The sequence below is a fragment of the Mycoavidus sp. SF9855 genome (assembly GCF_024582735.1).
In the GTDB taxonomy this organism is placed as follows: Bacteria; Pseudomonadota; Gammaproteobacteria; order Burkholderiales; family Burkholderiaceae; genus Mycoavidus.
On the sequence record NZ_CP102085.1, the window covers coordinates 1,491,162 to 1,952,534 of the forward strand.

Consider the following 461,373-nt stretch of genomic DNA (forward strand, 5'->3'; position numbering starts at 1 on the left):
CTGTATCCCGGCTCTCACTAATATCGTGACCGCATTGGCCGCAGCCTTGCGCGCAGTGGGGTCTGTTTTGGAGCGCTCGATTATCGCTAAAAGCTGCTCTTTAAAGGCGAGCTCTTGCAAAACGCGCTCGGTCAACCATCGCACCACGCCTAGATCGCCGATCCAATGCTTGGGGGTTAACGATACGTCTAGCAGCGTTGGGGGACGCAGAACCGGTTCGTTTTCAAAACTATAGACGGAAGCATCACTACCACGACGGGAGTGGGCGTTAGGTGCGATACACGCATCGAAAGACTCGAACAGTGACCGTGCCACACAATATTCCAGCAGTGATTTATGAATAAAGCGGTATTGATTGCCGTTCCTGATCAGGGGCCAGGCCTCTCGCAGTAGCTGTTTTTTGCTTTCGCGCCCAAAAAAGGCCGCTTTCCAATTCCCTTCATCTTCGAACAATGAATATCTGACAACGGGGTTGCCCCCATTCTCGGTATACAGATGCACCGCTAAGTCATTCACAAATCGTATACCGTGTCGGGCAAAATCATCATCGCACAACGCTCTAAATATCTCTCCTTGCGTCCCTTTTAAATCTTGTGTGCTTAAGCGCTGTTGATTGCGCTCAAACCAGCGTCTGACGAAATGCGCATACAGGTCCAAGCGCAACTGCACCGCACTGCGCGCTTTCCCCTCATTGTCGAGGTACGGTAATGCTTCGAGGACCACTTGCAGTAAAAATGGGTTGCTCACCAAGTCTTTTAAATGCGGCTGCCCCAGCGCTTCTTCATAACGTTGCGACGCCCATCCCATTTGGTTGTGCGCCACATATTTTTTAAGATAGCAATTGCGCTCGGTTTCTGAAAATGGCTCAATCACTACTTCTTGAAAGAATGGGTCCTCGCCCTTCAAATTCGGATTCGGTTGAAAACGGCTTCGATAGTCGCGGCCCAGATATTCGCTGCGACAACTGATTACCATCCGGCCCTGCCAACCGTCGGACTGGTTGATCCGATTACTCAGATACAGATTCTGTGTCTGCCGAATCTCATCGTAGCCGTCCAAAATGAAGATAAATTTTTGTTGTTCTTTCTTTAACGTTTGAATCTGAAATTCGGATAGCCCTTTTTTCTTTAATGCTTTGGCAATGAGGTCGTGCTCAGGCTTGTCAATACTAGCTAAAGCGATAAACAGCGGAATCGCATCCTGTTCTTCTCTTTTTTCCCATAATTGCTTTTCGAGCAAACGGTTTAACGTGGATTTGCCGGCCCCAGAGTCCCCTGTTAACAGTACCACCTGTTTGTCTGTAAGCAGCGCTTTCACGGCAGATAAAAGGTCAAACGTCTCGGTTCTCCCTTCTAGGCTTGCCGTGCCACGCAGGTCAACATACAGCAGTTGGGTTTCCTTAAACGCTTCATCTTGCTTCAGTGCAGCAAAATACTGTGTCTCTAGCGTGGTCCGAGGATCCGCATTTAGCACCCATAGTTGCTGGTGGTGTTGCTGCACGGTGGAGGCCAGCTGACTGTGCAACGCGGTGCGGATGTCTTCAAAGATGTTGTCTATCTGCTGAGCAAACTCAAGGTGGCTAAGTGGAGGCTCTTTTTTTAAACGCGCGATGAAATGGCCATGCCCATCCCAAAATTTGTCTAGAAACGTTTTGGCCTCATCGCTGCTCACTAACAACCGTTCAATCAGCTTAAATAGCACCCGGTGCCGACTTTGGTTCAAATACACTTCTTGGCCGGCTTGCGCTTGTGCCTCAAAGCGCAGACAATCTTCCATCCGAACGGTCGTCGCTGAAATAAATTCCGCCAAGCATTGATCATAGCTCCCTGGGGTTAATGAAACAGGGATAATGCCGTGATCTTTCAACTGCTCTGCCCGGATTTGCAAAAAGGCCATTTCTGTCAACACATGATGGAACCCTGCTTTATAGTTTTCTTCTTGGGAAAATTTTCTCACCACCTCACGGATTTCGGGGATGTCTGCATGGGCCGGTTGTTCACGGTCTTTCAGATAGGCTGCTCGAAGCGCCTGATAAAAGCAATCATAGTCTGGCCATTTGAGATAACTTCCTAATACCTCAGAACAACAGACGACCACTTTATTCACCGGCTTAACATCCTCTCTTAACTGAGTGGGCAACAAACACAGCTGATTAGTTAAAATATCTTCGAGCTTGCCATCCTGTTTCAGCGCTTCTGGCGAGCCGGAATACTTTTTCCCCATCGGCGTTTGATCTGAATGCAGATTGACTTGGATTTTGGATAGCTTATTAATTAAATATTTAGAGGTACTAGCCTCAGCCTTGCCGTATTCGATATTATCGTGCGCATAGACCAGAAACAGGCTGGGTTTATTCGATACCTCTAAAGCGCCCAGAGTTAACAGGGCCTTTTCAAATAGATAATCCACCAGATCGCTTTTTGCCTGGGCAGACATTAAAATAGATGTGGCCGCCCGAATCACAGCCGGTGCACTGCTCGTAAACAGCGACATGACCGGCGTAGTAGTGGACGACTTAGTATCCTCATAGCCCCAGGTTTGCGCTTTTTTATAACTTGCCTGCGCTTTGGTGGTTTTACCTAATTTCCCCAGCAGTTCCGCGCGCTCAAAATAGACCTCAGCGATGCGTTCCCGCAAGGCCTTTTCTTCGGGTGTTTGCGATGCCTGAGCTTTGGCAAGGGCGCTCTTCAATTGGGATAAGGGAGGGGTTACCTGGTACGCATCCGCGGCCTGTCTAAAGGTTACTTTTGCCTGGTCATACAAGATAAAAGCGACATCCAGATTCTCAGCCGCCTTGTGATGTCGACCCGCATCTAAATAGCTTTGAGCAAGCGCTAGACTAGCGGAGGCCGTAGGTGCTGAGTGCAAAGGTCTGGCCAACATAGTGTTTTCCTGTTATTTTTTACTGTTAGGTATTTCAGTGCAGTACTCATTTAAGCCAGTCCACACCGATGCTTTGTTTTGCCAGTTTTTTACTGAATCTAAGTACGCCAGGAGCATAATGGCTATCAGGTAACACTCCTCTCTTGACCCGTTGCTCCGGCCCGCACAGGGAGTATATCGCTACTTTGCCAGTGTCGGCATTCATTGTTTGCTGTCATCAAAATGACGGCAAGTGGCACGAGTGTTGGGCCTTACATGGAAAGCTTTTGGTTTAGGAGAGTTCACTCGGATATAACGTTGTGTGCGATCCAAGGTAAGCAACTAAAATATCCCCCCTCTTTTCCGTATCCCATAAACTGAGTGCCTAATCGCACCCTGAATGGCATCCAACTCTCATCGCCTGTCGATCTTGACTGATCAGGAAATTGACGATTTGTACGGCCTTCCTCGCTTCACCGACGAAGATCGGCGACTGTATTTCGAGTTGAGTACAGCCAAACGCGAGGCTGTCGGCGCAATCCGCACTACATCAGTGGTCGTGCACATGGTCCTCCAACTTGGCTATTTCAAGGCCAAGCGTCAATTTTTCTCATACGAACCGGCGGACGTGGTTGCCGATATGCGCTTTGTTCTCGATGCATATTTCACGGGCCGAAGGGTAGCCGATATCAAAACACCTTCGTGACTGACATTCGGGGTATTGCAACAGACCATATTGGATCTATTCGATTATCGATCGTGTGACAGTACCCTCAAGAAAGAAATAGAAAACAAGGCGCAGCGGATAGCGATGCTCTCAACGCAGCCGATATATATTCTGCGTGAGGTATTGCAGCACTTGTCCAATCGACACATCGTCGCGCCGTCCTATTCGTCTATCCAGGATATAGTGGGGAGCGTCGTAGCAGGCGAACGCAATCGAATTACTCAAATGCTTGAAAGTGCATTGGTGCCAGCGATTCGAGATCATTTGGCAACGCTGCTCCAGGCGGACAAGCATATGTACAAGATTAGCGCCTCAAAACGGCAGCCGAAAGACTTTAGTTACAAGGAGTTACGGCAGAAAGTCGAACGCCGCAGATTCTTTCAACCGTTACACGAATTCGCCAAAACGTTTCTGGTGACTACCGAACTATCCGCCGAAAGCGGGAAATACTACGATCCTTAGTCAAATTTTATACAGTCTACAAGCTGCAACTTATAGCGCAAGTAACAACCCGCTTGTACTTGTTGTGCTTTGCGTACCATCGGTTTCGACAGATCAACGATAATCTGATCGAGGCATTCATCCATCTGGTCAATCAATATAAAAGGCAGGCGAAGCGAGCCGCAGATGGGGCGATGCAAAATGCCATGCAGGACGTGGCTAACTACCTGCAGTCAGCAGGCCAGGTGTTGAGCTTATTTACCGACAATTTGATGCCCGATGATGTGCCGTTCACGGCAGTCAAGGAACAGGCATTCAATCTGCTCGAACCCGAGCAATTCCCTGTCGTGGCTGATTATTTACGCAATATTGCCTTCGACAAGATCCGATTCGAGTGGGCGTATTACACCCAATTATCGCGCCAGTTCAAAACCAATTTACGCCATCTCTTCTGTGAACTGGACTTTGCCGGTAGGGTGGAAGACGCGCCGCTTTTGGAGGCGACGAACTTTTTCCAGGATTTACTTCGGCAAGGAAAATCGCCGCGCCAAGCTAAGTTCTTACTCTTTCTAACTGAGGTCATCCACACTGATTGCTAACGCGATTATTTACTACAATACGGCATTGTTGTCGAAGGTATATGAACAGAAACGCGCTGCTGGCGATGAGGAAGCAATCAAGGTATTGCAGGGCGTATCCCCAGTCGCATGGTGACACGTCAATCTGATTGGGAAGATCGAATTCACAACTGAGGCATCCGTTGTAGATATGGATGCATTGGCGGCACGATACGCTGATCCGGGATATTGGGGCAAAGCACTTGAAGAGCGAGATGAAGGATCACTCGCATGACAATCATCTCTTCAAGGAGATTTCTGGGCTAATTTTACATTTTTTGGGGTTCGGCAAAAATAGCCAATTTGCAGACGCGGCAACTTAAATAATGCTCTGTACACTCGGGCTTTGCTAAAATCCATGCTTTGCCTGATTGAACGCCCCTATGCCCACTCGCCGCATTCTTGTCACTTCTGCCCTTCCCTACGCCAACGGCCAAATTCATATTGGTCACTTAGTTGAATATATACAAACCGATATTTGGGCTCGAGCCTTGCGTATGCACGGCCATCAGGTGTACTACGTAGGGGCCGATGATACGCACGGCACGCCCATTATGCTGCGCGCAGAAAAAGAGGGAATCACGCCGCAAGCCTTGATCAAACGAGTTTGGGCCGAACACAAACGGGATTTCGATGACTTTGGGGTTTCTTTTGATCATTATGATTCGACCGATTCCGCCGCCAACCAACAGCTTTGCGAACAAGTTTATCTGACCCTGGCGGACGCTGGCTTAATCGATACGCGCGAGATCGAGCAAGCGTATGATCCAGTCCGCTCGATGTTTTTGCCTGACCGTTTTATTAAGGGTACCTGCCCCAAATGTCAGGCTCAAGATCAGTATGGCGATTCATGCGAAGTATGCGGCTCGACCTATCAATCCACCGAACTGGTGAATCCTTATTCAGTGGTTTCCGGCGCGACGCCGATCCGCAAAATTTCAACTCACTATTTTTTCCGGCTCTCCGATCCGCGCTGCGAAAATTTTCTGCGGCAATGGGTGGCTCAGCTGGCGCAGCCTGAAGCCCGCAATAAGATGAGCGAGTGGCTGGGCAGCGGCGCAGAGAGTCAAGACGGTCATACCACGCAACTCGCTGATTGGGATATTTCACGCGACGCACCCTACTTTGGCTTTGAGATTCCGCAGGCGCCAGGTAAGTATTTTTATGTCTGGCTTGATGCGCCGCTTGGCTATTATGCAAGCTTTAAAGCGTTATGCGATCAACGGGGACTGGATTTTGATGCTTGGGTTAAACCCGGTAGCACCGCTGAGCAGTATCATTTTATTGGCAAAGATATCTTATATTTTCATACGTTGTTTTGGCCAGCGATGCTAGAGTTTTCCGGTTACCGCACGCCAACCAATGTATTTGCGCATGGTTTTCTGACCGTCGATGGGCAAAAAATGTCGAAGTCACGCGGCACCTTCATTACTGCACATAGTTATATTCAAGCAGGACTCGACCCAGAATGGCTGCGCTATTATTTCGCGACTAAGCTGAATGGATCGCTAGAAGATCTTGACTTGAATTTTGATGACTTCATCCTGCGTGTCAATAGTGACTTGGTAGGTAAGTATGTCAATATTGCCAGCCGCACTGCTGGTTTTTTAGCTAAGCGCTTTAATGGTTGTGTACTAGACAGCGCCATGCATCATCCATTACTGGTGCAACTACGCACTGCACTGCCGACCATCGCCGCCCACTACGAAAGCCGCGATAGCGCACGCGCATTACGCATCACCATGGAACAAGCCGATGCGGTCAATCTTTATATTGATACAACCAAGCCCTGGAATCTGGCCAAAGACCCGACACAAACCAGCGCTTTACATGAAACATGCAGTGTCAGTTTAGAAGCATTCCGCTTGCTCACGCTTGCGCTCAAACCTGTTTTGCCGGGCTTAGCCGCTAAAGTTGAAGCTTTCCTTAGCATTGAACCCCTGACCTGGTCGCATGATTTAACTCCGCTCGCGGCTAAACAGCCGCTTCAACCCTACCAGCATTTAATGACACGCGTTGAAGCTAAGCAAATTGAGGCGTTATTAGCGGCCAACCAGAGTTCACTCAATCAAAGCGCCGGTTAAAGAGCAAATCAATGCCATTGAGCGTTCCAGTATGGGCCGTCAGTGACCAACTGCGAGAAAATTGCCAAGTCGCTTTGAAAATGCTGGCCGCGGTTGTGAGCCCTTGTTCATAGCCCAGGACAAAACGTTCATTCAGCGCCTTGGCAAGGTTAGCGACCTGCGGATCGGTCAGCCCGGCCTCACTTTGACCAATCGAAAATTCGTCGAGACCAATCGTTTGCGCGATCCGCTTGCCGCCAACGCCGCCTAGTAATGCAAAGGCTGCCGCGGCGGTATTTGTTTGCCCCAGATTCATGCTGTCACTGCTGCCATGCCCAAATAGCAGCCAAGAAATTTTTTCACTGTCGGGTAAATTGGGTTCTGAAACCAACCGTGCGTTCGGCATACGTAAGGTACCGCTGACCTGCACGCCAACTTCAACTTCCTGATTACGCCGCATCGCAAGAACATTAATACTTGGATTAGCAATCGGTCCATTAAATCCAAAATAGCCATTTTCAATCGCAAGCTTGCGACCAAATGCTTCATAGGTTGAACCCTGAGCGACCCGAATATCACCAACGGCATGGAGTGGTTGGTTAAATTCACTGGTTACGCCTAATTTGCCACGCAGTTTTAAATCTGCGCCAGCGCCATGAAAACGAAAATCACGGCCGAGATCGAGATGGATTTTTGCCGCCGGCAAAAAACGGCCGGCGGACCGCTCGCCATCTGGCGCGACAAGGTTCAGTGCGGCCCCTGCTAGCTCGTCATTGGCGCGGATAATCACCACATCATCGCCCAGTTTAGGTGCTGACGTGGCCGGCAAATCAAACAGCGCATGATCTATCTTAAAGTCGCCATCGATCGCTAACCCGCCTGCGGCATCATGATTGGCGAGCACGGCCTGGCCAGAGAGGGATAACTGTTTGTCTGGCGTGGCAAAAAGTTCGAATTTATCCGCGACGATCTTGGCCGATAAAGCAGGGTTGACATGATCCAGTGCAATGCTCCCAAGAATGCGCAAGGTACCTTCCACACCATGAAATTCAACCTGCCGGAAATCAACCCGATTCTCAGATAGCGCAATGCGCACAATACCTCGCGTCAATGCAATCTCATCATCGAGCAAGTTTGCGGCTAGGTCATCACCGCTTAATAGGCCCGAAAATTTAGGTTTGGCAATCTGTCCGGCCAGAGTCAAATCCATCGCTAAACGCCCCTCAAACACATATTGCGGGCCAAGCAAAGCGCTCATGGTTTTGAGCGAAGGCAGTGACGCGGTGATCCGTCCTGACAGCGGCGCCTTAGGCGCAATCGACAACTGGCCCTGATTTAAACTCAGTGATGAATGTAAATTCGCCTCCAATACACCAAGCCGCGCAGCCTGTGCGCGCAGCTTGAGATGAGCCTGCCGCTGGCCAGATAAATCGACGCGCGCTGACAGGAGATCAAGGCCAAGCGCGGTGAATTTCCGGCTAGCATTAAGCCTTACATCGCCTGTTCGACGCATCAATTGTAAATAGCCAGTCGCCCTCTCGCCTAATGAAAAATCCCAATCACCATCCAAGACAAGGTCGGTTTTGAAAGCCTCCATCTTACCGGTTAAGGCCTGCTCAAGACGCAATAACCAACTCGCATCAATCCCTTTTAGCGTTCCTGCTGAACGAATCAGGCCCGGCTCGTAAACCAATGCGCGTAAATCAAGCATTGCTTGCTCAATCTCTAATTGCATCGCTCCAAGGATGAAACGTTTAGGCTCGATGCTGATAGCAACAGGTGCGGCCAGGCGTAGAATGGGCAAGCCCGCGGCTACATTGAGTAGCGAGCCACGGTTTTCAAACTGGGTCAGGGTACCGTGCCAGCTCATCTTCGCTAAGGTGCTTGGTAAGCTGCCATGCGCCGCCATACTTAGATCGAACGGCTTTTTACTGGCCTGGCCGACTGCATTTGCAGTCAATCGATGGCGCTCGCGCGTACCCGCCACCCGTGCTTTCAGGGTTTGCATCGTCACGCCGGGCAGCACGAGATTACGCCCGTCCAGATTCAATACGAGGGCGCTATTGGCCGCCTCATGCATCTCGATCTGCCCTGTTGCCTGTTCAATGCGAATTTGGCCCAAGCCAAGCGACGCAGCTTGATAACTCGCAACAATATTAGGCTTGGCAAAATGCCCACTTAAATGCCCTTTGGCTTTGAATCTGCCACTTAAACCAGAATAAAATGCTGCCAGCCGTTCAAGGTGAGGCGCATTAAGCTCAAACAACAACTGGTCGCCTGGCTGGCCTAAGCTACCTTGCCAAACCGTTGTATTGCCCGCAATCGAGAGTTGTACTGAGTTTAACAAGACGCGTTCTGCACCTAATTGCACAATGCCCGAGCCGGTGAGCGGCAAGCCGGCATAAACGCTATCATATAATTTAAATTTTAACTCCGCTGCCGCTTCTACAGATGACGCTGAAAATGGCGGCGTGATTTCAATCCGAGCATGGCTTACCAGTTTGGCACCTAGTGCGTCCACATCGATGATCATCTGCTCAAGCGAACCCGATAAACGCAGATGCACTTGTTGGATTGGCCAAACAGATTTAGGGTGCGGCCGGCTTAAGAAATGAGCCGTGCCAGTCAGCGCAAAAGGTTGGCGAGCATCAAGCTGAAACTCCCCTTTAAGCTCGCCAAAGGGTGTGATGAGTTGCTCAACAGTAAGTTGATGGCGATCACGATCGCTACGAGCGCGCACAGCCAACCCGCTGAATTCAGTCACCGAGGCGCTGGCTTTGCCTGTTTCATCGGCAATGCGCGGTGTATCTGGCGGCACCTGATGTAAACGCAAACGGTCAACGCGCAGCTCTAGAATCTCAAATGCGCACGGCAGCACAAGCTTCTTTGACAGTGATGGCAAGCGCGGTGTTTTAGCCGTTTTGGGGGTAGGGGCAAAATGTGCGTCCACCGTGCCGATGCGCAGCCAATCTACTTTCAAGCGCCATGGCTTGCGCGCAAAACCCCACTGACCATCGATCCGGTCAATGTAGATTTGATTGCCTTTAGCCCGCCATGCGAGTTGTTGCACATGCAAGCCGCGAGCCAAAGTGCCGCCGTCTAGGGCGCCGCTTAAACGGCCGCCCGACAGCATGAGCGCAATTTGCCAGAGAGAACGAGTTCCTTGTTCGGTATGGCTGGCATACAAAAGTGCACCTGCCAGCAATACGGCGATTGCCAAGATACCTGGCACCAGCCAACCGAGTACGCGCCACCCCCTCATCAGAATGCAATGCCAAGTGTTAAATAGGGCCGAATCCTACGATCCCGCAAACCATACCCCAAATCCAAATTAATCGGCCCTACCGGGCTACGCCATCGCATTCCTATGCCCATCCCTTGATAAAAGGTTTTTTCTGTCCAGTTATCGGTGGCGGTTCCTAGATCATAAAATACGGCCGCGCCCCAATCCCGATTAAACCAATGCTGATATTCACTGCTTGCCGTAACTAAATGCTTCGCCGGCAGGACCGAGCCGGCTACTTCATGGCCAATACTTTGATAGCCATAGCCGCGGACCGAATTAACCCCGCCCGCCCGGAATAACAACGAAGCTGGAATACCAGTTGAACCACCCGCAGTCAAAACACTACCTAATTCTGCACGAAACAAAACGAGATCGTTTTTGCCAAGCGGAAAATACTGGCGCCCATGCATATAGAAACGTCCAAACGATTGCTCCGTCATCAAATCTTTCACGGCAAACCCGGCCGATAGCGAAACAATATTACCTCGACGGGCAAACATCGGGTCATCGACATCTCGGCGCGTCCATGACCAAGCTGGCACAAGCGCACGGCTCACATCTGGCGCGCTGGCATTTTGGCTTAGCTGATCTTCGTAATACAGCAGTGACCAAGCATAATCATAATTCTCTAATGAGCGTGCGCGTTGAGCGCCAAGACGCAGGCTGCGAATATCCGTATCTTCAATGTTAGTGCGGGTGTGAGTCGCTAATAAGCTATTGGTATAAGCTTTGCGATCAGGCGGCATCGATAGACGCAGGGCAATATTTTGCTGGTGCTGCTCGAATTGGCCTTGCGCATTCAAGATCCAACTGCGGCCAAACATATTGTTATAGACATAGTTACCTTGCACCCGAGCGCCTGTATCGGATGAATACCCAATCCCTGAACGAATTGAATGCCATGGATATTCACTGACTTTCACTTTTACCGGCACGTGGTGCGGCTGGCTTGCATCGTTTGCCACATCGACTGCGACACTGGCAAAGTAAGTTGTGTTTTGCACCTGCCTTTGCAATTCAAGTAGCCGCTCCACGCTATACAGCTCACCCGGCTGCAGCGGGTTCACATGATGAATGATTTTTGCAGGATACCGCTTTAAGCCACTAATTTCGATCGCTCCCATGGTAAAAGTCGGGCCACTATCGAAGGTGGCCGCCAGCCTAGCCTGCTCACTGCGAGGGTCAATCAACGCTTGCGCGTGGAGAATTTTGGCCGCGGCATAGCGTTTTGCTTGCAACGCTTTTAATGAAGCGTTTTTAGCTCCCTCCCAAGCAGACTGACTAAATGCATCACCGCGGCGCAATGTCCAGGCACGACGCACCAGATCCTCACGCGCAGGCTCTTCGGTTTGGATAGCTCCCGTAAAATTGAGCGCCACCGATGAAATCGCCGTGCACGGGCCAGGGTCAAGGCTGATGGTAACCTCTGGCTGATTGCCAAGCGTGACGACATCTGTCGTCACCACAGCACTAAAGTATCCTTCTGTTTCAGCGAGCTCACGCGCTTGTTGAGGCGCGGCCGTCACTAAAAACTCAAACTGTTCGTCACTGATATCAGCGCGCTTGGCAAAGCGCGCCAAATCCAAATGCTTTTTAAGCAAGGCTTTGAGCTTGCGAGGCGCCTCAATATCAACGGTATATTCTGCTTGTGCAGACACGGGTAAAAAGGCCAAGATGATGACCAGTCCAATGCCACATACCCCTTGCCAAGCGCGCACTCGTTTGCTTATTTGTTGTCCGATCTTGCTCAAACTGGGTTCCAATAGAATTTTCCGATCGCTTACATAGATTCAGAAATTGCCGCAAGCAAATAGCATTGGAACACATTTATACCGCCAATTTCACCCCCAAAGACCTAAAAATTAACCTAAAGCCGGCATTCAAGGGTAATTTAATATAAGATTGAACCCTCATGAAGTTGATCGCTCGTTAAGCTTACGACTGCGTTAAGCCTTAACTGCGAGATCTATCCAATATTTTGCTTAAAATGAGTCGCCACTACCAATCCGAGATTACTCAGTTTATTCACCAGCTCAAACAGCAACAGCCTGCGCTGGAAGAAGCACAGCGTCGCGGGCGCATGTTATTGTGGGATAAATCCCCGCTCAACCTTGACGAGCGGGCACGGCAGCAAACCTCCCGTATCAAGCAAAAGCCCTACGTCTATTATTAAAGTGACTTAAGTCATGAAGCGGCCGGCACTAAGCGCGATAGCTGACGACGCGTTGATAGCGCCTACTGCTGACTCAACGCCAGATACGCTTGATGGTGTCGCTTATGCTCATCTGTATGGCGAGCCGCTTTTTAAACTGCCGCATGATCTTTATATTCCGCCAGATGCGCTGGAAATTTTTCTCGAAGCATTTGAAGGGCCGCTTGATCTGTTGCTTTATTTAATTCGTAAACAGAACTTCAATGTGCTTGATATCCCAATGACTGCCGTCACCCGCCAATACCTTGAGTATGTTGAGCAGATACGCAACCACAACCTTGAGCTAGCGGCCGAATATCTGCTGATGGCGGCGATGTTGATTGAAATCAAGGCGCGCATGTTGTTGCCGGTCAAAAAAGCCGCCCCAGATGAAGAAGCGCAAGACCCGCGCGCTGAACTGGTGCGGCGTTTGCTCGAATACGAGCAAATGAAGCTCACGGCGCTCAAACTCGATCAGCTGCCGCAACTTGGGCGCGACTTCCTACGCGCCAACATTTATATTGCACCCAGCCTTGCCCCGCGCTGGCCTGAGGTGAGCACCGAAGATCTGTGCACAGCTTGGGCAGAACTCATGAAACGTGCAAAACTTGTTGAGCACCACCGCATTACCCGTGCCGAGCTCTCGGTACGCGAGCATATGAGCGTTATTTTACGTAAATTACAGCACGCCCGCTTTATTGAATTCAACGAACTATTTGAACCGACATCAACAGCGCCAGTCATCGTCGTCAATTTTATCGCCATCCTTGAACTGGCGCGTGAAACACTGATTGAAATCACGCAGGCAGAAGCGTTTGCGCCGATGTATGTCCGCCTCTCTTATACCCCTAGCACCCTTGAATCTGCGCCAACCAGCGATCCACTCTTAACGACTGGCCAAGCAACCGCTCTGGAATCACTCCATCTATGAAAATCATTCGCTCGATCCAAGAACTGCGTGATCAATTACGAGGTCAAAATCGCACCGCTTTTGTGCCGACAATGGGTAATTTGCATGAAGGACATTTATCCTTAATCCGCCTCGCCCACCATCATGGTGACCCGGTCATCGCCAGCATCTTCGTCAATCGCTTGCAATTTGGGCCACAAGAAGATTTTGCCCATTATCCACGCACCTTTGAAGAGGACCTTGAAAAACTACAACGCGAAAATGTCTATGTGCTGTTCGCGCCCACCGAAACGGATTTATATCCGGAGCCACAGCACTATCGTGTGAATCCCCCCGATGGCATGAGCTCGATCCTTGAGGGCGAATTCAGGCCCGGCTATTTCCAAGGCATGTGCACCGTAGTCATGAAGTTATTCTGCTGTGTCCAGCCACGCATTGCGGTCTTCGGCAAAAAAGATTACCAACAGCTGATGATCGTACGCGCGATGAGTCAACAATTTGCGTTACCCACTGAAATTATTGCCGCTGAAACGGTGCGGGATGAGGATGGCCTAGCGCTTTCTTCACGCAATATGTATCTTAATCAAACAGAGCGTGCTGAAGCGCCCATGCTATTTAAAACACTATCGGAGATACGCCGCAAAATTATTGAAGAAAACCGTAACGATTTTGCTACACTCGAGCAAGAAGCTATGGCTCAGCTCGCGGCCCGTGGCTGGGAACCGCAATATATTACGATACGCAAACAAGCCGATCTGCAGGCCTTAGCTGCGCACGAAACACATGCGCCATTGGTGATCGTCGCGGCGGCAAAGCTCGGGACAACCCGTTTGATCGACAATCTTGAAATTTAAAGCAAGTGCAATCAACAGAGCCAAGATAGATCTCCAGCTCCTTTTGCTTTGATCTTTTGCCGGATTGCCTTTATTATCTTTCTATCATTCATTTCATTAAGGACCGTCTATGCAACGCGTTATGCTGAAATCAAAAATTCATCGTGCCGCAGTCACTCACTGCGAGTTGCACTATGAAGGCTCATGCGCGATCGATGAAAATTTACTCGAAGCCGCCAACATTATAGAAAACGAACAAATCGATGTTTGGAATATCAATAATGGCGAGCGTTTTTCGACTTACGCGATACGCGCCGAGCGCGGCAGCGGCACGATTTCATTGAACGGCTCAGCGGCACGGCGCGCGCAGTTAGGCGACCTGGTGATCATCGCAGCATTTGGCTTTTTTGATGATGCTGATATACGTGCAGGCAATGTTAAGCCTAATTTGGTGTTTGTGGATCATAACAACCGTATCAAGGGTAGCCGTGACCATGTACCGGTACAAGTATCGTAGCCGAGTGAGTTGCTTGGGTCATTTGTCAGTCAGTTGGGCGGGATAAAAATGTGTGTAGGGTCGAAGACTGACACGCACACTTTAGGTGTGCAGCCATCAACGTAAGTGCGCTTACGATCAAATCGGAACTCATACAACTTAGGATTCTTTCATCAACAGCGCTTCTTTTTGCATCGGCTTTAGGCCCAGCCCTTTCCGGGTGTTGATTCAAAGAGCAGCCTCCTTAATAGCCCGCGCAAAGGAGAAATGCGTACTGGCTGTTAGGGAATCGGTGTAGGATTTAGCTTTAGGCTTTTTTGGTCCACGCCGCCGAACTCGAATACGTTGCGGGTCGACATAGCGCGCAATCTGCAAGAGTAGCTCCCCTAAGGCAAGGCCTTGATATAATTTGAGCCAACTGTCCCAAGTCTCGGGTGGCAAGAAACTCATCATTCCATAATAGGCCATACGAACCTCATTGGCCATATAGTAAGTAGATACCTCGACTTCTTGTTCTTGATGAGCCTGCTCAATCACGATCTTGAGTAACGCTAGGATGTTGTAAGCTAATACTGCTGTGGCAAAACCCAATACGGCGGCACGTGGATGCCCCATAGTGCGAATTTCGCTTTTTAGATCAGCTTCCAGCCGCTGGAACATACCTTCAATACGCCAGCGCTGGCGGTAAAGATCAGCAATCTTTTGTGCGCCCACCTCAACAGGCAGATTACTCCAAATACGAAGGCGGGTGTCGCCCGAGCTAGTGGGATGATCTAAACGCACTTCAATCCGACGCCAAGTTTGATCTTCATCGCGTAGGCTAATCGTTTGCTCATAAACTTCACCTGTTTCACAGCGCCCCACAGGATACAACTCACTTTCTTGAGACAGCCTCGGGTGATTCTGGCCTGTTTCGCGCACGATAAAACATGCGCCTTGGCTTTGCCAGCCCATGAGCACTTTCCTAACGCAGAAGTGCCGATCGGCTATCCATACCTCGCCAGACTGGGCCCTTTCTAATAAAGGCTCGATTATTGTACGCTCCGATGCATAGGCATCCTCACAGGGTACGATATCCGTAACCAGACTTTGGTCTGGATCATAAACCACTAAAGTATGGCCTGGTAACGCCGCTCCTGCCTGCGCCTTTAACGCTGTTAAACGCTTCTCGCTCGCCGGTAAGTGGTTACCATCCACCATTCGTACCCGGTAACCTGGCAACGTAACGGGCAAATTCAGCGGCGCAAGCACGGGGACCAAGCGCATGGCACTCTGTCGAACCAACTCTTGCAATAGCTTAGGCTCTGTGCAATTGATCTTGTCGTACAGTGAGCTCAGCGCCACATTTAATTATTTCTTTATACGTCTGCGAGGCGCTATGCAAGGATTGGCAAACCCCTAGTGACACCAGCGACATCATCTCTACTACTGTCGAAAACAGCAATTCTCGCGAATACTGCCTTTCTCTATTCTTTTCAAATACCTCGTCTATCCACTTACTATCAAACACTGACCCCATCAATAACCGCGTCATTACGCTTATTGGCATCTTCGCTGTCGCTTGTTCAAACAGTTTTCTCAGCATCTTCTTTCCGATTCGTTTATGCCCCTTTCTCAGAATAACTCAAACACCCGGAAAGGGCTGAACCTTAGCCGCTCACTTATTTATCGTTGGGCCAACTATAGAGTCGGTTTAGAGCAAAAAATTGACTTTATTTCTCAAGCGCCCCTTTGCCGGAAATACCTACTAGTTCAGCAAACAGATTTTTCTGACCATCCCTGCTTTTAAAGCAAGCATCTTCCTTGTACAGGTTGATCCGTCGCAGGCTTAAGGCAGAGGCTGGCATAAAGCTGCCATGGCTAATTGATTGCGTAAACCTAAGGTTAGGTCATCTGTCTTTAAATCACACCGTGATTCCGTAGTGCAAGAGCACTGAGGACGCTTGCACTACGCTTCGTTAATACGACGCTTTTAACTCAGCATCTTTCACGCTAAATCCGACAAGACAGCAGCGCCTCGTTGCTTCAACAGTGCTAGATTCATTTCGCTTAACCCAACCGCTCCTTCCAATAACGTATCCTCTACCATCAGCTTATGATCCGGTGGTGACATCCAACGCAGGTGCGCATGAACTCCATCCACCCTTTCTATCAACTCCCACTGCCGAACCAGCTTATCGCCACTGCCAGCCAATAGATAGGAACCCTCCGGCGTCGCTTTCCAGGCTACGCTATAGACCGCCTCGGCAAAATCTTGAATTACGCTTAGACACTCACCCGAAGCGACCTCCCACAGACGCACTGTCTGGTCTAAACTCCCCGAGGCGATCTGCGAACCGCTCGGCGAATACACCACGCTCCTAATAACGGCGGTATGTCCGCGTAAGGTGTGCCCAGCCGCTCCGCTTTGCGCGTCCCACAGACGCACCGTCTTGTCGAAACTACCCGAGGCGATTTGATCACCGTTGGGCGAATACACCACGCTCCTAACATAGACGGTATGTCCGCGTAAGGTATGCCCAGCCGCTCCGCTGTGCGCGTCCCACAGACGTACCGTCTTATCATCACTTCCCGAGGCAATCTGCGCACCGCTCGGCGAATACACCACGCTATAAACAGAGTTGGTATGTCCGCGTAAGGTGTGCACAGCCGCTCCGCTGTGCGCGTCCCACAGACGTACCGTCTTATCATCACTTCCCGAGGCAATCTGCGCACCGTTCGGCGAATACACCACGCTATAAACAGAGTTGGTATGTCCGCGTAAGGTGTAGGATTTTTTCCAATTCGAGGTCGTATACACGCTGATCGTGCCGTTATTAAGCCCTACCGCACAGTTTTTCCCATCCGGTGAATACGCGCAGGAATACACGGCACCCCCTTCTTGGAGATAAGCCCATTCGCCAAACCGCACCCCAGCCATCTTGGCGGCGCTTAAATCCGCATGGCACAGCCAACTATTACTAAAATTGACTTGGCTTAAATCCGCCCCTTGCAACTGCGCAGAATCAAACATCCCATAACTTAAGTCTGCCCCAGGCACGCGTATCCCTTTGAGGTCTTGACTATTGAATTGCACGCCAGTTTTCACTAACACCGTCAGCGCATTCGCCGCTATCGCCTGCACCTTTTCTGTTTTAGACCTTTCCACCCAGCTCAATAATTTCTCTTTGAGCTGTGCATTTTGGTGAATTTTTTCTCGTAAAAAACTGAATACTTCGGGAGCATTAAGCAGGCATACCAACTCAAAAAATGCCAATTTCTCCACCACCTTATCGAGTTGCCCTGCGTCCGATAAGGTTTCTAATTGACCCAACGCAAACTTCTTTAACCCTTCGTCTGAGCTGATGAGAGATTCTTGATATTGGGCTTGAATCCTCTCTTTGATTAGATGTAGCTTCAAAGCGGGCGCTTCTATCGATTCTCCATCGCGAGTCACGGTGGTCAGTGCTTTAAACAGCGCATGCCGGCTCGAACCATCTAGCGATTTTTCTATTTCTTCTTGTATTTCTAAAGGAAGCTTGAGGAATAAAGACGCGACGGTTTTTTGCGTGGCTGGATAATGCGTTAGGGCAGAATTCGAAATGGAACTGAGCATCAAAATTCTCTTATTTATTTAAAAGCTTGGTTCAAATCATCCCAGTCAGCCTGGGCTACTTTCAACCCACGATGTGAGCGGTCGAATTTTATATGCTTTCTTCTTGGATTTCAAACGATGAGCACAGTTAGAAGATAAATTAAGGCAATTGCAGTAAAAGCGGCTAAAGTTCTTCATGTGGATTTAACGTGAGAACCTTAGCCGCTCATTTATTATCATTGGGCCAACTATAGAGTCGGTTTAGAGCAGAAAATTGATTTTATTTCTCAAGCGCCCCTTTGCAGGAAATACTCACTAGTTGGCCCAGTGGAAGCGAAGCCGAAATTTGACGACATTTGGAATTAATATACGCTGAAATGCTTATAGAATAAGGAGTTTAAACTAAATATTTCGAAAATCAGGATCCTTGAGAAAAATGTCTGTATGCCTTATTTAGTCGGTCCTGAATAAATCGTTTTACGTACTATTTGATCTAAAAACTCAAACCAACAGCAAAGGTATGACAGAATAAAACGGATAAAAGAAAGACGTAAAAAAGCCGAAGCTTTCTGAGGATCATTCGTAAGTTATGCCCAGCGCCACAGAGCACAGCGTGCATGGCATCGCCTAATGCCCCTTTAAGCCAATTTCGACCGAGCTTCCCATCCGCTTTCATATGACCAATAGTGGGCTCGATGGCACTGCGTCGTTTGATGATCGCGCTTAGCGTACGGGTAATACCCCGACGCATGCCAGAGTGATAGATTTTTACACCCTCTATCGCAATTCCTTTGTAACCCCGATCCACGATGGCAACCTCTGGAGTCACATCACTTAAGATCGCTGCCTGTTCTAGCGCCTCGGCCAGCGTATGACCGTCGTAGGGATTTCCTGGCATCGAGCGTGCGCCAACCACCAGCCCCTCCTGGTGAGTCGTCGTGATCGACACTTTCACACCGAACTCGTAGGGCTTACGCGCCTTGCCCTTGGCAATACACTCCACTATGCAGAGCATAGAGTTTGTCTTTGTCCTTGCGCCTTTGCGAAATGATTCGTTTCGTACGGGATATCAACTCTCGCAATGCTTCACGCCCTTGCTCGGCCACTGACTCGATTTGTCTTTCAACGTCACGCATCACTCGTCCCACTCGCGAACGCAGGGTGCTCAACGCCTTGTTCATTCGTTTGTGCTGCTTCGCGTGCGCATAGCGGCCGATTTGGATTGATAGGCGGGGCGCGACTCGGTTGTAGTTTTGCCGTAACTTTAAGCCATGTTGTTCCGCCGCTTTCACCAGGTGCTCTCGGCAACGCTCTAGCAGTCGCGAGTCGGTTGGATGCGCTATCGCTTTCTCCATCACCGTGGTGTCAACGATCACTCGTTTTACGCTCGACGCTTTGATGACATCACTACGTTTGGCTGCTTCGATCGTCTCCGCTAATAGCTCTTCTACGCCCGCTTCACCCAGCCGATTACGCCAACGCGTTAGATTTGACGGGTCAATCGGCGCCTCGGTTTGGAGGTACGTTTCCCCTGTAAAAAATTGATCGCGGTAGGAATACCAGTTACCTGATACCCCCCGCACAGATCCGAACGTGCCCAATTCGGGCATTCGGCTCCTACCTTGAGTATTTGACGGCAAATCGGCGATCCGGCCATTCGTGAAGAATCCTTGGTTGAGGTAGCCACTCGTTAGCTAGCCGCTGTATACGTTGCCACGTCATATTATCCTTTTGACTGCGTCGCCGTAGCGTCCGCCGCCAGAGATGCATAATACTGTGTCTAAACGCACGCAGCGCCTTCATGTTGGTTGGCACCGCATGGTATGCGAAGTAGCCTCGAACGACCTGCGCGAGCCATCGCCCTTGTGAGGCAATCGACTCATGCATTCTTCTGCGCATTTGCTCTTTTACTTGCTGAAGCTTTGCGCGCATCCTATCCTTACGGCTTGAGCGTTTGAGTTGGAAAGCGCCGCTACGTGACGTGCCACTTATGTGAGTGAACCCCAAATAGGTAAACGTCTCTGGCTTTCCAAGTCCTTTGCGTTATCGCCGTTCGGTGGCATATCGTCCGAACTCCAACAATCGGGTCTTCTTGGGGTGTAGCATGAGATCAAACTTCTCCAAACGCTGTTCAAGCGCTTGTTTGAGTAGTAATGCATCTTCTTCATACTGAAATCCCAACACTGTATCGTCAGCATACCGCGAGACTATCACTTGCCCTCGTGGGCATCGATGTCGCCAGCTATTTACCCATATATCGAATACATAATGCAAGTATATATTCGCTAATAATGGCGAAATCACTGACCCCTGGGGGGTACCGGTTTGGACCACCAGCAATTGTCCTTTGTCCAGTACTCCTGCCTCCAGCCATTTGCTAATTAAGCGAATAACTCGAGGGTCTGCAACACGATGTTCTACAAAACGGATTAACCATTTTCGATTAACTGAGTCGAAGAAGTTTCGTATGTCTGCGTCCAGAATCCAGTTCACCGGTCTCTGCTGTATTGCTGCTGCTACTGCGTCCAGCGCATCATGTTGACTGCGTCCTGGTCGGAATCCGTATGAGAAACCCAAGAAGTCTTCTTCATAGATGGCATTGAGTATATCTACCATCACACTCTGCACAAGCTTATCTTCTAGTGCTGCTATTCCTAGAGGTCTGAGATTGCCATCGCTCTTAGGTATGTACCGACGCAGCACTGGCTGGGCACGATAGCTTCCCGTATGTACTCGCTTATGCAAAGTCTGAAGATGCTCTTCTAGTCCTGCCTCGTAGTCTTGCCACCTCGTTCCATCTACCCCTGGCGCCGCCTTGCGTTTGAGTGCATAAAATGCCTCTCTCAAGCGGTCTACCGTGAGGTGATGGAGCAATGTGGTAAAACGCATCTTCTTATGCCGTTTCGCTAACTCTCGTACACGCTCCAATCCCTGTGACACGCTCCCCCGGTTCTGCGCCCGGCACGTGTGAGTTTGGCTCATGTTCCTCTTGGTCCCCGCCCTTGGCTCCGCCCGCTCCGCAGCTTTTGTTGCAGCTTTGTTCGCAGGTTTCATAGCTACTATGGCGGAGTCTGACTTCTCATGCCCGTGCATCATCGGTTTCGGCTCCTCACCTTCCCGATGCGGGCCTGGCGATTACATTTCCACCAGGTCAGGCATGAGATCTCCCGGTTCCCATGCAAGGTGCTTGCATACATGCCAGGGTCTTCGACCACGCCGGATCGACAGACACTCGCAATATCGCGCCTGCTCGTATAGCTTTCCGCGTACCACATCGCGTCAGCATCCGGGATATGAACCATTTCGTGGCTCCATGGCTGGCCTATATGTACCCCTACCGACGCTTCGCTGACCTCCTCGCGGATGCCTGCGCACGGCTTGGGGGCGATGTGGCTTGCTACGCCTTCATCGTAGTGGACTTTCACCACCGACACCTTGCCGGTCTCCCGGCGCACATGGTAGGGGTTTTCCAGCCAACCCAACACCACTTCTTCATCAGACAAATTGAATGCGTATTGCAGATACAGTAAGCCTGCTATGAGCCGTGGCGAGGTCGCAGGTCGACCTCTATTTGAGGTGAAGCTCTCACTCATCAACACGCTAAGCTGATCCCAGTTGATTAAACCCGCCAGTCGCACCAACGGATGCTTCATATTGATCTGTTCGTTTAGCGGATACCGGAATAAATCTCCTGTGCTCGCCGTTGCCTTTGGACCCATTTTTGCCTCATCACAAATTGCAAGATTTATTTTCTTAATATGCCATTTTATTGCAATTTGTGCCACTCTATTTCGACGAAAAACCTTTACCACATAAGAGCTTACGAGTTATTCAGGGTCGACTTAGTATGCGATCTGTACCATGTACATTCACGTCCCAGCAAAGCTTTGGATTTCTCTCACCAAAAATGACTCTGGAAACGGCAGCGAGATGTACAATACCGACACATTCAGCAGCTATCTCTTCAAATCGCTGCCCATCGCGTATATCTCCATACTCTTCATGAGGGGTCGGATAGTTAATATCCATTCCAACAACTTGGATGCCAAGGTTTTCTAAACGACTCTTAAGAGCTCTACCAATTAATCCTTTGGATCCAGTAATCAAAATTTGATCTTTTGACATTATTTGTGCCCCTAAAAATATTTCAATATTTTTTCGCCTAATTAACTGCTTCTGGCTCAATTTTTTATTTATGATAGGTATTTTTTCTTTACTTCTTAAGCTCAGAGTGCATGGGCTTAGTCTTAATGACAAAGCCCTTACACACAACTAATAAACACGTTTTTTAACTTATTTTTTAGAATAGTTGACCCAAACTATTTGTCAAGCACTATTTACAGATGTGAATCTTGGCGCAGGCAAAGACTAATATAAAATATACCTATCAATAATAAATTATAATAGTCATTATCCGAAAAATTCAGCGACCATCATCTGCCTGCACATTCAGTTAAGCGTAGCATCCCCCCCCTTATAATTTGTCTAAGGAGACCTGGTGTGCGCTTAAACGATACGCACTACTGAGCTTGCAACAAAATGCGCTTACATAAAAATTTGATCCAACTACTGATTAGCGTGCTAGCAATAACACCCTATAGTGCCTATGCAAATATCCAGGTGACAGACGATGTCGGCACAGTAGTCACGCTTACCACACCGGCCAAACGGGTGATTAGCCTAGCACCGCATCTCACTGAATTAATTTACGCAGCCGGCGGCGGATCTGTATTGCGCGGTACTGTCAAGCATAGCGATTACCCAAATGCCGCGAGACAGTTACCGCGAGTGGGCGATTACCAAGCACTTGATTTGGAGCAAATCATTGCGTTGCGACCTGATTTGGTAGTGGCTTGGCAGCATGGCAATGTGGAGCGTCAGTTGAACGCTCTGCGCAAATTACATATTCCGATTTTTTATAACGCGCCACGCCAGCTCGACGATATTTCTATCACGCTTGAAAAATTTGGCATTTTATTTGACACCCGCGCCACCGCCGATTCAGCCGCGGCTCGATTGCGTGCTGACATTGCAGCGTTACGCACACGCTATGCGCAACGTGCACCAGTACGGGTGTTTTATCAAGTATCTGATCAGCCTTTGATCACGCTGAACGGCAAGCAAATAGCCAGCGCTGTGATTAGATTATGCGGCGGCCATAATGTGTTTGCTGATTTAGCACTAGAGGCTCCTGTTATTTCGCTAGAAGCGGTGCTGGCAGCTGACCCGCAGGCAATTATTGTGTCGCGCCCGAGCGCAATCGCAACCGCTCAAGCCCTACCCAGCTTAGAGCGCTGGCGCAATTGGCCGCAACTGAGCGCCACTCAGCATAATGCTCTTTTTGCGATTGATGCAGATTTACTCGACCGCCCTGCCCCACGCATTGCGCAAGGTGCAGCACGACTGTGCGAAGCACTTGATACAGCACGCAATCGGCTTAAGCAGGAATAGGATTTATAGCGGGCTTATCTCGCTGAAGCAGCAATACGCGGCGTTAACACCTGCACGTCGCCGCACTGTGCGCGATGACGCAGTACATGATCCATCAATACCAAGGCGAGCATTGCTTCAGCAATTGGCGTGGCGCGAATGCCAACACAGGGGTCATGCCGCCCAAAGGTCTCAACCATCGCCGGCGCACCGGTTTTATCAATCGACTGGCGTGGCGTGCGAATGCTCGAAGTCGGCTTAATGGCAAGAGAGACGGTGATATCTTGGCCACTCGTAATGCCGCCAAGAATACCCCCTGCATGATTACTCATAAAGCCAGCCGGGGTCAGTTCATCGCCATGCTGCGAGCCACGCTGGGCGATGCTGGCGAAACCAGCGCCAATTTCAACCCCTTTAACGGCATTAATGCCCATCATCGCGTGCGCGATATCCGCGTCTAGTTTATCAAAAACAGGCTCACCCAGGCCAACTGGTACGCCACTTGCGATGACCGTGATGCGTGCACCGATTGAATCGCCTTCTTTACGCAGTTGATCCATATAAGCTTCTAGCTGCGGCACAATCTCTGCATTAGGGGAAAAAAACGGATTTTCTGGCACATAGGCCCAATCAATGAATGGAATATCGATCTCGCCAAGCGCGGCCATATAGGCTTGTATTTTGATCTTTAGATGCTCGTGCAGCCATTTTTTTGCGACTGCGCCTGCCGCTACCAAGGGCGCTGTTAAGCGTGCCGATGAACGGCCGCCACCGCGATAGTCGCGCAGACCATATTTATGCCAGTAAGTATAATCTGCGTGGCCAGGACGAAAGGTATCGACAAGATTGCCGTAATCTTTGCTCCGTTGATCCGTATTGCGGATCAACAGTCCAATTGGCGCACCCGTCGTGATGCCCTCGAAGACACCGGAAAGGATTTCAACACTATCGTCTTCTTTGCGCTGCGTCACATGACGCGACGTGCCAGGCTTACGGCGATCTAACTCAAGCTGAATATCATTTTGCGTCAGAGTCAGTCCAGGCGGACAGCCATCGATGACACAGCCAATCGCCGGACCGTGGGATTCGCCAAAGGTGGTAACCGTGAAAAGCGTACCAAGAGTGTTACCGGACATATCCGCTGGCCTAAAAAATTAAACGGAGAATTGAGAAAAGCGGCATTGCCGGCCCAGTGTACATCGTCTCAAGGCAGCCACTTCATTGGCTTTCGGTTTCAGGCCAATCCCGAATATAAGCTTTGAGCATGCGGTTTTCAAAACCTTGCTCCTCAACCACGGCTTTAGCCACATCGTAAAACGAAATCACCCCCATTAAGGTGCGCTCATTTAACACCGGCAAATAGCGTGCATGTCGTTCTAGCATCATGCGGCGGACCACATTAACATCCGTCTCGGGCGAACAAACCAATGGACTGCTATTCATGACGTCACGGATAGGGGTGGCGCCAATCACGCCGTCACTTGCTCGCAAAGTCAGAATAATCTCTCGGAAGGTGAGCAGACCCACCAGATTACCCTCTTCCATCACGACCAACGAACCAATATCGTGCGTCGCCATGGTATCCACCGCTTCGAGCAACGGTGTCTCAGGCCTTACCGTGAAAAGCGTATTCCCTTTGACTTTCAGTATGTCACAGACTTGCATAGATCCCTTCCTTGGGCTGACTCAATGTCTGGATGCTAACGGAAAGCTTAGCAAAGATAAAGTAGGCTGTTCAGCTAATGCTATTTCTTTCGTTGCGCAGGTAAGTCGGTGCAGACGCCTTCAAACAGTTCGGCCGCCATGCCAATTGATTCGCTGAGCGTCGGATGGGGATGAATCGTTTTACCTATATCGGCTGCGTCTGCCCCCATCTCAATTGCCAGGCAAAGCTCGCCAATGAGATCTCCCGCGCTGGTACCGACAATCCCGCCGCCAATCACACGGTGCGTCGTTTGGTCAAAAATCAGTTTGGTGAGGCCTTCATCGCGGCCATTGGCAATGGCTCGGCCGGAAGCGGCCCACGGAAACACTGCTTTACCGTATTGCATGCCTTCTGCTTGACACTGGGCTTCCGTTTTGCCCGTCCACGCCACTTCTGGATCCGTATAGGCAACCGAAGGGATCTGATACGCATCAAAATAAGCTTTCTGGCCGGCGGCGACTTCCGCCGCAATATGCCCTTCGTGCACAGCTTTATGGGCCAACATAGGCTGACCCACGACATCGCCAATTGCAAAAATATGCGGCACATTGGTGCGTTGCTGTTGGTCAACGAGGATAAAGCCGCGCTCATTGACCTGGACGCCGGCTTTGTCGGCGCCGATTTGATGGCCATTGGGCTTGCGCCCGACGGCTACTAGCACCAGGTCATAACATTGTGCACTGCTAGGCGCCTGTGCGCCTTCAAAACTAACATGAATCCCATCATTTTTAGCTTCAGCTTGAACCGTTTTGGTTTTTAGCATGATCTGCCCAAAGCGAGGCGCATTAAATTTTTCCCATACTTTGACCAAATCACGATCGGCCCCGGCCATCAGGGTATCCGACATTTCAACAATATCAACTTGTGCGCCAAGCGCTGAATAAACGGTTGCCATTTCAAGGCCGATGATGCCGCCGCCAATCACCAACATGCGCTGTGGAATCTGCCGCAATTCAAGTGCGCCCGTTGAATCAACGATGCGCGGGTCAGCCGGCATAAAAGGCAACGGTATTGACTGCGAGCCCGCCGCAATAATGGCGTGCTTGAATTTGACCTGGCGCACCTGACCGGCTTCGGCTTGGACGGCCAGCTGGTGAGGGCTAGTAAATTCACCTACCCCATTTATAACTTGCACTTTACGCGCTTTTGCCATCTGCGCTAAGCCGCCGGTTAGCTTGGCGATCACCCCAGATTTAAAGGCACGCAGTTTATTTAAATCGATTTGTGCTTCGCCAAACGAGATACCGTGCGCCGCCAAGGCTTTCACTTCCGCACTAATTTGCGCGGTATGGAGCAAGGCTTTCGACGGAATGCAGCCGACATTTAAACAGACCCCGCCAAGCGTTGGGTAACGTTCAACCAGTACCGTGTTCAAGCCAAGATCAGCGGCTCGAAACGCGGCAGCATAGCCACCGGGCCCAGCGCCTAGTACCAGTAAATCACACTCCACCGGATCCGCTGCTGGCGGCTGTTTAGTTTCAATTGAACTCATCTATCAAACCTTTACTACAGGGTTACACGGCGGAAATCGGCTAGCACAGCAGCCAGATAGGCGTTAAAACGAGCCGCTTCAGCGCCATCGATAACGCGATGGTCATACGATAAAGAAAGCGGTAACATGAGACGTGGCATGAACTGCTGACCATCCCATACCGGGCTTAGCGCACTACGGCAAACGCCCAAAATAGCCACTTCAGGCGCGTTGATAATGGGCGTGAAGTAGGTGCCGCCAATACCGCCTAACGAAGAAATTGAAAAGCAGCCACCCTGCATCTGGTCAGATTTGAGCTTGCCTTCGCGGGCGAGTTGAGCCAGTTCTGCGGTCTCTTGTGCAATCTCCTGCACCCCTTTTTGATCGGCGTCTCGAATCACCGGCACCACCAGACCATTCGGGGTATCTACCGCAAAGCCAATGTGATAGTACTGTTTATAAATCAGGTTATCGCCATCCAGACTGGTATTAAAGCTGGGGTATTGTTTAAGCGCCGCAACGCTGGCTTTGATTAAAAAAGCCAGCATGGTGACCTTGGCGGCAGTTTTATTATTTTCTTGGTTTAGCTTTACCCGGAAAGCTTCGAGCTCTGTAATATCGGCATCTTCATTGCTCGTCACATGGGGAATCATGACCCAATTGCGATGCAGGTTAGCGCCTGCAATTTTTTTGATACGCGATAAGGGCTTGGCTTCGACTGGGCCAAATTTTGTGAAGGCAACTTGTGGCCAGGGAAGTAAATTGAGGCCACCACCGGCGCCGCTCGCTACCGCGCCCGAGGCCGGCAAGCCACCTTGCAATGCAGCCTTTATGTAAGCCCGCACATCGTCTTGTGTGATACGTCCTTTAGGCCCGCTGCCGCTAATCTGCTGCACATCGACCCCAAGCTCGCGCGCAAATTGGCGTACTGAAGGACTGGCATGGCTTGCCGTGCGGTCTGCTTGCGGGCTGGCTACGCCAGTTAGAGCCGTTGCCTCTGCTGACGTTGGTGCTAACGCGGGGCGAGGCGGCGGGCTCAAGTTGGCTGAGGCTCCCTGCTGCTCAGTGGGCGCACCTACGATACTCTGCGCTACCGGCAATTGAGGGCGATTCGTGGCCGCTTCTTGAGCCGGCGACGCGTGCTCGGCTAGCGGGGCTTCGGCCACGCTCTCAAGCAAAACAATCACTGTGCCCTGAGAAACACGCGCGCCGGGTTTCACTTTGATTTCTTTGACCCGACCAGCGCTGGGACTCGGGATATCCATCGTGGCTTTGTCCGACTCGAGACTCAGCAAAGACTGCTCTTCCTCAACCATGTCTCCTGGGCTCACCAGCACTTCAATGACTGGCACGTCAGCGTAGTCGCCAATGTCCGGTACTTTAATTTCAATGATTTGACTCATTATGTGTTCTCTAAGAGGAGGATATGCAACCCGTATAAGGGGCTGCACTATATCCTATCCATACATCGATATGAACAGGCCTACTAAACGGTCATTGGGTTAGGTTTAGCCGGATCGAGCTGATATTTGGCTAATGCTTCAGCCACAAGCTGTGGCTTAATCACGCCTTCATCCGCCAAGGCTTTGAGCGCCGCCACGGTGACCCAATAGCGGTCAACCTCAAAGAAGTGGCGCAGCTTCTCGCGTGTATCCGAGCGGCCAAAACCATCTGTCCCCAACACCACATAGCGACCTGGCACAAAAGCCCGGATTTGCTCAGCAAAGGCGCGTACATAATCCGTTGCCGCAATCACTGGGCCTTTGGCGTCTTTTAGCAATGTCTCAACGTGAGAGCGCTTTGGCGCCTCAGCAGGATGGAGTAGATTGTGTCGCTCAGTGGCTTGCCCATCTCGAGCAAGCTCGGTAAAGCTTGGGCACCCCCATAGATCGGCAACCACCCCCCAATCTTTTGCTAGTAGGTCGGCAGCCGCAATCACTTCATTGAAAATGGTACCTGAACCGAGCAGTTGCACGCGGGGCATTGTGTCCTGCTGAGAATCGGCTTTCTTAAAGCAATACATGCCTTTCACAATATCTTGCTCAATGCCTGCCGGCAATGCCGGATGCTCGTAGTTTTCATTCATTACCGTAATATAGTAATAAACGTCTTCTTGCTCCTGCACCATCCGGCGCAAGCCATCTTGCATAATAACCGCGAGCTCATAGCCAAATGTCGGATCATAGCTTACGCAGTTTGGAATCCCGGCTGAAAACAGATGCGAATGGCCATCTTCGTGTTGCAACCCTTCGCCATTGAGCGTAGTGCGCCCAGCTGTCGCGCCCAGCAAAAAGCCACGCGAGCGCATATCGGCAGCAGCCCATGCCAGATCGCCAACGCGCTGAAAGCCAAACATCGAATAAAAGATATAGAAGGGAATCATCTGCTCGCCGTGCGTTGAATACGCCGTTGCCGCCGCGATCCAGTCGCACATCCCGCCCGCTTCGTTAATCCCTTCTTGTAAAATCTGGCCAGTTTTTGATTCTTTATAAAACATCAGCTGATCAGAATCCTCCGGCACATATTTTTGGCCGTCCTGATTCCAAATGCCAATCTGCCGGAACAAACCTTCCATGCCGAACGTCCGCGACTCATCCGGCACAATCGGCACGATCCGCTTACCCAACGCTTTATCTTTGAGCAAGATATTTAAAATCCGCACAAAAGCCATCGTCGTTGAAATCTCGCGGCCTTCTCCGGTTCCTTTTAAAACCGGCTCAAAACTAGTTAACGCAGGCACTGGCAACGGCTCAGCCTTAGCGCGGCGAGCCGGCAAATAACCGCCTAACGCCATGCGCTGCTGCCGCATATAGGTCAGCTCTTTTGAACCCTCTTCAAATTTCAGGTAAGGGACATCGGCCAGGGCTTCATCTGTAATCGGCAGACGGAATTGATCACGGAATTTTTTCAGTGCATCAATCGGCATTTTCTTTTGCTGATGGGTGATATTCATCGCTTGACCTGCTTCACCCATGCCATAGCCTTTAATGGTTTTGGCTAAAATTACGGTGGGTTGGCCACACGCTTGCGACGCTGCGGAGAAAGCTGCATAAATTTTATGCGGATCGTGTCCGCCACGATTTAAATTCCAAATATCGTCATCTGACCAATCTGAAACTAATGCTTTGAGCTCTGGTGTATTGAAAAAATGCTCGCGCACATAAGCGCCGCTTTCAGATTTGTAAGTTTGGTATTCGCCATCGACGACGGCCCTCATGCGGCGCATCAGTACACCCGTTTTATCACGGGCAAACAAAGCATCCCAGCGGCTGCCCCAAACGATCTTAATCACATTCCAGCCCGCGCCACGGAAAGAAGACTCCAATTCCTGGATAATCGAGCCACTGCCGCGCACCGGACCATCGAGCCGCTGTAGATTGCAGTTCACCACAAACACCAGATTATCGAGCCGTTCGCGGCCGGCCATGCCAATCGCGCCGAGGGACTCGGGCTCATCGGTCTCGCCATCGCCCAAAAAGGCCCATACTTTGCGCCCTTCAGTTTGAACGATGCCACGCATCGCTAGGTACTTCATGAAGCGCGCCTGATAAATAGACATAATTGGCCCCAACCCCATCGACACGGTTGGGAATTGCCAAAAATTCGGCATTAACCATGGATGCGGATAAGACGAAATGCCGTTGCCCCCCACCTCTTGGCGGAAATTATCCAGTTGCTCTTGCGTCAGCCGGCCCAACAAAAAGGCTCGCGAATAAATGCCCGGCGACGAATGGCCCTGCATAAAAATCAAATCGCCCCCATGCTCCTTAGAAGGCGCATGCCAGAAATGGTTAAAGCCCACGTCATACAGCGTAGCGGCGGAGGCAAAGGAGGCGATATGGCCTCCTACGTTCGTCTCTTTACCCGCGCGCAAGACCATCGCAACGGCATTCCAGCGCGTATAGGATCGAATGCGGTGTTCAATGTCCGAGTCCCCAGGATATTGCACTTGCTGCTCAACTGGAATCGTATTGATATAAGGCGTGGTTGCCGAAAATGGCAAATGAGCGCCGCGCAAGCGGGCAAGCTCAATCTGTTTTTCAATCAAATAGTGAGCACGTTGCGGGCCAACACTGGCCAGCACGCCTTCAAGCGCCTCTAGCCACTCACCCGTTTCTTCGGGATCTTCATCGTGTTCGACAGCAATATATTTCAACACTTCCTTGGGTACGGCAGACATTTTGTCTCCTGATGAAAGAACTGCTTCCCTGTTTGGCGTATTTCGCTTTAGAAAGCGATTTAAGCCGAAACAGGTCTTAACGGCCAAATTGTAAAGAGCGCGCATTCAGCAATGCAAGAAGAATTTCCAAATTACGGGAAATATTCCCATAATGTGAAATATTATTGCATTGCAGCATAAAATTGGCGGCAAAACAAAGCTCGGTGAGCGCCGCCCGCGACAGAGATCAAACACGCGTTGAGAATAATCAGGCCTCTTTGCAGCCATGACATAGCCAGTATAATGTGTTGCTTTCCATCAACAAGGTATTTGTTTTGTAGCCTCATCGACACTCTACAATTTTGCCAGACTACAAAACTCGCCCTCTACTATTATCATGACCGCTACTTTAATTAACGGCAACGCCCTCTCAAAAATTGTCCGCGCTGACGTCGCCGCGCGCGCTGCTACTCTTGCCCAACAAGGGTGCCGGCCTGGGCTGGCGGTGATATTAGTCGGCGACAATCCAGCCAGTGCTGTCTATGTCCGCAATAAAGTGAAAGCCTGTGAGGAACATGGCCTGCATTCTTCATGCGACCGTTACCCAGCAAATCTCAGTGAAGCCGAGTTGCTAGCGCGCATTGAGATGCTCAATCGCGACCCAGCCATTCACGGCATTTTGGTGCAATTGCCTCTGCCGGCACATATTAACAGCCATAAAGTGATTGAAGCCATTGCCGCCGCTAAAGACGTGGATGGCTTTCATATTGCCAACGCCGGCGCGTTACTCACTGGCCAAGCGCGCTTTCGACCCTGTACGCCATATGGTGTTATAAAGATGCTGCAAGCTTCAAAGATTCCGCTGAGCGGCGCCGAGGCGGTCGTGATTGGCCGCTCAAATATTGTCGGCAAACCAATGGCGCTGCTGTTACTTGAGGCTGGCGCCACGGTCACCATCTGCCATAGCAAAACGCGAGACCTGGCCGCTCATACGCGCACAGCGGATATCGTAATTGCAGCTGCCGGTCAGCGCAATCTCCTGACGGCCGATATGGTTAAACCCGGTGCGACCGTCATTGATGTTGGCATGAACCGTGATGAAGCAGGTAAACTTTGCGGTGATGTTGATTTTGAACAGGTCAAAGAAGTGGCTGGCCATATCACGCCGGTACCTGGCGGCGTCGGTCCAATGACCATCACCATGTTGCTTGTGAATACCGTTGAAGCGGCCGAACAAGCATGTACAGATCACCTCAATTCACAGATCGCTTAAAAATTTTATGAAATCTGATAATCCGCTGCTCGACTTTTCCGATTTACCACGCTTTGCGCAGATTCGCGCCGAACACGTCACACCCGCGCTGGATGAGTTGCTCGCCAATGCAACCGCCGCCATTGAGCGTGCCAGTGCACCTGACACGCCGACTGACTGGCAAAATATAGTGGCAGCCGTCGAGCGCGCAACCGAGCCGCTGTCGCGCGCGTGGGGCGTAATTGGTCACCTCAATGCGGTGGCTGACACCCCAGAGCTACGCGCAGCGCACAGCGAAAACCTCCCACGTGTCACTGAATTCTGGACCAACGTCGGCCAAAATTTAGCGCTCTACGAAAAATATAAGGCGATTGCGGCAAACCCCGATAACTCAGACTTATCTGCGGCACGTAAAAAAATCCTCGATAACGCGCTACGCGAATTCAGGCTTGCCGGCGCTGAGCTAGATGACGCCAGCAAGCCACGTTTTGCGGCTTTGCAAGAGCGTCAAGCGAATTTATCAAAAGCCTTTTCTGACCACGTGCTTGATGCCACCAATGCCTATTCATATCTAGTGACCAATGAGGCTGAGTTGGCCGACTTGCCCGCTGATGTGCGCGAGAGCGCGCGTCACCTGGCGACTAAAAATGGTCAAGCAGGCTGGGCCTTTAGCTTGCATTTCCCGTCGTATTTCCCGGTGATGCAATCTGCTCAACATCGGCCACTGCGCGAGGCAATGTACCGGGCATATCATAGCCGGGCATCAGAATTGGGCGTCCAATACAGCAACGGTAAGCTTGAGTGGGACAATACCCAAAATATCATCGAACAGCTTACCCTGCGTGCCGAAGAAGCGCATATGCTCGGTTATGCCAATTTCGCTGAAGTGTCACTGGCCTCCAAAATGGCCGAGTCCCCAGCGCAAGTCAAACAGTTTCTTGATGATCTAGCGCAACGCGCCCGCCCCTATGCGGAAAAAGACTGGCAGCAATTACAAGATTTTGCCGCCAGCGAGCTTGGCTTGGCCGAGTTGGCGCCATGGGATATTACCTTTGCCTCTGAAAAATTGCGTGAGCAGCGCTACTCGTTTTCTGAAAACGAAGTCAAACAGTATTTCCCTGAAAATACCGTACTTGCCGGTCTATTCAAAGTTGCCGAAACGCTTTTTAATATTACTTTACGCGCTGACCACGCGCCGGCCTGGCACCCCGATGTACGATTTTTCCGCATCGAAAACGCCAGTGGTCAGCTCATTGCACACTTCTACCTTGATCTTTACGCCCGCGAAGGCAAACGTGGCGGCGCCTGGATGGATGATGCCCGGGCTCGTTGCCGCCAGCAAGATGGTGCCATCCAAACGCCGGCTGCCTACCTAGTGTGTAATTTCTCAGCACCGATTGGCGACAAACCTGCCTGCTTCACGCACGATGACGTGATTACCCTGTTCCATGAATTCGGCCACGGGCTGCACCATATGCTCACGCGCATTGATGAACTCGCCGTCTCCGGCATTAATGGCGTTGAATGGGATGCGGTTGAATTGCCGTCGCAATTTATGGAAAACTTCTGCTGGGAATGGGAAGTACTGCACGCAATGAGCGCGCATATTGATACTGGCGAGCCACTACCTCGAACTCTGTTTGACAAAATGCTGGCCGCCAAAAATTTTCAAAGTGGTTTAGGCACGCTCAGGCAGGTCGTTTTGTCGATGTTTGATTTGCATTTACATACTGGCTTTGACCCGACTGGTACCACCCGCATCGACGAACTGGCACGCACTCTGAATGACACCTACCATGTCATCTCGCAGGCCCCGTTCTCGCGCTGGCCAAATACCTTCAGCCATATTTTTGCAGGCGGCTATGCGGCTGGCTATTACAGCTATAAATGGGCCGAAGTGTTATCCGCCGATGCTTATGCGGCGTTCGAAGAAGCTGCGCAAGCCCAAAATGGCAACGTCCTTGACCCGATTATCGGCGCTCGCTACCGCACGGAAATACTTGAAACCGGGGGCAGCCGGCCCGCGATGGCGTCATTCACAGCGTTTCGCGGTCGTGAACCCACGCTTGATGCGCTGTTGCGCCACCACGGGATGAACGCTTAAAGATAGCCGAGACAGCCTCTAAAATCGGAGGCTGTTTGGCTGCATCAGCATAGTTGCGCAGCACACTGCCTGGCTCACGCGCCTCAAGAAAGGCGCTGACGAAGGCCCTCAGCCGAGTTAAATCAAACACATGGCGGTTGCCCTTGCTGCCGCACCAAAAATCATACACAAAAATTGCATCAATAAGCTTGCGCTCTCAATTAAAACCAAATAGAATAAATATAACTTTAACGGGTTAAATAGATGGAGATTAAATAATGCGAGTCGTCGATATTTATGAAGCACAAATCAAGTTATGCGGCCTCATTGAGGCAGCGCTGGCGGGCGAGCAAATTGTGATTGCCGATGGAAGTCGTTTTTTAGTTAAGCTCGTGCCGTGGAAGCAACATGCCAACATGCACTATAAACCTGGCTTAATGCCTCAAAAGCCTTCGCCTCTGAGAGGGTTACCCGAACAAATATATGCAATGTTTAAACAGAGAGAGGTTGCATAGTGCTTACCAGCAACAAATACGAATATGCTACATTAACTCAATATAGGACGCTTCTCATGAGTAAATTAATCTTTGACACTTACGAGTTCATCAAGCGGCTGACTGCAGCCGGCATGCCGCTCGAGCAGGCGGAAACTTTATCCGGCCTGCAAGCGCAGCTTATCGATGAGAGGTTAGCCACAAAAGACGATTTAGCCCAGCTTGAAGTTCGAGTAGATGAAAAATTTTCTCATGTGCATAAAGATATCAGTGAATTACGCAAAGATATGGGTACCCGCTTTGAACTTGCAAGCAAAGATACGGATATCAAGCTTTCCAAGCTAAAAGACACTTTAGTGGCTTGGGTGATTGGTTTGTTTTTAACACAAACGAGTTTATTAGTTGGCTTATTCAAATTACTACCCACTTCTTCAGCAGCGGTTTGAAGTGTAGTAGTTCTGATCACAGCTAATACAATTAATGCACTACCCGCTCAAAGACAAACCGTCCATCTTGATAATCCACTGGAATCAAATCTTTCGGACCAACTTTTCCTGAAAGAATCAACTTTGCAATCGGGTTTTCGATTTCCTGCTGAATAGCGCGCTTAAGTGGACGAGCGCCAAATAACGGGTCATAGCCAATCGCGCTGATTTGTTTCAGCGCTGCCTCCGATATCTCCAATTGCATGTCGAGCTTTACTAGACGCTCAGTCAAGTTAGCCAGTTGGACTTTCGCAATAGACTCAATCTGCGCGCGATCCAGCCCATGGAAGACGACCACTTCATCAATCCGGTTTAAAAACTCTGGTTTGAAATGCTGTTTGACTTCAGTCCACACGGCATCACGCACCGCTTCATGAGGCTCATCCACCATCGCTTGAATCAGATGCGAGCCCAAATTAGAGGTCATTACAATCACGGTATTCTTAAAGTCAACTGTACGCCCTTGCCCATCGGTCATGCGGCCATCGTCTAGTACCTGCAAGAGAACGTTGAAAACATCGGCATGCGCTTTTTCAATCTCGTCAAGCAGAATAACGCTATAGGGTTTGCGCCGGACGGCTTCAGTCAGATAACCGCCCTCTTCATAGCCAACGTAACCAGGCGGCGCGCCAATCAGTCTTGCTACGCTGTGTTTTTCCATGAATTCGCTCATGTCGATGCGAATCAGATGATCCTGCGAGTCAAATAAGAATGCAGCGAGCGCTTTACATAGCTCCGTCTTACCCACGCCGGTTGGGCCCAGAAACAAAAAAGAACCATACGGCCGCCCCGGATCTGCCAAGCCGGCCCGCGAGCGCCTGATTGCATCGGCCACAGCACGAAGCGCTTCGTCTTGGCCAATGACACGCTCATGTAGCTTGGCTTCGATATGCATCAGCTTGTCTCGCTCGCCTTGCATCATGCGAGCGACTGGAATACCCGTTGCGCGCGAGACCACTTCAGCAATTTCTTCCGCGCCCACTTGGGTGCGTAATAACTGCGGGCGAGTGGTTCCCGGCCCTTTTTCGGTTTCAGCTTGGGTCACCTGTTTAAGCTGTGCCTCCAACTGAGGAAGCTCGCCATATTGCAGTTGCGCCACCTGATCTAGCTTACCTTCGCGCTGCAAGCGAGCAATCTCAACCCGGGTGCGCTCAATTTTTTCTTTAAGGTGTGCACTCCCTTGCACGGCCGCTTTCTCGGCATTCCAGATTTCTTCGAGATCGGCATATTCCTTGCCAAGCCGGTCAATTTCCACCTCAATCAGCTGCAAGCGCTTTTGCGAGGCTTCATCTGGTTCTTTTTTGACCGCCTCACGCTCAATTTTTAACTGAATCAAGCGTCGCTCAAGCCGGTCCATGACCTCCGGCTTAGAGTCAATTTCCATTTTAATTTTAGCGGCGGCTTCATCGATTAAATCAATCGCCTTGTCCGGTAAAAAACGGTCTGTGATATAACGGTGCGAGAGTTCCGCAGCCGCTACAATCGCTGGATCGGTAATCTGAATGCCGTGATGCAATTCGTATTTTTCTTGCAAGCCGCGCAAAATTGCGATGGTGGCTTCTACGGTAGGTTCGTCAACTTGCACCCGCTGAAAACGCCGCTCAAGCGCGGCATCTTTTTCGACATACTTGCGGTATTCATCAAGCGTAGTAGCGCCAATGCAATGCAGCTCGCCGCGTGCGAGCGCGGGCTTCAGCATGTTGCCTGCGTCAAGCGCGCCTTCAGCCTTGCCGGCACCCACGACAGTATGAATTTCATCGATAAAAACGATTGTCTGCCCTTCGTCTTTGGCAACATCGCTGAGCACGGCTTTCAGCCGCTCTTCAAATTCGCCACGATATTTTGCACCTGCTAAGAGGGCCGCCATATCGAGCGATAAAACACGCTTACTTTTAAGCGATTCCGGCACTTCTCCGTTGACGATGCGTTGTGCAAGCCCTTCGACAATTGCCGTCTTGCCCACGCCAGGCTCACCGATTAATACCGGGTTATTTTTTGTGCGGCGCTGTAAAATTTGGATTGACCGGCGAATTTCGTCATCCCGGCCAATCACCGGATCAAGCTTACCGGCCCGCGCCCGCTCAGTTAAGTCTAGCGTATATTTCTTCAGGGCCTCGCGCTGGCTTTCTGCTTCTGGGTTACGCACAGAGTCACCACCCCGCACAGCGGCAATCGCGGCCTCTAGCGCCTTGCGCGTTAAGCCATGCTGGCGCACCAACTGACCTATTTCATTTTTATCGTCGGCCAGCGCGAGCAAAAACATTTCGCTAGCAATATAGCTATCGCCGGCTTTTTGCGCTTCTTTATCCGTCTGATTCAACAGACCTGTAAGATCACGGCCAAGCTGCACATTGCCATCCGTGCCTTGGACTTTTGGCAAACGCTCAAGCGCACTACTGAGCGCTTGCTGCAATGCTTGGAGGTGCACCCCAGCATGCGCCAGTAATGAGCGTGCAGCACTATCGGGCTGCGCGAGCAGCGCCAACAGCAAATGAGCCGGTTCGATATATTGATGATCGTTGCCAACGGCCAAGCTTTGGGCATCAGCCAATGCTTGCTGAAATTTGGTGGTGAATTTATCGATTCTCATTGAACGCCTCTATCTCGGTTACTTCACTACAAGTTAGGGTGATTGATGAGTTTTTCAAGTCCGGCTTAGCAAGACCACCGCCTCCGCAGAGATGCCTTCGCCCCGCCCAAGAAAACCAAGCTTTTCGTTAGTTTTCGCTTTGACATTCACACAATCGAGCGGCACATCTAGGTCAGCTGCAAGATTTGCGCACATCATATCAATATGAGGCGTGAGTCTAGGCGCTTGCGCAATCACCGTACTATCTAGATTAACCACCGTATAGCCCGCAGCTTGCACTCGGTTTAGCGTCTCGCGCAGTAACGTCCGGCTATCAGCGCCCGCAAACTGCAGATCCGTATCGGGAAAATGCCGCCCAATATCGCCCAGCGCCGCCGCGCCCAAAAGCGCATCAATCACTGCATGAAGCAACACATCGGCATCCGAATGGCCGAGTAATCCTCGCTCGTAAGGTACTCGCACACCACCAATGATAAGTGGCCGCTCTGGCACCAACTCATGAATGTCATAGCCCTGTCCAATACGAAATTGCATGCTTAAATCCCCTCATGTTAGATTTTTTGACGACCCAGGATGGCTTCGATGATGTCGAAATCATCCGGGTAGGTGACCTTAAAGTTACGCAGGCTGCCTTGTACTAGTTTAGGCGAATGCCCTAGCCCTTCAAAGGCACTCGCCTCATCAGTGAGTATATGCCCTTCTTGCTGCGCGCGCACCAGCGCATGACGTAGCATCCCTAGTCTAAACATTTGTGGTGTCTGCGCTAGCCATAACTGTGTGCGTGGTTCCGTGCGCAGAATAGACGGTAGCGACAGTGCGACCCCTGCTGCAACCTCGCTCGCCGGCGCCTGGCGCTTTAAGGTATCCGCCAGTGGCAATGCCACAATACCACCCACCGGATCATCACGTACGGCACGAATCAGCGCACGGATCAACTCTGGCTGGATACCCGCACGGGCGGCATCGTGCACCAACACCCAATCATGATCACGCGCGCCAAATTCCGCCAACGCCTTTAAGCCGTTAAGGACCGACGCTTGGCGACTGTCACCGCCACAGCGGCGCACCGCAAAACGCAAGCCACTAAAACGGCGTGGGTCAAAGTGAGCATCATTGGGCGCCAATACCACGAGCGTTTGGGTTAACTCAGAACACGCATCAAAAGCCGCCAGCGTGTGATAAAGCAGATTGTGACCTGCCACCATGCGATACTGCTTGGGCAATTGAGCGCCTGCCCGCTGCCCAATGCCAGCACATGGGATGACTACAAAAAGACGTTCATTCACAAGCACTTTATCGTCAACCAAAATAAAAAAATCGATTCGGATTCTATAATAGCCCCCTTTGCGACAAAGTTCTGAAAGAGCTCGCCGCGCTACTTATGTATTATGCCCTGTTGCTCTATGCCTGAAAACATCACGCTCGCTTCTCCTCATGTCCCTAGCTTAGTCAAGCCCGGTCAGCGCTTTGTCTTTGATGGCGCATACGGCTCAGCCGATGCGCTGGCACTCGCGCGTTATTTCACCACCCATCGCACACAGTTACCCTTGCTGGTGGTCTTTTGCGCACTCGCAGCCGACGCTCAGCGACTGCAGCATGAAATCGCTTACTTCGCGCCTGAAGCGCGCGTACGCCTTTTGCCGGACTGGGAAACCCTGCCTTATGATGCTTTTTCGCCACATCAGGATTTGGTTTCAGCACGGCTGGCAACCCTGCATGATCTGAGCGCGGGGCGCTGCGATATTGTGCTGGTACCCGCCACCACCGCCCTTTACCGGATGGCGCCCCCCTCTTTTATGGCGGCCTACACGTTTGAATTTACGCAAGGTGAGCAGCTTGATACAGCACAACTTAAAGCGCAACTGACCCTCGCCGGTTACGAGCATGTCAGCCAGGTCATGCGACCCGGCGAATATTGCGTACGTGGCGGGCTGATTGATCTTTTTCCAATGGGCTCTGCGTTGCCTTACCGGCTTGATTTATTTGATCATCAAATTGATTCGATCCGCGCTTTTGATCCAGATACCCAACGCAGTCTCTACCCAGTGCGTGAAGTAAGATTGCTACCGGGCCGTGAATTTCCGTTTGACGAGCCTGCGCGCACTGCATTTCGCAGCCGCTGGCGCGAACTCTTTGAGGGCGACCCAAGCCGGGTACCGCTTTATAAAGACATTGGCGTCGGCATACCGTCAGCCGGCATTGAATATTATTTACCGCTGTTTTTTGACGAAACAGCAACACTTTTTGATTATCTGCCGCCCACTGCTCACTTAGCAATGATTGGCGATCTAGATACAGCAATCAAGCAGTTTGCCGCCGATACGAAACAGCGCTACACATTTTTGTCTCATCATCGCGAGCGGCCCATTCTAGAACCGGCACGCCTTTTTTTGTCAGATGAGGATTTTTTTACCCAGGCTAAACCTTTTGCGCGCCTTATTCTAGCAACGCCGGCTGCCGGCCAAGCGCGCCGCACGCACTGGGCTGAGCCACTGCCGACCCTCTCAGTGAACCGTCAGGCCAGCGACCCGGTGGCCGCACTTCGTGACTGGCTAGGCAAGACATCGCAACGCGTACTGCTTGCGGCCGAATCCGCTGGGCGACGCGAAACCATCCTGCAAATGCTTAGCGAGCATTCTCTCAAGCCCGCTTTGCTTGACACTTTTGCGGCTTTTACAGATGAGACGCTGCACTTTGCACTAACCACCGCGCCACTGGCCACGGGCTTTGCCTTACCCGCCGAAGGTCTTGCCGTCATCACAGAAAGCGAACTGTACGGCGGGCTGGCGCGACGTGTCGGACGCCGCCGACAAGAACAAGCGAGCGACGTCGATGCGATGGTGCGCGATTTGTCCGAACTTAAAATTGGCGAACCCGTCGTGCATAGTCAACATGGCATTGGACGCTATCACGGCCTAGCCTCAATGGACTTAGGCGAGGGCGAAACTGAATTTTTACACCTCGAGTATGCCTCCAATAGCACGCTCTACGTGCCGGTTTCGCACTTGCATATGATTTCACGCTATAGCGGCGCTAGCCCAGAGAATGCCCCCCTCCATGCACTCGGTTCCGGTCAGTGGGAAAAAGCCAGGCGCAAAGCCGCCCAGCAAATCCGCGACACCGCCGCTGAACTGCTCAATCTGTACGCTCGCCGCGCGGCCCGCGAGGGGCATGTTTTTTCTCTATCGCCCGATGATTACGAACGTTTTGCTGAAAGTTTCGGCTTTGAAGAAACGCCGGATCAGGCCGCCGCGATTGCGGCTGTGATGGCTGATATGACCAGTGGCAAACCGATGGATCGACTGGTCTGCGGCGATGTCGGTTTTGGTAAAACAGAAGTGGCGCTACGTGCTGCCTTTATTGCGGTGTTAGATGGCAAGCAAGTGGCACTGCTAGCGCCCACGACACTTCTGGCCGAGCAACATTTTCAGACTTTCTCCGATCGCTTCGCAGATTGGCCGGTTAAAATTGCCGAGTTATCGCGCTTCAAAACCGCCCAAGAAATTGCTCAAGCAATCACTGCATTGCAGGCCGGCACCGTCGATATTGTGATTGGCACCCACAAATTATTGTCGCCACAAATCAATTTTAAGCAACTCGGGCTGGTCATTATCGACGAAGAGCACCGCTTTGGCGTACGCCAGAAAGAAGCGCTTAAAACCTTACGCGCGCAAGTCGATGTGCTCACGCTTACCGCGACCCCAATCCCCCGCACGCTGGGGATGGCGCTGGAAGGGTTACGCGATTTCTCGGTGATTGCCACCGCCCCTCAAAAAAGGCTAGCGATTAAAACTTTTGTGCGCCGCGAAGACCACAGCACAATCCGCGAAGCCATGCTGCGCGAACTCAAACGCGGCGGCCAAATCTATTTTCTGCATAATGAAGTTGAGACCATTCAGCAGCGCCGCCTGATGCTCGAAGAGTTGATGCCCGAAGCCCGCATCGCAGTCGCGCATGGGCAGATGCACGAACGTGAGTTGGAACGCGTGATGCGTGACTTTGTTGCTCAGCGCACCAATGTGCTCTTATGTACCACCATCATTGAAACCGGTATTGACGTACCCAGCGCCAACACGATTTTGATGCATCGCGCAGATAAATTCGGCCTCGCCCAATTACATCAGTTACGTGGCCGCGTTGGCCGCTCGCATCACCAAGCTTATGCTTATTTACTGGTGCACGATCCAGAAGCGTTAACCAAACAGGCCATGCGCCGACTCGAAGCGATTCAGCAAATGGAAGAGTTAGGCTCAGGCTTTTATCTAGCCATGCATGATCTTGAAATCCGCGGCACCGGTGAAGTCCTGGGAGACAAACAGTCAGGGGAAATTCATGCCATTGGCTTTCAACTTTACAGCGAGATGCTGCATGATACCGTCAACGCACTTAAAGCTGGCCATGAGCCGGATCTGACCGCACCGCTTGCCGCTGCTACAGATATCAATTTACATGTCCCCGCACTGTTGCCTGCAGACTATTGTGGCGACGTGCAACAGCGACTGTCTTTATACAAACGACTGGCAGGCTGCGCCCTTGACGATGCTATCGATACCATCCACGAGGAACTGATTGACCGCTTTGGCAAGCTTCCCCCGCCAGCCCACGCACTGATTGAAACACACCGCATACGCGTAGCCGCCAAACCCCTTGGCATTATAAAAATCGATGTGTCAGAAAGTGCAATCACCCTGCTGTTTATGCCTAACCCACCGATCAACGCAGCGTACATCATTGCGCTGGTACAAAAGCATCGTCATATCAAACTGATTGGGCAAGACAAGCTGCGGATTGAAACTCAGGCGCAGGATCTGCCGGCACGGCTGGCGACGCTAAGAGCGACATTACGTATGTTGCGTGGGTTGGGGTGACAAGTATAAAGAGGCGTATTTTTATTGTATTTTGGCGCGCCCGGCTGGGATCGAACCAGCGACCTTCGGCTTCGGAGGCCGACACTCTATCCACTGAGCTACGGGCGCTTGGCAAAGCGAGAGACTGCTAAGCGAAGTCGCAAGGATACCCGTTTCAGCTCACGAAGTCTACGTGTTCAGTATGAATATCTAGCTATCTGCCCTCTGATCGGGCTTTTCCATCAAAAACACCCCCCTCAAATCAATCGTTTAAACTTATAATTTGCTGATATCGTTCAATAATGGAGACAAAACTAGCATGAGCGAAAACCATCACGACGCACTCATTAAAACTCCACGGCAGCTTATTGTAGTCGTCATTGCTTCTTTTTTGATTCCAGTCGTAGGCATTCTCTTGCTGATCGAATATGTTGATAATACCTATCGTGCAGGCACAGGCACCGATGCTATGTCGCCAGCCTCCATTACTCAGCGCATCGCCCCCATCGCTCAGCTCGAAATCCGCGAAGCAGCAGCAACACCAGCATTAAATACCGCCACCACCACGCCAGAAAACGCTTTGCCGACTACGCAAACTACAGCCTCAGCCGCGCTGGCTGCACTGTCTGCAATCCCCACCCCCTCAGTTGCCGGCAGTGGCGCCGATCTGGCGCAAGCCGGCAAAGCGCTCTACTCACAATTTTGTGTTGCCTGTCATGGCACTGGCGTGATGAATGCCCCTAAACTCGGCGATAAAACCGCCTGGGCACCTCGCTTAAAAGAATCGATCGAGACCATCTATAGCTACGCTCTGCATGGCAAAGGCAATATGTTGCCTAAAGGCGGCTCAAATGCCCCTGATGCTGAAGTTAAAGCAGCGGTTGATTATATGGTCAAAGCCGTTAAATAAAATTGATTGATCCCTAATCAATAGGGCGGCGAGACTAATTTAACAGGGCTTTTAAATTAGCCAAACGGTCTTTCGGCGTCATCGGGGCGTCTTCTGGCGCACCTGGCGCGCTCTCCTCCAGCACCATTTCTGCAATAAAACGCGACGGTTCACATACTTGCGTTTGCTGCGCATAGTTACGTTTCGTGCAATACGTAAGATGTAGACTGCGCTTGGCGCGAGTAATGGCGACGTACATTAAGCGTCTTTCCTCTTCAATGCGCGCATCATCCATTTCAACACCTTCGCCCCCTCGATGCGGCAAAATTCCCTCTTCACAGCCGATTAAAAATACATGCGGATACTCAAGTCCTTTGGCTGCATGTATGGTTGACAGTCGCGCTGCATCAGGATCTTCATCACGGCCCTCAAGCATTGACATCAAAGCCACCATTTGAATCAGTTGCAATAAGTTTTTACCTGTATCGGAGAGACCATCGGCCGTATCAAAGCCAGTGGCCGTTTGCTCCTCTAGCTCAGGCTTAGTGCCTTTACGTTTAAGCCACTCAAGAAATTCAAGGACATTTTGCCATTTGGTCCGCGCCTGGCGCTCATCATATGTATCATATAGATAAGCCTCATACTGAATGCCCGCCATTAAGTCATCTAGCAAAACCGTCGCGGGCTCTTTCGCCGCACGGACCCGCAAGCGCTCAATAAAATCACAAAATGCGCGCAGCGGCTCAAGTTGGCGCACCGCAAGCCGTGCTTCAAGCGCCCCCATATAAACCGCCTCAAACAGCGAACACTTCGCTTGTCCAGCAAATGCGCCAAGGGATTCAAGCGTCGTGTTACCCACACCACGGCGAGGCGTAGTGACCGCCCGAATAAACGCTGGATCATCATCCGCATTGGCGATCAGCCTTAGATACGAGCACACATCCTTAATTTCAGCGCGCTCAAAAAATGATTGCCCGCCTGATAAGACATATGGAATTCGCTCACGTCGCAGCACTTTCTCTAATACCCGCGCCTGAAAATTACCACGGTACAGAATCGCATAATCGCGAAACTGCGCCCGCCGCTCAAAGCGATGTGCGGAGAGCCGAAATACCACTGACTCAGCCTCATGCTCGTCATCATTAGCCGCCGTTACCGTAATCGCATCACCCACCCCATGTTCGCTCCATAATTTTTTCTCGAACAGCTTGGGATTGTTAGCAATCACATTGTTAGCCGCATCCAAAATACGCACGGTCGAACGATAGTTTTGCTCCAGCTTGATCACTTTTAGTGCAGGAAAATCAACTTGCAGCTGCTTGAGGTTTTCCAGCGTCGCGCCACGCCAACCGTAAATCGCTTGATCGTCATCACCCACCGCTGTAAATGCTGCCCGCGGCCCAGCTAGCCACTTCAGTAAAGTATATTGGCAAGCATTGGTGTCCTGATATTCATCAATCAGCAAATAACGTAAGCGGTTTTGCCATTTGTCACGGATCTCTTCATTAGCCGCTAAAAGCTCGGCCGGAATACGGATCAAATCATCAAAATCCACTGCCTGGTAAGCGCTCAGCGTGGCGACATAATTACGATAAATCAGTGCCGCCTGATGCTCATCTTCATCGCTGGCGTTGGCAAGCGCGCTCTCCGGCGCTACCAGCGCATTCTTCCAAAGCGAAATCGCGCTTTGAATACGGCGGATCAGTGCTTTGTCAGTGGTGGCTGCTTGCTCTTGGACCATCGTAAAGCAATCTTGCGCATCCATGATCGAAAACTGCGGCTTCAAGCCTACATGCTCGGCTTCTTGCCTGAGCATTTGCAGGCCAAGCGAGTGAAAGGTGCAAACCGTGAGTTGCTTAGCAGGTATCTTGCGCCCTTCCTTGCCAGGCGCAGACATGGTTTTGCCTTCCAGTAGCTGAGCCACACGCTCACGCATTTCGGCAGCGGCTTTATTGGTAAAAGTTACTGCGGCAATATATTTAGGCTCAAAGCCTCGCTCTTCAATCAGATACGTAATTTTTTGCGTAATCACGCGCGTTTTGCCGCTGCCTGCGCCCGCGAGCACCAGGCAAGGCCCATCAAGATAGCGCACCGCTTCGCGCTGCGCTGGGTTCAAACCAGCGGACATCGTATGCTTTATATTCAGATAAAAAGGCCGTGAATCGGCACAAGGGGGATGATCTTAACACGCGCAGAAAAAATATTGAGATGCGACTTGTTAATGAAAAAACACGTACTAGAATTTTTTTAAATCATGCAACCGTGGGGCGGTAGCTCAGTTGGGAAAGTGTCGCGTTCGCAATGCGAAGGTCGTGAGTTCGATCCTTATCCGCTCCACCAGAGCGCGACTTCGTATGACAACAACAGAAAACGACGGAGCATGATGCTTGGTTTCGCCATGAAGTACAGATTGGCATCAACGCAGCCACGTAGTAGTTCCGACTTGATCGTACAGTAAGCCCGCTATGAGCCGCGGCGAGGTCGCAGGTCGGCCTCTGTTTGAGGTGAAGCTCTCACTCATCAACGCGCTAAGCTGATCCCAGTTGATTAAACCCGCCAGTCGCACCAACGGATGACCATTTGACCTTGCCGCCGATTGATGCAATTGCTCTAATACAGATTCTTGGTCTGCCGAATCTTACGGGCTCTCTTTAGAGTTGTGTATAAGGACATGCGCTAAGGTATGGCGCATGGCGTATCGGATGGTTGGAAAGCAACAAACGATCAACTTCAACTAAAACGATTCAAGTTTTTTCTTCTCTCTTCCTCAATCTTCTTATATAGATCCGGACAATAAACCAAGTACGACTTATAGTCTATAAGCAAATTATACAAAGATAGTCCAGCCAATATAATAATAGCCACCCAAACACTGTGCTTATCCCCAGAATATCTTTCAAGAACTATCGACATAGAATTTTTTTGGCTCAACCCCAAATAATAATTCCAGCAGAGCATTGAGAAACAATAAAATGAAAACATTGTGAGCTCCATTATATCTGCCCTATTTGTTTCATATTCTCTATGAAGGTCAAGAAGATATTTGTCCTTTGTTTTATGTGCCTCATCCCTAAGCATCCATGAGTCCACATAATTAGTGTTGTCAGAGCTATACGATCTTTCAATATTAAGTTTTTTATATATATATGAATATAACCAATCCCCCACAGGCAAAATTACAGACATATAAATTGTTTGAAATATTGCTGAAAATATAGGGAGAACAAAAGATGTTAGAAGTGAATATAAAACGAAAATCAATATAATCTTAATAGCCAAATTTGACTTAATAATTACTTCATCATTACAGGCTAATTCGAACACGCCCGGCTGGTGAAAAATTAAAAACACGTTATCTACTAATAAAATAAATGTAGCCAAGAGAAGAAAGGATTTTAATTTAGTCGCAGCCCGAAGGAGTGAGAATATACCCAAGCCTTTTAGTGCTCCCTCACCAGAATCATTCAATTTATACTCCTCAATTTTTAGTATTTTTAGTTGTTTAAAAAATTTTTAATTAAAACCGACTTCCTTTGCTTTATATCCTATCAATTTTAGATTTGGTAGCATAATATCATTTGAACTATCAAACTCTTGTTATCTAGACTGCTCAAACTAAGAGTCTTTTAAGTAAAAGCACCAGGAAGGCTAAATGTATGAACTGGAGGCTGCTATTAAGCTTACACTCACAGTTTTTCCATAATCGCCGACATTTTTCGAGCCATGCAAAAGAGCGCTCGACGACCCAACGCTGTGGAATCACAGCAAAGGTATGCAACTCATTGCGTTTGGCAATCTGCACAGAAGCGCCAATTCTTTCACGGATCCCATCTGCAAAAGGCTCCCCCGTGTAGTCAGCATCCGCCAAGACTGCCTTGGCTATCTTTGCACCGGCCAACCGCGATGAGCCCCCCGGCGCGATCCGTCACATCGGCAGCGGTCACTGCAATCGCATGAGGTAATCCCTGCGTATCCACGAGAGAGAATGTGACCCTTGATACCCGATACTTTTTTGCCTGCATCGTAGCCTTTTTCCTGAGCGGTATCGGTATTCTTCACACTCTGCGCATCAACAATCCAGAAGCTCGTCTTGGCGTTGCGCTCCTGTTTTGTACGGACCGCGCCAACCACATTTTTTTAAAGCCTGCTAGAGCAGGCTCGACCTGTCATCACTGGATGCGCTCCATTGTCGATAATAGAAGTACACCGTATTCCAATTCGGAAAGTCGCTTGGTAGCATCCACCACTGACAGCCGCTCTTCAACAGGTACGTTATCCCACAAAATATATCTTATAGATCCATTCTACGAGGGCTCGTTTTCTTCCTACCCCCTTCCAGTAAAGGCTGTACCCCTTCAAACTGCTCTCGACTTATATCACTTGGGTAGCGCTTTCTCATCTTGCAATAGAACTCTTTTTTGATCAAGTCACTATTATCGCTTTTTTAAGAGATTCCAAACAGGCTCTTAGATTTGATAGCGCATCCAAACCAACCCCAACGCTCCTTTTTTGCGTGGGACCACTGTACTCATCAGCGAAAACTTCTTAAAACGTACTGAACCTATCGGCAATAGCACCGGCAAAGGTAGGTAATGAAGTATATCTTCCCGTCCAGTCAATCCCACGGTAAAACCTCCACCTAACGAAATCGGGCCAATTGGTTTAGTGAACCATTGACGCGCATAGCCAATAATCGGCTGAAGATGCTTATATGAATCAGCAAACGCCAAAACATACAGAAAATCTTCACGTCCATTGGCGTCAATCCAGTGCTTGCCAACGCCACCTCCATACGCTTTATAGTTCAATTCTTTTCCGCTAAACGTAGCACCTGCATGCCAAGCATAACCCGTTAGGTAAATATCCCAACCTCCCTCTTGATAAGGTTTGACGACATGCTGGCTGACAGAGGCTGTTTGCGCCCCACTAAAATCGGAATGCTCGTTAGCAACGGCCGTTAACTGAAATACGATGGCGGTTGTTATAAAACAAAAAATTTTCTGAATTTTCATAAGATAAGTATAGGTTCCATATTAAATTCTGAAACAGCACTCTATTAAAATCAATTGCCAACTATGCCTTAGAGTTACGATAAAAAATATTTTCTGAAATATCTCTCTCCTTTCTGGTAAGTTGAAATAGATACCCATTCAAAGTATTGCTGCCTTGCTTTGCAAACTGGACACGTATCTCCCAAAAGATACTTAAAAAGCAACGCTAACTTGAGGCGAGTTCATAACATGAGACCCAACTTGCTTATGCCAGAGACTCGCATAGACGCCATTTTTCGTCAACAAGCCGCCACCCGATAGCGTGCTGCCTCGCTCGCCGAACTGAGTTTCCAGCCCAGCATTTGCCGAGGCTATGACCAGTGTAAGCGCAGCGGTGCTGATGGCCTGCGCGATCTCTGTATCCGCTGCTTGCCGGCAAAATCACATTGTTGCGCTTACCCCCAATATCGCCATTGGAGGCATCACCGCAAAACAAAAATGAGTTCTTGCTGCTTAACTTTCTACTTTTAAAAACTATTAAAAATGGAGAGATTATCCTATAAGGCATTCAAGAATTGAATCTTTCTCCTACTTTTTTGTCAAATAACTTTATCAAAAACGAATGACTGCTTAAACCTTTTTTATTGGCATCTACTATTGACGACTTACTCATTATTAGGTACTTTTACGCATTAGTTGCATCAACGCCTCGCTAGTATATGATTATTCACCTCCAATAAGAACTGATCCTATGAAAATTGAAAAGCAAACAAATTTTTCGCTCACGAGGCATATTATGAAAGCACCTTCTGGGGCGATGGCAGGCATAACTTGTGTTGGTACAGCCCTGCTCGTCGTCATGCTGGGTGGTTGCGCGACCGAAACGTCGCAGGTGCTGCCAGTGCAGAAAGTGGAAAGCGCAAGCCGTCCCTACGCGGGTGTGCGCGCACCCATCGCGGTGGGCAAGTTCGATAATCGATCAGCCTACATGCGCGGCGTGTTCTCGGACGGTGTGGATCGCCTTGGCGGCCAGGCCAAGACCATCTTGATTACGCACCTGCAGCAGACCAACCGCTTCAACGTGCTCGATCGCGACAACCTGGCCGAGATCAAGCAGGAGGCCACCATCAAGAACGCGGCGCAGAAGCTCAAGGGCGCGGATTACGTGATCACCGGCGACGTGACTGAATTCGGTCGCAAGGAAACCGGCGACCGCCAGTTGTTCGGCATCCTAGGACGCGGCATGGAGCAGGTCGCCTATGCGAAGGTCAGTCTGAATGTGGTTAACATCGCCACGTCCGAAGTGGTGTTTTCGGCTGGCGGAGCAGGCGAATACAAGCTGTCAAACCGTGAAGTGATCGGTTTTGGCGGCACCGCCAGCTATGACTCAACGCTCAACGGTAAAGTGCTGGACCTGGCCATGCGAGAAGCCGTGACGAACCTGGTCAATAGTATTGAAAGCGGTGCGTGGAAGCCAGGCGCGCAATGAGACAAAACAACAGAACATCAAAAAGGATAACTACTCATGAGCAAGACGTTTACGATATGGCGAGCGGCCACTGCTGCCATCATGGGAGGCGCGCTGCTGGCCGGTTGTGCCGCGCCGAGCAAGCCGCTATATCAGTGGGAGGGCTACCAGCCGCAGGTTTACGAATACTTCAAGGGCGCATCGAAGGAAAAGCAGATTGCTGAACTCGAACGCGGCCTGGAGAAGATCAAGTCAACCAATGGTGCGGTACCACCAGGCTACCACGCCCACCTGGGCCTTCTGTATTCAAGCTTGGGCAAGGATGACCAGATGGTCCAGGAATTCCAGACCGAGAAGGCGCTGTTTCCAGAGTCGGCAGCCTATATCGACTTCCTGATGAAGAACGTCAAAAAGGGGACCCAATGATGACCCAGCGCTTCCTGAAACTGTTTACCGCCGCTGGCCTGGTTATGTTGATGGCGGGTTGTGCAGCGCCAACCAAGAACGTCGACTATTCGGCCTTCAAGGCCAGCAAGCCGCGCTCGATCGTGGTGTTACCGCCGCTCAACAAATCGCTGGAAGTGGGCGCAACCTACGGCATGCTGTCGCAGGTGACTGTGCCGCTAGCCGAGGCGGGCTACTATGTGCTGCCGGTCACACTAGTGAACGAGACCTTCCAGCAAAATGGCCTGACCGTTGCCAGCGATATCCACGGCGTGCCGGTCGCCAAGCTCAGAGATATCTTCAGCGCTGATGCTGCTCTGTACATCACTATCACGCAGTACGGCACCAAGTATATGGTATTCGACAGTGTCAGCACCGTGGCAGCCAATGCCAGGCTGGTGGACCTCAGGAGCGGCCAGACGTTGTGGACCGGCCAGGCCAGCGCGTCGAGCAACGAAGGCAACAATAACAGCGGCGGCCTGGTTAGTATGCTGCTGACAGCGGTGGTCAAGCAGATCATCCACAGTTCAACCGACCGGAGCTATGGGATTGCCGGAACGACAAGCTTTCGTCTGTTATCGGCGCAACCAGGCGGCATCCTCTACGGCCCACGTTCGCCCAGCTACGGCACGGATTGACGCCCTGCGCAGTAGCTACTCCGGTGCGTAGAGGCGTTGGTGTCTTGACCTCAGCCAAGCGTCGTGACTGAGAGCCAAGCCAAAGGTGCTTGGCTTGAAATGAACTACCCTGCAGCTTGCTGCGGGGTATCCTCAATTCTCAAAACAGCGCGAGCTGATGATTCGGTTTTAACGGCCTTAATTATTTCTCCGGGGGGAGGGGGCCTACCGTTCCATCTGTTTTAACTAAGCGTGAAACTGGCTCACCCACCGCCCCGCGCTGTTGTAAGAGTCTTTTATTCACCTGGCTTAGACCTTGTACCCCTTTTAACAGCATCTCCGTCACCATCAGTACTTCATGCCCCGAGCTCCAACTCAGTTTTACTTGATAGCCCTCTTGTTTTCTTTTCACTTCCCACTGACGTACTGATTTATCTTCGCTGCCACTCGCTAAATAGAGCACGTTGTTCGTCGCTTTCCAGGCAATGCTATAAACGGCCCTATTAAAACCTTGAAGCACTCTGAGGCGCTGACCCGAAGTGGCGTTCCACAGTCGCACCGTCTTGTCTTCACTGCCTGAGGCAACCAACTCTCCGTTGGGAGAATATGCCACGCTATACACCCAGCTTTTATGTCCTTCCAAAGTGTGGAGTAGCGCTCCATTTTGCGCGCTCCACAGCCGCACTGTCTTGTCATCGCCTGCAGAAGCCACCCGCCTTCCATTGGGTGAGTATGTCACGTTCCTAACATAATCTTGATGTCCTTCCAAAGTGTAGCGTAGTGCTCCATCTCGCGTATCCCACAATCGCACAGTTTTATCCCAGCTGCCAGAAGCAATTTGCTTCCCGCTTGGCGAGTACGCTACGCTCCAAACATAATTTTGGTGCCCTTCCAAAATGTTGAGTAGCACCCCTTTTCGCGTGTCCCACAACCTGACAGTCTTGTCCTCGCTGCCAGAAGCAATCTTATCTTTGTTAGGTGAATACGCTACGCTTGTCACATAATCTTGATGCCCTTTCAAGGTATAGAGCAGTGTTCCGTCTTGAGCGTTCCACAGCCTCACAGTGTTATCCTCACTACCAGAAGCAACCTGCTCTGCATTGGGCGAATACGCTATGCTTCTAACTTTATTTTGATGCTCTTGGAGGGTTCGCAGCAACGTACCGCTGCACGCATCCCACAACCTAACAGTCTTGTCTCCACTGCCGGAAGCAAACAGATCGTTGTTAGGTGAATACGCTACGCTTGTCACATGATCTTGATGTTCTGCTGGAGCATGAGGCTTGCTCAGTGTTCCACCTCTTATATCCCACAGTCGTACAGTCTTATCATCACTGCCTGAGGCAATCTGCTCTCCACTTGGCGAGTACGCTACGCTCTTAACAGAGGATTGATGCCCCTCCAAAGAGTAGAGCTGCGTTCCGCTTCTCACCTCCCAAACCCGTACAGTGCCATCAGAACTGCCGGAGACGATCTTTTCTGCATTGGGCGAATACGTCACGCTTCTAACAGAGGATTGATGTCCTTTGAGGGTATGGAGTAACGTACCACTGCGCGCGTTCCACAGCCGTATGGTCTTATCTTGGCTGCCTGATGCAATCTGCTCTGCGTGGGGTGAATAAGCTACGCTCCAAACAGCATCTTGATGTCCTTCCAAAATGTGAAGCAGTGCTCCGCTTTGCGTGCTCCACACCCGCACGGTTTTGTCCTTACTGCCTGATGCAATCCACTCCGCATTCGGTGAATAAGCTACGCTCAAAACATTATGTTGATGTCCCTCCAGCGTGTTGAGTAGTTTTCCACTTCGGGCATTCCACAGTCGCACGGTAGTGTCCTCAGCGCCAGAGGCGATCTGCTCACCGTTTGGTGAATACACTACACTTCTAACAAAATCTTGATGTCCTTTCAAAGTATAGAGTAGCATTCCATTCTGTGCGTTCCACACCCGCACGGTCTTGTCAGAACCACCAGAGGCGATCTGCGCTGTGCTTGGAGAATAAGCAACGCTATTAACAGAATATTGATGCCCTTTTAAGATATGAGTTCTTGCCCAGCTTGAGGTGTCGTATACGCTAATCTGACTATTCTCAAGGCCCATTACACAGGCCCCCCCATCTGGCGAATAAACGCAAGACGTTACCTGGCTCTTTTCCTCAAGCGTTGGCCACTCACCAAACCGCACCCCTTCCATTTTGGCTCCGCTTAAATTGGCTCGGCGTAACCAAATTTTGCGGAAGATGACTTTCCTTAAATCCGCCCCTTGCAACTGCGCTGAATCAAATACCCCTGCACTCAGATCTGCCCCAGGAATCTGAATGCCTTTCAGATCGACCCCATTAAATTGCACACCCGCCCTAACCAAGATCGTAATCGCATTGGCCGCGGCTTGACGTACTGTTTTATCTGCTTTAGAGAATTCAATAATGTCGAAGAGTTGTTGCTTAAAGGTAGACTCTTGCGCAACACGCTCGGTCAACAAGCTAACCACCCCCAGATCGTTGCACCAATGTTTAGGCGCTAAAAGTAATGTTGGCTGCACCGAGCGAGATGGAACAGAATTGAGATCAAAACTGTAGGCGGATGCATTGCTTCCTCGGCGGGAACGGCTACCTACCGACACGCAAGCATCAAATGAATCGAACAGCGCACGCGCTACCAGATATTCCAACAACGATTTATGGATAAACCGATATTGATTACCGTTTCGCGATAGCGGCCAGGCTTCTCGCAACAGTTGCTTTTCTTCGTCCCGGCCAAAAAAGGCTTCCTTCCAATTCCCCTTGTCTTTGTGTGACGAATACTCGACAACGGGATTACCCTCCTGCTCTATATAAAGATTTGTCGCCAAATCTTGCGCCAATGCAATACCGTGCTCAGCAAAGCCTTCGTCGCATAACACTATAAAAATTTCTCTTTTACTTTCCGCTAAATCTTTTGCACTTAAACGTTGCTCGTTACGCTCAAACCATTGTCTGACAAACTGACCATAGAGATCTAAGCGTAATTGGATAGCCGTGCGCGCTTTCTTCTGATTGGCCAAGTAAGGCAGTGCCTCGAGTATCACACGTAGCAAAAATGGATTTTGGGTTAAGTCATTGACATGGGGTTGTTCAAGCGCGTCTTGATATTGCTGCGCGGTCCAACCCATTGCGTGAAGCGTCGCATATTTTTCAAGATATGCATTACGTTCTTCGATTGAAAAAGGCTCAATCGCCACTTCTTCGAAGAACGCATCTTTTTCCTGTAAAAGTGGATTGGGTTGAAAACGGCTTTGGTAGTGTTGGCCTAAATATTCAGTACGACAACTGATCACCATTTGCCCTAACCAGCTATCGGGCTGGTTAATCTGATTGCTCAAATACAAGTTTTGCGTCTGCCGGATTTCATCGTAGCCATCCAGGATAAAGATGAACTTTTGCTTTTCTTTTTTTATCTTTTGAATTTGTAACTCGGATAGACCTCGTCTTTTGAGGATTTTAACAATTAGATCTTGTTCGGGTTTATCAATGCTCGGCAGCGCAATAAAAAGCGGAATTGGATCACCTTCGTTTCTTTCTTCCCATAGCTGTTTTTCAAGTAGGCGGTTAAAAGTCGATTTGCCGGCTCCAGAATCTCCCGTCAGTAGCAACACTTGTTTATCGCTTTGTAAAAATGCCTGCACCTGGCCTAAGAGAGCAACGGTTTCGTTAGCTGCTTTGCCTCTGGGTTCCACATAAAGCTGCTGGGTTTCTGCGAAGGTCTTATCTTGCTTAAGCGCAGCGTCGTACTGAGCTTTTAGCGTTACTTTAGGATCCACATTCAGCACCTGCCATTGTCGGTGTTGCTGCTGCACCGTAAAGGCTAATTGACTATGCAACGCTGTTCTGATGCCATCAAAAATCCCATCCAATAGCCTCGCCAACTCAAGCTCACCCAGCCTGGACTCTCCATTTAATCGCGAGATACATGCGCTATAGCCTTGCCAAAACTTGTTCAGAAAGGTTCTCGCTTCATCACTACCCACTAACAACCGCTCAATCAGCTTGAACAGGACCCAGTGTCGGCTTTGATTCTCATACACGACTTTGCCTGCTTGGGTTGGGTTCTCAAAACGCGGTATATCTTCCATCCGAACCGCCGTGGCTGGAATAAAATGCTCTAGGCATGCCTGATAGCTATTCGGCGTTAACGCGACAGGGATAATCCCATGCTGATCTTGCAGCTGCTCTTTGCGAATTTGAAGAAAAGCGATTTCCGTCAACACATGATGAAAGCCATCTCGATACGCAAGCTCGAGAGAAAATTTTTTGACTACCTCACGGATAGCAACGGCTGAACTTTTCGATGAGTCCCCCGCTTTGCGATACGCTTCTCGATCTTGGAAATAAGCACCCCGCAGTTCCTGGTAGAACGTCGTATAGTCGGCCCATTTTAAGTAACTGCCTAATACCTCAGAACAACAGACCACGACCTTATCGACTGGCGTCACATCCCCTCGCAGTGGCGTGGGCAATAAACAGAGTTGATTGGTAACAATATCTTCAAGCTTACCGTCTTCTTTCAACTCTTCTAGTGAACTGGAATACGGCTCCCCTTTGGGTGCTTGGTCAGAATACAGATTAACTCGGATCTGGGATAATTTATCGATTAAATATTTAGACGTACTGGCCTCAGCCTTGCCGTGAGCAGGATTGTCATGCGCATAAACGAGAAACAAGCTGGGCTTATTCGATACCTCTAACGAGCCAAGCGTCGCCAACGCCTTCTCAAAGAGATAATCCACCAGCACATTTTTTTCTTGGGCTGACGAAGCCACCTGCAGTTGCTGAACAGGTATTTCAGTAGAGGTTGCCGCTCGGGCTAAAACGCGACGGGCGGGTTTAGATGCCGCAGGCCCGACAGATTCAGGCTCACTGCCCAGATAACCCCATGCTTTGGCTTTTTGGTAACTCGCTTGTGCTTTGCCAACCTGGTTTAATTTTTCTAGCAGTTGAGCACGCTCGAAATACACTTCGGCAAGGCGTTGGCGTAATGCCTCGTCTTCGGCTGTTTTTGGTGTCTGAGCTTGGATGACAGCATTTTTTACTTCAGATAAGGAAGGCGTTAGCTGGTGTGCTTTTGCAATATGTTTAAAGGCAACTTTGGCCTGGTCATAAAAAAATAAGGCCATCCCAAAATTCTGTGTTTCTTTGCACAGATTCGCTTGATATAGCGCATTTTGCGCTGAAGCCTGCATTTGATTGATCATTGGGGCGGGAGAAACAGCACGACCTAACATGGTTCATTTTCCTTATTCAGGGTCTATTCAACTGAAACGAACGGGAAGCAACACGAATCTACTTCAGTCGAAGCGCTGTTGCAATGGAATTTTAACCCCCTGCACAATATCAGTTAGGGTGCCTTTATCCCTATCGAATTTGGCTACTGCCGCATGCTGTTCTGGCCAGAATCCCATTCTCATCCTTATCTTCACTCCATCGCTTCTGTTTAATCTAGAGGAGTCCAGTATGCCCTCTTCTCTCTCAAGCGCCAAGTCTGGGGTTCATGGAGTTCTTACCCTTACTGTACGGTCGAGTCGAAACGACTACACTTTAGCCAAACCCCACTTTTCCATACCAGCGCCTCGATTTCGACATCACCGGGGTCTCGCTGGTAAGCTCTCTGCCCGATGAATTCGGCTCGGACGTTTCCAACTTCCCTCTAGTCGACTCTCCCATCCATCTCGACACCACCGAGGATTCGCTCAGGATTTTCTTGCCTACCTCACAGCGATAACAGCTCTCCCACTGCCCCCCTTTGTTTCAACAGCTCCCGATTCACCTCGCTTAAACCTTTTACGCCTTCTATGAACGTACCCTTCACGGTCAGTTCGGCATGCGGTGACATCCAGCGTAGCCGCACCTGAACTTCATCACCCTCTACTATCACCTGCCACTGCCGAACGAACTCATCCTCACTGCCCGTCACCAGATCGTTGCCGCCGACGGACCGTTGCCAGGCAATACTGTAGACTCTCCCGCTAAAACCTTCAATCACCGCCTGACACTGGCCCGAGGCGACTGCCCACAGACGCACGGTCTCGTCCTTACTCCCCGAGGCGATCTGATCGCCAGTAGGTGAATACGCGACGCTATCAACCTCAGAGTCATGTCCTTCTAAGGTGTGGCGCAGCGCGCCGCTTGCCGCATCCCACAGTCGAACGGTCTTGTCCCAACTCCCCGAGGCGATCTGATCGCCGCTCGGCGAATACGCCACGCTCCTAACCTCAGAGTCATGTCCTTGTAAGGTGTGGCGCAGCACCCCACTTGCCGCGTCCCACAGTCGAACGGTCTTGTCATCACTGCCCGAGGCGATCTGATCGCCAGTAGGTGAATACGCGACGCTCCTAACATAATCTTCATGTCCTTCTAAGGTGTGGCGCAACGCGCCGCTTACCGCGTCCCACAGACGAACGGTATGGTCATCACTGCCCGAAGCGATCTGATCGCCCATCGGCGAATACGCGACGCTACTAACAGAATCTTCATGTCCTTCTAAGGTGTGGCGCAACGCGCCGCTTGCCGCTTCCCACAGACGAACGGTATGGTCAGAACTCCCCGAGGCGATCTGATCGCCAGTAGGCGAATACGCGACGCTCCTAACATAATCGTCATGTCCTTGTAAGGTGTGGCGCAACGCGCCGCTTGCCGCTTCCCACAGACGAACGGTATGGTCAGAACTCCCCGAGGCGATCTGATCGCCAGTAGGCGAATACGCGACGCTATAAACAGTCTTTTCATGTCCTTGTAAGGTGTGACGCAGCGCACTACTTGCTACTTGCCACAGATGCACGGTCTGGTCCTCACTCCCCGAGGCGATCTGATTGCCAGTAGGCGAATATGCGACGCTATAAACAGTCTTTTCATGTCCTTGTAAAGTGTGGCGCAGCGCACCGCTTGCCGCGTCCCACAGACGAACGGTATGGTCATCACTCCCCGAGGCAAGCTGATCGCCGCTCGGCGAATACGCGACGCTCCTAACCCAACTTCCATGTCCTTGTAAGGTGTGGCGCAGCACACCGCTTGCCGCTTCCCACAGTCGAACGGTCTGGTCATCACTCCCCGAGGCAACCTGATCGCCGGTCGGCGAATACGCGACGCTCCTAACAATATCTCCATGTCCTTGTAAGGTATGGCGCAGCGCACCGCTTATCGCGTCCCACAGTCGAACGGTCTCGTCATACCCCCCCGAGGCGATTTGATCGCCGGTCGGCGAATACGCCACGCTCCTAACATAATCTTCATGTCCTTGTAAGGTGTGGCGCAGCGCACCGCTTGCCGCGTCCCATAGACGAACAGTCTCGTCATCACTCCCCGAGGCAATCTGATCGCCGGTTGGCGAATACGCCACGCTCCAAACATCAGAGCCATGTCCTTGTAAGGTGTGGCGCAGCGCACCGCTTGCCGCGTCCCACAGTCGAACGGTCTTGTCCTTACCCCCCGAGGCGATCTGGTCGCCGGTTGGCGAATACGCGACGCTCCAAACATCAGAGTTATGTCCTTGTAAGGTGCGGATTTTTTCCCAGTTTGATGTGTCATACACGCGGATCGCCCCATCACTAAGACCCATCGCGCAGATTTTCCCATCCGGCGAATACGCGCAGGAATTCACCGTGCTCCCTTCCTCCAGATAAGGCCATTCGCCAAACTGCACCCCGGCCATCTGCGCGCCGCTTAAATTGGCGTTACGTAGCCAACTCGTGCGAAGGTGGGCCTTTCTTAAGTCGGCGCCCTGCAACTGCACTGAATCGAAGACCCCAAAACTCAGGTCCGCCCCTGGAATCTGGATGCTTTTTAAATCTGCGCCATTAAACTGTACTCCCGCTCTGACCAAAATCGTCATTGCATTGGCCGCCGTTTGCCGTACGCTTTTATCGGTTTTCGAGCGCTCTATAATCGCTAACAGCTGTTCCTTAAATGTGGGCTCTTGCCAAACGCGCTCAGTCAACAAGCGCACAACGCCCAGATCGCCAATCCAATGCTTTGGGCTTAACGATAACTCTCGCTGCGCTCGCAGGGGCACAACAGCTGGATCTTCAAAACTGTAAACTGAAGCAGCGCTACCACGACGCTGGCGAGTGCTTAAATTGATACACGCATCGAACGACTCAAACAGCGACCGGGCTACAAAATATTCCAGCAGCGATTTATGGATAAAACGGTATTCAGTGCCACTTCGGATCAACGGCCACGCTTCGCGTAGTAGTTGATTTTCTTCTTCTCGACCGAAAAAAGCATCCTTCCAACTTCCCTTGTCTTTGAACAACGAGTACTCGACAATCGGATTACCTGCATTCTCTTTATACAGATGCACCGCTAACTCTTTCACAAAGCCGATGCCGTGCTGGGCAAAACCATCATCATACAACTCTCTAAATACCTCTTTTTGCACCCCCGTTAAACTTTGCGTGCTTAAGCGCTGCTGGTTACGCTCGAACCATTGTCTGACGAACTGATCATACAGGTCCATCCGTAACTGGATGGCAGATACCGCTTTCCCCTTTTTTTCAACATACGGCAACGCTTCTAGCACCACGCGTAGCAAAAATGGGTTGCTAATCAAGTCTTTTAAATTAGATTGTTTGGAGAAAGCTTCTCGGTATGCTTGCGCCGTCCAGTCCGTTAGATTGTGCGCCACATATTTTTTGAGATATTGATCGCTCTCTTCTTCTGAAAACGGCTCGACCACGACTTCTTGAAACAACGTATCCTTGTCCTGCAGAAGCGGATTCGGTTGAAAACGGCTGCGATAGTCCTGGCCCAGATATTCGCTGCGACAACTAATCACCATGTGACCCTGCCAGCCGTCAGATTTGTTGATGGCATTGCTCACATACAGATTTTGCGTCTGACGTATCTCATCATATCCATCCAAAATAAAGACAAACCTTTGGTTTTCTTTTTTTAATTTCTGAATCTGAAATTCTGACAGGCCTCTTTTCTTTAACGCTTTAGCGATTAGATCGTGCTCAGGCTTGTCAATGCTCGGCAGAGAAATAAACAGCGGAATCGCATCGTCTGCTTTTTTGTGGTCCCATAAGTGCTTTTCTAGGCAGCGGTTGAAAGTAGTTTTACCCGCCCCAGAGTCTCCCGTCAACAAGATCACTTGTTTATCTTTTAGAAACGCTTGAACTTGGGGTAAGAGTTCAAAGGTTTTGCTCTCCCCATCAATACTCGCTCGGCAGCGCGGTTCAACATAGAGCTTTAGGGTCTCTTGAAACGCCTCATTTTGCGTTAAGGCAGCAAAATACTGCTCCTTCAGCGCGGCCCTAGGGTCGGCACGGAACACCTGCAATTGTTCGTGTTCTTGCTGCACGGTGGAGGCAAGCTGCTTGTGCAGCGTGGTCCGTATGTCGTCGAAGATCCCGTCTAATAGCTTCGCAAATTCTAGCTTGCCAAAATTTGCATCACTCTTTAAACGGGATATAACATTGCTATGCCCCGTCCAAAACTTATCCAGAAACGTTTTCGCCTCATCGCTGCCCGCTAACAGCCGCTCAATCACCTTAAACAGCACTCCATGTGAACCTTGGTTCAGATAGACTTCTTCTCCCTTTTGGACTTGCCAATCAAAGCGCAGAGGATCCTCCATCCGCACCGTCGTCGATCTAATAAAATCCTTCAGGCAGTAGTCATAGCTATTGGCCGTTAACGAAACCGGGATAATCCCGTGCTGACCTTCGCGATACTTTGCTCGAATTTCCAAAAAGGCCATTTCCGTCAATACATGATGGAAATCCGCCATATATTTTTCCTCTTCGGAAAATTTTTTGACTACCTCACGTAAAGCTGTAGTACCCTTTTGATTGCTGTCTTGGCGATAGGCTTCTCGATCTTTTTCGTAGGCTACTTTAAGCTCATCGCAAAACTCTTTATAGGACTGTCCTTTTAGGTAGCTTCCTAAGACATCAGAACAACACACAATTACCTTATCCACCGGTTTAACATCCGCTCGCAACTGATGAGGCAGCAAGCAGAGCTGATTGGTTAAGATGTCTTCTAGCTTGCCATCCTCTTTCAGATTTTCATCCGAATTTGCATACGCTTGCCCTACCGGCGTTTGATCCGAATAGAGCGTCACGCCTCGGATTTTAGATAAATTATTGATTAAATATTTAGACGTCGAGGCCTTCGCTTCTCCGTGCGCAGCATTGTCATGGGCATACACTAGAAACAGGCTGGGTTTTTTCGACACCTCTAAGGAGCTCAGCGTCAACAGCGCCTTTTCAAACAGATAATCTACTAACTCACTTTTTTCCTCGACAGACGAGGCAGGCAGTACAGTCTGAGCCAAAGCCGGCGCACTTGAGTGAGCGTTATGTCCTGATGAAAGGGATTGCGAAACTTCCACACGATGTTTGGCTTCAGCGTGCCCCCATATTTTAGCCTTAAGATAGCTAATTCGTGCTTTGTCAAATAAATTTAAGCGATCTAAAACTTCCCCACGTTCGAAATAAGCATCGGCCATCATCGCTCGCAATGTCTCATCGGCTAATGTTTGGGGATCTTGCGCTTTTCTCAAGGCATCTTTTACGCTCCCAAGCGACTTCAGTGTTTCTTTTAACTGATCGTATAGGGTCAGCGCTACATCCAAGTGCCCCTTTTCCTTCTCAATGCGAGCTTGACCTAAATAAAGTTCGGCGACGTTCCGCGTGAAGGTTTCTGGTAACGCCGAGTGCGATATTTTCCCTAACATATTGAGACTCCATTTTCATTCGTATTAATTAGATCAGACCCGAGCTACTTAAGTGCACTCCGCTATCCTGATTTCACCGCTACTCACTGTCGATAAAGATTATGCAAAAGCTAGCCTGAAGCTGATTTGGGCCGAACATATCGACCTGATACAAAAAAACTGGATGGATACTAATGGCACTGCGATTGAAAAACAAGAAAAATGTTTTTTGTTGGCTATTAACCGGGTGACCGGAGGCAGTCACCCGACCCCGGTTCCCACAGCGTCAAACAGCGCCCGAAATTTGCCAATAAACAGCGCTGAAAAATTTCCAGTTAAGTGACTAAATGAGAGGGGGAATTTCGATGTTTGAATCGGTAAGATTGATTGCCAGTTTCAAGGATATGGCAATGATGAGTAAAGCGATCTAACTGTCAAACAGCACGCAAAACCAACCATCTTCCGGTTCAGCGCTGTTCGGAAACAAAAAGGGACTTGCTTATACTCGGAGTGGTTGGGGATCAGTGTGGCAGGATACGATGCAAGCTTAGATCAAAACCGAGGCGGAAAAAGTAAACCAACCCGAAAACCAGATTAGGGAGACACTTTACTTTACTCTAAACGATGGTCGCCCGACGGCAATCACAAAAAAATTAGAACGTAGAGACGCAGACGTATATGATTTTGCAGCTCATGCAAACCCTACAACTACACACAAACATTATGATCGTCGACAGGTTAAAAGAGCCGCTGCGACAAATTAGAAAATTGACAAATCGGGAATTTCGTTGACAAATTGGGGTGGGCACTCCCCGCAAAGCCTTATGTGGTGGGGTGACCGACGGGGCTCGAACCCGCGACAACTGGAATCACAATCCAGGACTCTACCAACTGAGCTACGGCCACCACTGAGAAAGACATATCAGCCAGCCAAGAAACAGCTCGCTGAAAAAGGTGAATTATACAAAGCCCAGGGCTCTTGCGCTAGTACTATTTAACAATCTTCTTAGCCAACGCATAAACCTCACTCTCACCTGGCTATTTCAAAGCCGTCGCTATGCTGCTCAGCAGCCAGAAAGTGCTTGGCATAACGCGGATTAATTTCCGAGAGTTTGAATAATGTCAGGAAGTCAGCTGTATTGAAAGCTGAATCAAACGCAGGCGCGCCGCAAATTTTTGCGCCAAGGCGTAGATACCCCTTGATCAACGGCGGCAGCGCAACGTTTGTCCCCGTTTGCAGCGAGTCAACTGGCAAAGCAACGCGCGGAAAGGCGCGATATTGACTCGCCGTCATCGATTCAGCTTGTAAAGTCCGGTATAGATTGGCCGCAAAATGACCGCCGTCAGCCACTGAGACACTCGCACAACCGAGCATTGTTTCATAACCATGCCGCTGCATATAGTCAGCCAAACCTGTCCATAGCGACATAATGACCATGCCGCGGCGGTAATCGCGATGTACGCAAGAGCGGCCCACTTCGACCATTTTCTCGCGTAAAGGCGCCAATTGCTCAATGTTAAATTCGCCTTGTGCGTATAGGCGTCCGAGGCGCATGGCCCGGTGTGGCGGTAATACGCGGTAAGTGCCTACGATTTCGAGCGTTTGTGGATCACGCACGAGCAGATGATCACAGTGTGCATCGAATTCGTCGCAGTCAAGACCCAGCGCGCCACCAATGCAAGCACCCATTTCTTCGGCAAATACACGGTAGCGCAAGCGTTGTGCGGCTTGCACCTCTGCTTCATCGCGAGCCCAGTTCACCAGCAACGGTTCCGTTTTCTGGCACGTCCTCACGCAGGATGTGATATCAGGGGCCGGCCATTGCACCCGGTTTAGCATTCGTTCCATGTAATCAGTATCTCATTCTTGCAAATGCTCTGGTCACCACACTATAAAGCAGCTAGATACATCGCTTCTAGGTTGCTCTTTATGCAATTGTTGCAAACTAACAACAAAAGAGATTTCATCTTTTCATTTTGCCCAGCTTGGCCTTTTTACCGGCTGGGCAGAGTACGGCTATTGGTGGGCCTGTTTGGGCTTGGCTGCGCTTTCTCCTGCTTGATGCGAGGCGGCGGATCAGGCGCCACCCTCACAAAAATTTCCCCTTCTTTGACCATGCCTAGTTCATAGCGTGCGCGCTCTTCAACGGCTGCCACTCCGTTTTGCAGATCGCGTACCTCTCCTGCTAGCTGCTCATTGCGTAATTTTAGCCCGACATTCTTTTGTTGCTGGCGCTCAAGCTGCTGTTTAAGCCCATGCACATGCAACCAGCCGCCATGGCCCCACCATAGCGGATACTGGATCAGAACCAGTAAAATGGTCAATACAATTGTGACAAGCCGCATCGTATAACAGGAATAAGCCAGTGCGCCACAGTTTGGCGCTTACACACTACAGGTTGCGATGCGCTGGGTAAAACAGGCGGGAAGATGAAACTATCCGCTCTGCAGGACCCATTACCGCAGATTATAGAATGCTGCGCGACCACTATAGCTGGCGACCTCGCCTAAATCTTCTTCAATTCGCAATAGTTGATTGTATTTTGCAACTCGATCACTGCGCGACAGCGATCCCGTTTTGATCTGCCCGGCATTGAGACCCACCGCGATATCGGCAATCGTCACATCTTCCGTCTCGCCCGAACGATGCGACACCACAGCCGTGTAAGCCGCACGCTTGGCCATTTCAATCGCGGCAAAGGTTTCAGTCAGTGTGCCAATCTGATTAATTTTGATCAAAATTGAATTGGCAATGCCACGATCAATCCCTTCTTTTAAGATACGCGTGTTGGTTACGAATAGATCATCGCCTACCAATTGGATTTTTTTGCCCAGCTTATCAGTCAATAGCTTCCAACCATCCCAGTCATTTTCAGCCATGCCATCTTCGATGGATACGATAGGGAATTTGTCAGCCAGCGCACCCAAGTAATCGGTAAATTCACTGGCGCGCAGTTGCAGCCCTTCGCCTGCGAGTTGATATCGGTCATCCCGATAAAATTCGCTCGCCGCACAATCAAGCGCTAACAACACATCTTCACCCGCCCGATAGCCTGCGGCTTCGATTGCTTGCAAGATCGTCGATAGGCATTCATCGTTGCTAGCAAAATCCGGTGCAAAACCGCCTTCATCGCCAACGGCTGTGCTCATACCACGCTTAACTAGAATGTTTTTGAGCGCGTGGAACACTTCGGTGCCGCAGCGCAGCGCTTCACGAAAGCTCGGCTGGCTCACCGGTACAATCATAAATTCTTGAATATCAAGGCGATTGTTCGCATGGGCGCCACCATTGATAATATTCATCATCGGCACCGGCATTTGCATGGCTGCTGAGCCACCAAAATAACGATACAGCGGCAAACCCGCTTCTTCAGCCGCGGCCTTGGCTACCGCCATTGATACCGCAAGCAATGCGTTAGCGCCAAGCCGTGATTTGTTGTCAGTGCCGTCGAGCTCAAGCAAAATTTTATCTAAAAAGGCTTGTTCACAGGCATCAAGGCCGATAACCGCTTCACAAATCTCAGTATTAATATGCTCGACCGCTTTGAGTACGCCCTTACCAAGGTAGCGGCCAGACTCACCATCACGCAGCTCAATGGCTTCACGCGAGCCAGTCGAAGCGCCCGATGGCACGGCGGCGCGACCCATGGTACCTGATTCAAGCAATACATCGCATTCGACCGTAGGGTTACCCCGGGAATCAAGTATTTCGCGGCCGATAATATCAACGATGGCACTCATGATTTCCTCAAAAAATAATCAGATTAAAAATTTTAATGCTTTCAGCGGGTTTAATGAAAATCATCTTCTAGCAACGGCACCCGTTTTACAGCAGTATCTAATGCGCTTAGGGTTTCAAGCAACGCGCGCATTTGTTTGAGCGGCACCGCATTGGGGCCATCCGATTTTGCTTTTGATGGGTCTGGATGGGTTTCCATGAAAAGCCCAGCAATACCCGTTGCCACTGCAGCACGTGCCAGCACTGGAATAAATTGACGCTCGCCGCCTGAAGAGGCGCCCTGCCCGCCTGGCAACTGCACTGAATGCGTGGCATCAAAGACGACTGGCGCGCCCGTCTCACGCATAATCGCCAGTGCGCGCATATCGGAAACGAGGTTGTTGTAACCAAATGACACCCCTCGTTCACATGCCATAAACCGGTCCTCATCAAGCCCGGCCTCGCGCGCCGCAGCGCGTGCTTTACTGATGACGTGTTGCATATCATGGGGCGCTAGGAACTGGCCCTTTTTAATATTCACGGGCTTACCTGAACGCGCGCAAGCCTGAATAAAATCTGTTTGGCGGCATAGAAAAGCTGGCGTTTGCAGAACATCGACGACTTCGGCAGCCAACGGCACTTCATGCTCGGAGTGCACGTCGGTCAATACTGGCACGCCAATCTGGCGCTTTACTTCAGCTAGAATCTTCAGCCCCGCGTCCATCCCTAGCCCACGAAATGACTGGCCTGAGCTGCGGTTAGCCTTATCGTATGAGCCTTTATAAATGAACGGAATAGCCAAGGCAGCACAGATTTCTTTTAGCATGCCAGCCGTATCGAGCGTGAGTTGCTCGGATTCAATGACACAGGTACCCGCAATCAGAAAAAACGGCTGCTGAAGCCCAACCTCGATATTGCAAAGCTTCATAAACAATCCTTAGCAACTGAGGCAATCTGAGTTTTTATACGCCCGTGCTGATAATGCAAAGCGGCTAGCACAAAAGCTTTAAAAAGCGGATGACCATCACGCGGCGTTGAAGTAAATTCAGGGTGGAATTGCACGCCAACAAACCATGGATGCAACTCGCTATGCAACTCCATCATCTCAGGCAGGTTTTCAGTCGGCGTGCGGGCGCTGATTGACATTCCCTGCGCTTCGAGTTTTGGCACAAAATGGTTGTTGACCTCATAACGATGACGGTGCCGCTCGCTCACATAGGCGCCATAGATTGCTTCGGCGTGAGTATCGGGTTTAACTGGGCAACGCTGAGCGCCCAAGCGCATCGTGCCGCCCAGGTCGGAGTCCTCGCTACGCTTTTCGATGCGGCCATCGCCCTCTTGCCACTCAGTAATCAGCGCCACTACTGGGTGCGGCGTTGCGGGATCAAACTCAGTGCTATTTGCCTGGCTCAGCCCGGCAACATGGCGGGCGAATTCGATGACAGCCAGTTGCATGCCGAGACAAATGCCCAGATATGGGATTTTTGCTTCGCGCGCATATTGAATGGCGGTGATTTTGCCTTCAGTACCCCGCCGGCCGAAACCACCTGGCACTAAAATTGCGTCTAAATGCGCAAGGCTGCTCGGACCGTCTCTTTCAATCAACTCGGAATCGATATACTCAATGTTGACCTTGGTCGAGGTGTGAATCGACGCGTGCTTAAGTGATTCGATTAAAGATTTATACGATTCAGTCAACTCAACATATTTGCCCACCATCCCAATGGTGACGCAATGTTGCGGGTGCTCAAGGGCTTCAACCAGTTTAGCCCAAACCGACAGATCAGCCGGCGCAGGCGATAATTCGAGTTCATTACAGATGATTTCATCAAGGCCCTGATCATGCAGCATTTGCGGAATTCTGTAGATATTATCGACATTCCAGACTGAAATCACAGCCTCTTGCGGCACATTCGTAAACAGCGAAATTTTAGCGCGCTCATCATTTGGAATTGGACTCTGTGCACGGCACAGCAAGGCGTGCGGCAAAATGCCAATTTCACGCAACTTTTGCACGCTATGTTGAGTCGGCTTGGTTTTCAGTTCACCAGCAGCGGCCAGATAAGGGACTAAAGTCAAATGCACGAAACAGGCCTGGTGACGGCCCAACCGCAAGCTCATCTGCCGCGCCGCCTCAAGAAAAGGAAGCGATTCAATATCGCCCACCGTGCCACCGATTTCAACAATCGCGACATCAGGCTGCCCACAGGTTGCCTCTTGCGCACCACGCTCGATAAAAGTTTGAATTTCGTTAGTGATATGCGGAATCACTTGCACGGTCTTGCCAAGATATTCACCACGGCGCTCTTTACGAATCACAGATTCATAAATCTGCCCAGTCGTAAAGTTGTTGGCCTTACGCATTTTAGTGCTAATAAAGCGCTCATAATGGCCAAGATCAAGATCCGTCTCTGCGCCATCTTCGGTCACAAAGACTTCACCGTGCTGAAACGGGCTCATTGTGCCAGGATCAACATTAATATACGGGTCAAGCTTGAGCAGCGTTACTTTAAGGCCGCGCGATTCAAGAATCGCAGCCAGTGAAGCGGCGGCAATGCCTTTACCAAGAGAAGAGACGACACCACCGGTGACAAAAACGTATTGAGTCATTGCTAAATTGCTCGCAGGAAAGCCGAATTATACCGTGCACAAGCGCTGATGTTTTAGGCTCTTTGCAAATCTTTCGTTTTATCGCATTTAGATCAATCCAATCCCGACCCATCGATCAAGTGTTTTGGCTAAGCTGGCATTAGCGTGGCGTACCTAATTCAATCAGCGCCCCATCCAGTAGCGCCGGTGTGCCGTACGGTAACGTTCAACAAAAAATTCAGCGCCAGCAGTCTCAAATTGCACTGCGCCATCGTGATCACTGCGATGCAAGTTGCTGCCATGCGCTTGGTAACGGGCCACCACAGCGGCATTAGGGTGCTTAAACCGATTTCGATACCCCACCTGAAAAACCGTCTCGCGTGGCGCTACGGCCGCCAAAAAACCTGCCGTTGATGAAGTCCGGCTGCCATGATGCGGGGCCAGCAATAGGGTTGCACTTAACGCTGCCGGATTATGTGTCAGCAAAGCGCGTTCTTCACGTGCTTCGATATCACCCGGCAGCAATGCTGCATGATGACTATTACTAATATGCAAGACACAGCTTACTTCGTTGCGTGCCTCACGTCCGCCACGCGCCTTACTGCTCTTGGTTGCTGCTCGAGTTAATACTCTGCGCCCATTCGTTTCATTGGGCCATAGCATGGTAAAACGGACACCGTCCCAAAGCCAACTCTCGCCGGCATGACATGCCGCAAGGTCCCTTACCTGCTGCGCGCGCGCCTGCCGCCACAGCGCATGTTTAGGTGGCAGTGACGCCCGCATGCGAGCCACGGGCAATTCAGTCAACACAGCTCGCGCGCCACCAGCATGATCATTATCGGCATGGCTAATCACCAGCGCATCGAGTTGTGCAATACCTCGCGCACGCAGAAACGGCAGCACAATCCGCTGACCTGCATCAGCCATCATATCGTAGCGTGGCCCGGTATCGAACAGCAGTCGATGATGAGCCGTTTCAATCAGGGTGGCAGCGCCTTGCCCAACGTCTAACACCGTAATGCGAAATTCGCCCTCTGCGGGGGCGGAAGAGAGTGGCAAAGCCAGCGGTAAAAATAGGAGCGGCGCGGCACCTCGTAAGGGCCAACCGGGCAACATCAAACTCCAGCCCATACCAAGCGCTGCAAATGCAAGGGCGAACACATCTGGCGTACGGATTGAATAGAGTGCCCACGACGGCGCCGCAATCACATCAAGGACCTTAGCCAACACCATTAAGAGTGCGTGTGCCACCTTCAATATCAGCGCATCAAGCGGCGCTGGCAGCAGCACCCCCAGCAGCACGAGAGGAGTCACCAAAAAGCTCACCCATGGAATAGCAAATGCATTGGCCAATGGACTTAACAACGGTACTTGTGCAAACCAGAGAGCAGTCAATGGAATGAGGCCGAGACTGACAGCTCCCTGAATGCGAGCAGATGCCGTGAATGTTGCCAATAGGCGGCGCCATCGGTACACTCCCCAAGCATAGATGCCGCGTATAGAAAAAATGCTGCCATTCATTTCTTTGGCCGCTTTATCCGCTGATTTAGAGTAAGCCATGCGACCGGCGCTTGCCGCCAATAAAATCACGGCCACGGCACCAAACGAGAGCCAGCAGCCAGCCGTGATCGTGGCCCAAGGGTCAATCGCAACCACCACCGCCAACGCCCAGGCCAAGACCACCGAGACCGCAACGCGGCGCGCACTCGCAAACGATAACGCCACAATCAACAGCATCAACAAGGCCCGTTGCGCAGGTATGCCAAACCCAGCCAGCCCAGCATACAGCAACCCTGCAGCAGCACCTGCTACGGCCGCCACCCGCGGTGCTGCCAACCACAGCGGCCAGTGATCGCCGATAAAGCACGAGTGCCGCCACAACCAGCCGGCCAGCGCCGCGGCAAAACCTGCGACGAGTGAAATATGCAAACCTGAGATCGCCACTAGATGGTTTGTACCCGTGCGTGTGAAGCGCTGCCGGTCAGCCGCTGAAATTCCCGTTTGTAAGCCAATCGCCAATGCGCTGACTACCCCTGTATGCGGTGCGTGCGCTAACACTTCATGAATACGTAGATGCTGCCTATCACGCCAACGTTCAAGCGCCATCAGAAAACTGCTCGCACGACCCGCCATACGCTGTGGCGCGGGTTGTTCACGCACATAGCCGGTAGCCCGTAGATTGCGCTCAAGCATAGATGCTTCAAGGTCAGCTGCGTGATAGTTCGCATTGCCATGCGGGCGCACCAGCCTGATGGTGAACATCCAACGTTCACCCGGACGTATACGCACAGGCAGCGTCCCCGCTTGCGCATACCAACTCAACTGGACCAAACGTGGCATTAACGGCACGGCGGGATCGCTTTGCTCGATTTTGAAGACAAAGCGCGTACGGCGTGTATCGCTGAGTGGCACACTGGCGATAATGCCCACTGCTTTGATATCGCGGCGCTCCAGCTCAATCGGCAACGCCCACGCCAAGCGAATCTGTGCTCGCCATGCTGCCCAGCTATACCCCGCCATCAAGGCCGCGCATAAAATTAATAGAACTTTGCCCCAAGGCCACTGGATACGATGTAAAACACCTGCAGCTAAGGTAAAAAGAGCCAACAATACAACGCATAGGCTTAAGCCCAATCGCGAAGGGAGTTCAGCGCTTTGCTGTAATGCCCATGTACCCGCTGCAAAACCGCACAGCACTGCTCTTACCATAGCCGCCCATACCTAGCCTCTTTTGACTAATTTGATTATGCGCGAATGGGAGCTAACTGGAATGGCACAACGCTAGAATTGGCCATTAGGCCTATAAAACTACGGCTAAATTTCACCTATTTTGTGGTGTAATCAACTAGAAATTTTTTTGTAAAAAAATCCAATTAATGCTACCATTAAGGTTAAATTTAACCTATTAGATTAGTTATAATGACTACCATTCCGTTCGACACACTACTGTTCGTTGAAACGCTCACAGAAACAGGCGTCGACGAAAAACAAGCCAAAGCAATTTCTACTGCGGTGTATGACTCGTACAAAATGGCAGATTTCGTGACTAAGACAGATCATCGCTTGTTTGAATCAAGCATTCGCTCCGACCTCGAAAAACTCTCGATCGAACTTCGTCATGAAGTAAGCGACCTACGCAAAGATATGAACACTCGGTTTGCTGCTGTTGATGCTAAATTAGAAAGCCTTCAACTCCATTTGACACTTAAAATAAGCTCAATCGTTGGTGGCATTCTGATTGCAGGCTTAAGTGCTTTAGGTCTTTTCATGAAAGCACTCATTTCAGCCAGCCTATAGTCTTAACAAAAAGAAGTTAAACCACAGTCGTCGCTAGCAACGCCCCTTCTTTCAACTGCAATACCCGATCACAACGCATAGCAAGCTGCGCATCATGTGTAACGATCACAAAACTCGTATTTAACGTTTGCGACAACTCAATCAGCAATTCAAATATTGTATTCGCTGTACTTGCATCCAGGTTACCTGTAGGTTCATCCGCCAACACACAAGCAGGGCGATTAACCAAAGCGCGCGCCACGGCTACCCGTTGACGTTCACCGCCCGAGAGTTCACCTGGGCGATGCTGAGCACGCGCTGTCAGTTCCACTCGCGCTAGCATCTGAGCAGCAACCTCACGAGCATCGGCAAGTGAAAAGCGGCGAATCAGAAGTGGCATCGCGACATTATCCAGCGCACTAAATTCAGGCAACAAATGATGAAATTGATAGATAAAACCTAATGCCTGGTTACGTAAGGTCGTGCGCTGCCGGTCACTCAGCGCAGAAAACGCTTTACCCAACAGTGACACCTCCCCTTGATCCGGGTCATCCAGCCCACCTAAGATATGCAATAAAGTACTTTTTCCGCAACCCGATGCGCCAACAATCGCGAGTTTCTCGCCGCGCCGTACTGCTAGCTGCACATTATGTAGAACTTCCACGCGTGTGCTGGCCTGGGCAAAAGTTTTGGTAATGCCGCTGGCCTGCAACACAACGTCTGCCGCCGGCTCCGGCCTTTGGTTCTGTTTATTCATAACGTAAAGCCTCCGCAGGCCGTACGCAAGCAGCCTGCCAACTAGGGTACAGCGTTGCCAGCACCGATAATACACAAGCGATTGCGCCAATTTTAATGACATCAAGCAGCTTCAGATCCGATGGCAGTTCGCTAATAAAATAAATGCTAGGGGGCAAAAAGCGGATACCCAATACATGCTCGATAAACGGCACAATAGTTGGAATATTTACGGCAATTAAACAGCCCAGTGCGACCCCAAGCAGAGTACCGCATAAGCCAATGGTCATGCCCTGTACCATAAAGATTTTCATAATCGAGCTAGGTTGTGCGCCTAGCGTGCGTAAAATCGCGATATCCGCCTGCTTATTGGTGACTGTCATCACCAATGATGAGACCAGATTGAATGCCGCGACCGCAATAATCAGCGTCAAAATGATAAACATCATGCGTTTTTCGATTTGCACGGCTGAAAACCAGGTTTGATTCTGCCGCGTCCAATCACGAATATAAAGATCTTCCGCTAGCGATCGAGTGAGTTCAAGCGCAATCTCCGGCGCACGTTGCATGTCCTGTAAACGCAGCCGCACACCGGTTGGAGCCGCCAACTGGAACAGCGTCTGCGCATCCGCGATCTCCATTAAAGCTAAAGCGCTATCGAATTCGTAATGGCCCGACTCAAAAATACCCACCACCGTAAACTGTTTAAACCGTGGCAGCATACCAACCGGGGTCATTGATCCTTGTGGTGCAAGCAAAATAAGCTTTTCCCCTACTTCGACCCCGAGTTGCTGCGACAGTTGTTCACCCAGCACAATGCCGAATTCACCGGGCTTTAGATCAGCCAAACGCCCAGCCTTCATCTCTGCGCCCAAGCCCGATACCTGCTCCTCGAGTGACGGCTCCACCCCACGCAGGACAACCCCTCTCATGATGCCTTGGCGAGTCAGCAACGCCTGCGCCTCGACATAAGGCGCCGCTGCCAGCACCGCTCGGTTGCGCAATGCTTCGTGCGCAGTTTGCCGCCAATCAACGAGGCCCCCGCTAGGCGAAAAAACTTCAACGTGGGCCAGTACCGAAAGCATCCGATCCCGCACCTCCTTTTGAAAACCGTTCATCACTGAAAGCACGATAATTAGCGCCGCGACCCCAAGTGCAATGCCCATCATTGACATCAGTGCAATGAAAGAAATAAAACCATTTCCGGTTGTCTTTTTACCTGCGCGCGTATAGCGCCAACCAATCTGCCATTCGTACGGAAGTTTCAAGTTAAGCTACCAAAATCAGAAATCAAATATTAAACGATGGTGGAGTTTGCCATACAATGCAGCTGCTATGACTATGCAATCTCCTGCTCTCCACCTGCTATTACCGTTCTCGCTACCTGCGCTGCGCGCTGCTCGCCATACTTTACCTGCTTTGCAGCAAGGTGCGCTGGCCAGATTACTCGCACGTGCAACACTAACAGAAAAATCTGTCGGCGAAGATTTTCAGCGGACATTACCGCATGAGCGTTGGCTAGCGCACCGCTTTAAGGTGATTGATGCGGCGACACTTGATGCAGCGCCGCTCGCGCCCTATATGCTGCTAGCCGATCAGGCAGAGCCCGTTACCGTGACACTTAACACGGTACCCGCTACAAGTCATATCCATTCAGACGATACCCCAATTTGGGCGTGCGTAGAGCCGGTACATGTACAAATCGCCCATGATCACCTGATCCTGATTGACCCAGCGCACCTGGAGCTTGCTACGGATGAAGCCACCAGACTACTTAAAACCGCCCAGCCACTAATTGAATCACTAGGCATCACGCTCGTCGCGCCCACCCCTTTACGCTGGTATATCTCGGCGCCCTTCTTGCATGGGCTATCGGGCGCCTCACCGCTACGCGCAGCCGGACGTAATATTGAAATCTGGCTGCCCCATGAAACTCGGACAGGCGCCGCCTCACGCGCGTGGCTGAAGCTTCAAAATGAAGTACAAATGGCCTGGTTTGAGCATCCGATCAATGATGCACGCGAAACACGCGGCGTCTATACGGCAAATTCGATCTGGCTGCATGCGCAAGGTTCATTTAAACCCGTCACCAGCCCATTTAGCTGTATCTTAGCCAATGCGCCCGCCGCGCGCGGCCTGGGGCTGGCCGCCGGCTTAACAGCGCAGCATCAAGTCAACCTGCCGCCCGCTCACTTTGATCAGCTCGCTCTGTTTACCACCGCCCAGGCCACTCGTGCTCCTGCAACTAAAATACTGGTTGAGCTAGATGATTTAACGCTGCCATTTTTGCAGCAAGATTGGTCTCACTGGGCGGCAACACTCACTACTCTCGAGCATAATTGGTTTACGCCTGCGCTCGCTGCGCTACAAAGCGGCGCCTTGCGAACCCTAACGTTAACCCTATGCGGGGATACCTCTTCACTCACTTTAACAGTAACGCGTGCTGACCTGCGCAAATTCTGGCGCCGCCGATCAACTGCCTCACTGCTTGAATCATGACCCAAATTACTCCACGCTTGTGCGCGCCTGCCCAGACTGAAGTTCTGATTCGCCAAGGACTCCATCCGGTACTGGCCCGTTTGTATGCCGCGCGCGGCATTTGCCATACAGACGAGGTTGAAACTCACTTTACGCACTTACTCGCGCCCGCTCAACTCAAAGGCATTGACGACGCAGCCCTACTGCTTGCCGACACCATTGCAGCGGGCGGAAAAATGACGGTCATCGCCGATTATGATTGCGATGGTGCGACCGCCTGCGCGGTCGCTGTGCGGGGCCTACGCTTATTTGGCGCAAATGTCGATTATTTGGTCCCCAATCGCTTCGAATACGGTTATGGACTGACCCCAGATATCGTGGCGCTAGCCGCCAAAGGACAGCCTCAGCTACTGATTACGGTTGATAATGGCATTGCCAGCGTCGATGGGGTTGCTGCCGCTAATGCGCTTGGTCTAGAGGTGCTCATCACCGACCATCATTTGCCTGGCGATACCTTACCAGCGGCTCGCGCGATGGTTAATCCGAACCAACCGGGCTGTACGTTTGCGAGCAAACACCTAGCGGGGGTGGGTGTGATGTTCTATGTTTTACTTGCCTTACGTGCACAATTGCGTCAGCGTGGCGCCTTTAGCGACCGCCCAGAGCCCCGCCTGGATAGCTTGCTTGATCTCGTCGCCTTAGGCACCGTTGCTGACGTCGTCAAGCTCGATGCAAATAACCGGGTCTTAGTCGCTCAGGGGCTTACACGCATCCGTGCCGGCCGGATGCAAGCTGGCATCGCCGCCCTCTTTCGCGCCGCTGGCCGTGAGGCAAAGTCTGCATCCGGTTTTGATCTTGGTTTTGCGCTTGGGCCCCGCCTGAATGCAGCCGGCCGGCTGGCGGATATGTCGCTTGGTATCGAATGCTTACTCACGGATGATGTTGGCCGCGCTTGGGCGCTGGCCCAACAACTTGACGCGATGAACCGCGAGCGGCGTGAAATCGAAGCGGAGATGCAGCAAACCGCACTGGCCGAGCTCGCCGAGGTTGATCCGTCTGGTTGCACCACCCTGACCCTGTTCAATCCAAGTTGGCATCAGGGAGTCATTGGGATTGTCGCCGGACGGCTCAAAGAACGTTTTTTCCGGCCCTCGGTGACATTTGCCCTCGCTGATGACAGTGGCGAGCTTGTGAAAGGCTCGGGTCGCTCGATTCCAGGCTTTCATTTACGCGATGCGCTCGATCTAATCTCAAAGCGGCACGCAGGCCTATTAACCAAATTCGGTGGCCATGCAATGGCTGCCGGCTTGACCCTGCGCACAGTTGATGTACCACGCTTTAAGGAAGCCTTCGAAGCGATTGGTCGCGAATGGCTCGGTACCGATTCATTAACCCGCGTGCTAGAAACGGACGGTGACCTCGAAGATGCTTATTTCACCCCACAATTTGCTGAACTACTGGACAATCTAGTGTGGGGGCAGGGGTTTCCAGCACCGGTTTTTTCAACTGAATTTGAGATTGCCTCGCAAGCGCTCGTTAAAGAGAGGCATTTGAAGCTACAGCTCATGCGCGGCAGGCAACGTTATCAAGCGATTTGGTTTAACCGCACCGAGCCATTACCTGCTCGTGCGCTGATTGCGTATCGGCTCGTGCGTGATACCTGGAACGGCGTTGCACGCGTGCAATTGGTGGTAGAGCACGCACTTGCATGAATCGCATCAGCCGAGAGCTATTGAAGCATCTAGCAAGCAAGTATATCTGGTGGAAAACGCCAGATGAAGCCATGTTGGTGCCTCAGCGCGTGAGCTTGATTCGTCCGACAACAGACCCTTAAAAGGGCCAAAAACATAGCTTGCTTAAGCAATCCCACCATTCACACCAATGACCTGACGCGTAATATAAGCTGCTGCATCAGACATCAAAAAACTGACTAAGGCGGCAACTTCAGAAGGTGCTCCAACACGCTTCATCGGCACTTCTTTTGAGGCTTGCTCGCGCAATTCCGGATTGATCATCTCAGTTTCAATAATGCCGGGAGCAACGCAATTGACTGTAATCGCGCGGCTTGCGAGCTCTATCGCCAACGCTTTGCTCGCTCCGATCAAGCCCGCTTTGGCAGCGCTGTAGTTCACTTGCCCACGGTTGCCAATCATGCCGGACACCGACGAGATTGTCACAATGCGTCCGCCGGCTTTTGCGCGCACCATAGGCATCGTGAGCGGATGCACAACATTGTAAAAACCATCGAGACTCGTATCAATCACCATATCCCAATCCTCGCCGCTTAGCGCAGGAAAAACCGCATCGCGTGCCACGCCGGCATTACACACAATACCATAATAGGCGCCGTGGGCTGCCACATCCTCTGCCAGCACCTTAGAGCATAGAGCACGCTCACGCACATCGAAGCGCAGCGCATGGGCTTGCCCGCCCTGCGCCACAATGCCTGCCGCCACCGCTTGCGCTTCAGCCCAGCCACTATGGCCATGGATCGTAAGCGCAAAACCATCAGCGGCGAGTTGCTCGGCAATAGCACGGCCAATACCTCGGCTTGCCCCTGTCACTAATACGCGGCGCTTCATTCAATTAACTCCTCAGGAATTCTAAATCGCTGCAATTTTAATCATTCGTACAGCACTTTTAATCAACGCCAACTGCGAGGCGCTGTCCCATGCTTCCGTTAATCTAAATTAGATGGTGGGGAAAAAAGCAGAGGAACGCCGATTCAACTAGAACCACCATGCTGCTGCATAAAAGCCAAAAAATCCGGCGGCTGGAACACTTTCAGTATCGCCTTGGCCGCGAGCTCATCGCCCTGCCACAACGCGCAGTCATACGCCTGGTTACCATCAGCCAACGCTAATATTTGCTGAACCTCTACTTTCAGCACTGTATTCGCCTCAAACGCTGCATAAAATGTCTGATACTGGCGCGAACCTAATAACACACCAGGTTGTGGCGGTCCGCCATCGGATTGAGCAGATAGAGCAGCATGGGCAGCCATGGCCTGCGCCATTAACTCGAGGCCAATCCATACTGGCATCCGCGCGTCAGGATCAGCATACCAAGCGTCGCCACGCACTCGATACTCAGCACTTAGCGTTTTGTTGGTAAAAGCCGTGACCCGGTCAAGTAATAACATTGTGCCGCGATGCGGCAGTAAAGTTTCAATCTCAGGAAACCCATGAGAAGAGCCCATGGCCAACATTTTATCGCTCACCTGACTCGCTCCATCTGCCACTCACCTCAAGACCCCAGACGGACACATCAGCCACCAATGATAAGGCTGACATTGCTGCCACCGAAGGCAAACGAATTACTCATGCAGGTTCGCTGCCGCAAACCTTGCCCAAGCGGTACCAGATCAAGCCGTGGCAGGTGTGGATCAGCCTCCCCATCCCAGATATGCGGTGGCAAAGAAGGCGTCATACCATTTAGCAGCAGCCAGCAAAAACCCAGCTCAGTTGCACCTGCCGCCCCCAGCAAATGACCCACCAATGGCTTAGTGCCACTGGTCGGCACGCCAGCCGGAAACACGCGCTGCATCACGCGGCTTTCCATTTCGTCATTTTTTGGAGTAGCCGTTGCATGCAAATTGACGTAGCCAATTTGAGACGGAGTAAGCGCCGCATCGTCAAGCGCTGCGCGCAACGCCATTTCAGCGCCCTTCCCTTGTGGATCAGGCGCAGAAATATGATACGCATCACTGGCTTCACCCACACCCAAAAGTGCAATCGGCGCCTCATCACGGCTCATAATAAAAAGGGCCGCCCCTTCACCCAGGTTAATCCCACGGCGATTGCGACTCATAGGATTAGCGCGCTGCGGACTGATCGACTCTAACGCACTAAAACCACCCAAGGTCAAACCACTCAGCGTATCTACCCCACCCAACACCACGGCATCGCATAAGTCAGCTTGCAATAATCGGCGGGCCACCGCGAAGACTTTTGCGCTAGAGGTGCAAGCCGTCGAAATAGTATACGCCGGGCCTGTCACATCAAGTACTTTGGCCAAGAATGGCGCAGCTGCGCCGATTTCAACCTGCTGGTAATCATAGCCGGCAGGTGCTGCCCGGCCGGCGGCCCATTCAGCGAGCATGGCCTCGCCCGCGACAATGCCCGAAGTTGTCGTACCCAACACCACGCCAATCCGTGAGCGGCCATAGCGAGATAATATTTTTTCAAGCTCGACCTCTATGGTTGCCAGGGTAGCCAATAATAGGCGGTTGTTACGACAGTCATCGCGCGCCAACGCCGTCGGCGGTGCTGGCAATATCTGGCTTACCCGACCCACAGGCAAGCGGCCAAGCGCATCACTCACCGCTTCAGTGACCATACTCGAAGTGTCGCCCTCAGCTAAGCGACGGCCAATCACGGCTAGGTCATTACCCAGTGCATTGATCATGCCAAGGGCATTTAAATAGTAGCGTGGTTTACTCATCAAGCACTCTGAAGAAGATAGGGTTAAACACGCTCAACAAACTGCAGAGAGCATCGGCTCTAATTTATCCAACAGCTCGCGGGGTAATACAAACTGCAACGCTTGCGTCTGGGCATCCACTGCCACTTGAATCGTATAGCCTTTGGTCAGCGGCTCACCACTTTCCCGGTCAGTAATTAAATAACCGATTTTAAGCCGGCTTTCATATTCGACGAGCTTAGCGCTCACGTCCAGCAACTGGCCATAGCGAGCAGGCCGCAAATATTTCAGCCGACATTCAACCACCGGCCACAGATACTTTGATAAACGCATCGCGTCATAATCGAAACTACGCAGCAATGCGCTACGCGCGATTTCAAAATACTTGACGTAATGGCCGTGCCAGCAGATATTCATCGAATCAATATCGTGAAACGGCACTTCAATGCCGACCGTAGCAGTCAGCGCGGTTTGGTGGATCGGCTTAGCCATCATAATTTGCCTGTCTGATCTCGAGCGCTCGCTAAATCTGTATAGAGGGGAGCCACACCCGCGCGGATCCAATCCGCAGTCCCACGCAAATCAAACTCAAGCGCCCGATCTTCATCAACGAAAGCGGAGTGGGTGGCAGACATCTCCATGAATTCCGTTAAGACAACAGGTGGCTGCGGTATCGCCGAGTCACGCAAACGCAAGGTGACGGCTTGCACCGTGGCTAGCGTATGTGCAGCCGCAACCTGTTCCGTCAACGTCAGCACCCGTAAACAGTCGCGCGCGGCAATCGTACCCATGCTGACTTTATCTTGATTATGGGACTCCGTTGAACGTGAAAACACGCTCGCCGGCATGGTCAATTTAAGGGCTTCGGCAGTCCAAGCAGACGCACTAATTTGCACCGCCTTAAAGCCATGATTGATCGCCGCGCGCTCACCTATACTGCCAGATAAATTACGCGGCAAACCATAATTGAATTTGTCATCGACCAGCAAGGCAAGCTGGCGATCCATTAAGTCAGCTAAATTTGCCACTGCAACCTTAAGGGCGTCCATGGCAAACGCAATATGGCCGCCATAGAAATTGCCACCGTGCAACACGCACTCATCGTCTGGATCAATCAATGGATTGTCATTGGCACTATTTAATTCATTTTCAATATCACGCCGGATCCAGCTCAGCGCATCACGCGCCACCCCAATCACATGCGGCGCACAGCGCACCGAATAACGATCTTGCACACGCTGCGCACTGCTGTCCGGGCGGCCGCTTAGATCTGCGCGAATCCACGCTGCTGCCTCGCCCTGTCCTATATGGGGCTTGGCCTCAAACAGTCGCGCATCAAAATGCGCTGCGCGCCCATTCAAGGCAACGGTAGTCAGTGCCGTCAGCCGGCACGCCAAACGCGTCAGATAGTCAGCCCGGCGCCAGGCCAGGCAGGCCAAGCCCGTCATGACTGCCGTACCATTCATTAGCGCCAGCCCTTCTTTCGGCGCCAGCACAAGCGGCGTAATGCCAAGCTCAGCGAGCACATCGCGCGCCGCACGCAATTGGCCACGATGCGACACTTCACGCTCACCAATCAGCGCTGCAGCGACATAAGAAAGGGGCGTTAAATCGCCGCTCGCGCCCACTGAACCTTCAGCTGGAATACGCGGTAACACCCGCTGGTTAATCAGCTGCATGAGTTTGTCAAGCAACTCCCAGCGCACGCCAGAATAGCCGTGCGCCAGCGAATTGAGACGCGCCACCATGACCGCCAGCGTTGCATCCGTGTCTAAATATTCGCCCATACCACAGCCGTGATAACGGGTCAGCTGCAACGGTAATGCTGCCACCAAGGCTGGCGGCACGCTGACCTCGCAGGCATCTCCATAGCCCGTATTCACACCGTAGACTGTCGCACCACTAGCCAGGCAGGTACGCAAATAATCGGCGCCACGCTCAATCCGTTCACGAAATGCCGCCTGATCGGCAAGCCGCACCTCTGCGCCGCGCTCAGCTACTGCCAGCACCTCCTCAATCGTGACCCGGCGTGCACCGACGACGATATGCTCAAGGCTTTTACCTACTTCTTCATGGGTCATTTGATATACGTTATACATTTCATTCACTAGGTCATTCGATATACGTTATATATTTCATTCACTTTGCTAAGCACTAGCAAATCTACACAGTAGCGAGCTTGTTATAAACAATCCGGCCCGTTGCATAATCACGCTCACCCACATGGTAGCGAAAGGTAATCCGCCCACGCCCGGGATCATGCGCGAGCGCAAGTCGCAGCGTGGCGCCTGGACGCACCATAGAGAGGAATTTAATCTGCTCAAGCGATTGGAAGCCATCACACAGTGCAAAATAATGCGCGGCATAGCGGACAACCCAATCGATCTGGACCACGCCAGGTAAGATCGGCAACCCCGGAAAATGGCCGCTGAAGTGAATCAAGGTTGACGGCACATGTAGCTCCAGCAGCGCTGTATCGCCATTGCACCATTCAGCGAGCAATTCAGGTTGCAGTAGATTTTTTGCGAAGCGCGCGGCAAGATCAGTCACCGACAATTTTCCTCGCTCATCAAAAGGCAACTGCATGCAAAAGCGCCAATGACGCGGCAACACGACCCCATCGAAATGCTCAGCTAAATAACCGCGTAAGGCCTGCGTGATAGACAGACGGCTCGCGGCGCTACGCCATGCCTGTATGCCTTCCTCAGTTAAAGTCAGCAGCGCGCCAAGCGTTAGCCGCGCGCCATTCAGCGGCACAACCGCGGCCTGCTTAACCCACGGGTGCTGCATCAGCACGTGCTCTAGCTCAGGTAACGAAACACGTTTTTCTTCGAGCTTAATGATTCGATCCAGTCGGCCCCGTAAACAAAAGCGACCATCAGCTTCGATCTGCACTACATCCTCCATGCGCCACCACTGCTCGTCAGGCAGATGCGGCGAACGCAGTTGCAATGCACCATCGGCAGCGCACCGCACAGCAACCGCTGGCATCGGCGTCCAGGCGTCGCTCACCTCATTTTGATGCTGCGCTTGATGCTGACAACGCCAAGCAATCCCGCCGGTTTCAGTACTGCCATACACTTCGATTGGCGCAACGCCAAACGCTTGCGCATAGACCGCGGCAGTCTCAGCCGCCAGCGGGCCACCCGAAGAAAAAATCAGTCCCGGCGGTGGTGCAAGCTGGGCTAGGTTAATCAGCGCAGGCCAGCGCGCCAACTGCGCCGGGCTCGACACCAAAATCGTCTTCTGCAACGCAGCCAGCCGGGCCCGCACGTCCGCGGGGTCAACACAGGTCATGCGATCAAACGGCTGACCGGCAGCAAGCGGCCATAACAAACGAAACAGCAAACCATAAATATGGTGATGCGGCACGCTAGCGACCACGGTGATACCTTGCGTCACCGTACCCCACAGCGTCGCCAACGTCTGAATTTCCGCCTCAAACTGTGCCAGCGTTTTGTGGATCACCTTCGGTACGCCACTACTGCCCGAAGTGACAAGACTCAGTGGTGCACGCGGATCAATCGTCAACTCAGCGCACAGACCACCGTCCCCGCTGGCAAGCAAACCGTCTAGATCATCCAGCACGCTATCGTATAGACCCGCGAGCGGCAAGAGCGCCGCTGGCTTATGATTGGACGGCAGCACAATCTGTTTACCTGCGGCTAGCAACGCAAATAAGCCACAGACAAAATCAAATGGATCGCTCAAACATAATGCCCAACGCGCGCAACTCCTATGGCGCTCGCCACCTAGAGCGCGCACCGCAGCACATGTACGTTCGGTAAAGAAGCGCCAGTCCAGCACCTGATCGCCGTCAATACATACCGGCCGGGTATCAAGGCAATCGTGACTAAATAGCAAGTGTAAAGATGTAGTCATGCAAAATAAAGTGTGCCATTCCAAACAACGGTTTGGTCATCTCTCAAAAAGCGCTTTAAGATTCAGGCAACGCATTACGCTGGCTTGTAACCCAATCAGCCAAGGTACTCACCGAACGGAAATGTTCGCGCATACGACTATCCGTGGTTTCAATGGGCAGCTGATATTTTTTGCGCAGCGCAATCCCAATTTCCAGCGCGTCAATCGAATCGAGCCCAAGGCCATCGGCGTTAAAAAGAGGCGTATCGTCGCCGATATCCGCTAGGGTCAAATCCTCAAGATTAAGCGCGTCAATCAAAAGCTGTTTGAGCTCAAGTTTTAAATCAGTCATGGTCTTTCCAGTGTTGTTTAGATTAATTCTCTGTTGAAATCACACTCAATTTCATGCGCTTCGAGAAGCTGCCGTTGCCTATCAATAAATAGCCATTATGCTTTTCTATCACGCCACTGCCAGGACCAACTCGACCCGGCGCCCTCCCAGCAAGTGGCTTGATGTGTTTCAAGGCAATGCAAAGCGGCATTCAATTGACGCGGGTAGAGCGGGCGCTCCGGCACCTGCGCTCGTTCACTGCTACGCACATGGCATTCAAGCACGCCTGGCGCATCGTCGGCTATCCACAAGGCCAGTGCAGCAGATGGCGCATCAATCTCGTCGACCGAAGCAAAAATTGGGTCAGGCGGTTCGTCCGCATAGATCACCAACACCGACGTCTGCGGATCAGAGGTGTATTGCGCAAACGCTTCGAGCAATGCGTAACCCAGGGTCTCAGAGCCCGCCGCTAAGGCGGTGGCATTTGAATGGTCACTCCGCATCATACTAAAAACACCGGCGGCCGCATTCAAAACCGAAAGACTGAATGCATTCGGCGATAAAGACTGCATCGGTTCCTGCGCTTGTGCTTTGAGCAACTCCGTGGTGCGGCGTAACTCCCCATGACGAGAAGCGAAGATCACTCGCACCGGTTGGTCAGCTGGCACGCAATCATGCGCCACTTTGAGTCCCATTTTCGATAGCGTACTCAAACGCCGCCGCAACATCGGCTCAATAAAATTCACCTCGAGCGCAGCCGATGTCTGCGCACACCATGCAGACCAACGGGCAACAGGCAAGGTCCAAGCTAAATCAGGCATGTTAATCGGGATAGGATAAAAAAATAGGGATAAATTCAGTGCAAAATAACCCTTTATCATATCAAACTCAAAAAGCACTGCCATCTCCAATCCGTTATAATTTGCTTTTTTCCAGCAAAAAATACGCCTAATATGGAAGCAGAACGCCTCAACGCCATCAACACCACTCTTACTGACTTATGCACTCGTGCCGAAGAGCTTCGGGGGTTTCTTTGACTACGATACCAAAAAAACCCGTTTAAGCGTCCTCAATCAAGAGCTCGAAGACCCGGCTACCTGGGGCGATACAAAACGCACCCAAGCGCTTGGCAAAGAAAAAAAACAGCTCGCAGGGGTGGTCACTATGCTCACCTCTTTGGATAACGATTTACGCAATACACAAGATCTGTTCGAGCTCGCTCGTGACGAAGCAGACGAAGACACGTTGCTGGCCATCGAAGCGGAGGTCGCAACGCTCGCCACCCATGTCGCAGATATTGAATTTCGTCGTATGTTTAATCATCCGGCCGACCCTAATAACTGCTTTATTGATATCCAAGCGGGAGCGGGCGGAACCGAGGCGTGCGACTGGGCCTCTATGTTACTGCGGCAATATCTACGCTACTGCGAGCGCAAAGGTTTTAAAACCAGCTTACTAGAAGAGTCAGCCGGCGAAGTGGCGGGCCTTAAGAGCTCAACCATTAAAGTTGAAGGGGAATATGCGTATGGCTATTTGCGTACCGAAACCGGTGTGCACCGGCTGGTGCGTAAATCCCCCTTTGACTCGTCGGGCGGACGACATACCTCATTCGCCTCTATTTTTGTCTATCCAGAAGTAGACGACTCAATCGAGGTGGATGTGAATCCAGCTGATTTGCGCGTCGATACCTTTCGCGCCTCAGGCGCAGGCGGCCAACATATCAATAAAACGGATTCCGCGGTACGCCTCACGCATCTGCCAAGTGGTATCGTTGTGCAATGCCAAAGCGACCGCTCACAGCACCGTAACCGTGCCGAAGCCATGGCGATGTTGAAATCGCGTCTATATGAAGCTGAATTACGCAAGCGCCAAGCTGAGCAAGACAAGCTTGAATCCAACAAAACCGATGTTGGCTGGGGCCATCAAATCCGGTCCTATGTGCTTGATCAAAGCCGCATTAAGGATTTACGCACAGGCGTCGAAATCAGCAATACCCGCGCCGTATTAGACGGCGATCTCGATGATTTAATCAGCGCCAGCCTGAAACAAGGCGTATAAAACTTTATTAGAAACTGCATAATGTCCGATTCGACCCCAATCCCTGCTAGCGTGCAAGAACGGCACGAGAAACTCAGCGCATTACGCGCGCAAGGCTGCGCCTATCCAAACGATTTTCAGCCGACCCATCAAGCGCTCGAGCTCCAGACGCAGTATGCCAAGGCCAATAAAGAAATGCTTGAAGAGCAGGCCCTCGAAGTAGCCATTGCTGGGCGCATGATGCTCAAGCGCATTATGGGCAAAGCCAGCTTTGCCACGGTACAAGATGGTAGTGCACAGATCCAACTCTTTATCACCGCGGCTGAAGCCGGCGTCGATCTCTATGAGTCATTCAAAAAATGGGATCTGGGCGATATCATTGCCGCCCGTGGTTTACTCTTTCGCACCAATAAAGGGGAGCTATCGATACGCTGCACCAGCTTACGCTTATTAACCAAGGCGCTGCGGCCACTGCCCGATAAATTCCATGGGCTAGCCGATCAGGACATGCGCTACCGACAGCGCTATGTGGATTTGATAGTCACACCGAATACGCGTAAAACCTTTATCGCACGTACCAAAGCGGTTTCATCCATCCGCCGCCAAATGGAAGCAACAGGTTTTCTTGAAGTCGAAACGCCGATGCTTCACCCCATCCCAGGAGGCGCCGCTGCACAGCCTTTTGCCACGCATCATAACGCGCTCGATATGCAAATGTTTTTGCGCATCGCGCCAGAGTTGTATTTAAAACGGCTGATTGTGGGTGGCTTTGAGCGTGTGTTTGAAATCAACCGTAATTTTCGTAATGAAGGCGTTTCACCGCGGCATAACCCAGAATTTACAATGATGGAATTCTATGCAGCCTACACCGATTACCGGTGGCTGATGAATTTCACCGAAAAACTGATCCAGCAAGCGGCCATTGATGCCTTGGGTACTGCCAAGATCCAATACCAAGGGCGAGAGCTGAATCTTGCGGCACCGTTTCAACGGCTCACGATCACTCAAGCCATTGCAGAATATAGCAGTGAGTACCGCGATGCGCCCTTACATGATAAGGATTTCTTAACCCAAGAACTCAAAAAGCTAGGCGTTAATACGCAAGAAGCCAAATTTTTCAACGCAGGGATTGGCTCGCTACAGCTGGCATTATTTGAAGAAACCGCCGAAGCAAAACTATGGCAGCCGACTTATATTATTGATTATCCGCTCGAAGTATCGCCACTGGCACGCGAATCGGATACCCAACCAGGCATTACCGAACGTTTTGAGCTTTTTATTGCTGGCCGTGAAATCGCCAATGGCTTTTCTGAATTGAATGACCCGCAGGACCAAGCGGCGCGATTTAAGAAACAGGTTGAACAAAAAAATGCCGGCGACACAGAAGCGATGTACTATGACGCCGATTATATTCGCGCACTTGAATACGGTATGCCCCCGACTGGCGGCTGCGGTATTGGCATTGACCGACTGGTCATGTTGTTAACGGATAATGCAAGTATTCGCGATGTGATTTTGTTCCCGCATCTGCGGCGCGAAGATTCGGCATCAACCTAAACCCAAAACGCCTAGCCTGGATATCGATCTTAGTCTAGGCAAGGTATACTAACGGGATGAAACTCGCCAGCTGGAATATTAATTCACTCAACGTCCGTTTACCGCATGTCATCGACTGGCTGGCTGCCAATCCAGTCGATGTGCTTTGTTTACAAGAACTCAAGCTACCAGATGAAAAATTTCCTGAGGCGCAATTAAAAGCCATCGGGTATCGCAGCTTCTATGCCGGCCAAAAAACCTATAATGGCGTAGCGATCCTCACGCGGGAAGATATTTCATTTGACGCGGCTAGCATCCAACGCAATATTCCCGGCTTTGAAGATCCGCAGCAGCGACTGATTGCCATCACGCTCAACGACACCCGAGTCATTTGCGCCTACTTTCCAAATGGTCAGGCTCCAGGCACCGATAAATTCGCCTACAAACTAAAATGGATGGACGCGCTCAGCACTTGGCTAGAAAGTGAACTAGCCCAACATGAGCGGTTAGCCTTGCTCGGAGATTACAACATTGCCCCCGCAGAACGCGATGTGCATGATCCATTAGCCTGGGAAGGACAAAATCTGGTTTCCCCCGATGAGCGGGCAGCATTTACCAGGCTGTGCTCGCTTGGACTAACCGATGCCTTTCGTTGCTTTGAACAAGCTGAGAAAATTTATAGCTGGTGGGATTACCGGATGCTTTCATTTCGCCGTAATGCAGGGCTCAGAATCGATCATATCTTGCTATCGTCTACACTGACTGCGGCTTGCGAGCGCTGCATCATTGATAAAACCCCGCGTGGCTGGCCGCAACCCTCTGACCATGCGCCCGTCATTGCTGACATAAGAGATTGACGCATCGGCAACTCATCTCACAATTTTCACCAAAGCTTTATTTAAAAAGCGATAATTTCGTTATGATCTGCCGCAACAGTTGATTCACTGCGGCAGGAAGAGGCCTGCCACGCCTGACAAACAAACGGCTTTCTGGAGTATTCAGGATGGGGTTATCAATCTCCAGGGCAATCAAACCGTCAGTTTCAATCCCCGGTTTTAGACTCGTTGCCATAAATGCGACGCCCTTACCGGCCTTAACAAACCGTTCCAGGACAGTGATTGAATTGGTCGTCAAGCTCGGGGCGAATCGGATTTTTTCCGAATCCTCTAGCGCCTGAAGCATTTTCAACAAACCAGAAGAAGCAGACAATAGCCCTAACGGGTAGCGCAATGCATCTGCTAACGTAGCCTTTTTCTGGCGAGCCAACGGGTGCTTTTTACCAACCATTAAACGCACCGGCCGTTTTGCGCGCGCACAGCAACGCAACTCAGGAATATCGGGTGGGTTATAAACCAGTCCAATATGGGCAATATCTTCGGTCACTTGGTCGACGGCTTCATTGGTCAATACAGTTTCAACATGAATATTTAACCGGGGGTACTGTTGGCAAAAGTCATTCAGCACCTCATTCATCAGCGGCTCAATATACCCTTGATTGACGGCGATATAGATACGGCCACGCTGGAGACTGCGCATTTCCTCCAAATAGGTTTCTAGGCGCTCTTGGTGCGCGTGACGGTTCCGACAATATTCAAGCACAATTTCAGAAGCTTCATTCGGCTGTAAACCGCGTGGATGACGATCAAACAACGTCACCGCTAGCTCTTTTTCCAACAACCGGATCTGCCGGCTCACCACTGAGGGCGCTGTATTTAAAACTTCTGCTGCATCACGGATCGAGCCCTGTGTTAGCACCTCGTAAAAATACTGCATTCGCCGTTGGTTAATTTCGTTCATTATGAATGCTTGCCTTTATTTCAAACTGACGCCCGTAAACACAGTTGCGCTAAGAGGATTGATTTTGAAGCCCGCGACACTTTTATTAATTGGCTGGTAGGCCGTTGCATGTAAGATTGGCGTAAATGGCAATTCACGGTTGAAAATCCGCTGCGCTTCCTGATAAAACGCTGCACGTTTCTCAATATCATTCGTTTGGCGTGCGCCTTTGATTAAAGCATCAAACGGCGGATAGCACCATTTTGAGTAATTAAGGCCGCTCATTGCATCGCAGGTAAGTGTTACGCCAAACCAATCATCCGGATCAATATTACCCGTCCAGCCAATAAGCATCGCATCGTGCTCACCATCATGTCCATCCTTAATATATTTGCCCCAGCTATGCGTCACAATTTTCGCTCTCACCCCAATCTTCGCCCAGTCAGCCTGAATTATTTCAGCTGTTAGCCGTGGGTTGGGGTTATAGGGCCGCTGTACTGGCAAGGTCCACAGCGAAATTGTAAAGCCTTTAGGGTATCCTGCCTCTGCCAGCAAAGCCTTCGCCTTTTCTAAATCAAACAACTCGTCTTTAAGTGTTTCATCATGAGACCAAAGTGCCGGTGGAATCGGTGCGCTGGCTACTTGTGCCGCACCTTCCCGTCCACGGAAAGTAGCTTTAATAATAGCCTTTTTATTAATTGCCATATCGAGCGCACGACGAACCAAGACATTATCAAGTGGCGGATGCAGCACGTTATAAGCCAAATAACTAAGATTCAAACCAGGCTGGCTTAATAATTCGAGCTTAGGATCTGCCTCAATAGCCGCAAAATCAGCGGGTCGCGGATAACTCATTATCTGACACTCATTACGCTTAAGTTTACGTACTCGCTCCGCAGCATCAGGCACAATTTTAAAAATCAAACTCGATACTTGCACATCCTGTGGTCTCCAATATTCCGAGTTACTGTCAAAACGAATTAGCGCATCCTCGGCCTCAGTTTCTTTAGTATAGCTCCGAAAAACAAACGGGCCTGTTCCCACCGGCCACCAATTGATATTCGATGCTTTGCCGGCTTTTAACAACTGATCGGCATATTCAGCTGACAAAATGGAAGCAAACGCTAAGCCAAGATTCGTTAAGAATGGTGCGTTCGCCGACTTCAGGGTAAAGCGCACCGTATATGAATCCAGTTTTTCGATCTTTGTAATTTCTTTATCAAGCCCTAAGTTCACAAAATAAGGGACAGGTGCCGGATAGGCTTTACGGAAAGGATGATTTGGATTGCGCATTCGCTCGAAAGTGAACAGCACATCATCCGCATTAAATTCTCGTGTAGGCCTAAAATATGACGTGGTATGAAACTTCACGTCACGCCGTAAATAAAAAGTGTACCGCAAGCCATCCGGTGAGATATCCCAGTGAGCAGCCAAGCCTGGACCAATTTTAGTGCCGCCCCGCTTGAATTCAACCAACCGATTGTGAACAGTGAAGGCGCTTACCGTATATTCAACACTTGTTGTGAATTGCGCTGGGTCAAAACCAGCTGGTGTACCTTCGGAGCAGTAGACAAGCGCCTTATTCGGGAGCGATGCGTGCGAGGGAAAGACAGCAAAAGCAAGCACTACAGCCATCAGTCTTGCTATGCATACAAATGCCAACTTAATACCATGTGTAGCTCGCATCATCAAATCACTGCGTTTCATCGGGTCCCTCATGCATCTACAATAAAGAGCTAATATCACTCACAACCATTGATCTCACTGGATCTCTACGAGACAAAACTAAATATGAAGGCGGATATGCGCACCGTCATTTCAACCCCACCCCCATGAATAGTATGGCGCAAAGCGGATTAATCTTGAAATTGGTCACGTTTTTGTTGATTGGCTGGTAAACACTTGCATATGCAATAGGTGTAAATGGCAACTCGCGCTTGAAAATCCGCTGTGCTTCTTGGTATAGCATCGTGCGCTTTTCAACATCATTCGTTTGGCGTGCTGCTTTGATTAAAACATCGAATACTGGGTGACACCATTTTGAATGATTAATGCCGCTTATTGCATCGCAAGTGAGCATCACGCCAAGCCAGTCATCCGGATCGCTATTGCCTGTCCAGCCAATAAGCATCGCATCGTGTTCACTATTATGCGCACCTTTAATATATCTGCTCCAATTGCGAGTCACGATATTAGCTTTCACCCCAATTTTTGCCCAATCGGCCTGAATCATTTCAGCTGTCAGCCTCGGATTGGGGTTATAGGGGCGCTGCACCGATGAAATCCATAACGAAATCGCAAAACCTTTAGGATAGCCCGCTTGTGCTAGCAAGGCTCTTGCTTTTTCCAAATCAAATGGCTCATCTTTGAGCGTTTCATCGTAGGACCACAGCGCTGGAGGGATTGGTGCGCTCGCTATTTGCGCAGCATTTTCCTGTTCATAGAAAGTAGCTTTGATAATAGCCGCTTTATTGATTACCATATCAAGCGCACGACGAACTAATACGTTATCAAGCGGCGGATGCAACACGTTATAAACCAAATAGCTAAGGTTCAAACCAGGCTGGCTGAGTAACTCAAGCTTCGGATCTGCTTTAATAGTGGCAAGGTCACTCGGTCTCGGGTAGCTCATTACTTGGCATTCGTTACGTTTTAACTTACGTACTCGCTCAGTAGCATCAGACACAATTGTAAAAATGAGCTTCGATAACTGCACATCCTTTGGCCTCCAATAGTCTGGGTTACCATCGAAACGAATCAACGCATCTTCAGCCTCAGCTTCTTTAGTATAACTCCGAAAAATAAATGGCCCGGTCCCCACCGGCCACCAATTGATATTGGATGCTTTGCCAATTTTTAATAACTGATCTGCATATTCAGCTGACACAATAGAAGCTAAGGCTAGCCCAAGATTCATCAGAAACGGCCCATTAGCCGACTTGAGAGTGAAGCGTATCGTATAAGGATCGAGTTTTTCGATCTTTGTGATTTCCTTATCAAGTCCTAGGTTCACAAAATAAGGGGCTGAGGCCGGGTAAGCTTTACGAAAAGGATGCTCTGGATTACGCATCCGCTCAAAAGTAAAAACCACATCATCCGCATTAAACTCCCTTGTTGGCCTGAAATATGATGTGGTATGAAATTTCACGCCTCGGCGCAAATAGAAAGTATATTGCAAACCATCTGGTGAGATATCCCAGTGAGCAGCCAAGCTCGGAAAAATCTCAGTGCCGCCCGGCTTGAATTCAATCAGCCGATTATGAACACTAAATGCACTCGCCGTATATTCAACGCTCGTTGTAGACTGAGCTGGATCAAAACCAGCCGGTCGCCCTTCAGAGCAATAGACTAAAGTTTTATTAGGGAGCGCCGCACGAGCAGACATGGCAAAAATTAGTAGCACCGTAGTTAATATCGCCGTGGATACGGATATCAGCAACATACCCTGCACGACAGACATCAGGTTATTGCCTTTCATCAGGTTTGCTCTCATATTTGATACTAAAAAAACTCGCATAAATTTAGATAAACGTTGACCTTGCTGTGATTCCTACCAGGTTGTACTAATCATAAGAGCATGTAGCTACAATGCAGCGCCGGAAAAAATAAAAGACTATCATTCCAAGCCAACGCCCGTGAATAATGTGGCATTGAGTGGATTTACCTTAAAATTGGTAACTTTTTTATTGATTGGTTGGTAGATAGTTGCGTGCAAGATCGGAGTCAGCGGTAATTCACGTTTAAAAATCTGCTGCGCTTCTTTATAGAAAATCTCGCGTTGAATAGGATCAATTGTTTTGCGTGCCTTTATAATCAAATCATCAAATGGTTGGTTACACCATTTTGAGAGATTAGCTGCATTTCTCGCATCACAACTAAGCAATGCACCGAACCAATCATCTAGATCACTATTACCAGTCCATAGAACGAGCACAGCGTCATGCTCGCCTGCACGTGCACGCTTAACGAATTCGCCCCACTCATGGGAAACAATATCAGCCTCTACACCGATTTTCTTCCAGTCAGATTGGATGATCTCGGCGACCAGCTTTGAACTATAGTATTTCTGCAGCGGGCTCGCCCACAGAGAAAGCCTGAAACCATTTGGGTAGCCAGCTCGTGTTAGTAGTTTTTTTGCTTCTTTTAAATTATATGAATTCTCTTCTAACTGCTCTCTATACGACCAGAGTGCTGGCGGTATCATGGTGTTTGCTATATGCGCGTCCCCTTGATTTTGGAATGCCGCATTGATAATTGCCTTTTTATTAATTCCCATATCAAGCGCGCGACGCACTAAAATATTATCAAACGGTTTGTGCAGTACGTTATATGCTAGAAATCCAAGATTCAGGCCAGGCTGGCTAAGCAATCGAAGATTCATATCATTTTTGATCGAAGCAAGATCCTCTGGGCGTGGATAACTTGTTATTTGGCACTCATTTTCTTTGAGCTTTATTACACGCACCGCAGAATCAGGTGTAATTTTAAAATTTAATTGTGACACTTGGACATCACTTATCCTCCAATAATATGGATTACCAATGAAACGGATAGTTGCATCCTTATTGTAACTATGAAAAATAAAAGGACCTGTCCCGATCGGCTTCCAATTAATATCCTCCGCTTTACCAGCCTTTAACAACTGATCTGCATATTCAGCGGATAAAATTGATGCGAAAGCTAAACTTAGATTTGTCAGAAATGGGGCATTAACTGATTTCAATGTGAAGCGTACAGTGTAAGAGTCGATCGCTTCAATTTTTTGAATTTCTTTATCAAGACCTAAATTTAAAAAATAGGAAAATGAAACGGGATACGCCTTACGAAAGGGATGTTCTGGATCACGCATCCGCTCAAAAGTAAAAAGCACATCGTCTGCATTAAAGTCACGTGTAGGATTAAAAAACGATGTTGCATGAAACTTCACACCTCGCCGTAGATAGAAAGTATAAGTTAGACCATCTGGCGAAATATCCCAACGTAAAGCAAGACCAGGCTCGATATTTGTAGTACCGCGTTTGAACTGGATAAGCCGATTATAAATTGTGAACGCGCTCGCTGTATATTCAACACTTGTTATGAACTGGGATGGGTCGAAACCTACTGGACTACCTTCAGAACAATAATTAAGGGTTTTGTCTGGAAGATCTGCATATGCCCTAGATATCAATAATAACGCAAGCACAAAAACCATATATAGGGTTTGGCGATAACGAAATGTGGTGGACAGATTGTACAAATAGTTAGATTTCATAAGCTTATACCTAAATTTATATAACCAGCCAGTTAAATACCTTGCTTGAAAAGAGATAGATTAGTTTGAGCTTGCTTCAACAATTGGTTAAGCGCTGTCGATAGAGGTCTACCTTGCCTAACAAATAAGTGAATCTCTGGAGACATTAAGATAGGATGATCAATTTCTAGTCCAACCAATTCCCCGCTTTGGATTCTTGGATACCCTGGAGAAGGTGCCATAAATGCGACTCCTCCGCCTATAACAAATTGCTCCAAAACAAAAATTGAATTTGTCGTCAATATCGGCGTTAATCGGATTTTCTCTGTAGCTTCCAATAGCTGAATCGTTTGTGATAAACCAGAGGTAGCAGACATTAGCCCTAACGGATAGCGCGTTGCATCCGAGATAGTAACTCTAGCCTGCTGATTAGCAAGTGGATGACCTTTTTTTACTAGCAAACGAACAGGTCGTTTTGCCCGCAAATGACAGCGAAGATCAGAATTTTCTGGTGGGTTATACGCAAGGCCTATATGTAAATCATCTTGAATAACTTGCGCAATGATCTCACTTGTTAGCAAAACTTCAACATGAATATTTAAACGAGGATACTGCAAACTAAAGTCATTCAGTACGTCATCCATCAAAGACGTAACATACCCTTCATTGACCCCAATACGGATACTACCGCGCTGCATGCCCCGCATTTCTTGCAAGCAAGACTCCATATATTCTTGGCTGGCATTACACCCGCGATAATATTGAAGTACAATTTCAGCCGACTCAGTGGGTACTACCCCACGTGCACGCCGCTCAAAGAGTGTCACAGCGAGCTCTTCTTCGAGTAGGCGAAGCTGGCGAGTAATCACTGAAGGAGCTACATTTAAATGCTCTGCTGCGCCACGAATCGTTCCACGCGCTAGCACCTCATAAAAATAACGTATGCGCCGCTGATTAATCTCTCTAAGCATAATTTTGCGCGGAAAACCTCGGGTTTACACCGAGGAGGGATAGCGCATCACACATAACGTGACCTGTTCTCCGCATTGCCTTTGTCAAAGCTATCCTGCATTCAACATTCGTATCAACTTCTGCTTTATAGTTTTATATGCCCCAGATCTCTAGAGCTAAGTAGCTAACGTCTGAATTTATTCTTATTTTCATAAAAAGCATCAATCTTTCTACTACGCTACTTTTCTGCTAACGATGACAATAGTAGCACTCGTATAAGTCATACGGAATATATTTTTTACTCTTAATGTTGTTTTATTCACAACAACAGCCATGTACCCAGTAGAGAGATAGCTCTACAATGCTTCATTAGTAATTAAATAGTTTTTTAAACTGTAAATTTAAATTTATTAAAAATACTTTATAATTTTCTTACGCTCGAAGACGGAATGAACATCCTCTCGCCTTTGGCGGCAAACCAAGCCGTAGCTTTTGCCAATATATCGCGCTCCATCTGTAGCTGGCGTACTTGACGGCGTAAGCGACTGAGCTCTTCACGCTCTGCAGCACTTGGGCCCGCCTTGATCGACGACTTAGGTTTTTCAGCTATTGAGGCTTGGGCTACCAACTCATAATAGTCAACAGTAAAAATAGATTTTCTGAAATTCATGTCATTTTTCTAGCATGAAATAGCAGTCCCAATTACATGGGAAGCAAAATTGAAATACGCATAAGAAATTCAGACAACTCATCCTCACAAAACTGAGCTACCTGTAACGTTAGCTAATTAATTCTTAGGGTCTCGCAAGCGATAATTTTTTACATATACCCGACCGCAATACATGATTAATTACCCTATGTCAATAATAAATAGAGACCTGATTTAGAGAAATTTTAGGATTAGAATTTATATCAGAAATTTGCATTGTTCATTGGACTATCTGATAAGAGAGGTGAGCAAAATGAGGCAAAGAAATTCTAAAGCTCTGATTTCAACGGGATCTAAAGGCCAAGCTAGATGGCGAATTGGCCTAGTGACTGAATATCCTACTACCGCCGTGCCAGGCGAAGCGCTGCGCATGCTAGCCAAGCTTGCTAGCCAAAAAGCAGGAAATGCATTACGCATATTGGTTGCTTGCGATTCGCCTTTAGTACCTAAAGAATTAATGCAGGCAATTACTGTTAATAAAATACAGGGTGGCGCATTATTCGGTGGTGCGCTTACGGAGGTGGATTCAACTTTTACTCTTTCTGCCCTACCTCTGATTAAGGGTGAAGCCCTTAACGCCGGCCACCTAGAAACTCAACAATTTCGACACCGCTTCACACGGGCATTTGGCTTACATAGACAACGGCTAGTTGCTACAGTCCCCATGCCACCCACAGGCTTATGGACACTTGAGCCAGTTAAAACAGCACAGAGTTTAATGGGATTGCGTATCCGAACCTATGATGCGCTTTCTCAGTCTATTTTTCAAATGCTTGGGGCTAATGCATCGAATTTACCTTTTGCACAAATTGAGGCTGCACTATCCGATAAGCGCATAGAAGGTGTACTTTCATCAGGAGACGGCGCTGCCGGAAAACGACTATCGGCAATATTTCCTCATTATTTGGCGCTTAATTATGCAATCCCTGTCACATTTCTAGTTTTAAATGAATCCGCCTTAGCCGACATGCCCCACTGTATGCAACGAGGCATTATATGGGCTGGCGCTGAAACGGAGCGCCGCTACTGGGAAGCTTTCTCTAGCCGAACGCAGAGTAATTATCAACGCTTGCGTGACAACGGAATCATCGTACAGACTGATGTACCTCCATGCCTAGCGCATTTGCTACAAGATGCGGCGCATCAATGCAGATGGCAAACGCTTACTCAACTGACTGTGGCTAATCAAAATGCTAATACAGCAGCATAAGCGCTATCTTGTAAGCGATATACCTCCGAAGGGCCGTTATGTCTGCAATTGTTACCACATCGCGTCTGCCAATTATTGAGAGCTCTATATTTGCGCGCATGTCTCGCATTGCAGCGCAATTTAATGCAGTTAATCTATCGCAGGGTTATCCTGACTTTCCTCCCGATGAAAGGCTTATTGAAGCTTTATTTAATGCCGTACAGTCAAACTACAACCAATATAGCCTGTCAGAGGGAATTGAGGCGCTGAGAGTAGCAATTTCCAAGATGTTTACGGTTTTGTACAGTATGCCAGTTGATCCCGTCGTTGAATTGACAGTGACAGTAGGAGCAACTCAAGCTATTTTTGCTACGGTAAGCAGTTTGGTTCACACTGGAGACGAAGTCATTTTTTTTCAGCCTGCATTTGAATGCTATATGCCAGCAATCATGCTGGCTGGAGGAATTCCAACCGCTCTGCAGTTGCATGGTCCTACTTTCTTACCTGATTGGGATGAAGTAGAACAAGCCATCACCGAGCGGACCAGGATGATTATTATAAATAGTCCTCATAATCCAACTGGGGCATGCTGGTTGCAAGCTGATGCCCGCCGACTCGGTGAGTTGGCTGATAAATATGGCTTCATTGTATTAAGCGATGAGGTATACCACAATATTTTATTTGAACAGCAAGAGCACGTTACTGTATTTTCTGAACCTCGATTACGTGAACGAGCCGTAGTGGTTGGTTCGCTGAGTAAAATCATGCATGTAACTGGTTGGAGGATAGGTTATGCGATTGCATCGGCTGCGCTTACAGCAGAAATCCGGAAAGTGCATCAATTCCAGACATATGCTGCTCCAACACCGTTGCAATATGCGATAGCAGAAATTCTGAATGATTCAAATAGTTACCTTGCGTTGTCTAAACTGTTTGCGAGAAAAAGAGATTTATTCTTGGATGGGCTGCAAGATTCTCGTTTTAAATGGCTACCGACTAGAGGCGGATATTTTCAGTTGCTTGATTATAGTGCTATTTCAAATGAAGCCGACTCGGACTTTGCCAATCGTTTAATTACAGATTTCAATATCGCAGCAATTCCGTTATCTAGCTTTAGCATTCCATACCAGGAAACACGGCTATTACGTTTCTGTTTTGCAAAAAAAGACGAAACTCTCCTTACTGCAACAGCCATTCTTCGCACTGTATAAAAATCATGTTCAATATTGATAAATCATTACAGATAACTGAGAAGCTCAATCCTCAAAATTTAATCATTGCCGGCTGGACTGGACGAAATATTTCAGCCGTTCAGCGCCATATCGAAGAGCTTGCTGAACTTGGCGTCACTGCTCCAAAGAAAATACCCGCTTTGTATAAGGTTTCTAGTACCTTGCTGACTACAGCTGATTCAATCGAAGTAGTGGGTATGGCATCAAGTGGCGAGGCTGAATTTTGCTTGTTTTATATTGACGGAAAGTGTTTTGTTCGCGTTGGTTCAGATCATACAGATAGAAAGCTTGAGGTAAGTGACATTACTTTATCTAAACAAGTTTGTGCAAAGCCAATTAGCGCCCAATATTGGTCTCTTGAAGATGTGATAGGCCATTGGGATGAATTGATCCTAAAAAGTTATGTACAAATTGATACTCAAGAGCGCTTTTATCAAGACGGTTCAGTTCGCGAGATACTCCATCCAACAACGTTGCTCACACTATGCGAGAGTGAAAATATACTAACTAAGTATTCAGTATTATTTAGCGGAACTCTACCTATTGATGGCCCATTTGTGCATGCCGATTATTTTCGGTGCGAATTGATTGATCCAGTGCTTGGCCGAGCACTTGAGTGCGCATATCAAATAAAAGTACTTTAATTTTTAAAAAGAGAGGGATAGCTATGTTGAAGCCACATACAGAATTTGAAACTTTGGATCTTTTATCCGGCTGGGAAGTACCAGTTGGCTATCCGTCCGGAATTGAGCAGAAAGTACTTTCTGGTCATCTAGATGAGATAAATTCAACGGGGTGCCGTACACGGCTACTGCGTTTCCAGCCTGGCGCCTATACTACGGCTCCATTTATGCACAAATATTGGGAAGAAGTCTATTTATTGGAAGGTGAGCTTATCGTAGGAAGTGATGCCAAAGGCAAAGGGGGTATTGTATTTGAGAAAAATACTTATGCCTGCCGCCCACCTGGCGCACCCCATGGTCCGTTTAGCTCAACTCGTGGGTGCCTATTACTTGAAATTCATTACTATTATAAAGAGGCCTATTAATATGACGCATTCATCTAAGCAACACTTAAGACGTACGCAATGGACGATTTTCGGGTTGGTAATTGTGGCATATATGTTATCGTTTTTTCATCGCGTAGCGCCCGCAGCACTTTCAACCGACTTACAAGCTTCTTTTTCAGCGACCAGCGCACAGCTAGGCATCATTGCGGCGGTGTTTTTCTTTGTCATCATGCTGATGCAAATACCTACGGGGATTATGGCTGATACATTAGGATCAAGAAAGATACTTGGCTTCGGCTGTGCGGTAGCAGCGGCTGGCTGTTTTGTATTTGCTAGCGCCCACAACGTACTCCTTGCAAGCATCGGACGGGGATTGATTGGTTTTGGAGCAGCTATTCCGTTTGTTGCATTGCTTCGACTTAACGCTTCATGGTTTGCTGCTACACAGTTCGCAACACTGAGCGGTTTGACTATTTTATTTGGTAACCTTGGGGCTATCCTTTCAACCTCTCCATTAGAAATTCTATCTCATACCATAGGCTGGCGCCCAATCATCGCCGTCAGCGGTATATTAACAGCCCTTATAGGGACTCTCATCATTTGGTTTGTGCGAGATAAACCTGCTGATTATGGTTTACCAAGTCCTGATGGTGCAGCTAATTATAACTCAGACATTCACAAAAAAATTCCTTGGCAGAACCAACTTTCGACAGTTATTCGGAATCGAGATACTTGGCCTTGCTTTTGGGTTGGATTTGGTATTTGCGGTACATTTTTTACATTTACAAGCCTTTGGGGCGTACCTTATTTGATGCAAACTTTAGGTATTTCTAAACAACAAGCGGCCGCGCATATTTTGGTAATGATTTTTTGCCACTCGTTGACAGCATTATTTCTGGGTCGTGCCTCAGATCGTATGGAGAATAGAAAGGGATTGCTACTATGTTTAGCAACGCTTTATGTTGTCATGTGGATACCCATGCTAGCCGGGCTACATGTATTTACCGGTGCAAGCTTCTTGATTTTTGCTTTACAAGGTATTGGTTCTACAAGCTATACGCTCATTTGGGCCATAGCAAAAGAGGTCAATCCTGTGCAATCGGCAGGAATGGCAATTGGTGTGACTAATACGAGCATGTTCTTAGCTGCTGCTATTTTACAACCAGTAATCGGTTTCATAATCGATAGAAATCCAACGAATGGTATGTTATTTGGGGTTGGGTTGTTAACAGTAGTATCTGTTTTCGGATTGATTTATGGCTTAAAACTCGTCGAAACGTATGGACATAATATCTATGCTAAACGTTTTAATAAATGATGGATTAAAAGGAGGTAGCATTGCTTTTTTCTTTCTACAATCTGGATAAACCAAATACTGATTTTCGAGCTTCCCTACGGTCCGAACATCGTAAATATCTAGCTCAATTTTCTGATCGAATTGCTTTCGCAGGACCATTGCTAGCAAATGATGGCTTGACACCAATTGGTAGTCTACTTGTGCTTGAATTTGATTCGCTTAACAGTGCTTATAGATTTATTCATAACGAGCCTTATACAAAATCAGGTTTGTATGAAAGCATTACCATCCGACCGTTTCGTAATCTATGGCAACCATACACTGGATTTCCTACTTAGGGGAAAATCATACATTGAACGATATGTTGCGCTTAAACACACTACGACTAGCAATTAGCGCCATCCTCGGCAAGAAGCTCATGGTGATTTTTGATAATATTTATTTCTTTTCATTAGAAATTGACTTTGGCGAATCATCGAAAGTATTCTCGCACTTAGAACGTCCTGCTGAGTTACTATTCACTCTATGCTACATAATAAAATTTAGTGTATTTTGGAAAAGATTATTTATAAATATGAAACAAATATTTCTCGCGAAAGGATTGTGCTACGTCTATGGTTCTATAACCCACATGTTTTCCTCGAGCGGGAATTGACTCAAGCCGATGGGACTGTACTAATGCATGGATTTTGTGTGACAAGTGAAATACAACTATATAAATATGCGACAGCAGATCCTTATTTTAGGCAATTGGAAAAGCAATATGAGCTATTGCAACAACACTTTAGGCGCATAGTTGCAGAGCTAGATATTGATAAAAAGTGAGTGTCATTGGAGGAATAAATGGAGAATAAAAAGCAAGAAAAAAACAATCCAGTCATCGAAATAAATCGGTTACAACAATGTGAAAATGATGGCCAACTCCACGCGATATTATTACCGCTCGTTCAATATCTTGGCGCGTCGCAATATATTTTTCTATCTATGGTAATGGATAAAGAGGATGAGGCGCATTCATATCGCTATCTAATTGGATGCCGCCCAGAGTGGCTACAAGTCTATCAACATCGGCATTGGTATATGAATGATCCGTACATAATATATGCTCGGATGAATATAGAACCTAAGCTTGGTTCAAGCATCCCCTTACTGAGCGCAGGTCAATCTGCAATGGTATCTACAGCACGTCAATATGGATTCAAAAGTAACCTCATTGTACCGACTCATTGCCGTGCCAGTTCACTGATGGGAGTGCTCCATGTTGCAAATCAATGTGAGCCCAACGAGGGGGGTGAATCTAGCCTTGTTATGGCACAGCCGCTCTTTCGAGCAATAGCGGGTAGTTTACTTGACTTACGCATAGCCGAATTGCGGCGCGCATCGGCGCGTAAATTCAACCTTAATGCGAGAGAACTCGATATATTGTGTAGTATCAAACAAGGCGCCCATGCACCGCAAATCGCCACAAAATTTGATGTTTCTGTTGCAACAATTTATGTGTTATATAAAAAAGTTAACGAAAAAATGGGAGTTAATAGAATTAGTGAGGCTGTTAAGCTAGCTGTGATACATGAACTAATCGATTAAAAATAAATTAAAATCTGTCAAATTCAATCAGTTAATGCAGTATAAGTCGCTCAACGTATTTTCACCGCTCAAACGCTCGACGAAGTTTTTCGATCTTTTAGAGCCATCAATGTCATTCACAGCGCAAGCATAATGGTCTTCGCCAGACGGTTAAGACCACCCCATTGCACATAAGTCTGTGACATTGCACGCTCGATGCGCTTAGAACGCACGTGTTTTGATCCGGACTTAGAACTGCTCTTTGAACCCATCGAATAGAAAGTGGCCTTTGCCCTTTTGAAAAAAAACCCATTCCTACACGCCCACGCTCAATACGGTGATTCGTACTATCGCTATGCTTGGCGGATTTCTTGGTCGCAAGTCGGACGGTGAACCCGGAGCTAAAACTTTGTGGATTGGCTTGCAGCGCGTCTTTGAGGGCATCTTGGCTATTGTGATCTTACCTCATTCTGTGTGAGGACTTTGTCTTTGAGCACCGATGTAGGCAAAGCTTGAGCGTATAGATTGGGTGCAAAACCGTATACCAGTAGCAATACCAGGCAGAAAAAAATAGGGCAAATCCGATCTAGCAATTTGTGGCAGAAAAATCTAAAAATATGATCTGATTGACCGGTTGATTATAGTAAGGGGCCGCCTGCCCCCAAAGCGTTTTTTACGCAGTCGGCTCAAGCCGTTTCATGCCACCCAAATAAGGCTGCAACACATCCGGCACACTCACCGTACCATCCGCATTTTGGAAATTTTCAAGAATCGCAACTAAAGTACGCCCAACCGCCAAACCTGAGCCATTTAGTGTGTGCACTAGTTCCGGCTTACCTTGCCCACTGCGAAAACGTGCTTGCATTCGCCGTGCTTGAAATGCTTCCATATTCGAGCATGATGAAATTTCACGATAGGTATTTTGCGACGCCAGCCATACTTCAAGATCATATGTTTTGGCACTGCCAAAACCCATATCACCTGTGCACAATAAGACTTTCCGATAGGGCAGTTCAAGTTTGCGCAAAACCGTTTCGGCATGGCCCACAAGCTCTTCGAGCGCTTGATAAGAGTGCTCAGGTGGCACAATTTGGACCAACTCAACCTTCTCAAACTGGTGCTGGCGAATCATGCCGCGCGTATCACGGCCGTAACTGCCTGCCTCTGATCTAAAACAGGGCGTATGAGCCACCCATTTGAGTGGCAGTTTATCCACGGCCACGATGGTTTCTCGCATCAAGTTAGTGAGCGGGACTTCAGCCGTTGGAATTAGATAAAAGTTCTCAGGCGCATGGCCCTCATCGCTGGCTTTATGCGGCACTTTAAATAAATCTTCTTCAAATTTAGGTAGTTGACCGGTACCGCGCATAGAAGTGGCATTGACGATATAAGGCACCTGAATTTCTGTATAGCCATGTTCAGTCGTGTGCAAATCAAGCATAAATTGCGCCAAGGCACGTTGTAGCCGCGCAAGCGGGCCACGTAGTACTGCAAAGCGCGCGCCACTGAGCTTAACGGCACTATCAAAATCGAGTCCAAGCGGCCCCCCAATATCGACATGGTCTTTAATCTCAAACTCAAATTGGCGCGGGGTACCCCAGCGGCTTACCTCAGTGTTTTGTGTTTCGTCACGGCCTAGCGGCACACTTTCGTGCGGCAAGTTAGGCGCGTCCAGCATGAACTCGGTTAACTGTGCTTGGAGCTCATTCAGTCTTAGCGCTGAGTCTTTGAGCACATTGCCAATGCTGTCTGCTTCAACCAGCAACGCCGAGCAATCTTCTGCTCGACTTTTTAAGACGCCAATTTGCTTTGATAGGCTGTTGCGGCGTGCTTGCAATTCTTCAGTGCACACCTGTAGCTCACGCCGCTCTGTCTCAAGTTTTATAAATGTCGCACGGTCTAGCGCGTAACCGCGGCTATTAAGATGGTGTGCGACGCCATCAAGGTCTTTACGCAGCAGTTGGATATCAAGCATGGAAATAAGGTAGGGCAAACAGAATAAACTGCGATTTTAACTTAGGTTTTAACGGATGCTGCGCTTATGTTTTTGGGTTAACGCCATGTTCAGCGCGCCAAGCTACATCAAGCTCATCTAGCCGCTTAAGTTTTTCAGCAATCTTGGCTTCAAGGCCACGGGGCGTTGGTTGATACCAATTAGGGTTAGTGATGCCATCCGGCAAATATTGCTCTCCGGCCGCGTAAGCATCCGGCTCATCATGTGCATAGCGATATTCATGCCCGTAGCCGAGTTCTTTCATCAGCTTGGTTGGAGCATTGCGCAGATGAATCGGGACTGCACGGGATGAGTCTTTGCTCACAAATTTGCGCGCTGCATTGTAGGCGCAATAGCCAGCATTCGATTTTGGGGCTGCGGCAAGGTAGAGGATGGCTTGTGCCAGAGCGAGCTCACCCTCTGGCGAACCAAGCCGCTCATAGGTCTGCGCCGCATCCAGCGCGATGCTCACGGCACGTGGATCGGCCAGGCCGATATCCTCCCAAGCCATGCGAATGATTCGCCGCGCCAAATAATGCGGGTCTGTACCACCATCTAGCATACGGCAAAGCCAATATAGTGCTGCGTCTGGATGGCTGCCGCGCACCGCTTTATGGAGTGCACTAATTTGGTCATAAAAAGCCTCGCCGCCTTTATCGAAGCGGCGCAGATTTTCTGCCAGCGCGCTGCCCAGTAGTGCTTCGTCAATTTCATTTGTCTGCTTAAGGACTGCTGCGTGGGCGGCGATTTCCAGATTATTCAACAGCTTGCGAGCGTCGCCATCGGCTGTTTCAATTAATATTGCACATGCCTGTGCAGTCAATGAAATACCACCAAGCGCAGCGCTTGCACGCTTTAGCAAATCCTCTAACTCACTCGCGTTAAGGCTAGTGAGCACATAAACGGCTGCGCGCGAGAGTAGTGCGCTGTTTAACTCAAATGACGGGTTTTCAGTGGTAGCGCCGATAAAAATAAACAGGCCCGCTTCAACGTGTGGCAGAAATGCGTCTTGCTGGCTTTTATTGAAGCGATGCACTTCATCGACAAAAACCAGCGTTTGACGGCCATGCGCCTGATACATACGCGCCATTTCAACCGCTTCTCGAATCTCTTTGACCCCGGCTAAAACGGCAGAAAGAGCAATAAACTCGGCTTTAAAAGCATCTGCCATAAGTCGTGCAAGCGTGGTTTTGCCCACGCCGGGCGGCCCCCATAAGATCATCGAATGCGGCTGGCCCAACTCAAAGGCGACCCGCAATGGCTTGCCTGGCCCAAGCAAATGCTTTTGGCCAATCACCTCATCGATCACTTTGGGCCGCAACCGCTCAGCCAGCGGTGCGGCTGGAGAAGAATCATCGGCAAACAACATGGGCCGCTTTTCTATTTTTGCAAGACGTGGGAGAAAACACGCTAACGCTCATCCCTGAATCACATCGACGCCTTTCGGTACGGTGAATTTGAAACGATCAGGAGGCACTGTCGGGTTTTTCTTCATATCCGTAAAAACCAATAAAGTGACATTGCCGAATAGATCAAACAATTTCATAGCCTCGAGATTGCCGCCTCTAAATCCAATAATGACACGCTGAAATTGCGTATCGGCCGCTTTCGGCTTGAGTTCAAGCCAGTCTAGCCCTGCTTGTTTACCAATATCGCGCAGTCTGAAATTCTGATTAAGATCGTTGCTGCCAAATAAAATCGCTGCTGGGCTGACGCCTAGCATACGGTCAAGCTTACGCTTGATGACTTGCTTGAGCTCTTTATCGTAGATATAAAAATATTCGCCATCAGACTGCAGAACTTGGCGGGAAGGCTCCTCATAAGTCCAGATAAATTTACCCGGCCGCTCGAATAAGAAAAAACCACTGGCTTTGCCACTTTCTTCCTGCGGCCATGTACCCTGGTCAGGGAGGTCTTTCATCTTCTTTGGGTCGGTTTTAATCTGCCGCTGAACAAAACGGCCTTTTGCCGTTTGCACTTGCGCAACAAAATTATTCAGCTGCTCAGTCGCATTAGTGTAGGTAGATCCACCGGCGTACGCAGGTGGTGCAAGACTTGCCGCTGCGAACGCCGAGACCGCTAGCCCTCTCGTTAGCCAAAGTCTAAAATTCAATAGAGTTACTGTTTTAAGCTTCATCTCTTACCTCTGCTAGTTCGGGTCACGATTGGGCACCAGAATTTCACGGTTGCCATTTGCTGCCATTGCCGATATTAACCCTGCTTGCTCCATTTGTTCAAGCAACCGGGCTGCACGATTATAGCCAATTCGCAAATGGCGCTGTACCAGCGAAATAGAGGCACGTCGGTGTTTGGTGACAATTTCAACGGCTTGATCATAGAATGGATCGGCTTCAGCGTTTTGCCCACTGCCATTGGTATTGCCCAGTCCTTCATCAATCTCACTATGGCTACCTCCTTCTAGAATACCTTCAATATAGTTCGGTTCGCCCTGCTGTTTCAGTTTTTCGACCACCCGATGCACTTCTTCATCAGAAACAAAAGCGCCATGTACACGAACCGGCAAACCTGAGCCAGGCGGCAGATAAAGCATATCGCCCATGCCCAATAGCGATTCAGCGCCCTGCTGATCCAAGATTGTGCGCGAGTCAATTTTCGATGAAACTTGAAAGGCAATGCGGGTTGGCACATTAGCTTTAATCAATCCGGTGATGACATCAACCGATGGCCGTTGCGTCGCAAGAATTAGGTGAATCCCTGCCGCTCTCGCTTTTTGGGCAATCCGTGCGATCAATTCTTCGACTTTTTTACCCACTACCATCATGAGATCGGCCAACTCATCAATCACCACGACAATATGTGGCAGCCGCTCAAGCGGTTCGGGCATATCTGGCGTTAGGCTAAATGGATTCGGGATGGTTTCTTCGCGCTTGTGCGCCTCATCAAGCTTATGGTTATAACCACTGAGATTACGCACCCCAAGCTTACTCATTAATTTATAACGGCGCTCCATTTCAGCAACCGTCCAGTTTAAGGCATGGCCTGCTTGCCGCATATCGATCACCACCGGACACAACAGATGCGGCACGCCATCGTAAACGCTCATCTCAAGCATCTTTGGATCGATCAAAATCATCCTAACTTGCTCAGCCGTTGCCTTATAAAGCAACGATAAAATCATGGCGTTAATGCCGACCGATTTACCCGATCCAGTCGTACCTGCCACCAGCAGATGCGGCATTTTGGCTAAATCAGCGACGATCGGCTTGCCGCTGATATCTTTACCTAGGGCAATGGTCAGCATCGAAGCAGCGGCTGCATAGGCCTCGGAACCTAAAATTTCAGACAAGCGGACTGTTTGCCGGCGTAAATTGGGTAGTTCAAGGCCCATACAGTTTTTGCCTGGGATGGTCTCGACCACGCGAATTGACACTAACGAGAGCGAACGCGCTAAATCCTTCGCCAGGTTAACCACCTGGCTACCCTTCACGCCGATAGCTGGCTCAACTTCATAGCGGGTAATAACGGGTCCTGGATAAGCCGCAATCACGCTGACTTCAACTCCAAAATCCTTTAATTTTTTTTCGATCAAACGTGAAGTAAATTCAAGCGTGTCGGCCGACACGGTTTCTTGTGTAGCCAAAGGTGCATCAAGCAACGCAAGCGGTGGCAAAATACTATCAGGCAAGTCATGGAAAAGCGTTTGCTGCTTTTCTTTTTCAATCCGCTCAGATTTAACTACAGCGCTCGCTGCCGGCACAATACGCACAGGCTCGTGTTCTTCAACCCGCACACGGTCCTGTTCGAGCTTGCCTTCACGGCGTATCGCAGCAGCCTCGCCGACTTTGCGATCACGTCGTGCTTCATAGTGCATTTGAATGAACATCAGCGCGGCGACGATCCCATCGCCAGTGCGCTCAGCAACATTTAACCAAGAAAAACGAAAGAAAAGGGAGACCCCAATCGCCAGCAGTAACAAAAGGGCCAGCGTGCCGCCCGTGAAGCCCAAAGCGTGCAATACTTGCGCTGCCACAGCATCGCCTAGGACGCCACCTGGTGCACGCGGCAAGCTAGTTGATAAGGACCACAGCCGCATTGCCTCAAGGCCAACACTGGCAATCAAGATCAAAGCAAAAGAAAATAATTCAATCAGCCAACTGCCCTCTTGCAGCAGCCCATGTTCCTGCTGTATGTCTGCCGGACGGCGAGCACGGGCTGGCAGGCTCTTACTTAGATCATCAGCTTGCCCATCGGCCGGCGCTATGCGCCAGTAACCCAATACCACGCGGCGCCCGAGCAATACGGCCCACCAATAGGCTGAAAAACCGAAGAGCAAGAGCAAAATATCAGCCGTCCATGCGCCTACGCGCCCCCCCCAGTTTGCAATACCGTTAGCTTGCACCGCATGCGTCCAGCTCGGATCAAGCGGGCTATAGCTAAGCAGCACCATGAATAAAAAGAATACACCTGCAAGCTGCAGCAGCCAACGAATTTCAACAACAAGGTGTGAGATCCTGCGCGGCAACGCCTGTGCGCTATAAGAGAAAGGAGATTTCGCCATGAACCAATATGTGCTATGTGCTGCCCGAGGGACAGGCCCCAGTGAATTAAGCTAGTTTAGCCTAAACTGTCACACGCGAACCGCAGCGCCGACCATTGATACGGCGCTTTACAGTCATGAACGCGCACGATAGCTCAAACCCGCACGCCTAAACAAACATATAATATGCTATTTGGTGCTTAGATCCTAAATTTTTCGTCCTTGATATGTCATCCACAAAACATGCAAAAGTTCTCATCCTAGGCTCCGGTCCAGCCGGTTATACGGCTGCCGTCTATGCGGCGCGCGCTAACTTGTCGCCAATGCTCATTACCGGCCTGGCACAAGGCGGCCAATTAACGACCACCACAGAGGTCGAAAACTGGCCCGCCGACGCCCAGGGCGTACAAGGTCCAGAATTAATGGAGCGCTTTCTTGAGCACGCTCAGCGCTTTAATACCGAAATTGTGTTTGATTATATTCATACGGCAAAGCTTGATGAACGGCCTCTACGTCTGATTGGCGAGAGCAACGAGTACACCTGCGATGCATTGATTATTGCAACCGGCGCTTCCGCCCAATATCTTGGCTTGCCGTCTGAAGAAGCCTTTATGGGCAAAGGCGTCTCCGCCTGCGCCACCTGTGATGGCTTTTTCTACAAGCAACAAGACGTTGCGGTCATTGGGGGTGGCAACACCGCTGTCGAAGAAGCGTTGTATCTCGCCCAAATCGCAAAAAAAGTCACCGTGATTCACCGCCGCAACGCGTTCCGCGCTGAGCCTATTCTCATTGACCGGCTGCTGGCCAAAGAAAAGGCCGGCATAGTCGAAATCAAATGGGATCATGTGCTGGATGGGGTGCAAGGCGATGCTACCGGCGTAACAGGCATTCGTGTCAAGCACACCCAAACCAATCAAAGCACGGACATCCCCTTGCAAGGCGTGTTTATTGCCATTGGCCATAAACCTAATACCGATATTTTCGCTGAACAACTCGAGATGAAAAATGGTTATATCCTGACACGCGCTGGACTCGTAGGCAATGCAACAGCCACCAGCGTGGCGGGAGTTTTCGCTGCAGGCGATGTACAAGATTCGATCTACCGGCAAGCGATTACCAGTGCCGGCACTGGCTGCATGGCTGCGCTTGACGCACAGCGGTATCTTGAAAGTCTCACGGATAAGTAAGATGATTTTCTGAGCCAAGCTCTGCCTGTTGAGCAGCAGCGGCAAAACCGGTGACTTAGATTTCGTCCAAAATCACCCCTGACCCTTTTTAATCCTGTATCTTATGCCGACAAAATGCGGGGCCCCCAAAAATGGAGGCGAGATTGAGAATTAATGGTGCGGCATAGAATTAAAATATTTACCGCCGCCCGCAAGCACACGACCACATCTTATGACTTTTGATATATATCAAAACAAAGGCGGAGCGAATACAGTATAGGAATTATTCACTCGCTCTATTTCCAAAAAATTCCGATGACAAAGATGGGGTATTAACTTTACCCAAAGAGTTTGAAATTCGCTACAATAGTTCAATCAAACAACTGGAAGGAGAACATAACGTGCGATATATAACGAGTGTAGAGCGTATCGGCAGAGAGCAAGGTCTTGAAGAAGGTATACAGCAAGGCCAATCTACTTTATTGAAAACTCTGCTAGAAAGTAAGTTTGGTACTTTAACCGAACCCTATCAACAGCGCCTCAATACAGCGAATGTGAATACTTTATGCCAATGGGGCAAACGTATTTTCTCTGCTCAAACGCTTGACGAAGTTTTTTGAAAGACATTCACAATACTTCGTTAAAGCGTGAGGTAATCGGATAGCGCCAGTCACGCCCGAAGGCACGTGAAGTAATGCGCAGACCAATCGGTGCTTGACGCCGTTTGTACTCGCTTAGCTTGATAAGCCGGGTGATGCGCGCGACATCTTCTGGCTTAAATCCAGCTGCCACAATGTCAGCGCCCGAACGACCCTCTTCCATATATTGCTGCATAATGGCATCTAGAACTTCGTAAGGCGGTAGGCTGTCTTGATCGGTTTGATTCGCGCGTAGCTCAGCAGAAGGTGCACGCGTTAGGATACGCTCAGGAATAATGTGCTTAAGCACAAAAGCATCGCTCGTGTTCCGGTAGCGGCATAGCCGGTAGACTAAAGTCTTGGCGATATCTTTAATCACCGCAAAGCCACCTGCCATATCGCCATATAAAGTGCAGTACCCGACTGCCATTTCGCTCTTGTTGCCCGTTGTGAGCACAATCGAGCCTGATTTATTCGACAACGCCATCAATAAAGTACCGCGGATGCGGGCCTGGATATTTTCTTCTGTCGTATCTTCGGCCAGTCCATCGAAGACTTTAGCAAGTGATAAACGGAACGTATCGAATACTGAGGCGATCTCGATTTCGTCATAGTGAATATTGAGACTGCTAGCCATTTGGCGTGCATCGGCAATTGAGATATCAGCGGTATAGCATGATGGCATCATGACTGCACGAACACGCTCAGGCCCCAGCGCATCGCATGCAATAGCCAATACCAACGCCGAATCAACCCCGCCTGAAAGGCCAATCAGCACGCCAGGGAAACTGTTCTTCTCTACATAATCACGCACGCCAACGACCAATGCTGCATAGACTTGCGCTTCTAGAGAAGATTCAGGCGCAATTTTGCTAGGTTGTGGCGTTGCTCCATCGAACTCAACCAATGCAATGCCGGCTTCAAATTGCGGCATGCGGGCGACACATTCCCCTTGCGCATTACACACAAAAGAGCCACCATCAAACACCAGCTCATCTTGCGCCCCGATATTGTTCACGTAAACGATCGGCAACCCGCTTTCACGGATGCGCGCACGTACTATATCTATACGCAGGTTATCCTTACCGAGGTGATAGGGTGAACCATTGGGTACAAGCAAAAGCTGTGCACCTGCAGCTTTTGCCTCTCGCGCTGCTGCCGGATACCAAATATCTTCACAAATCAGGATTGCGCAACGTACGCCATCCAGTTCAAAGACATAGGGCTTTGGGTCTGTCGCAAAATAGCGCCTTTCGTCAAACACCTCGGTATTAGGGAGCTCTTGCTTGAGATACGTGCCAAGCACACGGCCATCTAGCAAAACTGAGGCCGCATTAAAGGTATCGCTCGGCGGCACGTTAGATTTAAGTGGCCGATTTGCATGAGCATCAATCCGATGGGGGTGGCCGACGACTACATGCAGCCCTTTGAAGACACTTAACTCAGAGGCAAGTTGCGTTAGGGCAGTAGCGCTTGCGGCATAAAATGATGGCCGCAACAGCAAATCTTCAGGCGGATAGCCAGATAGAACCAACTCTGGCATCACCACTAAACGAGCACCTAGTTGATAAGCGTCACGGGCAGCAGCCACAATAGCCGCTAGATTACCAACAAAGTCGCCAACGGTTACATTGATTTGAGCAAGGGCAATACGCATTTTTATATAGAAAGTAATTAATTAGCTCGCCCTGCTCGGTCAAGGATCAGCCTATGGTTTTTTTACCTTAATCTTAATTTCACTTTGGCACATCTTGACCTGGCGCTGGCGTACTTGCCGGCGGCAAAGAAGCTTTGCCCGAATGCGTCCCAACCGGTACGGAGGTAACGACACCTTCCAATACGCCCGCTGAGGATTTAGGTTTTTGCGAACCAATAAAGGTCAGGCTAAGCGTAGAGACAAAGAAAATCACCGCCAATATCGCTGTTGTGCGAGACAAGAAATTCGCCGCACCGGTTGCGCCAAAAAGACTGCCGGATGAACCACTGCCAAATGCCGCGCCCATATCAGCGCCTTTTCCGCGTTGCAACAGCACTAAGCCAATAATTCCCAACGCAGATAAAAATTGTGCGACGACAATCAAATTTTTTAATACCAACATTTATTCACCTTAATCTGTAAAACGTGTTCAGAAATAGTTGCGAACGCTTAAACTGCAGCCGCTTTGCAAATCGCAAGAAAATCTTCAGCTTGTAACGATGCGCCCCCCACTAGGCCACCGTCAACGCCTGGCTCAGCCAATAGTGCGCGCGCATTGTCCGGCTTCATACTCCCTCCGTACAGCACTAAAGCATGAGCAAGTTTAGCATCCACCGCAGCCAATACGCGGCGCAAAAACAGGTGCACCGAACCGACCTCTGACACACTTGCACTCTTGCCTGTGCCAATCGCCCAGACGGGCTCATAGGCAAGCACAATCCGCTCGGCTTGGGCAACCGTTAACGTCGTGAGCACAACCTGCAACTGCTTGCCAATCACCTGCTCCGTTTGTCCGGCTTCACGCTCAGCCAATGTTTCACCCACACAAATAATAGGCGTCAAGCCAGCTTCGAGGGCGCGCTTTGCTTTAATCGCCACTTGCTCGTTGCTTTCTTGATGATATAAGCGCCGCTCCGAATGCCCAACAATCACGAAGCTGGCGCCAAACTCGGCAACCATTGGCCCCGCCACTTCGCCCGTATAAGCGCCGGCTGGATGAAGCGAGATATCCTGTGCGCCCCAAGCCACGCAGCTTTGCTGCAACAGGGTTTGTGCTTGCGCGAGATAGGGAAATGGTACGCATACGGCAGCCCGAGTCGACACGTTAAGTTCGGCCGCGCCTGCTGCCAGTGCGTTCAATAGAAGCGCATTGCCAGCTAAGCTGCCATGCATCTTCCAATTACCGACGATGAGTTTAGTCTTAAGTTTTGAATTTGTCATAAAGCAGGATTACCATGCCAACATAATTTTTCCAATATGGTGCCCTTCTTCCATCCAAGCGTGTGCACTAGCTGCCTCTGCCAGCGGGAAAACTCGGTCAATAACGGGCCGAATTTTACCCATTTCTAGCAGCGGCCATACACGTTCTTTCAGCTTCACGGCGATCTGCGCTTTGCAACGGGTTGAGCGTGAACGTAGCGTCGACCCCGTTAGGGTCAAGCGCTTGGTCAGCATCTCAGCCAGATTAATGCTAGCTTTGGCGCCCCCCAAAAACGCAATCAAGGCAAGCCGTCCATCTGGCGCCAAGGCTTTCAATTCGCGCGCAATGTAATCCCCTCCAACCATATCGAGAATCACATCAACCCCTCGTCCAGCCGTCAGCGCAGAGGTCACCGCCACAAAATCTTCGGTTTTGTAATTGATTGCCCGTTGTGCGCCAAGGCTTTCGCAAGCACGGCATTTGGCATCGCTACCGGCCGTGGCAAAAACACGGTGACCGAATGCATGCGCGAGTTGAATCGCCGCTACACCAATGCCGCTTGAGCCACCTTGTACCAATAGAGTTTCATCTTGGCCACGCTCAGTCGCGCCTAGTTGCGCGCGATCAAACAGATTACTCCAAACCGTGAAGTAAGTCTCGGGTAATGAAGCCGCCTCAAGTTCTGACCAGCCAACAGGCACTGGCAAACATTGCGCTACAGGTGCTGCCGCGAATTCGGCGTAACCGCCTCCTTGCAGCAAAGCGCAAACACGGTCGCCTTTTTTGAGCTGCCAACGGTTATCTACATGCTGCAAATCGCCTTCGACAATCTCGCCTGCAACCTCCAAGCCAGGCAGCTCAGAGGCGCCTGGCGGCGGTGCATAGTGGCCTGCGCGCTGCAGCAAATCTGGACGATTCACGCCGGCGGCGCTGACCCGAATCAATACTTCGCCCGGCTGCAAAACAGGCCGAGCACACTCGACCTGTTGCAAGACCTCTGGCGCACCATAGGTCGTGATTGCGATTGCTCGCATAGCAAGAAAAAGCCAGGCCTAACGGATTGGATCCATCGGCTCCAAGGTTGGGCTCGCCTCTTCCATGACAGGGTTTCTGTCATTGATCACGGCTTTAGCAGACAACCGTACCCGGCCTTTTTCATCGGTCTGAATCACTTTGACTTCTACCGTTTGCCCTTCTTTCAAGCGATCGCTCACCTCTTTAATCCGCTCGTTAGCGATTTCAGAAATATGCAGCAGACCATCACGCCCTGGCAAAATATTCACAATCGCACCGAAATCAAGCAGTTTAAGCACCGTGCCTTCATAGATTTGGCCAACGGTAACATCCACCGTAATATTTTCAATGCGGCGCTTAGCTTCAGCAATGCCTTCGCTGCTCGTGCTCGCAATCGTGACCATTCCATCTTCAGAGATATCAATGGTGGTGCCCGTTTCTTCAGTGAGGGCGCGGATGACCGAGCCACCTTTGCCGATCACATCGCGGATCTTGTCTGGATTGATTTTAAGCGTCACCATGCGTGGCGCAAATGACGATAACTCTGTGCGCGCGCCGGTTACTGCTTCTTGCATCTTGCCAAGGATATGCAAGCGCCCTTCTTTTGCTTGAGCTAGCGCAACTTGCATGATTTCTTTGGTGATACCAGCAATCTTGATATCCATTTGCAAGGCCGTTACGCCTGTTTCCGTACCTGCCACCTTGAAATCCATATCGCCGAGATGATCTTCATCACCCAAGATATCGGTGAGCACCGCAAAACGGTTATCTTCTAGGATCAGCCCCATCGCAATACCTGCCACATGAGCCTTAAGAGGCACGCCCGCATCCATTAGGGCAAGACTACCGCCGCACACAGAGGCCATTGACGACGAACCATTCGACTCGGTAATTTCAGAAACGACGCGAACGGTGTAGCCAAAGTCTTTTGCATCGGGCAAACAAGCAGTAAGCGCACGTTTGGCAAGCCGGCCATGACCAATTTCACGCCGTTTTGGAGTGCCTACTCGGCCTGTTTCGCCAGTGGCAAAAGGTGGCATATTGTAATGCAGCATAAAGCGGTCGCGGTATTCGCCATCAATCGCATCGATGGTTTGTTCATCGCCCTTAGTACCCAAAGTCGCCACTACCAACGCCTGTGTTTCGCCGCGAGTAAACAGCGCAGAACCATGGGTACGAGGCAGAACGCCCGTGCGGATCGTAATCGGGCGCACCGTGCGCGTATCGCGCCCGTCAATGCGTGGCTCGCCCGCAAGGATTTGGCTACGCACGATACCGGCCTCAAGATCAAACAGCATACTGCCAATCGCGACTTCATCCAGCGCCTTCACACCCGCGGCGAGCGCCTCTTCTGCCAGCTGTTTGTTGACCGCGTCATAGATCACGCGCACCCGCTCGCTACGCATTGATTTCTCGCGTATCTGATAAGCCGCTTGCAGATCATTCAGCGCTAGCGCGCTAATCCGGTTAAACAATGCTTCATCTTTCGGCGCAGGCTGCCAATCCCACTCTGGTTGTCCGCCTTCACGCACTAGGTCATAGATCGCATCAATTGCCGTTTGCATCTGTTCTTGGCCAAACACCACAGCGCCTAACATAACCTCTTCAGACAATTGATCCGCTTCCGACTCAACCATTAATACGGCTCGCTCAGTGCCGGCTACGATAAGCTCAAGGGCAGAGGTTTTGAGCTGGCTGCGACTCGGATTCAGCACATATTGACCGTCAATAAAAGCGACTCGCGCAGCACCGACCGGACCATTAAACGGAATCCCGGAAACAGCTAACGCAGCGGACGCGCCAATCAGCGCTGGAATATCCGTTGGCACTTCTGGATTGACTGACAAGACGTGCACCACGACTTGCACTTCGTTATAAAAATTCTCGGGAAAAAGCGGACGCAAAGGCCGATCAATCAGGCGAGAGATCAGTGTTTCACTTTCAGATGGACGTCCCTCGCGGCGAAAAAAACTGCCCGGAATCTTACCCGCTGCGTACGTTTTTTCAATGTAATCCACCGTCAATGGAAAAAAATTCTGACCTGGCTTTGCGCTTTTTGCGCCAACCACCGTTGCCAGAATAACCGTTTCATCCATATCGACCAGGACAGCGCCACTGGCTTGACGAGCTATTTCGCCCGTTTCAAGACGGACGGTATGCTGTCCCCACTGAAATTCTTTGACAATCTTCTTCAACATACTATTCCTTATTTTGTGTGCCGCAAAAAGCAAAATGCCTGCATCAGCAATATGGCTGATACAGGCATGTGATCTCAATACGGCATTTACTTACGTAGACCCAATGCTTGGATCAGCGCTTGATAACGCTCGAGAGATTTCTTTTGCAAATAATTAAGCAAGCTACGGCGGCGGCTGACCATTTGCAGCAAGCCACGGCGGCTATGATGATCTTTTTTGTGGGCTTTGAAATGGACGGTCAACTCATTAATGCGCGCCGTCAATAAAGCAACCTGCACTTCGGGCGAGCCCGTATCTTTATCCCCGCGAGCAAATTGCGTGATAATTCCAGATTTTTTTTCACCTAAAACGGACATAATTTTCCTTTATAAAAACAAGCGGTCACGGAAGAAAGGCCGTGCCGTGGACGAACATAACAACTGAAAACTGTATGGACTTTCTTTACCATACAAAGGGTGAGTATACTACAGTTGGTTTCGCCGCTTCTCGTTTTGGGCTTGTCATGCAAATATATGCAACCGATTGTCATGCAAATACCATCAACCTTTAATTGCCATGCAAATATATTTAACCTTTCGATCCTTTTTCTCAGGCTCATGGCTACGCAACGCACTCACGGCTACAGCCATCTCAACCCTTGCTGCCTGCGCTGCGCCCTGGCAAAACGTGCAATTTGGCCTGGATCAAGCCTCCGCCATTGCAAAATTAGGCCAGCCGCGTGAAATGTATGAATTGCCCAATGGTGGCAAACGACTGATGTGGCCTTCTCAGCCTTTCGGTGAAACAACAACCGCTATCGATATAGACGCCGATGGCAAAATTTCTCGGGTGCGGCAAGTGTTAACTGGGCGAGAGTTTGAGCGAGCCCAAATTGGCCTATGGACTCGGCACGATGTTTTAATCAATTTTGGCGAACCCGTAGAAATTGCCAACTTCCCTCGCATGCAACGCGAAGTATGGAGCTACCGCTATATGGACAATGACGTGTGGTACGTGCTTTACAACTTTTATTTTGACTCAAATGGCATCCTACGTTCCATGCAGCAAACCCCAGATCCTCTGCATGATCCAGGCCACCGAAATTTATTTCGCAGATTTTTTTGACGTAGCGCTCAACATCTAATAGAATCTCGCCTTGTCGTCGGGGCGTAGCGCAGCCTGGTAGCGCATCTGATTTGGGATCAGAGGGTCGCATGTTCGAATCATGTCGCCCCGACCACATACTACATATAAGTTTTTTTATTACCTCTACCATTCATCAATACGATGCGCCAGCTTATGCAGATTGTTGTGCTACTGGTGAGCTGCTTGACGCTCCTCTTACCGCTTCCAAGCCGTGCTGACTGGCATGTCGGGCGTCTTGATTTGGTCAAGCAATTTATCGCTGAACAGCAGGCTAGCCCTCTCGTTGCAGACTGCGCAGCCCATGCGCGCTTTGTTGCAACCACGCTGCCACTTTACACCCGGATTGAATTTCCTGATGGCGCGTTAGACACTGGACAGGCCAGTATCTTGCCTTGGAATCAAGCCTTCGGTAACGCTAAACAGCGGGTTAAGGTGGATACAATGGTGCTCATATCCGGTGTTGGCTACCGTAAACCAGAACGGTCTAAGCCAGATGTTTTGCAATTTCGCTGTGGTTACTCGGCCAACCAGTTGATGGCCTTTGATTATAACGAACCCAAGCCAGCACCCGCGAAGCGTAAGACACTCCGCCGGGTAAAGCGCCCACCTCAAAGGCAAATCAAACCATCTGCGTGCTAAATCAAATAACTTAAGATAAAATCCGGCTAATCGTGTCCGAGTGACCGACTTCAAAATTTACTTTACGCCGCAGCACACCGCCTAAACACCCAGTTGAATTCATCCGATGCTTGCGGCTCAAACAGATACCCTTCGTCATCAAAATGCTTTAAGCGCGCCACCTCATCAATACGATTCACAATGGCATAGCGCGCCATCAAACCACGTGCTCGCTTGGCGTAAAAGCTAATGATTTTATAACGGCCATTTTTCCAGTCTTCAAAGATTGGCGTGACCACGCTCGCTTTCAGCTGTTTAGGTTTTATCGACTTGAAATATTCAGCCGATGCAAGGTTAAGCACAATAGGGGAGGCACTGTGGATTGTATCGGCTAATTGAGTATTCAGTGCTTGCGTAATTCTTTCGCCCCAAAAAGCATATAAATCTTTGCCATGCGGATTGGACAAGCGAGTACCCATTTCAAGTCGATATGGCTGCATCAAATCCAGTGGCCGCAGTACGCCATATAAGCCAGATAAGATCCGTAAACGATCTTGTGCCCACATCAGCGCTTCAGTCGATAGCGTTGCTGCGTTAAGCCCAGCATAAACATCACCATTAAAAGCCAGCGCAGCTTGCTTCGATTGAGCCGCAGGAAACGCCGGTGACCAATCCGTATAGCGCTGAAAATTTAAGTGCGCGAGTTCATCTGAAATACCCATTAAGCTTGCTATCTGGGCCGGGGATAAAGTGCGTAGCACCTCAATCAATTCAGTGGACGCCTTAACAAAATCGGATCGCGTAGCGTACTCAAGTGGCGCTGGGGTTTTGTAATCAAGCGATTTAGCTGGGGATAAGATGATGATCATCGGATCGATAAAGATTCTTTAAAATTCAGCCTGCGGATGACAGTCCCATAGGAAGGCCATCATCTCAGTGGCATCTTGACTCAAATAAAAGCGCACCATCTTTTCATTAAATGCCTGCGCTTTAGCTGCAGGCACGCTGATTGCATCAATACCATTTGACATTAAGATGCCATTCATCATGAAACGAGAGGTCCGCTTATTACCGTCGAAGAAAAACTGCTGCAAAGCGCCGAACAGGAAAAATCCCGCAGCCTGTTCAAATGGCTGCCGTACATATTCTTTTAACGCAGCAACGCCACGCATGAAAGTTTTATGCAACCTGTCGGCTCCGGCCACGGTCGGCAGCGGCGTGTAATCGCCATGTTCCCCTAAGCCTACGTTTGGTGTATAGCGTATCTCGTGCCCTTCGCCGCGAAAATGGCCCCATTCAAGGGCTTCATAGCAGGCCACAAGACTATGAAGTTCACAAAAACTCGCTTTGTCCAGTCTAAATTGCAGGTTTTTAACCATTGCCAGCAAGCGCTTAGCACTTTGAGCTAGATTAAGAATTTGTGCTTGATCAGAAATCTGGCGGCCGCCCACTGTAACGCCATCCAGCAAGGTCTTGACTTCAGGGTAAGTGAAAGGATTGCTTTCAAGTACGCCCGCGTCCCAGACGAATTCAGGCAGCATCCGATGAAAGCGGAAACAGACTCGTTCAAGGCTATGAATCGGAATCTGCTGCGGGATTTTCTCCCGGTCCCAGCAAAAGCCCAATTCAGTAAAAAGTTCCATGTATAAATGATAATACTTTATGGGGTTCAACACCGACGAATCTAAGCAATCAGCGCAACTCTGGCCTTGAGTCTATCGGCAACTCAAGTATTGTATGAGGCTACTATAGAGCTATTTCTCAAGCACGATTTTTTCAGCGCTTCATGAGGTAGCAAAACACAAACCCCGGAAAAGCCAGCACCAGAAAAAAACAAAAGGTCACGGTGTAAAATGGCCAGCCCTGCGCAAAAACATTCCCCGCCCGCGCTTCTAGCAAAAAGCTCAGTGCGCCGACAACTAAATAAAACACCAGCAACTCAAGCAATCGCCAGACAATGCGCTTGCGTTTGGCGGCGAGTACCCAGGGCAAGGGCAAGCAGCCCAAAACCCGCTGATTCAGAAACGGCAAATTAGCCAATAGCACAGCCAATCCCACGATAAACCAGCCGGCTGCGGACATCATTAGGGCAGCAGCAAGGTTTGCTGGAGCACACGCATACAAAGCGACATTAACGGCCCTGGCATCAGGCCCAAGGCTAATAACGCAAAACCATTTACGACCAGCACCATGCGCGCACCCGTATAGGCCACCAGAGGCGTTTGATCAAGCGGTGCATCAAAATACATCAGCTTAACAATCCGTAAATAATAAAAGGCACCCAATAGCGAGGAGAGCACAGCCAGCACCACCAGCCAAGTCAGACCTGCATTCATCGCCGCTTCAAGCACCGCAAATTTCGCATAAAAACCTACCGTGGGCGGCAGACCGGCAAGGGAGAACATCATCACCAGCATGACCAACGCAAAAAGCGGCGAGCGTTGGTTAAGCCCTTTAAATGCATCGATACTCTCTACCTCAAAATCACGCCGCGCCAGCAACATCACTACCCCAAAACTGCCGAGCGTAGTCAATAAATAGATGATGCTATAAAAGGTTGCCGAGCTATACGCGCCGACCAGATTACCCAATTTGCCGCCCACTACACCAGACAAAAGAGCCAGCAGCACAAAACCCATATTTGAGATGGCTGAATAGGCTAGCATGCGTTTGATATTTTTTTGCGCAATGCCCACTAAATTGCCGATGACTAAAGAAAGCGCGGCCAGTATCACCAGCATTTGCTGCCAATCAATCGCCAATGGCAAGAGGCCAATCACCAATAAACGCAGTCCCCAGGCGAAAGCGGCCACTTTTGGGCCACCGCCAATTAATAATGTCATCGCAGTCGGTGCGCCTTGATAGACATCAGGTACCCACATGTGAAATGGCACCGCACCCAGCTTAAAAGCGATGCCTACAACAATAAAAACGACACCGAAGAGCAATACCGTATAGTTAATGCGACCTGAGGCAATCGCCCGAAACACTTCGTCTAAATCAAGCGAGCTGGTTGCGCCATACAACATCGAGATGCCATAAAGCAAAAAACCAGAAGCCAGCGCCCCAAGTACATAGTATTTCATCGCCGCTTCGGTGGCCAGTTTAGGCACCGATTGCGTGGCTGGCGTCAATAGAGCGGTTGTGTCTGGGCGTAGTGCAATTAATGCATACAGTGACAATGACATTAATTCAAGCCCGAGATACAGGATCAGAAAGTTATGACCCGAAATCATCACCAACTGCCCAAGCAACGAAAACATCGCTAGCAAATAAAAATCACCCCGAAAAAGCCCACGCTCCTCAAGGTATTTTCTTGAATAAATCAGTGCGATGGCAAACCCTGCGGTGACGGCTGCCTTCATCAGATTAGCGAATGGATCAATCACATACATATTGTCGAAAAAATAGTGTGATTGGCCATGGGTAGCCAGTAATAAATAACCGAGGGCCGCGAGCAGCGACGAAATGACGGCAACTAGATACGTTGCACGACGCCCGGCCAGATTCGTGGCGCCCGTGACAATATCGTTCAGCCAAGCAAGTATAATTGCCAACAATAAGAAGGCATCAGGCAACAGCATGGTCATATGGGTATTTTGCATACAGTGGCCTTATGATGAAAGTTTTGACTGCGCAACATGAGACAGCAGCTTGGCGACCGAGGTATGCATCACTTCGGTTAATGGTTTCGGCCAAACCCCTAACGCCAAGACGAACGCCGCCAGCACAAACAACATTGAAAACTCGCGTCGGCTGAGATCTTTTAGCTGCGCGACCTGTTGGTTAGCCACCGCGCCAAACTGCACTCGTTTATACATCCACAAGGTGTAGGCTGCGCCCAAGATCAAAGTGAAGGCAGCCAGCAAGCCAATCCAGAAATTGAAACGAACCGCAGCTAAGATCACCATCCACTCACCGACAAAACCCGAGGTGCCTGGCAAACCGCAATTCGCCATTGAAAATAACATCGAGAACGCGGCAAATTTTGGCATCACATTCGCCACCCCGCCGTAATCCGCCATTAAGCGACTATGCATACGGTCATACAATATGCCAATGCATAAAAACATCGCGCCGGATACAAAACCATGCGAAATCATCTGCACTAGCGCACCTTCCATGCCGAGCGCATCAAAAATGAAAAAACCCAACGTCACAAAGCCCATATGCGCAATCGATGAGTACGCGACAAGCTTTTTCATATCGGTTTGCACTAACGCCACTAAGCCGATATAAATCACAGCGATAAGCGACAAGGTAATCATCACCGGCGCTAGCAGATGGCTCGCATCAGGCGCGATCGGCAGCGAGAAGCGCAGAAAACCATACGCGCCAAGCTTCAGCATCACTGCCGCCAACACCACCGAGCCGCCGGTTGGCGCTTCAACGTGAGCATCAGGCAACCAAGTATGGACTGGCCACATTGGCACCTTCACGGCGAAGGCCATAAAAAACGCAGCAAATAACAACACCTGAGGCAGCATCGCTAACGGTAGCTGGTGCCAAATAGCCAGCTCAAAGCTGCCCGAGTGCGCGTATAAATACAGGAGCGCAACCAGCATCAGCAACGAGCCAAAGAGCGTATAGAGGAAAAATTTAAACGCGGCATAGACACGGTTTGGACCGCCCCAAACACCGATGATGAGATACATCGGAATTAAGGTTGCCTCAAAAAACACATAAAACAGCAAGCCGTCTTGGGCGCAAAAGACCCCGACCATTAACCCAGACAAAATCAAAAAGGCAGCCAGATATTGCGCAATATGCCGCGTCACTGAAGTCCAACTGGCAATGATCACCAACACGGTGATCAAGGCGGTTAACACTACAAACCACAGTGAGATGCCATCAATGCCAAGGTAGTACAAGACATTAAAACGCTCAATCCAATTGGCCCGCTCAACAAACTGCAGCGCCGCCGTGTGCGCATCAAAATGCGTGATCAGGGGTAAGGTAACGATAAAGCTCAGGCTCGCGCCGAGCAATGCCAGCCAGCGCACCAGCGCAGGTTTAAGGTAGGCACTGCTGGCCAAGACCAAGACGCCAAAGGTAATCGGCAAGCCGATAGCTAGGCTGAGAAGCGGAAAAGATTGAAAAGGTTGCATTTGGATACGGGTCTCTGGCTTCTTATTTACCGCCAATCGTGACAAACAGCGTTAGCAGCGCTAGCATGCCAACGATCATCGCGAATGCATAGTGATAGATATAACCGGATTGCAAAGAGCGCATCACACTTGCAAACCAGCCGACTAGGCGCGCACTGCCATTCACCGCGGCGTCAATCACTTTGCGCTCACCGGTTTGGGAAAAGCGTGCGCCAATTAAGAGCGCGCCTCGCGCAAAGACCGCTTGATTGATTTTGTCCAGATAATATTTGTTCTCAAACAGCGTATAAAGCCAGCTACAACGGGCCTTAATGGCTATCGGCAAAGCCGGGTACTGCAAATAACCCAGCCATGCCACCGCCACCCCGGCGCAGGCCAGCCATACCGGTAACGTCGTCAACGCATGCAGCGCCATTGCAGTCCAGCCATGGTACTCAGCCGCCATCGACTGCAGCGCAAGGTGACTCGAGCCGATATAAATGACTTTTTCAAACGCCACTCCGTGCTCGAAAAATTGACCGTAGAGCAGCGGGCCAATCGCCAATGCGCCGCTGATGACGGAGGGGATAGCAAGCAGCATCAACGGCACGGTAACCACCCATGGCGATTCATGCGGCGTATGCGCGTGACTACTATGGCTATGATCCAGACTGTGCTTAAAGCGCTGTTTACCGTAAAACACCAGAAAAATCATCCGGAACGAATATAGGGCGGTGACAAAGACACTCGCCACAACGGCAAAATAGGCAAAGCTCGAGCCCGCAATAGTTGAATATTTGACCGCTTCAATAATTGAATCTTTTGAATAAAAACCTGAGAAAAACGGCGTGCCAATTAATGCCAGCGAGCCAATCAGCGAGGTCAGCCAAGTGATTGGCATGGCTTTACGCAAGCCACCCATATAGCGCATATCTTGCTCATGATGCATGCCGATAATCACCGAGCCTGCCGCCAGAAATAGCAAAGCTTTGAAAAATGCGTGCGTCATCAAGTGAAAAATAGCCACCGGATACGCCGACACCCCCAAAGCAACTGTCATATAACCCAGTTGTGACAGCGTCGAATACGCGACCACCCGCTTGATATCGTTTTGCACCAGACCAAGCAGCCCCATCAGCAAAGTGGTGATCGCGCCGATAATTAACACAAACGACAGCGCACTGTCGGTTAATTCAAACACCGGCGACATCCGCGCCACCATAAAGATACCCGCGGTCACCATGGTGGCGGCGTGAATCAGCGCCGAAATCGGCGTTGGGCCTTCCATTGAATCAGGCAGCCAGACATGCAGCGGAAATTGCGCGGACTTGCCCATCGCGCCGATAAAAAGACAAATGCAAGCGACGCTTAAGAGGCCCCATTGAGTACCCGGGAAAGTCAATGCGGCGAGCGCTTCGCGTTGCGCAAACACATCGCCATAGTTGAGCGAGCCCGCATACGCAAATAGCAAGCCAATCCCAAGAATAAAACCAAAATCGCCGACCCGATTGACCAGAAACGCTTTCATATTGGCATAAATTGCGGTTGGCTTGGTGTACCAAAAACCAATCAGCAAATACGACACAACCCCGACTGCCTCCCAACCGAAAAAAAGCTGTAGAAAATTATTGCTCATCACGAGCATCAGCATCGCGAAGGTAAACAGCGAAATATATGAGAAAAACCGCTGGTAGCCCGGGTCATCCCGCATGTAGCCAATCGTATAAACGTGCACCATCAGCGAGACAAAGCTGACCACACACATCATCAATGCGCTTAACGAATCAATTAAGAAACCAATTTCAAATTTGAGCGTGCCTAAACGCATCCATTCGTATACGGTTGCGTTATAACCGGCACCGCCGATCACCGCATATAAGGTCAGTGCCGAGAGCACAAAGGCAATCGCGACACCGGCGATGGTGAGCGTGTGTGCGCCTGCGCGACCGATGGTTTTGCCAAAAAGCCCAGCGAGCAAAGCCCCCGCTAGCGGCGCTAGCGGAATTGCAAGCAGCAAATTAGAGTCAAGTGTTGCTGTCATTAGAAGTAACCTAATTAACCTTTAAGCTGATCGAGATCTTCGACATTAATCGTGTCAAACGTACGAAACAGGGTGACTAAAATCGCCAGCCCAATGGCAGCTTCAGCGGCTGCCACAGTCAGGACAAAAAAGACAAAAACCTGGCCATGCGCATCGCCAAGGTAGCGTGAAAAAGCAACAAAATTAGTATTGACGGCAAGTAACATTAATTCAATTGCCATCAAGATCACAATCAGATTGCGTCGATTTAAAAAAATGCCAACGATGCTAATCGCAAATAAAATTGCAGCAAGAACCAAATAGTGGGCAAGGGTCAGAGTCATCTTTATTCCTTTTGGCGTTAGCTCGGGCTTTTGCCATCCGCGGAGTCAGCAGACGCAGATTGGCTTGCAGCACCCGCAGAATTTTCTTCTGAAGGCATTTTTACAATCCGCAGCCGGTCTTCGCGGCGCACGCGAATTTGCTTTGTCGAGTCAGTGCGCTTACGGTCTTTGCCATGGCGTAGCGTTAACGCAACCGCTGCAATCATTGCCACCAGCAACAACAGGCCTGCGATTTCAAAGGCGAAGATATATTCGGTATAGATCAATTTGCCCAGCGCATGCGTGTTTGAAACGGCATCAGCCTGAGTTGCTGGCAAGTGACTCGCTGGCGCAGTCGTCCCACCATACCCGCGCCATAAAATTAAGGCCATCTCCGTAATCAATACACCACCGATAATCATTGCGGTTGGCACAAAGCGTTTAAAGTCGCCCCGCAGTCGCCGCAAATCCAGGTCGAGCATCATCACGACGAAGAGAAAAAGCACCATCACCGCGCCAACATAAACCAGGACCAGTAGAATGGCCAGAAATTCGGCGTGCAATAGCAGCCAGAGCGCGGCCGCGTTAAAAAAAGCCAGCACCAAAAAAAGCGCCGACTGTACCTGATCAGGCGCTGTGATCACCCGCAGCGCCGAGACGACTAGAATCGACGCAAAAATATAAAATAGTAAAGTTGTGAATTCCATTTAGCCTCTCACTCAACGATAGGGCGCGTCAGCGGCTTTGGTTTCAGCAATTTGCGCTTCATACCGGTCCCCCACCGCCAATAACATGTCTTTGGTGAAATACAAGTCACCTCGCTTTTCGCCGTGATATTCGAGGATTTGAGTTTCAACAATCGAATCGACTGGACAGCTTTCTTCGCATAACCCGCAGTAAATGCATTTGGTTAAGTCAATATCATAACGTGTGGTGCGGCGCGTATTGTCTTCACGTAATTCCGATTCAATCGTAATCGCCAGCGCCGGACATACCGCTTCGCACAGCTTACAGGCAATGCACCGCTCCTCCCCATTAGGGTAGCGGCGGAGTGCATGCAAGCCTCGAAAGCGTGGCGAGAGCGGAGTTTTTTCTTCTGGGAATTGCACCGTAATCTTGCGTGCAAATGCATAGCGCCCAGTCAGCGCCATGCCTCGGAAGAGTTCAATTAAGAAAAAACTCTTAAAGAAATTTTTAATCGCAGTCAACATAATTCGATCCGTTAAATCGGCTTGGCAAAGCAGCCTGAGCAACACAGCGTTGCCCGATAAGGCTCTGTTACCAGACCGTTATTGCCAAATATTCCATGGTGACATGATCCAAAACCCCACCACAGCAAGCCAAACAAGCGTCACTGGAATAAAAATTTTCCAGCCCAAACGCATAATTTGGTCATAGCGGTAACGTGGGAAAGTCGCACGCGCCCAGATAAAAATAGACAGCAATAGAAAAACTTTGAGCGCCAACCAAATCACGCCGGGGATAAATGAGAGCACGGCTAACGGCGCATCCCAGCCGCCTAGAAAGAGCGTCGCAGTCAGCGCCGCAATCACGATCATATTGATGTATTCAGCCAGGAAGAAAAGCGCAAACGCCATCCCCGAATAATCCACCATATGACCCGCCACAATTTCCGACTCGCCTTCAACCACATCAAATGGGTGGCGGTTGGTTTCAGCAATACCCGAAATAAAATACACCCCAAAGATGGGCAAGAGCGGCAGCCAATTCCATGACAGCAGGTTAATCCCTAAGCCAGCAAAGATCCCGCGCTGTTGCGAATGAACAATTTCAGACAAATTCAAACTGCCGGCGGTCATCAACACCACGACCAGAGCCAGACCCATCGAAATTTCATAAGAAATCATCTGCGCCGAGGCACGCATAGCCCCCAAAAAAGCGTACTTGGAGTTTGACGCCCAACCTGCAAGGATCACACCATAGACCCCCACCGATGAAATCGCCATCGCATATAAGAGGCCGGCATTCACATTCGCCAAGACAGCTTGCGCCTGAAATGGAATCACGGCCCATACGGCCAGCGCTGGCGCCACGGTCATAATCGGTGCCAAGATATAAAGCCAGTGCGTGGCCTTAGCCGGCGTGATAACTTCTTTAAGCAGCAACTTAAGCACATCAGCAATCGGCTGTAGCAGCCCTAATGGCCCTACCCGATTGGGTCCTAGCCGCACATGCATCCAGCCGATCAGCTTACGTTCCCATAAGATCAAATAAGCGACCGACAAGAGTAGCCCAACGCAGACCACAAGAATGCGTATCAGCAGCCATACTGTGGGCCAGGCAACGCCAAGCGCTTGCATACCAAGCGTATTGATTGTATCGAACATAATGGAGGCCTTTGCTTTACGCCCTTTCTATCCATAACTCGCCAAACAGGCTGCCGAGTTGAGCCGAGGCGTGCGTTGCGGCTGGTACACGCGCCACCGTCTCTGGCAAACGTGCATCACGCACCGCCGGCATGGTCACTACATAGTCACCTTGACGCACCCGCACCGCGTCGCCTGCTGCCAAGCCAAGCTGGTCGAATAGTTTTGCTGGCAACGATACCCGTGACGCTGCTTGCGCGGTACGGGTCAGTTGTAAAGATTCAGCACGACGCACCAGCGGGTCGGCATGATAGATCGACACCTCAGGCAAGCGCTCGAGCACCGTGACGCCAGTTTCCAGCGCTGGCTGATCGCTCTGCTTCAGCTTCAGCGACGGTGCGCTCTGACTGCTATTCGAGAGCCGCGCGGTAATCTCAATGCCCTCAAGAGCGGTAGCACGCACGGCTTCAGCGGTCTCATACGCAAAACCAGGCAACTCTAGCAATTGGCCCAGCACCGTTAGAATTTTCCAACCTGGGCGGGCTTCGCCTAGTGCTTGCACGACGCCATTAAAACTTTGCACGGTACCCTGCGCATTGACCAAAGTTCCAGCGGTTTCAGTAAACGCCGCCACCGGTAATAACACATCGGCATACTCCAAACCGTGCTTAAAGGTGGCTAGACTCACCACCATCTCGGCCTGCGCTAGCGCCGCGCGTGCCTGGGCCGGATCTGCTGTGTCATATTCCGCTTCTACGTTAAACAGGAGATAAGCCTTGCGTGGTTGCTTAAACATCTCCGCGACAGACAAGCCGCCGGCTCCCGGCACAGCACCAACAAGGTGCGCTCCGACGGTGTTGGCCGCTTCGGTTAAAAAGCCGAGGGTCGCGCCGGTGTACTGCGCAATCCACTGAGCTGCGGCATAGAGCAAGCTGAAATCTGGATGCTGGACAACCGCATTGCCTAACAAGATCGCGCGTTGCGCGCCTAATTGAGGAAGACCGAGCTGAGTGGCTATTTTTCTAGCAGCGGTTGAAGGCGTCACGCCGTTAAATACCTCAGGCACCGCTAGATTGCTCGCCTGCGCAAGCGCTACGGCAATCCCGGCCAGCTCCTCTAACCAAGCAGAGGGGGCGGCAACTAAACGCTGTGCCGTTGGGATCAATGCATCATCATCTATCGCGTGCAATAAATGAATCTGAGCGCCAGCTTTGGCCGCTTGCCGCAAGCGTGCCGCAAACAATGGATGATCACTGCACAGTAACGCCCCCACCACCAGTGCGCTATCAAGGTTTGATAAAGCAGCAATCGGCATGCCGAGCCAAGGCGCGGTAGGTAAAGTCTCGCTAAAATCACTTTGCCGCAAACGGAAGTCAATATTTTCAGTGCCTACCCCACGGGCGAGCTGCTGCCACAGATGAAGCTCTTCCACTGTACTGTGCGGACTAGCGAGTGCGCCAATTGAAGCTGCGCCATGGCTTTGCTTGATCTTGCTTAAACCCTGCGTGACATAGGCTAAGGCAGTTTGCCAATCGACTTCATGCCATTGCCCATCTTGCTTGATCATCGGCTTGGTCAAGCGCTCGCTGCTATTGAGCGCTTCATATGAAAAACGATCTTTGTCGGAGAGCCAGCATTCGTTAATCGCTTCGTTCTCAAATGGCAAAACCCGCATCACACGGTGGCCTTTCACTTGCACCACCAGGTTAGCGCCGACGCTATCATGCGGGCTAATGGATTTACGGCGAGATAGCTCCCAGGTCCGCGCACTGTAACGGAATGGCTTTGAGGTCAGCGCACCCACCGGGCAGAGATCAATCATATTACCCGACAATTCCGAATTGACGGTTTGGCCAACAAAAGCAGTGATTTCAGCATGCTCGCCGCGGCCCAGCATTCCCAACTCCATCACACCAGCCACTTCTTGCCCAAAACGCACGCAACGCGTGCAATGAATGCAGCGCGTCATTTCTTCCATCGAGACCAACGGGCCGATATTTTTATGAAAGACAACGCGCTTTTCTTCGCTATAACGGGAATGTGATTGACCATAGCCGACGGCCAGATCTTGCAATTGGCATTCGCCACCTTGGTCGCAAATCGGGCAATCGAGCGGATGGTTGATGAGTAAAAATTCCATCACCGCTTGCTGTGCTTTGACGGCTTTTTCTGAGCGGGTTTTGACCATCATGCCAGCCGATACCGGCGTTGCACAAGCGGGGACCGCTTTCGGCATTTTTTCAACTTCAACCAGACACATCCGGCAGTTGGCCGCGACCGACAGTTTTTTGTGATAGCAAAAGTGCGGGATATAGGTATTCACCTGCTGCGCAGCCTGAATCACCATCGTACCCTCAGGTACTGCAACTTTTTTACCGTCTATTTCCAATTCAACCATTTTGCGACCGTATCAAAAAGATTCGACTGGTTGAGCAACCAGACAGCGCTTGTGTTCAATATGATGCTCGAATTCATGCCAATAGTGCTTGAGCATGCCGCGCACAGGCATCGCAGCAGCATCGCCCAAGGCACAGATGGTACGACCCATGATGTTTTCAGCGATCGAATTGAGCAACTCAAGGTCATCCGGGACGCCCTTGCCATGCTCAATCCGATGAATCACACGGTAGAGCCAGCCGGTGCCTTCGCGGCACGGCGTGCACTGGCCGCACGATTCTTCATAATAAAAATAAGCCAAACGCAATAGCGCGCGCACCATACAACGTGTTTGATCCATCACAATCACCGCGCCAGAGCCCAGCATAGAGCCCGCTTGCGCGATGGAATCATAATCCATATCCGTTTGCAGCATGATTTCAGCTGGCACCACCGGCGCCGATGAACCACCGGGAATCACCGCCTTGAGCTGACCATTGCCGCGCATCCCGCCAGCACAGGCTAATAAGGTGGCAAATGACGTGCCCAGCGGTACTTCATAATTGCCAGGCTTGGCCACATCGCCTGAGACCGAAAAGATTTTAGTGCCACCGTTATTCGGTTTGCCCAGTTCTAAATATTTCTGCGCGCCAAGCGCAAACAAAAACGGGACCGCGGCAAACGTTTCTGTATTATTGATGGTGGTCGGTTTGCCATACAGGCCAAAACTTGCCGGAAAAGGCGGTTTAAAGCGTGGTTGACCTTTTTTGCCTTCCAGCGATTCAAGCAAGGCGGTTTCTTCACCGCAGATATACGCGCCATAACCGTGGTGCGCATACAGCTCAAATGAAAAGTCTGAGCCAACAATGTTGGCGCCTAAGTACCCTGCCGCACGCGCCTGTTCAAGAGCCAACTCAAAGCGCTCATAGGCTTGCCAGATTTCACCATGAATATAGTTATAGCCAACGGTAATCCCCATCGCATAAGCGGCAATCGCCATGCCTTCGATCAGCGCATGCGGATTGTAGCGCAGGATATCGCGATCCTTAAACGTGCCAGGCTCGCCTTCGTCAGAGTTGCACACCAGATATTTCTGGCCTGGAAACTGACGGGGCATAAAGCTCCATTTAAGACCGGTTGGAAAACCAGCACCACCGCGCCCGCGCAGACCCGAAGCTTTAACTTCGGCAATCACGTGTTCAGGGGGGATTTTCTCAGCCAGAATACGCTTAAGCTGTTGGTAACCGCCACGCGCGAGGTAGTCCTTGAGTTGCCAGTTCTCGCCGTTCAGTCCAGCCAAGATCAATGGTTGCAGGTGGCGTTCGTGCACACACGTCATCGCGCAAGCTCCTCGAGCAACTGATCAATTTTGTCACGACTCATAAAACTACACATTCGTTTATTGTTCACCAACAACACCGGCGCATCGCCGCAGGCGCCCATGCATTCGCCTTCGCGCAGCGTAAATTTGCCATCTGGCGTGGTTTCGCCAAAGCCAATACCCAGTTTACGTTTCACATAATCGGCCGCCGCCTCTCCACCCGATAAAGCACAAGGTAGATTGGTGCAGACGGTGATTTTATGCGTACCCACCGGCGTCGTTTGATACATGGCATAAAAAGTCGCGACTTCCTGCACAGCAATGGCAGGCATAGCGAGATAATCCGCAACAAAACGGATCACTTCAGCCGAGAGCCAGCCATGCTCATCCTGCGCGACTGCAAGCGCCGCCATCACAGCAGACTGTTTCTGCGCAGCCGGATATTTAGCTAGCGCACGATCAATTTCTTTCAAAGCTTCAGCAGAGAGCATTTTGAAGATCACTCTTTTAATTCCATCACCGGCTTAAAAGACAGCCATAAATAAACTATAACGCCTAGGCGCAGTTCCTGATTAACGATCAATTTCACCAAATACAATGTCTTGCGTGCCGATAATCGTTACCGCATCAGCAATCATGTGACCTTTTGCCATTTCATTTAAGGCCGACAAATGAGCAAAACCAGGTGCACGTATCTTCAAGCGGTAAGGCTTGTTAGCGCCATCTGACACTAAGTAGATGCCAAATTCACCCTTCGGATGCTCAACCGCCGCATAGGTTTCTCCAGCTGGCACACAAAAACCTTCGGTGAACAGCTTGAAATGATGAATTAGCGCTTCCATATTGCTTTTCATCTCAAGCCGATTAGGCGGCGCAACCTTATGGTCATCGATCATCACCGGACCCGGATGTTGCCGCAACCAGTCTATGCATTGACGAATAATACGAGTTGACTGCCGCATTTCTTCAATGCGCACCAAATAACGATCATAACAATCACCGTTGGTACCAACTGGAATATCAAAATCAAGCTGAGCATAAACCTCATAAGGCTGCTTTTTGCGCAGATCCCACTCAACCCCGGAACCGCGCAACATCGGCCCGGTCAGGCCAAGCTGCAAGGCGCGCTCAGGACTGACAATACCAATATCGACTAAACGCTGCTTCCAGATCCGATTATCGGTGAGTAAGGTTTCATATTCATCGACGCAGTTTGGAAAACGTTGGCTAAAATCATCAATAAAATCAAGGACTGAACCCTGACGTGCTTGATTCAGCTTGGTCAATGCCTTGGCATGACGAATTTTAGAGGCTTTATATTGCGGCATCGCCTCAGGCAAATCGCGGTAAACACCGCCTGGGCGATAATAAGCCGCGTGCATACGAGCACCTGACACCGCCTCATAGACATCCATTAAATCTTCACGTTCGCGAAACGCATACAGAAAGACCGCCATCGCACCGACATCAAGCGCGTGTGAACCCAGCCACATTAAATGATTTAAGATCCGCGTAATCTCGTCAAACATCACCCGGATATATTGTGCGCGGACCGGCACGGTAATGCCTAACATTCGCTCAATCGCCATCACATAGGCATGCTCGTTGACCATCATCGACACATAGTCGAGACGGTCCATATACGGCACCGATTGCAGATAGGTCCTGGTTTCAACAAGCTTTTCAGTGGCCCGGTGGAGCAAACCGATATGAGGATCGGCGCGCTGAATCACTTCACCATCAAGCTCCAGCACCAACCGTAGTACCCCATGGGCTGCCGGATGCTGCGGACCAAAATTCAGCGTGTAGTTTTTGATTTCTGCCATCTTAGCGATCCCAACTTAATCTTCGCTTCATATGTTGTAGCCTGGGTTAATTAGGACGGTTTGGCTTCAAGCCACCGTAGCCTTCTTCGCGGATGACGCGTGGGATAATTTCGCGTGGCTCGATGGTTACCGGCTGATAAATCACCCGTTTTTGCTCAGGGTCATAACGCATCTCAACGTAACCAGAAACCGGGAAATCTTTGCGGAATGGATGACCGATAAAACCATAATCGGTCAAAAGACGGCGCAAATCCGGATGCCCGTCAAAGACTAAACCGAACAGATCAAATGCTTCGCGCTCATACCAATCGGCTGAACTCCAAATGTCAATCACCGAAGGCAACACCGGCAGTTCGTTATTGGGCGCAAATACTTTGACGCGTAAGCGCCAATTATGGGTAATCGATAAGAGATGCGAGACGGCGGCAAAACGAGGACATATCGACTCATCTTGAGCCACGATGAGTTCGCGCTTAGCAACCTCGTCATACACGGAATAATCAACACCGCACAAGTCAATCAGTTGCTCAAAGCACAACGAAGCTTCATCGCGTAGCGTGCGCATCACCTCGAGATACTTATTGGCATTGACCACGGCTGTAATCTGCCCAAACGCATGCGTAATGCGCACATCAGTACCAAAGGTTGCCTCGAGATTCGCCATGAGCGCTGCGAGCTTGCTTGTCATTGAGGAAGACCCCACTTCAAATACCGTATCAAAAATTTTGCTTAACTGTATTGCAGAGAAATTAGCGCGCAATCGTATTCGTGCGAGTGATCTTAGCCTGCAACTGAATAATGCCGTAAATTAGGGCCTCAGCCGTCGGTGGGCAGCCTGGCACATACACATCAACCGGCACAATCCGGTCACAACCCCGTACGACAGAATATGAGTAATGATAGTAACCACCCCCATTAGCGCATGAGCCCATCGAAATTACCCAGCGCGGTTCTGCCATTTGGTCATAGACTTTGCGCAATGCGCTCGCCATTTTGTTACACAGCGTACCCGCAACAATCATCACATCGGCTTGACGCGGACTGGGCCGAAACACAACGCCGAAGCGATCGAGATCATAACGAGATGCACCCGCATGCATCATTTCAACCGCGCAGCAAGCAAGACCAAACGTCATCGGCCATAACGAGCCCGTGCGCGTCCAATTAATCAGCTTGTCCGCAGTGGTGGTAATAAACCCTTCTTGCAGGACGCCTTCAATACTCATAACTTTGCGCTCCGCTCCAGATCAGCATTAATCTGCCCTCTGCATTTGCTATACCTCACCCTGATCACTCCCAGTCGAGTCCGCCTCTGCGCCAGATGTAGGCGAAACCCAGCACAAACTCGAGCAGAAAAATCATCATCGCGAGAAAACCCGGCCAGCCAATATCTCTAAGCGCCACGCCCCACGGAAAAAGAAAGGCAGTTTCTAGATCAAAGATAATAAACAAGATCGCGACTAAATAATAGCGCACATCAAATTTCATGCGCGCATCTTCAAATGCCTCAAAGCCGCATTCGTAAGGTGCATTTTTCTCGCTATCCGGGCGATTGGGGCCCAGTATCTTGCCGATACCGAGCAATATCATACCCAAACCCGTGCCCACGAGGATAAAGAGCAAGACAGGAAACCAAGCTGCGAGGTTCAAGACAATCCTCTATCGTTTTAGGCTGCCAGCGGACATCATCAATGCCCAGCTATACATACCTATATCCATAAACTCAAACAACAATGCCAGCCGAAGCACACGCTAAGCAGCTGGCATTGAAAATACATGGTGCCGACGATGAGACTCGAACTCATACGGCTTGCGCCACTACCCCCTCAAGATAGCGTGTATACCAATTTCACCACGTCGGCACAGACTATGTTTACACAAATTGCTGCAAAGCCGAGATTCTAACGTGTTCGCAGCGATTGTTCAATGCAATTGCAGCGATTGTTTAATGCAATTGATCAGCAAGCAGCGATAAGATGCGCTGCGCTGACGGTGAAACATCCATCTCGCCGTCATCATTGACCACGGCCACGCGAGTTGTGGTCTGAGTCATCGCCCGCACACGCAGTTTGTACTGCTTTACCACTTTCTCTTTTCTGCCACGAAAAACCTGGCTCCAAAAACTAGGCTCAGCCGCAGCAGACATGGGTTCAACATAGCGCACGGTATACATGCCCTGAGCACGGTTGCCCTGAGCAACGCTGAAATTACCGCGTTCAAGTGCATAGCCTATATATAACCACACCCGCTCAAATGGCTCAGCAAAATCGATTTGGGTCAAGTTAACGGGAGCCGGCGCACTCTGCTGCGCGGCTGAGGCTAGCGCAGCCGTCGAAAGAGCGGCCCCAGCCACAGCCGGTGCTTGACTCGATTTATTCGGCCCCAATGCCAGCATCAAACGCTGCAAATATTCAGCTTCAAGAACTGGATCATGCGGAGCGCTTTGCCATTGGCTCATTTCTTTGTGACGGCCTACCAACACCTCACGCATGCCCTTCTGGCTTAATAAGATTGTGCTGCCCCCCTGCGGGCGGCTCTCCAGGCGAAGGCGGTATTGGTTTTTTTCGCCCGTCACATAAGCATGTGAGAACGCTTTAGCGAGCGTGTTGCGGATAACGCCTTGGTCAATATTGGTATATGTTTCTTTCCAGTCCGTTTCCATCACACCCCGCTCAGGGGTATCAAGCGTGAGCGAAAAACCTTGCTCTTGCCAAAACTGACGGATTTTCGGCCACAGTTGCTGCGGGGTTTGCTGCTCGACGATTAGCCAACGCATACTGCCTTGACGCTCAATATGCATGCCGACAATCGGCTCAAGCGCCCGCTCGAGCGGCACCATAACGGGCTCAGGACGCAGATACGAAGACAGTGATACCGCGCCATCTGGCCCCGGGGTACGCTGCTGGGTTGTCGCATACGCCATATCAGGCGGGACCACGAGCGGTGTAGATTTCGATTTTGTTGCGCCTTGATAATCAATGGCATTGGGATTAGGCGAGCTACACCCCGCTATCGCCAGAACAAATATCGAGCGCGTCATTGCGCGCAGCATCATAGTAGATTGGATCATTAGATAAAACCGCAGAATAAATCGGAAGAGTTTTGTGATAAGGACCACATTTGTTTTGGATTTTAGCATGGCGCTTGTCATTACTGATCGCATAAACTCATCACCGCCACCTCAAGGCGATGTGCTTTTGAGTTAACGCTAGCACTTACCATACACTTTTTTGTCTTATCTAGTGTACGCTAATAGTTTATGAGTCAAGAAGCTGCTATTGTGGTGCGCTCTCTGATTGTGATGCCTCTGGATTAAGGATGGTTAGTTGAGTGGCATCGGCATAGTGAAAAAACCAGCAAAAGGAACGTTAAATGACTGAGGGCCAACAGATAACGCCTGTTAAGCGTTTCTTTTTACAAACGCTTAACAGGATGCGCGTCATGCCGCGGCGCACCTGGCTGCTACTGCTTACGCTTTTCACCCTAGCGCTTGCCATACTGATCTGGCGCGGCTGGCTCCACCCAACCCATGCCAATTCAGCGACTAAGCTGCAGAGTAGTTCGCGCCTAGACAGCGCTCAGGTGCAAACTGTACGTGTCGCGCAGGTCACACTCGGCGAGATGCCGATTGAACTTAATGCACTCGGCACCGTCACCCCACTCGCCAGCGTAACAGCAAAAACGCAAGTCTCAGGCACGCTGATGAAAGTGATGTTCAGAGAAGGGCAATTTGTGCAAAAAGGCGATTTACTCGCCCAAATTGATCCACGACCCCATCAGATTAATTTGCAAAATGCACAAGGCATACTGGCTAAAGATCTCGCTTTACTCAAACAGGCTCAAGCGGATCTTAAACGTTACCGAATTTTGTTGAAACAAGATTCAATTTCGGCAAAGCAAGTGGCAGATCAAGCCTCACTGGTCGAGCAGTATCAAGGCATCGTGCAAGCCGATCGCGCTCAGGTCGATCAATATAAACTTAATTTGGCGCATTGCCGCATCACCACCCCAATTAGTGGCCGCGTTGGTCTACGGCAAGTTGACGCCGGTAATTATGTACAACCTAGCGATGCCAACGGCATTGTGGTAATTACACGGATGCGGCCAACTAGCGTTATTTTTAGTTTGCCTGAGGATGCCCTGCCCGCAGTGCTCAAACGTTTGCACTCGACACAAAAATTACCGGTTTCTGCTTACGATCGCAACCGCAGCATAGTGCTTGAAAAGGGGCATCTGAAAACCATTGATAATCAGATCGATACGGCAACCGGCACCATAAAATTGCGGGCCCACTTCGCTAATCAGCAAGATATGCTGTATCCGAACCAGTTCGTGAACATTAATCTACTGGTCAATACCCTACGTGGCATCGCTATCGTACCCAGTTCAGCGATTCAAAACGGCTCGATCGGCCCTTATGTCTATATTGTCAATGCAGATCGCACCGTCTCCGTGCGGACCCTTAAAACTGGCCCGGTTAGTGGTGAATACACCAGCATCAGGGCGGGACTAACGCCCGGAGAGCAGGTCGTAATTGACGGCGCAGATCGCCTGCGTGAAGGCACAAAAATCGCCATTGCACCCGCTCAACCGGCATGAATCCCTCGCGCGCCTTTATTGTACGTCCGGTTGGCACCAGCTTATTAATGCTGGCCATTCTGCTGGCTGGGTTGGTCGCGTTACGCTTCTTGCCCATTTCAGCCCTGCCGGCACTTGATTATCCGACGATTCAAGTACAAACCTTCTATCCGGGCGCAAGCCCGGAGGTGATGACTTCAGCCATCACCGCACCGCTTGAGCGCCAATTGGGTCAGATGCCAGGCTTAAAACAGATGTCATCGGCTAGCTCAGCGGGTGCTTCCGTGATTACGTTGCAATTCAATCTTGATTTGTCACTGGATACCGCTGAGCAAGAGGTACAAGCGGCCATCAATGCCGCGAACAATTTATTGCCCGCTGATCTTCCCGCTCCCCCCATTTATGCCAAAATCAACCCGGCCGACGCGCCTATCCTAACGCTTGCGCTGACCTCAGCCACGCTCCCCTTAACCCACGTGCAAAACCTCGCCAACACGCAGTTGGCGCAAAAAATATCGCAGGTCTCAGGGGTTGGGCTGGTGAGCTTGAGCGGCGGACAGCGGCCCGCCGTGCGAATTCGCGCCAATCCACGCGCCTTGGCCGCCTATGGCTTAACGCTGGATAGTTTACGCATATCCCTAGGCACACTGAATGTGAATACGCCTAAAGGTAGCTTTGATGGACCATCGCGCGCTTACACGATCAACGCGAATGATCAACTGCAAAGCGCTGACGAATACGCCAACGCAATCATCGCCTATAAAAATGGCCGGCCGATTAAATTAGCCGACGTTGCCACCGTGATTGAAGGTGCTGAAAACGATAAGCTCGGCGCCTGGATGAACACAACCCCGGCAGTCATTTTGAATGTGCAACGCCAACCGGGCGCCAATGTGATTCAAACCACGGATAGCATCAAGGCCTTGCTACCGCAATTAAAACAAGCGCTGCCGGCCGCCTTGCAAGTCACCGTCCTGACCGACCGCACCACCACCATTCGCGCCTCCGTGCACGATGTACAGTTTGAACTCCTGCTGTCGATTGCGCTCGTGGTACTCGTCATGTTTGTGTTTTTATCAAACTTCTATGCCACTTTGATTCCGAGTTTATCCGTCCCTTTATCACTGATTGGTACGCTTGCGGTGATGTATTTATGGGGCTTCTCGCTCAATAACTTGTCTTTGATGGCGTTAACCATTGCCACTGGCTTTGTGGTGGATGACGCGATTGTTATGATCGAAAATATCACGCGTTTCATTGAAAAGGGTGAGAGTCCATTGCAGGCCGCGCTAAAAGGTTCAAAACAGATTGCGTTTACGATTATTTCTCTCACCGTCTCACTGCTCGCCGTGCTGATTCCACTGCTTTTTATGGGGGATGTGGTCGGCCGGCTGTTTCACGAATTTGCGCTTACTTTGGCCATTGCTATTTTGATTTCGGCACTGGTATCGCTCACCTTAGTGCCGATGATGTGCGCCTATCTGCTGCGCTCGGGGTCTAGCCAAACCAACCGATACCTACACACATTCGAAGTTAAAACACGGGCTTTTTTCGAGGCCACGATCATGCACTATGGACGTGCATTGATGTGGGTGCTCGCTCATCAGTCGCTGACGTTATTGCTCGCGCTAGGGACTTTGCTACTTACCGTACTCTTATATTTATTCATTCCAAAGGGATTTTTTCCAGTCCAAGACACGGGCATCATTCAAGGCATTGCGCAAGCATCGCAAACTACTTCGTATGCGGCGATGGCACAACGTCAGCAGGCCCTAGCCGCCGAGATTATGCAAGACCCAGATGTGATGAGCCTGTCGTCGTTCATCGGGGTCGATGGGTCAAATATCGCCTTAAATAACGGACGCTTCTTAATCAATCTGCGTCCGCATGGCCAACGCACAGCTCAAGCCAGTGAAATCATCCGACGACTGCAACAACGCGTGGCATCGATTGCTGGCGTATCACTGTATATGCAGCCCGTGCAAGATTTAGCCATTGATGCAACGGTCAGCCCAACCCAATATCAGTTCATTCTACAAAACGCCCAAGCAGATGAGTTCGATGTCTGGTTACCTAAACTCATCACGCGCTTGCAACAGTCTAAAGTCCTCGCCGATGTAGCCACTGACTTGCAAAACAATGGTTTATCCATTTATGTGAAAATTGACCGCGATAACGCGGCCCGTTTTGGCATCACGCCAGCCACGGTCGACAACGCACTCTATACGGCCTTCGGCCAGCGCATTATTTCAACTATTTTCACCCAATCAAACCAATACCGCGTCATCCTGGAGGCCGATCCGGTAGCACAACAAGGCATGAGCGCGCTGGCTACGCTCAGTTCAATCTATTTGCCATCGACAACTGCTGCCAGCGGCCAAGTGCCACTTACAGCGATTGCTAGCCTCAGCGAGCAGCGCGCACCCCTGATCGTCAACCACCTCGGCCAATTTCCAGCCGCCACGGTTTCGTTTAATTTAGCGCCCAATGCATCACTGAGCGCTGCCGTCCAAGAAATTGAAAAAGCCTGCGCTGAAACTCAGCTACCCAACTCATTTAACCTACACTTTCAAGGTGCCGCGCTCGCCTTCAAAGCCTCGCTCACTAACCAATTGTTTTTAATTCTAGCGGCGATTATCACAATGTATATCGTGCTTGGGGTCTTATATGAAAGTTTTATTCATCCCGTCACCATCTTGTCAACCCTGCCTTCAGCCGGCGCCGGTGCGCTCCTGGCACTGGTAATCAGTGGCCACGACCTGGATGTGATTGCAGTCATCGGCATCGTGCTACTGATTGGTATCGTTAAAAAGAACGCCATCATGATGATCGATTTCGCCCTCGAAGCGCAACGCACTCAAAAGCAGTCGCCGCACGCAGCGATTTACCAAGCTTGCTTATTGCGCTTTCGGCCGATTCTAATGACCACACTCGCCGCGCTCTTTGGTGCGATCCCATTGATGCTCAGCTCAGGAGTCGGCGCCGAACTGCGCCGGCCACTTGGCATTGCAATTGTCGGCGGGCTGATCGTTAGCCAAGTCCTAACGCTCTTTACCACACCGGTTATTTATCTTGCTTTCGACCGCTTAGCACAGCGCTTTAAACGCCAAGCCCCAAGCACACTATGAATTTATCGCGTCTATTTATTGCACGCCCAATTGCAACGACGCTGTTGTCAGCCGGCATCATGCTCGCCGGCATTTTTGCTTTTTTCAAACTGCCGGTGTCACCCCTGCCGCAAGTTGATTTCCCAACGATTTCGGTAGCAGCAAGTTTGCCAGGGGCCAGCCCCGAAGTCGTCGCCACCAGTGTCACCAGCCCACTCGAGCGCCGCTTGGGGCAAATCGATGGCGTCACCGAAATGAGCTCGGCGAGCTCAAGCGGCTCAGCTCAAATTATTTTGCAGTTTGAACTAAATCGAAATATCGATAGCGCCGCGCGCGATGTACAAGCGGCCATTAATGCCGCGCGCGCCGATCTGCCCAGTCATCTGAAACAAAACCCCAGCTATAACAAAGTCAATCCGGCTGACACCCCGGTCTTAATCCTCGCGCTCACCTCACCCACGCTAACGCGCGGCCAGCTCTACGATTCAGCGGCGACGGTACTGCAACAAGCGCTGTCTCAAGTACCCGGCATTGGTGAAGTCGCGGTCAGCGGCTCCGCCAATCCAGCCGTGCGGATTGAACTTAACCCACATGCGCTGTCTCAATACGGGATGAGTCTTGAGACAGTACGCAGCGCGCTCGCAGCGGCCAATCAAAATATGCCCAAAGGCGCTCTAGAGCATGGCGCTCAGCGCTATCAACTCTACACCAACGACCAAGCAACCCAGGCCAGCCAGTACCGTGATCTGATTATCGCTTACCGTAACGGCGCAGCCGTACGGTTAACCGATGTCGGCAAGGTCAGCGATTCCGTTGAAAACGTACGCACGCTTGGCTTGTTGAATAACCAACCTGCCGTACTGGTGATCCTTTACCGGCAGCCGGGCGCTAACGTCATTGACACCGTTGACCGCGTCAAGGCGCTCTTGCCGCAACTAGAAGCCGCTCTACCTGTAGCGGTGAATATTACGACCATCGCCGATCGGACTAAAACCATCCGTGCTTCCTTAAAAGATGCTGGCTATACGCTGGCGATTGCGGTTGGCCTAGTGATTTTTGTGGTCTTCGCCTTTTTACGCAATGCTCGGGCAACCCTGATTCCGTGCATTGCGGTACCGATTTCAATCATCGGCACTTTTAGTGCCATGTACCTGCTTGGCTATAGCATCGATAACCTGTCATTGATGGCGCTCACGGTTGCCACTGGCTTTGTGGTCGATGACGCGATCGTTGTATTGGAGAATATTTCACGCCATATTGAAGCCGGCAAATCACCGTTGCGCGCAGCCCTGGCCGGCGCGCGCGAAGTCAGCTTTACGGTACTGTCTATGTCAATTTCGCTGGTCGCCGTTTTTCTACCTATTTTATTGATGGGCGGCATCGTCGGTCGCATCTTCCGCGAATTCGCACTCACGCTCTCACTGGCGATTGGTATGTCGCTGCTGGTGTCGCTGACGCTCACCCCGATGATGTGCGCGCGCCTTTTACGCGCCCGAAAAACCTCCGCCGAACCCATGCCAACAGGCCTAGCGCGTACTAGCAAACGCTTTTTCGAGGCGTTGCAGCGAGGTTATCAGGTTTCTCTCAATTGGTCGCTACAGCGGCCTAAACTGATTGGGCTCATCTTACTTGCCACCATCACATGCAATATCTATCTGTATATTGCCATTCCTAAAGGTTTCTTTCCGCAACAAGATACTGGAATTTTAGTCGGCAGCATCCGCGCCGACCAGAATACCTCATTCCAGCTGATGCAAACAAAGCTGGCGCAATCGATGGCAATCATCAACGCCGATCCTGCCATCGACACTATCGCGGGTTTTATCGGTGGACGACGCGCCAATGCCGGTTTCATGATCATCTCATTAAAACCACGCACTGAGCGCCAGCTGACCGCGGCGCAAGTGATCGAACGGCTGCGCCCAAAACTCAACGCAGTGGCGGGCAGCCGGGCTTTCTTATATGCCTCACAAGATATTCGGGTGGGCGGGCGGCAAAGCAATGCGCAATATCAATTTACTTTGCTCGGTGAATCCTCGGCTGAACTCTATCGCTGGGGGCAAAAACTCACCGAAGCACTGCAGCACAAGAACGAACTGACCGATGTGAATAGCGACGCGCAACAAAAAGGGCTAGAAAATATGATCGTGATCGATCGCGCTAGCGCCGCGCGTTTTGGCATAACACCAGCACAAATCAGCAGCACACTGTACGATGCGTTCGGCCAACGGCAAGTTTCGACCATTTATAACTCGTTAAACCAGTATCACGTCATCATGGGACTAGCCCCGCAATACACGCAAAATCCCGCGTCACTCAATGATATTTATTTGCGTACGGCTCGCACGCAAACGATGGTGCCATTATCCGCGTTTGCCCAGTATCAACCGGGTTATACGCCACTTGCTGTGTTCCATCAGGGACTTTTTGCCGCGACCACCCTCTCATTCAATTTACCGCCCGATAAATCGCTATCCGATGCCACCGCAATCATTCACGGTACGATGAACGAAATCGGTGTGCCCGCCACCATCCACGGCAGCTTTGAAGGCACCGCCAAGGTTTTCCAAAAGTCATTAGCGAACCAGCCACTGTTGATTCTCGCAGCATTTGTTGCGGTTTATATTGTGCTTGGCATTTTGTATGAAAGCACCATTCACCCTCTGACGATCCTGTCAACGCTCCCCTCGGCAGGTGTCGGCGCACTGCTTGCACTGCTCTTATGCAACACTGAATTTAGCTTGATTGCACTGATTGGCGTCACGTTGTTGATCGGGATTGTGAAAAAGAATGCCATCATCATGATCGATTTCGCCATCGCTGCAACACGTCTTGGCAGCACTGCGCGCGATGCCATTTTTAACGCGTGCCTATTGCGCTTTCGACCCATTATGATGACCACCTGCGCAGCCATGCTAGGCGCACTGCCACTGGCATTCGGCCAGGGTGAAGGTGCTGAACTGCGGCGCCCGCTTGGCATTACGATTATTGGTGGCCTACTGGTTAGTCAAATCCTAACGCTGTATACGACACCGGTGGTCTATTTGTATCTGGAGCGGCTACGCGAACGCTTGGCACAGCGACGCGCGTCAGCACCCAACGCTGGCCACTATAGTGATAACAGGCATATTTGAAGCTATCATCATCCTTACCTTCCCTTTTTACAATAGATCAGAAATGCTATCGCGCACAATGCAAAATAAACCATGTAAGTCGCAGCGTATGCTTGCACAGCCCCAAGCGCACCACCAGATGGAATCAAACAGTGCGAAAAAAACGTGAGCAAGCCAAATTGGCTGATTTCTGTCAACACACAAAAACGCAGCGAGGCTCGCGCAATCACTAGGTAAGCAAACATATAAGCACTGACCTTGAATACATCGCCGCTCAACTGCCACGCAAAAAGATCACGCATTGGCTTAAAATCAGCTGAAAACAATAATTCAATCACGATATCGCGCAGCAGCCATATACTCAAGCTCATCACTAATGCCAGTGGTAACAAGAAGCATTGAGCACGACCGATTTCACGCGCGAGGCCTATCTTATTTTTTTGCCTAGCCAGCATGGGCAGCAAATATACGGTAAAAGGCGCCGTGATAAATTGCAAATAAGCCATGGAGATCTGACTCACTCCCTGCCACAGGCCAACTTCGTCCCAACCATGACGAGCTGCCAAGAGCTCTCTCATCATGGCGTAGGCCAGCGGCAGCATAATGCGCCATTGCAGTAAATTTGCATAAGCCGCGAGCCAGCGTGCTGTCCCATCTTGGCTTCAGCGATACGATACCGCGCTTAAACAGCATGACTCCTGCCGGCAAAACCAATAACGCTGGTGCTAAAGCTAATCCAATCAATGCACTAGAGTAGTCACCGAGACGAAATGCGAGCCAACATACCCCTAGGCCTAGCAGACTGCCAGCGATCACCGACAGCGCATTGCCCCTCGCATCACACTGACCTTTCAGGATGGCCAGAAACAAATTGGCGTAAGCAATACCGAACTGGATGAAGGCTATCGCCCACACGACACTCTGCAAATCTTCACGACCAAACAGCAGTTGACTCAGAGGAGCTGCCGCCAAGATAAACAACAGCGCCAGTACACACGAGAAGCCAAACACTATAATAGAAGACGTGCCGAGCAGACGGCGTAAGCGGACCGGATCATGCTGAAATTCGGCGACGTATTTAGTCACTCCGTTGTAAATACCGGCGCCTGAAAGTACGCCCAACAGAGTAACCAGCGCTATAAAATTTCCAGCGCGACCCATGCCATCCGGACCAAAAGCGTGCGCCATCCACTTAACGACCAGCAGCCCCAATCCCATTTTAATCAGGGTGGCAGCCGCAGACCAGGCTAATGCCCGCCCCATGGATAGTTCAGACAAAATAGCTCACAAACGCACTTTTCACAGCATGATGGTTAATCGTGAAAAACGGCCAGGCGAAAGGTTGACGCAACTGCGCGCCTAAACACTCACAGTTGGCCACGATAGTGATAACTAGCGTATTTGCATAATCTCGCCAAACGCCCAATGCGGGTTGGCTGGGCCAGCACTCGGTAGAGCCACTCTAAACCTAAGGATTGCCACACTTTGGGAGCTCGTTTAACCGTACCGCTAAAGACATCGAAGGTGCCACCGACCCCCATATACAATGCATTTGGATAAATTTGCTGGCAGCAGCGCATAAAGAGCTCTTGTTTAGGCGAACCCAGAGCAACCGTGACCAGCGCGGCACCACTCTCTTGAATCGCTTGAAACAGTGCTGAGCGCTCTTCATCTTTAAAGTAGCCACTATGGCTACCCACAATCTTGACGCCCCAAGCCGCCACCAGCTTCTGCTCTACTTTGGCTAACACCTCGGGCTTACCGCCTACGAGAAATACCGGTATGCGTCGCAAGCCGGCGCTTCTCATCAAAGCTTGCCACAAATCGACGCCAGCGATGCGCTGCAGACAGGATGCTGCGGCATACTTTCGCTTAATCGAACGAACAATGCTGATGCCATCGGCATATTTGTATTCGGCAGATTTAATTAGCTCGCTGAGGAGCGGATTTTGTTCCGCTAAAATTATTTTTTCAGCGTTAATCGCAACTAGCATACCCGTTTTCAATGCACCATCGGCCAGCAGGTAATCGACAAATTGAGCTTGCTCCTGAAAACCCCAAATGCCAATGCCGCGAATATCATATTTTGGAATAGCCCTCATCAAACGCCTCCGATTTTTTTCTGCCTGTGCCGGCCAGCTATCAATAAACGGTACAACAATTTGGCCAATAGCAGGCATGAGCCAAAGACCAAACAATAGAATCCTAGGCGCGAAACAAAGGCATCTAATCCTTCCCTGACCAAAATAATAATGTGAAATAACAGGCCAAAGCAAAAAGCCTGCATCGTAACGCTCGTATAGCGATTCTGCGCATATCTGGCCGCGCGATATAAGCCATCAAGCCCTCTAATAATCAGGCCGACCACCATCGCCCCCAGCACAAAAGACCACCCCCCCCCCATAATCAGAAGCGATCCAATCAGGGTGGGTGAAATTGCTACAGCAAAGTATTGCCGTATCTGCCAAGTAAAATAATTGGCCGTATTCAGCACTAGGTTCGGACGTTCAGGCCATAACCATTGAGGAATATAGACATAGAAATCGCGGACAATCGGCGCTAACCCCTGGAAATCGATTTCACGGTACTTCTCTAATAACAGCGCCAGACTTTCCCAAGGCGAAAAAGTGTCGCGCGTTAGATAAAGCAGCGTCTCTATCCGCTCCGCACCCTGAACGTTTAGCCCGTAACGCTGTAACGCCAGCCACGTCATCACGCCAATCGCGGCCACCCCAGCAAACAGCAGTGTTCTAAGCCGGATATGATGATCGGCAATACCAATAAATAAAAACAAGGCGAATGACAAAGCGATATTGGCGCGTGTGCCCCCAACCGCAAAATAACTGAGTACGCCAAAGCTAATGGTTGCGACAAGAAACATTAGCCAAGATTTAACGCTTGGCCGCAGGAAATAAAGCACCAGCATAGCGGGTATAAAAAAATAGAAAAGGCGCTTAAGGGGAAGTAAAAAAAGGTCTTTAGAAAAGAGGCGTTGACCATAGCTACGCGAGCTAAAAAATAGCCAGCCATTATTTAGAATGAAGATAACCAACGCCACTACAGCAAGCAACGTCAGAAGCACCCACAGCAAATGCGTTTCTTCACGCTTCATGGTGAACAAGGATGACCCTGAACGCCAAAACGGTGGCAGCTTAACTTTGTAGGTGGCGTAGTAAAGAGTATAAAAACCCGCCGGCAACAGCAACGCATAAGCTAGATAACTCGGTGGTGAGATAGGTAAACCAAAATGCAGCACTAGCCAACAAGAGAACGGAAAACCAAGATAAAAAGTGGATAGATAAGCCAGCGAAAAGCATAGATTAAAACTAAATCCGACTAAGCGGAACTCACGATAAACAAGAGTCAGCACAAATGCACCGGCTGCCAACCAGAGCATTAAAAGAATCAGGAAATTAGCCAGCGTCATCGAGAGTCTCTCCATTGGCAATCACCAACGTGCGTTGCCAGTCTGTGATGTAATTCGGATTGAAAAAGGCAATCTGGGTCTGATCTAGCTGAGTCATTCGGTGCTGAGTTTCACGCACCCTCTCAGGGCTCAAGTCATCGCCATGAAATAACACCGGTACGCGCTGCTCAGCAAGGTCTTGCTGGAAAGGATTTTGCCGGCTGATGACAAATGGAATACAGAGTTGGATCAACAAGCATAGGGTGCCAACCCCCTGCTGCCGATTAAACAGAAAATAGCCCAAATCACATGGCATTAAGAGCTTTCTGTACTCGTTAAAATCAATTACTTTATTGATGAACTCGACCTGCTCCGGCGCGAATAATTTTTCAGCTTCCGCGCGAATTTCATGGCCATATAAATCGTTGCCCAATGGATAGCCAAAAGGCAGCAGGATACGCACTTGCTTGCCAAATTTCTGGTAAATCGCCCGCAATCCTTCAATATGACGATTCGAGCGATCGCCAGAGTTGCCCAGCAAAATCGTCAGCCGCTGCGTTGCAGGTTTCGGCAAACGAGGGAGATTTTGCGCCAGTGGCATACGGGTCGGAAAATAAAGCAGCTGCATAGGAACGTGCGGATAGCGCTGCCGATAATAAGCCAGGTCTCCGCGGGTAGCAAACACCCGTCCAACACGCCCTTGTACGCAGCGCCTTAACACATAAAACAGCTTAAATCGAAATCCTGCTGAATCTTCATAAAGATCTGCCCCCCAAATATGCCAGCTCACTTGTGCTGCACGAATGCGGCCAGTCAGGAGCAGGAGCCAAATACCTAGATTAAACTGACCATGAAAAAAGAAGCGCTGCTCACGGCATTTTTTTGCCAGCACGGCCACGGCCTTCGCCAGTGCTCGTTTATCCGGTAACACTCTGACCTGCAATGCCGGGTAATTGCCCAATTGCGCCGGCTCTCGAGCCACTACCCAAAAACATAACGGCATTTGAGAGTGCGGCAACTTTGGTGCCAGTATGTCATTAAAAAAGCTCAGCACTGTCCGATTGTGGTGCTCAATATCAGAACCCAAAATATGGATGACAGACACTCACTCCCCCCTTTTGCAATAGATGAAAAATACGTATAAACATAAAGCAAAATGAACTGCGTAAGTCACCGCGTAAGCCTGTACAGTGCCAAGCGCACCGCCGCTTGGAATCAACCAGTACGAAAATAATAAGAGCAAACTAAACTGGACAATTTCTGCTAATACATAAAAACGTAGGGAGGCTTTTGCAATGATTAAATAACCGAACACATAAGCACCGACCTTGAACACATCACCGCTCAGCTGCCATGCAAAAAGATCACGCATCGGCCTAAATTCAGCGGAAAACAATAATTCAATCACCACATCGCGCAATAGCCACACACTTAAACTCAAGCCGAGTGCCAGCGGTAACAAAAATCGTTGCACACGGCTAATTTCATACGCCAACTCTTTTTTGGTTTTGTGCCTAGCAAGTGTTGGCAGCAAATACACTGTAAAAGGGGCTGTAATCAATTGTAGATAAGCATCCGATATCTTGTTCACCCCCTGCCAAATGCCCACCTCCTCCCAACTATAATGCGTCGCCAGCAGCTGCCTTATCATGACATAAGCAATTGGTAGCGTGAGCGAAGTGATAACTGCCATCGCGGTAAATTTGAACAGACCACGAGCGAGTTGGCTATCCCATGTTAGCTTTAACCCATGCCACGGTACGAACTTGCGTTTAAGCAACGCTATTGCTGCCGGCACAATCAACAACGCCGGCAGCAACGCTAAGCCGATGAGTGCCCCCGGATAGCCACCTAGACGGCAAGCCATCCAATATGCCCCCAGACCGAACAGATTGCCAATCATGACCGATAGTGCAACGCCCTGCGCATCGCACCGACCTCTTAGAATGGCCAAAAACAAATTAGCAAAGGCAATACCAAATTGAATAAAGGCCACGACTCGCAGCACCCCCTGCAAATCTTCGCGGCCAAACAATAATCGACTTAGAGGAGCAGCAGCCACTATCAGCACAAGCGCCAGCAACGTTGCTGAGCCAAGCACGATCAGTGCAGAGGTGCCAAACAAACGGTGCAAGCGAACTGCATCAAACTGAAATTCAGCAACGTATTTGGTCACCCCATTGTAAATACCCGCGCCAGATAACACGCCTAACACCGTGATCAGCGTCATAAAATTTCCGGCGCAGCCTACCCCCTCTGGGCCAAAGGTAAGCGCCAACAATTTGATGAGCAGGAGTCCCACGGCCAATTTGATCAGGATGGCAGCCGTAGACCAGACCGAGGCTCGCGCTAAAGATAATTTAGGCAAAGGCCACTCACATTTGCATGGCTGAGTTCAACTCCATGATTTAACCACACTCCGTCTGCCCCCTTATTAGAGTTTTCTATCTTCGTGCTCTCCACAAACGGGGTCGATATGGCGACCGCCTCGTTTGCACTCTAAAATCTCCATCCTATTTTTTAGCGATGTTATTCTAGCGTAGAATGATGCGAGAAAAAATCCGATGTTTAAACAGCACCATTTGTTAAGTCTATCTCCGCACGGATGACTTCAAATCAAAGGCAAACAATCGATGAAAAAAATATTAACTGTTTTTGGCACGCGCCCGGAAGCCATCAAAATGGCACCGGTTGTGCGTGCTCTTAGCAAACATACTCAATTTGAAGCTAAAGTGTGCGTTACCGCACAACACCGGCAGATGCTTGATCAAGTATTGAATCTTTTCAATATCAAGCCCGATTTCGATCTAAATATCATGCGGCCAGGGCAGAATCTCTTCTCCATCACAGCCAACATCTTAGAAAGCTTCAAACCTGTGCTAATGGAATACCAACCTGATTTTGTTCTGGTCCATGGCGATACTGCAACGACCTTTGCCGCCTCGCTAACGGCTTATTACTTGAAAATTCCGGTCGCGCATGTCGAGGCGGGTTTGCGCACCGGCAACTTGTATTCACCCTGGCCAGAAGAGGCCAATCGTAGATTAACCGGCACCCTGGCGCATTTACATTTCGCCCCCACAGCGCAATCACGCGACAATCTTCTGAAAGAAAATATCGCCGCTGAGCGTATCGTGGTAACCGGAAATACCGTAATTGATGCACTCTTAGAGGTTAAACAAAAAATCGTCAGCGACCCTCAACTGGCCACTAGCCTTGTCAAACAATTCCCCCAGCTCAATAGCACACGACGGCTGGTTCTCATTACCGGACATCGCAGAGAGAATTTCGGCGATGGCTTCGAACGTATTTGTACAGCCATCGCAACCCTTTCCAAACGCTACCCCAAGGTCGATTTCGTTTATCCGGTTCATCTTAATCCGCATGTGCAAGAACCCGTCCAACGCACCCTCAAAGGAATCAGCAATATTCACTTGATTGAGCCACTGGACTATTTGCCGTTCGTCTACCTAATGATGCGCTCAACGCTGATCCTCACCGACTCGGGAGGCGTGCAAGAAGAAGCCTCATCGCTTGGCAAGCCAGTCTTGCTCATGCGAGAAAATACAGAGCGCCCCGAAGCATTAGAGGCCGGTCTCGTACGTCTGGTCAATACGGATATCGATACCTTGTGCCAACAGGTTAGTCTGCTGCTTGATGACCTAACCGAATATGACCAGATAACGTCGCACGCGCATAACTTATATGGCGATGGCAAAGCATCTGAGCGCATCGTGCAAACGTTAGCTGCCTACCAAGCATAATTAGACACTGGCCAAACACGGTGGGCAATGCACTCGACCCGCATCATAAATTGATCAAGGGTTGGCAAATTTTTTGCTTAAAAAATTTCTATGAAACAGACGAATTTTAAGAAAATATGTGTAGTCGGTCTTGGCTACATTGGCCTACCTACTGCCGCGATACTGGCTTCCCGGAAAGTCAAAGTAGCCGGCGTCGATATCAACTCCCACACAGTCGACACGATTAATGCGGGAAAGATTCATATTGTTGAACCCGAGCTTGACATCATCGTGCGCGCAGTGGTGCAAGAAGGCTATTTAAAAGCTTCAACTCAACCTGAAACAGCCGATGCCTTCATCATCGCCGTGCCAACCCCCATTAAGAAGGATCATCAACCTGATCTAAGTTATGTGCGCGCAGCAGCCGAATCAATCGCCCCGGTACTCAAGCCAGGTGATCTGGTGATCTTGGAGTCGACCTCCCCCGTGGGAACCACCGATCAGATGATCGCCTGGCTCAAAATAGCTCGACCCGATTTAGCCTTTCCTACTACTCATCAAGAAAACGAAATACCTGATGTCAATATCGCGTATTGCCCTGAGCGCGTGCTACCCGGCCAAGTCATACGCGAGCTGGTTCAAAACGATCGTATTATCGGCGGCATAACAGCCCGCTGCGCCCAGCGCGCGCAAGCCTTATATCGTGTCTTTGTTACGGGAGAACTTCTGACCACCAACGCCCGCACAGCAGAAATGGCGAAGCTGACAGAAAACGCTTTCCGTGATGTCAATATTGCATTTGCGAATGAACTTTCGCTGATTTGCGACCAACTCAGCATTAATGTATGGGAGTTGATTAAACTCGCCAATCATCATCCCCGGGTGAATATACTACAGCCAGGTCCGGGCGTAGGTGGCCATTGCATTGCGGTTGACCCTTGGTTTATCGTCAGTCGCTCACCTGAGCAGGCAAAGCTTATTCGGACCGCCCGACAAATCAATGACCATAAGCCAGAATGGGTGATTAACAAAGTTAACGAAGCGATTGATCAATGTCTGGCAAGTGGTCAACGCGCAGCCCGCCAAGAAGTTGTCGTTGCCTTACTGGGATTAGCGTTTAAGCCTAATATTGATGATTTTCGAGAAAGCCCGGCAGCTCATATTGCAAAAAAACTACTCGCTACTTCAGAGGCGAGCTTTATTGTGGTTGAACCTTTTATTGACCAGTTGCCGGCCGATCTGGCCCACGCCCACTTGGCAGATTTAGAACCAGCGCTAGCCGCAGCCGATGTCATCGCCGTCTTAGTCAAGCATGATTGTTTCAAAGCCATGATCAAACTGCTTAAACACCCGGCGCGCCTAGTCGATGCTGTAGGGATCTTAGAAGACGCTGAGCAGCTTCAATAGCTTCTTTAGCAGTCATCAAATAGAGAGCGTTCCCTCAATGCGGACTCTAGTACTGGATGGCGGTGCGACCGCATTAAGCTTGCCTTCCTCGATACGCCCTGTCTCAAGCAAAAATGAAGGCGGGGTAAAAGCGGCCGGAGCCAGTAAAATTTTGCCGCGAACAAAATGGACATGAGTAGCTTGATAGTGATTCACCCCATCCACTAACTGAATATGCGCTACGTTTGCATGCGCTACGATGCTGCGGTAAGGCCCTAAACGCCAATGGATAAGGCGATCATTGCCAACGCGAGACAATAGAGCGCCTTGATTGGCGGTATTTGACAAGACGGCATTACCGGCTAGGGTGAAGTGCTGTTCAGCGGTACCGGTTAAACACAGGGCAACATTTTCAATGCGGCACGCATCTAGGGTAATATTATGCGCCGCGATCCACAGAGAAGCGCTTGCTCGATTGCCCTCAAAAGTGCAATTATTGAAGAAAATAGCACTGTGAGCATGCACAGAATTTCTTTCGACTGGCGGCAAGTGCGTTTGGCAATACCGGCCGAGAGGATCTTCTGCGCTGCTGGTTAAATCATGCCGGCTATCGAGCCTAAAACTACAGCCATTGAAGGTATTCGACCGGCAAGATAAAGCCGTATGCTGAACCAAGGTCAGCTCACTAGCCACCGTGCAGCCTCGCAGTTGAACCCCATCCGCATTAAGTCGCATAATGCCGGTATTGGACCGGCCAGCCACGTGCAACACATGGACATCATCCAATGTTAGGTCAGTGACTTTCTCATTGGCAATAAAAAGTGTACAGGTATGGTTGCGTACCGTAATGCGTTTGGCTGAAGCGCCCCACTGCTTGCCTGAATTAGCAAAAGATATCGCACCCGCATTCCCTGCATAGACTAGGTCATGCTCATATTGTCCGTGCGTCACAAAGGCGCCATCATGATCACCGTTGCTATGACAATTTTCTACGGTGCAATATGCACTCGAAACAAAATCATTCAGATGCCGAGCATTGGCAGAACTGCACTCCAAAATATGTCCGTAAAGACAATGGATATGCTGGGTTAAGTAGCCAGCGCCGCCATGCTTTATGTTGACCGGATTGGTTAATGAGCACCGTTCAGTGCGAAAGAATGCGCACCAGCGCCTGATAATGACGCTCCAGAAAGTTGCCTTTGCATGAATTGCCGATACATTACAAGACACTGCATATTCAAACGCAATAGGGTGAGAGCCGGTATTTGGAGTCGTGCCATGCCCGATAAAGCGCATATTGCTAATATGGACCTGTTCAATCACACTCACCTGCGTCCAACGGATCTGCCGCCCTGCGAACAAAGGCCAGCCATTTTTATAATTAACCCGAACCTGCTTGGCATCAATAATGTGTGTAATTTGGACTAATTTTTGCAGCTCTTTTGCTAAAGGCTCACCCGGTGCGTCAGACTCAAGCTGATACCACTGCCCAACAGAAAACGTGCTTGCATCGCTAACCGGAAAAATATCAGTCTGTTCCGGCAATACTGCATTCAGGGTAACAGTATCCGTATTGGCAGCAGGCTTACCACTAAAAAACAGCACCGCAGCCAAAGCGTTAATCTGTTTCGCGCCAACCGGCTCTATCCCGCGCGTAGTTACCGTTTGACCTCCAAAATCCAGCGTGAGGTTGCTACGATAAAAATGGTGGCGGCGAACAAAATTGAGTGGCGTATGCGCCTCGATACGATGAATCGTAGGATCATTCACCATCGCTGCCAGCGCATCATCTGCATTCATCTCTGCATTAAAAACACCAAATTGCCTAAAATCAACAACTCCTTCATGCAGTTGAAGCCAGCGACCTTTAGCCTGACTCACAGCAGCAATAACCGTGCCACCGTTGATCATACGTTCAGAAAATGCATCCCAATAAACCAGCATCCCTCCGCCATCGCCAGCACTGTAATAGCCTAATGTGATGACCACCGTACCGTCCCCCGGCTGCGTAAGACCTAATTCGATCAAAGCGGCAACCGACGCAACATGCTTGATCGCATGTGCCGAGAGTGTTGATTTTAAAGGCGCCAGAGCGAACCCACCGGCGGCCATGCCTAAAGCTGTGCTTAAAAAATAACGGCGCGTCATAAGTAATCTCTCCTCTCCCTTAAAACGAATCATATTCGAAGAAATTGATTTTTTATCCAGTTTCCCCTATAAGTGGAAATGAGTAAAAAATAGAATCCGTGGGTCTTCTGCATAATGAATCTGATTAAAGAAGAGTTCCTTTAAACGTGTTGTAGCTAGAAAAATATTGACTATGCTTAATTTCACGCTCAGCTTTACTGTCTCAACCCTGGTCATTTTCTTGATTGTGCGCTATCAGCATTTGCATGAACATTTATCGGCTGACCACAACCTGTCCGGCCCACAAAAAATCCATCAGCAACCCGTACCACGTATCGGCGGCATTGCGATCCTCGCCGGCCTCACCGTAGCCGCCGGTCAGCTTTACCTCAACGATCCGCGCCTTTCGTTGAGCATATTATCCCTCGCCGCCTGCGGACTGCCGACTTTTTTAGCAGGCCTCACTGAAGACTTAACTAAACGCGTAACGCCATTCATTCGCCTCAGCTGTACGATAGTTGCTGCCGGCCTGGCCTATTTCTTGCTTGACCTTTATGTGACACGCACCGGCATCGCCCTGCTTGACTCAGTCATTGCTTATCCGGCTATCGGCTGCTGCTTTACCCTACTTGTGGTAGCAGGCCTCGCCAACGCGATTAATTACATCGACGGCACTAATGGCTTAGCTGCAATGATTACGTTTATGATGTCTGCATCGCTTGCCTATGTTGCACACCAAGTCTCTGACACGGCCATACTTTCGGCATCACTGATTATGATGGGAGCCATTCTCGGTTTTTTTATTTGGAATTTTCCGACTGGACGGATTTTTATGGGCGATGGTGGCGCTTATTTCATTGGCTTTATGTTAGGTGAATTATCTATTTTATTGGTTATGCACCATCCTGAGGTTTCTGCTTGGTATCCCGCCTTAATGCTACTTTACCCAATTTTTGAACTGTGTTTCTCAATCTATCGTAGACGCTTCTTACACGGCACCCCAGTCATCTTAGCAGATGATCGGCATTTACATACGTTGATTTACAAACGGCTCATGCGTCCAACGGCGAACGTACAAGGTACGCGCACGCTGACCCAGTGTAATGCACTGACGGCACCTTATCTTTGGCTGTTATATTTGATTGCGGTGGTACCTGCGACACTCTTTTGGCAGCATACCGCCGTGCTAGTTTGCTTCGCTATAGTGTTTATCGTAGCTTACGTCTGGCTTTATGCCAGTATTGTGCGGTTTAAGACACCATGGTGGCTATTGTTTGGGCGACATCGCACACGCCTGCAAGCCGGCAAACGCTCCCACTAATGATGAGCCTACGCTAGCAGCCAGCTTGAAGGCATTGACCCGTAGCAGGTGCTGTTCAGCCCGTCACGCCCACACAGCACTTCGCTCAGAAAATTTTACTGAGATACGCAGGCGCAGCAAGGATGCTTCAGGCAAAGTAGCGGGTCACAGCGTTTATCACAGTGCGGTGGGCCATATCTGTCATGTTATAGAAAAGCGGCAGCCGCACTAAACGCTCACTCTCTTTGGTTGTGTATCTGTCATCACCGTGGAAGACACCAAACTTCTGCCCCGCAGGAGAGCTATGCAGTGGAACGTAGTGAAAAACAGCCAGAATACCGGCGTCGCGCATCGCGCTAATAAAAGCATTACGATCTTTGATATCACGCAGTTTGAGATAAAACATATGTGCGTTGTGGTCGCAGTCTGGCGCAATCACAGGCAGTTCAATGCGCCCTTGCTGCGCCAAAGACTGAAATGCCTGAAAATAGCCGTGCCACAGTTCAAGACGGCGCGCGTTGATCTGCTCGACTGCCTCTAGCTGCGCCCACAGATAGGCTGCCTGTAAATCAGACATCAGATAGCTAGAACCGATGTCTCGCCACGTATATTTATCCGTCTGACCACGCAGGAATTGGTTGCGATTTGTCCCTTTTTGACGAATAATTTCCGCCCGTTCGACCTGTTCAGCCTGGTTGATCAAGATAGCGCCACCTTCCCCACCCGCGGTAAAGTTCTTGGTTTCGTGAAAACTGTAACAACCAATGTGGCCGATACTCCCCAGCGCACGACCTTTATAAGTGGCAGCTACCCCTTGTGCGGCGTCTTCTACTACCCACAGCTGATGTTTGTCAGCAAGCGCCATAATGGCATCCATCTCACAAGCAACGCCTGCATAGTGAATTGGAACGATAGCTCGAGTTCTGCTGGTGAGTGCCGCTTCAATCCGAGTCTCGTCTATATTCATGGTGTCAGGACGCACATCAACAAAGACAATTTTGGCGCCACGCAGCACAAAAGCATTAGCGGTGGAGACAAAAGTAAAACTGGGCATCACCACTTCGTCGCCTGGCTGAATATCGAGCAAGATAGCCGCCATTTCCAGCGCTGCCGTACAAGAGGGGGTCAGTAGCACTTTGTGGGTGTTAGTATACTGTTCAAACCACTGTTGGCAGCGTTGCGTAAAGTTACCATCACCATTTAGCACATTGCTGGCTAACACAGATTGGATATGGCCTAATTCAGTGCCGACCAGAGCTGGGATATTAAATGGAATCATCATCTCACTTATATAGCCAATAGGAAATTCCGGCCAGCTGAGCGCCACTAGCAATATAAAAGCTCATCGCACTCAGATGGCTGGTTTGAGTTGCCACGCTCAACTGCTTGACATTGCGCGCCGCACACCAGTGCCGCGCAGCCTTGATTAATACTTTACCTAAGCCGCGGCCAGTCAAATCGGGGCGGACGGCTAACAAGCCAATACGAGCTGCATCGTGCGTCAACTTGCGCAAAGTGACAAAACCATGAATGCCGTTTGTGTCTTCAATCACCAGGCATGCATGATCGAAGAAACCGCGCACCGCGTTTTCTGCCCAGACTTGGTAGAAGCGATCACGCTCCTCCTCCGTGTACCAAGGCGCACGAAAGCGGCTAGCAGAAAATAGCCCTTTGGCGACGGCACGTATAGCCAAGATATCCGGTTCAGAGGCAATACGATAATTTTGCTTATCGGCTAACGCGTTAATCGGTAAGCTAAAATCAGCCTCACCTTCGATAAATTGGAAACCAAGCTTAACCAGCTGATCCAATAAGTCGAGTCGATTAGCTGGAATCTTGCTTTGTACAATATCGAAGTCTGTAAACACTATTTGCGCTGGCGGCACGCCTTGACTATCAAAAACAAACCTAGCACACTTGCGAGCGAAAAATTCACTCTCCCATACGAGCGGCTCAAGTTGGACGCGCAACGGGTGCTCTTGATTGCATTGTGCAGGTGCGCGTTGTGGTTCAATGATGCGATCTAATAGCACTGCAACGCTCCCCTGATTAGAATTTTTTTTACCCGTTCTCTACGAACGCGACATAGCTAGCGTTCGTTCCAAAGCCCCCCGACTCCGAGAAGCTTTATTCTAGCGCAAAATTATCTGAAGTTAACCCCTTCTCACGGACAGTAAAAGGTTTCCATAAATCAATTGGAAATAGAATTACAGACTCACGGCAATAGTGGCAACCCCAGCTCCTTAAGAAACTCGTTGTGCTTGTCTCGTGCCTTCGTGATTGCCTTTTCAATATCCCCCAATTGCTGATGAACCTCTTTCAAATCTATTTTTTCCTCTGCTTGTGTCGTGCTGATGTAGCGCGAGACGTTGAGATTGAAACCCTCTTTCTCGATGCGCTCCATCGGCACCCGCATGGAATAGCGCTCTTCCTCAGTGCGGTGCTTGTATGTTTCTACGATCTTGTTAATATGCTCAGGCAGTAAACGGTTCTGGCGCTTGCCTTTTTCGAAGTGCTCTGCTGCGTTGATAAACAGCACGTCGTCCGGCTTTTTGCACTTCTTCAATACCAGAATGCATACCGGGATACCCGTGGAGAAGAACAAGTTGGCAGGCAGAGCAATCACCGTATCGATGTTACCGTCCTTCAGCAGCTTCGTGCGGATGCGCTCTTCTGCTCCACCCCGGAACAACACGCCATGCGGCAGGATGATGGCCATCGTGCCTTCTGGCGCCAAAAAATGAAAACCGTGCAGCAAAAAGGCAAAGTCTGCCGCTGATTTGGGTGCCAGCCCGTAACTCTTGAAGCGGAAGTCCTCCGCCATGGTCTCGCCAGGCTCCCAGCGCAGGCTGAAAGGTGGGTTGGCTACGATGGCGTCGAACTGCAGCTTTTTCGCCGGATTGGCTTCGCGCAGCGCATCCCACTCATTGAGCAAGGTGTCGCCATGGAAGATTTCAAACTCGGAATCCTTTACCCCGTGCAGCAGCATGTTCATGCGTGCTAGGTTGTAGGTAGTGATATTATTTTCTTGTCCGTATATCTTGCCGATGCCGTGCGCCCCCATTATCTTGCGTATGTTCAAAAGTAGCGAGCCCGAGCCACAGGCAAAATCCAACACTTTGTCCAACCGCTGCTTGAGGCCAGCGCTGGGATCCTGCCCGTCCAGCGTCACGATCTCAGACAAGATCTGTGAAATAGGCTGAGGCGTGTAAAATTCACCGGCCTTCTTGCCCGAGCCGGCAGCAAATTGGCCAATCAAATACTCATAGGCATCCCCCAGCACATCGCTGCTAGTCGAGAACTCAGCCAAGTCCCCCTCAATCGTAGTGATGATGGTGCACAGTTTTGCGTTACGGTCGGGGGCTTTCTTGCCTAGCTTTTCTGAGTTGAGGTTGATCTCTGAAAACAGGCCGGAGAACGTGCTCTCAAACGACTTGTCCTCGATGTACTTGATGCCATTGTTCAGTTGCTTGAGCAACCCGGCGTCTTGCTTGCGCGCCATCTCGGCAAAGTTGCGCCACAGGTATTCGGGGGTAATCACATAGTGCACCTTGCGGCGCATCTGCACCTCAAACTCGGGCGTGTCGTCTTTATTTTGCTCATACCAAACGGCCAGCGGGGTACAGCGGTCGTCTTCTGGCAACTTGGGGTAATCGCTGCCCAATTCCTTCTGGGCAGCGGCCTCGTAGTTATCGGAGAGATAGCGCAAGAACAGAAAGGACAGCATATAGTCGCGAAAATCGTCCGCATTCATTGCCCCGCGTAAATTGTTAGCAATGCTCCACAAGGTATTGCCCAGCTTCTTTTGATCTTGTTCAGTCATGGTGTGTTGGTTGGTGCGGGTTGATCAATTTGCGCTTCAAAGTTAGGCAGTGCAAACGCATAGCGCGCCAGGAAGTCGTCGAGAATTTTTTTGAACAGCGCCTTGTTGTCTTCCACCATTTCACGAGGCTCGTGGATAGAATATTTGCCGTGGCTCAGCAAGTTCAGGACGCGGGCATGCAAAGCTACGTCCTGCGCATCCAGACACTTGGAAAAATCATCAAAGCCAAAGAAGGTAGCCGTCTTTTCCAAAATGCTGCGTAGCATATTGAAATGATGGGTATACAGCGCCCCGGTTTGACTGGCCGTTTGCAACTCGCTCAATATGGCCACATGGTGGAAGAACGGCGTGTCGGTGGTAGCGCGCAGCGTGTGGCCTTCGCCATCTTTGGTCTTGTGCAGGAAATAGGTTTTAGTTTGCTGCTTCTTCAATTCGTTTTGCATCACATTGAAGAATAAACCATGGTGTGAAGACACCACCGTCCTCACCCGATCCTTACCGCGCCGCAGCAACTTAGCCAGATCGCTGGCCACCGCGATAGCGTTGTTGTCGTCCAGCGATGAAATTGGATCGTCGATGTACAGGTACTTCACCCAGCCGTAAGCCTGGTCACCATCGATCGCCAGCTCGGCCAGAGCTAAAAACACACACCAGATAAAGATGTTTTCTTCACCGCGTGAGACCTTAATTTGATCAACGATCTCGCGAGCGTCGCCACGCTTCACCTCGCGCGAAAAACTGACCGCCCAGGCATTGTAATCGATGCGGAAAGCAAAGTCGGCGTAGCGCTCCAGATAAGGAAAAATCTTATCTTCCAAGGCCAATTCTTTGAATCCGGCAAAGAAGCGCGAAGCGGCATTGATGCGCAGCACACGCTGGCTGTCGCCTGCCAGATCATTGTCCCAGAAAAATAGATCTTCGGTGAAAGCATTGAAGTACAGCGTATCGCGTTCAAAATCCATAACGGTAGATACTTGATCCATCTCGCCATCAACCTTCAAACGACGAGCAAATTTCTTTTTACCGGCGTCCTTGAACGCCATAGACAGCCGGGTTTTGCCTGTACCGTTGTAAGCGAAGAGCAACACGAAATCTGCCCCGTTTTTGAAGTCATCTCGTATGCGATTCACTAAAGGACGCATAGTTTTATAACGGTATACCTTGGGGTGGTTGCTCATGCGTCACCTTCAAAGGTCGAGGGGAAAAGGCATTGCATCAAACCTTTCTTGTTGGCTTTCAGGACTTCAAGTTTTTGGGTGTGGAGGGCAATGAGATCGTCAAACGAGGCCAGGCTTACTCCAATCTTCTCTTGCTCGCCTAAGTCGGAGGGGAGGCAAACCTTGGTTTCTCTCAAACTACCCATGTTTATTTTGCACGGAACGGCGTTGAGCAGAGACTTGCTCAGGATTTCACGCTGGTAGAAACTGGACTGTAGATAAAAGTGCAAATACCGTGAGCTAAAGCTCTCTGATTGAGCAATAACAGCTAAGGTCACGTAGACTGCAAAATCGTAATCCCAATCGACGAGCTTGGAATACCCAATCTTCCCGATACGCGTCAGCAAAATGTCGCCCTTACAAGGCTTGTTTTTTCGTGTGTCGAAATCGTAGCTTTCTTGCGATATATACTTGTTCACTGCGCCGCTGACTAAATTCTCGACGCTGAAGAATGGGATTCCAGATGTCGTGTATTTCGGTGTTTGGTGCGTACCGTCAAAAATAACCGGTGAAATTTCGGATAGAGATTTTTCTTTCCACTCAGGCGCACTCTGAAATTCAGTAAATCGCAAACGCGGCACGGTTTCGCCTTCGGCAGGGAAAAGCTGCTGCATTAAACCTTTCTTGTGCACTTTGAGAACTTCAATTTTTTTGATTTGCGCAGTGATGAAATTGTCGATAGAGGAAAGGCAGTCGGCGATTTTCTTTTGTTCGTCCGGCTTAGTTGGGGTAGCAACGATGAATTTTTTAATTAATTCGACATCCCCTCTAGGCATCTTGACGCCTTTTGCGCCAGTCATGACATATTCGATGAATAAATCGCTTTTAAGAAGATGTGACAAGTATTTTGTGGTCACCTCTTTTTTTGCTCGAATGACGATCACATCATTTGAGGTCCCTCCTTCGATTTCAGCCACCCATACTTTTTTCAGGTAGGGTCGGATGTTTGAAATGAGAACATCATCTATCTTGAATCTAGTGGCCGAACCTGCCGAAGGTCGAGTAGGACTCGGCACCATACCCATAAAATCTTGCAGTAGATTTTCGGTACTAAGGTATCTCTCAGGACTTAAATTCTCCAATGCAACTTTTTCATTCACGAACAATGCAACCTCATGAAGTTGCGTTTTGCACCAATCGCCTGAATCCCGAAATTCCGGAAACCGCAATTTCGGCACTAATCGCTCGCTCGCCTTATTGCTCATAAGCTTTCAACCCCGAAATCTCCCGTCCTTGCGCCAGCTTATGCAGCAGTGGCAGCAAATCGCTCATCAAAGCCCGTTCTTTCTGACTTCGAGCTTTCCAGCCTAAATCCAGCGAAGCGAGTAAATCCCCCAATTTTTCACCGTCAAAAATCATGCGGGCCATGATGTGATCTACAAATGTTTGCAGGGCCTGAGCCTCTAGCCCGTGTTTCTGAGCAATACTGCGCAGTTGGCGGCTCTTCTGTTCGGCTTTGAAGTCGGCATAGCCCTGACGAATGGCTTGCTCGTTTAGACCCTGGCCTGCCTTTAGAGTGTAGATGTAGGCACTGATGTCCTCGTATTCGTCGATAAATTTGGCGTCCGCAGCGATCAAGCCGATGAGTTCGTCGCGGCTCATTTTCTGTTGTTCAGGCGCGCCCTGGTAGTTGGTGATCAAGGCCATGATGTAGTCGTAATCGATCAGGGCGGAGGCAAAAAGCACAAATTCGAAGTCGAGCTGCTGTACGGCATTGCTGTCGTCTGGCTGGCCGGCGCTCTGCTGAGCCTTAAGATGCTTAGCCGTTTCCAGATATTCCCCGCGGAAAGCCTTGAGTTTATCTTCAGGCATGATGGCAGAAATGCTGGCCTGATCGTCCTCGGTGAGATCAGTGTATCGGTCGAGCTTGGTCTTGAGGCGCTGCACTTCCTTGAACAGGTTGATGAACTGTGCCCGCGCCTCATCGCCCTTAAGGTTGTTGACCTGATCGGGCGTGTTCGCCAGGCCTTGCGAGGCCATGAACTGATCGAGCGTAGTGACAGCCGTCTTAAACTTGGCAATGACTTGCGGGGCGGCATCCACCAGCCAGATTTCGCGCGCACGCTCGCCTTGCTCACCGGAGAAGAGAGTAATCGCTGCCTTAACGGCGTCTTCCTGGTTACGGAAATCGAGCACGTTGCCGTAAGGCTTGCTATCGTTCAAGACGCGGTTAGTGCGCGAAAAGGCTTGGATTAGACCGTGGTACTTCAGATTCTTGTCCACGTACAAGGTGTTGAGGTATTTGGAATCGAAGCCAGTGAGGAGCATATCTACCACGACCACTAGGTCGATTTTTTGCGCGTGGGGCAAGTCTTGATTGGAGTATTGTTGATCCTTGATGCGCTTTTGCACGTCCTGATAATACAGGTCGAACTCGCTCACACTGTGGCGGGTGCCGTAACGAGCGTTGTAATCGGCCATGATCGCCTTGAGCGCCACCTTTTTTTTGTTAGGCTCGACTTGATTATCAGCTTGTTCCTGCGGCAGGTCTTCCTGGATCTGCTGCACGTCCTTATCGCCTTCGGCCGGTGGCGAGAACACGCAGGCAATATTGAGCGGACGAAAGTTAGGGTCTGCCGCTTGCCGCTGAGCTTGAGTTTCCTTGAAGAGACTGTGATACGCAATGGCGTGGTCGATGCTAGCGCAAGCCAGCACGGCGTTGAACTTGCGCTGGGCGGTGGCAGTGTCGTGCTTGCTCAGAATGGCATCCACCACAGCCTGCTGCTTTAGTTCATCATTGACCTTGTCCTTATCCTTGCCGTCGGCTTTGAAGAAGTGGACGTGGAACTGTAAAACGTTGTGGTCTTCAATGGCGTGGGTAATGGTGTAGGCGTGCAGTTGCTTCTGGAAGACGTCTTCGGTGGTAATGTCGGAGGCCTGTTGGCCTTGCACTTTCACTTTGTTGCCATTGTTGCCAAAGATAGGAGTGCCGGTGAAGCCGAAGAGTTGCGCATTCGGGAAAAAGTCTTTGATGGCCTTGTGGTTATCGCCAAACTGGGAGCGGTGGCATTCGTCGAAGATGAAGACGATACGCTTGTTTCGCAACGGCTCTAGGCGCTCCTTGTATTTGCGTTTGTGGGTGCCGTCGAGCGCGATGCCCAGCTTCTGGATAGTGGTGACAATCACTTTGTCAGCATAGTCGGTGGATAGCAGTCGCCGAACCAGATTCTCGGTGTTGGTATTTTCTTCGACGCAACCCGCCTGGAATTTGTTGAATTCCTCGCGAGTCTGCCGATCGAGGTCCTTGCGGTCCACGACGAACAGGCATTTCTCAAGGTCCGGGTTGTCCTTGAGCAAGGTGGATGCTTTGAACGACGTGAGCGTCTTGCCGCTGCCAGTGGTGTGCCAAACATAACCATTGCCTCGGTTCTGGTGAATGCAATCGACGATAGCGCGTACCGCATAGATCTGATACGGGCGCATGACCATCAGCTTTCGTTCGCTGGCCACTAGCACCATGTAGCGGCTAATCATCTGCCCCAGCGTGCACTTGGCCAGAAATTTCTCGGCGAAAGGGGCGAGGTGGTTGATCTTCTGGTTACTCTCGTCGGCAAACTGGTAGAACGGCAAAAAACGTTCGTCCGCGTCGAAACTGAAGTGGCGGTTGTTGTTGTTGGCGAAGTACCAAGTGCGGGTCTGATTGCTGACGATAAAAAGCTGAATGAAGCACATCAACGTCTTGGTATAGCCGTTGCCGGGGTCACTTTTATACTCAACCACCTGCTGCATGGCCCGGCGGGGACTAATGGCCAGCGTTTTAAGTTCGATCTGGACGACAGGCACACCATTGATCAGCAGCACCACATCGTAGCGATGATAGCTATTGTCGGTATTGATACGTGGCTGGCTCACCACCTCGAAACTGTTCTTGCACCAGTCCTTGATGTTGAGCAGCGTATAAAACAGCGGCGTGCCATCATCGCGTTCAAAGCTGTTGATTTCGCGCAGGCGCTTGGACGCGGCAAAAACATCGGCCGTAACAAGGTCGTCCTTCAAGCGTTCAAATTCGCTGTCACTCAGCGTAACGCGGTTCAACTCCTGGAATTTTTTGCGGAAATTCGCTTCCAGCGATGCACGATCACGAATATCCGATCGATAAATGTATTTGAGGGCTTCGAGCTTGACGATAAGATCATGCTCGATTTGGCTTTCTGTTGTTGTCATTAGGATTCACTAGCCTAGAAAACTGCGCCGATTTTTTCGTGGTCGGCCTCTTCGCATCTATCGAATTGTAACTGATAGGGTGGCTAGTTAGGACAGTGCGCATCAAGAAGATGATTATTCGCCTTATCGACCTTGCCTATCAAACTGGGTAGCACATCAGTGACTTACTAGCGCTAAAGTGGCAGGGTATAGATGACCGCGCACTACACAAAAGCATGCGAGATCGAACGGGCCAAACCCGTTTCATTAATTAAAGTACGCAAGTTAGACAATCGTTCTCAAGTTAGAGAAAACGCCTTACCTGAAAACCTTGGAAAGCTTTATGAATATTGGTCGGGGCGAGAGGATTCGAACCTCCGACCCCTTGCACCCCATGCAAGTACGCTACCAAGCTGCGCTACGCCCCGAACAAGCGAGAAATTATAACAGAGCAAAAATGCGCTTTGACACTTCTTGCATAAAACAAAGCTATTTAGGCCAATTATTTCTGCAAGATTTTGATCACACGCTCAATATCGTCACGCAACCGGCTGACGTCAAGCGAGGGTACGGCCTGGGGAGGAGGTTCAGACGCACTCGTTACGCTGCTGGTATGAGCGAGTGCTTGATATGAATCTAAGCGGTTGCGCGCACCATTAATGGTGAAACCTTGTTCATATAGAAGCTCTCGAATGCGGCGGATCAAAAGAACTTCATGGTGCTGATAATAACGACGGTTGCCGCGCCGTTTGACTGGACTAAGCTGAGTGAATTCTTGCTCCCAATAACGCAAGACATGGGGCTTTACAGCACAAAGCTCACTCACTTCACCAATCGTAAAGTAGCGTTTTGCAGGAATTGGCAGCAAGGTAATTTTTTGCAGCATCACTGAGTTCACCTCAACTCACCCTCAAAGTCAAAGCGGCGCATAAGCTGATGCTTGCACTGCCGGCATATTGCCTTCGACCAGTTCTTTGAGTTTCTGGCTGGCATGGAAAGTCACTACCCTGCGCGCAGCAATCGGGATCGTTTCCCCGGTTCTGAGATTGCGCCCAGGCCGCTGCGACTTATCACGTAATTGGAAATTGCCAAAACCGGATAGTTTGACGCTTTCTCCTCTTTCAAGCGCGTCGCCAATCAGCTCGAAAAAAGCGTCCACCATTTCTTTGGCTTCACGCTTATTTAAACCCACTTGATCGAATAGAAATTCAGCGAGCTCGGCTTTGGTTAGGGTTGGCACCTCGCTTGTAGACGAGTTCTGAGATAAATCCTGAGGTGGATTTGCTGGCTCTAACGCTGCGTGCTGCTCCAATACCTGTGCGCTCAATACCGTTGGGTTCATATTCTCAAAGCTCTTAGCCGCGCAAACGCGCATCATATACTCGAACCAGGCGGTCAACCAAAGTTTTAATGGCTAGATCAATCGTTGCATCTTGCAAGGTTCCTGCAGTATCTTGCAAGGTTATCCGAAACGCAAGGCTTCTTTGCTGGGAAGACTGAACGCCAGGTTCTGCTTTAGGACGAAACTCATCAAACACGGTAATTTGCTGCACGTGTTTACAGGCTTCATCAGCGCGGGCTTTTTGCATTTCATCAAGCAATTCCTGCGCCTTAATTTTATCGCTAACGAGCACTGCAATATCACGCCGCACAGGCGGAAATTTTGAAATCTCAACCACTGTTGGCAAAGTACGCTCACGCAATGCGTTGATATCGACTTCAAACAGAACAGGCGCATGCGGTAAATCATATTTTTGCAACCAGCGCGGATGCAATTCACCGATCCAGCCAACCTGTTTGCCGGCCAACTCAATGCGCGCACTGCGCCCTGGATGCAATGCTGGATGCTCGGCTGGCGTAAAGCGCAGCGTTGCCGGGGCAAACAGAGCGACTAAGTCGCCTTTAAGATCAAAAAAATCAACCAAGCGCGAGGCGGCTCCCCATTGTTCTGGCCAAACAGGCCCATACGCCAACGCCCCCACACACTGCGGCTGCGTTAATCCAGCCACCGTTAAATCACCTGCCGGCACCGCTGGGTCCAGAGAGAATACCCGCCCTATTTCAAACAGACGAATATGCCCAGCCTTACGCTTTAGGTTGTAACTCAGCACATTCACTAAGCTGCCAAGCAGCGTGCTACGCATCACCGATAGTTGACTGGCAATCGGGTTTAACACCCGCACCGGCGACGCATTGCCGGCAAAATCTTGCTCCCAGGCTTCGTCCACAAAACTAAAGTTGATAGTCTCTGCATAGCCAAGCGCTGCTAGTTGATGTCGAATTGGATGCACTGAGCGCTGCGTTTCACTCGCCTCGCGCATGATATTGAGGGCCACTGGCAAGCGTACAGGAATATTCTCAAAACCATAAATACGGGCCACCTCCTCAACCAGATCTGCCTCAATCTCAAGGTCAAAACGATAAGATGGGGGCCTCACGGTAAATTGATCACCTTTATGTTCAAAAGGCAAATCAAGGCGCGTAAAAATGTCTGCGACTTCATTTGGACTAATCGCCACCCCAATAATGCGGCTCGCCTGTGCCGCATGTAACGTGACTGGCTCACGTTTTGGTAAGGCAATCATTTGATCATCAATTGGCCCCGCTTCGCCCCCACAAATATCGACAATTAGGCGAGTCATATATTCGAGGTGAGCGACCGTAGTCGCATAATCGACACCACGCTCAAAACGGTGTGCCGCTTCAGTAGTGAAATTATAGCGACGCGCCCGCCCGCGGATGCTATCTGGCCACCAAAACGCAGCTTCTAGGTAGAGGCTGCAGGTGTCAAGCGAGACCGCAGCATGATCGCCCCCCATCACGCCAGCCAAGCTTTGCACTGCCTGCTGATCGGCAATCACCCCGACCGTCTCATCCAACTCAACTGTATTGCCGTTCAGCAGTTTAAGTGATTCGCCGGGTTGCGCCCAACGCACGTCAATTGGGCCTTGAAGTTTGTCGAGATCGAAGATATGTGTTGGCTGGCCCAGCTCAAGCATCACATAATTAGAAATATCGATTAATGCTGAAATACTACGCTGACCGGAGCGTTCAAGACGCTCGATCATCCATTTAGGGGTTTGTGCACGGGCGTTCACATGGCGCATCACCCGCCCTGAAAAACGCCCGCAAAGATCCGCGGCAGACACTTTGACCGGCAGAACTTCCGCTAAACTGGCTTGAATCGGTGCAAAGGCAGGCCGGCTCAAAGGTGCGCCAGTAATCGCAGAGACTTCCCGAGCAATGCCCAAAATCGACAGACAATCTGCCCGGTTTGGCGTTAACTTAATATCAAAAACCATCTCATCAAGATTCAACGCTTGCCGAATATCTTGCCCAACGGGTGTATCCGCTGGCAAAATCAGCAGACCGACGGCATCATCTGAAATTTTAAGTTCACGCGCTGAGCACAGCATGCCCTGGCTTTCGACGCCACGCAACTTGCTGTGCTTAATCCGAAAAGGCGCGCCATCAGCGTTAGCCGCCGGCAATTCTGCCCCCACTAACGCGCACGGCACCTTACAACCAACCGCAACATTGGGCGCACCACAGACAATCTGCAGTAATTCGCCCGTACCAACATCAACTTGGCACACATTCAGCCGATCCGCGTCAGGGTGTTTAGTGACTTCTCGTATCTGACCAACCACCACCTTTGAAGTCGGGGGCGCAACAGCACGCAGCGCCTCAATTTCAAGCCCTGCCATAGTAAGCGCATGGGCCAATAACTCAGCCGACAAAGGTGGGTCAACAAAGTCCCTTAACCAGGAATGCGGGAATTGCATGAAAAACTCAGCTTAAAAGTGGGAATAAATAGGTAGAAAGTTACGCAAACTGCTGCAAAAAGCGCAAATCGCCTTCAAAAAAGAGCCGCAAATCTTGTACGCCATAGCGTAACATCGTCAGTCGCTCCAAGCCACTGCCAAAAGCAAAGCCGGTGTAACGCTCTGGTGCTAGCCCCATATTACGAATCACATTTGGATGGACTTGGCCCGCGCCAGAAATCTCCAGCCATTTGCCGGCATTTTTACCGTGCTCAAACATCATATCGATTTCAGCAGAAGGTTCGGTAAATGGAAAGTAAGAGGGGCGAAAACGCACACGTAAATCATCGCGCTCAAAAAAGCGCCGCAGAAATTCCGTATAGACCCCTTTCAGGTCAGCAAAGCTAATGTTCTCATCAATCCAAAGCCCTTCAACCTGATTAAACATCGGCGCGTGAGTTGCATCGCTATCGACACGATAGGTCCGCCCAGCCGCAACCACCCTGATTGGCGGGCGATTCATCTGCGCATAGCGCACTTGCATCGGGCTGGTGTGCGTGCGCAATAGCAAGAGCTCGCCATTGGCATCGCGCGCATCGATATAAAACGTATCATGCATTGAACGTGCCGGATGGTTAAGCGGGCTATTGAGTGCGGTGAAATTGTACCAATCCGTTTCAATTTCAGGGCCGTCGGCTAGATCAAAGCCAATTGAGCGAAAGATCTGTTCAACCCGCTCCCAAGTATTCATCACCGGATGCAGGCTGCCCTTACTGGCGCCTCTTGCCGGCAAAGTCACATCAATCGCTTCCGCCGCCAGGCGCTGCTGCATCAGCTCATCTGCTAATTGCTCGCGGCGCGTGCGCAGCATCTCTTCAACCTGCTGCTTGGCCAGATTAATCCGCGCGCCCTCAAGCTTGCGAGTATCCGCATCAAGCTTGCCAAGGGCTTTTAAAAGTTCAGTCAACTGCCCCGCTTTCCCTAGAAAACGGGCTTTCTCGTTTTCTAGGGAAACCGCATCTGCCGCTTGTGCGAAAGCATGGCGAGCATCGGCAACAATCTGCTCCAAATTCATCGGTTTTCCAAAATATAACTTTAATGCAAGCGCCACAATGAAAATGGGGTTCAGTGAGAACCCCATTCTTAACGCGATAGAGAGGGCCCCAACACGATGGTGCGAGGCCTCTCAAACTAGGGTAACAAACTAGTTTACAACCACTGTTCTAACCTGCTCAACAATCGCTGCAAACGCGGCTTTGTCCATCACCGCCATATCGGCTAAAACTTTACGATCCAACTCGATCGCTGCTTTTTTAAGGCCATTGACGAACACGCTATAGGTCATATCATGTTCGCGCACGGCTGCATTGATCCGGGTAATCCACAAAGCACGAAAAACGCGCTTTTTATTGCGACGGTCACGATAGGCATACTGCCCAGCTTTCATGACAGCCTGTTTGGCTACTCGATAGACATTTTTACGACGGCCACGATATCCTTTAGCGGCATCGATGACTTTCTTATGACGGGCCCGCGCGGTGACCCCACGTTTAACTCTAGGCATGGTTTTCTCCTATTTATGTGAGTGTGAGATCAAGCGTATGGAAGCATTGCACGTACAGAGCTGACATCAGCTGCATGTACTTCGGTCGTGCCACGCAGATGACGTTTACTTTTCGTCGACTGTTTGGTGAGAATATGGCGCTTAAAGGCTTGGCCCCGTTTAACGGTGCCTCCTGGGCGCACCACAAAGCGCTTAGCAGCGCTTTTCTTGGTTTTCATTTTAGGCATTAAAACTCCTGTTTTTTGAACGTGAAACATAGGTGTACGGCTCATGTGCGCCGTCCTTATATGACCTCTGTTCACTTATACCGGCAATCAACCCGCCGAACCTTTCGGCCACTACGCAAAGCCTCTGCGTAGTGGCCAAAATTTTGTACTACCAAAACTTTGTACTAGATAGCAATTAAGCTAGGCCAGTTACTTTTTCTTCTTAGGCGACAACACCATCACAATCTGGCGCCCTTCCATCTTCGGCATTTGCTCGACCTGTCCATGTTCTTCAAGGTCTCCACGCAAACGCTCAAGCATCCGCATACCAATTTCTTGGTGAGCCATTTCACGGCCCCGAAAACGCAAAGTGATTTTGGTTTTATCGCCTTCTTCAAGAAAACGCACCAAATTACGCAACTTAACGTTGTAATCACCCTCATCCGTTCCCGGACGGAATTTGACTTCTTTAAGCTGGATAACCTTTTGTTTCAGCTTTGCCTCGTGCGCTTTTTTGGCTTCTTGGTACTTAAATTTCCCATAATCCATTAAGCGGCAAACCGGCGGCGCCGCTTGCGGCGCAATTTCGACTAGATCGATCTCGGCTTGTTCTGCTAAACGCAAAGCTTCGGCCAGCTTCACAATGCCAATGGCCTCGCCATCCACACCCATCAAACGCACTTCAGGCGCTGTAATTCCGCTATTTAGGCGGTGTGAAGATTTATCTGTAGCGATGTTATTTCCTTTTTCAATTAAAAAAACCAACTATGCTTAGCGCGCTCACCTCAACTAAGCGCTTTGCATAGCCATCCTATTTTATAAAGCGGGCTTTTTAAACCGTATTATTTAAAGCACGACACTTCATTGCGTAAACTTTCAAGAAAGTCGCCAATGGGTATCACACCTTGGTCTACGCCACCACGGGCGCGTACCGCGACCGTTTGAGCATCACGTTCCCGGTCACCTACAACCAACAAATAAGGGATCTTCCGTAACGTATGTTCGCGTATTTTATAGCTAATTTTTTCATTGCGCAAATCGGCCTCAACTCTAAAGCCTTGTTTTTGCAATGTTTCAGCGACCTCGCCCGCATACGCTGCTTGACTTTGGGCGATATTTAGCACCACCACCTGAACCGGCGCCAACCATGCCGGCAATGCGCCAGCGTAATGTTCAATTAAAATCCCAATAAAGCGCTCCAGCGAGCCCAATACAGCCCGATGCAGCATGACTGGCCGGCGGCGGCTATTATCTTCTGCCACATATTCAGCATCCAGTCTTTCCGGCAACACAAAATCCAGTTGCAATGTGCCGCATTGCCATGAGCGACCTAACGCATCTTTAATATGATATTCAATCTTCGGCCCATAGAAAGCGCCTTCGCCCGGCAACTCTTGCCAGTTTAAGTCGCACGCAGATAAAGCCTGGCGCAAGCCTTCTTCTGCACGCTGCCAAACTTCATCAGACCCGGCGCGCTGCTCAGGACGCAGCGATAATTTGACCTCAATGTCCGTAAAACCAAAATTTTTATAAATATCCATCGCCAATGTATGAAAGGCGATTGATTCAGCAACCACTTGCTCTTCGGTACAAAAAATATGCGCATCGTCTTGCACAAACCCCCGCACGCGCATTAACCCATGCAACGCACCTGAGGGTTCATTGCGATGACATGAGCCAAATTCCGCCAAGCGTAATGGCAAATCTCGGTACGAGTGGAGTGTGTGATTGAAGACTTGGACATGCCCCGGGCAACTCATCGGTTTGATTGCATAATCACGTTTTTCCGATTCAGTCGTGAACATGCCGTCGCGATAGTTCTGCCAATGGCCTGATCGCTCCCACAGCGCCCGATCAATCACCTGCGGCGTGCGGATCTCACGATAGCCTGCGCTGGTCAGTCGGGCCCGCATATATTGTTCAACCTGCTGCCAGATTGACCAGCCCTGCGGGTGCCAAAACACCATACCCGGCGCATTGTCTTGCAAATGAAAAAGGTCAAGCTGCTTACCGAGTTTACGATGATCACGCTTCTCGGCTTCTTCTAGCCGATATAAATAAGCGTCTAATTCCTCTTGACTCGCCCAAGCAGTGCCGTAAATGCGTTGTAATTGCTGATTACGCGCATCGCCCCGCCAATATGCCCCCGCCACCTTCAGTAATTTGAAAGCCTTCAATTTACCCGTATTAGGAACATGCGGGCCACGGCATAAGTCGGTAAAACCGCCATGCGAATACAGGGAAATGGAGTCGCCCGGCGGAATGGATTCGATAATTTCAGCTTTGTAATGCTCACCGATATCATTGAAATAGCAGATCGCTTGCTCGCGCGGCATGACCTGGCGCGACACGACTTCATTGCGCTTAACCAATTCGCGCATGCGCTTTTCAATTGCCTCAAGGTCCTCTAATGTAAATGGGCGGCTATAAGCAAAATCATAATAAAAGCCATTTTCGATCACCGGTCCAATTGTCACCTGAGCTTCTGGAAATAAATCTTTGACCGCATAAGCGAGCAGATGCGCGGTTGAATGGCGGATGATCTCTAGGCCATCTTCATTCTGGCTAGTAATAATGGCTAACGAGGCATCACGCTCGATGATTGCTGAAGTATCGACTAGCTGCCCATCAAGGCGCGCGCCAAGCGCGGCTTTAGCAAGCCCGGGACTAATTGCAGTCGCAACTTCAGCCACCGAGACTGGGCGCTCGAACTCCCGCACTGAGCCGTCAAGTAAATGTACCGAAATCATCAAACGCTCCTAGCCGCGATTCAGAAGCTAGTTGCCTCTGGCGTAACCATACAAAAAAGAAGGACAAAAAAATGCGGCCTCAACAACGTCTGGTTAAGGCCGCATTAATATCAATTAAATCAAAACATTCGTTGGTAGGCTCGATTGGACTCGAACCAACGACCCCCACCATGTCAAGGTGGTGCTCTAACCAGCTGAGCTACGAGCCTAAAGAAGCAAGCATTTTAAAGGCTTTTTGTATAAAAGCCAAGGCCTTGCCTTGCTATTTGAATAATTCAGCGTGCGTGCCGGCTCGTACAAAGCTTACTTGCTGCTGTTTTTTTCCAGATCATCGAACAATTCGGTAGCAGTTGCAAAGCGCGCATGGTGCGTACGCGCAACCTCGTCAGCCTCAACCATCGCGGCACGCGTTGTGAGAGGGGGATAACTTCACTCCCCACCCCACGCTAAGACAGCGCCTCTTTGGAGCAGAAAGGAGGTATCGTTTTTAAAACGTGTATTATTTTTTGCCGGTTGGACGGGGCTGAGCAGTGACATTCGGCTTGGCGGGAACAGGCGGCTCTACGGCCGTGCCAATCATCAGTCCCTCTTGTTGGAACTTAGCCACTGACCGCTGGCCTAAGCCCTTCACGCGTGCGGCTAAATCAGCCGCATCCTTATACGCACCATGTTGATCACGCTCTTTAACAATGGTCTCCGCTTTGACGGAATTAATCCCTTTTATACTTTGCAGAGTTGCGGCATTAGCAGAGTTGACATCAACTCCCGCATACGCGGGATGAATCACGATAGTAGAGGTCAGCGCCAGTACAGATAAAATAAATAGCAGATTTTTGAGCATTTTAGCTCTCCTTTAAGGGGTGTTAACACGACACATTTGCTCATTTGCATCGCTTAAGGAGAATCAGTGTATGGCACTTACACGGCTAATTATAGCTGGCCAATTAGCCAATTTACATAACGTGCTACACCTTGCTCGACATTCAAAAATGGCGCGTTGTAGCCCGCTTTGCGCAACTGTGTTAAATCAGCTTGGGTCAGGCATTGGTATTTGCCGCGCAGCGCATCTGGAAAAGGAATATATTCAATCAGGCCCTGCGCCACCAGTGCTGCAAGCGGTAAGGCGGCTTCACCGCCCAGCGTGCGCAAGGTATTGACTACGCTCACCGCAATATCATTAAAGGGTTGTGCCTGGCCGCTGCCCAAATTAAAAATACCCGACTGCTGAGGATGATCAAAAAAATGCAAATTGACCTTGACCACATCTTCAACCGAGACAAAATCACGCTGCTGTTGGCCGGCTGCATAGCCATTATATTCGCCAAATAATTTCACCCGGCCCTGCGTACGAAACTCATTAAAATTGTGCAACGCGACCGAAGCCATACGCCCTTTATGGGCTTCGTTTGGCCCATAAACATTAAAATAGCGAAAACCAACAATCTGCGTTTGCGCCGTGGGCAATTTGCGGCGGACGAATTGATCGAATAAGAATTTCGAATAGCCATAAACATTCAGTGGGCGCTCGCAAGCACGCGTTTCAGCAAAGGCGCTAGAGCCGCCATAGATCGCAGCGGATGAGGCGTATAAGAAAGGAATCTGCTGTGCGCCACATATTTCTAGCAAGGAGCGGCTATACGCAAAGTTGTTCTCCATCATATAACGGCCATCAGCCGCCATCGTATCCGAGCAGGCGCCTTGATGAAAGACCGCGCGGATTTTGCCAAAGGCGCCGCGCGCAAAGCGTTCGATAAATTCAGCTTTATCGAGATAATCGGAGATTTCGCACTCGACTAAATTCTTGAATTTTTCAGCGCGCGTCAGATTGTCAACCGCAATGATGTTATGTTCGCCGCGTGCGTTTAACGCTTTTACCAGGTTACTACCAATAAAACCGGCTGCGCCAGTCACAATCAGAGTCATCAATATATTCCGTAGATTAGTTTAAGCTCATCGTAATGACGGTATCTGTTCATCTACGTGGCATCAAACTTGATTGGCTTTTTTATGAAAAAAGTTCATCGTATTTTACAGCCGCGGTACCGAGCTTGCCAACGACAATGCCGGCCGCTCGATTCGCATGGATGACCGCTTCAACCAGCGGCACACCCGCGGCTAGCAGCGCCGCCAAGGTAGCGATCACAGTATCCCCCGCGCCTGCTACATCATAGACTTCACGTGCTACCGTATTAATATGAAGTGCGCTGTCAGCATAATAAAGCGTCATTCCTTCTTCTGAGCGCGTGAGCAATAAAGCGTCAATATCCAGCGCTAGGCGCAACTGCCTAACGCGTTGTTTAAGGTCGTCTTCCGACTGCCAGCTGCCCGTCACTGCGCGCAATTCGGTGCGATTTGGCGTGATCAAGCTGGCCCCGCGATAAGGCGTCCAATTGTCGCCTTTTGGATCCACCAATACCGGCTTACCAGCAACACGCGCGGCGGCAATCATCTCTGTCACGTGGGCCGTTAAGTACCCTTTGCCATAATCAGACAGTAATACTACATCTTGCGTAGCAAGCAATGATTTAAAGCCCATCAACCCAGCTGGTGGCGCTTCATGGGTTAATTTCTTTTCAAAATCAACGCGTAATAATTGCTGCTGGCGCGACACAACGCGTAGTTTCACTGTAGTCAGTCGTGCGTCATCCTGCTCAAGGTAAGCGCCAACACCACTTTCAGCAAGTAACTTAAGCAGCTGGCGGCCTGCTTCATCATCGCCAATCATACCAATCAGGTTGGCTTGTGCGCCAAGCGCCGCAATATTGCGCGCAACGTTGGCCGCCCCACCCAAGCGTTCCTCACAATGCTGTACATGAACTACCGGCACCGGCGCCTCAGGCGAGATGCGGGTTGTATCGCCAAACCAGTAACGATCGAGCATCACATCCCCCACCACTAACACGCGTGCGGGGACTAATTGCTCTCGTAACACCGGTGCGCGGTGGTCAATTTGCACAGGCAATGCCTTATCTACAGCCACCATATAGATCTCCTTGAGCGGCACAGGTAGCAGGTAAGTTAAGTGACTCATCAGTACGCCCGATTGCATGATATTCAATCTCTAGCGCACCCATCGCAGCAGGCTCATACAAATTACGGCCATCAAAAATCAATGGCGTTTTCAGTTGCGCGCGTAACAGCTGAAAATCAGGGCTCTTGAATGCATCCCATTCTGTCACCACCACCAACGCATCCGCGCCCTCGACAGCCTGCATGGGTTCAGCCGCAAATGACAAACGTGCAGATGCGGTCGGCTCAGCTTGCAAATCAAGCGCAAAAACGCGCTTGGCTTCATCCATGGCAACCGGATCGTAAACCACCACCGTAGCGCCACGCGCCAATAAGGCAGCAATCAAGACTCGACTTGGGGCTTCGCGCATATCATCTGTGTCAGGCTTGAACGCAAGCCCCCAAACGGCAAACCGAAAAGCGGATAAATCTGCGCCCAAGCGGGCGACAATTTTTTGCGCTAGCACCTGCTTTTGCGCATCATTGACTGCTTCAACCGCAGACAGGATATGTAAAGGCTGATCATGTTCGCTAGCGGTACGAATCAAAGCTTGTACATCTTTTGGAAAGCAAGAGCCGCCATAGCCGCAGCCCGGATACAGAAAATGATTGCCAATCCGCGGGTCGGCACCGATACCGCGGCGCACCGCGTCAATATCAACACCAATGCACTCAGCCAAATTAGCCAGTTCGTTCATAAAAGAAATACGAGTGGCCAACATTGCATTGGCCGCATATTTGGTCATTTCGGCCGAGCGTACGTCCATTTGCAGCAAACGTTCATGATCGCGGTTAAAGGGTGCATATAGGCTTTTCATCATGTCAGCTGCGCGCATGCCATTTTGATCATTCTCGCAACCGAGTACAATCCGGTCCGGCCGCATAAAATCATCAAGCGCGGCCCCTTCTTTCAAGAATTCAGGATTTGACACGACTGAAAACGGATGCTCTACCGCGCGCTCTGCTAGCTCAGCGGCAATAGCGTGCTGGACACGCTGCGCCGTGCCAACTGGCACCGTCGATTTGTTGACAATGACCTTAAAGCCATTCATGTGCTGACCAATATTGCGAGCTGCGGCTAGCACATATTGCAGATCAGCCGAACCGTCTTCGTCTGGCGGCGTACCCACTGCAATAAATAAGATATCGCCGTGCTCCGCCCCTGCCGCCAGATCAGTCGAAAATTGAATCCGCCCAGCCGCCCGATTGCGCGCAATCATTTCTCGCAACCCTGGCTCGTAAATAGGAACGCCACCATTATTCAGCAGGTCAATCTTATGCGCCGCGACATCAATGCAAAATACGTGGTTACCCGTCTCCGCCAGACAAGCCCCGGTGACAAGGCCCACATAACCCGTGCCAATAATAGTAATTTTCATGTGTTTTTATTTGATTTGATAAAATTCAATAGAGTGAATACAGTCGGCTGCAGGTTTAAATCCTAACCTAGCTATGTGCCATAGGTTCTGTACGGCATGACGCGTAGGTTTCCCAACCGCGGCAGCCTGGGCATTGCCAATAAAAAAACCGGGCGCGAAAGCCACAATCCCGGCAGATATAACGCGGCAAATTTTTTGTGCGCTGAATTAATAGCCTGCGCATTAACTCAAGCTCGCTACGACGCTCCGTTTCCGCGCTGGCAAGTTGCGCCTCAAGCAATCTAAGCATGCCCGTTAGGTTTGGCGCTTTTTGCATTTGCGCGCGCGCCAGTGCATGGGCGGCCTCAACCCCTTGATGCGCAGCAATATACGGGTAAGCAATATCCAATAAATCATGCGATGCATGACGCTCAAGATAGTCAATCAATAAGCGACTGCCTTGTTCCGCCAGGCCCAGTTTCTCATGAGCGCTCATCAGCTTTTCAGCGACCAGGGGTAAATACGTCGCGTTCTCTTTCTCAATCTGCATCCAGGCGTCAATCGCCGCGGTTAGGTTGCCCAACGCGAGTTCAACTTGACCCTGTAAAATCATGGCGCGCGCATTGGTCGGATGAGCCACCAGCGAGCGCTCAAGTTCACTACGCGCCTGCTCGAGCTGTTTACGCTGCAACGCCTCTTCAGCCAGCTCACAATAAAACTGTGCGATCTGTTGGCGGCAAGACTGTACGCCCAGCACTTCGAGTCGCTCGGCAATCGCAATCGCCCGCTGCCAATCTTTTTGAATACTATAAATCGTTAATAAGCTACGCTGCGCTTCGCTGGCATATATTCCTGCCGCCAACTGCTCGAATGCAGTTTCGGCACGATCGAAAAGGCCCGCCTTCAAAAAATCTTGGCCCAATTCATACAGCGCATGATCTCTTTCCACTACTGGCAAATCAGTGCGATTGAGTAAGTTTTGATGGACGCGGATGGCGCGCTCGGTTTCACCCCGGCGGCGAAATAAATTGCCTAGCGCGAAATGGAGTTCGGTAGTTTCTGGATCGAGTTTGGCAACCTCAATAAAAGCATCAATTGCTTTATCGTGTTGCTCACTCAGCAGAAAATTAAGGCCACGAAAATAAGAGCGTGGCAGGTTTGTGCCTTCTGCCAACAAATGTTTGAGATCAAAACGCGCTGCCATCCAGCCCAAACCGAAAATCAACGGAATAACCAGTAGCCACCAGAAATCAAGATCCATGCGTCAACTCTTACTTACTTTTGTTATTAAATCAGCGGCGGCGGCAATTCATCGCGTGCCATCGATAGCTCGCGCGCACGCTTGAGTTCGCGCTTAAGGCGCCCAATTTGAAACTGCCGCTGAAAATTTGTAGGAAGAGTAAAAAGTAACCCAGCCAATATACCCACGACAAAAAAAGCAAAGCCGATAATAATCAACGGCGCCTGCCAGCTGTAACCCGCGAAGACATTCAGTGTTACGCTTTGCGTATTAGCCAGGGCTAATAATAACAACACTGCAAAAACAAGAAGGCGAACCAGCCAGACTAGAAAGCGCATGCGAATCAGCTCATGAATGCTTCGGTTATGAAAACAGACAGGCTTTAATCGCCTATCAGCGCGGGTAGCAGAAACGTATTATAAACGAAGCGGCTACCGGCAGGATGTTCTGGCTGCGACCTTTTTCTACGACATACTCGCGCCGCGCTGCTTCAAAAGTGCCCGATTCATCCCGCCTAACCCTCGCACCCCTGCCAATAACGTATCCTTCACTGTCAGGATTTCATGCCCCGAACTCCAGCATAAAATCGCTTTAGTCTCTTCTCCTTCTTTTTTTACCTGCCACCGGCGCACTGATTTATCTGTACTCCCAGTCACCAGGTAGGCGCCGTCGCGGGTTGTTTTCCAGACAACGCTACAAACACCTCCGTCAAAATCTTCAATCACCGCTCGACACTGGCCCGAGACAACATCCCACAGCCTCACCGTATAGTCATCACTGCCCGAGGCAACCTGCGAACCGCTCGGCGCATACACCACGCTAGTAACATAGCCTGTATGCCCTTCTAAGGTGTGTCCAAGGGCTCCGCTGTGCGCGTCCCACAGCCGCACCGTTTTGTCCCAACTGCCCGAGGCGATCTGCGCACCGCTCGGCGAATACACCGCGCTAGTAACAGAGCCTGTATGCCCTTCTAAGGCGTAAATTTTTGCCCAATTCGAAGTCGAATACACGCTGACCTTACCCCTTTCACGACCTACCGCACAGCTTTTCCCATCTGGTGAATACGCGCAGGAATACACTTCACTCTCTTCCTTGAGAAACGGCCATTCACCAAACTGCACCCCGGCCATCTGCGCGCCGCTTAAATTCGCCTGGCGCAGCCAGCTCGCGCGAAGAGTAATCTTTCTTAAATCCGCCTCTTGCAACTGCGCTGAATCGAATACCCCAAAACTCAGATCTGCCCCGGGAATCTGGATAACCTTTAAATCGGCCCGATTAAACGGCACCCCCGCTTTGACCAAGATCGTCATCGCATGGGCCGCTATTTGGCGCGCCCCTGCATCAGCTTTTGAGCGCTCAATAATGGCTAACAACCGCTCCTTAAAGAATGGCTCTTTCTGAACACGCTCGGTCAACCAGCGCATCACGCCCAGATCGCCGACCCAATGCTTGGGGGCTAGCGGCAGGTCTTTCAGCATTTGTCGAGGCTGAACAGAAGGGCTTTCAAAACTATACACGGAAGCCGTGCTATCGCGACGGGGGCGGGTGTTAAGCGCTATGCACTCATCGAACGACTAAAACAGCGCGCGCCACACAATATTCCAGCAGCGATTTATGAATAAAACGGTATTGATTTCCGCTTCGGATCAGCGGCCAGGCCTCTCGCAGTAGCTGGTTCTTATCTGCGCGCCCAAAAAAAGTTTCTTTCCAATTCCCCTCGTCTTTGAACAACGAATACTCGACTATCGGGTTACCCCCATTCTCTATATACAGATGCACCGCTAACTCTTGCACAAATTTTATACCGTGCTGGGCAAAATCATCATCGCACAACGCTCTAAAGAGTTCTCCTTGAGTCCCTTTTAAATCTTGTTCGCTTAAGCGCTGTTGGTTGCTCTCGAACCAGCGTCTGACGAAATGCTCATACAGGTCCACCGTTGTCATCGTGTCGTAACATAGGCAGAGCAAGCGAGCACATCCGCTATTATGCGAAACCCTTGATTAACCCTAAAACCTTTTTTTTGGCGGACAGATGAGGGGAAGATAATCGGTTGACTGATGCAACGGTCGGAAAAACCTCTGTCTGTATGCCTCGATCCGTCTTAGAAGGCCCCCATTGCGTTTGACTGATAGAAGGAACAACCAGTGCCTCCTCCCCATTTTGTGCGTCCGGCTGCTCGACTTGCCCTCTCGTGCTTAGGTAAGGAGCGAAAGGAATACCCACAGCCTGCTGGGCGTGTTGAACCGCTTGCCTGAACTTGGTTTCCTGGTCTGGATTGCTAAAGGGAACAGTTTGCACACCTTCAGCGGTATAAAAATACAGGATGCCGTCCTGTATATACAAAGGCGCACTCTGATCAAAGCGTTGTTCAAATAAGTATTCTTTATAGATCAATTCTATCTTTTGCCTATTAAGCGTTGGCAATAAGCGATAGAACGTCGAGCGGTGTTTGCCTAACCTCTCAGCAGCGTTGCGCCTCACGTACTCGTTTTCGTCCTTCAGCAGCGCGATCAAGACCAGTAGGACCGATTCCGGTAACGAAGACTGCTTGTCTAACGCATCAGCAGCGCTGCGCCTCACGTCCCCGCTCTCGTCTTCGTCCTTCGCCAGCGCGATCAAGGCTAGCAGGGCCGACTCCGGTAACGAAGACTGCTGGCCTAACGCTTCAGCAGCCCTGCGCCTCACGTCCCTGTCCCCATCCTTCAGCAGCGCGATCAAGGCCAGCAGGGCCGACTCCGGTAACGAAGATTGCTGGCCTAACGCATCAGAAGCCCTGCGCCTCACGTCCCTGTCCCCATCCTTCAGCAGCGCGATCAAGGCCAGCAGGGCCGACTCCGGTAATGAAGATTGCTTACCTAACGCATTAGCAGCGCTGCGCCTCACGTCCTCGTACTCGTTCTCGTCCTTCAGCAGCGCGACCAAGGCCGGCAGGGCCGACTCCGGTAACGAAGACTGCTGGCCTAACGCATTAGCAGCGCTGCGCCTCACGTCCCTGCCCTCATCCTTCAGCAGCGCGATCAAGGCCAGCAGGGCCGACTCCGGTAACGAAGATTGCTGGCCTAACGCTTCAGCAGCGCTGCGCCTCACGTCCCCGCTCTCGTCTTCGTCCTTCGCCAGTGCAATCAAGGCCAGCAGGGCCGACTCCGGTAACGAAGATTGCTGGCCTAACGCTTCAGCAGCGCTGCGCCTCACGTCCTCGTACTCGTTCTCGTCCTTCAGCAGCGCGACCAAGGCCTGCAGGGCCGACTCCGGTAACGAAGACTGCTGGCCTAACACATCAGCAGCGCGGCGCCTCACGTCCCTGTTCTCGTCCTTCGCCAGCGCGATCAAGGCCTGCAGGGCCGACTCCGGTAACGAAGACTGCTGGCCTAACGCTTCAGCAGCGCTGTCCCTCACGTACTCGTTCTCGTCCTTCGTCAGCGCGATCAAGGCCTGCAGGGCTGACTCCGGTAACGAAGACTGTTTTTCTAACGCCTTAGCAGCGCTGCGCCTCACGATCCAGCTCTCGTCCTCCGCCAGCGCGATCAAGGCCAGCAGTGCCGACTCCGGTAACGGAGACTGCTGGCCTAACGCAGTAGCAGCGACGCTCCTCGCGTCCCCGTTCTCATCCTTTACCAACGCGACCAAGAGCAGCATGGCTGACTCCGATAACGAAGACTGCTTGCCTAACACATCAGCAGCGCTGCACCTCACGTCCCTGCCCTCGTCCTTCACCAGCGCGGTCAAGGCCTGCAGGGCCGACTCCGATAACGAAGACTGCTTGCCTAACACACCAACAGCGCTACGCCTCACGTCCCCGTTCTTGTGCTTCAGCAGCGCAGTCAAGGCCAGCAAGACCGACTCCGGTAACGAAGACTGCTGGCCTAACGCTTCAGCAACGCTGTGCCTCACGCTCAGGTTCTCGTCATTCGCCAGAGCGGTCAAGGCCAGCAGGACCGACTCCGGTAACGAAGACTGCTGGCCTAACGCAGTAGCAGCGCTGCCCCTCGCGAGCCAGCTCTTGTCCTTCAGCAGCACGATCAATGCCAGCAGGGCCGACTCCGGTAACGAAGACTGCTTGCCTAACGCATAAGCAGCGCGGTACCTCACGTCCTCGTCCTTCGCCAGCGCGATCAATGCCAGCAGGGCCGACTCCGGTAACAAAGACTGCTGGCCTAACGCATTAGCAGCGTGGTACCTCACGCGCTTGTCCTCGTCCTTCGCCAGCACGATCAATGCCAGCAGGGCCGACTCCGGTAACGAAGAGTTCTGGCCTAACACGTCAGCAGCGCTGCACCTCATGTCCCTGCTCCTGTCCTTCGCCAGAGCGATCAATGCCAGCAGGGCCGACTCCGATAAAGCAGATCGATGTCCGAATGCTGTTGCAACCGCTCGTTTTGTTTGCGTTGATGTCGTCTTCTGAAGGCACTGGAGCAACAAGTGCTCGGGAAACGTGGGCTGATACGCTAGTGTGCATTCTTTTCTCTTGTCGATTTCCAATTGCAGCCATTGCGCCAAACCTTGCTCCAGCCGGTCTCGAATTTCGGGCAGCAGCCCAACGCCAGGCGTACGAGATGTTTCATGCAGGCAGTTCATGAGGAGGCGCTGATGATGGGCACCAAGCAAATCACGTGGTTCGGCTTCGAGCAAAATAAAGAACCGATTCAGGGCTTCTCCGCGCAACAGACCTGCAACAAACCACCACAGAATCTCATAGCGCGGGTTGTATTTGTGTTGACGAACAAATGCTTCAGGTGTTGCTCTCGTCCACCCCTTGGTGTTGGTAGATAGCAGGGTGATCTCCTGCCCCGCTTCCCAATGTGCAACAAAATGCTTGGCCGTAAAGAACTCCTGAAACGTCAAATGCATGAAGTGGTAACTGCGTCGGCTTTCCTCGGCATCATCGGTATGCAGGAACGAGAGTTTTTTGAGGTTAGCTTCCAACGTAAGGGGGAGATTCACTCCTTGTGCCTCAAGCTGCTCAATCAGCGTATGCAGGTCACGATGATGGAATTCAATTTGATTACGCTGCAATCCCCTAAAAGCTAAGGTGCTCAGAAAATCATGTTCGGCTTGCACCAATTTCTCGATACGTGATGGCCTTTCAAGCGCGTTAATCTGGCTCGCGGTTAAGAGCTCCCCCCCTTCCCGTTTACCCAAACGCAGCATATCCTTGCGCCATAATTTGTTCATCATGGCTTGATATAAAGCGGTAACAGTCATCGCGCTTGGCGCCTCTTTTTGCATGCGCTTGATTTCATCCCAACTGTAACAGAGAGCGTCTAACTGGATGGGTACATTGACCAGTCCTTGGATGAAGGTGTTGGTCTGGATGAAGTGCTTGATCTCCTTAGCGTCCGAAGCCGCCATCATGTCCCGATTATCGAGATAGGCTGTGACGTTTTCCGGGCTAAAGCCCACCGTCTCCAACTCCAAATCCATCGGTTGAGCCTGTTTCAAATCCACATAAGGCCGGGAGGTAATCAGCACCGCAGGCTGATTGAGCAACTGCTTCATAAAACTGGACATCGGTTCGTGCTCCCCCCATTCCTGGGCGATTTCATCCCAGCCATCGAGCACAAAGAGGGTTTTATCTTTAGCTGGCCCGTTGATGTGCGCTTCGAGCGCCTTTGCTAAAGCCTGACCGTTGGGGTAGCCCTGAAAATAGGTTTCATGAAACAAGGTGGTTAGATCACAGTTTGATTTGCCCTTGAGCGTGCGCAGCGGAATCCAGAACAGCCAGTCAAAGCGATCCCGCCATTGTGCCTTCTGGGTGTAGTCGTAGACGATCTTTTTGGATAAGGTCGTTTTGCCCACGCCAGCCCGACCTCGAATCAGAATCCGTTTCGGAGCCACGGTCTTGCCATCGCTTAATTCTCGAGGATCAAACAGCGTCTCGAGTGGCACTAATTTCTGTTGATTGGAATCGATCGTCTCGAAACTAGGTAAGCGATGAAAGTGGTTTTGCGCGGCTTCTTCTTTAAGCTTGTTCTCTTCACCCTCTTTAGGCTTTTCCTCTTCCTTGCGTATTTTTTTGTGTTCCACTATCGCCAGATTGATATAGCAGTGTTTCATCGAGAGTGGCGGACCGGATAGCCGCTGAATCGCTAGACGGTCGAGAGAGACGTAACGGGTTAAGGCGGTGTGTAGTTCGTGCTCATTTACTTGTTCCTGTAGCGCTTGCAGCGTGGCCTGGACACTCTGGGAGATCTGCCCCCATACGCGTACATATTCCGCTGCCTTAGGCGCCGATGCTTCGCTGTTTAAGCGCTTAATCAAGTCGGCATAAGCTGTCCAAAATGTGCGCAGCAGCGCTTCTGCGCCGTTTTGCGCCAGCAGCCGCTCCAATAACTTAAAGAAAACTAGATGACGCCCCTGCTGCTGGTACACGGCCTGACCGCTCGCCTGCTGTGAGGCAAAGCGGGGCATATCTTCAATGCGCACCGTCGTCGCTTTGACAAAATCCTGAACGCAAAGTTCATACCCATTGGCAGATAACGAGACGGGAATGATGCCGTGCTGATCCAAATAGTCTGTGCGGATTTTTAAGAAGGCCATTTCTGTCAAGACATGATGAAAGTCCGCTTGTTGGGAATACGTATTGACCACCGTCCGTATTTCGGTTTCTGCCTGTGCAGGGTTTTGCTGAGCCAGCCCATAGGCTTTTTTCAGGTCTGCGCAATAGGCCTGATAGTGTTTCCCCGCTTCTCCCCATTGCAGATAGTGCCCTAAGACCTGCGAACCACACACAATTACTTTATCGACCGGTTTGATCGCGCCTATGGCGGTGGGTAACAAACACAGTTGGCTGGTGAGAATATCGTCCACCCTGGCCGCGTCTGCTCGAGTGCTTAACGCAGCCGGCGCTTGCAGTCCCTTTGGCCGTTGATCGGAATAGAGATTCACGCCTAGCTTCACCAGGTGCTCAATCAGAAATTTCGCCGTGCCTGCATCCGCCATTCCGTAATGCGGGTTGTCATGGGCGTACACTAAAAAGGCGCTGGGCCATACGCTCGATAAATCCAAGTTCTGAAACGTCTTTAGTGTTTCTATAAACAACTCGTTAACCAAGTCATTCTTTTCCTCGATGCCTTCGAGTATGCGTGGCGAAAGTGCTGCGTTCTGGACAGGTTCAGACAATGTTGATGGGATATCAGCGGAGATGGCAGAGGACGGGTTGGCGGCGGAGGATAGCGCAGGAACATGCAAGGTCTCGCTGGTCTGCGCGGTGATGAGAGACCGGTTCGTCAGCGCAGCCGGGGGCAGCGCTGCACTGGCCGAGAGAATGCTTGACTGAGGGGCTAGGCCGGGATGGCCCCACTTTTGCGCTTTTTTATAGCTTGCCTGCGCCCTATTGTGTTGCCCTAACTGGTCTAACACTTTGCCATGCTCGAAATAAACAACGGCGATTTTATCTCGTAGCGTTTGATCTGCTAGGGTTTCAGCGGCATCCGCCTTTCTCAAGGCTTTTTTCATCTGAGATAACGAGGCTTCCACATCGTCGCATAAGATCAACGCTATTTTGGGATTTGTGTTCTTGCGAGCAAACTCTAAAAAATCGTTGGCGAGATCCAATACTTCCGGTGGCGAAAGCACGCTGCGTGATGACGAAAAGATGCTGCCCAACATATCACTTCCCCTTTGTTATTTTTTGCTAGGATCAAATGCGCTAAGAGCATGATGGATATCGGATGATGCGCGCGCTCTTGATCAGTTGTTCCGGCACGGGGATGGAGTATATCGCCACTTTGCCGATTCTGTCACCGGTTTGAGCGTGCAACTTAAGTGCTCAAAAGAAGGAAGCAATGTCCGGTTGATCTATACCCTATCCTGATGTCAGGTTACCCTCATAAAATTGTCAAAATAGAGTCATTTATGATATTTTTTGACATGCACCTTTAAAGGTAATAGATTTCTTCCTGACATTTTTGTCCTAGGGGATATTTTGCAGGGTCAACGTATTGGTTATATCCGGGTTAGCAGCTTCGACCAGAACCCGAAGCGGCAACTTGAGCATGTCAAAGTCCACAGAGTGTTCAGCAACAAGGCGCCAGGGAAGGATGCTCAACGGCCGGAACTTGATGCACTGCTATCCTTCGTACGCGAGGGCAATACCGTAGTTGTGGAAAGCGGGGGTAGCAGAATGTAGGTTCACGCGCTATGAGGATAATTATAGATTTTACTAATTGAAATTAGAAATTGATTATTCGATAGGAAAATCGAATCGGAGAGGAGTGCTACCAGCCCGGCTATCAACTTGCTCACGCAACGCTTTACCTGGTTTAAAGTGCGGCACATATTTCTCTTGCACGAGCACTTGTTCACCTGACTTTGGGTTACGGCCAACTCTTGGGCGACGACAATTCACAGAAAAACTACCAAAACCACGAATCTCGATACGATGGCCTTGAGCGAGCGCTCCAGACATCGCATCGAGCACCGCGCTTACCGCAAGACTTGTGTCTTTAAGCACAAGCAGCGGAAAGCGCGTAGCCAACTGAGCGACCAATTCAGATCTGGTCATGCTCGTTTACTGATTTTGACTATCCAGCTTGGCTTTAAGCAGTGCACCGAGATTGGTCGTGCCGCTTGCTGCCGAGCTATTGTCGCGTTGGTTTTGGTTTACGTCTGGCTGTATACCGGCCTCTTTCGCCTTAACAGACAGATTAATGCTACGCGTTTTACGGTCAATATTGATGATCATCGCATCGACAGCGTCGCCTTCTTTAAGGACAGTGCGGGCATCTTCAACACGCTCACGGCCGAGTTCAGATGCGCGCAAGTAGGCTTCAACCTCGATTGCAAGCGTCACAATAGCGCCTTTGGCATCAACTGATTTAACTGTACCTTGCACAATCGAACCTTTGTCGTTCATGGCAGTATAGTTATTGAATGGGTCGCCTTCAAGCTGCTTGATACCGAGTGAAATACGCTCTTTCTCAACGTCAATGCCCAAGACAATCGCTTCAACTTCATCACCTTTCTTGAATTTGCGCACAGCCTCTTCAGCCGACTCGTTCCAGGATAGGTCAGACAAGTGCACCAAGCCGTCGATCGCGCCAGGCAAGCCAATAAAGACACCGAAATCAGTAATAGATTTAATCGCACCTGAAAGCTTGTCGCCTTTTTTGTAGTTGCGGCTAAAGTCATCCCATGGATTAGGTTTGCACTGTTTCATACCAAGGCTAATCCGACGACGCTCTTCATCAATTTCAAGCACCATCACTTCAACCTCATCACCCAGCTGTACGGCTTTGCCCGGGGCAACGTTCTTATTGGTCCAATCCATTTCGGACACGTGCACCAAGCCTTCAATCCCAGACTCAACTTCAACAAATGCGCCATAGTCGGTAATATTGGTCACTTTACCAAATAAACGTGTGCTAGATGGGTAACGGCGTGCAATGCCTTCCCATGGATCGCCGCCCAGTTGTTTAACACCCAGCGAAACGCGGTTCTTTTCTTGGTCGAATTTGAGAATCTTGGCAGTGATGGTTTGACCCACTGTCAGTGCCTCGCTCGGATGACGCACACGACGCCATGCGATATCAGTAATATGCAATAGACCGTCAATGCCGCCCAGATCAACGAATGCACCATAATCCGTAATATTTTTAACTACACCTTCAACCACTGCGCCTTCTTGTAAGGTTTCAAGCAGCTTCGCGCGCTCTTCACCTTGCGAAGCTTCGATCACAGCACGGCGTGATAGAACCACGTTATTGCGCTTGCGATCTAATTTAATCACGCGGAATTCAGTTGTCGTCCCTTCATAAGGCGTTGTGTCTTTAACTGGACGGGTATCAATTAATGAGCCCGGCAAGAAAGCACGGATGCCGTTGACCATGACGGTCAGACCACCCTTAACTTTGCCGGTGATCGTGCCGGTGACCAGCGCGCTATCGTCCAGGGCTTTTTCAAGCGACAGCCAAGAAGCCAGACGTTTAGCTTTATCACGCGACAAAACGGTGTCGCCGTAACCATTTTCCAGCGCATCGATGGCGACGGAAACAAAATCACCCACTTGCGCCTCAAGCTCGCCGTGATCATTCAGAAATTCTTCGAGCGCTATATACGCTTCGGATTTGAGGCCTGCATTGACAACCACAAAATTGTGGTCAAAACGTACCACTTCGGCAGAAATTACTTCGCCCGCACGCATATCCTGGCGGGTAAGTGATTCAGCAAACAGCGCAGCGAAGGATTCGGTGGGAGGAGCAGAGGTTGAGGTTTGCAAATCGGACATAAATTTAAAGGTGTACTACGCGCACTATGTTGAGAATTGCTTAACGCAAAATTGTGCACGGGGTTAAGGGTTAATTATCAAGCCACTGTCTTCATAACAGCAGCAAACCTAAGCATGACCGTACCTATGGACCCGCCTATACATGGATATGGGCGTGAAACACGGGGACCGACAATGCAGCAAACCACTCGAGTATCTTGTCAGTCACTTGATCAGCGCAAAGACTAGAGGTATCGAGCACTTTTGCATCTTCAGCAGGCTTAAGCGGCGCGTTCGCACGTTGACTATCACGTGCATCGCGCTGAGCTAAATCTTGCGAGAGGGTTTCTATACTAGCAGGAAAACCTTTTTCTATCAATTGTTTATACCGCCTTTGCGCGCGCGCCTCAACGCTGGCCGTTAAAAAAATCTTCAAATTCGCGTCTGGAAAAATCACCGTACCCATATCCCGGCCATCGGCCACTAGGCCCGGTAATGTGCGAAATGCTCGCTGGCGGGCAATCAGCGCCTGCCTTACCGACGCATGCGTGGCAATTTCAGAAGCTCGATTGCCAATCGCTTCCGCGCGGATTTCATCAGATACGTTAGCGCCATCCAGCTTGACATAGCCATCTCTAAAGACGACATGCAGCTCGCGGGCTAATCCAGTGAGGGCTGCAACCTCCTCTACCGCAAGCTGGCGCCGCACGCTCGCCAACGCAAGCAGGCGGTACAATGCGCCGCTATCAAGGTAATCAAATCCCAAACGCTTGGCCACCCGCTGCGCAACCGTCCCTTTACCAGAGGCTGTTGGCCCATCAATCGCAATCACTGGCACATGCAGTTTCGTATGCTGTTTTGCGTGTTCTCTAACTGTTGTCATCGTACGACTGCGCCAAAGCGCTCAAAATAATCAGGAAATGTTTTTGCAACACAGCTGGGATCGTTAATTCTAATCGGCACCCCAGCCAAACTCACGAGCGAAAAACACATTGCCATGCGGTGATCATCATACGTATTAATCTCGGCCCCGGCGGTGAGTGTGGCGGGTGGAGTAATCCGCAAAAAATCGGCTCCGGCGTCAACTGTGGCGCCTAATTTACGCAGCTCTGTCGCCATCGCGGCTAGCCGATCCGTCTCTTTCACGCGCCAACTGGCGATATTGCGCAAAGTGCTCGTGCCTTCGGCAAAAAGCGCGAGCACAGCAACTGTCATGGCAGCATCAGGGATTAAATTAAAATCCATATCAATTGCCTTGAGCCGGCGCGGGCTATTGGTAGCACCACTAACTTCAATCCAGTCAGGCCCCATCATGACGTTAGCACCCATCTGGGTCAACACATTGGCAAAGCCAATATCGCCCTGGATACTCTCGGCCCCAACCCCGGTTACTCGCAGCGGCCCTCCGCCGACGGCGCCGGCGGCCAGAAAATAAGAGGCCGATGAGGCATCGCCCTCAACTGCGATCTGGCCTGGCGCTTGATAAGACGAGTTTGCCGCTAGGCTGAAGCACTGCCAGTCCTCGCGCTCTACTTGCACGCCAAAGCGCGCCATCAAACTGATGGTCAGGTCAATGTAGGGCTTTGAAATCAATTCTCCATCAACTTTAATGATGACGTTGCGTTGCGCCACCGGCAGTAATGGCAGCGCCATCAACACAGCACTCAAGAACTGACTCGATATATCGCCCCGCACAGAGAGTTGCTGATGAGGCGCGATGATAGAAGCGGCCGGATCTGCTTTGCCTGCCACGGCTTCATCCCTCTTTTGCATAGGTCCGATCAGCAGCGGCGGAAAACCTTCGCGCCCTGCATACTCAATCGATGCACCTAGCACACGCAAACTATCGACTAAATCCCCGATGGGTCTTTCATGCATCCGCGGTACACCTGCAATCTGATATGCGCGGTCGCCCCCCCCCGCCTGCAGGGCGAGCGCGGCACTTAACAAACGCACCGCCGTACCGGCATTGCCAAGAAAAAGCTGCGCTTTTCTGAGCGGAAAAACACCCCCCACTCCAGCCACGGCATAATCCTGATCTTGCCGCAGACAATGCACGCCAAGCGTAGCTAACGCCTCTAACATCACGCGCGTATCATCCGCCTCTAACAAATTAGTGATGAGCGTTTTTCCATGTGCCAGCGCCGCTAGCAAAAGCACGCGGTTCGAGATGCTTTTTGAGCCCGGTAACTGCACCGTACCCCTTGCCTGGGTATACGGTCCTAAATCAAGATGCATATCAATGCGCCCGTGGGTAAGAACCGAGGATTTTAATAAAGGCTGCACCTTGCTTTAATTCTGCAAACGCGGCCGCTAACGGGGCATCGGCATAATGTCCTTCAAGGTCGATATAAAAATAATATTCCCAAGCGCCGCTTTTGGCTGGCCGCGACTCGAAACGCGTCATCGAAACGCCATGACGCGCCAAGGGTTCGAGCATCCGACACACCGCCCCCGCTACATTTTTCACGGCTAAGATCAGTGAAGTTTGATCACAACCAGTGGGCGCACTCGAGCGCCCACCAATCACCACAAAGCGAGTACGGTTATGCGGATCGTCTTGCATCATCGCCTGCACGGTCACTAAATTATAATGGGCCGCGGCCCGTTCGCTCGCAATCGCCGCCACGCTCGCATCAGCCGCCGCCAATTGAGCAGCAGCAGCATTGCTAGCCACGGCTTGCCGTTCGAGTTGCGGCGCATGCAGCGCCAGCCAATGCTGGCATTGCGCCAGTGCCTGTGCATGGGCACACACACGCGAGACGCCAGCCAACGTACCCGTGCGCGTTAATAGGCTATGCTGGATTGGCAAAACCACTTCGCCAGTGAGCGCCAGCGGAGAATGTAACAGCAAATCAAGCGTGCGCGAGACTGCACCTTCAGTTGAATTTTCAACCGGAACGATACCAATATTGGCCGCACCCGCTTCCACTGCTCGAAAAACTTCATCGATCGACGGACAAGGCAAGCCCTCTACCGCAGAGCTACTATATTTATGCAGAGCCTCTTCACTATACGTGCCAACCGGCCCGAGAAAAGCCGCTGTGAACGGCTTTTCAAGAGCCCGGCTGGCCGCCATGATTTCTCGCCAAATCACAGCGATGTGCTTAGCTTGCAATGGCCCTTGGTTGAGCGCTTGCAAACGCGTGAGTACCGACAATTCACGCTCAGGGCGAAACACTGGCGTCTTAAAATGCTTCTTGATTTCACCGACTTCAAGTGCCAGTGCCGCACGTTGGTTTAATAACGTGAGCAACTGCCCATCGATCAAATCGATACTATCTCGTAGAGGCTGCAGAGTTGGCTGTTCATCATCCATGCTATATCAAAATATTAAACGGCAAGAGAAAAGGCAGGTATGGATTCGGTTGACATCCGTTGGCTAGCCCTCCTAAGCGTGGCGTTGGGCAAAGGCTTGCATATAATCAACCAGCGCCCGCACTGCTGCGAGCGGCACTGCATTATAAATTGAGGCGCGCATACCGCCAACCGAAGCATGCCCTTTTAAGTGCAGCAGGCCGCAGGCGCGCGCGCCCGCCAAAAAATCATCGTTGCGTGTTTCATCCGCAAGATAAAATGGGACATTCATGCGCGACCTGACTGCAGGCTCGACCCAGTTAATATAAAAGTCGCTGGCGTCAATCGTTTGATAGAGCAGTTGCGCTTTCTCAATATTGCGCGCCTCTATCGCCGCGAGCCCACCTTGCCGTTTAAGCCATTTGAAGACAAGACCCGCGATATAAATAGCATAAGTAGGCGGCGTGTTATACATTGAATTATGCGCGGCAACAGTCTTCCATTCAAACGCCGAAGGACAAATCGGCAGTGCCCGATCCAATAAATCTTCACGCACAATCACTAAAGTAACGCCGGCCATGCCTATGTTTTTCTGCGCGCCCCCATAAATTACGCCATATTGGGTGATGTCCAGCGGGCGCGATAATAGATGCGATGAAGCATCCGCCACCAGCGGCACCTCGCCTAAATCCGGGATCTCAAAAAACTCAACGCCATTCACGGTCTCATTGGTGCAGATATGGACATAAGCCGGATCAGCAGACAAATGCCAGTCAGTAAACGCAGGAATACCAAGCCGCGCTCTATTTTGCGGAGAATTGAGTCTGCTTGTTTCATTCGTCGCAGCAATATGCGCTGCGCAGTAACGGCTTGCTTCCAATTGCGATTTACGCGACCATGTACCCGTCACCACATAGTCCGCCGCTGTGCGCGCGCCCAGCAGATTTAATGGGACCAAGGCATTTTCGGCAAGCGCTCCGCCTTGCAAAAAAAGCAGGCGGTAATTTGCCGGCAGCATCAGTAATTCAGCCAGATCAGCCAATGCAGTTTGATGAATTGACTCAAATTCGCGGCTACGGTGACTCATTTCCATCACACTCGTGCCTGTGCCTTGCCAATCCAACATCTCATCGGCGGCTTGCTGAAGTACTTCAACGGGTAGGGCTGCCGGACCGGCAGCAAAATTAAATGGGCGCATCTGCATCACTCGTATTCAAGGGCGTTTCAGGACAATCGTTTTTTGTCGATAGGATTGCCGAGCCACACAACGCAACCTCATCCTGCGGCATTTAAAACCGCATGACTGCTATCTGTTCTTATGCCACCGAGGAAATCAGAAGGCAAAAACAAGCCCGCTTTAGGACCCAAATTAAATAATTATGGCCGTTTTGCACGGGTATGCAAAACGGCCATTCTTTTTAAAAACTCATCAACCGCGTTACTTGGCCGTGCTATTCGCCTTGCTTGCAGGTTTTTTAGAAGTCCGTGACTTAGCGACCAATGCAACTTCTTTATCAGCCTGCTCGCGCGCCGCTTGGATCGACGGCGGCATGTACTTTTGCATTAAGCTGTTGAGCACATAACCACCAACTTGGTCTTGCACTTGCAGAAACTTAATGCCTGCTTTACTTTTGTAGAATTTAGTTAAATCTTTAATTTCAGCGGCGGTGTAATACTTCGCATAAGCATCGCGCTGTGCTTGCAGCGCATCCTGATGAAATTGCGGCGTTGTAAACAATTGGCCGGCTTGCTCAGCAAGTTTAGCTAATGCGCTTTGCCGCAACTGTGGAACAGCTGCGCGCTTTTGTGCATCAGTGAGCTTTTTATTCTCCGACAATGCATCGGACAAAATAGCCGGCACTAATTGTTTCATTTGCATCTGGGCGCTGTTACCAATTGCCGTAGCATGCTTATCCGCGTCGATAGCCTCTAGCAAATCTTTAATGGCCGCCTGCTGAGCCGGATCAAGCGGCGCTGCGGCAGGAGCGGCAGAAAGCGCCTCACCTTGCATCGTCAGCGGCTGAGCAATAGAAAAAGCTGGCGCCAACAAAAACCAAGGGGCTAACAACATCCATGACTTAAACTTTATTTGCATTGATTGCTCCATAAAAATCAATCGTTTTCAAGGCTAGAACCTGCCTCAGGATTGGTCTCGGTATTAGCATCGACCTCTGACTCGGTGTTAGCGTCAACCTCTGTCTCAGCATTAGTGTCGACCTCCGCCTCGGTTTCAGCTACCTGTTGCAGTCCCGATAATGTGGTTCCTTTGTCCAGGGTAATGAGTGTAACACCTTGTGTGGCGCGGCCCATTTCTCGTATGCCGGCAACACGCGTACGGATCAATACCCCCGCCGTTGTAATCAGCATAATTTCGCTTTCCGGCTCAACTAATATTGCCGCCACCACTTTACCGTTACGCTCGCTAGTTTGAATCGCAATCATCCCTTTGGTACCGCGCCCGTGACGGGTATATTCAGCAATTGGGGTACGTTTGCCGAAGCCATTTTCAGTGGCTGTCAACACCGACTGCCGCTCATTCTCCGCCACCAGCAAGGCGATGACCTGCTGCCCTTCTTCTAGCCGCATACCACGCACACCACGGGTGCCACGCCCCATCGGCCGCACATCATTTTCGCTAAAGCGCACCGCCTTGCCACTATCTGAAAAGAGCATGACATCGTGCTCACCATCGGTAATCGCCGCACCAATTAGATAATCGCCTTCATCCAGATTGACCGCAATAATCCCTTTTTTGAGTGGACGGCTAAAGGCTTCAAGCGGTGTTTTCTTGACCGTGCCAAGCGAGGTTGCCATGAAGACATAACGCTCAGGAGAGAATTCCTTCACCGACAGCACGACCGTGATTCTTTCACCCTCATTCAATGGAAACATATTAACGATCGGCCGCCCCCGCGCATTGCGCGAACCTTGCGGCACTTCATAGACCTTAACCCAATACACACGGCCATGATTGGAAAAGCACAGAATGTAATCGTGCGTATTCGCAATAAACAAGGTTTCAATCCAATCATCTTCCTTCATCGAAGTTGCTTGCTTACCACGCCCGCCACGCTTTTGCGCGCCATATTCGGATAAAGGCTGCGCCTTTACATAGCCGCCATGCGACAGCGTCACGACCATGTCTTGCGGCGTAATTAAATCTTCTGTATTGAGCTCAGTTGCATTGAATTCAATATATGAGCGACGCGCATCACCAAACTCTTTTTTAATTGCTGTCAGCTCGTCACTAATAATGGTGCGCAGACGCTCCGGTTTCGCCAAAATATCAAGTAGATCGGAAATTTGCTTCATCATCTCGCGATATTCCGCCAAAATCTTATCTTGCTCGAGTCCAGTCAGCCTCTGCAAGCGCATTTGCAGAATTTCTTGCGCTTGCACATCCGATAATTTATAGCGACCGTCAGGCTGCATCCCAAAGCTTGGGTTTAAGCTTTCTGGCCGATACGCGGCGCCACCGCCCGGCGTATCGCCCCCAGCTCGCAGCAACATGTCACGCACGAGCGGCGAATCCCACACACGCCCCATTAACTCTTGCCGCGCGCTCGGTGGTGAAGGGGCCGCCTTGATGATGGCAATAAATTCATCGATATTCGCTAAAGCAACCGCCAGTCCTTCCAAGACATGCCCGCGCTCACGCGCCCGGCGCAATTCATATACCGTACGGCGCGTAATTACCTCACGCCGGTGTGCTAAGAAACACTGCAGCATCTCCTTCAGGTTAAGGAGCTTTGGCTGGCCATCGACCAAAGCGACCATATTCATGCCAAAGGTGTCTTGCAGTTGGGTATTTTTGTAGAGGTTATTCAGTATCACCTCTGGCACTTCGCCGCGCTTGAGCTCAATGACCGCGCGCATCCCGCTCTTATCCGACTCATCGCGGATATCGGAAATACCTTCAATGCGTTTTTCGTGCACCAGCTCGGCAATGCGCTCAAGCAACATGCGTTTATTGACTTGATACGGCAGCTCGTCAATGATGATCGCATTACGCTGGCCACGATCAATTTCTTCAAAATGCGTTTTACCCCGCATCACGACACGGCCACGGCCGGTGCGATAGCCATCACGCACGCCAGCAATGCCATAAATAATGCCCGCAGTCGGAAAATCAGGCGCAGGAATCACCGCAATTAAGTCATCAATCGATGCCTGTGGATTTTGCAGCAGAAGCTGGCAACCATCCACCACTTCGTTCAAATTATGGGGCGGAATATTCGTGGCCATCCCAACGGCAATGCCGGATGAGCCATTAATCAGCAAATTGGGCATGCGCGCGGGCAAGACCACGGGCTCACTTTCACTGCCGTCATAATTGGGCTCAAAGTCGACCGTCTCTTTATCCAGGTCAGCCAGCAATTCATGGCCGATTTTAGCCATGCGGATTTCGGTATAACGCATCGCCGCAGGGTTATCCCCATCGACCGAACCAAAATTACCCTGACCGTCAATCAGCATATAACGCAACGAAAAATCCTGCGCCATCCGCACAATCGTGCCGTAGACCGCGGCATCGCCATGCGGATGATACTTACCGATGACATCCCCAACAATCCTAGCGGACTTTTTATAGGCACGATTCCAGTCATTGTTTAACTCGTGCATTGAATACAATACACGCCGATGCACGGGCTTAAGACCATCATAAACACTGGGCAGCGCTCGCCCTACAATCACGCTCATGGCGTAATCGAGGTAAGAGCGGCGCATTTCTTCTTCAAGCGAGATGGGTAGAGTCTCTTTGGCGAATTGATCCATTTATCAGGCTAGTTTGTTCTATGGCAAAAAACCGCGCTAGCGGCGATTGCTATTAAAGATAAGGGGCTGTATCAAGAGCCAAGTTAAAGATGAATAACGCGTAATTTTAGCATGCGCAGCTTGCTGTCATGGCCCAGTTGCCTTGACTCAGCTGTTGCGCGCTTGCCACAGTTAGCGAATCGCACCCCTCTTTAGAAGAAATGTTCACCGGCTTAGTGATGCGATATGGCAGAATAACTCTACGCGAATAGGCATTGCAATACAATTTATTGAGTATTTTTAGCTTGCTTTCAATGCCCTTCTGCGAGCATCATTTTTCTAATCATCAGACGCGCAGAAAACCTGCGGTAACTTCAAACTCGAGAGGAGAAATATGAACACACTTTCCAAGCTCGCTGTCATCGCAGCTGCTGCAGTAATGGCTGCCTCCGCTTCGGCGCAATCCGTACAGCTTTCACCCCAAGTAAACACCGACAACTGGGCCAACGGCAGCCAAGAATATGTGTGGACGAATGGCACCAATGAGCTATGCTGGCGTAGTTCGCCTTGGACGCCCGCAACGGCCAATCCAAAATGCGATGGCGCTCTTGTCGTGCAAGCCACAGAAACACCTCCTATCGTGCCACAAATCACTAACCAAAAAGTCACTTATCAAGCCGATACGTTGTTTGACTTTGATCAGGCCATCTTGAAAGCTAGTGGTCAAACTGAACTTGATGCACTCGCCCAAAAAGTCAAAGGGCTGAATCTTGAAGTCATCGTCGCCACCGGCTATACCGATAAAATCGGTCATGACCGTTATAACGATAAGCTTTCGATGAAACGTGCACAAGCCGTGAAAGCATATCTAGCGAGTCAAGGTATTGACGAAAACCGCATTTACACCGAAGCTAAAGGCAAGCGCAATCCTGTAGTCACCGATTGCCACCAAAAGACACGGAAAGATTTGATTGCCTGTTTGGCTCCAAACCGCCGCGTTGAAGTTGAAGTGGTAGGCACAACCACGCCAGCCAATCAGCCTGCTTATTAAGCTAAGCGGCATATCATGATGTGAAAGCCCTGCTGCTGCAGGGCTTTTTTTACGGTCCAGATTAAATCGATGATCAACGCTGATCCACACGAACTCAGAAAATTTAGCGCTCTCGCCCATCGCTGGTGGGACCCTACGGCTGAATTTAAACCCCTGCACCAACTGAACCCGTTGCGGCTTGATTGGATCAACTCCTATACGCAACTAAGGGGCAAACGCATCCTAGATGTAGGGTGTGGCGGAGGTATTTTGGCTGAATCAATGGCTCAGCTTGGCGCGCAGGTCAAAGGCATCGACCTCGCCTCTGATGCATTGAGCGCCGCTGAATTGCATCGTCTCGACAGTGGCGTCATGCTAGAGTATGAAGAAGTTTCAGCCGAAGCCCTCGCCCTGCGTGAGCCTGGCGCCTATGATGCGGTGACCTGCATGGAAATGCTAGAGCATGTGCCCGATCCTGGCTCCATTGTGAGCGCTTGCGCTAAGCTTGTTAAGCCTGGCGGCTGGGTATTTTTTTCAACCCTTAATCGCAGTTTGAAATCTTATCTATTTGCAGTCATCGCAGCAGAATATATTGCCCAAATGCTGCCGCGTGGCACCCACGACTACGCACGGTTTATCCGCCCTGCTGAATTAAGTTCATACGCGCGTGCTGCTGGGTTGCGTTTACACGCATTTAAAGGCGTAAGTTATGCTCCAATGAGCCAACACTTTACGCTTTCCAATGACACCAGCATCAATTACATGCTGGCTTGTGTCCGTGTATGAGCGATACCTCATTTATCTCACCCAGCGCCGAGCGGGCAATCCTTTTTGACCTTGACGGCACGCTGGCTGACACAGCGCCCAATCTTGCGGCGGCAGTCAATAAAATGCGCCATGCACGTGGCATGCCAATGCTACCGCTTGGACAATTACGACCATTTGCTTCTGCCGGTGCGCGCGGGCTGCTCGGTGGCGCGTTTGGGATTGATGCAACACATCGTGATTTCGTGGCAATGATTGAAGAATTTTTAGCCAACTATACCGCTGATCTTGACAGTGCAACCGTGCTTTTTCCAGGTATTGAGGCGTTACTTGCTGAACTTTCAGCGCATCACGTGCGCTGGGGCATTGTGACAAACAAAATTGCTCGCTTGACGCAACCGTTAGTAGAACGGCTGGGCCTGAATCACGCAAGCTGCGTTGTCAGCGGAGACACGACAGTTCACGCTAAGCCACACCCAGCACCGCTTTTATACGCGGCTCAGCAACTGCAGCTTACGCCCACTCAAATTGCCTATATCGGTGACGATTTACGCGATATCCAAGCTGGCCGAGCAGCCGGGATGAAAACCATTGCTGCGGCTTATGGTTATAGTGAACACTCAGCTGAAAAATGGCAGGCCGACTATATTATTGACTCTCCCGCGGCATTACGGACTTTATTGTTTAAGAGTGAAACTTCGGCCTAATAATAAACACACTTAAAATTTCAATCTAAGCCGCGCCCACACCATCCGCCCTGGCTCGTGGATTGGCACCGAGTTATCCGCCGGGTAACCAAACGCTGCATTCCCTGCGCGATTTAAATGCTCTGCATAATTCTTGTTCAACATGTTCTCAATACCCACGGCCAACTGAGTAGTTTTATTGATTCGATAACCCGCATTCACTGACAATAAACTAAAGCCCGCACTCGGCCCCCAATCCTTGCCAACCACATTGCCTTGCTCTAAGGCGTATCGATGCTGCGCGGCAACCACCCGCCAGTTTGCTCCAGCCGATAAACGACTATCATCATAACGCAGCCCAAAACGCATCTCTAACGGCGGCATCTGAGGCAGCGGCTTGTTATCACGCGTATTTTCACCCCAAGCATAGGCCAGGCTATTCTCCACACGCCAATGCGTCGCTAACTGCCAACTCGCCCCCAACTCGCCTCCCATCATGCGGCCATTGATATTAGTCGCCTGCGCTTCGGTCACTTTTGCATTCAGTGCTTTAAACACAATAAAATTATGCACATAACCCAAATAAGCCGAAGTCCATACTTGTAGCCGATCCGTTGCATAGCGCGCACCTAAATCAAGCTGGGTGGTTTTTTCAGGCTGAATACCATCAAACGCATTAAACGAGTTTGTGGGGCCTAGCTTAGGCGAAAAAAGCTCCCAATAATCAGGAAAACGCGCAACGTGACCCACCCCTATATACGCCATAGCAGGCAGACGCTTTAAATCACGTTCATAACGCATAAATGCACTAGGCAAAACGGCATGGCGCTGCTGATTAGCAGTGGGATTAGACCGCGGTCGGTGATCTTTAGTCTGTATCCAGTCTAGGCGAGCACCGCTCACCATACGCGTTTGCTCGGTCATATACCAGGTCAGTTCGTTAAAAACCCCCATTTGGGAAAAACTGACTTGTTTGGTCCATGGCCCGCTTTTGTCAACTTTAATAGTACGTGATTGGCGTTGATGAATTTGCGCATCCAGACCGCTTACCAGTTTAACGTCATTGCCCCACGGTAAAGTAGCGGCAAGACGCGCGCCTACAATCTGGCGTTCTAATTCAGAAGCCAGGGGTTGCCCCTGTGGCGGAACCTGGCGCAATGTATAGTTATCCATTACGTGGTCTGCTTGATTGTAATAAATCTGTGCTTCCAGCGTATCCAATAAACCACTTAAATGGCTTTTCTCAAAACGCAAACCAAAACTATTGCGCTTAAAGCGCACACCATCCATACCGCGCCCAGCATACCGGGCCGCGCCATCACCCGTACCTGCGCTCAATTCTAAGCGCGTATGAGCCGTGGGGGTCCATCCTACCGCTACGTCTGTGTTCCATTTATCCCAGCTAGATGGCACAGTCTTACCAGCGCCATCTTCATAGTCACCTGCATGCGCCTGGTTCACCATCAGCCGCAGATATCCTTCTGGGGTACCCACCGTTAAATCTGCTCTTTGCTCGTTACGGCCCCATGCCCCACCTAGCACACTGCCATCAAAACGCATGCCGGTGGTATCAAACCGTGGTGGGCGGCGGTCAAAACGAATCGTACCAGCTGAAGCGCCTGGACCTCCGGTGACGGTTTGAGGCCCTTTAACGACCGTCAGTTCATCATAGTTTTCAGGCGCAAGATAAGAAGTCGGTGCATCCATTCTGCTAGCACATGCCCCCAATAACGTGCTGCCATCTATCAGAATATTTAAACGCGAACCAAACATACCGCGCAATACAGGATCCCCATTCGCCCCACCATTTCGGATCAGCGAAAACCCAGGAATTTTTTTTAAGTAGTCCGCGCCATCGCTCACCGGGGCCTGATTAAATTCCTTAGGGTCCGCCACCACCTTCAGCGGCAGAGTTGGCCGGACAGCCGTCACCACCACTGACCCATGCGTTAAACCATCGCGTATTTTTTTTTCGGGCTGTGCGCTGACCAGTAGCGGCAAGGCGGTAGCAAAAGCCATAATCAAACCAGCGGTGTATCGATGAGAGTGCTTCATTAAAAATCTGCAAAATTAAAAACGCGAAGCATAGCATTGATCTCGCTATAACCTTAACCAGCAAGCCTCAGCGCCAGCATAGAAAACTCTCTCTAAATCGGCTACTGCGGGTGCTAGGCGCTTACTTCGCATTTGGCTCACCGCATAAAGGAAGCGAACTGCTAGAATATGCGGAAACAGATATTGCACGCTTTTTGGTTAAGCATGCGGCACCGATTGCCAATTTTGTCGGAACGCTGCTGAGTTGGTTTAATAGTGCAAATGCAACCATTACGCAGCCATTTTTTTAGCCACAAGGCAGAGGCTGAGCGCGCGCTTGCCTTTGACCGTATTAACAAGAATAGAAATTGATAGATTCCAACCTTAGTACTACAGATTTAGCCAGGCGTCGCGTGCGCAGTTTTGTCACGCGTGCTGGGCGTATATCAAACGCCCAGCAACGCGCATTTGATACTCTTGCACCACGCTTTGTCTTACCTTACCCGCCCACCGCCACAGCGCTTGACTGGCCAGCTATTTTCGGACGGGATGCACCCTGTGTATTGGAAATTGGCTTTGGTATGGGGACCGCGACGGCGGAGATTGCCGCCCATTTACCCGCTACTAACTTTTTGGGTATTGAGGTCCATCAGCCTGGAGTGGGCGCATTGTTAAAGTTAGTCGACGACCACCAGCTTGAAAATATCCGTATCATCCAACACGATGCGGTCGAAGTCATGGAACGCATGATTAACCCTGCGAGCTTAGACGGCATTCATATCTTTTTTCCAGATCCATGGCATAAAAAACGGCACCATAAACGTCGTTTGATACAAGCCCCTTTCGCCGACCTGCTCGCCTCTCGTCTTAAACCCGGTGCTTACTTGCATTGTGCGACGGACTGGCAAAACTACGCTGAGCAAATGCTCGAAGTACTCAGCGCCCAGCCTTTACTCGAAAATACCGCGAGCGACTATGCGCCCCGCCCGACTTATCGCCCAGTCACAAAATTCGAGAAGCGCGGGTTGCGACTCGGGCACGGCGTATGGGATTTAGTCTTTCAGCGGCGCGCAGATTAAACCCGCTAGTGTGCCGCTTGGACTGGACTGGACTGGACTGGACTGGACTGGACTGGACTGGACTGGACTGGACTGGACTGGACTGGACTGGACTGGACTGGACTGCATCAAATGATCATGCAGTCCATTTAATTGCACCGGTATAGGCTGTCAGTAAAATCAATAAGCCAAAGCCAATCCGATACCAGGCAAAGACCCTAAAATCGTGAGTTGCGATATAGCGCAACAGCCAGCGCACACAAATAAATGCGCTGCCAAAAGCCGCCACCAGCCCAAAGATAAAAGCGCCTATATCCACCGTATCAAAAAGCGCACGCATTTTATACAGTTCGTATATGGTGGCGCCAAACAACAAGGGGATTGCCAGGAAAAAAGAGAATTCCGTCGCAATCCGCCGCTCAAGCCCAAATAACATACCGCCAATAATCGTTGAGCCCGAGCGTGAAGTCCCTGGAATCAAAGCAAAACATTGCGCTAGACCCACTTTAAGCGCATCTGCTACCGTTAATTCATCTAATGCCTGCACACGCGGCACCTTACCCCCATTAGATTGTCGCCACTCTGCCCACAGAATCACGAGCCCCCCAATTACCAGCGCTAACGCAACTGACACCGGTGTAAACAGCAGCGCCTTGATCTGTTTATCAAAAGTCAGCCCGACTACCACGGCGGGTATGCACGCAACTATAATATTCAAGGTGAAGCGGCGCGCGCTTGGGCGGCTCACGATACCGGTCGCCAACTCTACAATCTTGCGACGGAATTCCCAACTGACCGCGAGAATCGCACCAAACTGAACCACCACATAAAATGCTTTGGCTTGCTCACCGGTAAAGTTAAGCAGACTACCGGCAGCAATCAGATGGCCGGTACTTGAGACTGGCAAAAACTCGGTCAATCCTTCAACGATACCAAGCAGTAGTGCTTTAAAAGCAAAGATCCAATCAATATTCAAATCACATTCCTTTTTGCCAGGGTAGGTTAATAGCCATTAGATGATACCTGATCCAACTGTGCCCTTCTGCCCAAGCGCTATTTAAGCCGCACCTGATATACAGAACTCTTAACAGCGCTGGTTTAGCGCTCGACCAGTTGTACCCGAACACCCTCTGGCACAACGGTGATCGTACTGGGCTCATAAGCCACCTTAGCAAACAACAATTGATCAGATTTAAAAGTGTAGATTGGATAATTATCCAACAATTGCGTTGCAAGCAATGCAGCGGCGGTGTTGATTTGCCGCCCAAATTCATCCGCCATACCCTCAAACTGTAAATGCTCGACTTGAGGGTGCTTAAGCACTACAGAGCGGCTGATACGATCATAGGAAAGTTCACTGTTGAGAGTGAATTGACCATTCACTGGCTGCGCAATAAAAGAACTGCTAATTTGCGCGTCTAGTGCAATAGCAAGGCGATTTGCCTTTGGCTGCAAAGTGATTTGAGGATGGGCAAATTTAAGCTTAAAAATTTGTAAAATCTGCTGGTCATATGGAAATTTCTTTTCAACCGCAGTCTGGATTTCCCGTGCCGAAAAAGTATATTGACCAGAAATAAATGGAAAGATAGAGTTGCTACAGGCGCCAAATAAGAGCGCCAGAACAAAAAAGCCCACTGATCCCAAGATCAAGCGGCGACGCATAGCCGTAGTAAAAGGATAGCTCATGGTTTCATCAGTTTGATACAATACTCGCTGTCATAAGCTTAACAGCCGCTTTTGCGTTGCTTATGCTCAGTTTTTTGGCTGTTTTTTTCTACTGCGTTTATCTATTTTTCTCATCATACTTCGGCCTCCGTTAAATAGCCAACTTTTATTATGAATCTCGAACAGGCACGTCACAATATGATTCAACAGCAGATCCGTCCCTGGAATGTATCTGACCAGGATGTACTGAATTTGCTTGAAATCATTAAACGCGAGAATTTTGTACCGCCCACCTACCAAAATATTGCCTTTGCCGATCTTGAAATTCCGCTGCCCTGCGGGCAGCATATGTTATCCCCAAAAATCGAAGCGCGGATCTTGCAAGCCCTCCAACTGAAACCGCATGAATTCATACTTGAAATCGGCACAGGCAGCGGTTATATGGCCGCATTACTCTCCTCTCTCAGTCAACACGTATTGACGATTGAAATCCATGCCGAACTTGCCGCACTCGCACAAGAAAATTTGCTTAAAAACACTATCTCGAAGGTAAGCGTGGTCACAGGTGACGGTGCGCAAGGTTGGCCACAGCAAGCGCCCTATGACGTCATTGTGGTCTCTGGGGGGCTACCTGTCTTACCACCGACGTTACTCACGCAACTCAAGCCCGGAGGCCGTCTGTGCGCTTTCGTTGGCACCGCACCGGTGATGCAAGCGCAACTCATTACCTGTGTTGATAAAAACGAATACCAAAGCGAAGTTTTATTTGAAACTTGGGCCCCTCCTCTAGTTAACGCAATAGAGGCGCCACGCTTTAGCTTCTGAAATAGTGTGGGACTTTAATTTGAGTGGAGCAACGCCATTAGCGCCGCCACCGTACGGCGCGTTGCGCCACGGTGGCGGGCAGCAAACGCGACTGCTGCAGTACTCATTGTAGTGCGTAGATTCGAGTCTATAAGCAGCGTGCGCAATGCTTTACCAAGCGCGGCCGGGTCAGCCACGCGCCGCGCCGCACCTGCCATGATTGCATCCGCACTTGCTTGTTCGAAATTAAAGGTATGGGCGCCAATTAAGACCGGCACCCCAGCAGCACATGCTTCGATCAAATTCTGTCCACCAAATGGCAACAAACTACCACCAATAAAAGCCACATCCGCTGCCGCATAATACGCCCCCAATTCACCCATCGAATCGCCCAACCATACCTGAATGTCAGGCCCAAGCAATGGCTGGTTTGCGCGGTTTATTGCTTGATTTGACAAATCATTTTCAGCAGTCTCGGAGGGGCGGGTATGCCAAGCAGAACGCCGGGCAAAACGCCAACCTTCTCGCGCAAGTAATGCCGCCACCTCGTTAAAACGTTGCGGGTGGCGTGGCACTAAAATTAACACAGCACTTTCAGCCAGCCCACTGCGTTTAAATGCATCTAGCATGAGTGCTTCCTCGCCAGCGCGCGTGCTAGCTGCTACCCATACTGGGCGCGAGCCAAAACCTAAGCGCCATGTTTGGCCGCGGGCGATCAGTGCGGCAGGCGGCGCCATATCAAACTTCAGGTTGCCCAGCACCGTTACAGGGCGGGCACCTAACGCACTGAGTCTCTCTGCATCAGCTGGGCTTTGCGCAAAGACACGAGTAAAACCACCAAAGATTTCACGCCCGGCCTGCCCGAATTTAGCTGCTCGCCGATATGAACGTGCTGACATACGAGCATTCACTAATGCAAGCGGCACGCGAGCCCGACGGCACTCATCAATCAGCGTTGGCCACACTTCCGTTTCCATCACCACCCCAAGCGTGGGCCGATAGCGTGTTAGAAAACGCCGCACGGCAAACGGCATATCGTAGGGCAAGTAACAGCGCCATACGCGCGCGCCAAACAGCGCCTCACCCGTTGCCCGGCCGCCTGGCGTCATATGGGTGATCAATATGCGCGCCTCTGGGCAGGCCGCTATAAGAGCCTCGATCAGCGGCTGCGCCGCGCGCGTCTCACCAACCGACACTGCATGCACCCAGAGCAAAGGCGCACCATGATTTAAAAAGCCAGGCAAATGCCCAAAGCCAAAACGTTCCCCAATATGCCGGGCGTAACCCGGCTCGCCGCGAGAACGCCATAAAAGCCGCAGCACCGCAACGGGAGCCACAAGCCACCATAAAGCACGATAAATTTGACGTAGCATCAGAGAGGTTTAACCGAAAACCGTAGCAAGGGTTGCCAAGATTGCCCACCACTTAATCATGCACAGGCATCACAGACAAAAAATGGTTGCACATAGACGAATTACAAGACACCGAAATCAACCAACGCACGCCGTACATCGGCAAGTCGCGCAGGCTGTTGCGCCCCGCCCAAATTAATGATGTCTGGCGCCCAATAACCGCCCGTGCGCCAAGCCGTATCAAAATTGTAAAGCTCAATGGTTGGCCGCTTGAGGGCCGCAGCTATATGCACCAGCCCGGTGTCAACGCCAACCGTTGCCGCAGCACCCAGCAGTAACCCAGTGACTGCTGGCAATGTTAAAGCGGGCGGCACATAGGCTGCAGCGCCGGCCCTCCCCACCGATGTGAGACGAGCATTGAGCCACCCGCTGATTTTTTCACTCACCGCCCGCTCAGTCGCCTGCCCCCACGGCAATACCGGCGAGATACCCGCACGCAGTAATATTTGCCCCAGTTCAAGCCACCGTTCCTGCGGCCACTGCTTATCTGCGCGCGAAGTGGCATGCACTAAAACCACATAGGATGATGGCAATTTAAAGCCCGTTTCTATCAATGCCGTCTCAGCCGCCTGCGTATCAAGACCAAAATCGATCTCTCCTGATAACCCAGCAGAGTCTCCGAGTGCAGCCGCAACCAGTTGACGCGAACGCTCTAGCACATGAGTATGCGGCTCGATCGCAACACGCTGATCATAAAAAAAGCGTACCGGCCATTCATAACTAGAACCCTCTGTGCGATTACCCAGCCCACTCACCCGAGCACTCGTCGCGCGTGCCCAATGCGCCGCCCAGGCCGTTTTTATGAGGCCCTGACAATCAATCACTTGATCATAAGCTTCACTCGCTAGCCGCTGCCGCAACTGACGGATTTCACTCCAGGTTGCCGGTGAGCATAATCGTTTGCGCCAGCGGCGTAGCGAAAATGGAATCACGCAGCGCACACCGGCAACAAGACGCACGAGATCAGCAAATCCCTCTTCAACCAGCCAATCGATCTGCGCAGTCGGATACTGACGCCGAATATCGGCAATCACAGGCATCGTATGCACAACGTCGCCGAGTGATGACACTTTGACAATTAATATTTTTTGCATCTGAATCAAATGGCTGACACTCTAAACTTAAACGGTAATTATATTGAGGCGCTGGTTTGTTAAAAACGCTTAAAAAGGCAATTTAGCGTCAGGCTTTTGCGCCAGAATCACACGACGAAAATCTCGTTGAATCCTCTCCAGCGCCTCTTCATCATCTGCTTCAAAGCGCAGCACAACCATAGGCGTAGTATTAGACGCCCGTGCCAGACCAAAACCATCTGGATATTCAACCCGCAAACCGTCGATCATCACCACCTCATCGGCGCCACTAAAACGCGCGGATTTTTGCAATTGTTCAATCAGCTCGAAATTTTCTCCCTCGCTTAATTTTATTTGCAATTCAGGCGTTGCAATCGAATCCGGTAGCCCATTGAGTAACGCACTCGGGTCATCTGTGCGAGACAGTAGTTCAAGTAGCCGCGCCCCCGTATAAAGACCATCATCAAAGCCGTACCAGCGATCTTTAAAAAAGATATGCCCGCTCATTTCACCGGCAAGCGGCGCACCGGTTTCACGCAGCTTGGCTTTAATCAGTGAATGACCTGTTTTCCACATCAGGGGCTCGCCGCCATGTGCCCGCACCCATGGCGCAAGTTTACGCGTGCATTTTACGTCGTAGATAATCTGCCCGCCTGCATGACGGGATAACACATCACGCACAAATAACATCAGCTGACGGTCCGGATAGATAATCTGGCCATCTTTGGTGACTACGCCTAGACGGTCACCGTCGCCGTCAAACGCAAAACCAATTTCTGCATCGCCTGCCGCCAAGGCATCAATGACATCTTGCAGATTCTCAGGGCGAGCCGGATCTGGATGATGATTCGGAAAATGACCATCCACCTCACAAAAAAGCTCATGCACTTCGCACCCAAGCGCTCTAAAAAGACGCGGCGCAATCGCGCCTGCGACTCCATTGCCACAGTCAACGACCACTTTTAACGGGCGGGCAAGCTTAATATCGCTGACAATCCGCTCGATATACGCGGCTACACAATCATGCGTCTGATAGCTACCCTGCCCTGCAGTAAACTCTTTTGCCACAATGCGTTGATACAGCGCTTGAATTTGCTCGCCATAGATCGCCGCGCCACGCAACACCATCTTAAAGCCATTGTAATTAGGCGGATTATGGCTACCCGTTACCACAATGCAAGAATCGACTTGACGGCCATTCAGCGGCACATGGGTGGCAAAATAGCCAAGCGGTGTTGGCGCTAAGCCCAAATCGATGACATCGACCCCGGCTGCGCGCAAGCCATCGGCCAGCGCTTTGGACAACTCTGGGCCGGATAGACGGCCATCGCGGCCGATAGCAACTGCATCGCCGCCATGAACGCGCACTTCGCTACCAAACGCCAAGCCAATGCTATGCGCCACGCTCGTATCCAGCGTCTGACCAACAATGCCGCGAATATCGTACGCTTTGAAAATCGAGTTTGAAATCATGGAATGAAAAAGCCTTAAAAAGCAAATAAAAAACTACATTTTCAGAAGCTAATGGGTATGCAATTTATAATACAGCCTCAACTCATATCTATCTCTCTGAAATAGAATTCATGCACTGTGCGAATCATAGCCTAATGTACTTTTATCTACCTCTTTTTAATTTAACTAACAAAGAAATATGCTAGCGAATCATAAAGGAACCATTTTAGTCACAGGTGGCGCAGGGTATATTGGCTCGCACACGTGTGTTGAACTGCTAAATGCCGGTTACCAGGTGGTTGTGGTTGACAATCTGAGCAACAGCAAGCGTGGAGCGCTTAAAAGTACTGAACATATCACCGGCAAAACTGTACCATTTTTTGCAGCTGATGTACGCGATCGGGATACCCTCACGCGCGTGTTCAAAACGTATTCAATTCAGGCCGTGATTCATTTTGCTGCACTAAAAGCCGTAGGCGAGTCGGTGGCGCAACCGCTCCAATATTACCGCAATAATATGGACAGCCTGCTCACCTTGCTTGAGACAATGAATGCATACAACGTCAAGCATTTTGTCTTTAGCTCGTCGGCGACGGTCTACGGTAATCCGCACGCTGTACCTATTGACGAATCCTTTCCATTGTCAGCAACCAATCCTTATGGACACACTAAAGTGATGGCCGAGCAGATATTGCGTGATTTGGCTGCAGCAGATACAACCTGGAAAATTGCTGCTTTGCGTTATTTCAATCCGGTAGGTGCGCATGAGAGTGGGTTAATGGGTGAAGATCCAAACGATATCCCTAATAACCTGATGCCTTATATAGCGCAAGTTGCCATTGGCAAACGCAAGCAATTGAAAGTTTTTGGAGGGGATTGGCCAACGCCCGATGGCACAGGTATGCGTGATTATATTCATGTAGTTGATCTTGCACACGGGCATCTTGCTGCGCTTGATACGCTCACCAAACACAAGCTAGGCTTCACCGTCAATCTTGGGACTGGGCGTGGCTATAGCGTACTTGAAATCATCCGTGCATTTGAGATGGCGAGCGGACGTAAGATCCCTTATGAAATTGTCGCGCGGCGAGCGGGTGATATTGCTGCATGCTATGCCAACCCTGAGGCTGCACAGCGCGTCACGGGCTGGCGCGCTGTGCATGGGATTGAAAGGATGTGTGTTGATCAGTGGCGCTGGCAGGTGAATAATCCGCGGGGATATTTGAAGTAAAACTACCTTTCCTAAGGGAGGCCAAACTATACTTTCCCCTTATTAAAAATAAGAGGAACTACCTCACGTCGTGTGTACTTCGTTATCGTAAAAGCCGCCGGTGGTGGCTGAGCAATAGAAGGACATTGTTGTTCTCCTGATAAGTGTTAGTGACCGATGGCGAACCAGCCAAATCCGGTACAAGAAATCCCGTGATGTTCTATGCTTCGCCCATATGCCTGGAAACCAGTTGGATTGCCAGGTTGAGGTACAGCTGCTCCTGCATGGCAACCGATGCCCGCTCGATCTGTCAAAAACACGTTAAATGAGTCGTTAGAAAACTTAATCGGAAATTGGACCCACCGACCATCATTGCCATGAGGCGTGCCAACAGTGCCCCATTGCAAAATCAGTCCACTTGGTAGTACTTGATAGCCAGATTTGAGTTCTGGAAATGTCCGCTCTTCTCGCCGCACATATCGGCTATCGCCTAGCTCAGAAGTTAAATAGCGTTGATCTGCCACTTCTGGCGTGAGCGTGTGGGTGTCCACGTAATCTTTGCGCGCATAATCGGCAAGTTGACTCTCAAAGACAAAATTTCCCTGATCGGTATCGTCTACCGTGGCTTGGAGCCTACCCTGTTCAGAGTAACCAATTTTGACGGCGTTTGATTGCTGACCGATGCCTGTACCTTGTTGGACAGGGGTATAGCCTAGCGCTGGTTGCTTATTTGCCGTCGCCTGTGCCACCCGTAGCGGCGTCATAATGGTGCTGTTGTCAGTACCTGCTGTTGCCTGCTCTTGCGAGGCAATTTTCGACACGATGCGCATCCATTTTTCAGCATTGCTTGGCTTGGTGGTGTTTTGGTCGCTAAGCGATTCGTATATTTCCCAAGGCTCGGTTTCTGTCGTGCGGTAGCATACCCGTGCACGCTTGGCATACGGGTAGGCTTGACCGCCGCTATCGCTTGGCGCAATCCATTCGGGTGTGCCAAATACCTGATATTGCTGCAATGCTTCGGTAATATCGTGCAGTATCATATTATGCTTTTCTTGCTCGATGGTCGTTAACTCGGCGCCAGCTTTCAAATTTTGGATCAAACCATCCTGAATATTTAATTTCGCCGATTTTTCATCCAATTGCTTAGCCTGGTTATTCAGTTGCTTACCCTGACTATTCACCTTGCCCCATAAAAAAAACATCCCACTGATCGATAGCATTAAGGCACCAAGCGCCAGATATAATCCCTGCTGCCCAGGTTGATTCAGCTGTTCTGCAATTCGATTGAATTGACTCTTCATTGAATCCATTTCGGCAAAAATGAGATCTTCCTTTTCCATTGGTGAATTCATCGCCTGCTCTGTCTGTTTCAGCAACTTATTCAGCATCTGCTCAAATTCAATCTCGTATTTTCTCTCTAGCGCTCTTGCCGTATATATCTGATACAGCATAGAAATTACGCATACTGAAAGCGATAAGCTCCAATCTTTCGGCTCCAGCCTGGGCAGTTGCGCCGTTATTCCACTGACGTTCTTTCTGATTGACGATAAATAGCTACCCCCACTATTTGTTCTTTGCTCTAATTCTTCTATCTTATGATCCGTATTTAAATCACGCTCTGTCTGTGTAATAGAGTCAGTCGAAGATGGGCCCACTTTAACTCCCAAGCCCTCTATCTGCTGATTTGATAATGACATCTCTTCCGTGCTGCTTTCCGTTCCTCGCGTTCCTTGAAAAGAAAGAGTAGGCAAAAGAAAATTATTATTTAATAAAAAATTTGTTGAAGCAGATGGAGTGGTTGAGGTTGGTGAAGGGGCTGGGGTTGATGAAGCTGATGAAGATATTGAGTTTAATGAAGGTATTGAGCCTAATGAAGATGTTGAATTTGATAAAGGCATTAACCGTGGAGAATTATTAATTTGCATTATGTACCCTTGTCAAAATTAGAAAAATTTGAATTTCAGCAGAAAGGTGTAAACCAGTGATAAAACTTTAAAAATTAGTCAACGCGTCCCCCGCTTGCTGATGCCCAGCAACTTAACTTTCCCACCCGTGCCACTTTGCTTGGGTACAAGTCCAAGAAACGACGCAAACTTATATCATGGTTTATGTGGTGGTTAGCTACCATCACATGAGATACCGTCTTTGCTGTCAAGCGATACTTGCATAATTTTCGTCATAAGGTATCTCACTTTTTTCAGTATTAAAGAAACAGCATTAATAACCAATAGCAAACCACCGAATATGCCATCCTCCGCCAGTATCTCCATTATGATTAAATGCGCGTAATGTAACTCCTGTTGTTGATCGCGTAAACAGCTGCTCAATGGCAGATGCAGGCCCTGTACCCTCGTGAGTTCCGTGAATACTTATGAAGTTTGAGGGGAATTCGATTGGAAATTTGATTTCCATCATGCCCCCGTCTGGAGTTACAGTAAAACCCCACTGCATAATCAACCCGCCTGGCAAATATTGCCAGCCTTTATCGAGAGAGCCATTAAAATCGGTGATGCCATATCCACTGAGTGTGCTGGGTGTTCCAGTAAGCCTCCCCCAGTTAAATTCTCCATCTTTCGGATGAAAGCGCTCACTAAATACAGCAAACCCATCTTGCAACTCTTTAGTCGTTACAGCATCCGTAATACCATATTCGTTTAGCGTCGTTGGTCTTCTGATGATCCTAGCCCAATCAAAGCTCCCATCCTTTGGATGAAAGCGACTATCAAGTGCAGTAAACTTGCCTCGCAAGTCCCCTTGAATTTGCTCAGATCGACTATCCAACTCGCCTCGCAAAGTGTTAACTATGCTAGATTTCTCATCTTTAAAATCTTGGCTCAAGTTTTCCAGCTTTGCCTCAAGTTCCTTAAGCTTTTTTTGCAAACCTTCGTTCTGCAAATGTTGGTTATTGGACTTTCTCCATAAGACTCCAATTGCATAGAGAAACAGAAACAAAGAAAAAGAGAATAAAGAAAAAACTAAGTGATGATTTTTCGACTCTGGCTGATTGAATTGTCCAGAAATCAGATTAAGTTCCGCTTCTATCAAAGCTAAACGATTAACCATGCTACCTTCTGTTTGCTCAGATAGCCAAGAAGGAGAATTTAACTGCCCCCAAAGGCTAGCTAAAGTTTTCGTGGCTTGGTTATTAGACCCCCTCTGCAAAAAGCCATTTGCATAAATAGAAAAGGACAATGAAACAGCGCATGCAGAGAAAGCTAAGCAAAGAATCTTTGGATCTAACTGACTACACTGCTCATAAATACGATTTAAGTTTGATTTTATCGAATCTAGATGATTAAGAACGTTGCTTTCTGTTTGTTTTAGATGCTGCGATATTTGCTCTGCCCGCAATTCTTTGACATCCTCAGGGTCGCGAATTTTCCTCGGGGCTGGATCAATATTTTGCTGAGTTGAAGATTGGAAAACTTCATTCTTAAGAATTTTTATTGACGAGTCTGACAATTTCCCCTTCTCTAGTCCACTTTCAGCATCTTTAGAGTTAGGGGGTGGAAGAAATGGCAATTGGGGCGTTGAAGCAGCAGCAGCGGCAGCAGCAGCAGAAGAAGAAGAAGAAGAAGAAGAAGAAGAAGAAGAAGAAATTTGCATTATGAGTTCCTGTATAAGGTAGGAAAATTAGTACAAAGTCAATGTATTAATAGAGCTGGCCCTGTGATTATCTAAATACGACCTAGATTCAGTGGCCAAAGCCTAAGTTCATTTTTCTAGGCAGTGCAGTAACAATAAAAAACGCATATAAATCTCCTCATAAAAATAGCTATCAAGCTATATAATTTTTAAAAATTAGTATTTTTTCTTCTAACTAATCTATTTTTTTATTTTTAGCAGATTTTTTAAATTAGCAATTTTTTATTACGAATGCTCACGTTAAATAGTTTTTCGCAAGAATTGGGACGCTATTTATCTAGCGCACTCACTCTTGCTAGTTTTTAGTTGTAGCAGATTTTTTTCAAGATTACAAATTTTTCTAATTATTCAATGATTGATTTTTTTGATCTGTGATCTAGGTATTCCATGACTATGGTGTGAGGCCTGGCAGAAGATGCCTGCCAAGTGCGAGACAAGAACGCCGCTCGGAATTTAGCCACTTTGCGCAAAATCACTTTGAATATGGCAAAAATCGCACAGGCACAATACCTAACTCGGGTTAGCCTCAAGGATATTCGCACCCTCGTTGCTTGGGATTGCAACATGCGTAATTCGATTCTCGGCCTACCTGACAAGGGGCTTCATGCGGAAGCCCTGTTCATCACAGCCAGCGCCACCCGAAACGATTAAAAAAATGGTATGCCGACATGACAAACAGATAGATATGGCGCCAACCTTTCTTCGAGGCACCACCGCCAAAATGAACAATACGTACTGCAGGCACATAAGCAATACTGGCTATTGCCCCTGCACGCAGGCTTAAATCATAATCTTCAAAATACAGAAAATAACGCGAATCAAAACCACCTAATTTCTTTAGCACATTCGTTCGAAACATCATATAACAGCCGCTGACGATCTGCGGTGAGATGAACGTATCAATCGTTTGATCAGCTAGCTCATGCGATAATGATTTAACCTTAATTAAATCATGCAACTCATAACGTGCAAGCCGGAGTATAAATAGAGTTTGTGCTTTTTTCCACAAGAACCCGCGTACAAATAAATCCAGCACGGTTGGATAACGGCGACACAAATATTGAGTTACATTATCCTCACCCGACACATGCGGTGCGAGCAACGCAACAGCTGGATGTTTGTCGAAAAATTTCAGCGCTTGATCTAGTGCATTTTCCGCCATATCAACATCAGGATTCAAAATAAGATGGTAATCACTGGTTAAGGATTCGATGGCAAGATTATGACCTCGACCATAACCAATATTGCCGTGACCAGCAATTACTTTGCATTCAATTGCATCCTGTTTAAAAACACTAGCCCATGTATCAGAGATACAATCACTACCATTATTAACTAGCAAGACGGAAACAGACAAATTTTGACCCCGTTGCGCGCGTAAATAGGCAACTGCATAGCGCAAACTATCCAACGTGCGCTGCAACAGGATAGGGTTGGGATTGAAGGTTACTACCGATACAGATAAGCAAACATGATTTGCTGCTGATTCAATAGACCGGCGAATATGGATAGTTTCATGAACACTCATGGAAAGGATACTCCTACTTCCCCGCTTGTGATCTTTGAGGAGGAACATGCAAAAGAATCGACGTAGACCATACGTAGCCAATCAATGAAGCAAAGGTCTCAGACTCAGTATATTCAATAAGATCGAAATAAGAATTAAATTCTCTAATAAAATTGAGCTGACTAATAGGTGGCTTGCTTGTCAAACGAAGTACGCATCTTTTCCCAAGCCTCCATGTTTCTTTTAGTTTCGGTAAAGTCACCCGATCTAGATTCGAATATAAAATTGTTTCTTCCAAACCTGGCTCATATACTCCACCTCGCGATGGTATACGTAACCGCTTTTCCAAAAAATATCGCCGCAAATTATTCGTCTTTTGCATCTGCAATACTATGCTTGAATGTGTGAGCGATTGCGCATGAATACGATGCATGTAGAGTGCCTCTGTTATGTGCTTAAAGACACCTCCACGATCAGATATTTTTAATGCAATCTCCCAATCCTGGATTCCATCAAATCGAAGATTGTTTACCCCAATTTGCAAATAGCTTATTCGACGAATAACTTTGAGATGCGATGCAATCATGCCGTCCAAGAGATCGTCTCGGATGTTATTTGATGGCACAATGTGCTCATATCCGCCGTAGCTAGCTCTCCTAATTAAAGACCCAGACTCAGATATATCAAGCCGATCCGAAAAGAAATAATCAACCTCAGGATAGGTGCTAATCTCTTCAGCTATCTTTTCTAAAGCCCCTTCAATTAGAACATCATCACAATCAAGAAAAACAATAAATTTACCCCTCGCTTGGACAATAGCTTCATCCTGACTTAATAAGATGCCAATATTCCTCTGATGCGCGATGATACGCAGGTTATTGAGTTTCCCTGATAAACCCATCATAAGTTGGCGCACACGATCATCGGTTGAATAATCTTCAACGCAAATTACTTCAAAAGAAACCGAGCCCTGTACTCCCAGCGATGAAAGGCACTCTTCAAGATAATTATAGTGATTGAAAATAGGAATAATTACCGTTATTAACGGAGATTCATTTACGGTTGCCAGGCATTGGAGTTTAGCCACCAACAATTCTTGTATCGCCTGCGGCGTTTTCAGTTGATGCGGATTCAGAACAGGTAATCTTTGAGTTTTAGCAGCTTCGCGAAGCTCACAGATTTCTGTTTGATATGCCTGAAGAGACTGATAATATTGAATGAACCACGACATCGCCGCATCAAAAAATAATGGGTACGTAGCATTGACCTTCTCATCCAATTTGATAGCTGCCTTGACCCATGACCGCCCCATATTCAAATATGAGCGGCGCATACTTTGTGCATGTTGCCGATAGATTACCCCGGGAAAATGGATGTATGCCATTTTCCGTTTCAGCAAAGCTAACATACACCAGAACTGCCAATCTTCTTTTGCACATGACTCTATATCAAAATCGACAGTGTCAAAAATGCGCCGCTGAAAAAGAGCACAATGAATTGGAATCGAAAAACCCCTTTCCCATTTGAATAGAAAATCTTCAAGTGTAAGATCAAACTGAGAAATTCCTTCATCCTGCTTAGAAAAATTGACTAACCATTCATCGCCGAGGAAATAGTTACAAATCGATATATCCAGTTCATCGCACACTTGAAAATGAATCACTTGTCGTGTGATTTTCCCTGGCAACAATACATCATCTGCATCGAGCAATTGAATATATTCTCCACGCGCTTCTTTAATCCCTCTATTGCGCGCCGAAGACAAGCCCCCATTTTCCTGACTAATTACGCGGACAGTGGGGAAGTTTCTACTAACATCTCGTAGATATCTGGCTGAGTTTGGAGCCGTACTGCCATCATCCACCACAAGGATTTCTAAATTACCCTCATAAGCAGCATGAGCCGATGAAACCGACTCCATCAGATAATTAGCTTGATTAAAACAGGGAATAACGATAGAAACAAATGGCACGGTTGCCGATAGCTCGTATGCTGGCACCTTACGCCTCTGTTTTAAAAAGATAGCCTGGAATGGCTGCAACCTTCTGAATAAATTTTTCCCAGTTATGGTGCCCCTCAATCAAGGCCCTCATCTGCACTGCTTTATTTAACGCGAGCAATGGGCTTTCCTGAATTTTCCGCAGCGCAGAAATGTACTCTTTAAGGGTGGCATTTTCTGGTAAGGGAAAGCCGGTTAGCGGCGTTATCAACTCTCCTACGCCACCGACTGTTGGCGCTATGATAGGTATACCTAACGACCCAACCTCGAGTAATATATTAGGTAGCCCTTCCCATTTAGAGGTAAAAATAAAGGCGTCATAAGGGCCACCTACAAGCCACTCAGACGGAGAAGAAAATGGGCCATGAAAAGACACGTTATTTGGGAAAGTAAGCGTTACTTGATCATTGAGTACGGCATGCCCGAACACCTCAAACTCAGCAAATTCACAAACACTGGCAATTTCGAGGAAAAAATCAATGCGCTTTTCGGCATCAAGCCTTCCTGCCCATAGGATTTTCAATTTTCTACCTGGCTCAGCTTTTTCCAAATAAGAACACTGTGTCACAACACTTTTCGCTGAAACAAGAGCATCACTGCGAGCAGGGTTATAGACTGTGAGAAGTTTGGCTCGGTCAGTAATTTCAATAGAAAACTCCTTAATCGCTTGATCGACAAAGCGGGAGTTATCAGTCAAAAGTGTATTCAGTTGCGGTAAACTTTTTACAAGGAAGTTAGCTGCATATCCAATTATTTTGCCATACCGATCAAATTGCAATGCAAAAATACTCGCAATAACTTGCATGCAACAACGCAGCCTTGTGCCATGCTCAATAATGAGTTGCCATGCCACTTCACTATTAATAGTATGAAAAGCATGAGGCTTGATAGTTAGCAATAGTTGAAGCAGTGCTCTCGATTTAATTTTGTGGCTCGCAGCGTTGCCAAAAAATTCACCGAGAACGAGTACATGTATACCCTGCGCAAGCACAACGCGCGCGTCTACATCTGAGCGGTCTGTAATAACTATCAAAACCGTGCGATCAGCGCGCAATTCTCGAATAGCTTTAGCAAAATTAATGGCTGTCATTTCCGCTCCACCTGTCCCTAGGAATGGCAACGCAATGACATGACTAATTGGGCCAAATTTTTTAGCACATACAGCTAAAGAACCCATAATCTGGTCGAGCGCATCTTCAAACCCACCCCCCTGGCTTTTTTCGCTCTCTCTCGTACTACTCTGAGTCCGTACAATATGTTTCAAGGCCGCCAGCATACTTATGTTGTGCTTTCTTAGTAACACCCAAAGTATCGGGGATAACCGTTCCCGCAAACGCCATTTAATGGACGCTGGTAACGGAATCCGGTGATAAACAATTTGCGCCAGGCAAAAAAGCTTTGTACGGATTGCACTCATAACCGCCTAATTTCCCTATATCCGTAGCTCAGCAGCCTCAATTTCAACCACGCTACCATGCTCAAGTCTAAAAAACCGGTTGCAATAACTACGAATTAAATCCGTGTCATGAGAAGCAAAGACAAAGATACCGACAGATGAAATCAGCGCCTCCATCCGTTCTTTAGCCTTAACTTGAAATTCAGCGTCGCCCGTTCCAAACACCTCATCAACCAGTAAAATATCCGGCTGAGTTGAAGTCGCAACGGCAAACATTAAACGTGTCGCCATTCCCGCTGAATAAGTCCTAACGGGTAAATTTAAGAAACTCCCTAACTGAGTAAATTGCTCAATTTCATGGGTTTTCTTTTGAATTTGCGCAATCGACATGCCCATTAATACCGCGATGCGAATGATGTTTTCATAGCCGGTAAGCTCAGGATCCATGCCTGCACCCATCTCAAGCACAGTCGCCACGGAACCTTGTCGTATAATTTCGCCAGCAACCGGTGTATAAATTCCTGCCATGGTGCGCAGCATTGTGCTTTTACCCGCACCGTTATGGCCAACAAGCCCAACTGCGTCACCTTTTTTAAGCTCAAAGCTAACGTCTTTGAGCGCGGTCACAATTTGAATGTGTCCGGCCTCGCTCTCAATCCGCCCACCTGTACTCACACGCACCAGTTGATTGCGTAGCGATTGGCTGCGGCTGTTATAGATCGGATATTGAACCGTAACGTTTTTAAATACTAAGCTGGCCATAAACAACTGTCATGTATTAAGCTGTTATACCCAAAGCGCCACGCGCGTTTTTTTCTTATTAAAGAATATGAGCGTCATTGACCAGCCCAATACACACATAGCAAGATTGATATATACAACAAATAAAGATGGCGGCATACCCAATAAAGGGGCGCGCACTATTTCAATCAAATGAGAAAACGGATTAAGCCACATCAATTTCTGACTAAAAGGTAAATAATTAGGCCGGTACATCACGGGACTTAAAAACATCAAGATCGGCATAACCGCCGCCACTAAATATTCAAGGTCCCGCAATCTAGCGCCTAATAAGCCAAGCATTAAAGTAATCCAAAGTAAATTGGCTACGACCAACAACAAGCAAGGCACTACCAGCAATGAATAATAAGTGAATTTAACGTGAAATACTATAGCTACCACAAAAAAAACTGGTAAATTATGCGCCAAGTTAATTAAATGCTTCATCACCAACTGAATCGGATGAATCGAAAGCGGCAAAACTAAATTGCGAATAACCGCTGCTTGACGGCTAAATGTAGTCGGAGACTCGGTAATACAGCCCGTAATAAACTGCCAAATGATCAAGCCAGAAGTTAACGTAGGAATAAAGGTATTGCGATCAATTTTAAATAGTTCGCTCCAAATAAAGCCAAGCCCTACGGTGCCGACTGCCGTGCCTAACGTTAACCAGAATGGACCCAGCACACTACGCTTATAGCGGGCGCGGACATCGCTCCATGCCATAAAAACAATAAGCGATGCTTTTTGCATCGCTTCGCTGATATCCTGCAGTGCAGGAAAATGTTTTATATTTGAGAAGATTGCCATACAAAGTAATAAGTTGATCTATACGGAATGATTCGTTTACAACCGGAATATAGGCAATAGGTTCAGGCGCGCTTGGCCAGTGTAGGCCCTACTTGCGGCGAATATTCTGGGACCCAACGCCGCACATCGCGCCGCACTTCAGCGTCAGTTAAAATCCGGCGCTGCATCAGCCACGGCAGCACTTCATCAAGTAACCCGCTAGGGACCTCCCGGGCACGCGCGATACGCAGTTTTATATGAGGCGTTGGCAGGGTTGTCTCATCACATGCGAGCAGTTCTTCATATAATTTCTCACCAGGACGCAAGCCCGTGTATATGAGTTTAACTTGCCCATCGGCAAACCCATAAAGCCGAATTAGGTCACGCGCCAAATCAACAATCCGTACCGGTTGCCCCATATCGAGAATAAAAATCTCGCCGCCCTGCCCCATGCTTGACGCTTGCAAGACCAATTGTGACGCTTCGGGAATCGTCATAAAAAAGCGCGTAATTTCTGGATGCGTAACGGTAACGGGGCCGCCTGTAGCAATTTGCTTTTCAAATTTTTGCACAACACTGCCAGCGCTGCCCAGTACATTGCCAAAACGCACCGTCTCAAACTGCGTAAACTGAGTAGTCTGTTGTAATGCCTGACACGCCATTTCAGCCAAACGCTTACTCGCGCCCATGACATTCGTCGGATTGACCGCTTTATCAGTTGAAATCAGCACAAAATGCTTGATGCCCCAACGAATCGCTGCCCGCCCAACCCGATAGGTACCTAGCACATTATTGCGTACTGCTTGCCAGGCATTTAATTCTTCCATGAGGGGTACATGTTTATACGCCGCTGCATGAAAAACAATATACGGGGCATAGCGCTGCATGACCTGATCAAGCAATAAGGAGTCTTTTGCGTCGCCAACGATTGGCACCACGGATAGCCCAGGAAACTTGTCGCGCAACTCCTCGGTCAACGTATACATCGCATATTCGGAGAACTCAAACGCAATCAATTGCGCGGGGGCAAAACGCAAGATTTGCCGGCATAGCTCGGAACCAATCGAGCCACCCGCACCGCTCACCATCACGACTCGATCTTTGAGCAGCATTTCAACATGGGCAGTATCAATTGTAATCGGCTCTCTACCCAACAGATCTTCTAGATTAATCTGCCGGATCCGCGACAAAAAAGCTTGCCCTTGCGTAAGCGGCGTCAAGGCTGGCAACACCAGCGCACGGACCCCCGCGCGCACGCACAGAGTAGCAACCTGCCGGTGGATCTCAAGCGGCGCCGATGGCATCGCAATAATCACATGCTCGGCCTTAAGTTCAGCTGTCCAGCGCTGCAACTCACTAATCAGCCCAAGGATTTTATAACCCTGAATCTCACGACCACGCTTAGCCGGGTCATCATCGAGCAAGCCAACTAGCCGCCACTCGCTTGAACGCGTTAACTCACGCACTAGGCTCGCACCTGCGTTCCCCGCGCCCAACAGAAGCACCGGTTTACCCTGGGCAATCAGGCCACCATAACGATAAAACTCCCTTGTCGTACGATAGAGCGCCCGTGCCCCGCCCATAATCAGAAACAGAAAAACGGGGGCCACGATAAACACCGAGCGCGGTATGATCGGGTTTGGCTGCAGCATCGCCGCGCCGATCATCACAGCCAGGGTACTGGCGCCAACCGCGCGCACGATGCGCAGTAAATCCGGCAAGCTCGCAAAAACCCAGATGCCACGGTATAAGCCAAATATACGAAAAGCCAAGCCATGAATAGGTAGCGCCCAGACCAATGCCCACAGCGCACTTTCTTTAAAATCTGGCGGTACTTCGCCATTAAAGCGAATCAGATAAGCGGCCAGCCAAGCGACGACAACCGCACTCAGATCAAAGAAGAAGACAATCAAAGCAAGCCAAGTGGTCTTAAGTCGAAACATCAGCGAGTTCCTTCCCGAATATATTGAAGCCAGCGATAATCGATGCGCGCCCCCAATAAAATTAATATCAGCGCCCACACGGCAAGCCCTGTCCACTGCATGCCTACTGACACGTGCAAGCCAATCAGCGCTAAGCCCGCACTAGCCGCCATTAAGCCACACGCGACTCGGACTGGAGCCAGATGGTTGCCATTCATTTGGATCATCCGCTGATAATAATGTGTGCGATGCGCTTGCCAAAATTTCTCGCCACGCAGCAAACGCTTACATAATGTCACCGACGCATCCGCAATAAATGGCGAAAACACGAGCGCTGGAAACCAAAACGGCCAAACTTCACGCATCCAACCTAAAAAACCTAGCGCGCCAGCTAAAAAACCCAATGGCACAGATCCTGCATCTCCTAAAAATACACGTGCCGGCGACCAATTAAACACCAAAAAACCGACGGCGGCGCCTGCAACTAAGGCAGCAGCGCCCGCCAAATCAGGAGCAACTGCTGCTGCGGCCATGGCATACGCACCAAACCCAAAGAGCGCCATGCCGCCTGCTAGGCCATCAGCTCCGTCCATAAAGTTGTACAAATTGATCTGCCATAGTAGTAAAAACGAGATCAATACAAGCTGCCAACCCGCCAGCGATAGAGAAAATCCTAGCATCACCGTCAGCACGGCCAGTCCATGGGCCGCAAATCGCACCCGCGCAGAAAGACCACGCCGATCATCAAATTGCGACACGAAAGCCAGAAATAATGCAGCAAAGGCTATTGGCCACAAGGTCCGCGCCCAAAATATCATGCCTATCACGATAGTAGGCGCCATCGCCCACCCGCCAATACGGGGCGTAATCTGGGTATGTAATGAACGATGATTCGGCACATCAGGAGCAAACTGCCGGCTCTTGTCCAGCGCCAGCAAACACCGCAAAATGACCGCAACCGTCGTCGCAGCAGCTAACGCCAAACCCGGCAATTGAAACCAAATCGAGGATACGTCGAGCATATTAGATAAGGTCATATAAAATCACGCAAAATTGGCTAGGCATCCGTTCACTCTTTTTATTTTTGTCGGCGCCAACTCTGATTCATTTTACTACGGTCTCCGCAGACTCTTGATGCCAAGTTGCGGTACGCAACAATCCTGCCTCAATGGCATACGGCGGCGACCAATTTAAGGCCGTACGCACTTGCGTGATATCAAGTCTCAATGGCTGAAGCAAGCGATTGATCTGCATTGTGCGGCCCGTCAAACAGCCAAGCCAAGCGAGCCAGGGCAACGGCACGCGCCATAGCCGAGCAGGCGTGCCCAGTGCACGGCCAAGCGCCATCGCCAGTTGTGCGGTGGACAAGTCAACGCCATCGCTGACATGAAAAACCCGGTCGGCCGCAGCTGGGTGTGTGACACACTGAGCAATAACATCGGCCAGGTTTTCCACATAGATAAAACTGCGCTGGGCTTGCGCCTTACCTAACGGTAGTGGAAAACCATGGTGAATCGCACGCATAAGCTGCAGAAAATTAGCGCGTACACCCGGACCATAGACCAACGGTGGGCGCACAATCACGATTTCCATCCCCGTCTCACGACCCAGTACAATCAATGCCGTTTCAGCTTCGTATTTTGAAATGCCATAAGGATCCGTTGGCGCGGGCGTATCTTCTTCACGCCATGGTCTGCCAGGTTCCACCTCACCTAGTGCTTTGATACTGCTCACAAAGATAAAGCGTCGAGCCCCAGCACGCACCGCAGCGTGTGCAACCCGCAATGTGCCGATAACGTTAGTTGCACGAAATGCCTCTAGCGGCGCTGACGATGAATCGCGCAACAAATGCACACGAGCGGCCAGGTGAATCACTAGCTGCGGCGGTGCAGCGCCAGCCAAAGTATTTTCTATACCGGCAAAATCCGCTGCCTCATGCACCAGCTCCGGCAAAACGCTACCGCCAAGACTGGCGCGCCGCACCAGCATATTGACTGAATGCCCTTCAGTTGTAAGCCTGCGGCACACCGCACGACCAATAAAACCGTTAGCGCCAGTGACAAGAACATTCATTTATTAATTGCGCAATAAGGTGGGGAAATTATGGAGTATAAGCCCAAATTATGTTAAAACGCCTCATGTAATAGAAGCATATAAATCAACACTTAGAGGCATATAAGTCAACGCTTGCGGGGCAGCGTCTCAGTTGTTGGTAATTGCTTAATTTCTGTAATAACCTGTTGAAACTCAGCAATATCTTCAAAGCTCCGATACACTGATGCAAAACGCACATAGGCTATTTTATCGAGCTGGCGCAGTTCATTCATGACCAGTTCACCCAGCTTATCGCTATAGATTTCTCGCTCTCCTGTACTCAACAATTGATATTCGATCCGTGCAATGGCATCGTCTACCGCCTCTGCGCTGACCGGGCGTTTACGCAGCGCCAGTTGCATACTCGCAGCCAACTTATGGCGATCAAATTCGACCCGGCTACCCTCTTTTTTAACCACCGTGGGCAACGTGAGCTCGACTCGCTCATAAGTTGTAAAGCGTTTATCGCACTCAGGACAGCGCCGGCGGCGGCGAATGACAGCGCCATCCTCCGCCACGCGGGAATCAGCCACTTGGGTATCTTCATGCTGGCAGAAAGGACAGCGCATAGCGGCTTAAAGATAAACTGGAAAGCGCTTGGTCAACGCGGCGACCTGGCTCCGCACCCGTTCAAGCGTGGCACTATCATGAGGCGCATCCAACACATCGGCCACCAAATGACCCACTTGCTCAGCTTCGGCAGTTTTGAAACCACGCGTTGTCATGGCCGGAGAACCTAGACGGATACCACTTGTCACAAAGGGCTTTTCAGGGTCATTAGGAATCGCATTTTTATTCACCGTGATATGCGCCTCACCTAATGCAGCTTCGGCCACCTTACCCGTAATGTGCTTAGCACGCAGGTCAACCAGCATCACGTGACTTTCGGTACGCCCCGAAACAATCCGCAAGCCTCGTTTCACGAGTGTTTCCGCCAGCACGCGTGCATTGTCTAGCACTTGCTGCTGATATTGCTTGAATTCTGGCAACAGTGCTTCCTGAAACGCGACCGCTTTAGCACCAATCACATGCATCAACGGGCCACCTTGAATGCCCGGAAAAATAGCCGAATTAATGGCTTTCTCGTGTTCGGCTTTCATCAAGATGACACCACCGCGCGGACCACGCAAGCTCTTATGCGTAGTCGTCGTCACAAAATCGGCATGCGGCACTGGATTAGGGTAAAGACCTGCGGCAATCAACCCGGCGTAATGAGCCATGTCCACCATAAAATAAGCGCCGACCGACTTCGCGATACTCGCCAGCCGGGCAAAATCAATATGCAATGAAAATGCTGAGGCGCCGGCAATGATTAATTTTGGAGAATGTTTTTTAGCCAGTTGGGCCGCTGCTTCATAGTCGATATCTTCAGCATCATTTAACCCATAACTCACCACATTGAACCATTTACCCGACATATTGACAGGCGAACCATGCGTTAAGTGTCCGCCATGCGCCAAACTCATCCCCATAATGGTGTCGCCCGGCTTTAACATGGCAAAAAACACCCCCTGATTGGCCTGCGAGCCAGAATTAGGTTGCACATTTGCCGCCTCAGCGCCAAATAGCGTTTTGACCCGATCAAGCGCCAGTTGCTCAACCTTATCGACATATTCGCAGCCGCCGTAATAACGCTTGCCCGGATAACCTTCCGCATATTTATTCGTCAATTGCGACCCTTGCGCTGCCATCACCGCCGGGCTGGTATAGTTTTCCGATGCAATCAGCTCAATATGCGCCTCTTGCCGCTGGTCTTCTTGTTGGATTGCCTGCCATAATTCAGGATCGATACTTGCAATGGTGTACTTCGTTTTGTCAAACATGGAAATGTCTTTAATGAGTCAAGATAACTGGATCGAAAAAACCGCTTTGAAGTACAAGCGGGCAAACGTTTTGAGAGGATCAATTGATCATCTTACACAAAATTTTTGATAGTCTTTAATTATGCAGGGCTTTTCCTTTAGTAGCAAAAACCTGCCCTAAGCAAACTCAACGCTATACTATGCTCGCTATATAAAGCACTCCCCGCCTTTGCTCTACCCATCTAGAGAGCAATCTGCATAGCAAGCGGAGAAAACCTCAATCATACAATAAGGTGCACAATAAGATGATCGTACTCATTACTGGCGCTTCCGCCGGCTTTGGTCAGGCCATTGCGAAAACCTTTGCGCGTGCAGGCCATCGCATCATAGCAACCGCCCGCCGGGCTGACCGCTTACAAGCGCTAGCCGATGAAGTTGGCGAGCGCTTACTGCCGATCACGCTTGATGTACGTGACCATGACGCCATCGCCGCCCTACCTAGCTCACTGCCCCCAGCCTTTGCCGAGGTTGATGTCCTCGTCAACAATGCCGGCCTAGCGCTCGGCTTGGCGCCGGCGCAACAGGCTGACCTGAATGACTGGCAGACCGTCATAGACACGAATATCAATGGCCTGGTACGAATGACCCATGCCTTTTTGCCTGGGATGGTTGAACGTAACCGCGGCCATATCATTAATGTGAGTTCAATTGCCGCCAATTACGCCTATCCAGGCAGTAATATCTACGGCGCCAGCAAAGCTTTTGTGCGGCACTTCAGCCTCAATTTACGCGCTGACCTAGCCGGCACCGCATTACGCGTGACAGATATTCAACCCGGCTTATGCGGCGGTACCGAGTTTTCAAATGTGCGTTTTAGGGGCGATGATGAAAAAGCCGCCGCGCTCTATCAAAATGCACAGCCGTTAACAGCAGAAGATATTGCCGAATCAATCTATTGGATCGCCAACCGTCCCGCGCATGTTAACGTTAACACCATCGAACTGATGCCCGTTACGCAATCATTTAGCGCCTTAACGGTGCACCGGGAATAGCCCTCCCCCAATTCGTACGCTTACCTCACCTGCTCTTTGCGCTTTATATTATGTCTGCCACCCAAGATTTATCAATCTTTTCTCTCGTTCTGCATGCGAGCGTATTGGCGCAAGCCGTTATGGCATTACTGCTCGCGCTATCGTTAACGTCATGGACATTTATTTTCAGAAAATGGTTTGCTTTACGCAACGCGCGCGCGCAAACCGAGCGTTTTGAACATAATTTTTGGGCCGGAGGGGATTTGCAGGTGCTCTATCATAGTACCGTTGAGCACCGTCATAGCACCGGCGCGCTGGCCCGGATTTTTGAAACCGGCATGCGCGAATTCTTAAAAGCAAAAGAAAAAAATATGACTGACGCCAGCGCCATTCTAGACAACGCCCGGCGTGCAATGCGCGCGGCTTTTCAGCGCGAAATGGATGCGCTAGAAGCCAATCTCTCTTTTTTAGCTTCAGTAGGTTCTGTCAGTCCGTATATCGGCCTGCTTGGCACGGTGTGGGGCATTATGAATTCATTTCGCGGCTTAGCCAACGTCCAGCAGGCCAGCCTCGCCAACGTTGCGCCCGGCATTGCCGAAGCACTGGTCGCCACTGCGATTGGTTTATTTGCGGCCATTCCAGCAGTCGTTGCCTACAATCGCTACGCGCACGATATAGACCGGCTATCGATGCGCTTTGAAACTTTTATTGAAGAATTTTCAAATATTTTGCAACGACACACTCACGCCTAGCCTTAGGTTTGCAAATACCCTTGTTTTTAAGAGAACGCCCCAATGCCCGCCACTTCTATCCGATCTACGAGGCGTAGCCGCCGCGCCATGGCTGAGATTAATGTCGTGCCTTATATTGATGTGATGCTCGTCTTGCTTGTCATCTTTATGGTGACAGCCCCCCTGGTCGCGCCCTCAATCATCAATTTGCCAAGCGTCGGCAACGCTGCGCCCGCCCCTCATGCGCCACCTATTATCGTCAATATCCGTGCCAACGGAGAACTATCCGTACTCTATAAAAGTAGCGGTAAGATGCACGAAGACACTCTGTCCAAGACTGAGTTGGATACCTTCCTACAAAAACAGCAGCACTTAGTGCCCGAACAACCCGTGGTGATTGCAGCCGATAAAAATACCCAATATCAGACCGTGATGACCGTCATGTCCGATCTAAAAACTTGGGGTATCAAACGCGTTGGCTTATACGTTCAAGCTTCCAAATGAAACACGACACTCCATCTCCATTTCACCCACCGCGCGAGTGCGGCACCCGGCGCGCCCTGGTGTTTGCAGTGCTAACGCACGCTTTATTATTTGCCCTCTTATTTTACGGGATCAGCTGGCAAAGTAACCCGCCCGCGGGCGTCGAGGCTGAGCTATGGAGTTCAATGCCAGAAACAACGCCTGACGCTGCGCCGCCCTCCGAAGTTGCAGATAAAGCGGAGTCGGCTCTGCCTAGCCCCTCTTCCAGCCAATCTGAGCAAGCCGAGATCGCCCTCCAACAAGCCAAACGTAAGCTAGAAACGCAGCAACAGCAATTCACCCAGCTTCAGCAACAACCAGAAGCCCAAAAGATAAAAGAACGCCAACAACAGGCCGCTCAAGAAAAAAAAGCCCGAGAAGCAGAACGTAAGCAGCAGCTAGCCGAACAACAAAAAATGCTACGTGCTCAGCAACAGGCTCAAGAATTGGCCAAGCAACAACGCCAAGCACGCCTGTCAGCACTCCAAGGCATTGCGGGCCACAGCTCGTCTACCTATGGGCTAACCAGTGCCGGTAAAGACGCCGGCAGTGGCGGCCACAGCTCGCCTGGCTATGTCGATAAAGTACGACGGCATGTTAAATCGAATATGGCCTTCAACGCAGATGCAACCGATGGCAACCCACAAGCGGTGGTAGCCGTTCAATGCGCCCCCGATGGGTCGATCCTAAACGCACAAATCGTACATGCAAGCGGTAACCCCGCATGGGACGATGCGGTCTTGCGCGCAGTCCAAAAATCAGACCCTATGCCACGCGACAGCAATGGCAAAGCACCGTCTAATTTTACTTTTACGTATCGCCTGAATGATTAAGCTAAGTTTTGTCCCTCTAACCGAACTCAGAGCCCTATATGCAAACATGCAACGCTTTCGCAAAGCTAACTGCCATGCTATTTTGCTACCTGTTACCATAGACCTGTAGTTGAGACGAAATACAAACCTAAATTCATTATGAACTCAATCATCCAGCGTATTCTCAGAGCAGTGATAGCAGGCTGCTTGCTTGTCACGACCGCTACCGCCCACGCGCAACTTAAGATTGATATTACTGGCGTCGGCTCAAACTTTTTACCTATTGCCGTCGCAGCTTTTCGCGATGAAAGCGCAGCATCCCAGCAAGTTAGCGAAATTATTCGCGCCGATTTAGCGCGCAGCGGTCGGTTTTCAAACATCCATGCAGGCCTGGCGCCGATTGCCGAAACCAACATAGTTGACTTAGGCAGCTGGCGAGCAAAAGGGGCCGATGCCCTGGTGACTGGCAGCGTCACTCATTTGGCAAATGGTCATTATGAAGTGCGTTTTCGACTCTACGATACAGTCAAACAGCAGGATCTCAGCGGGCTTGCGCTCATCAGTCCAGCCAGTGAGCTGCGCCTGAGCGCCCACAAAATCGCCGACTATATTTATCAGAAATTCCTTGGCGAGCGCGGTATTTTTGCAACCCGCCTCTCCTATGTGGCACACACTGGCGGCCAGTATCAACTACAACGCGCCGACTCCGACGGGCAAAACGCACGTACCGTTCTGACCAGCTCCGAGCCCATCATTTCGCCTGCTTGGTCGCCCAATGGCACTAAAGTGGCTTATGTCTCATTTGAGCACAAAAAACCCGTTATCTATGTACAGGATTTGCTCTCAGAGCAACGTACCGCGGTTTCAAATCAAAAAGGAAGTAATAGCGCGCCCGCCTGGTCCCCCGATGGCAATCAGCTTGCCGTTGCCCTTTCACTCACTGGCAACACGCAAATTTATAGTATCCACGCCAATGGCACTGGTTTACGGCGCCTCTCAAACAGCCGCAGTATTGATACCGAGCCACGCTTTTCTGCCGATGGGCACTCTATTTATTTCACCAGTGATCGCGGCGGCGCGCCGCAAATCTACAGAATGTCAGTTCAAGGCGAAGCCACTGCCGGCGCTGCCCAGCGCATTACTTTCAAAGGTAGTGAAAACACTAGCCCGCGCCTGAGTCCAGATGGCAAGCTACTCGCGTATATTTCGCGCGTAAACGGTGCCCTCAAGCTTCATGTACAAGAAATCAGCACGGGTGAGGCGATTGCGCTAACCGACACCGACTTCGATGAATCCCCTAGCTTCTCGGCTAACGGTAAATATATTCTATATGCAACTCGCGTAGAGCAGCGTGGCGTACTCGCTGCAGTCTCTACCGATGGCCGTACACGTCAAATCCTGTCGATTAAAGATGGAAATATACGCGAGCCCTCTTGGGGACCTTTTACGGAATAAAGGGCACTACACCCATCCAAGCCAACTAAAACATAGCACGAAATATTTTTTGCTAGACCTTCAGGAGTTGAAAAAATGACGTCAAAGTTTCGCTTAGTTTTTGCCACCCTTCTCATCGGTACACTCGCTGCCTGCCAATCAGGCATAAAGCTCGCCCCCAATACGGGGAGTGAGAATAGCGCCCACGCACTTGGCACACCAGCAAATCCGGCGGACACTACGCTGACTGCGGTTGATCCGCTTAATGATCCAAACAACCCGCTTGCAAAGCGTAGTATTTATTTTGAATTTAATAGCTACATCGTTAATGGCGAATACCAATCATTCCTGCAGCAACAGGCACACTATCTTAAAAGCCATCCACAGCAATGTATTTTGATCCAAGGCAATACCGACGAGCGCGGCACCAGCGAATATAACCTTGCCCTTGGCCAAAAACGCGCAGAAGCCGTACGTCGTACCTTATCTTTGATGGGCGTGGCAGAGACTCAAATGGAAGCCGTCAGCCTAGGCAAAGAAAAACCCCAAGCCACCGAACATAATGAAAGCTCCTGGGCACAAAATCGTCGCGCAGATCTCGTCTACCAACCCTAAATGTCAATCATGACCCGCCTATCTTCTTACTTTAATTGCACTAGGCTACGCAGCGTACTCATTACTATAGGAGTGAGTACGTTACTACTAAGCGCAGCCGCACCCGCCCAGGCTGGTCTATTTGACGACGACGAAGCGCGCCGGGCTGTGCTCGATTTACGTACGCGCGCAGATAACCTGACTGACCAGTTAGCTGCCGCACAACGTACCCTCTTCAACCAAGCAAACCAACTCGAACAACTGCAACAAGAAGTCGCCGCTCTGCGCGGCCAGAACGAAACGCTAGCCAACCAGTTGATTGATATACAAAGATCCAACAAAGACTTTTACACTGATCTCGACGGGCGTTTAAAAAAACTTGAGCCGCAGCAACAGCAACAAACTGCCAATAGCATGCCAGGCGCCGTGCAACTTAGCGAGGCGGACGCCTTCAAAGCCGCGTTGGCGCTATTCCAAAAAGGTGACTTCGCTCGTGCTGCCAACGCATTCAAAGGGTTCATCTGGAAATATCCAAAAAGCGCCTATCAACCTACCGCCCGCTACTGGCTCGGCAATACCTTTTATGCACTCCGTGATTACAAACGCTCAACTGAGATGCTGCAAAGCGTAGTGAAAGAGTATCCAACCCATCCGCGTGCGCCCGATGCTTTATTTTCAATTGCACAAAATCAACTCGAACAAGGACAAAAAAACATATCGCGCAAAACTCTAAGGCAAGTGATCGCACAATACGGCAGGAGCGAGGCCGCTAAGAATGCGCAAACCAAACTAGCGCAAATACATTAAATTAAATTAAATTTTGATTGACAGACTTTAGCATTCATCAATATAATCACGTCCTTCTTTGGGTCGTTAGCTCAGCTGGTAGAGCAGCGGACTTTTAATCCGTTGGTCGCAGGTTCGAACCCCGCACGGCCTACCAAGTACCATAAGGCTTACAGCAATGTAAGCCTTATCTATTTTGTTCCGCAATTCCTAATTATTTGGTCGGAGTAACCAGCTTACCTCTGCGGTGCCGGACATACCGTTGAGTCATCTTTTCGTCAGAATATCCGAGTTGATCTTTAGCCGCCGCCATACCCTCTTTTTCTTCCTTATCCGTGCCTGCTTTGGCTCGTAAATCGCGGAATTGGAACGCCTCAATAGCAGAAACTAAATCATGCTGCCCTCGTTCTCGTGCAGCTTGCGCAGCTTTTTCACGTGCTTTGTCAAACCGAGAGCGCAACGCTAGAGCAGTCAATGCTTCCCCCTTTTCGTTGCATACCAGTGCCAGTGACCGTACTTTGCCCGGCTTTGCCGTTCTCTTAGTCAGCAGCCGACCAATCAATTGAGCCAATTGGCCTTCAATTGCAATACGCAGCCGCTTATTCGTTTTGTTTTGTTGTAACCTAATCGCTCCGTCGCAAATATCAGTCCGTGCCAGTTTGAGCACATCTGCCGGGCGTTGACCCGTTAAATAAGCCAGTTCCATCGCATCGCGAGTGGCTTCATCGGCCACCTCAAACACAGCGTGATAAGTCGCATCGTCAACATAAGTGTCACGGCCAGCTTCCTTAAAATTGCGCACACCAGCGCATGGATTAGGTTTTTCTGTAAGATCACGCTCACGCGCAAAATTCCAGATATGAGAAAACAGCGCTTTTTCCCGGTTCGCACGGACTCGCCCTTCACCGCCTTTGACCTCTCTTCCCTCTTCTCGAAGCCGATTAATAGCATCCTGTACGCGCCAGTCCAAATATTGGCGAATATGGAGTGGCTCAATATTGTCCAACGGCGCGGGCGGCACATCGAAAAATTCATACAACTTAGCCAATTCTTTAAGGTTATCTTTCTGCGTCCGCAATGCTTTTTTAGGCAGTATTTCACGCTGATAACGTTCAGCAACATATCTAAATGTAATATGCTCCTTATGGCAAACCTGATCACTCATCGTCAGTTCCGCCCATTTTTTGACCGCCATTGCATAATCGGTACCTAATGCAATCTCACGACGAGGAAACTCCCTGTGTCAAGATAATAATAGGTACCCGATTTTCTGTGTCGAGCACGCAAGCCCTGCGGCAAATTCAAATTACGGCTTGGTTTTCGGCCCATCTTATATGGCTCTCAACACCCCGGGTAGCCACCTAAGAACTGGCTTTTCGACATTTTTTTGACGCTGTTTGACATACTGGCCCTACAAAGAGCCGCTAGGCGATTTATGTGCGCTTGAACAAGCGGATCGCTATGTGTTCACCAGCCAGTACCAGCAGCAACCTCGCGCACTCGGTGGCGATTTAATCAAAGGCGAATGGTTTGCGTATTATGAAACACCGCCCCGCATTCGCTTACGTAAAATGTATGCCGATACCGCGCAAAAGACCGCTGAGCACAACGATTACAGCGTATTTGAACTGTGGGGCTTGGGAGAAGACAATCGGTTGTACTTGCTCGATTTAATCCGCGGCAAATGGCTTGCTCCCGAGTTAAAGCGTCGTGCGATTGCCTTTTGGAATAGTCACAAGGCCTATGACCATAAGACCGGCGCACCGTTAGCTCAACTGCTCGTCGAGGATAAATCTTCCGGCACAGGGCTGATTCAAGATATTCAAGCGGATGGCCATATCCCCGTTAAAGGCATTCCTCGCGGTACCGATAGACTCACCCGCATCATGGGCGTGCTGGCTTACATTGAATCAGGACGTATTGTGCTGCCTAAAAATACGCCTTGGCTAAGTGATTTTATTGCGGAGTGCGAAGCCTTCACGGCCAATAACACCCACGCACATGATGACCAAATCGATCCCATGATCGATGCGATTACGGATCTGCTGGCGAGAAATTCGGATTGGTCGGGGTGGACTTAGATGGGAAAGTGAGTGGTCAGCACTCAGGGGTTATGAAGCTCTAGGTGCATAGAGGAAAATGCCGAGTGCCAAATACCTATTGCAGTCGAATTTTTTATTTGTTTTCAGTCACCTTGTTTTGAACATTTAGGGATTCGTCTCATTAAAGATACTAGGTTGATTTGACTTATACATAATCAGGTGCTATAAACCTTTGAATGCTCAGTAGCTTAGCTAAATAGTGAAAAGCATTTGATGCTATAGGAAAGTAATTTGTTAGCAGTAGCGTTAATGAATTAGTGCACGCATCTTATTTAAGATATTAACTTTGATGCAATAATGCATGAAAATTGATATTCATTAGCGTAGTAGATCCATAAATACATAATTCAACCAATTCTATGGGAAAACTATGAAAACTCTTCGTTATCTTATCGCTCAGTTATTTGTCTCAATCGTGATGGGCAGTGCGTTTTTGGTTCCGATGACGCGTGCTTATGCTTCACCCTCAGTACCTGTAGCAGGTGCAGATTATCAGATAGTCAGCAACTCTGCTCCGTCTCATATACCAGCAGGTAAGATAGAAGTATTAGAGTTTTTCTGGTATTCCAGTCCGCACGATTATGCACTGGAACCGAAGTTGGCAACTTGGGTTAGAAGTCAAAATCCTGATATTATTTTCAAGCGCGTACCGGTAGCATTTAGCCCTAATTTTGCACCACAGCAACGGCTTTATCACGCATTGGAGACATTAGGTTACGGTGACCAAACGATGATTAAAGTCTTTGAAGAGATACAGGCCAAAAGAAATACTCTTCTTACGCCTCAAGCACAAGCAGATTTTGTTGTGCAACAGGGTGTTGATCGCCAGAAATTCTTATCGGCGTACAATGCATCGAAAACCGCAGCTGACGTGCAACGAGACAATCAATTTGTTAACCAATATGGTATCCAATCTGTACCTACGCTCGTAGTTCAAGGTCAGTACAAAACATCTCCTGCAATGACGCAAAGTCTTGATGGTACAATCCAAGTGCTGGACTTTCTGGTATCAAAAGCACGCTCAGAAACATTTGGAACGCAGTAAATGTGTTGAGTTGGATTACAGTGCGTTAATTCATATGCTTTATTAAGAACATCGTTAAAGAAAAGAATAAATAGAAAAAATTTAAGCAAAAAACGTTCGAAAAAGCCCGTAAATTCTGAGTTAAGAATGCGGGCTTTTTTTATTGGCGTTAGCTATAAAGATGGATGCTCGGCATCTCGAGTAGATTTAGGAGAGAAAGCATGAAGCCGAAACACCAAACACCCAGTTCTCATTTTACTCGAATTCACTGTTTAAGTTAAATTTAATCAAAAAAGCATAAAAATATAGTAGCGCAAGCTACACCTGCCTTGACTAGCCAGTCCACGACTCAAATCACCCAGGATAGCCTGACCAATTTGATTGCAGGCTTAATGGATGGCCGCGACAAGATGGCGTATAACCAATACGCATTGCGCAAGGTCGTTGGACGCGAAGAGCTCATCACAATGTACCGCTCAAACTGGCTCGCCCGCAAAATCGTGGATGCACCTGCTGAGGATATGACTCGGGAATGGCTGACGCTCGAGACCAAAGATGAAAGCAGTAAAGACAAACTAGAGGTCGCCGAAAAGCGTTTTAAGCTGGTTACGCTGTTAACGAACAACCTCAAATGGGGACGGCTCTTTGGCGGCTCGGCGCTGTGTATCAGTTTACATCCGCTGTTGACACTTATGAAACCGTCTTAAAATAAAGCGTTTTATGCGGTTGATTTCGCCATAAATCGAACCCTTCCAGCAGCCATTCAAATTCCTGCAAGCTCACCGTCTGCGTGGCACCATCCGCTGGCTTGGGCCAGGCAAATTTCTCCGCTTCTAAGCGCTTGAGCCATAAACAAAACCCATTGCGATGCCAGTACAATACTTTGAGCTTGTTACGCTGCCGATTGATGAACACATACAGCGCACGGCCGAACGGATTTAACTCTAACGCCTGCTCAACCAGCGCACTCAAGCCGTTGATCGCTTTCCTAAAGTCAACCGGCTCCTGGCACAGGTACACCTGATCTATGTCACAGCCCGAATGCATCAATCTCCTCCTTGGGCCGCTCGTCCAAGCGCTGCCAGCCATTCCAGCTCCGGCAGACTCGATAACTCTAGCCGCGTCCCTGAAGGCAATACCAGGCTGCAACTCCGAGACTCTTGCACCCCAACTGCCTGCGCCACACGTAGCTTGACGAATTTGCTCCCCTCGCTTGTTTCGATCCTCTCAACAACTGGCTTATTCAATTTATTGTGCCAATAATGTAAGGGTTTCACCGACAACCCGTGCTTCTTTGCATACCCACTCAACGAACATCCTTCACTTTGGGCTGCCGACAAATGTTCCTCCCAGTATTTCTTCACCGATTTCATATTCACTCCGTTTGACTTAGATCGGAGCTACTATGAAGTCTTATCCTTCAAGCTCCAAGTCTGGGGATCGTGGAGTGCTTACCATGCAACTGGCAGCTTGGCAAGCTAGGCATAGTGTAGACAAGGTTTAGCCTGTCTCAAGCGTCTTACTTGATTAGGCTGGCTGAGAATCGTGATTGATTGCTGCGGCATTTGGCGGTATCAAACCAAATTGGACAATGATCGCTCGTCGCTATGGTCGCTGGACGCCGTCAGCAGGTCAGCAAGCCGGAGAAAAGGCTACAGCGCTTTTTGCTAAAAAAATGCTGTCGGAATGCTGTCTTTCTGATCAGAAATGAGGGGTAATCAGGGGTAAAAAACAGCATCCTAAAAAATATAATCCATTGATTTTAAAGGAAATATTGGTGGAGCCGGCGTAGTCCACACATTCAGTATTTATATAACTATATAAGGCATTTTAATTTGGATGCCTACAAAAATACCTACACTGATAGTTTAGCGGCAGTGGTTACTGCGCAGCAAAAAATAACTCTATTGAGAAAAACGTTCATAATTCGCCCCATGTAAATTGGAGCATCAAAAATCCGTAGCGAAAGACCCTCGCGCGCCTTTCGCTACGCCCTATCAAAACCACGCTTATACCAGCGCCTCAATTTCGGCATCACCGGGGGCTCGCTACTGCCCAATGAAGTCGGCTCAGACGCTTCAAATTGGCGAGTAAGCTCACTGTCCGACGAATTCGCCACGGCCCGTTCCAATTTCCCTCTCGTCGATTCTAGCTTCCATCTCGATACCACCGACAATTCGCTTTGAATTTTCCTCCCTATCTTACCCACCGATAATAACGGCTCTCCAACCGCTCCACGTTGCCTCAAAAGCTTCTCGTTAACCTCGCTTAACCTTCGCACACCTTCCAATAACGTATCATTCACTGTCAGGACTTCATGCCCCGAACTCCAGCATAACATCGCTTTTGTCTCTTCCCCTTCTTTTTTCACCTCCCACCGGCGCACTGATTTATCAGCACTGCCAGTCACCAAATAGCTGCCGTCTCCGGTTGTTTTCCAGGCAACACTAGTGATACCTCCCCCAAAACCTTTAATCACCGCACGACACTCACCCGAGGCAACATCCCACACACGCACCGTCTTGTCACCGCTGCTCGAGGCGAGCTGAGATCCGCTCGGCGAATACACCACGCTCCAAACATTAGCGGTATGTCCTTTTAAGGTGTGACCAGCCGCTCCGCTTTCCGCGTCCCACAGACGCACCGTATGGTCCCTACTGCCCGAGGCGATCTGCGAACCACTCGGCGAATAAACCACGCTCCAAACAGAGGAGGTATGTCCTTCTAAGGTGTGACCAGCCGCTCCGCTTTCCGCGTCCCACAGACGCACCGTCTTGTCATCACTCCCCGAGGCGAGCTGAGATCCGCTCGGCGAATACACCACGCTACTAACATAGGAGGTATGTCCTTCTAAGGTGTGTACAGTCGCTCCGCTTTCCGCGTCCCACAGACGCACCGTATCGTCATCACTCCCCGAGGCGAGCTGAGATCCGCTCGGCGAATACACCACGCTAGTCACACCCCTGGTATGTCCTTCTAAGGTGTGCACAAGGGCTCCGCTGTGTGCGTCCCACAGACGCACCGTCTTGTCAGAACTCCCCGAGGCGATCTGCGAACCGCTCGGCGAATACGCCACGCTATTAACATCGGAGATATGTCCGCGTAAGGTGGGCCCAGCCGCTCCGCTTTCCGCGTCCCACACACGCACCGTATGGTCAGAACTCCCCGAAGCGAGCTGCAACCCGCTCGGCGAATACACCACGCTACTAACATAGGAGGTATGTCCGCGTAAGGTGGGCCCAGCCGCTCCGCTTTCCGCGTCCCACACACGCACCGTCTTGTCACCGCTGCTCGAGGCGATCTGCGAACCGCTCGGCGAATACGCCACGCTATTAACATCGGAGGTATGTCCGCGTAAGGTGGGCCCAGCCGCTTCGCTTTCCGCGTCCCACACACGCACCGTCTTGTCAACACTCCCCGAGGCGATCTGCGTTCCGCTCGGCGAATACACCACGCTACTAACAGAGGAGGTATGCCCCTCTAAGGTGTGACCAGCCGCTCCGCTTTCCGCGTCCCACACACGCACCGTCTTGTCCAAACTCCCCGAGGCGATCTGCGAACCGCTCGGCGAATACGCCACGCTATTAACATCGGAGATATGTCCGCGTAAGGTGTGCCCAGCCGCTCCGCTTTCCACGTCCCACAGACGCACCGTATGGTCCCTACTGCCCGAGGCGAGCTGAGATCCGCTCGGCGAATACACCACGCTAGTCACACCCTTGGTATGTCCTTCTAAGGTGTGCACAAGGGCTCCGCTGTGCGCGTCCCACAGACGCACCGTCTTGTCATCACTCCCCGAGGCGATCTGCGAACCGCTCGGCGAATACACCACGCTACTAACATAGGAGATATGTCCTTCTAAGGTGTGACCAGCCGCTCCGCTTTCCGCGTCCCACAGACGCACCGTCTTGTCCAAACTCCCCGAGGCGATCTGTGAACCGCTCGGCGAATACGCCACGCTATTAACATCGGAGATATGTCCGCGTAAGGTGTGCCCAGCCGCTCCGCTTTCCGCGTCCCACAGACGCACCGTATGGTCAGAGCTCCCCGAGGCGATCTGCAACCCGCTCGGTGAATACACCACGCTCAAAACAAAGGAGGTATGTCCTTCTAAGGTGTGCATTTTTTCCCAATTCGAGGTCATATACACGCTGATCTTACCGTTAAGAAGCCCTACCGCGCAGCTCTTTCCATCCGGCGAATAGGCACAGGAATAGACATAGCTCTCTTCTTTAAGATACGGCCATTCGCCAAACTGCACACCAGCCATCTGCGCTCCGCTTAAATTCGCTTCCCGCAGCCAACTCGCGCGAAGCGTAGCCTTTCTTAAATCCGACCCTTGCAACTGCGCTGATTCGAAGAACCCAAAACTCAGATCTGCTCCGGGTATCTGGATGCCTTTTAAATCCGCACCATTAAACTGTACTCCCGCTCTGACCAAAATCGTCATTGCATTGGCCGCCGTTTCGCGTACGCTTTTATCGGCTTTCGAGCGCTCGATGATCGCTAACAGCTGTGCCTTAAATGTGGGCTCTTGTTGAACGCGTTCAGTCAACAAGCGCACAACGCCCAGATCGCCAATCCAATGCTTTGGGCTTAACGATAAATCTCGCTGCGTTTTGGGCGGCAAAACAGCGTGCTCTTCAAAACTATAGGCTGAAGCAGCGCTACCTCGACGCTGGCGAGTGCTTAGATCCATACACCCATCGAACAACTCAAACAACGCTCGTGCCACAAAATATTCCAGCAGCGATTTATGGATAAAGCGGTATTCAGTGCCACTTCGGATCAACGGCCAGGCTTCACGTAGCAGTTGATTTTCTTCTTCTCGACCGAAAAAAGCATCCTTCCAACTTCCTTTGTCTTTGAACAATGAGTATTCGACAATCGGATTACCTGCATTTTCTTTATACAGATGCACCGCTAACTCTTTCACAAAGCCGATGCCGTGCTGGGCAAAGCCATCATCATACAACTCTCTAAATACTTCTTTTTGGTTGCCCGTTAAACTTTGGGCGCTTAAGCGCTGCTGATTACGCTCGAACCATTGTTTGACGAACTGATCATATAGGCTCATCCGTAACTGGACTGCGGATGCCGCTTTCCCCTTTTTTTTAATGTACGGCAACGCTTCTAGCACCACCCGCAGCAAAAATGGGTTGCTAATCAAGTCTTTTAAATTAGATTGTTTGGAGAAAGCTTCTCGGTAGGCTTGCGCCGTCCAGCCCGTTGGGTTGTGCGCTACATATTTTTTGAGATATTGATCGCTCTCTTCTTCTGAAAACGGCTCGACCACAACCTCTTGAAACAACGTGTCCTGGTCCTGCAGCATTGGATTCGGTTGAAAACGGCTTTGATAGTCTTGGCCAAGATATTCGCTGCGACAACTAATCACCATCTGACCCTGCCAGCCGCCAGCCTGGTTGATGGAATTGCTCACATACAGATTCTGCGTCTGACGTATCTCATCATACCCATCCAAAATAAAGATAAACCTTTGGTTTTCTTTCTTTAATTTCTGAATCTGTAATTCTGACAGCCCTCTTTTCTTTAACGCCTTGGTGATTAGATCGTGCTCAGGCTTATCAATGCTCGGCAGAGAAATAAACAGTGGGATCGCATCGTCTTCTTTTTTGTGGTCCCATAAGTGCTTTTCTAGGCGGCGATTGAAGGTGGTTTTGCCCGCCCCAGAGTCTCCCGTCAACAAAATCACCTGCTTATCTTTTAGAAAGGCTTGAACTTGGGGTAAGAGCTCAAAGGTTTTGCTCTCCCCATTAATATTCGCTCGGCAGCGCGGTTCAACATAGAGCTTTAGGGTCTCTTGAAACGCCTCATTTTGCGTTAGGGCTAGCGAATACTGTTCCTTCAGCGCGGCCCTAGGGTCGGCACGGAACACCTGCAACTGTTCGTGTTCTTGCTGCACAGTGGACGCAAGTTGCTTGTGCAGCGTTGTCCGTACATCATCGAAGATACCGTCTAAGAGTTCCGCAAATTCTAGCTTGCCAAAATTTGCATCGCTCTTTAAACGCGATATAACATTGCTGTGCCCCGTCCAAAACTTATCCAGAAACGTTTTCGCTTCATTGCTGCCCGCTAACAGCCGCTCGATCACCTTAAACAGCACACCATGTGAACCTTGGTTCAGATAGACTTCTTCTCCTTTTTGGACTTGCCAATCAAAGCGCAGAGGATCTTCCATCCGCACCGTCGTCGATCTAATAAAATCCTTCAGGCAATAGTCATAGCTATTGGGCGTTAACGAAACCGGGATAATCCCGTGCTGACCTTCGCGATACTTTGCGCGAATTTCCAAAAAGGCCATTTCCGTCAATACATGATGGAAGTCCGCCATATATTTTTCCTCTTCGGAAAATTTTTTGACTACCTCACGTAAAGCTGTAGTACCCTTTTGATTGCTGTCTTGGCGATAGGCTTCTCGATCTTTTTCGTAGGCTACTTTAAGCTCATCGCAAAACTCTTTATAGGACTGTCCTTTTAGGTAGCTTCCTAAGACATCAGAACAACACACAATTACCTTATCCACCGGTTTAACATCCGCTCGCAACTGATGAGGCAGCAAGCAGAGCTGATTGGTTAAGATGTCTTCTAGCTTGCCATCCTCTTTCAGATTTTCATCCGAATTTGCATACGCTTGCCCTATCGGCGTTTGATCCGAATAGAGCGTCACCCCTCGGATTTTTGATAAATTATTGATTAAATATTTAGACGTCGAGGCCTTCGCTTCTCCGTGCGCTGCATTGTCATGGGCATACACTAGAAACAGGCTAGGTTTCTTCGACACCTCTAAAGAACTCAGCGTCAACAGCGCCTTTTTAAACAGATAATCCACCAGACCGCTTTTTTCTTGGGCAGAGGTAACCGGCTGCTGCAAAGGCCTTGAGGCAGGCTGGGCAAAAATCTGTGTACTTGAGTGAGTGCTATGTCCTGATGGAAGGGCTTGCAAAGCTTCCGCACGATGTTTGGCTCCCTCGTGCCCCCATGTTTCCGCCTTACAATAGCTGACCCTTGCTTTGGAAAATAAACTTAAGCCTTCTAACACTTCCCCACGTTCGAAATAAGCATCGGCCATCATCGCTCGCAATGTCTCATCGGCTAATGTGTGAGGATATTGCGCTTTCCTCAAGGACTCTTTTACGCTCCCAAGCGACTTCAGCGTTTCTTTCACCTGATCGTATAAGGGCAGCGCCACATCCAAGTGTCCCTTTTCCTTCTCAATGCGAGCTTGACCTAAATAAAGTTCAGCAACGTTCCGCGCGAGGGTTTCTGGTAACGCCGAGTGAGATATATTTCCTAACATATTTATTCTCCATTTTCTTTAATGCGGATTTATTAGATCAGATCGAAGCTACTTGAACGCACACTGTTAGCGCGATCTTGCCGTCGCCCATGGTCGATACAACTTGCGCAAAAGCTAGCTTGAGGCTGATTTGGGCCGAACATATCGACCTGACACAAAAAAATTGAATGGATACTAATGGCACTGCGGTTGAAAAACAAGAAAAATGTTTTTCGTTGGCTATTGTTCTCGCAATACCTTTCTGGGTCACTATGGATGGTCACATAGTTGCAAGGAAAATTATTTAAATAGCTTGTGTCAAACCGGCCACTTATTTCCAGTCGTTTGCTGGCAAAAATACTACACGCAAATACTCTTGTAGCCCGTGAGCAATTATGTTTATTTCGTCAGCTTGTTTTGCCATTTCTGCATGTCGCTCTGTGCACTGGCCGAAAAACTTCCAACCGCTGGCAGCGTCACCATGAAAGCCGCCGGTGTTAATGGTACTTTCACTGGCTGTACGATAACAGGCGATTGTGTCGAGCAACCTGCGATTATCAGCATCAAGGCTGGCAACAGTACGCTCATTCGCTTGTTTGTATTCATAAAACTGTTTCTCTACTGCCTGTTTTGCAATTTGAAGTGCGGCTTCTTTTTGACGTGCTGCTTCGGACTGTGCAAGTTTATCTCTGGTCCATGCGGCATAAATCTCCGCTTTGCCCACCTCTTTACCATAGAGGAAAAAACCGGCTACCAAACAAACTGCTGCCAATGCTACAGCCAGATGTTTCATAATTGCACCGCCATACATTTTGAATACCGCTTTAACTGGCGTGTCCAAACGCCCCAGCAACGTTTATTGCCCGGCGTAGAGCAGTCGAATTTATCTGCGCCTTGCAATTTGTATTTAAGTAAAGCATGACAGGCGGCCTCGTATTCACCGGCCAGTAAATGCCGCCGCATGGATGAAGTGCGCCAGCTCTCGATGCCATACTGATAGACAAAATCCAAATATAAGTCGTATTCTTCCTGAAACAATTTTACGTTTGGAATCGATGCTCGGAACCATTCTTCATCTTTGCTGATATGTACCTGGGCAACAATTAAGGCACGTGGCACTGTGATGGTATCCGTGATTTTTACAGAAGCGCCATCGGGGTAGACCGTCGAGCCTAAACCAATGGTCAGCCGGTCCCCTTTGACAGGGATAATGGCTTTACGGGTAAAGCCCTCGCTTTCTATAATACTGACAAAGCCAATAGCACTGAGAGAGAGTGCAGCGATAACAATACGTGCCTTATGATTCACTACCGCTCCAGTATCCTACCCATTCGGGCTTCATGTTCCCGCTGGTCTCGCCTATCCCGTCGCGCCTTGAAATACAGATTGATTAAAAAACCTGCAATACTCAAAATCAAACCAACCAACACACCAAATTCAGAAGAGAGCAACCAACTCACTAGGGTTGTCCCACTCCCTACTACTGTTGCTTTGCTACCCGCAGCGGCCAAAGTCGCATCGATACTCGTGCTAATCGCATCCTCTTTCATTGAATTGCTATCCCTCAAAAATGTTTCAGTCGTCTATCTCGTCAGGCGCTTTAGGCCAGTCGATTTGAGTTGGAAAGCCTGGCTGCTGTTCGATCCGGTTAAGCGCTACACGATACAATTTCCATGCATTTAAATTCTTTTTCTCGGGGGCTGTTGCGATATCAAGCTCGACAGCATCTTGTAAAGGCGCGATCTTTAAAGTCGCTTCATTCATCAATGCGTCACGTTGGTGTAAAGCCATTTCCGCTCGCTGTTCAGGTGTAGGAGATGGCGGATCGACGGCAACCGGGTAGCCCTCGTCATTTGCCTGAATGGTTTTGCCTTTAGATTGAGCGTTGAACAATGCCGTGTGTTCGTCGCGAGTAATGGCAACGGCATCTGGTGGAATTTTGTTGCCGTGTATCCCAACGCAGTAAAAACCGCCGGTCGATTTTGAATAATAAAACATGAAAGTGTTCGGTTTGTTTTGAGTATGAGTCTAAGTTGTTTCGAATTTCATCTGGTTTGTCTCAATACCCAAGGGCAAACCAATCTAACCAACATCTGTTGGCCCATTCGTCGTCATGGGGCGTTTTGCGCACATTCACTCTACCTCCATAACGTCCGTGGACATTAAATTCGGAGTATGCTGTGACGACATCTCTGTCCCATGGGTCAACCTTGTCGCTGTCATATTGTTTGGTCGCGTATACAGGGATTGCGATAATATTTCTGAGGTCTTCAACAACCGTGACGATAACGACCAGTTTGGTTGTTGGAAAATCCACTGGAAACGTAATCTTTGTTGATGAATGGACCGTGGTTTCTTTTCGCCCCCATTGGAGAATCAGCCCACCAGGCAATTTTTGGAACCCATCACCTTCGAGCAATTGATGGTCAGGCCCAGTAAACGCAGCCAGAATGGCTGCGTGGGCAAGGTCAGTTTTTGTTAATGATGGATTTTTTCTCTGTTTAAGCTAGCCTGCTTGCGAAGCGCAGCGGAGGATGCCTGGCTCATACATAAATAGTTTTTCGCCCTTTCCTATGTCAATTCCCACAGTGTCAAGTACGCAAAGACTTCCACAAGTAAAAATCTAGCTGGAGCTCATCTCAAATTCTGTAAAATCTGGCCTGCATAGGTCCTTTCGATACTGTTTTGGCGTAAATGGGTAAATGGCTGGTTGACCTTTAGCGTTGAGGTACCAGCTTGAACAACCACTATCCCAGACGGTGCCTTTGAGGGCGTTCCGAAGCATTTCATTATACTGGTCTTGGGCGCTAAGCTTTGCAGTAACAGTTCGAACCTTCCCACGCTTAATCATGCGAATGAAATGCATGACGTAGCGTACCTGGGTTTCAGAGAGACCGGTGATCGGAAAATTACCGAGGGGACTATGCGGACCGCCAATCATAAACAAATTCGGGAACCCTGCAATGCAGATTGAACGGAGTGCTTGAGCCCCGTCCGCCCAAACATCTCTCAAATTCTGTCCTTGCACACCGGTAATGGTCATGTTGCGTATATAGTCCATCGTGTGGAAGCCCGTAGCGAAGATCATTACGTCAAGTTCGTGTAGGCGTCCATCGCGGGTGCGAACGCCGCCTGGCTCTATGTGCTGAATGTTATCTGTTACCAACTGTGCGTTGGGTTGTTGGATGGAGTCATAAAATGTGTTGGAAATAACGATGCGCTTACAACCAACAGAGTAATTCGGTGTTAGCTTTTTCTTTAACTCTGGATCACGTACCTTGTCGAGATTATTTTGACACACAGACTCAAGCACACTCATGGTCTTGCGATTACCAGATAGTGCAGATGAGAAGTTACGCTCCATATTTAACTGCTGAATTCTGCCGCTGAGCTTGGCCAGTATAGGTATTTTACGCTGCAGGCCACGCAGCCAATCGGGCCTGGGCTTCTGTGCATTTTGTAAGATCCACGCTGGTGTGCGTTGAAACAGGGAGAAATGCGCGACCCGCTCTACCAATGCACTAGTAATTTGGATTGCGCTCGAGCCGGTACCAATGACGCCGACACGCTTACCATCTAACGACACAGTGTGGTCCCAGCATGCGCTATGGAAGTATTGTCCGGTAAAGTTTTCCAACCCCATAATTTCGGGAGACTTCGGGTATACCAGCCAACCCATGCAGCTTACAACTATATCAGCGCGACGCAACAACCCGTCCTCGGTTGCAATAGTCCAAGCATCGTCTTCTCGGGTAATCCGGTTCACACGCGTATTGAAATGCAAAAAAGGTTTCAGGCCATACTTGTCTGCACAGTGTTCAAAATACTCCCGTATCTCGTGGCCTTCGGCATGTACTCCACGCCACTTCCAGTTAGGCTCGAAAGTATAAGAGTAAGCGTGAGCTGGAACATCACAGCATAGGCCAGGATAGGTATTGTCACGCCAAGTACCGCCAACCGATTCTCCCATTTCGAGAATCTCAAAAGTCTTTATGCCTTCTTTTAGCAATTGAATCCCCATTAGGATGCCAGACAAGCCGGCACCAATAATGACTATCTTTGGCGTATTTTTCGGGCCTTGATCCACAATCACCTCTCCTCACGTGGTTTCCCACTCTAAAAACACAAATTCGATTGGTATAGGTTTCTGGAGTTTAAACGGCAACCTCCAATCCTCCCTCCATACACTCGCAAACGTATTAAATAAATCCGACTACTATCCCGATCCTGTTGCCTATATATGCGCGGACACGATTCATTTTATGCGGAAAATTATGCAACTAAGGAAGCCGATCTGCAATTAGATCACTGGCTCCGTATGTCTTCAGTAGGAAATTTATAGTCGATTTCGCATAATCTTCTTTTGAATTGGAATACTCGAAACCTAGCGCAGCTAGCTTATTTATAGTTTTCTGTGAACACCATTTTACGAACTCTTTGTCCATGGTTGCTTTATTCATTTTCGATTCATCGCATATCGATAATAAAGAGATCAGATTTTCATCTGATGTTTTTATTGCCATATGTTCTACCTCTTTGTACCATGCGTGTTGACTTATTTTTTTCTCAAAAATGTTTACACCTTTATAGCGCAGATGCGCTATAAATTCGTCTGGCTCCAATGGTTGATCACTCATAATATGGGCAATTTGGTGAGATTCTTTCTGATGTAACGCTAATTTGATAATCGCTCGAGCAGCCTGATCCACAGGCGTTTTCATGCACGAGTCAACATCAAATGCAATGCCGAGCGTTGCCATGGCGCGCACAGTACGATAAAAACGGTCATTTTCATTAAAGCGTCCTGTAATGGAATCAGCTGTAATCCGCCCAAGGCGATAAATACCGCATGAGACACCTCGTTTTGCTACAGCGCTAACGAGTCGCTCCGCAACCCATTTACTTTGCACATAACCATTCTGAATAGGCTCTATGGCTATCTCACTATCCTCTGTGAAAATATCCAAGCCTTTCCAGGGAGCCACAGACAGAGTAGAAATATAGTGAAAGCTTTTTTCACGTCCTGTCGCGGCAAGACCAATAAGGGTTTTGGTGGCAAGTACATTAGCTTGGCGCAATTCCTGGTAAGAGAAAAAATGGTTGACCATTGCCCCATTATGGATAATCGTATCAAATTTATCCGCCAGTACAGTTAATTGAGTTTCTGCTAAGCCAAGTTTGTCATGAGTTAAATCACCACAGATCACCGAAAGACGGCTCTGATCGATTCCACATTGACTGATTTCCTCAAGCGTGGACAATAGCCGTTGCATCGCTTCTTGTTCATTTTTGGCTTTTATCAAACAAGTAATATGCGCGGTAGTTTGAGATAGTAGCTCGGTTAACAAATAACCGCCCACAAACCCCGTTGCACCAGTAAGCAATACATGGTTCCAAACGCCAGGGGTAGTACATGGGTTAGTTCGCTTGATAACCTCTTGTTCTAATACGGCATCAGACCTTATCTGTTGTGTTGTCTTAGCATAGGCTTTCGAGTGAGTCAAAGTCAGTGTATTTGATTCAAGACGCTCAGCGAATTTTGCAATACTGGGGGCTTCAAACAGCATCCGAACAGATATTTTTACCTTAAAGATATTTTGTATTTGCAGAGCTAACCATACCGCCGATAGGGAATTTCCCCCCAGATCGAAGAAGCTGTCGTGACGGCCAATCTGTTCGGCATTCAGTAATTCGGTCCAAATTGCTGCGAGTTTGGTCTCGATTTTGCCTTGTGGCGCTTGGTAGACCTGATAGGCCAATGCTTTGTCATCCGGCACTGGCAGAGCCCGACGGTCGAGTTTGCCGTTGGGTGTAAGCGGTAGCTCATCCAGGCACACGAAGGCGGCTGGTATCATGTACTCAGGCAGCTTGGCCGTTAAGTGTGCGCGTAGCGTACGGGCGATCTGTTCGCCGAATTTAGCCACGACATAGGCGACTAAGCATTTGTTGCTGCCTTTATCCAGTACGAGCACGGCGGCCTCCCGCACTAGCGGATGCTCAACGAGGCGCGCCTCAACTTCGCGCGTTTCGATCCGAAAACCGCGGATTTTAACCTGATGGTCGTTGCGGCCAAGGAACAACAGATTACCATCGGGCAGGTAACGAGCTAGGTCGCCTGTCTTGTACATGCGGGCATTTTCATGCTCGCTAAACGGATCAGGAAGAAACCGCTCCGCAGTCAACTCGGGACGGTTCAGATAACCACGCGCAACACCAGCCCCACCAATGTACAGCTCACCCACGGCTCCCAACGGCACGGGCTGACCGCGTGTGTCTAACAGGTAGAGCTGAGTGTTCGCGATGGGTCGGCCGATAGGGACATTTACGGCCTCTTCTGGAAGCGAAGCAATTCTATAGGTCGCGGCAAAGGTGGTGCTTTCGGTTGGACCATATCCGTTGAGCAATTGTTGTGGTGGATTATTACGCAGTACTTTTGTAATAACTTTAGCATCGAGCGCATCTCCACCCACAATCAATGTCTTAAGTTGAGGAAATACCGGCGCTAGCATTTCCACAAGTTGGTTGAATAAACCAACGGTCAGCCACATAACGTTAACCCGCTTTTCCTGCAAAGTCTGCACAAAAAGATCGGGCGTAAGGACGGTGCTGTGATCTATCACAACAAGGCTTCCCCCATTCAGCAATGGTGCCCAAATTTCAAAAGTGCTCGCGTCAAAAGCAGGATTGGCTGCAAAGGCTACACGGTCATTAACTCCGATGTCGCTATAGCCATTATTAATAACCAGGCGGGCAATCGCACGATGTGGCACCAGCACCCCTTTAGGGGTTCCAGTGGAGCCAGAAGTGTACATTACATAAGCGGTATCAAGACTAGAGCGGACTGGGTTGAGATAAGCGCTGAGCGTGTCCGTTTTATTTGTGCTACTTGAAGTCAAACGCAGCAAGGGCGTAAGTAGTGCATCTGGGGTTTTGGTGTGGGTATCGGTGATCAATAGGCGCGCTGCGCAATCAGCCATGATCCAGATTTGCCGCTCCGCAGGAGCCTGGGGGTCAATCGGCACATAGACTGCACCCGCTTTGAAGATTGCCAATTGAGCCGTAACCAGTTCAATAGAACGCTTAAGCAACGTAGTAATATACTCACCAGGTTGAACGCCTAACTCTATAAGCTGATGGGCGAGGTGGTTAGCGCGTGCATTGAGTTCGGCGTAACTTAATTTTTGTTCCTCGTACACGAGCGCAGTAGCTTCTGGCGTGCGAGCTACTTGCTTCTCAAACAACTGGTGAACACACTGATGTTTTGGATAATCACGCTCTGTCGCATTCCATTCAACCAGTAGCTGCCGCCGCTCCGTAGCATCCAGTAGGTCGATGCTACTAATTAACTGCTCTGGCTCGGTGACCAGAGCATCAAGTAACTTTAAAAAGCGGCGCTGGTGTGCAATCAGCTCATCTGCCGTATAAAGTGCGGGATTCGCGTCGAAGTCAATCCGTAGTGAACTATTGTCGGGTGAAGTATAGACCGCGATCATCAAATCTTCGACCGGCCCATTGTTGAGATTATGAGTGGTCGATAAATGCCCGCCAAAAGAAAGGCCACCATCAAACAACATAAGATTGATTATGGGACCAAACAATCGTTGACTTTGCCCTAGCCTAAATCCTCTCTTTAACTCTTCACTACGGTAGCGTTGATGTTGAAGCACACATTGAATCTCTTGCGCGGCCTTTTCCATCAACGAAGAGAGACTCATATCAGATTGCACAGTGAACCTGAGAGGCAAGACATTAGATGTCATGCCAGGAATGAGCCGACTTTCGCCAAAGCGAGCCATTACCGGAAGGCCAATTACCACGTCCTGGATGCCGGTCCAACGATGAAGGTATGCTGCCATAGCCGCTACCATAAACTGCGCGAAACGACGATTTGCACCAGAAGCGTAAGTCTGCACTGCTTGAGAAGAGAGGTAAGTTGTCTGACGGAGATGACGATGCGAAGCGGGGGCTTGCCGATCTGTAAGCATCACTGGCTCGGGCCAATCCGTGCAGTGCTTAAGCCAATATGCTTGGTCTTCTGTAAATTGATCAGAAGCACGGTAGCAAGTATCATTTGCTAATAGCACCGATACGGGCCCAAAGGGGTTCTCATTCGTCGCTACGCCCTTGACCCGCGAGCTATATACCTGCGCCGCGCGCCGCGCGATAAGGGCGCGCCCAGCCCCGTCCACCACAATATGATGATAGCGTTGATACCAAAGAAATTGGTCAGGGGCAATTTTTAATAACGCATAGCTAAACAGTGGGCCATGCAGAAGGTCGGTTGGCTGTTCGTAATCTGCTTTCATCCAGGCTTCGGCAGCAGTCTGGGGATCAATTTTTGCACTGAGATCAATCAAAGGGAGTGACCAATCCGGTGAGCCAACCCATTGTTCAAGTCCATCGCTGCTTTCGATGAACTGTAGACGCAGACTTTCTGCTTCTGAGATTACCTGCCGCAAAGCTGCCTCGAACAAGCTTGGATCAACAGCACCATGAATTTTTGTGAACTGGCTAATGTTGTAGGCAGGGCTTTCTAAATGAATTTGCTGAGATAGCCAGATTTCTCTTTGCGCAGCGGATAAGTGAAACTGCTTTGTGCCTGCAATCATAAATCACCTCGAGCAAAAATCAAAAAAACTTACCATAAATTGCTGGGCTAAGGCGAACGCTAGATAAATTGAAGTGAGAAGTCAATGGTGAGAGATTCCACTCTAAATTGCACTTGGGCAAATTCAGCAATCGAAACTCTCGGGGCTTCAAAATACTTATGATCTGACTTTCTGAAAACTTTGATTTCTTCACGTGAAGTTGACTGCTTTTCGCGGACACTTTTAAACTACCGAAAAGGAGTTCGTAATGCGTCAATCCAAAGCGCCGTATCCAGCGGCCTTTCGTCAACAAATCATAGAGCTAGTGCAAGCGGGTAAGAGCGCTAAGGAGTCGGCCCTGAATAACTCGTAAGCTCTTTTGTGGTAAGATTTTTCGTCGAAATAGAGTGGCATAAATTGCAAGAAAATGGCATCTTGCAATTTGTGATGAGGCGAGAATAGGACCAAAAGCACGAGTGGGTGAAGAAGATTTATTCCGGTATCCGCTAAACGAACAGATCAATATGGAGCATCCGTTGGTGCGACTGGCGGGTTTAATCAACTGTGATCGGTTTAGCGTGTTGATGAGTGAGAGCCTCACTTCAGGCAGAAGTCGACCGGCGACTTCGCCGCGGCTCATAGCAGGCTTACTGTATCTGCAATACGCCTTCAATTTGTCTGATTTTGCTGTTGGTTTCAGCTCTTAGATTAAATAGTACGCAAAACGATTTATTCAGGACCGACTTTTAAAATTCGGAAATTTTATTTTTAATGAAACAAGATTTATGTTTAGCCCAATTTCAAGTTCGATCAATCCGCATTATCCGGCAGCACAAAAATCCACCGAATCTGGTTTTCTCTCGTTTCCGCTGGAGGTTCGAGAACAAATAGAAAACCATCTGGATTTTTCGAACCGGCAGAATTTGTTTAAAGCCTTAACGACAGTGACTCGTGATGGTGAACTGATAGATTCCCCTGCACTGAAATTACACTTAATCAAAGAGAGAATTCAAACTGGATATCAACGCTCTTTAATCCGCCCAGATGAAGAATTAAAACAATTTGCATTAGTTCAATTGCAAAAGCTTTCTGACTCAGCGCAACTCGATAAGGTAGTAGAGAAATTTAGACTTTTTGAGCTGGTATGCGTTGTTAACAACCCAAAAATATTTGCGCTTTTACGAGAAAGCGTTCAGCAAGATGTCCGACTAAAAGAAAAGTTATTGCACTGGGTAGAGCGATCTAAAGCCGAGGAGGTGCAGGCGATAGCGGCTAATGCACTGACGTTGCTGGTTAAAGCAGGCGTGCAATTCAATCATAAAGACCTCAAAGGAATCCGCGTGCCTGGCGCAGATTTAAGTTATGGGGTATTCGATTCAGCCCAATTACAGGAATCGGATTTGAGCGGAGTCAATTTTAGTGGAGGCTGGCTGCGTCAGGCGAATTTAAGCGCAGCCAAAATGGCAGGGGTACGGTTTGGCGAATGGCCTTATCTCCAAGAAAAGAGTTCAGTCAATTCCTGCGTGTATTCGCCGGATGGGAAGGCATGTGCAGTAGGCCTCGGAAACGGCGCGATCAGCATCTACGACACTTCGAGCTGGGAGAAAATTTGCACCTTACACGGGCATACCGGCGACGTTAAGAGCGTGACGTATTCGCCTAGAGGTCATCAGATTGCCTCTGCCAGTGCCGACCGGACGGTGCGTCTGTGGGACACGCAAAGCTGGCAGCTCAGTCATACCTTAGTGGGACATACTGGTTGGGTTAATAGCGTGGCGTATTCGCCCAACGGTGATCAGATTGCCGCGGGCGGTCATGACAATACGGTGCGTCTGTGGGACGCGCACAGTGGAGAGGCCGGCCATATCTTAGAAGGGCATACCGAGCGTGTTAGTGGCGTGGCGTATTCGCCCAATGGAAATCAAATCGCCTCCTCGGGTAGCGTGGACAAGACGGTGCGTCTATGGGACGCGCACAGTGGGCAGCTCAGCTACACCTTAGGACATACCGGTTGGACTTCGAGCGTGGCGTACTCGCCCAACGGTGATCAGATTGCCTCGAGCGCTTCGGATAAGACGATACATCTATGGAACGCGCACAGCGCAGAGGCTGATCAGACCATACAAGAAAATATCTCTTCTGCTATGAGCGTAGCGTATTCGCCGAGTGGTAAACAGATTGTTTCGGGCGGTTATGGCAACACAGTGCGGTTGTGGGACGCGCACAGCGGGGAGGCCAGTCGCACCTTACACGGGCATACCAGCGTAATTCGTAGCGTGGCGTATTCGCCGAGCGGTGATCAGATTGCTTCGGGCGGTGCTGACAAAACGGTGCGGCTGTGGGACGCGTTTAGCGCGGAGGCTGCCCACACCATACAAGGGCATCTCGACACTGTTAGTAGCGTAGTGTATTCGCCGAGCGGTGATCAGATCGCTTCTGCTAGTCGCGACAAGACGGTGCGTCTGTGGGACGTGCACAGCGGTGAGGCTGGCCACACCTTAAAAGGGCATACCGATACGGTTAGTAGCGTGGTGTATGCGCCCAGTGGCCAGCAGATTGCCTCGGGCAGTTGGGACAAGACGGTGTGTCTGTGGGACGCGCACAGTGGGCAGCTTAGTCACACCTTAGTGGGACATTTCGGTTGGGTTGCGAGCGTAGCGTATTCGCCGAGTGGTGATCAGATTGCTTCGGGCAGTTGGGACAAGACGGTGCGTCTGTGGGACGTGCACAGCGGGCAGCTCCGCCACACGTTACAAGGGCATATCGACGCTGTTAGTAGCGTGGTGTATTCGCCGAGCGGTGATCAGATCGTTTCTGCTAGTCACGACAAGACGGTATGTCTGTGGGACGCGCACAGCGGGGAGGCTGACTACATCTTAAAAGGACATACCGACTCGGTTATGAGCGTGGTGTATGCACCGAGCGGTCTGCAGATCGCCTCGGGCAGTTTAGACAAGACGGTGCGGCTTTGGGGTACGCACAGCGGCGAGGCTGGCCATATCTTAAAAGGGCATACCGAGGGGGTTAGGAGCGTGGTGTATGCACCGAGCGGTCTGCAGATCGCCTCGAGTGGCCGGGACGAGACGGTACGGCTGTGGGACGCGAGCTCGGGTCAGTGTTTAGCGGTGCTGGGAGGTTTTCAAGGAAACATTCATAGCTTTGCCTGGAAAGAGATATTAAATAGCACCTATTTGGTTACCGGCTCTGACGATAAATCGGTGCGTGTCTGGCAGGTCATCGAAAACGAGGGGCGCTATCAAGTACGACTCTCTTGGAGTTCTACGCATGACAGACTGGTTTTGGCAGACGCCACTATTCAAGATGCGCAAGGCTTAAGTCAGTTGAATAAAAAACTCTTACAGCAGCGCAGAGCCGTGGGTGTATCGGGTCACTTCGTGGATGCTACATATTGATCAACTCACTCAGAGGTTGGCGGAATAAACCGCCTTCCCTTATAAGTGCCTTCGGACCCATTTGTGCCTCGTTTAATTTGCAGGATTATTCAGGCCCGACTCATTAATTCCTCCAGCTTGCGCGCCAGAATGCGACCGATTTCCGCGGTCGGTTCTGGCTGGTTCATGTCTCCGTGTTTGCAGGGAATATCATAGACTGCGATACTCCCAAGCACATATGGATTCCACGCGTCGGCGGAGGCGAGCGTATGGAATTCATCCTCCGCTATGATTGCACGAAAGAAGAGCGCATTCCCGCTATAAGTGGATGGAGAAAATATCCTCCGCATACGCCTATGGTTTTGCATAACCTTCCAGGCGTTTTCCCATCTCCGCTCATCCATGGCCGAAAACATTTCATCGCCATAGCGAGAAGCAGCCTGAGCGTATATCGCATCTCGGTCGAGCTCCCGTTTATCACTTAAGCGGCCAGGGTCCGGATCACTATCCAACAAAGCCAGCAGCGCCACGCTTTCGCCCTGCTGTTCGAGTTGAGTGGCCATGCTATGCGCCACATAGCCACCGAAGGACCATCCTAGCAAATGGTAAGGCCCGTTAGACTGGATACGGCGAATGTGCTCGATGTAGTCCGACGCCATCGCGTCGATTGTTTCCGCCAGTGGCGCGGTGCCATCGAAGCCACGGTCTTGCAAACCATAGACGGGTTGATCGGCGCCTAAGTGCCTTGACAGACCGATATAACTCCAGCTCAAGCCGCCGCCGGGATGAATACAAAAAAGCGGTGGGCGAGTGCCCTTTGGTTGGAGAGGAAGCAGGACGGCAAAGGCATTTTCTTGTATGCCGTCCGGCATGAGCAAGCGCTGCGCCAACTCAGCGACGCTCGGCGCCTCGAACAAGGTCCGAATCGTGATGTCGATGTTCAGGCTCGCATAGATACGACTAATGAGCCGCATCGCAAGCAGTGAATGCCCACCCAGGTCAAAGAAGTTGTCATGGCTATGCACCTTCTCCAATCCGAAGATCTCCGCCCACAATTCAGCCAGCGCCTTTTCCATCGGTGTTTGGGATGACGTCGAATCCCAGGCTGACAATGCCTTGTGGTCAAGCTTGCCGTTGCGCATCAGCGGTAAGCTGTCTAGCAATCTCACGGCGGCTGGGACCATCGGCGCGGGTAATTGTGTTGCCACATACTGGCGCAGGTCCATCGGCTCGATGCGTGCGCCATCTTCTGCATCAGGCTGATGAAGGACCACATAGCCAATGAGTTGTTTGTGGCCCACGCTATCTTTGCGGGCGATGACCGCGGCCTGCGCCACGGCCGGATGGCGTCGCAAAGCGGCTTCCACTTCGCCAGGCTCAATACGCCAACCATCGATTGTGACCTGCCGATCGGTGCGACCGATGAAGTCCAGCGTCCCTTCCGGCCGCCAACGCACAAGATCGCCCGTGCGGTACATACGCGCGCCCACCGGACCGAACGGATGAGCCACAAAGCGCTCGGCCGTCCATCCCGGGCGGTGGACATAGCCTCGGGTCACCCCGTCGCCCGAGAGATACAACTCACCGGGCACGCCGACGGGAACAGGCCTCAGCCCTGCGTCTAGAACGTAAGCCTGTACGTTGTCCAGCGGGGTGCTGACCTGCTGACGCTGGATTACGTCTTGTAAGGCCGATACGTCAAGCGCCTCCGGGGCGGCAATTATCATCTGCCCACCGGTGAGCAGCGGCTGCCACAGCTCATACATTGACGCATCGGAGGCCGGTGGCGAATACAACAGTACGCACTCCCGTGTTCCCGCCAGGGGCCCGTGCAACGCTAAATTGAGCACATTGCGATGGGTGATGCCAACCCCCTTGGGCTGTCCGGTGGCGCCAGAGGCGTACATCAGGCAGGCCAACTGCTCAGGGGCGCAGGCCGTAGCCGGATTATGGCTCGGCTCGCGGGCCAACCAGGAGTCGGCATCGACGACAATGATCCGGGCATTATGCATTTTGCCGCGTGTTTGCAAGGTACAGTCTGTCAGCAAGAGCCGCGCGCGCGTCTCCCCCAGTACGGCTTGTAACCGGCTGTCCGGATCTGTGTCATTAAGCGGCACATAAGCGCCGCCGGCCTTGATCACGGCCAGGGTGGCCACGATCCGCTCGGGCGTGCACGGCATCAGGATCGCAACCGGCGTCTCCGGCACGATACCTTGTCGAATCAGGCAATGCGCGAGTCGATTGGCTTGCGCATTAAGTTCGGCATAGCTGAACGATTGATCCTCAAAGACCAGAGCGATGGCGTCGGGTGCCTGGGTCACTTGCGCTTCGAATAACGCGGACAATGTTGTCTCGGGTAGCGGACGCGCAGTAGTGTTCCAGTCGACCAATAACTGCTGCCGTTCTGTGGCATCGAGCCATTCGATGCGTCCGACGAACTGGTCGGGATCTTGCGCCATGGCCTCGAAGAGACGAATCAGGCACTGCGTCAGCCGCTCAACCGTCTCACGCTCGAACAGGTCGGGGCGATAACCCAATTGGAATGACAACTGTGCGCCCGGGACGGCGGTCAGACTGAGCGGATAATGCGTCGCGACGCTGCCGCTGATGCCCATGATCCGTAGTTTACCCGCCACCTGCCGTGCACTGTGATCGACCGGGTAGTTTTCAAACACGACCAGCGTGTCGAACAGCTGACCGAGTCCAGTCACACGCTCGATATCGGCTAGATCGAGGTGCTGATGTTCAAGTAGGCAAATTTGCTGATCTTGGAGGCGCGCCAACACATCGGCGATAGACTGCGCCGGGCTGCATTGGAAGCGTAACGGCGGGGTGTGAATCAACAGCCCCACCATGTGCTCGATACCCGGCAATTCGGGCGGACGCCCGGCCACGGTCACACCGAAGACCACATCGTCGCGCCCCGTTAGATGGTTCAGTAAGAGGCCCCAAGCGCCTTGCACCAAGATATTCAGGGTGAGGCGCTGCTTGCGAGCCTGCTGGTTTAGCGCGCGGGTAAGCGTTTCGGATAGCGTCCAAGCCAAGTTTTCTTGGGGCCTCGACGTGGTCAGCCGTGCGGGTGCGAGACGGGTCGGTTCTTGCAGCCCTGCGAGCACCTCGCGCCAAGCGCGCTCAGCGGCCGCGTGATCGCTCGCCTTGAGCCAAGCCAGGTAGTCCCGGTATGGCGTCACGCGCGGCAGCGCGCGCCCATCACCGCCATTGGCATATAAGGCGAACAACTCTCGGATCAGCACCGGCATCGACCAGCCGTCCAGCAAGATATGATGACATATAAAAACCAATCGAGATTGGTTCGAGGTCAGACGGACTAAGCTGAAACGCAACAGCGGTGGCTGGGTAGGATTGAAGCGGCGTGAGCAGTTTTCCTGTAAAAAGCGCTGATAGGCTACTTCACGCGTGGCGTTATCCAGTCCGCTGAGGTCGATCTCCTGCCAAGGCAGCGGGACGGTGCGTGGGATCACCTGGACTGGCTCGTTCAGCCCTTGATGCACAAAGCTGGCGCGCAGATTGGCGTGGCGTTGCAGCAGCGCCTGTATCGCAGCCCGCAGGGCTTGACTGTCCAGCGTGCCCTCCAGATCGAAAATCACCGGCATCGCATAGGCAGCTGATCCCTGGTCAGCCTGGAGGGCATAAAAGAGTTGGCCCTTTTGCAGCGGAGAGAGCGGCAGAATTTCCTCGAGTTCGGGTTGCCTCGCTTCCAATTGCTCGATTTGGTCCTGGCTAAGGCTCACCAGCGGCACGTCCGAGGGCGTCAAGCCGCCCGCATCGGGCAGCTCAACATAGGCGACCAGGGCTTCCAAGACCCGGAACCAGGTCTGTGCCAGATCTTGCATCTGCTCGACGGTAAAAAGCGCGCCTGCCCAAGACCAGTTAGCAATGAGCTCGGGCCCGTCGGGGCGATCCAGAGTGAGTGCGTTCAATGCAATCGCGTGGGGCAGCGGCATGGCCGGATCGCTGCCGCCACCTAAGGTGTTGCTCTCAGGCGCCGGTCCCCAATCTTGCGCTTCGGGAGCGGCAAAGCGGCTCAGATAATTAAAGCTGATCTGTGGCGTCGGCAAATGCTTGAGGATCAGCGCGGTCTCGGCGTTCAAATGTCGCAATAGGCCATAGCCTAAGCCATGGTCCGGCAACGCGCGGAGTTGCTCCTTGGCGCGCTTCACCAACCGGCCCAGCATGGGACCGCCCGCCAAGGCCGCATCGAGATTTAATTTACCCAATTCGAATCGTACCGGGAAGAGACTTGTGAACCAGCCCACCGTACGCGACAGATCCAGGCTCGCGTCAAGGAGCTCGCGGCCATGCCCTTCCAGATCGATCAGGACATCGGGATGATGATGCCCTTGGCGCTGCCGCCAGCAGGCCACCGCCAGCGCGAACGCGCTCAACAGCACATCATTGACACGCCCGTGAAAGCGCGCCGGCACTGCGCCGAGCAACGGCGCGGTGAGCGTGGCTGGTAACGTCAGGCTCAGATGCTGCGCCGTCGCCATGGTGTCGTGCGCGGGATCCAGTGGGCGCGCGGACAAAAGCGCATCGGCGCCATCCAGCATGCGCTCCCAAAATGGCAATTCGGCATACCGGGTTTCGCTCAGCGCCTCATGCGAGAGCCATTGCGCCCAACGGCGCAAGGAGGTGCCGGTGGGCTCGAGCGCGATAGGCTGTCCGGCCTGCGCGGCTTGCCAGGCACTGGCCAGATCGGACAGTAGGATGCGCCAGGATACCCCATCGACTGCCAGGTGATGAATCGTCAGCAGCAATCGGCCAGGCGCGTCGCCCGCCTCGAACCAGACCGCTTGCAGCATCACGCCGGCTTGTGGGTCGAGCCGGGTCTCAGCAGTTTGCGCTTCCTGACTGATCCGTGCCTGGCGGACTGACTCACCCAACGCCGCGATCTCGACGCGGCGCAGGCAAGCGCTAGCGGATACCGCTCCGGCAGGCGGAATCTGCAGCCCCCAGCCGGCGTCTTGTGCGGACAATGGCAATAGCTGCAAGCGCAGCGCGTCGTGGTGATCGAGCAGCGCTTGCAAGGCGGTGCTCAGGTGATCGGCCTGAAGCGCGGCCGGCACTTGCAGTAGCATCGTTTGATTAAAGCGGCCGATGGGCCCGTTACGCTCAAGGAACCAACGAATGATGGGCGTGAGCGGCACCTCGCCGGTGGCGATATCGGCTACGGCAGGCCGTGTATCGTCCAACGGTTTGGCCACGATGGCGAGCGCGGCAACGCTTTGATGCTGGAAAACCTCGCGCGGGGTAATCGCCCATCCTGCCTTGCGGGCGCGGCTAACTAATTGGATCGAGAGAACGCTGTCACCGCCCAGATCAAAGAAGCTGTCATCGACGCCCACGCGCGGCACGCCCAACACATCGGTAAACAACTCGGCAAGTGTCCGTTCCTGCGGCGTGCGCGGGGAGCGATAGCAGTGCTTTGAGATAAACTCGGGTGTGGGCAGTGCTCGGCGGTCGAGCTTGCCGTTGGGGGTTAACGGGAACGCATCCAGGCGCATGAACGCAGCCGGTACCATGTACTCGGGCAAACGAGTGGCCACATGCGCGCGCAGCGTGCTCGCCAGCGACTCGTCTGGTTTGGCCACGACATAGGCAATGAGACGCTTGTCGCTGACCTCGCCCAGCGCAAGCACCGCAGCGTCGCGTACCTGCGGGTGCCCAGCAAGACATGCTTCGATTTCGCCCAGCTCGATGCGAAAGCCGCGCAGCTTGACCTGATGGTCGTTACGGCCGATGAACTCCAAATTGCCATCGGGCCAATAACGCGCCAGATCGCCCGTCTTGTACATCCGTGCGTCATCTTTGTCCGAGAACGGATCGCGCACAAAGCGCTCGGCGGTAAGCTCGGGCCGGTTCAGATAGCCGCGCGCGACGCCTGCGCCACCGATGTACAGCTCACCGACCGCGCCCAGCGGCACCGGCTGACCGCAGGCATCCAGTAAATAAATTCGTGTGTTCGCAATCGGCTGGCCAATCGGGATGATCTGAGCGCTAAAATCCCGTGAGCTACGCCATGCTGTCGCACAAACGCTCGCCTCCGTTGGGCCATACGCATTGAATACGATGTGTTGCTCGCTTAAGGTTCGAATCAATGTCGCACTGGGTGCTTCGCCAGCCAGAATCAGCGTCAGGGGTACGCTAAGATTGAACAGCCCTTCACCATTTTGAAGCAGTGCAGGCGGTAAGGTCGCGTGCGTAATCGCATGACTGGTCAAATAATTGCACAGTGCATGCTGATCACGACGGACCGTGTCGGGCGGCAAAAACAAGGCCGCACCGCTGCTGAAGGTCATCATGATTTCAGAGACGCTCGCATCAAAACTGAACGAGGCAAACTGTAACACTCGGCTGTCTGCACGAACCTCAAAACACGCGATCTGCGCCTGAGCAAGATTGACTACGTTGCGATGCTGGACCATCACGCCCTTGGGCGTGCCGGTAGAGCCGGACGTATAGATCACATACGCGAGATGACGAGCCGTGAGGCCCGGCACTGACGGATTCGTGTCCGTCAGTGCCGGCAGCGTGTTCGGATCAAGCACGGTGCGCTCGGCGAGCGCCGCATCACCAAGCGCGGCGCGGCCCGCCGCATCGGCCAGCACGATAGCGGGCGCGGCATCGGCCAGAATATGCGTGAGCCGCTCGCCCGGATACGCCGGGTCCAGCGGCACATAGGCGCCGCCCGCCTTCAGGATCGCCAGTAGCCCCACCACCATCGCGGGACTCCGCTCGACACAGATCGCCACTCGCGCATCGGGCTGCACCCCCAACTCGATCAGCCGATGCGCCAGGCGATTGGCCTGTGCATTCAACTGTGCGTAGCTGAGCGTCTGATCCTCGTACGCCACCGCTGTCGCCTCGGGCGTGCGCGCTACCTGCGCTTCGAACAGCTGGTGGATGCATTGGTGCGCAGGATAATCCTGTTGCGTCGCGTTCCAGGTCTGCAGCAGTAAGGTCCGCTCGGCTGGCGCGAGCAACTCGACGCAAGCCACCGGTTGCTGCGCGTCGGCCGCCATCGCTTGCAGCATCGCCTGCAGATATCCCACGTGCCGTTCGATCGTCGCGCGCTCAAACAACGCCGTCGCATAGCTCAGACTGCCGACGATCCCCTCGCCCGCCTCATACAGATTCAGATCAAGATCGAACTTGACCACGTCATACTCCAGCGCAAGCGGCTGCGCCGTAAGACCGGACAGGTCCCACGCTTCGGTCTCGTTGTTCTGCCATGCGAACATCACCTGAAACAGCGGCGTATGCGCGAGATGGCGCGGCGGCTGCACGATTTCCACCACCTGCTCGAACGGCAGATCTTGATGCGCTTGCGCGTCCAATGTCGTGCGTCGCACCCGCTCGAGCAACTGCGCCAGACACGGCTCGCCTGACAGATCCAGGCGCAACGCCAACGTGTTCACAAAGAAGCCGATCAACGGCTCGATCGCGGTGTGCCCCCGGTTCGCGCTTGGCGTGCCGATCACCAGATCGGGTTGGCCCGACAAGCGCGAGAGCACCGCGCTCCACGCCGCGAGTACGGTCATGAACAGTGTCGCACCGTGCACGTGGCTCAAACGCTTGAGCGCGCGCGTCGTGGATGCATCGATATAAATCGGCACCCGCGCGCCGGCAAACGATTGCTGCGCCGGGCGGGGACGGTCCGTGGGCAACTCGAGCAGCACCGGCGCGTCGGCCAGCGTCGTGCGCCAGTAGTCGCTTTGGGCCTCAAGCCGCTCGCCCGAAAGCCACTGCCGCTGCCAGGCCGCATAATCTGGATATTGGATCGCCAGCGGCGGCAGCGGATCGGCTTGGCCGTCACAGGCCGCGCGGTACAGCGCACCGAATTCGCGCACGAGCACCCCGGTCGACCAGCCATCCGAGACGATATGGTGCTGCGTGAGCAGCAGTACGTGCGCATCGTCGGCCAGCTGGATCACGCTCGCGCGGACCAGCGGGCCATGCGCCAGATCGAATGGCGCGTGCGCTTCCTCGGCACAGAACGGTGCCAGTTGCGCATCGGCATCGCTCACTTTACGCCAATCGTGCCAGCGCAGCGGCATGCCCGCCTCGGCGGGCAGCAGCCGTACCTGCGGCTGGCCGTCCACGCTCAAAAAGACCGAGCGCAGCGCTTCGTGACGAGCCCATAGCGCATCCAGCGCCTGCTGCCACGCGCGCCGGTTCAAGGGCCCTCGCACGCGCAGCGCGAACGGAATGTGATAAGTAGCGCTCACGCCGTCGAACTGCGCGAGGAACCACAGCCGTTGCTGCGCGAACGACAGCGGCAGCGCCCCCTCGCGGCAGAGGGGTGAGATCGCAGGCAGCACGGCGCTGTCTGGCGTGCGCTGCGCGTTGAGCGCAGCGGCGAACCCGGCCAGCGTGGGCGCGGCGAATAGCGCCGCGAGCGGCAAGTCGGCGCCGAGCGCGGCCACCCGGTTCATCAGTCGCACGGCGAGCAGCGAATGCCCGCCGAGCGCGAAAAAGCTGTCGTGCCGGCTGACCTGCTCGACGCCCAGTAGTTCAGACCAGATTGCCGCGAGCGCGGTCTCGAGCTCGCCTTGCAGCGCCTCGTAGGCTTGATGCGCGAACGCATCAGCGTCCGGCGCCGGCAGCGCACGCCGGTCCAACTTGCCGTTCGGCGTCAACGGCAACGCGTTGAGCTGCACGAACGCGGCCGGCACCATATACTCGGGCAAGGTTGCCGCGACATGTACGCGCAGCGTGCTGGCCAGCACAGCATCGGCGGGCGCCACCACATAGGCGACCAGGCGCTTGTCGCCGCCGTCACCCACCGCCAGCACCACCGCGTCGCGCACTTGCGGGTGCTGCGCCAGACACGCCTCGATCTCGCCCAACTCGATACGAAAGCCCCTCAGCTTGACCTGATGGTCGTTCCGGCCGACGAACTCCAGATTGCCATCGGGCTGATAACGCGCCAGGTCTCCCGTCTTGTACATCCGTGCGTCATCCTTGTCCGAGAACGGATCGCGCACAAAGCGCTCGGCCGTCAACTCGGGCCGGTTCAGGTAGCCGCGCGCGACGCCTGCGCCACCGATATACAGCTCGCCGACCGCGCCCAGCGGCACCGGCTGACCGCAGGCATCCAGTAAATAAATTCGTGTATTCGCAATCGGCCGGCCGATCGGCACAGTGTCTTCCGCGTAATCCGCTGGGCAGCTCCAGGCCGTCACGTCAATCGCGGCTTCCGTCGGACCATACAAGTTATACAGCCGCGCACCCGGCAATAGCCTTTGGCAAAGCCGGACACTCGCACCGGCTAGCACTTCACCACTGCAGATCAACCGCTTCACAGACGTACAGTGCTGAATCCCTTTATGGTGCAAGAACGTGCCGAGCATGGACGGCACGAAATGAACAGTGGTAATGTGCTGCCGGATTACCAGCGCCATTAAGGCCGCGGTATCTCGGTGCACATCCGGTGCGGCCACAACCAGCGTGGCACCATTGAGCAAGGTCCAGAAAAACTCCCAGACAGACACATCAAAGCCAAAGGACGTTTTCTGTAGCACGCGGTCGGTCGTCGTCAAGCCATAGGCTTGTTGCATCCAGACCAGGCGATTGATCAGCGCCCGATGCTCATTTTGCACACCCTTCGGGGTACCGGTGGAGCCGGACGTGTAGATTACATACGCGAGATGGCGGGCCGTCAGACCCGGCACCGACGGATTCGTGTTCGCCCGCTCCGGCAGCGTGTTCGGATCAAGCACGATGCGCTCGGCGAGCACCGCATCACCAAGCGCGGCGCGGCCCGCCGCATCGGCCAGCACAATCTCGGGCGCGGCATCGGCCAGAATATGCGCCAGCCGCTCGCCCTGATACGCCGGGTCCAGCGGCACATAGGCGCCGCCCGCCTTCAGGATCGCCAGCAGCCCCACCACCATCGCGGGACTCCGCTCGACACAGATCGCCACTCGCGCATCGGGCTGTACCCCCAACTCGATCAGCCGATGCGCTAGGCGATTGGCCTGTGCATTCAACTGTGCGTAGCTAAGCGTCTGATCCTCGTACACCAGCGCCGTCGCCCCGGGCGTGCGCGCCACCTGCGCTTCGAACAACTGGTGCATGCATTGGTGCGCAGGATAATCCTGTTGCGTCGCGTTCCATGTCTGCAGCAGTAAGGTCCGCTCCGCGTTGGGCAACACCTCCAACTGCCGCACCGGCCGCTCGGGGGTCGCCTCGAGCGCCTCGGCCAAGCTTGCCAGCGCTTGCTGCATATAACCACACATCCGATCGGGATCCAGCGACGCCACCACCTGCGCCGTCAGCCCCAGCGCCTGCCCGAAGTCTTCCACCGACAGCAGCAATGGATAATTGGTGCGTTCCTCTGCACTCAGTAGCTCGACACCTGGTAGCCCACCGCGCTCGCCCGCGGGCACATTGTGCCGGTAATTGAGCAGCGCACTGAACAGTGGCGCGCCCGCCGGCACCCCGCTGCAGCGTTGCGCCAGCGCCAACGACGCATGTTCATGTTCGAGTAGCGCCGCCAGCCGCGCATGCGTGTCGCGCGCGCTGTGCTCAACGCTGCCGTCGAGTTCCACACGCAGCGGCAGCGTATTGATAAACAGCCCCATCGCGCTGTCAGCGCCGTCACCCGCCTGCATCCGCCCGAACAGCACCGTGCCGAACACCACCCGCGGCTGACCGCTCGCGCACGCGAGCACCTGCGCCCACGCCAGATGACACAGGCTGGCCAGGCTCACACCTAGGCGTCTGGCCTGCGCGCGGAGCCGATCGTTCAATGCCAGAGGCAACATCCGCTGCGCTTCATGCACGTGCGCGCCGTCGCGATGCACCTGCGCAAGACCGAACGGCAACGTGGGTTCGTCCACGTCCGCGAGCCACTCGGTGAAAAAACGCGCATGCTCGGCTTGACTCACGCCCAGGCGCGCTTGCGCGACCAAATGACGGAACGGCTGCGCTGCCGGCAGCGTCTCGCCCCGGCCTTCGATGAACGCCTGCACCTCGGTGTGCAGGACTTCCAGCGTTGAGTGATCACCAATCAGATGGTGCAGCAGCTGGACCAGCAACCAGCGACCATCGGCATCTTGCGCAAACGCAAAGCGCAGTAGCGGCGCCTGGGTCAAATCCAGGCGAAAGTGGCGGGGATCAAAGCGCCGCGCCAATTGTTCGGCGATCGGCCCGTCGGCGGCCTCCAGCACGAGCTCGGTCACCGACAGCTGCGCGTAACGCCAGACCACCTGCGCGGGGGTGGACACCCCTTGCCACACAAATGCGGTGCGCAGAATGTCGTGCCGGTTGACGACCTGCTGGATGGCGCCCAGATACTGATCGAGCCGCGCCCGGCTATCAAAGGCCAGTTGGCCGATCAGCAAATACGGATCGCCTGCGCTTGCCAGCAGATGGTGAAACAGGATGCCGTCCTGCAATGGCGAGAGCGCATAGATATCTTGGAGATTCACGATGCCACCCGGCACCTGCCCGACAATCCGATCGATGTCGGCCTGCGTCAGGTCAATCAGTGGCAACATCGATGGCGTCAGCGCGGTGGTCTCGGGCGTGATGACGTTGGGCGGCACCGTCACGTCGCGAAGCTGGCCCAACGCTTGAGCCAGCGCGCTGAGCGTCGGGGTGTCAAACAGCGCACGCACGGACAAGCCGAGCCCCAGACGCCGCAAACGCTCGATGAGCCGCACCGCGAGCAGCGAATGGCCGCCGAGTGCGAAGAAACTGTCGTGCCGGCTAACCTGCTCGACACCGAGCAGTTCAGACCAGATTGCCGCGAGCGCGGTCTCGAGCTCGCCTTGCGGCGCTTCGTATGCCTGATGCGCGAGCGCATCGGCGTCCGGCGCCGGCAGCGCGCGCCGGTCCAGCTTGCCGTTCGGCGTCAACGGCCACGCGTCGAGCCGCACAAATGCGGCCGGCACCATATACTCGGGCAAGGTTGCCGCGACATGTGCGCGCAGCGTGCTCGCAAGTAGTTCATCGGGCTCGGCCACGACATAGGCCACCAGGCGCTTGTCGCTGCCGTCGCCCACCGCCAGCACCACCGCGTCGCGCACCTGCGGGTGCTGCGCCAGACACGCTTCGATTTCGCCCAGCTCGATGCGAAAGCCCCTTAGCTTGATCTGATGGTCGTTGCGGCCGACGAACTCCAAATTGCCATCGAGCAGATAACGCGCCAGATCGCCCGTCTTGTACATCCGTGCGTCGTCCTTGTCCGAAAACGGATCGCGCACAAAGCGCTCGGCGGTGAGCTCGGGCCGGTTCAGGTAGCCACGCGCGACGCCTGCGCCACCGATGTACAGCTCGCCGACCGCACCCAATGGCACCGGCTGACCGTAGGCATCCAGCAAATAAACTTGTGTGTTGGCGATCGGTCGGCCGATCGGGATAATCTCACCGCTAAAATGCCGTGAGCTCCGCCATGCTGTCGCACAAACGCTCACCTCTGTTGGACCATAGGCATTGAATACGGTATGTTGTTCGCTTAAGGTTCGAAGCAATGCCGTACTGGGCGCTTCGCCTCCCAGAATCAACGTCAAGGGCGTGTCCAGAGTGGGCAAGCCTTGGCCATTTTGCAGCAATGCAGGCGGTAAGCTCGCGTGCGTAATTGCATTATTTGCCAAATATTCCCACAGTCCATGCCAATCCTGACGGGCTGTCTCGGGCGGCAGATATAAGGCCGCGCCGCTAGCCAAGGCCATAAAAATATCGGCGGCGCTTACATCGAAACTGAAAGAGACAAACTGCAAGACGCGGCTAGCTGCGCGAACGCCGAAGCAACCGATTTGCGCTCGAGTCAGATTCACAATACCACGATGCTCAACCATCACGCCCTTCGGCGTGCCAGTAGAACCGGACGTATAGATTACATACGCGAGATGGCGGGCCGTCAGGCCTGGCACCAACGGATTCGTGTCCAGCCGATCCGGCAGCACAGTCGGGTCGAGTACGGTACGGGACACCAGCGCCACGTCACCGAGCGCGGCGCGGCCCGCCGCATCGGCCAGCACAATGTCGGGCGCAGCATCGGTCAGCACCTGCGCGAGCCGCTCGCCCGGATACGCCGGGTCCAGCGGCACATAGGCGCCGCTCGCCTTCAGAATCGCCAGTAGCCCCACGACCATCGCGAGGCTACGCTCGACACAGATCGCCACTCGCGCATCGGGCTGTACCCCCAACTCGATCAGCCGATGCGCCAGGCGATTGGCCTGTGCATTCAACTGTGCGTAGCTGAGCGTTTGATCCTCATACACCAGCGCCGTCGCCTCGGGCGTGCGCGCCACCTGCGCTTCGAACAGCTGGTGCATGCATTGGTGCGCAGGATAATCCTGTTGCGTCGCATTCCATGTCTGCAGCAGTAAGGTCCGCTCCGCGTTGGGCAACACCTCCAACTGCCGCACCGGCCGCTCGGGTGTCGCCTCGAGCGCCTCGGCCAGGCTTGCCAGCGCCTGCTGCATATAACCACACACCCGCTCGGGATCCAGCGACGCCACCACCTGCGCCGTCAGCCCCAGCGCCTGCCCGAAGTCCTCCACCGACAGCGTCAACGGATAATTGGTGCGTTCTTCGGCGTTGAGCAACTCGACGCCCGGTAACGGTAGTCTGTCACGCTCGCCTGAGCGCATTGCATTGTGCCGGTAATTGAACAACGCACTGAACAGCGGCGCGCCCGCCGGCACCCCGCTGCAGCGTTGCGCCAGCGCCAACGACGCATGCTCATGTTCGAGCAGCGCCGCCAGCCGCGCATGCGTGTCGCGCGCGCTGTGCTCAACGCTGCCGTCGAGCTCCACGCACAGCGGCAGCGTATTGATAAACAGCCCCATTGCGCTGTCGGCGCCGTCACCCGCCTGCATCCGCCCGAACAGCACCGTGCCGAACACCACCCGCGGCTGACCGCTCGCGCGCGCGAGCACCTGCGCCCACGCCAGATGACACAAGCTGGCCAGGCTCACACCCAAGCGTCTGGCCTGCGCGCGCAGCCGATCGTTCAATGCCGACGGCAACATCCGCTGCGCTTCGTGCACGTGCGCGCCGTCGCGATGCACCTGCGCAAGACCGAACGGCAACGTGGGTTCGTCCACATCCGCGAGCCACTTGGTGAAAAAACGCGCATGCTCGGCTTGACTCACGCCCAGGCGCGCTTGCGCGACCAGATGACGGAACGGCTGCGCTGCCGGCAGCGTCTCGCCCCGGCCTTCGATGAACGCCTGCACCTCGGTGTGCAGGGCTTCCAGCGTCGAGCGATCGCCAATCAGATGGTGCAGCAGCTGGACCAGCAACCAGCGGCCATCGGTGTCTTGCGCAAGCGCAAAGCGCAGCAGCGGCGCCTGGGTCAAATCCAGGCGAAAGTGGCGGGGATCGAAGCGCCGCGTCAATTGTTCGGCGATCGGCCCGTCGGCGGCCTCCAGCACAAGCTCGGTCACCGACAGCTGCGCGTGACGCCAGACCACCTGCGCGGGGGTGGACACCCCTTGCCACATAAATGCGGTGCGCAGAATGTCGTGCCGGTTGACGACCTGCTGGATGGCGCCCAGATACTGATCGAGCCGCGCCCGGCTGTCAAAGGCCAGTTGGCCGATTAGCAAATACGGATCGCCTGCGCTTGCCAGCAGATGATGAAACAGGATGCCGTCTTGCAATGGCGAGAGCGCATAGATATCTTGGAGATTCACGATGCCACCCGGCACCTGCCCGACAATCCGGTCGATGTCGGCCTGCGTCAGGTCAATCAGTGGCAACATCGATGGCGTGAGCGCAGTGGTCTCGGGCGTAATGACGTTGGGCGGCACCGTCACGTCGCGAAGCTGGCCCAGCGCTTGAGCCAGCGCGCTGAGCGTCGGGGTGTCAAACAGCGCACGCACGGACAAGCCGAGCCCCAGACGCCGCAAGCGCTCGATAAGCCGTACGGCGAGCAGCGAATGGCCACCGAGTGCGAAAAAGCTGTCGTGCCGGCTGACCTGCTCGACGCCGAGCAGCTCGGACCAGATCGCCGCGAGCGCGGTCTCGAGCTCGCCTTGCGGCGCCTCGTATGCTTGATGCGCGAACGCATCGGCATCCGGCACCGGCAGCGCGCGCCGGTCCAGCTTGCCGTTCGGCGTCAACGGCCACGCGTCGAGCCGCACAAATGCGGCCGGCACCATGTACTCGGGCAGTGCTGCGGCCACATGCGCGCGCAGCGTGCTAGCCAGCGCGTCATCGGCGGGCGCCACCACATAGGCCACCAGACGTTTGTCGCCATCGTCGCCCAGCGCAAACACGGCCGCGTCGCGCACCTGCGGGTGCTGCGCCAGACACGCTTCGATTTCGCCCAGTTCGATGCGAAAACCCCGGAGCTTGATCTGATGGTCGTTGCGGCCCAAATACTCGATATTGCCGTCCACCAGCCAACGGCCTAGGTCACCCGTCTTGTACATTCGTTCCTGGCTGTCGCCTTGAAACGGGTTAACCACGAAGCGTTCTGCCGTCAGTGCAGGATGGTTCAGATAGCCTCGGGCCACACTTGCACCGCCGATATGGATTTCTCCGACCACGCCTACTGGCACCGGCTGGCCGTGGCGGTCGAGAATGTAGATTTGTGTGTTCGCGATGGGCCGCCCAATGACTGCCTGTGGCGGTACTTGGTCGACGCAGCCGTATTCATAGAACGTGACGTCGCCATTAACTTCCGACGATCCATAAAAATTTAGCAAGCGAATGCTCGGCCATGTGGTGACAACCTGCCGTGCCAACTCGGGCGCTAGCCGCTCGCCACTGCATACGAGTATTCGTAGCATGTCGAGCTGATCCTTTTCCCCTTCCAAAAAAGCTTTGAGCAACGATGGCACGACGACCAAATGGGACACGCCAGTCTGCCTTAAACGTCGCGCGAATAAGGATGCGTCTTTAACCGTAGTATTGTCGAACGCAACCAACATGCCGCCAGCGAGCAACGCCCCAAGTACCTCGGTGACCGAGTCTACGAAGCCAATACTCGTCTTCAATGCAGTGACCGGCGGTTCTTTCAGCACATTCAGGACAAACCACAGCAGGCGGTTAGTCAGTCCCCCGATGGTCGCGCTTACCCCCTTAGGCGTGCCGGTCGAACCCGACGTATAGATCACATACGCGAGATGACGAGCCGTGAGGCCCGGCACCGACGGATTCGTGTCCGCCCGCTCCGGTAACGCATTCGGATCGAGCACCGTGCGCTCGGCGAGCACCGCATCACCGAGCGCAGCACGGCCCGCCGCATCGGCCAGCACGATAGCGGGCGCGGCATCGGCCAGAATATGCGTGAGCCGCTCGCCCGGATACGCCGGGTCCAGCGGCACATAGGCGCCGCCCGCCTTCAGGATCGCCAGTAGCCCCACCACCATCGCGGGACTCCGCTCGACACAGATCGCCACTCGCGCATCGGGCTGCACCCCCAACTCGATCAGCCGATGCGCCAGGCGATTGGCCTGTGCATTCAACTGTGCGTAGCTGAGCGTCTGATCCTCGTACGCCACCGCTGTCGCCTCGGGCGTGCGCGCTACCTGCGCTTCGAACAGCTGGTGGATGCATTGGTGCGCAGGATAATCCTGTTGCGTCGCGTTCCAGGTCTGCAGCAGTAAGGTCCGCTCGGCCGGCGCGAGCAACTCGACGCAAGCCACCGGTTGCTGCGCGTCGGCCGCCATCGCTTGCAGCATCGCCTGCAGATATCCCACGTGCCGTTCGATCGTCGCGCGCTCAAACAACGCCGTCGCATAGCTCAGACTGCCGACGATCCCCTCGCCCGCCTCATACAGATTCAGATCAAGATCGAACTTGACCACGTCATACTCCAGCGCAAGCGGCTGCGCCGTAAGACCGGACAGGTCCCACGCTTCGGTCTCGTTGTTCTGCCACGCGAACATCACCTGAAACAGCGGCGTATGCGCGAGATGGCGCGGCGGCTGCACGATTTCCACCACCTGCTCGAACGGCAGATCTTGATGCGCTTGCGCGTCCAATGTCGTGCGTCGCACCCGCTCGAGCAGTTGCGCCAAACACGGCTCGCCTGACAGATCCAGGCGCAACGCCAGCGTGTTCACAAAGAAGCCGATCAACGGCTCGATCGCGGTGTGCCCCCGGTTCGCGCTTGGCGTGCCGATCACCAGATCGGGTTGGCCCGACAAGCGCGAGAGCACCGCGCTCCACGCCGCGAGTACGGTCATGAACAGTGTCGCGCCGTGCGCGTGGCTCAAACGCTTGAGCGCGCGCGTCGTAGATGCATCGATATAAATCGGCACCCGCGCGCCGGCAAACGATTGCTGCGCCGGGCGGGGACGGTCCGTGGGCAACTCGAGCAGCACCGGCGCGTCAACCAGCGTCGTGCGCCAGTAGTCGCTTTGAGCCTCAAGCCGCTCGCCCGAGAGCCACTGCCGTTGCCAGGCCGCATAATCCGGATATTGGATCGCCAGCGGCGGCAGCGGATCGGCTTGGCCGTCACAGGCCGCGCGGTACAGCGCACCGAATTCGCGCACAAGCACCCCGGTCGACCAGCCATCCGAGACGATATGGTGCTGCGTGAGCAGCAGTACGTGCGCATCGTCGGCCAGTTGGATCACGCTCGCGCGGACCAGCGGGCCATGCGCCAGATCGAATGGCGTGTGCGCTTCCTCGGCACAGAACGGCGCCAGTTGCGCATCGGCATCGCTCACTTTACGCCAATCGTGCCAGCGCAGCGGCATGCCCGCCTCGGCGGGCAACAGCCGTACCTGCGGCTGGCCGTCCACGCTCAAAAAGACCGAGCGCAGCGCTTCGTGACGGGCCCATAGCGCATCCAGCGCCTGCTGCCACGCGAGCCGGTTTAAGGGCCCCCGCACGCGCAGCGCGAACGGGATGTGATAAGTGGCGCTCACGCCGTCGAGTTGCGCGAGGAACCACAGCCGTTGCTGCGCGAACGACAGCGGCAGCGCCCCCTCGCGGCAGAGGGGTGAGATCGCAGGCAGCGCGGCGCTGTCTGGCGTGCACTGCGCGTTGAGCGCGGCGGCGAACCCGGCCAGCGTGGGCGCGGCGAATAGCGCCGCGAGCGGCAAGTCGGCGCCGAGCGTGGCCACCCGGTTCATCAGTCGCACAGCGAGCAGCGAATGCCCGCCGAGCGCGAAAAAGCTGTCGTGCCGGCTGACCTGCTCGACGCCCAGTAGTTCAGACCAGATTGCCGCGAGCGCGGTCTCGAGCTCGCCTTGCGGCGCCTCGTATGCCTGATGCGCGAATGCATCGGCGTCCGGCGCCGGCAGCGCGCGCCGGTCCAGCTTGCCGTTCGGCGTCAACGGCAACGCGTTGAGCTGCACGAACGCGGCCGGCACCATATACTCGGGCAAGGTTGCGGCGACGTGTACGCGCAGCGTGCTGGCCAGCGCAGCATCGGCGGGCGCCACCACATAGGCGACCAGGCGCTTGTCACCGCCGTCGCCCACCGCCAGCACCACCGCGTCGCGCACTTGCGGGTGCTGCGCCAGACACGCCTCGATCTCGCCCAGCTCGATACGAAAGCCCCTCAGCTTGACCTGATGGTCGTTACGGCCGATGAACTCCAGATTGCCATCGGGCTGATAACGCGCCAGATCGCCCGTCTTGTACATCCGTGCGTCGTCCTTGTCCGAGAACGGATCGCGCACAAAGCGCTCAGCGGTAAGCTCGGGCCGGTTCAGATAGCCGCGCGCGACGCCCGCGCCACCGACGTACAGTTCGCCCACCGCGCCCAATGGAACCGGCTGTCCGTACGCATCGAGCAAATAAACCTTCAAATCCGGAATCCGCACGCCCATCGGACTGCCAACTTGAGTGCTGTCCTGGGATCGAAGCGGCCGGTAGGTCACATGCACAGTCGTTTCTGTAATTCCATACATGTTCACCAATTGCGGAGCCTGCTCTGCGCGTGTCGCATACCACGTTTGCAAGATGGAAGGCTCCAACGCTTCTCCACCAAAAATCACATAGCGTAATTGATCCTGTAATGCGTTTTGCGCTTGGCTGGCGATAAATGTCTTGAACGCACTCGGGGTCTGATTCAATACAGTGACACCCTGTGCACAGACCAACCGGTGGAAGTCTTGTGGTGAACGAGCAATCTGATGGGGAACGATGATAAGCTTGCCACCATGACGCAATGCTCCCCAGATCTCCCAAACAGAGAAATCGAAAGCAAAGGAGTGAAACAGGCACCAGATATCATGCTGGTCAAAGTGGTACCAAGGTTGTGTCGCGTCAAACAGACGGACAACCTGTGCATGCTCGACCATCACGCCCTTGGGCATGCCGGTCGAGCCAGATGTATAGATCACATACGCGAGATGACGGGCCGTCAGGCCCGGCACCGACGGATTCGTGTCCAGCCGATCCGGCAGCACAGTCGGGTCGAGTACGGTACGGGACGCGAGCGCCACGTCACCGAGCGCGGCGCGGCCCGCCGCATCGGCCAGCACAATCTCGGGCGCGGCATCGGCCAGAATATGCGTGAGCCGCTCGCCCGAATACGCCGGGTCCAGCGGCACATAGGCGCCGCCCGCCTTCAAGATCGCCAGCAGCCCCACCACCATCGCGGGACTCCGCTCGACACAGATCGCCACTCGTGCATCGGGCTGTACCCCCAACTCGATCAGCCGATGTGCGAGGCGATTGGCCTGTGCATTCAACTGTGCGTAGCTGAGCGTTTGATCCTCATGCACCAGCGCCGTCGCCTCGGGCGTGCGCGCCACCTGCGCTTCGAACAGCTGGTGGATGCATTGGTGCGCAGGATAATCCTGTTGCGTCGCATTCCATGTCTGCAGCAGTAAGGTCCGCTCCGCATTGGGCAACACCTCCAACTGCCGCACCGGCCGCTCGGGTGTCGCCTCGAACGCCTCGGCCAGGCTTGCCAGCGCCTGCTGCATATAACCACACACCCGATCGGGATCCAGCGACTCCACCACTTGCGCCGTCAGCCCCAGCGCCTGCCCGAAGTCCTCCACTGACAGCAGCAACGGATAATTGGTGCGTTCCTCTGCACTCAGTAGCTCGACGCCTGGTAGCCCGCCGCGCTCGTCCGAGGGCACATTGTGCCGGTAATTGAGCAGCGCACTGAACAGCGGCATGCCCGCCGGCACCCCACTGCAGCGTTGCGCTAGCGCCAACGACGCATGCTCATGTTCGAGCAACGCCGCCAGCCGCGCATGCGTGTCGCGCGCGCTGTACTCAACGCTGCCGTCGAGCTCCACGCGCAGCGGCAGCGTATTGATAAACAGCCCCATTGCGCTGTCGGCGCCGTCACCCGCCTGCATCCGCCCGAACAGCACCGTGCCGAACACCACCCGCGGCTGACCGCTCGCGCGCGCGAGCACCTGCGCCCACGCCAGATGACACAGGCTGGCCAGGCTCACACCTAGGCGTCTGGCCTGCGCGCGCAGCCGATCGTTCAATACCGGCGGCAACATCCGGTGCGCTTCGTGCACGTGCGCGCCGTCGCGATGCACCTGCGCAAGACCGAACGGCAACGTGGGTTCGTCCACGTCCGCGAGCCACTCGGTGAAAAAACGCACATGCTCGGCTTGACTCACGCCCAGGCGCGCTTGTGCGACCAGATGACGGAACGGCTGCGCTGCCGGCAGCGTCTCGCCCCGGCCTTCAATGAACGCCTGCACCTCGGTGTGCAGGACTTCCAGCGCCGAATGATCGCTCACCAGATGGTGCAGCAGTTGGACCAGCAGCCAGCGGCCATCGGTGTCTTGCGCAAGCACAAAGCGCAGCAGCGGCGCCTGGGTCAAATCCAGACGAAAGTGGCGGGGATCGAAGCGCCGCGCCAATTGTTCGGCGATCGGCCCGTCGGCGGCCTCCAGCACGAGCTCAGTCACCGACAGCTGCGCGTGACGCCAGACCACCTGCGCGGGGGTGGACACCCCTTGCCACACAAATGCGGTACGCAGAATGTCGTGCCGGTTGACAACCTGCTGGACGGCGCCCAGATACTGATCGAGCCGCGCCCGGCTATCAAAGGCCAGTTGGCCGATCAGCAAATACGGATCGCCTGCGCTTGCCAGCAGATGGTGAAACAGGATGCCGTCCTGCAATGGCGAGAGCGCATAGATATCTTGGAGATTCACGATGCCACCCGGCACCTGCCCGACAATCCGATCGATGTCGGCCTGCGTCAGGTCAATCAGTGGCAACATCGATGGCGTCAGCGCGGTGGTCTCGGGCGTGATGACGTTGGGCGGCACCGTCACGTCGCGAAGCTGGCCCAGCGCTTGAGCCAGCGCGCTGAGCGTCGGGGTGTCAAACAGCGCACGCACGGACAAGCCGAGCCCCAGACGCCGCAAACGTTCGATGAGCCGCACCGCGAGCAGCGAATGGCCACCGAGTGCGAAAAAGCTGTCGTGCCGGCTAACCTGTTCCACGCCCAGTAGTTCAGACCAGATTGCCGCGAGCGCGGTCTCGAACTCGCCTTGCGGCGCCTCGTACGCTTGATGCGCGAACGCATCGGCGTCCGGCACCGGCAGCGCGCGCCGGTCCAGCTTGCCGTTCGGCGTCAACGGCCACGCGTCGAGCTGCACGAACGCGGCCGGCACCATATACTCGGGCAGGCCGGCGGCAACGTGTGCGCGCAGCGTGCTCGCGATTAGTTCATCGGGCTCGGCCACGACATAGGCAATGAGCCGCTTGTCGCTGGCCTCGCCCAGCGCGAGCACAACCGCTTCGCGCACGGCCGGATGCGTGACGAGGCGCGCCTCAATCTCACCAGGCTCGATCCGAAAGCCACGGAGCTTGACCTGATGGTCGTTGCGGCCGAGGTACTCGAGATTGCCGTCGGGCCGGTAGCGGGCCAGGTCTCCCGTCTTGTACATCCGCGCATCCTCGCAGGCGCAGAACGGATCGGGAACGAACCGCTCGACGGTCAGTTCCGGGCGATTCAGATAGCCACGCGCGACACCAGCCCCGCCAATGTACAGTTCACCCACTGCGCCCAATGGCACCGGCTGTCCGTGTGCGTCTAGCAGGTAAATCCGTGTGTTCGCGATTGGCCGGCCAATGGTGGGTAGCATTTGGGTCGGTTTCAGCTCAGCAAGCGTCGCATCCACCGTGCATTCGGTCGGACCGTAAACATTATAGACCGTCAGGTGTGGCGCATTGGCCAGTCCCTGCCAAGTAGGGGCAGCAATTGATTCGCCCCCAACGAGCAAGGTCAATGCGCGTGGGTGCTTGAGCAAATCCGCTGATAGCAACATCTCAAGCTGGAGCGGTGTGCAATCCAACACGTCGACGTTTGTAGCCGCGAGCCATTGGAGTAAAGCTGCACCATCGGATCGTATATGTTGCGGAATCGGCATGAGCGTGCACCCATTCAGCAGACTAAGCACACTTTGCAACGATGCGTCAAATACAATACTGGCGTTCAGGCCTACCCTAGCATGAATTGGACAGCGAGCGAATACAGCATGCTGCAATGCGCTGTATAGATTAGCCAGCGACTGGTGCTCGACCATCACGCCCTTCGGCGTGCCGGTCGAGCCAGATGTATAGATCACATACGCGAGATGACGGGCCGTCAGGCCCGGCACCGACGGATTCGTGTCCAGCCGATCCGGCAGCACAGTCGGGTCGAGTACGGTACGGGACACCAGCGCCACGTCACCGAGCGCGGCACGGCCCGCCGCATCGGCCAGCACAATCTCGGGCGCGGCATCGGCCAAAATATGCGTGAGCCGCTCGCCCGGATACACCGGGTCCAGCGGCACATAGGCGCCGCCCGCCTTCAAGATCGCCAGTAGCCCCACGACCATCGCGGGACTACGCTCGACACAGATCGCCACTCGCGCATCGGGCTGTACCCCCAACTCGATCAGCCGATGCGCTAGGCGATTGGCCTGTGCATTCAACTGTGCGTAGCTGAGCGTCTGATCCTCGTACACCAGCGCTGTCGCCTCGGGCGTGCGCGCGACCTGCGCTTCGAACAGCTGGTGGATGCATTGGTGCGCAGGATAATCCTGTTGTGTCGTGTTCCACTCGACCAGCAGCCGATGCCGCTCCTCGGCATCCAGCAGCTCGACGCCGCCGATGGGCTGCGTAGCATCGGCCGCAAGCGTTTCCAGGAACTGGACAAACCGGCGCTGATACGCAACCAGCTCCGCCATGGAGTAGCATGCGGGATTCGCATTGAAGTCAATCCGTACTTGACTGCAGTCCGGCAGCGGATACACCCCCAGCATCAGATCTTCGACCGGCCCATTGAGCAGATTATGGTTCGTTGACGCATGTTCGCCAAAAGACAGACCGTAGTCAAACGGCATCACGTTGACCCCAGTGCTGAACAGCAGTTGGCCTGGGGCCAGTCCAAGTTTGCGCCGCAGCGCTTCGCTCGGGTAGCGTTGATACCGGAAGCCGCGTCGGATCTCCTGCGCGGCCTGCTGCATCAACGACGACAGGGTCATTTCTGGGTGCACCGTGAACCGAAGTGGCACAGCGTTCGCGAGGGTGCCAGGGATGTGCCGGTCAGCACCCAGGCGGGCGGTTACCGGAAAGCCCAATACCACGTCCTGTGCGCCGGTCATGCGATACAGATACGCGGCCAGCACAGCGGTCAGCAACTGGGCCAGCCGGCCTGCATCCGACGCGTAGTCCCCCACTGTTTGGGCCGCTAGGTAAGTCGTCTGACGCAGTCGATGCTGTAATGCGGGCGCGCTGCGGCTTGCCAGTGTGGCTGGCTCGGGCCAAGCCGTGCAGCGCTTAAGCCAATATGCTTCGTCCCGTGCCCGTTGGGCGGACTTCTGGTAGCGCGCATCGCTTTCCAACAGCTGCTGTACCGAACCAAAAGCACACGGCGGCGGCTCAATCCCCGCACACATCGCGCTATACACTTGCGCGACGCGTTGCCCGATAAGTGCGCCTCCATATCCATCCATCATGATATGGTGACTGCGCTGATACGAAATAAATTGCTCGGGCGCGATTTTCAACAGTGCGTACTGAAAAAGCGGCCCGCGTAATATATCCACGGGTCGCTCATAATCGGCGCGCATCCAGGCTTCAGCGGCCGCCTGGGGGTTGGTTTGTGCGCTGAAATCAAGCAACGGCACAGATGCTTCCGGTGAGCCGATAGACTGCCGTAGACCTTCATCACTTTCGACAAATTGCAAGCGCAAGCTGTCCGCCTCACCGATCACCTGCCGCACTGCCGCTTCAAATAGAGCAGGCTCAACGGCACCTTCGATTACTGTGTATTGCGCAATGTTGTAGACCGGGCTATCCGGATGCAGTTGCTGGGCAAGCCAGATCTCAGTTTGCGCGGCCGATAACGGATAAGTAACAAAAGGTGTAACACAAGCAGACATCATCAACCTCCCATCCAGATAATAGAGCTTAAGGCCGCCATCACCCACCTTTCCCAAGTCCGTATCACTACTCCATGCGGCCTGCGATGCGGGCAATGACAAATATCCCGCCTGTGCCGTCTAGGTTTGGGGGACAGGTTTCGTCACCTTCCCACATCGTCTTGCCCCCAGGGGCGTGCGATGGTTCGCGTAACCGCTTTAATGCGCGATCAACCGATCAAAGACCGCATCCAATGTGCTCATGAGTGTCATCTCAATCGCAGACATGTGCGGACCCGTCGTGCACGGCCAATAAGCCAGCCACAGCGTGAAAAGAACTCTGCACACCGACAGCATCGGCCCGCGGGCTAAAAAAGACGGGAAAAGGGAAACGGATAATGGCTACCCGAGACGCTGGGTTTTATTTTTCTGACCCGTTCGTGATTTGCATGAAGCGTTGGCGTGCGAAGCTTTTATATCGTGCTTGACCAACGCAACACGGTCCATTGTAAAAGTGAGTCGCGCGACTGTCAATTTTCTGACGGCGAGGTCCAGGGCGATTGCGCTAGTGTGCTACAGCAACACAAATCATAAGTGAGAATCAGACGACATGAGGAGTGTGTAAGCTTTATAAAAGATGAAGAGCGGGTCTTGCAAATCTATTTAGAAAAGTATTAGGAATTTCATAGCAGTTCGCTTCCGGCAGCCATGAGTCTCGCCTGGCAAACGGCTGCCAGTGGCAATTATTTGGTGACAGGTTGTAGGGATGAGCCCGTTCTCCAATGGGAGGCGAAAAAAAAGACGGGGAATATAAAGCGGCTCTGTGCTGGAGTTCAACGCATGACGTTCCGATAGTACCCGAGTCATATGCAAAAACCTTGCTTTTTTATCGTCTTTCGCATACAAAAGGGGAGTTGGTGCTTTTGACAGCGAATTAGATAGACCGCTTCCCTCTTCGGGGAGAGGGCCATTCATTATCTGGTCATCGATAGATTGATTCAGGCTGAGATTTCCTACAGTTTTTTTCAAAAGCGCCCTAATCTGTACTAATCGCACCGTTGGCGACTCAATTTCGCTATTTTTCAACATGCCAACTTCTCTTGATACAGTCGATATTTCTAATTTAGCTGACACATTCAAGCAATCTTTGCCAGATAGCTTTCTATCACTTGGCCCTGATTTTTATACAAAGGTGCCAGCGACGCCTGTTCCTAATCCTTATCTCGTTGGCTTTTCAGCAGATGCAGCAGCACTATTGGGCTTCGAAGCACGCATTGCGCATGACCCCGCTTTTGTTGCCTGGTTCGCCGGCAACACTCTGTCTGAGACATCTAAAAAAATGCCTTTCGCAACTGTGTATGCAGGCCATCAATTCGGTATCTGGGCAGGCCAACTTGGCGATGGTCGTGCGCTGAACCTTGGTGAAATTGAGCATGGTCAAAGCCATTATGAAGTTCAATTAAAAGGAACGGGACCTACGCCCTATTCCAGAATGGGCGATGGGCGTGCAGTGCTGCGCTCTTCTATCCGTGAATTTTTATGTTCCGAGGCAATGCACTATCTTGGTGTGCCTACTACACGTGCACTGTGTGTCATCGGTTCAGATTTAGCCGTGCGTCGTGAATGCGTTGAAACAGCCGCTATTACCACCCGCATTGCCCCAAGCTTTGTGCGCTTTGGCCATTTTGAGCATTTTTATGCACGTAACCGCCCTGATCTGATTGCACTGCTCGCCAAACATATCATTACGCGTCATTATCCTGAGTGCGACAACACCGATACGCCCTATCTCGCCTTGCTTAAAGCAGTCACGCGGCGCACCGCAGATCTGATTGCGCACTGGCAGGCAATTGGCTTTTGCCATGGCGTGATGAACACCGATAATATGTCGATACTGGGTTTAACCATTGATTATGGCCCTTATGGTTTTATCGATGGCTTCAACTTTGACCATATCTGTAATCATTCAGATACAACAGGGCGCTATGCTTATCAAAAGCAGCCAGAAATCGCCTATTGGAACCTATTTTGCCTAGCGCAAGCGTTGCTACCCATCATCAGCATAGAAATTCAGAGTGCCAGCGGCAAGCAAGATGCTCTCGAGGAAATAAGAGCTGTTCTTGGCGAGTTCAAGCCTCGCTTCATGCAGTCATTGCAAGCAAGGATGTGCGCCAAATTAGGCTTAGCGCGCCAGCATGATGGCGACGCTGGATTAATCGATCAGCTGCTTAAAATAATGCATGAGAACCGCGCAGATTTTACGTTGACCTTTCGCCGGCTTGCCCAAATTTGTCAACACGATACACGCGGTGATGCAAGCGTAAGCTCTCTTTTTACTACTGATTGCGCAGCTTTTCATGCTTGGTTACAAACCTACCGTGCGCGCCTAGCATATGAAGGCCGCGATGATAGCCAACGTGCTAGCGCGATGAACTGCGTGAACCCTCAATATATTTTGCGTAATCATTTAGTCGAGCAGGCAATCGAGCTTGCTCAAGAAAAAGACTTCTCTGAAGTTGAGCGATTATTGAATGTGCTGCGTCGCCCCTTCAATGCCTTGCCAGAGTATGAGGCGTATGCACAGCTGCCTCCTGCTTGGGCAAGCTCGCTCCAAGTGAGCTGTTCGTCCTAAAGCGTCAAGAAGAGCAAAGTCTGAAAGTTACCCACAATTTGCACTAGCTGCCCCTTGTCAAACCTGGGCATTATTTGCAACAAAAACCCCGCCAACCCTTTTAAATACTTGTATTTTTTGTTAAGGCTTGATGACGTTTGCACTATAACTGGCGGAGAGAGGGGGATTCGAACCCACGGCATAGAGGAATACGGGGGATTTTAGGGGTTTAATGTCTTGATTTTACGGGGCTTCACACCCTTATAGTTCCCTGGTTTCCCCTCATTTGTCCCAAACTATAGCGCTTGATCATGCTCACTGATAACAGCGGTTTCTGGTCGTACTGTGCATACGTAGCTTGGAGCGTGCGGAGTTTGTAAATGATTTGCTTAGATGCTTTTAGCTGCGCAACAGCAAAAAACAAGCTAAATCCATCTTTTCGGTTCAAGCTAAAAAAGCCCTTTGAAGTACCACTGCAGGTTGAATAGCATTCAAACTTCTCAGGGAACTCATGAAGGGCTTTTTAATTTTCCTCGCGTATTGCGGGCATATAGCTGTGTATGGCTTGGCTTGCTGTTACCCCATCAAAAAAATAATTAACTAAATTTTGTTATAAGTTCATGCAATAATCTTTTCGCCTTTAATAGCTCCTCTTTATATTTAATTCTTCTTTTTAATTCTATTTGCTCTTGTTTAAGTGCCGCATTACTATTGCAAAGTGATATATTAATAGCATTTAACTCCCTATTTTTTATAGCAAGCCCCGCTTTTCTTTTGAAAAGCTCTGCATTATTTTCAATAATGCCACCTTCTTTTCTAGTAAAGATTATTTTATTTCTATCAATTTCTTCCGCGCTCTCTTTAAGAAGATTTATTATTTCATTCAGTTTGTATATAACCAACAACCTATTTTCCTCGGTTTCCGCAGTTGCCAACAACAAATCATTTGCTTCCAATTTTAATTCAAATATATCGCTTGAAATTTTATTTATAATATCTTGCCCGCCATCCATATCCAAACCATACTTAACTATAATCATTAGACTTCTTTCCAGTAGTATGATTCTACTCATGAGCCCCCCAATAGGTTGGGGAAATGATCTTTCTACATCAAGCGCAATTTCTTCTAAATGGTCTTTCCCACCGTTCGCAGCTCCCCAAGAATCCATATTAACTTTTTCTAAATCGCTTATAATTTCTTTTATGGATTTTATAGCCCTTTTATTCGTTTCTTGTTTGAGGGAATGTTCTATGGTGGTGATGTTGTTATCATGATTATCTCCACCGCACCCAATGAAAGTGGAAATAAATAATAACATTAAAACAGAAATTGGTCGCATCGCTATTTTAAAAGAAAATAATAAATATTTTTAGGCAAAGCCTCTTGGAATACTTCTGCCATCAGCACTACTGCTATCAATACGAACATAATCTGATTCATTACCATTATTTTCTATAGCGCCCCGAAATCCAGCCTCTAAAGAATTGAGACGATCTCTTAGCTCTTGATTTTCACGCCTAAGTTCTTCCATTTCCTCCATGCCTTGGATAAGCTCTTCATTATTTTGGACAAGTTCGGTGTTATATTGAATAAGCTCTGAGTTATCTCCCATAAGCTCAGCATTTTGCATCATAAGCTCTGTATTATCTTGCGCCTCCGTTATGCCGCGTCGAAGCTCGATAACTACCTTGTGCATCTCACCTAAACACCTTAAATCATCTTCTTTAGTTACTGGCGTTTCTGCTATTGTTTCATTTATATCTCTTTCTAATTCCAAAGCGTCTTCTGCCATTTTGTCTAGTTTTTCTTTCTTAGCCTGTATATCTGTGATGGACACTACCGACGATTCTTGATCAACGACATCTATCAAGCGCCCCATTAGTAACAAGGCTCTACTTGCGAAACCTCCTACGGGCCTTATTAACAGCCTCTCCAAATCACGGGCAATCTCACCTAAGGGTCTTATCGTTGCTTTCTCTAAGCTACGCGCAACCTCGCCCAGAGGTCTTATTGTCAATTTCTCTAATTCACGCGCGATCTCGCCTAAGGGTCTTATCGTCACCTTCTCTACGCCACGTGCAACTTCTCCCAAGGGCCTTATCGTCACTTTCTCAACGCCACGTGCAACTTCTCCTAGAGGTCTTATCGTCGCTTTCTCTACTTCACGAAGAACGCTTTCCACTGCACCCATCATTGTCTCCTTAAACTAAAAGACTAGAAAAACAAATCCAAAATTTGAGTTCTTAACGAATGGCTATTAGCTAATTACCATTAATTATTTATAACGCTGAAAAATAAGATATAAACAACATAAGATAATTACTTTCCTTTCCAAGATGGTCATAAATTTATGCTAGGTGATAGGGCTAGCAAAATCAAGGAATTTGAGCCTAGACAAGTCGGCCTTCGGCCTCATGAAATAAGTCCAAGCAAGAGAATAGCGGCAGTAATCGTGAGAGCTCCCCCTAGGCGAGTTGCTATCTGTGCAAATGGCATCAACTCTAGACGGCGGGCCGAAGTTAGTATCGCCACATCGCCAATACCGCCCATCTCACTGTGATAGGCATTAATAATCGCGCTCTCGATCGGATATAAACCGATCCATTTGACCGGGTGACCGGAGGCAGTTACCCGCCTCCGGTTCCCACAGAACGTAGAGTGCGGATTTCCCGCACTACGCTCTTCAGCAGTTGATTCACAGCACCGCGATAGCTTGCAGCGCCCGATAGGGAAGATGCAGCTTTGGTCGAGGATTTTTAATAAGGTAAAAACCCGTCTAAACGGTTAGCGGTATCTACAGCAGGTAATTAATGTGTTAAACAGCCGTGCACTAGGAGCGATTAATCGCCAAGCCAAACACACTCGAATAATCGGAAAGCATGTATGGCGGGTTCCTGGATATGACAAGCCTTAGACGGACTGGCAAGGCCTCCGACTTAACTACTGGATACCCTGCCTGAAGCGCCTGAGCATCTGCTATCGACGCCCTTACAATATGCGGCATTCTTACGCCACGCTGATGCTTATGGCTGGAATGACTCCTGCTTTTTGCGCTCGACAGCTTGGACACAGTATTGAAATGTTTTTGCACACCTACGCAAAGTGGCTAGACGGCGCACAAAACAACTTAGAAATGGCGCGGTTTGAGTCGAGCCTTGGAGAGAATTTGTCCCAGGAAAAGCAGCTTAGGCTTCTACGCTACTGAAATATAAGGGAATTTTTGGCGGAGAGAGGGGGATTCGAACCCCCGATAGGCTATTAACCTATACACGCTTTCCAGGCGGGCGACTTAAACCACTCATCCATCTCTCCGGAAGCCGAGCATTATAGCAAAGATAAAGGCCAAAAAGCCGCTACAGATTTGTCCGCGATGATATTTATCTATGATCGCCCCCCGCAAAATTCAATTGGCAATTATCAGAGGTACAATAACGTTTCTATTCGTTTCTTGCTCATTCTTACCCATGTCTGCTAAAGACCACTCGCATAAGCTTCCCCAGAAGCCATCGCTAAAACCCTTGCCCGCGCTGATTTTTTTCAGTCGCTGGTTACAGCTCCCGTTGTATCTTGGGCTGATTGTGGCGCAAGGCGTTTACGTGTATCTATTTTTGATTGAGGTCTGGCACCTGGTTAGCCATACGCGCACTCTTAACGAGACCGCCGTTATGCTTGCCGTACTCAGCTTGATCGATGTCGTCATGATCTCAAATTTATTAATTATGGTGATCATTGGCGGCTACGAGACTTTTGTGTCTAAGCTCGGGCTTGAAAACCATCCAGATGAACCGGAATGGCTCGATCACGTTAATGCGGGTGTCTTAAAGGTGAAACTATCGATGGCGTTGATTAGCATTTCGTCAATTCATCTGCTTAAAACTTTCATTGATGCAGGCCAGCGCGACACACATATTGTTATGGCCCAAATCCTCATCCATCTTTCCTTCTTACTTTCAGCCGGGGTGATGGCTTGGGTAGATAGAACCATGTCACGCCCTCATTCGGATGTATCTCCATCAAACGGCAGCCACCTACTTAAATAACGGAGCCTCACTATGCAAGGTGATAAAAAAGTTCTCGACTATCTGAATTCTCAGCTCAAAAATGAATTAACCGCAATCAATCAGTATTTTTTGCATGCCAGAATGTACAAACATTGGGGTTTAGATAAGCTGGGGCAGCATGAATATCAAGAGTCGATTGGCGAAATGAAACATGCCGATCTACTCATCGAGCGTATTTTCATGCTTGATGGACTGCCTAATTTGCAGGATTTGCACAAATTATTAATCGGCGAGGACACGCAAGAAATTTTACAGTGCGATTTGAAACTTGAATACATCTCTCAGACAACGTGTAAAGAGGCGATTGTTTACTGCGAATCCGTACGGGATTTTGCGTCGCGTGAGATTTTTGTGACGATCCTGAATGATACCGAGGAACATATCGACTGGCTCGAAACTCAGCTTGAGCTGATCGGTAAGCTTGGTCTGCCAAACTATCTGCAAATTAGCATCAGCCCAGTTGCGGGTTAACTCGTCAATTGCAGCGCGCATGGCAAGCGCGCTGCAATTAGCTTCTTTGCTTTTTGCCCAAAGAAGGCACTCTAACTTATGATGGAATCAGTCTCTAGCCGTGCCTACGCACCCATTGGGGTATTTGATTCAGGGGTCGGCGGCTTGTCGGTGTTACGCGCAATTCATGCGGCACTACCAACAGAATCTCTGATTTATTGTGCCGACTCCTATCATGCCCCTTATGGTGGGCGTGATAGCGCATTCATTGTAGAGCGCACACTTGCCATCAGTGCTTGGCTCATTCAACAAGGGGTCAAGGCACTCGTCGTCGCCTGTAATACGGCAACGGCACAGGCCAACCACCTACTGCACCAGCAGTTCAGTATGCCAATCATCGGGGTCGAACCCGGCATTAAACCTGCCGCACAATATTCGAACTCACGCGTAGCCGGCGTGCTCGCGACGGCGAGTACCTTGCGCAGCGAAAAATTCCAGCGCTTAATCACGGCCTATGCGGCTGATTGCCGTTTTATCTGCCAGGCGGGCTCCGGACTGGTTGAGGCGATTGAGCGTGGCGATACGGATTCAGCTGAAGTGATGGCTCTACTTAAAGCCTATCTCATGCCCATGCTCGCCGCTGGCGCCGATACGTTGGTGCTTGGCTCAACCCATTTCCCCTTTCTTGAGAAAGCTATCCGGCAGATTGCTGGCGACCAGCTTAGATTGATCGAAACAGGTGACGCGATTGCCCGGCAACTCGCTCGGCGGCTAGCGGCACAGCAGTTGTGCGCACCGCCTGATACACCAGCAACGCTGCGTTTGTGTTCGACTGCGAATGGCGCCCATTTACAGACTCTCGCCAGCCAATTCCTAAAAACTGACCAAATGGCCGAACACGTTATCATTCCTTCGGACTCACTCAATGCTGCAAAGATAGGGTGCTGAACCGCCCTGCCCCCACTCTTGGGCTATAGAGAGCGGAGGCTAAGCCCTATGCGTTGCTCTTTTTTAACGCTATAAAAATCGGATTTCAATTTAGCTAAAAATCGAGCATTTGCATTTGGCCGTGACAGCCACTTGCAAATTATTAAAACCTGAATGATAATGATTACTATTACGGATACCTATTGTATCCATACCCATCGGATTCTATTGGGGCGATATCATGATCATCTGCGTGTGCAAGTCCGTTTCAGACCGCTCAATCCACTCCGCCATTCATGCGGGCGCGAATTCCCTAGAAGCATTGCAGTTTGAGTGCGGGGTGGCATTATGTTGCGGTAAATGCGAAAATGCTGTCTTTGATATTTTGTCCACCCACAATAGTGCAGGCGATACGGCTATACCGATCAGTTTTCATGAACGTGCAGCAGCATAAATTGAGAACATTATGGAACTGTGGATTGGCATGGCAACCGCGCTCTGTATCTCTTGGCTGATTTTCCATAAATGATACGCTCTGAAAGCGTGAACAGATAATCACTCGTGCAGGATTTGCTTGGTCAATTTGCGTCTCACTGCCGCCCTCTTCTGTGTTGTACTCGCCCTCCATATGGGGATATTTCTCCTCTTCCTAAACACAGCTAGCCCGCCACCCTCTCAATTAGTGTTAGCGAGCACAATGGTAGTCGAATTACTCAGCCCCACGCCTATGCCAGTCATGCGGCCTGCCAAAGCCACTGCAGCAACACGCGCAACCGCCAAACCAGCGCAACCACCTGTCGCGCCTAGTGCCAGCCCCCCGGTTGCTGAAACACGCTCGCCAGCCGCTTTGACTACGCGCACAACCGACCAAGGCGCGCCCCAAAGCATCTCTCAGCCTAACTGCTTGATTAACCCGCCAGCGTATCCCCCTCTATCTAGGCAACGCGAAGAAACCGGCACTGTATTAATTAGCATTATTATTGATACTCGTGGCAAAATTGAAAATGCCGTCATCAAGCAAAGCAGCCGCTTTAAACGTCTTGACCAGGCTGCCCGTGAGGCGGCCCTAGGTAGTTTATGCCGCCCCTGGCTCGAAAACGGCCAGCCGATACGTACAACGAGCGATATCCCCTTTATCTTTAAGCTAGAGGGGTAGTCTCTCAATATCTTGCTTGTCCCAAGTTGGGCAAGCATCCAATCCTAAAAGGAATCCGATGGAACACTATGGTTTAGCCCACATATGGAATCAGGGCGATCTGGTCACACAAGCGCTCATCTTAACGCTGGTTCTCATGTCCGCACTTTCGTGGACTGTGATCATTGCCAAAATCTGGCAACTCATTTGTTTGCGGCAGCTGGCAAAAAATGCGGAGCAGACATTCTGGCATGCAGATAATATTGAGCACGGCATCAAAAAACTAGGTAAACGAGCCGGCAATCCATTTCTTGCGCTAGTGTTAGCAGGCCAAGAGGCTGCCAGCCATCATCAACAAAACCAGCCCTCTCTCCACCATCGTATGGATATTAGCGATTGGATCACGCGCTGCTTAAAAAACACTCTAGACGAAAGCCTGATACGCATGCAAAGCGGTCTTGCGCTGCTAGCGTCAATTGGTTCAACTGCGCCTTTTGTTGGCCTGTTTGGCACAGTATGGGGGATTTATCATGCGTTATTGGCCATTAGCGAGAACGGGCAGGCCTCAATCAATCAGGTTGCGGGACCCGTCGGTGAAGCGTTGATCATGACCGCCTTCGGCCTTTTTGTCGCTATTCCAGCAACGCTTGCTTACAATGCATTCACGCGCAGCAATAAAAGGATTGTGAGTAAACTCAATCGTTTCTGCCATGGCCTACATGCTTATTTTGTCACTGGCGCGCGTCTACGCTCAAATAGGCGCAGCGAGTTAAAAGCCGCTACTGCTAAAAGCGTGTCTTAGCCCTCTCATTTGCCAACATAAAATACTTTTTTAGCAAAGCTTTGCAAGCTTAAACACAATAGACAAGAATGGCCGACAATCCTTTTATCAACGATAACGAAGATACACTGATGAGCGAAATTAACATGACGCCATTGGTTGACGTGATGCTTGTCTTATTGATTATTTTTCTGGTCACGCTACCGGTGATGCATCATGCTATCAAGCTCGATTTGCCACATGCCAGCAGCCAAACAACAGAGATTAAGCCCACGCAGATTAAATTAACATTACAAGCGGATGGCACCATGCTTTTGGATCAACAAGCCGTCGATTACGCTACGCTACGGACACACTTTTTAACCGCCGCAAAAGTCGAGCCGCAGCCAGAAGTTCATTTGTATGCGGATCGTGCCGTACGCTATGAACATATTGCTCATGTTATGTCAGCCGCGCAGTCAAGTGGTTTGGCAAAAATTGGCTTTATTATGCAACCGGAAGTGAGTCACTGATTATATGTTAGTTCTAGCCCACATCTCTCCCTTGGGCTGGGCGCACATTCATCTCGGACGCCTTCGATTCGCGTTCCTCGTCGACAGCGACCGCAGCAGGACCACCAGCACTGGGCTCCAAGTCAAGGCCATGCGACCACCCAGGCACATTGATGTAGTAGCGCACTGCTTTGCCGACGCCGTGGCTCCACAGTTGCCCACCCGCGACCATCTCCGAAAGGTCGCGTGTCGCCGTGGCCTTTGAGACGCCGGTCATCTTCATGTACTTGTCGACGTTCAAGCCGCCCAAGAAGCCACCGTCCCCGTCATCGAGCAGGCGCTGCAGCAGCTTGCGCTGCCGCTCATGAAGTCCGCCGCCCTCGTGCTTCTCCCAAAAATGCCTCTTCTGGATTGCCTGGTCAATAGTGTGGCTCGCGACATGACAGGCGGCCGTACATTGGCGCGCAAACCACTGCACCCACGCCGTGACATCGGTGTCACCACGCTGAGCTTGGTTAAGGGCATCGTAGTACGCCGAGCGCGAGGTTAGTAGCTGGCGCGAAAGGCTATAGAGGCGCACCGGTTGTCGCAAATGCTGCGCCATGGCCAGGTCAGCGATGGCCCTCCCAATGCGGCCGTTACCGTCCTCAAACGGGTGGATGCTCTCGAACCACAGGTGCGCGATGGCGGCACGGGCGAAGCCTTCGATCCTCTCGCTGCCCGCCGTCACCGCCCAGGCCTGCGAAGGTGATGTCTCAGCAAACCACGTGAGGAAGCGCTGCATTTGCGCCGGCACGTCCTTGGATGGCGGCGCCTCGTAATGCACCACTTCACGGCCGAGCAGGCCGCTCACGATCTGCATCGGGTCGTCATGATCGCGATAGCGACCGACGACGATGCGCTGAATGCCGGACGTGCCACCAGGAAATAGTGCCGATTGCCACCGGCACAAGCGATCCTCATCGAGAGGCATGTCAAACTCTGTCGTGGCATCGCTAATAACCTCAACAAGGCCGTCAACATGGCGGTTGGAGGGTCCCGACGTTGAGAGCCCGAGTCGCCGCATCACGGATGACCGGACCACATCGAGCGACAAACGCTCTCCTTCTATGGCAGCGGTGGCCAGCACCTCATCCGATAGCGCATCCAGTGCAACTTGACTGGTACGTCCAAGGCCGAGGACCGTAGCCTTGCCTTCGACCACACCGTGCATCCGGTAGGTCTCTGCCAAGTCAGATGCGGTCATCTGCGCGTCGTAGGCGAGATCGGGCCATTCAGCCCGACGCCAGATCCAGGTGGATTTCGTGTTCATGAGCCGCAATCTACCATATTCGGCTCATATTGTGAGCCGTATCTCCATGGGCTCGGCCTTCAGCCCCCAGTTTGGATCACTCTCTGAAAGTGTTGCAAAAGTGCTTTGAGAAAAAAGCCGCGCAGACTTATAGCCTGTAAGATAGTATCGTTTCACCTGATAAGCCCGACTTAATTAAAAAAGGACATGCATGTTAAACCTTATTCCAAGCTCCGCTATGGCACTCTATCCCACAGTGCAAAAATCTCCAAAGGCATCATTTTTGTCGCTGCCCGTCGAAGTTCGAGAGGAAGTAGAAAATTATATGCAAGCCTGGGACCGGCGAAATCTCTTTGAAGCATTGACTACAGTGACGCACAATGGCGAGCGGGTGGATTCACCCGCTTTGAAGTTACACTTGCTACAGCAAAGGATTGCACCGAAATATCATCCCAGTTTGGCGAGTTCGGAGGAGAGTTTGCGCACCTTTGCGTTGCATCAATTGCAAAAGCTATGGGAGGCCGGGCGCCTCGCTCAAGTGGTAGAAAAGCCAGCACTTTTTGGGCTATTAAGTCTTGTTGGTGAGCGTGCGATATTTGGCTATTTAAAGGAAAAAATCGAACAAGAGCCGGAGTTAAAGGAAACGCTACTGAACTGGGTTAAACGCTCAAAAACAGAAGAAGTACAGCCGATGGCGGCCAATGCGCTGACTCTATTGGTAAAAAGTGGTGTGCAGTTTAATAGAGCGGATTTAAAGGGAATCCGGGTCGCTGGAGCGGATCTCAGTTTTGGTTTTTTTGATTCAGCGCAGTTGCAAGGGGCGGATTTACGCCAGGCCAAACTTCGTAATAGTTGGCTGCGCGAGGCGAATTTAAGCGGCGCGCAGATGGACGAGGTGCAGTTTGGAGAATGGCCATATCTTCAAGAAGATAGTGACGTGTGGTCCGGTGTATATTCATTGAATGGAGGACTATACGCTGTAGGTCGTCAGAATGGCACGATCGGAGTGTATGAGACGTCAAACTGGGAAAAAATTCGGACCCTAAGCGGCCATCGCGATGGGGTTTCTAGTGTAGCGTATTCGCCGCAAGGAGATCAGCTTGCCTCGGGCAGTTGGGACGCTACTGTACGACTGTGGGATGTGAAAACGGGAACAGCATTGCGCACCTTAAGCGGCCATACGAGAGAGGTTTATAGTGTGACATACTCGCCGCAAGGAGATCAGCTGGCTTCGGGCAGCAGGGATAGGACCGTGCGCTTATGGGAGGTCAAAACGGGGATTTGTCTGCGCGCTTTAAGCGGCCATAAAGATGTTGTTTATAGCGTCGTGTATTCGCCGCAGGGAGATCAGCTGGCCTCGGGCAGTGGGGACAAGACAGTGCGGCTATGGGAAGCCCAAACGGGCGTGCTGTTGCACACCTTAAACGGTCATACGAGTAGGATTCAGAGTGTGGCATATGCGCCGCAAGGAGATCAGCTGGCCTCAGGTGGTTGGGACAATACAGTGCGACTGTGGGAGGTCAAAACAGGTACCTTACTGCACACCTTAAATGGCCATACGAATTATATTTGGAGCGTTGTGTATTCGCCGCAAGGGGATCAACTCGCCTCGGCCAGTATCGACTCTACCGTTCGTTTGTGGGAAGTCAAAACGGGCGCTCCTCTTCATACCTTAAATGGCCATACAGGTGGGGTCTGGAGTGTAGCGTATTCGCCGCAGGGAGGACAGCTTGCTTCGGGGGGGGAGAGCGACAAAACGGTGCGACTATGGGAGATTAGCACGGGGGCGTTAGGCCTCCATTTAAGCAACCATACAGATAGTGTCTGGAGCGTTGTGTATGGGCCACAAGGAGATCAGCTTGCCTCTGGCAGTGGGGACAAGACAGTGCGGCTATGGGAGGCTAAAACGGGCTCCCCCCTCTTGACCTTAAGCGGCCATACAAAAATGGTTTTTAGTGTTGCATATTCACCGCAAGGGGATCAGCTTGCCTCGAGCAGTCTTGACGCTACAGTGCGCTTGTGGGAGGTCAAAACAGGTGCGTTGCTGCACACCTTAAACGGCCATGAAAACTCTGTTTTTAGCGTTGCGTATTCACCGCAAGGGGACCAACTCGCCTCGGGCGGTTGGGATCATACAGTGCGACTGTGGGAGACCAAAACGGGTGCGTTGTTGCACACCTTAAACGGCCATGAAAACTCTGTTTATAGCGTTGCGTATTCGCCAAAAGGAGATCAGCTGGCCTCGGGTGGTTTGGACAATACGGTGTGGCTGTGGGATATACCAAGCGGAGCACAAAGACTGAAGTTAGAAGGCCATACCAATATAGTTAAAAGCGTTACGTATGCGCCGCAAGGAAATCAGCTGGCCTCTGGGAGTTATGACAAGACCGTGCGGCTTTGGGATGTAAAAACGGGGGCTTGGCTACGCACCTTAAGCGGCCATATGGGTGAGGTTTTGAGCGTTGTGTATTCGCCGCAAGGAGATCAACTCGCCTCAGGTGGTAGTGACACGACCGTGCGGCTGTGGGACGTGGCAACGGGTGAATGCCAGAGGGTAATTCAAGATTGTGGGCAAGTCACGAGTATCGCGTGGAAAGAGAGTTCGGGCCAGCAATACTTGGGAATAGGTAGCATGGACAAGTCAATTCGTCAGTGGGAAGTGAGCAAAGAAAGAGAGAAATATAAGCCGGATTTTTGCTGGAGCACGACGCATGAATTTTTGACAGTGAGAGGGATGTTAATGGAAGGAGTGGAGGGACTAAGCAAGGTCAATCAGAAGCTGCTAAAGCAAAGAGGAGCGGTAAGTAGCTAACCACCGCCTTGCTCTTACTGGCGTCGCCGCGCCAGTATAATTTGTTCAATTTTACTTGATTTATTTTGATTACATGCCGGCTCACCACGCAATGCGTGGTGAATCAGAATTATGTTTTTATATGTCAAAAAGCTTGATGGTGCCCAAGAGAGGACTCGAACCTCCACGGAGTTACCCGCTAGTACCTGAAACTAGTGCGTCTACCAATTCCGCCACCTGGGCCATGCTTAGCTTCCAGCAAGGGCGCTATTATAGCCAATTATTTTGCATTTCGCCTAGCATATTGTGCTTGCTTTATCACTCAACTGGCCAATATTACGCCCTGATAAAAAGTTTGTTACCGACTAAACGGCAAGAGCATTTCAATTTTATGCCCAAGGGCGGGTTAAAATACGCGGTTTCCGGCAGAATCCGCTTAAGTAGTCTTTTGATCGCCCGTCATCTATGTCAAATAAAAAAACTTCGTGCTTTGAACTACGCAATAGCTCCTTTGATACACTACTTTTTACTGTTAAAACAGTTGATCTTGAGGTTTTACACCAAGCATTAAAACGCCGCTTCGAAGTCGCGCCAGAGTTTTTTGCGAATGATATTGTGGTGATCGATGTACGCCCTCTGCATGCTGGCGAAACGATAGACATTGATGCCCTGGCTGCGATGTTGCGTGAAGTACGCATGTATCCCGTTGGCCTTGCGGCTCATGAGGCACAACGTACCTGGGCGCAACACAGTGGTCTGCCGTTCGTTGAAGTAGGCGTTGAGCGGATTGCACCACAACCCGCGGCGCCTGTCGCCAGCCCTGTAGCACCACCGCCAATACCCAAGATAGAGCCGCACATTGAAGACTATAAATCGGCACTGGTCATCGACAAACCGCTCCGCTCCGGCCAGCAAGTCTATGCAAAAGGGGATTTGATTGTGCTTGGTGTCGTGAGCTATGGTGCTGAAGTCATTGCCGAGGGTCATATTCATATTTATGCCCCGCTGCGTGGACGAGCGCTCGCTGGCGCACAGGGTAATCTCAATGCGCGTATTTTTTGTACCTGCCTTGAGCCTGAATTACTTTCAATTGCGGGTATTTATCGTACAACCGAAACACCCCTACCGGCGCAGGTGCAAGGCAAACCGGTGCAAGTCAGCCTCTTAAATGAAAAATTAGTGATCGAACCCCTCAAATTAACTTAATAAATTGATTTAATCCAGGTAACATAATCATTTTTTAAATTACTTTGATTTTTAAATCAATTGACGTACCCAAGGACTTAGCCAGATGGCGAAAATTATTGTAATTACTTCAGGCAAAGGCGGCGTGGGCAAGACCACCACCAGCGCAAGTTTTGCCGCAGGTCTAGCTTTGCACGGTCACAAAACAGCGGTGATTGATTTTGATGTTGGTTTACGCAACCTTGATTTAATCATGGGCTGTGAGCGACGCGTCGTCTATGATTTAATTAATGTGATTCAAGGCGAAGCTAAACTTAACCAAGCTTTGATCAAAGATAAGAAATGCAGTAATCTTTTTATTATGCCTGCGTCGCAAACACGGGACAAAGATGCATTGACCCTAGAAGGGGTTGGCAAAGTCATCCAAGAGCTGGTGGATATGGGCTTTACCTATATTGTTTGCGATTCACCTGCCGGGATTGAGTCAGGCGCGCTGATGGCAATGTATTATGCAGATGAGGCGGTGATTGTGACTAACCCAGAAGTCTCATCGGTGCGGGATTCAGATCGTATTCTTGGTATTTTAGCTTCAAAAACGAAACGCGCAATTGATGGCGAAGAGCCGATTAAAGAACATCTGTTAATTACCCGCTACAATCCAAAGCGTGTCGATGAAGGTGAAATGTTATCGATCACAGATATTCAAGAAATCTTACGGATTGAATTGATCGGTGTGGTACCCGAGTCAGACGCCGTATTGCATGCGTCAAATCAAGGCCTGCCGGCAATTCACTTAGACACCACCGATGTCGCTGAAGCCTATAAAGATGTGATCTCGCGCTTTCTTGGTGAAACCAAACCGATGCGGTTTACTGAGTATCAAAAACCCGGCTTACTACAACGCCTTTTCGGCAATAAATAAGGTAAGGATATGTCAATACTTTCTTTTTTGCTTGGCGAGAATAAAAAAACTGCAACGCTTGCCAAAGAGCGCCTGCAATTGATTATTGCGCACGAACGCACAAACAATACCCCCGCCAATTATCTGCCAGCGCTACAGCGTGAACTACTTGCGGTGATTTCAAAGTATGTGAAAATCGCTCACGAGGACATCAAAGTTAAGCTTGAACAACAAGATAATCTAGAGGTCCTGGAAGTCAAAATCGAAATCCCGCAAACCTAAGACACCAGCATTTCCTTGGATCAAAGGAAGTGCTGGCCAAGCCACCAAGCTAGCGCCGCCATGGTGGCAGAAGCTGGAATGGTCAAGATCCAAGCCCAAACAATATTGCCAGCAATCCCCCAACGCACAGCAGCCAGCTTCTGGGTCGCGCCAACGCCAACGATAGCACCGGTAATGGTATGCGTGGTTGACACAGGGATGCCTAGCCAAGAAGCTAAAAAGAGCGACACCGCTCCGCCAAATTCAGCGCAAAAGCCGCCAACTGGTTTTAATTTGGTAATTTTTTGTCCCATTGTCCGCACGATCCGCCAGCCGCCAAACAGCGTACCCAGGCCAATCGCCAAATAGCAGGCGGCAATCACCCATATTGGAGGGGCATCGATAGTCGCTGTAGTATAGCCCGTTGCCAGCAAGAGCATCCAGATAATGCCGATGGTCTTTTGCGCATCATTACCACCATGCCCAAGGCTATATAGGCCTGCTGAGATTAATTGATAACGCCGGAAACGCCGATCAACTTTGCTAGGTGTCGTGCGCAAGTAAAGCCAAGAAACCCCCAGCATCAACAGCGACCCTAAAAAGAAGCCGAGCAGCGGTGAAATAAAAATAAAAGCGATGGTTTTACATAAACCGTCGATATTTAACGAGCCAGGACCTGCTTTAGCTAACGCTGAGCCGACCAAACCGCCAATCAGGGCATGCGATGAGCTGGACGGAATACCATAATACCAAGTGATAATATTCCAGCCGATGGCACCTATTAGCGCGCCAAAGACAACATAATGGTCAATAATCGATGGATCGATCGTGCCACGGCCGACCGTTGACGCCACCTTTAGATGAAAAATAAAATACGCAATGACATTAAATGAAGCGGCAAATATAACCGCATGATGCGGCTTAAGGACGCCCGTAGAAACGACGGTGGCAATCGAATTGGCCGCGTCGTGAAAGCCATTCATGAAGTCGAAGATTAATGCAATCGCCACTAAAAAGATGACGGCCCATAATCCCAAGTGAATCGATGACATTAAGGTTTCCTGAAATAAGCCGGTGCTAAGCGTTTTCTAGCACGATGCCTTCGATAATGTTGGCAACATCTTCACATTTATCGGTGACTTCCTCTAGCAACTCGAGAATCGCTTTGTGCTTGATCAACGACTTAACGTCGTCTTCTTCTCGAAATAGCTTAGAAATGGCTGAGCGCAATAAACCGTCAGCCTCAGTTTCTAAGCGGTCAATGGCGGTGCAAATGGTTAAAATTGCGCTCGCGCTTTTCATGTCTTTGAGTAAAGCAACCGCTTGCGCTACTTGTTCGCAACTGCTTGCGCAAATCTGGGCCAGCTGGCCGGCCTCAGGCGTTAGCGACTGTACATCGTAGAGCCAGACTGCCGTCGCGACATCCTCCATTAAATCAAGGATGTCATCCATGGTCGTGATGAGTTTGTGGATTTCATCACGGTCAAATGGCGTAATGAAGGTCTTATGCAATAGATCAATGGTTTCGTGCGTCAGTTTATCAGCCTGACTTTCTTTGAGCTGTACATTTTTTTTGTGAATTTCAGCTTCATCCAGCTTACTCACCAAAAGCACTAGATCATGGCTGGCGTCTACCAGGCATTTTGCATGCGCATTAAAAATTTCAAAGAACTTACCCTCTTTGGGCATAAAGCGACTGAACATGTCAATCCTTGAACAATGGTCTATTGGCTATTGATGCGAGAGCCATGCAAATATACAGCGGCTCTAACTTATAAAGTGCGCTATTGTACCTGTGCCAGCCGATTTATCGTGCATAGCAACAAATTATTTAGCTAACGGTATGGGGACGATGTGATTAGTCGTTATACATTGGCTGGCCCGCGAAGTTGTCGAATTTTGTGTATTGACCCAGAAAGGTCAGCCTTACCACACCGATTGGCCCATTACGCTGCTTGCCGATAATAATTTCGGCCGTGCCTTTATCTTGGCTATCAGGGTTATAAACTTCATCACGGTAGATAAAGAAAATAACATCGGCATCTTGTTCAATTGCGCCGGATTCACGCAGGTCAGACATCACCGGGCGCTTATTGGGCCGCTGCTCAAGTCCGCGGTTAAGCTGCGAGAGAGCAATCACCGGCACATTAAGTTCTTTGGCCAAGCTTTTCAGCGAGCGTGAAATTTCGGAAATTTCAGTGGCGCGATTCTCACCGGAAGAAGCCGATGACATCAACTGTAAATAATCGATAATAATTAAACCTAGCTGTCCGCATTGACGTGACAGACGCCGCGCACGAGCGCGTAATTCAAGCGGATTCAGTGCGCTTTGCTCATCAACAAAAATCTGCGCATCACTCATTTTTTGCATCGCATGAGTCAGTTTCGGCCAGTCTTCATCCGACAGCTTGCCGGTGCGTAGCCGATGCGCATCAAGCCGCCCGACTGAGCCCAACATCCGCATCGCCAGTTGCGTGCCGGGCATTTCCATTGAAAATACGGCAATCGGCAAGCCATATTCAACCGCAACATATTCGCCGATATTCATGGCCAACGAGGTTTTACCCATGGACGGACGGCCCGCAATGATGACTAGCTCGCCCCCATGTAGGCCGGAAGTCATTCGATCAAGATCAACAAAACCGGTGGGCGTACCCGTAACATCGGTTGAATTTTCTTGATGATATAGCGTATCGATACGCTCAACCACTTGCGACAGCAAAGGTTTAATTTCAATAAACCCTTGCACGCCACGCGCGCCTTCTTCGGCAATCGCAAATACTTTTGATTCAGCCTCGTCGAGCAGCTGACGCACCTCTTTGCCTTGCGGATTAAAGGCATCACCTGAAATCTCATCAGCCACGGTCACCAGCTTACGCAGCACCGCGCGATCCCGCACGATTTCTGCGTAGCGACGGATATTAGCAGCGCTAGGCGTATTTTGGGCCAGGGCATTTAAATAGGCCAGCCCGCCTACTTCTTCCGCCTTATTGGATGAAGTCAGTGACTCAAACACCGTAATCACATCGGCTGGACGCACCGCCGTAATCAATTTAACGATATGCTGGAAAATCAGCCGGTGGTCATAGCGATAAAAATTGCTTTCTTGTAAAAAGTCGGCAATTCTGTCCCATGCGCTATTGTCGAGCAAAAGCCCGCCCAATACCGATTGTTCGGCCTCGATTGAATGAGGTGGGACTTTGAGAGCAGTGAGCTGCGGATCTGTATTAACGATATTCATGGCGCTTGAGATGAGCGTCTATTATAAGTAATTCAGACCATCCCACCTAATTTTTAAATACTTTTTTTATAATGTAAAAAAAACGGAAGCCAGTTGACCTAGCTTCCGTTTTTTTATCTTAGCGCCACTGCACGGATTGGCTTACCGTTTAAACGTGCTCGCCAAGGACCGATACAGTAACCGTCACCAGCACATCCGTATGGAGTGAAACCTGCACGGTATGATCCCCGACCGTTTTGAGCGGTCCTTCGGGCAAGCGTAGCTGAACTTTTTCAATGCTAAAGCCCTGCGCTTTCAGTACATTAGCGATATCGTTGTTAGTGACAGAGCCAAACAAACGCCCATCCACGCCCGACTTTTGCGAGATTTGCACGGTCGAACCGGCAAGCTTTTCGCCTATCTGTTGCGCCGCCAGCAATTTTTCCGCAGCCGCTTTTTCAAGCTCAGCACGGCGTGTTTCAAACTCTTGTATGGCCTCGTCTGTCGCGCGGCGTGCTTTTTTTTGCGGCAGCAAAAAATTACGCGCATATCCTTTAGCGACTTTAACGATGTCTCCAAGATTGCCAAGCTTGTTGACTTTTTCCAATAAAATGACTTGCATTTTCATTTTGGCTTGCATGTGTAAGCTCCTTATATACTTTGCTAGATCAGGCGTTATGCAAATCAGTGTAAGGCAGCAACGCTAGAAAGCGTGCGCGCTTAATCGCCTGATCAAGTTGGCGCTGATAACGGGCTTGAGTGCCGGTCAAGCGAGCAGGCGTGATTTTGCCGTTTTCGCCAATAAAGTCCTTGAGTACTTCAAGATCTTTGTAATCGATTTTTTCCACTCCTGCCACCGTAAAGCGGCAGAACTTCTTACGCTTAAAAAGCGGGTTCTGTTGTGGACGGCGCTCAAATTTCTTCTTGCCAGTGAAACGTGCCATGTTAAATCCTTTGAATATCCTGCAATTCTGTAATATGAAATATCAATGTGCGAGCCTGACGGCGGCGCAGCGCCAAAAAGCCTGTGAAACGGAAAACTTGTCCCAGTGCGCAAGCGGCAATCGCACCGCTTACTTCACCTGCGCCAACGGCTGATATTGTTAAATCAACCTGGCGTGGCGTCCCCGCTTCACTCACTTGTGAACAATGCTGTAAAAGGCAATTCACCATCGGCACACCGGCCGGGGTATAGCGTACTACCTCACGCTCAATCACAGATGCCTCAAGCACCAGCTGGTTCACTACTGAGTCCCTGCCTTACCGCACAGCCTCAACTGATATTTACGCTTCTTGTGCAACTTCTGCGGACGGTGCCGGTGCGGAAGAATGAGCTGTCTTCTTAGCCTCTTCGCGTTGCACTTCTTTCATCATTGGCGAAGGGGCCGTTTCAGCTTTCTTCGTTTTGATGGTCAAATGGCGCAGCACAGCATCGTTAAATTTAAATGCATGTTCCAGTTCAGCCAAAGTTTCGCCATCACATTCGATATTCATGCAAATGTAATGCGCTTTAGCGAGCTTGTTGATCATGTAAGCCAATTGACGCCGTCCCCAATCTTCAAGACGGTGGATCTGGCCGCCGCGAGCGGTAATCGTAGCCTTGTAGCGCTCGATCATAGCGGGGACTTGCTCGCTTTGATCAGGATGTACAATAAAAATAATTTCGTAATGTCGCATAGACATGCTTCCTTATGGTTAATAGCCGCCCAGATAGAAAACCGGTGCGGCAAGGTAAAGCCCAGTATTTTAGCCGGAAATCGCTCGTTGAGCAAATTTCCCTATTCAGGCCAGGCGCTAACAGCGCTCGTCCGAGCTTGAGCTAAAATTTAATGAATTCCCTGGCTGTTTAAATACTCTTCATAGCTACCTTGATAATCATGAATTGTCCCATCGCTACGCACTTCAATAATCCGGGTAGCTAGACCGCTGACAAACTCACGGTCATGCGAGACAAACACCAGCGTGCCGGCAAACCGCTCAAGTGCAATTTGGAGCGATTCAATCGATTCCATATCCATATGATTGGTTGGCTCGTCCATCAAGAGCACATTGTGTTTGCCAAGCATCAGGCTGCCCCAAATCAAGCGGCCCTTTTCTCCTCCGGAGAGCACGGTGACCGATTTTTTGACATCATCCCCAGAAAAAAGCAAACGGCCCAGCGTACTACGGATCACTTGATCGTCATCCCCTTCTTGCCCATATTGCGACAGCCAGTCGGTGAGCGTCACCGGCGTCGGAAAGGCCGCCGATGCATCTTGCGGCATATAGCCTATATTCGCATGTTCAGCCCATTTAATGGTGCCCGCATCCAACTCTAAATCACCTAGCAAGGCGCGCAGCAAAGTCGTCTTACCGGCACCGTTTTCACCAATGATGGCAATTTTTTCGCCAGCTTGTACCGTAATATTAAAGCGCTCAAAAATCGTGCGATCGTAAGCTTTTCTCATTCCTTCGCCCGTTACCGCAAGGTTATGCAGTTTCTTATCGAACTCAAAACGAATAAACGGATTTTGCCGGGATGATGGCTTAATATCTTCGACCTTAATTTTCTCGATCTGCTTCATACGGCTGGTGGCTTGCCGTGCTTTCGATTTGTTCGCTGCAAAACGGCGCACAAAATCTTGCAACTCACCCACTCGCTCTTTCGCTTTTGCATTGGCCGCCAACTGCCGCTCACGTGCTTGCGTGGAAGCAAGCATATAGTCATCATAAGTGCCAGGATAGACTTTGAGCATGCCATAATCCATATCAGCCAGATGGGTGCAAACGGCATTTAAGAAATGGCGGTCATGCGAGATAATAACCATGGTTGAATTACGTTGATTCAAGGTATCTTCAAGCCAGCGAATCGTATTAATGTCGAGGTTGTTGGTCGGCTCATCAAGCAGCAAGACATCTGGATTTGAGAACAGCGCTTGCGCCAGTAGCACGCGCAGCTTCCAGCCTGGCGCCACAGCGCTCATCGGGCCTTCATGCTGGTCTACTGGAATGCCTACGCCAAGCAGCAGCTCACCGGCGCGCGCGCTGGCTGTGTAGCCATCATATTCGGCAAACTTAGCTTCCAATTCAGCCGCGCGCATGTAATCATCATCGCTCGCCTCGGGATTAGCGTAAATCTCATCGCGCTCGGTCAAAGCTTGCCACATTTGCACATGACCCATCATCACGACATCAAGTACCCGCATCGACTCATAGCCAAACTGATCTTGCTTAAGTTTACCGAGCCGGGTGTTGGCGTCTAAGATAACATTGCCAGCTGAAGGCTCAAGATCGCCACCTAAAATTTTCATGAAGGTGGATTTGCCGCAACCGTTGGCGCCAATTAAACCATAACGATTGCCTTCGCCGAATTTAACGGAAATGTTTTCAAATAGGGGCTTCGCCCCGAACTGCATGGTGATATTAGCGGTCGACAGCACTGTACATGCCTTTTGTTAAAGAAAGGAAAGTGCCTATTCTAACAGCCAACAGATATACGGAAAACCGCTTTCACAATAGATTGCCGACGCGCTGGCCGATTTGCGGCCAGGCTCGTTTCATGTAATAAAACATCGACCATAAGGTCAGCGCCGAAGCCAAATAGATCAACCACATACCCCAACTCCGAGTATCGATAACAATTTGATAGGCTGGCTCAGACCCCCACCCTATATTGAGCGGGCCATAAAACAATAGCATTGGAATCGCGATCATTTGGCACGCCGTTTTAACTTTGCCAAGCGAATTCACCGCAATGTGCTTTGATGCGCCGATCTGCGCCATCCATTCGCGCAGCGCGGAAATCGTAATTTCACGGCCAACAATCACCAGCGCAATCGCCGCGTTAAGCCGTGATAGCTGGACTAATACCAACAACGCAGCGGTCACCATCAACTTATCTGCAACCGGATCGAGAAACGCGCCAAAGGCAGAGGTTTGATTTAGTTTGCGAGCCAAAAAGCCGTCAAACCAGTCTGTAAGCGCCGCCAACACAAAAATCGTCGCCGCCACCAAATCTTTATCTCTAGGCGCAAGCATATGATCCGGTAAATAGAAAACCCCGACAATCAACGGAATGAGCACAATACGCAGCCAAGTTAGGCAAAGCGGTACATTAAATAGCATAAGACGCCTGCGGCAATGAGGAATAAAGTGGGATTGTGCCGGCTTGTAGCGCGCGGGACAAGTGTAATTGTATCGAGATACAGTTCTGAGCAGGATCTAATATCTGGCTAACATCCCAATACCCATTACTTTAATCGCGGCATTTCAATGCAACTGCCGGTAAATCTGCTCCGCCAGCGCGCGCGAAAGTCCCTCAACACTCGCCAACTCATCAATACTTGCATCACTCACTCCACGCATACTACCAAAGCGTGCGAGCAAACGCTGACGGCGTTTCGCACCCACCCCTTCAAGCGTTTCAAGCTGTGAGCTTTGGCGCGCCTTCGCGCGTTTAGCGCGCATACCCGTGATCGCAAAACGGTGTGCTTCATCACGAATCTGCGCAATCAACATCAACGCAGCACTGTCTTTACCCAAGGCAACAGGAGAACGGCCATCAGCAAAAACCAGTGTTTCAAGCCCGACCTTGCGCCCTTCTCCTTTCGCCACGCCCACTAAAATCCCAATATCGAGCCCAAGTTCAACTAATACTTGGCGCGCCACTTCGATTTGCCCTTTACCGCCATCAACTAATATCAGATCGGGCAATATACTGGCCGGCGCTGATTGGGCAACCTCGTCGTGGCTTGCAGTTGCCTCTTGGGCCGCGGCCAATTCGTCACGCACCCGTGCCGCTTGTGTCATGCGTTTCTCATAGCGGCGCGTCAATACTTGACGCATCGCCGCATAGTCGTCACCCGGCGTAATATCGGTAATGTTATAGCGTCGATATTGGGCAGACTGCATCTTATGCTGACAATAAACCACGCAAGAGGCCTGTGTCGCTTCGCCCATGGTATGACTAATATCAAAGCATTCGATACGGAGTGCCGCTAAGTCTTCGCATTCGGGTAAAAGCATTTGTGCGAGGGCGCGCGTGCGCGCTTGTTGCGAACCTTGTTCTGCTAACAGCTGGGCCAGCGCCAAGCGAGCATTGTGTTCCGCCATTGACAGCCAGATCCGCTTTTGGCTACGAGGCTGATAAACCACGCTTACCCGGTAACCGGCCTGTTGCGCAAAGAGGTCTATCAACTGACGGCTGACGTTCCCACCTCCGACGATTAAAGTGGGCGGCATTGTATGGTTTAAATAATACTGCCCAATAAACGCTTCGAGTATTTCTCTGGCGTAGGCGGCCGAAGTTGACTCAGCGCCGGCCAGTTCGCTTTCGGCTGGCGGCATGTCCGCATCAGCCGCTGGTAAATCCAGCAACGCTAACGCGTTCTCAGTATGCGCAGGAAAATAAGCTTTGTCGCCCAAATGCCGGCCGCCGCGCACCATCGCGAGATTGACGCAAACACGCCCACCCTGTATCGCGATGGCCAGAATATCAGCGTTATTATCACTGTCCGTCTCAACCGCCTGTTGCTGTAGCACACCCGCCAACGCACTAATTTGGTTGCGCACCGCAGCCGCTTGTTCAAATTTGAGCTCAACAGCGAAATCATGCATTTTTTGCTCGAGTTCGCCCATGATCTCGCTTTGCTGACCCTGTAAAAAGCGCACTGCGTTTTGCGTATTGCGCCCATACTCGGCTTCACTAATTGCGCCTACGCAAGGCGCTGTGCACCGGCCAATTTGGTGTAATAAACAGGGGCGCGTGCGATTGCTAAAGACGGAATCTTCGCAGGTACGCAACTGAAACACGCGCTGCAAAATCTGCATACTTTCGCGCACCGCGCCGGCATTAGGGAATGGCCCAAAATATTGATGCTTTTTATCGATTGCACCGCGGTAATAGACCATACGCGGATAACGATGTCCGCTTAGCTTTAGATAAGGATAGGATTTGTCGTCGCGAAATAAAATGTTGTAGCGTGGTGCGAGTGCTTTAATTAAGTTGTTCTCAAGCAACAAGGCTTCGGCTTCAGAACGCGTCACGGTTGTCTCAAGGCGCGCGATGCGCGCTACCATCAATTCAATACGTGGCGACCGGCGTGCTTTAGTAAAATAGCTTGATACGCGTTTTTTAAGGTCGCGCGCTTTGCCAACATAGAGAACTTCACCTTGTGCATCGTAATAGCGATAAACACCGGGTAGATGCGGTAATTGCGCAAGTTGTTCAGTAAAATCAAGAATGGGAGCAATCGACATTTGATAAAATTAAAATGTTTATTTCAATAATTATAAATAAACCCTTAGAGAAACTTATAAAAGTATTTCATCTAACAGTGTTACACTTGAAAATTAGTTCGCGTCTAAAGCATGTAAGCCATCTTGTGTCCAAACAATAATTTTTTCTAAATTATTTAATCAGATATAAAAAGATCAGTGTTATGAAATTTATGAAACTTACCAGTATTATTGCATTGCAAGCACTCACCGCATGCGGTGGTGGCAGTGACATAGAAGGTACTGGAACACCTTCACTCGCAACATCGACGCAGCGTCCTCATAGCGAGCAACAAACACAAGATGTAACTGAGCAGATGAATTCTACTCCTGTGGCGTCTCTTTATACTGAACAACAAGTAGATCATGTGAATGGGCAAGATGAACAGCAGGTGTGGAACCGTTACGTTAATAGGGTAAAACATACAGTCACTCAAAATGTGATGGATAGATTTAAAGATACAAAGTTACTTCTTACCTATCCTACCAATACTACTAAACAGCTTGCTTCTGCACTTACCATAGGCCCTGATGCTGAACAGCAAACAAATCTTAGAAACGTCCAAGATAAACAGAGCCTACCTGAGCAGCAAGACACGCCCCTCACTCCTAGTAAAATTTACCGTGAACCCATCACACCTCCCGCTGAGGGGCAACCAACCAAGCATACGGACATCCAATATATACAAGACCTTTATCCTGAACCAATCACCCCTCCTGGTGAGGGGCAACAAACTAAGCATACGGGCAACCAGCATACATGGGGGGGAGGCGAAAGCACAGGTAATCAGGCTATTATTTCAACGCCTCCCCGTACACCTAGCTTTTCTGATCAGAGCTATTCCTTGGATATAGACAGCGAAGAGCCACAAGATCTAGGTCAACAGCGAGATTCTCGTCTCTACACGAATAATAATATAACTACAATCAATACAGACAATGCCTCTGACACAAAAACTCCTATAGAAAGAAAAATTTCTGACAATCTGGACAAAGCAACCATTATTGTAACGCGTGAGCAAAAGCCACCACAAATATCTGTACAAGAATTATTTTATGAAGAATCTAACCATCCCAATTTCCAAGATGCAGAAATTTTATTCCTCTTCGACGCTAACAACCATATTGCAGCAATATTGGGAAAAGATGATGAAAATAATTGGTATGGAATATCAAATTATTTTTCAGAAAAAATAATTAAACTACAAGTAGATCATAAAAATTGGCTAAGCCAGAATATTGTAAATAAGAAAAAAACAAAAATTATTTACTTTACTCAAAATCAACTTGACAGCATAGAACCCATTAAAATAGACGAACTCACCGAGAGTCTAGCATCCCTTCCGGCACAAACCGAGCCATCTATCATGGATGCTTTTGATCAGCTTCCTTCTGGTTCTATTTGCGTTGAACAATCCAGTACTGAAGATGAAGCCAAATGGGTAAGATCATTTATAGAAAATATATTTTTCTCTAACAATTTTCTGACTAATGATCGCGTTGATAATCTAATAAAAGCCGTCATACAATCTCGTGCAAAAAGACAAATTAGTGATGACACCGAATCATTTATTAAGGAGGCACTCAGCTCCATAAAAAATTGCGCTCCCAATGATGAATATTACAAAGCAATGGTAAATAATAGAAGAACCATCTTATACAAAAGCTTTGATATGATAAAGAAGAAAGATAAAAATACACTTAAAATTGATCCAATCATTTATCATGAAATAGTTAGTTTTTATGGAAACCCTTATCTATCCTATAGCCTCGAAAAGGAAGATTCATTTATTGAAATAGCAAGTAACAATAAAATAAAGAGAGCCATTATAAATGATGAGGATTTTGTAATTATTAACAAATAACACAGCGTATAAATTATTTTTTGCCAATATTTAATTGTTAAAATATTATTTATGACAAACAAGCATATTGAGTGAGATAATGTGCGTTTATATAGGGCATTGCCCTCCCTACTCATCAACCAATGCCAAGCTGCGACATCTTCTGCACCGTCATCGATAATTTCGGTGACATCGGTACAAGCTGGCGCCTAGCGCGCCAGCTTGCAGCCGAACACGGCTGGCACATGCGATTATGGGTTGATAAGCTTGAAGCTTTTGCCCATTTATGTCCAACCATCGACCCTCATGCCTACAAACAACAGGTTGGCGATATCATCGTCGAACAATGGTCAACGGACAGCGATATAAAGATCAATATCGAAGCTGCCGATATTGTGATCGAGGCATTCGGCTGCAATCCGCCACCAGCTTACATTGCCGCTATGGCTAAACGTGCTGCCTATCAGCACGCCCCCGTTTGGATTAATCTTGAATATTTAAGCAACGAACCATGGGTTGCAGATTTCCATTTAAAATCCTCGCTCCATCCCCGTTACCCGTTACTTAAAACGTTCTTCTTTCCTGGTCTCATTGCAGGTTCAGGGGGCGCCTTGCAAGAGCGCACTCGATTGGCCTCACAACGGGCTTTTTTGTCAGCGCCTAACGCACGCATTGCACACTGTGCTTCGCTGGGAGTACCTCCTGCGGCGGCTCAAGCTACGCTAATTTCACTTTTTTCTTATGAAAATGCGAATTTGGAGGCATTACTGAGTGCCTGGTGCAATAGCGCTACTCCGATCACCTGTATTGTGCCGGCAGGGATTATCTCAACCGCCGTTGCAGGCTTTTTCGGTATGCCAAAGCTGGCAGCAGGCATGGTAGCCGCACGCGGGCATTTAACTGTATACGGGGTTCCTTTTGTTGAACAAGATCGCTATGACCTTCTACTTTGGATCTGCGATCTTAATTTTGTGCGCGGCGAAGATTCATTTGTGCGCGCCCAATTGGCGCAAAAACCCTTTGTATGGCAGATCTACCCGCAGCCAGATCATGCACATTACGTTAAACTTGAGGCAACCCTTGCTGCCTATGCGTTCGCTCTGTCAGACGAGGCGCGCCTAGCACTGAGTAGCTTCTGGCGGAAGTGGAATAACACTTCTGTCGCGCCTTTAGCGCTTGACTGGAATCATTTCTGGCAACATCGCAACAGATTCGCAAACCATGCAATTAACTGGACGCAAACACTTGCCAAACTGGGCGACCTCGCCGGTAACCTAGCGCAATTTTGCGAATCTCAGTTAAAATAGGCAGATTACTTTTTACAACTCATAAATATATATAACGTATCTTGTCTGGCCGCGCTTTTTGCGCACCACGGGATATGTGATTTATTTGCACAGGACCTTTATGAAACTCGCCCAAGAACTCCGCGCCGGCAATGTCGTGATGATCGGCACCGATCCAATGGTAGTGCAAAAAGCCGAATACAATAAATCCGGCCGGAATTCAGCCGTGGTCAAAATGAAATTGCGCAACTTGCTGACAGGCGCAGGCATGGAATCTGTTTATAAAGCAGACGATAAATTTGAAGATATTGTGCTTGAGCGCAAGGAAGTGACGTATTCGTATTTTGCTGATCCGATGTATGTTTTTATGGATGCTGACTATAATCAATATGAAGTCGAGCAAGAAAACTTAGGCGATGCGTTGCATTACCTTGAAGCGGGGATGAATTGCGAGGTAGTTTTCTATAATGGCAAAGCGCTGTCAGTGGCACTGCCAACGATCTTAGTGCGCGAAATTATCTATACTGAACCTGCGGTTAAAGGCGATACATCATCGGGCAAGGTTCTAAAAAATGCCAAGCTGTCCACGGGTATGGAGCTTCAAGTGCCACTTTTCTGCAGTATCGGGGATAAAATTGAAATAGACACGCGCACACATGAGTATCGTAGCCGTGCCTAAGGGTGTTTTATTTTTCTAAAAGCAAACTAAACGTTAGGGGTTTATATGAAAAAGCAATTTGTTTTCTTGTTTTACGCCTTATTAACCGCTACGACTTTATTTAGCTTTACAGGGAAAAGTATTGCCGCCGATCCTACCCCGATTGCGCTGCCGAAGGATTTGCCCGCCGATTTGAAACTGCCCGATAACGAAATTGTCTTTTTGAAATTACATGCCGAAGGGATGCAGAACTATATCTGCCGAGAAGGTCAGGGATGGATTTTCACTGAACCGGTCGCTACTTTATATGATGATAAAAAAGTAGCCGTCGGCCGTCATTCTATAGGCCCAAGCTGGGTCAGCACCGTGGATGACAGCTGGGCGATTGGCCAGGCAGTCAAATCCTTCGAGCCGAAGAATAAAAATAATATTCCTTGGCGTTTGTTCACGGCCAAAGATCATCGCGGAATCGGCGTTTTTTCAGATGTAACCAGCATCTTGCAAGTTAAAACGCAGGGCGGCAAGGTCCCCTCTTCTAAGCCATGCAGCACAGTGTATCATTTCAATAGAACATTTCCTGCGCAATACAAAGCAACCTATTATTTTTCAAAGCGCAAGCTCGACTAATAATGCTTTTGCCGCAAGATATTGCGGGTGTTGTTCAAGTTCATGCCAAGATATTGGCTCGCCACGAGCGGCAAGGCGCTTAATCCGGCTCGCTGAGGTGGCAGAAGGCGTATAGCGCAATTCAGCCAGGACGCGCCCCGCCTCCTGCGGCCGGTTGCAAACAAGCACCATATCGCAACCTGCATCCAGTGCGGCTTGGGCGCTTTCGACAAAGTTGCCGATTGCCCGCGCGCCTTCCATGGATAAATCATCGCTCAAAATAGCGCCGGTAAAACCGAGTTGCTCACGTAGGATGTTCTGTAGCCAGATTTTTGAGAAGCCAGCAGGCCGCGCATCGACTGCCGGGTAAACAATATGCGCCGGCATGACAGCCGCCAACGACACGTCTAACCAGCGGTAAGGCTGCGCATCTTGCAAGAGAGCGTCAAGTGTGCGGGTATCCACTGCCATTGCATAATGTGAATCAGCCTCAACAAAGCCATGACCCGGAAAATGTTTGCCACAATTTGCCAGGCCTGCAAGCGCCAGACCATGGCTTAAGCTTTTGGCGAGTAAGGTGATGACGCGCGGATCGTGATGCAAAGCGCGATTGCCAATCACCTTCGACTGCCCATAATCGAGATCCAGGATCGGCGTGAAGCTGAAATCAATATGACTTGCACGCAACTCTAAAGCCAATATATAGCCGACCGCAGTCGCCGCGCGGGTAGCGAGTAATACGTCTTGCTCCCATAGTTCGCCCAAACCGCGCATTGCAGGTAAGTGCGTAAAGCCATCGGTTTTGAAACGTTGGACTCGCCCGCCCTCATGGTCAACCGTGATCAGTAAATCGCTACGCACCTCGCGAATCTGCTCAGTCAATGCGAGTAACTGCGCTCGACTTTGAAAATTGCGGGCAAATAGGATAATGCCCCCGGTTAACGGATGTACCAGCTGGCGGATTTCTTCTTCAGTCAGCTCAGTACCCACAACGTCCAGCATCACCGGCCCGAGCGTATTAGCAGATAGATTAGGCATTGGTTTTATCCTGTTCGGCAACCACGAAGGCAAGCGCATAATCGCGCTCGTCGCTTAGGGTTACATGGGCATGAATGCGCTGTGTAGTCAGCCAATCAGCCAGCGCCCCAAGGGCCACCACAACCGGCCGGCCACTGGGTTCATTTAGGGTCTGCAGCGCACGCCAGGTCATCGGCCAATGCATGCCAAGTCCGATGGCTTTTGAGAAGGCTTCTTTAGCCGCAAAGCGTGTGGCCAAAAAAGCCAAGCCGCGCGCGGCAGAACGTGCAGCGCGAGCATGATATTTTGCCAGTTCATCGGGACCGAGCACTTTGTCTGCAAAACGGCCGCCAGTGCGCTCCATCACACCTGCGACTCGGTCTATACTAATCATGTCAGTGCCAATCCCATAGATCATCTCTACACTCCCGGAAAAGGTGTTGATGCAGCGAGCCGAGCAGCCACCATCAGTGCTTTCATTTCACGTACGGCGTTTTCCCAGCCGACAAATAACGCATGGGCCACAATCGCATGGCCAATATTCAGTTCTGAGATGTCTTGCAGAGCCGCGATCGGCTGCACATTTGAATAATCTAGACCGTGTCCAGCATTGACTTTGAGTCCCAACGATGCGCCCAGTTCCGCAGCGCGCGCAATGCGCTCGAGTTCTTGTTGGCGTTCCGCCTCGTTGCATGCTGAAGCATAGCGGCCGGTATGCAATTCAATGACCGGCGCCAGCGTTTCACGCGCGGCGTAGATTTGGGCTGGATCGGGATCAATAAAAAGTGAAACGCGTATTCCTGCGCCCGCGAGCTGGCTACAGGCAGTTTTGACTTGGTTTAACTGACCCGCCACCTCAAGACCACCTTCGGTGGTTAACTCTTGCCGTTTTTCTGGCACCAAGCATACGTCTTGTGGACATACGGTGCACGCAATCGCCAGCATTTCTGGCGTCAGAGCGCACTCGAGATTCATTCTGGTGTGCAGCAATGGACGTAAGGCATGCACGTCCGCGTCGCGAATATGACGGCGATCTTCGCGCAAGTGGAGGGTAATGGCATCGGCGCCTGCCGTTTCAGCGGCTAACGCTGCCTGCAACGGATCAGGATAGGCGACACCACGCGCATTGCGTAACGTTGCAACATGATCAATATTGACCCCAAGGTCAAGATTGCCCACAGGTGGCGACAAAAAACTCATAAAGTATGTAAATCAATTAGGATTTGGCGCGTATTGAGCGTGACTCCGCCGAGGTGGTGATGCAGCAAAAAACGCATCAATTGCTTACTTTGGGTAAGGGTTAAGGCGCGTTCATATTCGTCACGCTCCATATCGATTAAGGTTTGTCCGGCAATCAGCGGCCAATGCGAAGGCTCCATGCCCTTTGCCGCACGCACGCCATGTTCTGGATCAAAGACATAAATCCCGTCTGCCGCCACCGGCTTACGGGTATGGGCAATATAGTCAAAAGCACTGGCGTGGCCCGTTTCGCGCAACAGGATACGCTCAAAAGAACGCAGTGCTTGTACTGGCGGCGCGCCAGCGCCAAGCCGGGTCAGCGTCAAGACGTAATGGTCGAAAAGCCGTTCACACGGGTCTTCACGCGCACAGAATTTAAGCAGGAGTTCATTCGCATAAAAACCACATAGCAAGGCGTGGCCGGTTAACGGCGGCATCCCTCCAACCCATTCAGCGCCAGTGAGCGTGCGCAACTCGGATTTGCCGGCCCAGGCTAGAGATAAAGGTTGAAATGTTTGTAACACGCCGCGCAGAGCTGAATAGGGACGTTTAGCGCCTTTGGCAACCAGTGCCAGCCGGCCGTAATCACGGCTAAAGATATCGAGTACTAGGCTCGTTTCGCGATGGGGGTAGCTATGCAGGACAAAACCGGGTTGCTCCGCAACCCGGCGTTCAGGGCGCAGTGCAGCGCGCCCAGCAGGCTTACTTGAAATAGTACATGCTAGCGTTGCCGGCAGGATTTCATCGACCGGTAATTCATTCATACCCATATGATTTTAGGCCCGCTGCATTGTCTGCCCAACCGCTTTTGACTTTAATCCAGACTTCGAGATAGACCGGTGCATCAAAGCATTTTTCAATATCCATCCGGGCTTCACTGCTGATGCGTTTTAGTTTTTCTCCTTTGTGTCCGATCAGCATTGCCTTATGGCTATCGCGCTCAACTAAGATGGTCGCAAAAATGCGCCGCAAGCGGCCTTCTTGCTCAAATTTTTCAATCACCACCGTGCTGGTGTAAGGCAGCTCGTCACCAGTCCAGCGAAAGACTTTTTCTCGCAAAATTTCAGCTGCCAGAAAGCGCTCGCTACGGTCGGTGAGATCATCTTCACCGTAAATGGGCTCACCTTGCGGCAAATAGGGTCGCAAGATGGTGAGTAATTTATCCAGATCGTCAGCACGCTTAGCGGATAGAGGCACGATCTCGCAAAAATTACGTAATGCCCCCATTTTTTGCAGGAATGGGAAGAGCGTAGCTTTGTCCGTGATCCGGTCAAGCTTATTGGTAATCAGTAGCGCCGGGGCGGCAGGCGGAATCATCTCAAGCACTTTTTGATCTTCGGCGCCAAAGTGACCGGCCTCAACGACAAAAAGTATAAGATCAACCGAACTCATGGTGGCGGTCACGGTACGATTCAATGACCGGTTGAGCATACCGCCGTGTTGAGTCTGAAAACCTGGTGTATCGACAAAAATATATTGCGCCTCAGGCAGAGTCCGAATTCCCGTAATTCGATGACGGGTCGTTTGAGCCTTGCGCGAGGTGATGCTAATTTTGTGACCCACCAGGGCATTCAGTAGAGTTGATTTGCCTACATTGGGCCGACCGATAATCGCAATCGTGCCACAACGGAAATCAGCGGAAACATTCATGATTACTTCTCAAGTTGAATAACAGCTTTGTTTTTTGTTTTTGCGGGTGCGCTTGGTTTTGGCTTGCGCGCATGATTGGCGCGCTTCGATTTAGCTGGCAATACGGCAGGCAAAGCTTGGATTGCTGCCAACGCGCATTTGGCAGCAGCTTGTTCAGCAGCACGACGGCTTGCGCCAAAACCAAATTCTTTAATTTCATATATAGGCACAGCGCACTCAACCTCAAATTGCTGGCTATGGGCCGCGCCATGGGTCGCCACCACGGTATAGTGTGGCAACGGGATTTGACAGCTTTGCAAGCACTCTTGCAATAAGGTTTTTGCATCTTTACCTAGCGTACCAGGGTCAATATGCTCAAGGATCGGCAGATAGAGACCTTCAATCACCGCTTGCGCGGCTTCAAAGCCTCCATCCAAATAGATAGCGCCTAAAATAGCCTCAAGCGTATCGGCCAAAATTGACGGCCGCCGGCTACCGCCGCTTTTTATTTCCCCCTCACCCAAGCGTAACGATTCGGCAAGATTGAGCGATTGTGCGATTTCATAGAGCGATTGTTGCTTCACTAAGTTTGCGCGCACCCGCGACAGATCACCCTCGTTTAATGCCGAGAAGCGTTTAAATAGCAGCGCCGCTACGGTGCAATTCAAAATCGAATCGCCGAGAAACTCCAGCCGCTCGTTATGGCTCGCGCTATGGCTACGGTGGGTCATTGCCTGTCGCAAGTATTCTCTATTACGGAATACATAGTGCAACCGGCTTTCTAATGAGGATAAAGGCATAGCGCTAAGTATAACGCGTAACGCATAGGCCCCGCTAAAACACGTCGCGACCAGTTTTTAGGTTAGGGACTAAGCGCTACGCAAATAGGCCGATCACACAATTAACTAAAACGGCCGATGCGTTTGAAATGACCAAAATTAAGCCAAATAAAGAAAGCTCTGCCGACCAGGTTACGGTCCGGCACAAATCCCCAAAAACGACTATCTGCACTATTGTCTCGATTGTCGCCCATCACAAAATAGTGACCCGGCGGCACTTTGCAGACAACGCCATCACTACTATACGTGCAGTTATCCCGAAATGGAAAGTCATCTGCGCCAATGATAAACGACGGTGCACCGGGGCTATTTAGAATTTCGTTGGTTTTGTTGCCAACGGTTTGCTGGTATTGCTTAGCATAACCTACTCGTTCTTCGTCAAAATAATCCGACAGCGGGCTTTGTGGCACGGCCTGGCCGTTGATGGTCAAATGCTTGCCTAGATACGCGACCGTATCACCCGGCAGTCCGATCACCCGTTTGATGTAATCGATGGATTCATCTTTCGGGTAACGAAACACCACGACATCACCACGCTCTGGATTGCGGTTAGCGATCACTTTTTTATTCAACACCGGCAAACGAATACCGTAATCAAATTTATTCACCAGAATAAAGTCGCCCGCTAACAACGTAGGCAACATTGAACTCGACGGAATCTTAAACGGCTCAACCAGAAAGGAGCGGAGTAAAAATACTAACAAAATGACCGGAAAAAAGTTAGCTGAATACTCAAGCCACCATGGCTGCTGCAAGGCTTCTTTACTCAGCCGCGCCCGCGTGGCAAGCATGCTATCCGTGACTGCGTCAAATTGCTCGAGCTGACGGTCATATTCACCAAGTATCCGTTTAGCCTCATTGCGGCGGCGCGGCAGGAAGATCAGTTTCTCAGCCAGCCAAGCTAGCCCCGTGAGCAGCACTAAAGTAAAAAGAATCAGCGCAAAATTCATGAAAAATCCACTCTTATAGATACTTTATTTATCTGATACACGAAGAATAGCAAGAAAAGCTTCTTGCGGAATTTCAACGCTACCGACTTGCTTCATTCGCTTTTTACCTTCTTTTTGCTTCTCTAGCAATTTCTTCTTGCGAGAAATATCGCCACCATAGCATTTTGCCAGCACATTTTTGCGCAGCGCTTTAATATTCTCGCGCGCGATAATATTAGAGCTAATGGCCGCTTGAATCGCCACGTCATACATCTGACGCGGAATAATTTCGCGCATTTTGGCGGCGACTTGCCGGCCGCGAAACATGCTTTGAGAACGGTGCACGATGATCGATAAAGCATCGACTTTCTCGCCGTTGATCAGCATATCCACTTTCACCACGTCTGCGGGACGATATTCTTTGAATTCATAATCCATTGAAGCATAGCCGCGCGAGACAGATTTGAGCTGGTCGAAAAAATCCAGGACGATTTCAGCCATTGGCATTTCATAAACCAACTGAACTTGGCGGCCACGATAGACCATATCGAGTTGCACACCACGCTTTTGCGTGCACAGCGTGATGACCGAGCCGACATATTCTTGCGGCATATAGAGATTGACGGTGACGATGGGCTCGCGGATTTCTTCGATTTTTGAGGACTCAGGCAGTTTAGCTGGATTCTCAACAGTCGCCAGTAAGCCGTTATTCTGCCTGACCTCATAGACCACCGTCGGGGCCGTGGTGATCAAATCCATATTGAATTCGCGCTCTAGCCGCTCTTGCACAATTTCCATATGGAGCAAGCCGAGAAAGCCACATCTAAAACCAAAGCCAAGTGCCTGAGAAACTTCAGGCTCATACTGCAAGGATGCGTCGTTGAGTTTGAGCTTTTCAAGTGATTCACGCAACGCTTCATACTGGTTGGCTTCAACCGGATATAAACCGGCAAAAACCTGTGGTTTAACTTCCTTAAAGCCAGCTAACGGTGTCAGCGCAGGTTTATTCGCATGACTGACCGTATCCCCTACTTTAGCTACGGTGAGCGTTTTAATGCCGGCAATAATGAAACCCACTTGCCCAGCGGATAAAGATTCTCTAGCTTGCGCTTTGGGCGTGAACACACCAATTTGTTCAACCGGAAATTGAGCACCGCTGGCCATTAATACAATCCGGTCTTTCGGCCGTAAAGTGCCATTCACAATACGCACCAGGATGACCACCCCGACATAATTGTCAAACCAAGAGTCGATAATCAGCGCCTGCAAGGGCGCTTGGGGGTCCCCTACTGGCGGCGGCACCTTGCTAATCAACGCCTCCAGCACATCGATGACGCCTTCACCCGTTTTGGCGCTACAGCGCACCGCATCGGTCGCATCAATGCCAATCACCTCTTCAATTTCTGCAATTGCATTTTCGCAATTGGCCGCAGGCAAATCAATCTTATTGAGCACTGGCACGACTTCGACCCCAAGCTCAATTGCGGTATAGCAATTCGCCACTGTCTGCGCTTCTACCCCTTGACTTGCATCCACCACCAATAAGGCGCCTTCACAGGCCGATAGCGAACGGCTGACTTCATATGAAAAATCAACGTGCCCTGGGGTATCGATTAGATTCAGGTTATATATTTGGCCATCCCGCGCGCGATACGTCAGTGCCGCAGTTTGCGCTTTAATAGTAATGCCGCGCTCGCGCTCAAGCGCCATTGAATCGAGTACCTGCGCTTCCATTTCACGCGAGGAAAGACCCCCACACAACTGGATAATACGGTCAGCCAGGGTAGATTTGCCGTGATCAATATGGGCGATGACGGAGAAATTACGAATATGGTCCATGTAGCTTATTTCGCCCGTGGTCGTAACGGGACAAATTGTGTGTTTTCACCACGATGTATCAAAATTGCTACCATTTTTTTAGAATCCAGTGTACGTACTACGCTATCGAACTGCTGCGCATTCATGATATCTGCATCGCCAATCCGCAGCACAATATCGCCTCTTCGGATGCCGGCCTGTGCTGCCGGGCCTTGCACCGCGTCAACGCGCACGCCATAGCCTAGCTTGAGGGCCTTCAATTGCGCCTCGGCCAAGCTACTGACAGTGAGGCCAATTGAGTTTGCCGTATGCATGCGTGGGTCTGCTTTAGGCAGCATCGCGCGGGCGGGTCTATCAGCTTGCATTTCTGCAATCGTGACACCTAGATCGCGTTTTTTGCCTTTACGCCATAATGTCATCGGCACGCGTGCGCCGGGTTTTGTGCTGCCGACTAGACGAGGCAAATCGCTTGCCTCATCAATGGTTTTACCATTGAAGTTTAAGATAATGTCGCCGGCTTGCACGCCCGCCTTGTCAGCCGGCCCACCCACTTCAACGCTGCTGACAAATGCGCCTTGCGCCCGAGGCAGGCCCAACGAATGAGCAACATCTTTAGTTACTTGACCAATCGCCACCGCGATACGTCCGCGAGCCACTTTACCCGTTACCTTAAGTTGCTCAGCAACCCGTGTGGCCTCATCAATTGGAATCGCGAACGAAATCCCCATAAAGCCACCAGTACGGCTGTAAATTTGCGAATTAATCCCAATCACTTCGCCGCGCAGGTTCATCAACGGGCCGCCTGAGTTACCTGGATTTACGGCCACATCCGTTTGAATAAAAGGCAAATAGTCACCGGTATTGCGCCCTTTTGCACTCACGATACCCGCCGTCAACGTATTATCAAAACCAAATGGCGAGCCAATGGCGACGACCCACTCGCCAACGCGCAGTGTATTTGAATCCCCTAGTGTCACCACAGGCAGATCTTTGGCATCGATTTTCAGCAAGGCGACGTCGGTGCGCTTATCGGCACCGACAAGCTTAGCTTTAAATTCACGCTTATCAAGCAATGTCACATAAATAGTGTCCGCGTCATAAACGACATGCGCATTCGTCATGACGTAACCGTCCGCTGAGATCACAAACCCTGAACCCACGCCATTGTTACGTTCAATCCCTGAGTCCGGCGCGCCATCCTCCTCCGGCGCGTCTTGCTCAGAACGCGGCGCGGGTCGCTGCTGTGGCAGCGGGAAACCAAAAAAACGCTGGAAAAACTCCAACATTTCATTACTATTCATTCCTGGCGGCAATTCGATGCTGCTATTGCTAAACGGGATACGCCCAGTGGTGCGTATATTCACCACCGCCGGCCCTACTTTATCGATCAGTCCGGTAAAATCCGGCAGGCTGACGACCGGCGCAGAGGCCAGAGGTGGATTTGCCACAGCCAAGGTAAACGGCAAAAAAACAGCCGCCATCACTACCCATAACGGGCTAAATAAGCGCAACAAATTGCGTGTCGAAAAATTGCTCATGGTAAATAAGCCGCGGGTTCAAAAGGCAGCTGTAAGTTTACCGTATTAATGCATCCCGCGTGAGCTTACCAGCGTTTATTTTGCGGCGTATCGAAGTAACGGGCGTAATTTAGCAGCGGTCGCTTTACAGTCATTTGTGAATGCTGTTACAAGCGTTACAAGCGTTACAAAGGTTACAATTGATGGTTACAATTTTTGCTGAGTTGTCGGCAGCGCACGACTAACTCGCGCAGCATAGGAGAAGGTAAGGCATCGGCCAGGATGAGTATTTTACGGCTGCGGCCATCGCTCGCGCGCACGGTGATGCTTAACATCAGGCCACCCCAATAGGCCATATCCGATATTTGCGAGCAACGCATGCGTCTGCCCGCACGATGCCAGGTGGTGATTCCCTGCGCGCTAATTTCTAGCCTAAAAGCTTGCTGCGCATCGACACGGTAAGCCATATAGCTGAGGACAAGCAGCACGACACAGGCGGCTAATAGGGCGCCAAGAACACTGACACGCGGCGCAGCAACACGCCACACCGCGTAAGTACAGCACAAGATAAAGGCTAGTGTTAGCCATCTTAGAACAGTAGAGGGTTTGAGTTCAAACTGAATCGGCGCCTGCATCATTCAGTCTGACCCTAACCATTACTGTGTTTTAGCTTGGACGGCTTAAATCCGCTTAAAAACTAGGGAGCCATTGGTGCCCCCAAAGCCAAATGAATTCGACAGCGCAATGTCTATTTTCATCTCGCGCGCGACGTTGGCACAGATATCTAAATCGCACTGCGGGTCTTGATTAAAAACATTGATCGTCGGTGGCGCGATCTGATGCTTAAGTGCGAGCACCGTAAAGACGGCTTCAATACCCCCAGCGGCACCGAGCAAATGACCGGTCATGGATTTGGTCGAACTGACCACGACTTTTTTTGCATGGTCAGTCAAGGCGCGTTTAATGGCAATTGTCTCGCTTAGATCACCGAGCGGCGTTGAAGTGCCATGCGCATTAATATAATCGATTTGGCCAACGTTAATTTCAGCATTTTTCAGGGCATTGAGCATACAACGATATGCGCCATCGCCATCTGAGCAGGGTGCCGTCATATGGTAAGCATCTGCACTACGACCATAGCCGATCATTTCGCAGTAAATCTTCGCGCCGCGCGCTTTGGCATGTTCATATTCTTCGAGGACCAGCACACCCGCCCCTTCGCCCAGCACAAAACCATCGCGATCTTGATCCCAAGGACGGCTGGCCGTGGCTGGATCGTCATTGCGTTGTGACAAAGCACGCGCAGCAGCAAAACCACCCACCCCAAGCGGCGAAACCGTGGCTTCAGCACCACCCGCGATCATCACATCGACATCGCCATATTCGATCATACGCATGGCTTCACCGATCGAATGCGTACCTGTGGTACAGGCGGTAGAGATCGCCAGGTTAGGGCCTTTCAGGCCGAAGTGAATCGATAAATGCCCGGAGATCATATTAATAATCGAGGCGGGCACAAAAAATGGCGAAATCCGGCGCGGGCCACGATTGATTAATTCGGTTTGCGTTTGCTCAATCGACGGCAAACCGCCGATGCCTGAGCCAACAATCACGCCGATACGCTCGGCATTAGCCTGGTTGACTTCAAGACCGCTGTCTTGCATGGCTTGGATACCGGCGGCTAGCCCGTAATGGATAAAGGTATCCATATGACGCGCTTCTTTACTCGAAATATAGTGCTCAATTTCGAAGCCTTTTACCTCGCCGGCAAATCGAGTCGATAGATTAGAGGCATCGAATTTGGTCACAGTAGCAATACCGGACTGACCCGCCACTAAATTAGCCCAGCCTGCGGCAACTGTATTACCGACTGGCGAGATGTGTCCTAGACCTGTTACAACAATACGGCGACTCACGTTACCCTCTTTCATCACATAACAACAAAAAAGCCACAGAGTTCACAGAGAAAACCTCTGCGAGCTCTGTGGCCCACTTAAACCAATGTAAGGTGATTAAGCCTTAACGTTGGCACGTGCGTAATCAACTGCTTGCTGCACCGTAGTAATCGATTCAGCTTCCTCGTCAGGAATTTCCATACCGAATTCATCTTCAAGGGCCATGACGAGCTCGACTGTATCTAGCGAATCAGCCCCAAGATCATCAACAAATGATGCTTCATTTTTGATTTCAGCTTCGGCAACGCCAAGTTGTTCGGCTACAATTTTCTTGACACGTTCTTCAATATTGTCCATTCAGACCCCTCCGGGATAAGTTTATAAAGTTTCGAGTGCGCGCATTCTATCAGGTTTAAACAACAAATTATCACTTTGACAATATGGGTTGAATAACGCGCGGAATCAGGTTATACGAAATACAAAAGATGAATTAAGCCATAAACATCCCACCATTTACATGCAAAGTGGTTCCAGTAATATATGCCGCCCGCGCAGAGGCCAGGAAAGCGACCGCATGAGCGATATCTTCCGGACTACCAAAGCGCCCAAGCGGGATCTGCGATTTGATTGCGGTTTGCTGTTCGGCAGGCAGAACGTTGGTCATATCGGTCTCGATAAATCCAGGCGCGATACAATTCACGGTGATGCCACGGCTGCCAACCTCACGTGCCAGTGCTCGTGTCATGCCCGCAACGCCGGCTTTGGCCGCTGCATAGTTCACTTGCCCTGCGCTGCCCACCGACCCCACCACGGAGGTGATGTTGATAATGCGCCCGCTACGGGCTTTGATCATCGGCCGCAGGACTGCACGCGATAGGCGGAAGACGGCTTTTAAGTTGGTATTGAGCACATCATCCCACTCATCCTCTTTCATCCGCAAGATCAGTTGATCTCGCGTGATGCCTGCGTTATTGACTAGAATCTGCGGTGCACCGAATTCTTTAGTCAAGTCTTCGATACGCTGATCTAGCGCGGGGTCATTCACGTCCAGCACAATACCACGGCCAGCAAAGCCAGACTCCGCTAAAGCTGCGGTAATCGAAGCCGCGCCCTCGGCGCTGGTTGCGCTACCAATCACCGTGGCGCCAGCACGCGCCAATTCAAGCGCTAGCGCACGGCCAATGCCACGAGAGGCGCCTGTCACCAGCGCGATTTGTTGATCCAGTATTTTTTCCATTGAGTCTCTATTTTTCAACAAAATAAAGCTGCTAACGCAATAGCAGCAAAGCCTCGTCGAGCGATGCAGTATCACATAAAGCTGCGCTCACGAGCGTACTATCAATGCGTTTTGTTAAACCAGTTAGAACCTTGCCAGGGCCACATTCTACAATATGCGTCATGCCGGCATGCGCAATCGCTTGAATTGACTCAACCCAACGTACAGGCCCAGCGGCTTGTCGAGCTAGCGCATTTTTAATCTCCGCTGGCTCAAACGCCATTGCAACATCAATATTATTGACGACCGGAATCTGCGGCGGGCGCACTTCAACCTGTGACAAATAGTCACGCAATTGATCCGCAGCGGGCTGTAGTAAAGATGAGTGAAACGGCGCCGATACTGGCAACAGCAACGCACGCTTCGCCCCTTTAGCTTTGGCTAATTCGCAAGCAGCTTCAACCGCCGCCTTATGTCCTGCGATCACGATTTGCGCCGGCGCGTTGAAATTGACCGGCTCTACCACGCCAGCCGCACTTGCTGCAACACAGACTGCGCTCACCGCAGCAGCGTCCAGGCCGAGGATAGCAGCCATGCCGCCCACCCCTACCGGCACTGCTGCTTGCATTACTTGCGCGCGAAAGCGCACCAACGACACAGCGTCGCTAAAGGTCAAGGCGCCGGCTACCACCAACGCCGTATACTCACCCAGGCTATGGCCTGCGGCCATAGCCGGCACAGGCCCCCCTACGCTAGACCAGGCGCGATAAACGGCATAAGCCGCGGTCAACATAGCTGGCTGCGTGTGGGTGGTGAGATTTAACGTATCAACCGGACCCTCAGCAATCAATTTGCCGATATCCTGATTCAATGCGTCGGACGCTTCTTGCAACGTCTCACGCACCACGGGCCAATCGGCAAAGCTCCCAAGCATGCCCACTGACTGCGAGCCTTGGCCGGGAAATACAAAGGCAAATTTCATCTTATTTTAAATCCTGACTCAATCAAAAACGAATAACCGAAGCGCCCCAAGTAAAACCGCCGCCAACGCCTTCGATCAAAATGTGATGGCCTCGTTTGATACGGCCATCCCGCACCGCCTGATCCAAGGCAAGCGGAATTGAAGCCGCAGAAGTATTGCCATGCTGATCGACAGTGACCACCATGCGCTCAAATGGTAAGCCAAGCTTACGGCAGGTACCTTGCATAATGCGGATATTGGCTTGATGAGGAATCAACCAGTCAAGGTCCGCCGGCGACAACTGCGCCTTAGCAAGGGCCTCAAGGGCAACCTTTTCAAGCACATTGACCGCCAACTTAAGAACCGCCTGCCCATCCATATGTAAAAACGCATTACCCGCAATCGCGCCGGCATTTACCCGACCTGGCACACAGAGAATATCCGCATGACCGCCATCTGCATGGAGCGCGCTGGCCAAAATACCTGGCTCCTCAGAAGCGCGCAGGACAACGGCGCCGGCGCCATCGCCAAAGAGCACACACGTTGAACGGTCATTAAAATCCAGTAAGCGCGAAAAAGTTTCTGCCCCGACCACCAATACCGTACGATATGTGCCGCTGCGGATAAACTGATCGGCTACCGTTAATGCATATGCAAAGCCAGAGCACACTGCCTGCACATCAAATGCGGCACAGTTATTGCGAATGCCCAGCTTGTTTTGCAACAAACAAGCCGTGCTTGGAAAAATGCAATCCGGCGTTGAGGTCGCAACCAGAATTAAATCGACTGTTTGTGGATCAACCCCAGCAGCTTCCAGCGCCTGTTGAGAGGCGATCAACGCCAGATCACTGGTATTTTGCTCAGCATTCACAAAATGCCGAGCACGGATGCCGGTGCGCGTGAAGATCCACTCATCGCTGGTTTCAATGCCACGCGTCGCTAGTTGGCTAGCTAACTCTTCGTTAGTGACACGCGTTGGCGGTAAACAACTGCCCGTGCCAATAATGCGGGAATAAAGATTTGTGTGTGTCATTATGATTTGGATACAACTGTTTCTAGCTGCGTTCTGTGTCCATTATGAACTACAGTTTGGCTCGCTTCATAGCCTACTGCAGAAGATAGATTCGTGCCCTCAGTCGATCGATCGCTTGCACCTGCCTGATTGGCCTGATGATCCGTTGGTGCGATGCACTCGTCGCGGCCAAGATTGTTTTCCTCGATGGCGCGCTCAAGACGCTCTTGCAGATTATTTTTAATCGCATCATAACCGCGTTTAATCGCCCATTTAAAAGCATAGACATCCGCTGAACCATGGCTTTTGATGACTAAACCGCGCAGGCCAAGCAGCGCTGCCCCATTATAGCGCCGGTGATCAACTCGGCGTTTAAGGCGTGAGAGCACAGGCCAAGCCAAGCACGCCATCAATTTACTTAACCATGAGCGTGAAAATTCTTCTTTAATGATGCTATTGAGCATCTGCGCCAGCCCTTCGGAGGTTTTCAGCGCGACATTACCGGCAAAACCATCGCAGACAATCACATCCGTGGTGCCTTTATAGATATCATTGCCTTCTACATTGCCATAAAAATTGAGGGTGCTGGCGCGCAATAATTCGCCCGCGCGCTTAATCGCCCCATTGCCTTTAATCGTTTCTTCGCCAATATTCAGTAAGCCAATCGTAGGTCTTTCTTTGCCTTCAACGGCCGCGACTAGGGCGTGGCCCATTTCAGCAAAGCTTAACAAATGATGGGGCTCGCAATCGACATTCGCCCCTAAGTCCAGCATTGTCGTATAGCCATACTGATTCGGCATGACCGCGGCAATTGCCGGGCGCTCAATGCCGGCAAGCGTCTTAAGCATATAGCGCGAAACCGCCATTAAAGCCCCGGTATTGCCGGCTGAGACACAGGCTTGCGCGTGGCCCTCTTTAATGAGACTGAGCGCCACTCGCATCGATGAATTTTTTTTCTTACGCAACGCGACTTCGATCGAATCATCCATAGCCACAACTTCAGTCGCAGCATGTACGGATAGCCTAGGCTCATTCAGCGCCTTACATTTTTTGAGCTGAGCGCGAATCGAATCTTCCAAGCCGACCAGCAGTAACTCAAGATCGTCATGCGCGCGCAGAAAACTGATCGCGGCAGGAACAGTCACGGACGGGCCATAATCGCCGCCCATACAATCAATGGTGATTTTAATCGTCATACTATTTGACGGCTTTTAATACAAAAGAGCGGCACACGAATGCCGCTCTTGCGCTGAACCGAAAACACTTGTAAGGCTGAAAATCTATCCTCACTGCAGACCAGCGAGCACGCAATAGAACCGCCGGCAACTTTATGCAATGAACCGTTCTTAGTCGTTATTAGACTTAACTACTTGCTTACCACGATAATAGCCGTTTGGGCTTACATGGTGGCGGCGGTGAACCTCACCTGACGTAGGCTCAATCGCCAGCGCCACGCCGCTCAAGAAATCGTGTGAACGATGCATGCCGCGTTTTGACGGCGATTTTTTGTTTTGCTGAACTGCCATGATTCACTCCGTAACTTTGAAAATTTTTCGGATTTTAACATAAGCTAACCGGGTTAGCTTCAATTAGATGTTTGCGCCCCATGTTCTGCGAGAGACTCATGTAGGAATGGACACACCGCATGCTTAGGTACAAGCGGCAAAGAGAGCAACAGTTCTTCATCAATCAGATCGATCAAATCAAAGCGACGCGACCCAACGATCACATCAACCTGCTCATCATTCACCGGCACTGCATCAGCCTGCGCATTGCTTTCTACAACGCGATACCAGATATCAATGGCTAGCTGCTCCTCATAGGGTTCAAGGCAGCGCTGGCATGCAAGCCATAGTTGGCCTTGCAAGGCCAGCCTTAAATAAGATACCGCAACTGCTTTACCGCCGGCGGCCAGCTCCTGGCGTATTTCGCCGGTCACCGTCCAGCGCAACGCCGAATGATGGGCTAGCGTATCTGGCGTAACTTCGTTTAAGATTCGTGGCAGATCCTGCACTAAGACTTCACCGCATGCCTGCTGTTGATTGCGTACAAACGCAAACACATCAAACACACGCGGGTTGTCAAGCGCAGCCGAACTGCTTGGAGATTGACTCATGGATGCGACTCACCAACAATCAGCAGCCTCATGGCGGACACTACCGCTTAAGAAAAGCTAATGAAACTATGAAAAGCCCATCAGCTTATCGATTTTTAATTTTCAAGTCAAACTCTGAATATTTCTTTTTGTATTAACAAACGAATCATGTCCTCTTCGCCAACTCATCACACGCGCTTAATTCTCGCCTCAAGCTCCCCCTACCGCCGCGCCCTGCTTGACAGATTACGGCTCCCATTTGAAATCATTCTGCCCAATCTGGACGAAACGCCTCTGCCCAACGAAACGCCAGCCGCAACTGCCTTACGGCTGGCTGAAGCAAAAGCGCGCACGGTTGCAAATCATGCGCCAAACGCGCTGATCATCGGTGCCGACCAAGTGGCTCTTTGTGAGGGCCAACAGCTTGGCAAGGCCGGCACTCATAGCAAAGCGCTGATCCAACTACAATCTATGCGTGGCCGCATGGTTGAATTTCATAGCGCCCTGTGCGTTTATGATGCCCCGCGAGAGATCATGCAAAGCGCCGACATTATCACGCGTGTGCGAGTTCGCAACTTACCTGATGATGAACTGGATGCTTATTTGCGTTTAGAACAACCCTATGATGTTGCCGGTAGCGCAAAAGCGGAAGGACTTGGCATTGCTCTGCTTGAATCGGTTGAGAGCAATGACCCGACCGCCTTGATCGGCTTACCGTTGATTGAATTAACCCGCATGCTACGCGTCGCGGGTCTTAAACTCTTTGAGATGCAATGACAGGTATACTTTATTTAGTCCCCAATACGCTTGGCACAGGGGATGCCGACTCGCTCGCGGCGGTACTGCCACAAGGAGTTTGCGCACAAGCCGCTCAGCTAACCTATTACATCGGTGAAAATGCCAAGGCAACCCGCGCATTTTTGAAAAGAGTCGGTACCGAACACGCGATTCAAAATATTGAAATTCGTGAATTGAACGTGCATACCCCCGCCGCCCAAATTCATGCATTGCTAGCGCCGATTGTCGCCGGCACAGATGGTGGTTTAGTCTCTGACGCCGGTTGCCCAGCCGTGGCTGACCCTGGTGCGTTACTGGTGCGCTATGCTCATCAATGTGGTGTACGCGTTGTGCCATTGGTTGGGCCTAGCTCGATTTTGCTTGCCTTAATGGCATCTGGCTTGAATGGGCAAAGCTTTGCTTTTCATGGATATTTACCAGTCAATGCCAATGAGCGCGTGCGCGCTTTGCAGGCCCTTGAGAAACAATCGCGCGAGACCCAGCAAACCCAAATTTTTATTGAAACGCCTTATCGTAATCAGGCTTTATTGGATGCGCTGCTGACACACTGTTCAGCATCAACCCAGCTATGTGTCGCAGTGGATTTGACCTTACCGAGCGAGTGTATTGTCAGTCGTACCGTGAGCCAGTGGCAGAGCAATTTGATTGATGTGTGTAAACGGCCGGCTATTTTCTTAATGCTGGGCTCATAAAACAGAACCGCAGAATATATATGCAGTCAATATTCTGCGGTTCCGGCTGAACCCTCCTTGACGCCTCTCCTCCTCCACTCTGGAGCCATCAATCCGCTACAGCTAATGCCATCATAGGCGACTCCTGTCCCAATGGAGAAACTCCTTTTACTTAATCTATCATTAGTCTCTATAGACGAAGGCTTGCTTATCTGGTGACAAACCTATCACCGATAAATAAAGCGTCAATTGCTGTGCCCTGAAATGTTTTTATGGCATCGGATGGGGTGCAAACAATCGGCTCGCTGTCGTTGAATGAGGTATTCAGCACGAGCGGCACTCCCGTTTTATCAAAAAAATGCGAGATCAATGCATGGAACTCCGGATTGCTCTCTTTGCGCACCATTTGAACCCGGGCTGAATCATCTTTGTGTAATATCGCGGGGATCATTTTTCGACGATCCTGTTTCGCTGGACAGGTGAAAAGCATATATTGGTGGCTCAAAGAGTCTTGTCCCAACTCAAACCAGTCAGCTGCCTCTTCGGCCAACACGCTCGGCGCAAAAGGACGAAATTCTTCGCGGTGTTTAACCTTTACATTTAGCACTTCGCGGATTAACGGATTGCGTGGATCCGCTAGCAATGAACGATTGCCAAGCGCACGTGGGCCGAATTCCATCCGACCTTGGAACCAGGCAACAATCTTGCCATCGGCGATCATATTCGCTACGTCGTGTGCGGGATTGTTGGACTGCTTTGCCTGCAGACCAGCCTCCTGAAACGCTTTCACAATATCAACATCTGAGAATTTCGGGCCAAGATAGGGATTACTATCCACATGCAATAAGCGTATATCGGAGTGAGAATAATAATGGTGAAGTGCCGCTCCAACCGCCGTCCCAGAATCATGCGGAGCAGTAGGGATATAGATATTTGAGAATATCCCGCTGTCTTTAAGCACCGAATTGCTTACGCAGTTTAGTGCTACGCCACCCGCATAACATAGATTATCTGCCCCTGACAGCGCGCGAAGCTCACGGGCCAGGCCGAGTATTGCTTGATCGGTCGCCTCTTGCAGCGCGGCAGCAAGATCGTAATGACGGTCCGTAATCGGCTCATGATCCGAACGAGCTACGCCGAATAATTTCTCGAGTTGACCGAAATCTGGCAGACGAAAACATGCAATCGCCGGATCAACCTGATATCGACCTTCGTTCAGATGCAAAAGCTTTTGGAAGTCTTCTCTAAAGACAGCCGGATCTCCATAAGCTGCCAAGCCCATGACTTTGCACGCATCATATTCTGAAAACCCTAAATATTTACTGAGCTTCTCCCACAAAAATCCGAGTGAATGCGGGTAATAGATTTGATCTAGGGTTGCAATGTGCGTCCCTTTCCCGTGCGCAAACAATGTACATCCGGCTTCGCCAATGCCATCAACAACTAGGATTGCGGCCTGGTCAAAGCCAGATGGGTAAAAACTGGAAGCTGCATGGGCGATGTGATGAGGCACAAATGAAAATTGATCACCAAAGTGTCGACCCAAGAATTGATCTATTGCTTTAGGGATTTGGCGAAGTTCAGAGAGAAATATTTTTTCACCCTCAGCACTTCCCCAATCACCTGGCTGGCTTAATGAATCGAGCTCAAATTCTTGCTGCCTCATGGAGGGATCAAATGAATACGCAACCCCATCTAAATCAGCGGCCGTCAAGCCTGCATGAGCAAGACAAAAACGAATACTGTTTTCAGGTAGTTCAGTTGGGCTAGTGACGCTTGCCTCTTTAGCATGTTTTTTTCGTGTGAATCTCTCTTCTTCTACAGCCGCTATGATTTTGCCATCTATGACAAGTGATGCGGATGACTCGTGATAGGCAGAATTAATTCCTAGAATACGCATAATCTTACTTCTCCTCCATTAGAAAATTAAATAATACGAACCTTTAAATAAGCTAAGCTTCCCTAAACAGAATACGCCGATAGAACGCTCGCTTTTTTATGTGCAACGCAAGGGCGCGCTTGTGATCATCAAATCTTCGGCCATGCCAGTCCAACGATGAAGATACGCTGCCATGGCTGCCATCGTCAGCTCCACCAAACGACGACTAGGATGAGAAGCGTGAGAGGAGACGTGAGTTGTCTGACGAAGATGGTGATGCACAGCAGGGGTTTGCGCCGGCTCGGGACAATAGACTGTGAACAACTCCGCTTCTTCTAGACAGCCTAGGGCCGCGCGACAGTACCTAGCCAATGCGAAAATATGCTGTTTCTTTTGATCCATCGTGCAGTTACCTTTCTTCTTGTGTCGGGTGAACCCTCGATACTGCACGAACATTTATTTAGATTATGTCCAGCCTACGCAGACACACCCTGCGCTTGCTAAGTAACGCTCTCCACCTATCTTTACGCTCGATTTTTACGACTGAGGGCGCCCCCTAGTTATTAAAGGGTCAAACAACAGTACTTTTTTAATTTGAAGCTAATTTTCAAATAGCTATAGCAAAGGATTTAACGCTTAACAATACAAAACTTCCGCTTTGCTAGAAACCAATGAATTGAATTGCCCGGTTCTGTAGCCTATAAACCGCCTGCTTTTTGCAGCGTTATGTATAACGTGCATCGATACTACGTACCATACTACGGTGCTGCTGCCTCCCACCTCGAGCAATCAATGCAACGACAGCTGTTCTTGCATCGTCAACGCGCGCACAGCCGAGGCCCCGGCTGACAGCCCAAATTTGCGGGCAAACCGGTCGAACACCCCTTCTTTCACCGTGTAATCAACCAACTTTTCCGCTTTTAAGACATTACGGGCAACCGAGCGCGTATCGCCCAAACCATCTACCAGCCCAAGCTCAATGCTGCGTTGACCGGTCCACACTAGACCCGAGAAAATTTCTGGTATTTCCTTTAAGCGCTTACCGCGGCCCTGGCGGACCACTTCAATAAACTGCTGATGAACCTCATTCAGCAAGCTTTGCATGTATTTCTTTTGCGCATTGTCTGCTGGTAAAAAAGGATCGTTCAGCGCTTTGTTACGGCCAGCGGTTAACAATCGGCGCTCAACGCCGAGCTTATTCATTAAGTTGGTAAAGCCAAAACTATCCATGCGCACCCCGATTGAACCAACAATACTTGCCTTATCAACGAAGATTTTGTCAGCCGCAACAGCAATGTAATACGCGCCCGATGCGCAGATATCATCAACCACAACATAGAGTGGCTTATGCGGATAGCGAGCCCGTAGCCGGCGGATTTCGTCATTGACCATGCCGGCTTGGACTGGACTACCCCCTGGGCTATTCATTTGCAACACCACGCCCGCTGCTTGCTCAGCGGAAAATGCCCGCTCGAGCGCAGCATTCAGGTTGGCTGCATTGCTTTGCTTATCCGCCGCAATTTCGCCTTCAAGCGTAACCAGCGCCGTATGCTTGCCCCCCGCCCCGCCAGCTTTGCCGCTTGAAACAGAAACGGTACGCCATGACATGACGACAAAAATAATTAAAAATGCTAAGCGGAAAAATATCTTCCAGCGCCGTGCCGCCCGTTGTTCATGCACGGCAGCCAGCACGGTTTTTTCGAGTAACTCGCGTTCCCAGGGTAGCGCCACTGGCGCTGCCGTTTCAGCTCTTGCCTTGCCAGAACTAGAGTTGGTAATCGAATTATCGTCAGACATGGTAAAAATGATCGGTTGCAGTTAAAGATAAGTTACGATAGCACACAACCTCACAGAATTAAAAAACTATCATCTAAAACCCTGCTGTTACCTAAAGTAGGCTCGTTTGAGCGAACTCTTTATCAATGGCCGAAACTATAAAATTTTTATGAGGGTTACCGTCGCACTGACAACAATACCGGCCACACTTGCTAGCATTATCCCCATCTTAACGAGTAAGCTCATTTCAAGTTTTTCGAGCTTGATGTCAAAGCGCTGCTCCATGCTCACCATATCTTTACGGACGTCTTGGATTTCGTGTCGCACATCTTGGATTTCATGTCGCACATCCTTAATTTCAGCTTTGACTTCATTGCGCAGTTCATTTATGTCGGCTTTGACTTCATCGCGCAGTTCATTTATTTCACTACGAACCTCTTTAATTTCATGCCGCAACTCTTCTTTAACTGCCTGCAAATCTTCTTTAGTCGGCAGCTCTTGCAAATTGACCGCAAATATCTCCGACAAAACTTCCGCTTCAGCCTCGGCTTGAGCACTCGGAACACCTGCTTCTTTTAAGCGTTTAGAAAATTTTAAAGTATCAAATATAACCATAGCCATCACAAGTCTCCTGAGCCCTTTCAAATCCAACACATGTGCCATTTCCACCCCACACATTAACTTAATTGGTTTAATTATTAACCAAAATTTAAAGGGGTGCAAGTGATTTTTTGTCGCTCATGTGTTTTTTTTGCGGCGGGCTCAATTGCGCAAGAAAGCGCTCGCACTCTTTCGGCAAAGGCGCTTCGAGCGCCAGCACGGCGCCGCTGACGGGGTGTACAAAACTAACCTTATACGCATGCAAAAACATCCGTTTAAGCCCGGGCTTAGCTCCCGCGCGGGCGAGTTGGCGATTCAATGCAAAGTCACCATATTTGTCATCCCCCACAATCGGCGCGGCCAAATGAGCCAGGTGCACACGGATCTGATGCGTACGCCCGGTTTTTAACTCGGCTTCTAGCAATGCATAACCTGTAAAACGCTGAATCAAATTAAATACCGTATGAGCCAATTGACCTTGTTCGTGGATGCACACCCGCCGCTCACCTTCAGGCGTCAGAAATTTATGCAACCGTTCTTTTACAATTTGCCGCGGCGCCTGCCAATCAGCGTGAACACAGGCCAAATAACGTTTATCAACTTTATTATCGCGTAATTGAGCATGCAATGCAGTCAATGCCGAACGTTTTTTAGCCAATAACAAAATACCCGATGTTTCGCGATCAAGTCGATGCACCAATTCGAGAAATTTGAGTTTGGAGTAGGTCTGCCGTAATTGTTCGATGACCCCGAAGGCAATGCCACTGCCACCATGTACCGCCACTCCGGCTGGCTTGTTAATGACCAGGAGACAATCGTCCTCGTACAGCACTGGAAAGTTCGCCACAGGCGCGGTGCTGCCTAAGCGCTGAGTCCCCTCATTATCTTTGTGCGCGATACGCATCGGTGGTAAGCGTATAATATCCCCTATTGCCAATCGATACGCGGTATCTACCCGGCCTTTATTGACTCGCACTTCACCGCTGCGCACAATGCGGTAAATATGGCTTTTGGGTACGCCCTTGCAGATGCGCAGCAGAAAATTGTCGATGCGTTGTCCAGCAGAAGCATCGTCAATTGTGAGCAGTTTGACTGAGTCGGATAATGGGCGCTGCACAGATATTTTGCCTAAGTTATTCATTCTGCATATAATTTGCCTTCAGCAAGTCCGCGTAGAGAGTGAATGTGCCCTCTACCCGTAGATTGCACCCGGCATGAGCATTCAACAGCCCGCCATTTTACTTGGATAACCGGAGGCTGTCGCTTATTTAAGCCGGGCAATATGTTGCACGCACGGATTTTATTTTAGCAAGAACACCCTTATAGGCAAGTTCAGCTAAGAAAAAGTACCGAAAGGCAACGAAGATTTGGTTGAAAAGAATTTTTATTGATTAGCCTTTAGCTTAGCTAGTCAATTGCGAAAATCGATACGACGCTTGGCGCGGAACAGATAAAAACTCAGCGCCAGCGAATTCGCATACGCCCTTACGCCGCTCAAAATAAGAGCCGCCAGGAAGGCAATTCTTTACCAAATCTTCGGCCCTAGCGTGTTTTTAGACACTAAAAGTGTAGCGTGCCATGCTTTGCCACCTAGCGCAAAAATTGGCCCAGCTGCTCCGGAGCCGTTCCATGAAACGCATACTTTTTAACGCCACGCAACGAGAAGAACTCCGTGTGGCCATCGTCGTTGGACAGAAGCTCATCGATATTGATATTGAAACGATTGGCCAAGAACAACGCAAAGGCAATATTTATAAAGGGGTAGTCACGCGGATTGAACCTTCGCTCGAGGCTTGCTTTGTCAACTACGGCGAAGAACGCCACGGCTTTTTACCCTTTAAAGAAGTCGCGCGCCAGTACATGAAAGAAGGGATCGATATGCGCTCGGCGCGGATCCAAGATGTACTGCGTGAGGGGCAAGAACTGATCGTTCAGGTCGAGAAAGAAGAGCGCGGCAATAAAGGCGCCGCTCTGACAACCTTTATTTCGCTTGCCGGCCGTTATTTGGTGCTCATGCCAAATAACCCACGTGGCGGTGGCGTCTCACGTCGCATTGAAGGCGATGAACGCCAAGAGTTGCGCGACATCATGGCGCAACTGCAACTGCCAGATGGCATGAGTATGATCGCCCGCACGGCAGGCATTGGCCGTAATATTGAAGAATTGCAATGGGATCTCAATTATCTGATGCAATTGTGGCGCGCCATTGAGGAAGCGGCCAACGGCATGCAAGGCCCGCTCCTGATTTATCTTGAATCCAGCTTAGTGATCCGGGCAATCCGCGACTACTTCCAGCCAGATATTGGCGAAATCTTGATTGATACGGCAGAGATTGAAGAACAGGCACGCGCCTTCATGGGCATCGTAATGCCCGACAATCTGCATAAGGTCAAGCGTTACCACGACGATGTCCCGCTTTTTTCCCGCTTTCAGATCGAGCACCAAATTGAGACGGCTTATGCACGTACCGTCTCTTTACCTTCTGGCGGCGCGGTCGTCATCGACCATACTGAAGCATTGGTTTCAATTGACGTCAATTCCGCCCGCTCAACGAAAGGTGCTGACATTGAAGAAACGGCGCTGCGCACCAACTTGGAGGCCGCGGATGAGGTTGCACGTCAACTCAGACTACGAGACCTAGGCGGGTTGATCGTTATCGATTTTATCGATATGGAGTCAACCAAAAATCAGCGTGAAGTCGAGCAGCGCCTAAAAGACGCACTAAAACATGACCGGGCGCGCGTGCAGATGAGCAAGATCTCGCGCTTTGGGCTGATGGAACTCTCCCGCCAGCGACTACGCCCGGCCTTGTCTGAAGGCAGCCACGTCACATGTCCGCGCTGTAATGGTACTGGCCATATTCGTAATGCTGAATCTTCAGCGTTGCAGATATTGCGTATCATCCAAGAAGAAGCCATGAAAGAAAACACCGCGGCCATTCATTGCCAGGTGCCAGTCGAAGTAGCGGCCTTCTTGCTCAATGAAAAACGGCAGGAAATCAACAAAATTGAAAGCCGCTTTAAAGTTGGGATCATTTTAATCCCTAACAAATATCTCGAAACTCCGCACTATAAGCTGGAAAGATTGCGTCACGACGACCCTCAGATGGATGAGGTGCATGTCAGCCACCGGATGGCCGAAAAAGCAGCTCTTGAGATGGAAATGGAAATGGGCTACAGCAAGCGTACTGAAGAGACCCGCCCCAAACAGGAGGCAGCCGTTAAGGGGATTTCGCCTGAGCGGCCTGCGCCACGCAGCAAACCCGGCCGTACAGCTGGAGCACACGCACTAGAGATAAAAGACACGGGTTTATTCAATTGGTTTAAGCGCTGGTTTAGTTCTGCATCAGCAGACTTGCCAGCTGCCGCCGACAAACCCACAGCGCAACAAACACGCACCGCAAATGCTGCCGCTGAGAGCGCTGCGAATCAAGGTAGCGGACACGAACGTAATCAAGGCGGCCGCTCGCGCCGCGGTAGCAACTCTAACCGTACCGGCGAGCATAGCAGTGGCCGTACGCCGCGTAGCAGTTCACGTACTGCGCAAGCGGAAACTCCCGACTCTACAGCTACAGCCCAGGAGCATAGCGAACGTCAAGAGCGCGGTGGACGTCAAGAACGTGGTGAGCGTCAAGAACGTGGCGAACGTCAAGAGCGCGGCGAACGTCAAGAGCGCGGTGAGCGTCAAGAACGTGGCGAACGTCAAGAGGGCGGTGAACGTCAAGAACGCGGCAGACGTCAAGAACGGACCGGACGCCAGGATCCTAAACGAGCACAAACTGCTGCTACCGCTAATCAGGTTGTCGGCTCGCCCCCACTTGATGCGCCAACAGACCATTCCCAAGCACATAGGACTCATGAATTTGCCGAATCCTCAACGGCACAGCCAAGTCACACGCCGGCGTTCGTTCCACACACTACTGTGGCCCCCGAAGGCGAAGAACGCCGTCGCCGCCGGCGTGGACGTCGCGGTGGGCGCCGTGAACGCGATGACACACATGTTCGCACCTCAGATGCAGGCTCTACTGAAGTTGCCAGCACCGTGTCCGTGGAGCAAGCGACAGACTATGCGCCCTCCTCGCAGACTCAACCGCAGCAATCTGTGCAACCACAGTTAGAGAGTACGCAGTCAAGCAATCAATCGAGTAGGCCTGCCGTCGCCCCATTACCTGAAATCGCCGTGGCTTCTAGTCAACCGGCTTTTAAGGATGCTCATCCGGTGCAAGCTATCAGCCGCCCTGCTGCAGCTAGGCCCGCGCCTGAGGTGGTGTCAACCTCGAAAATGCTTGAGTCCACAGGCCTTGTCCTAGTCAATACAGATAGCAACAAACTGCGTAGCGCCGATGAAGCAAGCGCCTCAACCACTAAGTCCCGGCATGTCGGCCGCGAACGTAAACGCTTGCCGTCAACAGACGCGGCCCCGATACAACAAGTTGAGACCTCAAAAACGTCAGATACAAGTCAGGAATGAGAGGGTTGAAATAAGTAGTGAATCCCAGCCTAGTGCAGAATACGGCTAGGCTGGGTTTTTTACATTCTTATAATTCCTCATAAAAACGCATAAAATACTTAATCTTGTGTTTAAAAATCTTCCATACGCTCGCAAATGACCAAACGCCTTTCTCCGGATGCCGAAAAACTCGTCGGCTTATGCCTTGCATCTTATGCGTCAGGCAGCCGCACTGAAGACCTTTTTTGGGAAGCTCAAACCGATATCCTCTTGTCAAAAATTCTGCGTAATGGGAATCAAGTTATCCTCGATACCGTGCTTGATCATCTGCAGCAGAATCATCCAGGTGCGTACGGTGTTTTAGCCGATATTGCCGATGCCCACAGCGAATCGTTCACGCTCTCGCATCAGGATCACAACTGGGACGCCGTACTCATCGCGGCGCCCGTGTTAGCCTGGACGCGCTACACGATACCCTCTGGCCCGCTCAAACCCGATGCAGTCAATGCGCTCCAGACTCATTTGCAAGCCCATATACTAGCCAGTGGTGCCCGGCTAGCAATGGCCCCTTATTTATACAGTATCGATCAGCTGCCACAGCAACATATTGAGACCTATCGACTTACCCAACAGTTGGCTCAAGCCGCGATTGAGCAGCGCCCAGTTCAACTGCAACCTAATCTCCGAGAGTTGCCGGAAACTTCTGCAGTCCTTGCGGACCCCCGCTTTCTATTAGCGGTTGCCGTTGCCCCCAAGACTCATGCCCTCTTTCGCTGGCAAGAAGAAGAAAACGGCGTCCGCATCGAGCGTCATGATTGTCTTAAGCAGTGGGCCGTCCAAGGGGGGGCGAATTTCACACAGGTATTACCTGGTTGTGAATTGGAATGCCTCTTGCCTGATGCTTACCATTCAGCCTGCCGCAATGCAGACGAACAAATTCGGCCGCATACTTTGCGCACCGCGATACGCTATCTGAACGATACCCTCGCGCCCAATGCCAACGGGCTGCGCGCCGTTATCGCGGGCTTTGGCGAACACCGCATTGATGAATACCGCATTGGTTTTACCCAGCGAGGCGATAATACTGTGCTGTATGGCATTGTCTGGCCGCTTTACGGTCACGAAGATATTGCTGCGCTGGCGGCCGAACAAGATGAAACGGCGAATAGCCCACTTGAAGATATTGTCGCGCTCTTAAAAGCCGCGAATATCCTTGATATCCGCCGCCATGCGGGCCGCTTTGAACCTGAGTACTGCGAAGATTGTAATGGCCCGCTTTATGCCAACCCGCTTGGCGAAATCGTTCATGCAGAAATGCCTGCAGATATCGAACCCGCGCAGCCACATTTTCATTAAATTTTTAGGCGTCGCCCACGGCTGGCCGCGATCCAAAATTATGCCTTTTGGATAGGAGGCAAACATCCAGAAAATTTGTCAAGATACGCCCTAGGTTGCAATCTATCGATTGCAACCATCTTGACACTTGAAAACCGGGCTTTTACAGCACAATCACCGTTAGCAATATTAAATTGGAGGGGGCATTCCAATGAAATTCTTTGTTTTAAACGACCAACCCGAACGGCGCGAGGGCCTCAAAGCACTGCTGCGTCAAATTGATCGCCGCGCTAACTTTTCCGAAGCAAAAGACTGGCGACAGGCAAGCCATCGATTAAAACGCGATTTACATGATTTATTTGTGATTGATTGGCAACTGCGTTGGATGCGAGTGGCTGATTTATTATGTTTATTACGCGAGCATCCAGCGCTACCCGTGGCGATTTTAACAGACGACACCACGCGTGCCACGGTCAATGCACTCCTGCATGTGGGGGTGCTCGGGATCATTCCACGTAGTCTGAATCCACACCTGATTTTACGCATCTTTGAACTGGTTCTGCTAGGCGGACATTACGTCCCCGTATGCGCGTTGAACCCTACTTTATCCAGCGCCTTCCGAGTACCTGCTAGCTGCAGCGAGCTGCCAGCTGCACCTAAACCTCTACCGCGCAATACGCCGGTAAAGCTTTCGCCGCGCCAGCATCAAATTATGCGTCTGTTAATTATGGGTAATACCAATAAAGTGATTGCGCGGGCTCTCAATATCAGCGAAGGCACCGTCAAAATTCATTTAACTAGCATCTTTAAAATGCTAGGCGCCACCAATCGAGCAGCAGCGGTAGCCATTTATAATGGCTGGCAATTCCAGACCCTAGAGGTGCTGCACAATACTGCGCAGACGATCGAGCCTAACGCTATCCACGATCTATGCTCGCCGATTCCACTGAGGCAGTCTAAGCTAGCCCAAGCCCCAGCCGCGACATCAGAAAATGGGCCTGCGCTACTGATTGCAGCGCAAACAACCGCCCCTTACAATGCGCTAGAGACGCAATCCGTCTCGCCACAAAACGCGCCGACCCCGGCTCATGACAACGAGTGAAACCAACCGTGTACGCGTACTTATTTTAGGAACTGCCATTTAACTCAAGCGGGCAAGTGCGCGCCTTTAGCCATTCTCGTGCAGCCCCGCTAACATGGGGCGCAAGCCGTGCATGCACCATGCTATGGTAGTCATTAAGCCAAGTTATGTCGCTAGCATTTAATAGGCTTGGCTCAATACAGCGTGTGTCAATCGGACACAACGTCAGGGTTTCAAATTCGAGGAATTCGCCAAATTCAGTAGGTGGCGCAGAGCGTGTTAACACCAGATTTTCAATCCGTATGCCCCATTGCTCTGGCCGATAAATCCCCGGCTCAATTGAGGTGATCATGCCGGCTTCCATGGCGGTAGTAGGCTCAGCGGCTGCATAATGGGAAATAGCGTGCGGACCTTCATGCACATTCAAAAAATACCCCACGCCATGGCCAGTACCGTGTCCATAGTCCACCCCTGCCGCCCAAATCGGCGCGCGCGCCAGCGCATCTAACATGGGCGCGCGGATAAACCGGGGAAAACGTGCGGCAGACAGCGCGATCATGCCTTTTAAGACGAGCGTAAAATCGTGCTTTTGCGCGGCGCTCGGGATGCCCACAGGCACCACGCGCGTAATATCGGTGGTTCCTCCCCAATACTGTCCGCCTGAATCGATCAACAATAGCCCTTGCCCCGCGATGGTGGCATGCGCCGCCGTTGACGCGCAATAATGCGGCATCGCTCCATTCGCGTTAAAACCTGCAATCGTACTAAAACTGAGCGTCACAAAACCCGGCCGGCGCGCACGCGCAGCACTCAGTTGCTCGTCAACGGTTAACTCGGTAATCTCCTCATGACCGAGCGCTTGCTCAAACCAGGCAAAAAATTCACACAAAGCAGCGCCATCTTGCTCCATCGTCGCACGAATATGCGCCACCTCAAGCTCGCTCTTACGAGATTTAAGTAAGGTAGATGGATTAATCGTTTCGATCAAGCTCACCTGAGCCGGAACATATTTGAGCATCTGATAATTGCTTCGGCGCGGATCGACCAGTAACTTTGCACCAGTTGGCAGGCACGCCAATGCTGCGGCAGCCTGCTCATACGGCGCCAGAGTTACGCCATCGGCGAGCAGAGCGCGCTTGAGTGCCGCCGGCACTTTGCCGGGGGCAATAAATAAGGTTGCAGAACTTGGACCGATCAGGGCATAGGCTACAAACACCGGGTTATAGCTCACATCAGCCCCCCGCAGATTAAAAATCCACGCGATGTCATCAAGGGTTGATAGCCAATGCCAATCCGCTCCCTGCGCACGGCTTTGCGTCCGTACGCAGGCCAGTTTAGCCGTGCGCGTCATTGAGATATATGGCGCCGGATGCTCAAACACCTCGGCTGTCGGTAAGGCTGGACGATCTCGCCAAATCTCAGCGAATAGATCAAGGTCTGTGCGTAACATAATCTTGCGAGCACTCAATGCGCTTTGCAACGTCGACGCGGCCAAGACGCTGAGTACCAAGCCATCGACACCCACCACGCCACCCGCTGGCACTTGCGTGGCGAGCCAAGCAAAATGCGCGTGTGCTTGACCTGGGACGATTTTCATTAAGGTGATGCCGCTTCCTGCGAGTTGCGTATCGGCTTGACTCCAGTAACGGCTATCCACCCATAAACCAGCGAAGTCTGCAGTCACGACTAAAGTACCAGCCGAGCCTGTAAAACCGGATAACCATGCGCGGCTTTGCCAGTGCATTGGCGGATATTCCGAAAGATGCGGATCAGCCGATGGCACCAGATAGGCATCAAGGCCTGCCCGCTGCATCGCGGCGCGCAATTGCGCAATCCGCTCAACCACAGGGGTGGTGGCTTGCTTAGTTAAATTCATTAAAATTAGCTCCTGTTTGACACGCGCTCGATAAATCAATAAAAAGAATACTGCAGACGAAGAACATAAACATCAAGCAAAAGTTAGAAAAAGTTATAATTGCGTTATTCTTTTTAAAATACTTTCTAATGCAACTGCTTGCCATTGGGGTTAATCATCACACGGCGCCTATCGCCTTGCGCGAGCGGCTGGCTTTTTCGGTTGAGCAGATCAAGCCGGCACTGCAGATGCTGAAATCCGCATGGCTTAAGCGCGAGCATGCGCAAATTAAGCATGGCGTCTCGCCCTCACTGCTGGAAGCTGCGCTCCTCTCGACGTGCAATCGCACCGAAATTTACTGCGTCACACATGGCCAGACGGCACGTGAGCACGCCATTTCTTGGCTGGCAGAATATCATCAATTTCCGGCTGACAAACTCGCTTCTCATATTTACACCTTGCCACAATCCGAGGCAGTCCGCCATGCATTTAGAGTTGCCTCAGGGCTTGATTCGATGGTGTTGGGCGAAACTCAGATTCTTGGGCAATTAAAAGAGGCCGTGCGCACCGCCGCTGAGGCCGGGGTGCTTGGCACTTATTTAAATCAGTTATTCCAGCGCACCTTCGCCGTGGCTAAAGAAGTTCGCGGCCAGACCGAAATTGGTGCTCACTCCATCTCCATGGCGGCGGCTGCAGTGCGGCTTGCGCAGCGCATTTTTGAAGATATCGCTAACCAACGTGTACTGTTCATCGGCGCAGGTGAAATGATCGAGCTCTGCGCCACCCACTTCGCCGCTCATCAGCCGCGTACGCTGGTGATCGCGAATCGCACCCCCGAGCGCGGCAAAAAATTGGCCAACCGCTTAAACGGCCAAGCGATCACTCTGTCAGAACTGCCTGCTCGGTTACATGAATTTGACATCATTGTCTCTTGCACGGCCAGCACCCTGCCGATTATTGGCCTCGGCGCAGTCGAGAGTGCGTTGCGGGCGCGGCGGCGGCGGCCCATCTTTATGGTTGACCTGGCGGTACCACGCGATATTGAACCTGAAGTGATGAAACTACAGGATGTCTTTTTATATACCGTTGACGACCTCGGCGCGATCGTGCGCGAAGGCCATGACTTACGACAAGCTGCCGTCACCCAAGCAGAAGCGATTATTGAAAGCCGGGTGCAGCATTTTATGCAATGGTTAGAAGCGCGTAGTGTCGTACCCGTGATTCGCGCGCTACAAAACCAAGCCGACACCTTCAAGCGCATTGAACTCGAACGCGCGCAAAAAATGCTGGCGCGCGGCGGCGACCCCGCTACCGTACTTGCCGCACTCGCTCAAGCCCTGACGAATAAATTCATGCACGGCCCAATGCAAGCGTTAAATCAGGCGCAAGGCGATAAACGCAAACAGATTACCGAACTGCTGACGCAATTAATTAAGCAAACCAAGGCGAGTGATGGGCCTTGAGGCGACTTGCTCACATATACACGCTAGCAGATTCAGCTCTGCTTGCTTTAGATGCAACTCTACTTGATCTGCGCAATCATTTCTGCAAGCTCAAATCGCTAGGCAACGCTTGCAAATAGGCCGCAATATCGTGCAAATCCCGCTGAGATAGGCCCTGCATTTGCGCAATCATAATTGGATTGTTGCGCCCAAAAAGCGGATTATTGCTGCCGACTTGATATGAGCGCATCGCAAAATAGGCATAGTCAGCATGCTGACCGGCAAGCTTAGGGTATTCAGGAGTGATCGGATGATTCATGCTCAGGCCATGACAAGCGGCGCAGTTGTTACGTTCTACTAACAGCTTGCCATTGGCAATATCGGCAGCATCCGCGCGCACGCTCAGGTGCATTGCACCGATTGCCGCTAGCGCCAACAAAAACTTTTTCATCGTTCTTATCCCGTGTACTTTAAAAGGCACCAAAATTATTTATTTGGATGGTTTGGGCTCAAGCGCTTTTGCGCCGCATAATACTCAGCAATGTCAGCGATATCCTGGTCACTCAGTGAAGCCGCAATCGCATACATGGTTGAATATTTACGGTCGCCATTCTTGTAACCGTGAAGCGCCATTTCAATGTATTTCGCATTCTGTCCACCGAGTATTGGCACCCGATAGACTTCAGGAAAAGCCGTGCGATAGCCGGCAATCCCGTGACAGCCAATACACATTGCCACTTTGTTTTGGCCAGCCTTTGCATTGCCGGTTATTTCGGTCGCAACGGCGTTGGCTGTGGCGGAGGAAAGCAGCACCAACGCAGCCATGGTAAGAGTTTTTTTCATAGGGCCCCAAGCGCAAACTAAAAACCGGGCTATTGTAGCTTGCTTGGCACTTAACCGTCCATATAACAGACGCCGGCATACCTTAACCGCGACAGCTAGCCGTCGAGCGCATCTATTTCTCGATGTCGCACCAAGACCTCCGCTTCACCCAGCAAACGCTGACCCAAAATTTGCGCAATATGGACTGAGCGATGCTGACCGCCGGTACAGCCCACCGCCACGGTTAGATAACTGCGATGATCAGCACGAAAGCGCGGTAGCCAGGTCAGTAGAAAACGCTCAATGTCATCAATAAACATTTGGACCTCAGGCTGCGCGTCCAAAAAATCAGCTACCGGCCGGTCTAGGCCCGTCAATAAACGGAGGCGCTCGTCATAATAGGGGTTGGGTAGCGCGCGCGCGTCAAACACAAAGTCGGCATCAAGCGGCAAGCCCCGTTTAAAGCCAAAGGATTCAAACATTAGCGTCATGCCCACATGCTCATGCTCGATAAATTGCCTGACCCAAGCGCGCAGGGTATGCGCTCGCAGATTACTGGTGTCAATCTGATGACCAAACGAAGCCAGGCTAGAAACCAACTCGCGTTCAGACTCTATGGCATCGGCCAACGAAGTTTGTCCACGAGCGGTATGGTCACTTGAATTTAACGAGAGTGGATGACGCCGCCGAGTTTCCGAAAAACGCTGAATCAGCGCTTGTGTGCTGGCATTTAAAAACAACACATGGACTTCGTGGCGGCCCTGCAAGACATCGACGATAGCGGGCAACTCGGCCAAAGAACTGCCAGAACGCGCATCGATCGCCACCGCGAGTCGCGTATAGCCATCGCGAGCTAAAAAATCGCTTAACTCTAATAGAAAACGGGGTGGTAAATTATCCACACAATAATATCCCGCGTCTTCCAGCGCATTTAGCGCCACTGACTTACCGGAGCCAGAAATACCCGTAATCAGAATAATCCGCATAGCAGAAAGCCGCCTATCGGTTTTCATTCATCGCCGCTCGTTGCTGCTCCATAAAATCCTGCAATGTATTAATCCCGCGCAACTGCAAAATTGTATTACGCACAGCAGCTTCAACCAGTACTGCCAAGTTCCGGCCTGCCGCGACTTGCAAAGTCACTTGGTTAATTGGCAACCCTAAAACATCTATCGCCTGCTTTTCCAGCGGCAGTCGCTGAAACTCCCCATCGGGCCGGCGCACCAGCCGGACCGCGAGCTTTAGCTTCATTTTGCGGCGCACTGCTGTTTCACCAAAAATGGTCTTGATGTCGAGCAGACCCAAACCTCGCACTTCAAGCAAATTTTGCAACAGCGGAGGGCAGCGCCCTTCGATAAAGTCTAAACCCAAACGCGTGAAATCCACCGCATCATCTGCGACCAAACCATGGCCGCGGCTAATTAACTCTAGCCCAAGTTCGCTTTTGCCTAAGCCTGAGTCACCGGTGAGTAGTACCCCCATACCAAGGATGTCGAGAAACACGCCATGCATCGTGATAGAGGGCGCTAGAATACGTGACATATAAAGTCGCAGGCTATCAATCACCGCCGCCGCAGATATCGGCGTTGTAAACAGCGGCGTAGATGAGCGGGTGCAGCGCAGCACCAAATCATCCGAGGCGTCAATGCCCCCCGCCACGACCAGAAACGGCGGCACCAAGGCAATTAATTCAGCCATTTGGCGCTGGCGCTCTTCATCGGATTGACGCGTGTAATACAACATCTCCGCTTCGCCTAGTACTTGAATCCTATTTGGATGAATCAAGTTAAGATGACCCACTAAATCCGCACTTGACGTTGCATGAGCTACGGTTTCGCTTGAGAAACCACGTTCCCAGCCTTCATGGCCGGCGAGCCAACTCAGTTTAAGCGAGGCTGCGTTATCATCGAAAATACTTTGCGCATTAATGCCGTCTGACGAGTTCATAGAGTGATCGGATCGCTATCAGGCGTCCATTGAGTCAGAAAATGACGAATAGCCGCTCTATCTTGCTCATGAGCCAAGGTAGCGCGAGCTTTTTGATCAGAGAGCAACTGCGCAATCTCAGACAGAATATCAAGATGGTGCTGAGTCGCTTGTTCGGGCACCAGTAAAAAAATCAAGAGCGCTACCGGCAACTCATCCGGTGCTTCAAATGGAATCGGCTCAGCGAGTCGAATAAAAGCGGCTAGGGGGTGCTTAAGCCCCGCGATACGCCCATGTGGAATAGCCACTCCCTGGCCCAAGCCGGTCGAGCCTAGCTGCTCGCGGGCAAATAAATTATCGGTAACCACGCTACGCGCGATCCCATGATGATTTTCAAAAATTAAACCGGCTTGCTCAAATACCCGCTTTTTGCTGGTTACAGCCAAATTCAAAACAACATTTTCAAGTGGTAATAGTTTGCTAAGGCGGTTCATTCTATCTGGTGTTTAATGGCTTCATGATGATGATTTTGTATCTTTCCTTTATAGCGAATCACTTGACGGTCAAGTTTATCGATCAGCAAATCGATCGCCGTATAAAGATCGCCCTCTGTGGTTTCAGCAAAAATATCTTTACCCTTTAGTCGCAGTTTAATTTCTGCTTTTTGGCGTTTATTTTTATCTTTATGATTATCGAGCGCTAACACCACTGCGCCATCAATCACATGATCAAAATGACGTGTCACTCTTTCCAATTTATTGACCACGTATTCACGTAATGCAGGCGTAACGTCAAGGTGGTGTCCACTGATTTGCAGATCCATAAAACCTCCGTGTTGAAAATTTAATGCAGTTCAATACTGTTGGCTTACTTAACTCCAGCGTATCAGCAATTTTGGATAAAACCAAGAACTGTATTACAATTTCACCCAATGTGGATAAATTTTACCTTAAACCTTACAGAGGTCTAATTTCTTACATACGAAAATGTTCGCCCAAATAGACGCGCCGCACGGATTCGTTTTCGATAATCTCTTCAGGTAGACCAGCCGCTAATACACTGCCATCGCTAATGATATAAGCATGGTCACAAATACCCAGGGTTTCACGCACATTATGGTCGGTAATCAAGACACCAATCTCGCGCTGTTTTAGGAAACGCACAATTTTCTGAATTTCCAAGACAGCAATTGGATCGACGCCCGCAAAAGGCTCATCCAACAAAATAAAGCCCGGATTTGTCGCCAACGCCCGCGCAATTTCCACGCGGCGCCGCTCACCGCCAGAAAGCGATAGGGCTGGATTATCGCTTAAGTGAGTAATCTGCAGCTCCTCCATCAAAGCCTGGGTGCGCTCGCTGATGATATCCTCTGGCAACCGCTTGCCGTTCTCACCAAGCTGCAACTCAAGCACTGCACGAATATTTTGCTCGACCGATAACTTACGAAAAACCGACGCTTCTTGTGGTAAGTAAGACAGTCCAAGCCGCGCTCGCTGATGAATCGGCAATAAGCTAATCAGCTTGCCATTCAGGGTAATTTCACCGCGATCAAGCGGCACCAACCCAACAATCATATAAAAAGAGGTCGTTTTGCCCGCACCATTGGGGCCTAGCAGCCCCACCACTTCGCCGCTTTTTACTTCCAGCGAGACATCCTTGACGACGGTGCGTTTACCATAACGTTTTTGCAAATTGCGGGCGGCTAGAATACTGTCTCTACCAACTGGGTAGCGGCTAGAAAAAGCGCTGACGTTCACTGCGAGATCTTCCTTTCGATGGGGCTTGAAGTACCTAATGATAGATTGGGGTCCGCGGGCGACAGCGTCTTATGACGCGCGGCGTTGTGAGGAGACAACATGGCCCGCACACGAGGAGCAGCTTGGCCCGGCTCAGCGGCGCTATGACCCGCGCTGGCCCAGTAACGTTCTTTCTGTCCGTCATAACTGATGACACTACCGCTCACCTCATCTAGCACTCGTTCACTAGGAAGCAGTCGCCGCCGCACCATGGCACGGCGCGTTAAAGTCGTGACCTCGCTTTGACTATTGTAATCGATTTGTTTGCCATAGCCCTCGATATAGCCTTGAGCACCATTTAGCTCCTGCCGAAAATAAGCCAGGTTTTCTCGACCTTCGGCATAACTGGTCATAGATTGATAGCCCTCTGCATCTTGTTTCACGATGACTCGATCGCCTTTGATCGTCAGTTTGCCCTTAGTGATGATAACGCGCCCGGTCAGGACATTCACTTGTTTTAAATCATCATAAGTCCAACGATCTGCTTGCACATAAACGGGTTGCTCACTATCTGGGCGCACAGCATAGGCAAATTGGCCAAACAATACGGAAGACAACACTAGACAGAGCGCAAATATGGCTTCAGCCATGAAGCGTTGCGCAGCACAATAGGGGAACACACTGCTCATAAATCGACCCTAGCGCTTAGGGCTAACGCTATTAGATATAAACGTATCCGCAGCAATCACACCACGCACCTGCCCCACCAACTTGACCACCCGGGTGAGGTTGTTATAAGACATGCCACTCGCGGTCACCATTGACGCTCCTCGCTTCAATTTAACGGATTGTTCAGTTTGGACGATATCATCGTTGATCAAAAAACGGAAATGTTGTGAATCTGCTTCCAGTGCAGGATCCTGATCCCCTTGTGCGCGACGCACATGAGCATCGTCATACAGATCGAGAATGGAGCCATCGCCATTGATTTTGCCACGCTTTGCAAAACTGGTTACATCCGGCTGGCCGGCTACAAACGCGCGCACCGCAGGCAGCACTACATCCGTATTATCATTATCCTCGTAATGCACCATCTTTGCCGCGTTAATTCGATATTGGGTAGCGCCAGTTTGGTCAAGCAATGTAATCGAGAAATGCTCCGCAAAGTAATCGGGACGATGCATCTTGACCTGTGGCGCAGAAGATCTAGACGGAGGCAGGTGCAATTGCAGCAGCCAATAGCTGGCGCCAGCTAAAAGCGCGATCAACAACAGCGGCAACCATTGTACCCGTGTGCGCACCATCATCAGGCCCGACCACACGCCGCCGAAAGTAGCGTGTCATAGCTGTGCTGCGCTCGCAGTATCAGATCACACACTTCCCGGGCAGCGCCATACCCCCCACGGGCATGCGCGACCCAATGGGCCCGAGCCAATACCTCCGCATGCGCATTTGCCGGCGCGGCGGCAAAGGCTACCTTCATCATGACCGGCAGATCGGGCCAATCGTCGCCCATATAACCGCATTGTTCAGCCGTACAGTGCGCACGTGACAACAACTCGGCAAAAGCGACCGCCTTATCGTGCACCCCCTGATACACCCATTCAATGCCAAGCTCTTGCGCACGCGCAGTCACCATCTGAGAAGCTCGCCCGGTAATCAATGCAATCTGCACGCCAGCTGCTGTTAGCAGCTTGATCCCTTGCCCATCGAGGGTATCAAACGATTTGCTGGATTCTCCCGCGGCACTAAAATACAGACGCCCATCGGTCAACACGCCATCTACATCAAAAATCATGAGCCGGACCCGCGCTGCGCGTTCATTCACCGCGACACTAACAGATGCCCTCTCCATCAAATCACCTTGGCACTAAAAAGATCGTGCATATTGAGCGCACCAAGCAATTTATTCGCTTCATCCACCACCAACATTTGATTAATGCGGTAGCGCTCCATTAACTCGACCGCCTCAATCGCCAGCCGATCTGGGCTAATGGTGTAAGGCTGGGCGGTCATCACCTCGGCGATGTTCAGCGTGGATACATCGTTGCGTTTTGCAAGCAAGCGCCTTAAATCACCATCGGTGAAGACCCCTTTGACATACCCAGCATGATCGACTACGGCGGTCATGCCCAAGCGCTTTTCGGTAATCTCAAAGAGCGCATCATGCACGGTTGCGCTTAACTCTACACACGGTAATTGCACATCGGCCCGCATCACGTCACGCACATAAGTCAGCAGCCGGCGTCCGAGCGTGCCCCCTGGATGAGAACGCGCAAAATCCTCCGGCCCAAAACCACGAGCATCTAACACCGCCATGGCAAGAGCGTCACTCAGCGCCAACGCAGCGGTGGTGCTCGCCGTTGGCGCAAGATTGAGCGGACACGCTTCTTTCTCAACCCGAGCATTCAAGTGGACATCGGCGAGTTTAGCTAGGCTGGATGCTGGGTTGCCGGTCATGGCAATCAAGCGCGCACCGGTGCGTTTGATTAACGGAAAAATATCCACCAACTCTTCGGTTTCGCCGGAGTTGGAAAGGACAATCACCACATCTTCCGCCATGATCATGCCAAGATCCCCGTGGCTTGCCTCGGCGGGATGCACAAAGAAAGCAGGCGTGCCGGTACTCGCGAGAGTCGCCGCGAGCTTACGCGCGATATGGCCGGATTTGCCAATGCCTGACACCACAACCCGGCCGGTGCAAGCCAGGAGCAGTTCGACTGCCGCGATGAAATTCTGGTCAAGTTGACTGGCCAGCGATAAAATTGCTGTAGCTTCAGTCTCGAGTACATCACGCGCGAGGGATAATACCCGGTTAGTGTGGCTTGTTATCATGCAGCGAGTATAGCAAAAACTAGACAGCCTCAATGAGTTAGAATGCTTGTCTTTGATTTGCGCTTCTTAAGCATAGACACTCTAAAACATGAGTACCACCAGCCACAGCCCGACCAATTTTATTCGCGCCATCATCGACCATGATCAGCGTTCAAGCAAACAACAAGGCCGCGTGACCACGCGCTTTCCGCCTGAACCTAACGGTTATCTCCATATCGGTCACGCCAAAAGCATTTGCTTAAATTTCGGCGTTGCGCGCGACTATGATGGCGTTTGTCATTTGCGCTTTGATGATACAAATCCAGAGAAGGAAAGCGTTGAATACGCCCAATCCATCATTGATGCCGTACACTGGCTCGGCTTCTCTTGGCAAAAAGATAATGTTGAGCACTTGTATTACGCCAGTGACTATTACGACACCCTGTACCATTTTGCAGAAGTTCTGATTGAGCATGGCTACGCTTACGTAGATAGCCAATCCTCCGAAGCAATCCGCGCAATGCGCGGCACGCTCACCGCACCCGGCACGGCATCCCCTTATCGTGAACGCTCCGCGGCTGAAAACCTCGATCTTTTCCGGCGCATGCGCGCCGGGGAATTTAACGAAGGCGAGCACGTGCTGCGCGCAAAAATCGAGATGGCTTCGCCCAATCTCAATCTACGCGATCCTGTGTTGTATCGGATTCGCTATGCGCATCATTACCGTACCGGCGATACATGGTGCATCTACCCGATGTACGACTATACGCACTGTATTTCGGACGCTCTTGAAAACATTACGCACTCTCTCTGTACACTTGAATTTGAAGATCATCGGCCGCTCTATGATTGGATCTTGTCTCGACTCGCTGAGGCCGGTGTATTCAAACAGCCGTTACCGCAACAAATTGAATTTGCGCGGCTTAACTTAAATTATGTTGTAACCAGCAAACGCAAGCTTTTGCAACTCGTTCAGGAGCACCATGTAGAGGGCTGGGACGATCCGCGTTTACCTACCCTTGCTGGCTTGCGCCGGCGCGGTTTTACGCCGACGAGCATTCGCTTGTTTTGCGAACGCATTGGCGTTGCAAAAGCAGACTCATGGATCGAGATGAGCGTACTTGAACAGGCGCTACGCGATGATCTAGAGCCGCAGGCACCACGCGCGATCGCCGTGCTTGATCCGCTTAAATTAATTATTGATAACTATCCAGCGGGGCAATCCGAGCTATGCAGCGCGCCGCTTCATCCGCATCATCCGGAACGCGGCACACGCTCCTTCCCATTTAGCCAGGAACTATGGATTGAGCGCGAAGATTTCAGCGAACAGCCCGCCAAAGGCTATTTCCGGCTCTTTCCAGGTAACCGTGTACGGCTGCGCTATGGTTTCGTGGTTGAGTGCACGAGCGCAGAAAAAGATGCAGAGGGCAAGATCATTGCGGTGCATTGCAATTATTTCCCAGATAGCAAATCAGGCACTGAAGGCTCGAATAATTACAAGGTTAAAGGTAATATTCACTGGGTCAGTGCAGCACATGCCTATGCGGCTGATGTGCGACTGTATGACCGGCTCTTTATCGAAGCGCAGCCTGATGCAAATGGACGAGATTTTTTGAGTGCGCTCAATCCGAATGCAAAACAACTGGTACGCGCTTATCTTGAACCCGGTGTGCAAACCATGCAGCCTGAAGAGCGTGTACAGTTTGAGCGGCACGGTTATTTTGTGGTGGACTATGTCGATTCAAAACCACAACAACCGGTGTTTAATCGGATTGTCAGCCTCAAAGACAGCTGGGGTAAATAAGCCATTTGGTGTCCATGACCTTTTAAAATTGAGCATGACTGAATCTGACCTTGCCCATCTTCGTACAGAGTATGCGAGCCACTCCTTGAGTGAAGCTGAGCTCGAAGCCGACCCGATCCGCCAATTTGCGCGCTGGTTTAAGCAGGCACTCGCAGCTCAAGTGCCAGAACCCAATGCAATGACGTTGGCTACAGCAGGAACCGATCTCCGCCCATCAGCACGCATCGTGCTGTTAAAGGATTTTGACCCGTGCGGTTTTGTTTTTTTCACTAACTACGACAGTCGTAAAGGCCAGGAACTGGCCGAAAACCCTTATGCGAGCTTGCTTTTTCATTGGATCGCATTAGAACGCCAAGTACGCATTGACGGCATTGTCGAAAAAACCGATTCAGCACAAAGCGATGCCTATTTTGCAGTTCGTCCATTGGCCTCAAAAATTGGCGCTTGGGCGTCTGAACAAAGTGCGGTGATCCCAAACCGGGCGGCGCTTGAAGCACGCATGACGCAATTCACCGAACAGTTTAAAGACAGTGCGCCGCGCCCGCCCTGCTGGGGCGGGTATCGGCTGCGGCCTCATAGAATCGAATTCTGGCAAGGCCGACCCTCGCGGCTGCATGATCGCATTCAATATCAACGTAACACTGATGATGACTGGCACGTGGTGCGGCTAGCGCCCTGACCACCCCTCAATACGTTTGCTTAAGGATTGTGGCGATTTCTTCCTCACTCAGCCCAGTGGCTTTTTCAATGAAAGCACTGTCCATTCCCATCGCTCTCAAATTCTGAACAATGGTACTCGCTTTTTCTCGGTGACCTCGTTGAATACCTTCCTGTCTACCTAGACGTTCAATGCTGGTTACATATGGCATATTGCACTCCTGCTCTAATTCCTTGATAGATGAATTATAACGAATTTCTAAATTTTCTGGCAAAGTCAAGACCCCATCGATAAAAATGTATAAATTACTGATCGCCTTTCGATCTAAACCTTTATCGTAAAGCTTGCGGGTCAGAGCAAGCTTTGAAGCATAGCGTGCCTCTGGTGTAGAGCGGGTTTCCAGTCCAGCCAGATGAGCCGCTACGATAGTGCCAAATGGATTGGCTATTTTCAGTAACAGCGCTTCCTGGCCGCGATAATCAAGCATAAACTATAGACTACTCGATGTCCTTAATTTGAAAAGGAGCGCGTATGTTGTGGGAGAAAAAGCTAGCGCAGTGGGCGGCCGAAATCCAAGAGCAAGCCAATATCAGCGCGCGCCTAGTCTTATGGAATGGGCAACACTATGACTTTGGGCACTTTGCAACGCCCCAAATCATCTTTCATATCAATAGCGCTGCCGCTTTACCTTATTTAATTAAGCCAAATCTAAGCACGCTTGGCGAGGCTTATATAAAGGGCAAAATCGACGTCGCAGGAAAGCTGGCGGATCTGATTGAGATCGCTTATTCACTGGTAGAAAACACCACCAAACCAAGCGCCAAACTGATCCACATATACCGTCGTTTCGCGCACTTATTTGCGCATACCCGCACCACAGATAAAAAATCGATCCAGTATCACTACGATCTTTCCAATCAGTTCTACCAGTTGTGGCTTGACCAAAACATGGTGTATTCATGCGCTTATTTTGAGAACGGCGACGAAGACCTGGACACCGCCCAACTCAAAAAGATCGATCATATCCTCACCAAAATTCAACTCAAGCCAGGCCACACTTTGCTGGATATTGGTTGTGGCTGGGGCGCATTAGTGATGCGTGCGGCGCAAAAATTTGGCGCAAAATGTGTCGGCGTCACCCTCTCCCAAAAACAATTTGAGTTGGCCACTGAACGCATTAAGCAAGCCGGCCTTACCCACCAAATTGACCTGCGCTTGCAAGATTACCGTGACATTACAACAGCATTGAATGAGCAGTTTGACCGTATTACCAGCGTTGGTATGTTTGAGCATGTAGGTCGTAAAAACCTACCCTCGTATTTCTCTAAAATCAGCGCGCTATTAAAAGAGGACGGCATCATGATGAATCATGGCATCACCTCAACGGCGCTTAAGCCTGGAGAAAATTCATTGGGAGGCGATGAATTTATTGATCACTACGTGTTTCCAAATGGCGAATTGCCCCATTTAAGTCTTGTGCTTGCCGCCATGCAGCAAGGCGGGCTTGAAACATTTGATATCGAAAATCTGCGGCGCCATTACGCGCGCACACTCACTTTTTGGAGTGAGCGATTTGAACAGCAGGCACCCAAAATTAAAGCATGGGTCAATGAAGAGAAATTTCGCATTTGGCGTGTTTATCTGGCGGGCAGCGTCTACGCTTTTGAACATGATGATGTTGCAATTTATCAAATCGTATGCAGCAAAGCAGGCCGCAGCGCACACTCATTGCCATGGTCGCGCCGCTATATGTATGGTTAATACGGCGAGATCAAACGGCTCGCAAATTTTTTACGGAATTGCGCCAGCTTAGGTGCCACCACCAATGCACAATAGCTTTGTTGCGGATATTTTGCAAAATACTGCTGATGATCCGCTTCAGCAGGCCAGTAATTGGCACGAGATGGGACCACCTCAGTCACAATTGGGTTAGGATAAATGTGTTCTTCAGTGAATCGATTGATCACCGCATAGGCGCTCTCATGCTGCGCCCGCGAATGAGTAAAAATCACTGACCGATACTGAGTTCCCAGATCATGGCCTTGCCGGTTCAATTGCGTCGGGTCATGAATCGCAAAAAAGATTTCAAGCAACTCTGTATACGATATTTGCGCTGGATCAAATTGCACCTGTACCACTTCCGCATGGCCTGTGTTGCCAGTACAAATTTGCGCGTAAGTGGGGTTAGGTACAAGGCCACCCGCATAACCTGCTTCAACTAAGTGTACGCCGCCCACTTCACGAAAGACTGCCTCTAAACACCAAAAGCAGCCGCCCCCTAAGGTTGCCGTTTCAAGTTGTGACTTCATCGCCGTTTTCCGCAGGGACAAAACCACCACGTTGCATGCGCCATAATTCAGTGTAGCAGCCTTCATTCGCCAGTAAGCTTGCATGCGAACCATCTTCCACAATCATGCCATTTTGAAAAACTAAAATTCGATCCATTTCAACCAATGTAGATAAACGATGTGCAATCACAATCGTAGTACGCCCAGGCATTAATTGCGAGAGGCCATCTTGGACATATTTTTCTGTAATTGAATCCAACGCAGAAGTGGCTTCGTCCAAAATTAAAATCGGCGCGCCTTTTAATAAAGCACGGGCAATTGCCATCCGTTGACGTTGCCCACCCGATAATTTAGTGCCTCGCTCTCCCACCAACGTTTGATAGCCGTCCGAAAGTTGCTGAATAAATTCATCGCAATGGGCCAACCGAGCCGCTTCATACACTTCTTTATCGCTAGCTTGTGGCTTGCCATAGCGGATATTTTCCAGCACATCACGATGGAACATCACGGGCTCTTGCGGGATAAAGCTAATTTGTTCATATAAAGAGGTTTGTGTCACCTGACGTATATCCTGTCCATCAATTAAAATACGGCCTGCGTCCAGATCGTAGTAACGCAGAATAAGCTGGACAAATGAGGTTTTACCGCTGCCTGATAAACCCACCAAACCCACCTTTTGTCCTGCCGGCACCACGATTGATTTCTCTTGGAACAGATTACGCTGAGAGTGATAGCTAAAAGTTGCACGTTCAAAGACAATTTCCCCACGAGTGACCTTTAAAGGGACAGCATCTGGCGCATCTTGCACCTCCGGCTCAGCCTGGATAAAAGTCAAGGCTTGACGACAGACGCCAACTTCCTTGAATAAATTAGGCAATTGCGCACCTGCCATCCAAGCCATACCCATGATGCTAAATGTAGCGTTTAGAATGAGCAAAGTCTCGCCAATCGACAAATGCCCTTCACGCCAAGCATAGATGATCCCGCCCATCTGCACCATGCCAATACATACAAAGGCGGCAACACCCAGTGCGAGCTTCATTCTTTCAATATAAAACAACGATTTGGTTTGTTTAGATTGCTCATGCTGTTGGTAAGACAACAGGTTTTGATATTCAAATCGTTGCCGCGCGAAGATACGCACACTCACCACATTGCTAATCACATCAACAATTCTGCCTTGTAAGGTGCTTCGTGCTTGCGCATGCTCTTCCGAGCGCTGATTGCAACCGCCCGCAAAATACATACAAATGCCGATATGGATCACAATCCAAACCGCAAAAGTAATCACAAAAAATGGTTTGAAAGTGGCGAACACCGCCAACACCACTAACGTAGAGACGATGGTGGGGATAAACAGAGCCATCACCATTTCAAAGATACGGACTGGACTTTGCGTAATATCCGTAATCTTATTAGACAGGCTGCCCGCTAAGTTATTCGCGAAAAAACGATGAGAGTGCTGCAGCAAGTAATCGAAAACCGTCATGCGCACCTTGGCCTCAAAGCGGGGGAAAAGCCAGGCAAAACAAAACCCTTGCAAACGGTACATCCCTTCAATCAGCAGCCAACCTCCCACCAGCATAATAAATAATGGAAGAAAGGTTTTGTCAAACGACATGAGCGCGGGTTGATAGCTTTCCATCGCATCAACCAGCAACTTGACCAAATAAGGCCAAAGAATCGCATCGCCAGTCCAGGCTAACGCGCACAATTGACTACCAACGAACTGCCAACGGTAGGGTCGAATGAAATACCAGAGAAAAGAGGAGAGTTTTTTGGGGAGTATTAGCATAAACTAAAATGGTTTGATCTATCAAACTAAGGATTTTTTATTTAAAAACACTCGCTATTAGCATTCAATTTCGCTAAGATAAAGAATGTAACTTGTATCAAATTTTAATCATAAAGGAACTTATACCATGTTAAAAGTTGATAAGGAAAAACTCATGACCGATATCAAAACTATTTTGCTCGATGCTGAGGACCTCCTAAAGCAAGCGTCCACCGCTACCGGCCAACAAGCTACTGAGCTACGCGAAAAAGCCCTTGTACAACTTGCACAGGCGAAAGAAAAAGCAGCCGACATACAAGTTGTCGTCGTCGAAAAAGGCCGAATGGCTGCTCGCGCCACAGATAATTATGTACACAACCATCCGTGGCAAGCAACTGGGATCGCGGCTGGTATTGGTATTCTAATTGGCCTGTTGATTAACCGCAAATAAGCATAGCGGCGGCCGATATGCAAGATAAACAACCTCAACCCGGTGCACTCAACCGTCTCCTCAGTTCGATTTTAGCGCTCGCCCAAACACGTCTTGAGTTAGCAGGAATCGAGTTGGCTGAAGAAAAAGCACGGTTATTTTCCCTGCTCTTTCTCAGTTTCATCGCCTTATTATTTGGCACGATCGCGCTCACTACCTTGACGGCCTTAATTGTAACGGTGCTGTGGGACACACATCGGTGGCAAACGCTGGCAGCGCTGGCTTCTGTATACTCGGTCGCCGCCTTATTTTGCCTGTGCGCTATCCGTGCCAAATTGCGCAAAGCAGCGGCGCCTTTCGAGGCCACCCTTGCAGAATTTAGGAAAGATCATGAGGCATTCGGGAAAACACCTTGAGCGCGTAATGCGTAAAGAGTTGCTGCTCATTCGCGCTGGTCTTGAACGCGCTGAGCTGACTCAAGCAAGAGCGGAATTAAATAATAAATTCAGGTATTTCGGTTGGCTCAAGGGGTTATTGCCCCAGCCAACCGCCGCTAGCGCGCTAGGTAAGGGTCCTTTGCGCTGGCGCGATTACCCCATGCTAAGTTCAGCGTTATCGTTATTGCTACTTGTTCGCCCAAGCTGGCTAGGCGCATTCCGTACGGTTAAACCACTCGCAAAATGGACCGCCCTCGGAGTGACTGTCTGGAAGGGGATTCGTCTCTGGCGTCGTATCGTCCCCCATCGGCGCTGACCCTAATATTAGGCAAGCGCGCCCTTATTTTGCACAACACAAATAAGCTGCATTGCTTGATTTAATCTACAGAAAAAATCTGTGACATACACAGCCCCACAGGTTGCGCATAAGCCACCGCTTTAGGCAACTCTGTTAGCGCCCCTGCCAACAATACGTCACGATTTCAGCACTTGTTTGAAGGGCTTTTTCCGCTACCTCATTCGAGCGCCGTCCATTCGCATCAAGCAAATATTTGCCGCAAACATCGCCACTCATCGGCCCCGCGCTGACCGGCTCAGCTTCTATTGTATAGCCCCCGTTCACCTCGTTTTGGGCGCGCACGCGTAAACGATATACCGCCGTTGCGTCTGGCGGCGCTTGGTCAAAACCGATAGGCAATGCCCCCGCTTTACTGCTGGCGATTCTATTAGGATCTGCAACTCCATATTCAATCATCTGTGCCGCCCGATAGAGAGCGGTACAGGCCGCCAAACGATGTCCGCGCCGGATATAATTTTGATAGCCAGGAATAACATAAAAATTGACTAGTGCAATAATCGCCAGCGCCACCATTAATTCAAGCAGACTCATGCCAGACAAATCATGAGGTTGGCAGTGTTTCTTTTTTATCACTGGATCCTACCCGTGCTAAAGCACAACAACCCACGCCGCGGCCTAAATATGGGCTGCGCCATGGCATTATGAAAATTAATCAGGCCGCGCCACTATCGAACGCCATCTATGGTGTAGGCCCCCCCGGTCAAATACGATGATAGATTGCGCCCATGCCTGTGCTTCAAGCGTTGCGCCAAAACCACGAACGGTTACCAAATAAATAGCTTGTTTAGCTTGCGTCAGCCCCAATGATGGGGGGGATGGCAATGAGGACAGCTGCGCTGGCTTGGTCTCAATCAAACATTGCGGCGGTTTGGCCGTATCTGGCCATGAGATGGCGAGGCTAAACGCCGCCGGCTGTAGACCATTAAATGCAGCAGGCGTACGCCAATAAGCTGGCTCACCCTCACCTAGCCAGCTGCGTACTGGCGCATGTCCGTTGACCAGCCTGCGCAGACATAAGATCAAGCCGGCATCCGCTGCGTGCAGCGCTCGCACATTGTCTTCTCGATTCACCGCAGTACGCGTATCCAATATCACCCTATGCAGAGTCGAGATAGCAAGTAATTGCAAAATAGCCACTAAAGTAAGTACTAACAACAAGACTGTACCCTGCTGGCGAGAAGGCCAATCGTGACAGACCACTACCATGCTAGGCCACGCTGATTACGCAAGGCAACCCACGCCGTCAAAGCCTCACGCGGCAGGCCATCAGAGGCCACCATACGCACCCCATCACAATCAATATACGAGGTTGCCAAACTCCGTTGCACCCCACGTACAACTACGCACAGTTCAACCGCGACCACCTGCGGCCACCCTGCAGGGGGCACTTCACTCGCCGCCACCAGCCGGCTCGCGCCTATCAGCCAATAGCGTACGCGTAAGCGCTCGATGCCTTCAGCCACCGGCTGGGCAACCCCATAGCGGCCACTTCCCTCACAATATAATTCCGGCTCGCCGGTCGATCGACTAACGCGCACAAAAAATCGATTGACCGCAAGCGCCGGCATACCTGCTCTGTCTTCACCCTCAGTTGCAATGGCTTGCCCCAAACAATCCGTAGCGTACCCCTCCGCACTGGCCCAAGTGCTGACCTCATCAGCCATATAGCGCACTTCAATGCCATCTGAGTTGCCTGCTGCAGTTGGCTCACAGACCGTTGCATGAGGTGTTGAACCTAGCGTATTGCGCGAATGCCCCAAGCCACATCCTAAAATAGCTGCGACCGGAATGGCATTGCCTGGCGTGGCAAAACCCGCTAGGCGCACATGCACACTGATTAGCTGCAAAGCGGCCAAGCCGGCATCAATACGGCGCGCGCGTTGTGTAATATGCTCAAATAGCTCACGCTGCCCACGATAGAGTGTCAAAGCCGCCAATGTAATCACACTCCCTAGAGCAACAGCAATAATCAACTCTAATAGAGTGTGCCCATAGATGCCGCGAGGTTCTGCGAGATTTGCCCGGCGCACTTTATTCAGCCGGCTCATATTTATTTGGCAACGGCCAGCACGACACATTGCTCTATCGCCTCTGTTGCGTTAGATAGACACTCATCAGCAGCACTCCGCTCCGGATCAAAGTGACTCAACCATTGGGCGGGTCTTTGCCAATGCAACACAATCAATCGAGTCTCGGGCGCTTGGTCAATAATGCGTATCCCACCAGACGGCAGTAATTGAGCGGCACGTGTTTGCCACTCCGTGGCAACACGAGTGGCCGGATAACCAGCGCGCAGCGCTTCAGCCGCAGCATCGGCTAAATTCAGGGCATAAGTACGCCAAAGTGTCGACTGCTGGGAACGCACGGCCCATAGCTGGATACGCATTGTGCCAAGCGCCGCCAGCCCAATTAGCCATAGGGCAAGCATCACTTCAAGCAAAGAATCGCCCAGCATAAAGCGCACCCAATGCTTTAGCTGGCGTAATTTGCAGCGACACATGAGCCATTCATGATGCGGCTGCGGCCACCTGCTGCAATCCGCACACATCGGCATACTCTAACGTGACCAGAGCCAGCGGCGGCCGTGCGAGCAGCAATTTCAAAACTGCGAAAGCCACCTATCACCTGCCCAGCAGGCGGCGTGAATGAGAGAGGCGCAGACGCGCCTTGAATCGTAACCGCCTCAATCGGTGCTTGTATTCGCAAAACCTGCATGCCTCTACGCTGTTCAAGATGGGTTGGCAATTCAGCTAGCACTAAATAGCCGCTGGCCCAGTTGTTAAGTTCCGTTGCCGCCCGCTGTTTATGATTTTCGGAGCAGCGCCCATAACCGTCATCACGGCAGACTGTAATGCGCATGGCGCGCCGGATTGCTTCGCTGCGCGCATAGGTCAATGTCGCCAGCAACGCCTGCGCTTGCATCTCTACATGATCACGCACCAGCCAATTCCTAACTGATGGCGTTGCTGCCACTGCCATCGCGCCTAACAGGCTCAGCACCAGCAAAAGTTCAAGCAGCATAAAACCCGCATTGACCGGCCAGATCACATAACGATACCGCATCAAAACTTCCCCTTCAGCACAGCATCAACTCTGCGCGCCCCAAAATACGCTAGCGCCACCCTTTTACCTACACATTTATTGCTCACTGTACGCAACTGAACACGCTCGCGCAATCGGCCAAAAGATAGAGTTAAAGCAGTCATTCCAGTGGCGAGGCGTTATCTGGTATATCATCTGGCCTACTCAAGCTTTTTCTTTTCCGGTTGCCTCATGTCTATTTCGATTCAGCGCATGTCCACTTGTATTACCCGTTTTTTATTGTCGATAAGCTTATTTGCCGTTAGTGCATTTGCCATAGCTCAGAGCACCTCGCAACCGGCTGCTGCCTCAGCCGACGCGTCACCACGCCTGCTGCTGGTTGCCGCGGAGAATTTTTATGGCGATGTCCTGGCCCAACTAGGCGGTGAACATGTCACCGTCACCAGCCTCATCACTCAGCCCAATCAAGACCCACACCTCTTCGAGGCCAGTCCATCCACTGCGCGCCAGCTGGCTAACGCTCGCCTGGTGGTATATAACGGCGCTGATTATGATCCATGGCTACCCAAGCTTTTAGCTGCGTCAAAAGCACCGCAGCGCGAGCAGATTGTGGTGGCTTCGCTGGTCGGCAAGAAAGCCGGAGATAACCCCCACCTTTGGTATTTACCGGAAACGATGCCCGCGCTGGGTGCCGCGGTTACCGCCTTTTTAATTCGCGCTGATAAAACTCACCAAGATGATTACAACGCACGCCTTACAGCATTTCTTGCTTCATTAAAGCCGATTGAGACAAAAATTGCCGCGCTACGGGCAAAATATCGCGGTACACCGGTCACGGCAACAGAGCCTATCATGGGTTATCTCATGCAAGCCCTTGAACTCAAAGTCAGCAATGCGCGCTTTCAACAGGCCATCATGAACGACACCGAGCCAAGCGCTACCGATATCGCCGCCTTTGAAACAGATCTCCGGCAACGGCGAGTAAACGTATTGATCTACAATGCGCAGACCTCGGATGAAATGACCAGGCATATGCTCAAACTCGCTCGTGCGGCCCAAATTGCCGTGGTGAATGTCAGTGAAACCAAACCTGCTGATATCTCGTATCAAGCATGGATACTGTCACAATTAAACGCGCTCGAACAAGCACTCGCAGGACCGCCAAAATGAACCCCAATAGGATGCCCAATCAGGGCGCCAACCACGGTAAAAACGCAATTGAACTGGCACACGTCACGCTTGAACTTGGCAAACACACCGTTTTGCGTGACATTACCTTGTCCATTCAACAAGGTGAATTTATCGGCTTGCTGGGTCCAAATGGCGCAGGTAAAACGACGTTATTGCGCGCCCTGCTGGGCCTGATTACACCACGGACAGGCACACTGCGGGTACTCGGCGCCAACGTCATGCGCGGCAATCCGGTGATTGGCTATATGCCGCAAGCGCGCAGTGTCAGCGCTTACCCGCACCTATCTGGCTTTGATTTCATTGCCTGCGCAGCCAACGGGCATCGCTGGGGCCTACCTTGGATGGACCGCGCGGCGCGGCGTTCAGTTGAGCACGCGTTAGAACTTGTCGACGCTCAAGATTTAGCAAAACGAGCCCTCTCCAATATGTCTGGCGGTGAACGACAGCGGCTTTTGCTCGCCCAATGCTTGCTTGGCCAACCACGCTTGTTATTACTTGACGAACCTTTAATCAGCCTTGACCCCTCGCATCAACACAGTATCGTTGAATTAGTTCGCCGTATACAACAGCAACTTGATATCACGGTATTATTTAGTGCCCATGAACTCAATCCGCTGTTGCATGTACTTGACCGCGTGCTCTATCTCGGCCGCGGCAGTGCGGCTTTAGGTGAGATTGATGAAGTCATTACCCGCCCTGTGCTGTCCCGGTTATATGGTTCAGCCATCGAAGTATTACGTATGCATGGCCGCATCTTTGTGATGTCTGGCACCAGCGAAATTGAAAAAGACGAGCACCGCCACCACCATGACCATGTTTGAATATGATTTTATGATTAATGCCTTCGCCGCCTCTGGGATGGTTGCGGTAGTCGCAGGTATAGTTGGCTTTTTTCTTGTGTTACGGCAACAAAGCTTTGCTGGACATGCGCTCTCGCATGTCGGTTTCACGGGCGCTACGGGCGCAGCATTATTTGGCATTGCGCCACTATGGGGTTTACTGGGTTTTACGTTAGCCGCCGGTATGGCAATGGGCGCCCTCGGTGAAAAGCTAAGCGGACGTGATGTTGCAATCGGCATGATTTTGTCGTTATCGCTTGGCTTTGGTTTGCTTTTTTTGCATTTTTTTACTGCCTACGCAACGCAAGTGAGTGCGCTTTTATTTGGCAATGTCTTGGGCGTCAGCACCTCAATGCTGAGCATTCTGGCAATCCTTAGCTTTTTCTGCTTAGCGGCACTCGCACTGATTATGCGACCGTTAATCTTTGCCACGCTGCAGCCTGAACTCGCACAAGCCAAAGGACTCTCTTTACGACTTGTATCCGTGCTGTTCTTGGCCCTAGTTGCGCTAGCCGTAGTCGCGTGTACACAAATCGTTGGCGTGCTACTCGTCTTCACTTTAATGGTGGGTCCAGCAGCTGCCGCACAAAACTTGACCACCCGACTAGGCATGGGTATCGCGGTCTCGGCACTTTTTGCCCTGCTCCAATCATGGGCAGGCATTACTCTCGCCTACTACACGGATTGGCCAACCAGTTTCTGGATCACCGCATTAAGCGCATTAGTCTACGGCCTAAGCCTCGTTAGTAAGTGGCGTAACTGATTTTTGTGCATCCAGCGGCCACAACGATATAAGGCTTCCTGCCAATTTCCCTTGTCGTTGAACAACGAATAGTGGAGCACCGAGTTGCCCGCATTCTCTGTATAGAGATGCACCGCTAAGTCTTGCACAAATTGGAGGCCGTGCCGGGCAAAACCATCGTCGGATAACTCCCTGAAGATGACTCCTCTGGTCCCCGTTAAATCTTGTGTGCTTAAACGCTGCTGGTTACGCTCAAACCAAAGCCTAACGAACTGGTCATACAGGTCCAGGCGCAACTGGACCGCACTGCGCACTTTACCTTCGTTTTCCAAGTACGGCAAGGCGTCGAGCACCACGCGTAATAAAAAGGGGTTGCTGACCAAGGCTTTTAAATGTGGTTGTTGTTCAAGGGCTGCTTGATAGCGTTGCGACGCCCAGCCCATCTGGTTGTGGGCCACATATTTTTCGAGATAGCATTGGCGCTCTGCTTCTGAAAATGGCTCAATCACGACTTCTTGGAAAAATGAGTCCTTACCCTTCAAATTCGGATTCGGTTGAAAACGGCTTAGGTAGTCCTGGCCCAGATATTCACTGCGACAGCTGATCACCATCTGCCCCTGCCAACCGTCGGACTGGCTAATCCGATTGCTCAGATACAAATTCTGCATCTGCCGAATCTCGTCATAGCCGTCCAAAATAAAGATAAATTTTTGTTTTTCTTTCTTTAATGTCTGAATCTGAAATTCGGATAGCCCTTTTTTCTTTAACGCTTTGGCGATTAGATCGTGCTCAGGTTTGTCAATGCTCGCCAGAGAGATAAATAGCGGAATTGCACCCGGTTCTTCTTTCTTTTCCCATAACTGCTTTTCGAGCAGACGATTCAAGGTAGATTTGCCCGCCCCAGAGTCTCCTGTCAACAGCACCACCTGTTTATCTGTCAGCAGCGCTTTAATTTTAGATAAAAGGTCAAAGGTTTCTGCCTTTCCATCTAAACTCGCTTTGCCGCGCGGTTCAACATACAGCTTTTCAGTTTCCTTAAACGCTTCATCTTATTTGAGCGCAGCAAAATATTGTGCCTTCAGTGCCTCTCTGGGATCCGCATTCAGCACCCATAGTTGATGGTGGCGTTGCTGCACGGTGGAGGCCAGCCGACTGTGCAACGCGGTGCGTATATCATCGAAGATACTGTCTATTAATCGGGCAAACTCAAGATGACCAAGTGAAGGCTCTTTTTTTAAACGAGCCATAAAATTGCCGTGCCCCTCCCAAAACTTGCTCAGAAACGTTTTGGCCTCATTGTTGCCCGCTAAAAGCCGCTCGATTAGCTTAAAAAGGACTCCATGCTGTTTTTTTTGATTAGGATGCACGTCCTGTTCTGCTTTGCCCTCCACATCAAATCTAAGCATATCCTCCATGCACACCGTGGTCGATGTAATAAAACGCGCCTGGCATTGCTGATAGCTATCTGGGGTTAAAGAAACCGGAATAATGCCGTACCGATCCTCTCCCCGTTCCTCTGCTCGAATTTCCAAAAAAGCCATTTCCGTTAACACATGATGGAACCCAGCTTTATAGGCCGGCTCTTGTGAAAATTTCTTGACCACCTGACGTATTGCCATAGCGCTCGCTCGTTCAGCGTCTTCGAGATAGGCTTTTCGATCTTCGGCATAAGCTTTTTTAAGTTCCTGATAAAATTTTTCATAGTCCGACCATTCTTTCAGGTAGCTTCCTAATACCGCGGAACAACAGACCACGACCTTATCGACCGGCTTCACTCCTTTTTTTAACTGATCGGGCAACAAACAGAGCTGATTGCTTAAGATATTTTCTAACCGGGCGTCCTCTTTCAGCTCTTCTTCAGAGCTTGAATACGGTTGCGCCATTGGTGCTTGATCGGAATATAAAATGACTTGGATTTCAGATAGTTTTTCGATTAAATATTTAGACGTAGAGGCTTTGGCCTCTCCGTGATCTTGATTATCGTGGGCATACACCAGAAAAAGACTCGGTTTATTCGACACCTCTAAAGAGCTAAGCGTCAACAGCGCTTTTTCAAATAGATAATCTACCAGTTCGCTTTTTTGCTGGGCAGATAGGGAGGTAGAGGTGGCCGTCTGAGCCACAGTTGGCGCACTGCGCGCAGACAGCGACACACCGAGAACAGTTGAGGAACTTTCCTCAGGGCCCCACTTTTTCGCCTTTTTATAGCTTGCCTGCGCCCTATCAGTTTGCTCTAACTGCTCTAACACCTTGCCATGCTCTAAATACACGGTGGCGATTTTATCTCGTAGGGTTTGGTCTGCTAAAGTTTCAGGAGCATGCGCCTTTCTCACGGCTTTTTTCATCTCGGATAACGAGGCTTCTGCGTCGTCGCATAACACCAACGCGATCTTGGGATCCTTAGCCTTGCGGGCGGTCTCTAAGTAAGAGCTAGCGAGATCCAGCGTTTCCTGTAGCGAGAGCACGCTTCGTGATGACGAAAAAACGCTGCCCAACATAGTGTTCTCCTATTATTTTTTATAATTTGTCATTGTAATATGGCATCGATTTGAGTAAACCCACCCCAAGACAATACGAGTTTTCTCTTATTTTTCAAGGAATTAGTGACAAACTTCAACAGCCCCTAATGAATATGGTAAATTAATTAAGACATCGATGATCTTGGAGACGAAAATGAGCAGTGGTGTTGAAAAGCGTTTCGAATCGTATTGTAATGAAATCGTGAAATCCTTATCGCATGCAGATCGTGAAGCGCCGACGCACTGGTAGCAAAGGGCTTGATGCTAACTAAAGGCAGGAAGAGCGTAGAGCCGATGGCAGCGCGAGTGCATCCTGAGGATATTTGCTCGGCGCATCATCTGGTTACGCAGTCAGAATGGAGTGATCGGTCGTTGTTGGAGACAGTAAGCGGTAAAGTGTTGTCGGCCTTGACTCAGTCAGAGATTGAGAAGAGTGTATAGATACTTGATGACACGGGTTTTCCGAAGAAAGGTAGGTATTTGTGTACGCGCCATTTTTCAACTCTGTTGACCTCTAATTCTTTATGAAAATTCCTTCTTTTATTTCACTTTTGTTTACAGGTGTCCCACTAGGCAGTCCGCCTCCTTCTATAGCACGCCATACGCATACTAATGCAGTATCCCAAGAGAATATGGTAGTCGACAGCTTGGATGGTCCCGTCACTAAAAACGAAATTCAATCATTTATCAGTTATACGCAGACATTAAATCCAGTACCCACGAATGAGCATAATGAGTGGGTCCAAGGTCACAGCGGTGAAAATTTGAAGGCCATGGCATTGGTCTATGAGATTGCGCCAAAAAAGGAAATTCTGGACAAAACGGTGTCGTTCTGTGACACGCTTTTGTCCATACGCAATGATCTGAGTGGTAAGCGTGTTATCTGGACGGGGCGTGTCGATCCAGTTTGGCCCAATCAACCTAATGCAAATCCGATTCAAACTGGTGGTGAACAAGGTGACCCCGTTGGACACCTTGCCACTTGCGCTAAACAAATTCTGCAAACATGTGCTATCTATAATGAGGTCGTTCCTGATGGGGACCCTCATCATTTTGGAAAAACCTATCTGAAACGCGCTAAGCGCTATGTCATTGAAGCGGACAAAACGGTCGATCAGCATATTCTGAAATCATTACTCACGCTGCGTAATGGCAAGCATATGTACTTCTCAAATGCCTCACCGTATAAAACCGGGCTGCCAGTACCGTGGAATCAGCAAATGATGTTCGATTATGGCTTTATGAATCTAGCCCAAGCGCATGAGTTGCTAAAGGATGCGCCAGAGCGAGTCAAGCTTTACGATCAGATTGTTAAATCCAACATTGATTGGTTCTTTAAAGATGGCGTGTCACGCTATACCGATAAAGCGCATCTTCCCGCGGATGACTGGGGCTATTCGATGCCCCAGAAAACGGCCGAAGATTGCAATCACGGCAGTCTTGACGTAGCAGGCGTCTATCGGCTGTATGCGAGTGGTCGGTACGGCATCCATGCCCAGCAGTTAACACCTATCGCTAACACCGTTATGGACGTGGTTCCTCTCGGCGGAAAGGAATATGCAGGCCGCTTGAACGGCACCAGTGGCTCTGGTAACTCGAAAGATACCAAGCAATTGCGCAGCGGCTATTTATTTACGGCGCAATTTAAGCCACAGGCCTATCAACAGATGATGGCGGATGCCGGAATCAAGAGCGGAGATAGTACTAACAGGATTGATGCCTACTCTCGCTTCTTGTGGGTTAAGCATGAGCGCTCACGAGGTAATGCGTCGGCAGCACGGGATTGAGGACAAGCCCTAGTACTATTTGTTATGAAATTCTCAGAACACGATTATTCTGTGTCCCGCAACGACAGCCGCGGACCTAATGCTCCTGTTGACGACGGCTTATCAGCAAAACAATATGAAAGCCACTTTACACCGGACCATCAGGGCTTATCGGCTGATGATTATTGACGAAGTAGGCTATGTACCGATGAATCGCGAGCAAGCCAATTTGTTATCCCAGGTGATTGCTACCTTATAAGAAAAAAGCAGTGTCATCGTCACCAGCAACTTGCCATTTGGCCAATGGGACAGCACCTTTGCGCAGGACACAACGCTAACGGCAGCATTGCTCGATCGCTTACTGCATCACGCACATATTGTGCCGATCGCCAGCGATAGCTACCGGCTCAGGCACCAGCGGCAAGCTGGAACGATTCGCCCTACCGTAAGGGAAGATCAGCTACGAGTAGTACGGAGAGGTATCAGTTTTAAATCGCTGCTGACAAGGCAGGTATTGAATCGTCGCTTACATAACAATATAAAGTATATTTTAGTTTACTTATTTAAAGATAAGGAAAAATATAAGATACCTTATTTCAAAATCCAATCGAGTATAGGCACACTATGATGAGATCATTCCGCGTTGAACGCGCTCTGCAAAAATTAGGGGCAGACATTCGAGATGCTCGTAAACGCCGTCGTATCACAGTTGCCCTAATGGCTGAACGAATTGGCGTCACTCGCGTTACGTTATCAAAGATCGAAAAAGGTGACCCTAAAGTTAACATGGGCAGCTACGCGCTCGCTCTGTATGTACTAGGTAAAATTGACGATCTAGAGAAACTTATTGACCGTACCAACGATCCGTTAGGCCTAGATATGATGGACGAGCGTCTACCTAAGCGCATTAGGGTAGCAAAATGAAAAGGTCGGGTCCAATAGCGCCTAGAAAGTCCTGGCGCATTGGACCCGACCTATATTTCTTTATGATGCGATAGGCACATCCGCTGGCCGCGGCGCATCACCAGTACGCTCAAGCCAGCCTCCGCCTAAATATTGATATAGATTGACCAGATTAACCAGCCGTGCCAAGCGGCTTGAAATCAGTGCTTGCTCGGCTGCATATAAGCTCGTCTGCGCACTCAACACCCGCAGATAGCTATCAATGCCATTGCGATAACGCAAGGTGGACAGATCAAGCCGACGTTGTTGAGCTGCGGTGTAGCGCTTAAGCGACGCAATTTGTTCATCGTAGGTACCGCGCGCGGCAAGCCCATCCGCTACTTCGCGAAAGGCCGTTTGAATCGCTTTTTCATATTGTGCAACAGCGACCCGCTTACCTGCTTGCGCCGCATCAAGATTGGCAAGATTCGCACCACCGCTAAAAATAGGCAGTGAAACCTTTGGCACAAAACCCCAAGCAATCGAGCCTGGTTTAAACAGCCCACCCAGGTCCGGGCTCGCGCTGCCAAACTGTCCGGTTAGCGAAATACTCGGAAAAAATGCAGCCCGAGCCGCGCCAATATTGGCGTTAGCCGCCCGCAAATTTTCTTCAGCTGCGGCAATGTCCGGGCGACGCACCAGCAAATCCGATGGTAAGCCTTCTGGAATATCAGCCAGTATCGACTGGTGATCAAGCGGCAATGGCTGCGGTAAATCGGCCGGCAGCGGTTCGCCGACTAAGAGCGTGAGCGCATTTTCAGACTGGGCCCGTAGACGCAGTTGATTTTGGTGATTGGCCTGGGCTTGCTCAACGGTACTCTCAGCCTCTTGCAAATCAAGCTCAGAGCCAACGCCTGCGTCAAACTGCACGTTGGCAAGCCGGTAAGATTCCTGAGCGGCGCTAAGGGTTGCTTGGGTGACTTTGAGCTGCTCGTCATAGGCACGGGTGGTTAAATATTGGTTAGCTAACTGCGCCACTAACGAAATCTCAACCGCCTTGCGGGCTTGAGCCGTCGCTAAATATTGCGCCAGGACATGATCTTTTAAGCTCCGTAGCTTGCCAAAAAGGTCAATTTCCCACGCCGCAGCCGCGCCCACCTCATACTGGCTAGCCACCACTGCACGGTTAAGCATCGAGAGCTCAACGGGGGTGCGACTACGATTGCCAGCCCCTTGCGCACGCAAATCCGGCACCAAGCCTGCGCGCTGAATCCGATATTGTGCACGTGCTTGTTGCACATTTAATGCCGCTACGCGCAAATCGCGATTATTGCGTAACGCCAGCTCAATCAACTTTTGCAAACGCGGGTCCGCAAAGAACTGGCGCCAGCCCAAATCAACCGGCGCTGAGGTTGACTCAGCCAGCAAGGTATACGCATCCCCCGTAGGATAGGTAGCGGCAACCGGCGTTGCTGGGCGCTCATAACGTGGCGCCAGCGTACAGGCAGCTGAAACTGCTGCGATTGACAATGCAGCTAAAAGAGAAAATTCACGCATTTGCATGTTCCTGAGGTTCAAATTTTCGGGTGAGTATCTGCATCCGAATTGCTCTCATGACTTGAAGCGTTTACCAGCGGGTCAGCGCCAGCTTGCACCTTCTGCTTTGATTTAGATTGACAGAATTTGGCACGCACCACCACAAAGAACATTGGGATGATGAAAATGGCGATAAAGGTGGCGCTCAGCATCCCGCCGATAACCCCCGTGCCAATCGCATGTTGCCCAGCAGAACCGGCACCACGGCTAATTGCCAAAGGCAGCACGCCAAGCACAAAAGCCAATGAAGTCATCAAGATTGGCCGCAAACGCAAACGCGCGGCTTCGATGGCTGCTTCCATTGCGGTTCTGCCCTGTGCCTCCAGTTCTTTGGCAAACTCAACAATCAAAATCGCGTTTTTTGCAGACAAACCAACGGTGGTCAATAAGCCCACCTGGAAATACACATCATTAGATAGGCCGCGACCTGTCGCCGCCAATAAAGCACCAATGATCCCAAGTGGCACCACCAAGATCACCGAGAATGGAATCGACCAGCTTTCATAAAGCGCAGCTAAGCTTAAAAACACCACCAAGATTGAAATGGCATACAGTAATGGCGCTTGCGAGCCGGATAAAATCTCCTGGAGCGACATACCGGTCCATTCATAGCCAATGCCATGCGGCAATTTTGCTGCCAGGTTTTGCATTTCTTGAATTGCATCCCCGGTGCTTTTGCCTGGAGTTGCTAAGCCCTGGATGGCTACCGAGGAGACACCGTTATAACGCTCAAGCTTAGGCGAGCCATAACCCCAATGCGAACTGACGAATGACGAGAACGGCACCATCTCGCCTTGCGCATTGCGGATATACCAACGCTGAATGTCTTCCGGGGTCATGCGAAAAGGGGCGTCCCCTTGGACCAGAACCTTTTTGATGCGGTTATCCCTATCTAGGAAACTGTTAACGTAAGCTCCGCCCCAAGCAATCGAAAAACTCCGATCAATCAAAGACAACGGAATCCCCAGCGCGCTGGCCTTCTCACGATTAATATCCACATGAAATTCCGGCGTGTCATTCAGACCGTTCGGGCGCACCTGCATCAATATTGGGCTTTGTGCCGCCATCCCTAGCAACTGATTGCGAGCTTGCATCAAGGCATCATGGCCGAGACCGGCGCGATCTTGCAATTGCATATCAAAGCCAGAGGCTGTGCCAAGCTCGATAATCGGCGGTGGATTAATCGGAAACACCATGGCATCTTTAATCTGCGAAAAACGCATAAAAGAGCGCTGCATGAGTGCTTGTACCGATTGATCCGCTCTCGTACGATGTTTCCAATCTTTTAATCTAACAAAAACCATGCCCGAATTTTGGCCACTGCCAGCAAAACTAAAGCCATTGACCTCAAAGGCCGATTCAACCAGCTGGCTTTCATCTTGCAACAGATATTGGCTAACTTCGCTCAGGACTGCTTGGGTCCGCTGTTGGGTTGAGCCTGGCGGGGTTTGCACCAGCACAAATAAAATCCCTTGGTCTTCATCCGGCAAGAAAGCCGTAGGCATGCGCATAAACAGCACACCAACGACCACGATAATCACCGCATAAATGCCAAACCAACGTCCAGAGCGAGCGATGACACCACGCACGCCTGACTGGTATTTATCGCGACCACGCTCGAAAGTCCGGTTAAACCAGCCGAAAAACCCTTTTTTCTCTTCGTGGTGTCCTTTAGGAATCGGTTTGAGCAAACTCGCGCATAAAGCTGGCGTCAGAATCAGTGCCACTAATACTGAGAGCACCATCGCCGACACAATGGTCAGTGAGAACTGACGATAGATTGCTCCCACTGAACCGCTGGAAAACGCCATCGGTACAAATACCGCGGATAAAACAAGCGCCACGCCAACCAGCGCACCCGTAATCTGGCCCATTGCTTTACGGGTTGCCTCGCGCGGTGAAAGCCCTTCTTCCGCCATGACCCGCTCGACGTTTTCAACGACCACAATCGCATCATCGACTAATAACCCAATCGCCAGCACAAGGCCAAACATCGACAAGGTATTAATCGAAAAACCGACCGCTGCCATCACGCCAAACGTACCCAACAACACAATTGGCACGGCAATGGTTGGGATCAGCGTAGCACGCCAATTTTGCAGGAATAAGTACATCACCAAAAACACCAGCACAATCCCTTCAAATAGTGTCTTGATCACTTCTTCGATCGAGATGCGCACAAAGGGCGTGGTGTCGTATGGATATTTCACGACTAAACTGGGTGGGAAGTATTTCGATAACTCTTCAATCCGTTCACGTACCAGCCGCGCGGTTTGCAAGGCATTCGCGCCCGTCGCCAGTTTAAGCGCAAAGCCAGCGGTAGGCTGGCCGTTATAGCGGGTATCTACGTTATAGCTTTCACCGCCGAGTTCAATCCGTGCGACATCCCGCAAACGCACTTGTGAACCGTCTGGCATCACCTTTAATAAGACATTCCTAAATTGTTCCGGCGTCCTTAACAAGGTTGCTTCGGTAATCACCGCATTGAGTTGTTGCTTATCCACGGCCGGTAAGCCACCTAACTGGCCCCCTGGCACTTGGACATTTTGCTCAGAGAGTGCGTTGGTGACATCGACTGGCGTTAGGCGGTAGCTAGCCAGTTTATCTGGATGCAACCACACTCGCATTGCATACTGGGTACCAAACAGCGTCGTGGTGCCGACCCCATCAACCCGGCTAATTGGATCTTGCACATTGGCCGCAACGTAATTGGCCAAATCAAACTTATTCATGCTACCGTCGGTAGACACGAAGGCTAATACCATCAAGAAACTACCGGACGACTTAGTGACTTTGATACCTTGTTGCTGCACGGTTTGCGGCAATAGGGGTAAGGCCAGTTGTAGTTTGTTTTGCACCTGCACTTGCGCCACATCCGGGTTGGTACCCGGCGCGAAGGTCAGCGTAATATTTGCGCCACCCGAGTTTTCACTGGTGGAGGACATATACAGCAAATGGTCGATCCCATTCATTTGCTGTTCAATCACCTGGGTGACTGTGTTTTCAACGGTTTGGGCCGATGCGCCTGGATAAGCTGCGCTGATCTGCACTGCGGGCGGCGCTACCGATGGATACTGTTCAACAGGCAAGGTGCGAATCGACAACGCTCCGGCCATCATCAAAATAATAGCTAGCACCCATGCAAAAATCGGTCGATCGATAAAAAATTTAACCATGAAAATGGTTTCCCTTATTTTTAATACGGTTATTCTGCGTTAGCGTCCGCGACGTCGCTGGCCGCAGGCTGTGGCCCAGCAGCAGCTTCAGCCGTCGGCGATACCTGTGTGGTTACCGGTTTGACGGTCATCCCAGGCTGCACTTTTTGCAACCCTTGCACAATGACTCTGTCGCCTGCGTTCAAACCACTCGCTACCAGCCAATTATCATCAGCAGCTCGCATCGTTGTTAGTACACGCAAAGCAACTTTATTATCTTGATCGACAATCAAGGCAGTCGGTTGGCCTTTTGCGTCATGAGTCACGCCAACCTGCGGCACCACCAGCGCACGATGGTTCACACCTTCTTGGATGCGCGCACGAACAAACATACCAGGCAGCAAGGCTTTTTTCGGATTTGGAAAGAGCGCGCGTAAGGTGATCGTGCCCGTACCCGGTTCGACCGCGATATCGGAAAACTGCAACTTTCCTTGGAACGGATAAGATGAGCCATCTTCCAGCACGAGGTCGACCTTGACCTCGTTACGACCAGTCATTTGCAATTGGCCGTCTGCCATTTCACGGCGCAAACGCAAAACGTCACTGCTCGATTGCGTCACATCAACGTAAATCGGGTCGATTTGCTGCACCGTGGCTAACAACGTTGCCTGGCCGGCTTGCACATAAGCGCCTGGAGTGACATAGGATTTGCCAATCCAACCTGCAATCGGCGAGCTCACTTCGGTATAGCCAAGGTTAATGCGCGCCACTTCAAGCGCGGCCTTAGCAACACCAACGTCTGCCATCGCTTGGCCATGCTCAGCCAGCGCATTGTCATATTCTTGCTGGCTAATCGCATGCGCTGCGATCAATGGTTTGTAACGTTCAGCTTTAGCCGCGACTGCATTTAAACTAGCGTGTGCTTTTGCCAACGCGGCTTGGCTACTCTCAAACTGAGCTTTATAAGGAGCTGAGTCAATTTTGTAGAGGCGCTGGCCCGCTTTCACTTCGCTGCCTTCTTTAAATTCACGTTTAAGCACAATGCCATTGACACGTGCGCGCACCTCAGCAATCTGCCAAGCAGAGGTGCGTCCAGGTACATCAATTGTCACTGGCACAGTTTGCGGCTCGAGTGTGACAATCCCCACTTCTGTTACCGGCGGTGACGGAGGGGCCTGTTTTTTGCCACAAGCGGCCAGTGCAAGTAGCGCAACAAGACCAATCAAATTGAAAAAGAACCGATTGATATGCATGGAGCGACCTCTTGTATTAATCATTATTGAAAGAATTTCGAATGGCTTATTATATAGACGGATTGCATACCAAGCTAGCGCATGTATTAGAGCAACGTATCATGGGCTAGAATGCGCCCTTGTCTATTCATGCCGGCCGATTTTTAACCGTCAGGCACTGTTGTGTACGTCTCACTAACCAAGCCACCACAGCCCAATAAATAAGATACGCCAACACATTCATTAACGATGGATATGCACGATAGCCGGTCAATGCCGCCAACAATGTACCCGCAGCATTAGAATCATCGAGCAGCGCTGAAGTATTCCACAGCGGGTCGATCAGAGCAGGGAGTATGTCCTTATCGATGAGTTTATCAACACCGGCTTGGACCAAGCCCGCAGCGAGAAAGAGCAACATCATTTCAGTCACGCGAAAAAAAGCGCGCCAAGAAAACAATTTGCCACCCAACTGCAATAGGTAAAACGTTAGGAGGGCTAGGCCAAAGCCTATCAATACGGCAGCCAGGTGCATAGGCAAAATATATCCTGCTTGCCCAAAACCCAGTCCATAGAGAAAGATGACCGTCTCACTTCCTTCGCGCGCAACTGCCAATGCAGCAAGCAGCGTCACCCCCCACCAATGCGCATTTTGAGTACTTTTTTGTAATGATGCTTCGATGCCTTGTTTTAAGGTGCCGCCGTGATATCTCATCCACAATACCATCTGTACAATCAGCACAGCCGCAATCCAGACCATTGCGGCTTGGAAATAATCCTGGGTTTCACCGGAGAGGGTTTCACTAAAGTTCACTAATGCCGCGCCAAACGCAACCGCCACTAGCAGACCTATGCCAACTCCTAGCCACAGATAAGGCAGGCCCTGCCGCGCCGTCTTGTCACCATTGCGCAACCACGCATATAAAATGCCGATCACCAACAATGCTTCAACACTTTCACGCCATACTACAAACAGCACCTGCCCCATCGAGCTCTCCAAAGCTACCTGATTACCGCCTACGGCTATCCCTATCCCTGTTTCTACTTAAACTCAAATTTATCTCGCGACGATCACCCCTTGTGCCGTCGCTTGATGAAAATCATCAAAAAATTTGTATTCGCCCGGTGCCATTTTTTTAATCACAACAAAAGATTTGGCGCCAGGGCTGAGCACCTTCTCTTTACGCAATTGAATGCTTTCAAATTCAACCGCGCTTTTGCCGGTATTTTCAATTTCAAGTTTGATCGCCTGATTAGCCGGCACCTCGATGCGAGATGGCATCAATTTCCCGTCAGCCATCTCAAGTTTGAAGGTCGGTAACTCTTCTTTTGTTTCTGTGCGCGCGTGTACAACATTGGACAACGCACAAGTCAGCGTGAAAAGAGTAATTATGAGACTGATTTTCATTTAAATATTCCTTGATGAGAGGATTTAATATTGAGTTGAACAAACAGACAGACAGTACTAAAAAGCAATGGTAGCGCTAATGCGAATCATTCTCAATGAGAAATAAGTATACCACCCTTTTAATTTATCTCACGCTTAGATCTGAATAAAAAAATGGCCACACGAAGTGTGTGCGGCCCTTTTTCTAACCTACTGCGACTTCACGTAACACCGTGCGGCGTTGTTGATGCAAAAGATGTTCGTAAGCGACAATATAATCTTCCGCCATCCGTTGCGCGGTAAAGCGTGCTTCAAATTGCTGGCGCACCGTATCGCGCGACACTGTGTGCAAGCGCTTCACCGCAGCCACCGCCTCCATTTCATCACTCACTAAAAAGCCCGTCACGCCGTGGTCGATCACTTCGGGGACTGAGCCACGCTTAAAAGCAATCACCGGCGTACCACAGGCCATCGCCTCAATCATGACTAAACCAAATGGCTCAGGCCAGTCAATCGGAAACAGCAGCGCATGGGCACCGGACAAGAAAGCGGCTTTTTCCGCTTCAGAGATTTCACCGATATATTCAACGTGCGGCTGCGACATCAGCGGCTTGATCTGCTCGTCGTAATAGGCCTGATCGGCGCGGTCAATTTTGGCTGCAATTTTGATTGGCAAGCCACATTTAGCGGCAATCGAAATCGCTGTATCAACTCGCTTTTCAGGCGAAATACGACCCAGAAAAGCCAAATAACCAGGCTGGATATCAGGACGAGGCATCAACATTTTTTCCGGCAAGCCATGATAAATGGTTGACAGCCAATTTGCCTGGGGCAGTGGCGAACGTTGACTATCGGAAATGGACACCACCTGAGCTTGCGTAAACAGATTAAAAACCGGCTGTAACTCAGGTAAATCAAGACGGCCGTGCAAGGTCGTTAGAAACGGCGTGGACTGGCGGCCAAAAAGTGAGAACGGATAGTAATCGAGATGGCCATGCAGGATATCGAATTCGTCGGCGCGTTGACACACCTGTTCGAGCATCAACATATGGGGGGCTAGCGTATCGCGAATCTTTGGATCTAAGCGAAGGGCTTGCGGCCAGACTGCTTCGAGTTGCGCGGTGGTGATTGAGTCGCCACTGGCGAACAAGGTCACATCGTGGCCCAACTCAACTAAGGCTTCTGTCAAATAAGACACCACCCGTTCTGTACCGCCATACAATTTTGGCGGCACAGCCTCGTGTAAAGGCGCAATTTGAGCGATTCGCATGACATGACTCTCCTAATAAAAATTCAGGACAAAAGTTGAAGCACGGCTATCCAATAGCCAATCACTTCATCACGGATTATCTGTTGCTTAAAATAAATTCAAGCGGTGAATTTCAAATTATTTATCTTGTTACAATACTGAAACACTTTGTCGGCCTTTGTTTTACAACGCTGCTTTAAATTATCTGTAGTGATTTTGATAAACAGGTCACTTGCCTTGCCGCTTGTCGATTCTGCTACAACAAGAATCCGGAAGATGGATGCACCTCCATCTTCCACCAAACAAGTAGCAAGTGGCTTATTTCACGCAGCCAAGCCGAGGCCATATGATAAACGTCAAGCTTGAAGAAGCCCACTCTTTTGTACGCACTGATGAAATGAAGAGGCGCTCGTCTACGACTCAGAGCGATGCGTATAACGCTAAACTCGCTAGCTATGCTCAGCGGCCGCTGGCTTTTCTTTATCAATATATACGCCGTCACCCCGTCGCCCATGGCGCGGTGCTGATGAGCGTGCTCGCCGCCGTGGGTTGCTCGCTGGCTTCTCAATATGGGATCAAGCATCTAATCGATGTACTGAGTCAAGGGCGCGGCCACTTCACACAACTATGGGGCGCATTTTTGCTGTTAGTAGGCTTAATTGCTGCCGATAACCTACTCTGGCGCATCGGCGGCTGGATCAGCACCCACGCCTTTGTCACCGTGACTGGCGATTTACGGCGAGATCTATTTCAATATTTAAGCGGCCATGCGCAAGCCTGGTTTACAGAAAAGCCGCCCGGCCTGCTGGCCAGCCGGATTACAGCAACCTCAAATGCGGTGTTCACGGCTGAAAACACCATGGCGTGGAACGCTCTGCCGCCCTGCATCGCAGTAGGCGGCGCCATTGCCATGATTGCCGCAGTCAATCCGCTCATGGCCGGCAGCCTTCTATTGGTATCGGCGATACTCGCGCTGATCCTCTTCAAATTGGCGAGTTATGGCGCCAAACACCACCGCGGCTTCGCCAAAGAAGCCGCGGCAGTCGATGGCGAGCTCGTCGATGTGATCAGCAATATGGGGCTAGTACGCGCCTTCGGAGCGACGATCCGCGAGCAAACTCGCTTTGGCGCGAAGCTCCAAGAAGAAATGTGCGCCCGCCGCAAAAGCTTGCTGCATCTTGAAAAATTAAGGCTGTTCCATGCTGTTGTGACGGCTTTTTTGTCCGCGGGATTGCTCGGCTGGGTCCTTTGGTTATGGACGCGCGGCCAAGCCAGCACAGGCGATATTGTGCTGGTCAGTTCGCTTGGCTTTACTATTTTGCACGGCACACGCGACCTTGCCGTCGCCCTAGTGGATGTGATTCAACATATTGCACGGCTTGCCGAAGCCATTGAGACTTTGCTTGAGCCTCATCAATTGCCCGATCATCCACAAGCACAGACGTTGGTTGAACAAGGCGGACGCGTTGATTTCAATCAAGTCTGTTTTGCCTATCCAAATCGAACGCGTACGCTCGAGGCATTTGACTTGCACCTCGAGCCAGGCCAGCGGGTTGGCTTAATCGGCAGTTCTGGAGCCGGCAAATCCACAGTACTTGCCCTGTTGCAACATTTTTATGAGCCCCAAGCGGGCCGCATTTTGATCGATGGTCAGGATTTGAGCATGATTACGCAAGAAAGCTTGCGTCAAGCCATCGCCGTCGTGCCGCAAGATATTTCGCTCTTACATCGGACGATTTTTGAAAATATCGCTTATGGCCGACCCCATGCTAGCCGCGACGAAGTTCTTGCTGCCGCTCATGAAGCACGCTGCACTGAGTTTATCGAAGCGATGCCGCAAGGGTTTGACACCCTAGTGGGCGACCGCGGCACGAAACTCTCAGGCGGCCAGCGGCAACGCATTGCGATTGCCCGCGCGATTTTGAAAAATGCGCCTATCCTGCTCCTCGATGAAGCCACTTCCGCCCTCGATAGCGCCTCAGAAGAAGCAATTCAACAGGCGCTCGATCGACTGATGCGCGGCCGCACGGTGATTGCCATCGCCCATCGACTGTCCACGCTACAAAACTTTGACCGTATTATTGTGATGAACGACGGCAAGGTGATTGATGATGGCGCCCCCGATGCTTTGCGCACACAAGCGGGTCTTTATCGTGACCTACTGATGAAGCAATTGGGCAATGGTATGAGCGCCGTCAATTACCGAAGTCTTGCTTGCCTAGACCCCGCACGTCTCACTCCGATTAACGGAAAACATTTAGGGGGTCTGTTAAAATAGCGTGCCTAACACATAGTGCGCGCGTACCGGCACTACTGTCCGCCGTTCAACAAAATCGAGTTAGAAGGCTTTTATCATGCAGCGAGTTATGGCCCGCCAGCGGCTGATCTTTTACTATGCGCTCTTTATCAGCTTACTATTGACGCTCCTTCTTGGCTGTAGCCGGCAGCGCGATGAAAATTGGCAGTTAACCCAAGTGCGTCACCATCTGCCTGATCTTGATTTTGCTTTGACTGACGATCAGGGGCAAAAGGTTAGCGCGCAAACTTACCAAGGCCAAATCACCCTCGTCTACTTTGGCTATACGCATTGCCCGGATGTTTGCCCTGAAACCATGGCGCGCCTCATGCTTGCGCTCTCGAAACTAGGCGACGATGCACGCGCTGTACGCATTCTGTTTATCTCGATCGACCCAGCACGTGATACGCCTACCTCAATGCACCGTTATGTCCGGGCATTTGATGCGGAACATGTCACAGGTCTGACCGGCACCCTCAGTCAAGTCGAGGCATTAGCTAAACGCTACCGCGTCGCCTATCAATCTGAAAAGCCCGATACCGACAACCGCTATGAGGTGATGCACAGCTCAGCGATTTATATCTTCGATCAAAAAGGTCAGGCGCAATTGATGGCGACCGCCGCCGATTCTGCGGATAATATTGCGCACGATTTGCGTATTTTGCTTCAACCATCATCATAACGAGGGGTATCAACTCATGAAATGGATTACTTTTCTTTTAGCCAGTCTATGCTTTAGCGCATCTTCTTCAAGCGCCATCGCCGCGGCCTCACCAGAAGTGGTAGCCGAAGCCGGCTGGGTGCGCTGGCTACCTGACGGACGGCCAGCCGCCGGTTATATGACATTGCGCAACAACAGCGCTCAAGCTATCGATGTCGTCGCCGCCTCCAGCCCTGATTATGGCCATGTGATGCTACATCAGTCGATATCGGATGGCACCCACAGCAGGATGGTTCACCTCAAAAAATTAACCCTGCCAGCTCACAGCGAGGTCAGGCTCGCCCCTGGCGGTTACCATCTGATGCTTGAAAAAGCGCGCGCGGAACCGGCGATCAAACCAGGCGACACCGTGCAGGTTACACTCACCTTATCAGATGGCACATTCCTCCAGCTAACCTTGCCAGTACGTCCGCCCGCGACTTTATAGCTTGCTTTCAGCCCTATTCAGGGCGCAGACATAAGCGTAACGCGTCATGCCAATGAGGCGCAAATAAGTTAAAAGTCCGCGCCAATTTATCGTTAGATAGACGAGAATTGGCTGGGCGCTTGGCCGGTGTCAGATACTCTAGCGCCGAAATCGGCGTCAACTTTGGTGGCCTAGCAGGTGGCGCAAGCGTAAAGATCGCTTGCGCAAATTCATACCAAGAAGTCGAGCCGGCGGCGCTTAAATGATAGATACCTGATTTTTCTTGCCACCAACTCCGATCTTGGTGGCCTAGCGCGATGCCTTGCGCCAAAATTTGCGCACTGAGGGCGGCAATGGTCGTCGACCAGGTCGGAGCGCCATATTGGTTAGCCACAATCCGCAACTCAGGCTGCTGCGCCGCCAGTTGCAACATCGTTAACAGAAAATTCTTGCCCCGCTTGCCGTAGATCCAGCTCGTGCGCAGCACGAAATGTGCCGCGCCTACTTCAGCCAGCGCCCGTTCGCCAGCCAGTTTACTGCGACCATAGGCATTTTGCGGCTGCGCGCTATCTTCTTCGGTATAAGCACCGTCCTTGTCTCCAGCAAATACGTAGTCGGTTGAATAGTGGACTAAAACTGCATTGAGCCGCTTCGCCTCTTCAGCCAGCACGCCCGGCGCTAAAGCATTAATGCGCAGCGCTACAGGCTCCTCGATTTCAGCTTGATCGACCGCTGTATACGCGGCCGGGTTGACAATTAAAGCCGGCCGCAATGCGCGCACCACACGCCGAATTTGATCAAAATCTGCCAAATCCAGCGCTTGCCGATCCAGCGCAACAATCCGGCCAAGACCTTGTAAACTACGCGCTAACTCAAAGCCAAGTTGGCCTTGAGCGCCAGTGATTAAAATCGTTCGAGAAAGCGTCATAGTAAAAATCCGCTCAGCGAGCGTTCAAACTCAAATGTTAAGCAAATACTTCCGCCGCTGCTAAGCACACTCCAACGGCATCCTTGGCGCCCAACACCGGCTCCCTATCAAGCGGCCATGCAATGCCCAACGCTGGGTCTTGCCATAATAGGGTACGCTCATGCTCTGGATACCAATAATCGGTTGTTTTATAGAGAAATTTAGCCTCTGCCGAGAGCGTCAAAAAACCATGAGCAAAACCCGGTGGCACCCACAACTGGCGCCGATTGTCAGCCGATAAATGGACCCCGACCCATTGCCCAAAGCGAGGCGAGTGCCGGCGCAGATCCACGGCTACATCAAAGACCGCTCCCGCCACCACCCGCACCAGTTTGCCCTGGGGATGCTGAATTTGATAATGCAAGCCACGCAGCACATTTTTAGTCGAGCGTGAATGATTATCTTGCACAAACTCGAACCCTGCTGCCACTTGTACGGCAAATTCACGTGCATTGAAACTCTCAAAAAAAGAGCCCCGCGCATCATTAAAAACCTTAGGCTCGATGATTTTAACTTCAGGCAATGCAGTGGTGATTACGTTGATGGCCATATCAGCTGGTCCGACAAAATGCGTTTTAAATATTTTCCATAGCCGTTTTTTTCAAGCGGCGCGGCCAGCCGGCTAAGTTGCTCGGCGTCAATCCAGCCACGATAGTAGGCAATCTCTTCCGGGCAAGCGACCATCAGGCCTTGCCGCTTTTGCAAGGTGGCGATAAAGCTGGCGGCATCAATCAGTGAGTCATGAGTACCCGTATCAAACCATGCATAGCCGCGGCCCATCATTTCAACCTTGAGCTGCTGGTGTTGCAAATAATGCAGATTAATATCCGTAATCTCAAACTCGCCGCGTGCTGAAGGCTTAATCTCGGCAGCAATATCGCAGACTTGCTGGTCGTAGAAGTAAAGTCCAGTCACCGCATAATTGGAACGTGGCTTAACCGGCTTTTCTTCAATCGACAAGGCGTGAAAATCCTCATCAAACTCAACCACGCCATAACGCTCAGGATCGTGCACATGATAAGCAAATACTGTCGCTCCCTGATCACAAGTGCTGGCGCGTTCAAGCTGCCCGGTTAAACTATGCCCATAAAATATATTGTCGCCGAGAATTAAAGTCGATGGATGATTGCCAATAAATTGCCGGCCAATCATAAATGCTTGCGCTAATCCCTCTGGGGAAGGTTGCACTGCATATTGGAGATTGAGTCCCCACTGGGCGCCATCGCCCAGTAGCATCTGAAAGCGCGGCGTATCGGCCGGCGTAGAAATCACCAGGATGTCACGTATGCCCGCCATCATCAAAGTGGACAGCGGATAATAGACCATTGGTTTATCATAGATCGGCAGCAGTTGTTTAGAGACTGCATGGGTAATCGGATAAAGCCTGGTACCCGAGCCTCCGGCTAAAAGAATCGCTTTACGCATCTTAGGTGTCTCCTGATGCGCGTAGCGCATAATGCGTTTCAAGCCATTTAAGGTAATCGCCTGAGATAACGTTATTTACCCAATCTGGATGCTCAAGATACCAGCGCACCGTTTTCTCGAGCCCAGTTTCAAATGTGTGCGCGGGCCGCCAGCCCAATTCACGCTCGATCTTCGTCGCATCTATTGCATAGCGGCGGTCATGGCCTGGGCGGTCTTGCACAAAGGTAATCTGCTCGGCATATGAACCAGACGATTTCGGCTTCATCTGATCCAACAACGCACACAGCATATGCACAACCTCAAGATTGGTTTTCTCATTCCGACCGCCAATATTGTAGGTTTGACCAGGGCCGCCGCGCGCCAAGACTTCTCGTAGCGCCGCACAATGGTCCCCCACATAGAGCCAGTCGCGCACATTACCGCCATCGCCATAAACTGGCAGCGGTTTATCAGCAAGTGCATTGGCGATAAGCAATGGAATCAGCTTTTCTGGAAACTGATAAGGGCCGTAATTGTTTGAGCAATGGGTGGTCAATACCGGCAAACCATAGCTGTGATGATACGCTCGCACCAGGTGATCGGAGCCCGCCTTGGTGGCCGAGTATGGACTATTAGGCGCATACGGCGTAGTTTCACAAAACGCTGGATCATGGGGCTCAAGCGAACCATAAACCTCGTCGGTGGAAACATGCAGGAAGCGGAAGTTAGCTTGCTCCACGCCGGCCAACTGAGTCCAATAAGCACGAGCCGCCTCAAGCAACGTAAAAGTGCCGACTATATTCGTGTGCACAAAATCAGCCGGTCCATGCAATGAGCGGTCAACATGACTTTCCGCGGCAAAATGCAGTACCGCGCGTGGTCGATGTTGCACAAAGAGACTTTTAAGCGTAGCGGCATCAGCAATATCAGCCCTGACAAACAGATGACGGTGGTCCGCTTGTAACAAATTTAAAGTATTCAGATTGCCTGCATAGGTCAGTTTGTCAACGTTCACCACTGCTTCGTTGTGACCCGCTAGCCAGTCGAGCACAAAATTGGCGCCAATAAAACCAGCGCCACCAGTTACTAAAATCATCAAAAACCCTTCATTGAATTCAAATGCGACCGGCTAACGCTAGCGCCTCATCATGTAGGTGCTGCGGCTCAAATAAACCACTCGTTGATGCTGCGGCAACTCTTATATGACAAACACCGCCGATTATCTCTTCAGCACCTTAGCGCAATTTTTCTTAGTCTATATAATAATTATAACTTTGAAGAAAGATTAACTTCTTTAATATTTTACAAACGCTGCAGAAATAAGCTTATTCATCGTTTTTTAGATGATGACGAACAATTCAAGCAGGTCCTTTGAATCACAGACTTCAGATATCCTCACCATCCACATGAACGTCAATACAGCGTCCTCCCCTCCTCCTCTTGCCTTCGGCGACCTACAAGGCTGCCATGACGCTTTTCATCATTTGCTCGCCAAAGCAGCGCCCACGCCTAACACACCGCTTTGGTTCGCCGGCGATTTGATTAACCGAGGGCCCAGTTCACTCGCTTGCCTACGTGATGTCATCGAATTTGGTCAACGCGCAGTGATGGTGCTGGGTAACCATGAATTGCATTTATTGGCCGTGGCAGCTGGCACACAACGTCTGCGCAAAGGCGATACCATAAGTGAAATCCTCGCAGCTCCTGATGCTGCCGATTTAATCGACTGGCTACGCCACCGGCCGCTGGCTCATCACCAAAACGGTATGCTAATGGTGCACGCTGGCGTACTGCCGCAGTGGGATCTGGCGCTCACCCTCGAGTTGGCGCATGAGTTGGAACAGGCGTTGCGCGGCCCCAATTGGCGAACCTGCATCGCACAGCTGAGTCAGCCTACGCCGGCTCGTTGGCATCATGGCGTGAGCGGCGATGAACGGCTACGCATCATTGCTCATACGCTGACGCGGATTCGTTTCTGTAATCTAGAAGGGGAGCTAGAATTCAATGCTAAAGGCGAACCCGACACGGCACCGCCAGGCTATATGCCATGGTTTGATGTGCCAGGACGGCGCACCTCTGAGCTAACGGTTGTCTTTGGACACTGGGCAGCGCTCGGTCTCTTGCTGCGCGATAAGTTGTGCGCACTGGATAGCGGTTGCATCTGGGGCAGGCAACTCTCAGCCATCACGCTCAACGCTGAACCAAGCAAACGTACACTCACCCAGGTTGCCTGTTCAATCACGAGCGGCTAATTGCCTGGCGAATAAAATCAACCTCTAGCCACTGACTTCAGCATTCACCACCGCCGTGTCAGATAGCACCACCCGCTGGCGCTGCAAAAGTTGCAGCGCACCCTGGACTGCCGCCTGTGCACGCATAGCCAGTTCCCGCCGCTGGCCACGCGCCTCAAGCGGGGCCGTCACATATAAATGAGCGGTGAGCGGAGCGGCACGCAAAATCGATATGAGCGAAGCGAGTAACGAGATGTCACCGATATAGGCGGGCGCCAGTGACTGCTGGCCTTGCGCATCTTCATACAGCAAACAGATTGGCTGCACCGCAGTCATCGCCAATACCGGCGCTTGCAGCAAATTAGCGTGAAATGGCAATAGGCGTGTACCATCAGAAGTCGTCCCTTCTGGAAAAATACAAATCGTTTCACCGCTTTTTAATACATCAGCTAATTGCTGCACAATCCGTCGGGCATCGCTACGCTTGTCACGCCGAATAAAAATCGTACCGATGGTTTTTGCCAACCAACCCAGAATCGGCCATTTCTCAATTTCTGCTTTAGCCACAAAGGGGACCGGCTGCCAAGCATTAATCACATAAATATCTAGCCATGACACATGATTGCCAACCAACATCACACCGCGCTCAAGCGCTTCGCCCGGCTGGTGTACGATCAGCGTAACACCGCACGCCTTAAGTAAACCCTGCGACCAATCACGCACGAGCTGCTGTTGGCGAGCCCGTGCTGCACGCGGAAAAACAAAAGTCGCCAGCGCCATACCACGAACCAGATGGAATATAAGCCGCACGATGCGTAGGCTGACTTGCATCATCATCTATTTCCTTTATTGCGAACCCAATCAAATACAACCACGACAGCATCTAAGTAGAAAACTTTATGTTTTGCTTGCCTGATAAACAAAGTAGCAGCGCTTTATGTTTTACTTTCCTGATAGACAAGCTGGCCGGAGATGATCGTAGAACGCACACGCACTGGCAACTCATACCCTAAGAATGGTGTATTGTGGCCCTGACTCTTGAGCCGGTTTGGCGCAACCAGCCAATGCGCATCAGGGTCAAATAGCACCAGATCAGCCGGCGCGCCTAACGCCAAACGACCGCTGTTCAAATTCAGTACATCCGCTGGCGCGCAGGTGATTTTTACTAATGCTTTGGTTAATGGTATTTGCTTTTCTTGCGCCCATTTCACGGTCAGTGACAACAGCAACTCAAGCCCCGTGGCGCCGGCTGAAGCTTCGCCAAATGGCAAGAGTTTTTCATCGTCGTCAACTGGCGTATGGGCAGAACAAATTGCGTCAATGGTGCCATCCATTAGCGCCGTGCTGATAGCATCCCGGTCACGCTGCGAGCGCAGCGGCGGATCAAAACGGTATTGCGCATCAAAATATCCAATATCCAGATCAATCAGATGCACATGATTGATGGTGACATCACAGCTTAACGGCAAACCTTCCTGTTTTGCCGCGCGTACCAGCTCAAGCCCGGCGGCCGAAGAGAGATGTGATAAATGAACCCGCGCACCGGTGACGCGCATCAATTCAATGATGGTATGCAAAGCGATGGTTTCCGACGCTTCCGGCACGCCTCGCAAGCCAAGCCGCGACGCCAAAGCCCCGCTTGCAGCGACACCACCTTGCGCCAAATACGGATCTTGCGCCCGCAGCCAAACCGTATAGCCATAAGTCGTGGCATATTGCAAAGCGTGCAATAACACCTGGGGATTTAGCATCGGCGCATCCGCCTGAGAAAAGCCGATACACCCCGCATCAGCCAATTCAGCCATTTCAGTGATGGCCTGCCCTTTGAGTCCAACCGTCAGCGCACCCAACGGATACACACGCGCTTGGTTGAGAGTACGGGCGCGAAACTTCAACATTTCAACTAAACCTGGCTCATCCAGCGGTGGGTCCGTGTCCGGTGGACACACTAAACTCGTGACTCCACCGGCAAGGGCGGCGGCCATTTCGGATTCAAGCGTTGCTTTATATTCGTAGCCAGGCTCACGCAACCGCGCCAACAAATCAATCAAGCCCGGCAGCACGATCAAACCGCTAGCATCGATTGTTTGATTGACCTCAAAAGCGGTGGGCGCCTTACCAATACTGGCAATTTTGCCTGCTGCAATGAATAAATCGGCCTCGGTGTCCAGCCCTGTCGCAGGGTCAATTAATCGGCCACGCTTGATATGAAGATTCATTGTTTATTTTTTGATCAATTGATATTTGACAAAGAGACTGGCTCAACTCAACGGCGCAGCACTAACCATTATTCCCAGCAATAATCCCCATGACCGCCATCCGCACCGCAATGCCAAAGGTGACTTGATGCAAGATCACGGATTGCGCGCCATCGGCGACGGATGAACCAATTTCAACTCCACGGTTCATTGGCCCGGGGTGCATCACAATCGCATCAGGAGCCGCCAGTGCAAGGCGCTCAGGGGTCAGCCCCCAACTTTTGAAATATTCTTGCGCAGAGGGCAAGAGGGTGCTATTCATTCGTTCATTTTGCAAACGCAGCATAATGACGACGTCCACCCCCTTTAAGCCCTCGCATATATTATGAAAAACACGCACGCCAAATTGCTCAAGCCCGTTGGGCAGCAATGTGCGTGGACCAATCACACGCACTTCTGGTACGCCCAGCGTAGTCAGCGCATGAATATCAGAGCGCGCGACGCGAGAATGTAGAATATCACCCACAATCGCCACTTTAAGCTGCGTAAAATCTCGCTTGTAATGGCGGATTGTGTACATGTCTAGCAGGCCTTGCGTCGGATGCGCATGCCAACCGTCACCCGCATTAATCACATGCAAATGGGGTGGGCAATGTTGTGCGAGCAAATAAGGAGCGCCGCTTTGCGCATGGCGCACGACAAACATATCGGCCTGCATGGCGGATAAATTAGCGGCGGTATCCAGTAACGACTCACCTTTGCTGGTTGATGATGCATTGATATTCAAATTCAGCACATCAGCCGATAAGCGCTTTGCGGCAATTTCAAAAGTCGTACGAGTGCGGGTCGAGTTCTCAAAAAAGAGGTTGAATACTGATTTGCCACGCAATAGCGGCACTTTTTTGACCTCACGCTCAGCGACCCCAACGAATTGCTGAGCGGTGTCGAGGATGTGCGTAATGATATCCCTTGGCAAACCATCGATCGTCAACAGATGTTTAAGTTCGCCATTTTTTGTGAGTTGCGGATTACCTTTAAAACCAGGGCGCAAGGTTGGCGCAGGTGGCCAAATGTTTGACATCTACTCTCCAGCGAAGAAAGCTACGCAAGGCTGCACAGCTTTAATGCATGTGTGTTTGTATAGTTTAGGACGCACACAACCCTAACTTTAATCGGTACGTGTTTCACTATGAAACTCAAATAGGCCGCTCTCATGACGTCCCAATACCAGGGCACGATCAACCGGCAGATCAGCAGCGGCACCCACAAAACGGGCAGCGATTGGCAACTCGCGCCCACCTCGATCAACCAATACGGCTAGGTCAACGGCAGCAGGCCGGCCAAAATCATACAGCTCGTTTAGCGCAGCTCGAATCGTACGGCCAGTATAGAGCACGTCATCTAGCAACACAATCCGGCGGCCCTCGACTTGAAAGGGCAATGAGGTTGGACGCGCTTGTCCATGCAAGCCTTTTTCTGCGTAATCATCGCGATGCAAGACAACGCTCACAACGCCAAATTCAGCCAGCTTCAGATCGTGTGCAAGCCGCTCGGCAAGCCAAGCGCCGCCACTCCAAATGCCCACCAGCGCAACCCCATCTGGCTGATACAAACTATCGCCATAGGTGGTGTGAATTTGGTCACGTAAAACATGGTACAACGACTCAGCATCAGGCAAGTGCATATTCATCAAAAAATTGTTGCAAAATAATGCGGGCAGCTTCGGCATCAAGCTGCGCTAAATCACCACCCAGCGCAGCCGCCGCCGCGACCGACGAATAACGTTCATCTACCCAACTTACGGGCAAGCCGAAACGGCCATGCAGCTGTTGGCCAAAGCGCTTAGCCCACTGGGTCATTTGGTGCGCTGCGCCATCTGGATGCATCGGCAAACCAACCACCAATTGTTGTGGTTGCCATTCTTGAAGCAGTGCGCCAATCGCCTTAAAGCGATGTTCACGGTTAAGATTCATGATCACGGTTAAGGCTTGTGCTTGCCGCAGCAGCAAATTGCCTACCGCAACGCCGATTCTTTTCTCGCCATAGTCAAACGCCAGAAGCGTTGCCATGTGGCTCATAGCAGCCTGCGGCCTTGCGGCTTGCTCAGCATTAACTCTAACGCAGCTACGCCCCAGACTTGGCCGACACTCGCTTTATGCATGGCCCACTTCGCCAGACAAGGTTGTGGGCGACACGCCTAATAGCGATAACGCTGCCGTAAAGCGCTGCTCGGCTGGCACGTCAAACACAACGTTTGGATCCGCTTCTACAGTCAGCCAACCATTGCGCAAAATTTCGTCTTCGAGTTGGCCAGCACCCCAGCCAGCATGGCCTAGCGTTAGCAAAAATCTCTTCGGTCCTTGACCAAATGCAATCTCCTCCAACACATCTTTCGAGGTGGTCATGGCTAAGCCGCCAGGCACTAACAGGGATGAAGTATAGTGCGTGGCGGTGGGCTCATGTAAGACAAAACCACGCTCCGCTTGAACCGGGCCACCGAAATAAACCGGTAAGTGCAGCAAAGGCTCGATTTCGAGCTTGAGATCGATGCGGTTAAACAGTGCTTGCAACATGATATCCGTCGGCCGGTTGATCACTAAACCAAGCGCACCGCGTTCACTATGCTCGCAAATATAAAGCACCGCGCCAGCAAAAACCGCATCGGCCATGCTCGGCATAGCGATCAAAAACTGGTTCGTCAGATTAATACGATCAGAGGATTTGGACATATTGAATTCTAACCCGTGCATTCCGTTAGCAAATAGCCATGCCGTCAAATCAGCCCGCACGTCCCAAGGCTTTGTTTTGCTCACAGCTGCTCAAATTGACACCATTTCAAAATCCTCTTTGCGGGCACCACATTCTGGGCAGGTCCAGTTGATTGGGACGTCTTCCCAACGCGTACCCGGTGCGATCCCCTCTTCTGGTAAGCCGGCTTCTTCATCATAAATCCAGCCGCAAATCAGGCACATCCAATTTCTATATTCCATACTATGATTATCGCTACATCTCACAAACTATGATTCAAGCGTTGCCAGAACACCTCAAAAAGGTGATGGTACCCCGGCTGCAACGCAATTTGCTCATATTTTGAGATAAATCTTGTCAAAAAAGTACAAAAAACCCGCATCACTGCGGGCTTCTTGTTCAGAGATTCGCACAGTGTGCCCGAAAGCACACCGCCCAAACACAGGCGAACCTGGACTATTACATATCCATGCCCATACCGCCCATGCCACCCATGCCGCCCATACCACCAGGCATGCCACCTGCAGCCGCTTCTTCTTTCGGCGATTCAGTGACAGTGCAGTCCGTGGTGAGCAACAAACCGGCAATTGACGCTGCATTTTGCAATGCAGTGCGGGTCACCTTGGTTGGGTCAACCACACCAGCTTGCACCAGATCTCCGTACTCACCAGTAGCCGCGTTATAACCAAAGTTGCCTTTGCCATCGGCCACTTTTGCAACCACTACGCTGGCTTCCTCACCACCGTTTGTAACGATCTGACGCAGTGGCTCTTCCATCGCACGCAGTACGATTTTGATACCAGCTTGCTGATCAGCGTTATCGCCTTTCACGTTAGCCACTGCGTGGCGGGCGCGAATCAGGGCAACACCACCGCCTGGCACGATCCCTTCTTCAACCGCTGCGCGGGTTGCATGCAAGGCATCTTCAACACGCGCTTTCTTTTCTTTCATCTCAATTTCAGTCGCCGCACCCACTTTGATCACGGCTACTCCGCCTGCCAACTTGGCGACACGCTCTTGGAGTTTTTCGCGATCATAGTCAGAAGTTGCTTCATCCATCTGTACACGGATTTGCTTAACGCGAGCTTCGATACTTTTCGCATCGCCTGCACCATCAATAATTGTGGTGTTTTCTTTAGCAACTTCAATGCGCTTGGCTTGACCCAACTCGGCCAGTGTCGCTTTCTCAAGCGTGTGCCCAGTTTCTTCAGCAATCACTTGACCACCGGTCAAGATCGCAATATCTTCAAGCATTGCTTTGCGACGGTCGCCAAAGCCTGGCGCCTTCACTGCAGCGGACTTCAAGAAACCACGCATATTGTTCAGAATCAGGGTAGCCAATGCCTCACCCTCAATATCTTCAGCGATGATCAACAATGGACGGCCTGACTTCGCAACCTGATCAAGCAAAGGCAACAAATCGCGAATATTGGAGATTTTTTTGTCGTGCAGTAGCACATATGGGTTATCAAGAGCAGCAACTTGCCGATCTTGATTATTAATAAAGTAGCCAGACAAGTAACCGCGGTCAAACTGCATACCTTCGACCACATCAAGCTCGTTCTCTAGTGATTTACCATCTTCAACGGTAATCACACCTTCTTTGCCTACTTTATCCATCGCTTCAGCAATCAGCTTGCCGACTAATTCATCGCTGTTAGCCGAAATTGAGCCAACTTGAGCGATTTCTTTAGTGGTCGTGCATGGTTTGCTGATGTTACGCAACTCTTCAACCGCAGCGGCTACCGCTTTGTCGATGCCGCGCTTCAAATCCATTGGGTTCATGCCCGAGGCAACAGATTTCATGCCTTCACGCACAATCGATTGCGCCAGCACGGTGGCTGTTGTAGTGCCATCGCCAGCATTGTCGCTGGTTCTTGACGCTACTTCTTTAACCATCTGCGCGCCCATATTTTGCAGTTTGTCTTTGAGCTCAATTTCTTTTGCAACCGAGACACCATCTTTAGTGACGGTTGGGCCACCAAAGCTACGCTCGAGCACAACATTGCGTCCCTTTGGACCCAATGTAACCTTAACTGCATTGGCTAGAATATTGACGCCTTCAACCAGTTTGGCACGGGCCAAATCACCGAATACAACTTCTTTAGCTGCCATCTTTAACTCCTTGAATTCTCTAACTTGATGAACTGAAAACTACGCTTAGCTAACTAGCACAGCCATGATGTCTTCTTCGCGCATCACCAGCAACTCATTACCGTCGATCTTGACCGACTGGCCGGAATATTTGCCGAATAGCACGCGATCGCCCACTTTAACGTCAAGCGCAATCGAAACACCTTTGTCATCTTTCTTACCTGGCCCAATCGCCATTACTTCACCTTGATCAGGCTTTTCAGCAGCAGTCTCAGGAATAACCAAACCTGAGGCGCTTTTGGTCTCTTGGTCCAAACGCTTGATAATCACACGATCGTGCAAAGGACGCAGCTTTTTCATACAGACTCCTCTCAATAAATACTAGAGAACAACTAAATTTTTAAGGCTCAAAGGGAGAAGTATCCCCGAGCCCCAAAGGGAAGATTTATTAGCACTCCTTGCTAACGAGTGCTAATTATACTTAATATGGAGATACATTGCACAAATTCAAGGGTGATGCGCAGCTTTACAGGTTATCGTCATTAAGCGCGGCTCGCCGATCAGCCAATAACGCTAGGCTGGCTGGGCGGCGCCTCTACTACTTTATCGCAAAAGCGGCCAGATATTCAGCCCAATGCGCGCCAACTTCAGCGGCTAACGCCTCTTTAACCAGCATCACTTCCTGCTCATATTCTTGCGGCGTAAAGCCCCCCCGCATTTGCTGGAAGCGGCAGTACATTAAATACGTATTGACCACATCCGTTTCGCAATAACGACGAATTTCATCGATCCGCCCTTCGTTAAAGGCCTGCCAGACCTGGCTCCCATCCATCCCCAGTTTGCCAGGAAAGCCACAGAGCTTAGCCAGTGCATCAAGCGGTGCGTTGGCGCGTGGCTGATAGAGGGCAAGTAAATCCATCAAATCCGTATGGCGAGTATGGTAACGGCTGATGTAGTTATTCCATTTAAAATCGCGATCATCTTCGCCCAGGTCCCAGTACTTTGGCGCCACGACGCCATTCACCAACGCCCGATAGTGCAGTGCCGGCAAATCAAACCCGCCACCATTCCAGGACACCATCTGCGGGCTATATTTTTCGATGATGCGAAAAAATAATTGGATCAGCGTCGCTTCCGAATCTTTGCCGGTACCGAGCGATTTTACCCGGAAGCCTTCCTTGTCTCTGAAGGCACAAGCAATCGCCGCCACCCGATGCAAATAGTGCGGCAAAAAATCGGAGCCAGTTTTTTCGCGGCGAGCAGCAAACGCACGTTGCGCCACTTCTTCGTCAGACAGGGTTGCGGGCCAACCTTCCAACTGGCGCACGCCCGCAATATCAGGAATCGTTTCAATATCAAAAACTAAAATAGGTGTCACAGCATTGCGTCCTTACGTACGCCATTAGAGAGGAAATAACGCTTTAAGCGCACCATTGCTTCTTGCTGAATCTGCCGCACCCGCTCACGCGTCAAGTCCATTTCGTCAGCCACTTCCTCAAGGGTCGCAGGTTCAACATTACCTAAGCCAAAACGGCGCTCAATCACATGCCGATGCTTGTCCGGCAGACGCGCTAACCAAGCACGCATCAATTGCTCAAGCTCGCGTTGCTGGATCTTAGCCTCAGGCAATTGGCTCTGCTCGTCAGATAGAAAATCAAGCAAACTACTGCCCGGATCTAATTCTAGCGGCGCATCGAGCGAAGTCGTGCGTTCGCCTAAGGCCAGAATATCAGACACTTCATCGACCGTCTTGCCCGTCAGATGAGCAATATCATCCACACTCGCGTCACGTTGATCAGAGGGGCCATCGGCATTCGCCGCGCTTTTTTCTAAATGACGTTTAGCACGCAAGACTTGATTTAACTCGCGAATGACATGGACCGGCAAACGCACAGTGCGCGCTTGATTCATAATGGCGCGCTCAACACTTTGCCTAATCCACCACGTCGCATAAGTAGAAAAACGAAACCCTCGCTGCGGCTCGAATTTGCTGATTGCGTGCATCAGCCCGAGGTTGCCTTCTTCGATTAAATCAAGTAGCGGAACACCGCGGTTTAAGTAACCTTTAGCAATGCTGACGACTAAACGCAAATTACGCTCAATCATGATTTGCCGGGCTTCAAAGTCTCCCTGCTGCGCACAGGTTGCGTAGTGCTGTTCTTCGACCACCGTCAGCAAAGGCTTAGCGCTAATTCGATTTAAGTAATGCTGAATCGTGTCGGCGGTCAATTCAGACCGTAACAGCGCTTTAACATCACTTGGGTCAGGCTCATCACCGGCCAACGCCTCTGGCTCACGTTGGTTTTCATTTTCGTCGATTGCCTCTTCGTCAAGCGCCTCTTCAGCCGCCTCACTGTCTCGCTCAAACCGCAGATCAGTGGCCTCTTCCGAGTTTAATACCTCATCCAGCTCACTCAATAGTGAATCAGCTATCGGGTACGACTGCAGGCGCTTTGAGTTCGGCATATTGACTTGAAAGAGCTAACTTATTGGGGAGTGGATAAATACTTCATTGGATCCACCGGCTTGCCCTGCTGACGCACTTCAAAATGCAACATCACGCGATTTGCATCGCTATTTCCCATCTCGGCAATTTTTTGCCCCTTGGCTACAGCCTCGCCTTCCTTAACGAAAAGCGCTCTATTATGCGCATAAGCTGTTAAAAATGTAACATCATGCTTGATAATGATCAAATTGCCGTAACCTCTCAAGCCATTGCCGGCATACACAACCCGGCCTTCAGCCGCAGCTGAGATTGGCGTTCCTACAATACCACCAATATCCAAGCCTTTATTTTTTAACTCATCAAAAGTACCCAGGATTGGGCCCCGTACCGGCCATGCAAAAGCCATTGCACGCGCGGCCGGAACCGCTGTCTGCGCACTCGGCCCAATACTTGCGACAGGGGCGCCGTAAAGGTTGGCGCCGCCGCCATCCAGCGAACGCACCTCAACCGCGCCATCTGCCACCGGCGCCGTCGAGACACCTGGTGTATTCGGCGCGGGTTCCGCACCTGGCGGCACGACGCGCAACAGTTGGTCAACTGCGATCTGAGACGAGCTTTGCAGATGATTCCACGCCACAACATCCTGATAATGCTGACCATGTTCAAGGGCAATTCGATAGAGCGTGTCACCTAGCTTCACGCGGTAGTAGCCGGGAGGCGGCGACGATGGCGCCAAGGCTAACTGGCTAGCCAATGCACTTGCCTCAAAACGGTCGCTGATGGGCGCATTGATAAGTCGCGTCGAACACGCACCAAAGGCCAGCAGCGACAAGGCGCAAAGAATGCCCTGAAAAATCGCTGGACCGCGGGATATACCCAATCTTTGCAACGTAACCATCAATTTCAAATCACTCCGGATTTCAAGGGGACAAAAAAAACGCGATCGAGTCTTGACTCGCGCCATTGGGTGGCTGAGACACGTTCAATCAGCGTCAAAACTTGTGTTTCATTGCTTGTTTCTTGCTCAGCGGGGATCACCACGGGTGCGATCAAACGCCCGCCAACCGCAAGCTGCTCAAGCAACCTATCGGGAATACCGATGCCAGCCGCGGCAATAATAATCGCATCAAACGGCGCCGCCGCCGGCAAGCCCAAGCAACCATCACCATAATGTAGCCGAAGATTCGCTACGCGTAGCGGGCGCAGGTTTTTTTTAGCGCGCTCAAATAATGGCCGCACCCGCTCAATCGAATAGACTTCGCGCGCGACATGGCTCAGCACGGCAGCCTGATAGCCGCAGCCGGTGCCAATTTCAAGCACTTTTTCCAGCGCCCTGTCGGCCGCGGCCAGCTCAATCATCCGCGCCACCACGGCGGGCTTAGAAATCGTTTGTTGATGACCAATCGGCAACGCGAGCTCTTGATAAGCTTGTGCCGCTAAGCCCGGATCGACAAATAGATGTCGTGGCACCGCCTTCATCGCCGCCAGCACCCTCGCATTGCTCACACCACCTGCCCGTAAGCGCTCAACCATGCGCTCACGCACCCGTTCTGAGGCCAAGGCCGGATGTAACACGCTGCCCCGCTTAGACAGGCTGGGTTGAGAAGCCATCGTCTCCATCCGCGCAAGCGTACTTACCCAGCTCTTTGCAGTAGGCGCGGCGCCGACTCCGAGATAATCCCGATTAATCTGGCTAGCACGTACTTCAGCCAAGCCAAGCGGAAAACGCTTAGCTTGCGTCATAACTCTGACTCCACCGTCGATACCCAGTCTTGCACTAATGGCAGCAATTGCGTGTGAGTGAGATCCAGTTGCAGCGGAGTAATGGATACGCGACCCTGCGCCACGGCATGAAAATCCGTGCCCTCACTGGCATCGCAGACGTCCCCCGCAGGCCCAATCCAATAAATTGGCTCGCCACCTGGACTCATCTGCTGAATCACGGGTTGCGACGGGTGCCGCTTACCAAGCCGCGTCACACACCACTGCCCTAATTCATGATAAGAGCGGTTGGGGATGTTAATATTCAACAAAAGTGGTGCCGATAACGGGTTTTCAAGATAGTGTGCCACGATATCGCCGGCTACGCGAGCCGCGGCCCCTAGATGCTCCCAGCCTTTATCGGCCAGAGAAAAAGCCAATGAGGGAACGCCGAACATAAACCCTTCCGTGGCCGCTGCCACCGTGCCTGAATACAACGTGTCTTCGCCCATATTCTGCCCATTATTGATACCCGAGACAACTAGGTCCGGTTTGTAATCAAGCACCCCCGTGAGCGCAATATGAACGCAATCCGTTGGCGTACCATTCAGGTAGCGGAAGCCATTAGTCGCGTGCATCACTGACAGCGGCCGCGATAAAGTCAATGAATTAGACGCGCCGCTACAATTACGCTCGGGCGCGAGCACCGCGACTTCGGCCAATGGTTTTAAAGCTTCATAGAGCGCGGCTAGGCCAGGAGCCAAGTAACCATCGTCATTACTGAGTAGAATTCGCATATTTACGATTGTAACTGAGGAAACACCACACATGCTAAGCTACCGCCACGCCTTTCATGCGGGCAACCACGCCGATGTGCTCAAACATAGCATTATCGTGCATATCTTGCGTCATCTCGCCCAGAAAGATAAAGCTTTCTGGTATCTCGACACACACGCAGGCGCAGGTGTCTATGAGCTATTTAGCGCATATGCAACAAAAAACGCCGAATACGAAACCGGCATTGCACGGCTATGGACACAACGCGATTTACCCCCTTTGCTAGCGGAGTATGTCGCTCAAATTCGCGCCCTTAATCCAGCTGGGGATTTACGCTTTTATCCAGGCTCACCCTGGCTTGCCTGGCACCTCACTCGAAGCCAAGACAGGCTGCGGCTGTTTGAGCTCCATCCAACCGAAATTAAAGTGCTACGCGATAATTTTAGCCAGCTGGAAACGGACCAAAAGCCGCGTGCTCTATTGCTTGCGGGTGATGGCTTTACGGGACTCAAGACCTTGCTGCCGCCCCCTCCCCGACGGGCGTTGGTGCTCCTTGACCCGTCTTATGAAGATAAACAAGACTATCAGCGCGTACTGGATACACTACAACAAAGCTTACGCCGCTTTGCAACAGGAACCTATGCGATCTGGTACCCACAGGTGCAACGCCTTGAGTCGCAGCGCTTTGCCGAGCAGCTAAAAAAAATCTCGGAAAAAAGCTGGCTGCACGCCTCGCTGCAAACGTGCCAGCCCTCGCTAGACGGCTATGGCTTATACGGCAGCGGGATGTTTATCCTGAACCCACCTTACGCATTAGCAGACAACTTAAAAGTCGCTTTACCTTACCTCGTGAAGACACTCGGGCAGGATGCGGCGGCAACCTTCAAGCTTGAACAGCATACAATATGATGGCGACCCTTGAGACGCTTAAATGTAGCCGTATAAAGATACCTCAATGGCAAAAAAATCGCTAAACGCCGACTAAGGTAGAATAAACTTATAATTGACTGAACGGCAATAAAACAAATTAGGTATGCGCTAATATTTCGTGAGCTGGGGACATGCTTCAAAGCCACTTAATCGTAGCATCTTAAAGGGGCCTGCGGTGACAGAAATTAATCAACAGCGGCTACGTTACTTCTACGAGGTCTGCATTCGTGGAAAAATTCGTAGCGCCGCCGACAGTTTGAATACAAGCGCATCCGTGATTACGCGCCAGATCAAATTGCTGGAAGAAGAAATCGGCTTCAAGCTGTTTGAGCGACGCCCCCGCGGGGTTGTGCCAACAGACGCAGCTGAGTTATTACTCGAATATTACCGCCACAATCGTAATGCGCAAGTCGATTTCGAAATGGGCTTACAAGAGCTACGCGATATGCGGCGAGGCACGATTCGTCTTGCCATGCCCGCTACTTTTGTCGGTGCGCTGATGAGCGTATTCAATGACTTTCGCCAACAATATCCTAATATTAATCTGCATATCGAAGAGATCTTCGAATCGATTCAGATCGTGAATCAAATTCTCGAGGACATTTCGCATATAGGGGTGGTTCATGTTTGCCCAAACTACGCAGACCTTCACTATTATGCCCGCGTGCCTTTGCCCTTATACATGTTAGTTGGTAAAAATCATCCGCTGGTTCATCAGCACAAGGTCACCTTTGCAGAAGCCATCCGCTATCCGCTGTCGTTGCCCGCTTCAGGTGTTTTGCCGCAAATGGTTCAATCGATCGCACGCGCGGAAAAAATCGAGTTTCCTACGCCAGTGTTTGTGAGTAATTCAACCACCGCTCGCAAAGAATTTGCCTGCGCCGGCTCAGGGGTAATCTTTATGTCAGTTTTCTCAGCGCGCAAAGAAATCGAAGCGGGCGAATTGATTGCGTTGGAAATAGACCATCCGGTTTTTAAGTCTACTGACCTGTCTTTAATCATCAGACGCGGCAAACCGCTTTTGCCAGCCACTGAGGAATTACTCAACTTACTCTCCGCGCACTTATCTATTTTTACCTTTGAGCCCAAAATTAGCGATCCCCTAACCACGATGTCAGGAGCCTCACATGAGTGATCAAAAGCAACCTCGCAACTTTAGCCGCCGCAACACTATCAAAAAAATGGCAGCTTTGGGTACCGCGGCACTGTGCGCGCCATTTATTATCACTCCCTCCAGAGGACTTGCCAAAGAACGCCAACAAAAAATCTTCATCCGCACTTCAGGTGGCTATATTCAGCAGGCCTACGCAGAAATATTATTCAAACCCTTTTATCAAGCATCTGGGATTGAAGTGATTGGCATTCCATCCAATGCGGAGCCCACTGCAGAAGTTAAAGCGATGGTCGAAACCAACACTTACAATTGGCATATGGCGTGCCTCAGTCATCGGGCGATCCAGTTTTTGGGCCAGCGTTACCTCGAACCGCATAGACTGGAGCAAGACCCCATCATTGCAACGATTATGCCGCAATTTATGACGCCTTATAGCGTTGGGACGAACGTCTTTACTATCGTGCTGGCGTATCGTACGGATGCCTTCAAAGGACGCCAAGCACCCAAAACATGGCGGGATTTCTGGGATGTGAAAAACTTCCCTGGCCGCCGCGGATTGCGTAAATCCCCCTTCGATACCATCGAGGAAGCATTAATGGCGGATGGCGTATTGCCAAATGCCGTCTACCCGTGCGACCTCGACCGCGCCTTTCGCAGTCTGGACAGAATCAAGCCGCACATCTCCGTCTGGTACCAAAATGCCCCGGAAACCGAACAACTCCTGAAGTCTGGCGAAGTCGATTTAATCCCGGCTTTTACCGACCGCGTGCTGTCTGCCATCGATGCGGGCGCACCCGTTGCCTATTCGTGGGATCAACATATCTATGGATACGATAATTGGACCATTCTGAAAGGCACGCCCAACGCCGACGCCTGCCGTGAATTCATTAAATTTGCCTCGCACCCGAAACGACAAGCGCTGCTTGCGCCCTATGGGATTGGACCGACGCAACCTGAGGTTTTAAAACCAGACTATATTGATCCAAAGCACGCAAAACTCCTGGCGACCTATCCAGACAATTTCAACCAAGGCCTGGCCAGCAATGGTGTGTATTGGATGAACAACCAAAGCTCAGTGATTGAACGCTATAACCACTGGCTGCTAGACTAATTTTGATTTTTTGAGCCGCAGCTTAATGGTAGCCCGTTGACCACAGCTTCATGGTAATCAACTGAGCAACCAATGGTTAAATTGTTGGATGATGGCATCTTGCTTAAGCCAATACGAAGCATCGATGAACAAACCTTTCTTAAGATTATCTGGGTGGGTCGGAAGACGCTTGGCATAGTTCGGATCAATCCGGTTTGGCTTGAAAGCGCCAGGATGGGTAGGCCCAATTCCGTACGGCGCGAGCAGCGCCTGCCGCTCTGGTTGACAGGCAAATCGAATAAATTTTCGGCACGCATCGGCGTTAGGCGTGCCTTTTAAAATCGCCCAATTGTGGCATCCATAAAGATGCTGTTCCCATGAAATGGCAACCGGCGCACCGGCATCGATGGCAGACTGCGCCCAAATACTAAAAACTGGAACTAAATCGATCTCACGGGTTTTCAACAGGTGCTCGGCGTGAGTCCCACCGCCTCCCCACCAGACAGGGATTTGAGATTTAATTTTATCGAGACTGCGCAATGCCCTATCCAGATCACACGGGTAGACGCTGCCTGCCGGTACACCATCGGCCATCAGTGCGATTTCAATGGTGTCAAAAGGAAGCTTACGTAGACTACGGCGGCCTGGAAAATTCTCCACATCCCAAAAATCCTGCCAGGACTTCGGCGCTTGACGCCCTTTGAAAGCGTCCGTCCTGTAGGCCAGCACAGTAGCATAGGCATTCGTTCCAACCCCGTACGCAGATCTAAAATGGGGTGGAATCGATGAAATAATAGGATCATCTTCAAGCCCGTGCTTTTCCAGATAGACCTTACCCGTTGTCATGAAGTGCACGGCCCGATGACTGATCGCCATCATATCCCATAGGTAACTCTGGGTCTCGACCATCGTCCGAATCTGCGCCGTAGGCTCTGCATCTGACTGGACGCTCACCACGGCGATACCGGTCTCTCGCGTAAAAGGTTGATATAAAATTTCGTTATATATTTTGCTGTAAATACCGCCAGGATCGCGTAAGACGATGCGCTGTGCAGCCGCCCGCGAAGGCGTAAATATAAAAGGGGCACTGATTGCAGCGGTAGCCGCGACGATCTTTTTAAGGGCTGTGCGACGAGTGATCAAAGGTTACTCCACTTTCGTATAGCGATTGATTAATGAACGCTTAAGATTAATGAACGCTCAAATCTTTGGCCGCATGTGCACAAACCAATAACTTTGCTTCAAGCACCCTAAGCAGTTGATTCGCTGCTGGCGGAAACGGCTTACCCTGCTTGACGGCCAAGCAGAATTGGAACGATTTAAAACTAGGATGATCAACTTCCACCGCGACCAGTTGGCCAGCCTTAATTTCCTGGCGCGCAGCAAGGGCTGACATAAATGTCCCACCCTCGCCAATACTAGAGAATTTTTTCCGACTAGAAATAGAATCACTGACAAAAACCGGAGCCAACTGGACATTCTCAGAGCGCTCAGCCTCTCGAATCACCGACCATAGGTTAGAGGCCGCGGATGGCAAGGCAAGAGGATAGCGCGCAGCCTCCAAAAAAGTAACTTTTTTCTGGCTAGCCAGCGGGTGATTGCAACTCACCACCAAGCAAATAGGGAGCGGCACCCTCACACTATATTTAATCTTTGGATCATTGAAAGAATAATGACTCATGATCCCCATATGCGCTTCGTCCGCCACGACTGCAGCCACAATTTGATCCGCTGTACTGGCTTCTTTAATGCAAATATTTAAACCAGAGCGCTCCATACAGAAATCATGCAGGACATCTTCTACCAGAATCTCACTATACGCTTTGAGCACAATAATATTAATCATGCCCCGCTTCATACCACGCAACTCTTGTAAGCCGGCCTCTAAATTCTGCCGTAGCGTATAGCAAACTTGATAATATTTTTGCAGCAACTCAGCGGCCTCAGTGGGCGCCACCCCACGCGGGCGACGCTCAAAGAGCTTAGCCCCGACTTCCTCCTCCAAGAGCCTAATTTGACGCGTGACAACCGACGTATCTGTATTCAAATTGGCAGCTGCTCCACGAATTTTTCCGCAGGTGTATACCTCATGAAAATAGCGTAGTCTGCGCTGATTAATTTCTTTCATCGCGCATTCCTTTGAAGGTTGGTATGTACAGTTTTAAAAACCATGAGTGTGGTCGATAAAGTGGGAAAGATACACTATCATATTTATTCTTGTTCAGCTGATAATACTGCACCCTATCTTATCTCGCAATTCTGGCACCCAGCATTTTTCTAAAGAGCCCACATGAACATTTTTCTTATGGGGCAAGGTCAGTGCTAGGCTGTCCAAAAAATGGCAATGAAAAAGGACCGGCAGTATTAAAATCAGACACCCACGGACCTGAGCTACCTTGCGCCTCGTTGCCGGAGTAGCTCTGCATTTTGAGGGCTCAAATTGTAGGCATTTTCGATCAATGCACCTTCCGCAGTTAGCATACCTTGCTCCACCTCTTCCTCAATATACCCGTGTGCAGGGGATGGATCGTCGGAAATATGCCGCAGCCTCACCGTCTTATCATCACTTGCAGATGCTAACCACTGGCTGTCACTTGAAAACGCGATGCTATTCACCCAAGACTTATGCTCAGTATACGTGCATGCAAGAGATCGATTGCCCGAGACATGCCACAGCCTCACCGTATGCCCCCAATCTACAGACGCTAACCACTGACCATCGTTTGAGAAAGCGACACTATTCACTCCCATATCATGGCCAGTATATGTGTGCGCAAGAGATGGATCACCCGAGACATGCCACAATTCCACACTATCATTACTTCCAAACGCCAAATATTGGCCATCGACTGAAAACGCGGCACTACCCGCCCAATCTGGAGATCCAGAGTACATCTGCGCGGGAGATCGATCGCCTAAGACATACCAGAGGAACACCATCCGAGTATCATCAGCAGCTAACCATCGGCCATCGCTTGAGAACACGACTCTACCCGGTCCGATCTCCCTGGCGCCAACAGTATATGTGTGCGCAAGAGATCGATTACCCGAGACATGCCACTGTTCCACACTACTATAATTACTTTTACTTCCAAACGCCAAATATTGGTCATCGGCTGAAAATGCGACATCTCCATATCCAATATACGTGTGTGCGAGAGATCGATCGCCCAAGACATGCCACAGATTCACCCTCTGACCATCACCAACAGCTAGCCACTGACCATCTCTTGAGAACGTGATACTATGCACCGGATCCTCATGGCTAGTATACGTATGGACTTTCTGTAAATTCTCTGTTTCATAGAGATAGATATATTTGCTTTCTGTCACAGCCAACCAGCGCCCATCCAGTGAGTAACTACAGGCCTTTACTTCATTTTCCATCTGTAATGCGGGCCTTTCGCCCAACCTTAATCCCTTGAGATCGGCCCTCTCCAAATTGACTCCTGCTAGCCGGGCACGGTACCACTTTACATTTCTTAAATCCGCACCTTGAAATTGGGTATCATCAAATACGCCATAACTTAAATCTGCGCCAGGCACGCGTATTCCACTAAAATCTCTGTTATTCAATTGCACGCCAGCTTTCACTAATAGCGTTAGCGCATTGGCTGCCACGGCGTGTACTTCTTCTGTCTTAGAACGCTCCACCCAACTCAATAACTTTTGTTCTAATCCAGAGTTATTCTGAATTTCTTCGTATAAATATTTAAATATCTCTGGATCATTGACAAATCGTAGCAGCTCAAAAAGCGCAGATTTCTCTACAATCTGATCGAGTTGATCCAAGTTCCATAACCTTACAAACTCATTCCACGCAAGAGTTTTCATGCTCTCGTCTGAGTTGATCAAAGCTTCCTGATATTTAACTTTAATCCTATCTTTGATGAGGTGTAGCTTTAGGGCGGGCGAATCTAAGGGTTCGCCATTGCGAGTCACCGTAGTCAGTGCTTTAAAAAGATTCTGCTGGTCCACTGGTTGCAAATGACTTTCTACTTCTTCTCGAATTTCAACGGGGAGTGAGAGTAAAGAAGGCGCTGTAGCTTTTTGCACTACGGAATAAGATTGAGTTGCAGCGCTCGAAATAGGCGTTAACATAGATTATTCTCTTATATTCAATTATAGGGGCGCCATCAGGCAAAATTTAGATAGACCCGGATTGTAGCTAAATCGTAAGGGCTTGCCGCTTGAAGCTAGTTAACCATAGTTGGCCGCATCTAAATATCGATGGAGCGAGCATAAAGATGGAAACAGAATTTTGGCCAGCCCAGGTGAGGTAAGTCATTACGCACAATTAAATCTATAAATGGAGCCAAAATGATTCAGCACGTAATTGATGTCTTCTTCGAGCGTTTCTGGGTCTCGTGCTTTAAAGGCAAACCATTTGGACAGCTGTGTAGCAGCCTGGGATGCGAACCGTAGCAGTGAGACAGAACAGGGGTTTCTGGTTTGGCATGTTTTTTGATAATTTTTGCACCGACTCGCTTTTTCTCAAAGAGCTTCATGGTTGGGCAAAAGAAATTATTGAGCAAGCTGAATTCATTAGTATACAGGTCATTCATCATGGTAACGAGCTCGGGATTGGCAAAGCGCTCATAGCCAAAAAGCTGACGGACACAAGACCAATTTTTTTGCTCAACATGCGCATTATCAAGGCTCCAGACAAAATCCCCTGCTAAGCTTGGGCCGCAATGTGCCACCATATCGGCCTCGATAAAACCCGGCTTTGATATATCCCAATGACAGCCTTGCAAAGGGATTTTATTTTTAAACAAGGTTCCTGGTTTTGTACCTGATAAACCTCGTTTGCCTGTTTGAGCTCTTACCGGTGCAAGCGATCGATCGTAGCAGATGACATAGCCAGAAGCTTGTGACGTGCCTCATTAGCCATCTCACCACGCATAGCCTCATAGTGTGGTAGCCAGAGCGGTATGGCAACTTTTAGGCGTTTGGAGGCCATTTGATCGGTAGCAAGCGGCACATAACGGCACCATCACCTCGGCGCAATCGTAGCGCGATGGCTTGCCTGGCTTTTTTCTGGTAGCTTGTTTTTTCGGTTCGTTTAAGCGCCGCAGAGCATATTTGCGATGGTAGCCGCAAACCGCACAAAATTCGTCCAATATCTTGCTTTTGTCACATCGCTTGGCTTTGCGGTAGCGCTTTCGTATCGCTTCCAAATACGCTTGCTTCTCATGCTTTTTCATCATCGATAACCATCCTTTCTTCGGTTACCAATGATGTGAGTCAACGTATTACTTTTTTACCACTCTTGGGTTACTTTTAATGTGAGGCAACTCGTTCTTCTAGTACAGTTTTGCAAATCACTCATCGTAGTATATACCAATGAATATACTATTAGAGATTGAATTCAAGGAGCCTAATATGCTCAACGTACGAAGCGCCAAGCTTTTCCAAAATGGGGCCAGTCAGGCCGTTCGGCTCCCTGCCGAATTCCGCTTTGAAGGCAATGAAGTCTATATCACTCGTGACGAAGTCACCGGTGACGTAACATTATCCAACCGCCCAGGGGCTAAAACATGGAAGGACTTTCGAGACTTAATGCATTCCATTGATGTACCCACCGACTTTATGGAAGAGCGTCCAATGAATGTTATGCCACAAGAGCGCAATTTATTTGAAGATGCAGCAACATGAGTATGCTTCACATGCTGGATACGGACACCGCCAGTTATATTATTAAAGGATGCCCACCAGAAGTCGAAGCCAAATTAGCGACCATCAATCCTTCAATGGTTTGCGTATCGGTCATAACCCGTGCTGAGTTGATGTATGGGGTAAAACGTTTACCCACGGGTCATAGGCTTCATATAGGCGCTCGGCAGTTTCTAAAAATGTTCGAGTTTTGCCTTGGGATGCGGAAGCCGCTGATTACTACGCCGATATTCGGCATCAACTCGTAACAAACAGGGCAACCTATTGGGGAAATGGATATGATGATTGCCGCGCATTTTTTGTCGGCTGACGCACTGTTAGTCACAAACAATATTCGCCACTTCGAGCGAATTGAGGCTCCCTTGCTATTAGCTAACTGGCCCCCTCAGTAAAAGTTTTCATAAAACTTTAAATGGGAACCTAAAGAACCTCCGCATAGCCCCATAGCAAAGAGGTATAACATCGCTTTTGATTTATGCGGAGATTCTAACACTATTACTCAGCGCTATCCTCATCTTCAGTGTCATCTTCAATTTCGCTGTTCTTTTCAGCTTCCTGAATATAATCCACTGCCTGCTGCACTGTCTTGAGTTTTTCGACATCTTCATCAGGAATTTCAATTCCGAACGTATCTTCGAAGTCCCCTATCAACTCATAAAAATCTTCCGGGTCAATACCAAGATCATCAATGAACGAAGCTTCATTTTTTATTTCTTCTACAGAAATATCAAACCCTTCAGCCACGAGCAACTTCACCATTTTTTCAACGCTATTCATCGTTCCCTCCAAGGTAGTTAATAAAATCTATTACTCTTAATGCGTCCGATTATCAGGTTTATTCAATGAATTCTTTCTTCAGCCAATAGCAAAAAAACCGTGGAAGTTCTACCAAATCCAGGGACAAATAATACCTTCGCTGTCACTATAACTCTTACTCACCGCGAAATGCAACATCGTTATAGAAACTTGTAAAAGGTTAAGTAGCTGGAACGCAACGTTGCGTTCCAGCTACTTAACCTTTTTAGGTTTAATACAAAAACTTGACAGATCCTCCAGGCACTGATAAAAATTGTGGCTATGGTAAAAATTCTAATTTACCTCGTTAGTCGTTTAAGTCGTAAACATTTAGATAGCGCAGGCTCTCTAAATTCAATCAGCGCATTTGCTAGTATTCATTTCAACCCAAAGGAGATTTCTATGAATAAATCGGAACTGATTGACAGTATTGCAGTAAGTGCTGACATTTCTAAGGCTACGGCTAGCAAGGCATTGGACACCGTGATAGATTCTATTACAGGGGCTTTGAAGCAGGGAGATGACGTGGTGCTCGTTGGTTTTGGTACCTTTTCTGTCAAAGAGCGGGCCGAACGTACAGGTCGCAATCCCCAAACCGGTAAGGCTATCAAAATTTCGGCGGCTAAAGTACCAGGGTTTAAGGCTGGTAAGGGGCTTAAGGATGCGGTCAATTAGGCCATATTAAATGCGCTTTTGTTAACTAAGGAATTAATTAAACTTTTAATCTCACATTTTTAATTAACTCAAGGCACAACAACCCAAGGAGAGATTTTTATGAGAAAACCGGAACTGGCTGCCTGTATTTCAGAAAAGGCTAACCTTACCAAGGAGCGTGCTAGCATGGTCTTAGATGCCATACTAAATTCTATTACAAATGCTTTGGACCGAGACACCGTGACGCTCGTTGGTTTTGGTACCTTTTCTAAACGTCACCGGGGCGCACGTACAGGCAAAAACCCCCAAACCGGCCAAGCTATCAAAATAGTTGCATCTAATACCGTGGCGTTTGTTCCTGGGAAATTGCTTAGGGATGCGGTCAATTCCAAATAGTTAAATGCGCTTTTGTTAACTAAGGAATTAATTAAACCTTTAATCTCACATTTTTAGTTAACTCAAGGCACGAGAGGGGCGGAATTCCCGCCCTTTTTTATTTGTCCGCCGTATTCTTTTAATATCACAGCCCCATCCTATCCATAATCTGCTCGATCCCTTTTTCAGAATCTTGCGCAAAATCCGCAATGGCTTGACCTAACCTGGAAGGCCTTGAACTGACCGGAGACTGCGCACGCTAGCGCTGCTGCGGCGCAGCAATCTGTACAGTGTCATACAACATACGCACTGCTGACGCCCATTGATGCGGCTGATAGGTTGAAGCAAACTCTTGAAGCTTGCTCGGGTCAGCAAAATACGACTCAACCACTTTCATTCGCGCCGGACGATCCATTTCGTGGCTACGGCCTTTCAAATATTGCGCCATCGAAGCTTTACCTTCTTCAACTGACACCGTAATGAGCATAAAATTTATTTATGGCGTCCACTATTGACGACCTAGCTCAGTCGGCGTGATGAACGTTAACATCACCGTTTACAAGTGAAATTCCTTACGTCGCGCGAGCAAGCTGCTCCGACGATCTTGACGAAGCAAGCCGGCCAAACGGCGCAGCGTTGTGCGATGGTTGCCCCGGGTTATTGAGAAGATACATAAATACCCCATTAATCCTTTATTCTACAAGGCTTTTCGGTTTATTTGAAGGGGAGGATATTGGGGCCAGTTTTGGGCAACTGGCGGAGGCGGTAGGATTCGAACCCACGGTACGGTCGCCCGTACGGCTGATTTCAAGTCAGCTGCCTTCAACCACTCGGCCACGCCTCCAAAGAGGACGCTATTGTAACGCATGGGCTCACAAAAACAAACTCTGTAAATCATTTAAAAAGCGCCGGCCAAGTGGCGTTGGCGCAATCGTTTCATGGTCACGCAGCAGTAGCCCACGTGCTTCGGCCTCACGCAATGGCGCCTCGATGGTGGTGAGCGGCAAGCCAGTACGCTCAATAAAACGATAGACTGGAAACCCTTCCGGCAAGCGCAATGCGTTCAACATAAATTCAAATGGCAGTTCATCAGTACGCACCTCATGTTCTTCCTGTACGGGAAGTGCCTGCTTGCATTGCGTGAGATAGGTCGCTGGATGCTTATACCTTACTTGCCGGATGATTCGCTCTGGAAAAGATAATTTGCTATGCGCGCCGGCGCCAATGCCGAGATAATCACCAAAACGCCAATAATTCAGATTGTGCCGACAGGATTGGCCTGGCTGCGCATAAGCGGAGACTTCGTACTGAAGGTAGCCCGCCTCCTGCATCTTCAGCTGAAGCCACTCCTGCATATCCGCGCAGAGATCGTCATTAGGTAAGATCGGCGGATATTTTGCAAAGCGGGTATTAGGTTCAAGCGTGAGCTGATAAAGCGAGAGATGGGGCGGGTTATAGGAGAGCGCGGTTGCTAGATCTGCGCGGCATTCCTCTAGGGTCTGGCCTGGCAACGCAAACATTAAATCAAGGTTAAAGTTACCAAACACGTGTTGCGCAATTTCGGTGGCCCGCCGTGCTTGCTGCGCATCATGAATGCGACCAAGCGCAGTCAGGTGTGCACCATTGAAACTTTGGATCCCAATTGATAAACGGTTAACGCCACTGGTGCGAAATTGGCTAAATTTCTCAGCCTCAAAGGTACCAGGATTCGCTTCTAATGTAATTTCCGCATCTGCCACCAGCGGCAAGCGCGCCCGTATATCCGCTAATAAACGGTCAAGGCCTGCTGCCGATAAGAGGCTGGGCGTGCCGCCGCCAATAAATATCGAATGAACCGGCCGCCCCCAGATCAGTGGCAACGCATGCTCGAGGTCAGCGCAGAGCGCATCCAGATAAGCATCCTCTGGAAACTCACCTGTCCCCTTCCATTCATGCGAATTAAAATCGCAGTAGGGACATTTTTTAACGCACCATGGAAAATGCACATAGAGCGAGAGCGGTGGCAATGCAGCCAGTTGAATCCGCCCCGGCGCGAACAGCGGAGCGACTACGCTACGTTGCGCGGTTGGCAAGCTTATAACAACTGGCTTGACTAAGCTTATATCTAAGCTCATAGCGCGATCTCAACGCCTTCGTTATTGAGCCGCAGCAATAAGCGCGCACTCGCGAGGGCACGATGACTGATGGTGTTTTTAATCGTTGGGTCTAATTCAGCTGCGGTTTGTCCGAGCTCTGGCAGATAAAAAAGTGGATCATATCCAAAACCATGTGTGCCACGCGCGGCGGTTGCAATTTCACCGTACCAGCGTGCTTCAACGATGATTGGCTCGGGGTCATGCTCGTGTGCGACATAGACTAAGACACAAGTGTAATGCGCACGCCGGTCGCGATACGACTCAAGCTCGCTGAGTAACAGTGCGTTATTGGCCGCATCTGTTTTAGCGCCACCCGCGCGTTGCGCAAATCGAGCTGAATGCACGCCAGGCGCACCCTGCAGCGCGTGCACACATAAACCGGAATCATCCGCCAGCGCAGCCATGCCGCTTGCACGCGCGGCATGGCGTGCTTTAGCCAGCGCATTTTCAACAAAGGTTAGGTAGGGTTCTGCCGCTGGTGTCACACCAAGCTCATTTTGCGGCACTAATTTAAGTCCCGCTTGCGCCAACAGAGCGGTAAATTCACGCAGCTTATTAGCATTGTTTGACGCTAACACCACCTGGGCAGCTTTACGCAACATCGAGTCCCAACGCTTCTCTTTGTTTGGTGATTAGACTTGCGATACCGGTTTGCGCCAGATCAAGCAACTGATTCATTTCTACTCGCGAGAAAGCAACTCCCTCAGCGGTGCCTTGGACTTCGACGAAATGACCTTGGCCGTTCATCACGACGTTCATATCGGTGCCACATTGCGCATCTTCATCGTAGTTCAGATCGAGCACAGGAACGCCATTGACAATCCCAACTGACACCGCCGCCACCCAATCCGTGATGGGCGACAGCGCAATCCGCCGGGTTGTCAGTAGCTGGGTTACCGCATCGTGCGCGGCTACAAAAGCACCGGTAATACTCGCCGTGCGTGTGCCCCCATCAGCCTGAATCACATCGCAATCGATATGCAGCGTACGCGCACCAAGCTTTTTAAGGTCAAATGCTGCACGTAACGCACGTCCAATTAAACGCTGGATTTCTTGGGTGCGGCCGGTCTGCTTACCGCGTGCTGCCTCGCGCTCGCTACGCGTATGGGTCGCGCGCGGCAACATGCCATATTCCGCGGTGAGCCAACCTTGATCTTGGCCGCGCAAAAATTCTGGCACTCGCTCAGCGACGCTCGCCGTACAAATCACTTTGGTATGACCAAATTCAACCAATACCGAACCTTCGGCATGTTTTGTGTAATCGCGGGTCATGCGCACTTCACGCATTTGACCAGGGGAGCGGCCATCCGGCCGTAGTGATAATCCATTCATAGAGCGCTAATTATATACTGCTGCGCAGCCTAAGCGCGTTGCTACCAAGAATAAAGGAAGCGTATATCCTTTAGAATACGGTACTCTACCCTTGACCTAGTTAAAATGAATTTTCTCGCCGTTATTTAGAGGGCGTTGCAACATCTAGCGAGCACAATGATGATTTATAGCATGACCGGCTATGCCAGCGTCACACACGAAGTACCTATTGTAGCGGATAGTGGTGATCCACCAACGAGTGTATCGGTTGAGTTGCGCACCGTTAACTCGCGTTTTTTGGATCTCAATTTTCGCATTCCCGATGACGTTCGCGCCAGTGAACCCATCTTGCGCGAAATGTTGACACAAAAATTAGGCCGCGGCAAAGTCGAGATTCGCATCAATCTGCAGCGCGGTGAAATACTTCCTACAATCAATACGCTTAACCATGATGCGCTAGAACAACTCGCTTTACTTGAGCCTCAGATATTGCGCCGCTTTCCAGCAGCTGGACGGCTGACAATTAACGAGATTTTGCATTGGCCTGGCGTACTGAGTAGACGTAACGGCAGCGCTCAAATGGCAGATAGTTTGAGCGAAACCGTGATCAAATGCGCTCAGCAAGCCCTCGATGAATTAATCGGCATGCGCGCGCGCGAAGGCGCGCAACTTGCAGCCATGCTGCTTGCCAAAGTGGCTGAGATGGAGAGCCTTGTCAGTCAAATTATGCCTTGGGTGCCAGAATTAATGGCCAAACACCAACAGAAGATTGTCGAGCGTCTACAAGAAGCGCTTGGACTTGCCACCGCAGACAATGCGCCAGCGCTTGTCTCGCCAGAGGAAACCGCCGAGCGCATACGGCAGGAAATGACCATTTACGGCATTCGCATTGATATCAATGAGGAATTGTCGCGCCTATCGGCTCATTTAAACGAGACCAGACGCATGACCCAGCAAGGTGGCCGAGTGGGCAAGCGGCTTGATTTTATGATGCAAGAGCTCAACCGAGAAGCCAACACACTTGGCTCAAAAGCTGCCGCTAAGGAACTGGCCGATACGGCCATGTCGCTTAAGCTTTTAATCGAGCAAATGCGCGAACAGATACAAAATTTGGAGTAAGCTTCTGGCTTATTATTCAGCACCTATTTGCAAGCTATAACCCTTCTCTCGCGGTCTCCAATCATGCGAGAGAGAATTTTTAAACTGGAGCCCGTTTTATCATGAGCCAGGCCACCTCACCTTCCATGCCTCCCTCTGCCACTCCACGCAGCCACTCAGCGGACAATCAGTATCCTGGCCATTTGTTTATGGTCATAGCGCCTTCAGGCGCTGGCAAATCAACGCTGGTCAATGCCTTACTTGAGCAAGATGCAGGCATTAGTTTATCGGTCTCTTATACGACACGCGCGCCTCGGCCTGGTGAGGTAGATGGACAGGCTTATCATTTTGTGACTCAGGAAGATTTTTTCGTGCGCCGCGCCAGCGGTGAATTTATCGAGAGCGCCGAGGTGCATGGACATTATTATGGGACTTCACGCCTGTGGATTGAAAAACAGGTCGAAGCTGGCCACGATGTGCTGCTTGAAATTGATTGGCAAGGCGCGCGGCAAATACGCCGACAGTTTAGTCATGCGGTGAGCATTTTCGTTTTACCGCCTTCGCTTGAGGCCCTCGAAGAACGGCTAAAAAAACGCGGGCAGGATGCGCCCAATGTGATTGTGAGAAGGTTACTCGCCGCCGGCAATGAAATAGCCCATGCCGCCGAAGCTGATTACGTCATCATCAACGATGTGTTTGCACATGCACTCGCCCAATTGCAATCGATTGTCACCACGACACGGCTACGCTTTGCCTCTCAGTGTGCGCGTCATGCTCAGTTGTTTACTGAGTTAGGCATTCATGCGCCTAACACCAATTAAACAACAAAATACCTTTAAAAACCTCTTTAAACCCTACTGAGGTAAAATGTACTTATTCTTATAAAGGAAGAACTCATCATGGCCCGCATTACTATCGAAGACTGCCTGCAACCCGGTACCAATCGTTTTGATCTTACACTGGCGGCTACTTACCGGGCGCGCCAGCTCATCTTAGGACACGCCACTAAAGTGGGTAACCGCAATAAGCCGCCTGTTGCCGCTTTGCGTGAGATTGCCGACGGTGTTGTAGAGATTAATGAGATGTTAAAAAAAGTGCCGCTGTAAGCACATCCAGCCGCGCTCATCTCAAGCGAGTACGATTAATCTATGGAGGCAAATATGAACGAAAGTCCATCTTCTGCCTCCAAATTAGATACGCCGGTAGCGCGCAAATATATCGATGAAGTGCTTGAGCAGTCGTTTAAGCATTTATTTGGCCCCACTGCCACGCCTGAACAGCCGCGTAAGCATGAAGTCGTTTCAATCGCACAATTAACCACAGCTTTATCCGATTACCTCGAACAGTCAGAAATCGAGCAAATCAAAGTTGCTTTCCATTTCAGCGATCAAGCTCATCTTGGCCAGTATCGGCAAAGTGGCGAACCCTACATCACGCATCCGATTGCGGTTGCCGAAATTTGCGCCAGCTGGCGACTCGATGCGCAATCCATCATGGCAGCCTTACTCCATGATGTGATGGAAGACCAAGGGGTCACCAAAGCCGAGTTGGCGGAGCATTTTGGGCCGAAGGTCGCTGAATTGGTCGATGGTTTATCCAAACTCGACCGCATGGAGTTTCGCAGTCGCGAAGATGCACAAGCGGAAAATTTCCGCAAAATGATGCTGGCCATGGCACGCGATGTGCGTGTGATCCTCGTCAAATTAGCCGATCGTTTGCACAATATGCGCACACTTAGCGCTGTGCCGGCGGAGAAACGCCGCCGCGTCGCGCGTGAAACGAACGATATTTATGCACCGATTGCACACCGACTAGGCTTAAATAATACCTATCGGGAATTGCAGGAAACTAGTTTTGCGAATTTTCATCCGCATCGCTATGCAACGATTGAAAAAGCCATAAAAGCAGCACGCGGTAATCGCCGTGAAGTGGTTGGCAAAATCCTGGAGGCAGTCCAGTACGCGTTTGCAAATGAGCAGATTGACTGCGAAGTCACGGGCCGCGAAAAAACCATCTATAGCATCTACCGTAAGATGCGCGACAAACAATTGTCGTTTTCGCAAGTTCTTGACGTATATGGTTTTCGCATCGTGGTCGAAAAACCTATTGAATGTTATTTATGTATGGGCGTCTTGCACTCCCTTTACAAACCCGTACCCGGTAAATTTAAAGATTACATCGCGATTCCCAAAATCAACGGCTATCAGTCATTGCATACCACACTGGTGGGCCCGTTTGGCACCCCCGTTGAATTTCAGATCCGCACCGAAAAGATGCACGATATCGCCGAGGCCGGCGTCGCTGCGCATTGGCTCTATAAAAATGGCAGCGCAGATTTGAACGATGTCCAACAACGCGCTCATCAATGGCTCAAATCGTTGCTGGATATTCAATTGGAAGCGGGCGATGCGAGTGAGTTCCTGGAACACGTTAAGATCGACCTCTTTCCAGATGCAGTCTATGTGTTTACGCCGGCATCAAGCATCATCACGCTGCCACGTGGCGCCACGGCACTTGATTTCGCTTACGCCATCCACAGCGAACTGGGCAATCAATGCGCCGCAGTAAAAATCAACAATGAAATGCTGCCGGTGCGCACTGAGTTGCAAAGCGGCGATATTGTCGAGGTTATCACCGCCCCCTCTTCCAAGCCGAATCCAGCGTGGCTTAGCTTCGTGCGCACTGGCAAAGCGCGCTCGGCCATTCGGCATTACCTCAAAACGATGCGCTTCAATGAATCCATACAATTGGGTAAACGGCTTATAGAACAAGCCCTCAAAGGCTATGGCCTCTCATTAGAAAGCATGACGCCGCAGGTTTGGAGCAAACTAGAGCAATGGACGAATCACAGCAGCCAAGAAATCTTCGCTGACGTTGGACTAGGTCGTTGCATTGCCGCCGTCATGGCAAAACGGATTGAGGTCTTGCTGGGAGGACATGAAGATGAAGCTCATAAAGATACACAGACTAAGCCTCTAGGGTCAGGCGCCGCCCCGGCCAACAGCACCCATAGTCCAACCCCCATTATGATTAGCGGCGCTGAGGGCATGTCTGTCCAATTATCGTCCTGCTGTCGCCCGATTCCAGGGGACGCCATCATGGGCTACATTGGACTCGGCCTGGGGATGGCGGTTCACACCACAGAATGCCGCGTAGCCCACCGCATTCACAAGCGCGATCCAGAGCGTTGGATTGATATCGCCTGGGCACCCCAACCAGGGCGTTTGTTCGATGTCGTGATCAAGATCCTAGTGCGTAAAACAAAAGGCGTTTTTGCGCGCATTGCAGCGGACATTACAGCCGCCGACGCCAATATTGCGCATATTGCGATGGACGAAGATTTCGCCCAAGAATCCGCTGTGCTACGCCTGGTGATTCAGGTGGCTAATCGAGTGCATCTAGCGAATGTGATGCGCCGCACGCGCATCAATCCAGATATTATGCGTATCGCCCGCGAAAAATCTGGCGAAAACCAAGCTAGCCGTCGCAATGGCGGTATGCAGATTGAGCGCGAGCGGCCAGATTATTAATGCTTGTCGGGCTTGTCAGAGGATTAATGGTATGACTACCCAATAATGGTAAGACTATCCCAAAGAACCGTGCTTGGCGCACGCATATAGAAGTCCCACTTAACCCTCATCGGCTCGGTCAGGGTATTGAATCTTAAGCACCTCGATTTGCATCATGCCGGTTGGCGTATGCAGCGCCACCGTGTCACCTATTTTTGCTTTAAGCAAAGCCCGCGCAATCGGTGAGACCCAACTCACATGACCTTGCTCTAGATTAATTTCATCCACCCCGACAATGGTGACGGAATGTTCAACGCCCTCATCTGTCGCATAGGTAACCGTTGCGCCAAAAAACACCTGATCTAGATTTTCCTGGTAACTGCTGTCTACGACCTCCGCATTATCCAGTCGCTTTGTCAAAAATCGAATTTGTTTGTCGATTGCACGTAAGCGCCGCTTGCCGTAAATATAATCTGCATTCTCCGAGCGGTCTCCATTGGCAGCCGCCCAGGATACGGTGCGAACCACCTCAGGCCGCTCATGATCAAGCAAACTCAATAACTCTGCTTTTAATTTACGATAGCCTGCTGGCGTCATGTAATTCTTCGCCCCAGCGGGTATTTGCACCTGCTCAAGCTCTATTTCATTTGGCTCAGCAGGTTCCGATTCTTTAATCCAAGCTTTATTCACGTAAAACCTTTTCCTCTAAATCCAGCCCCTAATTGGCCTTGCTACCCAATTTTACCCTAGCGATCCACCCTTCTTTTACATCTAAGTGCAAGTATATTGTAGCAATCGCTTGACACCAAATAAGCACTTATTCATAATCTCGTCTTTGCATTGAGTAAGACGCAAAACACGCAATGTAATTTATGCGGGAATAGCTCAGTTGGTAGAGCGCCACCTTGCCAAGGTGGAGGTCGCGAGTTCGAGTCTCGTTTCCCGCTCCAATCTATCGGTTGCATATAGAGGGGCGACTGGCAACGTAGAACATTATCGCCCAGTCAAGCTTGATCCCTGGCGGGATGGCAGAGTGGTCATGCAGCGGCCTGCAAAGCCGTCAACGCCGGTTCGATTCCGACTCCCGCCTCCAGTTCTCCAATGCCAAGAACACACGCAAAAGCTGGCAGGCTCGCTTTTACGTCTTTCCTTTATCCGCGTTATTCCATCCTACCTTTGCTGTTGGTTTGGGTTCTTGGATCCAATTGTACGCAAAACTATTTATTCAGGGCTTACTACTTATTTGCCTTTGTGCGAATAAGCGAAGGTTCATTGGACTTAAGCCTTGTGCATCTTGAATCGAGGCATGGGTTAAGGTGAGTTGGTTTTGAGATGACGCCCAATATAACCCGACCCGCCAATCATTCGCTTTCGGTTCTATTTGCCAAATATGCGCGGCCCGCCCTTTGCCACCCGCCAATTTGATACTATTTTCCGCGGACTCAGGCCAAACGATTGAATCAACCCAGTCAAAAAAACAGGGCAGTGTCGCCTTGCATTCTCCTGTCTCTACTGACCACAGCCTGACCGCCTCATCCTTGCCACTCGACACCAAAAAGGTGTTATCTGGTGAGAAATTCACGCTCATCACCCAATGAGTATGTCCGGCAAGCGTGTGCACTATTTTTCCGCTGTCTACTTGCCATAGCTTCACTACCTTATCAGCCCCGCCTGACGCCAGCAGCTTGCCATCTGACGAAAAAGTCACGCTACTGACCCCAGGCCAATGCCCTTCAAGCACACGCAACATTTCTCCGTTTTCTATGCTCCATAGCTTCACGGTCCCATCTTTACTCGCCGACGCTAGGAGCTTACCGTCTGGTGAAAAATGCACACTACTCACCCAACTATCATGGGCCTTAAGGGTATATAGCTCTGCTTTGCGGTCTACGCTCCATAGCTTCACTGTGTTATCCCAACTCCCTGAGGCCAGGAGTTTGCCATCTGGCGAAAAACTCACGCTACTGATCCTTTCACTATGTCCTGCAAACGTATGCAATTCTTCTGCGCTGTCTACATTCCACAGCTTCACCGTATTATCCCAACTCCCTGAGGCCAAAAATTTGCCATCTAGTGAGAAATTGACTTTCAGCACACTGAGTGTATGACCTGTAAGCGTACGTAATTCTTCGCCGCTTTTTACGCTCCATAGTTTTACCGTGTTATCCGCACTGCCCGACGCCAGATACTTACCGTTGGGGGAAAATTTCACACTCCTCACCCCGTGACTATGCCCGCCCAGCATAGACCGCTCTTCCCCGTCTTCGACTCGCCATAACTTCACCGTTCCATCCCCACTCCCCGACACCAAAAACTTGCTGTCTGGCGAGAAGCTCAACCCTTTTACCCTACCGCTATGCCCTTCAAGCGTAGACAATTCCTCACCGCTTTCTACGCTCCATAGCTTGACCATATTATCTGAACTGCCCGAGGCCAGAAACTTGCCATTGGGCGAAAAATTCACACTACTCACCCAACCATTATGCCCTTCAAGCGCATGTAATTCTTTGCCACTTGCTACTTCCCACAGCTTCGCTACCCTATAATTGCCGGCCGCCAGCAATTCGCCATTAGGCGAAAAATTCACACTATTGACTGCGCTGCCATGGCATTCAAGTGTACGTAACGCTTCTCCGCCTGCGGTGCGCCATAGTTTCACCGTCCCATCCTTGCTCCCCGACGCGAAAATCTCACCGTTTGGCGAAAAACTCACGCTCCTCACCCGGTCACTATGCCCGGCAAACGTATGCAATTCTTCGCCGCTTTCTGCGCGCCACAATTTCGCCGTTTTATCCCGACTCCCCGACACCAGGAATTCACCATTTGGGGAAAAACTCACACTATTCACCGCATCGCTATGGCCTTCAAACACATGCACTGCATCTCCGCTTTCTACTTGCCATAGCGTCACCTTTGTATCCTCTCCTCCTGACGCCAGGAATTCGCTGTTTGGCGAAAAACTCACACTATTCACCCTCACCGCATCACCCGCCCCTGCAAGCGTATGCACCAGCTCTAACGCTTCAGTTCGATACAGTTTTATCCCGCCCTCGCTGGTACTCACAGCCAACCAGTGCCCATCAGGGGAATAACAACAATCAGACACCTTGCTATTCAACTCTAAACTAGGCAACTCACCAAAGTTAATGCCTCTCAACTGTGCCGTCTCTAAGTTTGCCCCACGCAACCATGCGCCGCGGAATTTGACTTCCCTTAAATCCGCCCCTTTAAATTGAGTTTGGTCAAAGACCCCATAACTTAAATCCGCTCCCGGCACTTTGATTTGGCTCAAATCTAAGCCATTCAATTGCCGGCCTGCCTTGACTAAAATAGTCAAGGCATTAGCCGCGGCTCGGTCAATGCCATCTCGGGTCTTTGACGCCTTGACCCAAGCTAAAAGGGACTTGATTAAAGTAGGCTCCTGTCTTACTTGCTCGACTAAAAAACTCAGTACCGCTGGATCTTCCACTACGTTAAGTTGGTTGAGCAACGCCGCTGGCTGCAACGCAAAAAAATCTTCCAACTCGTTCCATAACAGACGTAGATTGTTCGCGGCACTAAGTTCCTTAGATAATTCTTGCCCGCTCCCAGCAGAGGTTCTCATTTCTTCCCATAGCGCCCGCGCCACAAAATAATCCTGTAACGATTTATGGATAAAGCGATACTGATTATCTTGGCGGATTAACGGAGCATTAAAGCGCAGCAAACGCGTCTTTTCAGCGTTGCCTAAAAATTCTTCGCGCCAATCCCCATGCTTGGCATCACTTGCCGCTGAATAAGTGACGGTGACCGCTCGAGCTAGATGCAACGCTACCGCAAAGCGTTGACTAAACTCTATTTCGTGGGCCACAAACCCCTCTTCATCTAAACGCTCAAATGCCTCCTGTTCCGCGGGTCTTAATTGAATCCGCCCTAAGCGTTCTTGCGAGCGCGCAGACCAGTTGTCCACAAAGATGTCATAGAGCGCGACTCGCGTCAGTCGTGACTCCCGGCTCTTGTGCACATCCAGTGTAGACAATACCTCTAAGGCCATATTGAGCATAAAGGGATTGCGCACCAGATCTTTTAATTCCGGCGCACCTTTAAAAGCCTGTTGATATTCTTGAGCGCCCCATTTTGGCTTTACATATTTCACATACTGATGAATATAGTGTTCTATCGATGCATCCGAAAATGGCGCCAGCCGACACTCCTCGAATAAACGAGGTTTGCCTTGTGGCTGGAATTTACTTTGATAGCCGCTCCCTAAATATTCTGGCCGGCTACTCATGATCACATGCGCTTGCCACCTATCCAACCGGTTATCTGCATAAAAAGCACGTGAGCGCTGAGCCAGCTCATCATAGCCATCTAGAATAAAGATAAAGCGACGTGCCTGACGTAACGCCTCTATCTGAGCCTTTGACAAACCCTGTCCTGCCAGATATTGCTCGATCAAATTCTTACTTGAATCATCCAAGGTAGAAAGTGGAATAAATAAGGGGATAGGACGCTCCTGCGATGACTGAGCTTTGTGATAGTCATCCCATAAACGACGGGCAAGGTGCCGGTTAAAGGTTGATTTGCCAGAGCCGGCCTCGCCCAACAACAAAAATACCTTTTTCTCTGATGCCAGAAATGCGCTCACTTTGCGTTCTAAATCGAAGTGCTCAGACGCATCAATGGTCAGCTTGCCCTGTGGCGCGACATACATCGCGAGGGCATCTTTTACCTCATCCACTTCCTCAAGCTCTTTTGCATAGTGCGCCTCTAATGCCAAGATATCTTTCTCTAGACCTAAACACGCTAGCGGGGCCTTGCTGCTTTGCAACATAACGCTTTGCGACTGGGTTAAAAGACGATCATCTCCCCGCGCCCGCTGCAGTAACTGAGTCCCCACTTGCTGCCAAGCCGGATCCCATACTGGCACAACGTAGTGATCTATATCATGCGCTGTTTTAGCTTGCTGAAGCATAGGGGGCAACTGCTCTAGCAGTGCTCTGACTTGCGCTTGCATGCGTTCAGATAAAGTTTGGGTCTTTGCCAAGCGGCCTAAGGTGTGGTGGACAGCTTGCTGCACACGGGCATACTGCCCCCACTGGCGGTTCTTGTTTTGCACCACATCACCTAAAAACTGAAGGGCGGCGGCTTGCGTGGTGTCCTCTGTTTGGATGCGAGCTATTTGCTCTAAGCGTTGGCACAACCCTAATAAGAAGGCTTCGTTGCGGCTATATAGACTATGCCGAGCAAATTGCTCGAATGGCACCAGTTGGCCCTCTTCTAAGCAGGTATCTAAGAATTGCAGCGCCGCATACCAACGTTGCTGCTTACTTTTTGTTAAACGATCACGAATTGCCGTGCCGGTTGCCAGCACAGTGGCACCAAAATCGTTCATTTCATCGGCTAACTCGGTTAAACGCTTGACGGTCTCGCTCGCGCCAGAAAATGCCTCGCTAAAATGATCAAAAGCATTCAGCAATTTTTTCGGGTCAAAAGTCTGCACCACATGAGCTAAATTCGTCGCGCCTAAAATGACGCTTGAACTCCGGCGCCATGTTTCTTGCCAACGGCTTTCATCATTCGGAATATGCGCTAAAGCTTGACGCGCGTAGTACGCTTGAAAGCGCAACTCGGGCGTTTGGCTTAATTTTGCTAAGACCTTATCTAGCGGTTCCTGAACCTGGATACGGTTAATCCCGGTAACGCTCGCTTTGGCCATCGCGTCTAAGATCTGTGAGGTGGTGTGCAGCAGCAACTGAAATTGCTGCACATTACCCTCTATATGCTCGCTAGATAAACGCCTCGTCAAGGTTTGCAACAGTTTGACTAAATCTCCTGCACTATTCTTAAAGAGCGCTTCCGGCAAATTGTGAATCATCATAGCCAAACTCTGGAGAGCAGATAGATCCAAGAGTTTTTCTTGTGTCACGAGTGCATCATGAGCTTTGCCAATCAAATAACGGCATTTCTCTGGATCTGCGGTGGCCGCTAATGGCACAACTTCTCGCCAGAGATCTAAATCTTTGAAATCTCTTTGGGCGAAGGCCTCCAAGATATTACGTGCTAATTCGTTTAATTCTTGAGTTGGAGGTGATTGAGTAGATTGCAGACAGCGGGCTAGGTGGCGAGTATTTTTAATGTCACGCGCAGCCGTTGAATGATCAGTATCCACCACCACAGGCGGTAAATTATGCTTAAAGCAGGTTGCACTGAGCGCCGCAGACGATAGCAGTACGCGGGCGTCTAAATTGACGGAAGAGGCAATTAGGTTTTGAAATACGAGTTTTTGAGGAAAACCTGGCGTCTCAATCACGCTCAATGCTTGCAGTTTTTCATCTGCGGCAGGTTGATCAAACGCTCGGGCAGCTTCGTAACTGGCACGCGCCTCTTTGATAAAGCCCATATCTCGCAGTCGATTACCGTGCTCAAGATGAGCTTGCGCTATATTTCTGTTAATTTCTGGATTTTTTTCAGCCGGGGGGATTTGATTCAAGAGGGTTTGCGCTTTGCTGAATAAGCGCCGGGCTTCAATCAGATTTTGACTTTGCTGCTGGTAAGCCCGATCTAAGTATTTTTTGCCTTCTTTGAGGTAATGAAGCTGGCTATAGCCTAAAGCATTGCGCCTGAAATTCGCAACCCCGGAGATTTTTTGCATTGTGGTACATATGAGCCCTTCCCGGTTCACCAAGCAACATCTTCCATTTCAAGCTGATGAGGCGACTCCTTGCCCTAACCTTGCCGCCTCATCGCCACTTGCTTGAGCCACCTATCACGAGCCCACATCCTATTCAAAATGAATGACAAATGCTATACAAGTTTGAAATGTGTATAGTCCCTCTAGCTTCTATTGATGGCACGAAATGAGCCGCTTAACTCACAATTTACTGATGACCCCAGCTACGCTATGGATACTAATCGGGCTAAGCATCATTCGTCAATCCTATAGTCTGGATTTATCAGGAGCAAATAAAAATACCGGCTTGGGGTCTGCGACCGCAGACTGATATAAAGCAGGGTCGCATAAAATAATACAATCACTCTTCATCGGAGCGCCGCTCGCGCATTGAACCCGTCACCAGGTCAAAGCGGAATAGCCGGCACTCAATTGGGCCATTGAAAAGCGGGGTTCGTTTTGCTGCCCGTAAACGCATTTGGCCGGGCAAACCGCGGTCAGAAGTTAAAACAAAGGCTTGCCAACCCGTAAAACGTTGTTTAAGAGCATCACCAAAAGCACGAAAAAATTCAGCGCTAGCCTCGTCTGGCTGCGCGTCGCGAAAAAATTCGTTCTGGTCGCGGCGTCCAGTCTGCATCTCACGGTCTTGGCTACGCGCTCGCGGCGCCTGGCCACGCACCTCGACCCGCTCGCCATAAGGTGGATTAGCGACAATGATGCCTGGCGTTTCCGTAGGCGCTACCATGGCACACGCATCAACCTGCTTTAACCACAGCTGACGAAGTCCAGCCCGCTCTAGATTAGCCTGAGCTTTAACCAGCATATCACCCGAAATATCGCTACCAAATATATTCAGCTCACTGTGCTGACTACGCGCTATCTGTTGCGCCTCAAGCGCTGCCGCCTTTAACATAGGCCATGCGCTCATATCGTAGGATTGGAGTTTTTCAAACGCAAAATGGCGCTCGCCTCCAGCCGCCAAACCAAGCGCCATCTGGGCCGCCTCTATAATAAAGGTACCGCTGCCACACATTGGATCATAGAGCGGTACCGCAGGCGTCCAACCGCTTAAGCGCAAAATACCCGCGGCTAGATTTTCGCGCAGCGGCGCCGCGCCCTTATCAAGCCGCCAACCGCGTTTAAACAGCGCTTCGCCAGTGGTATCTAAGTACAGCGTGCACTCTGTGGCACTCAGAAAAACGAACACCCGCACATCTGGTGTGGCGGTATCAATATTAGGTCGTGCGCCGGTTACTGCGCGCAGACGATCGCAGATCGCATCCTTGACACGCAAAGCCGCGAAACCTACATTGCGCACAGGCGCCGTCTTAATCGCGGTAATATCCACGCGCAATGTTTGTTGTGCCGAGAACCAATCCTCCCAAGCCTGCTCAGACGCAAACGCAAAGAGATCATTCTCATTGTGATAAGATTGCTGCGCTACTTTTAATAAGACACGGCTTGCAATACGCGAGTGCAAATTCACGGCCATGGCAGCGGCGGGCCCGCCGATGAAATATACGCCACCCGGCACAGAAGCGCCTACCTCAAGAGGGGCACGTAAAGCAATCTCATGCAATTCGTCAACAAATACTGCCTCAAGGCCGCGCGGGCAGGGTGAAAAGAACTCGAATGAAGGCATAATTTTTGTTAGACTTGGCGCTTTTTGCGCGAAGTCCTCATTTTAATAGGTTCTTAACTAGAATAGAGGGGAATCTACTGGTTTTTTACGCTTTTTCAGGTGAATATAGCTAATTTATAGCATTGTATTTTCCAGAACTGAAGGTATTGTTTTGGAAAGCTCTGGTTAATTTAACGTTAGAAAAATAGCTAATGTTCTAACGAGATGTTCAAAATATTGGAGTAGAAATTGAAGAAAGGCATGACCAAACCATTGGGCAGTCGAGTTGCTGCACCAGCAGCTCGCGGTGTTCTCGATACTGGGCTCAAGGAACGCCACGTTGCAATGCTTTCGATTGGCGGCGTGATCGGCGCCGGCTTATTCGTTGGTTCTGGACATGCGATTGCCGCGGCTGGGCCGGCTGTGATCATGGCGTATCTGATTTCAGGAATCATCGTTTTATTGGTCATGCGGATGTTAGGCGAAATGGCAGTCGCTTTACCGGATACGGGCTCTTTTTCAACTTATGCCGATCATGCCATTGGCCGTTGGGCAGGTTTTACAATCGGCTGGCTTTATTGGTGGCGCAAGGTTTTAGTCATCCCGCTAGAAGCGACTGCAGCAGCGATTATTTTGCATTCATGGTTCCCAGATATTGCCACTTGGGTCTTTGCTCTAACGATTACTGCGGCGCTAACTTCAAGCAATTTATTGAAAGTCGCGTACTACGGCGAGCTTGAATTCTGGTTTGCCCTCACCAAAATTACCGCAATTATTATCTTTATTTGCATTGGCGCGGCCGCAATTATGGGCTTTCTGCCAAATAGCAGCGTCAGCGGCATAGGCGCGCTTTCTAATGCAGTGGGCGGCTTTGCGCCAAACGGTTTGGAGGCAGTGATCGGGGCCATGGTGATTGCCATGTTTAGCTTATTTGGCGCGGAAGTCGCGACGATTGCTGCGGTTGAATCCAAAAATCCCGTCCGGCAAATCACCCGAGCGACTAATTCCGCCATCTGGCGTATCAGTATCTTTTATCTAGCCTCACTTTTCATAGTGATTTCGTTAGTGCCATGGGACGATCCCCTATTACCAGAGATGGGTGCATATCAACGTGTGCTTGAGTTAGTTAACATCCCTTACGCGAAAGCGCTGGTGGATATTATTGTCCTGATTGCGTTAATTAGTTGCTTAAATTCTGCTCTATACACTGCCTCAAGGATGATTTTTTCGCTTAGCCAGCGTGGCGATGCCCCGGCTGCAATTCAACGCACAACGCGCAATGGCGTGCCAGTACTCGCCGTGCTTGCCTCTACCGCAGTCGCTTTTTTAACGGTCATTGCCAACTATATAATGCCCAAGCAAGTATTTACCTTCTTACTCGCAACTTCAGGCGCGATCGGGTTGTTAGTGTATTTAGTCATTGCCGTCTCTCAGCTGCGTTTACGCAAGCGCTTACTCGCCAACGGTGAGCAACTAAAACTTAAGATGTGGCTCTTCCCATGGCTCACTTGGATTGTCATTGTAGCTATCGTTGGGATCTTATTCGCCATGTTTATCCAGCCTCACCACCGCACGGAAATGCTGATCACGACAGCGTTAGCAGTGATTGTGGCAGTGACGGGCTTAGTCATCAATCGCCATCGCAAGGAGCCTGAGCTCCCATCTAATCGTTAAACTGAGATTTAAGCGCAATTCTTAAGAAAATCAGACTGAATAGGGGTATATAAAGTGACTCAAGAGGTTCTCGCTGCACCGAAATTTAAACCTTATACCCGGCAATCCATCCAGCAAGCGCCGCAGTGGGAAAAAATCCCAACAGAACTGCGCGAAGCAGTACTCGTAGTTTCGCGTGTCCTGCCCTTTCGTACGAATCAATATGTCATGAGCGAGTTGATTGATTGGGATCGCGTGCCAGACGATCCAATGTATCGTCTCACCTTTCCTCATCAGGACATGTTGCCACCCGCAGAGTATGCTCATCTGAGGGATTTAGTGCTCATCAAAAAAGATGAGGCGGCGATTGAAATGCAAGTTAAAAAAATCCGCTTGCAAATGAATCCGCACCCAGCCGGCCAAATGACGCACAACGTACCTATGCTAGATGGAACCCCTGTTCAGGGCCTACAGCATAAATATAAAGAGACCGTATTGTTCTTTCCAAGCGCCGGACAAACCTGCCATGCTTATTGCACATTCTGCTTTCGCTGGCCGCAATTTGTGGGCATGGAAGGCCTCAAGTTCGATGCGAGAGAGTCAAACGAATTAGTTTCCTATCTCAAGCAACATAAAGAAGTCACGGATGTGCTGATTACTGGGGGAGACCCCCTCATTATGAACACTCGCTCGCTGACTGGGTACATTGAGCCACTACTCGATCCAGAACTCGAGCATATTCAAAACATTCGCATTGGGACTAAATCGGTTGCTTACTGGCCACAGCGGTTTGTAACTGATAAAGATGCCGACGATTTATTGCGCCTTTTCGAGAAGGTCGTCAAGGCAGGTAAAAACCTGGCGCTCATGGGCCATTACAATCACCCGGTTGAATTGCGCCAAGAGATGGCGCAAAAAGCGCTTAAGCGTATTCTGGCAACCGGCGCCACGGTGCGGATGCAGTCCCCGTTAATCCGCCACATCAATGACGACGCTAAAGCATGGGCCGAATTATGGACACTCGGCGTTCGTCTAGGGGCCATTCCGTACTATATGTTTGTTGAGCGCGATACCGGACCCCATGAATATTTTCAAATGCCGCTGGCCAAAGCGTATGAGATTTTTCAGGCAGCATATCAAACCGTCTCTGGCCTAGCTCGCACCGTGCGCGGCCCTTCAATGAGCGCGTTTCCGGGTAAAGTGGTGGTAGATGGTATCGTGAATATTCGCGACGAAAAGGTGTTTGCGCTACAGTTCCTGCAAGCCCGCAACCCAGATTGGGTACGTCGGCCTTTCTATGCAAAATTCGATCCAAAGGCCACTTGGTTAGATGGCTTAGTGCCGGCTTTTGGCGAGAAACGCTTTTTCTTTGAGACAGAAGAAAAGGCTCCTACAGATATTAGGTCAAACATAAGCCACCCGACGCATTCGGTGATCAAATTTACCCCTCGCGAACTACGCAAGGCGTCTTAGAGCAATTTAAAATTAATGGCCCGGTCGGTAGGCCTTTGGGGATCAATGGAACGTAAAGTGCTTAAGCTGCTTCGACATCTTCTCGGGGGTCGCGCAGCGGACGTAACTGAAGAGTGTTTCATTCCGGGAGCTAAAGTGTTTTCATACAGGAAACCAAGGGCAGAAGCTTTTACACAGATCACCATTAAGCACTTGCACACGCGTTTGAGAAGCTTCAGCCCCCGGAAAATGAAACACTCTCCAATTATGGTTTGTGACTTATGTTTTTAATAAAGTTCTGGTGACGTGCGTACTGGCATTCTTACTTTAAACACTTTGCCATCTGATAAAAAGAAAATAGCTCTGGCGTTGTCGCCCGGAGTAATCAGATGTGTTGGTTTTTCAAATATGAGATGGTAACCGCCAGGAACGAGCGCAAACTCGCCATTTGCAGGGATAGTGAATTTATCGACTTTAACCATTTTGCTGGATTCATTATCGGTTACAGTTTGATATATTGTGATCCTTTTGTAATCTGGGCTAGTGATTTTGGCGACATCGAGCGGCTGGCTCGAGCTATTTTGCAATGTGATATAACCAGCAGCAGGTAATGCATTAGGTAGCCAGCGTACCCAAGCTGAATTTTTCGCCGATGTAATATCAGTAGATACAGGTGTTTTGGCAAATGCCGAGGTGGGCGATATGAAGGTCAACAGACTGGCTAAGAGCAAAGTAAACAATCTCATTATTTCTCCTGATTAGTGACGGTTCTTAAACGTTATTTAAATCGTGAGTACTATTGGTTAATTGATTTGAGCTTTGGTCTGTTTTGCGTGCCCCCCTTTTTCTGAAGATATGAAGACTTAAAATTATTAAGCCATGAGTAGCAAATTACTCATTAACTTCAAATTTTTCAAACAAATAATTAGTTTTGTTGTGTTTAGCCAACGCTCTGGTGAGCTTGATCTAAGCTGAATTTTGTATTCAAATCAGCAGCTTAGGCCGAGATGTGGGAGAGTGGTCTAAACTGGGGGCTGACGGCCGAGCCCGTGGAAGTAAGTGCTTTGACATTGTCGAACCACCGTCAGAAAAGCCGGACCACACTCGACAATCAAAAAAATCAGTTGATTACGTCAGCCCCCAGTTTGGACCACTCTCCAATACTGGGCGAATTCCACCGGTCGGTCGCAACACGCCTCATCTAGGAGAGTGCGCCACGCTGCTTTAGGAGCTTCTGATTGACCTGGCTTAAACCTAGCACGTCTTGAATAATCATCTCGGTGACGGCCAACCTATCATATGTCGAACTCCAATGCAGGCGCGCTCGAACATGGCCTTCGTCTTCGATGAACTGCCAAACACGGACTGATTTATCACCACAACCGGTCACTAAATAGGTACCGTCGGGGGTCGTTTTCCAGGCGATACTATTGATCACGCCCCCAAAATCTTGCAGCAGCGCTAAACACTGTCCGCTCTGCGCGTCCCACAGCCGCACTGTCTTGTCCTCACTGCGAGAGGCAATCTGCTCCCCACTCGGCGAATACGCCACGCTACTAACCGTGTCGGTATGTCCTGCTAAGATGTGCGTGGGCGCACCGCTTGCCGCGTCCCACAGCCGCACTGTCTTGTCATGACTGCCGGAGGCAATCTGAGCACCGCTGGGCGAATACGCTACGCTAGTAACTAACCTGGCATGTCCTTGTAAAGTGTAGCGCAGCACACCGCTTGCCGCGTCCCACAGCAGTATTGTCCGGTCCATACTGCCGAAGGCAATTTGCAACCCGCTCGGCGAATACACCACGCTAGTAAGCCAGCCGGTATATCCTTGTAAAGTGTAGAGCAGCGCACCGCTTGCCGCGTCCCACAGTTGCACTGTATTATCCCTACTGCCGGAGGCAATTTGCAACCCACTCGGCGAATACACCACGCTATTAACAGCTTTGTTATGTCCTGCTAAGGTGTGCGTGTGTGCACCGCTTGCCGCGTCCCACAGCCGCACCATCTTGTCCTCACTGCCGGAGGCAATCTGCTCCCCACTCGGCGAATACGTCACGCTATTAACCTTGTCGGTATGTCCTGCTAAGGTGTGCGTGTGCGCACCGCTTGCCGCGTCCCACAGCCGTACTGTCTTGTCCCTACTGCAGGAGGCAATTTGCAATCCGCTCGGCGAATACACCACGCTATTAACCCAGTCGGTATGTCCTTTTAAGGTATGCCTGAGCTTGCCGTTATGCGCGTCCCACAGTCGCACCGTCTTGTCCTCACTGCCGGAGGCAATCTGCTCCCCACTCGGTGAATACGCCACGCTAGTAACATCGTCGGTATGTCCTTCTAAGGTGTACGCGGACGCACAGCTTGCCACGTCCCACAGCCGCACTGTCTTGTCAAAACCGCCGGAGGCGATCTGGGTGCCGCTGGGCAAATACACCACGCTATTAACACCTCTGGTCTGTCCTGTTAAGGTGTGCCTGGGTGCACCGCTGGCCGCATCCCACAGCCGCACCGTCTTGTCCCAACTGCCCGAAGCGAGCTGCTCCCCACTCGGCGCATACGCCACGCTAGTAACCCAGCCGGTATGTCCTTGTAAAGTGTAGAGCAGCGCACCGCTTGCCGCGTCCCATAGCCGCACCGTCTTGTCCCAACTGCCCGCCGAAGCGATCTGGGTGCCACTTGGCGCATACGCCACGCTCTTAACAGTGCTGGTATGTCCGCGTAAGGTGTGCACGAGGGTGCCGCTGTGCGCATCCCACAGCCGCACCGTCTTGTCCTCACTGCCGGAGGCAATCTGCTTCCCACTCGGCGAATACGCCACACTCTCAACATAATGCGTATGTCCTTGTAAGGTGTGCACGAGGGCTCCGCTGTGCGTGTTCCACAGGCGCACCGCCGTCTTGTCATTACTGCTTGAGGCGAGTTGCGCACCGTTCGGCGAATACGCGAGTTGCGCACCTTGCGACGAATACCGGATGCTATTTCGGGTATGTCCTTTTAAGGTATGCACGAGGGCTCCGCTTTTCGCGTCCCACAGCCGCACCATATTGTCAGTACAGCCTGAGGCGAGTTGCTCTCCGCTCGGCGCATACACCACGCTAATAACAGTTTTGGTATGTCTTGCTAAGGTGTGGATTTTTGTCCAGTTTGATGTGTCATACACGCTGATCCGGCCATTTATATCACCTATCGCACAGTTTCTTCCATCCGGTGAATACGCACAGGGATACACCACAGTTTCTTCTTGGAGATACGGCCATTCGCCAAACTGCACCCCGCTCATCTGCGCATTGCTTAAATTTGCCTGACGCAGCCAGCTCGCCCGAAGATGGGTGTGGCTTAAATCTGCTCCTTGCAACTGCGCTGAATCAAAGACCCCAAAACTCAGATCCGCACCAGGTACGCGGACCCCCCTTAAATCCGCTTCTTTAAACTGAACCCCACTTTTGACTAACACAGTCATCGCATTGGCTGCCATCGGCTGCACGTCTTCTGTCTTTGAGCGTTCGACCCAGTTCAGTAGCGTTTCCTTTAACGCCGGCTCTTGTTCGATTTTTTCTCTTAAATAGCCAAATATCGTTTGCTCACCTACCAGACTCAATAGCCCAAAAAGTGCACGCTTCTCGACTACTTTATCAAGTTCCCCTAGTTCTCCTAGCCTTTGCAGTTGATTCAACGCAAAAGTGCGCAAGCTCTCGTCCGAACTCGCCAAACTCTGATGATATTTGGCCGCAATCCTTTGCTGCAGCAAGTGTAACTTCAAAGCAGGTGAATCCACTGGCGCGCCATGATGCATCACCGTAGTCAATGCTTTAAAGAGATTCTGCCGCTCCCATACTTGCAGATAATTTTCTATTTCTTCTCGAACTTCGACAGGCAACGACACGAATGAGGCTTTTGGAGACGGTTGCACTGCTGGATGAGATGCCGTAGTAGAGCTTGAAATAGGGTTTAACATGCATATCCTTTTTGAACGGGATCGGGTTGAGAGTGCGCCCACTCAGACGGCACGTTCTGCTCTATATGGGCACCACCCTTACAACTTTACTTGAAGACTGGCAACCACCCAAACATATTCATAATCACCGTGAGGTAAACTATAAAGCCGCAGACAATAATCAGGTTAAGCATCAGATTATTGCATGGTGCAGTATATATTGCCTGCGCGTAACGCTTGCGAGCGCTTTTTACCAAAAACGGCGGTAAAATCACGCTCCAGATAGTAAAAGCTAGCCCAGCATAACCAATCGCATAAATAAAACCATTAGGATAAAAAGCACAGATTACCGCCGGAGGTAAATAGGTGATAACGGCGGTTTTAAATCGTCCGACATGATCATTTTTGAAATTAAATAGGTCGGCGATATAATCGAATAGCCCTAAAGTTGCCGCCAACATTGAACTCGCTACTGCAAAATTGCCAAAAAACGTCAAAATCAAATCCATATGCTTGCTGTTCAAGGCACCGTCGAGCGCTCCGACAAAGGTATCGACGTTGCCACCTTTGGCAATAATCTGGGGAAACTCGGCGCGGCTAATATTGCCCATTGTGACTAGCAGCCAGAAGATATAAAGCAGAAGAGAAAATGCCAAGCCGATAATAATCGAACGAGTGATGTTACGGATGCCGGATTTTCCATACAATCTCAATAAACTAGGCATGTTACCGTGAAAACCAAACGAAATAATACAGAAGGGCAGGGTCATCAGCACATACGGGAAATAATGAGTGTCTTTGAGCGCGACCGAGGCCGAATCTAAAACTTTAGCTATTTCAATATGACTGACCATGCCGGAAAAGGTAGCAAAAAAAGCAATAAACTTACCAAAAGTCAGTACGGTAACAATCCGGCCAACCCACCGTGAGCTATACCAAGCAATCAGACCAACAATAAAACTGACTATCATCACCAAGAAACTCACCGGCAGCGATATATCAGTATATTTAGTTATGGTCTGAGAGAGTACTGCTGAAGAGCCGGAAATATAAGCATAGGTCAGAATATACAGCACAAAAATAAAAGAGGCGCCAACGAGCACATTCCATTTTTTACCCAGCAGCTCGGTGGTGAAAGTATTAAAACTCGCACCGGGCCCGAAATGAAGATTAACTTCCAGTAAAAGCAAGCCCGTCATCAGCATCATTAAAGCAACTAAAATAAGGATAATTGCCCCGTTAACAAACCAGACGCCGGCCATGGCGATCGGCAAGGAAAACATACCGCCACCTACCACCGTGGCGATAACCAACATCACTCCGCTTGTCAAGCCAGGTGATTTTCTGGGATTAACACTATCAATACCCATAACCCATTTTCCTTTTTAGTTCTGTGCTATATAAATTATTTAGCGTTCATATTCATTTTTGAATTTTTTATTGTGGTCATTTCTCGGCACGCAAAATACACAATAGCCTCATCATACGATGAGTTCTACGGTTATTTAATAATTAGACGCACCGTCTCCAGCTTGGGACGCCCGCCCTCCGACTCTCTTACAGAGCGATCGGAAGGTGGGGCTTTGATCTAGCCTGAGGGAGGATGCTATGATGCAATCGCCAGAGGATTCGTAGGGATGGCTCAGTGGGAGCGACACTACAATAAGCTTTAGAACGGTTTGAAAACCACTAAAAGGACAGCAGCGAGCAGCCCCAACACCGGCAACTCACTAAATCCTCGATACCAGCATTGGCTACGCTTATTACGCCCTTGCTCGAACACCGCTAGCAGCTTACCACAGGTAATATGATAAGCAATCAGCAGGGCAACAATACTTAGCTTCGTATGCATCCAGCCATTACCTGGGCCTTCCAGGCCAATACCCACCACTAGCCATAACCAAAGGCCAAAGCCAAGCGCGGGTACGGCAATAATCGTCATAAAGCGAAACAGCTTACGCGCCATCATCAGCAAGCGTTTGATTGCTGCCGGCTCGGTTTCTTGCGCCAGATTCATATAAATCCGTGGCAGGTAAGCCAGGCCCGCAAACCACGATGCAACAAAAACAATATGTAACGATTTAATCCAAAGCATGAGTATCTTTTAAAAAAGACGCCAGCTGACAGGTCTTGCAACACGCTAAGTTTGTCAGACACCAAACGTCAAAAAATAAATATCGGAGATCACTAGGCCGGATATTATGCCAGACTTGCTAACCGTGACGCAGTAGTTTTGCGCTCATTCCAGGGCCTTTTCGGCAACAAATAATCGAATGCTCATTGAGTTAGCTGCCATGACATCATTTTCGGTAATCCTGAACTTTTTAGCTCCTGCCTTCGCCGTGGCCTAACACAATATATTTCAACGAAGTTAAACCCTCTAAGCCCACCGGTCCGCGCGCGTGCAGCTTGTCGTTTGAGATGCCGATTTCCGCGCCAAGTCCATATTCAAAACCATCGGCAAACCGCGTTGAAGCATTCACCAGAACACTGGCCGAATCCACTTCGCGCAAAAAGCGTTGCGCATGGTCATAATGCTCGGTCACGATGGCATCTGTGTGGGCGGAACCGTAAGTATTAATGTGCTCAATGGCAGCATCTAGATCATCGACAATACGAATCGCTAGAATAGGTGCGAGGTATTCGGCACGCCAATCTGCTTCAGTTGCATCGGTCAGAGAAGCAATCCCGGCTTGCTCAAGCACTGTACGACTGCGAGCACAGACGCGTAAGGCGACGGCTTTATCCTGATACAGTCGGCATAGTGGCGGTAGGACGGTCGCCGCTATGCTAGCGGCAACTAATAGTGTTTCCATCGTGTTACACGTGCCGTAGCGCTGCGTCTTTGCATTGTCGCAAACCGCTAGGGCCTTGGTCAGGTCGGCCGCACTATCGACGTATACATGGCAAACACCGTCTAGGTGCTTAATCATGGGCACGCGCGCTTCGCGCATTAAGCGCTCAATCAAACTCTTGCCGCCACGCGGTACCAGCACGTCGATATATTCAGTCATCGTCGCCAATTTGCCCACAGCAGCCCGATCAGCCGTCGCGACCACTTGCACTGCATCGGCTGGCAAGCCGGCGGCTGCGAGCCCGCTGCTAATTGAACGAGCAAGTGCCAGATTGCTATTGAGCGCCTCCGAACCACCCCGCAAAATCACCGCATTACCGGCTTTCAGGCACAGTGCCGCGGCGTCAATGGTGACATTCGGCCGAGCTTCATAAATGATACCAATCACGCCAAGTGGCACGCGCATCCGGCCAACCTGAATGCCACTTGGGCGGGATTTGAGTTCACTGATTTCGCCAATCGGGTCTGGCAACGAGAGTACCTGCCGCAGGCCAGCAATCATTGTGCGCAGCGCTGCATCGGACAGGGTTAGGCGATCAATAAAGGCTGCCTCCAAGCCTTTTTCTTGCGCCTGCGCACAATCGCGTGCATTGGCTTCTTTTAACCCCGTAAGGTCTTGCTCAAGCGCAGATGCAATCGTCTCTAGCGCATTATTCTTAGCAGCCGTTGTGGCTCGCGCCATGGCACGTGAAGCGGTGCGAGCGCGTTGACCGAGATCGGTCATATAGTGATCAATATTCATATTATTCCCGGCTTTGGCCTACCCTTGATTGATTCGACAGCGCTACCATCATAGCTAACTCAAAGAGGCCATGCCACAGGTCCGCAGGTGGCAAAGCCTGCGGCGGCTCACTGGCAAAGAGACGCGTAAGCCCTTTCATTTGACGATCTAGACGCGCCGCAAAAGCTAAGCCCGCGACCAGTGTTTCTTCGCTCAAGCGCGCTAACGCAGGACCTATGAGCTTCTCGCGCGGCCCCCATACGCGCTGCTCACGCAGCAGGGTATTAAACGGCCGACCAGCGGCCACGCCACGCTTAAGCTGCAACAGCACCCGCAATTCCTCAACCAATGCCCATAATACCAGCATAGAAGCTTCGCCTTCGCCGCGCAAACCATCCAGCATGGTGGCGAGCCGCCGCACATCACCTGCGAGCATGGCCTCATTCAGCTTAAAGACATCATAACGAGCCACATTTAATACCGCCTCGCGGATTTGCTCGACGCTAAGCTCGCCTGGAGGGTAGAGCAGCCCAAGTTTTTGAATTTCTTGATGCGCCGCCAGCAAATTACCTTCGACTCGTTCCGCAATCAGCCGCAATGCCTGCCGCCCGGCTTCACCAGGCGGCATCTGCTGGCCCTGGGCGGTCAGACGCTGGCTAATCCAGTTCGGCAGCAACGCTCGCTCAACGCGATCAATGCGGATGGCGACCCCGGCTGCGAGCAAAGCCGTAAACCACGCGGTTTTTTGAGTGGCGGCATCCAGTCTAGGTAAGGTAATCAAGACCACCCTATCTGGATGAGACTCAGCCGCTAGGATTTTTAGAGCTTCGGCGCCCTCCTTGCCTGGCTTACCGCTTGGAATGCGCACTTCAAGCAATTGGCGCTCACCAAACAGCGACATAGCTTGACTGGTGCCGAGCAACGCGCTCCAATCAAAGCCACGCTCCACCGTAAAAATAGAGCGATCCGTATGAGCTGCCGCGCGCGCAACTGCGCGAATGGCATCCAGTGTTTCTTGCATGAGAAGATGCTCATCGCCATATACAATGTAAAGCTTTGCAAGCTCCTTGCGTAAATGGCTAGCGAGCGAATCAGCGCGCAGTTGCATGGGTTTCTTGTTGAGTCAAGCAGGTATAGAGCTATTGTGCAGGCTTAAGGCTATGCACCAAGGCCAGACGACGCATTAATTGATCCGTCGCATCATTTTCCATATCGCGATACAGCAATTCAGATTCAGCTTGTTTGGCCAGTGCATACCGATCATTATAGGTCATCGAACGATTCAGCCGAATCATACTGGTTGGGATTAAGATCGTGCCGTCCGTGCTGGTGAGTGCATAAACCACCGACGTAGCCAGTTCATATTCTTCAACCACCCCTTGGGCGGTCAAGCTTAGGGCACGCTGATTACGCGCGGCAGAGACCGACAAGATCGCATCGGCATCATGCGTGGCCGCGACGATCACCGTATCGCTGCCAGTCTGAATCATCCGCTTCACGCGCACGATCATCGACGGACTGGCCGTGCCAGAGGGCTCGATATAAAGGCGCTTGAAAGCGTAATCCTGCTGACCTTTAAGCTGAAAGCCACACGCCGCTAGCGAGATCAAGATGAGGAGGATGGGCACAGCGGCCACGCGGGTGCTCAACATAAAAAGCCCCTTAAATCACCAGATTGACAAGACGCCCAGGCACCACCACCACTTTCTTTGGCATCTGGCCATTAGCAAAACGCTTAAACACCTCATGAGCGAGCGCTGCTTGCTCAATCTCATCACGGCAGGCCTCTTTGGCAACAGTGAGCGCGCCTCGTACCTTACCGTTGATCTGCAACACCAACTCGATCTCGCTTTCCTCAAGCGCGCCCTGATCAATCTCAGGCCAAGGCGCATCTAATAGCGTGCAGCCAAATGCAGCGTTAAATCCAAGCGCATCCCACAAGGTGCAAGCAATATGCGGTACCACTGGGTACAACACGCGCAGCAAAATGCCATATCCCTCGCGCACCACTAGACCCCACATTTCGGTGGCCTCACCCGCTTGGGCCTCTGTTGCAGCTTCAAGTGCCTTGAGCATTTTCATGGCAGCCGAGACAACCGTATTGTACTGAACGCGCTGATAGTCAAATTCAGCTTGCGTCAAGATGCGATGAATGTCGCGGCGCAATACCTTTTGCGCTTCAGTTAAACGAGCTAAATACGTACTGGAGGCCAACGAAGTGACGTTCAAAGAGGCTGCACGCGCCATCAAGTCAGCCTGTGCATAGCCAAATGTCCAAAGCCGGCGTAAAAAGCGACTCGCGCCCTCGACCCCGGCACTCGACCATTCAAGCTGTTGCTCGGGAGGCGCGGCAAACATGATAAATAAACGTGCCGTATCTGCGCCGTACTGGTCAATCAATAATTGTGGGTCAACGCCATTATGTTTTGATTTGGACATTTTCTCAATGCCCCCCACGACCACCGGTAAGCCATCCGCATTGAGCACGGCGCCACAAGGCCGGCCTTTACTATCACGGCTCAAGGTCACTTCAGTCGGGTTAAACCAGGTGCGTTTGCCAGCAGCATTTTCACGATAAAAAGTTTCGTTGAGCACCATGCCCTGGGTCAGTAAATTTTTTATCGGCTCAGAAAACGTCACCAGGCCGAGATCGCGCATCACTTTGGCCCAAAAACGAGAATACAGCAAATGCAAAATCGCATGCTCAATACCACCGATATATTGGTCCATCGGCATCCAGTACTCGGTGCGCGCATCAACAATCGACGGTTGGCCATTGATTTGCGCAGCCGGACAGGTATAGCGCGAGAAATACCAGGATGAATCGACAAAGGTATCCATCGTGTCGGTTTCACGACGTGCAGGCGCACCGCATTTAGGGCAGCTGCAATTAACAAAAGCCGCCGATTTGGCCAGCGGATTGCCGCTGCCATCTGGCACTAAATCTTCCGGTAAGACAACGGGCAAATCCGCCTCTGGCACGGGGACCTCACCACATGCAGCGCAATGAATCAGTGGAATCGGTGTTCCCCAATAGCGCTGCCGCGAAATACCCCAATCGCGCAAACGCCATACCACACGTTGCTCACCCAGACCGAGTGCGGCTAAGTCAGCAACAATCGCCTTGACTGCCGGCTCATAGGCCAAGCCATTGTATTTTCCGCTATTTACACAGACGCCATTTTCTTTATCTGTATACCAATCGGCCCAGTTGGTATTAGAGTAGGGCTGCTCATTGACCGCAATCACTTGCTTAATCGGCAGACCATATTTAAGCGCAAACGCAAAATCACGCTCATCGTGCGCTGGCACCCCCATCACCGCACCTTCGCCGTAGCTCATTAACACGTAATTACCCAGCCATACTTCGATGTCTTGCCCGGTCAGTGGATGCTGAACGAAAAAGCCTGTGGCGACACCTTTCTTTTCAAGGGTTGCCAGATCGGCTTCGGCACTGCCGCCTAATTTGCAGGTATCAATAAAAGCCTGCAATTCTGGCCGGTTTTGCGCTAAGTGCAGCGCCAGCGGATGTTCGGCAGCTATCGCACAAAAGGTTGCTCCCATCAGAGTATCGGCGCGCGTGGTAAAAACCCGTAACAGCTTTTGTTCCCCATCGAGTTGATAGGGAAAGCTGATATTCACTCCGGTACTTTTACCTAGCCAATTCTGCTGCATCAGCTTAACCCGCTCTGGCCAGCCCAGATCATCGAGTGCGTCTAATAACTCGCCCGCATAGTGCGTAATCCGCATGTAGTACATTGGGATTTCACGCTTTTCAACTAACGCGCCTGAGCGCCAGCCGCGGCCATCGATAACTTGTTCATTCGCCAATACGGTTTGGTCAACCGGATCCCAATTGACGGTGCCGGTTTTTTTGTAGACGATGCCCGCCTCAAGCATCTTCAAAAACAGCCACTGATTCCATTTGTAGTAATCCGGCTCGCAGGTTGCAAATTCGCGCGACCAATCTATAGCCAAGCCCATCGCCTGCATTTGCTTTTTCATGTAGGCAATATTGTCATAGGTCCATTGTGCCGGCGCCACGCCATTTGCCATCGCCGCATTTTCTGCCGGCATGCCGAATGCATCCCAGCCCATCGGCATTAATACATTGAAGCCTTTCATCCGTAGATAGCGGGCCATCACATCATTGATTGTATAGTTGCGCACATGCCCCATATGCAACTTGCCAGAAGGGTAAGGCAGCATCGACACGCAATAAAATTTCTTATCCCGAGGGGCCGCTTCGCTTGCCTGATATACATTGTGTTGAGCCCAATCACGTTGCATCGCCGCTTCAACTTCGGTAGGAATATATTTTTCTTGCATAACAGGTAAGGTATTCAATAAAGTAACCGGAAAATTCTATGAAATAGCGTAACCGCTGCGCGGTAGATAATTATACTGGCTGCGCTCTAATCAACGCAGACCAAGCACATCTTGCATATCAAATAGGCCATTTGGCTTATCCGCCAAAAAATGCGCCGCCCGTAGCGCACCCTGCGCATAGCTCAGGCGGCTAGATGATTTATGAGTAATTTCAATGCGCTCGCCGATGCCCGCAAACAGCACCGTATGATCGCCCACAATATCACCGCCGCGCACGGTTGCAAAACCAATCGTCGCAGGGTCCCGCGCTCCGGTGACCCCTTCGCGGCCATACACCGCCACTTCCGCTAAGTCACGGCCCAATGCATGCGCCACGATTTCTCCCATCTTCAGGGCAGTGCCTGATGGCGCATCGACTTTATGTCGGTGATGCGCCTCAATAATTTCAATATCATAATCGCTGGCTAAAGAACGCGCAGCCAGCTCCAGCAGCTTAAAAGTCACATTCACGCCAACACTCATATTCGGCGCTAGCACAAGCGGCACTCTAGTCGCGGCCGCGGCCAACTCGGCCTGCTGAGTTGGCGTAAACCCGGTCGTGCCAATCACCAACTTTACACCGTACTGACAGGCTAGGTTCAAATTGGCGAGCGTACCTTCTGGACGCGTAAAGTCAATCAAGCATTCAGCCGGCGCTAACACCGCGTCGATATCATTAGAGACGGCCACCCCTGTAGATTGACCTAAGAAAGCCCCGGCATCTTGCCCTACCAGCGCATTATTGCTGCGCTCATACACGCCCACGAGCTGCACGCTGGGCGTAGCCAGGATTGTCTCAATCAGCATGCGGCCCATGCGCCCAGAAGCGCCCGTTAAGGCAATTTTAAGCGCACTCATTAGCTGCCCGCACGCGGTGAGCCAGCAGCTGCGCCTTGTTTGCTACGCGTATTTGCATGCCGATCACCATCGATCTCAGCCAGCAGCTCATATTCAGAGGGTAAATCTTCTCCGCCAGCCCAGCGCAACAAGCGATCACGCTCAAAATAAACCACCAAATGGCGTTGTTGCACCACTTTAGTAGCGCCACGCTTAAAGTAAAAAATATAATCCCACCGCTCTGGGTGGAAAATATCGGTGACAAGTGGCGTACCCAGCACTGCGCGCACCTGCTCTCGCCCCATGCCGGCTTGTAGCTTGGCAATTGCCTCGCGGGAAATAAAATTGCCCTGTACAATCGTAATCTGGTAGGGTGTAATGCGCTGGACGATGCGTTGAGTTGTGCTGTCATAGGTCGAGCAAGCCATCAACAGCGTAGCGCACGCTATTGCTATCGACCACCCCATGATATGAGGCAAAGCAAATCGGCGTTGGCGAGTGGACGTGAAAAGAAACGATTTCATGTTAAAAACTTTGACTAAATAGAGGGTTGGAACTGATGACCGGCTAAAGGCTATAAGAGACTTATCCCTTTATACATCCTGCAAAAAGAAGCTTCTTTTACTGGTCATAAATTACATTGCTTGGCCCAAAAACCTATTATTATTAAAGATACGCATTGTACTCTCTACTCCTGACTGATATCCAATAATGACCAATCATTCCGATCTAAAGAGCATCGGCCTCAAAGCGACCTTGCCACGCCTGAAGATCCTCGAGATCTTTCAAAACAGTGATATCCGGCATTTGAGCGCTGAAGATGTGTATCGCGCACTTCTTAACGAGGAGCTTGATATTGGTCTTGCCACCGTTTATCGAGTACTCACGCAGTTTGAACAAGCCGGGTTGCTGATCCGCAGCAACTTTGAATCAGGTAAATCCGTATTCGAGCTTAATGAAGGCACGCATCATGATCATTTGGTTTGTGTCGACTGTGGTTTAGTCGAGGAATTTTACGACCCTGAAATTGAGCGACGCCAGCAGATGATTGCAAAAAGCCGGGGGTTTGTCCTGCACGAGCATTCGCTTTCCTTATATGGTTCATGCCGTAAGGAAAACTGCCCGCACAAGAAATCTTCATCTGTTTAGACAGAGTTCTTTTTCTGAGACGCTTGCGGCTCGGCCTGGCATGCTGGGTTGTTCGGATGTGTGGTCCAGTTCGCGTAGCCGCCAGCGTCAACGCGCTCCATCGTGATGCATTGATCGACTGGACACACATGCATGCATAAATTGCATCCGACGCAGTTTTCGTCGACCACTTCGAAATAACGCTGACCATCGCGACTCGCTGTAATCGCTTGGTGGGCAGCGTCTTCACATGCAATATGGCACAGTCCACATTGAATGCATCGCGACTGATCGATACGCGCCTTGACGTCGTATTGCAGGTTCAGGTGCTTCCAGTCGGTGACATTAGGCACCGCGCGGCCACACAAATCGTCGAGTGTTGCGAAGCCTTTGTCGTCCATCCAGTTCGACAAACCGTCGATCATGTCGTTGACGATCCGGAAGCCGTAGTGCATCGCCGCCGTGCACACCTGCACGCTGCCAGCGCCGAGTACGATGAACTCAGCCGCGTCGCGCCAGTTCGAGATACCGCCGATGCCGGAGATCGGCAACCCAGACGTCTTTGCATCACGCGCGATTTCAGCCACCATATGCAATGCGATTGGCTTAACCGCCGGTCCGCAGTAACCGCCGTGCGTGCCTTTGCCGTCAACGGTTGGCTCTGGCGCCATCTGGTCCAGGTCAACGGCAATAATCGAGTTGATTGTATTGATCAGCGATACGCCGTCGGCACCCCCTGCGTATGCGGCACGCGCGCCGAGCCGGATGTCGGTAATGTTTGGCGTCAGCTTGACGAGGCACGGCAACCTGCTCGCTTGCTTGACCCAGCGTGTGACCATCTCGACGTATTCGGGCACTTGGCCAACCGCTGCGCCCATGTTGCGTTCGCTCATCCCGTGCGGACAGCCGAAATTGAGTTCGACCGCATCGGCGCCGGTATCCTCAACCTGGGACAAGATCGATTTCCATGCGGACTCGTCACATGGCACCATCAGCGAGACGATCAATGCACGATCCGGCCAGTCGCGCTTGACCTGGGCAATTTCACGCAGGTTCACGTCGAGTGGTCGGTCGGTGATCAACTCGATATTGTTAAGTCCCGCGATGCGCTGGCCGTTGTACATCGTCGCGCCGTATCGCGAGCTTACGTTGACCACATGTGGGTCGAGGCCGAGTGTCTTCCAGACTACGCCGCCCCAGCCAGCCTCGAATGCGCGATTGACATTGTAGGCCTTATCGGTGGGTGGCGCGGACGCGAGCCAAAACGGGTTCGGCGACGTGATACCAGCTATCGTGCAGCGAAGGTCAGGCATGATCGGCTCTCCAGTTTTCTGATGTCAATGTGGAATTGCAATTGGCTATGCGCCGTTGTGCTCTGTTACATGGCTGTGGCCACGGTGCGGGCGAACTGCCGGATGATCGCGTGCGCGGCGAGCTTGCCGTCCTGCACGGCCTGCACGGTTAAATCGAGCGCCTGATGGTTAGTGCAGTCACCGCCTGCCCAAACACCAGGCAGTGACGTGGCGCCATCGGCGTCCACCGCGATCCGTGCACCGTCGAGTGTCAGTAGTTGTGCGTCAAGGCCATCAGATACAAGCGTCTGGCCTATTGCCTTTAGCACAACGTCCGCTTTGATGCAAAATGTCTCGCCGGTCCCTTCGAACCGGCCTTCGGCATCCAGCCGTGTAGTCTCGAACTGCACTGCGCTCGCATGCGCGTCGCCACTGCCGGCATGCGGCATGCCAACGATGCGCAGCGGCCTGGCCCATTCGCGCAGCACCACGCCTTGTTTTCGTGCGAAGTCACGTTCCGCCCATGTTGCGCTCATCTGCGCCACGCCACGCCGGTAGACCATCGTAACCTGCCGCGCGCCAAGTTTGACGCTTTGTACGGCGGCATCGATCGCGGTGTTGCCACCGCCGATTACAACCACGTGGTGTCCGACCGGCAACGTACTGAGGTCATCGCTTTGACGTAGCTGGGCGATGAAATCGACTGCGTTCAGCACACCGGCAAACGTTTCGCCATCGGCTTGCAACGCATTAATGCCACCCAGCCCGATGCCGAGGAACACGGCGTCGAACTGTTCACGCAACTGCGTAAGCGCGACGTCGCGACCGAGCTGGTGCCGGGCACGTAGCTCAATGCCGCCGATCGACAGCAGCCATTGCACTTCACGCTGCGCGAAATCGTCGACAGTTTTATATGCGGCGATGCCGTACTCATTGAGTCCACCCGGCTTGTCATGCGCATCGAAGATCGTTACCCGATGTCCACTCAGTGCGAGCGTATGCGCGCATGCGAGACCGGCTGGCCCGGCACCGACCACGGCGACGTGCCGCCCAGTATCGGCCGCCCGTGCGAAGAGCGGTTTACCCGATACCACTTCATGCGCCATCTGGTGATCGGTTGCATGCCGTTGCAACGCGCCAATCGCAACCGGCATGCGGTCCTGGTGGTTGAGTACACAAGCGCCTTCGCACAGAATCTCGGTCGGACACGCGCGCGCACACATGCCGCCAAGCGGGTTGGCTGATAGGATGTCGCGCGCGGCACCCACCAGGTTGCCGTTGCCAATCTTGCGGATAAAGCCCGGAATGTCGATACTCGTTGGGCATGCGTTTACACACGGCGCGTCGTAGCAGTAGTAGCAGCGGTGCGCCTCGACAACCGCCGCGTGAGCGCTGAGCGGGGGCGCCACATCGACAAAGTTTGCCGCGAGTTGTTCTGCAGGCAGGCAGCCTGCAGCGATATCGCCGTTCTTGTGTAATGTCATCGAAGTGCTCCTTTGGGCAAGAAACATGGCCCTGCCGAACGTAAGCCACTAGCAGGTGTGATGTAAAGCAAATGACGCAATGCAAAACGGCGACGCGCTGGATAGCCCACGCCTCGAGCTTACTAGCGGCCGCAATATTTGCGATGCCACCGCGCAGTTCAGCGTCTATTTGTGCAAGCATATCATCGCGCGGATTTTTTTGCTCGGCTTCTAGGTTCCGGCTCGGCATGACGCCCAAACCCTTTTGAGCAACGTCTGTAAAAAATCCTTTAAAGGCCTGCCTTCGTTTAGCTCCCCGACCACTTCATCTAAGCCATCTAAGATAAACAGCGTTTTGTCCCGATGCACGTAAAAGACCTTTGATAACGCCTGGGCTTGGCTACTTTCCAAGAGCAAGCTGGTGACGCAACCAAAGTCTTAACGTGCTTTAAATCCCGTTTTCTGAGACGACCCCTTATTGAGGCTACTTGAGCTTTAAACGGGTTTACTTCGCCTGTGCAAACGCCACTGCTGTATCTAGCATGCGATTTGAAAAGCCCCATTCATTGTCATACCAACTCGAGACTTTAACCAGCCGGCCTGATACTTTAGTCAGGGTTGCATCAAAAATTGACGACGCTGGATGGTGATTGAAATCTGTCGAAACAAGCGGCAGTGTGTTGTAGGCCAGGATGCCTTTGAGCGGACCATCAGCGGCTTCTTTTAGAATTGCGTTGACCTCATCCACTGTGGTGTCGCGCGCTGCCACAAAAGATAAATCCACAATCGATACATTGATCGTCGGCACACGGATGGCAAAGCCATCAAGCTTGCCGTTCAGCTCAGGCAGGACTAAGCCAACCGCTGAGGCAGCGCCGGTTTTAGCTGGGATCATGCTCTGCGTGGCCGAACGCGCGCGCCGCAGGTCTTCATGATAAACATCGGTCAGAACCTGGTCATTAGTATAAGAATGGATGGTTGTCATCAAACCGTTGACCACCCCAATCTTGTCATGTAATGGCTTAACCAAAGGGGCCAGACAATTGGTCGTGCACGATGCATTTGAAATCACGGTGTGCTCTTTTTTTAGCGTCTGATGGTTCACGCCATACACAATCGTGGCATCCATATCTTTGCCGCCAGGCGCTGAAATAATGACTTTCTTCGCGCCCCCTTGCAAATGGGCGCTGGCCTTTTCTTTGCTGGTAAAAAACCCGGTGCATTCCAGCACCACATCGACCCCAAGCTCGCCCCATGGCAAAGCCGCTGGGTTACGATTAGCCAAGACTCGAATCCGGTCGCCATTGACGATTAGGTTTTCGCCATCGACTTCTACCGTACCTGGAAATTGACGATGGGTTGTATCGTATTGCGTCAAATGAGCATTGGTCTTGGCATCGCCTAGATCATTAATCGCCACAATCTCGAGATCGTGCTTTTTACCTGCTTCATAAAATGCGCGTAGCGTATTGCGGCCAATACGGCCATAGCCATTAATTGCGACGCGAACCGTCATTTTTTCTCTCCTGATTACCTAAGTGAATAATGAACACGTACGCCATCGCCTACTCTATGAATTAACCGACTCGCAAGCGATCTGTTCAGTAAGCGCTGGCATACGCACAAACCATTGTGTCAGTCGCCGCTAGCTCAACAAAGCGCGCGCCTTTTTGACAATATTTTCTACAGTAAAACCGAAATGCTCAAAGAGCGCCGCCGCCGGGGCTGACTCGCCAAACGTATCAAGGCCAATCACGTCACCTTCCAGGCCAACGTATTTGCGCCAGTAATCGCTCACGCCCGCCTCAATCGCCATCCGCATCACCCCTTTGGGCAATACAGATTCACGCCAATCTGCCGTTTGCCGGTCAAACACGGTGGTTGCAGGCATGGATACAATACGCGCCGCAATGCCGACGCGCGCAAGTGGCTCAATTGCCGCTAACGCCAGCTCGACTTCTGAACCGGTAGCCAGCAGAATCAACTTGTGTGCAACGATCTCTTCATTCCAATCACGCAGCACATAGCCACCTTTAGCGATGTTCTCAATCTGCGCATCACTACGCGCAATAAAGGGTAAATTCTGGCGGCTAAACACCAGACAACTGGGTCCCTGTCTCTCAACCGCATGTACCCATGCTACCGCGGTCTCAACGGTATCAGCGGCACGCCATACATCCAGCTGCGGAATCAAGCGCAGGCTGGCGAGGTGCTCGACTGGCTGATGCGTCGGGCCATCTTCACCTAAACCGATTGAGTCATGCGTAAACACGAAGATCGAACGCGCCTTCATTAAGGCAGCGACACGAAGCGCATTGCGACTGTAATCGGAAAACGTCAAGAAGGTGCCGCCAAACGGCCGATAACCACCATGCAATGCAATGCCATTCAACACTGCGCTCATACCGAATTCACGCACGCCATAATTGATATGATGGCCGAATTGCAAGCCATGTTCAGTCGCACGCACGGGTTTTGCAGCTTTCCAGTTGGTCAAATTTGACCCGGTCAAATCTGCTGAGCCGCCGAGCAATTCGGGCAGGATCGCAGCCAGGCCGTCAATGGTCTGTTGCGAAGCTTTACGGGTAGCAATGGTTTCAGCTTTTGCATAAGTACCGGCGATGAAGGCGCGGGTTGCCTCAGGCCAGTTAGCCGGCAGTTCGCCGTTGATGCGGCGCATAAATTCAAGAGCTTGCTGCGGGTACTTCGCGCGATAAGCGTCAAAGCGCTCGCGCCAGTCAGCTTCCGCTTCAGCGCCACGGTCACGCGCGCCCCAAGCGGCGTAAACTTCAGCAGGTATGGCAAAAGGCTCAAACGGCCAGTCAAGCGCTATCCGGGTAGCCGCGATCTCAGCTGCGCCTAACGGAGCGCCGTGGACATCATGCCCCCCCGCTTTAGTGGGAGCGCCCTTGCCGATCACTGTGCGGCAACAAATCAAAGTTGGCTTACCGGCTTTTTTCGCGGCAGCAATGGCGGTATCTACCGCCTCGACATCGTGTCCATCGACTTGACGAATAACGTGCCAGCCATAAGCTTCAAAGCGCTGTGGCGTATTATCCGCAAACCAGTGTTCAACGTTACCGTCAATTGAGATCCCATTGTCGTCATACAATACGATCAATTTGGCGAGCCTCAAGGTGCCAGCTAATGAACAGACTTCATGCGAAATGCCTTCCATCAGGCAACCATCGCCAACGAAAGCATAGGTGTAATGGTCGACGATTTTGATCTCGTCATGATTGAATTCTTGTGCCAGCAGCGCCTCAGCAAGCGCCATCCCAACTGCGTTGGCGAGCCCTTGTCCAAGTGGGCCGGTGGTGGTCTCTACCCCTGACGTAATACCGACTTCTGGATGTCCAGGGGTCTTGCTATGCAATTGCCTAAAGCGTTTTAACTCTTCGATTGGCAGACTATCATAGCCGGTCAAATGGAGCAGCGCATACAGCAACATTGAACCATGTCCATTTGACAGCACAAAGCGGTCACGGTCAGGCCAATGGGGATTCGTTGGATTATGTTTCAAATGACGATGCCAAAGCGCAACGGCAATTTCGGCCATGCCCATCGGCATGCCAGGGTGACCAGAATTCGCTTGCTGCACTGCATCTATAGCTAACACACGGATCGCATTCGCCATCCGTGTGGCCTGAGAAGTTGACGACATTATTTTTTTAGATTTAAAACAACACTTAGATAGGCATCAGACAGAAAATGAAGAGCCACAACCGCAACTGGTCGATGCGTTCGGATTTTTGATCACAAACTGCGCACCACTCAGATCATCTTTATAATCAATTTCAGCCCCTACCAAATATTGATAGCTCATCGCATCAATCAGTAGCTGAACACCGTTTTTATCCATGACGGTATCGTCTTCACCGATTTCTTCGTCAAAAGTAAAACCGTATTGAAAGCCCGAGCAACCGCCACCTTGCACAAAAACGCGCAGCTTGAGTGCTGTATTGCCTTCTTCATCAATTAATTGCTTCACCTTATTCGCCGCGCTATCGGTAAAAATTAGTGGCGCTGGAGGGTTGTCTGCTGCAGAAACTTCAATTGCCGCGCTCATCATTTTCTCCAAATAAAACAGGGTTCCGACATTATAAAGCCGCGAGGCGGCTCAAGTCGATCGCAATGCTGCTGATATTACACTACGCATATAGTGTAGCTGGCTTCTGGAAGAATAGGTAAAGTCCCCTATTTGAAAAAAGCCGCATAAGCGGCTTTTTTCGAGCAATATCCACCAGCACTTGCGTGCCAACAAATATATTAACGCTTCGAGAATTGCTTACGACGGCGGGCTTTATGAAAGCCGACCTTCTTACGCTCAACTTCGCGGGCATCTCGGGTCACAAAGCCGGCTTTCGACAAAGCAGGCTTTAACGTCAGATCATAATCGATTAACGCACGAGTAATGCCATGACGCACCGCACCCGCTTGACCGGTCTCGCCACCGCCGCTCACGTTGACTTTAACATCAAACGTTTGGCCATGTTGGGTCAGCTCAAGTGGCTGGCGCACAATCATTAGCGATGTTTCACGCGAGAAATAATCAGCGATTGGCTTGTCATTCACAATGATAGCGCCGCTACCCTGCTTAATAAAGACGCGCGCAACCGCACTTTTGCGGCGGCCGGTGCCATAGTTCCAGTTTCCAATCATAACGGTCTCTTTAGATTTCTAGGGCTTGCGGCTGCTGTGCCGTATGCGGGTGGGAATCGTTTGCATAGATCTTAAGTTTCTTGATCATTGCATACCCTAGCGGGCCTTTAGGCAACATCCCTTTAACGGCCTTTTCTAGCGCGCGCCCTGGGAAACGCTCTTGCATCTTGCTGAAAGTTGTTTCATAAATACCACCCGGGTAACCCGAGTGACGGAAATACTTTTTGTCAGTGGCTTTATTGCCAGTGACTTTCAACTGACCTGCGTTGACGACCACGATAAAATCGCCGGTATCGACGTGTGGAGTAAACTCGGGTTTGTGCTTACCGCGCAAACGGCGCGCCACTTCACTGGCGACACGACCGAGAATCTTATCCTTCACGTCAACCACATACCATTTATGCGTAACCTCAGCAGGTTTAGCAGAAAATGTTTTCATGATTGATCCAAAATAAACCACCCCTTGTTTTTCCTGCTTATATTTTTAGCGCAGGCTCTCCCTATCATTTTTCCGCGGAGGCGTAAACGGAAAACCCTAGATTATAAAGGATTTTTGCATTTAAAAGAATTTCCCGAAAGGGGGAGTGGTGGAGGCAACGATCGCGGGTTATTTTCTGGTGCATGAAAACATTACAACATGGAAGTAGAAACCTTCGCCCTATCCATCATACTTTTAAATAGTTTTCTCGTCCCTCTAGCCAGCGTTTTAAATGTTGCATCACAATATCTGGGTGCTTACGCAGTAAATAATCAGCGGCACGCTGAGCGGGTTCAATCAGCCAGAGATCTTCCTGCAGATCGGCAAAACGCAGCATCGCCGTACCAGATTGACGCGCGCCCAGAAACTCACCCGGCCCCCGGATTTCAAGATCACGCCGCGCAATTTCAAAGCCATCATTCGTTTCGCGCAATGTATTCAAACGCGCTCGCGCGGTATAGGACAATGGCCCAGCATATAACAAAACGCAGGCGGAAGCTGCGCTTCCGCGTCCGGTGCGGCCGCGCAATTGGTGTAACTGAGACAAGCCAAAACGCTCAGCATGCTCAATTACCATCAGCGATGCATTCGGTATATCAACGCCCACTTCAATGACCGTGGTGGCCACTAACAACTGAATTTCATTCCGGGTGAAGGCGGCCATCACCTCAGCTTTGTCTGCTGGCTTAAGCCGGCCATGGATTAAGCCAATCTTTAATTCAGGCAGCGCCGCAGATAACATCGCAAAAGTATCCTCTGCCGTTTGCAATTGCAAGGTTTCGCTTTCTTCGATCAATGGGCAAACCCAATATACCTGCCGGCCAGCCAGCGCTGCTTGCCGTACGCGCGCAATCACTTCTTCGCGCCGCGCTTGTGAAACCAACTTCGTCACAACCGGCTGGCGGCCAGGCGGAAGCTCATCTAGCGTAGACACCTCAAGATCTGCGTAATAGCTCATGGCCAGCGTACGCGGGATGGGCGTGGCGCTCATCATTAATTGATGGGGCTGCCAGTTTAAACCAGCCACCTCATGGTGCGCCTTGCTCCGCAATGCCAGCCGCTGCTCAACGCCAAAACGATGCTGCTCATCGATAATCACCAGCCCAAGCCGGGCAAATTCAACTTTATCTTGAATGATCGCGTGCGTGCCCACAATCAACTGCGCGTCGCCTGTCGCTGCCGCCGCCAATGCGGTGCGTTTTTCTTTGGCTTTTAGGCTTGCGGTCAACCATACGAGATGTATGCCGAGCGGCTCAAACCAACCACGCAGCTTGCGCACATGTTGCTCAGCCAGCAGTTCTGTGGGGACCATCAGCGCAACTTGATAGCCGGCGTCAATTGCTTGCGCTGCCGCAAGTGCTGCAAGCACCGTTTTGCCGCTGCCGACATCGCCTTGCAAGAGCCTCTGCATTGGATGGGGCACCACTAAATCCGCGCTAATTTCTTTTTGCACACGCTGCTGAGCGCACGTTAGCGCAAACGGCAGCGCAGATAATAAGCGCGCCACCAATGTTTGCTCTGCGGCCAAAAGACTAGTAACTAACGCCGGCGCTGAACGCGTGCGCCGTTGCATGTGCGCTCGCTTTAATGACAATTGTTGCGCTAAGAGTTCTTCAAATTTGATGCGGATCCAAGCCGGATGCGTACGCTCAAGCAATGCGCTGGCATCAACCTCAGCCGGCGGATGGTGTAGCGTGCGCACCGCGGCCGCCAGCGGTGGCAATTGCAGCGGCGCGATAATCTCGGCATGCAACTCATGCGGAAACAATTCTGGCAATGGGGTCTCAGCCAGCGCATGATTAATCGCCCGGCGTAGATACGCTTGACTCAAACCCGCGCAGGTTGGATAGATAGGCGTCAGCACTTGCGGTAATGCTTCATCTTGGGTAACGATCCGATACGCTGGATGCACCATTTCCATCCCCAAAAATCCATCCCGCACCTCACCACGGGCACGCAGTCGCACGCCCACAGCAAGCTGCTTGACTTGCGAACCGTAAAAATTCAAAAAGCGCAGCAGCAGCGGATCGCCATTTTCATCCGTTAACGTAATGCACAGTTGGCGGCGCCCTCGATACGTAATTTCATGGTGAGTAATCAGGCCCTCAACCTGAGCACTTGCGCCAGGAGGCAGATCGCGGATTGCCGTGAGCGTCGTTTCGTCGTCATAGCGCAACGGCAAATGCAAGACCAGATCAAGCGCGCACCTCAGCCCAAGCTTAATCAGCTTGTCCGCTTGAGGTCCAGAAGAGGACTTGGGGAGACTCGCGGGCGTTGCGGCAGGCGCCGCATCCGCCAGCGGTTCGTTTAACAAGGTTTTAGATGCCGGCATCGCCGCCTTTTCTGTAGAACTTTAACCAGATACAAGTACAATATTGGGCTTCATGCCCTATCCTACCCTGGCCTTTATGTGGCTTAGGCCCCTTCATGTATACACTTTCTGACTTCGATTTTAAACTGCCCGCTGAATTAATTGCCCAAACGGCCCTCGCTAACCGTAGCGCAAGCCGTTTGCTTGAAGTCGATAATTCACGCACACCAGCGCAATGTATTGACCGACACTTTACCGAATTACCTGCTTGTATTGCAGCAGGCGATCTGCTTGTATTTAATGACACTAAAGTGCTTAAAGCCCGTTTTTTCGGGCACAAGGCAAGTGGTGGTAAGGTCGAAGTACTCATTGAGCGTATTATTGGCACGCATACGGCGCTGGCGCAAGTGCGTGCCAGTAAGCGCCCAGCAGTAGGCAGCACAATACGCCTGGCCGATGCATTTGACGTGACCATAGGCGAGCCGATTGAAGCTCACGCTGATGAGTCTAACCCGCCATCGCAGTTGGATGCTTACGCGCCTTTTTATACGCTGCACTTTCCTGCCGACTGTCTGAGCCTCATCGAACGCTATGGGCGGTTACCGCTGCCACCTTATATTACGCATGACGCCGATGCAACAGATGCAGTCCGTTACCAGACCGTTTATGCCACCAACCCAGGCGCGGTGGCGGCGCCCACTGCCGGCTTGCATTTTGATGAAGCACTGCTGGCCCAGCTTGACGCGCGCGGCGTACAGCGCGCAACCCTTACGCTGCACGTTGGCGCTGGCACGTTTCAGCCTGTGCGCACGGAAAATCTTGCACAACACCGCATGCATAGCGAGTGGTATCACATACCGCAGTCGCTGGTCGATGTCATTGCACACACTCGCGCCGCCGGACGGCGGGTGATTGCAGTGGGCACCACCTCACTACGTGCACTTGAAGCCGCGGCTCATGCCAGCGACCCGCAAGAAGCCCGCCCCCATCTGCTCCGCGCCGGTAGCGGCGAAACAGATATCTTTATCACGCCGGGCTATCGCTTTCGCTTAGTCGATCAACTGGTGACGAATTTTCATTTACCTAAATCGACTTTACTCATGCTAGTGAGTGCCTTTGCCGGCATTGACACCGTGCGCCTGGCCTACCAGCATGCCATCAGCCAACAATATCGTTTCTTCAGCTATGGTGATGCCATGTTTTTAACTCGACTACCATGCTAAATTTTAACTTACTGAGTACAGACGGCCATGCGCGCCGCGGCCGCCTACAATTAAATCACGGCACGATTGAGACGCCCATTTTTATGCCGGTGGGCACCTATGGCGCAGTCAAGTCCATCTCACCACATGAGCTTGACGACATCGAAGCACAAATTATTCTTGGCAACACTTTTCATTTATGGCTACGACCAGGGTTGGAGGCAATCGCCGCCCATGGTGGTTTGCACCGCTTTATCGGCTGGCAAAAACCGATTCTTACCGACTCCGGCGGCTTTCAGGTGTTTAGTCTGGGCGCCTTACGCAAAATTACCGAAGAGGGGGTCACCTTTGCCTCGCCGATTAACGGCGATCGCCTTTTTTTATCGCCTGAAGTATCGATGCAAGTACAGCACAAGCTGAATTCAGACATCGCGATGCAATTCGATGAATGTACGCCATACGCAACTGCCGGCGTGCTCACGACTCAAGCGGAAGCCGCCGACTCAATGCGCTTGTCGTTGCGTTGGGCGCGCCGTTCAATCAACGAATTTAAGCAACTCAACAACCCCAATGCATTATTTGGGATTGTCCAAGGCGGCATGCATGAAGCTTTGCGCGACGAATCGCTCGCAGGGCTAACTGAACTGGATTTTGATGGCTATGCGATTGGTGGGCTCTCCGTAGGTGAGCCCAAAGAGGAAATGAAGCGCATCCTGAATCATGTCGGCCCGCGCTTACCCGCCGATAAACCGCATTACTTGATGGGGGTGGGGACACCGGAAGATTTAGTCGCGGGCGTCGCCGCAGGAATTGATATGTTCGATTGTGTGATGCCAACCCGCAACGCGCGTAATGGCTGGCTCTTCACTCGCTTTGGCGACTTAAAAATCAAGAATGCCGCGCATCGCCAAGATCCACGTCCGCTCGACGAAAGCTGTGCTTGCTATACCTGTAGCCATTTTTCGCGCGCCTATTTACATCATTTACATCGCGTTGGCGAAATCCTGGGGGCACGGCTCAACACGCTCCATAATTTGCATTATTACCTTGAGTTAATGCATGAAATGCGCGCCGCCATTGGCTCACGCACATTTAGCGCGTTTGTGCAAAAATTTCACGCAGCGCGCGCGCGTGGCGTGTTATAAAGCGTTTGCTTAAGACTTCCGCCATCTAATGATGGTAGAATGCCCAACCATTTTGACCACCCATTTATGGAGATTTAGCATGTTTATTACCCATGCTTTCGCTCAAGGCGCAAGCGCCGGCGCTACCGGCATCGAATCTAGTCTGATGAACTTTTTGCCTCTCATCGCGATGTTTGCTGTCTTGTATTTCATCATGATCCGCCCGCAAATGAAGCGGCAGAAAGAGCATCGTAATTTGCTAGCAGCCATGGCAAAAGGCGATGAAGTCGTCACCAACGGCGGTATTCTCGGCAAAGTTTCCAAAGTTAACGACGCTTACGTTGACATTGAGATTGCTGACGGTGTTGAAATTACAGTACAAAAAAATGCAGTGACGGCGACCTTGCCTAAAGGTACGATCAAGTCGCTATAAAAGCATTCGCTTCAAAAGGCTGCCACAAACTCCACCTGCTTATGCCGGTGTTTTGTGACAGCCTTGCAATCAAATGCAGCGCTAAGCAGATGGCTGCGTATTGTGTTTTTCCTTATTCTCACCGCGCCCCTCAATGAACCGCTACCCTCTGTGGAAATATATCGTGATGTTGATGGCACTCGCCATCGGCCTGCTATATACACTGCCTAATTTCTTTGGTGAAACGCCTGCAGTGCAGATCTCAAGCGGCAGGGCAACCGTGAAGATCGATCATAGCGTGTTAAAAAAAGTAGAAGACGCGCTCGCTTTAAATCAAATTGCAGCGATTAACACGACGTTCGATAACAGCGCCAATAACGCTAGCGTACGCATACGGTTGGCGGATACAGATACTCAACTGCGCGCCAAGGATCTACTTGCCAAAGCCCTTAATCACGATCCCGCTAATCCGGCTTATATTGTTGCTCTAAATTTGCAAAGCGCTTCGCCTAAATGGCTGACAGCGCTACACGCGCTACCCATGTATCTGGGCCTAGATTTGCGTGGCGGCGTGCATTTCTTGTTACAAGTTGACATGGCCGGCGCACTCGCCAAAAAACTCGATACCAGCACAAGCGATATCCGTACCCTGCTGCGTGAGCGCACTATTCGTAGTGGCGGCATCAGCCGCGTTGAGCAAACCATCCGCATCAATTTTGCCACTGCGGCGCCTGCCGAAGCTACGCGCACCTTGCTCTCAGACAAGTTCAGTGAATTGCAATGGAACGTGCAAACAGCGGCAGACGGCTATCAGGTGATTGGCGTTTTTTCTCCGAGCGCTTTGCGTACCGTTCAAGAAAATGCTCTGAAGCAGAATATCGCAACGCTGCATAATCGTGTCAATGAGCTCGGTGTGGCTGAGCCCGTGATCCAACAACAAGGGGTGGATCGCATCATTGTCGAGCTCCCGGGCGTACAAGACACGGCTAAAGCTAAAGACATCATAGGCCGCACGGCAACCCTCGAAGCTCGCTTAGTCGAGGTCAACGCGCCGCGTTTCCCCAATCCACGTGATCCAGTGCCGGCGGGTGCTGAACTCTTCACCGAGGGCAACAGCGCTCCTGTGCTCCTCAAAAAACAGATTATCTTTACTGGCGATCGCATCACCGATGCGGCGGCAGGCTTTGATGAACACCAGCAAGCTGCGGTTAAAATCCGCCTAGATGCAGCCGGCGGCCGCGTGTTGCGCAGCGTCTCACGCGACAACATCGGCAAGCCAATGGCGATTGTGTTATTTGAAAAAGGCCAAGGCGAAGTCCTGACAGTCGCCACGATTCAATCCGAGCTTGGTGAAAATTTTCAGATCACCGGCTCCGCCTCCACTGCCGCGGCCAATGATCTCGCCTTGCTGTTGCGCGCAGGCTCACTGGCCGCGCCGATGGAAATCATTGAAGAGCGCACCATCGGCCCTAGTCTGGGCGCGGATAATATCAAGAAAGGTTTTGATTCCGTACTCTATGGCTTTGCCGCTATCGCCCTCTTTATGTTGGCGTATTACATGCTGTTCGGCTTGGTTTCAGTCCTGGCCCTCTCGCTTAACCTGCTGCTCTTAATCGCCGTGCTATCGATGCTGCAAGCCACGCTGACTCTGCCAGGCATTGCCGCGATTGCCCTCACCCTTGGTATGGCCATCGATGCGAACGTATTAATCAACGAGCGTATCCGCGAAGAACTGCGTCATGGCGCGTCACCGCAAACGGCCATTTCTTCTGGCTTTGAGCATGCCTGGTCGACCATTCTCGATTCAAACGTGACCACCTTAATTGCTGGTCTTGCCTTGCTAGCCTTCGGCTCCGGGCCAGTACGAGGCTTTGCCGTGGTGCATTGCATCGGTATTTTGACGTCAATGTTCTCGGCCGTATTCTTTGCCCGCGGTTTAGTCAACCTCTGGTACGGTGGCCGGCGCAAGCTGAAGTCACTGTCAATTGGCCAGATCTGGCGTCCGGCAACGCCCGCCACCCTCTTCCCGTCTACCGACAATCAGAGTGACGGCAAAAAGGTCAACGCATCGTCGGCTAACCACACTACGTCACGCTGATTCGGAGAGCAAGATGGAATTTTTTCGCATCCACAAAGACATCCCATTTATGCAGCGGGCGTTGATCTTCAACGCAATCTCATTGCTGACGTTCATCGCTGCGGTGTTCTTTTTACTCAGTCGCGGGCTACATTTGTCGGTTGAATTTACCGGCGGGACGGTGCTTGAAGTCAATTACCCTCAGCAGGTTCAGCTCGAGCCGGTGCGCGCCACGCTTGGCAAGCTCGGCTATAACGATGCGCAAGTGCAAACTTTTGGCACCTCACGCGACGTATTGATCCGCCTGCCCTTGAAAGCCGGGATGTCATCTGCGCAGCAAAGCGAGTACGTCATCAACGCGCTCAGTGCACACACACCGCAAGTTCGCCTACAACGGGTTGAGTTTGTCGGCCCACAAGTCGGCAAAGAACTTGCTGTCCATGGGCTACTCGCTTTAATCTGCGTGGTACTCGGGATTATTGTGTATCTCTCATTTCGCTTCGAGTGGAAATACGCAATCGCAGGGGTGCTTGCCAATTTGCATGATGTAATTATTATTCTCGGCTTCTTTGCATTTTTTCAGTGGGAGTTTTCGCTCTCAGTCCTAGCCGCGGTGCTTGCTGTGCTAGGCTATTCGGTTAATGAATCTGTAGTGGTCTTTGACCGGATCCGTGAAACCTTTCGTAAAACGCGTAAACTCACCGTCATTGAGGTGATTAACCACGCCATCACCAGCACCATCTCGCGCACGATTATTACGCATGGCAGCACCCAGATGATGGTATTAGCGATGCTGTTATTTGGTGGGCCTACGCTGCACTTTTTCTCATTAGCGCTCACCATCGGGATTTTGTTCGGGATTTATTCATCGGTCTTTGTCGCCGCCGCGATTGCCATGTGGCTTGGCGTGAAACGCGAAGATCTGATTAAACCGGCTAAGCCTAAATATGATCGGAATGATCCGAATGCTGGGGCGCAGGTTTAAGGTTTGTTAGATTCTTATCTATAGAGCCTCCAAAAAGATATCTGAACATTGAAGCTCAGATCGATTTTATGTGGAAAAATTTAGGGCCATGTTGAAGCGGCAAAGATTTATCAACAGACGATGAACTCGTGAAATGCCTATTACAGACTAAGCTCGCTATGTGAGTCGCTAATGAAATTGCTATGAAATGAGCGCGCAGGGCCATTTTTTAGCATTGAAAAGGCGGTATAAAGCAGTCCTACACGTTCAGCATAGGCGTGACTTTGTACAGAGTTCTTAATGTTAGGATCGGTTTTTAGGAGGTTGCTGTTCGTATTGCTTTTTAGCGTACAACGCAGCAGAAACAGCAAGAGATAGCATAACTGCCATCGTGGCATATACAATAATCATTTGCCTTCTCCTTTTAAGCTGAACCACTTCAAACTACCAATGTAAACCATTATAAGCCCATATTGTGCCACTACTGGTACCAGCGCTTGTGCAATCACATGCGCTAGCCCTGAGGTCTTACGCATAATAGCGGCTAGCTCGCCATAGATAGGGTTCGCCTGATTAGCGCTATAGACAAGTTGATTGCCACGCTGCTGACGCAACAAAATACCTGCGCTTGCCAATTTGTTCAGCTCTTTGTGAAGCGTACCCGCCACAGTACCCGTAAGGCGTGCGATTTCCCGAACATGATAAGACTGCTCGGGGTGCAGCAAAAGCAAGCCTAAAACATGGCGACGATATTCACCAAAAAGAGTTTGAGATATAAGTTGAAGCATAATTAGCTTCAAATGCAGCCTAATTGACTACGATACGCAATACTGAGAATCCATTGAGTTGTTGTCCATCGGAAAAATCAGATCTCCGAATAGCAAGATTTTGAGTAGCTACCAGTGCAATGGTAATCAGAGCCCAACCCTTAAATTCAATCAATAAGGGGAAATACAAACCAATCACAAAGGATGCGCAAGTGCTTTCAGCCATACCTGTGGGGAGCAAATGAATTGCCCGGTCTTTAACACGTAAATTGTCCGGTTTTTGGGTGGGTTATGGGTACCCCCAAACAAGGCGGCTTTCTCTACCACTTGATTGAGTTGATGTGAATCACTCAATTTTACAGAAATTGATCACAGCCTGCCGTCCCGAATTAGTACCGCACAGCCTCATCCGCATGACGTTGCCAATTCTTTGCATATTCACGCGCCAGCGCTGGAAAATCCCGAATAATCAGCATATTCTCTGCATTTTTTTGCTGCGCCGTATACGTAAAATTAAAACTACCTGTAATCAACACCGGATGCGCGCTATTAGCGTCGATTATCATCACCTTGTTATGGGCATTACGATATTTCACTTCTCGGCGAACCCAAATGCCAGCCTGAGCCAGCGTAGATAGGCGCGAATCGCGTGCCTCTTCCAGCCGCGCGGCGTCAACTAATATGCGCACATCGACGCCGCGCGCATGAGCCTTAAGCAAGGCATGAATAATTCGTTTATTTGACAGCAGATAGGCTTGTACTAGAACTTGTTTGCGCGCACGCCGCACAGCAGCCAAGATTAATCCTTCAACATTATCGCGTGGCACAAACGCAGCCTGCACCGTGCCTTGCGCCTTCAGCACTACAGGTGGCATGTAGTTAACTGATATGCGAGCATCGCTTGCAGTCACTAACGATGCCGTCAAGACAAGCAATGTACTTAAACTAAAAAGAGCCTTCATGATTCGATCACAGGAGTTTATAATCCGCATTGGACGAACTTTCAATCCAAATTAGACGAGCTTATAATCCGAATTGGACGGGAGCCAAATCCATATTAGACGGAGTTTAAATACGAAATGGCCGGGACTCATTTAACCCTTTTTCCGCGGTTTGCCATCGAGCGCATCCTCACGGCGCTTAAAGACACCCCAGTGGTGATGGTCAACGGCCCGCGTCAGTGCGGTAAAACCACCTTGGTTCGCCAGTTTGCCAGCACGAGCCATGTCTACATTACGCTTGACGATGACACAGTGCTTGCGGCTGCTCGCAGCGACCCAAGCGGATTTGTGCGCCAACTGGATTATGCCATTATCGATGAAGTACAGCGGGCCCCCGAGCTATTACGCGCAATCAAAAAGGCGGTTGATGATGATCGCCGGCCCGGGCGCTTCCTGCTCACTGGCTCAGCCAATATACTCACTCTGCCGACAGTATCAGAGAGCTTAGCTGGACGCATGGAAATCGTGCAACTGTTGCCCCTTTCTCTCGCTGAGATCAACAGTAAAAAGCCAGCATTCCTAGCTCATGCATTTGCTGGCGCCCTTGTGCAGCCAGCAGAAATAATGCTCGATCATGCGCTGGTGCAAACCGTGTTGACTGGCGGTTATCCAGAAATGTTTGTGCGTCAAAATCCAAAACGGCGCCAAGCATGGCGACGTGATTACCTACATGCGCTCTTACAGCGCGATGTGCGAGACGTCGCAAAGATTGAGAAATTTGACCTTTTACCGCGTTTGCTACAAATTCTCGCCCACCACTCTGGGCAATTGCTTAATTTCACCCAGATTGCGGGCCAACTTGGCCTTGATAGCAAGACGGCAAGTAAATATTTGGCTGTTTTCGAGCAATTATTTCTTGTTTATCGCCTCAAACCTTGGTTCCGCAATCAGCTTAAACGAGTTATCAAGACGCCCAAGCTACATTTTTTTGATGCCGGATTACTGGCCAGTATGCTAGGTGCAACACCTGAACGAATTGCAGAAAACCGCACCCTATTTGGTCCGCTCCTTGAGACTTTCGTTGTCTCTGAAATAATGAAGCAGATCACATGGAGCGATGAAACGTATACGCTCCACCACTATCGAGATAAAGAGCTAGATGAAGTAGATCTTGTGGTTGAAAACGAAGTAGGCGCCGTGCTTGGTATCGAAATTAAGTCATCCGCGTCGATCTCTGCCAGTGATTTCAAAGGGCTGCGCAAGCTAGCTCATATCTGCCAAAATGACTTTAAGCTCGGGATTGTTTTTTATAACGGGGAGAACATCGTTCCGTTTGGGGGTCGTCTATTCGCCGCGCCTATATCCTGCCTTTGGGGATAAGCACGGCTGTCTCACGCGCTACATGGGTCAACAAAATACGGCAGGCCCCCGATACACAGAGTTCGGGGGAGATCTAGCAAGATGAATTTAAGCTCGAGATGGCCTTTTATTCAACACGCCGCTCAAGCACCGCAGCAAAAAAACCATCTGTCATATGCCGGTGCGGCCATAGCGATAAATAATCACCGGTATCAAGATCGATATGCTGTCCGGCAAACACCCCACTCGCGGGGATTAACTCAAACCCCGGATGCGCTGCCAAGAAAGCTTCAACCACGGCTTCATTTTCTGCCGCAAGCAAGCTGCAGGTTGCATAAATCAAGCGTCCACCTGGCTTAACCAGACGCGCCGCGCTCGCCAGAATTGAGGCTTGCTTAAGCGCCAACTCAGCCACTGACGCAGGCGTGTGTCGCCACTTAAGGTCAGGATTACGGCGTAGCGTGCCTAAACCACTGCATGGTGCATCAATCAAAACCCGATCAATCTTGCCAGCCAGGCGCTTGATCTTGCTATCGTGCTCACTATCCAGAAGCACAGGATGGACATTAGACAGACCGCTTTTTGCCAGCCGGGGCTTAAGTTTTGCCAGGCGCCTATCGGCCACATCAAAGGCATACAAACGCCCGGTAGAGCGCATCAGCGCTCCTAGCGCCAGTGTTTTGCCACCCGCTCCCGCACAAAAATCCACCACCATCTCACCTCGTTTAGGCGCGACCAGATGGCACAGTAACTGACTGCCTTCATCTTGCACTTCAAAGTGACCTTGCTCAAAAGCCAGCAGACGGTTTAACGCGGGTTTACCTGTCACGCGCACGCCAAACGGCGCAAATGGGGTAGCCTGTGCTTCTATGCCAGCTTCAGCCAGCGTAGCAATCACTTCATCACGGCTTGCTTTGAGGGGATTGACCCGCAAATCAAGCGTCGCGGGGTAGTTGAGCACGGTGGCCAGGTGTTTGTATTCATCGGCGCTAAAACCCTTGCCGGAGAGTTGCTCACTGAGCGCTGCCTCAAGCCACTCCGGCAAATTCATTTGAATCCGTGGGGGTAAGCTTGCCGGATCAATTTTTGCGACGCGCTCAAGCCACTCTACCTCAGCAGCAGATACCGAAGGCAGCAGTGTTTGCCGCCCCACTGTTTGCATCAGTCCAAGCAGTGCAAGCCGCCGAGTAGGCCGGTTGCTGCCGCTTTCAGCCAAATGCGCAAATTCAAGCTTACGGCGCAAGACTGCAAATACCGCTTCAGCAATGAAGCCACGTTCAGCATGGCCAAGCTTTGGCTGGGAGCGAAAAAAACGGCTGGTGACGACATCTGCCGGGCCGGTAAATTTCAATAACTCATTGAGCAATGTTTCGCTTTGATCGATGAGCCAAGGAGGAAGTTTTCTCATATTGAGCCTTCGGGGGCAATCAGCCATTGGGGGTCAGGTGGTATCAATCTCACGCGCGCGCCATCAAGCATCAGCCGGTCTTCGATAAACCAGCGTACGACGCGCGGATAGAGGATGTGTTCGCTCGCCAAGACGCGTGCGGCTAGGGTTGTCTCGTCATCATCCACCATTACAGGTACGACGGACTGGGCAATAATCGGCCCGCCATCGAGTTCTGAGTTAACGAAATGGGCCGTCGCGCCATGGATTTTGACACCGGAATCTAACGCGCGCTGATGCGTGTTTAAGCCACGAAAGCTCGGTAACAATGAGGGATGGACGTTCAGTATGCGGTTTGCGTAACGCTCAACGAAAGCTGCTGTTAAGACCCGCATAAAACCCGCTAATACAATCAAATCTGGCGTAAATGAATCAATTGCTTCAGCCAGCGCTGCTTCAAACAACGCGCGCTCAGGATACGTCTTTGAATCAACGGTCACCGCCGCAATCCCTTGCGAGCGCGCGAAGATCAGACCTTGGGCATCGGCCCGATTTGCAATTACAGCCGCAACGCGTGCAGGCCAACGCTGCGCTTCACAGGCGCGCACAATCGCTTCCATATTGCTGCCGCGCCCGGAAATTAGAATCACAATTTTTTTCATTGACGGATTTTAACACCAGAGACGACCGATTCATTCCCTCTGAGCGTAATAAGTACCCAGTGCTATACTTGTTATCTTCCTCTTCTGAGCTAGCCGAAAAACAGGATAGCTCGATTAAACGGTT

The 461,373-nt window shown here is 50.8% G+C and carries 365 protein-coding genes, 13 tRNA genes and 23 pseudogenes (1 of these 401 cut by a window edge); 132 read left to right on the forward strand and 269 right to left on the reverse strand.

Going from position 1 to position 461,373, the window contains the following annotated elements:
* Positions 1-2,883: the 5' portion of an NACHT domain-containing protein gene (locus tag NQD60_RS05840; protein WP_257100046.1), read on the reverse strand. Its footprint begins 2,355 nt before the window's first position; the window shows 2,883 of its 5,238 coding nt (coding positions 1-2,883); its start codon is at positions 2,881-2,883; its stop codon lies off the left edge, out of view.
* 379 nt (positions 2,884-3,262) lie between these two features.
* On the opposite strand from NQD60_RS05840, the pseudogene NQD60_RS09185 reads away from it, so the two are divergent.
* The 3 genes and pseudogenes from NQD60_RS09185 to metG form a co-directional block, all read left to right on the forward strand.
* Positions 3,263-4,611: pseudogene (locus tag NQD60_RS09185) on the forward strand (DUF4158 domain-containing protein); the annotation flags it as partial.
* Between the two features lie 46 nt (positions 4,612-4,657).
* On the forward strand, positions 4,658-4,744 hold the full coding sequence (locus NQD60_RS09190; RefSeq protein ID WP_368736117.1) for a hypothetical protein: 87 nt from the start codon (positions 4,658-4,660) through the stop codon (positions 4,742-4,744).
* Between the two features lie 286 nt (positions 4,745-5,030).
* Positions 5,031-6,713, forward strand: a pseudogene (gene metG, locus NQD60_RS05855) (methionine--tRNA ligase); the annotation flags it as partial.
* Here the strand turns inward: metG and NQD60_RS09140 are convergent.
* A complete protein-coding gene (locus tag NQD60_RS09140; RefSeq protein ID WP_306438065.1) occupies positions 6,712-9,972 on the reverse strand; it encodes a translocation/assembly module TamB domain-containing protein in 3,261 nt (1,086 codons plus the stop codon). The pseudogene metG and the gene NQD60_RS09140 sit on opposite strands and share 2 nt — an antisense overlap.
* Positions 9,972-11,687: an autotransporter assembly complex family protein gene (locus tag NQD60_RS05865; protein ID WP_257101275.1), complete on the reverse strand. Its 1,716-nt coding sequence runs from the start codon at positions 11,685-11,687 to the stop codon at positions 9,972-9,974. Before NQD60_RS05865 ends, NQD60_RS09140 begins: the two co-directional genes overlap by 1 nt.
* A gap of 296 nt (positions 11,688-11,983) precedes the next feature.
* On the opposite strand from NQD60_RS05865, the gene NQD60_RS05870 reads away from it, so the two are divergent.
* From NQD60_RS05870 to panD, 4 genes and pseudogenes are all read left to right on the forward strand, one after another.
* Complete coding sequence (locus tag NQD60_RS05870; protein WP_257100048.1) at positions 11,984-12,169, forward strand: DUF3460 family protein; 186 nt, start codon at positions 11,984-11,986, stop codon at positions 12,167-12,169.
* A gap of 13 nt (positions 12,170-12,182) precedes the next feature.
* A pseudogene (locus tag NQD60_RS05875) lies at positions 12,183-13,040 on the forward strand (ScpA family protein); the annotation flags it as partial.
* Between the two features lie 74 nt (positions 13,041-13,114).
* The gene (panC, locus tag NQD60_RS05880) at positions 13,115-13,951 is read left to right on the forward strand and encodes a pantoate--beta-alanine ligase (RefSeq protein WP_257100049.1); all 837 of its coding nucleotides are present in this window, start codon (positions 13,115-13,117) and stop codon (positions 13,949-13,951) included.
* A 109-nt stretch (positions 13,952-14,060) separates the two neighbouring features.
* Positions 14,061-14,447 carry an aspartate 1-decarboxylase gene (gene panD / locus NQD60_RS05885; RefSeq protein WP_257100050.1) on the forward strand — a complete coding sequence of 129 codons (387 nt, stop codon included), beginning with the start codon at positions 14,061-14,063 and terminating at the stop codon, positions 14,445-14,447.
* A gap of 207 nt (positions 14,448-14,654) precedes the next feature.
* Here panD and NQD60_RS05890 read toward each other — a convergent pair whose 3' ends face one another.
* The 6 genes and pseudogenes from NQD60_RS05890 to NQD60_RS05915 all read right to left on the reverse strand — a co-directional run bounded on the left by NQD60_RS05890 (position 14,655) and on the right by NQD60_RS05915 (position 22,125).
* Positions 14,655-15,770, reverse strand: a complete 1,116-nt coding sequence (locus NQD60_RS05890; RefSeq protein ID WP_257100051.1) for a transposase — start codon at positions 15,768-15,770, stop codon at positions 14,655-14,657.
* Positions 15,771-16,413: 643 nt separating this feature from the next.
* Positions 16,414-18,021 (reverse strand): pentapeptide repeat-containing protein, encoded by a 1,608-nt coding sequence (locus NQD60_RS05895; protein ID WP_257100052.1) that lies wholly within the window; start codon positions 18,019-18,021, stop codon positions 16,414-16,416.
* A 472-nt stretch (positions 18,022-18,493) separates the two neighbouring features.
* Positions 18,494-19,538, reverse strand: a pseudogene (locus NQD60_RS05900) (IS5 family transposase); the annotation flags it as partial.
* Positions 19,539-19,617: 79 nt separating this feature from the next.
* Positions 19,618-21,093 (reverse strand): annotated as a pseudogene (gene ltrA, locus NQD60_RS05905) (group II intron reverse transcriptase/maturase).
* A 365-nt stretch (positions 21,094-21,458) separates the two neighbouring features.
* Positions 21,459-21,719: pseudogene (locus tag NQD60_RS05910) on the reverse strand (transposase); the annotation flags it as partial.
* Between the two features lie 112 nt (positions 21,720-21,831).
* Entirely contained in the window at positions 21,832-22,125 is a 294-nt protein-coding gene (locus NQD60_RS05915; protein WP_257100053.1) for an NAD(P)-dependent oxidoreductase, read from the reverse strand.
* Positions 22,126-22,539: 414 nt separating this feature from the next.
* On the opposite strand from NQD60_RS05915, the gene NQD60_RS05920 reads away from it, so the two are divergent.
* On the forward strand, positions 22,540-23,451 hold the full coding sequence (locus NQD60_RS05920) for a cobalamin-binding protein (RefSeq protein WP_257100054.1): 912 nt from the start codon (positions 22,540-22,542) through the stop codon (positions 23,449-23,451).
* Between the two features lie 14 nt (positions 23,452-23,465).
* On the opposite strand, the gene aroC is transcribed toward NQD60_RS05920, so the two are convergent.
* The 5 genes and pseudogenes from aroC to aceE form a co-directional block, all read right to left on the reverse strand.
* Positions 23,466-24,566, reverse strand: a complete 1,101-nt coding sequence (gene aroC, locus NQD60_RS05925) for a chorismate synthase (protein ID WP_257100055.1) — start codon at positions 24,564-24,566, stop codon at positions 23,466-23,468.
* Positions 24,567-24,648: 82 nt separating this feature from the next.
* Complete coding sequence (locus tag NQD60_RS05930; RefSeq protein ID WP_257100056.1) at positions 24,649-25,095, reverse strand: CBS domain-containing protein; 447 nt, start codon at positions 25,093-25,095, stop codon at positions 24,649-24,651.
* 80 nt (positions 25,096-25,175) lie between these two features.
* Positions 25,176-26,597, reverse strand: a pseudogene (gene lpdA / locus NQD60_RS05935) (dihydrolipoyl dehydrogenase); the annotation flags it as partial.
* Positions 26,598-26,641: 44 nt separating this feature from the next.
* Complete coding sequence (gene aceF / locus NQD60_RS05940) at positions 26,642-28,009, reverse strand: dihydrolipoyllysine-residue acetyltransferase (RefSeq protein ID WP_257100057.1); 1,368 nt, start codon at positions 28,007-28,009, stop codon at positions 26,642-26,644.
* An 83-nt stretch (positions 28,010-28,092) separates the two neighbouring features.
* Positions 28,093-30,786 (reverse strand): pyruvate dehydrogenase (acetyl-transferring), homodimeric type, encoded by a 2,694-nt coding sequence (gene aceE / locus NQD60_RS05945; protein WP_257100058.1) that lies wholly within the window; start codon positions 30,784-30,786, stop codon positions 28,093-28,095.
* Between the two features lie 376 nt (positions 30,787-31,162).
* Here aceE and folD point away from each other — a divergent pair, with 376 nt between their 5' ends.
* The 4 genes from folD (at position 31,163) to NQD60_RS05965 (ending at position 35,040) form a co-directional block, all read left to right on the forward strand.
* On the forward strand, positions 31,163-32,038 hold the full coding sequence (gene folD, locus NQD60_RS05950; protein WP_257100059.1) for a bifunctional methylenetetrahydrofolate dehydrogenase/methenyltetrahydrofolate cyclohydrolase FolD: 876 nt from the start codon (positions 31,163-31,165) through the stop codon (positions 32,036-32,038).
* A gap of 7 nt (positions 32,039-32,045) precedes the next feature.
* Positions 32,046-34,121 carry a M3 family metallopeptidase gene (locus NQD60_RS05955; RefSeq protein WP_257100060.1) on the forward strand — a complete coding sequence of 692 codons (2,076 nt, stop codon included), beginning with the start codon at positions 32,046-32,048 and terminating at the stop codon, positions 34,119-34,121.
* Positions 34,122-34,378: 257 nt separating this feature from the next.
* Positions 34,379-34,615: a type II toxin-antitoxin system Phd/YefM family antitoxin gene (locus tag NQD60_RS05960; RefSeq protein WP_257100061.1), complete on the forward strand. Its 237-nt coding sequence runs from the start codon at positions 34,379-34,381 to the stop codon at positions 34,613-34,615.
* Between the two features lie 56 nt (positions 34,616-34,671).
* Complete coding sequence (locus NQD60_RS05965) at positions 34,672-35,040, forward strand: CCDC90 family protein (RefSeq protein WP_257100062.1); 369 nt, start codon at positions 34,672-34,674, stop codon at positions 35,038-35,040.
* 31 nt (positions 35,041-35,071) lie between these two features.
* Here NQD60_RS05965 and clpB read toward each other — a convergent pair whose 3' ends face one another.
* The 3 genes from clpB to ispD are packed head-to-tail and all read right to left on the reverse strand — an operon-like array spanning position 35,072 to position 38,955.
* Positions 35,072-37,669: an ATP-dependent chaperone ClpB gene (gene clpB / locus NQD60_RS05970; protein WP_257100063.1), complete on the reverse strand. Its 2,598-nt coding sequence runs from the start codon at positions 37,667-37,669 to the stop codon at positions 35,072-35,074.
* 54 nt (positions 37,670-37,723) lie between these two features.
* Positions 37,724-38,203 carry a 2-C-methyl-D-erythritol 2,4-cyclodiphosphate synthase gene (gene ispF / locus NQD60_RS05975; RefSeq protein ID WP_257100064.1) on the reverse strand — a complete coding sequence of 160 codons (480 nt, stop codon included), beginning with the start codon at positions 38,201-38,203 and terminating at the stop codon, positions 37,724-37,726.
* 17 nt (positions 38,204-38,220) lie between these two features.
* Complete coding sequence (gene ispD, locus NQD60_RS05980; RefSeq protein WP_257100065.1) at positions 38,221-38,955, reverse strand: 2-C-methyl-D-erythritol 4-phosphate cytidylyltransferase; 735 nt, start codon at positions 38,953-38,955, stop codon at positions 38,221-38,223.
* A gap of 117 nt (positions 38,956-39,072) precedes the next feature.
* Here ispD and mfd point away from each other — a divergent pair, with 117 nt between their 5' ends.
* Positions 39,073-42,537 carry a transcription-repair coupling factor gene (gene mfd, locus NQD60_RS05985; RefSeq protein ID WP_257100066.1) on the forward strand — a complete coding sequence of 1,155 codons (3,465 nt, stop codon included), beginning with the start codon at positions 39,073-39,075 and terminating at the stop codon, positions 42,535-42,537.
* 32 nt (positions 42,538-42,569) lie between these two features.
* Here mfd and NQD60_RS05990 read toward each other — a convergent pair.
* A tRNA-Arg gene (locus NQD60_RS05990) sits at positions 42,570-42,645 on the reverse strand.
* A gap of 190 nt (positions 42,646-42,835) precedes the next feature.
* Here NQD60_RS05990 and NQD60_RS05995 point away from each other — a divergent pair.
* A complete protein-coding gene (locus NQD60_RS05995; RefSeq protein ID WP_257100067.1) occupies positions 42,836-43,426 on the forward strand; it encodes a cytochrome c5 family protein in 591 nt (196 codons plus the stop codon).
* 34 nt (positions 43,427-43,460) lie between these two features.
* On the opposite strand, the gene NQD60_RS06000 is transcribed toward NQD60_RS05995, so the two are convergent.
* Complete coding sequence (locus NQD60_RS06000) at positions 43,461-45,533, reverse strand: UvrD-helicase domain-containing protein (RefSeq protein ID WP_223691519.1); 2,073 nt, start codon at positions 45,531-45,533, stop codon at positions 43,461-43,463.
* Positions 45,534-45,669: 136 nt separating this feature from the next.
* On the opposite strand from NQD60_RS06000, the gene NQD60_RS06005 reads away from it, so the two are divergent.
* Positions 45,670-45,745 (forward strand) — tRNA-Ala (locus NQD60_RS06005).
* A 390-nt stretch (positions 45,746-46,135) separates the two neighbouring features.
* Here NQD60_RS06005 and NQD60_RS06010 read toward each other — a convergent pair.
* The 3 genes and pseudogenes from NQD60_RS06010 to NQD60_RS06020 form a co-directional block, all read right to left on the reverse strand.
* Positions 46,136-46,873, reverse strand: coding sequence for a hypothetical protein (locus NQD60_RS06010; RefSeq protein ID WP_257100068.1), 738 nt, complete (start codon positions 46,871-46,873; stop codon positions 46,136-46,138).
* A 142-nt stretch (positions 46,874-47,015) separates the two neighbouring features.
* Positions 47,016-47,804, reverse strand: a pseudogene (locus tag NQD60_RS06015) (IS5 family transposase).
* 67 nt (positions 47,805-47,871) lie between these two features.
* On the reverse strand, positions 47,872-48,417 hold the full coding sequence (locus NQD60_RS06020) for an antimicrobial peptide resistance and lipid A acylation PagP (RefSeq protein WP_257100069.1): 546 nt from the start codon (positions 48,415-48,417) through the stop codon (positions 47,872-47,874).
* Positions 48,418-48,769: 352 nt separating this feature from the next.
* Between NQD60_RS06020 and NQD60_RS06025 the strand changes: the two genes are divergently transcribed.
* From NQD60_RS06025 to NQD60_RS06040, 4 genes are all read left to right on the forward strand, one after another.
* Positions 48,770-48,898: a hypothetical protein gene (locus NQD60_RS06025; RefSeq protein ID WP_257100070.1), complete on the forward strand. Its 129-nt coding sequence runs from the start codon at positions 48,770-48,772 to the stop codon at positions 48,896-48,898.
* A 315-nt stretch (positions 48,899-49,213) separates the two neighbouring features.
* On the forward strand, positions 49,214-49,885 hold the full coding sequence (locus NQD60_RS06030) for a CsgG/HfaB family protein (protein WP_257101276.1): 672 nt from the start codon (positions 49,214-49,216) through the stop codon (positions 49,883-49,885).
* Between the two features lie 36 nt (positions 49,886-49,921).
* Positions 49,922-50,290, forward strand: coding sequence for a DUF4810 domain-containing protein (locus NQD60_RS06035; protein ID WP_257100071.1), 369 nt, complete (start codon positions 49,922-49,924; stop codon positions 50,288-50,290).
* Positions 50,290-50,946 carry a DUF799 domain-containing protein gene (locus tag NQD60_RS06040; RefSeq protein ID WP_223694731.1) on the forward strand — a complete coding sequence of 219 codons (657 nt, stop codon included), beginning with the start codon at positions 50,290-50,292 and terminating at the stop codon, positions 50,944-50,946. The genes NQD60_RS06035 and NQD60_RS06040 overlap by 1 nt, the downstream gene beginning before the upstream one ends.
* Positions 50,947-51,127: 181 nt before the next feature.
* On the opposite strand, the gene NQD60_RS06045 is transcribed toward NQD60_RS06040, so the two are convergent.
* Complete coding sequence (locus NQD60_RS06045) at positions 51,128-56,182, reverse strand: NACHT domain-containing protein (RefSeq protein WP_257100072.1); 5,055 nt, start codon at positions 56,180-56,182, stop codon at positions 51,128-51,130.
* A 485-nt stretch (positions 56,183-56,667) separates the two neighbouring features.
* A complete protein-coding gene (locus NQD60_RS06050) occupies positions 56,668-61,638 on the reverse strand; it encodes an NACHT domain-containing protein (RefSeq protein ID WP_257100073.1) in 4,971 nt (1,656 codons plus the stop codon).
* Positions 61,639-61,690: 52 nt separating this feature from the next.
* Here NQD60_RS06050 and NQD60_RS06055 point away from each other — a divergent pair, with 52 nt between their 5' ends.
* Entirely contained in the window at positions 61,691-61,960 is a 270-nt protein-coding gene (locus tag NQD60_RS06055; RefSeq protein WP_257100074.1) for a hypothetical protein, read from the forward strand.
* Here NQD60_RS06055 and NQD60_RS06060 read toward each other — a convergent pair.
* The 8 genes and pseudogenes from NQD60_RS06060 to NQD60_RS06095 all read right to left on the reverse strand — a co-directional run.
* A pseudogene (locus tag NQD60_RS06060) lies at positions 61,953-62,060 on the reverse strand (ATP-binding protein); the annotation flags it as partial. The gene NQD60_RS06055 and the pseudogene NQD60_RS06060 sit on opposite strands and share 8 nt — an antisense overlap.
* Before the next feature lie 387 nt (positions 62,061-62,447).
* Positions 62,448-62,523, reverse strand: a tRNA-His gene (locus NQD60_RS06065).
* A 124-nt stretch (positions 62,524-62,647) separates the two neighbouring features.
* The gene (locus NQD60_RS06070) at positions 62,648-63,466 is read right to left on the reverse strand and encodes a GNAT family N-acetyltransferase (RefSeq protein WP_257100075.1); all 819 of its coding nucleotides are present in this window, start codon (positions 63,464-63,466) and stop codon (positions 62,648-62,650) included.
* Positions 63,467-63,693: 227 nt separating this feature from the next.
* A pseudogene (gene ftsB / locus NQD60_RS06075) lies at positions 63,694-63,963 on the reverse strand (cell division protein FtsB); the annotation flags it as partial.
* Positions 63,964-64,074: 111 nt separating this feature from the next.
* Positions 64,075-65,358: a phosphopyruvate hydratase gene (gene eno, locus NQD60_RS06080; protein ID WP_223691552.1), complete on the reverse strand. Its 1,284-nt coding sequence runs from the start codon at positions 65,356-65,358 to the stop codon at positions 64,075-64,077.
* A 50-nt stretch (positions 65,359-65,408) separates the two neighbouring features.
* Positions 65,409-66,263, reverse strand: coding sequence for a 3-deoxy-8-phosphooctulonate synthase (kdsA, locus tag NQD60_RS06085; protein ID WP_257100076.1), 855 nt, complete (start codon positions 66,261-66,263; stop codon positions 65,409-65,411).
* Positions 66,260-67,945 (reverse strand): CTP synthase, encoded by a 1,686-nt coding sequence (locus NQD60_RS06090; protein WP_257100077.1) that lies wholly within the window; start codon positions 67,943-67,945, stop codon positions 66,260-66,262. Before NQD60_RS06090 ends, kdsA begins: the two co-directional genes overlap by 4 nt.
* A gap of 162 nt (positions 67,946-68,107) precedes the next feature.
* On the reverse strand, positions 68,108-70,633 hold the full coding sequence (locus NQD60_RS06095; RefSeq protein WP_257100078.1) for a DNA internalization-related competence protein ComEC/Rec2: 2,526 nt from the start codon (positions 70,631-70,633) through the stop codon (positions 68,108-68,110).
* 210 nt (positions 70,634-70,843) lie between these two features.
* Here NQD60_RS06095 and NQD60_RS06100 point away from each other — a divergent pair, with 210 nt between their 5' ends.
* Complete coding sequence (locus NQD60_RS06100) at positions 70,844-71,221, forward strand: CCDC90 family protein (RefSeq protein WP_257100079.1); 378 nt, start codon at positions 70,844-70,846, stop codon at positions 71,219-71,221.
* 16 nt (positions 71,222-71,237) lie between these two features.
* Here the strand turns inward: NQD60_RS06100 and lolD are convergent, their stop codons facing one another.
* Entirely contained in the window at positions 71,238-71,957 is a 720-nt protein-coding gene (gene lolD, locus NQD60_RS06105) for a lipoprotein-releasing ABC transporter ATP-binding protein LolD (RefSeq protein WP_257100080.1), read from the reverse strand.
* Positions 71,950-73,203, reverse strand: coding sequence for a lipoprotein-releasing ABC transporter permease subunit (locus NQD60_RS06110; RefSeq protein WP_257100081.1), 1,254 nt, complete (start codon positions 73,201-73,203; stop codon positions 71,950-71,952). The genes lolD and NQD60_RS06110 overlap by 8 nt, the downstream gene beginning before the upstream one ends.
* A 73-nt stretch (positions 73,204-73,276) precedes the next feature.
* Between NQD60_RS06110 and NQD60_RS06115 the strand changes: the two genes are divergently transcribed.
* Genes NQD60_RS06115 through NQD60_RS06125 form a run of 3 tightly spaced genes read left to right on the forward strand, consistent with a single transcriptional unit; the run spans position 73,277 to position 76,247 of the window.
* Positions 73,277-74,434: a regulator gene (locus NQD60_RS06115; protein WP_257101277.1), complete on the forward strand. Its 1,158-nt coding sequence runs from the start codon at positions 73,277-73,279 to the stop codon at positions 74,432-74,434.
* Positions 74,431-76,125: a single-stranded-DNA-specific exonuclease RecJ gene (recJ, locus tag NQD60_RS06120; RefSeq protein WP_257100082.1), complete on the forward strand. Its 1,695-nt coding sequence runs from the start codon at positions 74,431-74,433 to the stop codon at positions 76,123-76,125. Before NQD60_RS06115 ends, recJ begins: the two co-directional genes overlap by 4 nt.
* Entirely contained in the window at positions 76,122-76,247 is a 126-nt protein-coding gene (locus tag NQD60_RS06125; protein WP_257100083.1) for a hypothetical protein, read from the forward strand. The genes recJ and NQD60_RS06125 overlap by 4 nt, the downstream gene beginning before the upstream one ends.
* Before the next feature lie 22 nt (positions 76,248-76,269).
* Here the strand turns inward: NQD60_RS06125 and NQD60_RS06130 are convergent, their stop codons facing one another.
* The 8 genes from NQD60_RS06130 to NQD60_RS06165 form a co-directional block, all read right to left on the reverse strand.
* Positions 76,270-76,995 (reverse strand): 3-ketoacyl-ACP reductase FabG2, encoded by a 726-nt coding sequence (locus NQD60_RS06130; protein WP_257100084.1) that lies wholly within the window; start codon positions 76,993-76,995, stop codon positions 76,270-76,272.
* 143 nt (positions 76,996-77,138) lie between these two features.
* Positions 77,139-77,633, reverse strand: a complete 495-nt coding sequence (locus NQD60_RS06135; RefSeq protein WP_257100085.1) for a beta-hydroxyacyl-ACP dehydratase — start codon at positions 77,631-77,633, stop codon at positions 77,139-77,141.
* Positions 77,634-77,680: 47 nt separating this feature from the next.
* Positions 77,681-78,856 carry a beta-ketoacyl-[acyl-carrier-protein] synthase family protein gene (locus NQD60_RS06140; protein ID WP_257100086.1) on the reverse strand — a complete coding sequence of 392 codons (1,176 nt, stop codon included), beginning with the start codon at positions 78,854-78,856 and terminating at the stop codon, positions 77,681-77,683.
* Between the two features lie 33 nt (positions 78,857-78,889).
* A complete protein-coding gene (locus NQD60_RS06145) occupies positions 78,890-79,327 on the reverse strand; it encodes a thioesterase family protein (protein WP_257101278.1) in 438 nt (145 codons plus the stop codon).
* Entirely contained in the window at positions 79,327-80,934 is a 1,608-nt protein-coding gene (gene hutH / locus NQD60_RS06150; protein ID WP_257100087.1) for a histidine ammonia-lyase, read from the reverse strand. The genes NQD60_RS06145 and hutH overlap by 1 nt, the downstream gene beginning before the upstream one ends.
* A 64-nt stretch (positions 80,935-80,998) precedes the next feature.
* Positions 80,999-82,717 (reverse strand): AMP-binding protein, encoded by a 1,719-nt coding sequence (locus tag NQD60_RS06155; protein ID WP_257100088.1) that lies wholly within the window; start codon positions 82,715-82,717, stop codon positions 80,999-81,001.
* A gap of 55 nt (positions 82,718-82,772) precedes the next feature.
* Positions 82,773-83,048, reverse strand: coding sequence for a phosphopantetheine-binding protein (locus NQD60_RS06160; RefSeq protein ID WP_257100089.1), 276 nt, complete (start codon positions 83,046-83,048; stop codon positions 82,773-82,775).
* 95 nt (positions 83,049-83,143) lie between these two features.
* The gene (locus NQD60_RS06165) at positions 83,144-83,848 is read right to left on the reverse strand and encodes a beta-ketoacyl synthase chain length factor (RefSeq protein ID WP_257101279.1); all 705 of its coding nucleotides are present in this window, start codon (positions 83,846-83,848) and stop codon (positions 83,144-83,146) included.
* Between the two features lie 132 nt (positions 83,849-83,980).
* On the opposite strand from NQD60_RS06165, the gene prfB reads away from it, so the two are divergent.
* The 3 genes from prfB (at position 83,981) to xth (ending at position 87,457) form a co-directional block, all read left to right on the forward strand.
* Positions 83,981-85,085 (forward strand): peptide chain release factor 2 gene (prfB, locus tag NQD60_RS06170; RefSeq protein ID WP_223691579.1). Its coding sequence is split into 2 segments (ribosomal slippage): positions 83,981-84,061 and positions 84,063-85,085, totalling 1,104 coding nucleotides; the frame shifts between segments, so codons are not numbered across the junction.
* 21 nt (positions 85,086-85,106) lie between these two features.
* Entirely contained in the window at positions 85,107-86,621 is a 1,515-nt protein-coding gene (gene lysS / locus NQD60_RS06175; RefSeq protein WP_257100090.1) for a lysine--tRNA ligase, read from the forward strand.
* Between the two features lie 56 nt (positions 86,622-86,677).
* Positions 86,678-87,457 carry an exodeoxyribonuclease III gene (xth, locus tag NQD60_RS06180; protein ID WP_257100091.1) on the forward strand — a complete coding sequence of 260 codons (780 nt, stop codon included), beginning with the start codon at positions 86,678-86,680 and terminating at the stop codon, positions 87,455-87,457.
* Between the two features lie 37 nt (positions 87,458-87,494).
* Here xth and NQD60_RS06185 read toward each other — a convergent pair whose 3' ends face one another.
* From NQD60_RS06185 to NQD60_RS06210, 6 genes and pseudogenes are all read right to left on the reverse strand, one after another.
* Positions 87,495-88,397 (reverse strand): LysR family transcriptional regulator, encoded by a 903-nt coding sequence (locus tag NQD60_RS06185; protein WP_257100092.1) that lies wholly within the window; start codon positions 88,395-88,397, stop codon positions 87,495-87,497.
* A gap of 15 nt (positions 88,398-88,412) precedes the next feature.
* The gene (locus tag NQD60_RS06190; RefSeq protein WP_257100093.1) at positions 88,413-90,011 is read right to left on the reverse strand and encodes an ABC transporter substrate-binding protein; all 1,599 of its coding nucleotides are present in this window, start codon (positions 90,009-90,011) and stop codon (positions 88,413-88,415) included.
* 178 nt (positions 90,012-90,189) lie between these two features.
* Positions 90,190-91,854 (reverse strand): ABC transporter substrate-binding protein, encoded by a 1,665-nt coding sequence (locus NQD60_RS06195; protein ID WP_257100094.1) that lies wholly within the window; start codon positions 91,852-91,854, stop codon positions 90,190-90,192.
* A 138-nt stretch (positions 91,855-91,992) separates the two neighbouring features.
* Positions 91,993-93,630: an ABC transporter substrate-binding protein gene (locus tag NQD60_RS06200; RefSeq protein WP_306438066.1), complete on the reverse strand. Its 1,638-nt coding sequence runs from the start codon at positions 93,628-93,630 to the stop codon at positions 91,993-91,995.
* A gap of 32 nt (positions 93,631-93,662) precedes the next feature.
* Entirely contained in the window at positions 93,663-94,580 is a 918-nt protein-coding gene (locus NQD60_RS06205; protein WP_257100095.1) for a LysR family transcriptional regulator, read from the reverse strand.
* Between the two features lie 417 nt (positions 94,581-94,997).
* Positions 94,998-95,140: pseudogene (locus NQD60_RS06210) on the reverse strand (IS3 family transposase); the annotation flags it as partial.
* A 382-nt stretch (positions 95,141-95,522) separates the two neighbouring features.
* On the opposite strand from NQD60_RS06210, the gene NQD60_RS06215 reads away from it, so the two are divergent.
* From NQD60_RS06215 to NQD60_RS06250, 8 genes and pseudogenes are all read left to right on the forward strand, one after another.
* Positions 95,523-96,479 (forward strand): hypothetical protein, encoded by a 957-nt coding sequence (locus NQD60_RS06215; RefSeq protein ID WP_257100096.1) that lies wholly within the window; start codon positions 95,523-95,525, stop codon positions 96,477-96,479.
* A 38-nt stretch (positions 96,480-96,517) separates the two neighbouring features.
* Positions 96,518-97,669, forward strand: coding sequence for a methionine aminotransferase (locus NQD60_RS06220; RefSeq protein ID WP_257100097.1), 1,152 nt, complete (start codon positions 96,518-96,520; stop codon positions 97,667-97,669).
* A gap of 5 nt (positions 97,670-97,674) precedes the next feature.
* A complete protein-coding gene (locus NQD60_RS06225) occupies positions 97,675-98,334 on the forward strand; it encodes a DUF2848 domain-containing protein (RefSeq protein ID WP_257100098.1) in 660 nt (219 codons plus the stop codon).
* 17 nt (positions 98,335-98,351) lie between these two features.
* Positions 98,352-98,738: a cupin domain-containing protein gene (locus NQD60_RS06230; RefSeq protein ID WP_257101281.1), complete on the forward strand. Its 387-nt coding sequence runs from the start codon at positions 98,352-98,354 to the stop codon at positions 98,736-98,738.
* A 1-nt stretch (position 98,739) separates the two neighbouring features.
* The gene (locus tag NQD60_RS06235; protein WP_257100099.1) at positions 98,740-100,017 is read left to right on the forward strand and encodes an MFS transporter; all 1,278 of its coding nucleotides are present in this window, start codon (positions 98,740-98,742) and stop codon (positions 100,015-100,017) included.
* Positions 100,018-100,037: 20 nt separating this feature from the next.
* Positions 100,038-100,334, forward strand: a complete 297-nt coding sequence (locus NQD60_RS06240) for a YciI family protein (protein ID WP_257100100.1) — start codon at positions 100,038-100,040, stop codon at positions 100,332-100,334.
* Between the two features lie 505 nt (positions 100,335-100,839).
* Entirely contained in the window at positions 100,840-101,583 is a 744-nt protein-coding gene (locus NQD60_RS06245) for a helix-turn-helix transcriptional regulator (protein WP_257100101.1), read from the forward strand.
* Between the two features lie 301 nt (positions 101,584-101,884).
* Positions 101,885-102,040 (forward strand): annotated as a pseudogene (locus NQD60_RS06250) (IS4 family transposase); the annotation flags it as partial.
* 195 nt (positions 102,041-102,235) lie between these two features.
* Here the strand turns inward: NQD60_RS06250 and serS are convergent.
* The 4 genes from serS to NQD60_RS06270 form a co-directional block, all read right to left on the reverse strand.
* Positions 102,236-103,537: a serine--tRNA ligase gene (gene serS, locus NQD60_RS06255; protein ID WP_257100102.1), complete on the reverse strand. Its 1,302-nt coding sequence runs from the start codon at positions 103,535-103,537 to the stop codon at positions 102,236-102,238.
* Positions 103,538-103,601: 64 nt separating this feature from the next.
* Complete coding sequence (locus NQD60_RS06260) at positions 103,602-104,924, reverse strand: replication-associated recombination protein A (RefSeq protein ID WP_257100103.1); 1,323 nt, start codon at positions 104,922-104,924, stop codon at positions 103,602-103,604.
* Between the two features lie 48 nt (positions 104,925-104,972).
* A complete protein-coding gene (gene lolA, locus NQD60_RS06265; protein WP_257100104.1) occupies positions 104,973-105,692 on the reverse strand; it encodes an outer membrane lipoprotein chaperone LolA in 720 nt (239 codons plus the stop codon).
* 12 nt (positions 105,693-105,704) lie between these two features.
* Complete coding sequence (locus tag NQD60_RS06270) at positions 105,705-108,074, reverse strand: DNA translocase FtsK (RefSeq protein WP_257100105.1); 2,370 nt, start codon at positions 108,072-108,074, stop codon at positions 105,705-105,707.
* Positions 108,075-108,280: 206 nt separating this feature from the next.
* On the opposite strand from NQD60_RS06270, the gene trxB reads away from it, so the two are divergent.
* Together trxB and NQD60_RS06280 are read left to right on the forward strand one after the other, a co-directional pair.
* Positions 108,281-109,240 carry a thioredoxin-disulfide reductase gene (gene trxB, locus NQD60_RS06275; RefSeq protein ID WP_257100106.1) on the forward strand — a complete coding sequence of 320 codons (960 nt, stop codon included), beginning with the start codon at positions 108,281-108,283 and terminating at the stop codon, positions 109,238-109,240.
* 380 nt (positions 109,241-109,620) lie between these two features.
* Positions 109,621-109,839, forward strand: coding sequence for a DUF4351 domain-containing protein (locus NQD60_RS06280; RefSeq protein ID WP_257100107.1), 219 nt, complete (start codon positions 109,621-109,623; stop codon positions 109,837-109,839).
* Positions 109,840-109,846: 7 nt separating this feature from the next.
* Here NQD60_RS06280 and NQD60_RS06285 read toward each other — a convergent pair whose 3' ends face one another.
* The 6 genes from NQD60_RS06285 to rpsO all read right to left on the reverse strand — a co-directional run bounded on the left by NQD60_RS06285 (position 109,847) and on the right by rpsO (position 116,322).
* Positions 109,847-111,520 (reverse strand): NAD+ synthase, encoded by a 1,674-nt coding sequence (locus NQD60_RS06285; protein WP_257101282.1) that lies wholly within the window; start codon positions 111,518-111,520, stop codon positions 109,847-109,849.
* A 73-nt stretch (positions 111,521-111,593) separates the two neighbouring features.
* The gene (secG, locus tag NQD60_RS06290) at positions 111,594-111,956 is read right to left on the reverse strand and encodes a preprotein translocase subunit SecG (RefSeq protein WP_223691629.1); all 363 of its coding nucleotides are present in this window, start codon (positions 111,954-111,956) and stop codon (positions 111,594-111,596) included.
* A 47-nt stretch (positions 111,957-112,003) separates the two neighbouring features.
* Positions 112,004-112,774 carry a triose-phosphate isomerase gene (gene tpiA, locus NQD60_RS06295; protein WP_257100108.1) on the reverse strand — a complete coding sequence of 257 codons (771 nt, stop codon included), beginning with the start codon at positions 112,772-112,774 and terminating at the stop codon, positions 112,004-112,006.
* Between the two features lie 9 nt (positions 112,775-112,783).
* Entirely contained in the window at positions 112,784-113,788 is a 1,005-nt protein-coding gene (locus tag NQD60_RS06300; RefSeq protein ID WP_257100109.1) for an NAD(P)H-quinone oxidoreductase, read from the reverse strand.
* An 18-nt stretch (positions 113,789-113,806) separates the two neighbouring features.
* On the reverse strand, positions 113,807-115,966 hold the full coding sequence (gene pnp / locus NQD60_RS06305; RefSeq protein WP_257100110.1) for a polyribonucleotide nucleotidyltransferase: 2,160 nt from the start codon (positions 115,964-115,966) through the stop codon (positions 113,807-113,809).
* 86 nt (positions 115,967-116,052) lie between these two features.
* A complete protein-coding gene (rpsO, locus tag NQD60_RS06310; protein WP_223691637.1) occupies positions 116,053-116,322 on the reverse strand; it encodes a 30S ribosomal protein S15 in 270 nt (89 codons plus the stop codon).
* Positions 116,323-116,521: 199 nt separating this feature from the next.
* Between rpsO and NQD60_RS06315 the strand changes: the two genes are divergently transcribed.
* The 3 genes from NQD60_RS06315 (at position 116,522) to NQD60_RS06325 (ending at position 117,730) form a co-directional block, all read left to right on the forward strand.
* Positions 116,522-117,070 (forward strand): hypothetical protein, encoded by a 549-nt coding sequence (locus NQD60_RS06315; protein ID WP_257100111.1) that lies wholly within the window; start codon positions 116,522-116,524, stop codon positions 117,068-117,070.
* 38 nt (positions 117,071-117,108) lie between these two features.
* Positions 117,109-117,185 (forward strand) — tRNA-Pro (locus NQD60_RS06320).
* Positions 117,186-117,232: 47 nt separating this feature from the next.
* Positions 117,233-117,730 carry a BspC domain-containing protein gene (locus NQD60_RS06325; protein WP_257100112.1) on the forward strand — a complete coding sequence of 166 codons (498 nt, stop codon included), beginning with the start codon at positions 117,233-117,235 and terminating at the stop codon, positions 117,728-117,730.
* A gap of 62 nt (positions 117,731-117,792) precedes the next feature.
* Here NQD60_RS06325 and yaaA read toward each other — a convergent pair whose 3' ends face one another.
* The 19 genes from yaaA to bamC form a co-directional block, all read right to left on the reverse strand.
* Positions 117,793-118,578, reverse strand: a complete 786-nt coding sequence (gene yaaA / locus NQD60_RS06330; protein ID WP_257100113.1) for a peroxide stress protein YaaA — start codon at positions 118,576-118,578, stop codon at positions 117,793-117,795.
* A gap of 18 nt (positions 118,579-118,596) precedes the next feature.
* Positions 118,597-119,352, reverse strand: a complete 756-nt coding sequence (locus NQD60_RS06335) for a Fic family protein (protein WP_257100114.1) — start codon at positions 119,350-119,352, stop codon at positions 118,597-118,599.
* 133 nt (positions 119,353-119,485) lie between these two features.
* The gene (locus NQD60_RS06340; RefSeq protein ID WP_257101283.1) at positions 119,486-119,791 is read right to left on the reverse strand and encodes a DUF2818 family protein; all 306 of its coding nucleotides are present in this window, start codon (positions 119,789-119,791) and stop codon (positions 119,486-119,488) included.
* Positions 119,792-119,793: 2 nt separating this feature from the next.
* Positions 119,794-121,314: an NADH-quinone oxidoreductase subunit NuoN gene (gene nuoN, locus NQD60_RS06345; RefSeq protein ID WP_257100115.1), complete on the reverse strand. Its 1,521-nt coding sequence runs from the start codon at positions 121,312-121,314 to the stop codon at positions 119,794-119,796.
* Positions 121,315-121,323: 9 nt separating this feature from the next.
* Positions 121,324-122,817 carry an NADH-quinone oxidoreductase subunit M gene (locus NQD60_RS06350; protein WP_257100116.1) on the reverse strand — a complete coding sequence of 498 codons (1,494 nt, stop codon included), beginning with the start codon at positions 122,815-122,817 and terminating at the stop codon, positions 121,324-121,326.
* Positions 122,818-122,839: 22 nt separating this feature from the next.
* Positions 122,840-124,837 carry an NADH-quinone oxidoreductase subunit L gene (gene nuoL, locus NQD60_RS06355; RefSeq protein ID WP_257100117.1) on the reverse strand — a complete coding sequence of 666 codons (1,998 nt, stop codon included), beginning with the start codon at positions 124,835-124,837 and terminating at the stop codon, positions 122,840-122,842.
* Positions 124,838-124,851: 14 nt separating this feature from the next.
* Positions 124,852-125,160, reverse strand: a complete 309-nt coding sequence (gene nuoK / locus NQD60_RS06360) for an NADH-quinone oxidoreductase subunit NuoK (RefSeq protein WP_223691657.1) — start codon at positions 125,158-125,160, stop codon at positions 124,852-124,854.
* Positions 125,161-125,177: 17 nt separating this feature from the next.
* Positions 125,178-125,846, reverse strand: coding sequence for an NADH-quinone oxidoreductase subunit J (locus NQD60_RS06365; RefSeq protein ID WP_257100118.1), 669 nt, complete (start codon positions 125,844-125,846; stop codon positions 125,178-125,180).
* Positions 125,847-125,858: 12 nt separating this feature from the next.
* On the reverse strand, positions 125,859-126,347 hold the full coding sequence (gene nuoI / locus NQD60_RS06370) for an NADH-quinone oxidoreductase subunit NuoI (RefSeq protein ID WP_223694749.1): 489 nt from the start codon (positions 126,345-126,347) through the stop codon (positions 125,859-125,861).
* A gap of 81 nt (positions 126,348-126,428) precedes the next feature.
* Positions 126,429-127,487, reverse strand: coding sequence for an NADH-quinone oxidoreductase subunit NuoH (gene nuoH, locus NQD60_RS06375; protein ID WP_257100119.1), 1,059 nt, complete (start codon positions 127,485-127,487; stop codon positions 126,429-126,431).
* A 16-nt stretch (positions 127,488-127,503) separates the two neighbouring features.
* Positions 127,504-129,864 (reverse strand): NADH-quinone oxidoreductase subunit NuoG, encoded by a 2,361-nt coding sequence (gene nuoG, locus NQD60_RS06380; RefSeq protein ID WP_257100120.1) that lies wholly within the window; start codon positions 129,862-129,864, stop codon positions 127,504-127,506.
* 12 nt (positions 129,865-129,876) lie between these two features.
* On the reverse strand, positions 129,877-131,181 hold the full coding sequence (gene nuoF / locus NQD60_RS06385; protein WP_257100121.1) for an NADH-quinone oxidoreductase subunit NuoF: 1,305 nt from the start codon (positions 131,179-131,181) through the stop codon (positions 129,877-129,879).
* On the reverse strand, positions 131,178-131,654 hold the full coding sequence (gene nuoE, locus NQD60_RS06390) for an NADH-quinone oxidoreductase subunit NuoE (protein ID WP_257100122.1): 477 nt from the start codon (positions 131,652-131,654) through the stop codon (positions 131,178-131,180). The genes nuoF and nuoE overlap by 4 nt, the downstream gene beginning before the upstream one ends.
* An 81-nt stretch (positions 131,655-131,735) precedes the next feature.
* Positions 131,736-132,989 carry an NADH-quinone oxidoreductase subunit D gene (locus NQD60_RS06395; protein WP_223691663.1) on the reverse strand — a complete coding sequence of 418 codons (1,254 nt, stop codon included), beginning with the start codon at positions 132,987-132,989 and terminating at the stop codon, positions 131,736-131,738.
* Positions 132,990-133,035: 46 nt separating this feature from the next.
* Complete coding sequence (locus NQD60_RS06400) at positions 133,036-133,677, reverse strand: NADH-quinone oxidoreductase subunit C (RefSeq protein ID WP_257100123.1); 642 nt, start codon at positions 133,675-133,677, stop codon at positions 133,036-133,038.
* A gap of 61 nt (positions 133,678-133,738) precedes the next feature.
* Positions 133,739-134,215, reverse strand: coding sequence for an NADH-quinone oxidoreductase subunit B family protein (locus NQD60_RS06405; RefSeq protein WP_223691667.1), 477 nt, complete (start codon positions 134,213-134,215; stop codon positions 133,739-133,741).
* A 64-nt stretch (positions 134,216-134,279) separates the two neighbouring features.
* A complete protein-coding gene (locus NQD60_RS06410; RefSeq protein WP_257100124.1) occupies positions 134,280-134,639 on the reverse strand; it encodes an NADH-quinone oxidoreductase subunit A in 360 nt (119 codons plus the stop codon).
* 127 nt (positions 134,640-134,766) lie between these two features.
* Positions 134,767-134,851: transfer RNA gene (locus tag NQD60_RS06415), tRNA-Leu, on the reverse strand.
* A gap of 83 nt (positions 134,852-134,934) precedes the next feature.
* Positions 134,935-136,059 (reverse strand): outer membrane protein assembly factor BamC, encoded by a 1,125-nt coding sequence (gene bamC / locus NQD60_RS06420; protein ID WP_257100125.1) that lies wholly within the window; start codon positions 136,057-136,059, stop codon positions 134,935-134,937.
* A gap of 302 nt (positions 136,060-136,361) precedes the next feature.
* Here bamC and NQD60_RS06425 point away from each other — a divergent pair, with 302 nt between their 5' ends.
* The 3 genes from NQD60_RS06425 to NQD60_RS06435 are packed head-to-tail and all read left to right on the forward strand — an operon-like array spanning position 136,362 to position 143,808.
* A complete protein-coding gene (locus NQD60_RS06425; RefSeq protein WP_257100126.1) occupies positions 136,362-137,588 on the forward strand; it encodes an efflux RND transporter periplasmic adaptor subunit in 1,227 nt (408 codons plus the stop codon).
* Positions 137,585-140,695 carry an MdtB/MuxB family multidrug efflux RND transporter permease subunit gene (locus tag NQD60_RS06430; protein WP_257100127.1) on the forward strand — a complete coding sequence of 1,037 codons (3,111 nt, stop codon included), beginning with the start codon at positions 137,585-137,587 and terminating at the stop codon, positions 140,693-140,695. The genes NQD60_RS06425 and NQD60_RS06430 overlap by 4 nt, the downstream gene beginning before the upstream one ends.
* A complete protein-coding gene (locus tag NQD60_RS06435; protein WP_257100128.1) occupies positions 140,692-143,808 on the forward strand; it encodes a multidrug efflux RND transporter permease subunit in 3,117 nt (1,038 codons plus the stop codon). The genes NQD60_RS06430 and NQD60_RS06435 overlap by 4 nt, the downstream gene beginning before the upstream one ends.
* Positions 143,809-143,822: 14 nt before the next feature.
* Here the strand turns inward: NQD60_RS06435 and NQD60_RS09195 are convergent, their stop codons facing one another.
* The 6 genes from NQD60_RS09195 to wzxE all read right to left on the reverse strand — a co-directional run bounded on the left by NQD60_RS09195 (position 143,823) and on the right by wzxE (position 149,561).
* Positions 143,823-144,242, reverse strand: coding sequence for a hypothetical protein (locus NQD60_RS09195; RefSeq protein WP_368736106.1), 420 nt, complete (start codon positions 144,240-144,242; stop codon positions 143,823-143,825).
* Positions 144,232-145,065 (reverse strand): oligosaccharide flippase family protein, encoded by an 834-nt coding sequence (locus NQD60_RS09200; RefSeq protein ID WP_368736107.1) that lies wholly within the window; start codon positions 145,063-145,065, stop codon positions 144,232-144,234. Before NQD60_RS09200 ends, NQD60_RS09195 begins: the two co-directional genes overlap by 11 nt.
* 89 nt (positions 145,066-145,154) lie before the next feature.
* Complete coding sequence (gene wecG, locus NQD60_RS06445; RefSeq protein WP_257100129.1) at positions 145,155-145,889, reverse strand: lipopolysaccharide N-acetylmannosaminouronosyltransferase; 735 nt, start codon at positions 145,887-145,889, stop codon at positions 145,155-145,157.
* Complete coding sequence (wzyE, locus tag NQD60_RS06450; RefSeq protein ID WP_257100130.1) at positions 145,889-147,214, reverse strand: ECA oligosaccharide polymerase; 1,326 nt, start codon at positions 147,212-147,214, stop codon at positions 145,889-145,891. Before wzyE ends, wecG begins: the two co-directional genes overlap by 1 nt.
* Entirely contained in the window at positions 147,201-148,298 is a 1,098-nt protein-coding gene (locus tag NQD60_RS06455; RefSeq protein ID WP_257100131.1) for a TDP-N-acetylfucosamine:lipid II N-acetylfucosaminyltransferase, read from the reverse strand. Before NQD60_RS06455 ends, wzyE begins: the two co-directional genes overlap by 14 nt.
* Positions 148,299-149,561, reverse strand: coding sequence for a lipid III flippase WzxE (gene wzxE / locus NQD60_RS06460; protein WP_257100132.1), 1,263 nt, complete (start codon positions 149,559-149,561; stop codon positions 148,299-148,301).
* Positions 149,562-149,826: 265 nt separating this feature from the next.
* Here wzxE and wecB point away from each other — a divergent pair, with 265 nt between their 5' ends.
* Positions 149,827-150,957 (forward strand): non-hydrolyzing UDP-N-acetylglucosamine 2-epimerase, encoded by a 1,131-nt coding sequence (gene wecB / locus NQD60_RS06465; RefSeq protein ID WP_257100133.1) that lies wholly within the window; start codon positions 149,827-149,829, stop codon positions 150,955-150,957.
* A 90-nt stretch (positions 150,958-151,047) separates the two neighbouring features.
* Positions 151,048-152,343, forward strand: a complete 1,296-nt coding sequence (wecC, locus tag NQD60_RS06470) for a UDP-N-acetyl-D-mannosamine dehydrogenase (RefSeq protein ID WP_257100134.1) — start codon at positions 151,048-151,050, stop codon at positions 152,341-152,343.
* A gap of 15 nt (positions 152,344-152,358) precedes the next feature.
* Here wecC and NQD60_RS06475 read toward each other — a convergent pair whose 3' ends face one another.
* Positions 152,359-154,470 (reverse strand): hypothetical protein, encoded by a 2,112-nt coding sequence (locus NQD60_RS06475; protein WP_257100135.1) that lies wholly within the window; start codon positions 154,468-154,470, stop codon positions 152,359-152,361.
* A gap of 172 nt (positions 154,471-154,642) precedes the next feature.
* On the opposite strand from NQD60_RS06475, the gene NQD60_RS06480 reads away from it, so the two are divergent.
* Complete coding sequence (locus tag NQD60_RS06480; RefSeq protein WP_257100136.1) at positions 154,643-155,770, forward strand: glycosyltransferase; 1,128 nt, start codon at positions 154,643-154,645, stop codon at positions 155,768-155,770.
* A gap of 127 nt (positions 155,771-155,897) precedes the next feature.
* On the opposite strand, the gene rffA is transcribed toward NQD60_RS06480, so the two are convergent.
* The 25 genes from rffA to NQD60_RS06605 all read right to left on the reverse strand — a co-directional run bounded on the left by rffA (position 155,898) and on the right by NQD60_RS06605 (position 186,432).
* Positions 155,898-157,028, reverse strand: a complete 1,131-nt coding sequence (gene rffA / locus NQD60_RS06485) for a dTDP-4-amino-4,6-dideoxygalactose transaminase (protein WP_257101284.1) — start codon at positions 157,026-157,028, stop codon at positions 155,898-155,900.
* Positions 157,029-157,032: 4 nt separating this feature from the next.
* A complete protein-coding gene (gene rffC / locus NQD60_RS06490; RefSeq protein ID WP_257100137.1) occupies positions 157,033-157,782 on the reverse strand; it encodes a dTDP-4-amino-4,6-dideoxy-D-galactose acyltransferase in 750 nt (249 codons plus the stop codon).
* A gap of 182 nt (positions 157,783-157,964) precedes the next feature.
* The gene (locus NQD60_RS06495; RefSeq protein WP_257100138.1) at positions 157,965-159,572 is read right to left on the reverse strand and encodes a type I restriction-modification system subunit M; all 1,608 of its coding nucleotides are present in this window, start codon (positions 159,570-159,572) and stop codon (positions 157,965-157,967) included.
* Positions 159,569-160,750: an AAA family ATPase gene (locus NQD60_RS06500; RefSeq protein WP_257100139.1), complete on the reverse strand. Its 1,182-nt coding sequence runs from the start codon at positions 160,748-160,750 to the stop codon at positions 159,569-159,571. Before NQD60_RS06500 ends, NQD60_RS06495 begins: the two co-directional genes overlap by 4 nt.
* Positions 160,747-161,994, reverse strand: coding sequence for a restriction endonuclease subunit S (locus tag NQD60_RS06505; RefSeq protein ID WP_257100140.1), 1,248 nt, complete (start codon positions 161,992-161,994; stop codon positions 160,747-160,749). Before NQD60_RS06505 ends, NQD60_RS06500 begins: the two co-directional genes overlap by 4 nt.
* On the reverse strand, positions 161,984-164,953 hold the full coding sequence (locus tag NQD60_RS06510; protein WP_257100141.1) for a type I restriction endonuclease subunit R: 2,970 nt from the start codon (positions 164,951-164,953) through the stop codon (positions 161,984-161,986). Before NQD60_RS06510 ends, NQD60_RS06505 begins: the two co-directional genes overlap by 11 nt.
* 330 nt (positions 164,954-165,283) lie before the next feature.
* Positions 165,284-165,360, reverse strand: a tRNA-Pro gene (locus NQD60_RS06515).
* A 74-nt stretch (positions 165,361-165,434) separates the two neighbouring features.
* On the reverse strand, positions 165,435-165,818 hold the full coding sequence (locus NQD60_RS06520; RefSeq protein WP_257101285.1) for a MerR family transcriptional regulator: 384 nt from the start codon (positions 165,816-165,818) through the stop codon (positions 165,435-165,437).
* A 30-nt stretch (positions 165,819-165,848) separates the two neighbouring features.
* Complete coding sequence (locus NQD60_RS06525; protein WP_306438085.1) at positions 165,849-166,244, reverse strand: integration host factor subunit alpha; 396 nt, start codon at positions 166,242-166,244, stop codon at positions 165,849-165,851.
* 43 nt (positions 166,245-166,287) lie between these two features.
* A complete protein-coding gene (gene pheT, locus NQD60_RS06530; RefSeq protein WP_257100143.1) occupies positions 166,288-168,717 on the reverse strand; it encodes a phenylalanine--tRNA ligase subunit beta in 2,430 nt (809 codons plus the stop codon).
* Positions 168,718-168,757: 40 nt separating this feature from the next.
* Positions 168,758-169,771 carry a phenylalanine--tRNA ligase subunit alpha gene (gene pheS, locus NQD60_RS06535; protein WP_257100144.1) on the reverse strand — a complete coding sequence of 338 codons (1,014 nt, stop codon included), beginning with the start codon at positions 169,769-169,771 and terminating at the stop codon, positions 168,758-168,760.
* Between the two features lie 129 nt (positions 169,772-169,900).
* Positions 169,901-170,260: a 50S ribosomal protein L20 gene (gene rplT, locus NQD60_RS06540; RefSeq protein WP_223691738.1), complete on the reverse strand. Its 360-nt coding sequence runs from the start codon at positions 170,258-170,260 to the stop codon at positions 169,901-169,903.
* A gap of 29 nt (positions 170,261-170,289) precedes the next feature.
* On the reverse strand, positions 170,290-170,487 hold the full coding sequence (gene rpmI, locus NQD60_RS06545) for a 50S ribosomal protein L35 (RefSeq protein WP_223691740.1): 198 nt from the start codon (positions 170,485-170,487) through the stop codon (positions 170,290-170,292).
* 189 nt (positions 170,488-170,676) lie between these two features.
* Positions 170,677-171,219: a translation initiation factor IF-3 gene (gene infC / locus NQD60_RS06550; RefSeq protein ID WP_223694757.1), complete on the reverse strand. Its 543-nt coding sequence runs from the start codon at positions 171,217-171,219 to the stop codon at positions 170,677-170,679.
* A gap of 89 nt (positions 171,220-171,308) precedes the next feature.
* Positions 171,309-173,216, reverse strand: a complete 1,908-nt coding sequence (gene thrS, locus NQD60_RS06555) for a threonine--tRNA ligase (protein WP_257100145.1) — start codon at positions 173,214-173,216, stop codon at positions 171,309-171,311.
* 132 nt (positions 173,217-173,348) lie between these two features.
* A tRNA-Val gene (locus NQD60_RS06560) sits at positions 173,349-173,425 on the reverse strand.
* A gap of 290 nt (positions 173,426-173,715) precedes the next feature.
* A complete protein-coding gene (locus NQD60_RS06565; protein WP_257100146.1) occupies positions 173,716-174,057 on the reverse strand; it encodes a helix-hairpin-helix domain-containing protein in 342 nt (113 codons plus the stop codon).
* An 89-nt stretch (positions 174,058-174,146) separates the two neighbouring features.
* A complete protein-coding gene (gene rfaD, locus NQD60_RS06570) occupies positions 174,147-175,139 on the reverse strand; it encodes an ADP-glyceromanno-heptose 6-epimerase (protein ID WP_257100147.1) in 993 nt (330 codons plus the stop codon).
* An 82-nt stretch (positions 175,140-175,221) separates the two neighbouring features.
* Complete coding sequence (rfaE1, locus tag NQD60_RS06575; RefSeq protein ID WP_257100148.1) at positions 175,222-176,199, reverse strand: D-glycero-beta-D-manno-heptose-7-phosphate kinase; 978 nt, start codon at positions 176,197-176,199, stop codon at positions 175,222-175,224.
* The gene (locus NQD60_RS06580; protein ID WP_257100149.1) at positions 176,183-177,604 is read right to left on the reverse strand and encodes a UDP-glucose/GDP-mannose dehydrogenase family protein; all 1,422 of its coding nucleotides are present in this window, start codon (positions 177,602-177,604) and stop codon (positions 176,183-176,185) included. The genes rfaE1 and NQD60_RS06580 overlap by 17 nt, the downstream gene beginning before the upstream one ends.
* Positions 177,605-177,671: 67 nt before the next feature.
* Positions 177,672-178,844: a lipopolysaccharide assembly protein LapB gene (gene lapB / locus NQD60_RS06585; RefSeq protein ID WP_257100150.1), complete on the reverse strand. Its 1,173-nt coding sequence runs from the start codon at positions 178,842-178,844 to the stop codon at positions 177,672-177,674.
* A gap of 26 nt (positions 178,845-178,870) precedes the next feature.
* Positions 178,871-179,161 carry a lipopolysaccharide assembly LapA domain-containing protein gene (locus NQD60_RS06590; RefSeq protein ID WP_223691770.1) on the reverse strand — a complete coding sequence of 97 codons (291 nt, stop codon included), beginning with the start codon at positions 179,159-179,161 and terminating at the stop codon, positions 178,871-178,873.
* 126 nt (positions 179,162-179,287) lie between these two features.
* Positions 179,288-180,301 carry a pentapeptide repeat-containing protein gene (locus NQD60_RS06595; RefSeq protein ID WP_257100152.1) on the reverse strand — a complete coding sequence of 338 codons (1,014 nt, stop codon included), beginning with the start codon at positions 180,299-180,301 and terminating at the stop codon, positions 179,288-179,290.
* A gap of 85 nt (positions 180,302-180,386) precedes the next feature.
* Positions 180,387-180,767, reverse strand: a complete 381-nt coding sequence (locus NQD60_RS06600; protein ID WP_257100153.1) for a hypothetical protein — start codon at positions 180,765-180,767, stop codon at positions 180,387-180,389.
* Positions 180,768-180,807: 40 nt separating this feature from the next.
* The gene (locus NQD60_RS06605; protein ID WP_257100154.1) at positions 180,808-186,432 is read right to left on the reverse strand and encodes a HEAT repeat domain-containing protein; all 5,625 of its coding nucleotides are present in this window, start codon (positions 186,430-186,432) and stop codon (positions 180,808-180,810) included.
* 316 nt (positions 186,433-186,748) lie between these two features.
* Between NQD60_RS06605 and NQD60_RS06610 the strand changes: the two are divergent.
* A pseudogene (locus tag NQD60_RS06610) lies at positions 186,749-186,928 on the forward strand (recombinase family protein); the annotation flags it as partial.
* 78 nt (positions 186,929-187,006) lie between these two features.
* Here the strand turns inward: NQD60_RS06610 and NQD60_RS06615 are convergent.
* The 8 genes from NQD60_RS06615 to gyrA all read right to left on the reverse strand — a co-directional run bounded on the left by NQD60_RS06615 (position 187,007) and on the right by gyrA (position 197,101).
* Positions 187,007-187,327, reverse strand: a complete 321-nt coding sequence (locus tag NQD60_RS06615) for an integration host factor subunit beta (protein WP_257100155.1) — start codon at positions 187,325-187,327, stop codon at positions 187,007-187,009.
* A 6-nt stretch (positions 187,328-187,333) separates the two neighbouring features.
* Positions 187,334-189,049 carry a 30S ribosomal protein S1 gene (gene rpsA, locus NQD60_RS06620; RefSeq protein WP_257100156.1) on the reverse strand — a complete coding sequence of 572 codons (1,716 nt, stop codon included), beginning with the start codon at positions 189,047-189,049 and terminating at the stop codon, positions 187,334-187,336.
* Positions 189,050-189,185: 136 nt separating this feature from the next.
* On the reverse strand, positions 189,186-189,911 hold the full coding sequence (cmk, locus tag NQD60_RS06625; RefSeq protein ID WP_257100157.1) for a (d)CMP kinase: 726 nt from the start codon (positions 189,909-189,911) through the stop codon (positions 189,186-189,188).
* Positions 189,908-191,266: a 3-phosphoshikimate 1-carboxyvinyltransferase gene (aroA, locus tag NQD60_RS06630; protein WP_257100158.1), complete on the reverse strand. Its 1,359-nt coding sequence runs from the start codon at positions 191,264-191,266 to the stop codon at positions 189,908-189,910. The genes cmk and aroA overlap by 4 nt, the downstream gene beginning before the upstream one ends.
* A 1-nt stretch (position 191,267) precedes the next feature.
* Positions 191,268-192,347, reverse strand: coding sequence for a prephenate dehydratase (pheA, locus tag NQD60_RS06635; protein ID WP_257100159.1), 1,080 nt, complete (start codon positions 192,345-192,347; stop codon positions 191,268-191,270).
* A gap of 72 nt (positions 192,348-192,419) precedes the next feature.
* On the reverse strand, positions 192,420-193,523 hold the full coding sequence (serC, locus tag NQD60_RS06640; RefSeq protein ID WP_257100160.1) for a 3-phosphoserine/phosphohydroxythreonine transaminase: 1,104 nt from the start codon (positions 193,521-193,523) through the stop codon (positions 192,420-192,422).
* Positions 193,524-193,763: 240 nt separating this feature from the next.
* Positions 193,764-194,420 (reverse strand): DUF2059 domain-containing protein, encoded by a 657-nt coding sequence (locus NQD60_RS06645; RefSeq protein ID WP_257100161.1) that lies wholly within the window; start codon positions 194,418-194,420, stop codon positions 193,764-193,766.
* A 17-nt stretch (positions 194,421-194,437) separates the two neighbouring features.
* The gene (gene gyrA, locus NQD60_RS06650) at positions 194,438-197,101 is read right to left on the reverse strand and encodes a DNA gyrase subunit A (RefSeq protein ID WP_257100162.1); all 2,664 of its coding nucleotides are present in this window, start codon (positions 197,099-197,101) and stop codon (positions 194,438-194,440) included.
* A gap of 373 nt (positions 197,102-197,474) precedes the next feature.
* Here gyrA and ompA point away from each other — a divergent pair, with 373 nt between their 5' ends.
* The 3 genes from ompA (at position 197,475) to NQD60_RS06665 (ending at position 199,582) form a co-directional block, all read left to right on the forward strand.
* Positions 197,475-198,131 carry an outer membrane protein OmpA gene (gene ompA, locus NQD60_RS06655; RefSeq protein WP_257100163.1) on the forward strand — a complete coding sequence of 219 codons (657 nt, stop codon included), beginning with the start codon at positions 197,475-197,477 and terminating at the stop codon, positions 198,129-198,131.
* 69 nt (positions 198,132-198,200) lie between these two features.
* Positions 198,201-198,896, forward strand: coding sequence for a bifunctional 2-polyprenyl-6-hydroxyphenol methylase/3-demethylubiquinol 3-O-methyltransferase UbiG (ubiG, locus tag NQD60_RS06660; protein WP_257100164.1), 696 nt, complete (start codon positions 198,201-198,203; stop codon positions 198,894-198,896).
* On the forward strand, positions 198,893-199,582 hold the full coding sequence (locus tag NQD60_RS06665; protein ID WP_257100165.1) for an HAD family hydrolase: 690 nt from the start codon (positions 198,893-198,895) through the stop codon (positions 199,580-199,582). The genes ubiG and NQD60_RS06665 overlap by 4 nt, the downstream gene beginning before the upstream one ends.
* Before the next feature lie 12 nt (positions 199,583-199,594).
* On the opposite strand, the gene NQD60_RS06670 is transcribed toward NQD60_RS06665, so the two are convergent.
* Positions 199,595-201,616, reverse strand: coding sequence for a TonB-dependent copper receptor (locus NQD60_RS06670; protein WP_257100166.1), 2,022 nt, complete (start codon positions 201,614-201,616; stop codon positions 199,595-199,597).
* A gap of 110 nt (positions 201,617-201,726) precedes the next feature.
* Between NQD60_RS06670 and NQD60_RS06675 the strand changes: the two genes are divergently transcribed.
* The 3 genes from NQD60_RS06675 to NQD60_RS06685 are packed head-to-tail and all read left to right on the forward strand — an operon-like array spanning position 201,727 to position 202,820.
* Positions 201,727-201,906 (forward strand): hypothetical protein, encoded by a 180-nt coding sequence (locus NQD60_RS06675; protein ID WP_257100167.1) that lies wholly within the window; start codon positions 201,727-201,729, stop codon positions 201,904-201,906.
* A gap of 57 nt (positions 201,907-201,963) precedes the next feature.
* On the forward strand, positions 201,964-202,674 hold the full coding sequence (trmB, locus tag NQD60_RS06680) for a tRNA (guanosine(46)-N7)-methyltransferase TrmB (RefSeq protein ID WP_257100168.1): 711 nt from the start codon (positions 201,964-201,966) through the stop codon (positions 202,672-202,674).
* Positions 202,641-202,820, forward strand: a complete 180-nt coding sequence (locus NQD60_RS06685; protein WP_257100169.1) for a hypothetical protein — start codon at positions 202,641-202,643, stop codon at positions 202,818-202,820. Before trmB ends, NQD60_RS06685 begins: the two co-directional genes overlap by 34 nt.
* Here NQD60_RS06685 and NQD60_RS06690 read toward each other — a convergent pair.
* Positions 202,790-203,623 carry an undecaprenyl-diphosphate phosphatase gene (locus NQD60_RS06690; RefSeq protein ID WP_257101286.1) on the reverse strand — a complete coding sequence of 278 codons (834 nt, stop codon included), beginning with the start codon at positions 203,621-203,623 and terminating at the stop codon, positions 202,790-202,792. The genes NQD60_RS06685 and NQD60_RS06690 overlap by 31 nt on opposite strands.
* Before the next feature lie 128 nt (positions 203,624-203,751).
* The gene (locus tag NQD60_RS06695; RefSeq protein ID WP_257100170.1) at positions 203,752-204,339 is read right to left on the reverse strand and encodes a DUF1439 domain-containing protein; all 588 of its coding nucleotides are present in this window, start codon (positions 204,337-204,339) and stop codon (positions 203,752-203,754) included.
* Between the two features lie 150 nt (positions 204,340-204,489).
* Here NQD60_RS06695 and NQD60_RS06700 point away from each other — a divergent pair, with 150 nt between their 5' ends.
* Positions 204,490-205,143, forward strand: coding sequence for a protein-L-isoaspartate O-methyltransferase (locus NQD60_RS06700; RefSeq protein WP_257100171.1), 654 nt, complete (start codon positions 204,490-204,492; stop codon positions 205,141-205,143).
* Positions 205,144-205,157: 14 nt separating this feature from the next.
* Here the strand turns inward: NQD60_RS06700 and waaA are convergent, their stop codons facing one another.
* The 3 genes from waaA to NQD60_RS06715 all read right to left on the reverse strand — a co-directional run bounded on the left by waaA (position 205,158) and on the right by NQD60_RS06715 (position 209,080).
* Positions 205,158-206,495, reverse strand: a complete 1,338-nt coding sequence (gene waaA, locus NQD60_RS06705; RefSeq protein WP_257100172.1) for a lipid IV(A) 3-deoxy-D-manno-octulosonic acid transferase — start codon at positions 206,493-206,495, stop codon at positions 205,158-205,160.
* Positions 206,496-206,596: 101 nt separating this feature from the next.
* The gene (gene waaC, locus NQD60_RS06710; protein ID WP_257100173.1) at positions 206,597-207,628 is read right to left on the reverse strand and encodes a lipopolysaccharide heptosyltransferase I; all 1,032 of its coding nucleotides are present in this window, start codon (positions 207,626-207,628) and stop codon (positions 206,597-206,599) included.
* Positions 207,629-207,697: 69 nt separating this feature from the next.
* Entirely contained in the window at positions 207,698-209,080 is a 1,383-nt protein-coding gene (locus NQD60_RS06715; RefSeq protein ID WP_257100174.1) for a phosphomannomutase/phosphoglucomutase, read from the reverse strand.
* Positions 209,081-209,258: 178 nt separating this feature from the next.
* Here NQD60_RS06715 and galE point away from each other — a divergent pair, with 178 nt between their 5' ends.
* A complete protein-coding gene (galE, locus tag NQD60_RS06720) occupies positions 209,259-210,290 on the forward strand; it encodes a UDP-glucose 4-epimerase GalE (RefSeq protein WP_257100175.1) in 1,032 nt (343 codons plus the stop codon).
* A 146-nt stretch (positions 210,291-210,436) separates the two neighbouring features.
* On the opposite strand, the gene NQD60_RS06725 is transcribed toward galE, so the two are convergent.
* From NQD60_RS06725 to glyA, 13 genes and pseudogenes are all read right to left on the reverse strand, one after another.
* Complete coding sequence (locus tag NQD60_RS06725) at positions 210,437-212,194, reverse strand: hypothetical protein (RefSeq protein WP_257100176.1); 1,758 nt, start codon at positions 212,192-212,194, stop codon at positions 210,437-210,439.
* Positions 212,195-212,281: 87 nt separating this feature from the next.
* A pseudogene (locus tag NQD60_RS06730) lies at positions 212,282-212,365 on the reverse strand (transposase); the annotation flags it as partial.
* A 121-nt stretch (positions 212,366-212,486) separates the two neighbouring features.
* The gene (locus NQD60_RS06735) at positions 212,487-213,875 is read right to left on the reverse strand and encodes a hypothetical protein (RefSeq protein ID WP_257100177.1); all 1,389 of its coding nucleotides are present in this window, start codon (positions 213,873-213,875) and stop codon (positions 212,487-212,489) included.
* Positions 213,876-214,536: 661 nt separating this feature from the next.
* Positions 214,537-215,442 carry a glycosyltransferase family 2 protein gene (locus tag NQD60_RS06740; protein WP_257100178.1) on the reverse strand — a complete coding sequence of 302 codons (906 nt, stop codon included), beginning with the start codon at positions 215,440-215,442 and terminating at the stop codon, positions 214,537-214,539.
* 13 nt (positions 215,443-215,455) lie between these two features.
* Positions 215,456-217,420: a glycosyltransferase family 2 protein gene (locus tag NQD60_RS06745; protein WP_257100179.1), complete on the reverse strand. Its 1,965-nt coding sequence runs from the start codon at positions 217,418-217,420 to the stop codon at positions 215,456-215,458.
* A 1-nt stretch (position 217,421) separates the two neighbouring features.
* On the reverse strand, positions 217,422-218,837 hold the full coding sequence (locus tag NQD60_RS06750; protein ID WP_257100180.1) for a glycosyltransferase: 1,416 nt from the start codon (positions 218,835-218,837) through the stop codon (positions 217,422-217,424).
* Positions 218,838-218,852: 15 nt separating this feature from the next.
* A complete protein-coding gene (locus tag NQD60_RS06755; protein ID WP_257100181.1) occupies positions 218,853-219,578 on the reverse strand; it encodes an ABC transporter ATP-binding protein in 726 nt (241 codons plus the stop codon).
* Between the two features lie 24 nt (positions 219,579-219,602).
* Positions 219,603-220,406, reverse strand: coding sequence for an ABC transporter permease (locus tag NQD60_RS06760; protein WP_257100182.1), 804 nt, complete (start codon positions 220,404-220,406; stop codon positions 219,603-219,605).
* A gap of 62 nt (positions 220,407-220,468) precedes the next feature.
* Positions 220,469-222,328 (reverse strand): nucleoside-diphosphate sugar epimerase/dehydratase, encoded by a 1,860-nt coding sequence (locus tag NQD60_RS06765; RefSeq protein ID WP_257100183.1) that lies wholly within the window; start codon positions 222,326-222,328, stop codon positions 220,469-220,471.
* Entirely contained in the window at positions 222,328-223,329 is a 1,002-nt protein-coding gene (locus tag NQD60_RS06770; RefSeq protein WP_257100184.1) for a glycosyltransferase family 4 protein, read from the reverse strand. Before NQD60_RS06770 ends, NQD60_RS06765 begins: the two co-directional genes overlap by 1 nt.
* Before the next feature lie 82 nt (positions 223,330-223,411).
* The gene (locus tag NQD60_RS06775) at positions 223,412-224,380 is read right to left on the reverse strand and encodes an NAD-dependent epimerase/dehydratase family protein (RefSeq protein WP_257100185.1); all 969 of its coding nucleotides are present in this window, start codon (positions 224,378-224,380) and stop codon (positions 223,412-223,414) included.
* A 107-nt stretch (positions 224,381-224,487) separates the two neighbouring features.
* Positions 224,488-224,970: a transcriptional regulator NrdR gene (nrdR, locus tag NQD60_RS06780; RefSeq protein WP_257100186.1), complete on the reverse strand. Its 483-nt coding sequence runs from the start codon at positions 224,968-224,970 to the stop codon at positions 224,488-224,490.
* A gap of 6 nt (positions 224,971-224,976) precedes the next feature.
* Positions 224,977-226,224: a serine hydroxymethyltransferase gene (gene glyA / locus NQD60_RS06785; protein ID WP_257100187.1), complete on the reverse strand. Its 1,248-nt coding sequence runs from the start codon at positions 226,222-226,224 to the stop codon at positions 224,977-224,979.
* Positions 226,225-226,508: 284 nt separating this feature from the next.
* Between glyA and NQD60_RS06790 the strand changes: the two genes are divergently transcribed.
* The 8 genes from NQD60_RS06790 to NQD60_RS06825 all read left to right on the forward strand — a co-directional run bounded on the left by NQD60_RS06790 (position 226,509) and on the right by NQD60_RS06825 (position 232,270).
* Positions 226,509-227,255: an SDR family oxidoreductase gene (locus NQD60_RS06790; RefSeq protein ID WP_257100188.1), complete on the forward strand. Its 747-nt coding sequence runs from the start codon at positions 226,509-226,511 to the stop codon at positions 227,253-227,255.
* Between the two features lie 50 nt (positions 227,256-227,305).
* Positions 227,306-227,986 carry a protein TolQ gene (gene tolQ, locus NQD60_RS06795; RefSeq protein ID WP_257100189.1) on the forward strand — a complete coding sequence of 227 codons (681 nt, stop codon included), beginning with the start codon at positions 227,306-227,308 and terminating at the stop codon, positions 227,984-227,986.
* A 42-nt stretch (positions 227,987-228,028) separates the two neighbouring features.
* Positions 228,029-228,469 carry a protein TolR gene (gene tolR / locus NQD60_RS06800; protein WP_257100190.1) on the forward strand — a complete coding sequence of 147 codons (441 nt, stop codon included), beginning with the start codon at positions 228,029-228,031 and terminating at the stop codon, positions 228,467-228,469.
* Positions 228,466-229,320: a cell envelope integrity protein TolA gene (locus NQD60_RS06805; RefSeq protein ID WP_257100191.1), complete on the forward strand. Its 855-nt coding sequence runs from the start codon at positions 228,466-228,468 to the stop codon at positions 229,318-229,320. Before tolR ends, NQD60_RS06805 begins: the two co-directional genes overlap by 4 nt.
* Before the next feature lie 138 nt (positions 229,321-229,458).
* Positions 229,459-230,754, forward strand: a complete 1,296-nt coding sequence (gene tolB, locus NQD60_RS06810; protein ID WP_257100192.1) for a Tol-Pal system beta propeller repeat protein TolB — start codon at positions 229,459-229,461, stop codon at positions 230,752-230,754.
* A gap of 75 nt (positions 230,755-230,829) precedes the next feature.
* A complete protein-coding gene (gene pal / locus NQD60_RS06815; RefSeq protein ID WP_257100193.1) occupies positions 230,830-231,348 on the forward strand; it encodes a peptidoglycan-associated lipoprotein Pal in 519 nt (172 codons plus the stop codon).
* A 9-nt stretch (positions 231,349-231,357) separates the two neighbouring features.
* Positions 231,358-232,134 carry a tol-pal system protein YbgF gene (ybgF, locus tag NQD60_RS06820; protein ID WP_257100194.1) on the forward strand — a complete coding sequence of 259 codons (777 nt, stop codon included), beginning with the start codon at positions 231,358-231,360 and terminating at the stop codon, positions 232,132-232,134.
* Positions 232,135-232,194: 60 nt separating this feature from the next.
* Positions 232,195-232,270: transfer RNA gene (locus NQD60_RS06825), tRNA-Lys, on the forward strand.
* Positions 232,271-232,327: 57 nt separating this feature from the next.
* On the opposite strand, the gene NQD60_RS06830 is transcribed toward NQD60_RS06825, so the two are convergent.
* Positions 232,328-233,308 (reverse strand): tyrosine-type recombinase/integrase, encoded by a 981-nt coding sequence (locus NQD60_RS06830; protein WP_257100195.1) that lies wholly within the window; start codon positions 233,306-233,308, stop codon positions 232,328-232,330.
* Positions 233,309-233,510: 202 nt separating this feature from the next.
* Between NQD60_RS06830 and terL the strand changes: the two genes are divergently transcribed.
* The 3 genes from terL (at position 233,511) to NQD60_RS06845 (ending at position 235,946) form a co-directional block, all read left to right on the forward strand.
* A complete protein-coding gene (gene terL, locus NQD60_RS06835) occupies positions 233,511-234,194 on the forward strand; it encodes a phage terminase large subunit (protein WP_306438068.1) in 684 nt (227 codons plus the stop codon).
* A 391-nt stretch (positions 234,195-234,585) separates the two neighbouring features.
* Complete coding sequence (locus tag NQD60_RS06840) at positions 234,586-235,260, forward strand: thiol:disulfide interchange protein DsbA/DsbL (protein WP_257100196.1); 675 nt, start codon at positions 234,586-234,588, stop codon at positions 235,258-235,260.
* Positions 235,261-235,568: 308 nt separating this feature from the next.
* Entirely contained in the window at positions 235,569-235,946 is a 378-nt protein-coding gene (locus tag NQD60_RS06845; RefSeq protein WP_257100197.1) for a phage portal protein, read from the forward strand.
* On the opposite strand, the gene tnpB is transcribed toward NQD60_RS06845, so the two are convergent.
* Together tnpB and NQD60_RS06855 are read right to left on the reverse strand one after the other, a co-directional pair.
* A complete protein-coding gene (tnpB, locus tag NQD60_RS06850) occupies positions 235,930-236,286 on the reverse strand; it encodes an IS66 family insertion sequence element accessory protein TnpB (RefSeq protein ID WP_257100198.1) in 357 nt (118 codons plus the stop codon). The two genes, NQD60_RS06845 and tnpB, sit on opposite strands and share 17 nt — an antisense overlap.
* Positions 236,286-236,612: a hypothetical protein gene (locus NQD60_RS06855; RefSeq protein WP_257100199.1), complete on the reverse strand. Its 327-nt coding sequence runs from the start codon at positions 236,610-236,612 to the stop codon at positions 236,286-236,288. The genes tnpB and NQD60_RS06855 overlap by 1 nt, the downstream gene beginning before the upstream one ends.
* A 176-nt stretch (positions 236,613-236,788) precedes the next feature.
* Here NQD60_RS06855 and NQD60_RS06860 point away from each other — a divergent pair, with 176 nt between their 5' ends.
* The gene (locus NQD60_RS06860; RefSeq protein ID WP_257100200.1) at positions 236,789-236,950 is read left to right on the forward strand and encodes a hypothetical protein; all 162 of its coding nucleotides are present in this window, start codon (positions 236,789-236,791) and stop codon (positions 236,948-236,950) included.
* 276 nt (positions 236,951-237,226) lie between these two features.
* Here NQD60_RS06860 and NQD60_RS06865 read toward each other — a convergent pair whose 3' ends face one another.
* From NQD60_RS06865 to NQD60_RS06900, 8 genes are all read right to left on the reverse strand, one after another.
* The gene (locus tag NQD60_RS06865) at positions 237,227-242,557 is read right to left on the reverse strand and encodes an NACHT domain-containing protein (RefSeq protein WP_257100201.1); all 5,331 of its coding nucleotides are present in this window, start codon (positions 242,555-242,557) and stop codon (positions 237,227-237,229) included.
* A 310-nt stretch (positions 242,558-242,867) separates the two neighbouring features.
* Positions 242,868-243,329, reverse strand: a complete 462-nt coding sequence (locus tag NQD60_RS06870) for a hypothetical protein (protein ID WP_257100202.1) — start codon at positions 243,327-243,329, stop codon at positions 242,868-242,870.
* Complete coding sequence (locus tag NQD60_RS06875) at positions 243,326-243,844, reverse strand: lysozyme (protein ID WP_257100203.1); 519 nt, start codon at positions 243,842-243,844, stop codon at positions 243,326-243,328. The genes NQD60_RS06870 and NQD60_RS06875 overlap by 4 nt, the downstream gene beginning before the upstream one ends.
* The gene (locus tag NQD60_RS06880; protein WP_257100204.1) at positions 243,844-244,104 is read right to left on the reverse strand and encodes a holin; all 261 of its coding nucleotides are present in this window, start codon (positions 244,102-244,104) and stop codon (positions 243,844-243,846) included. The genes NQD60_RS06875 and NQD60_RS06880 overlap by 1 nt, the downstream gene beginning before the upstream one ends.
* 7 nt (positions 244,105-244,111) lie before the next feature.
* Positions 244,112-244,534 carry a tail fiber assembly protein gene (locus NQD60_RS06885; RefSeq protein WP_257100205.1) on the reverse strand — a complete coding sequence of 141 codons (423 nt, stop codon included), beginning with the start codon at positions 244,532-244,534 and terminating at the stop codon, positions 244,112-244,114.
* Between the two features lie 61 nt (positions 244,535-244,595).
* Positions 244,596-244,955, reverse strand: coding sequence for a hypothetical protein (locus NQD60_RS06890; protein WP_257100206.1), 360 nt, complete (start codon positions 244,953-244,955; stop codon positions 244,596-244,598).
* A 204-nt stretch (positions 244,956-245,159) separates the two neighbouring features.
* A complete protein-coding gene (locus NQD60_RS06895) occupies positions 245,160-246,623 on the reverse strand; it encodes an NAD(P)/FAD-dependent oxidoreductase (protein ID WP_257100207.1) in 1,464 nt (487 codons plus the stop codon).
* 193 nt (positions 246,624-246,816) lie between these two features.
* Positions 246,817-251,145, reverse strand: a complete 4,329-nt coding sequence (locus tag NQD60_RS06900; RefSeq protein ID WP_257100208.1) for an amino acid adenylation domain-containing protein — start codon at positions 251,143-251,145, stop codon at positions 246,817-246,819.
* A 437-nt stretch (positions 251,146-251,582) separates the two neighbouring features.
* On the opposite strand from NQD60_RS06900, the pseudogene NQD60_RS06905 reads away from it, so the two are divergent.
* Positions 251,583-251,807, forward strand: a pseudogene (locus NQD60_RS06905) (IS5/IS1182 family transposase); the annotation flags it as partial.
* A gap of 102 nt (positions 251,808-251,909) precedes the next feature.
* Positions 251,910-254,537 (forward strand): pentapeptide repeat-containing protein, encoded by a 2,628-nt coding sequence (locus tag NQD60_RS06910; protein ID WP_257100209.1) that lies wholly within the window; start codon positions 251,910-251,912, stop codon positions 254,535-254,537.
* An 89-nt stretch (positions 254,538-254,626) separates the two neighbouring features.
* Here NQD60_RS06910 and NQD60_RS06915 read toward each other — a convergent pair whose 3' ends face one another.
* Together NQD60_RS06915 and NQD60_RS06920 are read right to left on the reverse strand one after the other, a co-directional pair.
* Positions 254,627-278,824: a non-ribosomal peptide synthetase gene (locus tag NQD60_RS06915; protein WP_257101287.1), complete on the reverse strand. Its 24,198-nt coding sequence runs from the start codon at positions 278,822-278,824 to the stop codon at positions 254,627-254,629.
* A 639-nt stretch (positions 278,825-279,463) separates the two neighbouring features.
* Positions 279,464-279,889: a hypothetical protein gene (locus NQD60_RS06920; protein ID WP_257100210.1), complete on the reverse strand. Its 426-nt coding sequence runs from the start codon at positions 279,887-279,889 to the stop codon at positions 279,464-279,466.
* Here NQD60_RS06920 and NQD60_RS06925 point away from each other — a divergent pair.
* Positions 279,888-281,432 (forward strand): YdiU family protein, encoded by a 1,545-nt coding sequence (locus NQD60_RS06925; protein WP_257100211.1) that lies wholly within the window; start codon positions 279,888-279,890, stop codon positions 281,430-281,432. The two genes, NQD60_RS06920 and NQD60_RS06925, sit on opposite strands and share 2 nt — an antisense overlap.
* A gap of 575 nt (positions 281,433-282,007) precedes the next feature.
* On the opposite strand, the gene NQD60_RS06930 is transcribed toward NQD60_RS06925, so the two are convergent.
* The 4 genes from NQD60_RS06930 to NQD60_RS06945 all read right to left on the reverse strand — a co-directional run bounded on the left by NQD60_RS06930 (position 282,008) and on the right by NQD60_RS06945 (position 284,724).
* Complete coding sequence (locus NQD60_RS06930) at positions 282,008-282,751, reverse strand: hypothetical protein (protein ID WP_257100212.1); 744 nt, start codon at positions 282,749-282,751, stop codon at positions 282,008-282,010.
* A gap of 30 nt (positions 282,752-282,781) precedes the next feature.
* Complete coding sequence (locus NQD60_RS06935) at positions 282,782-283,606, reverse strand: hypothetical protein (RefSeq protein WP_257100213.1); 825 nt, start codon at positions 283,604-283,606, stop codon at positions 282,782-282,784.
* A 218-nt stretch (positions 283,607-283,824) separates the two neighbouring features.
* Complete coding sequence (locus NQD60_RS06940; protein ID WP_306438069.1) at positions 283,825-283,962, reverse strand: 2-hydroxycarboxylate transporter family protein; 138 nt, start codon at positions 283,960-283,962, stop codon at positions 283,825-283,827.
* A gap of 671 nt (positions 283,963-284,633) precedes the next feature.
* Positions 284,634-284,724, reverse strand: a tRNA-Ser gene (locus NQD60_RS06945).
* Positions 284,725-284,876: 152 nt separating this feature from the next.
* Here NQD60_RS06945 and NQD60_RS06950 point away from each other — a divergent pair.
* The 7 genes from NQD60_RS06950 (at position 284,877) to NQD60_RS06980 (ending at position 289,278) form a co-directional block, all read left to right on the forward strand.
* Positions 284,877-285,452: a TIGR00645 family protein gene (locus NQD60_RS06950; RefSeq protein WP_257100214.1), complete on the forward strand. Its 576-nt coding sequence runs from the start codon at positions 284,877-284,879 to the stop codon at positions 285,450-285,452.
* A 12-nt stretch (positions 285,453-285,464) separates the two neighbouring features.
* Positions 285,465-285,944 carry a bacterioferritin gene (gene bfr, locus NQD60_RS06955; RefSeq protein WP_257100215.1) on the forward strand — a complete coding sequence of 160 codons (480 nt, stop codon included), beginning with the start codon at positions 285,465-285,467 and terminating at the stop codon, positions 285,942-285,944.
* Between the two features lie 78 nt (positions 285,945-286,022).
* On the forward strand, positions 286,023-286,871 hold the full coding sequence (murI, locus tag NQD60_RS06960) for a glutamate racemase (RefSeq protein WP_257100216.1): 849 nt from the start codon (positions 286,023-286,025) through the stop codon (positions 286,869-286,871).
* A 220-nt stretch (positions 286,872-287,091) separates the two neighbouring features.
* On the forward strand, positions 287,092-287,304 hold the full coding sequence (locus NQD60_RS06965) for a bacterioferritin-associated ferredoxin (RefSeq protein WP_257100217.1): 213 nt from the start codon (positions 287,092-287,094) through the stop codon (positions 287,302-287,304).
* A gap of 228 nt (positions 287,305-287,532) precedes the next feature.
* On the forward strand, positions 287,533-288,006 hold the full coding sequence (locus NQD60_RS06970) for an energy transducer TonB (RefSeq protein WP_257100218.1): 474 nt from the start codon (positions 287,533-287,535) through the stop codon (positions 288,004-288,006).
* A gap of 58 nt (positions 288,007-288,064) precedes the next feature.
* Entirely contained in the window at positions 288,065-288,787 is a 723-nt protein-coding gene (locus NQD60_RS06975) for a MotA/TolQ/ExbB proton channel family protein (RefSeq protein ID WP_257100219.1), read from the forward strand.
* A gap of 68 nt (positions 288,788-288,855) precedes the next feature.
* On the forward strand, positions 288,856-289,278 hold the full coding sequence (locus tag NQD60_RS06980) for a biopolymer transporter ExbD (RefSeq protein ID WP_257100220.1): 423 nt from the start codon (positions 288,856-288,858) through the stop codon (positions 289,276-289,278).
* Between the two features lie 13 nt (positions 289,279-289,291).
* On the opposite strand, the gene NQD60_RS06985 is transcribed toward NQD60_RS06980, so the two are convergent.
* Entirely contained in the window at positions 289,292-290,569 is a 1,278-nt protein-coding gene (locus tag NQD60_RS06985) for a Fic family protein (RefSeq protein ID WP_257100221.1), read from the reverse strand.
* Positions 290,570-290,759: 190 nt separating this feature from the next.
* Between NQD60_RS06985 and NQD60_RS06990 the strand changes: the two genes are divergently transcribed.
* Positions 290,760-293,360: a pentapeptide repeat-containing protein gene (locus NQD60_RS06990; RefSeq protein ID WP_257100222.1), complete on the forward strand. Its 2,601-nt coding sequence runs from the start codon at positions 290,760-290,762 to the stop codon at positions 293,358-293,360.
* Positions 293,361-293,497: 137 nt separating this feature from the next.
* On the opposite strand, the gene NQD60_RS06995 is transcribed toward NQD60_RS06990, so the two are convergent.
* Positions 293,498-293,582, reverse strand: a tRNA-Leu gene (locus NQD60_RS06995).
* 222 nt (positions 293,583-293,804) lie between these two features.
* Between NQD60_RS06995 and minC the strand changes: the two genes are divergently transcribed.
* The 3 genes from minC to minE all read left to right on the forward strand — a co-directional run bounded on the left by minC (position 293,805) and on the right by minE (position 295,707).
* Entirely contained in the window at positions 293,805-294,545 is a 741-nt protein-coding gene (minC, locus tag NQD60_RS07000; protein ID WP_257100223.1) for a septum site-determining protein MinC, read from the forward strand.
* 85 nt (positions 294,546-294,630) lie between these two features.
* Positions 294,631-295,446, forward strand: a complete 816-nt coding sequence (gene minD / locus NQD60_RS07005; RefSeq protein WP_257100224.1) for a septum site-determining protein MinD — start codon at positions 294,631-294,633, stop codon at positions 295,444-295,446.
* A 9-nt stretch (positions 295,447-295,455) separates the two neighbouring features.
* Positions 295,456-295,707 (forward strand): cell division topological specificity factor MinE, encoded by a 252-nt coding sequence (gene minE / locus NQD60_RS07010; protein ID WP_223691926.1) that lies wholly within the window; start codon positions 295,456-295,458, stop codon positions 295,705-295,707.
* 20 nt (positions 295,708-295,727) lie between these two features.
* On the opposite strand, the gene NQD60_RS07015 is transcribed toward minE, so the two are convergent.
* From NQD60_RS07015 to uvrC, 10 genes are all read right to left on the reverse strand, one after another.
* The gene (locus tag NQD60_RS07015; RefSeq protein ID WP_257100225.1) at positions 295,728-296,738 is read right to left on the reverse strand and encodes an inorganic phosphate transporter; all 1,011 of its coding nucleotides are present in this window, start codon (positions 296,736-296,738) and stop codon (positions 295,728-295,730) included.
* A gap of 25 nt (positions 296,739-296,763) precedes the next feature.
* Positions 296,764-297,390, reverse strand: coding sequence for a DUF47 domain-containing protein (locus NQD60_RS07020; RefSeq protein WP_257100226.1), 627 nt, complete (start codon positions 297,388-297,390; stop codon positions 296,764-296,766).
* A 154-nt stretch (positions 297,391-297,544) separates the two neighbouring features.
* The gene (locus tag NQD60_RS07025) at positions 297,545-298,927 is read right to left on the reverse strand and encodes a replicative DNA helicase (RefSeq protein WP_257100227.1); all 1,383 of its coding nucleotides are present in this window, start codon (positions 298,925-298,927) and stop codon (positions 297,545-297,547) included.
* Positions 298,928-299,075: 148 nt separating this feature from the next.
* On the reverse strand, positions 299,076-299,528 hold the full coding sequence (gene rplI, locus NQD60_RS07030) for a 50S ribosomal protein L9 (RefSeq protein ID WP_257101288.1): 453 nt from the start codon (positions 299,526-299,528) through the stop codon (positions 299,076-299,078).
* A gap of 46 nt (positions 299,529-299,574) precedes the next feature.
* Entirely contained in the window at positions 299,575-299,850 is a 276-nt protein-coding gene (gene rpsR / locus NQD60_RS07035; protein ID WP_223691934.1) for a 30S ribosomal protein S18, read from the reverse strand.
* Position 299,851: 1 nt separating this feature from the next.
* Positions 299,852-300,151: a primosomal replication protein N gene (priB, locus tag NQD60_RS07040; RefSeq protein ID WP_257100228.1), complete on the reverse strand. Its 300-nt coding sequence runs from the start codon at positions 300,149-300,151 to the stop codon at positions 299,852-299,854.
* 39 nt (positions 300,152-300,190) lie between these two features.
* Positions 300,191-300,583, reverse strand: coding sequence for a 30S ribosomal protein S6 (rpsF, locus tag NQD60_RS07045; RefSeq protein ID WP_223691944.1), 393 nt, complete (start codon positions 300,581-300,583; stop codon positions 300,191-300,193).
* Positions 300,584-300,732: 149 nt separating this feature from the next.
* Positions 300,733-302,325 (reverse strand): ABC-F family ATPase, encoded by a 1,593-nt coding sequence (locus NQD60_RS07050; RefSeq protein WP_257100229.1) that lies wholly within the window; start codon positions 302,323-302,325, stop codon positions 300,733-300,735.
* Between the two features lie 70 nt (positions 302,326-302,395).
* Positions 302,396-303,010 carry a CDP-diacylglycerol--glycerol-3-phosphate 3-phosphatidyltransferase gene (gene pgsA, locus NQD60_RS07055; RefSeq protein ID WP_257100230.1) on the reverse strand — a complete coding sequence of 205 codons (615 nt, stop codon included), beginning with the start codon at positions 303,008-303,010 and terminating at the stop codon, positions 302,396-302,398.
* A 144-nt stretch (positions 303,011-303,154) separates the two neighbouring features.
* The gene (gene uvrC / locus NQD60_RS07060; RefSeq protein ID WP_257100231.1) at positions 303,155-305,143 is read right to left on the reverse strand and encodes an excinuclease ABC subunit UvrC; all 1,989 of its coding nucleotides are present in this window, start codon (positions 305,141-305,143) and stop codon (positions 303,155-303,157) included.
* Between the two features lie 182 nt (positions 305,144-305,325).
* Here uvrC and NQD60_RS07065 point away from each other — a divergent pair, with 182 nt between their 5' ends.
* From NQD60_RS07065 to NQD60_RS07080, 4 genes are all read left to right on the forward strand, one after another.
* The gene (locus tag NQD60_RS07065) at positions 305,326-307,026 is read left to right on the forward strand and encodes a hypothetical protein (protein WP_257100232.1); all 1,701 of its coding nucleotides are present in this window, start codon (positions 305,326-305,328) and stop codon (positions 307,024-307,026) included.
* 122 nt (positions 307,027-307,148) lie between these two features.
* Complete coding sequence (earP, locus tag NQD60_RS07070) at positions 307,149-308,312, forward strand: elongation factor P maturation arginine rhamnosyltransferase EarP (RefSeq protein ID WP_257100233.1); 1,164 nt, start codon at positions 307,149-307,151, stop codon at positions 308,310-308,312.
* Positions 308,313-308,412: 100 nt separating this feature from the next.
* Entirely contained in the window at positions 308,413-308,970 is a 558-nt protein-coding gene (gene efp / locus NQD60_RS07075; RefSeq protein WP_257100234.1) for an elongation factor P, read from the forward strand.
* 45 nt (positions 308,971-309,015) lie between these two features.
* Complete coding sequence (locus tag NQD60_RS07080; RefSeq protein ID WP_257100235.1) at positions 309,016-309,576, forward strand: DUF3455 domain-containing protein; 561 nt, start codon at positions 309,016-309,018, stop codon at positions 309,574-309,576.
* Here the strand turns inward: NQD60_RS07080 and nagZ are convergent.
* The 18 genes and pseudogenes from nagZ to NQD60_RS07170 form a co-directional block, all read right to left on the reverse strand.
* Positions 309,556-310,593: a beta-N-acetylhexosaminidase gene (gene nagZ / locus NQD60_RS07085; RefSeq protein WP_257100236.1), complete on the reverse strand. Its 1,038-nt coding sequence runs from the start codon at positions 310,591-310,593 to the stop codon at positions 309,556-309,558. The genes NQD60_RS07080 and nagZ overlap by 21 nt on opposite strands.
* Positions 310,586-310,990 (reverse strand): holo-ACP synthase, encoded by a 405-nt coding sequence (gene acpS / locus NQD60_RS07090; RefSeq protein WP_223691969.1) that lies wholly within the window; start codon positions 310,988-310,990, stop codon positions 310,586-310,588. The genes nagZ and acpS overlap by 8 nt, the downstream gene beginning before the upstream one ends.
* Before the next feature lie 2 nt (positions 310,991-310,992).
* Complete coding sequence (gene pdxJ, locus NQD60_RS07095; RefSeq protein ID WP_257100237.1) at positions 310,993-311,772, reverse strand: pyridoxine 5'-phosphate synthase; 780 nt, start codon at positions 311,770-311,772, stop codon at positions 310,993-310,995.
* Positions 311,769-312,575 carry a DNA repair protein RecO gene (gene recO / locus NQD60_RS07100; RefSeq protein ID WP_306438070.1) on the reverse strand — a complete coding sequence of 269 codons (807 nt, stop codon included), beginning with the start codon at positions 312,573-312,575 and terminating at the stop codon, positions 311,769-311,771. Before recO ends, pdxJ begins: the two co-directional genes overlap by 4 nt.
* A complete protein-coding gene (gene era, locus NQD60_RS07105) occupies positions 312,568-313,461 on the reverse strand; it encodes a GTPase Era (protein ID WP_257100238.1) in 894 nt (297 codons plus the stop codon). Before era ends, recO begins: the two co-directional genes overlap by 8 nt.
* 65 nt (positions 313,462-313,526) lie before the next feature.
* Positions 313,527-314,240 (reverse strand): annotated as a pseudogene (gene rnc, locus NQD60_RS07110) (ribonuclease III); the annotation flags it as partial.
* 101 nt (positions 314,241-314,341) lie between these two features.
* Positions 314,342-315,229, reverse strand: coding sequence for a signal peptidase I (lepB, locus tag NQD60_RS07115; RefSeq protein ID WP_257100239.1), 888 nt, complete (start codon positions 315,227-315,229; stop codon positions 314,342-314,344).
* A 24-nt stretch (positions 315,230-315,253) separates the two neighbouring features.
* Positions 315,254-317,047, reverse strand: a complete 1,794-nt coding sequence (gene lepA / locus NQD60_RS07120; protein ID WP_257100240.1) for a translation elongation factor 4 — start codon at positions 317,045-317,047, stop codon at positions 315,254-315,256.
* Positions 317,048-317,052: 5 nt separating this feature from the next.
* Positions 317,053-318,507, reverse strand: a complete 1,455-nt coding sequence (locus NQD60_RS07125; protein WP_257101289.1) for a DegQ family serine endoprotease — start codon at positions 318,505-318,507, stop codon at positions 317,053-317,055.
* 230 nt (positions 318,508-318,737) lie between these two features.
* The gene (locus NQD60_RS07130; protein ID WP_257100241.1) at positions 318,738-319,181 is read right to left on the reverse strand and encodes a protein YgfX; all 444 of its coding nucleotides are present in this window, start codon (positions 319,179-319,181) and stop codon (positions 318,738-318,740) included.
* 42 nt (positions 319,182-319,223) lie between these two features.
* Positions 319,224-320,474, reverse strand: a complete 1,251-nt coding sequence (fabF, locus tag NQD60_RS07135) for a beta-ketoacyl-ACP synthase II (RefSeq protein ID WP_257100242.1) — start codon at positions 320,472-320,474, stop codon at positions 319,224-319,226.
* Positions 320,475-320,555: 81 nt separating this feature from the next.
* Positions 320,556-320,795 carry an acyl carrier protein gene (gene acpP / locus NQD60_RS07140; RefSeq protein ID WP_257100243.1) on the reverse strand — a complete coding sequence of 80 codons (240 nt, stop codon included), beginning with the start codon at positions 320,793-320,795 and terminating at the stop codon, positions 320,556-320,558.
* 133 nt (positions 320,796-320,928) lie between these two features.
* Positions 320,929-321,675: a 3-oxoacyl-ACP reductase FabG gene (gene fabG, locus NQD60_RS07145; protein WP_257100244.1), complete on the reverse strand. Its 747-nt coding sequence runs from the start codon at positions 321,673-321,675 to the stop codon at positions 320,929-320,931.
* A 31-nt stretch (positions 321,676-321,706) separates the two neighbouring features.
* Positions 321,707-322,636 (reverse strand): ACP S-malonyltransferase, encoded by a 930-nt coding sequence (gene fabD, locus NQD60_RS07150; RefSeq protein ID WP_257100245.1) that lies wholly within the window; start codon positions 322,634-322,636, stop codon positions 321,707-321,709.
* A 22-nt stretch (positions 322,637-322,658) separates the two neighbouring features.
* The gene (locus tag NQD60_RS07155) at positions 322,659-323,648 is read right to left on the reverse strand and encodes a beta-ketoacyl-ACP synthase III (RefSeq protein WP_257100246.1); all 990 of its coding nucleotides are present in this window, start codon (positions 323,646-323,648) and stop codon (positions 322,659-322,661) included.
* A gap of 176 nt (positions 323,649-323,824) precedes the next feature.
* Positions 323,825-324,823 (reverse strand): annotated as a pseudogene (gene plsX, locus NQD60_RS07160) (phosphate acyltransferase PlsX); the annotation flags it as partial.
* 150 nt (positions 324,824-324,973) lie between these two features.
* A complete protein-coding gene (gene rpmF, locus NQD60_RS07165) occupies positions 324,974-325,153 on the reverse strand; it encodes a 50S ribosomal protein L32 (protein WP_223691999.1) in 180 nt (59 codons plus the stop codon).
* A gap of 59 nt (positions 325,154-325,212) precedes the next feature.
* A complete protein-coding gene (locus tag NQD60_RS07170) occupies positions 325,213-325,743 on the reverse strand; it encodes a DUF177 domain-containing protein (RefSeq protein ID WP_257100247.1) in 531 nt (176 codons plus the stop codon).
* 147 nt (positions 325,744-325,890) lie between these two features.
* Here NQD60_RS07170 and NQD60_RS07175 point away from each other — a divergent pair, with 147 nt between their 5' ends.
* Together NQD60_RS07175 and NQD60_RS07180 are read left to right on the forward strand one after the other, a co-directional pair.
* Positions 325,891-326,499 (forward strand): Maf family nucleotide pyrophosphatase, encoded by a 609-nt coding sequence (locus NQD60_RS07175; RefSeq protein WP_257100248.1) that lies wholly within the window; start codon positions 325,891-325,893, stop codon positions 326,497-326,499.
* Positions 326,496-327,212 (forward strand): SAM-dependent methyltransferase, encoded by a 717-nt coding sequence (locus NQD60_RS07180; protein WP_257100249.1) that lies wholly within the window; start codon positions 326,496-326,498, stop codon positions 327,210-327,212. Before NQD60_RS07175 ends, NQD60_RS07180 begins: the two co-directional genes overlap by 4 nt.
* 187 nt (positions 327,213-327,399) lie before the next feature.
* On the opposite strand, the gene NQD60_RS07185 is transcribed toward NQD60_RS07180, so the two are convergent.
* From NQD60_RS07185 to NQD60_RS07205, 5 genes are all read right to left on the reverse strand, one after another.
* Positions 327,400-329,091 carry a carbamoyltransferase C-terminal domain-containing protein gene (locus NQD60_RS07185; protein ID WP_257100250.1) on the reverse strand — a complete coding sequence of 564 codons (1,692 nt, stop codon included), beginning with the start codon at positions 329,089-329,091 and terminating at the stop codon, positions 327,400-327,402.
* 96 nt (positions 329,092-329,187) lie between these two features.
* Complete coding sequence (locus tag NQD60_RS07190) at positions 329,188-329,472, reverse strand: hypothetical protein (protein ID WP_257100251.1); 285 nt, start codon at positions 329,470-329,472, stop codon at positions 329,188-329,190.
* A 387-nt stretch (positions 329,473-329,859) separates the two neighbouring features.
* Positions 329,860-330,867: a S49 family peptidase gene (locus NQD60_RS07195; RefSeq protein WP_257100252.1), complete on the reverse strand. Its 1,008-nt coding sequence runs from the start codon at positions 330,865-330,867 to the stop codon at positions 329,860-329,862.
* A gap of 135 nt (positions 330,868-331,002) precedes the next feature.
* Positions 331,003-331,509, reverse strand: a complete 507-nt coding sequence (locus NQD60_RS07200; protein WP_257100253.1) for a CCDC90 family protein — start codon at positions 331,507-331,509, stop codon at positions 331,003-331,005.
* A gap of 46 nt (positions 331,510-331,555) precedes the next feature.
* Positions 331,556-332,587 carry an RluA family pseudouridine synthase gene (locus NQD60_RS07205; protein ID WP_257100254.1) on the reverse strand — a complete coding sequence of 344 codons (1,032 nt, stop codon included), beginning with the start codon at positions 332,585-332,587 and terminating at the stop codon, positions 331,556-331,558.
* 488 nt (positions 332,588-333,075) lie between these two features.
* Here NQD60_RS07205 and NQD60_RS07210 point away from each other — a divergent pair, with 488 nt between their 5' ends.
* From NQD60_RS07210 to NQD60_RS07220, 3 genes are all read left to right on the forward strand, one after another.
* Entirely contained in the window at positions 333,076-335,916 is a 2,841-nt protein-coding gene (locus NQD60_RS07210; RefSeq protein ID WP_257100255.1) for an Rne/Rng family ribonuclease, read from the forward strand.
* Positions 335,917-336,039: 123 nt separating this feature from the next.
* A complete protein-coding gene (locus NQD60_RS07215; RefSeq protein ID WP_257101290.1) occupies positions 336,040-337,251 on the forward strand; it encodes a DUF2863 family protein in 1,212 nt (403 codons plus the stop codon).
* Positions 337,252-337,441: 190 nt separating this feature from the next.
* Positions 337,442-338,332, forward strand: a complete 891-nt coding sequence (locus NQD60_RS07220; protein ID WP_257100256.1) for a response regulator transcription factor — start codon at positions 337,442-337,444, stop codon at positions 338,330-338,332.
* Between the two features lie 25 nt (positions 338,333-338,357).
* On the opposite strand, the gene NQD60_RS07225 is transcribed toward NQD60_RS07220, so the two are convergent.
* A complete protein-coding gene (locus NQD60_RS07225; protein ID WP_257100257.1) occupies positions 338,358-340,187 on the reverse strand; it encodes an aminopeptidase P family protein in 1,830 nt (609 codons plus the stop codon).
* Positions 340,188-340,315: 128 nt separating this feature from the next.
* Between NQD60_RS07225 and hemA the strand changes: the two genes are divergently transcribed.
* Entirely contained in the window at positions 340,316-341,629 is a 1,314-nt protein-coding gene (hemA, locus tag NQD60_RS07230; protein ID WP_257100258.1) for a glutamyl-tRNA reductase, read from the forward strand.
* 76 nt (positions 341,630-341,705) lie between these two features.
* Here the strand turns inward: hemA and NQD60_RS07235 are convergent, their stop codons facing one another.
* The 11 genes from NQD60_RS07235 to NQD60_RS07285 form a co-directional block, all read right to left on the reverse strand.
* On the reverse strand, positions 341,706-342,059 hold the full coding sequence (locus NQD60_RS07235) for a c-type cytochrome (protein WP_257100259.1): 354 nt from the start codon (positions 342,057-342,059) through the stop codon (positions 341,706-341,708).
* A 35-nt stretch (positions 342,060-342,094) separates the two neighbouring features.
* The gene (locus tag NQD60_RS07240; protein WP_257100260.1) at positions 342,095-342,451 is read right to left on the reverse strand and encodes a cytochrome c; all 357 of its coding nucleotides are present in this window, start codon (positions 342,449-342,451) and stop codon (positions 342,095-342,097) included.
* A 95-nt stretch (positions 342,452-342,546) separates the two neighbouring features.
* Positions 342,547-343,416: an RNase adapter RapZ gene (gene rapZ / locus NQD60_RS07245; RefSeq protein WP_257101291.1), complete on the reverse strand. Its 870-nt coding sequence runs from the start codon at positions 343,414-343,416 to the stop codon at positions 342,547-342,549.
* Positions 343,417-343,429: 13 nt separating this feature from the next.
* A complete protein-coding gene (gene hprK / locus NQD60_RS07250; RefSeq protein WP_223692036.1) occupies positions 343,430-344,377 on the reverse strand; it encodes an HPr(Ser) kinase/phosphatase in 948 nt (315 codons plus the stop codon).
* Positions 344,374-344,850 carry a PTS sugar transporter subunit IIA gene (locus tag NQD60_RS07255; RefSeq protein WP_257100261.1) on the reverse strand — a complete coding sequence of 159 codons (477 nt, stop codon included), beginning with the start codon at positions 344,848-344,850 and terminating at the stop codon, positions 344,374-344,376. Before NQD60_RS07255 ends, hprK begins: the two co-directional genes overlap by 4 nt.
* Positions 344,847-345,179: a ribosome-associated translation inhibitor RaiA gene (raiA, locus tag NQD60_RS07260; protein WP_223692040.1), complete on the reverse strand. Its 333-nt coding sequence runs from the start codon at positions 345,177-345,179 to the stop codon at positions 344,847-344,849. Before raiA ends, NQD60_RS07255 begins: the two co-directional genes overlap by 4 nt.
* A gap of 151 nt (positions 345,180-345,330) precedes the next feature.
* A complete protein-coding gene (gene lptB, locus NQD60_RS07265; protein ID WP_257100262.1) occupies positions 345,331-346,113 on the reverse strand; it encodes an LPS export ABC transporter ATP-binding protein in 783 nt (260 codons plus the stop codon).
* Positions 346,110-346,781 carry a lipopolysaccharide transport periplasmic protein LptA gene (gene lptA, locus NQD60_RS07270; RefSeq protein WP_257100263.1) on the reverse strand — a complete coding sequence of 224 codons (672 nt, stop codon included), beginning with the start codon at positions 346,779-346,781 and terminating at the stop codon, positions 346,110-346,112. The genes lptB and lptA overlap by 4 nt, the downstream gene beginning before the upstream one ends.
* A gap of 9 nt (positions 346,782-346,790) precedes the next feature.
* A complete protein-coding gene (gene lptC / locus NQD60_RS07275) occupies positions 346,791-347,399 on the reverse strand; it encodes an LPS export ABC transporter periplasmic protein LptC (RefSeq protein ID WP_257100264.1) in 609 nt (202 codons plus the stop codon).
* A complete protein-coding gene (locus NQD60_RS07280; RefSeq protein WP_257100265.1) occupies positions 347,399-347,947 on the reverse strand; it encodes an HAD family hydrolase in 549 nt (182 codons plus the stop codon). The genes lptC and NQD60_RS07280 overlap by 1 nt, the downstream gene beginning before the upstream one ends.
* Positions 347,947-348,927 carry an SIS domain-containing protein gene (locus NQD60_RS07285; RefSeq protein WP_257100266.1) on the reverse strand — a complete coding sequence of 327 codons (981 nt, stop codon included), beginning with the start codon at positions 348,925-348,927 and terminating at the stop codon, positions 347,947-347,949. The genes NQD60_RS07280 and NQD60_RS07285 overlap by 1 nt, the downstream gene beginning before the upstream one ends.
* An 88-nt stretch (positions 348,928-349,015) precedes the next feature.
* On the opposite strand from NQD60_RS07285, the gene NQD60_RS07290 reads away from it, so the two are divergent.
* Complete coding sequence (locus tag NQD60_RS07290; protein ID WP_257100267.1) at positions 349,016-350,710, forward strand: glutamine--tRNA ligase/YqeY domain fusion protein; 1,695 nt, start codon at positions 349,016-349,018, stop codon at positions 350,708-350,710.
* Positions 350,711-350,744: 34 nt separating this feature from the next.
* Positions 350,745-351,389 carry a pyridoxamine 5'-phosphate oxidase gene (pdxH, locus tag NQD60_RS07295; protein WP_257100268.1) on the forward strand — a complete coding sequence of 215 codons (645 nt, stop codon included), beginning with the start codon at positions 350,745-350,747 and terminating at the stop codon, positions 351,387-351,389.
* 7 nt (positions 351,390-351,396) lie between these two features.
* Here pdxH and NQD60_RS07300 read toward each other — a convergent pair whose 3' ends face one another.
* Positions 351,397-351,855, reverse strand: a complete 459-nt coding sequence (locus tag NQD60_RS07300; protein WP_257100269.1) for a hypothetical protein — start codon at positions 351,853-351,855, stop codon at positions 351,397-351,399.
* A 44-nt stretch (positions 351,856-351,899) separates the two neighbouring features.
* Between NQD60_RS07300 and NQD60_RS07305 the strand changes: the two genes are divergently transcribed.
* Positions 351,900-353,129 (forward strand): cyclopropane-fatty-acyl-phospholipid synthase family protein, encoded by a 1,230-nt coding sequence (locus NQD60_RS07305; protein WP_257100270.1) that lies wholly within the window; start codon positions 351,900-351,902, stop codon positions 353,127-353,129.
* Here the strand turns inward: NQD60_RS07305 and msrA are convergent.
* Together msrA and NQD60_RS07315 are read right to left on the reverse strand one after the other, a co-directional pair.
* Positions 353,126-353,677, reverse strand: coding sequence for a peptide-methionine (S)-S-oxide reductase MsrA (gene msrA, locus NQD60_RS07310; RefSeq protein WP_257100271.1), 552 nt, complete (start codon positions 353,675-353,677; stop codon positions 353,126-353,128). The two genes, NQD60_RS07305 and msrA, sit on opposite strands and share 4 nt — an antisense overlap.
* The gene (locus NQD60_RS07315; protein ID WP_257100272.1) at positions 353,661-355,451 is read right to left on the reverse strand and encodes an ABC transporter ATP-binding protein; all 1,791 of its coding nucleotides are present in this window, start codon (positions 355,449-355,451) and stop codon (positions 353,661-353,663) included. The genes msrA and NQD60_RS07315 overlap by 17 nt, the downstream gene beginning before the upstream one ends.
* 127 nt (positions 355,452-355,578) lie before the next feature.
* On the opposite strand from NQD60_RS07315, the gene NQD60_RS07320 reads away from it, so the two are divergent.
* The 3 genes from NQD60_RS07320 to NQD60_RS07330 are packed head-to-tail and all read left to right on the forward strand — an operon-like array spanning position 355,579 to position 356,613.
* Complete coding sequence (locus NQD60_RS07320; protein ID WP_257100273.1) at positions 355,579-355,881, forward strand: YqjD family protein; 303 nt, start codon at positions 355,579-355,581, stop codon at positions 355,879-355,881.
* A gap of 17 nt (positions 355,882-355,898) precedes the next feature.
* A complete protein-coding gene (locus NQD60_RS07325; protein WP_257100274.1) occupies positions 355,899-356,276 on the forward strand; it encodes a phage holin family protein in 378 nt (125 codons plus the stop codon).
* The gene (locus NQD60_RS07330; protein WP_257100275.1) at positions 356,251-356,613 is read left to right on the forward strand and encodes a DUF3318 domain-containing protein; all 363 of its coding nucleotides are present in this window, start codon (positions 356,251-356,253) and stop codon (positions 356,611-356,613) included. Before NQD60_RS07325 ends, NQD60_RS07330 begins: the two co-directional genes overlap by 26 nt.
* A 135-nt stretch (positions 356,614-356,748) precedes the next feature.
* Here the strand turns inward: NQD60_RS07330 and NQD60_RS07335 are convergent, their stop codons facing one another.
* From NQD60_RS07335 to NQD60_RS07355, 5 genes are all read right to left on the reverse strand, one after another.
* Positions 356,749-357,186 carry a type IV pilin protein gene (locus NQD60_RS07335; RefSeq protein ID WP_257100276.1) on the reverse strand — a complete coding sequence of 146 codons (438 nt, stop codon included), beginning with the start codon at positions 357,184-357,186 and terminating at the stop codon, positions 356,749-356,751.
* 117 nt (positions 357,187-357,303) lie between these two features.
* The gene (locus tag NQD60_RS07340; RefSeq protein ID WP_257100277.1) at positions 357,304-357,813 is read right to left on the reverse strand and encodes a hypothetical protein; all 510 of its coding nucleotides are present in this window, start codon (positions 357,811-357,813) and stop codon (positions 357,304-357,306) included.
* Positions 357,814-357,854: 41 nt separating this feature from the next.
* On the reverse strand, positions 357,855-358,703 hold the full coding sequence (locus NQD60_RS07345; RefSeq protein ID WP_257100278.1) for a PilW family protein: 849 nt from the start codon (positions 358,701-358,703) through the stop codon (positions 357,855-357,857).
* 2 nt (positions 358,704-358,705) lie between these two features.
* Positions 358,706-359,155, reverse strand: a complete 450-nt coding sequence (locus NQD60_RS07350; protein ID WP_257100279.1) for a hypothetical protein — start codon at positions 359,153-359,155, stop codon at positions 358,706-358,708.
* Entirely contained in the window at positions 359,128-359,718 is a 591-nt protein-coding gene (locus NQD60_RS07355; RefSeq protein ID WP_257100280.1) for a GspH/FimT family protein, read from the reverse strand. The genes NQD60_RS07350 and NQD60_RS07355 overlap by 28 nt, the downstream gene beginning before the upstream one ends.
* A gap of 210 nt (positions 359,719-359,928) precedes the next feature.
* Here NQD60_RS07355 and NQD60_RS07360 point away from each other — a divergent pair, with 210 nt between their 5' ends.
* The 3 genes from NQD60_RS07360 to NQD60_RS07370 are packed head-to-tail and all read left to right on the forward strand — an operon-like array spanning position 359,929 to position 362,490.
* Positions 359,929-360,867 (forward strand): metal ABC transporter solute-binding protein, Zn/Mn family, encoded by a 939-nt coding sequence (locus tag NQD60_RS07360; protein ID WP_257100281.1) that lies wholly within the window; start codon positions 359,929-359,931, stop codon positions 360,865-360,867.
* On the forward strand, positions 360,864-361,709 hold the full coding sequence (locus NQD60_RS07365) for a metal ABC transporter ATP-binding protein (protein WP_257100282.1): 846 nt from the start codon (positions 360,864-360,866) through the stop codon (positions 361,707-361,709). The genes NQD60_RS07360 and NQD60_RS07365 overlap by 4 nt, the downstream gene beginning before the upstream one ends.
* Positions 361,702-362,490: a metal ABC transporter permease gene (locus tag NQD60_RS07370; RefSeq protein ID WP_257100283.1), complete on the forward strand. Its 789-nt coding sequence runs from the start codon at positions 361,702-361,704 to the stop codon at positions 362,488-362,490. Before NQD60_RS07365 ends, NQD60_RS07370 begins: the two co-directional genes overlap by 8 nt.
* On the opposite strand, the gene NQD60_RS07375 is transcribed toward NQD60_RS07370, so the two are convergent.
* Both NQD60_RS07375 and NQD60_RS07380 read right to left on the reverse strand, forming a co-directional pair.
* The gene (locus tag NQD60_RS07375; protein WP_257100284.1) at positions 362,454-363,392 is read right to left on the reverse strand and encodes an NACHT domain-containing NTPase; all 939 of its coding nucleotides are present in this window, start codon (positions 363,390-363,392) and stop codon (positions 362,454-362,456) included. The genes NQD60_RS07370 and NQD60_RS07375 overlap by 37 nt on opposite strands.
* Before the next feature lie 126 nt (positions 363,393-363,518).
* Positions 363,519-364,967 (reverse strand): hypothetical protein, encoded by a 1,449-nt coding sequence (locus NQD60_RS07380; protein WP_257100285.1) that lies wholly within the window; start codon positions 364,965-364,967, stop codon positions 363,519-363,521.
* Positions 364,968-365,249: 282 nt separating this feature from the next.
* Here NQD60_RS07380 and NQD60_RS07385 point away from each other — a divergent pair, with 282 nt between their 5' ends.
* From NQD60_RS07385 to NQD60_RS07400, 4 genes and pseudogenes are all read left to right on the forward strand, one after another.
* On the forward strand, positions 365,250-365,429 hold the full coding sequence (locus NQD60_RS07385) for a transposase (protein WP_257100286.1): 180 nt from the start codon (positions 365,250-365,252) through the stop codon (positions 365,427-365,429).
* A 191-nt stretch (positions 365,430-365,620) separates the two neighbouring features.
* Entirely contained in the window at positions 365,621-366,775 is a 1,155-nt protein-coding gene (locus NQD60_RS07390) for a hypothetical protein (protein ID WP_257100287.1), read from the forward strand.
* Positions 366,776-366,836: 61 nt separating this feature from the next.
* Positions 366,837-367,190, forward strand: a pseudogene (locus NQD60_RS07395) (ATP-binding protein); the annotation flags it as partial.
* 188 nt (positions 367,191-367,378) lie between these two features.
* On the forward strand, positions 367,379-367,678 hold the full coding sequence (locus tag NQD60_RS07400; protein ID WP_257100288.1) for a helix-turn-helix domain-containing protein: 300 nt from the start codon (positions 367,379-367,381) through the stop codon (positions 367,676-367,678).
* 60 nt (positions 367,679-367,738) lie between these two features.
* Here the strand turns inward: NQD60_RS07400 and NQD60_RS07405 are convergent, their stop codons facing one another.
* The 6 genes and pseudogenes from NQD60_RS07405 to NQD60_RS07430 form a co-directional block, all read right to left on the reverse strand.
* On the reverse strand, positions 367,739-369,193 hold the full coding sequence (locus NQD60_RS07405; protein WP_257100289.1) for an efflux transporter outer membrane subunit: 1,455 nt from the start codon (positions 369,191-369,193) through the stop codon (positions 367,739-367,741).
* A 17-nt stretch (positions 369,194-369,210) separates the two neighbouring features.
* Positions 369,211-372,408 (reverse strand): efflux RND transporter permease subunit, encoded by a 3,198-nt coding sequence (locus tag NQD60_RS07410; RefSeq protein ID WP_257100290.1) that lies wholly within the window; start codon positions 372,406-372,408, stop codon positions 369,211-369,213.
* A 29-nt stretch (positions 372,409-372,437) separates the two neighbouring features.
* A complete protein-coding gene (locus NQD60_RS07415) occupies positions 372,438-373,640 on the reverse strand; it encodes an efflux RND transporter periplasmic adaptor subunit (protein WP_257100291.1) in 1,203 nt (400 codons plus the stop codon).
* A gap of 127 nt (positions 373,641-373,767) precedes the next feature.
* Positions 373,768-374,607, reverse strand: a complete 840-nt coding sequence (locus NQD60_RS07420) for an FTR1 family protein (RefSeq protein ID WP_257100292.1) — start codon at positions 374,605-374,607, stop codon at positions 373,768-373,770.
* 69 nt (positions 374,608-374,676) lie between these two features.
* Positions 374,677-374,943 (reverse strand): annotated as a pseudogene (locus NQD60_RS07425) (cupredoxin domain-containing protein); the annotation flags it as partial.
* Positions 374,944-375,211: 268 nt separating this feature from the next.
* A complete protein-coding gene (locus NQD60_RS07430) occupies positions 375,212-376,276 on the reverse strand; it encodes a glycosyltransferase family 4 protein (RefSeq protein ID WP_257100293.1) in 1,065 nt (354 codons plus the stop codon).
* 376 nt (positions 376,277-376,652) lie between these two features.
* Between NQD60_RS07430 and NQD60_RS07435 the strand changes: the two genes are divergently transcribed.
* The 3 genes from NQD60_RS07435 to NQD60_RS07445 all read left to right on the forward strand — a co-directional run bounded on the left by NQD60_RS07435 (position 376,653) and on the right by NQD60_RS07445 (position 379,699).
* Positions 376,653-378,533, forward strand: coding sequence for an ABC transporter ATP-binding protein (locus NQD60_RS07435; RefSeq protein ID WP_257101292.1), 1,881 nt, complete (start codon positions 376,653-376,655; stop codon positions 378,531-378,533).
* Positions 378,534-378,609: 76 nt separating this feature from the next.
* On the forward strand, positions 378,610-379,233 hold the full coding sequence (locus NQD60_RS07440; protein ID WP_257100294.1) for an SCO family protein: 624 nt from the start codon (positions 378,610-378,612) through the stop codon (positions 379,231-379,233).
* 16 nt (positions 379,234-379,249) lie between these two features.
* On the forward strand, positions 379,250-379,699 hold the full coding sequence (locus NQD60_RS07445) for a copper chaperone PCu(A)C (protein ID WP_257100295.1): 450 nt from the start codon (positions 379,250-379,252) through the stop codon (positions 379,697-379,699).
* Between the two features lie 13 nt (positions 379,700-379,712).
* Here NQD60_RS07445 and rfbD read toward each other — a convergent pair whose 3' ends face one another.
* The 4 genes from rfbD to rfbB are packed head-to-tail and all read right to left on the reverse strand — an operon-like array spanning position 379,713 to position 383,145.
* The gene (rfbD, locus tag NQD60_RS07450) at positions 379,713-380,606 is read right to left on the reverse strand and encodes a dTDP-4-dehydrorhamnose reductase (RefSeq protein WP_257100296.1); all 894 of its coding nucleotides are present in this window, start codon (positions 380,604-380,606) and stop codon (positions 379,713-379,715) included.
* A 37-nt stretch (positions 380,607-380,643) separates the two neighbouring features.
* Positions 380,644-381,195: a dTDP-4-dehydrorhamnose 3,5-epimerase gene (gene rfbC, locus NQD60_RS07455; protein WP_257100297.1), complete on the reverse strand. Its 552-nt coding sequence runs from the start codon at positions 381,193-381,195 to the stop codon at positions 380,644-380,646.
* Positions 381,180-382,070, reverse strand: coding sequence for a glucose-1-phosphate thymidylyltransferase RfbA (gene rfbA, locus NQD60_RS07460; RefSeq protein ID WP_257100298.1), 891 nt, complete (start codon positions 382,068-382,070; stop codon positions 381,180-381,182). The genes rfbC and rfbA overlap by 16 nt, the downstream gene beginning before the upstream one ends.
* 1 nt (position 382,071) lies before the next feature.
* Entirely contained in the window at positions 382,072-383,145 is a 1,074-nt protein-coding gene (gene rfbB, locus NQD60_RS07465; protein ID WP_257100299.1) for a dTDP-glucose 4,6-dehydratase, read from the reverse strand.
* A gap of 310 nt (positions 383,146-383,455) precedes the next feature.
* Between rfbB and NQD60_RS07470 the strand changes: the two genes are divergently transcribed.
* Entirely contained in the window at positions 383,456-384,301 is an 846-nt protein-coding gene (locus NQD60_RS07470; RefSeq protein WP_257101293.1) for a symmetrical bis(5'-nucleosyl)-tetraphosphatase, read from the forward strand.
* Between the two features lie 24 nt (positions 384,302-384,325).
* Here the strand turns inward: NQD60_RS07470 and NQD60_RS07475 are convergent, their stop codons facing one another.
* From NQD60_RS07475 to surE, 14 genes and pseudogenes are all read right to left on the reverse strand, one after another.
* A complete protein-coding gene (locus NQD60_RS07475; protein ID WP_257100300.1) occupies positions 384,326-385,117 on the reverse strand; it encodes a 1-acyl-sn-glycerol-3-phosphate acyltransferase in 792 nt (263 codons plus the stop codon).
* Positions 385,118-385,215: 98 nt separating this feature from the next.
* Positions 385,216-386,499 carry a dihydroorotase gene (locus tag NQD60_RS07480; RefSeq protein ID WP_257100301.1) on the reverse strand — a complete coding sequence of 428 codons (1,284 nt, stop codon included), beginning with the start codon at positions 386,497-386,499 and terminating at the stop codon, positions 385,216-385,218.
* A 61-nt stretch (positions 386,500-386,560) separates the two neighbouring features.
* Positions 386,561-387,559, reverse strand: coding sequence for an aspartate carbamoyltransferase catalytic subunit (locus NQD60_RS07485; RefSeq protein WP_257100302.1), 999 nt, complete (start codon positions 387,557-387,559; stop codon positions 386,561-386,563).
* 87 nt (positions 387,560-387,646) lie between these two features.
* Positions 387,647-388,162 (reverse strand): bifunctional pyr operon transcriptional regulator/uracil phosphoribosyltransferase PyrR, encoded by a 516-nt coding sequence (gene pyrR, locus NQD60_RS07490; protein ID WP_257101294.1) that lies wholly within the window; start codon positions 388,160-388,162, stop codon positions 387,647-387,649.
* Positions 388,149-388,556, reverse strand: a complete 408-nt coding sequence (ruvX, locus tag NQD60_RS07495) for a Holliday junction resolvase RuvX (RefSeq protein WP_257100303.1) — start codon at positions 388,554-388,556, stop codon at positions 388,149-388,151. Before ruvX ends, pyrR begins: the two co-directional genes overlap by 14 nt.
* A 75-nt stretch (positions 388,557-388,631) precedes the next feature.
* The gene (locus NQD60_RS07500) at positions 388,632-389,207 is read right to left on the reverse strand and encodes a YqgE/AlgH family protein (RefSeq protein WP_257100304.1); all 576 of its coding nucleotides are present in this window, start codon (positions 389,205-389,207) and stop codon (positions 388,632-388,634) included.
* Between the two features lie 90 nt (positions 389,208-389,297).
* Positions 389,298-389,468: a rubredoxin gene (locus tag NQD60_RS07505; RefSeq protein WP_223692132.1), complete on the reverse strand. Its 171-nt coding sequence runs from the start codon at positions 389,466-389,468 to the stop codon at positions 389,298-389,300.
* A 217-nt stretch (positions 389,469-389,685) separates the two neighbouring features.
* Complete coding sequence (gene groL / locus NQD60_RS07510; RefSeq protein WP_257100305.1) at positions 389,686-391,341, reverse strand: chaperonin GroEL; 1,656 nt, start codon at positions 391,339-391,341, stop codon at positions 389,686-389,688.
* A gap of 45 nt (positions 391,342-391,386) precedes the next feature.
* Positions 391,387-391,680, reverse strand: a complete 294-nt coding sequence (locus NQD60_RS07515) for a co-chaperone GroES (RefSeq protein WP_257100306.1) — start codon at positions 391,678-391,680, stop codon at positions 391,387-391,389.
* 238 nt (positions 391,681-391,918) lie between these two features.
* Complete coding sequence (locus NQD60_RS07520) at positions 391,919-392,698, reverse strand: 3'-5' exonuclease (RefSeq protein WP_257100307.1); 780 nt, start codon at positions 392,696-392,698, stop codon at positions 391,919-391,921.
* Positions 392,695-393,660: pseudogene (rpoS, locus tag NQD60_RS07525) on the reverse strand (RNA polymerase sigma factor RpoS); the annotation flags it as partial. The pseudogene rpoS and the gene NQD60_RS07520, both read right to left, overlap by 4 nt.
* A gap of 146 nt (positions 393,661-393,806) precedes the next feature.
* Positions 393,807-394,664 carry a peptidoglycan DD-metalloendopeptidase family protein gene (locus NQD60_RS07530; RefSeq protein ID WP_257101295.1) on the reverse strand — a complete coding sequence of 286 codons (858 nt, stop codon included), beginning with the start codon at positions 394,662-394,664 and terminating at the stop codon, positions 393,807-393,809.
* A gap of 5 nt (positions 394,665-394,669) precedes the next feature.
* Positions 394,670-395,374: pseudogene (locus NQD60_RS07535) on the reverse strand (protein-L-isoaspartate(D-aspartate) O-methyltransferase); the annotation flags it as partial.
* 131 nt (positions 395,375-395,505) lie between these two features.
* The gene (gene surE / locus NQD60_RS07540; RefSeq protein ID WP_257100309.1) at positions 395,506-396,264 is read right to left on the reverse strand and encodes a 5'/3'-nucleotidase SurE; all 759 of its coding nucleotides are present in this window, start codon (positions 396,262-396,264) and stop codon (positions 395,506-395,508) included.
* 31 nt (positions 396,265-396,295) lie between these two features.
* Here surE and NQD60_RS07545 point away from each other — a divergent pair, with 31 nt between their 5' ends.
* The 3 genes from NQD60_RS07545 (at position 396,296) to NQD60_RS07555 (ending at position 399,399) form a co-directional block, all read left to right on the forward strand.
* Positions 396,296-397,153, forward strand: coding sequence for a 23S rRNA (adenine(2030)-N(6))-methyltransferase RlmJ (locus tag NQD60_RS07545; protein WP_257100310.1), 858 nt, complete (start codon positions 396,296-396,298; stop codon positions 397,151-397,153).
* A gap of 196 nt (positions 397,154-397,349) precedes the next feature.
* Complete coding sequence (locus NQD60_RS07550) at positions 397,350-398,309, forward strand: LysR family transcriptional regulator (protein WP_257100311.1); 960 nt, start codon at positions 397,350-397,352, stop codon at positions 398,307-398,309.
* Positions 398,302-399,399 carry an ABC transporter substrate-binding protein gene (locus NQD60_RS07555; protein WP_257100312.1) on the forward strand — a complete coding sequence of 366 codons (1,098 nt, stop codon included), beginning with the start codon at positions 398,302-398,304 and terminating at the stop codon, positions 399,397-399,399. The genes NQD60_RS07550 and NQD60_RS07555 overlap by 8 nt, the downstream gene beginning before the upstream one ends.
* A gap of 57 nt (positions 399,400-399,456) precedes the next feature.
* Here NQD60_RS07555 and NQD60_RS07560 read toward each other — a convergent pair whose 3' ends face one another.
* The 3 genes from NQD60_RS07560 to NQD60_RS07570 all read right to left on the reverse strand — a co-directional run bounded on the left by NQD60_RS07560 (position 399,457) and on the right by NQD60_RS07570 (position 403,479).
* Positions 399,457-400,521: an ABC transporter substrate-binding protein gene (locus tag NQD60_RS07560; protein ID WP_257100313.1), complete on the reverse strand. Its 1,065-nt coding sequence runs from the start codon at positions 400,519-400,521 to the stop codon at positions 399,457-399,459.
* 46 nt (positions 400,522-400,567) lie between these two features.
* Positions 400,568-401,506, reverse strand: coding sequence for a LysR family transcriptional regulator (locus NQD60_RS07565; protein WP_257100314.1), 939 nt, complete (start codon positions 401,504-401,506; stop codon positions 400,568-400,570).
* A 263-nt stretch (positions 401,507-401,769) separates the two neighbouring features.
* Positions 401,770-403,479 carry a pentapeptide repeat-containing protein gene (locus NQD60_RS07570; protein ID WP_257100315.1) on the reverse strand — a complete coding sequence of 570 codons (1,710 nt, stop codon included), beginning with the start codon at positions 403,477-403,479 and terminating at the stop codon, positions 401,770-401,772.
* A gap of 311 nt (positions 403,480-403,790) precedes the next feature.
* On the opposite strand from NQD60_RS07570, the gene NQD60_RS07575 reads away from it, so the two are divergent.
* Positions 403,791-404,060, forward strand: a complete 270-nt coding sequence (locus NQD60_RS07575; RefSeq protein WP_257100316.1) for a hypothetical protein — start codon at positions 403,791-403,793, stop codon at positions 404,058-404,060.
* Positions 404,061-404,288: 228 nt separating this feature from the next.
* Here NQD60_RS07575 and NQD60_RS07580 read toward each other — a convergent pair whose 3' ends face one another.
* Complete coding sequence (locus NQD60_RS07580; protein ID WP_257100317.1) at positions 404,289-404,588, reverse strand: hypothetical protein; 300 nt, start codon at positions 404,586-404,588, stop codon at positions 404,289-404,291.
* 136 nt (positions 404,589-404,724) lie between these two features.
* On the opposite strand from NQD60_RS07580, the gene NQD60_RS07585 reads away from it, so the two are divergent.
* Both NQD60_RS07585 and NQD60_RS07590 read left to right on the forward strand, forming a co-directional pair.
* On the forward strand, positions 404,725-405,036 hold the full coding sequence (locus tag NQD60_RS07585; RefSeq protein WP_257100318.1) for an antitoxin: 312 nt from the start codon (positions 404,725-404,727) through the stop codon (positions 405,034-405,036).
* Complete coding sequence (locus tag NQD60_RS07590; protein ID WP_257100319.1) at positions 405,033-405,302, forward strand: hypothetical protein; 270 nt, start codon at positions 405,033-405,035, stop codon at positions 405,300-405,302. Before NQD60_RS07585 ends, NQD60_RS07590 begins: the two co-directional genes overlap by 4 nt.
* Positions 405,303-405,549: 247 nt before the next feature.
* Here NQD60_RS07590 and acpP (NQD60_RS07595) read toward each other — a convergent pair whose 3' ends face one another.
* Positions 405,550-405,831, reverse strand: coding sequence for an acyl carrier protein (gene acpP / locus NQD60_RS07595; protein WP_257100320.1), 282 nt, complete (start codon positions 405,829-405,831; stop codon positions 405,550-405,552).
* 420 nt (positions 405,832-406,251) lie between these two features.
* Here acpP (NQD60_RS07595) and NQD60_RS07600 point away from each other — a divergent pair, with 420 nt between their 5' ends.
* Complete coding sequence (locus tag NQD60_RS07600) at positions 406,252-406,524, forward strand: HU family DNA-binding protein (protein ID WP_257100321.1); 273 nt, start codon at positions 406,252-406,254, stop codon at positions 406,522-406,524.
* A 99-nt stretch (positions 406,525-406,623) separates the two neighbouring features.
* Positions 406,624-406,899 carry an HU family DNA-binding protein gene (locus tag NQD60_RS07605; RefSeq protein ID WP_257100322.1) on the forward strand — a complete coding sequence of 92 codons (276 nt, stop codon included), beginning with the start codon at positions 406,624-406,626 and terminating at the stop codon, positions 406,897-406,899.
* A 238-nt stretch (positions 406,900-407,137) separates the two neighbouring features.
* Here NQD60_RS07605 and NQD60_RS07610 read toward each other — a convergent pair whose 3' ends face one another.
* The 5 genes from NQD60_RS07610 to rph all read right to left on the reverse strand — a co-directional run bounded on the left by NQD60_RS07610 (position 407,138) and on the right by rph (position 410,345).
* The gene (locus NQD60_RS07610; protein ID WP_257100323.1) at positions 407,138-407,365 is read right to left on the reverse strand and encodes a hypothetical protein; all 228 of its coding nucleotides are present in this window, start codon (positions 407,363-407,365) and stop codon (positions 407,138-407,140) included.
* A gap of 267 nt (positions 407,366-407,632) precedes the next feature.
* Positions 407,633-407,722, reverse strand: a tRNA-Ser gene (locus NQD60_RS07615).
* Between the two features lie 28 nt (positions 407,723-407,750).
* The gene (gene hemW, locus NQD60_RS07620; RefSeq protein ID WP_257100324.1) at positions 407,751-408,992 is read right to left on the reverse strand and encodes a radical SAM family heme chaperone HemW; all 1,242 of its coding nucleotides are present in this window, start codon (positions 408,990-408,992) and stop codon (positions 407,751-407,753) included.
* Positions 408,989-409,615: an RdgB/HAM1 family non-canonical purine NTP pyrophosphatase gene (rdgB, locus tag NQD60_RS07625; protein WP_257100325.1), complete on the reverse strand. Its 627-nt coding sequence runs from the start codon at positions 409,613-409,615 to the stop codon at positions 408,989-408,991. The genes hemW and rdgB overlap by 4 nt, the downstream gene beginning before the upstream one ends.
* Positions 409,605-410,345 (reverse strand): ribonuclease PH, encoded by a 741-nt coding sequence (gene rph, locus NQD60_RS07630; RefSeq protein WP_257100326.1) that lies wholly within the window; start codon positions 410,343-410,345, stop codon positions 409,605-409,607. Before rph ends, rdgB begins: the two co-directional genes overlap by 11 nt.
* A 159-nt stretch (positions 410,346-410,504) precedes the next feature.
* Between rph and NQD60_RS07635 the strand changes: the two genes are divergently transcribed.
* From NQD60_RS07635 to NQD60_RS07650, 4 genes are all read left to right on the forward strand, one after another.
* On the forward strand, positions 410,505-411,443 hold the full coding sequence (locus tag NQD60_RS07635) for a YicC/YloC family endoribonuclease (protein WP_257101296.1): 939 nt from the start codon (positions 410,505-410,507) through the stop codon (positions 411,441-411,443).
* Positions 411,444-411,568: 125 nt separating this feature from the next.
* On the forward strand, positions 411,569-412,243 hold the full coding sequence (gene gmk, locus NQD60_RS07640) for a guanylate kinase (protein WP_257101297.1): 675 nt from the start codon (positions 411,569-411,571) through the stop codon (positions 412,241-412,243).
* 78 nt (positions 412,244-412,321) lie between these two features.
* The gene (gene rpoZ / locus NQD60_RS07645) at positions 412,322-412,528 is read left to right on the forward strand and encodes a DNA-directed RNA polymerase subunit omega (protein WP_223692170.1); all 207 of its coding nucleotides are present in this window, start codon (positions 412,322-412,324) and stop codon (positions 412,526-412,528) included.
* Between the two features lie 54 nt (positions 412,529-412,582).
* Positions 412,583-414,952, forward strand: coding sequence for a bifunctional (p)ppGpp synthetase/guanosine-3',5'-bis(diphosphate) 3'-pyrophosphohydrolase (locus NQD60_RS07650; RefSeq protein ID WP_257100327.1), 2,370 nt, complete (start codon positions 412,583-412,585; stop codon positions 414,950-414,952).
* A gap of 99 nt (positions 414,953-415,051) precedes the next feature.
* Here the strand turns inward: NQD60_RS07650 and greB are convergent, their stop codons facing one another.
* Positions 415,052-415,621 (reverse strand): transcription elongation factor GreB, encoded by a 570-nt coding sequence (gene greB / locus NQD60_RS07655; RefSeq protein ID WP_257100328.1) that lies wholly within the window; start codon positions 415,619-415,621, stop codon positions 415,052-415,054.
* Between the two features lie 184 nt (positions 415,622-415,805).
* On the opposite strand from greB, the gene NQD60_RS07660 reads away from it, so the two are divergent.
* Both NQD60_RS07660 and NQD60_RS07665 read left to right on the forward strand, forming a co-directional pair.
* A tRNA-Gly gene (locus tag NQD60_RS07660) sits at positions 415,806-415,881 on the forward strand.
* A gap of 69 nt (positions 415,882-415,950) precedes the next feature.
* Positions 415,951-416,024 (forward strand) — tRNA-Cys (locus NQD60_RS07665).
* Between the two features lie 132 nt (positions 416,025-416,156).
* Here the strand turns inward: NQD60_RS07665 and NQD60_RS07670 are convergent.
* Together NQD60_RS07670 and NQD60_RS07675 are read right to left on the reverse strand one after the other, a co-directional pair.
* Positions 416,157-421,565 carry an NACHT domain-containing protein gene (locus tag NQD60_RS07670; protein WP_257100329.1) on the reverse strand — a complete coding sequence of 1,803 codons (5,409 nt, stop codon included), beginning with the start codon at positions 421,563-421,565 and terminating at the stop codon, positions 416,157-416,159.
* Between the two features lie 379 nt (positions 421,566-421,944).
* The gene (locus NQD60_RS07675) at positions 421,945-423,225 is read right to left on the reverse strand and encodes a class I SAM-dependent RNA methyltransferase (RefSeq protein ID WP_257100330.1); all 1,281 of its coding nucleotides are present in this window, start codon (positions 423,223-423,225) and stop codon (positions 421,945-421,947) included.
* Between the two features lie 240 nt (positions 423,226-423,465).
* Between NQD60_RS07675 and NQD60_RS07680 the strand changes: the two genes are divergently transcribed.
* On the forward strand, positions 423,466-424,878 hold the full coding sequence (locus NQD60_RS07680) for an amino acid permease (RefSeq protein ID WP_257100331.1): 1,413 nt from the start codon (positions 423,466-423,468) through the stop codon (positions 424,876-424,878).
* Positions 424,879-424,932: 54 nt separating this feature from the next.
* Positions 424,933-426,330 (forward strand): KamA family radical SAM protein, encoded by a 1,398-nt coding sequence (locus tag NQD60_RS07685; protein WP_257100332.1) that lies wholly within the window; start codon positions 424,933-424,935, stop codon positions 426,328-426,330.
* Positions 426,331-426,596: 266 nt separating this feature from the next.
* On the opposite strand, the gene NQD60_RS07690 is transcribed toward NQD60_RS07685, so the two are convergent.
* From NQD60_RS07690 to NQD60_RS07735, 10 genes and pseudogenes are all read right to left on the reverse strand, one after another.
* Entirely contained in the window at positions 426,597-427,055 is a 459-nt protein-coding gene (locus NQD60_RS07690) for a copper chaperone PCu(A)C (RefSeq protein WP_257100333.1), read from the reverse strand.
* Positions 427,056-427,510: 455 nt separating this feature from the next.
* Positions 427,511-430,261, reverse strand: coding sequence for a pentapeptide repeat-containing protein (locus tag NQD60_RS07695; protein ID WP_257100334.1), 2,751 nt, complete (start codon positions 430,259-430,261; stop codon positions 427,511-427,513).
* Between the two features lie 86 nt (positions 430,262-430,347).
* Positions 430,348-431,610 (reverse strand): aromatic amino acid transporter, encoded by a 1,263-nt coding sequence (locus NQD60_RS07700; RefSeq protein WP_257100335.1) that lies wholly within the window; start codon positions 431,608-431,610, stop codon positions 430,348-430,350.
* Between the two features lie 299 nt (positions 431,611-431,909).
* Positions 431,910-432,335, reverse strand: coding sequence for a CopD family protein (locus tag NQD60_RS07705; protein WP_257100336.1), 426 nt, complete (start codon positions 432,333-432,335; stop codon positions 431,910-431,912).
* 229 nt (positions 432,336-432,564) lie between these two features.
* Positions 432,565-433,836, reverse strand: coding sequence for a glutamate-5-semialdehyde dehydrogenase (locus NQD60_RS07710; RefSeq protein ID WP_257100337.1), 1,272 nt, complete (start codon positions 433,834-433,836; stop codon positions 432,565-432,567).
* Position 433,837: 1 nt separating this feature from the next.
* Positions 433,838-434,923 (reverse strand): DNA polymerase III subunit delta, encoded by a 1,086-nt coding sequence (gene holA, locus NQD60_RS07715; protein ID WP_257100338.1) that lies wholly within the window; start codon positions 434,921-434,923, stop codon positions 433,838-433,840.
* 31 nt (positions 434,924-434,954) lie between these two features.
* Entirely contained in the window at positions 434,955-435,467 is a 513-nt protein-coding gene (gene lptE, locus NQD60_RS07720; RefSeq protein ID WP_257100339.1) for an LPS assembly lipoprotein LptE, read from the reverse strand.
* 10 nt (positions 435,468-435,477) lie between these two features.
* Positions 435,478-438,144, reverse strand: coding sequence for a leucine--tRNA ligase (leuS, locus tag NQD60_RS07725; protein WP_257100340.1), 2,667 nt, complete (start codon positions 438,142-438,144; stop codon positions 435,478-435,480).
* Between the two features lie 90 nt (positions 438,145-438,234).
* Entirely contained in the window at positions 438,235-439,041 is an 807-nt protein-coding gene (gene dapB, locus NQD60_RS07730; protein WP_257100341.1) for a 4-hydroxy-tetrahydrodipicolinate reductase, read from the reverse strand.
* A gap of 2 nt (positions 439,042-439,043) precedes the next feature.
* Positions 439,044-439,487 (reverse strand): annotated as a pseudogene (locus NQD60_RS07735) (outer membrane protein assembly factor BamE); the annotation flags it as partial.
* A 244-nt stretch (positions 439,488-439,731) separates the two neighbouring features.
* Here NQD60_RS07735 and fur point away from each other — a divergent pair.
* Positions 439,732-440,169, forward strand: a complete 438-nt coding sequence (fur, locus tag NQD60_RS07740) for a ferric iron uptake transcriptional regulator (RefSeq protein WP_257100342.1) — start codon at positions 439,732-439,734, stop codon at positions 440,167-440,169.
* Here the strand turns inward: fur and preA are convergent.
* Together preA and NQD60_RS07750 are read right to left on the reverse strand one after the other, a co-directional pair.
* Positions 440,166-441,461 carry an NAD-dependent dihydropyrimidine dehydrogenase subunit PreA gene (gene preA / locus NQD60_RS07745; RefSeq protein WP_257100343.1) on the reverse strand — a complete coding sequence of 432 codons (1,296 nt, stop codon included), beginning with the start codon at positions 441,459-441,461 and terminating at the stop codon, positions 440,166-440,168. The two genes, fur and preA, sit on opposite strands and share 4 nt — an antisense overlap.
* A gap of 65 nt (positions 441,462-441,526) precedes the next feature.
* Positions 441,527-442,924 (reverse strand): NAD(P)-dependent oxidoreductase, encoded by a 1,398-nt coding sequence (locus NQD60_RS07750; RefSeq protein WP_257100344.1) that lies wholly within the window; start codon positions 442,922-442,924, stop codon positions 441,527-441,529.
* 79 nt (positions 442,925-443,003) lie between these two features.
* On the opposite strand from NQD60_RS07750, the gene NQD60_RS07755 reads away from it, so the two are divergent.
* Entirely contained in the window at positions 443,004-443,138 is a 135-nt protein-coding gene (locus tag NQD60_RS07755) for a hypothetical protein (RefSeq protein ID WP_257100345.1), read from the forward strand.
* A gap of 270 nt (positions 443,139-443,408) precedes the next feature.
* Here NQD60_RS07755 and gap read toward each other — a convergent pair whose 3' ends face one another.
* From gap to recG, 6 genes are all read right to left on the reverse strand, one after another.
* On the reverse strand, positions 443,409-444,419 hold the full coding sequence (gene gap, locus NQD60_RS07760; protein ID WP_257100346.1) for a type I glyceraldehyde-3-phosphate dehydrogenase: 1,011 nt from the start codon (positions 444,417-444,419) through the stop codon (positions 443,409-443,411).
* A gap of 129 nt (positions 444,420-444,548) precedes the next feature.
* Entirely contained in the window at positions 444,549-446,567 is a 2,019-nt protein-coding gene (tkt, locus tag NQD60_RS07765) for a transketolase (RefSeq protein WP_257100347.1), read from the reverse strand.
* 36 nt (positions 446,568-446,603) lie between these two features.
* The gene (gene erpA / locus NQD60_RS07770; RefSeq protein WP_257101298.1) at positions 446,604-446,972 is read right to left on the reverse strand and encodes an iron-sulfur cluster insertion protein ErpA; all 369 of its coding nucleotides are present in this window, start codon (positions 446,970-446,972) and stop codon (positions 446,604-446,606) included.
* Between the two features lie 200 nt (positions 446,973-447,172).
* Complete coding sequence (gene rpsI, locus NQD60_RS07775; RefSeq protein WP_257100348.1) at positions 447,173-447,565, reverse strand: 30S ribosomal protein S9; 393 nt, start codon at positions 447,563-447,565, stop codon at positions 447,173-447,175.
* Positions 447,566-447,575: 10 nt separating this feature from the next.
* On the reverse strand, positions 447,576-448,004 hold the full coding sequence (gene rplM, locus NQD60_RS07780; protein ID WP_223692227.1) for a 50S ribosomal protein L13: 429 nt from the start codon (positions 448,002-448,004) through the stop codon (positions 447,576-447,578).
* A 226-nt stretch (positions 448,005-448,230) separates the two neighbouring features.
* A complete protein-coding gene (gene recG / locus NQD60_RS07785) occupies positions 448,231-450,375 on the reverse strand; it encodes an ATP-dependent DNA helicase RecG (RefSeq protein ID WP_257100349.1) in 2,145 nt (714 codons plus the stop codon).
* 95 nt (positions 450,376-450,470) lie between these two features.
* On the opposite strand from recG, the gene queA reads away from it, so the two are divergent.
* The 5 genes and pseudogenes from queA (at position 450,471) to secF (ending at position 456,154) form a co-directional block, all read left to right on the forward strand.
* Positions 450,471-451,577: a tRNA preQ1(34) S-adenosylmethionine ribosyltransferase-isomerase QueA gene (queA, locus tag NQD60_RS07790; RefSeq protein ID WP_257100350.1), complete on the forward strand. Its 1,107-nt coding sequence runs from the start codon at positions 450,471-450,473 to the stop codon at positions 451,575-451,577.
* Positions 451,571-452,701, forward strand: coding sequence for a tRNA guanosine(34) transglycosylase Tgt (tgt, locus tag NQD60_RS07795; RefSeq protein WP_257100351.1), 1,131 nt, complete (start codon positions 451,571-451,573; stop codon positions 452,699-452,701). The genes queA and tgt overlap by 7 nt, the downstream gene beginning before the upstream one ends.
* A 79-nt stretch (positions 452,702-452,780) precedes the next feature.
* The gene (yajC, locus tag NQD60_RS07800; protein WP_257100352.1) at positions 452,781-453,113 is read left to right on the forward strand and encodes a preprotein translocase subunit YajC; all 333 of its coding nucleotides are present in this window, start codon (positions 452,781-452,783) and stop codon (positions 453,111-453,113) included.
* A 133-nt stretch (positions 453,114-453,246) separates the two neighbouring features.
* Positions 453,247-455,097 (forward strand): annotated as a pseudogene (secD, locus tag NQD60_RS07805) (protein translocase subunit SecD); the annotation flags it as partial.
* Positions 455,098-455,203: 106 nt separating this feature from the next.
* A complete protein-coding gene (gene secF / locus NQD60_RS07810) occupies positions 455,204-456,154 on the forward strand; it encodes a protein translocase subunit SecF (RefSeq protein WP_257100353.1) in 951 nt (316 codons plus the stop codon).
* A gap of 386 nt (positions 456,155-456,540) precedes the next feature.
* On the opposite strand, the gene NQD60_RS07815 is transcribed toward secF, so the two are convergent.
* Together NQD60_RS07815 and NQD60_RS07820 are read right to left on the reverse strand one after the other, a co-directional pair.
* Positions 456,541-456,921 (reverse strand): winged helix-turn-helix domain-containing protein, encoded by a 381-nt coding sequence (locus NQD60_RS07815; RefSeq protein ID WP_257100354.1) that lies wholly within the window; start codon positions 456,919-456,921, stop codon positions 456,541-456,543.
* A 368-nt stretch (positions 456,922-457,289) separates the two neighbouring features.
* The gene (locus NQD60_RS07820; RefSeq protein WP_257100355.1) at positions 457,290-457,862 is read right to left on the reverse strand and encodes a phospholipase D family protein; all 573 of its coding nucleotides are present in this window, start codon (positions 457,860-457,862) and stop codon (positions 457,290-457,292) included.
* 117 nt (positions 457,863-457,979) lie between these two features.
* Here NQD60_RS07820 and NQD60_RS07825 point away from each other — a divergent pair, with 117 nt between their 5' ends.
* Positions 457,980-459,221, forward strand: coding sequence for an ATP-binding protein (locus NQD60_RS07825; protein WP_257100356.1), 1,242 nt, complete (start codon positions 457,980-457,982; stop codon positions 459,219-459,221).
* Between the two features lie 106 nt (positions 459,222-459,327).
* On the opposite strand, the gene NQD60_RS07830 is transcribed toward NQD60_RS07825, so the two are convergent.
* Positions 459,328-460,608: an RsmB/NOP family class I SAM-dependent RNA methyltransferase gene (locus NQD60_RS07830; protein WP_257100357.1), complete on the reverse strand. Its 1,281-nt coding sequence runs from the start codon at positions 460,606-460,608 to the stop codon at positions 459,328-459,330.
* On the reverse strand, positions 460,605-461,249 hold the full coding sequence (gene purN, locus NQD60_RS07835) for a phosphoribosylglycinamide formyltransferase (protein ID WP_257100358.1): 645 nt from the start codon (positions 461,247-461,249) through the stop codon (positions 460,605-460,607). The genes NQD60_RS07830 and purN overlap by 4 nt, the downstream gene beginning before the upstream one ends.
* Positions 461,250-461,373: the final 124 nt, after the last annotated feature.

Bases quoted from the DNA above. Each gene is read 5' to 3' on its own strand.
- NQD60_RS09140 (WP_306438065.1), bottom strand. From the start codon at position 9,972: ATGAGGGGGTGGCGCGTACTCGGTTGGCTGGTGCCAGGTATCTTGGCA.
- NQD60_RS05870 (WP_257100048.1), top strand. From the start codon at position 11,984: ATGAGTCGCCACTACCAATCCGAGATTACTCAGTTTATTCACCAGCTC.
- panC (WP_257100049.1), top strand. From the start codon at position 13,115: ATGAAAATCATTCGCTCGATCCAAGAACTGCGTGATCAATTACGAGGT.
- panD (WP_257100050.1), top strand. From the start codon at position 14,061: ATGCAACGCGTTATGCTGAAATCAAAAATTCATCGTGCCGCAGTCACT.
- NQD60_RS05895 (WP_257100052.1), bottom strand. From the start codon at position 18,021: ATGCTCAGTTCCATTTCGAATTCTGCCCTAACGCATTATCCAGCCACG.
- NQD60_RS05915 (WP_257100053.1), bottom strand. From the start codon at position 22,125: ATGTCAAAAGATCAAATTTTGATTACTGGATCCAAAGGATTAATTGGT.
- NQD60_RS05920 (WP_257100054.1), top strand. From the start codon at position 22,540: ATGCGCTTACATAAAAATTTGATCCAACTACTGATTAGCGTGCTAGCA.
- aroC (WP_257100055.1), bottom strand. From the start codon at position 24,566: ATGTCCGGTAACACTCTTGGTACGCTTTTCACGGTTACCACCTTTGGC.
- NQD60_RS05930 (WP_257100056.1), bottom strand. From the start codon at position 25,095: ATGCAAGTCTGTGACATACTGAAAGTCAAAGGGAATACGCTTTTCACG.
- aceF (WP_257100057.1), bottom strand. From the start codon at position 28,009: ATGAGTCAAATCATTGAAATTAAAGTACCGGACATTGGCGACTACGCT.
- aceE (WP_257100058.1), bottom strand. From the start codon at position 30,786: ATGTCTGCCGTACCCAAGGAAGTGTTGAAATATATTGCTGTCGAACAC.
- folD (WP_257100059.1), top strand. From the start codon at position 31,163: ATGACCGCTACTTTAATTAACGGCAACGCCCTCTCAAAAATTGTCCGC.
- NQD60_RS05955 (WP_257100060.1), top strand. From the start codon at position 32,046: ATGAAATCTGATAATCCGCTGCTCGACTTTTCCGATTTACCACGCTTT.
- NQD60_RS05960 (WP_257100061.1), top strand. From the start codon at position 34,379: ATGCGAGTCGTCGATATTTATGAAGCACAAATCAAGTTATGCGGCCTC.
- NQD60_RS05965 (WP_257100062.1), top strand. From the start codon at position 34,672: ATGAGTAAATTAATCTTTGACACTTACGAGTTCATCAAGCGGCTGACT.
- clpB (WP_257100063.1), bottom strand. From the start codon at position 37,669: ATGAGAATCGATAAATTCACCACCAAATTTCAGCAAGCATTGGCTGAT.
- ispF (WP_257100064.1), bottom strand. From the start codon at position 38,203: ATGCAATTTCGTATTGGACAGGGCTATGACATTCATGAGTTGGTGCCA.
- mfd (WP_257100066.1), top strand. From the start codon at position 39,073: ATGCCTGAAAACATCACGCTCGCTTCTCCTCATGTCCCTAGCTTAGTC.
- NQD60_RS05995 (WP_257100067.1), top strand. From the start codon at position 42,836: ATGAGCGAAAACCATCACGACGCACTCATTAAAACTCCACGGCAGCTT.
- NQD60_RS06000 (WP_223691519.1), bottom strand. From the start codon at position 45,533: ATGTCCGCTGGTTTGAACCCAGCGCAGCGCGAAGCGGTGCGCTATCTT.
- NQD60_RS06020 (WP_257100069.1), bottom strand. From the start codon at position 48,417: ATGAAAATTCAGAAAATTTTTTGTTTTATAACAACCGCCATCGTATTT.
- NQD60_RS06025 (WP_257100070.1), top strand. From the start codon at position 48,770: ATGACCAGTGTAAGCGCAGCGGTGCTGATGGCCTGCGCGATCTCTGTA.
- NQD60_RS06030 (WP_257101276.1), top strand. From the start codon at position 49,214: ATGGCAGGCATAACTTGTGTTGGTACAGCCCTGCTCGTCGTCATGCTG.
- NQD60_RS06035 (WP_257100071.1), top strand. From the start codon at position 49,922: ATGAGCAAGACGTTTACGATATGGCGAGCGGCCACTGCTGCCATCATG.
- NQD60_RS06040 (WP_223694731.1), top strand. From the start codon at position 50,290: ATGACCCAGCGCTTCCTGAAACTGTTTACCGCCGCTGGCCTGGTTATG.
- NQD60_RS06045 (WP_257100072.1), bottom strand. From the start codon at position 56,182: ATGTTAGGTCGTGCTGTTTCTCCCGCCCCAATGATCAATCAAATGCAG.
- NQD60_RS06050 (WP_257100073.1), bottom strand. From the start codon at position 61,638: ATGTTAGGGAAAATATCGCACTCGGCGTTACCAGAAACCTTCACGCGG.
- NQD60_RS06070 (WP_257100075.1), bottom strand. From the start codon at position 63,466: ATGGAACGAATGCTAAACCGGGTGCAATGGCCGGCCCCTGATATCACA.
- eno (WP_223691552.1), bottom strand. From the start codon at position 65,358: ATGAGTGCCATCGTTGATATTATCGGCCGCGAAATACTTGATTCCCGG.
- kdsA (WP_257100076.1), bottom strand. From the start codon at position 66,263: ATGAAGCTTTGCAATATCGAGGTTGGGCTTCAGCAGCCGTTTTTTCTG.
- NQD60_RS06090 (WP_257100077.1), bottom strand. From the start codon at position 67,945: ATGACTCAATACGTTTTTGTCACCGGTGGTGTCGTCTCTTCTCTTGGT.
- NQD60_RS06095 (WP_257100078.1), bottom strand. From the start codon at position 70,633: ATGGTAAGAGCAGTGCTGTGCGGTTTTGCAGCGGGTACATGGGCATTA.
- NQD60_RS06100 (WP_257100079.1), top strand. From the start codon at position 70,844: ATGACTACCATTCCGTTCGACACACTACTGTTCGTTGAAACGCTCACA.
- lolD (WP_257100080.1), bottom strand. From the start codon at position 71,957: ATGAATAAACAGAACCAAAGGCCGGAGCCGGCGGCAGACGTTGTGTTG.
- NQD60_RS06115 (WP_257101277.1), top strand. From the start codon at position 73,277: ATGCAATCTCCTGCTCTCCACCTGCTATTACCGTTCTCGCTACCTGCG.
- recJ (WP_257100082.1), top strand. From the start codon at position 74,431: ATGACCCAAATTACTCCACGCTTGTGCGCGCCTGCCCAGACTGAAGTT.
- NQD60_RS06125 (WP_257100083.1), top strand. From the start codon at position 76,122: ATGAATCGCATCAGCCGAGAGCTATTGAAGCATCTAGCAAGCAAGTAT.
- NQD60_RS06130 (WP_257100084.1), bottom strand. From the start codon at position 76,995: ATGAAGCGCCGCGTATTAGTGACAGGGGCAAGCCGAGGTATTGGCCGT.
- NQD60_RS06140 (WP_257100086.1), bottom strand. From the start codon at position 78,856: ATGAGTAAACCACGCTACTATTTAAATGCCCTTGGCATGATCAATGCA.
- NQD60_RS06145 (WP_257101278.1), bottom strand. From the start codon at position 79,327: ATGGCTAAGCCGATCCACCAAACCGCGCTGACTGCTACGGTCGGCATT.
- hutH (WP_257100087.1), bottom strand. From the start codon at position 80,934: ATGTATAACGTATATCAAATGACCCATGAAGAAGTAGGTAAAAGCCTT.
- NQD60_RS06155 (WP_257100088.1), bottom strand. From the start codon at position 82,717: ATGACTACATCTTTACACTTGCTATTTAGTCACGATTGCCTTGATACC.
- NQD60_RS06160 (WP_257100089.1), bottom strand. From the start codon at position 83,048: ATGACTGATTTAAAACTTGAGCTCAAACAGCTTTTGATTGACGCGCTT.
- NQD60_RS06165 (WP_257101279.1), bottom strand. From the start codon at position 83,848: ATGCCTGATTTAGCTTGGACCTTGCCTGTTGCCCGTTGGTCTGCATGG.
- lysS (WP_257100090.1), top strand. From the start codon at position 85,107: ATGTCCGATTCGACCCCAATCCCTGCTAGCGTGCAAGAACGGCACGAG.
- xth (WP_257100091.1), top strand. From the start codon at position 86,678: ATGAAACTCGCCAGCTGGAATATTAATTCACTCAACGTCCGTTTACCG.
- NQD60_RS06185 (WP_257100092.1), bottom strand. From the start codon at position 88,397: ATGAACGAAATTAACCAACGGCGAATGCAGTATTTTTACGAGGTGCTA.
- NQD60_RS06190 (WP_257100093.1), bottom strand. From the start codon at position 90,011: ATGGCTGTAGTGCTTGCTTTTGCTGTCTTTCCCTCGCACGCATCGCTC.
- NQD60_RS06195 (WP_257100094.1), bottom strand. From the start codon at position 91,854: ATGAAAGGCAATAACCTGATGTCTGTCGTGCAGGGTATGTTGCTGATA.
- NQD60_RS06200 (WP_306438066.1), bottom strand. From the start codon at position 93,630: ATGAAATCTAACTATTTGTACAATCTGTCCACCACATTTCGTTATCGC.
- NQD60_RS06205 (WP_257100095.1), bottom strand. From the start codon at position 94,580: ATGCTTAGAGAGATTAATCAGCGGCGCATACGTTATTTTTATGAGGTG.
- NQD60_RS06215 (WP_257100096.1), top strand. From the start codon at position 95,523: ATGAGGCAAAGAAATTCTAAAGCTCTGATTTCAACGGGATCTAAAGGC.
- NQD60_RS06220 (WP_257100097.1), top strand. From the start codon at position 96,518: ATGTCTGCAATTGTTACCACATCGCGTCTGCCAATTATTGAGAGCTCT.
- NQD60_RS06225 (WP_257100098.1), top strand. From the start codon at position 97,675: ATGTTCAATATTGATAAATCATTACAGATAACTGAGAAGCTCAATCCT.
- NQD60_RS06235 (WP_257100099.1), top strand. From the start codon at position 98,740: ATGACGCATTCATCTAAGCAACACTTAAGACGTACGCAATGGACGATT.
- NQD60_RS06245 (WP_257100101.1), top strand. From the start codon at position 100,840: ATGGAGAATAAAAAGCAAGAAAAAAACAATCCAGTCATCGAAATAAAT.
- serS (WP_257100102.1), bottom strand. From the start codon at position 103,537: ATGCTTGATATCCAACTGCTGCGTAAAGACCTTGATGGCGTCGCACAC.
- NQD60_RS06260 (WP_257100103.1), bottom strand. From the start codon at position 104,924: ATGTTGTTTGCCGATGATTCTTCTCCAGCCGCACCGCTGGCTGAGCGG.
- lolA (WP_257100104.1), bottom strand. From the start codon at position 105,692: ATGAAGCTTAAAACAGTAACTCTATTGAATTTTAGACTTTGGCTAACG.
- NQD60_RS06270 (WP_257100105.1), bottom strand. From the start codon at position 108,074: ATGGCGAAATCTCCTTTCTCTTATAGCGCACAGGCGTTGCCGCGCAGG.
- trxB (WP_257100106.1), top strand. From the start codon at position 108,281: ATGTCATCCACAAAACATGCAAAAGTTCTCATCCTAGGCTCCGGTCCA.
- secG (WP_223691629.1), bottom strand. From the start codon at position 111,956: ATGTTGGTATTAAAAAATTTGATTGTCGTCGCACAATTTTTATCTGCG.
- tpiA (WP_257100108.1), bottom strand. From the start codon at position 112,774: ATGACAAATTCAAAACTTAAGACTAAACTCATCGTCGGTAATTGGAAG.
- NQD60_RS06300 (WP_257100109.1), bottom strand. From the start codon at position 113,788: ATGCGAGCAATCGCAATCACGACCTATGGTGCGCCAGAGGTCTTGCAA.
- pnp (WP_257100110.1), bottom strand. From the start codon at position 115,966: ATGTTGAAGAAGATTGTCAAAGAATTTCAGTGGGGACAGCATACCGTC.
- rpsO (WP_223691637.1), bottom strand. From the start codon at position 116,322: ATGTCCGTTTTAGGTGAAAAAAAATCTGGAATTATCACGCAATTTGCT.
- NQD60_RS06315 (WP_257100111.1), top strand. From the start codon at position 116,522: ATGCAAATATATTTAACCTTTCGATCCTTTTTCTCAGGCTCATGGCTA.
- NQD60_RS06325 (WP_257100112.1), top strand. From the start codon at position 117,233: ATGCGCCAGCTTATGCAGATTGTTGTGCTACTGGTGAGCTGCTTGACG.
- yaaA (WP_257100113.1), bottom strand. From the start codon at position 118,578: ATGATCATCATCTTATCCCCAGCTAAATCGCTTGATTACAAAACCCCA.
- NQD60_RS06335 (WP_257100114.1), bottom strand. From the start codon at position 119,352: ATGGAACTTTTTACTGAATTGGGCTTTTGCTGGGACCGGGAGAAAATC.
- NQD60_RS06340 (WP_257101283.1), bottom strand. From the start codon at position 119,791: ATGTCCGCAGCCGGCTGGTTTATCGTGGGATTGGCTGTGCTATTGGCT.
- nuoN (WP_257100115.1), bottom strand. From the start codon at position 121,314: ATGCAAAATACCCATATGACCATGCTGTTGCCTGATGCCTTCTTATTG.
- NQD60_RS06350 (WP_257100116.1), bottom strand. From the start codon at position 122,817: ATGCAACCTTTTCAATCTTTTCCGCTTCTCAGCCTAGCTATCGGCTTG.
- nuoL (WP_257100117.1), bottom strand. From the start codon at position 124,837: ATGACAGCAACACTTGACTCTAATTTGCTGCTTGCAATTCCGCTAGCG.
- nuoK (WP_223691657.1), bottom strand. From the start codon at position 125,160: ATGACTCTGACCCTTGCCCACTATTTGGTTCTTGCTGCAATTTTATTT.
- NQD60_RS06365 (WP_257100118.1), bottom strand. From the start codon at position 125,846: ATGGAATTCACAACTTTACTATTTTATATTTTTGCGTCGATTCTAGTC.
- nuoH (WP_257100119.1), bottom strand. From the start codon at position 127,487: ATGTTCGATACAATCAATACGCTTGGTATGCAAGCGCTTGGCGTTGCC.
- nuoG (WP_257100120.1), bottom strand. From the start codon at position 129,864: ATGGTTGAATTGGAAATAGACGGTAAAAAAGTTGCAGTACCTGAGGGT.
- nuoF (WP_257100121.1), bottom strand. From the start codon at position 131,181: ATGACGTGTGTGCACGAACGCCACCTGCAACCATTGATCTTGGCTGGA.
- nuoE (WP_257100122.1), bottom strand. From the start codon at position 131,654: ATGCTCTCTGCTGAAGCTTTGAAAGAAATTGATCGTGCGCTAGCTAAA.
- NQD60_RS06395 (WP_223691663.1), bottom strand. From the start codon at position 132,989: ATGGCAGAAATCAAAAACTACACGCTGAATTTTGGTCCGCAGCATCCG.
- NQD60_RS06400 (WP_257100123.1), bottom strand. From the start codon at position 133,677: ATGACAAGCAAGCTCGCAGCGCTCATGGCGAATCTCGAGGCAACCTTT.
- NQD60_RS06405 (WP_223691667.1), bottom strand. From the start codon at position 134,215: ATGAGTATTGAAGGCGTCCTGCAAGAAGGGTTTATTACCACCACTGCG.
- bamC (WP_257100125.1), bottom strand. From the start codon at position 136,059: ATGATCCAATCTACTATGATGCTGCGCGCAATGACGCGCTCGATATTT.
- NQD60_RS06425 (WP_257100126.1), top strand. From the start codon at position 136,362: ATGACTGAGGGCCAACAGATAACGCCTGTTAAGCGTTTCTTTTTACAA.
- NQD60_RS06430 (WP_257100127.1), top strand. From the start codon at position 137,585: ATGAATCCCTCGCGCGCCTTTATTGTACGTCCGGTTGGCACCAGCTTA.
- NQD60_RS06435 (WP_257100128.1), top strand. From the start codon at position 140,692: ATGAATTTATCGCGTCTATTTATTGCACGCCCAATTGCAACGACGCTG.
- NQD60_RS09195 (WP_368736106.1), bottom strand. From the start codon at position 144,242: ATGCTGGCTAGGCAAAAAAATAAGATAGGCCTCGCGCGTGAAATCGGT.
- wecG (WP_257100129.1), bottom strand. From the start codon at position 145,889: ATGAGGGCTATTCCAAAATATGATATTCGCGGCATTGGCATTTGGGGT.
- wzyE (WP_257100130.1), bottom strand. From the start codon at position 147,214: ATGACGCTGGCTAATTTCCTGATTCTTTTAATGCTCTGGTTGGCAGCC.
- wecB (WP_257100133.1), top strand. From the start codon at position 149,827: ATGAAAAAAATATTAACTGTTTTTGGCACGCGCCCGGAAGCCATCAAA.
- wecC (WP_257100134.1), top strand. From the start codon at position 151,048: ATGAAACAGACGAATTTTAAGAAAATATGTGTAGTCGGTCTTGGCTAC.
- NQD60_RS06475 (WP_257100135.1), bottom strand. From the start codon at position 154,470: ATGACGCGCCGTTATTTTTTAAGCACAGCTTTAGGCATGGCCGCCGGT.
- NQD60_RS06480 (WP_257100136.1), top strand. From the start codon at position 154,643: ATGCTTAATTTCACGCTCAGCTTTACTGTCTCAACCCTGGTCATTTTC.
- rffA (WP_257101284.1), bottom strand. From the start codon at position 157,028: ATGATTCCATTTAATATCCCAGCTCTGGTCGGCACTGAATTAGGCCAT.
- NQD60_RS06495 (WP_257100138.1), bottom strand. From the start codon at position 159,572: ATGACTGAACAAGATCAAAAGAAGCTGGGCAATACCTTGTGGAGCATT.
- NQD60_RS06500 (WP_257100139.1), bottom strand. From the start codon at position 160,750: ATGAGCAACCACCCCAAGGTATACCGTTATAAAACTATGCGTCCTTTA.
- NQD60_RS06505 (WP_257100140.1), bottom strand. From the start codon at position 161,994: ATGAGCAATAAGGCGAGCGAGCGATTAGTGCCGAAATTGCGGTTTCCG.
- NQD60_RS06510 (WP_257100141.1), bottom strand. From the start codon at position 164,953: ATGACAACAACAGAAAGCCAAATCGAGCATGATCTTATCGTCAAGCTC.
- NQD60_RS06520 (WP_257101285.1), bottom strand. From the start codon at position 165,818: ATGCTGCAAAAAATTACCTTGCTGCCAATTCCTGCAAAACGCTACTTT.
- pheT (WP_257100143.1), bottom strand. From the start codon at position 168,717: ATGCAATTCCCGCATTCCTGGTTAAGGGACTTTGTTGACCCACCTTTG.
- pheS (WP_257100144.1), bottom strand. From the start codon at position 169,771: ATGAATTTGGAGCAGATTGTTGCCGATGCTCGCCATGCTTTCGCACAA.
- rplT (WP_223691738.1), bottom strand. From the start codon at position 170,260: ATGCCTAGAGTTAAACGTGGGGTCACCGCGCGGGCCCGTCATAAGAAA.
- rpmI (WP_223691740.1), bottom strand. From the start codon at position 170,487: ATGCCTAAAATGAAAACCAAGAAAAGCGCTGCTAAGCGCTTTGTGGTG.
- thrS (WP_257100145.1), bottom strand. From the start codon at position 173,216: ATGATTTCGGTACATTTACTTGACGGCTCAGTGCGGGAGTTCGAGCGC.
- NQD60_RS06565 (WP_257100146.1), bottom strand. From the start codon at position 174,057: ATGCTCAAAAATCTGCTATTTATTTTATCTGTACTGGCGCTGACCTCT.
- rfaD (WP_257100147.1), bottom strand. From the start codon at position 175,139: ATGACTCTGATTGTGACTGGCGCAGCCGGTTTTATTGGTAGTAACCTG.
- rfaE1 (WP_257100148.1), bottom strand. From the start codon at position 176,199: ATGGTGGCTGTAGATAAGGCATTGCCTGTGCAAATTGACCACCGCGCA.
- NQD60_RS06580 (WP_257100149.1), bottom strand. From the start codon at position 177,604: ATGAAAATTACTATTATTGGCACGGGTTATGTGGGCCTTGTCACCGGG.
- lapB (WP_257100150.1), bottom strand. From the start codon at position 178,844: ATGGATCTTGATTTCTGGTGGCTACTGGTTATTCCGTTGATTTTCGGT.
- NQD60_RS06590 (WP_223691770.1), bottom strand. From the start codon at position 179,161: ATGCGCTTTCTAGTCTGGCTGGTTCGCCTTCTTGTTTTTGCAGTGTTG.
- NQD60_RS06595 (WP_257100152.1), bottom strand. From the start codon at position 180,301: ATGCTGAAAGACCTGCCGCTAGCCCCCAAGCATTGGGTCGGCGATCTG.
- NQD60_RS06600 (WP_257100153.1), bottom strand. From the start codon at position 180,767: ATGACAACGGTGGACCTGTATGAGCATTTCGTCAGACGCTGGTTCGAG.
- NQD60_RS06605 (WP_257100154.1), bottom strand. From the start codon at position 186,432: ATGTTGGGCAGCATCTTTTCGTCATCACGCAGCGTGCTTTCGCCACCG.
- NQD60_RS06615 (WP_257100155.1), bottom strand. From the start codon at position 187,327: ATGACCAGATCTGAATTGGTCGCTCAGTTGGCTACGCGCTTTCCGCTG.
- rpsA (WP_257100156.1), bottom strand. From the start codon at position 189,049: ATGTCCGATTTGCAAACCTCAACCTCTGCTCCTCCCACCGAATCCTTC.
- cmk (WP_257100157.1), bottom strand. From the start codon at position 189,911: ATGACAACAGTTAGAGAACACGCAAAACAGCATACGAAACTGCATGTG.
- aroA (WP_257100158.1), bottom strand. From the start codon at position 191,266: ATGCATCTTGATTTAGGACCGTATACCCAGGCAAGGGGTACGGTGCAG.
- pheA (WP_257100159.1), bottom strand. From the start codon at position 192,347: ATGGATGATGAACAGCCAACTCTGCAGCCTCTACGAGATAGTATCGAT.
- serC (WP_257100160.1), bottom strand. From the start codon at position 193,523: ATGCGCCCATTTAATTTTGCTGCCGGTCCGGCAGCCCTACCCGTTGAA.
- NQD60_RS06645 (WP_257100161.1), bottom strand. From the start codon at position 194,420: ATGCAAATAAAGTTTAAGTCATGGATGTTGTTAGCCCCTTGGTTTTTG.
- gyrA (WP_257100162.1), bottom strand. From the start codon at position 197,101: ATGGATCAATTCGCCAAAGAGACTCTACCCATCTCGCTTGAAGAAGAA.
- ompA (WP_257100163.1), top strand. From the start codon at position 197,475: ATGAACACACTTTCCAAGCTCGCTGTCATCGCAGCTGCTGCAGTAATG.
- ubiG (WP_257100164.1), top strand. From the start codon at position 198,201: ATGATCAACGCTGATCCACACGAACTCAGAAAATTTAGCGCTCTCGCC.
- NQD60_RS06665 (WP_257100165.1), top strand. From the start codon at position 198,893: ATGAGCGATACCTCATTTATCTCACCCAGCGCCGAGCGGGCAATCCTT.
- NQD60_RS06670 (WP_257100166.1), bottom strand. From the start codon at position 201,616: ATGAAGCACTCTCATCGATACACCGCTGGTTTGATTATGGCTTTTGCT.
- NQD60_RS06685 (WP_257100169.1), top strand. From the start codon at position 202,641: ATGGGATTTAGTCTTTCAGCGGCGCGCAGATTAAACCCGCTAGTGTGC.
- NQD60_RS06695 (WP_257100170.1), bottom strand. From the start codon at position 204,339: ATGAGCTATCCTTTTACTACGGCTATGCGTCGCCGCTTGATCTTGGGA.
- NQD60_RS06700 (WP_257100171.1), top strand. From the start codon at position 204,490: ATGAATCTCGAACAGGCACGTCACAATATGATTCAACAGCAGATCCGT.
- waaA (WP_257100172.1), bottom strand. From the start codon at position 206,495: ATGCTACGTCAAATTTATCGTGCTTTATGGTGGCTTGTGGCTCCCGTT.
- waaC (WP_257100173.1), bottom strand. From the start codon at position 207,628: ATGCAAAAAATATTAATTGTCAAAGTGTCATCACTCGGCGACGTTGTG.
- NQD60_RS06715 (WP_257100174.1), bottom strand. From the start codon at position 209,080: ATGATTTCAAACTCGATTTTCAAAGCGTACGATATTCGCGGCATTGTT.
- galE (WP_257100175.1), top strand. From the start codon at position 209,259: ATGCTAGCGAATCATAAAGGAACCATTTTAGTCACAGGTGGCGCAGGG.
- NQD60_RS06725 (WP_257100176.1), bottom strand. From the start codon at position 212,194: ATGCAAATTAATAATTCTCCACGGTTAATGCCTTTATCAAATTCAACA.
- NQD60_RS06735 (WP_257100177.1), bottom strand. From the start codon at position 213,875: ATGCAAATTTCTTCTTCTTCTTCTTCTTCTTCTTCTTCTTCTTCTTCT.
- NQD60_RS06740 (WP_257100178.1), bottom strand. From the start codon at position 215,442: ATGAGTGTTCATGAAACTATCCATATTCGCCGGTCTATTGAATCAGCA.
- NQD60_RS06750 (WP_257100180.1), bottom strand. From the start codon at position 218,837: ATGAGTGCAATCCGTACAAAGCTTTTTTGCCTGGCGCAAATTGTTTAT.
- NQD60_RS06755 (WP_257100181.1), bottom strand. From the start codon at position 219,578: ATGGCCAGCTTAGTATTTAAAAACGTTACGGTTCAATATCCGATCTAT.
- NQD60_RS06760 (WP_257100182.1), bottom strand. From the start codon at position 220,406: ATGGCAATCTTCTCAAATATAAAACATTTTCCTGCACTGCAGGATATC.
- NQD60_RS06765 (WP_257100183.1), bottom strand. From the start codon at position 222,328: ATGTTTCGACTTAAGACCACTTGGCTTGCTTTGATTGTCTTCTTCTTT.
- NQD60_RS06770 (WP_257100184.1), bottom strand. From the start codon at position 223,329: ATGCTCGACGTATCCTCGATTTGGTTTCAATTGCCGGGTTTGGCGTTA.
- NQD60_RS06775 (WP_257100185.1), bottom strand. From the start codon at position 224,380: ATGAATGTTCTTGTCACTGGCGCTAACGGTTTTATTGGTCGTGCGGTG.
- nrdR (WP_257100186.1), bottom strand. From the start codon at position 224,970: ATGCGCTGTCCTTTCTGCCAGCATGAAGATACCCAAGTGGCTGATTCC.
- glyA (WP_257100187.1), bottom strand. From the start codon at position 226,224: ATGTTTGACAAAACGAAGTACACCATTGCAAGTATCGATCCTGAATTA.
- NQD60_RS06790 (WP_257100188.1), top strand. From the start codon at position 226,509: ATGATCGTACTCATTACTGGCGCTTCCGCCGGCTTTGGTCAGGCCATT.
- tolQ (WP_257100189.1), top strand. From the start codon at position 227,306: ATGTCTGCCACCCAAGATTTATCAATCTTTTCTCTCGTTCTGCATGCG.
- tolR (WP_257100190.1), top strand. From the start codon at position 228,029: ATGCCCGCCACTTCTATCCGATCTACGAGGCGTAGCCGCCGCGCCATG.
- NQD60_RS06805 (WP_257100191.1), top strand. From the start codon at position 228,466: ATGAAACACGACACTCCATCTCCATTTCACCCACCGCGCGAGTGCGGC.
- tolB (WP_257100192.1), top strand. From the start codon at position 229,459: ATGAACTCAATCATCCAGCGTATTCTCAGAGCAGTGATAGCAGGCTGC.
- pal (WP_257100193.1), top strand. From the start codon at position 230,830: ATGACGTCAAAGTTTCGCTTAGTTTTTGCCACCCTTCTCATCGGTACA.
- ybgF (WP_257100194.1), top strand. From the start codon at position 231,358: ATGACCCGCCTATCTTCTTACTTTAATTGCACTAGGCTACGCAGCGTA.
- NQD60_RS06830 (WP_257100195.1), bottom strand. From the start codon at position 233,308: ATGGCGGTCAAAAAATGGGCGGAACTGACGATGAGTGATCAGGTTTGC.
- NQD60_RS06840 (WP_257100196.1), top strand. From the start codon at position 234,586: ATGAAAACTCTTCGTTATCTTATCGCTCAGTTATTTGTCTCAATCGTG.
- tnpB (WP_257100198.1), bottom strand. From the start codon at position 236,286: ATGCATTCGGGCTGTGACATAGATCAGGTGTACCTGTGCCAGGAGCCG.
- NQD60_RS06855 (WP_257100199.1), bottom strand. From the start codon at position 236,612: ATGAAATCGGTGAAGAAATACTGGGAGGAACATTTGTCGGCAGCCCAA.
- NQD60_RS06865 (WP_257100201.1), bottom strand. From the start codon at position 242,557: ATGTTAGGAAATATATCTCACTCGGCGTTACCAGAAACCCTCGCGCGG.
- NQD60_RS06870 (WP_257100202.1), bottom strand. From the start codon at position 243,329: ATGAAACATCTGGCTGTAGCATTGGCAGCAGTTTGTTTGGTAGCCGGT.
- NQD60_RS06885 (WP_257100205.1), bottom strand. From the start codon at position 244,534: ATGTTTTATTATTCAAAATCGACCGGCGGTTTTTACTGCGTTGGGATA.
- NQD60_RS06900 (WP_257100208.1), bottom strand. From the start codon at position 251,145: ATGATTGCAGGCACAAAGCAGTTTCACTTATCCGCTGCGCAAAGAGAA.
- NQD60_RS06910 (WP_257100209.1), top strand. From the start codon at position 251,910: ATGTTTAGCCCAATTTCAAGTTCGATCAATCCGCATTATCCGGCAGCA.
- NQD60_RS06915 (WP_257101287.1), bottom strand. From the start codon at position 278,824: ATGATGTCTGCTTGTGTTACACCTTTTGTTACTTATCCGTTATCGGCC.
- NQD60_RS06925 (WP_257100211.1), top strand. From the start codon at position 279,888: ATGCCAACTTCTCTTGATACAGTCGATATTTCTAATTTAGCTGACACA.
- NQD60_RS06920 (WP_257100210.1), bottom strand. From the start codon at position 279,889: ATGTTGAAAAATAGCGAAATTGAGTCGCCAACGGTGCGATTAGTACAG.
- NQD60_RS06930 (WP_257100212.1), bottom strand. From the start codon at position 282,751: ATGCGACCAATTTCTGTTTTAATGTTATTATTTATTTCCACTTTCATT.
- NQD60_RS06935 (WP_257100213.1), bottom strand. From the start codon at position 283,606: ATGATGGGTGCAGTGGAAAGCGTTCTTCGTGAAGTAGAGAAAGCGACG.
- NQD60_RS06940 (WP_306438069.1), bottom strand. From the start codon at position 283,962: ATGGGCGGTATTGGCGATGTGGCGATACTAACTTCGGCCCGCCGTCTA.
- NQD60_RS06950 (WP_257100214.1), top strand. From the start codon at position 284,877: ATGTCTGCTAAAGACCACTCGCATAAGCTTCCCCAGAAGCCATCGCTA.
- bfr (WP_257100215.1), top strand. From the start codon at position 285,465: ATGCAAGGTGATAAAAAAGTTCTCGACTATCTGAATTCTCAGCTCAAA.
- murI (WP_257100216.1), top strand. From the start codon at position 286,023: ATGATGGAATCAGTCTCTAGCCGTGCCTACGCACCCATTGGGGTATTT.
- NQD60_RS06965 (WP_257100217.1), top strand. From the start codon at position 287,092: ATGATCATCTGCGTGTGCAAGTCCGTTTCAGACCGCTCAATCCACTCC.
- NQD60_RS06975 (WP_257100219.1), top strand. From the start codon at position 288,065: ATGGAACACTATGGTTTAGCCCACATATGGAATCAGGGCGATCTGGTC.
- NQD60_RS06980 (WP_257100220.1), top strand. From the start codon at position 288,856: ATGGCCGACAATCCTTTTATCAACGATAACGAAGATACACTGATGAGC.
- NQD60_RS06985 (WP_257100221.1), bottom strand. From the start codon at position 290,569: ATGAACACGAAATCCACCTGGATCTGGCGTCGGGCTGAATGGCCCGAT.
- NQD60_RS06990 (WP_257100222.1), top strand. From the start codon at position 290,760: ATGTTAAACCTTATTCCAAGCTCCGCTATGGCACTCTATCCCACAGTG.
- minC (WP_257100223.1), top strand. From the start codon at position 293,805: ATGTCAAATAAAAAAACTTCGTGCTTTGAACTACGCAATAGCTCCTTT.
- minD (WP_257100224.1), top strand. From the start codon at position 294,631: ATGGCGAAAATTATTGTAATTACTTCAGGCAAAGGCGGCGTGGGCAAG.
- minE (WP_223691926.1), top strand. From the start codon at position 295,456: ATGTCAATACTTTCTTTTTTGCTTGGCGAGAATAAAAAAACTGCAACG.
- NQD60_RS07015 (WP_257100225.1), bottom strand. From the start codon at position 296,738: ATGTCATCGATTCACTTGGGATTATGGGCCGTCATCTTTTTAGTGGCG.
- NQD60_RS07020 (WP_257100226.1), bottom strand. From the start codon at position 297,390: ATGTTCAGTCGCTTTATGCCCAAAGAGGGTAAGTTCTTTGAAATTTTT.
- NQD60_RS07025 (WP_257100227.1), bottom strand. From the start codon at position 298,927: ATGAATATCGTTAATACAGATCCGCAGCTCACTGCTCTCAAAGTCCCA.
- rplI (WP_257101288.1), bottom strand. From the start codon at position 299,528: ATGCAAGTCATTTTATTGGAAAAAGTCAACAAGCTTGGCAATCTTGGA.
- rpsR (WP_223691934.1), bottom strand. From the start codon at position 299,850: ATGGCACGTTTCACTGGCAAGAAGAAATTTGAGCGCCGTCCACAACAG.
- rpsF (WP_223691944.1), bottom strand. From the start codon at position 300,583: ATGCGACATTACGAAATTATTTTTATTGTACATCCTGATCAAAGCGAG.
- pgsA (WP_257100230.1), bottom strand. From the start codon at position 303,010: ATGCTATTTAATGTACCGCTTTGCCTAACTTGGCTGCGTATTGTGCTC.
- uvrC (WP_257100231.1), bottom strand. From the start codon at position 305,143: ATGTCGATTGCTCCCATTCTTGATTTTACTGAACAACTTGCGCAATTA.
- NQD60_RS07065 (WP_257100232.1), top strand. From the start codon at position 305,326: ATGAAATTTATGAAACTTACCAGTATTATTGCATTGCAAGCACTCACC.
- earP (WP_257100233.1), top strand. From the start codon at position 307,149: ATGCCAAGCTGCGACATCTTCTGCACCGTCATCGATAATTTCGGTGAC.
- efp (WP_257100234.1), top strand. From the start codon at position 308,413: ATGAAACTCGCCCAAGAACTCCGCGCCGGCAATGTCGTGATGATCGGC.
- NQD60_RS07080 (WP_257100235.1), top strand. From the start codon at position 309,016: ATGAAAAAGCAATTTGTTTTCTTGTTTTACGCCTTATTAACCGCTACG.
- nagZ (WP_257100236.1), bottom strand. From the start codon at position 310,593: ATGCCTAATCTATCTGCTAATACGCTCGGGCCGGTGATGCTGGACGTT.
- acpS (WP_223691969.1), bottom strand. From the start codon at position 310,990: ATGATCTATGGGATTGGCACTGACATGATTAGTATAGACCGAGTCGCA.
- pdxJ (WP_257100237.1), bottom strand. From the start codon at position 311,772: ATGAGTTTTTTGTCGCCACCTGTGGGCAATCTTGACCTTGGGGTCAAT.
- recO (WP_306438070.1), bottom strand. From the start codon at position 312,575: ATGAATGAATTACCGGTCGATGAAATCCTGCCGGCAACGCTAGCATGT.
- era (WP_257100238.1), bottom strand. From the start codon at position 313,461: ATGAATGTTTCCGCTGATTTCCGTTGTGGCACGATTGCGATTATCGGT.
- lepB (WP_257100239.1), bottom strand. From the start codon at position 315,229: ATGAATTTTGCGCTGATTCTTTTTACTTTAGTGCTGCTCACGGGGCTA.
- lepA (WP_257100240.1), bottom strand. From the start codon at position 317,047: ATGGACCATATTCGTAATTTCTCCGTCATCGCCCATATTGATCACGGC.
- NQD60_RS07125 (WP_257101289.1), bottom strand. From the start codon at position 318,507: ATGGCGGCTGTTTTTTTGCCGTTTACCTTGGCTGTGGCAAATCCACCT.
- NQD60_RS07130 (WP_257100241.1), bottom strand. From the start codon at position 319,181: ATGATGCAGGCGCCGATTCAGTTTGAACTCAAACCCTCTACTGTTCTA.
- fabF (WP_257100242.1), bottom strand. From the start codon at position 320,474: ATGAAAGAGGGTAACGTGAGTCGCCGTATTGTTGTAACAGGTCTAGGA.
- acpP (WP_257100243.1), bottom strand. From the start codon at position 320,795: ATGGACAATATTGAAGAACGTGTCAAGAAAATTGTAGCCGAACAACTT.
- fabG (WP_257100244.1), bottom strand. From the start codon at position 321,675: ATGGAAAAAATACTGGATCAACAAATCGCGCTGGTGACAGGCGCCTCT.
- fabD (WP_257100245.1), bottom strand. From the start codon at position 322,636: ATGAAATTTGCCTTTGTATTTCCCGGCCAAGGCTCGCAGTCAGTGGGC.
- NQD60_RS07155 (WP_257100246.1), bottom strand. From the start codon at position 323,648: ATGACACACACAAATCTTTATTCCCGCATTATTGGCACGGGCAGTTGT.
- rpmF (WP_223691999.1), bottom strand. From the start codon at position 325,153: ATGGCAGTTCAGCAAAACAAAAAATCGCCGTCAAAACGCGGCATGCAT.
- NQD60_RS07170 (WP_257100247.1), bottom strand. From the start codon at position 325,743: ATGAGTCAATCTCCAAGCAGTTCGGCTGCGCTTGACAACCCGCGTGTG.
- NQD60_RS07175 (WP_257100248.1), top strand. From the start codon at position 325,891: ATGTCCTCTTCGCCAACTCATCACACGCGCTTAATTCTCGCCTCAAGC.
- NQD60_RS07180 (WP_257100249.1), top strand. From the start codon at position 326,496: ATGACAGGTATACTTTATTTAGTCCCCAATACGCTTGGCACAGGGGAT.
- NQD60_RS07185 (WP_257100250.1), bottom strand. From the start codon at position 329,091: ATGCGTATTCTAGGAATTAATTCTGCCTATCACGAGTCATCCGCATCA.
- NQD60_RS07190 (WP_257100251.1), bottom strand. From the start codon at position 329,472: ATGGATCAAAAGAAACAGCATATTTTCGCATTGGCTAGGTACTGTCGC.
- NQD60_RS07195 (WP_257100252.1), bottom strand. From the start codon at position 330,867: ATGTCTGACGATAATTCGATTACCAACTCTAGTTCTGGCAAGGCAAGA.
- NQD60_RS07200 (WP_257100253.1), bottom strand. From the start codon at position 331,509: ATGGCACATGTGTTGGATTTGAAAGGGCTCAGGAGACTTGTGATGGCT.
- NQD60_RS07205 (WP_257100254.1), bottom strand. From the start codon at position 332,587: ATGAATAACTTAGGCAAAATATCTGTGCAGCGCCCATTATCCGACTCA.
- NQD60_RS07210 (WP_257100255.1), top strand. From the start codon at position 333,076: ATGAAACGCATACTTTTTAACGCCACGCAACGAGAAGAACTCCGTGTG.
- NQD60_RS07220 (WP_257100256.1), top strand. From the start codon at position 337,442: ATGAAATTCTTTGTTTTAAACGACCAACCCGAACGGCGCGAGGGCCTC.
- NQD60_RS07225 (WP_257100257.1), bottom strand. From the start codon at position 340,187: ATGAATTTAACTAAGCAAGCCACCACCCCTGTGGTTGAGCGGATTGCG.
- hemA (WP_257100258.1), top strand. From the start codon at position 340,316: ATGCAACTGCTTGCCATTGGGGTTAATCATCACACGGCGCCTATCGCC.
- NQD60_RS07235 (WP_257100259.1), bottom strand. From the start codon at position 342,059: ATGAAAAAGTTTTTGTTGGCGCTAGCGGCAATCGGTGCAATGCACCTG.
- NQD60_RS07240 (WP_257100260.1), bottom strand. From the start codon at position 342,451: ATGAAAAAAACTCTTACCATGGCTGCGTTGGTGCTGCTTTCCTCCGCC.
- rapZ (WP_257101291.1), bottom strand. From the start codon at position 343,416: ATGCGGATTATTCTGATTACGGGTATTTCTGGCTCCGGTAAGTCAGTG.
- hprK (WP_223692036.1), bottom strand. From the start codon at position 344,377: ATGAACTCGTCAGACGGCATTAATGCGCAAAGTATTTTCGATGATAAC.
- NQD60_RS07255 (WP_257100261.1), bottom strand. From the start codon at position 344,850: ATGAACCGCCTTAGCAAACTATTACCACTTGAAAATGTTGTTTTGAAT.
- raiA (WP_223692040.1), bottom strand. From the start codon at position 345,179: ATGGATCTGCAAATCAGTGGACACCACCTTGACGTTACGCCTGCATTA.
- lptA (WP_257100263.1), bottom strand. From the start codon at position 346,781: ATGAGCAGTGTGTTCCCCTATTGTGCTGCGCAACGCTTCATGGCTGAA.
- lptC (WP_257100264.1), bottom strand. From the start codon at position 347,399: ATGATGGTGCGCACACGGGTACAATGGTTGCCGCTGTTGTTGATCGCG.
- NQD60_RS07280 (WP_257100265.1), bottom strand. From the start codon at position 347,947: ATGGAGAGGGCATCTGTTAGTGTCGCGGTGAATGAACGCGCAGCGCGG.
- NQD60_RS07285 (WP_257100266.1), bottom strand. From the start codon at position 348,927: ATGATAACAAGCCACACTAACCGGGTATTATCCCTCGCGCGTGATGTA.
- NQD60_RS07290 (WP_257100267.1), top strand. From the start codon at position 349,016: ATGAGTACCACCAGCCACAGCCCGACCAATTTTATTCGCGCCATCATC.
- pdxH (WP_257100268.1), top strand. From the start codon at position 350,745: ATGACTGAATCTGACCTTGCCCATCTTCGTACAGAGTATGCGAGCCAC.
- NQD60_RS07300 (WP_257100269.1), bottom strand. From the start codon at position 351,855: ATGCTTGATTATCGCGGCCAGGAAGCGCTGTTACTGAAAATAGCCAAT.
- NQD60_RS07305 (WP_257100270.1), top strand. From the start codon at position 351,900: ATGTTGTGGGAGAAAAAGCTAGCGCAGTGGGCGGCCGAAATCCAAGAG.
- msrA (WP_257100271.1), bottom strand. From the start codon at position 353,677: ATGAAGTCACAACTTGAAACGGCAACCTTAGGGGGCGGCTGCTTTTGG.
- NQD60_RS07315 (WP_257100272.1), bottom strand. From the start codon at position 355,451: ATGCTAATACTCCCCAAAAAACTCTCCTCTTTTCTCTGGTATTTCATT.
- NQD60_RS07320 (WP_257100273.1), top strand. From the start codon at position 355,579: ATGTTAAAAGTTGATAAGGAAAAACTCATGACCGATATCAAAACTATT.
- NQD60_RS07325 (WP_257100274.1), top strand. From the start codon at position 355,899: ATGCAAGATAAACAACCTCAACCCGGTGCACTCAACCGTCTCCTCAGT.
- NQD60_RS07330 (WP_257100275.1), top strand. From the start codon at position 356,251: ATGAGGCATTCGGGAAAACACCTTGAGCGCGTAATGCGTAAAGAGTTG.
- NQD60_RS07335 (WP_257100276.1), bottom strand. From the start codon at position 357,186: ATGAGTCTGCTTGAATTAATGGTGGCGCTGGCGATTATTGCACTAGTC.
- NQD60_RS07345 (WP_257100278.1), bottom strand. From the start codon at position 358,703: ATGAGCCGGCTGAATAAAGTGCGCCGGGCAAATCTCGCAGAACCTCGC.
- NQD60_RS07350 (WP_257100279.1), bottom strand. From the start codon at position 359,155: ATGTGTCGCTGCAAATTACGCCAGCTAAAGCATTGGGTGCGCTTTATG.
- NQD60_RS07355 (WP_257100280.1), bottom strand. From the start codon at position 359,718: ATGCGGTATCGTTATGTGATCTGGCCGGTCAATGCGGGTTTTATGCTG.
- NQD60_RS07360 (WP_257100281.1), top strand. From the start codon at position 359,929: ATGTCTATTTCGATTCAGCGCATGTCCACTTGTATTACCCGTTTTTTA.
- NQD60_RS07365 (WP_257100282.1), top strand. From the start codon at position 360,864: ATGAACCCCAATAGGATGCCCAATCAGGGCGCCAACCACGGTAAAAAC.
- NQD60_RS07370 (WP_257100283.1), top strand. From the start codon at position 361,702: ATGTTTGAATATGATTTTATGATTAATGCCTTCGCCGCCTCTGGGATG.
- NQD60_RS07380 (WP_257100285.1), bottom strand. From the start codon at position 364,967: ATGTTGGGCAGCGTTTTTTCGTCATCACGAAGCGTGCTCTCGCTACAG.
- NQD60_RS07385 (WP_257100286.1), top strand. From the start codon at position 365,250: ATGCTAACTAAAGGCAGGAAGAGCGTAGAGCCGATGGCAGCGCGAGTG.
- NQD60_RS07390 (WP_257100287.1), top strand. From the start codon at position 365,621: ATGGTAGTCGACAGCTTGGATGGTCCCGTCACTAAAAACGAAATTCAA.
- NQD60_RS07400 (WP_257100288.1), top strand. From the start codon at position 367,379: ATGATGAGATCATTCCGCGTTGAACGCGCTCTGCAAAAATTAGGGGCA.
- NQD60_RS07405 (WP_257100289.1), bottom strand. From the start codon at position 369,193: ATGCGTGAATTTTCTCTTTTAGCTGCATTGTCAATCGCAGCAGTTTCA.
- NQD60_RS07410 (WP_257100290.1), bottom strand. From the start codon at position 372,408: ATGGTTAAATTTTTTATCGATCGACCGATTTTTGCATGGGTGCTAGCT.
- NQD60_RS07415 (WP_257100291.1), bottom strand. From the start codon at position 373,640: ATGCATATCAATCGGTTCTTTTTCAATTTGATTGGTCTTGTTGCGCTA.
- NQD60_RS07420 (WP_257100292.1), bottom strand. From the start codon at position 374,607: ATGGGGCAGGTGCTGTTTGTAGTATGGCGTGAAAGTGTTGAAGCATTG.
- NQD60_RS07430 (WP_257100293.1), bottom strand. From the start codon at position 376,276: ATGCGAATCGCTCAAATTGCGCCTTTACACGAGGCTGTGCCGCCAAAA.
- NQD60_RS07435 (WP_257101292.1), top strand. From the start codon at position 376,653: ATGAAGAGGCGCTCGTCTACGACTCAGAGCGATGCGTATAACGCTAAA.
- NQD60_RS07440 (WP_257100294.1), top strand. From the start codon at position 378,610: ATGCAGCGAGTTATGGCCCGCCAGCGGCTGATCTTTTACTATGCGCTC.
- NQD60_RS07445 (WP_257100295.1), top strand. From the start codon at position 379,250: ATGAAATGGATTACTTTTCTTTTAGCCAGTCTATGCTTTAGCGCATCT.
- rfbD (WP_257100296.1), bottom strand. From the start codon at position 380,606: ATGACGCTTTCTCGAACGATTTTAATCACTGGCGCTCAAGGCCAACTT.
- rfbC (WP_257100297.1), bottom strand. From the start codon at position 381,195: ATGGCCATCAACGTAATCACCACTGCATTGCCTGAAGTTAAAATCATC.
- rfbA (WP_257100298.1), bottom strand. From the start codon at position 382,070: ATGCGTAAAGCGATTCTTTTAGCCGGAGGCTCGGGTACCAGGCTTTAT.
- rfbB (WP_257100299.1), bottom strand. From the start codon at position 383,145: ATGATTTTAGTAACTGGTGGCGCTGGTTTTATTGGCGCCAATTTTGTG.
- NQD60_RS07470 (WP_257101293.1), top strand. From the start codon at position 383,456: ATGAACGTCAATACAGCGTCCTCCCCTCCTCCTCTTGCCTTCGGCGAC.
- NQD60_RS07475 (WP_257100300.1), bottom strand. From the start codon at position 385,117: ATGATGATGCAAGTCAGCCTACGCATCGTGCGGCTTATATTCCATCTG.
- NQD60_RS07480 (WP_257100301.1), bottom strand. From the start codon at position 386,499: ATGAATCTTCATATCAAGCGTGGCCGATTAATTGACCCTGCGACAGGG.
- NQD60_RS07485 (WP_257100302.1), bottom strand. From the start codon at position 387,559: ATGTCAAACATTTGGCCACCTGCGCCAACCTTGCGCCCTGGTTTTAAA.
- pyrR (WP_257101294.1), bottom strand. From the start codon at position 388,162: ATGCACTTGCCTGATGCTGAGTCGTTGTACCATGTTTTACGTGACCAA.
- ruvX (WP_257100303.1), bottom strand. From the start codon at position 388,556: ATGAGCCACATGGCAACGCTTCTGGCGTTTGACTATGGCGAGAAAAGA.
- NQD60_RS07500 (WP_257100304.1), bottom strand. From the start codon at position 389,207: ATGTCCAAATCCTCTGATCGTATTAATCTGACGAACCAGTTTTTGATC.
- NQD60_RS07505 (WP_223692132.1), bottom strand. From the start codon at position 389,468: ATGGAATATAGAAATTGGATGTGCCTGATTTGCGGCTGGATTTATGAT.
- groL (WP_257100305.1), bottom strand. From the start codon at position 391,341: ATGGCAGCTAAAGAAGTTGTATTCGGTGATTTGGCCCGTGCCAAACTG.
- NQD60_RS07515 (WP_257100306.1), bottom strand. From the start codon at position 391,680: ATGAAAAAGCTGCGTCCTTTGCACGATCGTGTGATTATCAAGCGTTTG.
- NQD60_RS07530 (WP_257101295.1), bottom strand. From the start codon at position 394,664: ATGGTTACGTTGCAAAGATTGGGTATATCCCGCGGTCCAGCGATTTTT.
- surE (WP_257100309.1), bottom strand. From the start codon at position 396,264: ATGCGAATTCTACTCAGTAATGACGATGGTTACTTGGCTCCTGGCCTA.
- NQD60_RS07545 (WP_257100310.1), top strand. From the start codon at position 396,296: ATGCTAAGCTACCGCCACGCCTTTCATGCGGGCAACCACGCCGATGTG.
- NQD60_RS07555 (WP_257100312.1), top strand. From the start codon at position 398,302: ATGAGTGATCAAAAGCAACCTCGCAACTTTAGCCGCCGCAACACTATC.
- NQD60_RS07565 (WP_257100314.1), bottom strand. From the start codon at position 401,506: ATGAAAGAAATTAATCAGCGCAGACTACGCTATTTTCATGAGGTATAC.
- NQD60_RS07570 (WP_257100315.1), bottom strand. From the start codon at position 403,479: ATGTTAACGCCTATTTCGAGCGCTGCAACTCAATCTTATTCCGTAGTG.
- NQD60_RS07575 (WP_257100316.1), top strand. From the start codon at position 403,791: ATGCGAACCGTAGCAGTGAGACAGAACAGGGGTTTCTGGTTTGGCATG.
- NQD60_RS07580 (WP_257100317.1), bottom strand. From the start codon at position 404,588: ATGATGAAAAAGCATGAGAAGCAAGCGTATTTGGAAGCGATACGAAAG.
- NQD60_RS07585 (WP_257100318.1), top strand. From the start codon at position 404,725: ATGAATATACTATTAGAGATTGAATTCAAGGAGCCTAATATGCTCAAC.
- NQD60_RS07590 (WP_257100319.1), top strand. From the start codon at position 405,033: ATGAGTATGCTTCACATGCTGGATACGGACACCGCCAGTTATATTATT.
- acpP (WP_257100320.1), bottom strand. From the start codon at position 405,831: ATGAATAGCGTTGAAAAAATGGTGAAGTTGCTCGTGGCTGAAGGGTTT.
- NQD60_RS07600 (WP_257100321.1), top strand. From the start codon at position 406,252: ATGAATAAATCGGAACTGATTGACAGTATTGCAGTAAGTGCTGACATT.
- NQD60_RS07605 (WP_257100322.1), top strand. From the start codon at position 406,624: ATGAGAAAACCGGAACTGGCTGCCTGTATTTCAGAAAAGGCTAACCTT.
- NQD60_RS07610 (WP_257100323.1), bottom strand. From the start codon at position 407,365: ATGCTCATTACGGTGTCAGTTGAAGAAGGTAAAGCTTCGATGGCGCAA.
- hemW (WP_257100324.1), bottom strand. From the start codon at position 408,992: ATGAGCTTAGATATAAGCTTAGTCAAGCCAGTTGTTATAAGCTTGCCA.
- rdgB (WP_257100325.1), bottom strand. From the start codon at position 409,615: ATGTTGCGTAAAGCTGCCCAGGTGGTGTTAGCGTCAAACAATGCTAAT.
- rph (WP_257100326.1), bottom strand. From the start codon at position 410,345: ATGAATGGATTATCACTACGGCCGGATGGCCGCTCCCCTGGTCAAATG.
- NQD60_RS07635 (WP_257101296.1), top strand. From the start codon at position 410,505: ATGATTTATAGCATGACCGGCTATGCCAGCGTCACACACGAAGTACCT.
- gmk (WP_257101297.1), top strand. From the start codon at position 411,569: ATGCCTCCCTCTGCCACTCCACGCAGCCACTCAGCGGACAATCAGTAT.
- rpoZ (WP_223692170.1), top strand. From the start codon at position 412,322: ATGGCCCGCATTACTATCGAAGACTGCCTGCAACCCGGTACCAATCGT.
- NQD60_RS07650 (WP_257100327.1), top strand. From the start codon at position 412,583: ATGAACGAAAGTCCATCTTCTGCCTCCAAATTAGATACGCCGGTAGCG.
- NQD60_RS07670 (WP_257100329.1), bottom strand. From the start codon at position 421,565: ATGCAAAAAATCTCCGGGGTTGCGAATTTCAGGCGCAATGCTTTAGGC.
- NQD60_RS07675 (WP_257100330.1), bottom strand. From the start codon at position 423,225: ATGCCTTCATTCGAGTTCTTTTCACCCTGCCCGCGCGGCCTTGAGGCA.
- NQD60_RS07680 (WP_257100331.1), top strand. From the start codon at position 423,466: ATGACCAAACCATTGGGCAGTCGAGTTGCTGCACCAGCAGCTCGCGGT.
- NQD60_RS07690 (WP_257100333.1), bottom strand. From the start codon at position 427,055: ATGAGATTGTTTACTTTGCTCTTAGCCAGTCTGTTGACCTTCATATCG.
- NQD60_RS07695 (WP_257100334.1), bottom strand. From the start codon at position 430,261: ATGTTAAACCCTATTTCAAGCTCTACTACGGCATCTCATCCAGCAGTG.
- NQD60_RS07700 (WP_257100335.1), bottom strand. From the start codon at position 431,610: ATGGGTATTGATAGTGTTAATCCCAGAAAATCACCTGGCTTGACAAGC.
- NQD60_RS07705 (WP_257100336.1), bottom strand. From the start codon at position 432,335: ATGCTTTGGATTAAATCGTTACATATTGTTTTTGTTGCATCGTGGTTT.
- NQD60_RS07710 (WP_257100337.1), bottom strand. From the start codon at position 433,836: ATGAATATTGATCACTATATGACCGATCTCGGTCAACGCGCTCGCACC.
- holA (WP_257100338.1), bottom strand. From the start codon at position 434,923: ATGCAACTGCGCGCTGATTCGCTCGCTAGCCATTTACGCAAGGAGCTT.
- lptE (WP_257100339.1), bottom strand. From the start codon at position 435,467: ATGTTGAGCACCCGCGTGGCCGCTGTGCCCATCCTCCTCATCTTGATC.
- leuS (WP_257100340.1), bottom strand. From the start codon at position 438,144: ATGCAAGAAAAATATATTCCTACCGAAGTTGAAGCGGCGATGCAACGT.
- dapB (WP_257100341.1), bottom strand. From the start codon at position 439,041: ATGAGTGCGCTTAAAATTGCCTTAACGGGCGCTTCTGGGCGCATGGGC.
- fur (WP_257100342.1), top strand. From the start codon at position 439,732: ATGACCAATCATTCCGATCTAAAGAGCATCGGCCTCAAAGCGACCTTG.
- preA (WP_257100343.1), bottom strand. From the start codon at position 441,461: ATGCCTGACCTTCGCTGCACGATAGCTGGTATCACGTCGCCGAACCCG.
- NQD60_RS07750 (WP_257100344.1), bottom strand. From the start codon at position 442,924: ATGACATTACACAAGAACGGCGATATCGCTGCAGGCTGCCTGCCTGCA.
- NQD60_RS07755 (WP_257100345.1), top strand. From the start codon at position 443,004: ATGCAAAACGGCGACGCGCTGGATAGCCCACGCCTCGAGCTTACTAGC.
- gap (WP_257100346.1), bottom strand. From the start codon at position 444,419: ATGACGGTTCGCGTCGCAATTAATGGCTATGGCCGTATTGGCCGCAAT.
- tkt (WP_257100347.1), bottom strand. From the start codon at position 446,567: ATGTCGTCAACTTCTCAGGCCACACGGATGGCGAATGCGATCCGTGTG.
- erpA (WP_257101298.1), bottom strand. From the start codon at position 446,972: ATGAGCGCGGCAATTGAAGTTTCTGCAGCAGACAACCCTCCAGCGCCA.
- rpsI (WP_257100348.1), bottom strand. From the start codon at position 447,565: ATGATTGGAAACTGGAACTATGGCACCGGCCGCCGCAAAAGTGCGGTT.
- rplM (WP_223692227.1), bottom strand. From the start codon at position 448,004: ATGAAAACATTTTCTGCTAAACCTGCTGAGGTTACGCATAAATGGTAT.
- recG (WP_257100349.1), bottom strand. From the start codon at position 450,375: ATGCCGGCATCTAAAACCTTGTTAAACGAACCGCTGGCGGATGCGGCG.
- queA (WP_257100350.1), top strand. From the start codon at position 450,471: ATGTATACACTTTCTGACTTCGATTTTAAACTGCCCGCTGAATTAATT.
- tgt (WP_257100351.1), top strand. From the start codon at position 451,571: ATGCTAAATTTTAACTTACTGAGTACAGACGGCCATGCGCGCCGCGGC.
- yajC (WP_257100352.1), top strand. From the start codon at position 452,781: ATGTTTATTACCCATGCTTTCGCTCAAGGCGCAAGCGCCGGCGCTACC.
- secF (WP_257100353.1), top strand. From the start codon at position 455,204: ATGGAATTTTTTCGCATCCACAAAGACATCCCATTTATGCAGCGGGCG.
- NQD60_RS07815 (WP_257100354.1), bottom strand. From the start codon at position 456,921: ATGCTTCAACTTATATCTCAAACTCTTTTTGGTGAATATCGTCGCCAT.
- NQD60_RS07820 (WP_257100355.1), bottom strand. From the start codon at position 457,862: ATGAAGGCTCTTTTTAGTTTAAGTACATTGCTTGTCTTGACGGCATCG.
- NQD60_RS07825 (WP_257100356.1), top strand. From the start codon at position 457,980: ATGGCCGGGACTCATTTAACCCTTTTTCCGCGGTTTGCCATCGAGCGC.
- NQD60_RS07830 (WP_257100357.1), bottom strand. From the start codon at position 460,608: ATGAGAAAACTTCCTCCTTGGCTCATCGATCAAAGCGAAACATTGCTC.
- purN (WP_257100358.1), bottom strand. From the start codon at position 461,249: ATGAAAAAAATTGTGATTCTAATTTCCGGGCGCGGCAGCAATATGGAA.